Source organism: Hyunsoonleella sp. J2K-J805 (genome assembly GCF_057167125.1).
The window spans coordinates 2,017,884-2,479,256 of the sequence record NZ_CM169901.1 but is presented as its reverse complement, the minus strand read 5'-3'; the positions used below and the strand labels follow the sequence as shown (position 1 = coordinate 2,479,256).

Annotated in this window: 400 protein-coding genes, 3 tRNA genes and 3 pseudogenes (2 of these 406 running past the window's edge); 258 read left to right on the top strand and 148 right to left on the bottom strand. The window is 35.0% G+C overall.

Translation table 11 applies throughout. The features are described from left to right. A protein-coding gene (locus AC1B0Z_RS11005) for a TonB-dependent receptor (RefSeq protein ID WP_483792036.1) crosses the window boundary here: on the top strand, positions 1-2,144 show its 3' portion. It extends 268 nt beyond the left edge of the window; 2,144 of the gene's 2,412 nt are visible here — the last part of the coding sequence; its start codon lies beyond the left edge, outside the window; the stop codon is at positions 2,142-2,144. A gap of 55 nt (positions 2,145-2,199) precedes the next feature. Here the strand turns inward: AC1B0Z_RS11005 and AC1B0Z_RS11000 are convergent, their stop codons facing one another. Beyond that, on the bottom strand, positions 2,200-4,683 hold the full coding sequence (locus tag AC1B0Z_RS11000) for a T9SS type A sorting domain-containing protein (RefSeq protein WP_483792035.1): 2,484 nt from the start codon (positions 4,681-4,683) through the stop codon (positions 2,200-2,202). 106 nt (positions 4,684-4,789) lie between these two features. Here AC1B0Z_RS11000 and AC1B0Z_RS10995 point away from each other — a divergent pair, with 106 nt between their 5' ends. Further along, complete coding sequence (locus AC1B0Z_RS10995) at positions 4,790-5,263, top strand: regulatory protein RecX (RefSeq protein WP_483792034.1); 474 nt, start codon at positions 4,790-4,792, stop codon at positions 5,261-5,263. A 65-nt stretch (positions 5,264-5,328) separates the two neighbouring features. Here the strand turns inward: AC1B0Z_RS10995 and AC1B0Z_RS10990 are convergent, their stop codons facing one another. Both AC1B0Z_RS10990 and AC1B0Z_RS10985 read right to left on the bottom strand, forming a co-directional pair. Continuing rightward, positions 5,329-5,820 carry a DUF6646 family protein gene (locus tag AC1B0Z_RS10990; RefSeq protein WP_483792033.1) on the bottom strand — a complete coding sequence of 164 codons (492 nt, stop codon included), beginning with the start codon at positions 5,818-5,820 and terminating at the stop codon, positions 5,329-5,331. 77 nt (positions 5,821-5,897) lie between these two features. Next, entirely contained in the window at positions 5,898-6,758 is an 861-nt protein-coding gene (locus AC1B0Z_RS10985; RefSeq protein WP_483792032.1) for a cupin-like domain-containing protein, read from the bottom strand. A 463-nt stretch (positions 6,759-7,221) separates the two neighbouring features. Here AC1B0Z_RS10985 and AC1B0Z_RS10980 point away from each other — a divergent pair, with 463 nt between their 5' ends. From AC1B0Z_RS10980 to AC1B0Z_RS10970, 3 genes are all read left to right on the top strand, one after another. Next, positions 7,222-8,409: a phosphoglycerate kinase gene (locus AC1B0Z_RS10980; protein WP_483792031.1), complete on the top strand. Its 1,188-nt coding sequence runs from the start codon at positions 7,222-7,224 to the stop codon at positions 8,407-8,409. 288 nt (positions 8,410-8,697) lie between these two features. After that, positions 8,698-10,257: a LysM peptidoglycan-binding domain-containing protein gene (locus AC1B0Z_RS10975; RefSeq protein WP_483792030.1), complete on the top strand. Its 1,560-nt coding sequence runs from the start codon at positions 8,698-8,700 to the stop codon at positions 10,255-10,257. A 19-nt stretch (positions 10,258-10,276) separates the two neighbouring features. After that, positions 10,277-11,254: a DUF4837 family protein gene (locus tag AC1B0Z_RS10970; RefSeq protein WP_483792029.1), complete on the top strand. Its 978-nt coding sequence runs from the start codon at positions 10,277-10,279 to the stop codon at positions 11,252-11,254. A 76-nt stretch (positions 11,255-11,330) separates the two neighbouring features. Here the strand turns inward: AC1B0Z_RS10970 and tatA are convergent, their stop codons facing one another. Further along, entirely contained in the window at positions 11,331-11,513 is a 183-nt protein-coding gene (gene tatA, locus AC1B0Z_RS10965; RefSeq protein WP_483792028.1) for a twin-arginine translocase TatA/TatE family subunit, read from the bottom strand. A 127-nt stretch (positions 11,514-11,640) separates the two neighbouring features. On the opposite strand from tatA, the gene AC1B0Z_RS10960 reads away from it, so the two are divergent. The 14 genes from AC1B0Z_RS10960 (at position 11,641) to AC1B0Z_RS10895 (ending at position 26,678) form a co-directional block, all read left to right on the top strand. Beyond that, the gene (locus tag AC1B0Z_RS10960) at positions 11,641-12,504 is read left to right on the top strand and encodes a M23 family metallopeptidase (RefSeq protein WP_483792027.1); all 864 of its coding nucleotides are present in this window, start codon (positions 11,641-11,643) and stop codon (positions 12,502-12,504) included. Then, positions 12,505-14,004 carry a GH3 auxin-responsive promoter family protein gene (locus AC1B0Z_RS10955; protein ID WP_483792026.1) on the top strand — a complete coding sequence of 500 codons (1,500 nt, stop codon included), beginning with the start codon at positions 12,505-12,507 and terminating at the stop codon, positions 14,002-14,004. It begins immediately after the preceding gene. Positions 14,005-14,033: 29 nt separating this feature from the next. Continuing rightward, positions 14,034-15,722, top strand: coding sequence for a DUF6909 family protein (locus AC1B0Z_RS10950; RefSeq protein ID WP_483792025.1), 1,689 nt, complete (start codon positions 14,034-14,036; stop codon positions 15,720-15,722). A gap of 12 nt (positions 15,723-15,734) precedes the next feature. After that, positions 15,735-16,814 carry a hypothetical protein gene (locus AC1B0Z_RS10945; RefSeq protein ID WP_483792024.1) on the top strand — a complete coding sequence of 360 codons (1,080 nt, stop codon included), beginning with the start codon at positions 15,735-15,737 and terminating at the stop codon, positions 16,812-16,814. Continuing rightward, entirely contained in the window at positions 16,811-17,863 is a 1,053-nt protein-coding gene (gene rfbB, locus AC1B0Z_RS10940; RefSeq protein ID WP_483792023.1) for a dTDP-glucose 4,6-dehydratase, read from the top strand. The genes AC1B0Z_RS10945 and rfbB overlap by 4 nt, the downstream gene beginning before the upstream one ends. 2 nt (positions 17,864-17,865) lie before the next feature. Then, a complete protein-coding gene (gene rfbA / locus AC1B0Z_RS10935) occupies positions 17,866-18,720 on the top strand; it encodes a glucose-1-phosphate thymidylyltransferase RfbA (RefSeq protein WP_483792022.1) in 855 nt (284 codons plus the stop codon). A gap of 8 nt (positions 18,721-18,728) precedes the next feature. Next, the gene (gene rfbC / locus AC1B0Z_RS10930; protein WP_483792021.1) at positions 18,729-19,280 is read left to right on the top strand and encodes a dTDP-4-dehydrorhamnose 3,5-epimerase; all 552 of its coding nucleotides are present in this window, start codon (positions 18,729-18,731) and stop codon (positions 19,278-19,280) included. Then, positions 19,270-20,067 carry a dTDP-4-dehydrorhamnose reductase gene (gene rfbD / locus AC1B0Z_RS10925; RefSeq protein WP_483792020.1) on the top strand — a complete coding sequence of 266 codons (798 nt, stop codon included), beginning with the start codon at positions 19,270-19,272 and terminating at the stop codon, positions 20,065-20,067. Before rfbC ends, rfbD begins: the two co-directional genes overlap by 11 nt. Continuing rightward, positions 20,067-21,191 (top strand): non-hydrolyzing UDP-N-acetylglucosamine 2-epimerase, encoded by a 1,125-nt coding sequence (gene wecB / locus AC1B0Z_RS10920; protein WP_483792019.1) that lies wholly within the window; start codon positions 20,067-20,069, stop codon positions 21,189-21,191. Before rfbD ends, wecB begins: the two co-directional genes overlap by 1 nt. 2 nt (positions 21,192-21,193) lie before the next feature. Continuing rightward, on the top strand, positions 21,194-22,408 hold the full coding sequence (wecC, locus tag AC1B0Z_RS10915; RefSeq protein ID WP_483792018.1) for a UDP-N-acetyl-D-mannosamine dehydrogenase: 1,215 nt from the start codon (positions 21,194-21,196) through the stop codon (positions 22,406-22,408). Positions 22,409-22,413: 5 nt separating this feature from the next. Further along, positions 22,414-23,634, top strand: coding sequence for a polysaccharide biosynthesis protein (locus tag AC1B0Z_RS10910; protein ID WP_483792017.1), 1,221 nt, complete (start codon positions 22,414-22,416; stop codon positions 23,632-23,634). Further along, complete coding sequence (locus tag AC1B0Z_RS10905; protein ID WP_483792016.1) at positions 23,618-24,118, top strand: acyltransferase; 501 nt, start codon at positions 23,618-23,620, stop codon at positions 24,116-24,118. The genes AC1B0Z_RS10910 and AC1B0Z_RS10905 overlap by 17 nt, the downstream gene beginning before the upstream one ends. A gap of 598 nt (positions 24,119-24,716) precedes the next feature. Further along, complete coding sequence (locus AC1B0Z_RS10900; RefSeq protein ID WP_483792015.1) at positions 24,717-25,319, top strand: hypothetical protein; 603 nt, start codon at positions 24,717-24,719, stop codon at positions 25,317-25,319. A 63-nt stretch (positions 25,320-25,382) separates the two neighbouring features. Continuing rightward, positions 25,383-26,678, top strand: coding sequence for a DUF6369 family protein (locus tag AC1B0Z_RS10895; RefSeq protein ID WP_483792014.1), 1,296 nt, complete (start codon positions 25,383-25,385; stop codon positions 26,676-26,678). Here the strand turns inward: AC1B0Z_RS10895 and AC1B0Z_RS10890 are convergent. After that, positions 26,611-27,771, bottom strand: coding sequence for an O-antigen ligase family protein (locus AC1B0Z_RS10890; protein WP_483792013.1), 1,161 nt, complete (start codon positions 27,769-27,771; stop codon positions 26,611-26,613). The two genes, AC1B0Z_RS10895 and AC1B0Z_RS10890, sit on opposite strands and share 68 nt — an antisense overlap. A gap of 144 nt (positions 27,772-27,915) precedes the next feature. On the opposite strand from AC1B0Z_RS10890, the gene AC1B0Z_RS10885 reads away from it, so the two are divergent. The 13 genes from AC1B0Z_RS10885 (at position 27,916) to AC1B0Z_RS10825 (ending at position 39,532) form a co-directional block, all read left to right on the top strand. After that, positions 27,916-28,443 carry a hypothetical protein gene (locus AC1B0Z_RS10885; protein ID WP_483792012.1) on the top strand — a complete coding sequence of 176 codons (528 nt, stop codon included), beginning with the start codon at positions 27,916-27,918 and terminating at the stop codon, positions 28,441-28,443. 13 nt (positions 28,444-28,456) lie between these two features. Beyond that, positions 28,457-30,301 carry a heparinase II/III family protein gene (locus AC1B0Z_RS10880; RefSeq protein WP_483792011.1) on the top strand — a complete coding sequence of 615 codons (1,845 nt, stop codon included), beginning with the start codon at positions 28,457-28,459 and terminating at the stop codon, positions 30,299-30,301. A 149-nt stretch (positions 30,302-30,450) separates the two neighbouring features. Then, positions 30,451-31,335, top strand: coding sequence for a hypothetical protein (locus AC1B0Z_RS10875; protein ID WP_483792010.1), 885 nt, complete (start codon positions 30,451-30,453; stop codon positions 31,333-31,335). An 11-nt stretch (positions 31,336-31,346) separates the two neighbouring features. After that, positions 31,347-31,673 (top strand): peptidase associated/transthyretin-like domain-containing protein, encoded by a 327-nt coding sequence (locus AC1B0Z_RS10870; protein WP_483792009.1) that lies wholly within the window; start codon positions 31,347-31,349, stop codon positions 31,671-31,673. Further along, positions 31,636-32,199: a hypothetical protein gene (locus tag AC1B0Z_RS10865; RefSeq protein WP_483792008.1), complete on the top strand. Its 564-nt coding sequence runs from the start codon at positions 31,636-31,638 to the stop codon at positions 32,197-32,199. Before AC1B0Z_RS10870 ends, AC1B0Z_RS10865 begins: the two co-directional genes overlap by 38 nt. Positions 32,200-32,208: 9 nt before the next feature. Then, positions 32,209-32,451: a hypothetical protein gene (locus tag AC1B0Z_RS10860; protein ID WP_483792007.1), complete on the top strand. Its 243-nt coding sequence runs from the start codon at positions 32,209-32,211 to the stop codon at positions 32,449-32,451. A 501-nt stretch (positions 32,452-32,952) separates the two neighbouring features. Next, positions 32,953-33,078: a hypothetical protein gene (locus AC1B0Z_RS10855; RefSeq protein WP_483792006.1), complete on the top strand. Its 126-nt coding sequence runs from the start codon at positions 32,953-32,955 to the stop codon at positions 33,076-33,078. Positions 33,079-33,154: 76 nt separating this feature from the next. Further along, a complete protein-coding gene (locus AC1B0Z_RS10850; protein WP_483792005.1) occupies positions 33,155-34,357 on the top strand; it encodes a glycosyltransferase family 4 protein in 1,203 nt (400 codons plus the stop codon). Beyond that, entirely contained in the window at positions 34,354-35,052 is a 699-nt protein-coding gene (locus tag AC1B0Z_RS10845; protein WP_483792004.1) for a WecB/TagA/CpsF family glycosyltransferase, read from the top strand. The genes AC1B0Z_RS10850 and AC1B0Z_RS10845 overlap by 4 nt, the downstream gene beginning before the upstream one ends. A gap of 131 nt (positions 35,053-35,183) precedes the next feature. Beyond that, entirely contained in the window at positions 35,184-36,338 is a 1,155-nt protein-coding gene (locus AC1B0Z_RS10840; protein WP_483792003.1) for an MraY family glycosyltransferase, read from the top strand. 15 nt (positions 36,339-36,353) lie between these two features. Next, a complete protein-coding gene (locus AC1B0Z_RS10835) occupies positions 36,354-37,340 on the top strand; it encodes a UDP-glucuronic acid decarboxylase family protein (protein WP_483792002.1) in 987 nt (328 codons plus the stop codon). A gap of 3 nt (positions 37,341-37,343) precedes the next feature. Continuing rightward, positions 37,344-38,753 carry an exopolysaccharide biosynthesis polyprenyl glycosylphosphotransferase gene (locus tag AC1B0Z_RS10830; RefSeq protein ID WP_483792001.1) on the top strand — a complete coding sequence of 470 codons (1,410 nt, stop codon included), beginning with the start codon at positions 37,344-37,346 and terminating at the stop codon, positions 38,751-38,753. Next, entirely contained in the window at positions 38,753-39,532 is a 780-nt protein-coding gene (locus AC1B0Z_RS10825; RefSeq protein ID WP_483792000.1) for a glycosyltransferase family 2 protein, read from the top strand. Before AC1B0Z_RS10830 ends, AC1B0Z_RS10825 begins: the two co-directional genes overlap by 1 nt. Here the strand turns inward: AC1B0Z_RS10825 and AC1B0Z_RS10820 are convergent. After that, positions 39,513-40,757, bottom strand: a complete 1,245-nt coding sequence (locus AC1B0Z_RS10820) for a phenylacetate--CoA ligase family protein (RefSeq protein WP_483791999.1) — start codon at positions 40,755-40,757, stop codon at positions 39,513-39,515. The two genes, AC1B0Z_RS10825 and AC1B0Z_RS10820, sit on opposite strands and share 20 nt — an antisense overlap. 148 nt (positions 40,758-40,905) lie before the next feature. Here AC1B0Z_RS10820 and purD point away from each other — a divergent pair, with 148 nt between their 5' ends. Next, positions 40,906-42,177, top strand: a complete 1,272-nt coding sequence (gene purD / locus AC1B0Z_RS10815; RefSeq protein WP_483791998.1) for a phosphoribosylamine--glycine ligase — start codon at positions 40,906-40,908, stop codon at positions 42,175-42,177. Here the strand turns inward: purD and AC1B0Z_RS10810 are convergent. Beyond that, on the bottom strand, positions 42,172-42,399 hold the full coding sequence (locus AC1B0Z_RS10810) for a DUF6341 family protein (RefSeq protein ID WP_483791997.1): 228 nt from the start codon (positions 42,397-42,399) through the stop codon (positions 42,172-42,174). The genes purD and AC1B0Z_RS10810 overlap by 6 nt on opposite strands. Positions 42,400-42,440: 41 nt before the next feature. Between AC1B0Z_RS10810 and AC1B0Z_RS10805 the strand changes: the two genes are divergently transcribed. Beyond that, positions 42,441-43,364, top strand: coding sequence for a DUF6427 family protein (locus AC1B0Z_RS10805; RefSeq protein WP_483791996.1), 924 nt, complete (start codon positions 42,441-42,443; stop codon positions 43,362-43,364). Here AC1B0Z_RS10805 and upp read toward each other — a convergent pair. Then, positions 43,353-44,012 carry a uracil phosphoribosyltransferase gene (gene upp / locus AC1B0Z_RS10800; protein WP_483791995.1) on the bottom strand — a complete coding sequence of 220 codons (660 nt, stop codon included), beginning with the start codon at positions 44,010-44,012 and terminating at the stop codon, positions 43,353-43,355. The genes AC1B0Z_RS10805 and upp overlap by 12 nt on opposite strands. A 68-nt stretch (positions 44,013-44,080) precedes the next feature. Between upp and AC1B0Z_RS10795 the strand changes: the two genes are divergently transcribed. Further along, on the top strand, positions 44,081-44,686 hold the full coding sequence (locus tag AC1B0Z_RS10795; protein WP_483791994.1) for a DUF4254 domain-containing protein: 606 nt from the start codon (positions 44,081-44,083) through the stop codon (positions 44,684-44,686). Positions 44,687-44,808: 122 nt separating this feature from the next. After that, a complete protein-coding gene (locus AC1B0Z_RS10790) occupies positions 44,809-45,846 on the top strand; it encodes a glycosyltransferase family 9 protein (RefSeq protein ID WP_483791993.1) in 1,038 nt (345 codons plus the stop codon). Here AC1B0Z_RS10790 and AC1B0Z_RS10785 read toward each other — a convergent pair. After that, positions 45,843-46,907, bottom strand: a complete 1,065-nt coding sequence (locus tag AC1B0Z_RS10785) for a 2Fe-2S iron-sulfur cluster-binding protein (protein WP_483791992.1) — start codon at positions 46,905-46,907, stop codon at positions 45,843-45,845. The two genes, AC1B0Z_RS10790 and AC1B0Z_RS10785, sit on opposite strands and share 4 nt — an antisense overlap. A gap of 111 nt (positions 46,908-47,018) precedes the next feature. On the opposite strand from AC1B0Z_RS10785, the gene AC1B0Z_RS10780 reads away from it, so the two are divergent. The 5 genes from AC1B0Z_RS10780 to AC1B0Z_RS10760 all read left to right on the top strand — a co-directional run bounded on the left by AC1B0Z_RS10780 (position 47,019) and on the right by AC1B0Z_RS10760 (position 50,878). After that, positions 47,019-47,357 carry a PadR family transcriptional regulator gene (locus tag AC1B0Z_RS10780; RefSeq protein WP_483791991.1) on the top strand — a complete coding sequence of 113 codons (339 nt, stop codon included), beginning with the start codon at positions 47,019-47,021 and terminating at the stop codon, positions 47,355-47,357. After that, positions 47,354-48,016 carry a hypothetical protein gene (locus AC1B0Z_RS10775; protein WP_483791990.1) on the top strand — a complete coding sequence of 221 codons (663 nt, stop codon included), beginning with the start codon at positions 47,354-47,356 and terminating at the stop codon, positions 48,014-48,016. The genes AC1B0Z_RS10780 and AC1B0Z_RS10775 overlap by 4 nt, the downstream gene beginning before the upstream one ends. A 260-nt stretch (positions 48,017-48,276) precedes the next feature. Next, positions 48,277-48,678 carry a DUF2059 domain-containing protein gene (locus AC1B0Z_RS10770; RefSeq protein WP_483791989.1) on the top strand — a complete coding sequence of 134 codons (402 nt, stop codon included), beginning with the start codon at positions 48,277-48,279 and terminating at the stop codon, positions 48,676-48,678. Between the two features lie 13 nt (positions 48,679-48,691). After that, complete coding sequence (locus AC1B0Z_RS10765; protein ID WP_483791988.1) at positions 48,692-50,173, top strand: DUF5687 family protein; 1,482 nt, start codon at positions 48,692-48,694, stop codon at positions 50,171-50,173. Positions 50,174-50,182: 9 nt separating this feature from the next. Continuing rightward, on the top strand, positions 50,183-50,878 hold the full coding sequence (locus AC1B0Z_RS10760) for an ABC transporter ATP-binding protein (protein WP_483791987.1): 696 nt from the start codon (positions 50,183-50,185) through the stop codon (positions 50,876-50,878). Between the two features lie 229 nt (positions 50,879-51,107). On the opposite strand, the gene AC1B0Z_RS10755 is transcribed toward AC1B0Z_RS10760, so the two are convergent. After that, the gene (locus AC1B0Z_RS10755) at positions 51,108-51,461 is read right to left on the bottom strand and encodes a hypothetical protein (RefSeq protein WP_483791986.1); all 354 of its coding nucleotides are present in this window, start codon (positions 51,459-51,461) and stop codon (positions 51,108-51,110) included. Between the two features lie 369 nt (positions 51,462-51,830). Between AC1B0Z_RS10755 and AC1B0Z_RS10750 the strand changes: the two genes are divergently transcribed. Beyond that, positions 51,831-53,780, top strand: coding sequence for a YgiQ family radical SAM protein (locus tag AC1B0Z_RS10750; protein WP_483791985.1), 1,950 nt, complete (start codon positions 51,831-51,833; stop codon positions 53,778-53,780). A 71-nt stretch (positions 53,781-53,851) separates the two neighbouring features. After that, the gene (locus AC1B0Z_RS10745; protein ID WP_483791984.1) at positions 53,852-54,370 is read left to right on the top strand and encodes a hypothetical protein; all 519 of its coding nucleotides are present in this window, start codon (positions 53,852-53,854) and stop codon (positions 54,368-54,370) included. 301 nt (positions 54,371-54,671) lie between these two features. Here the strand turns inward: AC1B0Z_RS10745 and AC1B0Z_RS10740 are convergent, their stop codons facing one another. The 4 genes from AC1B0Z_RS10740 to AC1B0Z_RS10725 form a co-directional block, all read right to left on the bottom strand. Continuing rightward, positions 54,672-55,826 carry an iron-containing alcohol dehydrogenase gene (locus AC1B0Z_RS10740; protein ID WP_483791983.1) on the bottom strand — a complete coding sequence of 385 codons (1,155 nt, stop codon included), beginning with the start codon at positions 55,824-55,826 and terminating at the stop codon, positions 54,672-54,674. Between the two features lie 122 nt (positions 55,827-55,948). After that, positions 55,949-58,738 carry an alpha/beta hydrolase family protein gene (locus AC1B0Z_RS10735; protein WP_483791982.1) on the bottom strand — a complete coding sequence of 930 codons (2,790 nt, stop codon included), beginning with the start codon at positions 58,736-58,738 and terminating at the stop codon, positions 55,949-55,951. A 134-nt stretch (positions 58,739-58,872) separates the two neighbouring features. Further along, complete coding sequence (polA, locus tag AC1B0Z_RS10730) at positions 58,873-61,722, bottom strand: DNA polymerase I (RefSeq protein WP_483791981.1); 2,850 nt, start codon at positions 61,720-61,722, stop codon at positions 58,873-58,875. A 65-nt stretch (positions 61,723-61,787) separates the two neighbouring features. After that, positions 61,788-63,458, bottom strand: a complete 1,671-nt coding sequence (locus AC1B0Z_RS10725; RefSeq protein WP_483791980.1) for an MFS transporter — start codon at positions 63,456-63,458, stop codon at positions 61,788-61,790. Between the two features lie 162 nt (positions 63,459-63,620). On the opposite strand from AC1B0Z_RS10725, the gene AC1B0Z_RS10720 reads away from it, so the two are divergent. Together AC1B0Z_RS10720 and AC1B0Z_RS10715 are read left to right on the top strand one after the other, a co-directional pair. After that, positions 63,621-64,853: a metallophosphoesterase gene (locus tag AC1B0Z_RS10720; RefSeq protein WP_483791979.1), complete on the top strand. Its 1,233-nt coding sequence runs from the start codon at positions 63,621-63,623 to the stop codon at positions 64,851-64,853. A gap of 143 nt (positions 64,854-64,996) precedes the next feature. After that, entirely contained in the window at positions 64,997-65,293 is a 297-nt protein-coding gene (locus AC1B0Z_RS10715; protein ID WP_483791978.1) for a thioredoxin family protein, read from the top strand. Between the two features lie 443 nt (positions 65,294-65,736). Here the strand turns inward: AC1B0Z_RS10715 and AC1B0Z_RS10710 are convergent, their stop codons facing one another. The 3 genes from AC1B0Z_RS10710 to AC1B0Z_RS10700 form a co-directional block, all read right to left on the bottom strand. Next, entirely contained in the window at positions 65,737-67,200 is a 1,464-nt protein-coding gene (locus AC1B0Z_RS10710) for a vanadium-dependent haloperoxidase (RefSeq protein ID WP_483791977.1), read from the bottom strand. A 142-nt stretch (positions 67,201-67,342) separates the two neighbouring features. Then, complete coding sequence (locus AC1B0Z_RS10705; RefSeq protein WP_483791976.1) at positions 67,343-68,020, bottom strand: polysaccharide deacetylase family protein; 678 nt, start codon at positions 68,018-68,020, stop codon at positions 67,343-67,345. 18 nt (positions 68,021-68,038) lie between these two features. Then, positions 68,039-71,446, bottom strand: coding sequence for a glycosyltransferase family 117 protein (locus AC1B0Z_RS10700; protein WP_483791975.1), 3,408 nt, complete (start codon positions 71,444-71,446; stop codon positions 68,039-68,041). A gap of 236 nt (positions 71,447-71,682) precedes the next feature. Between AC1B0Z_RS10700 and AC1B0Z_RS10695 the strand changes: the two genes are divergently transcribed. Next, positions 71,683-71,755: transfer RNA gene (locus tag AC1B0Z_RS10695), tRNA-Gln, on the top strand. 448 nt (positions 71,756-72,203) lie between these two features. Then, complete coding sequence (locus AC1B0Z_RS10690; RefSeq protein ID WP_483791703.1) at positions 72,204-73,211, top strand: IS110 family transposase; 1,008 nt, start codon at positions 72,204-72,206, stop codon at positions 73,209-73,211. A gap of 98 nt (positions 73,212-73,309) precedes the next feature. Here the strand turns inward: AC1B0Z_RS10690 and AC1B0Z_RS10685 are convergent. Both AC1B0Z_RS10685 and AC1B0Z_RS10680 read right to left on the bottom strand, forming a co-directional pair. Further along, positions 73,310-73,470 (bottom strand): annotated as a pseudogene (locus tag AC1B0Z_RS10685) (universal stress protein); the annotation flags it as partial. A gap of 110 nt (positions 73,471-73,580) precedes the next feature. Further along, positions 73,581-73,661: a universal stress protein gene (locus AC1B0Z_RS10680; protein WP_483795291.1), complete on the bottom strand. Its 81-nt coding sequence runs from the start codon at positions 73,659-73,661 to the stop codon at positions 73,581-73,583. Positions 73,662-73,845: 184 nt separating this feature from the next. Here AC1B0Z_RS10680 and rimP point away from each other — a divergent pair, with 184 nt between their 5' ends. The 3 genes from rimP (at position 73,846) to infB (ending at position 78,468) form a co-directional block, all read left to right on the top strand. After that, complete coding sequence (gene rimP, locus AC1B0Z_RS10675) at positions 73,846-74,307, top strand: ribosome assembly cofactor RimP (protein WP_483791974.1); 462 nt, start codon at positions 73,846-73,848, stop codon at positions 74,305-74,307. A gap of 12 nt (positions 74,308-74,319) precedes the next feature. Continuing rightward, a complete protein-coding gene (gene nusA, locus AC1B0Z_RS10670) occupies positions 74,320-75,552 on the top strand; it encodes a transcription termination factor NusA (RefSeq protein ID WP_483791973.1) in 1,233 nt (410 codons plus the stop codon). 237 nt (positions 75,553-75,789) lie between these two features. Next, on the top strand, positions 75,790-78,468 hold the full coding sequence (gene infB / locus AC1B0Z_RS10665; protein WP_483791972.1) for a translation initiation factor IF-2: 2,679 nt from the start codon (positions 75,790-75,792) through the stop codon (positions 78,466-78,468). Positions 78,469-78,536: 68 nt separating this feature from the next. Here infB and AC1B0Z_RS10660 read toward each other — a convergent pair whose 3' ends face one another. Further along, positions 78,537-78,965, bottom strand: a complete 429-nt coding sequence (locus AC1B0Z_RS10660) for an SPOR domain-containing protein (RefSeq protein ID WP_483791971.1) — start codon at positions 78,963-78,965, stop codon at positions 78,537-78,539. A 173-nt stretch (positions 78,966-79,138) separates the two neighbouring features. On the opposite strand from AC1B0Z_RS10660, the gene AC1B0Z_RS10655 reads away from it, so the two are divergent. The 22 genes from AC1B0Z_RS10655 (at position 79,139) to AC1B0Z_RS10550 (ending at position 117,800) form a co-directional block, all read left to right on the top strand. Further along, complete coding sequence (locus tag AC1B0Z_RS10655; protein WP_483795289.1) at positions 79,139-80,437, top strand: c-type cytochrome; 1,299 nt, start codon at positions 79,139-79,141, stop codon at positions 80,435-80,437. A gap of 32 nt (positions 80,438-80,469) precedes the next feature. Beyond that, complete coding sequence (locus AC1B0Z_RS10650) at positions 80,470-83,571, top strand: TAT-variant-translocated molybdopterin oxidoreductase (RefSeq protein WP_483791970.1); 3,102 nt, start codon at positions 80,470-80,472, stop codon at positions 83,569-83,571. 28 nt (positions 83,572-83,599) lie between these two features. After that, entirely contained in the window at positions 83,600-85,339 is a 1,740-nt protein-coding gene (gene nrfD, locus AC1B0Z_RS10645) for an NrfD/PsrC family molybdoenzyme membrane anchor subunit (RefSeq protein ID WP_483791969.1), read from the top strand. A gap of 9 nt (positions 85,340-85,348) precedes the next feature. Continuing rightward, positions 85,349-85,882 (top strand): DUF3341 domain-containing protein, encoded by a 534-nt coding sequence (locus tag AC1B0Z_RS10640; protein ID WP_483791968.1) that lies wholly within the window; start codon positions 85,349-85,351, stop codon positions 85,880-85,882. Between the two features lie 12 nt (positions 85,883-85,894). Next, a complete protein-coding gene (locus AC1B0Z_RS10635; protein WP_483791967.1) occupies positions 85,895-86,449 on the top strand; it encodes a c-type cytochrome in 555 nt (184 codons plus the stop codon). A gap of 20 nt (positions 86,450-86,469) precedes the next feature. Beyond that, a complete protein-coding gene (locus tag AC1B0Z_RS10630) occupies positions 86,470-87,840 on the top strand; it encodes a quinol:cytochrome C oxidoreductase (protein WP_483791966.1) in 1,371 nt (456 codons plus the stop codon). A gap of 30 nt (positions 87,841-87,870) precedes the next feature. After that, complete coding sequence (locus tag AC1B0Z_RS10625; RefSeq protein ID WP_483791965.1) at positions 87,871-88,944, top strand: cytochrome c oxidase subunit II; 1,074 nt, start codon at positions 87,871-87,873, stop codon at positions 88,942-88,944. Between the two features lie 26 nt (positions 88,945-88,970). Next, positions 88,971-90,761, top strand: a complete 1,791-nt coding sequence (locus AC1B0Z_RS10620; protein WP_483791964.1) for a cytochrome c oxidase subunit I — start codon at positions 88,971-88,973, stop codon at positions 90,759-90,761. Between the two features lie 300 nt (positions 90,762-91,061). After that, the gene (locus tag AC1B0Z_RS10615) at positions 91,062-95,666 is read left to right on the top strand and encodes an Ig-like domain-containing protein (protein ID WP_483791963.1); all 4,605 of its coding nucleotides are present in this window, start codon (positions 91,062-91,064) and stop codon (positions 95,664-95,666) included. A gap of 26 nt (positions 95,667-95,692) precedes the next feature. Further along, positions 95,693-96,649 (top strand): PorP/SprF family type IX secretion system membrane protein, encoded by a 957-nt coding sequence (locus AC1B0Z_RS10610; protein ID WP_483791962.1) that lies wholly within the window; start codon positions 95,693-95,695, stop codon positions 96,647-96,649. Positions 96,650-96,667: 18 nt separating this feature from the next. Beyond that, positions 96,668-98,563, top strand: a complete 1,896-nt coding sequence (locus AC1B0Z_RS10605) for an OmpA family protein (protein ID WP_483791961.1) — start codon at positions 96,668-96,670, stop codon at positions 98,561-98,563. 391 nt (positions 98,564-98,954) lie between these two features. Beyond that, on the top strand, positions 98,955-99,977 hold the full coding sequence (gene ruvB / locus AC1B0Z_RS10600) for a Holliday junction branch migration DNA helicase RuvB (protein ID WP_483791960.1): 1,023 nt from the start codon (positions 98,955-98,957) through the stop codon (positions 99,975-99,977). Positions 99,978-100,021: 44 nt separating this feature from the next. Further along, positions 100,022-101,353 carry a cytochrome P450 gene (locus AC1B0Z_RS10595; RefSeq protein WP_483791959.1) on the top strand — a complete coding sequence of 444 codons (1,332 nt, stop codon included), beginning with the start codon at positions 100,022-100,024 and terminating at the stop codon, positions 101,351-101,353. Further along, positions 101,350-102,276 carry a tRNA epoxyqueuosine(34) reductase QueG gene (gene queG, locus AC1B0Z_RS10590; RefSeq protein ID WP_483791958.1) on the top strand — a complete coding sequence of 309 codons (927 nt, stop codon included), beginning with the start codon at positions 101,350-101,352 and terminating at the stop codon, positions 102,274-102,276. Before AC1B0Z_RS10595 ends, queG begins: the two co-directional genes overlap by 4 nt. 54 nt (positions 102,277-102,330) lie before the next feature. Then, entirely contained in the window at positions 102,331-104,625 is a 2,295-nt protein-coding gene (locus AC1B0Z_RS10585; protein ID WP_483791957.1) for an NADP-dependent malic enzyme, read from the top strand. 52 nt (positions 104,626-104,677) lie between these two features. Further along, positions 104,678-105,259, top strand: a complete 582-nt coding sequence (gene ruvA, locus AC1B0Z_RS10580; protein WP_483791956.1) for a Holliday junction branch migration protein RuvA — start codon at positions 104,678-104,680, stop codon at positions 105,257-105,259. 6 nt (positions 105,260-105,265) lie between these two features. Then, positions 105,266-112,492, top strand: a complete 7,227-nt coding sequence (sov, locus tag AC1B0Z_RS10575; RefSeq protein WP_483791955.1) for a T9SS outer membrane translocon Sov/SprA — start codon at positions 105,266-105,268, stop codon at positions 112,490-112,492. 349 nt (positions 112,493-112,841) lie between these two features. Then, positions 112,842-113,222 (top strand): glycine cleavage system protein GcvH, encoded by a 381-nt coding sequence (gene gcvH / locus AC1B0Z_RS10570; RefSeq protein ID WP_130964881.1) that lies wholly within the window; start codon positions 112,842-112,844, stop codon positions 113,220-113,222. Then, positions 113,215-113,592 (top strand): VanZ family protein, encoded by a 378-nt coding sequence (locus AC1B0Z_RS10565; RefSeq protein ID WP_483791954.1) that lies wholly within the window; start codon positions 113,215-113,217, stop codon positions 113,590-113,592. Before gcvH ends, AC1B0Z_RS10565 begins: the two co-directional genes overlap by 8 nt. 63 nt (positions 113,593-113,655) lie before the next feature. Next, complete coding sequence (locus AC1B0Z_RS10560) at positions 113,656-114,375, top strand: energy transducer TonB (RefSeq protein ID WP_483791953.1); 720 nt, start codon at positions 113,656-113,658, stop codon at positions 114,373-114,375. Between the two features lie 317 nt (positions 114,376-114,692). Continuing rightward, positions 114,693-115,487, top strand: coding sequence for an energy transducer TonB (locus tag AC1B0Z_RS10555; protein ID WP_483791952.1), 795 nt, complete (start codon positions 114,693-114,695; stop codon positions 115,485-115,487). A 219-nt stretch (positions 115,488-115,706) separates the two neighbouring features. Further along, positions 115,707-117,800, top strand: a complete 2,094-nt coding sequence (locus tag AC1B0Z_RS10550; protein ID WP_483791951.1) for a gliding motility protein RemB — start codon at positions 115,707-115,709, stop codon at positions 117,798-117,800. Here the strand turns inward: AC1B0Z_RS10550 and AC1B0Z_RS10545 are convergent. After that, entirely contained in the window at positions 117,797-118,666 is an 870-nt protein-coding gene (locus AC1B0Z_RS10545; RefSeq protein WP_483791950.1) for an MBL fold metallo-hydrolase, read from the bottom strand. The genes AC1B0Z_RS10550 and AC1B0Z_RS10545 overlap by 4 nt on opposite strands. A 107-nt stretch (positions 118,667-118,773) precedes the next feature. Between AC1B0Z_RS10545 and cyoE the strand changes: the two genes are divergently transcribed. From cyoE to tsaB, 14 genes are all read left to right on the top strand, one after another. Then, complete coding sequence (gene cyoE / locus AC1B0Z_RS10540) at positions 118,774-119,667, top strand: heme o synthase (RefSeq protein ID WP_483791949.1); 894 nt, start codon at positions 118,774-118,776, stop codon at positions 119,665-119,667. A gap of 1 nt (position 119,668) precedes the next feature. Further along, the gene (locus AC1B0Z_RS10535) at positions 119,669-120,250 is read left to right on the top strand and encodes a cytochrome c oxidase subunit 3 (RefSeq protein WP_483791948.1); all 582 of its coding nucleotides are present in this window, start codon (positions 119,669-119,671) and stop codon (positions 120,248-120,250) included. A gap of 249 nt (positions 120,251-120,499) precedes the next feature. Further along, positions 120,500-121,489 carry a cytochrome c oxidase subunit 3 gene (locus tag AC1B0Z_RS10530; RefSeq protein ID WP_483791947.1) on the top strand — a complete coding sequence of 330 codons (990 nt, stop codon included), beginning with the start codon at positions 120,500-120,502 and terminating at the stop codon, positions 121,487-121,489. 82 nt (positions 121,490-121,571) lie between these two features. Continuing rightward, positions 121,572-121,952: a cytochrome C oxidase subunit IV family protein gene (locus AC1B0Z_RS10525; protein WP_483791946.1), complete on the top strand. Its 381-nt coding sequence runs from the start codon at positions 121,572-121,574 to the stop codon at positions 121,950-121,952. A 174-nt stretch (positions 121,953-122,126) separates the two neighbouring features. Beyond that, positions 122,127-122,849 carry a hypothetical protein gene (locus AC1B0Z_RS10520; protein WP_483791945.1) on the top strand — a complete coding sequence of 241 codons (723 nt, stop codon included), beginning with the start codon at positions 122,127-122,129 and terminating at the stop codon, positions 122,847-122,849. Further along, on the top strand, positions 122,833-123,579 hold the full coding sequence (locus AC1B0Z_RS10515) for an SCO family protein (protein ID WP_483791944.1): 747 nt from the start codon (positions 122,833-122,835) through the stop codon (positions 123,577-123,579). The genes AC1B0Z_RS10520 and AC1B0Z_RS10515 overlap by 17 nt, the downstream gene beginning before the upstream one ends. After that, a complete protein-coding gene (locus AC1B0Z_RS10510; protein WP_483791943.1) occupies positions 123,572-124,102 on the top strand; it encodes a DUF420 domain-containing protein in 531 nt (176 codons plus the stop codon). The genes AC1B0Z_RS10515 and AC1B0Z_RS10510 overlap by 8 nt, the downstream gene beginning before the upstream one ends. 171 nt (positions 124,103-124,273) lie before the next feature. Beyond that, the gene (locus tag AC1B0Z_RS10505) at positions 124,274-124,492 is read left to right on the top strand and encodes a hypothetical protein (protein ID WP_483791942.1); all 219 of its coding nucleotides are present in this window, start codon (positions 124,274-124,276) and stop codon (positions 124,490-124,492) included. Positions 124,493-124,599: 107 nt separating this feature from the next. Next, positions 124,600-125,301 carry an ABC transporter ATP-binding protein gene (locus AC1B0Z_RS10500; protein ID WP_483791941.1) on the top strand — a complete coding sequence of 234 codons (702 nt, stop codon included), beginning with the start codon at positions 124,600-124,602 and terminating at the stop codon, positions 125,299-125,301. Further along, complete coding sequence (locus AC1B0Z_RS10495; RefSeq protein WP_483791940.1) at positions 125,294-126,523, top strand: ABC transporter permease; 1,230 nt, start codon at positions 125,294-125,296, stop codon at positions 126,521-126,523. The genes AC1B0Z_RS10500 and AC1B0Z_RS10495 overlap by 8 nt, the downstream gene beginning before the upstream one ends. Before the next feature lies 1 nt (position 126,524). Continuing rightward, positions 126,525-127,769 (top strand): ABC transporter permease, encoded by a 1,245-nt coding sequence (locus AC1B0Z_RS10490; RefSeq protein WP_483791939.1) that lies wholly within the window; start codon positions 126,525-126,527, stop codon positions 127,767-127,769. A gap of 104 nt (positions 127,770-127,873) precedes the next feature. Beyond that, positions 127,874-128,995, top strand: coding sequence for an efflux RND transporter periplasmic adaptor subunit (locus AC1B0Z_RS10485; RefSeq protein ID WP_483791938.1), 1,122 nt, complete (start codon positions 127,874-127,876; stop codon positions 128,993-128,995). A gap of 2 nt (positions 128,996-128,997) precedes the next feature. Then, the gene (locus AC1B0Z_RS10480) at positions 128,998-130,329 is read left to right on the top strand and encodes a TolC family protein (protein WP_483791937.1); all 1,332 of its coding nucleotides are present in this window, start codon (positions 128,998-129,000) and stop codon (positions 130,327-130,329) included. A gap of 2 nt (positions 130,330-130,331) precedes the next feature. After that, on the top strand, positions 130,332-131,003 hold the full coding sequence (gene tsaB, locus AC1B0Z_RS10475; protein WP_483791936.1) for a tRNA (adenosine(37)-N6)-threonylcarbamoyltransferase complex dimerization subunit type 1 TsaB: 672 nt from the start codon (positions 130,332-130,334) through the stop codon (positions 131,001-131,003). On the opposite strand, the gene AC1B0Z_RS10470 is transcribed toward tsaB, so the two are convergent. From AC1B0Z_RS10470 to AC1B0Z_RS10450, 5 genes are all read right to left on the bottom strand, one after another. After that, positions 131,000-131,815, bottom strand: coding sequence for a mechanosensitive ion channel family protein (locus tag AC1B0Z_RS10470; protein WP_483791935.1), 816 nt, complete (start codon positions 131,813-131,815; stop codon positions 131,000-131,002). The genes tsaB and AC1B0Z_RS10470 overlap by 4 nt on opposite strands. 151 nt (positions 131,816-131,966) lie before the next feature. Beyond that, positions 131,967-132,320: a DUF1304 domain-containing protein gene (locus AC1B0Z_RS10465; RefSeq protein WP_483791934.1), complete on the bottom strand. Its 354-nt coding sequence runs from the start codon at positions 132,318-132,320 to the stop codon at positions 131,967-131,969. Beyond that, positions 132,317-134,422 carry a thioredoxin domain-containing protein gene (locus AC1B0Z_RS10460; RefSeq protein WP_483791933.1) on the bottom strand — a complete coding sequence of 702 codons (2,106 nt, stop codon included), beginning with the start codon at positions 134,420-134,422 and terminating at the stop codon, positions 132,317-132,319. The genes AC1B0Z_RS10465 and AC1B0Z_RS10460 overlap by 4 nt, the downstream gene beginning before the upstream one ends. An 88-nt stretch (positions 134,423-134,510) precedes the next feature. Next, positions 134,511-134,711, bottom strand: a complete 201-nt coding sequence (locus tag AC1B0Z_RS10455) for a dodecin family protein (protein WP_483791932.1) — start codon at positions 134,709-134,711, stop codon at positions 134,511-134,513. Positions 134,712-134,793: 82 nt separating this feature from the next. Further along, positions 134,794-135,699 (bottom strand): NifU family protein, encoded by a 906-nt coding sequence (locus AC1B0Z_RS10450; protein ID WP_483791931.1) that lies wholly within the window; start codon positions 135,697-135,699, stop codon positions 134,794-134,796. A gap of 137 nt (positions 135,700-135,836) precedes the next feature. Here AC1B0Z_RS10450 and AC1B0Z_RS10445 point away from each other — a divergent pair, with 137 nt between their 5' ends. Continuing rightward, the gene (locus tag AC1B0Z_RS10445; protein ID WP_483791930.1) at positions 135,837-136,841 is read left to right on the top strand and encodes a PorP/SprF family type IX secretion system membrane protein; all 1,005 of its coding nucleotides are present in this window, start codon (positions 135,837-135,839) and stop codon (positions 136,839-136,841) included. A 104-nt stretch (positions 136,842-136,945) separates the two neighbouring features. Here AC1B0Z_RS10445 and AC1B0Z_RS10440 read toward each other — a convergent pair whose 3' ends face one another. Together AC1B0Z_RS10440 and AC1B0Z_RS10435 are read right to left on the bottom strand one after the other, a co-directional pair. Further along, positions 136,946-138,100, bottom strand: coding sequence for a vWA domain-containing protein (locus tag AC1B0Z_RS10440; protein ID WP_483791929.1), 1,155 nt, complete (start codon positions 138,098-138,100; stop codon positions 136,946-136,948). 13 nt (positions 138,101-138,113) lie between these two features. Beyond that, positions 138,114-138,827, bottom strand: a complete 714-nt coding sequence (locus AC1B0Z_RS10435) for an SIMPL domain-containing protein (RefSeq protein ID WP_483791928.1) — start codon at positions 138,825-138,827, stop codon at positions 138,114-138,116. A 220-nt stretch (positions 138,828-139,047) separates the two neighbouring features. On the opposite strand from AC1B0Z_RS10435, the gene AC1B0Z_RS10430 reads away from it, so the two are divergent. From AC1B0Z_RS10430 to AC1B0Z_RS10355, 16 genes are all read left to right on the top strand, one after another. Continuing rightward, positions 139,048-141,213, top strand: coding sequence for a histidine kinase (locus tag AC1B0Z_RS10430; RefSeq protein WP_483791927.1), 2,166 nt, complete (start codon positions 139,048-139,050; stop codon positions 141,211-141,213). Between the two features lie 90 nt (positions 141,214-141,303). Then, positions 141,304-142,038, top strand: a complete 735-nt coding sequence (locus AC1B0Z_RS10425) for a LytR/AlgR family response regulator transcription factor (RefSeq protein WP_483791926.1) — start codon at positions 141,304-141,306, stop codon at positions 142,036-142,038. A 31-nt stretch (positions 142,039-142,069) separates the two neighbouring features. Continuing rightward, positions 142,070-142,585, top strand: coding sequence for a gamma carbonic anhydrase family protein (locus AC1B0Z_RS10420; protein ID WP_483791925.1), 516 nt, complete (start codon positions 142,070-142,072; stop codon positions 142,583-142,585). 193 nt (positions 142,586-142,778) lie between these two features. Beyond that, positions 142,779-143,144: a cupin domain-containing protein gene (locus AC1B0Z_RS10415; protein ID WP_130964912.1), complete on the top strand. Its 366-nt coding sequence runs from the start codon at positions 142,779-142,781 to the stop codon at positions 143,142-143,144. A gap of 56 nt (positions 143,145-143,200) precedes the next feature. Next, complete coding sequence (locus AC1B0Z_RS10410; protein WP_483791924.1) at positions 143,201-143,647, top strand: hypothetical protein; 447 nt, start codon at positions 143,201-143,203, stop codon at positions 143,645-143,647. Next, on the top strand, positions 143,647-144,582 hold the full coding sequence (locus tag AC1B0Z_RS10405) for a 2-hydroxyacid dehydrogenase (RefSeq protein ID WP_483791923.1): 936 nt from the start codon (positions 143,647-143,649) through the stop codon (positions 144,580-144,582). Before AC1B0Z_RS10410 ends, AC1B0Z_RS10405 begins: the two co-directional genes overlap by 1 nt. Before the next feature lie 9 nt (positions 144,583-144,591). After that, positions 144,592-145,002, top strand: coding sequence for a response regulator transcription factor (locus AC1B0Z_RS10400; protein WP_483791922.1), 411 nt, complete (start codon positions 144,592-144,594; stop codon positions 145,000-145,002). A gap of 111 nt (positions 145,003-145,113) precedes the next feature. Continuing rightward, positions 145,114-145,485: a VOC family protein gene (locus tag AC1B0Z_RS10395; RefSeq protein ID WP_483791921.1), complete on the top strand. Its 372-nt coding sequence runs from the start codon at positions 145,114-145,116 to the stop codon at positions 145,483-145,485. A gap of 19 nt (positions 145,486-145,504) precedes the next feature. Then, positions 145,505-146,011: a DUF4199 domain-containing protein gene (locus AC1B0Z_RS10390; protein WP_483791920.1), complete on the top strand. Its 507-nt coding sequence runs from the start codon at positions 145,505-145,507 to the stop codon at positions 146,009-146,011. A gap of 7 nt (positions 146,012-146,018) precedes the next feature. Next, the gene (locus AC1B0Z_RS10385; RefSeq protein WP_483791919.1) at positions 146,019-146,477 is read left to right on the top strand and encodes a DUF1801 domain-containing protein; all 459 of its coding nucleotides are present in this window, start codon (positions 146,019-146,021) and stop codon (positions 146,475-146,477) included. Between the two features lie 176 nt (positions 146,478-146,653). Continuing rightward, positions 146,654-147,040 (top strand): VOC family protein, encoded by a 387-nt coding sequence (locus AC1B0Z_RS10380; RefSeq protein ID WP_483791918.1) that lies wholly within the window; start codon positions 146,654-146,656, stop codon positions 147,038-147,040. 24 nt (positions 147,041-147,064) lie between these two features. Further along, a complete protein-coding gene (locus AC1B0Z_RS10375) occupies positions 147,065-147,829 on the top strand; it encodes a sulfite exporter TauE/SafE family protein (protein ID WP_483791917.1) in 765 nt (254 codons plus the stop codon). Between the two features lie 99 nt (positions 147,830-147,928). Beyond that, positions 147,929-148,387 carry an NINE protein gene (locus AC1B0Z_RS10370; protein WP_483791916.1) on the top strand — a complete coding sequence of 153 codons (459 nt, stop codon included), beginning with the start codon at positions 147,929-147,931 and terminating at the stop codon, positions 148,385-148,387. Positions 148,388-148,495: 108 nt separating this feature from the next. Beyond that, positions 148,496-148,819 carry an ArsR/SmtB family transcription factor gene (locus tag AC1B0Z_RS10365; protein ID WP_483791915.1) on the top strand — a complete coding sequence of 108 codons (324 nt, stop codon included), beginning with the start codon at positions 148,496-148,498 and terminating at the stop codon, positions 148,817-148,819. 17 nt (positions 148,820-148,836) lie between these two features. Next, complete coding sequence (locus tag AC1B0Z_RS10360) at positions 148,837-149,346, top strand: DUF6428 family protein (RefSeq protein ID WP_483791914.1); 510 nt, start codon at positions 148,837-148,839, stop codon at positions 149,344-149,346. Positions 149,347-149,526: 180 nt separating this feature from the next. Further along, positions 149,527-150,147: an arsenate-mycothiol transferase ArsC gene (locus tag AC1B0Z_RS10355; protein ID WP_483791913.1), complete on the top strand. Its 621-nt coding sequence runs from the start codon at positions 149,527-149,529 to the stop codon at positions 150,145-150,147. Positions 150,148-150,286: 139 nt separating this feature from the next. Here the strand turns inward: AC1B0Z_RS10355 and AC1B0Z_RS10350 are convergent, their stop codons facing one another. From AC1B0Z_RS10350 to AC1B0Z_RS10305, 10 genes are all read right to left on the bottom strand, one after another. Beyond that, the gene (locus AC1B0Z_RS10350) at positions 150,287-153,007 is read right to left on the bottom strand and encodes a carboxypeptidase-like regulatory domain-containing protein (protein ID WP_483791912.1); all 2,721 of its coding nucleotides are present in this window, start codon (positions 153,005-153,007) and stop codon (positions 150,287-150,289) included. A gap of 63 nt (positions 153,008-153,070) precedes the next feature. After that, on the bottom strand, positions 153,071-153,295 hold the full coding sequence (locus tag AC1B0Z_RS10345; protein ID WP_483791911.1) for a hypothetical protein: 225 nt from the start codon (positions 153,293-153,295) through the stop codon (positions 153,071-153,073). Positions 153,296-153,306: 11 nt separating this feature from the next. After that, positions 153,307-154,038, bottom strand: a complete 732-nt coding sequence (locus AC1B0Z_RS10340; protein ID WP_483791910.1) for a GLPGLI family protein — start codon at positions 154,036-154,038, stop codon at positions 153,307-153,309. Positions 154,039-154,041: 3 nt separating this feature from the next. After that, entirely contained in the window at positions 154,042-154,251 is a 210-nt protein-coding gene (locus tag AC1B0Z_RS10335) for a hypothetical protein (RefSeq protein ID WP_483791909.1), read from the bottom strand. A 747-nt stretch (positions 154,252-154,998) separates the two neighbouring features. Next, positions 154,999-155,730 carry a GLPGLI family protein gene (locus tag AC1B0Z_RS10330; RefSeq protein WP_483791908.1) on the bottom strand — a complete coding sequence of 244 codons (732 nt, stop codon included), beginning with the start codon at positions 155,728-155,730 and terminating at the stop codon, positions 154,999-155,001. 102 nt (positions 155,731-155,832) lie between these two features. Continuing rightward, the gene (locus AC1B0Z_RS10325; protein WP_483791907.1) at positions 155,833-156,063 is read right to left on the bottom strand and encodes a hypothetical protein; all 231 of its coding nucleotides are present in this window, start codon (positions 156,061-156,063) and stop codon (positions 155,833-155,835) included. A 389-nt stretch (positions 156,064-156,452) separates the two neighbouring features. Next, complete coding sequence (locus AC1B0Z_RS10320) at positions 156,453-157,463, bottom strand: carboxypeptidase-like regulatory domain-containing protein (RefSeq protein ID WP_483791906.1); 1,011 nt, start codon at positions 157,461-157,463, stop codon at positions 156,453-156,455. After that, positions 157,453-159,282, bottom strand: coding sequence for a GNAT family N-acyltransferase (locus AC1B0Z_RS10315; RefSeq protein WP_483791905.1), 1,830 nt, complete (start codon positions 159,280-159,282; stop codon positions 157,453-157,455). The genes AC1B0Z_RS10320 and AC1B0Z_RS10315 overlap by 11 nt, the downstream gene beginning before the upstream one ends. 23 nt (positions 159,283-159,305) lie before the next feature. Next, positions 159,306-160,556 (bottom strand): aspartate kinase, encoded by a 1,251-nt coding sequence (locus AC1B0Z_RS10310; RefSeq protein WP_483791904.1) that lies wholly within the window; start codon positions 160,554-160,556, stop codon positions 159,306-159,308. A gap of 1 nt (position 160,557) precedes the next feature. Continuing rightward, the gene (locus AC1B0Z_RS10305; RefSeq protein ID WP_483791903.1) at positions 160,558-161,037 is read right to left on the bottom strand and encodes an N-acetyltransferase family protein; all 480 of its coding nucleotides are present in this window, start codon (positions 161,035-161,037) and stop codon (positions 160,558-160,560) included. A 122-nt stretch (positions 161,038-161,159) separates the two neighbouring features. Here AC1B0Z_RS10305 and fbp point away from each other — a divergent pair, with 122 nt between their 5' ends. Continuing rightward, positions 161,160-162,164: a class 1 fructose-bisphosphatase gene (fbp, locus tag AC1B0Z_RS10300; protein WP_483791902.1), complete on the top strand. Its 1,005-nt coding sequence runs from the start codon at positions 161,160-161,162 to the stop codon at positions 162,162-162,164. Between the two features lie 80 nt (positions 162,165-162,244). On the opposite strand, the gene AC1B0Z_RS10295 is transcribed toward fbp, so the two are convergent. After that, on the bottom strand, positions 162,245-163,711 hold the full coding sequence (locus tag AC1B0Z_RS10295) for a glutamate synthase subunit beta (RefSeq protein WP_483791901.1): 1,467 nt from the start codon (positions 163,709-163,711) through the stop codon (positions 162,245-162,247). Between the two features lie 4 nt (positions 163,712-163,715). After that, a complete protein-coding gene (gene gltB, locus AC1B0Z_RS10290; protein WP_483791900.1) occupies positions 163,716-168,227 on the bottom strand; it encodes a glutamate synthase large subunit in 4,512 nt (1,503 codons plus the stop codon). 461 nt (positions 168,228-168,688) lie between these two features. On the opposite strand from gltB, the gene AC1B0Z_RS10285 reads away from it, so the two are divergent. From AC1B0Z_RS10285 to AC1B0Z_RS10270, 4 genes are all read left to right on the top strand, one after another. Further along, positions 168,689-169,702: an outer membrane beta-barrel protein gene (locus tag AC1B0Z_RS10285; protein ID WP_483791899.1), complete on the top strand. Its 1,014-nt coding sequence runs from the start codon at positions 168,689-168,691 to the stop codon at positions 169,700-169,702. A 103-nt stretch (positions 169,703-169,805) separates the two neighbouring features. Then, positions 169,806-171,089, top strand: coding sequence for an ammonium transporter (locus tag AC1B0Z_RS10280; RefSeq protein ID WP_483791898.1), 1,284 nt, complete (start codon positions 169,806-169,808; stop codon positions 171,087-171,089). 218 nt (positions 171,090-171,307) lie between these two features. Beyond that, the gene (locus AC1B0Z_RS10275) at positions 171,308-171,658 is read left to right on the top strand and encodes a P-II family nitrogen regulator (RefSeq protein ID WP_483791897.1); all 351 of its coding nucleotides are present in this window, start codon (positions 171,308-171,310) and stop codon (positions 171,656-171,658) included. 25 nt (positions 171,659-171,683) lie between these two features. Further along, on the top strand, positions 171,684-172,922 hold the full coding sequence (locus tag AC1B0Z_RS10270; RefSeq protein WP_483791896.1) for an ammonium transporter: 1,239 nt from the start codon (positions 171,684-171,686) through the stop codon (positions 172,920-172,922). 305 nt (positions 172,923-173,227) lie between these two features. Here the strand turns inward: AC1B0Z_RS10270 and AC1B0Z_RS10265 are convergent, their stop codons facing one another. Then, a complete protein-coding gene (locus AC1B0Z_RS10265) occupies positions 173,228-175,819 on the bottom strand; it encodes a phosphoenolpyruvate carboxylase (RefSeq protein ID WP_483791895.1) in 2,592 nt (863 codons plus the stop codon). A gap of 437 nt (positions 175,820-176,256) precedes the next feature. On the opposite strand from AC1B0Z_RS10265, the gene nadA reads away from it, so the two are divergent. Both nadA and nadB read left to right on the top strand, forming a co-directional pair. Beyond that, on the top strand, positions 176,257-177,183 hold the full coding sequence (nadA, locus tag AC1B0Z_RS10260; protein WP_483791894.1) for a quinolinate synthase NadA: 927 nt from the start codon (positions 176,257-176,259) through the stop codon (positions 177,181-177,183). A gap of 3 nt (positions 177,184-177,186) precedes the next feature. Continuing rightward, positions 177,187-178,755: an L-aspartate oxidase gene (gene nadB, locus AC1B0Z_RS10255; protein ID WP_483791893.1), complete on the top strand. Its 1,569-nt coding sequence runs from the start codon at positions 177,187-177,189 to the stop codon at positions 178,753-178,755. Between the two features lie 71 nt (positions 178,756-178,826). Here nadB and AC1B0Z_RS10250 read toward each other — a convergent pair whose 3' ends face one another. Further along, a complete protein-coding gene (locus AC1B0Z_RS10250; protein WP_483791892.1) occupies positions 178,827-179,159 on the bottom strand; it encodes a single-stranded DNA-binding protein in 333 nt (110 codons plus the stop codon). Between the two features lie 201 nt (positions 179,160-179,360). On the opposite strand from AC1B0Z_RS10250, the gene AC1B0Z_RS10245 reads away from it, so the two are divergent. The 4 genes from AC1B0Z_RS10245 to AC1B0Z_RS10230 are packed head-to-tail and all read left to right on the top strand — an operon-like array spanning position 179,361 to position 181,574. Next, entirely contained in the window at positions 179,361-179,891 is a 531-nt protein-coding gene (locus AC1B0Z_RS10245) for a DinB family protein (protein WP_483791891.1), read from the top strand. Between the two features lie 12 nt (positions 179,892-179,903). Beyond that, positions 179,904-180,437, top strand: a complete 534-nt coding sequence (locus AC1B0Z_RS10240) for a GNAT family N-acetyltransferase (RefSeq protein WP_483791890.1) — start codon at positions 179,904-179,906, stop codon at positions 180,435-180,437. Between the two features lie 32 nt (positions 180,438-180,469). After that, on the top strand, positions 180,470-180,820 hold the full coding sequence (locus AC1B0Z_RS10235; protein ID WP_130964940.1) for a hypothetical protein: 351 nt from the start codon (positions 180,470-180,472) through the stop codon (positions 180,818-180,820). Positions 180,821-180,878: 58 nt separating this feature from the next. Continuing rightward, entirely contained in the window at positions 180,879-181,574 is a 696-nt protein-coding gene (locus AC1B0Z_RS10230; protein WP_483791889.1) for a hypothetical protein, read from the top strand. A gap of 2 nt (positions 181,575-181,576) precedes the next feature. Here AC1B0Z_RS10230 and AC1B0Z_RS10225 read toward each other — a convergent pair whose 3' ends face one another. Then, positions 181,577-182,044, bottom strand: coding sequence for a CBS domain-containing protein (locus AC1B0Z_RS10225; RefSeq protein WP_483791888.1), 468 nt, complete (start codon positions 182,042-182,044; stop codon positions 181,577-181,579). A 121-nt stretch (positions 182,045-182,165) separates the two neighbouring features. Here AC1B0Z_RS10225 and AC1B0Z_RS10220 point away from each other — a divergent pair, with 121 nt between their 5' ends. The 3 genes from AC1B0Z_RS10220 (at position 182,166) to AC1B0Z_RS10210 (ending at position 185,814) form a co-directional block, all read left to right on the top strand. Then, on the top strand, positions 182,166-184,454 hold the full coding sequence (locus tag AC1B0Z_RS10220) for a M28 family peptidase (protein ID WP_483791887.1): 2,289 nt from the start codon (positions 182,166-182,168) through the stop codon (positions 184,452-184,454). A gap of 83 nt (positions 184,455-184,537) precedes the next feature. Next, the gene (locus AC1B0Z_RS10215; RefSeq protein ID WP_483791886.1) at positions 184,538-185,014 is read left to right on the top strand and encodes a hypothetical protein; all 477 of its coding nucleotides are present in this window, start codon (positions 184,538-184,540) and stop codon (positions 185,012-185,014) included. 86 nt (positions 185,015-185,100) lie between these two features. Beyond that, entirely contained in the window at positions 185,101-185,814 is a 714-nt protein-coding gene (locus AC1B0Z_RS10210) for a hypothetical protein (protein ID WP_483791885.1), read from the top strand. An 81-nt stretch (positions 185,815-185,895) separates the two neighbouring features. On the opposite strand, the gene AC1B0Z_RS10205 is transcribed toward AC1B0Z_RS10210, so the two are convergent. Beyond that, positions 185,896-186,414 (bottom strand): hypothetical protein, encoded by a 519-nt coding sequence (locus AC1B0Z_RS10205; protein WP_483791884.1) that lies wholly within the window; start codon positions 186,412-186,414, stop codon positions 185,896-185,898. 89 nt (positions 186,415-186,503) lie between these two features. Here AC1B0Z_RS10205 and AC1B0Z_RS10200 point away from each other — a divergent pair, with 89 nt between their 5' ends. The 3 genes from AC1B0Z_RS10200 (at position 186,504) to AC1B0Z_RS10190 (ending at position 189,358) form a co-directional block, all read left to right on the top strand. After that, a complete protein-coding gene (locus AC1B0Z_RS10200) occupies positions 186,504-187,100 on the top strand; it encodes a HupE/UreJ family protein (RefSeq protein WP_483791883.1) in 597 nt (198 codons plus the stop codon). 237 nt (positions 187,101-187,337) lie between these two features. Next, positions 187,338-187,769, top strand: a complete 432-nt coding sequence (locus tag AC1B0Z_RS10195; protein ID WP_483791882.1) for a deoxycytidylate deaminase — start codon at positions 187,338-187,340, stop codon at positions 187,767-187,769. Further along, the gene (locus tag AC1B0Z_RS10190) at positions 187,769-189,358 is read left to right on the top strand and encodes a S41 family peptidase (protein WP_483791881.1); all 1,590 of its coding nucleotides are present in this window, start codon (positions 187,769-187,771) and stop codon (positions 189,356-189,358) included. Before AC1B0Z_RS10195 ends, AC1B0Z_RS10190 begins: the two co-directional genes overlap by 1 nt. Positions 189,359-189,391: 33 nt before the next feature. Here AC1B0Z_RS10190 and AC1B0Z_RS10185 read toward each other — a convergent pair whose 3' ends face one another. The 3 genes from AC1B0Z_RS10185 to AC1B0Z_RS10175 all read right to left on the bottom strand — a co-directional run bounded on the left by AC1B0Z_RS10185 (position 189,392) and on the right by AC1B0Z_RS10175 (position 190,915). Continuing rightward, entirely contained in the window at positions 189,392-190,000 is a 609-nt protein-coding gene (locus AC1B0Z_RS10185) for an NAD(P)-binding domain-containing protein (protein WP_483795288.1), read from the bottom strand. Positions 190,001-190,114: 114 nt separating this feature from the next. Then, positions 190,115-190,318: a hypothetical protein gene (locus AC1B0Z_RS10180; RefSeq protein WP_483791880.1), complete on the bottom strand. Its 204-nt coding sequence runs from the start codon at positions 190,316-190,318 to the stop codon at positions 190,115-190,117. A gap of 15 nt (positions 190,319-190,333) precedes the next feature. Next, positions 190,334-190,915: a MarC family protein gene (locus AC1B0Z_RS10175; protein WP_483791879.1), complete on the bottom strand. Its 582-nt coding sequence runs from the start codon at positions 190,913-190,915 to the stop codon at positions 190,334-190,336. Positions 190,916-191,022: 107 nt separating this feature from the next. Between AC1B0Z_RS10175 and AC1B0Z_RS10170 the strand changes: the two genes are divergently transcribed. From AC1B0Z_RS10170 to AC1B0Z_RS10155, 4 genes are all read left to right on the top strand, one after another. After that, positions 191,023-191,586 (top strand): DUF3109 family protein, encoded by a 564-nt coding sequence (locus AC1B0Z_RS10170; protein ID WP_483791878.1) that lies wholly within the window; start codon positions 191,023-191,025, stop codon positions 191,584-191,586. Between the two features lie 478 nt (positions 191,587-192,064). After that, positions 192,065-193,339 (top strand): ribonucleotide-diphosphate reductase subunit beta, encoded by a 1,275-nt coding sequence (locus AC1B0Z_RS10165; protein ID WP_483791877.1) that lies wholly within the window; start codon positions 192,065-192,067, stop codon positions 193,337-193,339. A gap of 3 nt (positions 193,340-193,342) precedes the next feature. After that, positions 193,343-195,136, top strand: a complete 1,794-nt coding sequence (locus tag AC1B0Z_RS10160; protein ID WP_483791876.1) for a ribonucleoside-diphosphate reductase subunit alpha — start codon at positions 193,343-193,345, stop codon at positions 195,134-195,136. 110 nt (positions 195,137-195,246) lie between these two features. Next, complete coding sequence (locus AC1B0Z_RS10155) at positions 195,247-195,768, top strand: RDD family protein (protein ID WP_483791875.1); 522 nt, start codon at positions 195,247-195,249, stop codon at positions 195,766-195,768. 74 nt (positions 195,769-195,842) lie between these two features. Here the strand turns inward: AC1B0Z_RS10155 and AC1B0Z_RS10150 are convergent, their stop codons facing one another. Beyond that, positions 195,843-196,706 carry an OmpA/MotB family protein gene (locus AC1B0Z_RS10150; RefSeq protein ID WP_483791874.1) on the bottom strand — a complete coding sequence of 288 codons (864 nt, stop codon included), beginning with the start codon at positions 196,704-196,706 and terminating at the stop codon, positions 195,843-195,845. Between the two features lie 205 nt (positions 196,707-196,911). Here AC1B0Z_RS10150 and AC1B0Z_RS10145 point away from each other — a divergent pair, with 205 nt between their 5' ends. Continuing rightward, positions 196,912-199,389, top strand: coding sequence for a TonB-dependent receptor (locus AC1B0Z_RS10145; protein ID WP_483791873.1), 2,478 nt, complete (start codon positions 196,912-196,914; stop codon positions 199,387-199,389). A gap of 18 nt (positions 199,390-199,407) precedes the next feature. Here AC1B0Z_RS10145 and AC1B0Z_RS10140 read toward each other — a convergent pair whose 3' ends face one another. Further along, entirely contained in the window at positions 199,408-201,705 is a 2,298-nt protein-coding gene (locus AC1B0Z_RS10140) for an anion permease (RefSeq protein ID WP_483791872.1), read from the bottom strand. 287 nt (positions 201,706-201,992) lie between these two features. Between AC1B0Z_RS10140 and AC1B0Z_RS10135 the strand changes: the two genes are divergently transcribed. After that, complete coding sequence (locus tag AC1B0Z_RS10135) at positions 201,993-202,310, top strand: toxin-antitoxin system YwqK family antitoxin (RefSeq protein WP_483791871.1); 318 nt, start codon at positions 201,993-201,995, stop codon at positions 202,308-202,310. An 84-nt stretch (positions 202,311-202,394) separates the two neighbouring features. Here AC1B0Z_RS10135 and AC1B0Z_RS10130 read toward each other — a convergent pair whose 3' ends face one another. The 3 genes from AC1B0Z_RS10130 to AC1B0Z_RS10120 all read right to left on the bottom strand — a co-directional run bounded on the left by AC1B0Z_RS10130 (position 202,395) and on the right by AC1B0Z_RS10120 (position 207,072). Continuing rightward, positions 202,395-203,558, bottom strand: a complete 1,164-nt coding sequence (locus AC1B0Z_RS10130) for a multidrug transporter (protein WP_483791870.1) — start codon at positions 203,556-203,558, stop codon at positions 202,395-202,397. Positions 203,559-203,598: 40 nt separating this feature from the next. Next, complete coding sequence (locus AC1B0Z_RS10125) at positions 203,599-206,421, bottom strand: TonB-dependent receptor (RefSeq protein WP_483791869.1); 2,823 nt, start codon at positions 206,419-206,421, stop codon at positions 203,599-203,601. A 264-nt stretch (positions 206,422-206,685) separates the two neighbouring features. Then, complete coding sequence (locus AC1B0Z_RS10120) at positions 206,686-207,072, bottom strand: carboxypeptidase-like regulatory domain-containing protein (protein ID WP_483791868.1); 387 nt, start codon at positions 207,070-207,072, stop codon at positions 206,686-206,688. A gap of 162 nt (positions 207,073-207,234) precedes the next feature. Here AC1B0Z_RS10120 and dgt point away from each other — a divergent pair, with 162 nt between their 5' ends. After that, on the top strand, positions 207,235-208,575 hold the full coding sequence (gene dgt, locus AC1B0Z_RS10115) for a dGTP triphosphohydrolase (protein ID WP_483791867.1): 1,341 nt from the start codon (positions 207,235-207,237) through the stop codon (positions 208,573-208,575). 165 nt (positions 208,576-208,740) lie between these two features. Further along, the gene (gene pheS / locus AC1B0Z_RS10110; protein WP_483791866.1) at positions 208,741-209,760 is read left to right on the top strand and encodes a phenylalanine--tRNA ligase subunit alpha; all 1,020 of its coding nucleotides are present in this window, start codon (positions 208,741-208,743) and stop codon (positions 209,758-209,760) included. Between the two features lie 183 nt (positions 209,761-209,943). Here pheS and AC1B0Z_RS10105 read toward each other — a convergent pair whose 3' ends face one another. The 3 genes from AC1B0Z_RS10105 to AC1B0Z_RS10095 all read right to left on the bottom strand — a co-directional run bounded on the left by AC1B0Z_RS10105 (position 209,944) and on the right by AC1B0Z_RS10095 (position 212,024). Beyond that, complete coding sequence (locus tag AC1B0Z_RS10105) at positions 209,944-210,633, bottom strand: DUF6090 family protein (RefSeq protein WP_483791865.1); 690 nt, start codon at positions 210,631-210,633, stop codon at positions 209,944-209,946. Positions 210,634-210,862: 229 nt separating this feature from the next. After that, positions 210,863-211,309: a pyridoxamine 5'-phosphate oxidase family protein gene (locus AC1B0Z_RS10100; protein ID WP_483791864.1), complete on the bottom strand. Its 447-nt coding sequence runs from the start codon at positions 211,307-211,309 to the stop codon at positions 210,863-210,865. Next, entirely contained in the window at positions 211,302-212,024 is a 723-nt protein-coding gene (locus AC1B0Z_RS10095) for a hypothetical protein (RefSeq protein ID WP_483791863.1), read from the bottom strand. Before AC1B0Z_RS10095 ends, AC1B0Z_RS10100 begins: the two co-directional genes overlap by 8 nt. Positions 212,025-212,100: 76 nt before the next feature. Between AC1B0Z_RS10095 and AC1B0Z_RS10090 the strand changes: the two genes are divergently transcribed. Continuing rightward, entirely contained in the window at positions 212,101-212,496 is a 396-nt protein-coding gene (locus AC1B0Z_RS10090; RefSeq protein ID WP_483791862.1) for a hypothetical protein, read from the top strand. A gap of 224 nt (positions 212,497-212,720) precedes the next feature. Here AC1B0Z_RS10090 and AC1B0Z_RS10085 read toward each other — a convergent pair whose 3' ends face one another. Next, on the bottom strand, positions 212,721-213,722 hold the full coding sequence (locus AC1B0Z_RS10085) for an NAD(P)H-dependent glycerol-3-phosphate dehydrogenase (RefSeq protein WP_483791861.1): 1,002 nt from the start codon (positions 213,720-213,722) through the stop codon (positions 212,721-212,723). A 129-nt stretch (positions 213,723-213,851) separates the two neighbouring features. Here AC1B0Z_RS10085 and AC1B0Z_RS10080 point away from each other — a divergent pair, with 129 nt between their 5' ends. Beyond that, positions 213,852-214,793, top strand: coding sequence for a nicotinic acid mononucleotide adenyltransferase (locus tag AC1B0Z_RS10080; protein WP_483791860.1), 942 nt, complete (start codon positions 213,852-213,854; stop codon positions 214,791-214,793). A gap of 268 nt (positions 214,794-215,061) precedes the next feature. Beyond that, entirely contained in the window at positions 215,062-215,547 is a 486-nt protein-coding gene (lysM, locus tag AC1B0Z_RS10075; RefSeq protein WP_483791859.1) for a peptidoglycan-binding protein LysM, read from the top strand. A 92-nt stretch (positions 215,548-215,639) separates the two neighbouring features. Here the strand turns inward: lysM and AC1B0Z_RS10070 are convergent, their stop codons facing one another. From AC1B0Z_RS10070 to AC1B0Z_RS10045, 6 genes are all read right to left on the bottom strand, one after another. Continuing rightward, positions 215,640-216,722 (bottom strand): ATP-binding response regulator, encoded by a 1,083-nt coding sequence (locus AC1B0Z_RS10070; RefSeq protein ID WP_483791858.1) that lies wholly within the window; start codon positions 216,720-216,722, stop codon positions 215,640-215,642. Between the two features lie 109 nt (positions 216,723-216,831). After that, positions 216,832-220,077 carry a chemotaxis protein CheB gene (locus AC1B0Z_RS10065; protein ID WP_483791857.1) on the bottom strand — a complete coding sequence of 1,082 codons (3,246 nt, stop codon included), beginning with the start codon at positions 220,075-220,077 and terminating at the stop codon, positions 216,832-216,834. 128 nt (positions 220,078-220,205) lie between these two features. After that, positions 220,206-220,784 carry a nicotinate (nicotinamide) nucleotide adenylyltransferase gene (gene nadD / locus AC1B0Z_RS10060; RefSeq protein ID WP_483791856.1) on the bottom strand — a complete coding sequence of 193 codons (579 nt, stop codon included), beginning with the start codon at positions 220,782-220,784 and terminating at the stop codon, positions 220,206-220,208. Between the two features lie 9 nt (positions 220,785-220,793). After that, positions 220,794-221,384 (bottom strand): guanylate kinase, encoded by a 591-nt coding sequence (gene gmk, locus AC1B0Z_RS10055; protein WP_483791855.1) that lies wholly within the window; start codon positions 221,382-221,384, stop codon positions 220,794-220,796. Between the two features lie 61 nt (positions 221,385-221,445). Next, entirely contained in the window at positions 221,446-222,303 is an 858-nt protein-coding gene (locus AC1B0Z_RS10050; RefSeq protein WP_483791854.1) for a YicC/YloC family endoribonuclease, read from the bottom strand. 84 nt (positions 222,304-222,387) lie between these two features. After that, positions 222,388-222,469, bottom strand: a tRNA-Leu gene (locus AC1B0Z_RS10045). Positions 222,470-222,614: 145 nt separating this feature from the next. Between AC1B0Z_RS10045 and AC1B0Z_RS10040 the strand changes: the two genes are divergently transcribed. The 4 genes from AC1B0Z_RS10040 (at position 222,615) to AC1B0Z_RS10025 (ending at position 226,273) form a co-directional block, all read left to right on the top strand. Beyond that, on the top strand, positions 222,615-223,556 hold the full coding sequence (locus AC1B0Z_RS10040; RefSeq protein WP_483791853.1) for a ribose-phosphate pyrophosphokinase: 942 nt from the start codon (positions 222,615-222,617) through the stop codon (positions 223,554-223,556). Positions 223,557-223,583: 27 nt separating this feature from the next. Further along, positions 223,584-224,240, top strand: coding sequence for a 50S ribosomal protein L25/general stress protein Ctc (locus tag AC1B0Z_RS10035; protein ID WP_483791852.1), 657 nt, complete (start codon positions 223,584-223,586; stop codon positions 224,238-224,240). 167 nt (positions 224,241-224,407) lie between these two features. Beyond that, positions 224,408-225,916, top strand: a complete 1,509-nt coding sequence (gene atpD / locus AC1B0Z_RS10030; RefSeq protein ID WP_483791851.1) for a F0F1 ATP synthase subunit beta — start codon at positions 224,408-224,410, stop codon at positions 225,914-225,916. Positions 225,917-225,997: 81 nt separating this feature from the next. Continuing rightward, positions 225,998-226,273: a F0F1 ATP synthase subunit delta/epsilon gene (locus tag AC1B0Z_RS10025; protein ID WP_483791850.1), complete on the top strand. Its 276-nt coding sequence runs from the start codon at positions 225,998-226,000 to the stop codon at positions 226,271-226,273. 502 nt (positions 226,274-226,775) lie between these two features. On the opposite strand, the gene AC1B0Z_RS10020 is transcribed toward AC1B0Z_RS10025, so the two are convergent. Together AC1B0Z_RS10020 and AC1B0Z_RS10015 are read right to left on the bottom strand one after the other, a co-directional pair. Beyond that, positions 226,776-227,405: a response regulator gene (locus tag AC1B0Z_RS10020; RefSeq protein WP_483791849.1), complete on the bottom strand. Its 630-nt coding sequence runs from the start codon at positions 227,403-227,405 to the stop codon at positions 226,776-226,778. A gap of 48 nt (positions 227,406-227,453) precedes the next feature. Further along, on the bottom strand, positions 227,454-227,897 hold the full coding sequence (locus AC1B0Z_RS10015; protein WP_483791848.1) for a retropepsin-like aspartic protease family protein: 444 nt from the start codon (positions 227,895-227,897) through the stop codon (positions 227,454-227,456). Between the two features lie 83 nt (positions 227,898-227,980). Here AC1B0Z_RS10015 and AC1B0Z_RS10010 point away from each other — a divergent pair, with 83 nt between their 5' ends. From AC1B0Z_RS10010 to AC1B0Z_RS09980, 7 genes are all read left to right on the top strand, one after another. Then, on the top strand, positions 227,981-228,748 hold the full coding sequence (locus AC1B0Z_RS10010; protein WP_483791847.1) for a TatD family hydrolase: 768 nt from the start codon (positions 227,981-227,983) through the stop codon (positions 228,746-228,748). Beyond that, positions 228,745-229,776 (top strand): asparaginase, encoded by a 1,032-nt coding sequence (locus AC1B0Z_RS10005; protein ID WP_483791846.1) that lies wholly within the window; start codon positions 228,745-228,747, stop codon positions 229,774-229,776. Before AC1B0Z_RS10010 ends, AC1B0Z_RS10005 begins: the two co-directional genes overlap by 4 nt. A 75-nt stretch (positions 229,777-229,851) precedes the next feature. Beyond that, positions 229,852-229,939, top strand: a tRNA-Ser gene (locus AC1B0Z_RS10000). Between the two features lie 74 nt (positions 229,940-230,013). Next, the gene (locus AC1B0Z_RS09995) at positions 230,014-230,790 is read left to right on the top strand and encodes a MotA/TolQ/ExbB proton channel family protein (protein ID WP_483791845.1); all 777 of its coding nucleotides are present in this window, start codon (positions 230,014-230,016) and stop codon (positions 230,788-230,790) included. 21 nt (positions 230,791-230,811) lie between these two features. Beyond that, positions 230,812-231,246, top strand: a complete 435-nt coding sequence (locus tag AC1B0Z_RS09990) for a hypothetical protein (RefSeq protein ID WP_483791844.1) — start codon at positions 230,812-230,814, stop codon at positions 231,244-231,246. A gap of 6 nt (positions 231,247-231,252) precedes the next feature. Continuing rightward, positions 231,253-231,858, top strand: a complete 606-nt coding sequence (locus tag AC1B0Z_RS09985; RefSeq protein ID WP_483791843.1) for an ExbD/TolR family protein — start codon at positions 231,253-231,255, stop codon at positions 231,856-231,858. Positions 231,859-231,878: 20 nt separating this feature from the next. Further along, entirely contained in the window at positions 231,879-232,358 is a 480-nt protein-coding gene (locus tag AC1B0Z_RS09980; protein WP_483791842.1) for an ExbD/TolR family protein, read from the top strand. Between the two features lie 181 nt (positions 232,359-232,539). Here the strand turns inward: AC1B0Z_RS09980 and odhB are convergent, their stop codons facing one another. The 7 genes from odhB to AC1B0Z_RS09945 form a co-directional block, all read right to left on the bottom strand. After that, on the bottom strand, positions 232,540-233,757 hold the full coding sequence (gene odhB / locus AC1B0Z_RS09975) for a 2-oxoglutarate dehydrogenase complex dihydrolipoyllysine-residue succinyltransferase (RefSeq protein WP_483791840.1): 1,218 nt from the start codon (positions 233,755-233,757) through the stop codon (positions 232,540-232,542). 34 nt (positions 233,758-233,791) lie between these two features. Beyond that, the gene (locus AC1B0Z_RS09970; protein WP_483791839.1) at positions 233,792-236,533 is read right to left on the bottom strand and encodes a 2-oxoglutarate dehydrogenase E1 component; all 2,742 of its coding nucleotides are present in this window, start codon (positions 236,531-236,533) and stop codon (positions 233,792-233,794) included. A gap of 225 nt (positions 236,534-236,758) precedes the next feature. After that, positions 236,759-238,294 carry a G-D-S-L family lipolytic protein gene (locus AC1B0Z_RS09965; protein WP_483791838.1) on the bottom strand — a complete coding sequence of 512 codons (1,536 nt, stop codon included), beginning with the start codon at positions 238,292-238,294 and terminating at the stop codon, positions 236,759-236,761. 10 nt (positions 238,295-238,304) lie between these two features. Then, entirely contained in the window at positions 238,305-241,148 is a 2,844-nt protein-coding gene (locus tag AC1B0Z_RS09960) for a TonB-dependent receptor (protein ID WP_483791836.1), read from the bottom strand. Between the two features lie 206 nt (positions 241,149-241,354). Next, complete coding sequence (gene glmS / locus AC1B0Z_RS09955) at positions 241,355-243,202, bottom strand: glutamine--fructose-6-phosphate transaminase (isomerizing) (RefSeq protein WP_483791834.1); 1,848 nt, start codon at positions 243,200-243,202, stop codon at positions 241,355-241,357. 159 nt (positions 243,203-243,361) lie between these two features. Then, positions 243,362-245,107, bottom strand: coding sequence for a BamH family beta-barrel-assembly machinery protein (bamH, locus tag AC1B0Z_RS09950; protein ID WP_483791833.1), 1,746 nt, complete (start codon positions 245,105-245,107; stop codon positions 243,362-243,364). A gap of 27 nt (positions 245,108-245,134) precedes the next feature. Then, positions 245,135-245,944 (bottom strand): glycogen/starch synthase, encoded by an 810-nt coding sequence (locus AC1B0Z_RS09945; protein WP_130964320.1) that lies wholly within the window; start codon positions 245,942-245,944, stop codon positions 245,135-245,137. A gap of 108 nt (positions 245,945-246,052) precedes the next feature. Here AC1B0Z_RS09945 and panC point away from each other — a divergent pair, with 108 nt between their 5' ends. The 14 genes from panC (at position 246,053) to AC1B0Z_RS09875 (ending at position 278,087) form a co-directional block, all read left to right on the top strand. Then, entirely contained in the window at positions 246,053-246,904 is an 852-nt protein-coding gene (gene panC, locus AC1B0Z_RS09940) for a pantoate--beta-alanine ligase (RefSeq protein ID WP_483791832.1), read from the top strand. Between the two features lie 13 nt (positions 246,905-246,917). Beyond that, positions 246,918-247,268 carry an aspartate 1-decarboxylase gene (gene panD, locus AC1B0Z_RS09935; RefSeq protein WP_483791830.1) on the top strand — a complete coding sequence of 117 codons (351 nt, stop codon included), beginning with the start codon at positions 246,918-246,920 and terminating at the stop codon, positions 247,266-247,268. Positions 247,269-247,272: 4 nt separating this feature from the next. Further along, positions 247,273-248,232: a lysylphosphatidylglycerol synthase transmembrane domain-containing protein gene (locus AC1B0Z_RS09930; RefSeq protein ID WP_483791829.1), complete on the top strand. Its 960-nt coding sequence runs from the start codon at positions 247,273-247,275 to the stop codon at positions 248,230-248,232. A 69-nt stretch (positions 248,233-248,301) separates the two neighbouring features. Next, on the top strand, positions 248,302-249,453 hold the full coding sequence (locus AC1B0Z_RS09925; protein WP_483791827.1) for an alpha/beta hydrolase: 1,152 nt from the start codon (positions 248,302-248,304) through the stop codon (positions 249,451-249,453). Positions 249,454-249,456: 3 nt separating this feature from the next. Further along, positions 249,457-250,815, top strand: a complete 1,359-nt coding sequence (radA, locus tag AC1B0Z_RS09920; RefSeq protein WP_483791825.1) for a DNA repair protein RadA — start codon at positions 249,457-249,459, stop codon at positions 250,813-250,815. 326 nt (positions 250,816-251,141) lie between these two features. Continuing rightward, entirely contained in the window at positions 251,142-256,139 is a 4,998-nt protein-coding gene (locus tag AC1B0Z_RS09915; protein ID WP_483791824.1) for a LamG-like jellyroll fold domain-containing protein, read from the top strand. Between the two features lie 307 nt (positions 256,140-256,446). Continuing rightward, positions 256,447-261,249, top strand: coding sequence for a LamG domain-containing protein (locus AC1B0Z_RS09910; protein ID WP_483791822.1), 4,803 nt, complete (start codon positions 256,447-256,449; stop codon positions 261,247-261,249). Between the two features lie 213 nt (positions 261,250-261,462). Beyond that, on the top strand, positions 261,463-265,188 hold the full coding sequence (locus AC1B0Z_RS09905; protein WP_483791821.1) for a LamG domain-containing protein: 3,726 nt from the start codon (positions 261,463-261,465) through the stop codon (positions 265,186-265,188). Positions 265,189-265,557: 369 nt separating this feature from the next. Then, positions 265,558-265,848 carry a hypothetical protein gene (locus tag AC1B0Z_RS09900; protein ID WP_483791819.1) on the top strand — a complete coding sequence of 97 codons (291 nt, stop codon included), beginning with the start codon at positions 265,558-265,560 and terminating at the stop codon, positions 265,846-265,848. Between the two features lie 3 nt (positions 265,849-265,851). After that, positions 265,852-272,589 carry a DUF6923 family protein gene (locus tag AC1B0Z_RS09895; RefSeq protein WP_483791818.1) on the top strand — a complete coding sequence of 2,246 codons (6,738 nt, stop codon included), beginning with the start codon at positions 265,852-265,854 and terminating at the stop codon, positions 272,587-272,589. A gap of 245 nt (positions 272,590-272,834) precedes the next feature. Beyond that, positions 272,835-276,233 carry an isoleucine--tRNA ligase gene (gene ileS, locus AC1B0Z_RS09890; RefSeq protein WP_483791816.1) on the top strand — a complete coding sequence of 1,133 codons (3,399 nt, stop codon included), beginning with the start codon at positions 272,835-272,837 and terminating at the stop codon, positions 276,231-276,233. Positions 276,234-276,237: 4 nt separating this feature from the next. Then, positions 276,238-276,621 carry a TraR/DksA family transcriptional regulator gene (locus AC1B0Z_RS09885; protein WP_483791814.1) on the top strand — a complete coding sequence of 128 codons (384 nt, stop codon included), beginning with the start codon at positions 276,238-276,240 and terminating at the stop codon, positions 276,619-276,621. Positions 276,622-276,742: 121 nt separating this feature from the next. Then, complete coding sequence (locus AC1B0Z_RS09880; RefSeq protein ID WP_483791812.1) at positions 276,743-277,366, top strand: lipoprotein signal peptidase; 624 nt, start codon at positions 276,743-276,745, stop codon at positions 277,364-277,366. Position 277,367: 1 nt separating this feature from the next. Beyond that, entirely contained in the window at positions 277,368-278,087 is a 720-nt protein-coding gene (locus tag AC1B0Z_RS09875; RefSeq protein ID WP_483791811.1) for a hypothetical protein, read from the top strand. On the opposite strand, the gene AC1B0Z_RS09870 is transcribed toward AC1B0Z_RS09875, so the two are convergent. From AC1B0Z_RS09870 to AC1B0Z_RS09855, 4 genes are read right to left on the bottom strand one after another with little or no spacing between them, the layout of a single operon-like run. After that, on the bottom strand, positions 278,084-278,647 hold the full coding sequence (locus AC1B0Z_RS09870; protein ID WP_483791809.1) for a 5-formyltetrahydrofolate cyclo-ligase: 564 nt from the start codon (positions 278,645-278,647) through the stop codon (positions 278,084-278,086). The two genes, AC1B0Z_RS09875 and AC1B0Z_RS09870, sit on opposite strands and share 4 nt — an antisense overlap. Positions 278,648-278,653: 6 nt before the next feature. Next, entirely contained in the window at positions 278,654-279,625 is a 972-nt protein-coding gene (locus AC1B0Z_RS09865; RefSeq protein WP_483791808.1) for a succinylglutamate desuccinylase/aspartoacylase family protein, read from the bottom strand. 56 nt (positions 279,626-279,681) lie between these two features. Next, positions 279,682-280,554 carry a 30S ribosomal protein S6--L-glutamate ligase gene (gene rimK / locus AC1B0Z_RS09860; RefSeq protein ID WP_483791807.1) on the bottom strand — a complete coding sequence of 291 codons (873 nt, stop codon included), beginning with the start codon at positions 280,552-280,554 and terminating at the stop codon, positions 279,682-279,684. Beyond that, positions 280,532-280,963 carry an ATP-dependent zinc protease family protein gene (locus AC1B0Z_RS09855; RefSeq protein WP_483791805.1) on the bottom strand — a complete coding sequence of 144 codons (432 nt, stop codon included), beginning with the start codon at positions 280,961-280,963 and terminating at the stop codon, positions 280,532-280,534. Before AC1B0Z_RS09855 ends, rimK begins: the two co-directional genes overlap by 23 nt. Positions 280,964-281,093: 130 nt before the next feature. Between AC1B0Z_RS09855 and uvrC the strand changes: the two genes are divergently transcribed. The 5 genes from uvrC (at position 281,094) to hppD (ending at position 288,556) form a co-directional block, all read left to right on the top strand. Beyond that, entirely contained in the window at positions 281,094-282,887 is a 1,794-nt protein-coding gene (gene uvrC / locus AC1B0Z_RS09850; RefSeq protein WP_483791804.1) for an excinuclease ABC subunit UvrC, read from the top strand. Further along, on the top strand, positions 282,877-283,491 hold the full coding sequence (locus AC1B0Z_RS09845) for an immunity protein Imm33 domain-containing protein (RefSeq protein ID WP_483791803.1): 615 nt from the start codon (positions 282,877-282,879) through the stop codon (positions 283,489-283,491). The genes uvrC and AC1B0Z_RS09845 overlap by 11 nt, the downstream gene beginning before the upstream one ends. Further along, positions 283,488-285,728, top strand: a complete 2,241-nt coding sequence (locus tag AC1B0Z_RS09840) for a patatin-like phospholipase family protein (protein WP_483791801.1) — start codon at positions 283,488-283,490, stop codon at positions 285,726-285,728. Before AC1B0Z_RS09845 ends, AC1B0Z_RS09840 begins: the two co-directional genes overlap by 4 nt. Before the next feature lie 362 nt (positions 285,729-286,090). Beyond that, the gene (locus tag AC1B0Z_RS09835) at positions 286,091-287,245 is read left to right on the top strand and encodes a homogentisate 1,2-dioxygenase (protein WP_483791799.1); all 1,155 of its coding nucleotides are present in this window, start codon (positions 286,091-286,093) and stop codon (positions 287,243-287,245) included. A gap of 150 nt (positions 287,246-287,395) precedes the next feature. After that, positions 287,396-288,556, top strand: coding sequence for a 4-hydroxyphenylpyruvate dioxygenase (gene hppD / locus AC1B0Z_RS09830; protein ID WP_483791797.1), 1,161 nt, complete (start codon positions 287,396-287,398; stop codon positions 288,554-288,556). A gap of 70 nt (positions 288,557-288,626) precedes the next feature. On the opposite strand, the gene AC1B0Z_RS09825 is transcribed toward hppD, so the two are convergent. Then, positions 288,627-289,148: a hypothetical protein gene (locus AC1B0Z_RS09825; RefSeq protein ID WP_483791796.1), complete on the bottom strand. Its 522-nt coding sequence runs from the start codon at positions 289,146-289,148 to the stop codon at positions 288,627-288,629. Between the two features lie 336 nt (positions 289,149-289,484). Here AC1B0Z_RS09825 and AC1B0Z_RS09820 point away from each other — a divergent pair, with 336 nt between their 5' ends. The 9 genes from AC1B0Z_RS09820 (at position 289,485) to AC1B0Z_RS09780 (ending at position 301,895) form a co-directional block, all read left to right on the top strand. Next, a complete protein-coding gene (locus tag AC1B0Z_RS09820; protein ID WP_483795287.1) occupies positions 289,485-290,267 on the top strand; it encodes a DUF3108 domain-containing protein in 783 nt (260 codons plus the stop codon). Beyond that, positions 290,267-291,196 (top strand): tryptophan 2,3-dioxygenase family protein, encoded by a 930-nt coding sequence (locus tag AC1B0Z_RS09815; RefSeq protein ID WP_483791795.1) that lies wholly within the window; start codon positions 290,267-290,269, stop codon positions 291,194-291,196. Before AC1B0Z_RS09820 ends, AC1B0Z_RS09815 begins: the two co-directional genes overlap by 1 nt. Next, positions 291,154-292,470 (top strand): peptidoglycan DD-metalloendopeptidase family protein, encoded by a 1,317-nt coding sequence (locus AC1B0Z_RS09810; protein ID WP_483791794.1) that lies wholly within the window; start codon positions 291,154-291,156, stop codon positions 292,468-292,470. The genes AC1B0Z_RS09815 and AC1B0Z_RS09810 overlap by 43 nt, the downstream gene beginning before the upstream one ends. Before the next feature lies 1 nt (position 292,471). Next, positions 292,472-294,091 carry a glucose-6-phosphate isomerase gene (pgi, locus tag AC1B0Z_RS09805; protein ID WP_483791793.1) on the top strand — a complete coding sequence of 540 codons (1,620 nt, stop codon included), beginning with the start codon at positions 292,472-292,474 and terminating at the stop codon, positions 294,089-294,091. Between the two features lie 163 nt (positions 294,092-294,254). Then, complete coding sequence (locus AC1B0Z_RS09800) at positions 294,255-296,861, top strand: TonB-dependent receptor (protein ID WP_483791792.1); 2,607 nt, start codon at positions 294,255-294,257, stop codon at positions 296,859-296,861. A 12-nt stretch (positions 296,862-296,873) separates the two neighbouring features. After that, positions 296,874-298,544, top strand: coding sequence for a hypothetical protein (locus AC1B0Z_RS09795; protein WP_483791791.1), 1,671 nt, complete (start codon positions 296,874-296,876; stop codon positions 298,542-298,544). A gap of 66 nt (positions 298,545-298,610) precedes the next feature. Next, complete coding sequence (locus AC1B0Z_RS09790; RefSeq protein ID WP_483791790.1) at positions 298,611-300,221, top strand: Ig-like domain-containing protein; 1,611 nt, start codon at positions 298,611-298,613, stop codon at positions 300,219-300,221. Positions 300,222-300,317: 96 nt separating this feature from the next. Then, a complete protein-coding gene (locus tag AC1B0Z_RS09785) occupies positions 300,318-300,758 on the top strand; it encodes a hypothetical protein (RefSeq protein ID WP_483791789.1) in 441 nt (146 codons plus the stop codon). Positions 300,759-300,911: 153 nt separating this feature from the next. Beyond that, a complete protein-coding gene (locus AC1B0Z_RS09780; RefSeq protein ID WP_483791788.1) occupies positions 300,912-301,895 on the top strand; it encodes an integrase core domain-containing protein in 984 nt (327 codons plus the stop codon). A 156-nt stretch (positions 301,896-302,051) separates the two neighbouring features. On the opposite strand, the gene AC1B0Z_RS09775 is transcribed toward AC1B0Z_RS09780, so the two are convergent. After that, positions 302,052-303,101 (bottom strand): endonuclease/exonuclease/phosphatase family protein, encoded by a 1,050-nt coding sequence (locus tag AC1B0Z_RS09775; protein ID WP_483791787.1) that lies wholly within the window; start codon positions 303,099-303,101, stop codon positions 302,052-302,054. A gap of 116 nt (positions 303,102-303,217) precedes the next feature. Here AC1B0Z_RS09775 and AC1B0Z_RS09770 point away from each other — a divergent pair, with 116 nt between their 5' ends. From AC1B0Z_RS09770 to AC1B0Z_RS09760, 3 genes are all read left to right on the top strand, one after another. Further along, on the top strand, positions 303,218-306,019 hold the full coding sequence (locus AC1B0Z_RS09770; protein WP_483791786.1) for a carboxypeptidase-like regulatory domain-containing protein: 2,802 nt from the start codon (positions 303,218-303,220) through the stop codon (positions 306,017-306,019). Positions 306,020-306,132: 113 nt separating this feature from the next. Next, complete coding sequence (locus AC1B0Z_RS09765) at positions 306,133-307,560, top strand: DUF5689 domain-containing protein (RefSeq protein ID WP_483791785.1); 1,428 nt, start codon at positions 306,133-306,135, stop codon at positions 307,558-307,560. A 45-nt stretch (positions 307,561-307,605) separates the two neighbouring features. After that, positions 307,606-307,983 (top strand): hypothetical protein, encoded by a 378-nt coding sequence (locus AC1B0Z_RS09760; protein WP_483791784.1) that lies wholly within the window; start codon positions 307,606-307,608, stop codon positions 307,981-307,983. On the opposite strand, the gene AC1B0Z_RS09755 is transcribed toward AC1B0Z_RS09760, so the two are convergent. Then, entirely contained in the window at positions 307,984-308,952 is a 969-nt protein-coding gene (locus AC1B0Z_RS09755; RefSeq protein WP_483791783.1) for an endonuclease/exonuclease/phosphatase family protein, read from the bottom strand. It lies immediately after the preceding gene. A 213-nt stretch (positions 308,953-309,165) separates the two neighbouring features. Between AC1B0Z_RS09755 and hflX the strand changes: the two genes are divergently transcribed. Further along, positions 309,166-310,365, top strand: coding sequence for a GTPase HflX (gene hflX, locus AC1B0Z_RS09750; protein WP_483791782.1), 1,200 nt, complete (start codon positions 309,166-309,168; stop codon positions 310,363-310,365). 302 nt (positions 310,366-310,667) lie between these two features. Here hflX and AC1B0Z_RS09745 read toward each other — a convergent pair whose 3' ends face one another. From AC1B0Z_RS09745 to AC1B0Z_RS09665, 17 genes are all read right to left on the bottom strand, one after another. Then, positions 310,668-311,594: a DUF3078 domain-containing protein gene (locus AC1B0Z_RS09745; protein ID WP_483791781.1), complete on the bottom strand. Its 927-nt coding sequence runs from the start codon at positions 311,592-311,594 to the stop codon at positions 310,668-310,670. Positions 311,595-311,710: 116 nt separating this feature from the next. Beyond that, a complete protein-coding gene (locus tag AC1B0Z_RS09740) occupies positions 311,711-312,220 on the bottom strand; it encodes a DUF2480 family protein (RefSeq protein ID WP_483791780.1) in 510 nt (169 codons plus the stop codon). A gap of 65 nt (positions 312,221-312,285) precedes the next feature. Then, the gene (locus tag AC1B0Z_RS09735; protein ID WP_130964352.1) at positions 312,286-312,612 is read right to left on the bottom strand and encodes an SUF system Fe-S cluster assembly protein; all 327 of its coding nucleotides are present in this window, start codon (positions 312,610-312,612) and stop codon (positions 312,286-312,288) included. A gap of 1 nt (position 312,613) precedes the next feature. Beyond that, on the bottom strand, positions 312,614-313,036 hold the full coding sequence (locus AC1B0Z_RS09730) for a SufE family protein (protein ID WP_130964353.1): 423 nt from the start codon (positions 313,034-313,036) through the stop codon (positions 312,614-312,616). Between the two features lie 38 nt (positions 313,037-313,074). Then, positions 313,075-313,869 carry an META domain-containing protein gene (locus AC1B0Z_RS09725; RefSeq protein ID WP_483791779.1) on the bottom strand — a complete coding sequence of 265 codons (795 nt, stop codon included), beginning with the start codon at positions 313,867-313,869 and terminating at the stop codon, positions 313,075-313,077. Between the two features lie 166 nt (positions 313,870-314,035). Next, positions 314,036-315,250 carry an aminotransferase class V-fold PLP-dependent enzyme gene (locus tag AC1B0Z_RS09720; RefSeq protein WP_483791778.1) on the bottom strand — a complete coding sequence of 405 codons (1,215 nt, stop codon included), beginning with the start codon at positions 315,248-315,250 and terminating at the stop codon, positions 314,036-314,038. After that, positions 315,250-315,846 carry an outer membrane beta-barrel protein gene (locus AC1B0Z_RS09715; RefSeq protein ID WP_483791777.1) on the bottom strand — a complete coding sequence of 199 codons (597 nt, stop codon included), beginning with the start codon at positions 315,844-315,846 and terminating at the stop codon, positions 315,250-315,252. Before AC1B0Z_RS09715 ends, AC1B0Z_RS09720 begins: the two co-directional genes overlap by 1 nt. A gap of 95 nt (positions 315,847-315,941) precedes the next feature. Continuing rightward, a complete protein-coding gene (gene sufD, locus AC1B0Z_RS09710) occupies positions 315,942-317,255 on the bottom strand; it encodes a Fe-S cluster assembly protein SufD (protein ID WP_483791776.1) in 1,314 nt (437 codons plus the stop codon). Between the two features lie 89 nt (positions 317,256-317,344). Next, on the bottom strand, positions 317,345-318,097 hold the full coding sequence (sufC, locus tag AC1B0Z_RS09705) for a Fe-S cluster assembly ATPase SufC (RefSeq protein ID WP_483791775.1): 753 nt from the start codon (positions 318,095-318,097) through the stop codon (positions 317,345-317,347). A 91-nt stretch (positions 318,098-318,188) separates the two neighbouring features. Beyond that, a complete protein-coding gene (locus tag AC1B0Z_RS09700; RefSeq protein WP_483791774.1) occupies positions 318,189-318,611 on the bottom strand; it encodes a hypothetical protein in 423 nt (140 codons plus the stop codon). A gap of 12 nt (positions 318,612-318,623) precedes the next feature. Next, positions 318,624-320,072, bottom strand: coding sequence for a Fe-S cluster assembly protein SufB (gene sufB / locus AC1B0Z_RS09695; protein ID WP_483791773.1), 1,449 nt, complete (start codon positions 320,070-320,072; stop codon positions 318,624-318,626). A gap of 51 nt (positions 320,073-320,123) precedes the next feature. Beyond that, the gene (locus AC1B0Z_RS09690) at positions 320,124-320,453 is read right to left on the bottom strand and encodes a HesB/IscA family protein (RefSeq protein WP_483791772.1); all 330 of its coding nucleotides are present in this window, start codon (positions 320,451-320,453) and stop codon (positions 320,124-320,126) included. A gap of 251 nt (positions 320,454-320,704) precedes the next feature. Further along, positions 320,705-320,947, bottom strand: a complete 243-nt coding sequence (locus AC1B0Z_RS09685; RefSeq protein WP_483791771.1) for a hypothetical protein — start codon at positions 320,945-320,947, stop codon at positions 320,705-320,707. 131 nt (positions 320,948-321,078) lie between these two features. Next, positions 321,079-322,146 (bottom strand): cytochrome-c peroxidase, encoded by a 1,068-nt coding sequence (locus tag AC1B0Z_RS09680; protein ID WP_483791770.1) that lies wholly within the window; start codon positions 322,144-322,146, stop codon positions 321,079-321,081. A gap of 15 nt (positions 322,147-322,161) precedes the next feature. Further along, positions 322,162-322,914, bottom strand: coding sequence for an MbnP family protein (locus AC1B0Z_RS09675; RefSeq protein WP_483791769.1), 753 nt, complete (start codon positions 322,912-322,914; stop codon positions 322,162-322,164). Positions 322,915-322,985: 71 nt separating this feature from the next. Next, entirely contained in the window at positions 322,986-324,329 is a 1,344-nt protein-coding gene (locus tag AC1B0Z_RS09670) for a hypothetical protein (RefSeq protein ID WP_483791768.1), read from the bottom strand. Between the two features lie 19 nt (positions 324,330-324,348). Next, a complete protein-coding gene (locus AC1B0Z_RS09665) occupies positions 324,349-325,707 on the bottom strand; it encodes a choice-of-anchor B family protein (RefSeq protein WP_483791767.1) in 1,359 nt (452 codons plus the stop codon). Between the two features lie 153 nt (positions 325,708-325,860). Between AC1B0Z_RS09665 and thiL the strand changes: the two genes are divergently transcribed. Then, the gene (gene thiL, locus AC1B0Z_RS09660; protein ID WP_483791766.1) at positions 325,861-326,907 is read left to right on the top strand and encodes a thiamine-phosphate kinase; all 1,047 of its coding nucleotides are present in this window, start codon (positions 325,861-325,863) and stop codon (positions 326,905-326,907) included. On the opposite strand, the gene AC1B0Z_RS09655 is transcribed toward thiL, so the two are convergent. The 3 genes from AC1B0Z_RS09655 to AC1B0Z_RS09645 all read right to left on the bottom strand — a co-directional run bounded on the left by AC1B0Z_RS09655 (position 326,904) and on the right by AC1B0Z_RS09645 (position 328,346). Continuing rightward, complete coding sequence (locus AC1B0Z_RS09655; protein WP_483791765.1) at positions 326,904-327,155, bottom strand: hypothetical protein; 252 nt, start codon at positions 327,153-327,155, stop codon at positions 326,904-326,906. The two genes, thiL and AC1B0Z_RS09655, sit on opposite strands and share 4 nt — an antisense overlap. 76 nt (positions 327,156-327,231) lie before the next feature. After that, on the bottom strand, positions 327,232-327,498 hold the full coding sequence (locus AC1B0Z_RS09650; protein WP_483791764.1) for a hypothetical protein: 267 nt from the start codon (positions 327,496-327,498) through the stop codon (positions 327,232-327,234). A gap of 74 nt (positions 327,499-327,572) precedes the next feature. Further along, entirely contained in the window at positions 327,573-328,346 is a 774-nt protein-coding gene (locus AC1B0Z_RS09645; protein ID WP_483791763.1) for an alpha/beta fold hydrolase, read from the bottom strand. 35 nt (positions 328,347-328,381) lie between these two features. On the opposite strand from AC1B0Z_RS09645, the gene brnQ reads away from it, so the two are divergent. Next, positions 328,382-329,647, top strand: coding sequence for a branched-chain amino acid transport system II carrier protein (gene brnQ / locus AC1B0Z_RS09640; RefSeq protein WP_483791762.1), 1,266 nt, complete (start codon positions 328,382-328,384; stop codon positions 329,645-329,647). An 11-nt stretch (positions 329,648-329,658) separates the two neighbouring features. Here the strand turns inward: brnQ and AC1B0Z_RS09635 are convergent, their stop codons facing one another. Then, positions 329,659-330,315 (bottom strand): hypothetical protein, encoded by a 657-nt coding sequence (locus AC1B0Z_RS09635; RefSeq protein WP_483791761.1) that lies wholly within the window; start codon positions 330,313-330,315, stop codon positions 329,659-329,661. A 99-nt stretch (positions 330,316-330,414) separates the two neighbouring features. On the opposite strand from AC1B0Z_RS09635, the gene AC1B0Z_RS09630 reads away from it, so the two are divergent. Further along, positions 330,415-331,737, top strand: coding sequence for an aspartate kinase (locus AC1B0Z_RS09630; RefSeq protein ID WP_483791760.1), 1,323 nt, complete (start codon positions 330,415-330,417; stop codon positions 331,735-331,737). Positions 331,738-331,786: 49 nt separating this feature from the next. Here the strand turns inward: AC1B0Z_RS09630 and AC1B0Z_RS09625 are convergent, their stop codons facing one another. After that, the gene (locus AC1B0Z_RS09625; RefSeq protein ID WP_483791759.1) at positions 331,787-333,079 is read right to left on the bottom strand and encodes an aminopeptidase P family protein; all 1,293 of its coding nucleotides are present in this window, start codon (positions 333,077-333,079) and stop codon (positions 331,787-331,789) included. 115 nt (positions 333,080-333,194) lie between these two features. Between AC1B0Z_RS09625 and AC1B0Z_RS09620 the strand changes: the two genes are divergently transcribed. From AC1B0Z_RS09620 to AC1B0Z_RS09600, 5 genes are all read left to right on the top strand, one after another. Next, on the top strand, positions 333,195-335,087 hold the full coding sequence (locus AC1B0Z_RS09620; protein ID WP_483791758.1) for a T9SS type A sorting domain-containing protein: 1,893 nt from the start codon (positions 333,195-333,197) through the stop codon (positions 335,085-335,087). Between the two features lie 186 nt (positions 335,088-335,273). Further along, complete coding sequence (locus AC1B0Z_RS09615) at positions 335,274-335,951, top strand: succinate dehydrogenase cytochrome b subunit (RefSeq protein ID WP_483791757.1); 678 nt, start codon at positions 335,274-335,276, stop codon at positions 335,949-335,951. Between the two features lie 12 nt (positions 335,952-335,963). Next, a complete protein-coding gene (locus AC1B0Z_RS09610) occupies positions 335,964-337,961 on the top strand; it encodes a fumarate reductase/succinate dehydrogenase flavoprotein subunit (protein WP_483791756.1) in 1,998 nt (665 codons plus the stop codon). A 10-nt stretch (positions 337,962-337,971) separates the two neighbouring features. Then, on the top strand, positions 337,972-338,712 hold the full coding sequence (locus AC1B0Z_RS09605) for a succinate dehydrogenase/fumarate reductase iron-sulfur subunit (protein ID WP_483791755.1): 741 nt from the start codon (positions 337,972-337,974) through the stop codon (positions 338,710-338,712). Between the two features lie 83 nt (positions 338,713-338,795). After that, positions 338,796-339,695: a M28 family peptidase gene (locus tag AC1B0Z_RS09600; RefSeq protein WP_483791754.1), complete on the top strand. Its 900-nt coding sequence runs from the start codon at positions 338,796-338,798 to the stop codon at positions 339,693-339,695. 4 nt (positions 339,696-339,699) lie between these two features. Here AC1B0Z_RS09600 and AC1B0Z_RS09595 read toward each other — a convergent pair whose 3' ends face one another. After that, positions 339,700-343,122, bottom strand: coding sequence for a hypothetical protein (locus tag AC1B0Z_RS09595; RefSeq protein WP_483791753.1), 3,423 nt, complete (start codon positions 343,120-343,122; stop codon positions 339,700-339,702). A gap of 192 nt (positions 343,123-343,314) precedes the next feature. Between AC1B0Z_RS09595 and AC1B0Z_RS09590 the strand changes: the two genes are divergently transcribed. From AC1B0Z_RS09590 to AC1B0Z_RS09575, 4 genes are all read left to right on the top strand, one after another. Next, positions 343,315-344,073, top strand: a complete 759-nt coding sequence (locus AC1B0Z_RS09590; RefSeq protein WP_483791752.1) for an exodeoxyribonuclease III — start codon at positions 343,315-343,317, stop codon at positions 344,071-344,073. 32 nt (positions 344,074-344,105) lie between these two features. Next, entirely contained in the window at positions 344,106-345,068 is a 963-nt protein-coding gene (locus tag AC1B0Z_RS09585) for an OmpA family protein (protein ID WP_483791751.1), read from the top strand. 146 nt (positions 345,069-345,214) lie between these two features. Next, the gene (locus AC1B0Z_RS09580; RefSeq protein ID WP_483791750.1) at positions 345,215-345,691 is read left to right on the top strand and encodes a very short patch repair endonuclease; all 477 of its coding nucleotides are present in this window, start codon (positions 345,215-345,217) and stop codon (positions 345,689-345,691) included. Between the two features lie 103 nt (positions 345,692-345,794). Next, complete coding sequence (locus AC1B0Z_RS09575; RefSeq protein WP_483791749.1) at positions 345,795-347,348, top strand: hypothetical protein; 1,554 nt, start codon at positions 345,795-345,797, stop codon at positions 347,346-347,348. Positions 347,349-347,381: 33 nt separating this feature from the next. On the opposite strand, the gene AC1B0Z_RS09570 is transcribed toward AC1B0Z_RS09575, so the two are convergent. Then, positions 347,382-347,651: a hypothetical protein gene (locus AC1B0Z_RS09570; RefSeq protein WP_483791748.1), complete on the bottom strand. Its 270-nt coding sequence runs from the start codon at positions 347,649-347,651 to the stop codon at positions 347,382-347,384. A gap of 94 nt (positions 347,652-347,745) precedes the next feature. Between AC1B0Z_RS09570 and AC1B0Z_RS09565 the strand changes: the two genes are divergently transcribed. Further along, positions 347,746-348,231, top strand: a complete 486-nt coding sequence (locus AC1B0Z_RS09565; RefSeq protein WP_483791747.1) for a DUF1569 domain-containing protein — start codon at positions 347,746-347,748, stop codon at positions 348,229-348,231. Here the strand turns inward: AC1B0Z_RS09565 and AC1B0Z_RS09560 are convergent. The 5 genes from AC1B0Z_RS09560 to AC1B0Z_RS09540 form a co-directional block, all read right to left on the bottom strand. Continuing rightward, positions 348,226-348,861 (bottom strand): outer membrane beta-barrel protein, encoded by a 636-nt coding sequence (locus tag AC1B0Z_RS09560; protein WP_483791746.1) that lies wholly within the window; start codon positions 348,859-348,861, stop codon positions 348,226-348,228. The two genes, AC1B0Z_RS09565 and AC1B0Z_RS09560, sit on opposite strands and share 6 nt — an antisense overlap. A gap of 98 nt (positions 348,862-348,959) precedes the next feature. Beyond that, complete coding sequence (rpmA, locus tag AC1B0Z_RS09555) at positions 348,960-349,220, bottom strand: 50S ribosomal protein L27 (RefSeq protein ID WP_076698461.1); 261 nt, start codon at positions 349,218-349,220, stop codon at positions 348,960-348,962. A gap of 37 nt (positions 349,221-349,257) precedes the next feature. Next, a complete protein-coding gene (gene rplU / locus AC1B0Z_RS09550; RefSeq protein ID WP_483791745.1) occupies positions 349,258-349,944 on the bottom strand; it encodes a 50S ribosomal protein L21 in 687 nt (228 codons plus the stop codon). A 97-nt stretch (positions 349,945-350,041) separates the two neighbouring features. After that, positions 350,042-350,494, bottom strand: coding sequence for a DUF4199 domain-containing protein (locus AC1B0Z_RS09545; RefSeq protein WP_483791744.1), 453 nt, complete (start codon positions 350,492-350,494; stop codon positions 350,042-350,044). Between the two features lie 161 nt (positions 350,495-350,655). After that, the gene (locus tag AC1B0Z_RS09540; protein WP_483791743.1) at positions 350,656-351,531 is read right to left on the bottom strand and encodes a DMT family transporter; all 876 of its coding nucleotides are present in this window, start codon (positions 351,529-351,531) and stop codon (positions 350,656-350,658) included. 102 nt (positions 351,532-351,633) lie between these two features. Here AC1B0Z_RS09540 and AC1B0Z_RS09535 point away from each other — a divergent pair, with 102 nt between their 5' ends. Continuing rightward, a complete protein-coding gene (locus AC1B0Z_RS09535) occupies positions 351,634-352,143 on the top strand; it encodes a heavy-metal-associated domain-containing protein (protein WP_483791742.1) in 510 nt (169 codons plus the stop codon). Between the two features lie 248 nt (positions 352,144-352,391). On the opposite strand, the gene gldD is transcribed toward AC1B0Z_RS09535, so the two are convergent. The 3 genes from gldD to AC1B0Z_RS09520 are packed head-to-tail and all read right to left on the bottom strand — an operon-like array spanning position 352,392 to position 354,782. Beyond that, a complete protein-coding gene (gene gldD / locus AC1B0Z_RS09530) occupies positions 352,392-352,982 on the bottom strand; it encodes a gliding motility lipoprotein GldD (protein ID WP_483791741.1) in 591 nt (196 codons plus the stop codon). 1 nt (position 352,983) lies between these two features. Continuing rightward, positions 352,984-354,312 carry a gliding motility-associated protein GldE gene (locus AC1B0Z_RS09525; RefSeq protein WP_483791740.1) on the bottom strand — a complete coding sequence of 443 codons (1,329 nt, stop codon included), beginning with the start codon at positions 354,310-354,312 and terminating at the stop codon, positions 352,984-352,986. Positions 354,313-354,338: 26 nt separating this feature from the next. Then, positions 354,339-354,782, bottom strand: a complete 444-nt coding sequence (locus AC1B0Z_RS09520; protein WP_483791739.1) for a single-stranded DNA-binding protein — start codon at positions 354,780-354,782, stop codon at positions 354,339-354,341. Positions 354,783-355,109: 327 nt separating this feature from the next. On the opposite strand from AC1B0Z_RS09520, the gene AC1B0Z_RS09515 reads away from it, so the two are divergent. Continuing rightward, positions 355,110-355,598, top strand: coding sequence for a hypothetical protein (locus AC1B0Z_RS09515; protein WP_483791738.1), 489 nt, complete (start codon positions 355,110-355,112; stop codon positions 355,596-355,598). Between the two features lie 43 nt (positions 355,599-355,641). After that, a complete protein-coding gene (locus AC1B0Z_RS09510; RefSeq protein WP_483791737.1) occupies positions 355,642-356,298 on the top strand; it encodes a hypothetical protein in 657 nt (218 codons plus the stop codon). A gap of 66 nt (positions 356,299-356,364) precedes the next feature. Here the strand turns inward: AC1B0Z_RS09510 and mutY are convergent, their stop codons facing one another. Continuing rightward, on the bottom strand, positions 356,365-357,402 hold the full coding sequence (gene mutY / locus AC1B0Z_RS09505; protein WP_483791736.1) for an A/G-specific adenine glycosylase: 1,038 nt from the start codon (positions 357,400-357,402) through the stop codon (positions 356,365-356,367). Positions 357,403-357,545: 143 nt separating this feature from the next. Here mutY and AC1B0Z_RS09500 point away from each other — a divergent pair, with 143 nt between their 5' ends. Continuing rightward, complete coding sequence (locus AC1B0Z_RS09500; protein ID WP_116039361.1) at positions 357,546-357,836, top strand: HU family DNA-binding protein; 291 nt, start codon at positions 357,546-357,548, stop codon at positions 357,834-357,836. Positions 357,837-358,152: 316 nt separating this feature from the next. Continuing rightward, positions 358,153-359,697: an Rne/Rng family ribonuclease gene (locus AC1B0Z_RS09495; protein WP_483791735.1), complete on the top strand. Its 1,545-nt coding sequence runs from the start codon at positions 358,153-358,155 to the stop codon at positions 359,695-359,697. Positions 359,698-359,845: 148 nt separating this feature from the next. Here the strand turns inward: AC1B0Z_RS09495 and AC1B0Z_RS09490 are convergent, their stop codons facing one another. The 3 genes from AC1B0Z_RS09490 to ahcY all read right to left on the bottom strand — a co-directional run bounded on the left by AC1B0Z_RS09490 (position 359,846) and on the right by ahcY (position 363,307). Next, on the bottom strand, positions 359,846-360,520 hold the full coding sequence (locus AC1B0Z_RS09490) for a hypothetical protein (RefSeq protein WP_483791734.1): 675 nt from the start codon (positions 360,518-360,520) through the stop codon (positions 359,846-359,848). A 104-nt stretch (positions 360,521-360,624) separates the two neighbouring features. Beyond that, on the bottom strand, positions 360,625-361,662 hold the full coding sequence (locus AC1B0Z_RS09485) for an aldo/keto reductase (RefSeq protein WP_483791733.1): 1,038 nt from the start codon (positions 361,660-361,662) through the stop codon (positions 360,625-360,627). 328 nt (positions 361,663-361,990) lie between these two features. Continuing rightward, positions 361,991-363,307, bottom strand: a complete 1,317-nt coding sequence (gene ahcY, locus AC1B0Z_RS09480; protein WP_483791732.1) for an adenosylhomocysteinase — start codon at positions 363,305-363,307, stop codon at positions 361,991-361,993. 132 nt (positions 363,308-363,439) lie between these two features. On the opposite strand from ahcY, the gene AC1B0Z_RS09475 reads away from it, so the two are divergent. From AC1B0Z_RS09475 to AC1B0Z_RS09430, 10 genes are all read left to right on the top strand, one after another. After that, positions 363,440-364,066, top strand: coding sequence for a 4'-phosphopantetheinyl transferase family protein (locus tag AC1B0Z_RS09475; protein WP_483791731.1), 627 nt, complete (start codon positions 363,440-363,442; stop codon positions 364,064-364,066). Beyond that, positions 364,066-364,788, top strand: a complete 723-nt coding sequence (locus tag AC1B0Z_RS09470; RefSeq protein ID WP_483791730.1) for a phosphoglycerol geranylgeranyltransferase — start codon at positions 364,066-364,068, stop codon at positions 364,786-364,788. Before AC1B0Z_RS09475 ends, AC1B0Z_RS09470 begins: the two co-directional genes overlap by 1 nt. Before the next feature lie 76 nt (positions 364,789-364,864). Continuing rightward, positions 364,865-365,125 carry a thiamine-binding protein gene (locus tag AC1B0Z_RS09465; RefSeq protein ID WP_483791729.1) on the top strand — a complete coding sequence of 87 codons (261 nt, stop codon included), beginning with the start codon at positions 364,865-364,867 and terminating at the stop codon, positions 365,123-365,125. Then, complete coding sequence (gene pnuC, locus AC1B0Z_RS09460) at positions 365,109-365,741, top strand: nicotinamide riboside transporter PnuC (RefSeq protein ID WP_483791728.1); 633 nt, start codon at positions 365,109-365,111, stop codon at positions 365,739-365,741. The genes AC1B0Z_RS09465 and pnuC overlap by 17 nt, the downstream gene beginning before the upstream one ends. Continuing rightward, positions 365,702-366,265 carry an AAA family ATPase gene (locus AC1B0Z_RS09455; protein WP_483791727.1) on the top strand — a complete coding sequence of 188 codons (564 nt, stop codon included), beginning with the start codon at positions 365,702-365,704 and terminating at the stop codon, positions 366,263-366,265. Before pnuC ends, AC1B0Z_RS09455 begins: the two co-directional genes overlap by 40 nt. Positions 366,266-366,270: 5 nt before the next feature. Further along, on the top strand, positions 366,271-367,818 hold the full coding sequence (locus AC1B0Z_RS09450; protein ID WP_483791726.1) for a DUF4301 family protein: 1,548 nt from the start codon (positions 366,271-366,273) through the stop codon (positions 367,816-367,818). Further along, the gene (arfB, locus tag AC1B0Z_RS09445; RefSeq protein ID WP_483791725.1) at positions 367,818-368,228 is read left to right on the top strand and encodes an alternative ribosome rescue aminoacyl-tRNA hydrolase ArfB; all 411 of its coding nucleotides are present in this window, start codon (positions 367,818-367,820) and stop codon (positions 368,226-368,228) included. Before AC1B0Z_RS09450 ends, arfB begins: the two co-directional genes overlap by 1 nt. Positions 368,229-368,552: 324 nt before the next feature. Beyond that, complete coding sequence (locus AC1B0Z_RS09440; RefSeq protein ID WP_483791724.1) at positions 368,553-370,853, top strand: TonB-dependent receptor; 2,301 nt, start codon at positions 368,553-368,555, stop codon at positions 370,851-370,853. Between the two features lie 189 nt (positions 370,854-371,042). Next, positions 371,043-371,564 carry a hypothetical protein gene (locus AC1B0Z_RS09435; RefSeq protein ID WP_483791723.1) on the top strand — a complete coding sequence of 174 codons (522 nt, stop codon included), beginning with the start codon at positions 371,043-371,045 and terminating at the stop codon, positions 371,562-371,564. Then, positions 371,564-372,403 (top strand): tetratricopeptide repeat protein, encoded by an 840-nt coding sequence (locus AC1B0Z_RS09430; RefSeq protein WP_483791722.1) that lies wholly within the window; start codon positions 371,564-371,566, stop codon positions 372,401-372,403. The genes AC1B0Z_RS09435 and AC1B0Z_RS09430 overlap by 1 nt, the downstream gene beginning before the upstream one ends. Before the next feature lie 274 nt (positions 372,404-372,677). Here AC1B0Z_RS09430 and AC1B0Z_RS09425 read toward each other — a convergent pair whose 3' ends face one another. Beyond that, entirely contained in the window at positions 372,678-373,106 is a 429-nt protein-coding gene (locus AC1B0Z_RS09425; protein ID WP_483791721.1) for a Rieske (2Fe-2S) protein, read from the bottom strand. Between the two features lie 147 nt (positions 373,107-373,253). Here AC1B0Z_RS09425 and greA point away from each other — a divergent pair, with 147 nt between their 5' ends. Together greA and AC1B0Z_RS09415 are read left to right on the top strand one after the other, a co-directional pair. After that, the gene (gene greA, locus AC1B0Z_RS09420; protein WP_483791720.1) at positions 373,254-373,727 is read left to right on the top strand and encodes a transcription elongation factor GreA; all 474 of its coding nucleotides are present in this window, start codon (positions 373,254-373,256) and stop codon (positions 373,725-373,727) included. A 6-nt stretch (positions 373,728-373,733) separates the two neighbouring features. Continuing rightward, positions 373,734-374,123, top strand: a complete 390-nt coding sequence (locus AC1B0Z_RS09415) for an HIT family protein (RefSeq protein WP_483791719.1) — start codon at positions 373,734-373,736, stop codon at positions 374,121-374,123. 8 nt (positions 374,124-374,131) lie between these two features. Here the strand turns inward: AC1B0Z_RS09415 and AC1B0Z_RS09410 are convergent, their stop codons facing one another. Continuing rightward, positions 374,132-374,485, bottom strand: coding sequence for a hypothetical protein (locus AC1B0Z_RS09410; RefSeq protein ID WP_483791718.1), 354 nt, complete (start codon positions 374,483-374,485; stop codon positions 374,132-374,134). After that, positions 374,482-375,639, bottom strand: a complete 1,158-nt coding sequence (locus tag AC1B0Z_RS09405; protein WP_483791717.1) for a sensor histidine kinase — start codon at positions 375,637-375,639, stop codon at positions 374,482-374,484. Before AC1B0Z_RS09405 ends, AC1B0Z_RS09410 begins: the two co-directional genes overlap by 4 nt. 122 nt (positions 375,640-375,761) lie before the next feature. Between AC1B0Z_RS09405 and AC1B0Z_RS09400 the strand changes: the two genes are divergently transcribed. The 3 genes from AC1B0Z_RS09400 to aat all read left to right on the top strand — a co-directional run bounded on the left by AC1B0Z_RS09400 (position 375,762) and on the right by aat (position 377,821). Beyond that, a complete protein-coding gene (locus tag AC1B0Z_RS09400) occupies positions 375,762-376,631 on the top strand; it encodes a flavin reductase family protein (RefSeq protein ID WP_483791716.1) in 870 nt (289 codons plus the stop codon). A 41-nt stretch (positions 376,632-376,672) separates the two neighbouring features. Then, positions 376,673-377,050 carry a DUF3127 domain-containing protein gene (locus AC1B0Z_RS09395; RefSeq protein WP_483791715.1) on the top strand — a complete coding sequence of 126 codons (378 nt, stop codon included), beginning with the start codon at positions 376,673-376,675 and terminating at the stop codon, positions 377,048-377,050. 141 nt (positions 377,051-377,191) lie between these two features. Continuing rightward, positions 377,192-377,821: a leucyl/phenylalanyl-tRNA--protein transferase gene (gene aat / locus AC1B0Z_RS09390; protein ID WP_483791714.1), complete on the top strand. Its 630-nt coding sequence runs from the start codon at positions 377,192-377,194 to the stop codon at positions 377,819-377,821. Between the two features lie 22 nt (positions 377,822-377,843). On the opposite strand, the gene AC1B0Z_RS09385 is transcribed toward aat, so the two are convergent. Genes AC1B0Z_RS09385 through AC1B0Z_RS09375 form a run of 3 tightly spaced genes read right to left on the bottom strand, consistent with a single transcriptional unit; the run spans position 377,844 to position 379,642 of the window. After that, positions 377,844-378,524 carry a DUF2490 domain-containing protein gene (locus AC1B0Z_RS09385; RefSeq protein ID WP_483791713.1) on the bottom strand — a complete coding sequence of 227 codons (681 nt, stop codon included), beginning with the start codon at positions 378,522-378,524 and terminating at the stop codon, positions 377,844-377,846. Next, the gene (locus AC1B0Z_RS09380) at positions 378,511-379,086 is read right to left on the bottom strand and encodes a hypothetical protein (protein WP_483791712.1); all 576 of its coding nucleotides are present in this window, start codon (positions 379,084-379,086) and stop codon (positions 378,511-378,513) included. The genes AC1B0Z_RS09385 and AC1B0Z_RS09380 overlap by 14 nt, the downstream gene beginning before the upstream one ends. Continuing rightward, positions 379,076-379,642, bottom strand: coding sequence for a DNA-3-methyladenine glycosylase I (locus AC1B0Z_RS09375; RefSeq protein WP_483791711.1), 567 nt, complete (start codon positions 379,640-379,642; stop codon positions 379,076-379,078). The genes AC1B0Z_RS09380 and AC1B0Z_RS09375 overlap by 11 nt, the downstream gene beginning before the upstream one ends. A 201-nt stretch (positions 379,643-379,843) precedes the next feature. Here AC1B0Z_RS09375 and AC1B0Z_RS09370 point away from each other — a divergent pair, with 201 nt between their 5' ends. Further along, on the top strand, positions 379,844-380,464 hold the full coding sequence (locus AC1B0Z_RS09370) for a thioredoxin family protein (RefSeq protein WP_483791710.1): 621 nt from the start codon (positions 379,844-379,846) through the stop codon (positions 380,462-380,464). A gap of 152 nt (positions 380,465-380,616) precedes the next feature. Further along, entirely contained in the window at positions 380,617-381,237 is a 621-nt protein-coding gene (locus AC1B0Z_RS09365) for a thioredoxin family protein (RefSeq protein ID WP_483791709.1), read from the top strand. On the opposite strand, the gene AC1B0Z_RS09360 is transcribed toward AC1B0Z_RS09365, so the two are convergent. The 3 genes from AC1B0Z_RS09360 to AC1B0Z_RS09350 form a co-directional block, all read right to left on the bottom strand. Further along, a complete protein-coding gene (locus tag AC1B0Z_RS09360; RefSeq protein ID WP_483791708.1) occupies positions 381,221-381,838 on the bottom strand; it encodes a hypothetical protein in 618 nt (205 codons plus the stop codon). The two genes, AC1B0Z_RS09365 and AC1B0Z_RS09360, sit on opposite strands and share 17 nt — an antisense overlap. A 157-nt stretch (positions 381,839-381,995) precedes the next feature. Beyond that, positions 381,996-382,685 (bottom strand): tRNA pseudouridine(55) synthase TruB, encoded by a 690-nt coding sequence (truB, locus tag AC1B0Z_RS09355; protein ID WP_483791707.1) that lies wholly within the window; start codon positions 382,683-382,685, stop codon positions 381,996-381,998. Between the two features lie 2 nt (positions 382,686-382,687). Next, positions 382,688-383,482 carry an undecaprenyl-diphosphate phosphatase gene (locus tag AC1B0Z_RS09350; protein ID WP_483791706.1) on the bottom strand — a complete coding sequence of 265 codons (795 nt, stop codon included), beginning with the start codon at positions 383,480-383,482 and terminating at the stop codon, positions 382,688-382,690. 81 nt (positions 383,483-383,563) lie between these two features. On the opposite strand from AC1B0Z_RS09350, the gene AC1B0Z_RS09345 reads away from it, so the two are divergent. After that, positions 383,564-384,688, top strand: coding sequence for a glycerate kinase (locus AC1B0Z_RS09345; protein WP_483791705.1), 1,125 nt, complete (start codon positions 383,564-383,566; stop codon positions 384,686-384,688). 50 nt (positions 384,689-384,738) lie between these two features. Here AC1B0Z_RS09345 and AC1B0Z_RS09340 read toward each other — a convergent pair whose 3' ends face one another. From AC1B0Z_RS09340 to AC1B0Z_RS09330, 3 genes are all read right to left on the bottom strand, one after another. Further along, positions 384,739-384,993 carry a DUF3098 domain-containing protein gene (locus AC1B0Z_RS09340; RefSeq protein ID WP_483791704.1) on the bottom strand — a complete coding sequence of 85 codons (255 nt, stop codon included), beginning with the start codon at positions 384,991-384,993 and terminating at the stop codon, positions 384,739-384,741. A 235-nt stretch (positions 384,994-385,228) separates the two neighbouring features. Then, positions 385,229-386,236 carry an IS110 family transposase gene (locus AC1B0Z_RS09335; RefSeq protein ID WP_483791703.1) on the bottom strand — a complete coding sequence of 336 codons (1,008 nt, stop codon included), beginning with the start codon at positions 386,234-386,236 and terminating at the stop codon, positions 385,229-385,231. 306 nt (positions 386,237-386,542) lie between these two features. Further along, the gene (locus AC1B0Z_RS09330) at positions 386,543-387,421 is read right to left on the bottom strand and encodes a cell division protein FtsX (protein ID WP_483791702.1); all 879 of its coding nucleotides are present in this window, start codon (positions 387,419-387,421) and stop codon (positions 386,543-386,545) included. Between the two features lie 203 nt (positions 387,422-387,624). Between AC1B0Z_RS09330 and AC1B0Z_RS09325 the strand changes: the two genes are divergently transcribed. The 4 genes from AC1B0Z_RS09325 (at position 387,625) to mgtE (ending at position 393,432) form a co-directional block, all read left to right on the top strand. After that, positions 387,625-390,711 (top strand): leucine--tRNA ligase, encoded by a 3,087-nt coding sequence (locus tag AC1B0Z_RS09325; RefSeq protein WP_483791701.1) that lies wholly within the window; start codon positions 387,625-387,627, stop codon positions 390,709-390,711. Beyond that, entirely contained in the window at positions 390,711-391,034 is a 324-nt protein-coding gene (locus tag AC1B0Z_RS09320; protein WP_483791700.1) for a DUF4286 family protein, read from the top strand. Before AC1B0Z_RS09325 ends, AC1B0Z_RS09320 begins: the two co-directional genes overlap by 1 nt. 190 nt (positions 391,035-391,224) lie before the next feature. After that, entirely contained in the window at positions 391,225-392,001 is a 777-nt protein-coding gene (gene rsmA / locus AC1B0Z_RS09315) for a 16S rRNA (adenine(1518)-N(6)/adenine(1519)-N(6))-dimethyltransferase RsmA (RefSeq protein ID WP_483791699.1), read from the top strand. A 54-nt stretch (positions 392,002-392,055) separates the two neighbouring features. Continuing rightward, complete coding sequence (gene mgtE / locus AC1B0Z_RS09310; RefSeq protein WP_483791698.1) at positions 392,056-393,432, top strand: magnesium transporter; 1,377 nt, start codon at positions 392,056-392,058, stop codon at positions 393,430-393,432. A gap of 130 nt (positions 393,433-393,562) precedes the next feature. On the opposite strand, the gene murI is transcribed toward mgtE, so the two are convergent. From murI to AC1B0Z_RS09270, 8 genes are all read right to left on the bottom strand, one after another. Beyond that, positions 393,563-394,342 carry a glutamate racemase gene (gene murI, locus AC1B0Z_RS09305; RefSeq protein ID WP_483791697.1) on the bottom strand — a complete coding sequence of 260 codons (780 nt, stop codon included), beginning with the start codon at positions 394,340-394,342 and terminating at the stop codon, positions 393,563-393,565. Between the two features lie 148 nt (positions 394,343-394,490). Beyond that, positions 394,491-394,997, bottom strand: coding sequence for an OmpH/Skp family outer membrane protein (locus AC1B0Z_RS09300; protein WP_483791696.1), 507 nt, complete (start codon positions 394,995-394,997; stop codon positions 394,491-394,493). Between the two features lie 38 nt (positions 394,998-395,035). Then, entirely contained in the window at positions 395,036-396,052 is a 1,017-nt protein-coding gene (locus tag AC1B0Z_RS09295) for an OmpH/Skp family outer membrane protein (RefSeq protein WP_483791695.1), read from the bottom strand. Between the two features lie 179 nt (positions 396,053-396,231). Continuing rightward, positions 396,232-398,874 (bottom strand): BamA/OMP85 family outer membrane protein, encoded by a 2,643-nt coding sequence (locus AC1B0Z_RS09290; RefSeq protein WP_483791694.1) that lies wholly within the window; start codon positions 398,872-398,874, stop codon positions 396,232-396,234. Continuing rightward, the gene (locus AC1B0Z_RS09285) at positions 398,846-399,586 is read right to left on the bottom strand and encodes an isoprenyl transferase (RefSeq protein ID WP_483791693.1); all 741 of its coding nucleotides are present in this window, start codon (positions 399,584-399,586) and stop codon (positions 398,846-398,848) included. Before AC1B0Z_RS09285 ends, AC1B0Z_RS09290 begins: the two co-directional genes overlap by 29 nt. Then, the gene (gene porG / locus AC1B0Z_RS09280) at positions 399,586-400,272 is read right to left on the bottom strand and encodes a type IX secretion system protein PorG (RefSeq protein WP_483791692.1); all 687 of its coding nucleotides are present in this window, start codon (positions 400,270-400,272) and stop codon (positions 399,586-399,588) included. The genes AC1B0Z_RS09285 and porG overlap by 1 nt, the downstream gene beginning before the upstream one ends. Before the next feature lie 319 nt (positions 400,273-400,591). Continuing rightward, the gene (locus tag AC1B0Z_RS09275) at positions 400,592-401,476 is read right to left on the bottom strand and encodes an NAD kinase (RefSeq protein ID WP_483791691.1); all 885 of its coding nucleotides are present in this window, start codon (positions 401,474-401,476) and stop codon (positions 400,592-400,594) included. A gap of 3 nt (positions 401,477-401,479) precedes the next feature. After that, positions 401,480-402,139 (bottom strand): CBS domain-containing protein, encoded by a 660-nt coding sequence (locus AC1B0Z_RS09270; protein ID WP_483791690.1) that lies wholly within the window; start codon positions 402,137-402,139, stop codon positions 401,480-401,482. 88 nt (positions 402,140-402,227) lie between these two features. On the opposite strand from AC1B0Z_RS09270, the gene AC1B0Z_RS09265 reads away from it, so the two are divergent. The 14 genes and pseudogenes from AC1B0Z_RS09265 to AC1B0Z_RS09200 all read left to right on the top strand — a co-directional run. After that, the gene (locus AC1B0Z_RS09265) at positions 402,228-402,941 is read left to right on the top strand and encodes a pyridoxine 5'-phosphate synthase (protein ID WP_483791689.1); all 714 of its coding nucleotides are present in this window, start codon (positions 402,228-402,230) and stop codon (positions 402,939-402,941) included. 83 nt (positions 402,942-403,024) lie between these two features. Beyond that, on the top strand, positions 403,025-403,792 hold the full coding sequence (locus tag AC1B0Z_RS09260; RefSeq protein ID WP_483791688.1) for an alpha/beta fold hydrolase: 768 nt from the start codon (positions 403,025-403,027) through the stop codon (positions 403,790-403,792). A 15-nt stretch (positions 403,793-403,807) separates the two neighbouring features. Continuing rightward, positions 403,808-404,155, top strand: a complete 348-nt coding sequence (locus tag AC1B0Z_RS09255) for a phage holin family protein (protein ID WP_483791687.1) — start codon at positions 403,808-403,810, stop codon at positions 404,153-404,155. Positions 404,156-404,284: 129 nt separating this feature from the next. Continuing rightward, positions 404,285-405,613, top strand: a complete 1,329-nt coding sequence (gene tig / locus AC1B0Z_RS09250; protein ID WP_483791686.1) for a trigger factor — start codon at positions 404,285-404,287, stop codon at positions 405,611-405,613. Between the two features lie 133 nt (positions 405,614-405,746). Further along, positions 405,747-406,421, top strand: coding sequence for an ATP-dependent Clp endopeptidase proteolytic subunit ClpP (gene clpP / locus AC1B0Z_RS09245; RefSeq protein ID WP_130937273.1), 675 nt, complete (start codon positions 405,747-405,749; stop codon positions 406,419-406,421). Between the two features lie 72 nt (positions 406,422-406,493). Then, positions 406,494-407,726, top strand: coding sequence for an ATP-dependent Clp protease ATP-binding subunit ClpX (clpX, locus tag AC1B0Z_RS09240; protein ID WP_483791685.1), 1,233 nt, complete (start codon positions 406,494-406,496; stop codon positions 407,724-407,726). A gap of 157 nt (positions 407,727-407,883) precedes the next feature. After that, entirely contained in the window at positions 407,884-408,510 is a 627-nt protein-coding gene (gene pth, locus AC1B0Z_RS09235) for an aminoacyl-tRNA hydrolase (protein ID WP_483791684.1), read from the top strand. A gap of 393 nt (positions 408,511-408,903) precedes the next feature. After that, positions 408,904-410,547 carry a hypothetical protein gene (locus AC1B0Z_RS09230; protein WP_483791683.1) on the top strand — a complete coding sequence of 548 codons (1,644 nt, stop codon included), beginning with the start codon at positions 408,904-408,906 and terminating at the stop codon, positions 410,545-410,547. Between the two features lie 12 nt (positions 410,548-410,559). After that, positions 410,560-411,057, top strand: coding sequence for a hypothetical protein (locus tag AC1B0Z_RS09225; protein WP_483791682.1), 498 nt, complete (start codon positions 410,560-410,562; stop codon positions 411,055-411,057). Between the two features lie 288 nt (positions 411,058-411,345). Then, positions 411,346-412,389: a hypothetical protein gene (locus AC1B0Z_RS09220; protein WP_483791681.1), complete on the top strand. Its 1,044-nt coding sequence runs from the start codon at positions 411,346-411,348 to the stop codon at positions 412,387-412,389. A 27-nt stretch (positions 412,390-412,416) separates the two neighbouring features. Further along, positions 412,417-413,546, top strand: a protein-coding gene (locus AC1B0Z_RS09215) for an IS3 family transposase (RefSeq protein ID WP_483791680.1) whose coding sequence is annotated in 2 segments (ribosomal slippage) — positions 412,417-412,678 and positions 412,678-413,546 — 1,131 coding nt in all. Because the reading frame shifts where the segments join, the coding sequence is not laid out codon by codon here. 55 nt (positions 413,547-413,601) lie between these two features. Continuing rightward, complete coding sequence (locus tag AC1B0Z_RS09210) at positions 413,602-413,988, top strand: hypothetical protein (protein ID WP_483791679.1); 387 nt, start codon at positions 413,602-413,604, stop codon at positions 413,986-413,988. Positions 413,989-414,204: 216 nt separating this feature from the next. After that, a complete protein-coding gene (locus AC1B0Z_RS09205) occupies positions 414,205-414,723 on the top strand; it encodes a hypothetical protein (RefSeq protein ID WP_483791678.1) in 519 nt (172 codons plus the stop codon). A gap of 239 nt (positions 414,724-414,962) precedes the next feature. Continuing rightward, a pseudogene (locus AC1B0Z_RS09200) lies at positions 414,963-415,181 on the top strand (aminoacyl-tRNA hydrolase); the annotation flags it as partial. A 10-nt stretch (positions 415,182-415,191) separates the two neighbouring features. Here the strand turns inward: AC1B0Z_RS09200 and AC1B0Z_RS09195 are convergent. Beyond that, complete coding sequence (locus AC1B0Z_RS09195) at positions 415,192-417,837, bottom strand: reprolysin-like metallopeptidase (RefSeq protein WP_483791677.1); 2,646 nt, start codon at positions 417,835-417,837, stop codon at positions 415,192-415,194. A gap of 68 nt (positions 417,838-417,905) precedes the next feature. Between AC1B0Z_RS09195 and AC1B0Z_RS09190 the strand changes: the two genes are divergently transcribed. From AC1B0Z_RS09190 to AC1B0Z_RS09130, 13 genes are all read left to right on the top strand, one after another. Beyond that, positions 417,906-418,835, top strand: coding sequence for a bifunctional riboflavin kinase/FAD synthetase (locus AC1B0Z_RS09190; RefSeq protein ID WP_483791676.1), 930 nt, complete (start codon positions 417,906-417,908; stop codon positions 418,833-418,835). Continuing rightward, positions 418,835-420,151 carry an HTTM domain-containing protein gene (locus AC1B0Z_RS09185; protein ID WP_483791675.1) on the top strand — a complete coding sequence of 439 codons (1,317 nt, stop codon included), beginning with the start codon at positions 418,835-418,837 and terminating at the stop codon, positions 420,149-420,151. Before AC1B0Z_RS09190 ends, AC1B0Z_RS09185 begins: the two co-directional genes overlap by 1 nt. A gap of 175 nt (positions 420,152-420,326) precedes the next feature. Further along, positions 420,327-421,595 (top strand): serine--tRNA ligase, encoded by a 1,269-nt coding sequence (gene serS, locus AC1B0Z_RS09180; RefSeq protein ID WP_483791674.1) that lies wholly within the window; start codon positions 420,327-420,329, stop codon positions 421,593-421,595. Between the two features lie 140 nt (positions 421,596-421,735). Beyond that, complete coding sequence (locus AC1B0Z_RS09175; RefSeq protein ID WP_483791673.1) at positions 421,736-421,858, top strand: hypothetical protein; 123 nt, start codon at positions 421,736-421,738, stop codon at positions 421,856-421,858. Positions 421,859-422,029: 171 nt separating this feature from the next. After that, on the top strand, positions 422,030-423,805 hold the full coding sequence (locus tag AC1B0Z_RS09170) for a tetratricopeptide repeat protein (RefSeq protein ID WP_483791672.1): 1,776 nt from the start codon (positions 422,030-422,032) through the stop codon (positions 423,803-423,805). Between the two features lie 17 nt (positions 423,806-423,822). Beyond that, positions 423,823-424,089: a SemiSWEET family sugar transporter gene (locus AC1B0Z_RS09165; RefSeq protein ID WP_483791671.1), complete on the top strand. Its 267-nt coding sequence runs from the start codon at positions 423,823-423,825 to the stop codon at positions 424,087-424,089. A 211-nt stretch (positions 424,090-424,300) separates the two neighbouring features. Continuing rightward, complete coding sequence (ald, locus tag AC1B0Z_RS09160) at positions 424,301-425,401, top strand: alanine dehydrogenase (RefSeq protein ID WP_483791670.1); 1,101 nt, start codon at positions 424,301-424,303, stop codon at positions 425,399-425,401. An 86-nt stretch (positions 425,402-425,487) separates the two neighbouring features. Next, entirely contained in the window at positions 425,488-426,180 is a 693-nt protein-coding gene (locus tag AC1B0Z_RS09155; protein ID WP_483791669.1) for a zinc metallopeptidase, read from the top strand. A gap of 75 nt (positions 426,181-426,255) precedes the next feature. Then, positions 426,256-428,034 carry a MutS-related protein gene (locus AC1B0Z_RS09150; protein ID WP_483791668.1) on the top strand — a complete coding sequence of 593 codons (1,779 nt, stop codon included), beginning with the start codon at positions 426,256-426,258 and terminating at the stop codon, positions 428,032-428,034. Between the two features lie 66 nt (positions 428,035-428,100). Further along, entirely contained in the window at positions 428,101-428,604 is a 504-nt protein-coding gene (locus tag AC1B0Z_RS09145) for a hypothetical protein (RefSeq protein ID WP_483791667.1), read from the top strand. 83 nt (positions 428,605-428,687) lie between these two features. Continuing rightward, complete coding sequence (gene lhgO / locus AC1B0Z_RS09140; RefSeq protein WP_483791666.1) at positions 428,688-429,914, top strand: L-2-hydroxyglutarate oxidase; 1,227 nt, start codon at positions 428,688-428,690, stop codon at positions 429,912-429,914. Between the two features lie 36 nt (positions 429,915-429,950). Next, positions 429,951-431,096: a methionine aminotransferase gene (locus AC1B0Z_RS09135; RefSeq protein WP_483791665.1), complete on the top strand. Its 1,146-nt coding sequence runs from the start codon at positions 429,951-429,953 to the stop codon at positions 431,094-431,096. A gap of 39 nt (positions 431,097-431,135) precedes the next feature. After that, positions 431,136-431,918: an amidohydrolase gene (locus AC1B0Z_RS09130; RefSeq protein WP_483791664.1), complete on the top strand. Its 783-nt coding sequence runs from the start codon at positions 431,136-431,138 to the stop codon at positions 431,916-431,918. Here the strand turns inward: AC1B0Z_RS09130 and AC1B0Z_RS09125 are convergent. Continuing rightward, on the bottom strand, positions 431,902-433,515 hold the full coding sequence (locus tag AC1B0Z_RS09125; RefSeq protein ID WP_483791663.1) for an Ig-like domain-containing domain: 1,614 nt from the start codon (positions 433,513-433,515) through the stop codon (positions 431,902-431,904). The genes AC1B0Z_RS09130 and AC1B0Z_RS09125 overlap by 17 nt on opposite strands. Positions 433,516-433,578: 63 nt before the next feature. Next, the gene (locus AC1B0Z_RS09120; RefSeq protein ID WP_483791662.1) at positions 433,579-434,037 is read right to left on the bottom strand and encodes a ComF family protein; all 459 of its coding nucleotides are present in this window, start codon (positions 434,035-434,037) and stop codon (positions 433,579-433,581) included. A 356-nt stretch (positions 434,038-434,393) separates the two neighbouring features. Between AC1B0Z_RS09120 and AC1B0Z_RS09115 the strand changes: the two genes are divergently transcribed. The 8 genes and pseudogenes from AC1B0Z_RS09115 (at position 434,394) to AC1B0Z_RS09080 (ending at position 443,942) form a co-directional block, all read left to right on the top strand. Further along, positions 434,394-435,827 carry a hypothetical protein gene (locus AC1B0Z_RS09115; protein WP_483791661.1) on the top strand — a complete coding sequence of 478 codons (1,434 nt, stop codon included), beginning with the start codon at positions 434,394-434,396 and terminating at the stop codon, positions 435,825-435,827. Positions 435,828-435,839: 12 nt separating this feature from the next. Then, positions 435,840-438,764, top strand: coding sequence for a hypothetical protein (locus AC1B0Z_RS09110; protein WP_483791660.1), 2,925 nt, complete (start codon positions 435,840-435,842; stop codon positions 438,762-438,764). A 2-nt stretch (positions 438,765-438,766) separates the two neighbouring features. Then, positions 438,767-439,234 carry a hypothetical protein gene (locus AC1B0Z_RS09105; protein ID WP_483791659.1) on the top strand — a complete coding sequence of 156 codons (468 nt, stop codon included), beginning with the start codon at positions 438,767-438,769 and terminating at the stop codon, positions 439,232-439,234. A gap of 262 nt (positions 439,235-439,496) precedes the next feature. Further along, positions 439,497-440,054 (top strand): annotated as a pseudogene (locus AC1B0Z_RS09100) (REP-associated tyrosine transposase). 86 nt (positions 440,055-440,140) lie between these two features. Continuing rightward, entirely contained in the window at positions 440,141-440,950 is an 810-nt protein-coding gene (locus AC1B0Z_RS09095; protein ID WP_483791658.1) for a PoNe immunity protein domain-containing protein, read from the top strand. A gap of 72 nt (positions 440,951-441,022) precedes the next feature. Continuing rightward, the gene (locus tag AC1B0Z_RS09090; RefSeq protein ID WP_483791657.1) at positions 441,023-441,670 is read left to right on the top strand and encodes an outer membrane beta-barrel protein; all 648 of its coding nucleotides are present in this window, start codon (positions 441,023-441,025) and stop codon (positions 441,668-441,670) included. A gap of 12 nt (positions 441,671-441,682) precedes the next feature. Next, positions 441,683-442,330 (top strand): hypothetical protein, encoded by a 648-nt coding sequence (locus AC1B0Z_RS09085; protein ID WP_483791656.1) that lies wholly within the window; start codon positions 441,683-441,685, stop codon positions 442,328-442,330. A 67-nt stretch (positions 442,331-442,397) separates the two neighbouring features. Further along, positions 442,398-443,942 carry a glycine--tRNA ligase gene (locus AC1B0Z_RS09080; RefSeq protein WP_483791655.1) on the top strand — a complete coding sequence of 515 codons (1,545 nt, stop codon included), beginning with the start codon at positions 442,398-442,400 and terminating at the stop codon, positions 443,940-443,942. A 96-nt stretch (positions 443,943-444,038) separates the two neighbouring features. Here AC1B0Z_RS09080 and AC1B0Z_RS09075 read toward each other — a convergent pair whose 3' ends face one another. The 4 genes from AC1B0Z_RS09075 to AC1B0Z_RS09060 form a co-directional block, all read right to left on the bottom strand. Further along, a complete protein-coding gene (locus AC1B0Z_RS09075) occupies positions 444,039-444,566 on the bottom strand; it encodes a DUF3575 domain-containing protein (protein WP_483791654.1) in 528 nt (175 codons plus the stop codon). A gap of 20 nt (positions 444,567-444,586) precedes the next feature. Further along, positions 444,587-445,138 carry a DUF3575 domain-containing protein gene (locus AC1B0Z_RS09070; protein WP_483791653.1) on the bottom strand — a complete coding sequence of 184 codons (552 nt, stop codon included), beginning with the start codon at positions 445,136-445,138 and terminating at the stop codon, positions 444,587-444,589. Positions 445,139-445,235: 97 nt separating this feature from the next. Beyond that, positions 445,236-445,700, bottom strand: coding sequence for an Lrp/AsnC ligand binding domain-containing protein (locus AC1B0Z_RS09065; RefSeq protein ID WP_483791651.1), 465 nt, complete (start codon positions 445,698-445,700; stop codon positions 445,236-445,238). A gap of 209 nt (positions 445,701-445,909) precedes the next feature. Beyond that, positions 445,910-447,274, bottom strand: a complete 1,365-nt coding sequence (locus AC1B0Z_RS09060) for a saccharopine dehydrogenase family protein (protein ID WP_483791650.1) — start codon at positions 447,272-447,274, stop codon at positions 445,910-445,912. Positions 447,275-447,321: 47 nt separating this feature from the next. On the opposite strand from AC1B0Z_RS09060, the gene AC1B0Z_RS09055 reads away from it, so the two are divergent. Beyond that, a complete protein-coding gene (locus tag AC1B0Z_RS09055; RefSeq protein ID WP_483791648.1) occupies positions 447,322-447,708 on the top strand; it encodes a DUF423 domain-containing protein in 387 nt (128 codons plus the stop codon). A 74-nt stretch (positions 447,709-447,782) separates the two neighbouring features. Beyond that, a complete protein-coding gene (pckA, locus tag AC1B0Z_RS09050; protein ID WP_483791647.1) occupies positions 447,783-449,399 on the top strand; it encodes a phosphoenolpyruvate carboxykinase (ATP) in 1,617 nt (538 codons plus the stop codon). Positions 449,400-449,458: 59 nt separating this feature from the next. Here pckA and AC1B0Z_RS09045 read toward each other — a convergent pair whose 3' ends face one another. Together AC1B0Z_RS09045 and AC1B0Z_RS09040 are read right to left on the bottom strand one after the other, a co-directional pair. Further along, complete coding sequence (locus AC1B0Z_RS09045; protein WP_483791646.1) at positions 449,459-450,208, bottom strand: uroporphyrinogen-III synthase; 750 nt, start codon at positions 450,206-450,208, stop codon at positions 449,459-449,461. Between the two features lie 18 nt (positions 450,209-450,226). Continuing rightward, on the bottom strand, positions 450,227-450,871 hold the full coding sequence (locus tag AC1B0Z_RS09040) for a DUF4271 domain-containing protein (protein WP_483791645.1): 645 nt from the start codon (positions 450,869-450,871) through the stop codon (positions 450,227-450,229). Between the two features lie 103 nt (positions 450,872-450,974). Between AC1B0Z_RS09040 and AC1B0Z_RS09035 the strand changes: the two genes are divergently transcribed. The 3 genes from AC1B0Z_RS09035 to AC1B0Z_RS09025 are packed head-to-tail and all read left to right on the top strand — an operon-like array spanning position 450,975 to position 453,552. Then, the gene (locus AC1B0Z_RS09035) at positions 450,975-451,706 is read left to right on the top strand and encodes a polyprenol monophosphomannose synthase (protein ID WP_483791644.1); all 732 of its coding nucleotides are present in this window, start codon (positions 450,975-450,977) and stop codon (positions 451,704-451,706) included. Continuing rightward, positions 451,706-453,052, top strand: coding sequence for a dihydroorotase (locus AC1B0Z_RS09030; RefSeq protein ID WP_483791643.1), 1,347 nt, complete (start codon positions 451,706-451,708; stop codon positions 453,050-453,052). The genes AC1B0Z_RS09035 and AC1B0Z_RS09030 overlap by 1 nt, the downstream gene beginning before the upstream one ends. Further along, positions 453,052-453,552, top strand: a complete 501-nt coding sequence (locus tag AC1B0Z_RS09025; protein WP_483791642.1) for a DUF4296 domain-containing protein — start codon at positions 453,052-453,054, stop codon at positions 453,550-453,552. Before AC1B0Z_RS09030 ends, AC1B0Z_RS09025 begins: the two co-directional genes overlap by 1 nt. Here AC1B0Z_RS09025 and AC1B0Z_RS09020 read toward each other — a convergent pair. Then, complete coding sequence (locus AC1B0Z_RS09020; RefSeq protein WP_483791641.1) at positions 453,509-454,522, bottom strand: NAD-dependent epimerase/dehydratase family protein; 1,014 nt, start codon at positions 454,520-454,522, stop codon at positions 453,509-453,511. The genes AC1B0Z_RS09025 and AC1B0Z_RS09020 overlap by 44 nt on opposite strands. A gap of 86 nt (positions 454,523-454,608) precedes the next feature. Here AC1B0Z_RS09020 and tyrS point away from each other — a divergent pair, with 86 nt between their 5' ends. After that, positions 454,609-455,904: a tyrosine--tRNA ligase gene (gene tyrS, locus AC1B0Z_RS09015; RefSeq protein ID WP_483791640.1), complete on the top strand. Its 1,296-nt coding sequence runs from the start codon at positions 454,609-454,611 to the stop codon at positions 455,902-455,904. 117 nt (positions 455,905-456,021) lie between these two features. On the opposite strand, the gene AC1B0Z_RS09010 is transcribed toward tyrS, so the two are convergent. From AC1B0Z_RS09010 to AC1B0Z_RS09000, 3 genes are all read right to left on the bottom strand, one after another. Further along, positions 456,022-456,468 (bottom strand): YHS domain-containing (seleno)protein, encoded by a 447-nt coding sequence (locus AC1B0Z_RS09010; RefSeq protein ID WP_483791639.1) that lies wholly within the window; start codon positions 456,466-456,468, stop codon positions 456,022-456,024. Positions 456,469-456,516: 48 nt separating this feature from the next. Then, positions 456,517-457,497 (bottom strand): LuxE/PaaK family acyltransferase, encoded by a 981-nt coding sequence (locus tag AC1B0Z_RS09005; protein ID WP_483791638.1) that lies wholly within the window; start codon positions 457,495-457,497, stop codon positions 456,517-456,519. An 89-nt stretch (positions 457,498-457,586) separates the two neighbouring features. Beyond that, on the bottom strand, positions 457,587-457,931 hold the full coding sequence (locus tag AC1B0Z_RS09000) for a T9SS type A sorting domain-containing protein (protein WP_483791637.1): 345 nt from the start codon (positions 457,929-457,931) through the stop codon (positions 457,587-457,589). Positions 457,932-458,134: 203 nt separating this feature from the next. Here AC1B0Z_RS09000 and AC1B0Z_RS08995 point away from each other — a divergent pair, with 203 nt between their 5' ends. Then, on the top strand, positions 458,135-458,812 hold the full coding sequence (locus AC1B0Z_RS08995; protein ID WP_483791636.1) for a response regulator transcription factor: 678 nt from the start codon (positions 458,135-458,137) through the stop codon (positions 458,810-458,812). 2 nt (positions 458,813-458,814) lie between these two features. After that, complete coding sequence (locus tag AC1B0Z_RS08990; protein WP_483791635.1) at positions 458,815-459,858, top strand: sensor histidine kinase; 1,044 nt, start codon at positions 458,815-458,817, stop codon at positions 459,856-459,858. Here AC1B0Z_RS08990 and AC1B0Z_RS08985 read toward each other — a convergent pair. Continuing rightward, positions 459,841-460,887, bottom strand: a complete 1,047-nt coding sequence (locus tag AC1B0Z_RS08985; protein WP_483791634.1) for a glycosyltransferase — start codon at positions 460,885-460,887, stop codon at positions 459,841-459,843. The genes AC1B0Z_RS08990 and AC1B0Z_RS08985 overlap by 18 nt on opposite strands. Before the next feature lie 268 nt (positions 460,888-461,155). Between AC1B0Z_RS08985 and trmB the strand changes: the two genes are divergently transcribed. Further along, positions 461,156-461,373 carry the 5' end (the start) of a tRNA (guanosine(46)-N7)-methyltransferase TrmB gene (trmB, locus tag AC1B0Z_RS08980; protein WP_483791633.1) on the top strand. 460 nt of this gene lie beyond the right edge of the window, so only the first 218 of its 678 coding nucleotides appear in the window; its start codon is at positions 461,156-461,158; the stop codon falls past the right edge of the window.

Below are 461,373 nucleotides of genomic sequence, written 5' to 3'. Positions count from 1 at the left end.
ATCTGGACGCGAATACTCAGGGATTAAAAGAAATTGTGGTTTCGGCCTCAAAATTTGAGCAGCATAAGAGAGATATTCCACAAAAAATTGTGAATAGTAACGCTGAAATTATAGAATTTTCAAATCCGCAAACCACTGCTGACGCACTCCAAAATACAGGTTCTGTATTTGTACAGAAAAGTCAATTAGGTGGAGGTAGCCCAATGATTAGAGGTTTTTCTACAAACCGCTTATTAATTACAGTAGATGGTGTTAGAATGAATAATGCCATTTTTAGAGGAGGTAATGTACATAACGTTATTGCCGTAGACCCTTTATCTATTCAAAGCACTGAAATTACTCTGGGTTCTGGCTCTGTTATTTATGGGAGCGATGCTATAGGAGGTGTTATGAGCTTTTATACTAAAACACCACAACTGTCTTTCACAGATTCTTTATTGGTAAAAGCTAATACTTTAGTTAGGTACGCCTCTGCTAGTGATGAAAAAACGGGACATTTAAATCTAAATCTGGGATATAAAAAATGGGGTTTTTTAACCAGCGCCACTTTCACGGATTTTAATGACTTAAAAATGGGTTCTCATGGACCGGACGATTATTTAAGGAAAGAGTTTGCGATTTCCGAAAATGGTATTGACGCCATCGTACAAAACCCCGATTCTAGAGTTCAAAAATTTTCTGGTTATAACCAGCTAAATCTCATGCAAAAAGTAAGCTTTAAGCCTTACAAGAATTTGAGTTTTGATTTAGGGTTGCATTTTTCAAATTCATCTGATATTCCAAGATACGACAGATTGCTTCGTTATAGAGGGGAAGATTTACGTTCTGCTGAATGGAATTATGGCCCACAACAATGGTTTATGTCCAATCTGCAAGTAACAAGACTTAGCAGTGGCTCCAATTTATATGATAAGATAAAAGCAACGGTTGCCTACCAAAATTTTAAGGAAAGTAGATTAGATAGAGACTTTCAGGCAGTTGAAAGACGACGACGGGAAGAGGCTGTTGACGCCTATTCCTTTAATGTGGATTTTGAAAAAAGACTGAGTGAAAAAACACGAATGTTCTACGGTATAGAATATGTATTTAACAAAGTGTCTTCTAATGGAACTACTGAAAATATTACTACAGGTAATATATCCAACACCATATCCAGATATCCAAACGGCGCAACATGGGCATCTGCAGCGGCATACACCAGTTTAAAATATAAACCAAATACTAGATTTGTGTTTCAATCCGGATTGCGATTCAACCATGTATCTTCTGAAGCGGATTTTACAGAGAACAATACATTTTTAAACCTTCCCTTCCAGAGTTCAAAAAATACAGCAGGTGCACTTACAGGAACAGCAGGTTTAACATGGTCGCCAAACCAAACCATGCAGTGGAAATTAAACGCAGCATCAGCATTTAGGGCACCAAATATTGATGATATTGGAAAGGTTTTTGATTCTGAACCAGGTTCGGTAGTAGTGCCTAATGAATTATTACGCCCTGAGTACGCTTATGGAGGCGAAGTAGGCCTAAAACTAGATTTCGAAAAAAAATTAGTACTTGATGTAAGTACTTATTATACGTATTTGGACAATGCTTTGGTGAGACGAGATTACACGCTAAATGGCGAACCAGAAATACTATACGATGGTGAATTAAGTAATGTACAGGCCATACAAAATGCATCAAAAGCATGGATTTATGGTTTTGAAGTAGGGTTAAAAATGAAGTTTAACGAAGCCTTGAGCTTAACATCCCAGTACAGTGTGATAGGAGGTACTGAAGAAAACGATAATATTGAAGTGCCTATACGTCATGTGGCACCAAGTTTTGGTAATACGCATTTAGTTTGGAAACATAAAAGTTTAATTATTGATGCTTTCGCTATTTATAACGGAGAATTATCTTTTAATGAATTGGCACCTTCCGAAATTGAAAAGGATTTTATTTATGCAGCGGATGAAAATGGCAATCCATACTCGCCATCATGGTATACACTGAATTTTCGAGGGCAATATAAAGTGAATGCCAATACTACGATTACAGCAGCTTTAGAAAATATTACAGACCAACGCTATAGACCATATTCATCAGGGATAGCAGCACCAGGGCGAAATCTAGTTTTTGCTTTAAAATATAGTCTATAAAAAATACGCCATTCAAATTTGAATGGCGTACACTAATATTGTTTCAGTAAAAACTTTATTTCTTTATAAATTTCTTGCTTATTGCAGTTCCGTTTGCTAACGCAATGTTGGCAATATAAACAGAACCTTTTAAGGTACTTAAATTATAAGATTCGTTATTGCTTACACCTTTTAATTGATATAGTGATCGTCCCAAAAGATCAAATATTTCAATAGACTTAAACGTAGAGGTTTCAGTAGAAAACTTAATGTTACTGTCATCTTGCTGCACAATTTTAATGGTGTTTTCTTGAGATTCAAAATCTTCGCTAGATAAAGCAGCGGCACTAAACGCAATTTCAAAGCGGTCATTAAATTCCCCAACTTCAGATGTAAAGTTGTAATCGCTATCAGATAAATTATGGATGGTACTTGTTAAGTTGTCTTTTAAATACACATTGTTATTTGATAGAAAGTCGCCTTCTAATTGTGCTATAGATAAAGTGTAGTTTGTAGGAACATCAATATAGGTCTTAAAGCCTAATTTAACTATCTCATCCGTATTTAAGCTATTACTTGCTTTACCTTGAATTGCAAATTTCTTATCCGGATTTTCTATTAAAGAATATAATGCTGCACTTGTATTGCTCGATAAATTTTTTAAGGCATCATAATACATACCGTCATAGTTATCGGTAGCATTATCTATGTAACCTATAAGTGTTTGGTTGTAAACACCATTATCTGAGTTAAGATTAATCCACAACTTGTTAAACGTATTTGATGTGTTTTTTGACGCGTCGCTTTTAAAAAATTGACTGTTATCAGTAGCTCCAAAAACTCTCATTGAATTATTAAAAGAAACATCTGCTGTGAAAATATTCCCAGAAACTAATGTTGCTGTAGCAGTATTATCCATTGATACAAAAAAGGCTTGCCCAGAAGGAATAAATCTGTTAGGAATAACACCATCACCACCAGCCGTTTGACCTGTTCCATTTATTATGGCGTAATCAGCATCCGCGAAGTTTAATCCTTCATTTCCGTTTGCTGTCTCCGAAGGCGCAGTATTTTGAGACCACATAAAAATGGCACCATCAATTGTTGAACCAGTTGCAGTTGTAACACTCGCATCAATAGCACTATTAGCCGCCAAAAACAAGTCAGCATCAATAGCTGATGGGTATGGGTTACCGATTAAATTCCAGTTACTATCTAATAGTTCTGAATCATTTCTGTAAACGGGAACATCAATAACACCATTGTTAAAAGGCCCTTCAAAGGAATAAACAAAGGATTTGGGTACTGCACCAGGAGATACATTAAATAAAAATTCCTGGTGTGTAGCAGCATAACCAACACCAGCTTGCATTATTACGCTTCCATCAACCCATTGCCAGTCATCACCATTATCATCTATGTCGTCTTGTCCAGGTAATGTCGCATCATTATTATTTGTTTCTGCAGTTGCATCCAAGTAATTTTGAGCGTTATAAACGAAACGTCTGGATATCTGAGATTCAAATAATCCATTTCCTATCGTTTCTCCAGCTACAGGAGAACTCCAATAGGTATATTCGTACCATGCATTAAGAGGGGAAGTTCTTTTATTAACAGTAATATCACCATTAATGATATTTACTGAGGCATCGTTATTTTGAACAAAAGCGCCGTAAGGTTGAACCGTAATTGATGAACCAGTCGTTACAGTTAATTCATTTTCTACTTCAATAAAATTATTATTATCAATATTTAAGGTTGAGTTGTTATTTATAGTTAAAGTACAAGCACTAAAACTTCCATCTGTAGTTGTGTTATAATCCCCATTTATTATGGCTGATGTACTTAAATCGGGTCCTACACCAGCATTACTCCAAGTTGTTCCGTCCCATGTAACAGCAGGATTACAAGGAGCTAATGTTCCCCAAATTTCAATGTTATCTATGGCTATATCTTCCTCACCTCCATTTAATCTAAACTCAACCTGTATGTCAATCAATGATCCAGTTCCAGATATTATTTGAGTAAATTGAGAAAAAGTGTTAGTAATAGCAGTTCCATCCCCAACACCGTTGAAATCAGTATCCAATAAGGGCTCCGTATTCGGTCCGCCACTTCCTTCAATCCATAACAGTTCTACAAAACTTCCCGAATTATCTATGTCATAATTGAAATGAACATAATCAAGATTGTCCCAATCTTCATTGGTCCCATCGTCATCTTCAGCTAAATGAACCCTAAACTCTAAGTTTGTATATCCACTTATGTTAATATCATCAATATTTAAAAAAACAGGAATGGTCGCACCTTGGCCGTCTGTATCCTGGGTTGTAAAGTAATAACTTCCTTGTATGTTTAAGAAATCTTCGTTAATTATATCAGAGCCATCCGTTCTAATAAAATAATCATTATTATTTACATTAACTATAGTCACAAATTCAGGAATAGAAGTAGTATAACCGCCTGGACTTTCAAAATCAAATTGTGCCAGCATAGTCTGCCCATAACCAAAACTAAAAGCTAAAAGCAATAGTAATATTGAGGTAATTTTTTTCATCATGTTAAGTTTTAAAACCATACTTCGATAAAAAACGCAGTATAGCAGATTTGGATCTATTAATTATACTATTTTAATCATTTTCAATTGTTATTTTTGATGTTGTAAAATGCAAACCAAAAAAACATATACCGTACAAGAGGCTACTAAAAAACTAGAGCACTATTGCGCCTATCAAGAACGTTGTCATCAAGAAGTTAGGCGAAAGCTAAAGTCTATGCACATGATACCCGAGGCTATCGATGTGATTATAGTACATCTTTTGCAGCATAACTATCTTAACGAAACACGGTTCGCCAAAACATATGTTAGTGGTAAGTTTAGAATTAAGGCTTGGGGCCGACGCCGATTAACTGCTGAATTGCAGCAAAAAGACATTAGCAAAGTTAATATAAATCAAGCACTTGCAGAAATAGAAGAATCGGAGTACATCGAGGTTTTCAATAATTTAGCCGAAAAAAAAGCAAATTCCATGACAGAAACCGGCAAGCTTAAAAAAAAGCGAAAATTAATCGATTATCTGCTATATAGAGGCTGGGAAACGCACTTGGTGTACGAAAAGGCTAGAGAACTTTTCGGGTAAATCCATAAAAAAGCGGATAAAGTGTAAAACTAGATCCGCTTTTTTTGATGTTTTGTTTGTTTTACCTATAAGTTAAAACTTGCTCCAAAATTTACCGTAAATTGGTTGTGAAGCATCTCAGCGGGGGTTAAGGCATCTGAATTGTATTTTGCCAAAGGCGTATTCAATTCTGTATAAATACCAAAACCATCCGTAAAGAAATAACGTGCCCCAAGGTGACCACCGAAATTCTTTAAACCTAGACTTAAACCTGGATAAATATCAAAATTGTCCCCAGCGTTAATTACGTTTCCTAAGTTGGCATTAAAACGTGCTCTAACATCAAAACGGTCGCCAAAATCGGCATCAATAGCGTTTTCAACCCCTAAAAGGTACGTTGAGGTAAAACCAAATGAAATGTTATCTCCAACACCGTAATCATAACTGATATTAATACCGGTACCATTATCTTGGGCGTTTAAACCAACCTGAAATTTGTTGTCGTTCTTACCAATATAAGCCTGTGCATCAATAAATGATACACTTAAAATTGCAAGTATTAAAATAAATTTTTTCATAATAAAAAAGTGTTTTTCGATTTGAGATTTAAATATAAGTGTGCAAATATATTACAAGTTTTAAAACAGCAAAGGTTTTATAAATGTTTATGGGTACGTACAATGGCTTGTTCGTTCTTCCAGTCTATCCATTTTTGCCCTTTAATTCTGCGCATTACATTATCAAAACTGCGCATAATAACAACGTTATATATGGCCTTAACAAAGTTTTTTGGGTTTCTGGCAATAGCGCGCAAACTCATGGAAAATCCAGGGGTTACATAACGCATATAGTGCCAATAGCCTTCTGGCATGTACAATACTTCGCCATGGTTAAGCTCGGTTTTGTAACCTCTAGCTTTTTTAAGCATGGGCCATTTTTCAAAATCAGGATTATTAAAATCTATATCCTCTCTTGTTATTAACGAATGCGGAATTTTATAGAGATATTTGTTTTGCTTTTGATCAAATAAAATACACTCTTTTTCCCCCTCAAAGTGAAAATGAAAAATATTGGCCAAATCAATATCATAGTGCATAAAGGTATGCGAATCGCGTCCGCCAAAAAATAGCATGGGGATACCTTTCATGAGGCGCAACCCAAAATCCGGAAATGTAAAATCGTTTTGTAATTGGGGAATTTCCTTAAGTGCATTCCAAAGAAAAATACGGTATTTCGTAGGTTCACGCTTTAGTAAATCTATGTAGTCGCCAAGTTTCATTTTAGCATGCGGCTCGTTAAAACCATCTTTATAGTCCACTGGCCTGTCATCATATAACGGCACTGTTAAATCGCCGCCAATAGTTTTAAAGTAGTCTAAATTCCAAGAATTATAAGCAGGCCAATCGTCAATAAAACGTTCAATAACCACGGGTTTTTGAGGTTTAAAATAATGCTCTAAAAAATCCGCCTTCGAAATTGTTTTTACACGCGGAATATCCTGTAGATTTAACGCCAAAGTTTGTTTAGTTTGATGCCGTAAAGTTAAGAAAACGTTACCAAAAGTAAAATAGTATTTTGGGTGCCTGCCTACCTGCGCTATCGCGTGCAGGTTACCTTTCTAAGGTCGGGTTGGGCTTGCCGGTAGGCTTTACGTTCCAAGTCCTTACTCGCTCCAGCGAGTTTGCTATGGGCTTTAAACTTTGGTTGCTGAGGTTCTCGAAGCACAATCCCTAATGCGGGTCTGTTAGCCAAGGTAGGGTTTTATCGTTTTGGTGATGCTTTTTTGGAGGGGCTCGTTTAACTCTAGCGGATATTTACTATTTTTTTCTAATAAATCAAGATATAAATACTTCAAACAGGCAAAGCAATTCCATTTTTAAAATTCTTTTTTTAATTCAAACGTTTTCGTGAAAAAAGTCATTTTTTTAAGCTATTTAATTGACTACATTTGTGTTCTAATTTGATATAAAACTATAATAATGAAGACTCTAAACGATTTCAATTTTGAAAATAAAAAAGCCCTAATCCGTGTTGATTTTAATGTGCCTCTAAATGAAAATTTTGAGGTAACGGATGCTACACGAATTGTGTCTGCAAAACCAACAATCATTAAAATTTTAGAAGATGGCGGTAGTTGTATCTTAATGTCGCATTTAGGTCGCCCAAAAGGGTTTCAAGACGAGTTTTCTTTAAAGCATATTGTATCTAAGGTTGAGGATGTTTTAGGTGTAGGCGTAAAATTTGTTGCCGATTGTGTAGGTGCTGATGTTGAGGCTGCAGCAGCAAGCTTAGAACCAGGCGAAATTTTATTATTGGAAAATCTTCGTTTTCATGACGAAGAGAAGGCAGGCGATGAAGGATTTGCTGAAAAGCTGTCCAAACTTGGTGATATTTATGTAAATGATGCTTTTGGTACCGCGCATAGAGCACATGCTTCCACCACTATTGTTGCTCAGTTTTTCAAAGGCAAAAAATGCTTTGGAAACTTATTGGCACAAGAAATTGAAAGTATTAAAAAAGTTATGGAAACCGGTGAAAAACCCGTGTTGGCTATTCTTGGTGGAGCAAAAGTATCTTCAAAAATCACCATTATTGAAAATATTCTAGATAAAGTAGATCACCTGATAATAGGTGGTGGTATGGCATTTACGTTTGTAAAAGCACAAGGCGGAAAGATTGGGAATTCCATTTGCGAAGATGATAAAATGGGGCTTGCTTTAGAAATTTTGGAACAAGCCAAAGCCAAAAATGTACAGATACATATTCCTGTTGATACTGTTGCGGCAGATGCCTTTAGTAACGATGCCAATACACAAATTTGTGATATTAATGCCATTCCTGATGGTTGGGAAGGTGTGGATGCTGGACCAAAATCTCGTGAGCAATTCCACAAGGTGGTTATGGAAAGTAAAACCATTTTATGGAACGGGCCACTAGGTGTTTTTGAAATGGAAAGTTTTGCTGCTGGCACCATAGCTTTAGGAGACTCAATTGCAGAAGCTACTAAAGAAGGAGCCTTTTCACTTGTTGGTGGTGGCGATTCTGTAGCGGCTGTTAAACAATTTGGTTTTCAAGATAAAGTAAGCTATGTAAGTACTGGTGGTGGGGCTATGTTGGAAAGTTTGGAGGGTAAAACACTTCCCGGTATTGCAGCTATTTTAGCATAAAGTAATTTGGGCGCCTGCCTACCGGCAGGCAGGTTACCCCACCCTTCGACAAGCTCAGGGCTAGAGGGGTCCGGGCTTTCCGCTAATAGTTTTGGCTATATACGCTCCTCACCAAAAGCTACCCTTTGGTTGTTGAGGTACTCGAAGCACAATCCTTAACGCAGTTTACGTTGTATAAAGCTCAAAACAACAAAGCACTTAATGCTACTGTGTTTTTAAGAAATTTTTTATTTCAACCAAAAAACACGATTTTAGCCATATTGTAGTTCCTAAAAGAACAAATATAATATGGCTTTTCGTTTTTTATTCATATTCCTATTTACGTTTTGTGCCCTTTCTTTTGGGCAGGTGCAAGATTCTGTGTCTGTCACACAAGAACCAATTAAAGATACATTAATAGATGCAAAACAAAGCATAGTAAAACCTATTAAGCCTATTGCTGAAGAAGATACGCTTTCATCAAAATTTTTTAAGGATGAAACAAAATGGGCTGAGCTAGATGAAAAATGGAGAAAAGAATTCTATAACAACAATTTATTTGATACAATTTATAAATCGGTAACCGAAATGAGCTTCGAGGAAATAGATTTTCCCGAATTGCCTACCGATACTTTAAAGAAACGCTTGAAGGAGCTTGATGCCAGAACGCCTTTTAACGTATCGTACAATCCATCGTTAGAGAGTGTCATAAAATCATATTTAAAGCATCGCAGTAAACATTTGCAAAAGCTAATGGCAATGAGCGCTTACTATTTTCCATTATTTGAGCAAGAATTAGACAATCAAAACATTCCATTAGAAATAAAATATTTGGCCATTGTAGAATCTGCGCTAAAACCAAATGCAAAATCAAGAGTTGGCGCAACAGGGTTATGGCAATTTATGTTTGGTACAGGAAAAGAATACGGTTTAGATGTAAGCAGTTATGTTGATGAACGCAGCGACCCGATAAAGTCAACTAAGGCCGCAGCAAAATATTTAGCCAGATTATACAAAATTTTTGGCGATTGGGATTTAGCGCTAGCAGCTTATAATTCAGGCCCTGGCAATGTAACAAAAGCCATTCGTCGCTCTGGAGGTTACCAAAACTATTGGAACATTCGTCATAATTTACCTAGGGAAACTGCAGGATATTTACCAGCATTTTTGGCCAATATGTATATTTTTGAATATGCTGAGGAACATGGTTTCAAAAGATATAAATCTGAGACTGCTTATTTTGAAACCGATACCGTTGTGGTGAAGCAAATGATAACTTTAGATCAGGTTTCGGAAGTTACAGGAACGCCTGTTGAGCAACTTCAGTTTTTAAACCCTTCGTATAAGCTGGATATTATTCCAGTAGTTAAAGGAGAAAACTACACTTTACGATTGCCTACTGATGTTATCGGCGCCTTTGTAAATAATGAAGAAGAAATCTATGCTTTTGCTAAAGAAGAAACAGAAAAACGAGAAAAACCGTTGCCTCAATTTTTTAATGCAAATGACAAAATTAGATATCGTGTAAAATCAGGTGATTATTTAGGCAAAATAGCCAGAATTTATGGTGTTCGTGTTAGCGATATAAAACGTTGGAATGGTTTGCGGAATAACGATTTGAAAATTGGACAACGGCTTTCAATTTACCCTAGAAAACCAGTGGTTTCTGCGCCAAAAATTGCTACAAAAAAGCCAAAACCAAAGCCTATTTCTGGTGATGTTATTATATACACAGTGCAAAGCGGAGATTCACTTTGGAGCATATCTCAAAAGTTTTCTGGAGTTTCCATTCAAAATATTAAAGATTGGAACGGTATTAGTGGTAGTAAATTAAAGCCAGGAATGAAGTTGAAAATTTCAAAAGGATAACTTCGAAAAAATCAAAACCATGAGAAAAATAGTAAGTGTTTTAATAATTGCTGTACTACTTATGTCGTGTAAAGACGACAAATCAAAAAACAAAAGAATACTTTTTGATTCAGAGGGAAGAATTAATGATGTCTCTGTTGTGATTGACAATGAAAACTGGAAAGGACGTTTGGGAGAAGCGATAAGAGAGCTACTTACGGTCCCAGTTTATGGTTTGCCACAAGATGAGCCTACCTTCGACCTTAATCAAATACCACCGCAAGTTTTTACGGATTTTATAACGAGAAGGCGAACGGTTTTAAAAGTTGAAATGGGAAAACCTGCGGGTATTACAATTAGGGACAATGTATATGCAAAGCCCCAAAAAGTGATTTTAATTACTGGGAAAACCAAACAAGAGATTGAGGATGTTTTAAAAGAAAACGCTTCTAAAATAATTGAAACCTTCAGAAATATTGAGTTGAAAGAGCGACAACGTATCATAAGGAAATCACTTTTTAACTCTAAAGAGGTTAGTGATAAATTAGGTTTAAAAATTGAATTTCCCAGCGCATATAGAATTGCGAGAGAGGATGACAACTTCTTTTGGATAAGAAGGGATATTAATACAGGCACACTTAATTTACTGCTTTTTGAACTGCCAGAAGACGCCATAAGGAAGGATAGCGTTGTAAATCAAATTGTTACGATAAGAGATTCTATCGGAAGGCAATACATTGAGGGGCCAGTTGAAGGCTCATTTATGACTACCGAAATGGCATACACACCTTTTCATGGAGAAACCATTTTAGATAATAAGCCCACTTTGGAAACCAAAGGAATGTGGGATGTAAAAAATGCGTTTATGGCAGGACCTTATATCAATTATGCCATTGAAGATAAAATAAACAAACGCTGGTTAATTGCCGAGGGGTTTGCTTTTGCCCCATCTGTTGAGAAACGTGATTACATGTTTGAACTAGAGGCAATAATTAAGAGCATTAAGATAGATAAGTAGAGGTAAAGAAAAATGCTAAAAACAAAAAACCAACACATATAGTGTTGGTTTATTAATTTTTATAAAGATATAAAGCTTATTCAGCTTTATCCTTTTTTGGCTCGTCTTCTTTACTTGCGTCTTTAAATTCTTTAATACCACTTCCTAAACCTCGCATTAATTCAGGAATTTTTCGTCCACCAAACAAAAGTAATATCACAACTACAATTAAAATAATTTGTGGGGCTCCTATAGCCAATGGTAATGTGAATAAACTCATAACAAACATATTTAGGATACAAAGTTAATAATTAAAGTTTAATAAAACCGTTTTTAACACCATTACTAAGTGTTTCCTTAAGAGAAAACCAAAACCTTGAAATTATTTAACTAATTTTGCGTGCAAGATGGCGGACAAGAAACCCAAAAAGATAAAAAAAAGACTGCTGGACAAATACCGTTTGGTAATACTCAATGAAAATACTTTTGAGGAAAGGTTATCGTTAAAACTTACTAGATTAAACGTATTTGTTGTAGTTACCCTTTCCGGTATTTTATTGGTTGGATTTACTATCTTACTAATCGCCTATTCGCCTTTAAAGGAATATATTCCGGGGTATTCGTCAACCGCACTAAAGAAAAAAGCGACGAATTTGAGCTTTAAAACAGACTCTCTGCAGCAAGTCTTGATAGCAAATGAGCGCTACTTTGCCTCGATAAAAAAAGTATTAAAGGGAGATGTAAGTTCAGAGGAGTTAAATAGGGATTCAATAGTTGAAGCAACGAAGCTAGAAATTAGTGAAGTAGATTTAAACCCCACAAGAGAAGATTCTTTACTACGCGCCAAAGTGGAAAAAGAGGATAAATACAATTTGTTTGAATCTGCCACATCTGTTACTAATTTCGTGCTTTTCCCTCCAGCAACGGGAACTATTAGTGAACCCTACAACGTCAAAGAAAAGCACTACGCGGTAGACATTGTAGTGCCAAAAGACACACCTATTAAAGCTACGGCTGATGGTATTGTGATTTTTGCAGAATGGACCGCAGGCACAGGACACGTCATTATTTTAGAACACAGTTACGGGCTAATTTCAGTATATAAGCATAACGCAACATTAACTAAAAGCCAGGGTGATTTGGTAAAAGCAGGAGAGGTTATTGCCACTTCAGGAAATACAGGCGAATTATCTACCGGTCCGCATTTGCATTTTGAACTTTGGAGTGATGGCTATCCCATCAACCCTACTAATTTTATAGATTTCGAATAAATGATTTCATTAAAATCAGCATTGGCAATTCCGTTTGCTAAACGAGTTTATAAAAAAACACAGAAATGGGCAAATAACCCTATTCAAACTCAGGAAAAAGTTTTTCAAAACCTTATTAAAAAAGCAAGTAAAACGGCGTTTGGGAAAGACCATCATTTTGATGAAATTTCTTCACATAAAGATTTTATAAAGCATGTGCCGATAAGAGATTATGAAGACTTAAAATCTTATGTTGAACGAGTGGTTTCCGGAGAAGAGAATGTACTTTGGAAAGGGAAACCCATTTATTTCGCTAAAACTTCTGGAACCACTTCGGGTTCAAAATATATTCCAATAACCAAGGACAGCATGCCAACACATGTTGAGGCTGCAAGAAACGCTATTTTACTCTACATTAATGAAACTGGGAATTCTAAATTTGTTAATGGTAAGATGATTTTCCTTCAGGGCAGCCCTATTTTGAATGAACAAAATGGCATTCAGTTAGGTAGGCTTTCTGGGATTGTAGCGCACTACGTACCAAAATATCTTCAGAAAAATAGGTTGCCGTCTTGGGAAACGAATTGTATTGAAGATTGGGAAACTAAAGTAGATGCCATTGTTGAGGAAACTCTCAAGGAGGATATGACGGTTATTTCCGGAATACCATCTTGGGTGCAAATGTATTTTGAAAGGCTTCAGCAAAAAACAGGAAAAAAGGTTGGAGATATTTTTAAGAATTTCAACTTGTTTATTTTTGGCGGTGTTAATTATGAACCCTACAGAGCAAAATTTGAAAATTTAATAGGTCGCAAGGTAGATAGCATAGAGCTTTACCCAGCGAGTGAAGGGTTTTTTGCATTTCAGGATAAGCAGGATGATAAAGGAATGCTACTGCAATTAAATTCAGGTATTTTTTATGAGTTTGTAAAAGCAGAAGAGTTTTTTGATGAGAGCCCTAAGCGTATCACTATAAAGGATGTTGCCATTGGTGTTAACTACGTAATGATAATTTCAACAAACGCCGGTTTGTGGGCTTACAATATTGGAGATACCGTTCAATTTACCTCAACAAAACCTTACCGTGTTATAGTTTCAGGCAGAATCAAACATTTTATTTCAGCATTTGGCGAGCATGTTATTGGTAAAGAAGTAGAACAAGCTATGCAGGAAGCTACAAAAGGGACCGATATTCAAATTTCAGAATTTACCGTGGCGCCACAAATTAATCCAGAGAAAGGACTACCCTATCATGAATGGTTTATTGAATTTGAAAATGAACCTAAAAATATAGGAGCACTAGCCTCTAAAATAGACCAATCTTTACAAAATCAAAACTCATACTATTTCGATTTGATAGAAGGCAAGGTATTACAACCTTTAAAAATTACCCGAGTAACCAAAAATGGGTTCCAAGAGCACATGAAATCATTGGGGAAATTAGGCGGTCAAAATAAAATACCTCGGCTTTCAAACGATAGGAAGATTGCTGATTCACTTTTTAGTTTCATTGAAAAATAATAGTACATTTGTAGCGTTTTTTAAACAATATGCAGCAAACCAAACGCTACAAACGAACACGAGCACAGGAAAGCTCTAACGCCATAGAGCGCATGTACATTACCATGCGTCACTTGTTTAATCGTGGGTTTTACAAGCCTATGGGGGTTTCGGGTGAAACTTTAAGGCAGTCTTTACTTTTATTGCGTCCTGAAATTTATGGCTCTGTAGCGGAAGAAAAGGCCGAATTAAGCGGTTTGCTATACGTTATTGATAGACTTCCAAGAGGCATCGAAGAGTGTTCTGTTATTAATCTTACTAGTGATGAAGGATATTCCAATTCTCATTTTAAACCTATAATTCCCGAAAAACGCCGCCGTAACTGCTACAGGATTGATGACGAGCAAATGAATATTGAAATCACTAGAGGCCGTTCTGAGATTTACGATATTTTAACCCACCTCACATTTTTATTTATAGAGTCTCATAAAATAAGCAACAAGGCACTTATTGATGAAACAGGTAAAACCACAAGAGATTGGGTTAAGTTGGAAAATGTGGTAAAGGCCGCTAAAAAACTATCCCAAAAAGAGAGAGAAGTTGCCATTACACATGCTGCCAATATTTTAGGCAGAACCTTTAGCGAAATAAGTAAAATCTATAATGATTTTTCCATTCCATCGCAACCAGAACGCTTATTACATATAGTCTATTGGTTAGGAAAGTTGGCAATTAAGGAGCAAATAACCAATGATAAACGTGAGGTGAAATTCAGTCCCATTCTCAGAGAAGAAATTGGGCATCATATTCATGGTGAGGTTTGGGCAAACAAGGTGAAAAGTGTGTTACATAAAAACCAACTTCTTAGCAGGCCAATACACGTTATCAGTGCCAATATGCATAGTGTAATGAACACGCTTTTTGCGCCTAGTGCATTAAAATCTCTTACATTAAAACAAGATATTTTTGATGTTTACAAAACACTTAGCAATAATAACAATACCAACCTAAGAAAAAAAGTTGAAGGTGCAGCATTAAAGGAAGGAATGCTTTATATTGATGATGTGTCAGGTGCCAATATTGACGTTCAGATATTTGACACAGAAAAAATAGATGTTTCCAAACTTGATATTAAAGTGGATGACATCGCACTTAAATCGAAAAAACCTGTTATATTAGTCATGGATTATGCTTTTGGAGAGCAAGCCTATGAAACTATAGACGAATTGCTTAAGCCATACAGTCATAAAAGTGAAAAAATTCATTTAAATGTAGAATCTATATCCATTATGGGTAAAGCTGGCATTTTGGAAGGGGAAAAGGGAGATATTATGATTCCTTCAGCGCATATTTTTGAAGGAACGGCCGACAATTATCCATTTAAAAATGAGTTAAAAAAACAGGATATAGAATGTAACGGTGTAGATGTTTATGAAGGAGCTATGATAACAGTTTTGGGAACCTCACTTCAAAACAAAGATATACTGAAGTTTTTTTTCAAATCAACCTGGAGTGTTATAGGATTAGAGATGGAAGGGGCGCATTATCAAAAGGCTATTCAAGCCGCATCAAGAGTAAGAGGTAATATTAGAGAGGATGTGAAAGTTAGGTATGCCTATTATGCCAGTGATAACCCCTTAAAAACGGGTAGTACACTGGCGTCAGGAGGTTTAGGAACCTCAGGCGTACGTCCCACATACTTAATAACAAGAACTATTTTAGAACAAATTTTAAACTAACGAATTTTAATTATGAGTAAGGATTTGCCACAACCCCCACAACAATCTGAAGAAGTAGATTTAGGGCAATTATTTAAGATGATTGGGAATGCATTTGATAGACTATTTAAATTTATTAGCAGTATTTTTAAAGGAATTTATGAGGTTGTTTTACTTTTTTTGATTAATGTTTACAAGAGAAAACTCTGGTATGCTGGAGCGGTAATTATTGGTTTGGTTACTGGTTATATAGTTGATTCAAGATCAAATCAGTTATATGGAGCTAATATATTTATCGAAACAAATTTTAAATCTGCTAGACAGGTTTATGAAAACATAAAAGAGTTTCACCAATTGGCTAAAGTTGATAAAGACACCATTGAGTTGGCTAAAAGGTTTAATATAACTCCTAGCGAAGCCTCTGAACTCAAAGGCTTCTATATTGAACCTGATATAGCTGATAATTATATCTCTGAAGCATATTCAAGATTTTATAGAAGGCTTGATTCTATCTCTAGATCGGAGATGACTTATGATAGGTTCAAAGAATCATTAACACCCTATGATTACAACGTTCATAAAATTGGAGTTGCTTCAACCGATAAAACTTTATATGAAAAAATTGAAGACTTATTTGTTAAAGAAATTTCTTCAAATAATTACTTAGAGGATTTATTAAATGTAAATCAAGAGAATTTAGAGACAGAAAATGAAGTTCTTGAAACTCAAATTGAGAAAATAGACTCTTTAACCAAAGAGTATTTAAGAATTAGAATTAAAGAATCTGAAAAAGAAGCTTTTAACCCTGGGGCTGGAACCAATCTTTTTTTGGGGTTTTCTGAAAAAAGCGGATTATTGATTGATGAATCTAACTTGATAGAAAGAAGATTAAAGCTAGAAGCACAAAGAAGAAGCATAAACCAAAGCAAAGTGGAAAAGCAGAATGTTGTAAATGTTTTGGCTGGGTTTCCAAAAACAGGATATGATATTGAGGAGTGGACAGATAGAATGGTTATCATTTATCCCATTATATTATTTGTGTTAACATTTTTAGCCTTTTTATTAGTTGGTTTGGGTAAATTTTTAGAAAAGCAATCTAAAGTAATCCTATGAAAATCGTAATAACTGGAGGAGCAGGTTTTATTGGTTCTCATGTTGTTAGGCTGTTTGTTTTAAAGTATCCTAAGTATAAAATATATAATTTAGATACACTTACTTACGCCGGTAATTTGGAAAATTTAAAGGATATTGAATCCTGTAAAAATTATACTTTTATAAAGGGAGATATAACAGATGAAAGGTTCTTATCGAATATTTTTAGAGATTACAATTTTGATATTGTTATACATTTAGCCGCCGAATCACATGTTGATAGATCTATAGATAGTCCATTAACTTTTGCGAGAACAAATATTCTAGGAACAATAAACTTACTTAATGTATTCAAGTCTAATATTAGTGATAAGCATAATCTACAAAACAAACTGTTTTACCATATTAGTACCGATGAAGTTTACGGTACATTAGGCAATGAGGGGTATTTTACTGAAAGTTCACCATATAAGCCAAACTCCCCTTATGCTGCATCTAAAGCCAGCTCCGATCATTTTGTAAGAGCATATGGGGAAACTTATGATTTGCCATACATTATAACGAATTGTTCCAATAACTACGGCCCAAATCAATTCCCAGAAAAACTAATCCCTTTGTTCATAAATAATATAATCAACGATAAACCCCTTCCGGTTTATGGTGATGGAAATAATACTAGAGATTGGCTATTCGTTAAAGATCATGCTAAAGCAATAGATGCAATACTACATAATGGAAAAGTAGGCGAAACATACAACATCGGAGGATGGAACGAATGGAAAAATATAGATTTAGTCGAATTATTATGTGCTAAAATGGACAAGAGACTGGGCAGAGAAAAAGGGACTTCCGAGAAATTAATTACCTACATTAAAGACCGTCCAGGTCATGATTTAAGATATGCCATTGATGCCTCCAAAATTAAAGATGATTTAAGATGGGCACCTTCAGTTACTTTTGAAGAAGGGCTAGATATAACAATTGATTGGTATTTAAATAATCAAACATGGCTAGAACATGTTATTAGTAAAGAATACTTATCTTACTACAAAAAACAGTATAATATTTGAAAATGAAAGGGATTGTTTTAGCTGGAGGTTCAGGCTCACGTTTACACCCACTTACAAAAGTTGTAAGTAAGCAACTTATGCCTGTATACGATAAGCCAATGATATATTATCCTTTATCCACTCTGTTGTCAGCTGGATTAAGAGAGATATTAATTATTTCTACTCCAAAGGATTTACCGCTCTTTAAAGAGTTGCTAGGTAACGGCAAACAGTATGGATGTGACTTTAGCTATGCTATTCAGGAAAAACCTAATGGTTTAGCGGAAGCATTCATTATTGGAGAGGAATTTATTGGAAAAGATAAGGTGGCATTAATTTTAGGTGATAATATATTTTATGGTTCTGGTCTATCTAAAATATTATACTCTTGCAATAACCCAGTTGGAGGTACTATTTTTGCTTATCATGTGCACGATCCAAAGCGTTATGGTGTAGTGCAATTTGATGAATCACACAAGGTAACTTCAATTGAGGAAAAGCCCCAAGTTCCTAAATCTAACTATGTTGTTCCAGGAATTTATTTTTATGATAACAATGTTATTGAAATTGCTAAGAATTTAAAACCTAGTCCTAGAGGAGAGTTGGAAATTACAGATATAAACAAAACTTATTTAGACCAAGGCTTGTTAAATGTTGAAGTTTTGGACAAAGGTATTGCATGGTTGGATACAGGAACATTCAATTCTTTGATGCAGGCATCGCAGTTTGTTCAAGTTATAGAAGAGCGGCAAGGATTGAAAATTGGCTGTATTGAAGAAACAGCATATAATATGGGATATATTGATAAGCATCAACTCATAGAATTAGCAAGACCGTTATTAAAAAGTGGATACGGGCAATATTTAGAACAATTGTAATAGGGTCTATGAAGATTGAAAAAACGAATTTAAATGGTTGTTTTGTGATTTCTCCACAGATATTCACTGACAAAAGGGGAAGTTTCTTTGAAAGTTTTAACTACAACGAATTCACTAATTCAATTGGAAAGGAGGTTGATTTTCTTCAAGATAACCAATCAATATCCTCAAAAGGAGTTATTAGAGGACTCCATTTTCAAAAAGGCCAATATGCTCAAGCTAAATTGATAAGAGCAATTAAAGGAAAAGTGCTTGACGTATGTGTAGATATAAGACCTGACTCAACTACTTTTGGTAAGCATTTCAAGATTGTATTGGATGATAAATTATGTAAACAATTATTTATTCCAAGAGGATTTGCACATGGATTTTTAGCGCTAGAGGATGATACTATACTAGCTTACAAATGTGACAATTATTACAACAAAGGATCTGAAAGTGGTATTATTTTTAATGATAAATATTTAAATATAAATTGGGAATGGCCACTAGAAAACGTTGTTCTTTCAGAAAAAGATAAAGTTTTACCAACATTTCAATCGTTATTTCATGAAAACTAAAGTGTTGGTGACAGGAGCAAATGGTCAGTTAGCAAAAACCATTGAAGAATTATTCACAAATAACGACGACAACATTGTATTTACCTTTGTGCCTAAATCGGAACTAGATATTATAAATAAAGGAGAGATAGTAAAAGTATTTAAAACATCAAAGTACAATTATTGTATTAACTGTGCTGCATATACTAACGTAGAGCAAGCTGAGAAAACACCTGAAATGGCCTATCAAGTAAATGCTGAAGGCGTAAAAAATTTGGCTGAAACATGTAAATTTCACGACACTATATTAATACACATCTCGACTGATTATGTATTTGATGGCAAAAAAAATGAGCCTTACACTATTATTGACAAACCAAATCCAATAAATGAGTATGGCAAATCAAAATTAAAGGGTGAGGAGTATATTCAAGGTGTTTTGAGCAAGTATTTCATAGTAAGAACGTCTTGGTTATACAGCAAGAAATATGGCAAAAATTTCTACAGGACAATTTTGGAAAAAGCTAAATCCTTGGAAAAAAACTTATCAATTACAGGAGAGCAAATAGGATGCCCTACAGATGCGGTTAATATTTCGCATTTTATTTATGAACTAATTAAAACCAAAAGCACCAACTTTGGTATATTTCATTTTTCGGACAATCTGAAAATGACATGGTACGATTTTGCTAAACTTATTTTGGTTGAAAATGGGCTGTTTGATAAAATAAATCTTGTAAAGGCAGACAATTATATTACTTTTGCTGAACGTCCAAAATATAGCGTTTTAGCTAAAAAAAAACATTGATGAAAAAAAACTTAATTATTTTTGGGACAAGACCTGAAGCTATTAAAATGGCACCTTTGGTTAAAGAGTTTCTAAAGCATGAAGATAAGTTCAAAACAAAGGTTTGTATTACAGCCCAACATAGAGAGATGTTAGACCAAGTTCTTGAATTTTTTGAGATAGAACCTAGTTACGATCTTGACTTAATGAAACCTAACCAAAACTTATATTCACTTACTTCAGATATTATTACAAGTTTAAAGTCTATTTTAGAAGATTTTCAACCAGATTATGTTTACGTTCATGGCGACACAACAACAACGATGGCGGCAAGTATTGCGGCATTCTATTCTGGAGCAAAAGTGTGCCACGTAGAAGCTGGTTTGAGGACATTTAATAAACTATCTCCATTTCCTGAAGAAATTAACAGAAGTGTAACAGGGCGAATTGCAGATTTTCATTTTTCTCCAACCATAACGTCCAAGGAAAACTTAATAAGGGAAAATATCAATGAAAGAGACATTTTGGTTACGGGAAACACGGTTATAGACGCTTTACAATTCAGTACAAACAAGGTTAATTCAAGTTCTTTTGTAGATAATGAAATCGAGCATTTAAAAACAACTTTAGATTCATCAAAAAAGATAATTTTAGTCACAGGGCATAGAAGGGAAAATCATGGGCAAGGCTTCATTAATATTTGCAAAGCACTAAGGCAAATAGCGAAAGATCACGAAGATTGCCAAATTATTTATCCTGTTCATTTAAATCCAAATGTGCAAAAGCCAGTCTACGAACTTTTGGATGATATAGACAATATAAAGCTAATATCGCCATTATCTTACCCTGCTTTTGTATGGCTGATGAACAAGTCTTATATCATAATTACCGATAGTGGAGGTGTACAAGAAGAGGCGCCTAGTCTTGGTAAACCAGTTTTGGTAATGCGGGATACTACCGAGCGACCTGAGGCAGTTGATGCCGGAACTGTTTTACTGGTTGGTACCGATACTAATAAGATTGTTGACGAAACAAATAAACTTATAGAAAATAAAGAATTTTATAACTCGATGAGCATGCTTCACAATCCTTATGGAGATGGCACATCATGTGAGAAAATAGTTGAATTTATAATAAACCTTTAGAAATGGATAACAAACCGGAAGTGGTAATGGTTGGCTTAGGATATATTGGTTTGCCTACCGCAGCCTTAATAGCTAAGAGCAAAGTAAATGTGCATGGTGTTGATATTAATCCAACAGTTGTTGACACAATTAACCAAGGTAAGATACATATTGTTGAACCTGAATTGGATACTACCGTTGCAAATGCAGTTAAAGAAGGCTATCTAAAAGCCTCAACCACACCTGTAGAGTCTAATAACTATCTTATTGTTGTTCCCACACCTTTTAAGGGTAAGAATGAACCCGATATTTCTTTCGTGGAATCTGCAACAAGAGCAGTGCTTCCATTACTCAAAGAAGGAGATTTGTATATCATAGAATCTACTTCCCCAATTGGGACTACGGAAAAAATGATGGACTTAATTTATTCTGAAAGACCAGAGTTAAAAGATAAGCTTTATATAGCATATTGTCCTGAACGCGTTCTACCAGGAAATGTAATGTATGAATTAGTGCATAACGATAGGGTAATTGGTGGTGTAAACAGTGTGTCTACAGATAAAGCAGTTGCGTTTTATCGACAATTTATAAAAGGGGATTTGCATAAAACTAATGCAAGAACTGCAGAAATGTGTAAACTCGTCGAGAATTCCTCACGAGATGTTCAAATAGCTTTTGCAAATGAACTTTCACTTATATGTGATAAAGCAGGTATTAACGTTTGGGAGTTGATTCAGCTTGCTAATAAGCATCCAAGGGTTAATATTTTACAGCCAGGTTGTGGTGTTGGCGGTCATTGTATTGCCGTAGACCCTTATTTTATAGTTTCAGATTATCCTATGGAGTCACAAATTATTGGTAAGGCAAGGGAAATCAACAATTATAAATCGTTTTGGTGTGCCGAAAAAGTACAAAGTGCGAAGTTGGAATTTGAATTAAAGCATGGTAGAAAACCTAAAATTGCTTTGATGGGTCTTGCTTTTAAGCCAGATATTGATGATTTAAGAGAGTCTCCAGCTAAGTATATTGTTCAAAAAGTACTACAAAATGCTAATAACGAAGAATATTTTGTTGTTGAACCTAACATCGATTCTCATACTGTATTTAAGCTCACGGATTATAAGGACGCTGCGAATAAGGCGGATATAGTGGTTTTCTTAGTTTCACATAAAGAGTTTAAGTCATTAAACTTATCTGAAGATAAGATTGTTATTGATTTTTGCGGAGTTATACGATAGACTCGATGATAACAACAAAAAAGCTTTTCTATAATCATAGTTCATTTATTTTAATGGCTGTAGGAGCTTTTTCAATCTTTATTTCTAATATTTTATTAAAAGACATTTTAACACCAAGATCATACGGGATTTACTCAATATTTGTTACTTATATTTCAATTATAAGCTCTTTCGGTTTATTAGGTTTTGAGCAAGTTTTTTTAAGAACTAGCGATAATAGTTTAAAAAACCGTATTGGCGTAGAAAAATCTTTATTTGTAATAACCGTAATCGTATGGATTTTATTCGGTTCGCTATGCGCCTTTTTATTTAGTCAGAATTACTTACAGAATAGTGTTAACTTTTTCGTTGTATATCTTTTTACTTTGGGTATTAGTTCATCTATGTTTTTGTTTAATGTTTTTAGAATTAACTCTAATTTTTTTTTAGCTCAAATATTTGTAAACCATTGGAAGATATTCCTACTGGTTATTTCTCTTTTATTTCTCTTTTTTAAGCTGAGTAGTATAGAACTTATAATTAAAATTGTAACGCTAATTTTTTTAGTTTTCTTTGTGACTGGATTAATTTTTTTGATTAGAAAGATTAAACTCAGATTAACTAGAAAAGAAAAAATAAACAGACTAATTTTATATGCACTCCAGTTTTTTATATCACTTTTTACTTTGTCATTAATTGGGCAAGGAGATAAACTATTTATTGAAAAAATATTTGGCTTAGAGCAATTGGGGGAGTATTTTTTCTTGTCAAACATTTTTATTTTTCCCTTTTCAATTCTTCAAAGTTATGTTGGTTTTAAAGAGTTAGTAAGTTTCAAAAAAAGTTTTTCAAAATCAACTTTAATAAGAAAAATAAAAGAAGCTATATATTTTGGCATATTTTTAGGTGTTGGACTCCTCGTATTCACATTTTTATTATCAATGTTGAACGTTTTGGAAATTGACATTGGTGAAAACCGAGTCCTTATTTTATTATTTTTATTTACTGGAGTAAGTAAGTTAATTTATTCGTTATTGTCCTCTGTATTTGGTGCAATAGGAGAGATTAAATCAATTACAAGAGCTAATTTTCAGTTTTTAGGAGTAGTGATTTCGATCGTTCTAATATTTACCAAAGAAATTAGTACTTTACAAGATATTGCCTTGATTGTATTGACTTTTTGGGTTTTAAGAGTAATCATTTGGTGGTATAATATTTTTTTGCAGATAAATGAGAATAAAGTATGAGATTATTTTATGGATTAATGACTTTTTAAAAGTCATACCTGGTCAAATAGGATGTATAATTAGAAACAAATTATTACCATATAAAAATGGTAATAATGTAAAGGTATGGAACTATTGTCACATTGACTCACCGAGTAAATTGGAAATCGGCTCTAATGTTTCCATTAATCGCTATTGTATCATTAATGCTGCAGGAGAAATAAGTATAGGCAATGATGTGTTAATAGGTCCTAATGTTGTTATTTACAGCCAGAATCATAAATTTAACAGCAATAATATTTTAATTCGAAAGCAGGGATATTCTCTTAAAAAAGTAATAATTGGAAATAATGTGTGGATAGCTTCAGGGGTAACTGTTTTACCAGGTGTGAGTATCGGTGATAATAGTGTAATTGGTGCCAATAGCCTTGTTTCGAAATGTGTACCGCCTAATTCTTTAGTAGTTGGCAATCCAGGAAAAATAATCAGAAAACTTAATGAATGATATTGATTTCAGTATTTGTAGAAAGGAATCCCAAGATGTCTTTTTAGTAAAATATCTTCTTGTTATTTTTTTCATGTCAGAAGCGACTACGAAGGTTTTATATTATTGCGGATCAGAGTTTCACAATGTTAGTGCACTAGTAAAAGGGTTGTTTATAATATTGTCATTTGCCTTTTTCTATAAGAAACATACTCCCAAACAATTAAAACTATTCTATTTCTTGATAATTCTTTTTGTTATTTTTTTAATTGGTCAGTTTTTTTTTAAAGGGGACAAAGGTTTTATAGAGACATTGAAGCTCAACGTGGTATTTTTTTTTAGATATATTTTTGTTTTCATTATCTATACGTTTGTTGGTGGAATTTACAACAAAAAATTTCATTGGAGTACTTTCAACACTTACGAATATATAGTTATTTTAAATACCATATTTTTAGTAATAGGCTTTTTGTGGGGGCTAGATTTATTTAGCACATATAAAGGTTATAGGTTTGGGTATAATGGACTCTTTTTGGCCCCAAGCATTTCAACATATTTTTTCGCACTTGCCCTAACATATTATAGTCATAAAATCATTAAGTTAAACAAAGGCTATTTAATGTTCTTTGTTTTAACATTGACGTCATTTTTGTTAGGAACAAAGGCCTCATTTTTATTTCTGGCACTTACATTATTTAATTTATTTCTTTATTTCAAACTCTATAAGTTTTTGTGGACCTATTTAATTGCTTTTCTTGGTGGCATTTGTATTTTGATTTTTAGAAAGCCTATTTTGAACAATATTGTTTCGACATATGATATTCTTTATAGAGTATATAAAGAAGATGGAGTCTTTACCATGTTAACCTCATATAGAGAAATTAATTTAACCGAAGAACTTCCTCTAATAGTGTTAGAGAAAATGCAATGGCTCAACTATCTTGTTGGAGGAACAGATTTTTCTATTTACAGAATAGAATTCGAAATAATAGATGTATTTTTATTTTTTGGGTTGATAGGAGGAAGTATGTATTTATACTTTTATTTTAAAAATATTATTAGATTTAAGCGTTTCGATTTATTTTCAAGATGGCAAATAATATTTCTAATGATAACAGCGCTATTATCTGGTACTTTTTTTAATAATGGGGCAGTGGGAATTTATCTTATTTTGGTGCTTAATGCAATTTCCAACGGAATTGAATGTTCAAAATCAAATTAGATTCAAAGAAAAATTTTGTTTACATAAATAAAGGTAAAAAGTTAATTAAATCTTCATAAGATAATGCTTCAGGTTTATATAGCACTGAGTGCTGTTTATTTTTTATTAGGGATAATTTCAGTGAGTACATTAGGTTTAAAGAATAGTGCCTTAAGAGGGTTTTTTTTTCTAACGATACTGCTGCCAATAACTAATTTTACATTAGAAGCCCACATGCTAAATCAAGTATCCGTTTTATATTTCTTTTTTTTTGGAATCTTTTTTTCTTATTTCTTAAAATTGATAAAAAAGTTTTTTTTGAATAAAAAGTTACTTTTAATATTGATTTTGGTTAGTCTAGCCATATTTTTTTATACAATCCATTTTTTATTTATTGTAACAGAGGCAAGAGATTTGATTAATATCTTAAAAGACATAAAACCGTTTATAATTATAATAATGGCGTCCTTTTTTATAGACTACTATAAGAACCGTTTGAAAGAATTTGTTTTTACCGATAGATTTATTAAAAGATTAGTTTTTTATAATTTTTTAATTAGCTCTATAGCATATATACTTCTAAGTAAATTTGGATTATATAATATTATTGCTTCTAATGATGCATTTTATGAAATTAATGAAATAAGATATTTAACTTTAGGTACTTATTTTTCAATTTTCTATGTTATAAATAGAATCTTTTTTAAATTAAAAATGAGTGCCAAGGAATTGGTCTTTGTGATTATGCCCATAGTTTATGCTGGGAGCAGAACATTAATTATAAGCCTATTAGTACTAATTGTTATTTTCTTTATTGTTAACTCATCTGTAAAAAGGATTTTATATTTAGCCACTGGAATACCCATTAGCGGAATTATTTTTTTTAAAATAGTCAATAACGTAAGCGAAAAATCTTCTTTGTACAGATTTAGAGAAATATTGAAGTTTGATTACATCGTTGAAACCCTATCCACAAGATATTCTCCCTTCATATCGTCGCTTGAATCATTTACATTTTTAGAATTCATTCTCGGGAAGGGTTATGGCTATACATTTTTTATTCCATGGTTTACCTATAGAGATCATTTAGATAATTATAATATATATTTAGATAATCTATATCTTACATTGTATGCAAAATATGGAGTCTTCATGATTTTCATATTTTTTATTTTGTTTATCTATATAAAAATGTTTTCCAACAAAAAAACTATTCCATATTATTTCAGTTTCCTACTTATATTGTCTTTTACAAATGCCTTAGTTTATCAATATTATTTCCTTTGGTTTTTAATGCTATTAACTTTTCCCTTTATGCCTCAGCCTCGAAATTATAATTCTTTAAGTGATAAGAGTGATTTAATAAAACCCCGATTATAAAATAAAAAAACACTGAGCCATTATGCCTTTCAAGGTAAGACTCTGAAATAAAAAGAACTAAAGAGATCAAAAGGAACGAACAGCCTATAAAGAGGGCTCTCTTTTCTAAAATAATAAAAGTATGGTAAAACAGTAAAAATAGCAATAATAGCCCTAATAATCCAAGACCTACATAAGTTTGAATATATTGATTGTGGGCATTGTACTTTTTATTATAAAATTGTTGAAGATCAAAGTTAAGATATGAATTGTAAATTGAATTATTGGCGTCTCCAATACCATTGCCAAATAATGTATTTTCATTAGCAAAAAATGCGCTTTCCCAATGTTTTATTTTATCAGCCCCATCACTGTATTTTACACCTGTGCTGTAGGTGTATCCAAAAATATGCTTGAACCTGAGTTTTGAAGTGAGTGTGTTTTTAAGCGCAAAGAATAAAAGTATTGACGCTATTATAGCTAGTAGCACCCCTCTTAGTAATTGTTTTTTTAAATAGAAAAAATATAAGAAAGCGCCCACAAGTAATCCAATTAAGGCTATAATTGGAACACGAGAAGATAAATGAAACACAAATAGCGTAAAGTAAATGAGCACAGCATACAACGCAATATTATAATATTTCCATTTTGTTGTATTTAAATAATCTAAAATAAATATAATGGATGTTATTATATAATAGCTAAAATATGCGCTATGTAGATCAATTATATTGGACAAATTAGAGTATGAATATTTTTTATCAAAGAAGCTTAACAGCGTGTCTCCATTATGAATGATTTTTATTGTTAAACAAACATGAGAATATAAACAAAGTATTAATATGTTAAGCACAAATATCTTCTCAATATTTTTAAATGTTTTCGTTGTTATGGATTGAGTTGATAGAATAAAAGGGAATAAAAATAAAATAACATATTTTTGTATGTATTTTAGGCCAACGGTTTCATTGTCGGTGTAAATAAACGAGAGCAAAACCATAAAGAAAAACAAAAAAAAGGGATAGTACATTGTCCATATTTTCTTCCATCGGTGTTTTATTCCATTTTTTGCGTAAAAAGCAATAGTGTATGTCGTTAAAAGTATAATGCTCATACTGTTAAAATTGTTTTTAAGCGGAAGGGTGATTATGAATATGCAAATCAAGAAAAAGAAGCCATTTTTTATTGGATATGATGATAATCCCATTTTTTAATTTTTATTTTTGCGATAAAGATACTTTTTTTAAATAAAGACAATATGAAAAACTCCTTTACCTATTTATTTCTTCTTACAGCGTTAATTTTAAGCTCTTGTAAAAGCAACAACAAGAAGTTACCTCAAAAACAGTTGCAAGTTAAAGAACAGAACCAATTGGATATTTCAAATTACAAACTTTTTACAAAGAACAAACAAGTGCATGAGTATTTTTTAATAGATTGGATAGGTTATAAAAAAGAAGAAAATGCCATAAGCTTTTTGGTGGAGTTGAATGAAATTGTGGACTTGTATGAATTTTTAGGACATAACTTGGTTATTATGCTGACTCCTGAAAGCTCTGAAATCAAAAAGATAAATGAAATTTCCAAATCAGAAGGGCTCTCAGGAGAATATCACTTATTTCCAATAAATGGTGAAGATAAAATGGTTACTATTGGAGATAAACGATATATTGAGGTTAATTGTAATACTCAATTGAGTAACTTAAAACGCATTAGTTTTTATCTGTCGGACTCTAATGGAAAACCATTAGAAAAAGGTTTTAAACTTTATAACAAACAATTGTAAACCATTACTTGAGATGAGTAATAAAAAAAAGTTAAATACTATTTTTTTCTTTATTATTATAACCAGCTGTATTAATGATACCGACAAGCAAAATGCAGCTTTAAATAGAACAATAGATATTAACAAAATTTTTAGGCGAGTAGAGCTTAATAAGACCCAAACTCTTAAGGCTGCCGAAATTATTGTAGATAATAATATTTATGTATGGAATCTCTGGGAGCCCTTTCATTATGAAAATAGTATTGATTGGACTATAAATCCATATGACAATAAATCTTGGGTTTTATATTTCCATAGTCTGAGGATGGTTGGGTTTTTGGCAAGGGCTTATGAGTTTGACCCAGATATGAAATATATAGACAAAGGCAAAGAGCTTATCATGTCTTGGAAAGAGCAACACTCCTTAAAGAGTGAGAAAAATCAAAAATACGCATGGACCGATCATGCCGTTTCCAATAGAGTACTAAATTTAATGCATTTTTATGCCGTTTCTCAGAAATTTTTAAATGTTGAAACAAAAAATATTATAAGAGAGATAGTTGGTGAGCAAGGAGAATGGTTATTTGATGACAAAAACTATAGAGATGGTAACCATGCTATTATGCATGATGGAGCACTGATACAGTTATCGCATTTGTTTGAGTTTTCTTCATCAGAAAAATGGAAGATTAAGGCAATAGGTAGAATGGAGGAGATATTCCGTAGAGAGATTTCTAATGAAGGCGTATGTGTAGAAAACTCACCAGCGTATCATCCTTATGTTATGGATTTGTTAGAAGATGTAATAGCAATGTATAAGTTGTACGGTATTTCAACACCAGAATTTTTCAAGTCTTCGTATGATAAAATGAAGGATTACCTAGTTTACATCACAAAGCCAAATAATACGTTTCCTTGTCTTGGAGATACTCAATATTCCACATCAAGAATAAATCATCACAAAAAATATAATACAGAAGAGCTATTATTTATTGATTCCCAATCAAAGAAAGGGAAACGTCCAAAACATACTGATAAAGTATATCAAGAATCTGGATATGCTATCTTTAGGGAGGCTTGGGGCGATAGCACTACCTTTAGTAAAATGACACATCTGGTAAAAATAGTATCGAATTTATCAAAAGTACATAAACATTCCGATTATTTATCATTTGAGTTATTTTCAAATCAAGAGGATTTAATTGTAGACCCTGGACACTGGGGATATGAAAAGAACGACACTTTAGTGTTTTTAAAGTCCACATTAGCTCATAATACTTTAAGTGTAGACAATACAAACTATGATTTTAGAAAAGTAAACGCAGACGACGCAAAAATTTATGATTATAAGATCACAAAGGAATATGCATATGCAAAAAGTTACTTTAAGCCCAATCAAGAACTTTTTGACGGAAATATTGAATACCGGAGGTCGATTTATTATATAAAACCTAATATTGTAGTACTTCATGACCAAGGGATTAACATATCTGGGAAGAATGATTTTCAACAGTTTTTTAATTTTGGAAAAAACCTAACCGATATTAAAAAAGTAAATAGCAATGAGCACAAAATTAGTTTTAAGAATACTGACCTTCTGATAAAACAATTTAGAGATGTTGATAAGATAAAATTTCATAAAGACGATAGTAATTCTCTTAGAGGATACGTAGCAGACGGACCGCTCAAGACTAGAAAGGGAATACAAATAGAGTTTTTAAAGACAATAAAAGCTAATAAGGAAGAATTTATTACGTTGTTCTGTATTCAACGCAAAAATAAATCAAATTTCGATAAAGACCTTGAAATAAAAGATGTTGATATTAAAAAAAGTAATAACAAATTGAGTATAATAGTAAAGGGAGAGAATATTCTCTAAAGGTAGGTAAGCACAATAAAAAAGAATGTGTTAGTGCATTCTATAAGGCTCAAAAATCTGCAATATATGGTAATTCTTTTAAGAAATATAGAGTCTAGTAAGTACTTGAAACAAAACATAAAACCTAAAGATTTTAATTAAAATGAATTATGAAAGGTCAAAATTTAATTCTCATATTTTTTGTGATAATAAATTTAGGCCGTGATAAAGATGATGTGGCTTCTATAACAGCAGATAATTTTTCTATTACAATAGATGAGAACCCACAACAGGGCGAATTGTTAGGTAAAATAGAAGCTTCAATAAACAACGGAGATATTACCTTTGAGATCGTGGATCAAAATCCGGATGGAGCATTGCTCATTGATAAGAACACGGGGAGTTTGTATATCAATAATAGTGATTTATTTGACTATGAGTTTAATAAACAAATAAACGCTTCTGTAGAGGTAAAAATTGCTAATATATCTGAAACCGTATCTGTTTTAATTAATTTAAAAAACGTATTAGAAATTGGAGATCATTATGGAGGCGGAGAAATAATAAAAATCTATAAAGAAGGTGAGCAAGGTTATGTTTTTGGTGAAATACATGGAAAAATTGCATCAACAGAGGACCTTTCTGATAGTAATGGTGAATTATATATTCCTTGGGGATGTATGGGTATTGTAACTGGTGCTTTTAGTAAATTAGACGGAAAAGCAAATACTGAATTAATCATAGAAAGATGCACGGAAAATAATATTCCTGCAAGAATTTGTGATAACTATAGTGTAATATGGGAAGGAACTATCTACGATGATTGGTATTTACCTGCAATTGATGAATTAGGTTATATCACAGTTGAATTTACCAATACGTCATTTCCTTATTGGTCCTCAACAGAATATGATAGTATTGGTGGAAATGACGTTGAGTATCGATGGTGGCTTTTTGATTGCTGCACTCCCGAAGGCAACACCTATAATGTCTTTATGAGCGATATTACATCAAAAGATGCAAAACACAGAGTAAGAGCGTTTAGAGAATTTTAAATGATTATTATATGAAAAAGATAATATTACTGCTATGCATAGTTTTATGTGTAACTTCTTGTGATGAAAAGGATAATGTGAATACAAATACTTACACCTTGACGGGTAAAATTATTCTGAATAATATGCCAGAAAAAGAGGTTGAGGTTAGTGTCGATGGAAAATTGAACTGGAAAACCTTAACGGATAGCAACGGAAACTTTGAGATTAATAATGTTTCAGAAGGCGAACACAGATTAGATATTTATAAATCATTTGACAAAGACGTTTATTCTCAAAAAAGTGAAGAGATTGCTGTATATGAGGATACAAATTTTGCAAGCGTACTACTTTCCTAGTCCATTAACATTATCTCCAGCATTTAATATTACAAGTAATGAAATAGGATTGAAATGGTCTAAGGCAAACCCTGAGGATTTTTATGAGTACAAGTTATATAGAAAAGAAGATCCTGGTATAGATGAAACAACAGCAGATTTGATTTATGTTGGAACATCTATACAAGATACTACCTTTAGGGATACTGAACTTTTTCCTGAGAAAGAATATTATTACAGAGTCTTTTTAAGAAACCAATTCGGAAATCTAGGAGGAAGTAATATAGTAAGTGATACCACTCTGCAAGAAGAATTAATACCTGACGGGAGTTTTGAATTGATTGATAGTAATACAAATTATTGGAATATTGAAAGAAATTCAATTATAAATAAGGTAACCGATTCTATAGCTAAAATAGGAAACAGTTGCTTGTATAACAAAAACCCTTTGTCGTATGTAGATGGACAAATTAATACTATGACCGTTATGGAACTAAAAACACCCATAGGTATAGAAACCAACAGAAATTATGAGATATCTGGATAGATGAGAGCTATGGGAGAACAAGGAGATGTGCTACAAAGCGTATGGATTATGGTGTTTCAGGGAAATAGTACTGTGAGTATTGTGGATATGGGAATTAATTCTAACGTTTCTCAGAACTCTATAATTGAAGATACTGGCTGGATATATGAATCTAAAATATTTAGTGTAACAAATAATGCTCCAATACGAATAGAAATTCTTATGCCTTTCCAACATGTTTGGATTGACGGATTAAAATTAACACCTTTATAACTTCGGAATCAAAAGACTACATGAAGGTTACCTTCTAACTTATCACTTTTTTGACGAGATCACTTTGTTTTCAACTTATGTATTCAACCTATATTCCTGATATCAAAAAATGGTAATGAGTCGACAGAGATTCCTTATCAACTTGTTTATTCATTCAGTACCTTGGCATAAACAATTCTACAAACAACTTAATCGAATCGAATATATTCTATGCCAACGAGAATGATAAACCAAATGAAAAAGGTTATAGAACTATAGGGCTAATACATTCAGTGTACATTGCACATTACATCATAAATAATTATATATATAACAATTAATAACCCTATGCTCCGGAGACGCTATTAGAGTAAGAAATGCTTCTCATAATAATAATTTTGATGCTAATTATATACAATTATCTGGAAACCATGGCTTTATTAAAGAATGGTATCGTACTCCTGAAAAGTATAGTTCCTCTCCAGAGGAACGAAGTAACGGGAGTATTATTAAAAACAATATATGCACATTTTGGTACCCCAAAGTGATAGAGTAGAGATAAAATTATTCCGTAGAAATGTAGATAATATTGATTTTGACAATAATTATGTTGATATTAATAACTTTGTAAGAGGTAAAAAAATATAATTCAGTAAATCGTGGCTTAGTTTTAAGTTAGAATAGCTAATTAGAAAAGGTTATTTTTGCCTAAAATTACAGATAGGTGAAAGTTTTACACGTACTTTATCAATCATTGCCGCAAATTTCTGGATCTAGCATAAGATCTAGAGATATTTTAATGTCGCAACAAGAATTTGGAATTGAGGTGGTAGCTATAACGTCACCATTTCAAAGTGGTTCATCTCAGGAAGAGCATTTAGATAACATACGCTACGTAAGAACCTCTATTCGAGAAGAAAGTGACATATCAGATAAGCAAAGACCCCTACTAAAAAGGTTGGTTCGTCTTTTTAAGATTTTCTCGTTCCGGAACAAGATAAAAGAACTCATTATCGACGAAAAGCCAGATATTATACATGCGCATGCGATGTTTTTTTGTGGTCTACCTGCACTATTTTTAGGAAAGAAGTACAGCATCCCTGTTGTTTACGAGGTTCGGTCTCTTTGGATGTTAAATAAAGAGAAAAGTAATAAAAACTATATTAAAAAATTAATAGAAAAAACGATTTATAAGGTGGAGCTATTTGTTATGAAAAGAGTTTCTAAAGTCGTTGTAATAAATGAAAACTTAAAAAAAGAATTGGTTCAGAGTGGCATTCCAAATAGAAAAATAGAGATCATAAAAAATGCAGTTAATGTTACGTTAATCAATCATTTAAAGACCCAAGAAGTAAGCAAAAACAGTCCTGCTGCTGAATGTGTTTTTGGATACATCGGAACTCTTACACCACATGAAGGTATAGATTTTTTAATTAATTCTTTTAACGATTTTAATATAAAGTACCCACAAACCAAATTATTTATTTATGGGTCTGGTATTCAAGCTGCCTTAATAGAAAAAATGAGTGATAAAACCACCAACGTTCATTTTATGGGCTCAATAAAGCCTAATGAAGTTTTTAAAGCGTTCGCTGATATTGATGTTATAGTCAACCCGAGATATAGAAATAAGCTCACTGAATCTGTAACACCTCTTAAACCATTAGAAGCCATGGCCTACGGAAAGATTTTTATTGGAAGTGATGTTGGGGGTATCAAAGAACTTGTAGATGAAAATAAAAACGGTTTTTTATTCAAGGCAGGAAAAAAGCAAGCTCTAATTGATAAAATGAGTTTTGTTCTAGGATTAAGTAAAAAAGAAAAAGAAAGCGTGACAGCTTCAGCTTACAACTATGTAATTGAGAAGAAAAGTTGGTTAAAAAACGCAAGTAGATATAATCAAATATATGAGACATTGAAAAGATGAGTGGCGATAGAAGTAATATATGCGGTAAAAGGGTTTATGCTTTCCAGTCAAAGCATGAACTACTTCAGCTAATCAATAAAAGACATCAAATTTTAGTTGCAATAAATGCTGAAAAACTAAACAGTAATAATAGTTCGCTTACTCAAATAATTAATCAAAACATAGGTTATCCTGATGGAATAGGCGCTGTTTGGGCTTTAAAGCGCAAAGGCTTAAATAGTATTAAAATAGCGGGTGCAGAGTTTTGGTTAGATATTATTGGAGAGTTCCTAGAAACAAAAACATTCTATTTTATAGGTTCTACCCAGGAAGTTATCGAAAAGACAATAATAAAATTAAAGCAAGAATTTCCAGGCATAAAAATACAAGGTTATAGGAATGGTTTCTTGAAAGAGGGAGATAAAGAAATTTTGATCTCAGAATTTAAGAGGTTAAAACCAGATGTGGTTTTTGTCGCCCAAGGCTCTCCTAGACAAGAGTTATTAATGGATTATTTTTCGAAACAATATCCGTCATTATATATGGGGCTAGGGGGAAGTTTTGATGTTTATTGTGGGTATAAAAAGCGTGCTCCAAAAATATTTATTGATTCGGGGTTAGAATGGCTTTATAGATTAATAAAAGAACCAACAAGAATTAAAAGGCAACTAAATCTTTTAAAATTCGGAATTAAGGTACTTAGAAATGAAATTTAACCTAGCGTAGTTACAAATGAAAGTTATGTCTAAAAGCTTGCTTCGATATTTTGATAAGATTATTGATCATTAGCAATTTAGGTGTAATGGATTAGATTTAATACTTTTGAATAATTTATAAAGTAAGCTGGATGCCTTTGCATTACTCATTTCTTTTCTTTTTAGGTGCTTACATAGTTACCTACTATACAATACCAAAAATAATTGGTCTTGTAGAGTATAAAAATCTTATGGACAGTCCTAATAGTAGGAGCTCTCATCTTAGAAAGACTCCAACCTTAGGAGGGGTGTCTTTTTTTTACACATTGATTTTTGCTTTATTCTTTTTAAGAAATTGGACAGTCAATAGTGAAGCCATGTTTCTTATTCCTGGTTTAACAATACTTTTCATTATTGGGTTAAAGGATGATTTAGTAGTGCTATCTCCTTACACCAAACTCGTTGCTCAATTAATATCCGTTGCTTTTGTTCTAAGCAATGAAGCATTTATGGTACACTCACTTCATGGTTTTTTTGGAATTCATGACATACCTGTGTTTGTATCATACATCATAGGAGGGTTTATAATGGTTACAATAATTAATGCCTATAACTTAATTGACGGCATAGACGGTTTAGCAGCCATTGTTGGTATTGTAATTTTAATTATATACGCAACAATTTTTTACATGACTCAAGAATATTTCTATCTACTTCTTAGTTTAACTTTAAACGGGTGCCTAATTGCTTTTTTGAAATATAACTTATCCTCCAAGTCTGAGGATAAGATTTTTATGGGAGATACAGGATCGCTTATAGTCGGTTTCGTTATTAGTGTATTAACAATGAAGTTTTTGGCCCTTCCATCAAACAAACTTGAGGAACTTCCATTTTTGGTAGAGAACATCCCTTTAATAGCCATAGGTATTTTAATAGTACCATTATTTGATACGGCGCGAGTTTTCACAATAAGACTAGCAAACCGAAGAAGTCCATTCTCAGCAGATAGGAATCATACGCATCACATTTTGATAGATTATTTTAATATTTCACATAAAAAAGCTAGCCTAATAATAGGGGCATTCAATTTAGTTTTTGTGTATTTAGTTATCATTTTAGGTAGTACATCATATAACTTTTGGCTCGTTGCGGTCATTGTTTTTACGGTTATAATATTAGGATATTTCTTTTACAGATATAACTACAGTTTTTCTAATTTGAAACGTAAAATAAAGATTAGGCGTAAGATAGACGATGTAAAAAAGAAAGGAAAAGATATCATTAAAAATAACAAACAAAGGGAATAAAAGAAATATTATATTTTGAAAAAAGTTTTAATTACTGGAGCAGCAGGTTTTTTAGGATCACATTTATGTGATCGTTTTGTTAAGGAAGGGTATTATGTTGTTGGTATGGACAACTTCATTACTGGCGAGAAGAAAAACATTCAGCACCTTATTGGTCTCGAAAACTTTGAGTTTGTTGCCCATGATGTTACGAACTTTATTGAACTGAGAGGTAAATTAGATTATATTTTACATTTTGCTTCTGCTGCAAGTCCCATAGACTACTTGAAAATCCCAATCCAAACTCTTAAGGTGGGTTCCCTTGGGACACACAATTTACTTGGTTTGGCTAGAGCTAAAAAAGCAAGAATATTAATTGCTTCTACATCAGAGGTCTACGGAGACCCATTGGTGCATCCACAAACAGAGGATTATTACGGGAATGTGAATACAATTGGCCCCAGAGGTGTTTACGATGAAGCTAAACGTTTTCAGGAGTCCCTTACCATGGCTTATCATAGATTTCATGGAATAGAAACCAGAATCGTACGGATATTTAACACCTATGGTCCTAGAATGAGGCTAAACGACGGAAGAGTAATTCCTGCTTTTATGGGTCAGGCATTACGTGGTGAGGATTTAACAATTTTTGGAGATGGTATGCAAACACGTTCTTTTTGTTATGTTGACGACCAAATAGAGGGTATATATAGGCTTTTGTTAAGCGATTACGTATATCCTGTTAATATAGGTAACCCAAACGAGATTACTATCAGAGATTTTGCGGAAGAAATTATAAAGCTAACAGGAACAAAAAACAAAGTAATCTACAAAGACCTACCAGTTAATGATCCACTTCAGAGAAAGCCAGATATATCACTAGCTAAAAAAATACTTGGATGGGAGCCAAAAGTGGACAGAAAAGAGGGTATGTCCATAACGTATAACTATTTTAAGGGTTTTACAAAGGAAGAGCTTTACAAAAGCGAACATAAAGACTTTTCTCATTTCATCAAGAAATAATGTATGGAGTTTATTCGAGGAAGATATTCTTGGGTAATAAGACCCATAATGTTCATATATGATTTAGTAATCATAAACTTCTTTGCTTATTATTTTCTCAGTTTCAATGCTGATGAACTGCACTTTTTTTCATATGATCCCCTTAATAATAAGTATATTCTTTATGCTTTATATTCAGTAATATTTTGGTCATTATCTGCATACTTTACAAAGTTCTATAGAGTATATCGCTATTCCTCTTCCATTACAATTGTGTTATTATTAATTAAGCAGTTTTTTGTTTATGCAATATTGACTTTTGCATTTATAGGTGCATTTAGGAGTATAGATTTACAGGCCTCAGTAACTCTTAGTTATTTAGTCTACTCTTTTTTAGCAATTGCTTTTGTGAAGTTTTTGAGCTACTATAGCCTAAAGGCCTTTAGAACATTTTTAAAAGGTAACCTACGAAATGTTATAATTGTAGGTACTGGAGATGGTGCGAAAGAACTTAAAGCCATGTTTAATGAAAAGACAGAACTAGGGTATAACTTGAAAGGTGTATTTAGTACCGCTAGTAATAAATATAATTCCGGAAGTGTTCAGGATTGCTATCAGTATTTAAATGATAATTCAGACATTGATGAAATATACTGTGCTATAGATGAATTAAGTGAAGCAGAAACTACTAAATTCATTCAGTATGCAGAGCGGAATAAATGCAACATTAAGTTTATACCAAATACTGACAAAATATTAACTAAGCGACTAAAAACTGATTATTACAGTTATTTACCAGTCCTTTCACTTCAAGAAGTATCACTGAATAATGAACTTAATAAATCTATAAAACGAAGTTTTGATGTAGTGTTTTCAATATTTGTGGTCGTGTTTATAATGTCATGGGTCTCGATAATTTTGTTTATCTTAATTAAAATAGAATCTAAGGGGCCTTTATTCTATAAACACAAACGGCACGGTATCAACTACAAGGAGTTTTATTGTTATAAATACAGGTCTCTTAAAACCACGAAAGAGGAGAAGGGTACTTATGTAAAAGAAGGCGACCTTCGCGTTACAAAAATTGGTGAATTCTTAAGAAGAACTAGTTTAGACGAACTGCCACAATTTATTAATGTACTTAAGGGGGAGATGAGTGTTGTTGGCCCTAGACCACATATGTTATCTTATACTGAAGCCTACTCAAAGATTGTTGATAAATATAACTTTATGTTTAGGCATAACGTTAAGCCAGGAATTACTGGGTTAGCACAAGTAAGTGGATTTAGGGGCGAGGTAGAATCTGATGCAGATATAATTAACAGAATAAAATATGATATTTTTTATATAGAAAATTGGTCGTTACTATTGGATATTAAAATCATCGCACAAACGTTAATAAACATCGTAAAAGGAGAAAAGAAAGCATATTAATGAACCCAAAGGTTTCCATAATAACTCCAACGTACAACTCCGAACGTTTTATAAAGGCAACCATAAATAGTGTTTTAAGTCAAACATATACCGATTGGGAACTCTTAATAATTGACGACGCTTCTTCCGATGGCACCTTGGAAATTATAAATATATTTAGCTCAAAACACGATAACATAAATGTGCTACAAAATAAAGTTAATCAAGGAGCCGCAGTATCTAGAAATATTGGTATCAAAAAGGCTTCGGGAGACTTCATAGCTTTTTTAGATGCAGACGATCTTTGGAAACCATCTAAGCTTGAAAAGCAGGTAGAATTTATGATAAAGCACAATATTGACGTTTGCTTCTCCAGCTATGATTTAATGGATGAAAATAGCAAATTATTGTATAAAACTGTAAAAGCATTGCCCAAACTAACCTATAAAAAGTTTTTGAAATGTAATTACATTGGAAACCTAACGGGGATGTATAATGCAAATACTTTGGGTAAAATATACTCGCCTAATCTTCTGAAGCGCCAAGATTGGCTCATATGGTTAAAAGCAGTAGAGGTAAGTAAAAAACCAGCAATGGGGATTGAAGAATCCCTGGCTATTTATAGAGTTAGAAAAAAATCAATTTCCTCTAATAAAATCAGTATGTTAAAATATAATTACTTGGTATACCGCAAAGGTTTGGGGTTTTCAGTTCCAAAATCGATTTACAGTTTATTGTTTTTTTTATACGAATACTTTTTTGTGAAGTCGAAACAAACCGTTAATTCACAAATGAAGTAAATTGCTTTAGTTTTCCACCCTTGGTTCGTTTTAACTCTTTTTTTCTTTCAAAATCTACAATCAATCCAGGTTCCAAATAGGTTTCAATAGTCTTTTCTATGGCTTTAATTTTTGATTCTGATAGTGGAACTGTGCTGGTATAAATTATTTTGAATACATCCAAAGTGTGCTGTTCAATGATAAACTCTTTAACATTAGCATCATCTTCAATAATAGTTTTTGTTACGTAGTAAAAAGTTAATCCAGCAGCTTTCTTCCCACTAGGAAGTGTAGCCATATCATTTGTTCTTCCTAAAACTTTTTTTAAAATAGGTTTTTTAGGAGTACTAGCTTCGTGAAGTGCACCAATATCACCCAAATCATATCTAATAAATGGATGTGCCAAATTATAAAGCGAGGTTACTACAATACGCCCTTCCTTTCCGTTTGGAAGTGGTTGGTCATTTTTATCTAATATCTCAATAAATAAATCTTCAGTATTTATAAGCCATTCATTATCAATATTATTAAAAGCAATTAAACTCAACTCCGCAGAACCATATTCATTGGCAATGGGAACTCCAAGTTGTTTTTCTAATAAAACTTTATCGTCTTCAAAAAGCATTTCAGCAGTTACTATGCATAATTTCAAAGTGGGACAAATGTCTTTTAAGACGATATCTTTTTCTTTTAAAAATTTAGCTAATTGTACGATGCTGCTTGTGTATCCATTTATATATTCAAATGCAGTTGATTTGAATTTTTTTATATTCCATTCCAGTTGTTTGTCACTCAAATCGAATACTGAAAAGCGAAATCTATTCCCTAAAATATCTTTAAAACGTTCTTTGTAATATCCCATACCATTAAGAGGGATGCCATAAAAACGAGCTTGTTTTGATGTTGCTGCATTAATGCCATACCAGCTATATCTGTCCATAAAATTTGCCCAAGACATGGCATGGGCATACTTATCTTTTGCAAAAATTAAAGGCGTACCTGAAGAACCAGAAGTTTTATGAATATGGCAGTTTTTTGTGGTAAAACCATCCGACAACCTATCTTTTAAAGGAATTTGTAAATCACTTTTTTTAATTACGGGAAGTGCGTTCCAATCGGCTGTATCAATGCCTTCGAGCCCTTTGTAAAAGTTATTATGCATCAAGTGATGTTCAACAATTGCTTTTTTTCTTGAACTTAAGTAAGCATCATACTCAGCATCAGTTTTGGATTGAATTTTTGCCAAGTCGCGTTTAGCTCTCTCAATCGGAAAGCCCTTTAATTTCAATGTTAGATTAAATAGGTTCACAAAAACAAGATATCGTTGTAAAGTAAATAAAAAATATTCGTGTAATACGACCATTAATTTTATTTTTGCGGAAACAATACAAACTATGAATATACTAATACTTGGTTCTGGTGGGAGAGAGCACACTTTTGCGTGGAAAATTGCAAAAAGCGATAAATGTGAAAACCTATATGTAGCACCTGGAAATTCTGGAACAGCAGAGGTGGCAATCAACGTGAATATTGGAGTGAATGACTTTGAAGCCATAAAAAACCTAGTATTAGATAAGAACATAGACATGGTTGTTGTCGGGCCAGAAGACCCATTGGTGAATGGTATTCATGATTATTTTTTGAATGACGATACTATTAAACATGTTTCAGTTATTGGACCACAAAAAGTTGCAGCCGAACTTGAAGGAAGTAAAGAGTTTGCTAAAGAGTTTTTGTATCGCCACAATATCCCCACTGCTGCTTACGAAAGTTTTACAAAAGACACCGTTAAAAAAGGATATGCATTTTTAGAAACCTTAAAACCTCCTTATGTTTTAAAAGCAGACGGACTCGCCGCAGGTAAGGGCGTTGTAATTTTGAATAATTTAAATGAAGCCAAAGCAGAACTAAAAAGTATGCTGGTTGACGCCAAATTTGGCGATGCAAGTACAAAAGTGGTTATCGAAGAGTTTTTAGATGGAATTGAGTTAAGCTGTTTTGTGCTAACTGATGGGACAAACTATAAAATTTTACCTACTGCAAAAGACTATAAACGTATTGGAGAAGGCGATACAGGTTTAAATACTGGCGGTATGGGAGCAGTTTCCCCAGTGCCGTTTGCAACGGAAGCGTTTTTAAACAAAATTGAAAACCGCATTGTAAAACCTACGGTTGAAGGCTTAAAGAAAGATAATTTGCCCTATGTGGGCTTCATCTTTATCGGATTAATAAAGGTAGGAGACGACCCAAAGGTAATTGAATACAATGTGCGTATGGGCGATCCTGAAACTGAGGTAGTTTTCCCTAGATTGAAAAATGATTTAGTCGAGATTCTGCAAGCCATGGCCAATGGCACACTGGATACTATTAATATAGAAATTGATGAGCGGGCCGCCACAACTATTATGTTAGTTTCCGGTGGTTACCCAGAAGCCTATGAAAAAGGAAAGGAAATTACAGGAATAGACACTATTACAAACTCTATTCCGTTTCATGCAGGAGCACAACTAAAGGATAATAAAATAGTAACGTCTGGAGGCAGAGTAATGGCCATTACGTCATACGGAGAAACCTATCAAGAAGCCATAAAAAAATCCTACCAAAGCATAGAACAACTACATTTTGATAAGATGAATTATCGTAAGGATATTGGATTTGACCTATAAAAAAGAGTGAGAAGAAATACTCTTATCCTCTTCATTATTATTGTCAAATATGTTTAGTTGCTTCATCCAATAAATTATTGCAACAAAACAAATAATTGTGAAAATCCACGATACAATATTGGCCAACCACCAATTATCCAGTTCCAATGCTCTTAACGCATCATAAGGTGCAAAAAGCACGTCAACAAATAAATCTTGTATTGCGTAAAAGAAGTCTTTCATATGATTAGTATATTTACGAAGCAAAAATACAAAAACAGTTAATGATTACAAGCATTTTTAGTAAATCTAAGCCAATTAATTTTGTCATTGTATTTTTTATTATAAGTCTGGCTTGCCTTATTTCATTTTTTGAAGGTGACGGGAACACTTTAAATCTTAATACTTTTTTAATTGTAACCGTTTTGTTTCTGGGAAGCTATTTCTCAATGCTGGTTTTAAATTTTGTGTCAACCAAAAACCATCTAACGCAAACCAACAATTTTGAAATCATCCTGTATGCATCGTTTTTACTAATGTTGCCCCAAACGACCGAAAGTTTAAAATTAATTTTGGCAAACATCTTTTTGCTATTCAGTTTAAGACGACTCATCAGTTTAGGTTCTAAAAAAAACGTGAAAAAGAAACTTTTTGATGCTGCTTTTTGGATTGCTATTGCCACACTGTGTTATTCTTGGGCCGCGTTATTTCTGGTTTTAATACCCAGCGCTATTTTTTTATATACTGATAATAAGCTCAGGAATTGGCTTATTCCCATCACAGCGCTTATCGCTGTTATGCTTATTACATTTAGTATTTGCTTTTTTTTGGGATATGATTTAATAGCTCATATTTTGAACGGTTTTCAAATGAGTTTTGATTTTAGTGCTTATAACACTGTTCAATTTTTGGTGGTTTTAACGGTACTACTATCCTTCGGTTTCTGGTCCTTACTGTTTTATATCAAAAACATTAATTTTCAGAAAAAAGCAGTGCGGCCAGCTTTCTACATCATCATCTGGACGACAGTTTTGTCTTTTTGTTTATTAATAATAGCGCCGAAAAAAACTGGCGGAGAATTTCTATTTATGTTTGCACCTTTGGCTATTATTATTTCAACTTACATTGAAATTATTAAGGAAAAATGGTTTAAGGAAGTCTTCTTTACCATACTCTTACTCGTACCGATTGTTCTATTATTTTTGTAGCTTTTCTCCAAAAGATAAATCACCTGCGTCACCCAAACCAGGAACAATATATCCCTTTTCATTCAGCGTTGTGTCAATAGCGCCAATCCAAAGATGTGTGCTTTCAGGAAATTTAGAAGCTACAAAGTCAACACCCTCTTGAGAACCTATTATACTTACTAAATGTAATGATTCTGGAGTGCCAAAGGACTGTAAAGCTTCAAAAGTAGCAATTATAGATTGTCCAGTGGCCAACATTGGGTCTGCCAAGATCAAAGTTTTATTATTTAAATCGGGGCATGCTAAATATTCAACAATAATTTCGAAACTTTCAGGGTTTTCCTTGTGATGCCTGTAGGCAGAAATAAAAGCATTTTCAGCAGTATCAAAATAGTTTAACAGCCCGTTGTGCAATGGTATACCTGCCCTTAAGATAGAGCAAAGCACAATATCATTATCATAAATATTCATATTACATTGTCCTAAAGGCGTGGTAATGGTTTTAGTTTGAAAATTAAGAGTCTTACTCAGCTCGTAACCTAGCACTTCCCCAATACGCTCTATATTACGTCTAAAACGCATACTATCCTTTTGTTTAGTTACATCGCGTATTTCAGAAATGAAACTATTTAGTATTGAACTATCTTTTGAAAGGTTATGAATATGCATGTTTTAAGAGTGGGTTTAGAATGCTAAAGTTAACTAATATAAGTATATTTGTGCTTTAAATTATACCTATGTTTACCGATAAAGCTAATAAGATATTTCAAGACGTTATTGAAAAATACCATGTGATTAATACCGTTGATCAACCCTTTGAAAACCCTTACGCTAAGGACAATTTAATAGAACATTTATTATACAGAAAGTGTTGGATTGATACTGTGCAATGGCATTATGAAGATATTATTCGTGACCCTAATATTAACCCAGTTGCTGCTTTAAAATTAAAGCGTCAGATCGATGCATCCAATCAAGATAGAACGGATATGGTAGAATATATTGATAGTTATTTTCTTGAAAAGTATAAGGACGTTACCCCAAAACAAGACGCCACAATTAATACAGAGAGTCCGGCTTGGGGTATTGATAGACTTTCAATTTTGGCCCTTAAAATTTACCACATGAATGAGGAGGCGACACGCACAGACGCTTCAGATGCTCATAGAGCCGCATGCCAAAAAAAATTAGATGTTTTACTTGAGCAACGTGTAGATTTATCCACCGCAATTGATACGCTTTTAAGTGATATTGAGAAAGGCGATAAATACATGAAGGTTTACAAGCAAATGAAGATGTACAATGATGATGAACTAAACCCTGTATTGCGCTCTCAAAAATAATGCTGTCATCCTGAGCATTGCATGAATGAAAGCATACTTTCATGAAGGCATTCTGCGAAGCAGTGAATAACTCTGTTTTCACTACGTTTCGACTAGGCTCAAAGTGACATAAGGTTTTAGTTATGTCAACATCAAAAAAACATATTTTGGTCATACGTCTTTCAGCTATGGGAGATGTCGCGATGACCGTTCCAGTTTTAAGAGCACTTACCAAACAACATGATGAATTAAGAATAAAGGTTTTAACTAAAACATTATATAAACCTTTTTATAGAGATATTCAAAACGTTAAGGTAATTACGGCTGATGTTAAAGGAGAGCATAAAGGTGCTTTCGGGTTATATAAATTAGCGCGAACCATTAATAAATCGCATAGTTTTTATGCCATAGCCGATTTGCATAGCGTTTTAAGGAGCAAAATTTTAAAAAAATTTATTAGGTGTAGAAGATTTGTTTCCATTGATAAAGGGCGCACAGAAAAAAAGGCATTAACATCAGGTAAAATATTTAAGCCTTTAAAAACTACACATCAAAGATATGCTGATGTATTTAGCACATTAGGCTATAAGATAAACTTGTCTGATCCAGTATTTCCTGAACCTATTATACTTAATAATAGATTGAAGGATATTGTGGGTGATACACTTTCGGCATTAATAGGTATTGCTCCCTTTGCCGCACATGATGGTAAAATGTACCCATTAAACCTAATGGAAGAAGTATTAGCCGCTTTATCTTCAAAATATAAAATTGTGCTATTTGGTGGGGGCAAAAATGAAATTGCTATCCTAAATCGATGGGCAAAGTTTCATAAAAACACTGTTTCGGTTGCTGGGAAACTGTCGTTGGACGAAGAACTAGATATTATTTCCAACCTTGATGTGATGTTATCTATGGATTCAGGAAATGCACACCTAGCCGCCATGTTAGGCGTTAATACAGTTACTATTTGGGGCGTCACCCACCCTTATGCTGGTTTTGCACCCTTTAATCAACCAAACGATTACACGCTACTTTCAAATAGAGAAAAATTCCCTTTAATTCCGACTTCAGTTTATGGCAATAAGGTGCCAAAAGGGTATGAGAAAGTAAGTGGTTCAATCCTACCGGAAACAATTATTAATAAAATTGAGTCTGTTGTTTCGCAAAAGAACGATTAAACATCATCATAATCGATAACAATAGATGGCGTTGTTGGATGTGCTTGACAAGTAAGCACCAAACCATCTTCCACCTCACTTTCAGTTAATATATTATTTTGGACCATAGTAGCTGCGCCTTCTTTAATTTTTGCTAAGCAGCTACTGCAAATACCACCTTGACAAGAATATGGCGCATCTAGGTCTTCATCAAGGGCAGCCTCAAGAATGGTTTGTTTAGCAGACATTTCAAAAGTAGTTTCTTCATCATCTACTATTACCGTTATTTTAGTTTTACCTGATCCTGTGGTCGACTGTGTTGTATCTTCAGATTCTTCCGACTTGGCTGCTTTAAATAGTTCAAAATGCACACGCTCATCGTCGATATCGTGTTCCGCCAATACATTTTTAACGGTGTGGATCATACCTTCTGGACCGCAAATATAAAAGGCATCAACATCAATATGTTTGTATTTGTTTTTCATCACATAGTTCACGGTACTTTTTTCAATACGTCCGAAAATGGCATCGTCTTCATCAGCTTGACTAAATACAAATTCGATGGAAAAACGCTCGCTGTACTCATGTTGAAGATCCAAAAGCTCATTTAAGAACATCGTATCTTTTGTGGACTTGTTACCATACACCAAAATCACTTTACTGTTCACTTCTTCTTCCAGAGCACATTTTACAATGCTCATAATTGGCGTGATACCGCTTCCAGCTGCAAACAATGCAATATTTTTTGTTTTATTATCATTAGGCTCAAAAACAAAACGCCCTTTTGGTGCTGCAACCTCTAGGGTATCACCAACTTTTAATTTGGTATTGGCGTAAGCAGAAAATGTACCTCCTTCAACTTCCTTTACGGCCACTTTTAAATCGCCACGTTTTGGGGAAACACATAAAGAGTAGTCACGCCTTACCTCATTACCATCAATCTTCGTTTTCAGTGTAATGTATTGGCCAGCTTTAAATTGAAACTCTTCTTTAAGGTTTTCAGGGATATTAAAGCTAATACTTACCGATTTTTCAGTAACTCTTGTTATGTTTTTAATTGAAAGTTTGTGAAATCCAGACATGAGAAATTTTTTAGCAAAAATAATGAAGCACTGACGTTTTATCGATGTTTTTAGTTGAAAATTTAATGCATAAATTTTATATGCATAAAAAACTTATGTATATTTGAAATAATGAAAAGCACCAATTTATATAAGGGAAGTTTAACAACTATCATTTTGAAGCTCTTAAATGAGCACGACAAAATGTACGGTTATGAAATTACACAAAAAGTTAAAGAAATTACCAACGGTGAGCTTAAAATTACCGAAGGTGCTTTATATCCCTCGTTGCATAAATTAGAAGCTGAGGGGTTAGTTGATGTTGAGTTTAGAAAAGTAAACAACAGAATGCGCAAATACTATATGCTTACAGAATTAGGTACGCAAGAAACAGTTAATAAATTGGCAGAACTTGAAGAGTATATTCGCAATATGCGTGCATTGGTAAATCCTAAATTTAGATTGCAATGATATTAGATAAGACACACATCGAAATTGTAGAATCTTACGTTGTAAAAAGCGGTATAGATTTCGTTGATATTAAAATTGAGTTAGTTGACCATATGGTTTGCGATATTGAAGCCCTTATGGAGGAACAATCTCTAACTTTTGAAAAGGCTTTTTATTTTACTAAAGATAAATGGCGACCATTAATTACAGAAACTACCAATATTTGGATGGGCTTGTTATATGTAAAACCTAAAATCGTGATTGATAAATGCGGAGGTTTAATGAAAAAAACAATGTTGTATTCAGTAAGTATTGGCTTAATTTTATCTTTGCTATTTTATTTTTTATCAAAAACAGTAAGTTTTGATATCAGCTTAATTTCACAAAACGTTTACAAACTTCGTTGGGTGTTTTTTGCCACATCATTCTCGATACTAGTTTACCAGTCCTTGGCAATTCTAAGAAGTAAGATAAAAACAGTCTTTAGTTATTGTTATTTTAGACAATTTTCATTTTTACCTTTGGTTTTCTTAATGATTAATGAATCTAGCTCAAATACTGTTTTAAGTCAAATTATGACCCTATTTTTCTTAGCTCTTATTTTTTCTTACTCTTATTTTGGTTATACAATATATACTAATCATATGAAAGTGAAGAAACATTATTTTACTTTAAATTGAGATTCTATTTTATAAATGCTAAAACCGAAATCAAAGCCATTGATAACTATCTTATCAAGGTTTTTGTAAAATAAATAGATGCCTGATTGGATTTACAGATTTTTAGTAAGTAGGATTAAAGAAGCAAGCATCAGCTAATACCCCTTAAAACACCAATACAACAATAACTTTTACTTATACATTAATCAAAAAAACTGTAACATTTCTGCTTATTTTTATACTAACATCAAAAATTCATATTAACCAAAAAACATTCACAAATGAAAAGAGTTCTACTAGTATTCTCTCTGTTAGCGATGGTAACAATTCAGGCTCAAGAAGATGACACTTTTAAAGCTGAAACCATTGAGTTTATTGAACTAACTGGCGCAACAAAGGCCTTTGATGATGTTATTGACCAAATTGGGAATATGGTGTCCCAAGAAAATAAAGAAGCCTATAAAAAAGAAGCCTACGGCACTCTAGACGGCCTGTATGATGAGATGGCAGACTTGTACATGACTGAGTTTACAAGGTATGAAATACAAGAACTTGTAAAATTTTATAAATCAGAAATAGGAAAAAAACTAGCAACAAAGCAAGTGTCATTAGCTCAAAAAGGCATGATGATGGGGCAAAGTTGGGGCATGAAAGTGCAAGAGATAGCCCAAAAGTATAACTAAAACGTCTTTAGCTATGATTAAGCATTTTTTAAATTTAGAATGGAAGGGGTTTTTTAGGTCGGCTAGTTTTGGAAAAAGTCTTGGTATCAAGATTTTTATGGGTTTTATGGCATTATACTTTATGGTCTGCTTTCTAGTTGTTGGATTGGTAATGGATAAAATTTTAGAAAAGATTTATCCCGACACAGATGTGTTGTTTGCCTTTAACTCACTTTTGTTCTATTGGATTTTAGGAGATTTAGTATTTCGGTTTTTCTTTCAGAAATTACCTGTAATGAGTGTAAAACCATTGTTAACACTGCCTATCAGTAGGAGTAAGGTTGTCAATTTTGTTTTAGGTAAATCAGCGTTATCTTTTTTTAATTTCTTACCCTTATTTGCAATTGTTCCTTTTGCTTTTAAATTAATCTTTTTTAAAGATTACCCTTCAGGTTCAATTTTAATCTGGGTACTGGCAATAATTATCACCACTTTAATAATTAATTTTATGAATTTTATTATTGAAAGCTTTTCGGCGGAAACAGAATTGTCATTTCTTCCCGTTATCTTAATTACAGGAGGACTATTCGCGCTAGATTATTTCAATATTGTATCTCTTAAGGGTTTAGTGGGCGGCGCGTATAATGCTATTTATGAATCGCCTTTTCTGGTTTTAGCCTTGGTTTTAATTTTAGGCATAGCGTATTTTTTAAATTTCAAATTGCTGCATAAAAAACTCTTTCTAGATAGTGGCTTAAAAACCGAAGTAAAAGAGGTTAACGCATCTAATTTAGAATGGACCAAAAATTTTGGAGATATCGCGCCCTTTATGCAATTAGATTTAAAATTGATTTGGCGTAACAAACGCACGAAATCTTCAGTGTGGATGCTAGTTCTAGGCTTACTGTATGGATTATTTTTCTATCCACAGCCCATGTATCAGGATAAAACCTTCTTTTTCATATTTATAGGCATTTTTTCAACGGGTATTTTTTTAATAAACTTTGGGCAATTTGTACCAGCATGGGATAGTGGCTATTACAAACTGCTAATGAGTCAAAATATCAAATACGAGCAGTATTTAAAGTCTAAGTTTACTTTAATGGCATTAAGTGTTTTAGTGTTGTTTGTGTTGGGCATCCCTTATGTGTATTTCGGTTGGAAAATTCTATTCGCCCACTTTGCAGCAGCAATTTATAATATAGGTGTTAATACGCATGTGATACTTTGGGGAGGATCCTACAATAGGAAAAAGATAGATTTAAGCCAAAAAGCAGCCTTTAATTATCAAGGGACAGGAGCAGTACAATGGCTTATTGGTATTCCACTGTTACTATTCCCAATGATAATTTTTGCATTGCTCAATTGGTTGTTAAGTTTTGAAATTGCATGTATCACGCTTATTGCCATGGGTGTGTTAGGCATTGTATTTCATCAAAAGTTAATGCGATTTATAACAGGAAAGTATTTAGAGTCAAAATATAAAATGATTGATGCATTCGATCAAGAAAATTAAAATAAAGTCATGATAGCAACATCAAATTTATCAAAGAAATATAGCGGAAATCAGGTGTTACACATTGAAAATCTTGATATCCCAAAAGGACAGAGTTTTGGTTTAGTTGGAAACAACGGAGCTGGAAAAACTACGTATTTTAGTTTATTACTGGATTTAATTCAACCAACAACAGGGCATATCATATCACATGATATACAAGTGAATAAAAGTGAGTCGTGGAAACCTTTTACTTCGGCTTTTATAGATGAAAGTTTTTTAATAGGGTATTTAACGCCTGAAGAGTATTTCTACTTTGTAGGGGAGCTTCGCGGACAAAATAAAGCCACGGTAGATGCTTTTGTAAGTCAGTTTGAAGATTTTTTCCACGGAGAGATTTTAGGAAAAAAGAAATACTTACGCGATTTAAGTAAAGGAAACCAGAAAAAAGCTGGTATTGTAGCTGCACTTATTGGAAATCCTGAAGTGGTTATTTTAGACGAGCCCTTTGCAAACCTTGATCCTACCACACAAATTAGATTAAAAGGTATTGTAAAGGATTTGGCTGAAACAAAGGGTGTTACAGTTCTTATTTCAAGTCATGATTTACTACACGTGACAGATGTTTGTGAACGCATTGTAGTACTTGAAAAAGGTGAAGTTGTAAAGGATTTGGTAACCAATGAAGCAACATTAAAGGAGTTGGAGGCGCATTTTGCAAACTAGTATAGAGGGTTGAAAATATCGTAATTTAATTGGAATTATTTCATAGTTTCTATCATTTTTTGTGATTGTTATCATTTCGAACTTAGAGAGAAATCCAATTTTGTAAATTCAAATTATGTGATTTCTCTTAGTTCTTCATTAGGAATTCTATCGTAATGAATTATAGACACAGTTGTAAGCAGTTTTTTGCTTGGAACACTAATTCCGCTCAAAAATCATTATTGTATCCTCAAGGGTCATCTCTATTTAAATTTCCAATTTCAAAGCTATTATTATCAAGTATTAAATAGTGAAGTATTCTTGGTGCTATTTCGTCAGCTTCATTTCTGCTTAATTGAATCATATTATCATCTAATATGCGAATTGAAAAAGTTCTACTAACAGAGTTTTCTCCATCAGAAATCCTTTTCTCTTGAAGTTGATTACTATTTGAGCTGAAAACTAATGTTGTTCTACTATTTTTAGGTATAGCTTCAATAAAATTTCCAGTTAAAATTCCGTTTAAGATTGGTGGTTCTGAATCAGAATCAGAACAAGATAATATTCCAATAGTTAAGAATATTAATAAAAGTGTTTTTTTCATGATTGCTTTATCTTTAAGATACAATTGTAGCGATTTGGTTGCGTGTAAATTGCTTACAACTCTAAAATCAATTAAATTCTTTTAGAACTAGAAAGCTGAAAAACAATTTACTTCATTAACGTTACAGATACTGAAAATTGAAAACGCTATGATATCAAAAACTCTTCAAAAAAACGAAGACCTTAGTAAGGCTATACCTTTAGCAAACTAGCCCGCGTTAAGGATAGTAGTGGAAAGCCCACAGTATCGCCCTAAGGCGAGACGAGGACTTGCAACGGATAGAGCCTGACCCCGCCCAAAGCGGGGTAACGCCCAAACAAAAAATCACATTACATTCAAGCGTTAAATTTTGTGTACTTTTGCAACGCTATGCAGGAGTTAAAACTTTCAAGTTGGTTGCCTACTACAAATAAAGAGGTAAAAATTCGCGGATGGGATGCACTTGATGTTATTCTTTTCAGCGGGGATGCCTATGTGGACCACCCAACGTTTGGGCCTGCGGTGATTGGCCGTTTGTTGGAAAGTTTTGGTTTGCGTGTGGCTATCGTGCCACAACCTAACGTAAATGATAATCTTCAGGATTTTATAAAACTTGGTGCTCCAAAATTATTTTTTGGAGTAACGGGTGGTTGCATGGACCCAATGATTAGCAACTACAATGCGAATAAAAAACGCCGAAAAAAGGATGCGTATACGCCCAATGGCGATATTGGATTTCGTCCTGATTATGCCACAACCGTTTATACTAATATTTTAAAAGAAAAATGGCCCGATGTACCAGTTTTAATTGGTGGTATTGAGGCATCTTTGCGTCGTGTAACGCATTACGATTATTGGAGTGATAGGTTGATGCCTACGATTTTAGAGAGCTCTAAAGCAGATATGCTGGTGTATGGTATGGGCGAGCAGCCGTTAAGAGAGGTGGTGCGTTTGGTGCAAAAAGGGGTGCCGTTTAGCAGTATAACGACTGTTAAGCAAACAGCAGTATTGTTGGATGAAAGCGCAAAAATACCTAAAAACAGTAATTGGGAAGATGTTGAGATTGAATCGCACGAGGTATGCTTAAAGAATAAAAAAGCTTATGCTTCTAATTTTAAAATAATAGAGCAGGAGAGCAATAAGCTAGCGGCTCGAAGAATTTTTCAGAAGGTTGGAGATAAAACGTTGATGATAAATCCGCCTTATCCAACAATGACAGAGGCGGAAATTGATGCGTCTTTTGAGTTGCCTTACACAAGATTACCGCATCCAAAATACAATAAACGCGGACCGATACCTGCGTATGAGATGATTAAGTTTTCCATCAACATTCATCGTGGGTGTTTTGGGGGCTGTAGTTTTTGTACCATTTCTGCGCACCAAGGGAAATTTATTGCGTCTCGAAGTCAGGAATCTGTACTGCGAGAGGTTGATACGGTAGCAAATATGCCGGATTTTAAGGGGTATTTGTCTGATATTGGCGGTCCTAGTGCTAATATGTACAAGATGAAAGGGAAAGTACAGGAGATTTGTGATAAGTGTGTGGCACCATCATGTATTTCGCCTGTAATTTGCAGTAATTTGGATACGTCTCATAAGCCTTTAACCGATTTGTATCAAGCTGTGGACAGCCATCCAAAAGTAAAGAAATCGTTTATTGGTAGTGGCATTCGCCATGATATGTTGGTTCCGGAGTTTAATAAAAATGCCGATCCGAAAGAGTTGGATGATTACACCGAAGAGGTGATGACCAAGCATGTTTCTGGACGATTGAAAGTAGCGCCAGAGCATACTAGTGATCCTGTTTTAAAATTGATGCGAAAACCATCTTTTAGTTATTTTCATAAATTTAAGGAGCGTTTTGATAAAATCAATATGAAGAAAGGATTGAAGTTACAGTTGATTCCGTATTTCATTTCAAACCACCCTGCTTGTGAAGCCGAAGACATGGCAAATTTAGCTGCCGAAACCAAAGATATGGGCTTTCAGTTAGAGCAAGTACAAGGATTTACGCCAACACCAATGACGGTAGCCACGGTTATCTACTATAGCGGTTACCACCCTTATACCCTTAAAAAAGTAAAAACACCTAAGACCCAAAAAGAGAAAGATGAGCAACATCGCTTTTTCTTCTGGTATAAGGACGAAAACAAGGCTTGGATAAAAAATACGCTTAACAAACTAGGGCGTAAAGATTTACTAGATGTGTTGCTTCCTAAAAAGGAAGAAAAATGGCGTAAAAATAAACCTGGTAAACCTAAACATACCTTTGACGATGCTGTACCTTTTAATCAGAGGAAAAACAAAGCGAAATTTAGGAGCAAAAAGAAGCGGAGGTAAGTTTTTTAATTTTTTATTAATGACATTCTTTTCATATGTCGATGTGTTATAAATCACATTAATTAATACATATGAAAACTACCAGAATTTTTTCGGCATTATTAGCATTACTATTTATAGTATCATGTTCTACATCTTCAGATGAGGAAGAAATACAAGACAAACAAGTATCTTTTGAAGGTGTTTGGCAATTAAGAGATATTGATTTTAAAGATGCATCTATTCTTGCGGAAGTTTCTGGAGATATCGTTGATTTTGTTCAATTAATATTGAATGAGGGTTGTGAATTTATGGTTTTCGAGTTTAGACCTGATCAAACATTAAAATTGGAGCAATATGAAGTTAATGATTATAATCCCACTCAAGATGAAGTGGAGTATGTTGTAAAATGTGAAAACATAGATACATTTATTGGTACATGGGATTTACAGGATGGTCGGCTTATTATTTCGGGAGAAGACGGTGAATTCAGCTCTTTTTCCATTAAACTAGAATCTAGCACAATGGTTTTAGAAGATGTTCCGCTAGGAGCAATTTTACTTGTAGATGGAGAAGGCGATTTTGTTTTTGAAAAGCTGGGTAATGGGTAAATAAATTTGTTATTAAAGAATCTCCTTTTTTAATGTTTAGTTAAAATGGAGATTCTATAGAATTTAATGCGCCTCCAATCAGTTATCACCTATATCCAGATCTTACACCTTTAGGGACTTATAATTTATAAGTGTTATAGCTCCGAAATTACCTTTTGAAAGGTTTTTGATGTATATTGATGATTGTACTTTTAATGATACAGCACCGTTTGACCAGCGAAAAAAAGGGAAGTTTATATCAAAAAAAAAATAGCCTTCAGAATATAAAACTCCGGAGGCTAAATAAAATCTGTTTTTATTGTTACATAGCGGCTTCGTAAATACCTATGGTATCTTCTAAGGTTACTTCTCTTGGGTTTCCTCCAGTACAAACGTCATCTAACGCGTTTTTAGACATAAGTTCGAAATCCTTTTCAGCAACACCTAATTCTTTTAATCCAGAAGGAATGCCAACAGCTTTGGATAGGTTTTTTATAGCTTCTATAGCAGCATAAGCACCTTCGGTATCACTCATGTTTGAAACATCAACACCCATAACTTCAGCTACTTTTTTTAATTTTGGCGCACATTCTGGAATATTAAACTGCTCTACGTGTGGTAATAAAACGGCATTTGCCACGCCATGAGGCATATCATAAACACCGCCTAACTGGTGTGCCATAGAGTGTACATAGCCTAAACCTGCATTTGAAAATGCTTGTCCTGCAATAAATTGACCCCAGGCCATTTGATTTCTAGCCTCTAAGTCCTGCCCGTTTTTCACGGCTTTTTCTAAACTACCAGAAATAAGTTTTATAGCCTCCAGCGCTAAGGTATCAGACCACTCAAAAGCGCCTTTGGTTACATAAGTTTCTATGGCATGGGTCAATGCATCCATTCCAGTTGCGGCAGTTAAATCAGCAGGTTTTCCCAACATTAATTCAGGGTCATTTACTGCTATTGCTACCAAACAATTTTTGTCTACCATCACCATTTTTTTATGAAGCTTTTCATCGGTAATTACATAGTTTATGGTAACTTCACTAGCAGTACCAGCAGTTGTATTTATTGCTATGATAGGAAGAGATACATGTTTTGACATATGTATGCCTTCATAATCTTCTATATCACCGCCATTAGTTGCTAAAATACCAATGGCTTTACCGCAATCTTGTGGCGATCCGCCCCCTAAGGTTATTATAAAATCACAATTGTTTTCTTTTAAAACCTTAAGCCCGTCGTTTACATTTTTAACTGTTGGGTTTGGTTTTACATCATTAAAAACAACTGTTTTAATATTTGAAGATTCCAGCATATTTAGTACCGTTTCGGCAACGCCAATGTCCATCAGTACTTTATCGGTTACAAAAAGTGCTTTTTTGTAAGGTAACTCTTTTAATTCTTCTGCAAGATCATTTAAGGCACCTGGACCTATCATACTTAAAGGCGGCAGGTATATTTTTCTACTCTGTAACATATTGTAACATTTAGATATTAAACTAATTTGCTACAAAATTCTTGAATAGTTAGCTGTTATTTAATGACTTTTGTCACATTAGTAAAATGATTGTGTTTTTTGACTAAAAGTAAATTACATTGCTATTCTTTAGTTTCCTTTAGAAGCTCATAGCCTTGATTAATACCTTTTTCAACAGCGGGAACACCTCTTTCCATCCAAACAGGTTTTGGAGCACTTTTCAAATAATAATCGAAAAATTGTGACATCCTGATATTAAAATCTTTTCTATTTTGATATTGTAAAGGCCAGTGCGGTTCGCCATTATAGTTTAAAAACCAGGAGGGTTTACCCAAACGCCGTAAGCTTACAAAAAATTCTATACCTTGATACCATGGTACATGGCCATCAGCATCGTTATGCATAATGAGAAGTGGTGTATTGATTTTGTCAATATTAAAAATTGGAGAGTTTTCAATGTATCGCATTGGATATTCCCAAGGCGTACCTCCAATTCTGCTCTGGGTGTGTTCGTATTGAAACTGTCTGCTTAATCCCGTCCACCATCTAATACCACCATAGGCGCTAATCATGTTTGGGACAGGAGCGCCACTTTCAGCAGCTTTAAAGATATCTGTTTTAGTTACCAAATACGCTATTTGATAACCACCCCAACTATGGCCTTGAACCCCAATATTATCCTTATCAATAAACCCTTGGTTTATTAAATGTGTAACCCCAGGAATCACACAGTTATAGGCGCTTTCTCCAGGGTAACCTACGCGGTACTCTACATCTGGATTAAAAATCACATAACCACGGCTTGTGTAAAAACTATAATTTATGGTAGATCGTCCAAAGGAAGGTGCACGATGATTGTGCAATCTATCAGCGTTACGTTCGTAGAAATTAACAATCATGGGGTATTTTTTATTAGGGTCGAAATTTTCTGGTTTTGCCAATAATCCTGTTAGGTTTTTTCCATCTAAAGATGTCCATTCCACAAGTTCAATGGTGCCCCAATTAAAGTTTTTTTGCTGTGGATTAGCATCACTTAAAACGGTTTGCTTCTTAAAATCTAAATTGGTTAATCTTAAATTAGGGAATTCTCCAAAAGATTCTCTAGTAAATACAATTGAATTTGCTAATTCTGCCTTTTCAGAAACACGATATTTGTAAGATCCTTTTTCTAACTGTTTTAGCTTGTTGTTTTTTGGATTAAAAGATGCAAAACCAGCTTCTTTTGTGTTTTCATTGAATGTGGATAGTAGCCAATTAGAGTCGGTGCTAATAAAATCAACATCCTTATCTAATTTTATATAACGATAAACCGTTTTTGAGTTACGTCCATTAGTTAAATTAACAGACTCACCAGTATCTGGATGGTACTTCCAAATATCATAACGATCGTATAATAAGATGTATTTATCGGACTCTGTCCAACCTGCTAACCCGTAAGAACCTGGATGCTTGGGAGAATCATTTAGTTCATCATAAAATGGCTTACTCTTTGTAATTGCATTGTATTTATTAGTAGCGATGTTATAGGTAAACCATGTGCTATCAATCATCTTGTAGCCATAAGCATACTTTCCTTTCGGACTCAAATTAGCATTTCTAACTTGTTTAAACGCTAATTGTCGCTCAGCTGTTTTAAGATCCACCATTGCATAATCCCTAATGCCCATACCGGTCCATTGGCTTTCTAATTCATATGGAGTTTTAGTGCTTACCAAGGCTATGTTGGCATTTCCTTTATCGGTTAATTTAGCATCTGGAAATTCGGTAGTTTCAATTTGAATTGTCTTTTTTGAATTAAAATCATAAACCGTTTCGTAAGATTTTATAGTATCGTTTTTCACTTGCAATTCCTGAACGGTGTAAAGTGTTGGTTCGTGATAGGTCCAAACTTCAACATTTACAATGTCGTCTTTAAGCAAGGTTGTATCCTTAACAATGGGAGGTGTCCTTAAGCCAAAATACAGTTTGGATTCATCCTTTGAAAAATCCAATGCTCCGTGAGGCGACACAAGATAACCATCGGGAGTAGAAGTACTGCTATGAAGTTTACTAGCCAAATTTTCGCCTTCCTCCCAAGTGTATAATGCGTTGGGACGTATTTGTATTTTAGTGGTATCCGTATCTACAATAAATGCGAAGCGGTTACCTGATTCACTTAATTTGAGTTGCGAATATTTCGCATTAGCAGATGAAAAGGTTCGTGTTAGTTTGTTTTTATCGAAGTCATAAATGTGGACACCTTCGTTTTTGTAGTCGTGTTCACCTGTACTTGAAAATGCTAGTTTTTGTCCTTTTTTCGCAAAAGTATATTTGGTTACAAATTTAAAAGTATCTTGGGCTTTAGTAGTTAAATTATGTACAATTAAATGATATCCGTTTTTCTTACTAACCTTTTTCGCTTTCTTGTCTTTTTTTGTTTTAGAACTGTCGGTTTCTTTTTGTTTCCCCTCTTTTTTCATATCCTCTAAATAGTAGGCCAAATAACCAGACCATTTTTCTGGAAGGCTGTATGATTTTACATTTGGAATTTTTGATAATGCTTTGGTGTTGAGGTTATAAATAGCCAAGGTGTCTTTAGGAAGCTTGTCTTTTTTTACTTTTTTACGCTTCAAATTATCGACAGCTTCTTTTAAAGGTTTTATGGTAAAGGTTAGGAATTTAGAATCATATGAAAATTTACCATTAGCGGCACAATGGTATTCCAAGAGGGTTTCCCCTTTTTTTGATTTTAAAATCAGACGACTATCGGAGTTGTCAACTTCCAAATCGTAAACTATGAAGTTTCCATCAGGAGAAATTTGTTCATTATCTATAGATTTCCATTGTGCGACATCTTCATGGGTTAAAACCTTTTTCTGCGCAGTAGAAATTAGTGAGACAAACAGGAATAGGTATGCTAGCGTAATTCGCATAAATAAGTATTTTTAAGATGATATAAATATAACTAAACTGTTTGATTCTAGTAACTTGAAGCGCATGTAGTTTTATGGGTTTGAGTAATGTCCCCTTGAGGGGACTTTAGGGTTGTTTTTCAATAGATTAAACCCTAATGCGCCTCCAACCAGTTATCACCTATATCCAAGTCCACATCCAAAGGCACTTCCAATGTATAAGCATTTTCCATTTCGGTTTTTACTAAAGATTTGATAGCGTCCAATTCTGGTTTGTAGACATCAAAAACCAATTCATCATGTACTTGTAAAAGCATTTTAGTTTTAAAATTACCTTCTGAAAGCTTTTGATGTATATTAATCATAGCAATTTTAATGATATCGGCAGCACTACCTTGTATTGGCGCATTCACAGCGTTACGCTCTGCGGCACCGCGCACTACGGCATTTCTGGAATTAATATCCTTTAAATAACGACGGCGCCCTAAAACTGTTTGTACATAGCCATTATCACGTGCAAAATCTACTTGTTCGCTGATGTAGTTTCTAAGTTTAGGATAGGTTGCATAATAGGTGTCAATCAATTCTTTAGATTCAGCTCTCGATAGATTTGTTTGATTGCTTAACCCAAAAGCTGAAACGCCATAAATTATTCCGAAGTTCACTGTTTTAGCATTGCTACGTTGTTCGCGCGTGACGCTGTCCATGGGAACATTAAATACTTTTGAAGCTGTAGAGGCATGAATGTCTTCCCCGTTTTTAAACGCGGTAATCATGGTTTCTTCTTTGCTTAAGGCCGCAATAATGCGCAGTTCTATTTGAGAATAGTCTGCAGCTAACAGTGTGTAATCTTCGCTTCGCGGAATAAATGCTTTACGCACTTGACGCCCACGTTCGGTCCTAATAGGGATATTTTGAAGGTTTGGATTATTACTACTTAATCGCCCAGTAGCAGCCACGGTTTGCATATAATCGGTGTGCACATGTCCGGTACTTTCATCAACCTGGGTTGGTAAAGCATCTACATAAGTGCTTTTTAGTTTTGAAAGCCCTCTAAAGTCCAATATATTTTGAATGATATCATGGTCTTTAGCCAAATAACTAAGCACATCTTCGGCGGTAGAATATTGCCCTGATTTTGTTTTTTTAGGCTTATCAACCAATTTCATTTTTTCAAAAAGAATAATACCCAACTGTTTTGGTGATGCGATATTGAATTCCTCACCCGCTTTTTCATATATCTTTTGCTCTAGAGATTTGATGTCATTCTCCAAAACTTCAGACAATGAATTTAAAAATGCTATATCCAAGTTAATACCCTCCAACTCCATATCTGCCAAAACTCGCAACAAGGGAATTTCAATCTCATCAAACAGTTTTTGGGTATTGGCTTCGCCTAATTCATTTTGAAAATGTTCTTTAAGTTGCAACGTGATATCCGCATCTTCAACCGCATATTCAGTTTGTTTTTCCAAGGGCACGTTTCGCATTGATAGTTGGTTCTTTCCTTTTTTGCCGATTAAGGTTTCAATGGAAATAGGTGTATAGTTCAAATACGTCTCAGCCAGTACATCCATATTATGGCGCATGTCTGGATTGATGAGATAGTGTGCCAACATGGTATCAAACAGTTTCCCTTTTACATCAACATTATATTTTGCTAAAACTTTGATATCGTATTTTAAGTTCTGACCAATTTTTTCAATGGTTTCACTTTCAAAAAACGGACGCAATTGTTCAATCAATTCTTGAGCTTCATCTTTTCTTTCGGGAAACGGCAAGTAAAATCCTTTACCCGCTTCCCAAGAAAATGCAATACCCACCAATTCTGCTTTAAGCGGATTCAATCCAGTAGTTTCTGTATCAAAACATACCGAAGTTTGGCTCATCAAGTTTTTAATAAACAATTTTGTTGCCATACCTGAAGCCACACTTTGATAGAAATGCGAAGTGTTTTCGGCTGTTTTACGTTGCAATGTGTTTTCTGTTTGCGCTTCCGCGGAAGATGGATCTGATCCGAATAAAGAAAATTGACCTGCACCAGCAGATTTCATTTCAGTTGGAGTTGCTTTGGTTTCAGTTGTTTTTGAAGTTTTGGTAGATTGATTTGTTATAGGTGTTTCAGTTGAAAACGTTTTAACAAAATTGTCCGTTAAGCGCCTAAACTCCAATTCTTGAAATATGCCTTTTACTTTTTCAACATCAGGATGATCCAATTCAAAATCTTTGGCATTAAATTTAACAGGTACATCTAGCATAATCGTCGCCAATTTTTTAGAAAGTAAGCCCAATTCACCATTAGCTTCTACCTTCTCTTTCATTTTACCTTTTAGCTGATCGGTATTCGCCAAAAGCCCTTCCATACTGCCGAATTGTGCAATAAATTTTTTAGCGGTTTTTTCACCAACTCCTGGTAAACCAGGGATATTATCACTAGAATCCCCCATCATCCCTAAAAAGTCAATCACTTGCATTGGGTCGTCCACTTCGAACTTTTTCTGGACTTCAGGAATTCCCCAAGTTTCATAACCACCTCCAAACACGGGACGGTACATAAAGATATTTTCAGTAACCAATTGCGCAAAATCCTTATCAGGGGTCACCATATAGGTTTTGTAGCCTTCTTTTTCTGCCTGTCTCGAAAGTGTTCCTATAACATCATCTGCTTCATATCCCTCTTTTACCATAATTGGAATATGCATCGCTTCCAAAATATTGCAGATATGTGGAATTGCAGTGCGAATCCCTTCAGGAGTCTCATCGCGGTTGGCTTTATATTCTTCGTACATTTCAACCCTGTCTACACTGCCACCCTTATCAAAACAAACGGCTAAATGATCAGGACGTTCGCGTTTAATCACATCCAAAAGAGAATTCATAAACCCCATAATGGCCGAGGTGTTTTCCCCTTTTGAATTAATTCTAGGGTTTTTTATAAAAGCATAATACCCACGAAAAATTAAAGCATAAGCATCAACTAAAAAAAGGCGTTTTTGGTCTGACATTTTGAATGTTTTGATAGAAAACCAAAGCTACGAAAAGTTGACTTTAATTCTATTGAAACAAAAATTTAATACGTTACTTTTTGTTTGTCCAGTACTGTTTTAGTTCTGTAAGCATAAAACAATAAGTAAACAAAACATGCGACAGCAATCCAGTAAGAAGATTGAATGTCAAAAACATCAGCTAGTTTTCCCTGTACGGGTGGTATGATGGCGCCACCAAGAATCATCATAATTAAAAAAGCAGACCCTTGTGATGTGTATTTTCCCAGTCCGGCAATACTTAAAGTGAAAATACATGGCCACATGATAGAGCAGAACAATCCTCCTGATAAAAATGCAAACAAAGCAATATTTCCAGATGAAAACAATCCGATAAGCATACCGATAACGCCTAATAAACTGAAGATTTTTAAGGTAGCCACAGGGTTATCTTTAGCTAGGAAAAAGCCTAAAATCTGTACGGCAATACAAATGGCAAAAAATAAAATTTCGTTTGTGGTGAAGCTATATTTTATGGAGTTTACTAAAATAATCACGCCAAAAGCAACGTAAGGTACAATGATGAGCAATGCTTTTTTTAACCCTTTACTCGGATTAAATACCGTTATGGAACCAACCCATCTCCCAATCATCAAACCGCCCCAATACAGGGATATGTAGGACCCCAACTCAGAATCATTAAGCACTGGCAACCCAATAGCGTTGAGTCCAGAATTGGCAACCCCTTTTTTAAGTAGTTCGCCTAAATTACTTCCAATGGTTACTTCAACACCGACGTAAGTAAAAATGGCCAGCATTCCCAAAACAAGTTGTGGATACTTCATGGCACCCCAACCTTCGCCTTTTTTTGAAGCACTAGAATATGCAAAAAACACCGCAGCAATTACAGCTATTAAAGCTACAAAAAGAATTATCAAACGCGTTTGTTCTAAATCTTCTGAAGCCGTTGTGTTTCCAGAATAAGTACTAAATATGTAACCAAAGCAGCCTATGATTACAAGGGTTAAAACAATTAATAAATTTCGAGCTTTATTGGCGGGTTCAAAAGCGGTTTCAGACTTTAGGGCGGGCAATTTTTTTGAAAAATGAAATAAAGCAGCGGCCGCTAAAAATAAAATACCAACGCCTACATAAAGCCACTGTACGGTTATTAATGTGATTTCGTTATTAGCAATCATATTTGCCAATTCGCTAGTAGACCAAGAGGCAGAACCGAAAATAACCAAACTCACTACCACAGGGCCAATTGTAGTCCCAAAAGAATTAATACCACCAGCTAAATTTAAGCGATGCGATCCCGTTTTAGGGTCGCCTAAAGCAATGGCAAAAGGGTTCGCAGCAGTTTGTTGTAACGAAAAACCCAAACCAACAATAAATAGTACAATAAGCACAAAATAGAACACAGCGGTTTGTCCCTGTTCTGCACCAGAAGTAGCAGGAAACATTACAAACGCACCAATTGCAGAAAGCAGTAAACCATAAACAATACCATTTTTATAGCCCCAATTATTTAGAATATCCCTTTTTATGGCACTGGAAAGAATAAATAGCAATAATGCCCCTATGTAATATGCCCCATAAAAAGCAAAATCCACTAATTGTGATTGAAATTGATCAATATTAAAATAAGTTTTGCAAAAAGGGATGAACACACCATTTGAGGCTGCAATAAACCCCCAAAAAAAGAAAACCGTCACCAACGTGGCTAAAGCAGATTTGTTGTTTTTATGTTCCATAAGTTAGTTAAGTTGTTACAGGTTGCCTAATATACTAAATTGTATAGTAACTCTTTTTCTGCTCTTCAGTATTTTTTAATAATAGTGCGTAACTAAAATCATTAACAATATTATAAGATTAGCTACGTGCTTTAATCATTATATTTACAAAAAAAGAAAACTATGTTACGGTGGGTTATTTTCTTGCTCATATTTATAATAATTGATGTTTATGCTTTTCAAGCGTTTCGTACAGTGTCAAAAAATATTTGGCTAAATGTAGTGTACTGGATTATTACCTTATTGGTTGTTGGTAATCTGATATTTCAATTTTATGGTTTAACCCGCAAGGATTTTGGTAATCCCCAAGCCTTTGCTTTTGGATTTTTCTTGGCTATTTTAATACCTAAAGTGATCATTCTGGGAATCATGTTTGCCGAGGATGTTTTTAGGGTACCTCAAGCCGCATTTCGTTATTTTACTGAGGGTTCAAATGCTGATGTAAAATATTTGCCCTCCCGTAGAGCCTTTATTTCTAAAATAGCTTTAGGTATTGCTGCCATTCCTTTTGGAGCTGTATTGTATGGGATGTATAGGGGGAAATATAACTTTAAAGTACTAAATTATACATTGACTTTTGAAGATCTACCCAAGGCTTTTGATGGTTATAAATTAACACAAATTAGTGATGTGCACTCTGGTAGTTTTGACAATATCGAGAAGGTAGAATATGCCATTAATTTAATAAATGAGCAAAAAAGCGATGTTATTTTATTTACTGGAGATATGGTGAATAATGAAACAAAGGAAATGCTGCCGTACGTTGATATTTTCAAAAAGCTTAAGGCTAAAGATGGCATGTATTCAGTTTTAGGAAACCATGATTATGGTGATTATTTAAGATGGGAATCCGCGGAGGCTAAAGCCCAAAATTTAGAAGATTTAAAGGATTTACAAAAGCAAATCGGTTTTGATTTGCTATTGAATGAAAGCAGGTACGTGGAAAAAAATGGAGAGAAGATAGCCTTAATTGGTGTAGAAAACTGGGGGGCTGGAGGCTTTAAAAAAGCGGGAGACTTAAAAAAAGCATCTCAAAACATCGACGCCAAAGATTTTAAGATACTGCTAAGTCATGACCCTTCACATTGGGAAAAACAAGTGATCCATGATGATTATCATTATCACTTAACGCTTAGTGGGCATACGCACGGTATGCAGTTTGGTGTCGAAATACCAGGTTGGTTTAAATGGAGCCCTGTAAAATGGCGCTACAAGTATTGGGCAGGTATCTATAAAGAATTGGGACAGTATATAAATGTAAACCGAGGTTTTGGATATTTAGGATTTCCAGGTCGCGTTGGTATTTGGCCAGAAATAACCGTGATAGAGCTTAAAAAAGGCTCGCAAAGTGCGTAATTGCATGTAAATGTTATATTTACTCTAAAAATTTACTTATTTTTATAAATAAGTCAGAGTAAACCCGCAAAAAAAAGAATTTTAGGTATCGTCAAAAAAATATGTGGGTTTGTGTAAGATGTTTTAACTAAAACATTAAAAATATGTCAAAATTTGGGGAATTAATTGATGTTGAAGTTCCGGTTCTGTTTGATTTTTATGCAGAATGGAACGAACAATCTACAGCAATGCATCCTGTGCTTCGTGATGTTGCCGCTGCCCTTGGCGATAAAGCTAAAGTCATTAAAATTGATATTGAAAAAAATCAAGAACTTGCTGATGCACTTCGCGTTAAAGGCTTGCCAACATTAATTATTTACAAAGATGGCGAAATGAAATGGCGTCAAAGTGGGGAGCAAGATGCCGATACCCTTATTGAAATCATTCAAGAGTATATTTAAGCCATATTGTTTTGGGTGTTTGCCAGCCTCTTTTAAAAAAGGTTTTGTTTTTGAGAAATCTGTTTATTAGTATCTAATATAACGTGAGTTCGATATAAGGTTTCCTTATTAATATACTGAAAAAGAACAAGTTCTCATTTCGACAGAGCGAGGAACGAGCGACGAGAAATCTCAAAAGCGATGAGATTCCTCCTCGATTGCTACACAATATACTTTCAATCAAAATATATTTTGATTTCAGTAGCGTTCGGAATGACAGAATAAATCTTATTTTACAGATATTTAGCTGTTTAAATTGCAGTTTACGTCGAACTCACGTTAATATAGGCAGTTAATCTCGGTGAAAGGCTAAGGTAACTAGTAAACACCAATTTGAAAACCTATCATTATTAGGTTTTTAGAATTAGGTGAGAAAAAGCCTTTACTAAATAGGAATTGTTTTGTTATTCTTCTCCAACGTGTTTTTTATAAAATTTCCATACTTCTTTTGCCACATCTCTTCCCAATTTAAGTCCGGCCACATTATCAGCCTGTATGTGGTATCCACCGAAGACTCTAGAGATACCAGCCATTTCTGCTGTTTCCGTAAATGTGGGAAATTCCAATGTTATTGTATCTCCCAAGTTATTTGGTTCTGTCATAGCTCCAGCCACTAATTGAGCCTTAGAACCAAATTCGTCACTCCCTGTCCATATTTTTAAGGCTTCTCCACACCCCCCGCTAATAGTACTATGTCCCGAGACATAACTTGGAAAAGGTGGACATAAAAATGTTTCGGGTGAATAAGGCCTCCATTGTTTTCCATCCATTTCAATAATGCCTTTGCCTTCACCGCCCCAAGCCTTTATTTTTTGGTTCTCATAATATTCATGAACCAATGCATATGGTCTAGCATAATCATAATACATTTTGGAATCCCAAGAAGCAATAAAAGCATCCATTGCAACTACTTGGTTGTAGAAGTACATTTTTACGTCATGGTCTAACGTATGGTTATCTCTTCTTGAAACGTCTTGTGCAAATTTTAACCAATGTCCTGCCTGCTGGACAGATTGTGGACCGTCTCGCATAAATTCTACTAAAGCCTTTTGATAGTCTGTTAAATTAGCTTGCATTTCAATTACCTCTTGAACTTCTTTTTCCAATTGCGGGGAGCCTATCATTGGTGGTGGGCCAGGTCTAAATTGGTGTCCTGATTTTAAGGCAATTGGTTTGACTTTATCCCAAAAAGGTGTCAAACAACCTGGGGCAAATTTTCCTCCTTTTCCATCCGAAAAGTATTTTGGTTGCCAACGATTTGCATCAACACTTTTATCTGCTGAATTGATAGGTTCATAACCTACATAATTGAAATAAGGTTTACCATTTGATCCTTCTTCCTCTCCATATTGATTTGCTCCGTCTGCTTTGCGTGCTTCAATTACAGCTTTTGCGGCTAAATTTCCAATTCCCTCTGGAGTGTTTGGGTCAAGACTCTCATTATTTGGGTTTAACCCCAGTTCTCTCATAAAATTTTCAAATAGTTTTTTGTCCGAATAGTAATATTCGTTCATTGCTCTGAATGCGGCATAACTGATAGCTACTTCTTTGTTTTTTAATGTTTGCTCTTTGGCAGGTTGCCGTTCAACTTTACTCAAATAAACAGGAACAGCTTTTTCATCGTACCTTGACCAAGCATCAAAAACTGCAACAAAGATTAATCCCAAATAGCGAGAGGTTATTGTTGGTCTTGGTTGAAAGCGTTCTGTGTCATTCGCTGTTGCAGTTAAAGCCATTTCACCCCATTTGTAGGCAATATTATTGACTCCTACAGGTTCTGATACATTTCTGGTTTCGCTTTGGTTATTATTTTGTTTACATCCGAAAGCAAGAAATAACATGAGTATGATTAAGTAGATTTTATTCATATTTTATAGGGTTAATTATGTTTTTTCTAACGAGAAATAAAATTGCAGATATATGTCACTTTAATTAGTTATATCCACGTTTTACGAAGTTATAATTTATTTCTATCAAAGTCAACCTTAGAATAATTGGTAAATGGTATGGTCAAAACGAATTTAAACTCTTAAACCGATATCCTGCTTCAGTATAATGTTTTAAAACTTTAGGAAGCGCATATTGCATATTTTTTGAGGCCTTAATACTATCATGAAACACAATGATACTTCCGTTTTTTACTTTTGAAATCACGTTATTAAGGCATGCTTTTTTTGAAACCGTGTTATTCCAATCAAAAGACAACACGTCCCACATAACAATATTATAACCTTTTTCTATGAGCGATTTACCTTGTTTGGGCGTGATTTTTCCGTAAGGCGGACGAAATAGATTTGTGATTAATGATTTACGATTTACAATTTCGGATTTGGGACTTGGCATTTGTGATTTAAAAACGGTTTCGCAGGCCTCAACATCTTTCAGGTAAGCTTTTTTCTTAGATTTCCAACCTTTTATATGATGTTGTGTATGGTTACCAATACGGTGTCCGCCATTCAAAATCTCTTTAAAAATACCAGGGTACTTTTCCACGTTCGCACCAATGCAAAAAAAAGTAGCTTTTGCATTGTATTGGGCCAGCGTATTTAAAGTCCAATTTGTAATTTCGGGTGTTGGGCCGTCATCAAACGTTAAATAAATCTCCTTTTCTGAAGTGTCAATATTCCAGATGTAATTCGGGAATAGCGACTTCACAACTTTAGGCGTTTTTACAGGTGTAAACGGCATAATTTTCTGCCAATATATTTAATCTACGGCTTCAATAGGCGCAGTGCTATCTGCAGGGATATCCACATCGGTGTTTTCTACATCATCTACATCTTCTTCCCCATAGAAATACTTAAACAATTTTAGATAATTATTAAAAGTAGTACTTTCTTTCTCTGCAAGTTCTATATCGTAATTGGCAAGCACGTCAATTAAACCCTTGTAACGCTGGATATCAACATAAATATCCTCAAACAAACGTTCTTGGTTCTGTTCTGATAAACCGCTGTAATAGGTTAGGTTTTCTTGGTACTTTTTGCTCACTTTAAAATATAGGTCTCTCGCTTTTTCCTTAGAGCCTACTTCATAATAGGCACCAATGTATGGTTCTAGTAATGTATAATATCCAAAATATTCAACAGGCATATTTTCCATTGCTATATCTGCAATTTCCTCGGCTTTTTCAAGTTTCTCTTCATTAATTAATTCTTCAACCAAACGTGCTAAGTTGCCTCTGTAGGTTATAGAGTTTTTGCGTGTTTCTGGGTCGTGATATATATCTGGACTTCCACTATTGCCCCAATCCCATGTTTTTACTTTTTCATACATTAAATCCGTATCAATACGGCCCATATCAAAAGGATTTGCCCTGTCAACTTCAGTTTTAATCGGTACAAGTTTATAGCACATTCCGTCCAATTGAAGGTAATCTTTCATCCAGATATAGTCGTCATCGCCAAAGCTTCCTCCAGTGAAATAAATAGGACGTTTCCAGTCATTGTTGGCAACCACATCTAGCATTAGCAAACGGTTTTTGTAAATAGCGCCCCCTTTGATGGTGATATCAATATGTGGCACAATTTTATCGGCATCTTCAGGTTTTACAATACCGCTTTTTAGGGCGTTTTCTTTGTTAACATCAATGCGAATGTTGCGGGTGTATAAATAATTGGCATTTAAATCTTGGTTTCTAATACTGCTAATATCATACCCCTGTTTCTGCATGAAATACCTGTATTTTGTTTTTGGATCATCACTTTGAATAAAGTTTAAAGCCTTTTTTAAACTTATGGTGTCTTTAGTAAGTGGCTCAATCCTAACATAATCGTTTGTGCCATATAGATAGTCTTTATGGTCTAATTGCGATGGAATAGGGTCACTCTCATAAGCTTTCCGCTTCATTTGGTCTATATACCAATCTGTTTGGAACAAGCTGGTGTTTACTACTCTAACATCTGTACGATAGCCTTCAATTTCTTGAGCATACCAAAGGGCAAAAGTATCATTATCACCAATGGTAAATAGTATGGCATTTTCGGCACAGGAGTCCAAATATTTTCTCGCCATAGCTTGTGCGGTGTATTTATTAGAACGGTCATGGTCGTCCCAATTATTGGCTACCATGATACCAGGTACCAACATTAAGCAAGCTACCGTAATTACGGGTACGGCTAGGTATTTGGGCAATTTATCTTTTAAAGTGTGGTAAATAGCATAAACTCCAAAACCAATCCATAATGCAAACACATAAAACGAACCAACTACAGAATAATCACGTTCACGAGGTTCAAACGGACGCACATTGGTATATACTTGAATGGCAAGTCCCGTAAAAAGGAAAAACACCAACATTACCCAAAAGCGTTTTCTATCAATATTTAACACAAAAAACATTCCTATAAGCCCTAATATTAGAGGCAGGAAGTAATAAGTATTTCTTGCTTTATTGTTTTTTACATCACTTGGTAAATTATCTTGGGAATAACCCAAATGCCACTCGTCAATTGGTTTGATGCCACTTATCCAATTGCCATTATTATCCAATTTACCCTGTATGTCGTTTTGTCTTCCTGTAAAATTCCACATGAAATAACGCCAGTACATATAACCTAATTGATATTCAAACAAGTACCTGATATTACTTGCTAAACTGGGTTTTTCAATATTTAAACTACCTTGTTCCTTTTTTAGGAAGTTATTGTAATCTTCATAATCCACATTGCCCTGAGCAACTTGGTTTCTAAAGTCATTTATTTGTCTTTTGTATTGGGTTACTTCATTAAGCGCATAAGTATTGGCCTGTTCTTCACTAGCACCTGCATTAATGGCGGCCCTATAGTATGATTTGTAAAGGTCTTTACTTACTGTAAAGTTTAAAAAGCCAGTATACATCATATAGTTTTCGGCATGTTCACCACTCCACATTCTTGGTAAAATAGAAGCATGCTCTGAGTTATAATTCTGTTTAGCATCTTTATAATCATTTACTATAACGTATTCTCCTTTTTCCTCATCCTTCTCGTATTTTGGTTTATCATCTATATACGGATTGTTTTTATCCAAATAGGCATACATATCGGTAAACTGCGGGCCAAAAAACAAGTGTGTTTCAGGATATTGCTCTAAATTATAATAGGCTAACAGCTCCCGTGCACTTGATGGATTATTTTCATTAATTACTACATTCGCATTGGCACGAATAGGTAGCATTAACCAGGTTGAAAACCCAATAATGATAAAAGTTAAACAAAGAATACCTGTGTTTAAATGCACATAATTTTTTTGCCTTGTATACCTCAAAGCATACAAAATAACACCAACTAAAAATAAACCTGCAATGATGGAACCAGAGTTAAAAGGTAAACCAATGCTGTTCACAAAGAAAATCTCGAAAACACTAAAAATCTTAAGAATATTTGGTGCCAATAATTTGAACACAAACAACAGAATTGCCACCGACACCACATTTGCAATAATAAAGTTTTGTACGGTAACCGTTTTGTAGTTTTTAAAGTAGTAAATAAGCCCAATTACGGGAATGGTTAATAAACCCATAAAGTGTACCCCAAAGGACAGTCCAATTACAAAAGCAATTAAAATCAACCAGCGATTACCGCGGGGTTTGTCCATATCCTGCTCCCATCGTAATGCCAACCAAAATAGCGCCGACATAATTAAGGTAGCCATCGCATAAACCTCAGTTTCTACGGCGTTAAACCAAAACGAATCACTAAAGGTAAAAGCTAAACTACCTACTAAGCCACTTCCTAAAATGGCCTGTAATTGTGGTTTGGTTAAATCTACGTTCCCTTTGTTTTCTGCGTTTTCAGAATTTAGATGCCTTACAAGTTTGGTAAGTAGCAATGTAATGGTCCAAAACATGAATAAAATAGTAAAAGCGCTAGCTACGGCGCTCATCATGTTCATCATCCATCCAATAAGCTCATTATTGCCAAAAGTAAACGTTGAGAAAAAAGCCCCAAGCATTTGGAACAAAGGTGCTCCTGGAGGATGCCCTACTTGTAGTTTTGATGCTGTTAAAATATACTCTCCTGCATCCCAAAAGCTTACCGTGGGTTCAACCGTTAAACTGTAGGTAATTAAAGCAATTAAAAAAGAGAACCAGCCCAAAATGGTGTTCCATTTTTTAAAATTAAAATCCATCATCTAGAATCTGTGTTTGTTAGCTGTGGCGAATTTAACAATAAATATCAAACGAGAATAAATATTATATTCCCGTTAACATTAACGTTTTCACATCGTGCAGATTATGTCTCACGAACTCTTTTTTTAACACAAACGGTTTCATAGCGCGTATTTTTCTAAAAAAAATCTTGTGCAAATAAAACTTTGTGCTAAATTTGCACCTGCCTTTGCCGACAGGCAGGCACGCATTAGTTTATTGGCCTATGGTGTAACTGGCAACACGTCTGGTTTTGGTCCAGAAGAGTCTAGGTTCGAGCCCTAGTAGGCCAACGTTTATTAAAAAGTCCTCAATGTATTTTGGGGGCTTTTCTTTTTTAATATCACGGTGTTGCGAGAAGTTTATCCTGAGCACAGTCGAAGGGAGCCCTAGTAGGCCAACTGTAATAAATCCTCATTAATTTTTTAAATGGGGATTTTTTGTTTTTTTGGGCGTTACCCACAAGGGGTCGGGCTTTCCGCTATATCTTTTTTGAGAAAAACAAAAAAGGATGCCGCTGCAATCCCTAACCTTTAGTTTGTATTCAGAGTAAAAGTTACCTTTATTCAAAAGAAAACAGAGGTGAACTATATCCCTAACTAAGATAGACTTAGCGCGCGTATCAGTCCTCTGTTTTCGGTTTGAATATCCGTTGAATTGCTTCAAATAGAATAGTAGATAAAAGCTCTAATAAAGGTTCTAAAGAAGTTCAACATTTTTAATTTACTTAAGGTTAAAATTATGAAAAATTATTTGTTTCACGTAGGTATTGACATTTCAAAATTAAAACTAGATATTGTTATGGTTAACAAGAATGACATCAGCCAAAAAGATCATTTTGTTGTTGCTAATAATGCCAAAGGTTTAAAGGGTATGCGCCTTAGGTTAAAACAGGGCGGTGTTGATTTTGAGAACACCTTATTCTGTTTTGAAAATACAGGGGTTTATACCTTTCCATTAAGCTGCTTTTGTTTTGATAACAATTTTGATTATTGGATTGTTCCAGCAGTAGAGATTAAGCGATCCAAGGGTATATCGCGAGGTAAGAGTGATAAGTCTGACGCAGGTGATATTGCATTTTATAGTATTAGGAATATAGACAAGCTTAAACTTTCAAGTATTCCAGAGAAAGAAATACAGCAGTTAAAATTGCTTTTTACAGAACGCGAGAAACTCAAAAAATCACTTTTACTATTTGGAATGACTAAAGAAAATAAAGATTTTATCTCGCCCGATGTCTACAACACCATAGCATCCCAAAATAAGAAAACCGTAAAATTCCTCCAAATGAGTTTAAAGTCTATTGAAGCCAAAATGCGAGATATTATAAAACAAACCCCTAAATTAAACCGGCAATTCGAACTCATAAAAAGTGTTAAGGGCGTTGGGGAGAAAACAGCCATTTATTTTATAATAGCAACAAAAGGCTTTGAGGTATTTGCTTCGGCGAGGAAACTAGCTTGTTATGCAGGTGTTGCCCCTTTTGGGTACAGTTCGGGCTCAAGTATAAGAGGCAAGACAAAGGTGCATCACATGGCGGATAAAACAATGAAATCGCTGCTTCAAATGTGCGCGCTCTCTGCGGTTAAACATGATGCACAGCTACGGGCATATTATCTAAGAAAACAAGAGGAGGGTAAAAATAAAATGTTGATTTTAAATAATGTAAGATGTAAAATTATTAGTCGAATTTTTGCAGTGATAAATAGAGATTCGCCCTTCGTGGATACCTATAAATTTGCAACATAAATTATCTAGATTTTATTTGGTTTTTATCATAGAATACGCACTTATCAGCTGGCTTCATTTTTGTGACATAGCTTGTTACTTCCTGTAAAATAATGTAATTAAATCCTAAAAGTAATCACGGGCCGTTTTGCATGATTCACTAAATCCTCACTAATATTCCTGTTAAAGAAATGCGATAATCCTTGGCGCCCATGGGTGCTGATGTCTATTAAATCGCCCCGATGGATTCCGAAAAGTTCATAATACCATTTTCAAAGGTGTCTCGTTCATAGAGACAATGGCCTTGGGCAAATCGTTGTAGCCTTTTATAGGGTCTACTTCATGCAGTAGCAAGTCTAAAATACTCACAAGATGAGTGTCACTGTTGTGCTATTTGGCTAGTTGTGCTGCTTTTTCAAGAGCCTTTTCTGCCTGTTCAGAAAAATCGGTAGGAACTAATATTTTTTTCATGGTGGGGAGGTATCAGTTGTTAGCCTATTCTATCATTTTTCAAAAGAGGGAAGAAAGTCAGGTCAACTCTTATAAAAATAGGCATAAATTATTTAAAAATCAATTTAATGTGTTATATTTGCGCCGTTGAAAGGCGAAAATTTAATTATGAGGGGACGGAAAGTCCCCTCTTTTTATACTTAAAATGTTTAAGGAAAGCGTACAGGAGTTGTTGAACAATGCGTTAGAAGAACGCCAAGATTTATTCTTAGTTGATTTTGAAGTGAATACCGCCAACCATATCAAAGTAATTTTGGATGGTGATAACGGTGTTTTGGTTGAGGATTGTATGTTTGTGAGTCGTGCCATTGAGCACAATCTGGACAGAGAAGAGCAGGATTTTTCGTTGGAAGTGATGTCGGCCGGTGCTACATCGCCTTTAGTGAACAAACGCCAATATAAAAGACATATAAACAGAACCCTTAAGGTTAAAACGGCCAATGAAAAATTGGAAGGCGTTTTAGCCGAGGCCACGGAAGACACCATTCTTTTAGAGTGGAAAGCCAGGGAGCCAAAACCCGTTGGAAAGGGCAAGGTTACTGTAAAAAAGCAAGCCAATGTGGCTTACGAGGATATTGTAGAAGCAAAAGTTATGATTAAATTTTAATTAATTAGAGTTATGGAGAATGTTGCGTTAATTGAATCTTTTTCAGAATTCAAAGACGATAAGTTAATTGATCGTGTTACGCTAATGGCGATTTTAGAAGATGTTTTTAGAAGCGCCCTTAAAAAGAAATATGGAGATGACGATAATTTTGATATTATTGTAAATCCTGATAAAGGCGATTTAGAAATTTGGAGAAACCGTATTGTGGTTGCAGATGGCGAGGTTGAAGATGAAAACCAAGAGATTTCCTTAACCGAGGCCAGAAAGATTGAGCCAGATTTTGAAGTAGGCGAAGATGTATCTGAAGAGGTGAAATTAATAGATTTAGGTAGACGAGCTATTTTAGCATTGCGCCAAAACCTAATCTCTAAAATACATGAGCACGACAACGCCATAATCTATAAGCAATTTAAAGATTTAGTAGGCGAAATTTATACTGCAGAAGTACATCATATACGCCACAGAGCAGTTATTTTGTTGGATGACGAGGGGAACGAGATTGTGCTACCAAAGGACAGACAAATACCCTCGGATTTCTTTAGAAAAGGTGATAACGTACGCGGAGTAATTGATACTGTAGAGCTTAAAGGAGCAAAGCCTACTATAATTATGTCAAGAAGCTCTCCAGTTTTCCTTGAGAAGTTGTTTGAGCAGGAAATACCTGAAGTGTTTGATGGTTTAATCACGATTAAAAAAGTAGTAAGAATCCCGGGAGAGAAGGCGAAAGTAGCGGTGGATTCTTATGATGATAGAATTGATCCCGTGGGCGCATGTGTAGGTATGAAAGGCTCAAGAATTCATGGTATTGTACGTGAGTTAGGTAACGAAAATATTGATGTTATCAATTACACTAATAACTTACAACTTTTTATAACAAGAGCATTAAGTCCGGCACGAGTAACTTCTATTAAAATTGATGAAGAAACAAAGCGTGCCGAGGTTATCTTAAAACCTGAAGAAGTGAGTAAGGCAATAGGTAGAGGCGGTCACAATATCCGTTTGGCAGGTCAATTAACGGGTTACGAAATTGATGTATTTAGAGAAGGTGCTGAGGAAGATGTTGAGTTAAGCGAATTCTCAGACGAAATAGAACAGTGGATTATAGCAGAATTCAGTAAAGCTGGATTAGATACTGCTAAAAGTGTGCTAGAACAGGACGTTGATGATTTGGTAAAAAGAACAGATTTAGAAGAAGAAACAATAAATGATGTTATCAGAATTCTTAAGGAAGAATTCGAAGACTAGTACCTGGTTAATTTTACAAGAAGTTTTAACAGTATCGGTATGAAGTGCTTTTTTACTCTTGGTTTTAAGCTGAAAATGAATGAAAATTTACTCAATTGAGGTGCTTTTCAAAAAGCATAGTTTAATCTACGGTTGAGGAAAGGAACAAAGAGTGAGTTAATTTGCTACATTTTTTAAGCAAAGAAAAGAGTGAAAAAACACTTCAATATAATATATTTGAGATTTTAAAGGCAATTTATGGCTGAAACAATTAGATTAAATAAAGTTTTACGCGAACTGAATATTTCTTTAGATCGTGCTGTGGAGTTTTTGGATTCCAAAGGCATTGATATAGAGAAACGTCCGACTACGAAAATATCTGAGGAAACGTACAACGTCCTAGCAGATGAATTCGAAACGGATGCGAATAAGAAAATGAGGTCGCAAAAAGTGAGTGAAGCTAAGCTTAAGGAGAAGGAAGATTTGCGTATTAAGCGTGAAAAGGAGCTTGAAGAAAAGCAAAAAGCTCAAGAAGCCATTGAAAAAGCACAGCAGGAAGAAGTTGTAAAAGCTTCAAAAGCACTTTCAGGCCCTAAAACTGTTGGAAAAATAGATTTAGACGTAAAGAAGCCTGCAGAAAAACCAGTGGCAAAAGAGGAAAAGAGTGCACCTGTAAAAAAGGAAGCACCAAAAGTTGAGGAAGCTCCTGTAGCCAAGAAAGAAGTGCCTAAAAAGGTTGAGGTTGATGGTGAATTGGTAACGCCAGATGAAAAGGTAAAAACCCAATATCAAAAGCTTTCAGGTCCTAAAATTGCTGGCGATAAAATTGATTTAACAAAATTCAACAAGCCTAAAAAGAAGAAAGAAGAAAAGAAAACCGATGCCAAGGCGGGAGATGCTAAGAAAAAGCGTCGTCGTATAAGTAAAGCTGGCCCTGGCGGACAAGGTAGTAATAATGGACAAAGAGGCGGTGGTAACCGTAATGATAGATTTAAAGGAAAAGGGCGCCGTAATGTTGTTAAGGAAGAGCCAAGTGAAGAAGATGTAAAAAAACAAGTGCGCGAAACACTTGAAAAATTACAAGGAAAATCGTCCAAGGGTAAAGGGGCTAAATACCGTAGAGAGAAAAGAGATCAACACAGAGATCAAACTGAAAAGGAATTACAGGCAGAAGCAGCAGAAAGTAAAGTTCTTAAAGTAACCGAGTTTGTTACTGCAAGTGAGGTTGCTACAATGATGGATGTTGGAGTAACCGAGATTATTTCAGCTTGTATGTCCTTGGGAATGATGGTTACAATGAATCAGCGTTTGGATGCTGAGACACTGTCTATCGTTGCTGAGGAATTTGGTTATGAAGTAGAGTTTGTTACTGCTGATATAGAGGAATCTATTGAAGAAGCTGAAGATAAACCAGAGGATTTAAAACCTCGTGCACCGATTGTAACGGTAATGGGTCACGTAGATCATGGTAAAACATCGCTTCTAGATTATATCCGAGAGGAAAATGTAATTGCGGGAGAATCAGGTGGTATCACGCAGCATATCGGTGCTTATGGTGTAACACTAGATAGTGGACAAAAAATAGCATTCTTAGATACACCGGGTCACGAAGCTTTTACCGCGATGCGTGCACGTGGTGCGCAAGTTACCGATATTGCTATTATTGTTGCTGCCGCTGATGATGACATTATGCCGCAAACTAAAGAGGCTATTTCGCATGCACAAGCTGCAGGTGTGCCAATTGTCTTTGCAATCAATAAAATTGATTTACCAGCCGCTAATCCTGACAAGATAAAAGAAGGTCTTGCTAATATGAATTTATTAGTTGAAGATTGGGGTGGTAAAATTCAATCACATGATATATCGGCCAAGGTAGGTACTGGCGTAAAAGAATTACTGGAAAAAGTACTGCTTGAAGCTGAGCTATTAGAATTAAAAGCTAATCCTGAAAAACCTGCAGTAGGAACTGTTGTGGAAGCATTCCTAGATAAAGGCCGTGGCTACGTCTCCACTATTTTGGTTCAGGCTGGTACACTTCGTGTTGGCGATTATGTATTGGCAGGTCAGCATAGTGGTAAAGTAAAAGCGATGCATGATGAGCGTGGAAACGATATTGAGGAAGCTGGTCCATCAACACCGGTTTCTATTTTAGGATTGGACGGTGCGCCACAAGCGGGAGACAAGTTTAATGTATTTGAAGATGAACGTGAAGCAAAACAAATTGCAGCAAAACGTTCTCAGCTACAACGTGAACAATCCGTTAGAACGCAACGCCATATTACCCTTGATGAAATTGGTAGACGTATTGCGCTAGGAGATTTCCAAGAGTTGAATATTATCCTTAAAGGTGATGTGGATGGTTCTGTGGAGGCCTTAACAGATTCATTCCAAAAATTATCCACTGAAGAAATTCAAGTTAATATACTTCACAAAGGTGTTGGAGCCATCACAGAGAGTGATGTATTATTGGCTTCGGCTTCAGATGCGATTATTGTCGGGTTTAATGTGCGCCCTGTTGGAAACGCAAGAGATATAGCTGATAAGGAAGAAATCGATATCAGAACATACTCAATTATATATGATGCGATTAACGATCTTAAAGATGCTATGGAAGGGATGTTATCTCCAGAGCTGAAAGAAGAAGTTACAGGTACTGCAGAAATAAGACAAGTATTTAAGGTGTCTAAAATCGGAAGTATTGCTGGTTGTATGGTCACCAATGGTAAAATATTTAGAAATTCAGGAGTGCGTCTCATACGTGATGGTGTTGTGGTACATACTGGAGAGTTGACTTCGTTAAAACGCTTTAAAGACGATGTTAAGGAAGTTTCAAAAGGATACGATTGTGGTATGCAAGTGAAAAATTATAACGACATTAAAGAGGGCGATATAATTGAAGCCTTCCACGAAGTTGAGGTAAAAAAGAAATTGAAATAAATAGACTGATTTCAATAAAAAAAGCGAACCATTTCTGGTTCGCTTTTTTGCTTTATAAACTTTAGGTTTTACTTCTTCGGCTTAAAAATAATTGCATCAGGAAACTTTCGTTTAATACGTTTATATGCTCTATCAGCTTCTATACGTGTGCTAAAATTACCAGCCCAAACTTTAAAATTTGGAGTCTCAAAATGCATTACGGGGCGCCATTCTCCAAATGCCTCGGCAAAATCCTTTTGGGCATTTTGTGCACCACTTCTATTTCCAGAATACACTTGAATTTTATAGCGTCTAGAATCTGTTTCATCTTTATTCATTTGCTTTTTAAGCTCTAAAAGCTCTGTGATTCTATCGTCTTGATTGATAGTTACTTTACCTTCTTGCGCTTGTCCGAATAAAGCTAAAAAGACCACAAATAGGATTATGAAAAAAGTGTTTTTTAAACGCATAATATTTTCTTTAATTATCTCTATGCAAATATATACGAGATAAATCATAACATAGGTCATTTTGTTATTTAGAATTTCTCTAAATTAGCAATTAACACTTCACTAACATTTTGCGAATCGACTTTAAGTATTACTTTTGCGAGAGATTTTTACAACTGTGTTTTTTCAGTATATTTATGAAAAAATCATACCAAAGTTTAGAAGTTAATATAACTAACAATATGAAACAGGTGATTCACCGTAAATTAAGCAATTCTATTCTTCAGTTAAGTTTAATTGTATTATTAGCGTTTACTACATCGATTTCGGCTCAGGAAGGAGATCCTTCAAAAGGAAAAGCTTTATTTAATGCCAATTGTGCTGCTTGTCATCAATTGGATAAAAAAATGACTGGACCTGCACTACGTAACGTAGAAGCACGCTTGTCTGAAGAAGAAGGTTTAGATAGGGAATGGTTATATGCTTGGATAAGAAATAGCTCCGGAATGATTAAGTCTGGTGATGCTTATGCCAATAAAATATACAATGAGTACGGCGGTGCTGCAATGACTGCCTTTCCGCAATTGAGCGATGACGATTTAAATAATATTTTAGCCTACACGGCAGAAGAAAAGAAAGCACCTGCGGCGGCGGCGGCGGCGACACCTGCAGGTGGGAACTCTAGTAACTCTGGAGGTATTTCAAATGAGCTTATTCTTGGTGCTTTAGCCATTTTATTTATTTTACTTGCCTCAGGCTTATACTTGGTGAATAAAACATTGCGTCGTTTTGCGCAAGCACAAGATGTTGAATTGCCAGAATCTACTGGAACACCGCTTTGGAAAGCTTTTGTTCAAAATCAGTTCTTAATGATTGTGGTGGCTATATTCTTTTTATTGTCAAGTGCATATTTCGTTTATGGTTACCTGTCTCAAGTAGGGGTTGATCAAGGTTACGAGCCTGTACAGCCAATACATTACTCTCATAGAATACATGCTGGAGACAACGGTATCGATTGTAAATATTGTCACTCATCAGCAAGAGTAAGTAAGCATTCAGGTATTCCATCGCTTAATGTTTGTATGAATTGTCATAAGTCAATTTATCAAGTAGCGGAAGAAACCCAGCAAGAAGGTCTGCGTGAATATGGTGTAGATTACAATGCCGAGATTAAAAAGCTTTATGATGCTGTAGGATGGGATGATGAAAACCAGAAATACACTGGAGAAACTAAGCCTGTAAAATGGATTAGAATTCACAATTTACCAGATTTCGCATATTTTAATCACTCGCAACACGTTACTGTGGCTGGGGTTGAATGTCAAACATGTCATGGTCCCGTTGAGGAAATGGAGGTAATGTACCAGCATTCACCATTAACTATGGGATGGTGTATCAACTGTCATAGAGAAACCAACGTGGCTGTTAAGGATAATGCATACTACGAGAAAATTCATGAAGAATTGTCCAAAAAGTATGGTGTAGAGAATTTAACTGCTGCTCAAATGGGTGGTTTAGAATGTGGTAAGTGCCACTATTAATCAATTTTAATAAGAAGTAATTCATATATAATATGTCATCAAACAAGAAATACTGGAAAAGTGTTGAAGAGCTAAACGAAAACAGCTCTATTGTTGAGACGCTAAAACAAAACGAGTTTGTAGAAGAAATTCCTACCGATGAATTTTTGGGAGATAAGGAAACTCTAGAGTCTACTTCTACTTCACGTCGTGATTTCTTAAAATATGTAGGTTTTACAACTGCTGCTGCATCATTGGCGGCTTGTGAAGGACCAGTGAAAAAATCAATCCCATATGTGGTACAACCAACGGAAATTATCCCTGGAGTTGCTAATTATTACGCTACTACAATTGCTGATGGTTTTGATTTTGCTAGTGTTTTAGTAAAAACTCGAGAAGGTCGTCCTATTAAAATAGAAAATAACACCATGGCTGCTACTAATGGTAGTGCAAATGCTAGGGTGCATGCCTCTGTTTTGGGCTTATACGACAGTTTGCGCGTTCAAGGGCCTAAGAAAGATGGGGAAGATATTTCTTGGGATGATTTTGATGCTGAAACTACAAAAGCTTTAACTGAAATTGCGGCCGCAAATAAACCAATTGTGTTATTGACACAAACTTTTGCTAGCCCATCTACAAATAAACTAGTAGCTGAGTTTGCTGAAAAGTATGGCAATGTAAGCCATGTGCAGTATGATGCCGTTTCAGAATCTGCAGCTTTAGATGCGTTTCAAGCAAAATATGGTGAAAGAGGATTGGCAAATTACGATTTCTCAAAAGCAATGACTATTGTTTCTGTTGGAGCAGATTTCCTAAGTGATTGGCAAGGTGGAGGATTTGATTCTGGATATTCAAAAAATAGAATTCCAGATCATGGTAAAATGTCGCGTCATATCCAATTTGAATCTAATATGAGTTTATCTGGTGCAAATGCCGATAAGCGTGTGCCACTAACTCCGAGTCAACAAAAACAAGTTTTAGCTAAATTATATAGCTTAATTGTAGGTGGTTCTGTGTCTACAGATTTACCAGAAAATATTAATGAAGCAGTTGCAAAGGCAGCTTCACAATTAAAGAAAGCAGGAAGTAAAGGGGTTATAGTTACCGGAATTCAAGATGTGAATGCACAGACTGTAGCTTTAGATATAAATGAGACTTTAGGAAGTAAGGCTTTTGATCCGAACACTCCAATTAAAACTAGGCAGGGTAACGATAAAGCAGTAATGCAATTAGTTGCCGATATGAAAGCTGGTAAAGTAGGCGCTATCATCATGAGTGGTGTTAATCCTGTTTATACACTGGCAAATTCGGCGGACTTTTTAGAAGGATTAAAGAAAACAGATTTATCAATCGCATTTTCTTTAAAAGAAGACGAGACTGCTTCAGAATGTAATTACGTTGCAGCTGCACCGCATTATTTGGAATCTTGGGGTGATGTAGAATTGAAAAAGGGACATTATGGTTTAACGCAACCTACCATTCGTCCGTTGTTTAATACAAGACAATTCCAAGAAGGGTTATTGAAGTGGACAGAAAACGAAAGTTCTTACCACGATTATATAAAAGAAACTTGGGGTACTGATATTTTAGGTGGAAGTTCTTTTAACAAAGCATTACATGATGGCGTTTATCTGGGTGCTTTAGCTGAAGAAGTTGAAGTCGAAGAGATTGACGAAGAAAACGTTGAAGCGCCTTCAGGAAATGCAGCAAGAGCATTGGTAGCCTCTGCTAAATCTAATGGATTAGAGCTTACATTATATACAAAAGTAGGTATGGGTGATGGTCAACAAGCCAACAACCCTTGGCTGCAAGAGTTTCCAGACCCTATTACAAGAGTATCTTGGGATAATTATTTAACTGTTTCTAAAGCTGATGCGGAGGAAATAGGATTGATTAATGAAAATGATGCGACTGGAGCTTTAAACGGGAGTTATGCGAAAGTAACGGTGAATGGTACTTCTGTAACTGCGCCTGTGGTGATTCAACCAGGACAGGCTAAAGGCACAGTTGGTTTAGCACTAGGTTTTGGTAAGCAATTAGGATTGAAATCCGAAATGCAAACTGGAGTTAACGCATATCCATTATATCAAAATTTTAATACAGTACAAAATGTAACCGTAGAGCCTGTTGGTGGAATGCACGAATTTGCTTGTGTACAATTGCATAATACCCTAATGGGACGCGGAGATATTGTTAAAGAAACTACCTTAGAGATATTTAATACTAAGGATAAGGAGCATTGGAATCCTATACCTGTGGTATCGTTAAACCACGAAGAGACTTCTGTAAGATCTCCTGAGGTGGATTTATGGGATGAATTTGATCGCTCAATAGGACATCACTTTAATTTATCAATAGACTTGAACGCATGTACCGGTTGTGGTGCTTGTGTTATTGCTTGTCACTCAGAAAATAACGTGCCAGTTGTTGGTAAAGAGGAGATGCGTCGAAGTCGTGACATGCATTGGTTGCGTATTGATAGATATTATTCGTCTGATGAGACATTCGAAGGAGATAACCAAAAGAAAGATGATATGTCTGGTCTTTGGGGTGAAAATGGTTCTCTTGGAGGTTTCGGAGAAATGGAAGATCCATCTGCTAATCCGCAAGTAGCTTTTCAACCTGTAATGTGTCAACATTGTAACCATGCACCATGTGAAACAGTTTGTCCAGTTGCGGCAACAGCTCATGGCCGTCAAGGACAGAACCATATGGCATACAACCGTTGTGTAGGTACAAGATATTGTGCGAACAACTGTCCATATAAGGTGAGACGTTTCAATTGGTTCCTGTATAACGGTAATGATGAGTTTGATTACTATATGAATGACGATTTAGGACGAATGGTGTTAAATCCAGATGTTGTAGTGCGTTCAAGAGGTGTGATGGAGAAATGTTCTATGTGTATTCAAAAAACACAGAAAACGATTCTTGACGCTAAACGGGACGGACGCGTTATTAAGGATGGAGAATTCCAAACGGCATGTTCCGCGGCGTGTAGCTCTGGAGCCATGGTGTTTGGAGATATCAACGATAAAGAAAGTAAAGTTGCAAAACTTAAAGAAGATAACCGTATGTATCACCTATTGGAGCATGTTGGCACAAAACCAAATGTAATGTACCATACCAAAGTGAGAAATACGACCGAAGCATAAATCAAATTAAAGAATCAATTATATAATTATGGCGTCTCATTACGAAGCACCTATTAGAAGACCTTTAGTTACAGGCGAAAAGTCATACCACGATGTTACTGTAGACGTGGCAAAACCTGTAGAAGGAAAAGCCAATAAACACTGGTGGATAGTTTTTGGTATTGCACTCGCGGCTTTCCTTTGGGGGATTGGATGTATAATCTATACAATTTCAACAGGTATTGGAACATGGGGTCTTAACCGAACAGTGAACTGGGCTTGGGATATTACAAACTTCGTTTGGTGGGTAGGAATTGGTCACGCAGGAACATTAATTTCTGCGGTACTATTGTTATTCCGTCAAAAATGGAGAATGGCAATTAACCGTTCTGCTGAGGCAATGACTATTTTCTCTGTAGTTCAAGCAGGTTTGTTTCCAATTATTCACATGGGTCGTCCTTGGTTGGCATATTGGGTATTGCCAATACCTAATCAATTTGGTTCTCTATGGGTAAACTTTAATTCTCCTTTACTTTGGGATGTATTTGCTATTTCAACATATCTATCAGTATCCCTAGTATTCTGGTGGACCGGTTTATTGCCAGATTTCGCAATGATTCGTGATCGCGCAGTAAAACCATTTCAAAAGAAAATATATACTTTATTGAGTTTTGGATGGTCTGGACGCGCTAAAGATTGGCAACGTTTTGAAGAAGTATCACTAGTGCTGGCTGGTTTAGCAACGCCTTTAGTACTTTCTGTACATACTATTGTATCCTTTGACTTTGCCACTTCGGTTATTCCTGGTTGGCATACTACAATATTCCCACCATATTTCGTTGCAGGTGCTGTTTTCTCTGGATTTGCTATGGTAAACACATTGCTTATCATTATGAGAAAAGTGTGTAATCTTGAAGACTATATTACAGTGCAACATATCGAATTGATGAACATTGTAATTATGATTACAGGGTCTATTGTTGGTGTGGCTTATATTACAGAGCTATTTATTGCTTGGTACTCTGGTGTTGAGTATGAGCAGTATGCTTTCTTGAACAGAGCAACTGGTCCTTATTGGTGGGCATACTGGTCAATGATGACTTGTAATGTGTTCTCTCCACAGTTCATGTGGTTTAAGAAGTTAAGAACAAGTATCATGTTTTCATTCGTTATTTCAATTGTTGTAAATATTGGGATGTGGTTTGAGCGTTTTGTAATTATCGTAACCTCATTGCACAGAGATTACCTACCATCTTCATGGACGATGTTCTCTCCCACATTTGTTGATATTGGAATATTCATCGGAACCATTGGTTTTTTCTTTGTACTATTCCTGCTATACTCTAGAACATTTCCTGTAATTGCACAGGCAGAGGTAAAGACAATTTTAAAGTCTTCTGGAGAGCGTTATAAAAATATAAGAGAACGTGGCGATAGCTTGGTAGGAACAGGTGCTGATGAAAGAACCTCAGGTAACGTGTCCCATGCCATAGCTTCAGAGCCAGAGCCGACTGAAATAAAAGGTGATAAGTCAGAAATGACGAGTACACTATTAGAAAGCATTGGTACTTTTGATCCTTCTACCCAAACGGCAGACGACTTAAAGAAAATAAGTGGCGTTGGCCCTAAGATGGAAGAAGTTTTAAATAGTATTGGTATTTATACTTTCCTTCAGGTAAGCAAAATGACCAAGAAAGAATATGATTTGTTAGATAGTATTACGGGCTCATTCCCAGGAAGGGCAGAACGTGATGATTGGTCCGGACAAGCTAAAAAATTAATAAACTAAACATAGTCAATGGAAGCTTCAAAAGTTATTCACGCTATTTATACCGATGATGATGTATTAATGTCAGCCGTTAAAAAAGTTAAGGCAGCAAAGCACCATATCGAAGAAATATATACGCCATTTCCAGTTCATGGTTTAGATAAGGCTATGGGGTTGGCACCTACAAGAATTGCAATAACTGCGTTTTTGTATGGTTTGGTAGGTTTAACCGTTGCAATTGTAATGATGAATTTCATTATGATTAAAGATTGGCCGCAAGATATTGGCGGTAAGCCAAGTTTTAGTTATATAGAAAATATGCCGGCATTTGTACCAATTATGTTTGAGCTTACAGTGTTTTTTGCTGCACATTTAATGGTAATTACATTTTACTTAAGAAGTAGAATGTGGCCTTTTAAAAAAGGAGAAAACCCAGACCCTAGAACCACGGACGATCATTTTTTAATGGAAATTGCGGTTCATGGCAATGAAAGCGAATTAGAAAGTTTGCTTTCTCAAACAGGAGCTGTTGAAATCAATATAGTAGATAAAGAAGCGCATTAATAAGTTTTATAAATGAAAAGCGTAATTAAATTTTTAGCAATTGCATTTGTATTAGTGGCAATGTCCTGTAAAAAAGATACTGCTCCTAATTATCAATATATGCCCAACATGTATGAATCTGTAGGTTTTGAAACTTATGGAGAAAACGAACTCTACGAAAACGGTATGGCGGCCAGAACACCAGTTCAAGGTAGTATACCTAGAGGCTTTGTACCTTTTGATATAGAAAACTCTACGGAGGGCTATGGATTCGCAAAAGCTACTCTAAAAAGTCCTTTGGATTCTACTGCTGTAGATTTAGAGAGAGGTAAAGAGTTATATGACATTTACTGTGGTATATGTCATGGGAATAAAGGTAAAGGACAAGGTAAGTTGGTAAAACGTGAAAAAATATTAGGAATTCCTAGTTATGATGATGCTGGTAGAGCCATAAATGAAGGGAGTATTTATCACACTATTTATTATGGTAAAAACTCTATGGGAAGTTACGCAAACCAATTAAACGAAGAAGAGCGTTGGCAAGTAGTGTCCTACGTTTTAAAGTTAAAGGCAGATTTAGAAAAGTAAGAAGATAAGATTATATAGATATGTACACATTTTCAAATAAATTAAAGACATTTTCTATTATCCTAGTTATACTTGGAATATTAGGAGTAGGATATGGTTTTATGACATCTCATAAATCTTTTGAAGAAGTTGAAACCTTACTTGAACATGAAGAATCACATCATGGAGGCGGACATGGAGAAGAGGTGGCACATGCAACTGCTGGTCACGACACACACGCCGCTTCAGGTGCTCATAGCGATTCTCATGCTAAAGACGCTCATGGAGGAGAAGATACTCATAAAAAGCATGTGGAACATGTAATGCATCAAATCCATAATAGGCCATGGGCTGCATTATACGTTGCTGCATTTTTCTTTATGATGATTGCATTGGGTTGTTTAGCATTTTATGCTATCCAAATAGCATCACAGGCGGGATGGTCTCCTGTATTGTTTAGGGTTATGGAAGGGATTACTGCTTATCTTTTACCTGGAGCTGTAATTGTCCTTTTAATTGCCATAGCTTCTGGCACCCTTGGGCACTATAATATATTTATTTGGATGGATCCCGATGTTGTGGCTCACGACAAATTAATACAAGGAAAATCTGGGTGGTTAAATCTTCCTGGTTTTGCAATTCGTGGTGCTATATTTATTGCAGGATGGAGTTTTTATAGATACATCTCCAGAAAGTATACTCGCAAGCTAGAAGATGGAGAAGATAAAGGTACTTTTAAAAAGTTGTTTAAATGGTCTGCAGGATTCTTAGTGTTCTTTATCTATACAGAATCTATAATGTCTTGGGATTGGATAATGAGTGTTGATCCCCACTGGTTTTCAACATTGTTTGGTTGGTATGTATTCGCAAGTATGTTTGTAAGTGGCATCACAGTTATTGCTTTGATTTCAATCTATCTTAAATCTAGAGGTTATTTGGAGTTTGTAAATGAAAACCACTTGCATGATGTGGCTAAATTTATGTTCGCTATGAGTATTTTCTGGACGTACCTTTGGTTCTCACAATTTATGTTGATTTGGTATTCAAATATTCCTGAAGAGGTAACATATTTCATTTCTCGTTTCAATGACTATAAATTACCGTTCTTAGGTATGGTTGTTCTAAACTTTGTATTTCCAATTTTAATGTTGATGAATGCCGATTATAAACGTATACCATGGTTTGTTGTAATGACTGGTTTAGTTATTCTATTCGGGCACTACATTGACGTGTTCAATATGATTATGCCTGCTACGGTTGGTGATAGATGGTTTATTGGAATTCCAGAAATTGGTTCAATATTGTTATTTGCTGGTTTATTCATTTTTATAGTATTTACAGCCTTAGCAAAAGCACCGCTATTGGTGAAAGGCTATCCTTTTAGAAAGGAAAGCGAAGAATTTCATTATTAATTAAGATATAAATAAAGACGACTGATAACAATGACTGCTTTATTAACAATTATAGTTTTAGTATTTATTCTGATAGCCATTTGGCAGATGGTTAAGATTTTTGATTTGGCTCAGGCTAAAAACGAAAACTCTACTGCAGGAGTAGCCACCGATAAAGATAACACGATTAACGGTTATTTAATGATGGGCTTTTTGGTTTTCATTTATGTTATAACCATCATCTCATGTGTAAAGTGGGGCGATTTACCATTAATGTCAAACTCTGCCTCTGAACATGGACCTACCATTGATAATTTGATGGTGATATCTATGGTTATCATCTTTTTTGTGCAAACCGTAACGCAGTTTTTGTTACACTATTTTGCATTCAAATATAAAGGCGAGAAAGGAAAGAAGGCCTTATTCTTTGCGGATAACAATAAGTTAGAATTTATCTGGACGATCATTCCAGTAATTGTTTTAGCGGGGTTAATCATATACGGGTTAAACACTTGGATCAATATAATGGGTGTTGATGAAAGTGATGATCCTTTAATAGTTGAATTATATGCACAGCAGTTTAACTGGAAAGCTAGATATGGTGGGGCAGATAATACTTTAGGTAAAGCTAATGTGCGTTTAATTGATATAGATCGTGCAAATATTTTAGGTTTAGATGAAGCTGATCCTAATGCACAGGATGATATCATCACTACTGAATTACATTTACCTGTTGGAAGACCTGTACTGTTTAAAATGCGTTCGCAAGACGTATTACATTCAGCATATATGCCACACTTTAGAGCACAAATGAATTGTGTTCCTGGTATGATTACACAATTTGGTTTCACGCCAACAGTCACTACTGCAGAAATGAGACAAACACCTCAAATGCAGGAAAAAGTAAAGCACATAAACGAAATTAGAGTAGAAAAAAGTAAAAAATTAATAGAAGAAGGAGGAGACCCTTTAGATCCTTATGAGTTTGATTACCTTTTGCTTTGTAATAAAATTTGTGGTAAATCACATTACAATATGCAAATGAAAATTGTAGTTGAAACTGAAGAAGAATACAATGCTTGGATAAAGGAACAAAAGGAATTCAAGAACGCTCTTATTAACTAATTCAAAAAGAAAAACGATAATAGATTATGTCAGCACACGCAGATACTCACGCTCACGACGACCACGGACATCATCATAAAGAAACGTTTGTAACTAAATATATATTTAGTCAGGATCACAAGATGATTGCTAAACAGTACTTAATTACAGGTACTATTATGGGAGTTATTGGTGTTTTAATGTCCTTAATGTTTCGTATGCAAATCGCATGGCCAGAAGAGCCAAATGTGATTTTCGAAGCATTATTAGGAAAGTGGGCTCCAGATGGTGTTATGGATGCAGATATTTATTTAGCATTAGTAACTATACATGGTACTATTATGGTATTTTTTGTATTGACGGCTGGTCTAAGTGGTACATTTAGTAACTTATTAATCCCATTACAGATTGGAGCACGAGATATGGCATCAGGCTTTTTAAATATGGTATCCTATTGGTTGTTCTTTTTATCTAGTGTTATTATGGTAATCTCGCTATTTGTAGAAGCAGGACCTGCTGCTGCTGGTTGGACCATTTATCCACCACTTTCGGCTTTACCTATGGCACAAGGCGGTTCTGGTATGGGTATGACACTTTGGTTAGTATCTATGGCAATCTTTATTGCATCTTCATTATTAGGATCATTAAATTATATTGTTACTGTAATCAACCTTAGAACTAAAGGTATGTCTATGACAAGATTGCCACTAACTATTTGGGCATTCTTTATTACAGCAGTTATCGGTGTTATTTCATTCCCAGTATTATTATCTGCTGCACTGCTATTGATTATGGATAGAAGTTTTGGAACATCCTTCTTCTTATCAGATATATTTATCCAAGGTGAAGTGTTACACTACCAAGGAGGCTCACCTGTTTTATTTGAACACTTGTTTTGGTTCTTAGGACATCCAGAGGTATACATTGTAATTTTACCCGCTATGGGGCTTGTATCCGAGATTATGGCCTCCAATTCACGTAAACCAATTTTTGGTTATCGTGCGATGATCGCTTCAATATTGGCCATTGCTTTCTTGTCTACTATTGTATGGGGTCACCACATGTTTATTTCAGGGATGAATCCGTTCTTAGGTTCAGTATTTACATTCACAACATTATTGATTGCGATACCATCGGCTGTAAAGGCATTTAACTGGATAACAACATTATGGAAAGGTAATCTCCAGATGAACCCTGCAATGTTATTTTCCATTGGTTTTGTATCAACATTTATCACTGGTGGTTTAACAGGTATTATTCTTGGAGATAGTGCGTTAGATATTAATGTACACGATACTTACTTTGTTGTAGCACACTTTCACTTAGTAATGGGGATATCTGCACTTTACGGTATGTTTGCAGGGATTTACCACTGGTTTCCAAGAATGTTTGGTAGAATGCTGAATAAAAATTTAGGATACATTCACTTCTGGGTTACTGCAGTTTGTGCATATGGGGTATTCTTCCCAATGCACTTTATAGGAATGGCAGGTTTACCGAGACGTTATTATACGAATAGTAATTTTCCATTATTTGATGATGTAGCAAATGTAAATGTTATTATCACCATATTTGCTCTAGTTGGTGGTGTAGTGCAGATTGCGTATTTATACAATTTCTTTGCTAGCATTTTCTTTGGAAAGAAAGCTGTACAAAACCCTTGGAGGTCTACTACTTTAGAGTGGACGGCACCTGTTGAACATATACATGGTAATTGGCCGGGAGAAATTCCACATGTACACCGTTGGGCTTACGATTACAGTAAACCTGGTCATGATGTTGATTTTGTACCTCAAAATATTCCCTTAAAAGAAGGAGAAGAAGAACTTCAGCATTAGACTTTAATATTATATATCTTACACTCAAAACCCGTCTAATTGGACGGGTTTTTCAGTTTAAATGGATGTTTTTTTCGGTGAAAAGTAAAATTTTTTAAAATTTTTCGATGAAATACAAAAAAATCAGTTAAATTGCGGTCAGAAAAATAGTAAGATGATTCTTGAAGAGAAGCATCGATACATTTTCCATTTGCTATTAAATATGATTTTTAACCATTCAAAATGAAAACTAAACCTACCCCGATGAATATATGTGCTCATATATTTTATTGTTTATTGTTTTTGTTAATGTCATTTTCCATGACTGCACAATGTCCAACAATAACAGACCCAAATCCTCCACCTATTTGTAATGCCTCTGGCTATTCGTTCAACGACTTAAATACACTTGCCATTGATAATGGCAATGGTATTGTCTGGTATGATGTGGCTTCCGGTGGTACCCCATTTAATATTAATCAACTGGTTTCTGAAGGAACGTACTACGCTGATGACAACTCTGGTACCTGTGGTGTTAGAGCATCAATTACAATCGATTTTCAAGTAGATGCGTCAGGTGAAAACCTTGATCGCATTTATTGTAGTAATGAAAATGCAACCATTCAAACCTATATTGATGATGTGCTTTCTGGAAGTATTCCTTCTGGGGGTTCAGTGGAGATATATAACGATTTTGATTTAACAAATCAAGCAAATGCAACAGACACTATTCCTATTGGAGCTTCAAATTACTACATTGTTTTTATGGATAATGGCGGTTGTAGAAGTCAAATTGAAATTGGTCAGGTGGGTGTTTTCACGGCCCCTACTGATCCTACTCCACCTGCACCACAAGAGTTTTGTGCAGATACTAACCCACAAGTTGGTAATTTAGACCCAGGAACGACATCTACAAATTTTCTTTGGTATGACAATTTAGATGGTTCAGGAGATCCAATTCCTCCTGCTTTATCCTTAACGGAACCTTTAGTAGATGGAAACACCTACTATGTTCAAGTTGACGATATTTTTTGTGTTAGTAATGCAGTTGCTATTACCGTAAATATTGACGCGCCTACTGAAGCGGGAAATTCGGCAAATTTAGAGTATTGTAATGATAACTTACCTAGCGATTTCGATTTATTCGATGAATTAGGGGGTACTCCTGATAATACAGGTAGTTGGACAGGGCCTTTGGTAACCTCAAATGGTTTTAGAGGTACTGTAAATATTTCTGCATTAACAACAGCAGGAGTCTACACATTTACTTATACAGTGGCTAGTACAGGCGCTTGTCCTGATGCTGTTGCAACTGTAACTATAGAGGTATACGAAACACTTAGTTCTGGCACACCATCAGTAGCTAATCCAGCTTCATACTGTGAATCAGGTTTACCAACAGATCTAGATTTATTTTCACTATTAGATAATGAAGATACAGGAGGGCAGTGGACACAAGGTACGTTGAGTACAGACCCAGTGGTAACTTCCCCATTTGATTTAACAGGATTTACTCCAGGGACTTATAATTTCACCTACACTCAAAATGTATTACCAAATCCATGTCCAGAAGAGTCAACAACAGTTCAAGTAATCGTTTTGGCGGATCCAAATGCTGGAAGTGCAGTAAATCAAACATTCTGTGAAAATGATTTAGCAACAAATTCACCATTTAATTTGTTTGATGCTTTAGACGGTTCTCAAGATAATAACGCAGGTACTTGGATGGATGCAAGTAACGCTGCTATTTCAAACCCAATAGATATTACAGGGTTCACCGTTGCTGGAAGTCCTTACTTATTTACATATACTATAGATAATGGAACATGTTCAGATTCGGAACAAATATCAATTACAGTCGAGGACGCACCAGAATCAGGAACTCCTGTAGCTACCTTCCCAGAATTTTGTGAAGGGATAGCACCAGCGAGTTTTGATTTATTCGATTTATTACAAAATGAAGACCAAACAGGAACCTGGTACATTGGAACCGACAATACGGGAACTTCAACAGCTAACCCTATTGATTTATCAGGACTGACACCTGGCACTTATAATTATACTTATGATGTAGACGCCATTGGAAGTTGTGATGATCCTTTAGTAACAGTTCAGGTAACAATTAACCCGTTACCAAACACAGGAACACCATCTCCAGCCACATTTTGTGAAAACGATTTGGCAGCAAATTCACCACTGGATTTATTCGGTCAATTAGCAGGAGAAGATACAGGAGGCACATGGTCAGATGACGATGCTTCAGGAGCTTTATCTGGAAATAATGTAGATTTAACATCACTAACTATTGGTTCATTTAATTTTACCTATTCTATCACAGATTCAAATAGTTGTACCAATAGTTCTACAGTAACTGTAACTGTGGAAGATGCACCAGAATCAGGAACAGTAAATTCACCAGTAGAATATTGTGAAGGTTCGGCACCAGCAAGTTATAATTTATTTGATTTGCTAGAAGGAGAAGACCAAACAGGAACATGGTTTGTTGGAACAGACAATCTAGGAGCAACAGCAACAAATCCAATCGATTTATCAGGATTCACCGCAGGAACATATGATTTCACTTTTGATGTAGATGCAATAGGAAGTTGTGATGATCCCTTAGTAACAGTACAGGTAACAATTAACCCGTTACCAAATACAGGAACACCATCTCCAGCCACATTTTGTGAAAATGACTTGACAGCAAATTCACCACTAGACTTATTCGGTCAATTAGCAGGAGAAGATACAGGAGGCACATGGTCAGATGACGATGCCTCAGGAGCTTTATCTGGAAGTAATGTAGATTTAACATCACTAACTATTGGTTCATTTAATTTTACCTATTCTATCACAGATTCAAATAGTTGTACCAATAGTTCTACAGTAACTGTAACTGTGGAAGATGCACCAGAATCGGGAACTGCAAATACACCAGTAGAATTTTGTATTTCTGAAATTACAACTGCACAAACCTATGATTTATTTGACTTATTAGCGGATGAAGATCAAACAGGAACTTGGAGTGATGACGATGCAACTGGAGCCTTATCAGGAAACTTAGTTACCATTGACGGGCTTATAGCAGGAGCTTACGATTTTACTTATGATGTTGATGCCATTGGAAGTTGTGACGATGTTAACGTTACCGTAAGTATTATTATAAATGATACACCTGCACCAACCGCATCCGCAATACTAGAGTTTTGTGATAGTGCCACAGTAGCTGATTTAGTAGCAACAGGAAATAGTATTCAATGGTACGATGATGCTTCTGGTGGTACGCCTTTAGATGCAACAACAGCTTTAGTTGATGGCGAAGATTATTTTGCAACACAAACCGATGCTACAACAAATTGTGAGTCTTCTGTAAGAACTCAAGTAGATGTAACCATTTACCTGTCACCAGATGCTGGAAGTCCAAATGCAACTGCTATTATTGCATGTAACGATAATAATAATATTGATTTATTTGACGGATTAGATGGTACTGAAGATGCTGGTGGTACATGGCAAGATGATGATGCTACAGGAGCTTTAACAGGAAACATTTTTGATGCTACAGGATTAGCGGCGGGCACATACAATTTCACCTATGTTGTAACAGCAAATGCGCCTTGTGTTGACGATAGTGCATCAATTACGGTTACTATTGAAGAACCGCAGAGTGCGGGTGCTGATGCAACTTTAGATATCTGTAGTACAGATGCAATTACGGATTTATTTGGTTTATTAGGAAGCGCAGATACGGGAGGCTCTTGGTCGCCAGCGTTGGCTAGTGGAACAGGAGATTTTGATCCTGCGACTGACACATCTGGAACTTACACTTATACCATTACAAATGCTTGTGGTACCGTAAGTAGTGATGTTGTAGTAACGGTAGTTGAAGCACCAAATGCCGGTACAAATGCATCATTGGCTGCTTGTGCGGGAGATGGTACCACCGATTTATTTACACTGTTAGGTGCCGATGCACAAACAGGAGGAACATGGTCGCCAGCACTAACAAGCGGTACAGGTGTTTTCGACCCTTCGGTGGATACTGCTGGTACTTACACTTATACAGTAACTGCTGTAGCGCCTTGTTCGCCAGATGTATCGGCTGATGTAACAATTACTATTGATGATAGTTTACCAGTGCTTGTTTTAGATCCAAATCCTTCTTTTTGTTTAGCCGACAATCCTACGGTTGCAGATTTAAGTGATAGTATACGGGCAACGGGAACTGTAAATTGGTATGAAGACGCAGCATTAACAGCACCTTTAATTGATACAGATGCATTGGAAGATGGTGAAGATTATTACGCTACTCAAACCAATGGTACAGGTTGTGAATCTTCAGTAGCAGAACAGGTTAACGTTACAGTAAATGATGCGGCAACACCTACACTTGATGATCCAAGTTTAGACTATTGCATTAATGACGGACCAACATTAAATACGCTATCTCAAAACATTATAGAGTATGATTCTTCATTAAATAATATTGTTTGGTATGATGTTGCCACAGGAGGAACCCCTATTTCAGATGCAGCAGCACTAGGGCCTAATACATATTATGCAGCTTTAATTGACCAAACTACGGGATGTGAAAGTTCAGTAAGACTAGAAATAACACCTGATATTACCGCTTGTGGTAAAATAAGTTTGCCAGATGGTTTTTCACCAAATGGAGACGGTGTTAACGATACTTATGATATTGATAATCTGGACGTGCTTTATCCAAATTTCGAACTAGAGATTTTCAATAGAAATGGAAATGTCGTCTACAGGGGTAATGCAAGTACACCACGTTTTGATGGCACATCAAACCAAGGAAGAGTTGTTGTAAAAGGCGATTTACCTGTAGGTGTGTACTTCTACATATTCAGATTTAATAACGGAGTTGATGCTCCAGAACAAGGACGCTTATACTTAAGCAGATAATTTATAGATACAAAAGATTTAAAACGATGAAACATTTAAATACATATCATAAAATAGCTGCTTTGTTAAGTTTGATGTTAGTATCATTACAAAGCTTCGCGCAACAAGACCCACAATTCACTCAATATATGTATAATATGAGTGTGATTAATCCAGCCTACGCTACTGCGGAAGAAGGTATTTTAAACCTGGGCGGATTGTATAGAACACAATGGGTAGGACTAGAAGGTGCACCTTCAACAGGTACCTTTTTTGCCCACACACCTATTAACGATAAAATAGAAATGGGAATTTCATTCACCAATGATAATATTGGTGATATCATCAACGAGAACAACATTTTTGCAGATTTTGCTTATGTGTTACCCGTTGGTATTGAAACCAAGATTTCCTTCGGATTAAAAGCAGGTGTTCGCATGTTTGATACTAATTTTAATGGACTACAATTACAAAATGGTCCTGCAAGTGGAGATAATGCGTTCGATGAAAATATAAACAGAGCATTTCCTAATTTAGGTATTGGTGCCTTCTTTTTCGGAGAAAACTATTATTTAGGGCTATCGGCACCTAATATGCTTTCAACCAAACACCTAGAAAATCAAAATGGTATTAAGGCTACGGGTATTGAGAATGTACATTATTTCTTTACAGGAGGTTATGTTTTCGATATCAATTCAAACCTTAAATTCAAACCTGCATTTATGGCAAGAGGTGTTAAAGGAGCGCCTTTAGCTCTAGATATTACTGCTAATGTTTTAATCAATGAAAAACTAGAAGCTGGTTTAGGATACCGTTTAGATGATGCCATTAGTGCACTTGTAAACTTTAGAATTACCGAAGAATTAAGAATAGGTTATGCCTATGATTATACAACCACAAACTTGGGAGATTTCAATTCTGGCTCTCACGAAATATTCATTTTGTTTGATGTGGATTTATTCGGATTTAAAAACGGATACGATCGCTCACCAAGATTCTTCTAACATTTAATACAAGGAACCATGAAAAATTTTAGATACATAATTGCAAGCCTTTTATTAGTTAGTGGAATAGGGTTTGCCCAAAAGAAAAATACAAAACGTGTAGATAAGCTTTTTGAAATTAGAGCTTATAAAGACGCTGCCGAAATTTATGAAACCAAAGAGCGTACCCAAAGTGTGCTTCAAAATTTGGCGGATAGTTACTATTACAATTCTAGTCTTCAAAAAGCGATTAAAACCTACAGAGAATTGTTTGTAGCGTATGGAGATTCCATTGATATTGAATATCACTTTAGATTTGCACAGGCTTTAAAAGGCGTGAAGGAATACAAGGAAGCAGATAAACATTTAAGGCGTTACTATAATAAGCCAATTAACACCTTAGCTTTAATTGAAGAAACGGATAAAACTACGCCACATAACTTCAAATTGAAACAGATTGAAAACAGAAATTCAAGCAGTGATTTTGGTTTGACATTTTATGGTGAAGACAAGGTAGCTTTCGCTTCGGCAAGAAATTCAGAGAATCCAACATATTCATGGAATAACTCCCCGTATTTAGATTTGTATAGCGGTACGTTAAATAGTCAAAATGCATTGGAAAATGTAGAGCCATTTTCAGAAGCTATCAATACAAGTTCACATGAAAGTAATGCGGTGTTTACAAGTGATGGAAAAACCATGTATTTTAATCGAACAAATACTACGCGTAAAAAAACGGATGAACAGCGTATTGCGCACATCAAAATTTATAAAGCCGAATTGGTTGATGGACAGTGGACTAATGTTACCGCATTGCCATTTACATCAAATGATTACAGTACAGAGCATCCAGCGTTAAGTTATGATGAAAAAACCTTGTATTTCGCAAGCGATATGCCTGGGACATTAGGAAGTTTTGATATTTTTAAAGTAGCCATAAATGAAGATGGCACCTATGGCGAACCTGAAAATTTAGGTGAAACCATTAATACAAAACACAGAGAACAATTCCCATTTATCAGTAAATATAATGTCTTGTATTTTTCATCTATTGGTCATTTAGGATACGGTGGATTAGATGTGTTTAGAAGTAATTTGGTAAATGACACATTTGACAAGCCCGTTAATTTAGGAAGCACTATAAATAGTCCTTTAGATGATTTTGCCTATGTGATAAGAGAGAAGGATAACAAAGGTTTTGTGTCTTCAAATAGAACAGGATATGATAGATTGTTTGGTTTTAAAAGAGAAGTAAACCCATTAACTATTTATCAAGTAGAAGGTGTGGTACAAGACTTAAATAGTAAGGAGTTACTGGCAGGTTCCTTGGTTACTTTATTTGACGAATCAGATACAGTAATCCAAGATACTATTGTTGGTGATGATGCGTATTACATTTTCAAAATTGAACCCAATAAAAGATATAAAGTGCGAGGAACACGAAAAGCCTACATTCCTCAAGATGTGGAATTTTCAACCGACAGTAAGGGTAAAGTACAGCATGATATTTACTTGAATTTAGAATCTTTTGCTGATGCCGAAGAACGCGTAAAAGAAAAACAGAAAGGTATTGAACAAGTCGTTCAGGTTGAGTTAGATAAAATTTTCTTTGATTTTGATGAAGCTATTATTCGTGAAGATGCAGCAAATACTTTAAATGTTTTGGTAGATTTAATGAAGAAATACCCATCTATGGAAGTTGAAGTGTCAGCACATACTGATGCCCGTGGTCCAGATCAATATAATTTAGAGTTATCAAAACGTCGCGCAGCATCAACTCTAGAGTATTTAGTGAGCCAAGGTATTGAGCGTAACCGATTAAAAAGTATTGGTTATGGCGAAATGCAACCACTTAACAAATGTGTAAAAGAAGGTATCTGTGATGATAGAGAATACGATATTAACAGACGTTGTGAGTTTACAATTCTAAAATAACCATCCATAAACCAACCAAAAGCCGGAAAGCCTTTCTACTGACTATGGTCAGATTTGAAAGGCTTTCGTTATTTCTAATTAAGTCATTTGTTTTATGTATTTTTATCATATCAAATTCCAAAAGGTATGGTGTATTATATAACTGCAATAGTACTGTTTGTGATAGTAGGTTATTTTGTCCATAGATTAGTCTATAACAGGTTTAAGAAATTAAATGGTAGAAAACCAACGAGAAGAGAACTGTTTAGTATTTACCACTGGGAAACTGTTCTTGGAATAAGTGCAGCAATTGTTCTAATTCTTGTATATGTTTTAAAAACCTCTAACGTTTTACCTCTTTAAATATTTTTAAAATCCGAACGGTCAATCGGGTTAACCTACCCTAAAAAAAATGAACGAAAACTTAGACCCAACCAACGAGAATTTTTCCCCAGAGGAAATAGATGTTGAAAAAAAACTGAGACCTTTAGCGTTTGATGATTTTACTGGGCAAGATCAAGTATTGGAAAACCTTCAAGTTTTTGTAAAAGCTGCAAATTTAAGAGGTGAGGCTTTAGATCATACTTTATTTCACGGCCCTCCAGGATTAGGTAAAACAACACTGGCACATATTTTAGCTAATGAGCTAGATGTTGGTATAAAAGTAACATCAGGCCCTGTTTTAGATAAACCGGGAGACTTAGCAGGCTTGTTGACTAATCTTGATGAACGTGATGTTTTATTTATTGATGAAATACATCGCTTAAGTCCTATTGTTGAGGAATATTTATACTCAGCAATGGAAGATTACAAGATTGATATTATGATTGAAACGGGTCCGAATGCCCGTACTGTTCAAATCAATTTAAGTCCGTTTACGCTTGTTGGCGCTACTACCCGTTCAGGATTATTAACCTCTCCTATGCGTGCCCGTTTTGGTATTCAAAGCAGACTACAATATTATAAAACCGATTTATTAACCACTATTGTACAACGCAGTGCCATGATTTTAGATGTGCCAATTTCTATGGAAGCAGCGGTTGAAATCGCAGGACGAAGTCGCGGTACACCAAGAATTGCAAATGCACTTTTAAGGCGCGTTAGAGATTTTGCGCAAATAAAAGGTAATGGTAGTATCGATATAAAAATCGCAAAATTTGCCTTAGAAGCTTTAAATGTTGATGCTCATGGATTGGATGAAATGGACAATAAAATTCTATCGACTATCATCGATAAATTTAAAGGTGGTCCTGTTGGTATTACAACTATTGCTACAGCGGTAAGTGAAAGTCCCGAAACCATAGAAGAGGTTTATGAACCCTTTTTAATTCAACAGGGCTTTATCATGAGGACTCCTCGTGGTAGAGAAGTTACAGAGCAAGCGTATAAGCATTTAGGAAAAATAAAAGGTAACATTCAAGGAGGTTTATTTTAAGAAATTAATTTTGAGTTTAGTCATAAATTCAATTTAAATTATGTATGCCAAAACATAAAGAAATACCTGTTGTCCCGCTAAAAGCATTTTTAAAACATTCTTTAGAAATTCTTCAAAACCCGTTACCTTTTCATCTTCAAAATTTTGAAAAACTTGGGGACACCTTTCGGTTAAAAATAGGAATCAATAATAGTGTACTTTTTTCTAGAGATGCAATTTTGGCAGAACATGTCTTACAGAAAAACCAAAAGAACTACAGGAAATCTAAGATTCAAACTAAAGATTTAGCAAAATATGTCGGTAAAGGACTGTTAACCGCTGAAGGGGAACATTGGCGTACCCAAAGACGCCTTATTCAACCTGCGTTTCACAAAAAACAGTTACAAAATCTACTAATGTCAATAAAAGAAGCAATACAGTTAGAGTATGGTAAGATAATACCCGGTGAAGTTGCAGATGTAATTCCTTTGTTTAACGATTTAGCGTTTCAAACTGTAGTAAAATCATTGTTTAGTACTGCTGTAAATAAAGAAGATATCAATCGTTTGCAATATATTACAGAAGCAGCACAACGTATGATGGTAAGAGAGTTGCGACAACCTTATCTTGGTTGGTGGTTTGTAGCCAGTGGGAAAATAAAAAAACATGTAGATTTAACTGTAGAAGCTAGAACGATTTTAAAAAGTATTGTAAATGAAAGACGAATTTCTGGTAAACGTGCCAATGATTTATTAGATATGTTATTAGAGGCTAAATACGATGATGGAAGTGCGATGAAAGAAGCACAGCTTCTCGATGAAATTCTAATTTTATTTACAGCAGGCCACGAAACTACAGCAAATGCCTTAACATTTACGTGCCAACTGCTAGCGAAGTATCCAGAATGGCAGGATAAGATTTTTGAAGAGATTAAAACGATTCAAAATAAAACTGACGACATGATGACGATACTTGCAAGCTCAAAAGTATGTCAATCTGTAATTGAGGAATCCATGCGTCTCTATCCGCCAGCCTATTTTATAGACCGCGAAAGTATAAATAAAGATGCCTGCAATGGCATGTATTTTAAACCAGATGAAAATATTTTATTTTCTGTATTCGAAATGCACAGGCATCCAAAATTATGGGAGGCACCGGAGTCATTTCTACCTGAGCGTTTTATAGATGGCAGCAGAAAATTTTCATCACAATATTTTCCGTTTGGTGCAGGCCCTAGAAAGTGTATAGGGAATAACTTTGCTATGTTTGAAATGATTATTGCGCTTCAAGAATTAATAACACATTATAAAATTCATCCACATTTTGATACTATAGGCATTACACCTTTAATAACGCTAAGACCAAAAAATGCTATTTTACGATTTGAAAAGCGGTGATAAACAACAAAGCGACATATACACAACAGATAAAAGAAGAAGCAAAACGCCTCGGTTTTTTGTCTTGTGGGATAAGTAAAGCTGAATTTTTAGAAGAAGAGGCGCCACGTTTAGAAAAATGGCTCAACCAAAATATGCATGGAGAAATGCGTTATATGGAAAACCATTTTGATAAGCGTTTAGATCCTACAAAATTAGTGGAAGGTTCAAAAAGTGTGGTTTCTTTGTTATTGAATTATTTTCCAAGCCAAGAGCAAATAGCAGATAGCTATAAGCTTTCTAAATATGCTTACGGAACAGATTATCATTTCTTAATTAAAGACAAACTAAAATCATTATTATATTTTATTCAAGACGAAATAGGCGAAGTCCATGGTCGTGCTTTTGTGGATTCCGCACCAGTTTTAGATAAAGCTTGGGCAGCAAAATCTGGATTGGGGTGGATAGGAAAGCACAGTAATTTATTAACACAACAAGTAGGGTCGTTCTATTTTATTGCCGAATTAATTATTGATTTAGAATTAGAATATGATACGCCAGTAACTGATCATTGTGGCACATGTACAGCATGTATCGATGCTTGCCCAACACAAGCTATTGTTGAGCCTTATGTTGTAGATGGTAGTAAATGTATTTCATACTTCACTATAGAACTAAAAGAAAATATCCCTTCGGAATTCAAAGGAAAAATTGACGATTGGATGTTTGGTTGTGATGTATGTCAAGATGTATGTCCTTGGAACCGTTTTTCAAAAGCACACTCAGAACCATTGTTTAACCCGCACCCTGAATTACTTTCTATGAGTAAAAAAGATTGGGAGGAAATAACTAAAGAGACATTTCAAAAAGTTTTCAAGAAATCTGCCGTAAAGCGTACCAAGTTTTCAGGTTTAAAAAGAAACATCAATTTCCTAAAAGATTAGGTGTTTACTTCTTAGGATTGTTATATTTGTTCGTTTAGTCGACAATCCATTATTATGAGCGAAGAAAGCAAGCGAATAGAGGCACTGATATATCATGCAAAACCTACTCCAGGCAAAATAAAAGTAGTTCCAACAAAAAAATATGCAAGCCAAAGGGATTTATCCTTGGCCTATTCTCCAGGGGTTGCGGAACCTTGTCTGGAAATAGAAAAAGATAAAAATCAAGTTTACAGATATACTGCTAAAGGCAACTTGGTAGCTGTAATTTCCAACGGAACAGCGGTTTTAGGGCTTGGTGATATTGGTCCAGAGGCTTCTAAACCAGTAATGGAAGGAAAAGGTTTGCTCTTTAAAATCTTCGCTGATATTGACGTGTTTGATATTGAAGTGGATACAAAAAATGTTGATGTATTTATTGAAACCGTTAAAAATATAGCACCAACTTTTGGAGGTATAAATCTTGAAGATATCAAAGCTCCTGAAGCGTTTGAAATTGAGCGTCGACTGAAAGAAGAGCTGGATATTCCAGTAATGCATGATGACCAACATGGTACTGCAATAATATCTGCGGCAGCACTAATAAATGCCTTGGAACTGGCTAATAAAAACATTGAGGATGTAAAAATTGTGATAAGTGGTGCGGGTGCGGCAGCCATTTCCTGTTCACGTTTATACCAATCTTGTGGCGCGAAAAGAGAAAATATGGTGATGCTGGATAGCAAAGGTGTGATTAGGCAAGACCGTGATAATCTTACATCCCAAAAGGCTGAATTCGCCACTCATAGAAAAATAGATACACTTGATGAAGCTATGGTTGATGCTGATGTGTTTATCGGACTTTCAATGGCAGATATTGTTACGCCTGAGATGCTTAAAACCATGGCGAAAGACCCTATTGTGTTTGCTATGGCAAATCCGGATCCTGAGATTAAATATCAATTAGCTGTAGATACAAGAGATGATATCATTATGGCAACAGGCCGTAGTGACCATCCTAATCAGGTAAATAATGTACTTGGATTCCCATTTATATTTAGAGGTGCTTTAGATGTTAGGGCTACTTGTATAAACGAGGAAATGAAAATGGCAGCCGTTAAAGCTCTAGCAGCACTTGCAAAAGAGCCCGTGCCAGAGCAAGTAAATGTAGCTTACGAACAAACACGTTTGGCCTTTGGCAGAAAATACATCATTCCAAAACCCTTCGATCCTCGACTCATTGCTGAGATTCCACCTGCCGTTGCAAAAGCCGCGATGGAAAGCGGTGTGGCCCAAACAAAAATCACCGACTGGGATAAGTACAAAGACTCCTTAAGGGAGCGCCTTGGTTCGGATAATAAGTTGGTGCGTTTACTTTTAAGTCGTGCAAAATTAAACCCAAAACGCGTGGTATATGCTGAAGCAGACCAACTTGCAGTTTTAAAAGCTGCACAGATAGTACATGAGGAAGGCATAGCTATCCCTATTCTATTGGGTAGAAAAGAAACGATTGAAGATTTAATGAAGGAGATTGATTTTGAAGCAGATGTAACGATAATAGACCCAAAAACTGAAGAAGAAAACGAGCGCAAAAACCGTTACGCCAAAGTATATTGGGAACAGCGTAAACGTCGTGGAGTTACATATTACGCAGCACAACGATTGATGCGAGAGCGTAATTATTTTGCAGCCATGATGGTGAATGAAGCCGATGCAGACGCTTTAATCTCTGGGTACTCTAGAAACTATCCTTCAGTAGTAAAGCCTATGTTGGAGCTTATTGGTATGGCTAAGGGAGCTACAAGAATTGCAACCACTAACGTTATGATGACCAAAAGAGGGCCAATGTTTGTGAGTGATACATCAATCAACATAGATCCAACGGCGAAGGATTTAGCTAAAATTGCTGTAATGACTTCAAAAGTAATAAAGACTTTTGGTTTTGAGCCAGTAATAGCCATGACATCATATTCAAACTTCGGTTCCTCAGGAAACCCTAGGGCTTCAAAAGTAAGAGAAGCTGTAGCGTTACTGCATCGTAATTATCCAGATTTGGTTGTGGATGGCGAATTGCAAACAGACTTTGCTCTAAATGATGAAATGTTGCGTGATCAATTTCCGTTTTCAAAACTGGTAGGTAGAAAAGTAAATGGTTTGATTTTTCCAAACTTAGATGCCGCAAATATTACTTATAAGCTTTTAAAGGAACTCAATGAAGCAGATTCTATTGGGCCAATTATGATGGGCATGAAAAAGCCGGTACACATTTTACAATTGGATGCCAGCGTTGATGAAATTGTAAATATGACGGCAGTTGCTGTTGTTGATGCACAGAATAAGGAAATGTGGGAGCTAGAAAAAGATATTTCCTAATGTTTGAAACGCAAATAATTTCATTACATTTGGCAGGTCAAGAGGGAAATTAATGATTACACATATTCAAGGAAAACTTGTTGAAAAGAACCCAACAGACGTTGTGATAGATTGCAATGGCGTAGGATATTTGCTAAATATTTCTTTGCATACATTTTCTCAAATTCCTGATAAAGAATCCTTAAAGTTATACACGCATTTACAAGTAAAGGAAGACTCGCATACACTTTTTGGTTTTTCGTCTATTGCAGAGCGCGAAATTTTTAGATTGCTGATTTCTGTTAGCGGTATTGGCGCAAGTACAGCTAGAACTATGTTGTCTTCACTTTCTCCTAAACAAGTTAGAGAAGGTATAGCTTCAGGTGATGTAGCTCTAATTCAATCCATAAAAGGTATTGGGGCCAAAACGGCGCAACGTGTCATTATAGATTTAAAGGATAAAATTTTAAAGATTTACGATATAGACGAAGTTTTGGTTTCTCAAGACAATACCAATAAGAATGAAGCGTTATCTGCTTTAGAAGTTCTTGGTTTTGCAAAAAAGCAAGCAGAACGTGTTGTGGATAAAATTATGGGATCACAACCTGATGCAACTGTTGAAACCATTATAAAACAAGCCTTAAAAAATTTATAAGAGATTTTGAACATAACTAACCATAGCTGTCATAAATCGATTAAAACCTACGTTGCCCTTATTGCCCTCCTACTTTTATCAGTATCGGTTTGGTCGCAGCAACCCGCTCAAGATTCTACAAAAACAGGCTTTAGTTTAGGAAACATTAAATTTCCGAAACTTAACGGTATTGAGTCGAAATATACCTACGATCCAGTAACGGATAGGTACATATACACCGAAAAAATAGGAGAGTTCAATATCAATTATCCTATCATTTTAACGCCAAAGGAATTTAAGGATTTGGTGGCGAAAGAAAATTTAAGAAATTACTACAAAGAAAAAATAGACGCTTTTGATGGTAAAAAAGCTGGTGCTGAGGATGAGCAGAAAAATTTACTTCCAGAGTTTTATGTAAACTCAGGGTTTTTTGAAACTATTTTTGGCGGCAGCACGATAGAAGTGGTACCACAGGGGTCTGTAGAAATGGATTTGGGGGTTTTATTTTCAAGACAAGACAATCCATCATTTTCGCCCAGAAACCGAAGTAATTTTACATTTGATTTTGACCAACGCATCAGTCTAAGTCTTTTGGGTAAAGTGGGTACGCGACTTCAAGTAAATGCAAATTACGATACACAGTCCACCTTCGATTTTCAAAATATTATAAAACTTGATTACACACCAACCGAAGATGATATCATTCAAAAAATAGAGGTTGGTAACGTAAACATGCCTTTAAACAGTTCTTTAATTACAGGAGCACAGAGTTTATTTGGGGTAAAAACACAGTTACAATTCGGCAGAACAACAGTAACAGGTGTTTTTTCTGAGCAGCAATCACAAGGTAATACGGTTGTGGCACAAGGTGGAGGAACACTAGAAGAATTTGATTTTTTCATAAGGGACTATGATGAAAACCGACATTTTTTCTTAGCTCAATATTTTAGGGATACCTATGATGAATCTCTTAGAAATTACCCTATTATCAATAACAGAGGCTTACAAATTACACGTTTAGAGGTGTACATCACCAACCGAAGTAACAGGACCGATAATGTAAGAAATGTGGTGGCTTTGCAGGATTTAGGGGAAACAGATAAATTGTTTTCTCCATTTGTAAATATTACTGCTGGCCCTGGTGCATTTCCAGATAATGGTAATAACAATTTAGACCCAACTGCAATTGGTAATGGTTCTGTTTTAACAGAGGGTATACGAGATATTGCAACCGCGCAACAGGGTTTTGGAGCCATACAGAATAATGTTAATGAAGGTTCTGACTTTGGGAAAATTGAAAATGCGAGAAAATTACAAAACGGACAAGAATACACCTTTAATGCAGACTTAGGGTACATTTCATTGAATCAACGTTTAACGGCAGATGAGGTTTTAGCGGTAGCCTATCAATTTACAGTTGGCGGACAGGTATACCAAGTAGGTGAATTTGCAAATGATGGTGTTAATCCAAATGAAGTTGAAACAAATAATCAAGGGCAAGTTACGCAGGTTACCAACAAAGCGCTGGTTCTAAAAATGCTAAAAAGCAGTGTAACAAACGTGCAACAACCTATTTGGGATTTAATGATGAAAAACATCTATGATACAGGTGCTTTTAATTTGAGTCAGGATGATTTCACACTAAATATTTTTTATAACGAAGCATCACCTTTAAATTTTATTACACCTGTAGAAGGCACAACGTTTCCGCTATTTGATAATCATACACCAATTACACCTGGGGATGATAGGGAAATAGAAGAAACCACTTTGATTAGACTATTTAATTGGGATAAATTAAATTTCAACAACGACCCACAAGGTAATGGAGATGGGTTTTTTGATTTCGTTCCTGGTATCACGGTTCAACCACAAAATGGGAAAATCATATTCACAAAAGTAGAGCCTTTTGGGCGTTACCTTTTTGATATTTTAGATGATGATGGCAACCCAAATAACAATGATGTAGATTATGAGGCAGATGTTTATACCAACCCCAACCATGAAAAGTACGTTTATGATATCCTTTATAAAAGTACAAAAATTGCGGCGTTAGAGGAGGCAGATAAAAATAAGTTTAAGCTAAAAGGACGTTATAGTTCTAGTGGTGGCGGTGATGGTATTCCAATTGGCGCATTTAATGTGCCTCGTGGATCAGTTAGGGTTACTGCCGGTGGCCGTGTGTTGATTGAGGGTGTAGATTACACTGTGAATTATCAACTGGGGCGTGTTCAAATTTTAGATGAAGCCCTTAAGGCCTCAAACACACCAATACAAGTTTCTACAGAAAATAATGCCGTATTTGGCCAACAGACAAGGCGTTTTACAGGGATAAATATAGAACATAAATTCAACGACAATTTTGTGTTAGCGGGTACACTTTTAAACTTGAACGAACGTCCTATAACTCAAAAGGCAAATTTTGGTTCAGAGCCTATAAACAATACCATTTTCGGATTTAATAGTAACTTTTCTTCTGAAGTGCCTTTCCTTACCAGAATGGTAAATAAATTACCCAATATTGATACAGATGTGCCATCCAATATTTCCGTAAGGGGAGAATTTGCATATTTAGCACCAGGTGCGCCTAATGGTACAGATTTAAATGGTGAAGCTACCTCATATATAGATGATTTTGAAGGCACGCAAAACGCTATTGATTTAAAAGCACAACAGTCTTGGTTTTTATCAAGTAGGCCTTTAGATTTGAATAATTCTCCAGGGGATGACAATGCGGGTATTCAAAATGGCTATGGCAGAGGCATGCTAAACTGGTATACTATTGACCCCATTTTCTATAGTGTGAGACGACCTGATGGAGTGTCTGATGAAGACTTATCAAGTTTATTTACCAGTCGTGTGTTTATAAACGAATTATTTCCTGAGCAAGATTTGGTGCAGGGGCAAAATTCAATATTATTCACTTTAGACTTAGCCTACTACCCAGAAGAGCGTGGCCCTTATAATTTTAATCCAACAGCTAATAGTACCCCAGCAAGTAATCGTTGGGCAGGAATTACGCGTCAATTAACTTCAACGGACTTAGAACAGGCCAATGTGGAATACATAGAGTTTTGGCTGCAGGATCCATTTCAAGAAAACCCTTCTAACCCTGGTGGAAAGTTGGTGTTTAACCTAGGAAATATTTCAGAAGATGTCGTAAAGGATGGTAGAAAACTTTATGAAAATGGGTTGCCAGAAGATGGTGATATTAGCCTATTACCTCAAACAGATTGGGGAACTGTAGTACCGTTAAATCAGTCTTTAGTCTATGCATTTGATACTACAGGACAAGAGCGTGCCAACCAAGATGTAGGTTATGACGGTTATAGTGATGCTGATGAAATCCAGGAATTTGGAACAGCATTTGGAGACGACCCCTCAAACGATAACTACACCTTCTTTCTAGATGCCGAAGGTGGTATTTTTGAGCGTTACAAACAATTCAACGGTGTAGAAGGCAACACGCCGGATGTGTTTACAGACACGCAGAGAGCAAATAATCCACAACCTGACGTGGAGGACATCAATAGAGATAATACCATGAATACTATTGATAGTTATTACGAATACGAACTAGATATTACACCTGCCACCTTAAATATCAACAATGAGTTTATTGTTGACACAAAAAATGTTGAAGCGCAAAGTGAAGATAATAGAAGAGTTTTAGAAAATGGAGAAGTGGTGTACCCCAAATGGTATTTGTTTAGAATTCCTGTAACACAAAGTACAAGAGCCGTTGGGGGTATTACAGATTTTAGATCGGTGCGTTTTGTAAGAACCTATTTAAAAGAGTTCAATGAAAATACGGTATTCCGTTTTGGAACCTTAGATTTGGTAAGAAGCGATTGGCGACGTTATAACCAAACATTACAAGCCAACAATGACGACCCCTCAGACGATGATACCGATTTTTCCGTAGGTATCGTTGGAACCATTGATAACGAAGGGTCTTATGTACGCCCTCCTGGGATTGAACCAGAGCAGCTGTTTAATAATAATACCGTAGTACGCCAAAATGAGCAAGCATTAGTAGTAAATGTTTGTGATTTAGAGTCTGAAGATTCTCGGGCTGTATTTAAAAACATTAGTATTGATATGCGTCAGTATAAACGTTTAAGAATGTTTTTACATGCGCAAGATGACGATTATGGGTTTTTAGATACAGAAGCTGAACGTCTAGTTGGATTCATGAGAATTGGTAATGATTTAAATGACAACTACTATCAAATTGAAATTCCATTAGTAAAATCTCCAAATGGTTCTTTAAGACGTGAAGATGTATGGCCATTTGAAAACGAAATTAATTTACCACTTGATATTTTAGGTAAAATTAAAGCTGAAGGAATAGCCAGCGGTACGCTGCTTGATGGCGAACCTACATATTACGATGTTGTTGGCGATGAGGTAGTGGAGGTTATAAACCCGCTTACGGGGTATGTAACTGGTCAACACCGTGTGGCCATAAAAGGAAACCCAAACTTTGGAGACGTAAGAACATTAATGGTAGGTGTTAAAAATGCTACAAATAGCGATGTTTGTGCTAATGTGTGGTTTAACGAATTAAGATTATCAGATTTAGATAACGAAGGTGGATGGGCTGCGGTTTTGGCTTTGGATAGTAATGTGGCCGATTTTGCAAATGTAAGTGCTACAGGTAGAATGAGTACTTCTGGTTTTGGTGGACTTGAACAAGGCCCAAGCGAGCGAGCTCTTGAGGATGTGCAGCAATATGACGTTGTAACGAATATAAATGCGGGACAATTGCTACCAAAGAAATGGGGCATACAAATTCCGTTTAACTATGCTCAAAGTGAAGAATTGGTCACACCAAAATTTGATCAGTTTTATAAAGATTTAAAATTACAAGACCGCATTGATGCGGAAGATACGCAGGAAGGTAAAGACCGTGTAAAAGAACAATCAGAAGACTATACAAGGCGCCAGAGTATCAATTTAATCGGTGTTAGAAAAAACAGAACTACAGATAAAACACCAAGATTTTACGATGTTGAAAATTTTACTTTTAACTATTCATACAATAAGGTTGAACATCGCGATTTTGAAATTGAGAATTCAGTAAATAAAACGTTGAGAGCTGGTGCAAACTACGCCTTCAATTTTAATCCGGTTACCATAGAGCCTTTTAAGAAAAACGATTCGCTCTTCACAGGAAAATATTGGAAGTTCTTAAAAGAATTTAATTTGAATCTATTGCCCACAAGTTTTGCGTTGAATACTGATATTAACAGGCAGTTCAACCGTCAAAAATTTAGAGAAATAGACTTAACTGGAGCCAATATTGGTGTTGAAGAATTATTCCGTAGAAATTATACTTTTGATTTTCAATACACTATAAACTACAACCTAACTAAAGCCTTACAGCTTAACTTTACCGCAGCAAATAATAACATCGTAAGAAATTACTTTTTAGGCGATGATTTAATTGCTGGAGAGCAAGACCCAAGGCTAGATGTATGGGACGGACTTTTAGATATTGGAGACCCCAACAGACAAACACAAAGTTTAGGTATCAACTACCAATTACCAATAAACAAAATACCAACATTTAGCTTTATTGATGCCACGTATCAATACAACGGGGATTTTCAATGGCAAAAAGGGTCAGATTTCTTTGAGAGATCAATTGCGGATGGTGGATTTGGCGGACCGATACATACAGTTCAAAATTCAAACACCCATAACTTAAATACAAGTTTAGATATGAGGCGTTTGTATAAATATTTAGGTTTAGAAAGAAAACCAACACGAACCGTTAGAACGCGTTCAAGAAGTACTGGTGGTCCTCCTGGAACCAAGGAAGGTGATGCAAAAAAACCAAGAAGTAAAAATAAAAATAAGCCTGGTACAAAATTGTTAAATGCAGGGATAGATATTTTAACTAGTATTAAGCGCGTACAGATAAACTATTCTGAAAATAATGGAACATTTATACCCGGATATACTAGAACTCCTGGGTTTGTTGGAACGCTAAAACCATCATTCGGTTTTACCTTCGGTTCGCAAAGTGATATTAGGCAAGAGATTGCCAGACGCGGGTGGTTAACGTCGTTTCAAGAGTTTAATCAACAATTTACACAAACCCATAGCGAGCAGTTGGATATTTCAGCGAGCTTAGAACCTGTAAGAGATTTAAAAATTGATATCTCAGGAAACAAAACCTATTTTGAAAATTTTGCCGAAAATTTTAGAGTTGACCCAGTAACAAGGGATTATATTGCCCTAACACCCAATACTTTTGGAAACTTCAATATTTCAACGGTTTTAATAAAAACAGCTTTTGGTAAAAGTGATGAAAATGGCTCCGATCCGTTTAACGATTTTAGGGCGAACAGACTTACTATTGCACGACGTTTGGCAGCAGCAAGAGGTGCAGATGTAAATGATGTGGATGCTGAAGGCTTTCCAAGAGGTTTTGGTAAAAATAGTCAAGCAGTATTATTACCTGCGTTTGTAGCTGCATATAGCGGTCAGGATGCAAATAGTGTGAAATTAGGTGCTTTTAGAAATGTACCTATTCCTAACTGGGATATAAAATATACTGGTTTTATGAAATTTGCTTGGTTTAAAAAAATGTTTAGGCGCTTTTCAATTACCCATGGTTACCGTTCTAGCTATAACATTAACCAATTTCAAACAAACCTAGATTACCAACAGCCATTTTACAATTTGCCTGCTGATAGCCCATTTAACGAAGGTGCTCTAGATCAATCAGAAAATTTTAAAAACGAGCAGCTATTTAGTAATATTAACTTAACCGAAATGTTTAGTCCACTAGTTAGAATTGATATGGAAATGAAAAACTCTATGAAGATTTTGGCTGAAGTAAGGAAAGACAGGTTACTTTCTTTAAGTTTTGACAATAATTTGTTAACCGAAGTTATAGGAAACGAATTTGCTTTAGGTTTGGGGTATCGCATAAAAGACGTGCGTATCAAATCAAAACTGGCAGGCGCTAAAAAGCGTATTGTTAGTGATTTAAATATGAAGGCCGATATTTCGGTAAGAGATAATAAAACCATAGTACGTTATTTGGATTTAGATAATAATCAAGTAACCTCAGGACAAACCATTTGGGGCCTTAAATATTCGGCAGATTATGCATTTAGTAGAAATTTAACCGCTATTTTTTACTTTGATTATGCCTTTGCAGATTATGCCATTTCAACAGCGTTTCCGCAAACCACCATTCGTTCAGGCTTTACTTTGAGGTATAACTTTGGGAATTAGATGGTAGCTCACTGACTTTGTCATCCTGAACTTGTTTCAGGATCTCTGAATGAAGATTGTTTGACAGGAATTCAACTAAATTGCAGTGTTTAAGGATTGAGTAAATACTACAGCAGACTTGCCCCGCGTTAGGGATTGCAGAGGAAATCCCACAGCGAGTCCCGCTAGGGCAAAGCGAGGAATTGGAACGTAAAGCCCGACCTGAAGCGATCCTGCAAGGTTTCTAAAACCTTGTAGGTATGAGCGTAAGGGAACGCCCAAAATATTCCTTTATAGATTGCTGTAATTACTGTTTGAAATCTAGTTGTGAATAGATACATTTGTAAATGTCAATTTTTAAATTTTTATAATGAATATACCATCAGAATTAAAATACACCAAAGACCACGAGTGGGTAAGAATTGAAGGTGACTTAGCCATTGTTGGCATTACTGATTTCGCACAAAGCGAATTAGGAGACATCGTTTATGTTGAAGTAGAAACATTAGACGAGACTTTAGATGCCGATGAAATTTTCGGAACCGTAGAAGCAGTTAAAACCGTTTCAGATTTGTTTTTACCGCTATCTGGAGAAATAGTGGAGTTCAATGAAGCTTTAGAAGATGAACCAGAAAGTGTCAACTCTGATCCTTACGGCGATGGATGGATGATAAAAGTAAAATATTCTGATGCTTCTCAAATTGAAGGCTTGTTATCTGATGAGGCATACAAAGAATTGATTGGTGCTTAAAAAGGTTGCTTTATTGCTTGCAATTCCATACACCATTGCACTGGCAACGGTAAGTTTAATCAATTTAAGCGGGAAATTACCCGATTTAAAATTTGATTACGGCGATAAAATATTTCATTTTTTAGCATACGCTATACTTTGTTGGTTGTGGTATGTGGTATTTCGCTTTAAGAAAAATCAACCGAAAAAAAGAGCAGTTTTAAAGGCAGTACTTTTTGCTGTAATATTTGGTATAATTCTTGAAGTATTTCAAGGAACGTTGACCACTCATAGATCGCTTGATGTTTATGATGCCGTTGCCAACAGTTTAGGGGCATTGCTAACAGCAGCGCTTTTATTGATCAAAAGGGGAATACAAGTTAAAAATTGACAAAGGCTTGTTTTTTTCCTAAATAAGTAGTTATTTTAGCAATCTGGAAAAACAATAAAAATTATGGAACCTAAAAAAAATCCAAAAGCTAACGTAGGCAGAAACAGTGGTTTGTTTTTTGCAATAGGTTTAGCATTGATGCTATTTTTAGCATATTCCGCAATCAATTATAAGACTTACGATAAGTCTGATATTGATATAGGGCAATTGAACTTAGAAGAAGAGTTAGAAGAGGAAATTCCATTAACGCAACAAATCGTAACACCTCCACCTCCACCTCCACCTCCAGCAGCTCCTGAAGTTATTGAAGTTGTTGAGGATGAAGAAGAAGTTGAGGAAACTGTAATTGAGTCAACTGAAGTTGATCAAGAAACTGAAATTGTTGAGGTAGAAGAGATTGAAGTTGAAGAAGTTGAAGAGGACATCGAAGTGCCATTTGCAGTTATTGAAAACGTACCAGTTTTTCCAGGATGCGAAAAAGGTAATAATGCAGCGAAGAAGAAATGCATGTCTGATAAAATTGCGAAATTTGTAAATAGAAAATTTAATACAGAATTAGCCTCAGACTTAGGATTATCAGGAAGACAGCGTATCAATGTAATATTTAAGATTGACAAATCAGGTAACATTACAGGGGTAAGAGCAAGAGCACCACATCCAGGTTTAGAGAAAGAGGCAAAACGTGTAATTAGTTTACTACCTAAAATGAAACCAGGAAAACAACGTGGAAAAGCAGTAACAGTGCCATATTCCTTACCAATCATTTTTCAAGTACAAGATTAAATATTTCTGCTTAGGCAGCCTTTAGATAAAATGAAATCCCGTTACAATATTTGTAACGGGATTTCTTTTTTGGTATGCTTCTTGTGATTTTATCATAATATTAACATTATAACTATGATAATGAAACGAGTAAGAACCATTTACTGTTTTTCGCATGCTAACAGTTCTTAATCTTATGAATTTTATTAGTGAAACTCTATTTTGGAAAATTGCGTAGCAATAGATTCAAAATAGTTAGTTGAACTAATCCCGCTTTTTCAGCGGGATCTTAGATTCAGTAGTTTCTCTTCATTGTAGTTTTAGAAAAATCACAACAAATGAAAAATTCAAAACAGTCTCACGACGGCGTTCGGCAAAACGATGATAGCGTGAAACAATCACATCGGCATGATGCAAATTTACAAAAAAACTCCACCCTCTATTTTCAGGTAGGCCTTATTGTTTGTCTTTTGGCAGCAATAGGACTTTTGGAAATGCGATTTGAAACAAAAACAATAGACATTGCCTTGGAGCACAAAAAACCAACAGATGTTTTTGATATGGAGCCAATTACCTATAAACCTTATGAGGAGCCTAAAGTGGAGGCAAAGTCCAAACCAAAGTTAAAGAAGACAACTCTTGCTTTACCTCCTGAAATAATTGATAATGATGACATAACCACCAAAGTAGTAGACGTTACGTCGCCAGATGATCTGACTTCAGATGTTCCGATGGATCCATCAGCACTTAATGAAATTGAAAAACCAGTAGAAGTTGTAGACATAGCTTTTGTACAAAACGTACCAGTGTATCCTGGCTGTGAAGATGAAAAAGGTAATGAAGCAAGGAAAAAATGTATGTCTTATAAAATTTCAAGATTAGTCCAAAGGCGATTTAATGGTGGCGATATCGCATCACGAGAAGGACTGTCTGGTACACAAAGGATTTTTGTGCAGTTTCAAATTGATAAATCAGGCTATATTACTGATATTAAAACGAGTGCCAAAAATATAAAGTTAGGTAATGAAGCCGAAAGAGTCGTAAACAAAATACCTAAAATGATACCCGGAAAGCAAAATAATGAACCAGTAGGTGTTAGGTACACGCTACCGATTACATTTATTGCACAGTAACAGTATAATTTAGCATGCATAAAGCCGTTATCTAAAAAGATAACGGCTTTTTTATTAAAATATATTGATTTATCTATCTTAAGAAAATACACTATCTTTCAATCCAAAATGTAAGTATATCCATTATATGAAATGAGCTATTGTAATAATGTTGATTTTTTATCAAAATATCCAATAGCGAATTACATCTGACCTTTTAAAAACAATAAAATTTATCAGATGAAACAATTTGTTGCCCTTCTACTTTTTATTTGCCATTACACTGCATTTTCCCAAAATGACGCTGCTTATGAGAAGCCTCCTGTTTTCCCAGATTGTTCTAAAGCAACTATTGATAGTTTGCAACATTGTTTTGATAAACACGTATTTCAGCACATAAAGGATAATTTTAAGATACCTAAAAAAGTATCCAAGGAAAATTACAAGGGCAAAGTGGTTGTGCTTTTTGAAGTTGATACCACGGGTGCCTTTAGGGTGATGTTTGTCGATGCGATGTATGATGAATTGAAACAGGAAACCCAGAGAGTTTTCGGGTTATTGCCTAAAATAAAACCGGCAAGATATAGCGGCCGAAAAACGTTTAAGCAATACTCAATACCAATTCAAATTCCTATTGAAGATTTCAAATTCCAAAACTCAAAAAAAGTAAACGAAGTTAATACCATAGAACAACGAGTACTTGCTACAAAACAAGAATTTGATAGTATAAACAATACACTTATACCTTATACAAACAAAGCATTAACCAGTCAGTTAAACATTCAGTTTACCCATAGCGACTATGCACGTTTTGATCGCGCAATGAATCTTATTGGTACAAACAGCCATACTGCTCAAAAACCGTTTTTGTATGCCGATGTGTCTAAATATCATGATTTTGAGGCCGAACGAGAACGCTTAAAAAGAGATGCAAATACTTGGGCAGGTAAAAAGTTGTGGAACGAACATTTGGTGCAATTGCAGGGTAAGGATTACTGGTTCACGATTGACCCTATTTTTGATTTGCAATTAGGTTCCGATTCTGAAATTGGTAGTACTTACAATAATACCAGGGGATTTATGGTTCAAGGTGGTTTGGGTAAAAAACTAAATTTCTATTCCACCGTTTTTGAAAGTCAGGGACGTTTTGCAGGTTATGTAAACCGTTACATTGAGAGTATTCGAGCATCAGGATCTGAGCCTATAGTTCCTGGTAGAGGTGTTTCAAAACGTTTTAAATCTGATAGTTATGATTACCCCGTGGCAGAAGCGTATTTATCCTATTCACCGGCCAAATTTCTAAATGTACAGTTTGGCCATGGCAAAAATTTCATAGGTGATGGCTATCGTTCCCTATTGTTGAGTGATGTTACAAGTCCGCACCCATTTTTAAAACTCAACACAAGTTTTTGGAAAATAAAGTATACCAACACCTTTATGTGGATGCGCGATGTGCGTCCAGAAGTTCTTGAAGACGGTGCATTTTTAACTAAATATGTTGCTAACCATTACTTAAGTTGGAATGTGTCCAAGCGCCTTAATCTAGGATTGTTTGAGTCCGTTGTATGGAGAAATAGTAACAACCGAGGTTTTGATGTCAATTACCTTAATCCCATTATTTTCTATCGCGCTATTGAGTTTGAAACAGGTCAGGATGCAGGAAATGCGTTATTAGGGGCGTCTCTAAAATATAAGTTTACAGATAACATAAACGCTTACGGACAATTTATTCTAGATGAATTTTCTTTAGGTGATATAAAAGCTGGAGAAAAGAGTTGGAAAAACAAATATGGATATCAATTAGGTGTTAAATATTTTAATGCATTTAAGGTTGATAATTTGTTGTTGCAATTGGAGTATAACCGTATTCGTCCTTACACCTATTCCCATAATAGCATTGTGTTAAACTATGCACATAATAATCAACCGTTGGCGCATTTATGGGGAGCCAATTTTAGCGAATTGATTGTAATTGGGCGGTACCGCTATAACCGTTGGTATGGCGATGCCCGATTTATTTTTGGCACCAGAGGTTTTGACTTTAATGATGGTACTGACAATTTTAGTTATGGAGGCGATATTTATAGAAATGAACAGGACAGACCTTTTGAAACTGGGGTGGAAGTAGGGCAAGGTATAAATACGAAAACGTTTTTTGCTAATTTACAGGCAGGCTATGTTGTAAATCCAACATCAAATCTTAAGGTTTTTACCGATATAACCGTTAGAAATTTTAATCCAGAAGCTATAACAACCAGTACATTTAAAAACAACACCTTTTGGTTAAACTTTGGTGTACGTACTGATTTGTTTAATTGGTATTTTGATAATTAATTATTCAAACTCCTATAAAACGTCCTCTTAATTTTCTCAGAATTAATAAAACAACAGCCGTAATCTAAATCATCATAGGTTTTGGTGATCGTGTTTTTAGCGGCAACTTCATCCTCAGTTTTACCTTTTTTAATTTCCGCTAGAACATTTGTCTTCAGAGTTTCCAACATCTTTAAAAAAGTTTCATACTCTGTTTTGTTGGATAAATCACCATGCCCTGGAATAATCTTAGTATTCTCATCAATAAGCATCAACCCTGTTTTTACAGCGTTTATATAACCGTCAACGCTTCCACCAGATTTTAAATCCATGTAGGGGTAGCGTCCATTAAAATACGTATCGCCTGTATGTAGCACATTGCTTTCTGTAAAATATAAAAGTGCATCACCATCGGTATGTGCATTGTCTACATGAATAACCATTACCGCTTCACCATTCATCTGCACGGTAAGTTTATCGTTAAAGGTGATAACCGGCAATGCTATTTCAGGACTTTTTTCTTTTAATCGCTTTTTTACATTATCGTGCGCCATTATTGTGGCACCTAAGTTCCCAAAGTTTTCGTTACCTCCAGTATGATCGCCGTGGTGGTGGGTATTCATAACGTATTTTATGGGTTTATCGCTCAGTTGTTTTATAGCTGCAACAATCTTATCAGTTAAAGGAGCGAATTGGTCATCAATAATTAAAATGCCGTCCTCCCCAACTGAAACACCAATATTGCCACCAGCACCAACAAGCATATACGTGTTATCGGTAAGTTTTGTAGTTGTAATGGTTACTTTGTCCCATCGTGATTGTGCCGAAATATTGAAGAGGCTAAAAATGATAAAAGTAACTGCAGAAACTGATTTTAAAATGCTCATATAATTTGAATTAAGTCACTAAAAGTTAAAGATATTAAAAATGAATCTAACATTGTGGAAATAGGTTTTATGGAGTATCTTTGCACTCGCATTTAAGTATCATGGCTTTGAGCAACACAAAAACTTCGGTAGCAACCCCTTCTGTGATTTCAGATTTTAAGGAAATTACCAAAATGCGTTTGTCTGTTAGCGTTGTGTTTTCATCGCTTGTTGGCTATCTATTGGGCGTAGATGTAGTCGATTTTAAAGTGTTAACCTTACTAGCGTTAGGAGGCTATTTTATGGTAGGGGCATCTAACGGATTTAATCAAATTATTGAAAAAGATTTGGATGCTCTGATGAATCGTACTAAAAATAGGCCTATACCCGCTGGCCGTATGTCGGTTACTACAGCATTTATAATATCATCTATTTTTACCCTTTTTGGCATAATTATTTTGTACAGCATCAATAAGCAAACGGCTATGTTTGGTGCCATCTCAATTTTTTTATACACCTGTGCCTATACACCTTTAAAAACAAAAACACCATTAGCAGTTTTTGTTGGAGCCATTCCTGGAGCTATTCCTTTTATGCTGGGGTGGGTTGCGGCGACCGATGATTTTGGCATTGAACCGGGCACCTTGTTTGCGCTACAGTTTTTTTGGCAATTCCCTCATTTTTGGGCTATTGGCTGGTTTTTGTATGATGATTATAAAAAAGGGGGATTTTTTATGCTGCCTACAGGGAAACAGGATAAAGGCACAGCAGTACAAACCATAATGTATTGTATTTGGACGGTTATTATTTCTATACTACCAGTATTTGGTTTTACGGGAAGGTTACAACTTTCAATAGTAGCAGCCATACTTGTGTTTGGATTAGGGCTTTGGATGATATATTATGCGGTACGCTTGTTTAGATTGATGACCGAAAAGGCTGCAAAACAGTTAATGTTGGTGAGTGTATCGTACATTACGTTGGTACAGATTGTTTATGTGATTGATAAATTTATAGCTTAAGATGGATTTAACCCAAGGAACACCACAAGAAAAGAATAGTAGAGCAAAAAAGATGATGCTGTGGTTTGGTATAGTATCATTAATTATGAGTTTTGGCGGTTGGACGAGTGCTTTTTTAGTAAGTAGATCTAGACCAGATTGGGTAAAAGATTTTGAATTACCAAATGCCTTTATCATAAGCACGGTAGTAATTATATTAAGCAGTATTACTTTTATACTTGCAAAACGCGCATTGAAAAGTGGTAATAGAAATGGTACAACCATTTGGTTGTTAACGACGTTAACTCTTGGTGTTGTATTTATTTTTAATCAGTTTTCTGGATTTCAGCAGATTATAGATTTGGGCTATAATTTTACGGGACCAACAAGTAATGTTACCATGAGCTACATCTATCTTATTGCTTTTGTGCATATTTTGCATGTTGTGGCAGGGTTGATTTGTTTATTGGTTGTAATTTATAATCATTTTAAACAAAAGTATAATTCTGAAAATATGCTTGGGTTTGAATTGGCTGCCACCTTCTGGCATTTTATTGATATCCTTTGGGTGTACTTATTTTTATTCTTGTATTTTGTGAGCTAATAATATGCTGATAACCTTGGTTTTACTTGAAACACAAGGCTTTGGCAAATATGCCTGCATTAGGGATTGCAGCGATAGCTTTTGGCGAGGCGTGCATCGAGCCAAAACTACAAGTGGAAAGCCCGACCCGACCCTAGGAGGGGAATGCCCAAATGGAAATTAACGAGTTTTTAATTTTTAGAGAGTGATATTTCGTTAGATGAATAAAATGATTATTTTTGTGCAACTTTTAAATAATAACCATTATATATGAGTACAGTAGCAGTAGAAGGCAAAACTTGGGGCGGAGGTAACCAACCGTTAAAGGCAAGTTATGGAAAAATGATGATGTGGTTTTTCATTGTTTCCGATGCATTAACGTTCTCTGGATTTTTAGCGGCCTACGGATTTTCTAGATTTAAGTTTATCGATTCTTGGCCAATTGCCGATGAAGTGTTTACCCACTTTCCGTTTTTACATGGTGTAGATGCACCGATGTATTATGTGGCGTTTATGACGTTTGTACTTATTATGTCGTCTGTAACCATGGTATTGGCGGTGGATGCGGGTCATCATTTAAACAAAGCTAAAGTGACGTTTTACATGTTTTTGACCATTATTGGTGGTATTATATTTGTTGGCTCGCAGGCTTGGGAGTGGAATACATTTATTAATGGTGATTATGGCGCTGTACAAACTAAAGGTGGTAATATTTTGCAGTTTGGGCATTATGTAGATAAAGATGGAGAACAAGTTTTTAAGCGTGTTGCGGTAAGAGATTTTGCGGTAAATGCTCATGGAGAGCGCGTAAGACATGAACGCAAAAACGGATTATGGTTTGTAAGCGAAGGTACTTTGCCTACTTACACCATGGATGAGGTGATACATGGATTACAAGCTAATAAAGATATACAGGTTAGAACTCAAATTATAAACGAAGAAGGTGAGAAAACTGTGTTATCTAGAGAGGAATCCATAAATCAAATCATGACAAATGGGAAGGTTTATGTTGAAGGTGCAAATCTTAAAGTAAATGAATATGGGTCTCCATTGTTTGCCGATTTCTTTTTCTTTATAACTGGCTTCCATGGATTTCACGTATTTTCTGGAATTGTTATTAATATCATCATTTTCTTTAATGTAGTTTTAGGTACATACGAAAAGCGTAAGAGCTACGAAATGGTTGAAAAGGTTGGTTTATATTGGCACTTTGTAGATTTAGTTTGGGTATTTGTATTTACATTCTTTTATCTTGTATAGTCATTTCCGCGAAGGCGGAAATCTAAACCAATTAAAAATTGTCTCTCGAAGGCAGGATTAAATAAAATTATATTTATATAAAATGGCACACGAGCATAAATTAGAAATATTTAGAGGCTTATTGAAGTTTAAAAGTAATACTCAAAAAATTTGGGGTGTTTTAATTTTACTATCCATAGTTACTGTAGTTGAAGTTGTATTGGGTATTTTAAAACCAGAATGGTCAATGATGCAAGTTTTAGGAATGAAACTACTAAACTGGATATTTATAATACTAACCATTGTAAAAGCATATTACATTACTTGGGATTTTATGCATATGAGAGATGAAACAAAAGGTTTAAGACGTATGGTGGTATGGACAACTATTTTCTTAATCTTATACCTTATGTTTATATTACTACAAGAAGGTGGTTATGTATTTGATGTATACGATGACGGATTTATAAAAAGAGACTTTTAAGAAAACTCTGTTTCGTGAAGCTTTTTAAATAGAACACGAAATGGTAAGTTGAATTAATCTGGCGCTTGCTGGATAGAAGCACAAATTAGTGTTAAAATATATTTTGAAGGTGGTTTTTGATAACCACCTTTTTTATTTTTGCAAAAGCAATAAACTAGGTAATAAAACGTGCAAATGAATCATAAAAAGTTAGGTATGTATGCTATTTTAGGAATTCTTTTTTTTCTTCCAGTTACCTTTCTATTGTTTCTGTATCCAGCTACGCATAATTATACACCGCTTGACATTGTAAGTGAGAATGTAAAGGACTTAAATGAGTTTTCTTCCGATTCTGAGGAGGGTATTGTTTTAAAAGAACATATTACTGTTTTAAGCTTTTTGGGAACGAAACCTATGGAACGATTGACTGCTATGTCCAATTTGAAAGAGTTGGTTTATGATAAGTTTAAGGGTTTCAAAAAATTTCAAATAGTATTGGTTGCACCAAAGGAAAGTATGGCAGATGCTAAAAAGCTGCGAAAAGAAATCAGTCTTTATGAGGATTTGCGCTTTTTGCATCTTGTATATGGCACGCCAGAGCAAATAACAGGGGTTTTTAATAGCTTGAAGTATAGCACGCCTTTAAATGCTAATTATGCTACAGACGATGTGTTTGTTATTGATAAAGATTTAAACCAGCGCGGTCGTATTGATGATCGGGAAGACAATGAAATAGAAAAAAACGAACCTGTTTACGGGCTTGATTCGTACAATTGTATAGAGGTGGCTACAATTAAAAATAAAATGAGCGAAGACCTCCGTATTTTATTTACCGAATACAGACAAAAACGTAAGGGAGAATTTAACTCAGATACGCGAAGAACAGAAGACATAAAAGGAGATGAAGAAAAAAGCTAATTATTCATACATAGGTATTGCATTTATTATTTTGGTATTCGGGATTCTTTTTGTTCCTAAAATCGTGGATAGAATAAGTAATAACGACATCACAAGGCAAGAGAGCAGGAGTGATTTTGCTGAAGAAAAAAACGCTGTTGCCTCAGATTTGGTATTTATTGAAAACAACGGTACAAAACGAAAAGTGCCAGCCTTTAGTTTTACCAATCAAAATGGGCAAATTATTACCAATAACAGTTACGAAGGGAAGGTGTATGTTATAGAGTTCTTTTTCACTACTTGCCCAACAATCTGTCCAAGGATGAATAACAATCTTATTAAAATTCAAAATGAATTTAAGGATTTTGAGAATTTTGGGGTGGCCTCCTTCACCATAAATCCAGAACATGATACTGCAGAGGTTTTAAACGCATACGCAGATACTTATGGTATAACAAACCCTAATTGGCATTTGTTAACGGGAAATAAGGATGACATCTACAAACTAGCCAATGAAGGCTTTTATATTTATGCTGCGGAAAATAAAGATGTAGAAGGTGGTTTTGAGCATTCTGGTAATTTTGCCTTAATTGATAAAAATGGATTTATCCGATCTAGAAAAGATGCATTTGGAAACCCAATAATTTACTATCGCGGTGTAGCTTCTGAAGAAGAAGGGGCTGATGATAATGGTGAACAAGAACAAATAAGTATATTAAAAGAAGATATTAAAAAGTTGCTAAATGAGTAATTCTAAAGCCCTACTTAATGAAAAAAAATACAACAAATTAATAGTTGTGTTATCCATAGCCATTCCTGTAGTTGTTGCGGTTCTGTTTGGTATTAAGATTGATGTAGAACTACCTGTGTTTTTACCACCGATTTATGCAGCCATTAATGCTATAACCGCCCTTGTGCTAGTGCTAGCTTTTATTGCTATTAAAGATAAAAAAATAAAACTACATGAACGTTTAATGAAATTTGCCATTATTTTGTCTGTTTTGTTTTTGGTGATGTATGTAGCATATCATATGACGAGCGATTCTACAAAATTTGGAGGTGAAGGTGTTATAGCGTACGTGTACTATTTTATTTTAATTACACATATTTTACTGTCAATAGCAGTGATTCCATTTGTACTTATTACTTATGTTAGGGCTATTACCAATAATATTGAAAAGCATAAAAAAATAGCCAAAATCACGTTTCCACTATGGCTTTATGTAGCTATAACGGGTGTGGTGGTTTATATTATGATTTCTCCTTATTATTAATGAAACCCCACTTTATTAAGTTCGCAGAACGTACATAATGTGGATGGTTGAATTAATCCCGCCAAAGGCGGGATCTAGATAAGAACTAATTGTATTTTGAAGTTCACAGAACGCGCAAAACATAGTAAATCGAATTAATCCTGATTTTTATTGGGATCATCAAAACAAAAAATGAAAAACAAAATAGTTTTTATTCTTTTTTCTTTTTTCTGCTTCTTAAATACCAGTGCCCAATGTGCAATGTGCAGAGCTGTTTTAGAAAGTGAGGAAGGGCAAACTGCGGCCCAGGGTATCAATAATGGTATAATGTATCTCATGGCAATTCCATATGTCCTTGTTGCAGGTATGGGATACCTGATTTACAGGAAGTTCTATAAGTTAAAAAAGTAATAAAAGTTTTTTTTTAACTTTATATGTAACATTTCTTTGTAATTGTAGTCTTATTGCAAAGTACTATCGTTAAGAGTGACTAGTTTAACGCATCAATCAATCAAAAAATGCTAAAAATAAGTGCATTACACAAATCCTATTCCATAGGAGACTCCAGTTTACATGTTTTAAAAGGTATAGATTTATCTGTTGAAGAAGGCGAAATGGTTGCCATTATGGGGTCTTCTGGTTCTGGAAAATCTACATTATTGAATATTATAGGAATGCTTGATGTTGCTGATTCTGGCGAATATATACTGGATGGACTACCCATTGATAACCTTACCGAAAAAAAAGCAGCAGTTTATAGAAATAAATTTTTAGGTTTTATATTTCAATCCTTCAACCTTATCAATTATAAAAATGCCCTTGAAAATGTGGCATTGCCTCTTTACTACCAAGGTTTAAAACGCAAAAAACGTCAAGAATTGGGGATGTTTCACTTAGAAAAAGTGGGGCTTGCCAATTGGGCAGATCATTTACCTAAGGAATTATCTGGTGGTCAAAAACAACGTGTTGCCATTGCTAGGGCGCTCGCTGCGAATCCCAAATTGTTGTTGGCAGATGAGCCTACAGGAGCCTTGGACACCACTACTTCGTATGAAATCATGGAGTTTATCCAACAACTAAATGACGAAGGTAAAACCATTTTAATGGTAACACACGAAGAAGATATTGCCAACATGTGTAAGCGCATTGTAAGGCTTCGTGACGGCGTTATTATGGAAGATAAAAAAGTAACACAGGTAAGAGCAAGTCAGTATGTTTGATTTAGACCTTTGGCGGGAAATATTTCAAAGTATAAACAAAAACAGAACACGTAGTTTACTGTCAGGGTTTACTATAGCCTTTGCTATTTTGTTGTTTACCATACTTTTTGGTATTGCCAATGGGCTTGAAAATACATTTATCGAGTTGTTTGGAACAGACGCTCAAAACTCAATAGTTATTTTCCCCGGAAGAACAACCAAGGCGCATAAAGGAATGCAGTCTGGTAGACGTATTAGATTCAAGAATGAAGATTATGACTATATATTGGATGAATTTGGAAATAACGTAGAGTATATTACCTCTAAAGTAAATAGGAATGTTGAAGCATCTTTCAAAGGAGCAAAAGATTCTTATCAGGTGAGAGCTGTTCATCCAGAACACATGTACATAGAAAATAATATAGTTGAAAAGGGCAGATATATTAACAATTCAGATTTGGAGAATAGAACAAAGGTTGCCGTTATTGGAGAGGTTATTGATGAAGATTTGTTTGCTAATGAAGAATCTATCGGAAAATATATCAATCTTAATGGTATACCCTATAAGGTAGTTGGTGTTTTTTCAGATGACGAGGGAGATAATGAGGAGAAAGTCATATATACTCCGATTACCACAGCCCAAAGGGTTTATGGAAATAATGACTACATAGATTTCATTCATTTGACTTACAACCCAAAATTAAGTTACGATCAAGCTATTGCCTTTGGAAACTCTTTAACAAGAAAACTAAAAGATAAGTTTGATGTTGCCAGAGATGATCAGAGGGCTATACGTGTAAGAAACTTTGCTGAAGGCACTAAGGGTGTTAGCCAAATGATGTTTGTGCTAAATATTATTGTACTCTTTATTGGGTCAGGTACACTCATAGCAGGTATTATGGGTATCAGTAATATTATGGTATTTATAGTAAAAGAGCGTACCAAAGAAATTGGTGTAAGAAAGGCCTTAGGAGCTTCTCCCCGATCTATTGTATCTATAATTTTGTTAGAATCTATATTAATTACATCTATTGCAGGGTATATGGGCTTATTAATCGGAGCAGCAGTATTAAAGTTAGTAGGGCCAGGACTGAAAGATTATTTTATTACCAATCCTGGGGTTGACACAGGTGTGGTTATTGGAGCAACTATCATATTAATAATATCAGGTGCTTTAGCTGGTTATTTACCAGCAAATAAAGCTTCTAAAATAAAGCCAATTGTAGCATTAAGAAACGAATAAAATGATAAAGTTTTTGTTTGATGGCGATACATGGCAAGAGTTGTACGATAGTATTCGTAAGAATAAATTACGTACGCTTGTTACTATTTTTGGTGTTGGTTTTGGAATATTTCTTTTGATAGTTTTATTAGGTTCGGCTAGAGGCATGGAAAATTCTTTTAACAGACTTTTTGGTGATTTTGCTACCAATACCGTTTTTATTTGGGGCCAAAGAACAGCTAAGCCCTTTAAGGGTTTTCAGGAAGGCAGAAGAGTTAGATTAATGTTGTCTGATGCAAAAAGGATAGAAGAAAATATTCCTGGAGTAGAATTTGTGGTTCCAAGAAACCAAAGAGGTTCTCAGGTTAATAGGGGATTTTTATCTGGTACTTTTCAAATAGCGGGCGATTATCCTCTGTTGGATAAAGTTGAAAAGAAGAAACTTATTCATGGACGTTTTATAAATGAAAACGACATGATAAACAAAAGAAAAGTAGCTGTTATTTCTGAAGATGTATATAAGCAGTTATTCGAAAAAGATGAAAATGCAATTGGAGAATATATTGAGATTAATGGCATTAACTTTAAAGTAGTAGGTGTCTTTAAAGTTTCTAATATCAATATGGGACCGCCGATAAACATGCATATCCCCTTCACCACATTTCAGCAAATTTTTAATCAGGCAGGTAGAATAGGTTGGATGGTTATTACCGCTAAACCTGAATTTAATATAGTTCAAGTAGAGAAGGATAGTAAATTATTGCTGAAAAACACACATAAAATACATCCTGATGATAGAAGGGCATTTGGAAGTGCAAATGCTGGACAGCAATTTGCAAAAGTTACAGGTTTTTTAAAAGGCATGCAGTTTTTAACATGGTTTGTGGGCATTGCTACTTTAATAGCAGGTGTTTTCGCTATTGGTAATATACTACTTATCACAGTTAAAGAACGCACAAAAGAAATAGGTTTAAGACGCGCAATTGGAGCAACGCCGCTAGAAATAAAAAGTCAAGTTATACTTGAGGCTATCGTACTTTGCTTAATTGCAAGCTTTATAGGAATCATATTTGGAGGTTTTACATTAATGATAATAAATGCTACTGCAGGTCAAGGACCAGATGCTACTCTAGTTAATCCTTCGGTATCTATTGCTGTAGTGCTAGCAGCTTTACTAATCTTAATAATATTAGGGGTTTTAATAGGCTTAATTCCAGCCTTTAAAGCCACAAGTGTTAAGCCTATTGAAGCATTAAGAGAAGAATAAACAATCAAAAAAATGAACCTTCTACAAATAAATAATTGTTTTCAACTATGCAATGTCATTGTAGAAGCACCATTTGACAAACTATTAATAATAAGAATAATCAAATGAATAAAACAGTAAAAATTATTTTAGTTCTATTAGCGGTAATCGCTTTAGTTTTTGTGTTAAAATATTTTATGGATGCCAATTCGAAAGACATCGAAGAATTTGATGTGGCTGAACCTTTTTACACGACTATAAGCTCTCAAGCTGTAGCCACAGGTAAATTAAATCCGGAGGAGGAAATTGAATTGAAACCTCAAATTACTGGTATCGTAGATAAAATTGTTGTAGAAGAAGGTGATAAAGTTAAAAAGGGCGATTTAATTGCTAAAATTAGAGTTGTGCCAAACGAACAAAGTTTGGCTAATGCTAAAAGTAGAATTGCTAGTGCTAAATTATCGTCAGATAATGCTGGCGTGCAATTTGCCAGAGATAAAAAATTGTTTGAAAAAGGAGTGATTTCCATTCAAACTTTTGAAAACAGCGAGTTGAATTTTAATCAAGCCAAAGAAACGCTTCGACAGGCACAAAACGATTACCAAATTATAAAGCGTGGCTCTATATCAGGAGGCAGTGCGGCAAATACAAATATTATTGCGCAAATATCGGGTACTATACTTGAGATACCGGTGAGAGAGGGAGATCAGGTAATACAAAGTAATAATTTCAATGCAGGTACTACCATTGCTACCATTGCTGATATGAGCAATATGATATTTGAAGGAAAAGTTGATGAAGCAGAAGTTGGAAAACTTGAAGAAGGAAAGGATATTAAAGTTATTCTTGGAGCCATAAATGATAAGGAATTTCCGGCAAAATTAACCTTTGTGGCACCAAAAGGTATAGAAGAAAATGGCGCAGTTCAGTTCACAATTAAAGCTAATGTAAAGCTAGATAGCATTGCAAATATTAGAGCAGGTTATAGTGCAAATGCCGAAATAGATTTGGAAGGAAAAGACAGTGTTTTGGCTATTAAAGAAGCTTTACTGCAATACAAGAGATCAAGTGATAAACCTTTTGTAGAGATTCAAAATGAAGATGGAAGATTCAAAAAGAAAGATGTAAAAATTGGAATTTCGGATGGGATTAATGTTGAAATTTTAGATGGTGTGGAAGAAGGCGATAAAATTAAAGTTTGGAACAAAGCTTCTGATGATAAGGAAGATGAAGAAAACGATGATTAAGTATGAGTAAGTTTATTAAAAATACAATTGTTTTAGGCACATTGTTGGTTGGACTATCCGTGTTTTCCCAACAAAAAAAGTGGACGCTGCAAGAATGTGTAAATTATGCTTTGGAGAATAATATCACAGTATCTCAAAATGAGAATAATATTCTCTTAAATGAACAAGATGTTATTGAGGCTAAAGGACAGTTTCTACCATCAGTAAATGGAAATATTAGACATAACCTATCCATAGGTAACAGAGAGCTTTTTCCTGGACAATTCGTTGATAGAACTGATAACAGTACTAGTATAGGTATAAGTGCAAACCAAACTATTTTTAATGGCTTTCGGTTAACTAATTTGTACAAACAATCGCAGTTAAACCTTGAAACCAGTAAGTTGGAATTAAGCAGAATAAAAGATGATATTTCTTTGAATGTGGTGAATTCCTATCTTAATGTTTTATTCAATAAAGAACGCCTAGAGACCGCAAAAGCCCAATATGACTTTTCAAAAAAACAGGTAGAGCAGGTAAAAGAGTTGGTTGATGCTGGCACACAGCCAAAAGTGAATATTTATGATGCAGAGGCAACGTTTAGTGCTGATGAACAAAGCCTAACCATTGCTGAGAATAATTATAATCTATCATTGCTCACATTATCACAATTGTTACAATTGCCTTTTGAAGGTTTTGACGTTGAGATTATTGAGGTAAGCAGCCCATCAAAAGCGCTATTGTACGATAACGTAAATCCTATTATAGATTATGCTTTTGAAAACAGGGTAGAGATAAAAGTTGCAGAAAAACGTATTGAAAATGCAGAGTTAGGTACAGAAATTTCAAAATCAGGCTATTACCCATCTTTAACTTTTAACTATGGCTTTGGTTCCAACGCCTTCTTTACCAACGTATTGGATAATGAACAAGATTTGTTATCACAGTTAGATAATCAAAAGGCACATGCCTTTACTGTAAATTTGGGAATACCTATATTTTCCAGATACCAAAATAAAACGGCGGTTGCAAGATCACTTATTCAAGAAGAAAATTCTAAGTTAGGATTAGAACAGGCAAAGTTAGATTTAGAATCTAATATTCAGCGTGCTTATACTGATGCGCAAGCGGCATTTAAAGCGTTTGTTGCAGCAGAAAAATCTATGAAATCTCAGGAATTAGCATTTCAAAATGCACAAGACCGTTACAATATTGGTGTGATGAACGTTTTCGAATTGGAGCAATCTCGAGTAAGATTTATAAATGCCGAGTCCGCTTTAATCAATGCAAAGTACGATTTTGTTTTTAAGACAAAAGTTTTAGACTTTTACATGGGTAAATCTTTAACTAACTAATTTTGTCTTACATATTAAATCTTGAAACCGCTACTACAAACTGTTCTGTTTCTCTTTCAAAGGAAGGAAAAACAATAGCATTAAAGGAAGATGCTAGAAATGGTTTTTCACATGCCGAAAAACTACATGTTTTTATTGACGAAGTTTTAAATAAAGCTGGAGTTTCTCGTTCGCAGATTGATGCTATTGCAATTAGCAAAGGGCCAGGGTCATATACTGGATTACGAATTGGGGTTTCTACGGCAAAGGGGCTATGTTTCGCCTTAGATAGGCCGTTAATCGCTTTACCAACTTTAGAGGTTTTGGCACATCAGGTTTCAGTTAATGATGGTGTTGTTATACCAATGTTGGATGCAAGGCGTATGGAGGTGTACTCCGCTATTTTTGATAAAGACTATCGTCAAATAAGGGAAACGCAAGCGCAAATTTTAGATAATTCTTCTTTTTCAAAATATTTAGAAAAAGGTAAAGTATATTTTATTGGAAATGGTGTTGAAAAAACTAAATCTTTAATACAGCATCCCAATGCAGTTTTTGTTCAAGATAAATTACCCTCAGCGAGTGAAATGGGTATGTTGGCTTATGGTAAATACAAAATAAGCGACACCGAAGATGTCGCTTATTTTGAGCCTTATTATTTAAAAGATTTTATTGCAATTAAGCCAAAATCTTAAGCATCTTTATGTATCTCCACACTGTGCGGGTAAGGAATTTCAATACCAGCAGCGTCAAGAGCTAATTTACATTTTTCGATAGTACTAAAATACACATCCCAATAATCAGCAACTGTTGCGTAAGGTCTTACAGCAAAATTTACTGAGCTATCAGCAAGTTCTGATACGTTTACAGATGGAGCAGGGTCTTTTAAAACCTTCGGATTATCTGTTAATACTTTCATCAAAACATTCTTTGTTTCCTTTATATCTGCATCATAGCTCACACCAATTGTTAAATCTACTCTTAATTTGCCTTCGGTAGAATAATTGGTAATATTTCCGTTAGAAAGTGCACCATTAGGAATAATGATTTCTTTATTCGTTGGAGAAACTATTTTGGTTGTAAAAATTTCAATTTCCTTTACCACACCAAGTTCACCTTGCGCTTCAATTAAATCACCAATTTTTATTGGTTTAAAAATCATCAATAGTACACCGCCAGCAAAATTCCCTAGAGATCCTTGTAAGGCCATACCGATAGCTAAACCAGCAGCAGCTAAAATTGCTGCAAACGAAGTAGTTTCAACCCCTAATTGCGATAAGATTGCAAGGAATAAAAGGATTTTCAATATCCATCCTATTAGATTAAGTAAGAACTTCTGTAAGCTCTCGTCATAATCTTTTTTAGACATTACTTTTCTAGCACCATTAGTGATTTTTTTGATAATCCACGAACCTATAATCCATATTACAATGGCTCCAATAATTTTTAGGCCATATTCAACAATAAAGCCTTGCGCCATGTCTAGATATTTGTCTACGTTTTCCATAAATTTTAGTTTTTTAAGTAAGTACGAAATTAAAAACTATTAGTTAGTTTTTAAGTGATTAAATGATAAAAAATGATTAATTAATTAGAGAATCCTTAATGCATAGCGTTAAGTTTTCCTTTGAACTTGTCATTCCCATGAAAACGGGAATCTAAATAAAGCAAAAAAATAGTGCTAAAATTGCGGGTACCGCTTGTATTAAAAACAATTTTATTTGCTTTGTAGAATAAGACCCATAAATGCCTGCTATGGTCACACAGATCAAGAAAAATATTGCAACTTTTTTATCATTGATCAAAATTGAAAATAGTAACCCCGCTGCTAAAAAACCATTATATAGTCCTTGATTAGCAGCTAATACCTTTGTGTCTTCAGCAAATGCTTTAGATTTTAAACCAAAAGTCTTAATACCCTTTGGTTTGGTCCATAAAAACATTTCCAGCACTAAAAAGTAAAGGTGCTCTAGGGCGACAATGGTAATAAAAACAATAGCTAAAGCACTCATTTGTTCAACAGTTTAATAGCTTTATTCACTTCAGAAACGGGCAGTTTACACGCTTTATTTACGCAAACATAAATTAAGGTTTCTTCTGGATTAAATCTGTTTTTAAGTAAAGGCATTTCATTTTCAGAAGTACTGCCAGCAATTAGTTTGTTAGGGATAAAGGTTTGGTTTAATTCTGACATTTTTTCTTTGGCATCTTTTCCAGAAATGGCAACTTCGTAAAACGGATTGGTATAATTCATCATTAAATCAAACCAATTAGAATAGGCCGTAGGGTATTCTAGCATCTCTGGTTTTACATTGTTTAACATCGTAATAGCAGCATTTTCGTATGAAGTATTGTCAAAATAATGCGAGAGTTTAAAAAGGGTTTTAGCCAAAATGGAATTACTGCCCGGAATCACATTGTCATAATACACAATGTTTTTGGCCACTAAAGCGGCATCTTCATCCGAAGTGTAGAAGAACATTTTACTGGTTTCATCATAAAAATGTTTAAAGACGTAATCTCCCAACTCATTTGCTATATTTAGCCATGTTTCATCTAGAGTTACCTCATATAATGCGATAAAGGCATCCATTACGATTGCGTAGTCCTCCAGATAACCGTTTATTTTACTTTTCCCTTCTTTGTATGTATGATTTAAACCACCATCTTTTCTCAATACTTTAGATTTGATAAACTCAGCATTTTTTACTGCAGCCTGCAGATAGTTTTCTTCATCAAAAACACGATAGGCATCAACGTAGCCTTTGAGCATCAAACCATTCCAAGACGTTAAGGCTTTATCATCCATTCTTGGTTTAGGTCTTTTGTTTCTTATGTCTTTAAGTGTAGATTTCCAATTTGTCTTTTTTTCATCCAATTCAGTTTGAGAAATACTATGCTTTTTCAAAATCTCTGTGTCATCATCTTTTCTAATAAGCACATAATTGTCTTTTTCCCAAAGCCCATAATTGTTTATGTTGTAATAGTTCGAAAACAAGTCAAAATCTTCTTTTAAAATCGATTTTAGTTCTTCCTTTTGCCATACATAAAAAACTCCTTCCTCAAGTTCACCTTCAGAATTCGTACTATCTGCATCAAAAGAAGAATAAAAGGCTCCTTCAGGTGTTGTCATTTCCTTGGTAATAAATTCTAGCGTCTCTTGAACAATTTCTTTATACAATTTATCTTTAGTCAATAAATACGCGTCTGAATACAGGCTTACCAATTGCGCATTGTCGTACAGCATTTTTTCAAAATGAGGTACGTGCCATTTCCTATCTGTTGAATATCTGGAAAATCCCCCAGCAACATGATCATAAACACCACCATAAGCGATTTTTTTAAGCGTTAGATTCACAAAATCTAAAAGCCCTTCATCATTAGTTTGATGCGCATATCGCAATAAAAAATGATAGTTACTAGGCATCATAAATTTAGGTTCGCGGTTGGTGCCACCAAATGTATTATCAAACTGTTTGGACCAGTTGGTGACAGCTTCAGCGACAAAATCTTTTTCAAAAACAGGAGCGTTACTATTCACCTTAACAACTGAAATAGAATTGATGCCATTTTGAATGTTCTCTGCTTGTTGTGCAAGCTTATCAGGTGCTTCCAAATAGAGTTTTGATATTTGTTCTAAATAACTAATCCATTGGGTTTTTGGTAAATAAGTTTCTGCCCAAATTGGTCTTCCATCAGGTAATGCAATGGCATTAAGGGGCCAACCTCCGCTGCCTTTCATTAATTGCAGAGCATTCATGTATACTTGATCTACATCGGGACGCTCTTCTCTATCCACTTTAATGTTTATAAAATTGTCATTCATGACTTGAGCGACCAAACTATCTTCAAAGCTTTCGTGTTCCATTACATGACACCAATGACAAGACGAGTATCCTACGCTAATTAATATTAATTTGTTTTCGTCTTTTGCTTTTTGAAGTGTTTCATCATTCCAAGCATTCCAATCTACAGGGTTGTGCGCATGCTGCAATAAATACGGACTGGTTTCATGAATAAGCGCATTAGTGTATTTGTGCTTATTCGTGGTTTCTATATTCTGATTTTTGCAACTTATGAAAAGAATCAGAACTAATAATAGGAAGTACTTCATATTTTCAAAAATACTTAAAAGAAAATCATAAAAAAAGCGTTCAACCCCGAAGCTTCGGGAGAACGCTATCTTTTAAAAAAGTTTTAACTTATTTTACTTCAAAAGTAATTTTTACGTTTACTCTAAAGTCTGAAATCTCACCGTCTTTTACGCTTGCACTTTGGTCTTGAACGTAAACAGAACGGATGTTTTTTACACTTTTTGATGCCTGTGCTACTGCTTTTTTAGTTGCATCTTCCCAACTTTTTTCTGAGTTTGCTAAAACTTCGATTACCTTTAATACTGCCATAATATTGGATTTTTGGTTAATAAAAATTTGCGAGAGTATAATTCTCTAAGATACAAAGTTAGACACGATATTTTACTTTGGGTCACCCATTAACAGCCTCAACTGTCTCTACTTTTCCAGGTAACATTTGTTTTAGCATATTTTCAATACCATTTTTTAAAGTGAAGGTAGAAGATGGACATCCACTACAAGCGCCTTGAAGTAACACACTTACATTTTTAACATCGGCATCATAACCTATGAACTGAATATTGCCACCATCGCTGGCTACAGCTGGTTTTACATATTCCTCTAAAATATTTACAATTTCTTTAGAGGTATCGTCCAATCCTTCAAACTTTCTGTCTAGTTGAGGTGCCGATTTTTCCATTTGTTCAACAGCTTCAGGCAATACAATTTCTTTTCCATCAGCTATAAAATTTCTAATGAATTCTCTTAATTCAACCGTGATATCCTGCCATTCAGCTCTGTCATATTTAGTAACCGAAACATAATTCTCTTCAATAAATACACTTTTTACAAACGGAAGATGAAACAATTCAGTTGCAAGTGGAGATAATTTGGCATCATCAATGGAAGTAAATTCAAACATTGCGGTTGCAATCTTTTTATTGGCAACAAATTTCATCACTGCTGGGTTTGGTGTAGCTTCAGCATAAACAGTTACTGGTGTTTGTTTTTTTGGTGTAGCTTCTTCTGTTATTACAACGCCACCATCATTCAGATAAGCTTCAATTTGCTGTGCAACTTCATCTTGCACGTCATTCCATTCCACAATATCGTAGCGTTCTACCGCGACAAAATTTCCTGAGATATATACCTTTTTTACAAAAGGAAGGTAAAATAATTGTTGCGCCAAGGGTGAAGTTTTTGCCTCGTCTATATTGCTGAACTCAAAGCTTTGATGCTTTGTTATAAACTGGTTAACTTCAAATTTAACTATGGTATTATTAGATGTTTCTTGCACAGAAACCTTGAAATTGCTCATTTTAGCTATTTTTTTACAAAAATACTAAAAGAAAACCTAGTTATCCATATATTTGAGTTTAGTTATTATGTTTTCTGGATGTAATTTTTTGAAAAAGAGAACGTTTACTAAACACCAGTTTACCTAGATTGCAACCTATGAGATTGAAATATACTTTTTTATTACTGGTTGGAATGTTGTGCATTCCGAATACCAATGCCCAAGAGGGACTTCCAATATATACAGATTATTTAACGGATAATTATTATTTAATACACCCGTCCATGGCAGGTGCCGCTAATTGTGCAAAAGTGCGTTTAACAGGCAGACAACAATGGTTTGGACATGAAGATGCTCCGAGATTGATGACATTGAGCGTTAATGGTAGAATTGGAGATTCTCCATCAGGTATTGGAGGCATATTGTATGCTGATAAAAACGGATTTCACTCGCAGACAGGGGCGTATTTAACCTATGCTCACCATTTGATGTTTTCTAGAAGTGAGGTGGATTTAAATATGTTGTCGTTTGGTTTAAGTGCTGGTTTTATTCAATATCAATTGGACGAAACTACCTTTCCATTTGATGGGCAAGATCCAATTGTACAAGGCGTAGTACAAAGCGCGACTAATTTTAATATTGATTTTGGTTTTTCTTATCATTACCTAGACTTTTATGCTCATGGTACTATAAAAAATGTGCTTAAAAACGAAGGTATTAATAATGACGTATTAATCACTAGCAATTTAAGACGTTACTTATTGTCTGTTGGAGGCGTTTTTGGTAAACTAGGTAGTGAATGGAGTTTTGAACCGTCTGTGATGTTTCAATATAGAGAAGGTACACAGGAATCTATGGTAGATTTTAATGCCAAGGCTTATAAGCAAATGGAATTTGGAACACTTTGGGGTGGATTGTCATATAGACAGAGTTTAGACGGTGCCGAGTTTTTAAATAATTCTGGGGGTGTAAGTAGCCAAAAGTTGCAGCAAATAACACCTTTAATTGGTGTAAACTACAATCAGTTTATGTTTGCGTATACGTATACGTATCAAACAAATTCTGTGGTTTTTACTAACGGCGGATTTCATCAACTTACTTTAGGTTACAACTTTAGCTGTAGAAGAGAACGTTACGAGTGTAATTGTCCAGCGGTTAATTAAAATATGGATTTTGTCATTACGAGGAGGTACGACGTGGCAATCTCATAAATTTTAAGAAGAAGATTACTTCAGTCATACTTCCCTCGTAATGACGAGTTATGTTTTTACCAAGTGTACTTTTTCTTTTTAGCTTGGGTTTTGATGGCTTTTGTCATTGCATTTTCTAAACCATTCTCTGTATTATTCTCTTTTTCAGAAATGTAAGCTTTACGTTTTTTGTTTAATTCTTGAATTTGTTTTTGAATAGATTCACGCTCTTCTTTCATTTTTGAAACGTAAACTTTTATTTCTTCAGAAGATTTGTTTTTTAACCCCTCTGGCAAAGCTTCTTTATCAATATCTTCAACGCTTACTTTTTCTTCTTCAACAGCGTCTACTAAATCCCATCGAGAGTTTTTATACAAGTGCGAGCTTTTGCTAACTGTTCTGCTCACAGCATTAGCCTTACTGTAACCACTGGCATTCATATCCTGTTCTGCCTGCATTCTCATTTTACTTTTACCATGTGTTCCGTAAGCCACATATGTTTTATTTAATTTAATATTTAATTGAAGGATTTCATCATCATATGGCGAAGCAATATGTACTGTAGCTTTGTTATGGTTAATCGCCATATAGTCGCCTTTTGTCAAATCTGCACCTGCTTTCCAATATGTAGAAATACCTTGATTATAATCCCCACAGAAAATGGTATTTACCGTAACGTCTTTTTCTTTGGCATTTGTTGATGCGTCTTTGTAGTTCACCCTGCCTTGAGTAAACGGTTCATTACCCGCAATAAATATCAGTTTTAAATCATCTGGGTTTTTACCCCAGTTTAGTTGATTTAAGGATGTTTGAATTACTTGTCCGCAATATTCATTTCCGCCATTTGTGGTTAAGGAAAATAGTTCTTTAGAAATTTCATCCAAGTCGCCACTAAAGGCCAATACCTGTCTGATGTATCCTTCCTCTCCTGGTAATCGGTCGTTGCCATATTCATACAAAGCAATTTGCAAATTAGGCTTACCATTGCCACATTTGGCGTAAGAGAGTTCGTTTACAATTTCCCAGAGTTGTGCTTTAGCTTGGTCTATCAAACCATCCATACTGTTGCTTGTGTCTAGTAATAGCGCCACTTTTATAAATTGTTTGTTGGGTTCTGGGTGCTCGGTTTCAACTACGTTTATTGCATAGCTTTGTTTTTTGTTGTTTGCGTTGCATGCCGTGAGGCTTAAAACAGCTATTACCAGCATAAAGTTTTTAAATAATGTTTTCATGATTTTACGTTTTTTAATTTAAGATGAATTTTGCCATAACCGTTTCTTTAAGTATTATGGGCTTCAGATTTAAGTTCTCTATGTTTCTTGCAAATGACTGGTATTCTTGGGTATAATTTGAATTAATACCATTAAGTTGATTAGCTAAAACGTTAAAATTATTGGAGCTTATTTCTTGGATGAATATGGCTTTCCCAATAGTTTGCCCAATGGCTGTTGTATACGCATTGGCTTTTTCTTTAGCAGTTTTCAGAGCCTTTAATTTTGTTTCTCTTCTAAAAGTCTCAAGTTCAGTATGACTTGTTTTTGTAATTGAAATATTGGAAATATCGCAAGCATCTAGGGCTTCATAAACTTCCCCAAGCGTTTTTCCATCGTTTACTATTAACTGGTAGTGTTTGTTTTTAACAACCTCGTTATCACCTAAAAATTTCCTATGGTAACTTCCATTAAAATCTAAAACAGAAAGATTTTTATCAATATTAATATTTAAAGTCTTTAAAGTTAAAATCATTTGATTTTCCTGTTTTTCAATGCTTAACTTCCCTCTTTTGTCATTTTCATTTAAAACAATTTTCAGGAAAATTTCATTTGGAATTATTTCAGTTTCAACGGTACCTGTCACTTCAATAAAAGGTTGGTCGATAAAATTCTTTTGTCCGCTTTGTGAAAAACTAAATGCATAACATAGAAAAAGTAATGCGAAGAGCTTAAATGTGTGTTTCATTTTGATTTATGTTTTTTGATTGAATATGATTTTGCAGTAAAACTATTACCAAAGTATTTCTAAAAAAAAGACGAATGAGTGAACAGGACGTTTCAATGAGTTTGGCAATAATACAAATGGGTAAACCGCGCTATTTTGAAGTTAAAACGAGCGTTTTTCAAGAACGCCTATTTTAATATGCCAATGAAAGTGCGTAAGTTTAGCTATTCTAAATAGAGATATGCAATATCATCTTAAATATATATGGTGCCTGATATTAATTTTCGGAGGCTTTAACATACAAGCGCAGGATAATCTTTTGGGTAACACTCAAAGGTTTACTGTCAGGGGTTCTGTGATAGAACAAGATACGCGCAATCCTATTCCCAATGTAAATATTCAGGTAAATGGTGGTTCTTATACTACTACTGATATTTTTGGCGAATTTAGAATTGAAGCCCGTAAAGGAGATCAACTTATTATAAGGCATAAGGATTTTGAAACTATACATTATATTATTGAGAGCAACGAGCGCATTACAGTTGAAGTTGAACCTAGTGAGGAAGAGAAATCGGTAAGTAAAAAATTTAGAAGAATAAGAGGTTCAGAATTCAATACATTGATAGACTCCGCAGAAACCTACCTTAAAAAAGATGCCCAAAAAAGTATTCAGTTTGTTGCTGATGCTTTAGAATATAGTAATTCAAAAAAGGAAAATGGCGATGCTTACGAAGTACTTGGAGATATCTATATGTTCTGGAAACAATACGATTTGGCAGTTTCAAACTACCGGATTAGCCTCCAAAGTAAAGATACCAATGAAACCCGACTAAAATTGGCAAATGCTTATAGGCTAAACAAAAATTTTCAGGAAAGTATACAAGAGTACAGTGGTATAGATAAAACCTCACTTTCTAATTATCAGATGGTTTCGCTTTATGAAGGCTTGGGTGATGTTTACAAAGGCACAGGCGAATTTAACAAGTCTATTAGTACCTATAACGCGGGACTAGAAGTTGCACAAAAACACTTAATTACACCAAAGGTCACAGATTTAAATTCCAAAATTGCCGAGGTTTTAAGTGAAAAGGGAGAAGTAGCGGAAGCCGAGGTGTATTTTGATAAGTCGCTTAAATTAGCAAATACACAACCCAAAAAACGAGCTATTGAGGAAAAGGTAAAAGTGGCCGATTTTCAAAATACCGTATCAAATTTTGCAGATGAGATTGTGCTACGGAAACAGGCCTTAGAAGATATAAAGGACATTGAAACGGATTCTATATTAGATAACGAAAGTCCGCTTACGCCTCAAAAGCAAAAATATAAAATAGGACGAGCCTACGCAGAACAAAATGATTTTGGCAATGCTATAGAGTATTTGGAAGAAAGTATTGCAGAGGCTGAAACCAAAGAAGATTTGGTGGTACAAAAAGATGCCACCAGAAGACTTTCAGAAGTGTTTAAAACTACTGGAGATTTCTCAAAAGCTTTAGAAGCTTACCAAGAATATGTGGATGTAGTGGACAAACTTTACCGAAAAAAAGAGCAAGAGATCTCTCAAGCATCACTTTTTAGAAAAGACTTGTCTACAAAGCAGAATAGAATTAACAGTTTGGAGAGCGATCGGGAGTTATCTGAGAGTCAGTATCAATTAACTGTTGAGCAGTCCAAGCGTCAAAAAATAATAATCTATTCCTTGATTGGAGGTTTGTTTCTATTGCTACTTGTGGCGTTTTTAATGTATAAATATATCCGTCAACAAAAGTTGGCCAATAATTTACTGGCTTTAAAATCATTGCGCAGTCAGATGAATCCGCACTTCATTTTTAATGCATTAAATTCCGTTAATAGTTTTATCGCATCAAATGATGAACGGACGGCCAACAAGTATTTAACCGATTTTTCAAAATTAATGCGAGCTGTTTTAGAAAACAGTGAGGAAGATTTTATTCCACTGGAAAAAGAAATTGAATTGCTAGGACTGTATACGCAATTAGAGCATTTTAGATTTCAAGATAAATTTGATTACAGCATTCATGTAGACGAAAAAATAAAGGTGGAAAACTTCGTAATACCGCCAATGCTCTTACAACCTTATATTGAAAATGCGGTATGGCACGGGCTACGTTACAAAAAATCAAAAGGGCATCTAAATATTGCAATTACCCAAGAAAAAGAAGATGAGATAAAAATCACGATTACAGATGATGGTATTGGGCGTGAAAAATCGAAAGCACTAAAAACTAAAAATCAAAAGAAACAAAACTCCAAAGGCATGGGCAATATCAAAAAGCGTGTGGCCATTTTAAATGATATGTATAAGGATAAGGTGGATGTATTTGTGGATGATTTTCAAGATGAAGAGGATACAGGAACTAGAGTTGTGGTAACGCTAAAGAAGGATTAGGGGCTTTCCTAATCTTACAAAAAAGTGTGCTCTTGCTCAAACATATTGAGTAAGAACAAAATTTAAAAACAATGAATAATCAATAGTTGTATGAAACTAACATCAATAATAGTAGAAGACGAAGAAACCAGTAGGCAAATACTAAAAAACTATCTGCAAAAGTATTGTCCGAATGTTATGATATTAGGTGAGGCTGCCAATATTGAAGATGCCTTGGTTTTGATTAGAAATAACAACTTAGACTTAGTGTTTTTAGATGTAGAAATGCCCTATGGTAACGCTTTCGATCTATTGGAAAAGGTAGGCGATGTGAATTTTGAAACCATTTTTGTCACCGCATACGACCATTACGCCATTGATGCCCTAAATGCCCATGCATCTTACTACCTAATGAAGCCTATTTCTATTGATGAACTGATAAAAGCAGTGGATTATGTTACGGATATAAAAACAAAAGAAAATGCTTTACAGGATGAGGTTTTGGTACCAAAAACACAAAGTATCAATGGTAAAATAACCATCCCTCAACAATCAGGTTTTGAAGTGTTAAATACCGCTGATATTTTGTATTGTAAAGCCGATGATAATTACACCGAAATATACCTCAATACTAACAAGCGAAAAATAGTAAGTAAAACACTAAAATATTTTGAAGAAGCCTTAAACGATTCTAGTTTTGCCCGTATACATAAGTCCTATTTGGTAAACGTTAACGAAGTTGTTAAATACCAAAAAGGAAAAGGCGGTAGCGTGGTATTGAGTAACGGAAAGGAAATTATGGTATCAGCGTCTCGAAAATCAGAGTTGTTGTCGTATTTTAAATGATAAATAGTTAATAAAAAATAATAAATTATAAATGCCAGTAATTCAAGAAGTAAGAGGGAAATCGCCTATAATACCCGCAGATTGTTTTATAGCCGAAAACGCTACTATAGTAGGTGATGTTACTATGGGAAACCAATGCAGTATTTGGTTTAGCGCTGTAGTTCGCGGTGATGTTAACTTTATAAAAATGGGCAATAAGGTAAACATTCAAGATGGCGCAGTAATTCACGGCACCTACAAAACAGCTCCAACCACCATTGGCAATAATGTGTCCATCGGCCATAATGCATTGGTGCACGGGTGTACCATTCACGATAATGTTTTGGTGGGCATGGGCAGCATTATTATGGATGGTTGCGTGGTAGAGTCTAATTGTATTATTGCTGCGGGAGCCGTAGTTCCCAAAAATACCATCGTAACATCAGGTTCAATATATGCAGGTATTCCCGCCAAAAAAATAAAGGATGCTAGTGAAGAATTAATATCAGGCGAAATCAATCGTATTGCAGATGCTTATATAAAATATTCTAGCTGGTTTAAAGAGTAATTTGGGCGCCTGCCTGCCGGCAGGCAGGCTTTCCGCTATATCTTTTTGCTATTACAGCTTCGAGAATCTCAGCCTCCATATCAAAAAGAATGCCGCTACAATCCCTAATGCAGATCCATATATTCAAGAAAAAACGGGAATACTTGATGCCAAAACATCTAAATAAAGTCATAAAACTTTGTAATTTTACCCTATGAAAGCAATAAATATCAAAGAAAAGTTATCTAAGTTCAGCAAGAATTGGCATCCGCATCAAATTGCAACTGTAGATAATATGCAGGTAATTTTAGCAAAACTAAAAGGCGAATTTGTGTGGCATAGTCATGATGATGAAGACGAACTTTTTCAAGTTATAAAAGGCACATTACACATGCAATTTAGAGACCGAACCGAAGTGGTCAACGAAGGCGAATTTATTGTCGTACCAAAAGGTGTGGAGCATAATCCTTGTACAAAAAATGATGAAGAAGTACATGTGCTTTTGTTCGAGAAACAAAACACTGCGCATACAGGAAATGTAGCCCATGAAAAAACACAAACACATTATCCTAAAATTTGACTAAAGCAATAGTTTACAGAGTGCTAGTTTAGGGTGTGGTTTCAATTTAATTAGTTATGAATAAAAGAGTATTTTGGTTTTATGGAGCTTTACTCGTATCCATTATTGTCTTGGTTTTATTGTTTACAGGGTCTTCTGTATTAACGATAGCACTGGATAAAAATAGTACTATTCCACTTGGAACATTTATCACTTGGGCAGGAATAATAAGTTTGCCACTTGCCCTATATTGGGGGATTTATAACTTACGAAAACCCTCTCTACGCTTTCATAAGTTTTTAGCTTTACTACTAAAAGTTGTTTTAGTGATAAGTTTACTATGGGTACCTATTTCATATGGTCTTGCTGGTAATCTATCATTTACATTTAGCGAAACAACGACATTTCAAGGCGGACAATTAGCAATGCGGATATTCTGGATTTTAAGTTATGGCATTGCCATTGGTACAATTTCAATAGTGTTATTGTATTGGATATCTCTTGTATTTAAAAAAAATCAATAATGACAGTCCTACATTTAGATACTAACCACGATTTATTAATTAATCAACTTAAGGGTTTAGGTTTCATAAATCATGAAGATTACACCTCTTCAAAAGGTGAGATTGAAGCAAAAATTGGTAACTATGATGGTATTGTTATCCGAAGCAGATTCACAATAGATCAGCAATTTTTGGATGCCGCAAAAAACCTAAAATTTATTGGTAGGGTAGGTGCAGGATTGGAAAATATAGATTGCGATTACGCCGAAAGTAAAGGGGTGTATTTAGTATCGGCACCCGAAGGTAATCGAAACGCTGTGGGTGAGCATACTTTGGGCATGCTCCTGTCTTTATTTAATAAACTAAACAAAGCCGATAGAGAGGTACGCAACGGTAAATGGTTAAGAGAAGACAATCGTGGGATAGAGCTGGATGGTTTAACGGTGGGTTTAATTGGCTACGGTAACATGGGAAAGGCTTTTGCGAAAAAACTAAGAGGGTTTGACGTTACGGTTCTATGCTATGATATTAAAGCTAATGTTGGAGATGAGAATGCTACTCAAGTATCGCTAAAAGAGTTTCAAGAAAGGGTAGACGTGGTAAGCTTACACACGCCGCAGACGGCACTAACATTGAATATGGTAAATTCAGAATTTATCAATCAATTTAAAAAGCCGTTTTGGCTGGTAAATACAGCTAGAGGTAAAAGTGTGGTAACCGCAGACTTAGTTTCCGCCTTAAAATCTGGAAAAATTTCAGGTGCTGGTTTGGACGTTTTAGAATATGAAAAAAAGTCTTTCGAAAGTCTGTTTGCCAATAAAATGCCAGAACCTTTCCAATATTTAATACAGGCAGAAAATGTATTGCTGTCACCTCATGTTGCAGGGTGGACGATAGAGAGTAAAGAAAAATTAGCCCAAACTATCGTAGATAAGATTAAAGCGAAATTTTGTTAAATTTAATCCGTGAAGAAAACCATTCTTGTTTTTTCAGGGTTGATTTTGGCCTTAGTACTTTTATTTCAAATTAGTACGTACTCTATACATTCAGGCAATCTTAAAATTGAATTTGCTCTTGCAGTGATTGCGGTGGTATTTTTAATAGTGGGTATTTACATCAACAAAAAAAGTTTGCATAAAAATCAATCCGACTCAAAAGACATCAATCATCAAAAAATAAAGGAACTAGAAATTACTGAACGTGAATATGAAGTCCTTCAGGGTATATTAGATGGGCTATCAAATAAAGAAATCGCAGATAAATTATTTCTTTCAGAAAGTACTATCAAAACTCATGTATCTAATCTTCTAGTAAAGCTTAATGCCAAAAGAAGGACACAAGCACTTCAAAAGGCAAAAGCGCACCAAATTATTTAAAAATTCATACATTTAGACTAAAGTGCTAGTCATTTGGTACTTTAGTATGACCCTTATTTCTGCCTGCATTCCTAGTTTTGTTACAAAATATTAATCAAAAAACTAGACAGTATGAAATTAGGTGCCTTTTCCATTAGTTTATCCGTAAAAGACATTCACAAATCTAAAGCATTCTATGAGAATTTAGGTTTCAACGTTTTCGCTGGAGACGTAGAACGCAATTATCTCATCATGAAAAATGGTAATGCTTTGGTGGGGTTGTTCCAAGGTATGTTTGAAAACAATATTTTAACCTTTAATCCAGGTTGGGATGAGAGTGCCAATACATTGGATGACTTTGATGATGTAAGAGACATTCAAAAGCACTTAAAAAGCAAAAATATTGCTTTAGAACGTGAAACTGATAATACTACCTCCGGACCTGCAAGTATCGTGTTTTACGATCCAGACGGCAACACAATTTTAATAGACCAACATGTGTAATGTATAACAATAAAATATTATGAAAAATACAGTCATAAAATATGGTTTATATGGTGTCCTAGCTGGCATAGTTTGTTTTCTGTTGGCACTTATCTTGGGAGATGGTTTAAGCTATTCAACCCAAGAAATTATTGGATACGCTACAATGGTGATATCTTTATCAGTCATCTTTTTTGGGATAAAGCATTATCGAGATAATGTAAACAGTGGCAAAGTATCATTAGGGAAAGCTATAATAATTGGACTATTAATATCGGTATTGGTAGGTATAGGTGTTGGAATTGCAGATTATATTTATACTACTATGATAAATCCTGATTTTGCCGATGAGTATTTAGAAACCACATTAAAAACTATGGAAGCTTCCATGAGTCTGGAAGAATTTAAAACAAAAAAGGCGGAACTTACACAGCAAATGAAAGACTACGGTGGTTCTGGATTTATGGCATTTATAATGTTCTTTACCGTAGTGCTTATAGGGTTTGTTATAGCTGTAATTTCAGGTTTAATTCTTCAACGTAAATAAAAAAAACATGCAATACGACGCTACATCGCCAGAGGATTATATCAGTCAGGTTCCTGAGGAACGACAGGCTACTTTAGAAAAACTAAGAAACATTATTAATACTAATTTGCCTAAAGGTTTTGAGGAAGGTATCATTTATAAAATGATTGGATATTATGTGCCACATTCGGTGTATCCTGATGGATACCATTGTGATCCTAAAACACCTTTACCTTTTATGAGTTTTGCCTCTCAAAAAAACTCTGTAAATCTTTATCACAGCGGGATTTACGCAAAAAAAGAACTGCACGATTGGTTTGTTAATGAATACTCTAAACATAGCAAACGTAAGCTGGATATGGGCAAAAGTTGTATTCGTTTTAAAAAACTGGACGACATCCCTTTTGAGCTGATTGGGGAATTGACCAGAAAAATGACTTGCGAGGAATGGATTGAAATTTATGAAAGTGCCATAAAGAAGAACTAAGGTTTTTTTGACTACGAGAACTGTGTTAGGGATTGTAGTGATAGCTTTTGGTGAGGCGCGCATCGAGCCAAAACTACAAACGCAAAGCCCGACCCGACGACGTTGGTGTCATTAACTTTTGGGACAATCATAGAGGGTAACACCCAAATAGAAATTAACAATAATATCATTTTAAAATGAAAAATAGAGTAACAGGAATAGGTGGATTGTTTTTTAAAACGAAAGACCCTAAAGCCAGTAAGGCTTGGTATAAAAAGCACCTAGGCTTTAACACGGATGATTACGGTTGCACGTTTTGGTGGAAGGATAAGGACGGTAACGATTGCTCTACGCAATGGAGTCCTTTCCCAGTGAGCACCAAGTATTATGAGCCCTCTAAAAAGGATTTTATGTTTAATTATCGGGTTGAAAATTTAGTAGAATTACTAAAAGTCTTAAAGTCTGAAGGTGTTACTGTTATAGGTGAGATAGAAGAATATGAGTACGGGAAATTTGGATGGATTTTGGATAATGATGGTAATAAAATAGAACTTTGGGAGCCTGTAGATAGTGCTTTTTTGTAATTTCGCAGGTATAAGCCATAACACTTGTCGTATTTAGAAATTCTTCAATCCTATAGTTTATCAACCTTACAATGGGCTGCGATACTTTTTGCGGTGTTTATTTTAGGGTTTTCAAAATCCGGCATAAAGGGTATAGGTATTATTATTGTGATAATACTAGCCTTTGTATTTGGAGAAAAGGCTTCCACAGGAATATTGCTCCCTATGCTTATATCCGCTGATATTATTGCAGTTAGTTATTATAACAGGCACACGCAATGGAAGTTTATTAAGAAACTCCTGCCTTCCATGATCGTTGGTGTATTGGTTGGTGTTTGGGTAGGTGATACTATTTCGGAGGTTGTATTTAAGCGCGTTATGGCACTTATTATTATCGGGTCCATTGGCATAATGTTATTTTTTGAAAAAAGAAAAACTGATACTGTCCCACATAATAAGTTGTTTTCAAACTCGGTAGGCTTTTTGGCGGGTTTCACTACTATGATAGGAAATTTAGCGGGCCCCATTTCTAACATCTATTTCTTGGCCATGCGCTTACCAAAAAATGAGTTTATTGGTACCGCAGCGTGGTTATTTTTCATCATCAACGTCTTTAAGTTGCCATTTCATTTTTTTGTTTGGAACACTGTTACTAAAGAAAGCTTGTTGCTAAATTTGGTACTAGTGCCAGCGGTAGTAATTGGTTTCTTTTTTGGTGCGGCTTTGGTAAAAAAAATATCTAATGTAAATTACCGAAAATTTATAATTGTAGTCACTGCCATTGGTGGGTTGCTCATGTTAATCCGTTAGGTTAAATAATTGTAACGTTTTTAAATATTGAAATACATATAGTTAGTAATGAATATGTTTTTTTATTACTTTTAGATTCTAATCAAAAAAACTATTATCATGTCAGACGAAAAAAATTTAGGAGACGATTTAAACGATATGTTAGGAGACGCAAAAGAAGGCGCTAAAAAGGCAGCAGATAAAGCAAGTGAAATGGCTGATGAGGCCAAGGAAAAAGCAAAAGAATTTGCTGATGAAGCTAAAGAAACAGCTTCTGAGTTTGCCGAAAGTGCCAAGGAGACATTCGCATCTAAGGATAACAAAAAAATTCTAGCAGGTATATTAGGTATTTTATTTGGTGCCTTTGGTATTCACAAGTTTGTACTTGGTTATCAAAAAGAAGGAATTATTTTATTGGTAGTTTCAATAATAGGTATCGTATTATCTTGTGTAGGCATTGGTGTCTTAGTGGTATGGGTAACAGGGCTAATAGGTCTTATAGAAGGTATTATATACTTAACAAAATCTGATGAAGATTTTTATAATACGTATCAAGCAGGGAAAAAGCCATGGTTTTAAAATAAAGTTGAAGTCTGAGGTTGTATCTTCAGACTTTTTTTGATAAAATTATATCGTAATATTGCAATATTACGATTAAAATGTATATTTGTATTAGAAAATAAAATTATGGGTGCATCGAAACTTGATATTTATCCAGAAAGTATTAATCAAATGGCAGCTATTGCCAAGGTATTTGCGCATCCTGCACGTATTGCAATTTTACAATATATAAGTAATCAAGAGTCTTGTATTTGCAATGATATTGTAGATGAAATAGGTTTATCTCAACCTACAATTTCCCAACATTTAAAAGTAATTAATGATGCAGGATTACTGAAGGGTAATTTTAAGGGAAAAAGTATATGTTATTGCTTAAAAGTGGAACGCTTTAAAGAGTTTCAAATAGCATTAAATAACTTTTTTAACGGTACAACATCAAACTGTTGTTAACTAACAAAGATATCATTATGAAAACACAAGAATTACTGTCGCTACTAGAACAGCACAAACATAAAAGCTTATTATTTGAATATAGCCCAGAAGCATTTGTAGGGGCAAATTATCATATTACAGAAGTAAAGCACATCACCGTAGATGCTGTAGATTGTGGAGCTCAAACGGACTCATGGAAAGAAACTATTATTCAATTATGGGAAAGTCCATTAGAAAAAGGTAAAGCACAATATATGTCTGTTTTAAAGGCTTTGGGTATTTTAAATAAAGTTGGAAAAATGAAACCTTATACAATGGATGCTGAGGTTAAGTTTGAATATAGCAATGCAACATTTCATACCGCACAACTATTTGTTAACGATTTTGAAATAAAAGGCAATAATTTAATATTTAAATTGGCAGTTGAAAAAACAGACTGTAAAGCGAAAGCGCTTTGTGGTGTACCAGAAAAGGTTGTTAAAATTGCTGAAAAATTAGTTGGTAAAGTTGAGGAATGCTGTAGTACGAATAGCGGATGTTGTTAGTGAAACCCAGTTTATAGCTTTTCCATAGTAAAGTTTTAAATTGATAATTGAACTAATCCCGCTGAATAGCAGAATCTTTTGATAGACCCATAAAAATTAGTTTTAGTTGTCATTCCTGCGAAGGCAGGAATCCAAAAGAGTTAAAAAATAGATTCCTGCCTTCGCAGGAATGACAGAATTATGAAAAAAAGATTATTCTCCCATATTGCTAATGTTGTAGAAACATTAGATACTGATACAATTTCTGAAGAAAGAAAAACAACCCTAAAACAATTAATAGATTACATAAAAGATAAAATTGAATCGAACTCCCCAATTCGCTTAAACTTTATCTGTACGCACAATTCTAGGCGCAGTCATTTATCTCAAATATGGGCTCAGACCATGGCGGCTTATTTTGATATTAAAAATGTATCCTGTTATTCAGGAGGAACTGAGGCTACAGCTATGTTTCCTAAGGTTGGGGAGACCTTAATGAATCAGGGTTTTAAAGTTGTGAAATTATCTGAAGGCGATAACCCTGTGTATAGCATTAAGTTTTCAAAAAATGAACCTTCTGTAATCGCTTTTTCTAAAGAATTTAACAATGAATTTAATCCAGCTTCTGAATTTGCAGCGATTATGACCTGTTCTTCTGCCGATAAAGGTTGCCCAATGGTATTTGGTTGTGATAAACGTATAGCCATAACTTATGAGGATCCTAAAAAATCAGATGGTACACCACAGCAAACGGAAACCTATTTAGAACGTAGTTTACAGATTGCTAAAGAGATGAAGTTTGTGTTTGAAACATTGAAATAAAAAATATCTTATGCATTTAAGATTTATCATTCAGAGCGTAACGTAATGTAGCGAAGCATCTCTAATGATTTTATGTTTACGAGATAGATTCTTCAATCGCTTCGTGCCTCGCTCTTTCTGAATGACAACTGTTTTAAGGTTAAAGTTTGTAGCTCAACTTAAACATCACAATTCTAGGTAAAACAAAAGTTCTCGTATCACTGATTATAAAACTATTCAATGAGTTTTGTTGCTTAAATTTCACATCAAAAATATTTGTGGCACTAACCTCAAAACCCCATGGGCTGTCTTCTTTCTGATAGAATAAGGAGGCATTGGCAACATCAAATGTGTTTTTAATGTTTAGGCTTTTGTTTTGGTAATTATCAAATTGGTAATCGGCCTTAAAGATAAAGTCCCTTAAAAAATCGTATTCTAAAGTGGCTTCTATCCTATCATTTTCAAAATTGTTGATGATGTTGTTAGCGTCGTAACGATTAACGTTTTTGGTATAGTTCACCTCCAAATTTGGATAATTTTTAAAGTGTGTCTCCATACCCAAAGTTCCCGAGACGGATTTTGAAATATTAAACTGGGTTTGGTCATTAAGTAATTGGTAAAAATCGTTATAGGAAAAATCACTGCTCAATCGGTATCGTATTTTATTGATTTTTTTGGAAATCGTACCGCTAACATTCCAGGTGTGTTCTGGCTGGTCGAACATTACCGTTGTATTAAACGATTCTATACCGTTAAGCTCTGTTGTGGTTTTAATAGTTTCTACCCGTTTGTTAAAATTAGTATTTAAGTTAAGGTTGAATTGCCTAAACAGGCTAAACTTGTAATAACTCAGGCTTGCCGTATGGTACAATTGGTTTTCCAATTGGGCATTCCCTCTAAATACACTATTAAAATTTGAAAGAATAAAATTATTGGCCAATTGGTTAATGGCGGGAAAACGTGCGTTTAGGTTGTACCTGAAGTTAAGTTTTTCACTGTTATTAAATTCTACCTTGGCGGTAAACTTTGGCAATAATAATCCTTTATCATTTGAGTTTTGTTCATCGAACTGTTTAGTGTGCCAATTGTAAAACTGATAGTACAGCATGGGCTTAAAGGTAGCAATGCCTATCTGGAACTTGTACTCCAGCCCAAAAAAAGTATTAAAAAACCGATAGCGAAAATCGTTGCCAAAACCTGCCGTATTGAAGTTAATGAAATTGCCGTTTGATAACTCTTGCCCATCAAGACTATAAAAATTGTTGAAAGAGGCATTGATTCCAAAACTGGTATACAAATGGTTAAAGTTGTTAAGCACCCAATAATCTTTAACTACCGCTGTAACATCGTGCGATTTAGAGCGTTTGGTCTGTAGAATGTTGAAGACAGTATCATCCTGCAATGGAATTAAGCCCTGAAGTATCTGCCTGTTGGTGAGCCACTCCGTAATAGGTTTATCATTTTGAAAATTGTAGGAAGCCTCTAAAGTTGCCGTATGGTCTTTTGATAGTTTACGGCTGTAGCTTACATTTTGTTTTAGGTTGAAGGATGTAACATCTGCCAAGGTTTGAATAGTATTGTCCTGATTGGGGTTTACAGTATTTATCAAGCCATTATTGGCACTATTGGTAGTTTTTAAAAAGGTGTTGTAGGTTAGGTCTTCTTCGTAACTTGGGCTGTATTCCAAGGTAATTTTACCAATGGTGAAAAAATTATCGAGACTATTGGTCACTGTGCGCTCCTCAACAAAGGGGTCTGCAATATTTTGGTAACTGTTAAGCGTATTGGTCTCCGTTTCGGTTTTTGAGTTTGATGCGATGATATAGCCACTAACATCCGTACTGTTGGAAATGGACTGCCTAATGTTCAACGCCCCAAACTGGTTGGTATTTTCCCTAAAATCCTGATTGTTCAGGTACTGCGCAAAATCACCCTTCATTAGGCTAAAGTAGCCAGAGGCATCCCGCAGCAGTTTGCTAAAACCTCCCTCGAACTCCAGATAGTCTCGAAACGTAAAGCTCTTGATGCCTATGTTGTTAAGGTCGCCAATAAAGTTTACATTGGTCTTGGGGCTGTAATAAAATAGGTTGGGGTGTACAAGGTACCGTTCTTTGATACCGCCACCAGCCTCTACATCGCCAAACACAAACTTTTTTTTATCTGCTTTTAGTTTAATGTTCATGGCCATATCGTCGCTATCCTCCAAACCTTTTAACATGGCCACTTCGCTGTAATTGTCCAGTACTTCTACCTTATCTACGGCATCGGCAGGAATATTATTTACTGCCAGTTTGCTATTGCCCGTAAAAAAGGTTTTGTCTTCCACCAGCACTTTTGTTACTTTTTTGCCCTGTACCTTTACGTTGCCCTCTCTGTCCACCTCCACACCGGGGAGTTTTTTAAGTACTTCGCGTAGTTTGCGTTCCTCTCCCGTGGTAAAGGCATCTACTTTATAGGTAATGGTATCTTTTTTTATGGAAACTGGGGGTGTATAATTAAGAGTTACTTCATCTAATTGATCGGGGTTTTCAACCAAGATAAAATCTTTTGTTAGGTTTTGGTCAGTTGTGGTAAGGGTTATGGTTTGTGGTTTGTAGCCTAAATAGCTAACGGTAATCTCGTAGGTTTGGTGTTTGGCTAAACCTAATTCGTACAGACCGTTTTTGTTTGTTATGGCGAATTTTACCTCTGCATTATCATTTTCAGGTATTGCTAGAATGTTAGTGTATTCTAAAGTATTTTTAAGAGAATCTGTGACTGTACCGGAAACGATTATTTGCTGGCTGTATGAAGAAAATCCTACTAATAAAAGCAGGATTTTTGTTTTTGAAATAAGTATGGTGCTTAAATTGTAATATTTCAATACAAATTTGTCATTCACTAAGTTTTTAATTTAAAATAGTAAAATTTATACTAATTGTTAGATTGATATATATATTAGACCTTATTGATTTTCACAATATACGAGAAATTCATAGGCTACTTCAAAACAGGTATCTATATCACACCCATCACCACCTTCATGAATTAATTGGTCGTAATATCTTAGGGCTTGTTCTCCACAAGTCATATAATCATAGATATCGATTGATTTACTTGAATAAGCATTTGAAGAAGTGCTTAAAAAAGCAAAAATGAAACATGTTATTAAAATGGTTAATTTTTTCATAATGTTTTAATTTAAAATTTAGTATTAAATCCAGATTCTTCTATTTTTGTAATTACATAATTCTCGTATTCATCTTGCGACATATTTATTCCTTTAGATGGTTTTTTAATTACATTCTGCTCTAAAATAAAGCTTATTTTACTTGCACGATAAACAATATTTCCTTCTTGCAGATATAAAATCAAACCTGGTAAGCCTCCATATCCTTTCGGACCATGATTTATGGGTATTTCAGGACAAAACCATGCGATAACCTTTTTATCCTTCGTAATTGTTTTACTTTTTTTTATTATTGCAGTAGCTTTATAGCAATTAAACCCCTCGATAATTTTGCTTTCCTTAGTTATAACCCAGTCAGTTGAATTAAATGTTGAGCTGATTAAAAATGTGTCTCCTAAAAAAGATTTGTTTCGTATTTTTAAATTTAAATTTTTATTCAAATAAAATTTTTCATTTCCTCCAGAGATCAGCTTAGCTGATCTGAAGGACAATGTCTCTTCTCCATCCAACATCAGGTTTTCTTTTATTTTGAATAAAGATTCGAACTTGTTGAAGCTCAATTCAAATTTAAGTTTTTCGAAATGTTCAGCAGATTTATTAAACAACAGACCTACTTTGGTAGAATCATTATTTTTAAGAAAAGATGAATTTGCATAAATATTATATTCTACTAATCCAGAGTTTTTCTGGGCATATATGTTTAAAAATAAAAAAAGAGAAAGAATAAGAAAATTACGTTGCATAATTTATAAATCCCATGTTAAACAATCATTATATGCCCATGTAGATAACTCAATCGCGTATTCTCTCTCATTTGTCCTTTCTAAGGTACCGTGATAAACGAGACGAGCAAAATCAAAACACTCTCTACTTTCAAATTCACTTTCGATAGCGGTAATATCTGTTGAGCTTAAAATAATTCCTAGGATAAAAAAAGATTTTAATAATTTCTTCATAATTTCTAAAATTTTAAACCAGCTAATACAAATTTTACAACTGGTTAATTAAACAATAAACCTGTCTATTTTTAGTCTATAATGTGTCGTCTATTTTTAGTCTTGATAGTCTATTTTTAGGTTTAAGTAGTCTAAGCTTAAACCGTTTTGCTGTTATTTAGTTTAAGGGAGAAAAAATAATCAGCGCTGATTTTTGTTATAACAGTTGCCCAACATACGCAAACTTGAATAGACTTAAAACAAGATTTTGTACGCTGAACACTACAAACATAAAAAAAAACGACAGTAAATAAAATTTTTTCTAACAAAATTATTAAGAAATTTAGTACACGGTTTTGCCACAGCAACTTTGTTGTAGAATCAGATGCTTTAAAAAAGTTTAAAAATAGGAGCAAAGCTTTTCTTTGTCATTCAGAGTCGAACATTATGTAGCGAAGTATCCCTAGCGATTTTCATATTCAACTAATAGAATTTTCAACTGCTGCATACCTTGCGTATCTGATTGACAAAAGACTATTTTTATTGGTGATGATGAATTTTATTGCTACGTCTTCTTTTTTTGGAATAACTAAGATGTGGCTATACTCTAAGTAATTTTTAAGAAAATCGGTTAATCTTCCAGAAACAACAATTTGTTGGCAGTATGAAGAAAAACTAACAAGGAACAACAAGATTTTGACTATTAATAATTCATATAAACTATTAGATTTAAAAGGACGTATCAATACAACTAATTGAAATATTAAGCTAATTACTCATAAAATCTATAGAAGCTTTTTCTACATAGCTTTGATATTCTTTTTTTCCCATTAAGGTGCCTTTCCCTTTTGAAAGTTTATTAATCTTTAAGGGCTTTTTCTTGAAGTTGATATTTTTTACATAAATAATAAAATCATTTCCTTCTTGGACTTCTAAAATTAAACCAGGTAAACCGCAATACCCTAATGGGCCAAAGTTATTAGGTATTTCAGGAGCAAACCATGCTAGAATATGGATTACTTTGCCATTACTTAACGCTCTCTTTTTCATAGCTTTTATAGTTTTATACTTACCTATTATTTTTGTCTCTTTAGTTATTAACCAGTCTTTTGGATTGATAGTGTCAGCTAGTATTATTCTCTTTCCAAATACATCATGATTCCATAGAGAGACATTAGTTTTAGGAGAAAAGTAATATTCACCGTCTCCATCAACATGTAATAAAGCGTCTTCAAGATCATTTTCTTTACCATCAATTCCTAGGAATCTTTCGGCACTGAACGTTGACTCATCTAAGTTATATCGAAGTTTGTAAGTAATTTTTTTTGAAACTTTACTCGTATTGATCCTATCTTCATGATACATCTTAGAGAAACTACTTTTATTTGAAGGGTTATCAGTTGAGATAATAATTTTTTGACCGTAGGTAATGACACCACTAGATTGCGAGTTAAGAAGAAAGGAAAAAAAAGTAAACGCTAAAAATATTAATTTATGCATAGTTAATAGTATTTCTAAAAATGAACTGCCCCCGACACGGAGTGTCGAGGAGTTCTTGAAAATGTATGTGTACTAAATTAAGTAATACTAAAGGTAATACAATTATCCATTTACTTCTTCACAAGCTCTTTGGAAATCTTTAGCTCTTCTGGAGGCCTTTTTAGGTCTTACTACTTCTTCTACCATAAATTTACGATACCCTTCAGCAGGCGAAGCAAAATCTGTTGTCTGCTTTTGTTCTTTTGTAGATTTTATCTCTTTACTTATTTCTTTTGCATGAGTAGTTAAACTGAACGCTAATAGAACTGCGGCAAGCGTTAAAATTTTCTTCATAATTTCTAAAATTTTAAGCCAGTCAATAAATTTAAAACTGGTTAATTAAACAATAAACTTGTCTATTTTTAGTCTATAATGTGTAGTCTGTTTTTAGTCTTGGCAGTCTATTTTTGTCGTGTTTAAGTAGTCTAAGCTTAAACCGTTTTGCTGTTATATTAGTTTAAGGGAGAAAAAATAATCAGCGCTGATTTTGTTGCAACAGTTGCTCAAAATATTTGGGCTTGAATAGACTAGAAACAAACTTTTGTATTTTGAACATTTCAAACAAAACAACAAAAATAGGAAAAAGTAAAATATTTTGTAAAAATTTACACATTTTATCGAAAAGCCAGAAATGTGTTACGGGAAAATCGTAGTTGCCAATTTTTAGTTTGAATACTAGCTTATTACAAGCCATAATCAAAAGGTAATAACTCCCCGGCGCGCTGCTCTCCCATCACACCAGTGAAGCGCACTTTGTCTACATTGGTATAGTTTCCAAAGAAATCTATAAAAATTGAGGGGGTTAAAAATTCAATGCTTGATTTTTCCCAATTATTGAATAGTATATTTAATGGTTGATGTAAAGACACCCGTTTTATCTCAGTATCATTTTTAGTTTCTATATAAATATACTCCCAAGGGTCTTCAATCCTTGTGCTTTTAAAGAATAATTGAAATTTATTTTCTGCAAATTTCTGCGCGTAAAGGGCACGCATAAATTGTAACCTAGAGCCAGCATAAGCCTTGTTTCTGTTTTTAATGGCTTTTTCCTTATTAGAAATCTCAAAATCCTTGTAATAAGTACTGCCAAAAAAGCCAACTGATCTTACATCAAAGGTGTTATTACCAGAACCTCGAGGCATAAATCTTAATATAAAGGAAGTAAGATCATAAGTTATGTAATATTGTAGTGCTTTGTTTTCAATGTGTAAGGGTGATTTAGAATACCCTCTTAAAACTCTTTGTTTTCTGTCATAACGCAGAATAATATCTTCTTCGTTTAAAATTGTACAAGATTTTCCAAATCTAGAAGTTCCAAGAAATTCTTTTCTAAAAAACCGTAATTTCTGTTTTCGGGTTAGCCCGTCATTAGCATTTACAATAACTTCATTTAAAGATTCATGGTTCTTTTCTAGAAAAACTGTAATAGTATTTTTCTCCCTGTAATCGGTTATCACTTGTTTTTTATAGCCCAAAAATGATATGATTAGGGGAGATTGTATGGCATCTGAATATTTAACAATAAATTTTCCTTTGCTATTTGTAATAACGCCAATGGTGGTGTTGTCAAAATAAACGGTAGCGGTTTCAATTGGAGCTTTAGTTTTTGCATCTAAAACAGTGCCTTTTATAATTTGGGAATAGCTTATAAATCCATGCAATAAAAATAATAGAGAAAATAATTTACCCCTCATTGTTTTCCATAAACTTTTGCTCTAATTCCGCCTGAAACTCCTCCATTACAGGGCGCACGGTACTTTCGGGTAAATCTGCAATTTTAATGTACATTAACCCATCTACCGAGTTATTAAAAAGTGGGTCTACATTAAAAGCTACCAGTTTTGCATTCTGCTTAATGTATTTTTTAAGAAGAACGGGCAAGCGTAAAGCTCCTGGTTCTATTTCATCAATAAACTTGTCGAATTTATTTAAATCGGCTTCGGCCTCATCGAAGACAAAATCCTTATCGGCATCTTTTAGTTTTACTTTGAATTCTTTTTTCGGACGAACATATTGCGCTATGTAGGGATCGTAGTAATGCGATTTCATAAACTCTACCATCAAGGATTTTGAGAAGTTTGAAAATTGATTGCTAATACTAACACCTCCAATTAAGTAGTTATGTTCTGGATGGCGCAATGTAGTATGTACAATGCCTTTCCACAATAAAAATAGAGGCATTGGTTTTTGTTGGTACTCCTTGATGATAAAAGCGCGACCCATTTCAATAGATTCGCTCATCATTTTGTAGAGTTCTGGTTCAAACCGAAATAAATCCTGTAAATAAAACCCGTTAATGCCGTAAAGCTTAAAGATTTTAGAGCCTAAACCCATTCTGTAAGCACCTGCAATTAATTGTCTTTCATTGTCCCATAAAAACATATGGTGGTAATAATCGTCAAAGGCATCCAAGTCTATAGCTTCATTTGTGCCTTCCCCTACTTCTCTAAATGTAATTTCACGTAACCTGCCTATTTCCCTAAGAATATTCGGGATTTTTTTAGCATCAGCAAGATAAACCTCATAGTTTTTACTTACTAATAATCTGGAGTTGTCTTTTTTAAGGGCTTCAACCTCTTTTACCATGAGACTGCTATCTACAGGTGTTACGATATTTTTAGGTGATTTAGGTACTTTTAAAGACGACGAAATATTATCAAGTATTTTGGGTTTAGCCTCAAAAGCATTGGAGAGCATATATGTTTTTTTTCTTATGAATTCTGAAAATTCATCCAAGGATTCATGCTCTTTTTGATCCTTAATCGAAATAGGTTTACCTATTCGAACTTTAATCGTACGTCGTTTTTGGGTAAGAAGTTCTGAGGGTAATTTTGCGGTTCTAAATGTGTCACTAATTTTAGATAACTTATAAAATAGCTTGCTGTTTTTTGCATGAAAATATATGGGAACAATAGGTACTTCCGCCTTTTTAATCAATTTCATTGCCGCTTCTTCCCATGGCTTGTCTACAACCAATTTGCCATCACGATAGGTGGATACTTCTCCAGCTGGAAAAATTCCCAGAGGGTGTCCTTCGCGCAAATGTAAAATGGCATTTTTAAACCCTGCGATGCTTGATTTTACGTCCTTTCGGTCTTCAAAAGGATTTACAGGCATAATGTAAGGTTTCAAAGGTTCAATTCTGTGAAGTAAAAAATTAGCAATAATCTTAAAGTCATGGCGTTGCTCCAGCATCAATTTTAAAAGTAGAATTCCATCTATCCCGCCTAAAGGATGATTCGAAACTGTAATGTATGCACCATCTTTAGGTAAACGATTTAAATCTTCATCAGGGATTTCAAATTTAATTTGGAAATCGCCCAAAATGGCGTTTAAAAAACTAACCTCTTCGAGATGTTTATTTCGCTTATAAATTTTGTTGAGGGTAGATATTTTAAGCACCTTCATGAGCAACCATCCTATAAAAGTGCCCAAAAAACCATACTTGTCTAATTGTATGGCTTTTGCTACCTCCTTTGCGGTTACCAAACCTGTATCTTGCTGTTTCCCCATTAGCGTAAAAGTAATAAATAAAACTATTTAGTAACTATTTGCACGGTTTCTTGAGTTAACTGTTTTAATAACACTGTTTTATCTTCTTCTAACTTTTCTAAAACGTCATTATTATAATGCCTAATGGTATATAGTGAAACGTTTTCATAGCAAGTTACCCTAAATTTTGCTTTAAGATGTTGAAGCAACGGTTTTAGGTTATCAAAAACATTGTCAATGCAAACTGAAAAGCTGATGGCTGAATTTTGAATAACATCTACTTTCATTTTATACGTATGTAATAACTGAAAAATTCCGCTAATGTTATCTTCAACGATATATGAAAAGTCCAGAGATGACAAGGAAATCAAAACCTGATTCTTTTTTACTATGAAACAAGGAACGTTAGGTTGTAGCGTAATGCCTTTGCCAACGCGAGTACCTTCGCTTTTTGGATTTACAAACGACTTTACGAATAGTGGGATTTCCTTTCTTTGTAGAGGTTGTAAGGTTTTAGGATGAATTACGGAAGCACCATAAAAAGCTAGTTCTATAGCTTCTTCATAGGATATTTGGTTCAACAATTGGGCATTGTCAAAATATCTAGGATCTGCATTTAAAACCCCAGGAACATCTTTCCAAATGGTTACGCTTTTGGCATTAAGACAATACGCATATATGGCCGCCGTATAATCACTACCTTCTCTTCCCAATGTAGTTGTAAAATTATTAGGATCACTACCTAGAAAGCCTTGTGTAATATTTAAAGTATGCTTCTTAAAGTTTGACGAAATGTTTTGTTGTGTTTGCTCCCAATTTACATTGGAACGTCTATAATAATTATCGGTTTTAATATGTTCTCTGGCATCCAGCCAGTGATTTTTTATATTGATGCTATCCAAGTAAGCACTGATAATGCTCGTGGCTACTAATTCTCCAAAACATATAGTTTGGTCGTAAACAAAATTGTAATCTGGAGATTTATTGGTTCTTAAAATGTCGTTAAGCTCTCTAAAAAGGCCATTCACTTTTTTAAAAATAGGGTGGGATTCATTTTCAAATAGGTCTAACAAAATACTGTTGTGGTATTTGATAACATCTTGTAAAGCGCTTTTAAGTAGGGTTTTCTCATTGAAATAATTATTTAACACAATTTCTAGCGCATTGGTAGTTTTACCCATTGCTGAAACTACCACTAGTGTGTCTTTATATCCAACGGTTTTTAAAACCTTAGCCAGATTTTTTGCACCTTCGGCATCTTTTACTGAAGCACCACCAAATTTAAATACTTGCATGCTATATGTTAGAAATATAATTTTTTATACCAGTTTCATTTAATTGCACAACATCCCAATCACGCATAACATTTGCGCCATTTTTTTCATAAAATTTAATTGCAGGCTCGTTCCAATCTAGCACCTCCCAGTTTATGCGTTTAACACCTAGTTTATGGCTGTATTTCACCACTTCGTCCAATAATTTAGAACCAATACCATGCCCGCGCATTTTTTCACTTACAATTAAATCTTCTAAATGAATAGCCCTTCCCTTCCAGGTGGAATAGCGATTATACACCAAAGCAATTCCCTCAATTTGAGAATTGATTTCGGCAACAAAACAATGAAATTGCGGGTGTGCTCCAAAACCGTCATTTTGTAGGTCTTCTGCGGTTACTTCAACTGCATCTGGCTCTTTTTCATAAACAGCTAATTCTTTTATAAGTTTTAGCACTTGTGGCATATCCTCTCTTTTTGAATCTCTGATTATCATTTCCATAATTTAAGTATAAAGTATTCAAATATAGCTTAAAGTTCATCATTTTAAAGCATTTATATAGAGCCAAAACCATCATTTTTGCTTAAATTTATAGATATTTGCAGCACTAAACTTAAACATTCATGTCAAACAAAAAACAAACTTTAGGAGAATTTATTATTGAAAACCAAGCATCGTTTAAATATTCATCTGGTGAGTTATCTAGCCTTTTAAACTCTATTCGTTTAGCGGCAAAAGTGGTAAACCATGAGGTGAACAAAGCTGGTTTAGTCGATATAATTGGAGCCGTAGGCGATACAAATATTCAAGGGGAAGATCAGCAAAAACTTGATGTTTATGCTAATGACAAGTTCATTCAAACCCTAACAAAACGAAATATTGTTTGTGGGATAGCAAGTGAGGAAGAAGATGATTTTATTACAATAAATAGTCAAGATGAAAACCATCAAAATAAATATGTTGTATTGATTGATCCTTTAGATGGGTCTTCAAATATCGATGTAAATGTTTCTGTCGGTACTATATTTTCAATATACAGAAGGGTTACTCCTGTTGGTACACCTGTTGATCTTAAAGATTTTTTACAAAAAGGGAGCGAACAGGTAGCTGCAGGTTATGTGGTGTACGGTACATCTACTATGCTGGTATATACCACTGGTGATGGTGTTAATGGGTTTACTTTAAACCCTGCAATAGGTTCATTTTATTTGTCACATCCTGATATGCAATTTCCTGAGGATGGGACTATTTATTCGGTAAACGAAGGGAATTACCTCGATTTCCCTAAAGGAATTAAAAACTACATAAAATATTGTCAAGCTGAGGAAGGCGAAAGACCTTATACTTCAAGATATATTGGGTCTTTAGTTTCTGATTTTCATAGAAATATGATTAAAGGTGGTGTGTATTTATACCCTCAAGGTTCTAGAAACCCGAATGGAAAACTACGTCTGCTTTACGAATGCAACCCTATGGCTTTTTTAGCTGAACAGGCCAATGGAAAAGCGAGTGATGGCTTTACCCGAATTATGGATATTGAGCCTACAGAATTACACCAACGTGTTCCTTTTATTTGCGGAAGTAAAAATATGGTAGATAAAGTTGAGGAATTTATGCGAGATGCTTAAAAAAGTAGTGGTAATTATAAAATAATAAAAAAATGCGAACTGAAAAGTTCGCATTTTTTTATTCAAGTAAGTTTTATTTATTAGTGTAACCCAACCAAATCTCCACTTGCATCCTTTGTTGGTAAATCTGATTTGCCCATCAGATAAATGTCTACTTGTCTAGCTGCCTCTCTACCTTCTGATATTGCCCATACAATTAAGGATTGTCCACGGCGCATATCACCAGCTGTAAAAATATTAGGAACATTGGTCTGGTATTTGCCATACTCAGCTTTATAGTTGGAACGTGCGTCAGTTTTAATGCCCAATTTGTCGGCTAAGGTGCTTTCAGGTCCGGTAAAACCTAGTGCCAAAAGCGCTAAATCACAAGGCCATGTTTTTTCTGTACCTTCAATTTCAACTAATTGAGGACGTTGCCCTGGTATCATTTTCCACTCTACATTAACAGTTTTTAAACCAGTAAGTTTATTGTTTTTATCAGTAATAAACTCTTTAGTGTTAATGAGCCAGTTACGCTCAACACCTTCTTCATGAGATGAAGATGTTTTTAACTGTAATGGCCAAAAAGGCCATGGCGTAGTTGGTGAACGGTGTCCTGGTGGTTTTGGCATAATTTCAAAATTTACTACCGATTTTGCACCATGACGGTTTGATGTTCCGATACAATCAGAACCTGTATCTCCGCCTCCAATAACAATTACATTTTTATCGGTAGCCATAACTTGATTCTCTACCTTTTTGCCAAATAACACTTTGGTTTGCTGCGTTAAGAAATCCATAGCTTGCACCACACCATCGGCATCAATACCTGGTGTTGGTAAACTGCGTCTTTCAGTTGCACCACCGCATAAAACTACCGCATCAAAGCTTTTTAGTGCTTCAACATCATAATTAACACCAACATTTACGTTGGTTTTAAACGTTATACCTTCTTCTTCCAAAATTGCTAAACGACGGTCGATAATTTCCTTCTCCATTTTGAAATTAGGAATCCCATAACGTAGTAATCCTCCAATTTCATCATCACGTTCAAAAACAGTAATGGTATGCCCAGCTCTATTTAACTGCTGTGCAGCAGCTAAACCAGCAGGACCAGAGCCTACAACAGCAATGGTTTTACCTGTTCTTGTTTTTGGTGGTTGGGGCTTTATCCATCCTTCCTGAAAAGCACGTTCCACAATTTGTTTCTCAATATTTTCAATTGAAACAGGGTCTTCAATAATCCCCAATACACATGATTTTTCACATGGCGCAGGACATAATCTTCCCGTAAATTCAGGAAAATTATTTGTTGAATGCAATATCCACGAGGCTTTTTGCCATTCGCCTTGGTGCACCATGTGGTTGAAATCTGGAATAAGATTTCCTAAAGGGCAACCACTATGACAAAACGGAATACCACAATCCATGCAGCGTGATCCCTGTTTTGTGATTTCCTCTTCAGAAAGAGGTACTGTAAATTCTTTATAATGTTTTACACGGTCTTTTACAGGCGTGTACTTTTCATCTTGTCTTTCAAATTCTTTAAAACCTGTTACTTTCCCCATGATTCTAAGCTGTTAATTCTTCTACCATTTGTTCTTCAGTCTCTAAACGCTTTAGTGCACGTTTGTATTCAATTGGCATTACTTTTACAAAATTGCCTAAGGCAGTGTCCCAATCGGATAATAATGTTTTAGCAATGTCACTATTTGTATAAAGTTGATGTTTCTCGATAGACGATTTTAATTCGTTAGCGTCTTCGCTTGTAATATCCTCAAATTCTATAGTTTCAGTGTTGCACAAACCATTTACAAACTTGTTTTCTGGATCGTAAACATAGGCAATGCCTCCACTCATACCAGCTGCAAAGTTTCGCCCGGTTTTGCCAAGAACGATAACGCGACCGCCGGTCATATATTCACAACAATGATCTCCTACACCCTCAACTACTGCCGTTGCTCCCGAGTTACGCACAGCAAAACGTTCACCGGCTATACCATTTATATAGGCTTGACCGTTTACTGCACCGAATAAACACACATTTCCAACAATGATATTTTCATTAGCTTTAAAATCAGCGTTTTCAGGTTTTTTCACAATCAATTTAGCGCCTGATAAACCTTTGCCTAAATAGTCATTGGTGTTCCCTTCTAAAGTAAAGGTTAAACCAAAAGCTCCAAAAGCACCAAAGCTTTGTCCTGCAGAACCTGTAAAGTTGATATTCAATGTGTCTTCAGGTAAACCTAAATGGCCATAGATTTTGGAAATTTCGTTGCTTACGATAGCGCCAACAGTTCTATTTATATTGCCAATAGGGTATTGCAGCGTCATTTTCTCTTTGCGATACAACGCGCGATGAGAATCTTTAAGAATAGTAAAATCTAATACGTGATCAAGATTGTGATCTTGTTCTTCAGTATTTCTAACGATTAATTTATTGTACGCCGCTGGTCTGTGCAATATACTTGATAGATCCAGACCTTTGGCTTTATAGTGACTAATAGCTTTATTAGCATTTATTTTATGGGTTTGCCCCACCATTTCTGCCATGGTTCTAAAGCCTAATTGCGCCATGATGCCTCTCAATTCTTCCGCTACATAGTAGAAGAAATTAATCACATGCTCTGGTGTGCCTTTAAAGTTTTTACGAAGTTCTTTGTCCTGCGTTGCGATACCTACTGGACAAGTATTTAGATGACATTTACGCATCATAATACATCCTGAGGCCACTAGCGGTGCAGTTGCAAAACCGAATTCCTCTGCGCCAAGAAGTGCTGCTACGGCTACATCACGTCCTGTTTTTAATTGGCCGTCGCATTCAACTACAATTCTACTTCTTAGGTTATTAAGGACTAAAGTTTGTTGCGCTTCAGATAAACCAAGTTCCCATGGTAAACCAGCATGCTTCAGCGAGGTTAAAGGGGATGCCCCCGTACCACCATCATATCCTGAAATCAATACTACATCGGCTTTTGCTTTTGCAACACCGGCAGCAATAGTACCAACACCAACTTCAGATACTAATTTAACATTGATTCTCGCATCGCGATTAGCATTTTTTAAATCAAAAATTAGTTGTGCTAAATCTTCAATAGAATAAATATCGTGATGAGGTGGTGGTGAAATCAATCCAACAAAAGGGGTTGAATTTCTTGCATTAGCAATCCAAGGTAGTACTTTTTCTCCTGGTAACTGTCCACCTTCACCTGGTTTCGCACCCTGTGCCATTTTTATTTGAATCTCTCTGGCGTTTGTTAAGTAGTGCGATGTTACGCCAAAACGACCTGAAGCAACTTGCTTGATAGCTGAGTTTCTGCTATCTCCATTTACATCGGGATGGAAACGATTTCTATCTTCTCCACCTTCACCAGAATTGGATTTTCCACCTATTCTGTTCATGGCAATAGCTAAATTTTCATGAGCCTCACGGGAAATAGACCCGTAAGACATCGCGCCTGTTTTAAAACGCTTTACAATCTCTGTCCATGGTTCTACTTCATCCAGTGGAATAGGATCTAAATTATCAAACTCAAATAATCCACGAATGGTCATCAAGTTTTCAGATTGTTCGTTAATGGCTTTTGAGTAAACGTCATAACTAGCTTGATCGCTCAACCTAACCGCTTGTTGCAATTTAGAAACAGTAGTTGGGTTAAACATATGGCGCTCGCCATTACGTCTCCAACGGTAATCGCCGCCAATGTTTAAGCCTAATTTTTTGTCGATAGGCTTTTTTGGATAGGCTTGCAAATAACGCTGATTAATTTCTTTTTCAATTTCGTATAAACCGATACCTTCAATTCTTGAAGCGGTGTAAGGGAAATATTTTTCAACAAATTCTGAATTGAAACCTACAATTTCAAAAATTTGGGAACCTCTGTAAGAATGCAAAGTAGAAATACCAATCTTATTCATGATTTTAAGAAGTCCTTTGCCAATGGCTTTATTGAAATTTTCTACTGCTTCATCTTCGTCCATATTCTCGATGAATCCTTCTTTTACCTGCATTCTGATAATTTCATTCACCATATAAGGGTTGATGGCACTTGCGCCATAGCCAAATAAAGTGGCAAAATGATGCGGCTCACGAGGTTCGGCAGATTCAATGATGATATCAAAATAAGAACGCTTACGTAAGCGATTCATTTGATGATTTACATACGAACATGCCAACAAAGCTGGTATTGGCGCAAATTCTTCATTAACACCTCTATCTGATAATATGATAATGTTGGTTTTGCGCTCTAAGGCTTTTACGATTTGAATGATAATATCATCCAGAGCATCTTCTAAACCATTCATTCCCTTTGCTTTTGGGTAAAGTATTTGGATAGTTTCAGCTTTGAAACTTTCAATTTGAATGGTTCGTATTTTTTCTAAATCGGCATTCGATATAACCGGATTTTGAATTCTTAGTTTTCTGCACTGTCTTTCAGTAATACTAAAAATGTTTCGGTCTTTACCAAGATTTAAACTAATATCTGTAACAATTTCCTCGCGAATACCATCCAATGGTGGATTAGTTACTTGGGCGAATAACTGCTTAAAGTAGTTTGAAATTAATTGCGGTCTGTCTGATAAAACGGCTAAAGGCGTATCAATACCCATCGAGCCAAGTGCCTCTTTGCCCTTTTGAGCCATTGGTGTGATAACCTCTTGGATATCTTCAAACGTATAATTAAATAAACGTTGTCTTGTTTTTATGTCTATCGTTTCTATAGGGCACGTTTCGCTGGTGTAAGGCACGTCTCTTAAATGCAAACGCGTTTTATTCAGCCATTCTCCGTACGGACGCTCAGACACAATTTTTGATTTAATTTCCTCATCATCAATTATGCGTCCTTTGTTCATATCCACCAAGAACATTTTTCCTGGCTCTAATCTACCGTGGGATTCAATGTCTTCAGGCTCAATATCAACAACGCCAACTTCAGAAGCCATAATTAGTTTACCGCTTTTGGTAACGGTATATCTTGATGGTCTCAATCCGTTTCTATCTAATAGAGCACCTATATAATCACCATCAGTAAATGGTACCGATGCAGGACCGTCCCAAGGTTCCATGATACAACCATTATATTCATAGAATGCTTTTTTATCCTCGCTCATAGTGGCGTGCTTTTCCCAAGCTTCAGGGATCATCATCATCATAATTTCAGGAAGCGAACGATCTGTATGGGTCAATAATTCAACCACCATGTCCATGGAAGCAGAATCTGATTTACCAGGAAGAATAATAGGGAATAATTTATCAATTTGAGGTCCGAAAACGTCACTTCTCATAATCTCCTCGCGTACACGCATTCTACTTACGTTTCCACGAAGCGTGTTAATCTCTCCATTCTGACACATAAAACGGAATGGTTGTGCTAATTCCCAAGTAGGCATTGTGTTGGTAGAAAAACGCTGATGTACCAACGCTAATCTGGTTACAAGATCTTCTTGCTGTAAATCTGTATAATAAGGCCCAATATCTTCGGGCATGATAATACCTTTGTATATTAAAGTAGTTGTAGATAAACTAGGTACATAAAAATAGGTGCTTTCAGAAATTTTGGATCTTCTAATTTCATGCTCTGTAATTTTACGCGCAGCGTATAACTTCGCTTTAAAGGTGGTTTCATCAATGTTGTTAGATTTTCCTATAAACAGTTGCTCTATTTTAGGTTCTGAAGCCAGGGCGATTTGTCCTAATTGGGTAGAATCTACAGGAACTTTTCTCCATCCTAAAACTACAAGTCCTTGTGCTTTTATTTCTTGTTCAAAAATACTTTTACAGTAATTGTATTGGTTTTCAACTTTTGGTAAAAAAACCATCCCTACAGCATACTCTCTTTGATTTGGGATTTCAAAATCGCAAACACGTTTAAAATAGTCATGAGGGATATCTATCAATAAACCAGCACCATCGCCTGTTCTTCCATCAGCACTTACACCACCACGGTGCTCTAACTTTACAAGAATTTCTAGGGCATCATGTATAATTTGATTTGTTCGCTCTCCTTTAAGATTACAAATAAAACCCGCACCACAATTTTCATGTTCAAATTCTGGGGAATAAAGACCTTGTTTCTTCAGCATAATCAACGAAATATTTAATTAAAAAAGCGTCGAACTACAAAGGTAGGCATAGAATTTATATTTCTATTAAGGCCTATTTCATTATTTCGATTTTTTAATCGAACCCAACTTTAAAATAAGTTTCTATCAATAATAATGAGATATTTTAATAAATATTCAATACATAAAATTTAATGATATATGAGAATATGTGAATTATAGTGATAAATCCTTGGTTTTGTTAAAAAAAAGCGCATTAAAATGAAACAAAACTTAATGATTTTTCAAAGAATATGGTTGTTGATATTTCATAAAATTAAGTTAAAATAGTAATACCCCTAAAAAAAAGGGGGTAAAATTTTAAAAATGACAAAAATAAGCTAATTACCCCCTTTTTTTTATGGGCGTAAATCTTTTTTAGATAGTTTAGCCCCGTCTTAAGGAAATAAATTTTAAAAATTAATAACCAAAATTTAAACATTATGAAAAGATTATTTACCCTTACAATGCTTCTTTTTGCAACTGTAGTATTTGCACAGGAAGATGAAAAGCCAACACTTTCTATATCAGGTAGTGTCGATGCTTATTACCAAACTTACTTAACAGCTTCAGATAACGATGCTCCAACTTTTGGTACTGCCTTTGCAGGACAATCTGGTTTTGCTCTTGGTATGGCTAACGTTATACTTAGTTATGAAGGAGAAAAAGCAGGTGTGGTAGTAGATTTAGTTACTGGGCCAAGAGGTGCTGGTGCTACTTTTGCAACTGACATTGTTGATGGTATTGTTAACCAAGCTTATGTATATTGGAATGTTTCTGAAGGTACTACACTTACATTTGGTAGATGGAATACATTTTTAGGATATGAAGTAATTGCTCCAGCAGCGAACTTTAATTATAGCTGTTCTTATTTATTCTCTAGTGGACCTTTCTCGCATATGGGTTTAAAAGCTGATTTTGCTCTTGGAGATGATGTGAGCTTAATGTTAGCTGTTACTAATCCATGGGATACAAACGATATTTCAATGACTGGAGAATATGGTTTAGGTGCCCAATTAGGGGTTTCTGGACAGTATTTAAACTTATACTATGACAGTGGCAATAACGGAGGATTAGGATTCGAAATCGACTATACAGGTGGTTTTGACTTGTCTGATTCTTTCTATTTAGGAATAAACGCCGCCTATAATGACAATGATGGTTCAGGTTTTTACGGAGCTGCTCTGTATCCTCAAGTTGCTACCTCTGAAGATTTTTCTATAGGATTAAGAGGTGAGTATTTTGCATTACACGGGGATGCAAATAACGATGAAAGTGCTTTAGGGCTTACTTTAACAGGAAGTTATACTGTTGACAACTTAATTATCAAACCAGAACTTAGATTGGATTCATTATCTAATGCTGACGGAGGTCTTTATGGGAATTTTGTTGATAGTGACGGTTTAGCAACTGATAGTTTAGCAGCATTTACTTTAGCCGCAATCTACACATTCTAAATATATAAATGAGAAAAACTCATAAATAAAGAATAGAGCGAGTTCTTTATGAAAAAGAACTCGCTTTGTTCAGTTTAATTACTAACCATTAAAAATAAATATTATGTCATTATTAAACATGCCCCTTATAATGCAAGACACCGCCGCTATTGAAGGCGACATGGGAATGTTATGGATGCTTATTTCTGGTATTCTGGTATTCTTAATGCAAGCAGGATTCACATTGGTGGAGTCTGGTATGACGCGTTCTAAAAACGTAGTTAATATTGCGATGAAAAACGTATTGGATATCGCAGTAGGTTCATTAGTATTCTGGTTCATTGGTTATTCTTTAATGTACGGTGAGTCTGCAAGTGGATGGATAGGTTGGAGTGGTTTCATGTTTAATCAAGGTCCTGCCGATTTATTCTTTCAAACAGTTTTCTGTGCTACTACCGCAACTATCGTGTCAGGAGCTATTGCTGGTAGAACAAAATATACAACATACATTATTTTCTCATTAATTATGACTGCTTTTATCTATCCAGTTGCTGGTGGATGGGAATGGAATGGTGGATGGTTGAATAATACAGATGGTATTATGCCAGCTGAATTTATCGATTTCGCAGGTTCTTCAATAGTACATGCTGTTGGTGGATGGGCTGCATTAATTGCTGCTGCATTAGTAGGGCCTCGTTTAGGTAAGTATATTGATGGTAAAGCGGTTTCTATACCAGGTCATAACAAATTATTAGCAACCTTAGGTGTATTTATCCTTTGGTTTGGATGGTTTGGTTTCAACGGTGGATCTCAATTAGCTTGGGGTGGTGATGATGCTACTGGAGCTTCAATGGTAGTGCTTGTAACAAACTTAGCGGCTTCTGCAGGTGCTCTAGGTGCCCTTTTCTTATCATGGGTTAAATATAAAAAACCAAATTTAGATATGACTTTAAACGGCGCACTAGCTGGTTTAGTAAGTATTACTGCTGGTTGTGGTAATATGGGTGAATTTGGAGCTATAGCTGCTGGTTTCATCGGAGGTATCATTGTTGTGTTTGCTATGGAATTTGTTGAGCAAAAACTTAAAATTGATGATGCTGTTGGTGCATTTTCAGTACACGGTGTTGCAGGATTCTGGGGGACTATTGTAATAGGTCTTTGGGGTATTGACGGAGATACGGGCATTGGTTTATTCAATGGCGGTGGTGCTGATCAATTTCTTGCACAGTTAATAGGTGCATTGTCTTACGCAATATGGGCTGTAGTAATGTCTTGGATATTCTTAACAATATTAAAGAAAACTTTAGGTCTAAGAGTTACTGAAAAAGAAGAAATTGAAGGTCTTGATTTGTCTGAACATGGTGCATTAGCATATCCAGGTAAAAGACAAAGAGAAATAGAAGACTAATATTTCAATTAATATAGACAAAGTCTAAAATGATTTTATTCTAAAGAATTTTAGTTTAGTTAGTTTGATAAAAAAGGGTGCTTTTTATAAAAAAAAAGCACCCTTTTTATATGTTTTTTATTAAAGTAATAATAGTTTTTTATTAGTGGAGCAATATTCTTGGTCACTTAAATAATTTTCTATTTTTGGAATCTTACTAATCAAAATCAAGACACATTATGAAAAAAATTGAAGCAATAATAAGAAAGTCAAAATTTAGAGAGGTAAAAGAAGCGTTGCATCAAGTTGATGTTAACTTCTTTTCTTATTGGGATGTAACAGGCTTAGGAAACGAAAAAGCTGCACATGTATATAGAGGTGTAAGTTACAGTACAAGTGATATTCAAAGACGTTATTTATCGATAGTAGTTAATGATGATTTTGAACAGATCACTGTCGATGCATTACTAAAGTCTGCTGCGACAGGAGAAGTGGGTGACGGTAAAATTTTCGTTTCAGACATCACTGAAACTTACAGAATAAGAACTGGTGAAAAAGGTGGAGATACCTTAAAAAAAGTATCTAAATAAATAATTTAAAAAAAAATAATTAATTATGGACGCAGTATTTACAGCTAATAATGTATGGATGATGATCTGTACAGCACTTGTTTTCTTTATGCACACAGGTTTTGCCTTCTTAGAAATAGGGTTAACAAGACAAAAAAATACAATTAATATTCTATTTAAAAATATTTTCATCATCACCATAGGTTTGTTATTGTATTATCTGGTAGGTTTTAATTTGATGTATCCCGGGTTTGAAGATGGTTCTGCTGGATTTTTTGATTTCGCAGGATTCGGGATAGCTCCTCCAGAAAATGGAATGACACCTGAATATGCCGATGGAGGTTATACATGGTGGACAGACTTTCTATTCCAAGGTATGTTTGCTGCTACAGCGGCTACAATTGTATCTGGAGCCGTTGCCGAACGTATGAAAATAGGGCCTTTTATGATGTTTACAGTATTGTACGTAGGTATTGTATATCCACTTGCGGGCTCATGGAAATGGGGTGGTGGATTTTTACAAATGAGAGAAACACCATTTTACGATTTTGCAGGTTCTACTTTGGTACACTCCGTAGGTGGTTGGGCTGCTTTAGTAGCAGTTTGGTTATTAGGTTCTCGTATTGGCAAATTTAAAAATGGAAAACCTCAAGCAATACCTGGGCATAGTATCCCATTAGCTACTGCTGGTGTGTTAATACTTTGGTTAGGCTGGTTTGGTTTTAATGGTGGTTCGGTACTGTCTGCAGATCCAGAATTAACGTCTTTAACTTTAGTTACTACATGTTTAGCTGCCGCTGCTGGTGGTGTGGTTTCGGCTTTTGTATCATTTTTAAAGTATAAGAATTTAGATTTAACGATGTTCTTAAATGGTATATTAGGAGGTTTAGTTGGTATTACAGCTGGAGCAGACCAGATGAGTCCAGAAAATGCAATAGCTATTGGAGCAATTGCAGGAGCGCTTATAGTATTTGCGGTTGCATTTATTGATGCTATTAAGTTAGATGACCCTGTTGGAGCTATCGCAGTGCATTTAATCTGTGGAATTTGGGGAACTTTGGCAGTTGGTGTCTTTGGAGCATTAGCAGGTGTAGATCAATTTATTAGCCAATTAGTTGGAATTTTATCTTATGCTGCAATATGTGTGCCTTCTGCATTTATTATATTCTTTATAATGAAGAAAACAGTAGGAATAAGAGTTTCTGAAAGAGAAGAATTGGAAGGGCTTGATGCTCATGAGCACGGTATGGATGCTTATCCAGATTTTAGATTGAATGAGCATTAATATTTATTAGTTTAATTGGTGTAAAAATGCCTTGCGAATAGCGAGGCATTTTTATTTTATGAGTTTTAGAATGTGTTTTGGATTTGAAAAGTCTTTAATTGTCCTTTTGCCCCCTGCTTTCTTAAGCTTGTAATTATTTTTAAAATTAACTCCTAGTTGGCAGTTGCTTTATAATACTGTAAATTATCCTTTAGGCATCTTACCTTATCAATAACCATAGGACTAATTTTACTTTTAGTTCCAAAAGAAAACCCTAATTTACCAAATAGTATACTAGGGTTTTTAAATTGGTATGTTATTTGGTTTTACGCCGAATTTCTACTTGCATTAATATTACCAAATAAAGAGCGTGTTACAATTTTCTCATAAATAATCTTATCTGGGTCATCAGCTGGAACACCTGCTTTTTCAAGTTCTTGAATTTTCTTTAGTGCATATTGCTGTATGGTCAGTAGTGGTAAAACTATAGACTCCCTTACTTCAATAGACGCTTTTCCAGAAGGTTCATTTTCCATTAATTCGTTATAGCCCGTAAGTTTTAAAAGTAGCTTTTTAGTAGATTGGTATTCTTCAAAAATTATATTCCAAAACTCACCAAATTCCTCGTCTTTAGACATATATTTTGTCAAATCGAAAAATGATTTAGTCAAGGACATCATACTGTTTTCCAATAGGGTTTTGAAGAATTTAGAATTGCTGTAGAGTTGTACAACTTTATCCCATTCACCCGCATCTTCATATTTTTTCAATGCAGTACCTACTCCATAAAACCCAGGAACATTTTGTTTTAACTGGCTCCAAGATCCAACAAAAGGGATAGCTCGTAAATCAGAAAAAACTAACTTATCTGATGTACCTCGTTTAGATGGTCTACTTCCAATATTGGTTTTCGCGTAATATTTTAAAGTACTCATGCGTTCCAAATATGGAATAAACATAGCATGACTTTTGAAATCTTTATAGGTTTGATAACTCGTCTTTGCAAGATCGTCCATTACATCTCTATCGTCATCCGATAACATGTTTTTTTCGCCATCAATTCTATTTTTGATACCAGAACTTATTAATTGTTCTAAATTATATTGTGAAGAATCTGGTGTTCCAAAATTAGAACTTACAGTTTGTCCTTGTATAGTAACCTGCACTTCTTTATCTTCAATAGTGGGTCCTAAAGAAGAGTAGAAGTTGTGTGTTTTTCCGCCACCTCTTGCTGGTGGGCCACCTCTACCATCAAAGAATATAGCTGTGATGTCATATTTTCTAGACATTGCCGTTAATAACTCTTTAGCCTTATAAATACCCCAGTTTGCCATTAAATATCCACCATCTTTAGTCCCGTCAGAGAAACCGAGCATAATATGCTGTTTGCTACCTCTTGCTCTTAGATGCTTCATATATTCTGGATTCTGATATAATTGCTCCATAACACCTGGTGCATTTTCTAAATCCGGAATGGTTTCAAACAGGGGTGCAACATCTACAGTAAGTGCATCTTTAAAACCAACTATTTTAAGCATTGCGAAAAGTTGCATTACATTAAGAGCAGTTTGGTTGTTACTAATGATGTATCGGTTTGCGCCACGTTCACCATTACTTTCTTGTATGCCCTTTATTATGGCAATGGTTTTAAGCGTATTTCTTACCATCTCATCTTCAAAAACATCTAAATCTTCAATGTCATCATTGGCTTTTGATAAAATTTCAATTTGTTCAGCTTCAGATAATTCATGATAATTTTTAGGGAAAGATTTACTGCCTTTTTCAATTAAATGATCAATTACGGTAGTGAATACCGAATGATGAATTCTACTGTCTTGTCTTATATCTAGTGTAGCAAACCTATAGCCAAATAAATGTACTCTATTTATTAAACTATTGATTTCATTGACATAAAGCGATTGATGTTGCTCTACCACAAGGTTTCTAATAACAAACAATTCTTTGATAAACTCTTCTAATGTTATTGCCTTTTTTGTTTTTAAATCTATGCTGTACTCGTACATTATAGTTTCTAGACGTATTACTTTATCCTCTACGCCCCTAAAGGTTAATTTTTTCCTTAAGGCCCTTAAATCTTCGTAATACTTTTTAAGAATGGAGCGTTTTAACTTGTTTGCAACTTTTAGAGTTGTTTTTGGTTTAACAAATGGGTTCCCATCTCTATCACCACCAGGCCAAAACCCAATATTTATAATATCGTTATGCTTTTTACCATCTGCATATATATTAGTTTGGATGTAGTTATATATATCGCCAAATGTTTTGTAAAATACATTTTCTAAGTACCACATAAGACTTTTTGCTTCAGCGTATGGTGTGGGTTTTTTATGTTTAAAAAACGGTGTTTTTCCAAGTTGGCCAAAAAGATTGTTTATACCGGACAAATCATTTTCTTTGATAGCTTTAGTAAGTGATGTAATAATTCCAAGAACTGAGCCAGGATAAAACTGAGTAGGGTGTGCTGTTAAAACAATACGCACCTTAAATTCTTCTAAAAAGGCTTTAAGCTCGTCTATTTTTCCTTCAGACATAGCAGACCCTTTCAGGTTTCTTAGTGTACCAACACCATCCATATTGTTTACAACAGGGAAAGCGGCATCCTCTATGGCATCGAATAAAACCACCTGTCTTTCAATGTATTGAATAAACCTAAACAATAAGTTTATTTGGCTTTGCTTGTTGCGTCTTGCTTGATATTTAGTGAAAAAAGTTTCTACAATGGTAGTAGGGTCATCCCCTTTTTCAAAACCTTTCTTGCAGGTTTCATGAAATAACGGCAATAAAACACCAGTTTTTGTAACTGCATCAAAAGGCAATGTCATAAATATACTGTTGTATATATTATACTTGGACAATACGGTTTGATTAAATCGAATTAACTTTGGTTCTACAGACATATATTCAGCTTTAGTAAAATGAATCGTAAAAATACTAAAGGATTGCGTAACCTACCAGTTCATTAAAAGTTTTGTCAATATTTGTGATTTAAGGAATTATGGTTGTGAATAATTAAATAAAAAACGTACAAACTAGATATCTTTTTAATTAACATCATTAGAAAACTGGTTTTTCATACTATTTTAAGATTGCTCCAATTTTTGAAGCAAGAATAAGGTGTCTTAATTGTGGGTTTTTCGTTTTGGGTTTTGTTAAATATTGCTGCCTTTGATTAACAATAACTTAATGATTTAACCAAAAGATTAAGGGTCTTTTATTCGGTTTTATTTTTATTCAAAATAGAACATTATCAATCTTTTTTATTAGGATATTTGTACTTTAAAGCTTAAGTAGTGCCAACCAACCATGTTTTTGTAATTAAACATTTGAGAACTAAATGGACTTAGTAAAGGAAATAAACCGACTTAAAAAAGAAAAAAATGCGGTGATTTTAGCCCATTATTACCAAGTAGGCGAAATTCAGGATATTGCGGACTATGTAGGTGATAGTTTAGGTTTGTCGCAAAAAGCTGCTGAAACGGATGCAGATATGATTGTGTTTGCAGGTGTGCATTTTATGGCCGAAACCGCTAAAATTTTAAGTCCGTCAAAAACCGTAGTGTTGCCAGATTTAAACGCAGGGTGTTCATTGGCAGATTCTTGCCCACCAGAAGCTTTTGAGAAATTTACCAAAGCCCATCCAGATCACGTAGTGATTACCTACGTAAACTGTTCTGCAGAAATTAAAGCATTAAGTGATATTGTTTGCACCTCGTCAAACGCACTTAAAATTGTAAACTCTATACCAAAGGAAACACCAATCATTTTTGCTCCAGATAAGAATTTGGGGCGATACATCATTAATGAAACAGGAAGAGATATGTTACTATGGGACGGCAGTTGCATTGTGCATGAAGCGTTTTCTATGGAAAAATTAATTCAGTTGCACAAAAAATATCCTGATTATAAAATTATAGCACATCCAGAATCTGAAACCCATATTTTAGATACAGCCACCTATATAGGTTCTACTTCTGGAATGATTAACTATGTGAAGGAGCATCAAGATCAAAAATTTATCGTGGCTACCGAAGCTGGAATACTTCATAAAATGCAACAGGAAATGCCCAATACTGAATTAGTTCCTGCACCTGCAGAAGAGGATAATACCTGTGCATGTAGCGAGTGTCACTTCATGAAAATGAATACAATGCAAAAACTTTATGATTGTATGCTTAATGAATCACCTCAAATCGAAGTAGATCCAGCAATCATTGAACGCGCACTGTTACCTATTGAACGTATGCTTGAGCTTTCAAAATAAATTATGATAATTACTAATTATTTGGTTATTGGTTCTGGAATAGCTGGCTTAACGTTTGCCGTTAAAATTGCTGAAGAATTTCCAGATAGAAAAGTAGTAATTGTTACCAAGGATAGCGAAGACGAATCTAATACCAAATATGCCCAAGGAGGCGTGGCTATTGTTTTAGATAAAGACCAAGATTCTTTTAAAAAACATATTAAAGATACCCTAATCGCCGGAGATGGATTATGCAATGAAGCTGTAGTAAAAATGGTAGTGGAAGAAGGGCCAAAACGACTGGAAGAGCTATTATTATGGGGTACAAATTTTGATACTGACCCCGATGGGGCTTTTAGTTTAGGGAAGGAAGGCGGACATTCAGAATACAGGATTATTCACCATAAGGACATCACAGGTTACGAAATTGAACGTGCCTTGTTAACACGTGTGCGCCAATTGCCAAACATAGAATTATTACCTTATCACTTCGCTATTGATTTAATTACAGATCATCATATAAAAGACTCTGGAGTAAAACCGAAAACGTGTTATGGAGCTTATGTGCTCAACCAAAAAACAGGATATATCTTCACGGTAAAGGCAAATAGTACCCTGCTGGCTACAGGTGGTATAGGTAAAGTTTACGGGCACACAACCAACCCAATAATTGCTACTGGAGACGGTATTGCAATGACGTATCGTGCAAAAGCGAGGATTAAGGACATGGAATTTGTACAGTTTCATCCTACCGCTTTATATGATGTAGAAGGTGGCTCTTCTTTCTTAATTTCGGAAGCCGTTAGGGGGTTTGGTGCCTATTTAAGAAATAAAAAAGGCTACAGGTTTATGCCTGATTATGATGATAGGGCGGAATTGGCTTCAAGAGATATTGTGTCTCAAAGTATTGATAATGAACTTAAGAAGTCTGGAGACGCTCATGTATTTTTAGATTGTACACATTTAGATATAAATAAGTTTAAAGCGCATTTCCCAAATATTTATGAAAAATGTTTAGAAAACCATATTAATATTGAAACGGATTGGATTCCTGTTGTACCTGCGGCTCATTATTTGTGTGGCGGGATACAGGTGAATAAAAAAGGAAAAACAACACTAGAAAACTTATTTGCCTGTGGTGAATGTACTCGTACTGGACTTCATGGTGCCAACAGGCTAGCATCAAACTCCCTATTAGAAGCTTTGGTATATGCGCATAATATTTATAAGCACCATTCAAAACATAAAATGGAAGCTGTAAATGTAGATATTCCACTATGGAATGAAGAAGGGACGGTAATCACAAAAGAGCATGTCTTAATTCAGCATAACTTAAAGGAACTGCAAGCATTAATGCGGGACTATGTAGGTATTGTTCGAAATAATACACGTTTAAAACGAGCAGTAAAACGTTTGGATGTAATTTATACAGAAGTTGAGGATTTATATCGCCAATCTAAAGTAACCACTTCGCTATGCGAATTGAGAAACATGATAAATGTCGCCCACTTAATTATTAATCAATCTTTAGAACGAAAAGAAAATAAGGGTGGTTATTTTAATAGCGATAATATAAAAGTGATTGTAGGTTAGTTATTTGATATAAAAAAGAAAAGGCGCTTCCCTCAAAGCGCCTTCTTTCCTTTTCGGAACAAAAAAAGGGTCTATTTACTAAGCATCAACAATTCATTACAAATTATCTCAGTAATATAACGTTGGTTACCATTTTTATCTTCATAACTTCTGTTGGTCAATTTGCCCTCTACGGCAATTTCCTTTCCTTTAGAAATATAGTTCTCAACTACATTTACTAATCCGCCTTTTACAACTACATTGTGCCAATAAGCACGTTCTACTTTGTTGCCACTTTTGTCTTTGTAGCTGTCGTCTGTGGCAATCGAAAATTTTGCAATTTTATTGCCATTGCTGAAGTTAATAATTTCAGGATCTTGTCCTAATCTACCAATCAACTGTACTTTGTTTCTAAGTGCGTTCATAATTTTAAATTTTAATGTCTGCCTTTGTCGGCAGACGGGTTTAACAGTTAATACTATCGAGCCTGCCTGTCGGTAGGCAGGTTCTTATGTTTCGACACTGCAAATATGTAACAGCATTGAAAAGTTATTCGGTGATTACGCATTTAAATTCGTTTGTAAATATTTGTAGTCGTTTGTAAACGGATAATATTTGTTGTATATTTGGCAAGAATTTTAGTAAATATGGGGTTTCAGGACATCATTAATCAATTAGAAAGCAATCAAGAGGTTTTTGACAATCTTTTAAAAAATAAAACCGATTACCAGTATAATTGGCGTCCAAAACCTGAAAAGTGGAATCTTTTAGAGATAGTTTGCCATCTTTTAGACGAAGAAATTTTGGATTTTAGGGCACGTGTAAAACATGCTTTGGAATATCCTGAAAAGAATTTGGTGGCGATTGACCCCGAAGGTTGGGTAAAAACCCATAATTATCAAAGTAAGGATTACCACCAAACACTTAAATTGTTTTTAAAAGAACGTACAAACTCCGTTGCATGGTTAAACCAACTTAAGGATGTTGATTGGGATAGTTCATTGAGTCATCCGCACCTTGGGAATTTATCAGCAGAACTGTTTTTAAGAAACTGGTTGGCTCATGATTATTTGCATATCAGACAAATACTAAGATACAACCATAGCCTTTTAAAGTTGTCTTCAAAAATTGAATTAAATTATGCTGGTGATTGGTAAAATAAGTAAAAAATGAAATTTCATATTGAGACAGAACGTTTAATTTTAAGAGAACTCCGATTGACAGATTTAGAAGGTATGTTTGAATTAGACTCCAATCCAGAAGTTCACAAATATTTGGGTAACAAACCCGTTAAAACTAGAGCTGAATCCCAGAAAATTATAGAAAGTGTTTTAAATCAGTATAAAGATCGTGGCATTGGGCGTTGGGCGGCTATTGAAAAATCGTCTGGAGCTTTTATTGGCTGGTCTGGAATTAGACTTAACCAAGAATATAATATGAATGGTTTTACTAAATATTACGATGTAGGGTATAGACTAATTCCAAAGTATTGGGGAAAAGGCTATGCTACCGAATCTGGAAAAGCAGCAGTTGATTATGCATTTGATGAAATGGGGCTTTCTAGAATTTATGCCACCACGGAAATAGGAAATCAAGTGTCGCATAATGCACTTTTAAAAATTGGGTTGACGTATTTGAATGACTTCTATTTTGAACCTGAGCAACTACAATTGCGCTGGTATAAAATGGAAAAACCTGAATAAGGTAGTTTTAAATTAAAAAAGAATTGACAGAAATGGAAAAGCAATGTTTGGAATGTGGCGATAAAATTGTTGGTAGAATCGATAAGAAATTCTGTAGCGACGGTTGCAGAAATGCCTATAACAATCGTATAAACAAAGACAGCAAAAACCTTATTAGAAATACTAATAATCGTTTACGAAAAAACCACAGGATTTTAGAAAGACTCAATCCTGATGGTAAAGTTACGCGCTCTAAAGCAACACTTGTTGAAATGGGATTTGATTTTAACTATTTCACGAGTATTTATACAACAAAAGCGGGTAAAGTATACTATTTTGTTTACGATCAAGGCTACTTGCCCATTGAAGGCGATTATTATGCGCTGGTGAAACGAAAAAAGTAATACGTGTAACGGATTCAAAAATTAAGATACTTATATAACAAACAGCTTACCCATTTATATGTCTGAACAAATTATAGCACTCATAGTTATAGTAGTTATAATCATCGCGATTGGAATTCTCGTATATTACTTTAATAAAAAACAAAAAATACTCAGAACCCTTTCAAAATTAAAGCGCAAGGATATCCTTCAATTTAGAACAAACGAACCTAGTAAAGTTGCAGGTAAAGTGTTGCATGTACATGAGCCATTTGTTGCGCCATTTAGTAAACGAAAATGTGTGGCTTACGAGTTTAAGATTCAGCAGCGAAAAAAGCGAGGAAAAAACTCCTATTGGAAAACACTAGTAGATGACAAAAACATACAAGACTTTTTTATTGAGCAAAAAGGAGAAGTAGCCATGATAAAACCGCAAACAAATCCATTAAATTTTGAAATGTATTTAGTGGAGGATGAACATGTGTCCTCAGGTTTTTTTAATGCACCAACAGCAGAATTTCAAAATTTATTACAAGTCTATAATATTAATAGTAGAAATATTTTAGGATTTAATAAACGACTACGTTACACAGAGCGCATACTGGAAGTTGGCGAAACGGCAACCGTGGGGGGTATAGCGAAATGGAAGGCAGTAGACATGACTATTGATGGCTACAGCTATTCAAAAATTGCAACTTTAGAGAGTTCAAAAGAACAAAAGTTAATAATTACCGATTTGCCCGAAGCAAGACTTCAAAAAAGAGAACGTTTATAAACCTACTTCCAAGTTTGTCCCTTTAGTTTCATAGCAGCTTTTAGAACATCTTTTTGACTTATTTGCCCTACCAACTTGCCGTTTTCAACTATTGGGAAACGACGACGCTTTGCTTCTAAAAATTTCTTTGCGGCGTCAAATATATTCATATTACCGTCTATAGTTTCAACATTGCCCACCATGTGTTTTTCTATGGTTTGGTCTTGCATTGGCATATTGTAGTAACGACTCTCGCTTATTTGCTTGATGCAGTCTCCTTCTGAAATAATACCGATTAACTCCTGTTTCTCGTTAACCACGGGGCCTCCGGAAATTCTATTTTTAATTAAAGCTTGCATTACGCTTTCAATAGACTGATCTGGAGTAAAGGTTATCAAATTTCTCGTCATATAGTCACTCACTTTTAGTGGTGTGTTGTCCGCTGCTGCTGATTGTTGTCTTCTCGACCCTTGAAAACTTTTAATGCCCATAATATTCAAATTTTGTTAAACTTAAATATAGATAAAAAAAATTAGTTTTCCTAGAAACTATAATTCTCTCTTTATCTAGAAATAATAATTGTGTATTTTTAAAACTACTTAAACCAAGGTTATGATAAGAAAAGCGATTGCAATTATTTTGATATTGCTTGCTGTTTACTGGAGTTTTTCGGCCATTATCCCAAGTGAAATTTCTAGTATGGATGCGCCAAATGCTCAGTTTTCAACCCAACGTGCGCTTGTGCATCTTAAAGAAATTTCAGAAAAACCACATTTCCTAGGTAGCGAAGCACATCAAGAGGTGCAAAATTATATTGTTCAGGCTCTGCAGGATTTAGATGTTGAAACCCAATTACAAACGGGTTACGCCATTGGGAAATGGGGAAATTTTTCAAAACCAACAAATATTTTAGGTCGGATTAAAGGTAATGGTGAGGGCAAGGCTTTGTTGCTTTTGACGCATTATGATAGTCATCCACATTCTTCCTATGGCGCTAGTGATGCGGGTTCTGGAGTAGTGACTATTCTAGAAGGGTTGCGTGCTTTTTTAAGCACAAATAAAACACCAAAAAATGACATTATTGTTTTAATTACAGATGGTGAAGAGCTGGGGCTTAATGGCGCAGATATTTTTGTGAATAAACATCCATGGGCTAAAGATGTAGGGCTAGCGGTAAATTTTGAAGCAAGAGGAAGCGGCGGACCAAGCGTTATGCTAGTTGAAACCAATAAAGGAAATGCTAATTTAATTAATGGCTTTGTAAATGCAAATCCCGAATTTCCTCTAGGAAACTCGTTGTTTTACAGTATTTATAAACTACTACCCAATGATACCGATTTAACTAGATTTAGGGAAGATGCTGATATAGATGGTTTCAACTTTGCATTTATAGACGATCATTTTGATTACCATACAGCATTGGATACGTATGATAGGTTGGATAGAAACACGTTAGAACATCAAGGTACTTATCTTATGGCTATGCTAAATTATTTTAGCGGGGTAAATTTAGATGAACTAAAAAGCATTGATGATCTTGTATATTTTAATGTGCCGTTTTTAAAAATGATAACTTATCCATTCTCATGGATTTTACCACTTTTTATTTTAGCCGTTTTAGTTTTTGCACTATTGGTCTTTTACGGGCTTAATAAACGTAAAATTGAGTTGAAACCTATTGGTAAAGGGTTTGCTGCATTTTTTAGTGCATTAATAGCTTGTGTGGTTTTAGGTATTTTTGGATGGAAACTATTGCTGCTGCTTTATCCGGAATACGGTGAGATGTTACATGGGTTTACCTATAATGGTCATGGCTATATTGCTGCTTTTGTTTGCATAACCTTAGCCTTATGCTTATTATTTTACAGCAAAGTGTATAAGCCGGAAAATGCTACAAGTTTAATGGTGGCACCTTTGTTTTTTTGGCTTATAATTTCAGGTATTATTGCTTTTGAATTAAAGGGCGCTAGTTTTTTTATTATTCCAGTATATTTTGGATTGTTAAGTTTCTTCATGCTGTTAAGAAGAAAAAAACCAAACATGGTGATGCTTACTTTGCTAGGTTTTCCTGCGTTGTTTATATTTTCGCCAATGGTACAAATGTTTCCCGTAGGCTTAGGACTAAAAATGATGGTGGCGTCAACAGTATTGACGGTTTTGATGTTTGGGCTCTTAGTTTCTGTTTTCGCGTTTTTCAGACATAAAAAACGTTGGGGTTATCTCTTTTTATTGTTTGGCTTGTATTATTTGGTAAGTGCACATTTTAAATCTGATTTTAATAGAGAAAGACCAAAACCCAATAGTTTAATGTATGTTTTGGATGCTGACAACAATTCCGCAAAATGGATGACTTACGATAAGATATTGGACGATTGGACGGCTCATTTTTTCAGCAAAACCTCTAAGGACACCTCTGGTATTGTGTTTAGCAGTAAGTATAATACCAAAATACAGTTTGCTAAGACCACCGAAGTTAAACCCATTCCACAACCAATTATTGAAATTGCTAATGATACTGTGGTTGGTGCGTTTAAAACTGTAGATATTTGTGTTACACCCCTGCGTGAATTACAACGCATGGAGTTTTTTGCAGATACTAGCTATGTGTTTTACAAAGTAAAAATAAATGGAATGGATGTAAAAGTAGATGAAGATGGTACTGTTTTTAACAAACGCAAAAGTAACAGACTCTTCAGGTACTATATTTCTAAAAATGAACCTTTAGAACTTCAAATTACAGTTCCTAAGGAGCAAAGCACGGAGTTTTTGCTTTACGAAGCCTCCTATGATTTAATGGAGCATGAAATGTTTGATATTCCAGACCGCTATCCAAGAATGATACCCAAACCTTTTGTGCTAAATGATGCGGTGGTGGTTAAGAAGAAGATTGTTGTGCCTTAGTAGTGCATAAGTTTAAAAGATGAAAAACCCCATTACTAATAATAAAAATCATTTAATATTCTGAATAAAAACAAACCTAGAAAATGAAAAAATCAATTCTAACGTTCACTTTCATTTTATCACTGGTAACATTTGGCAACGCTCAAAAAATTGAAACAGAAAAAGTCTTTGGAGGTTATAAATACACTCAAGATGGAAATCTTTTGTCGATGAGGGATTTGGTAAAAACCATGGCCTCCAATCAAGAGGCATTTGAGCTTATTAAAAAAGCACAGTCTAACAATACACTGGCTTCAATTATTGGTTTTGCAGGCGGGGGACTCATCGGCTGGCCTATTGGAACTGCCATGGGCGGGGGTGATGCAAATTGGGCTTTGGCAGGTATTGGCGCAGGACTTGTAGCTATTGCTATTCCCATTTCTTCCAGAGTGAATAAAAATACAAAATCAGCTGTTGAATTATATAACGCATCTTTAAACCCCAGAGCTTATAGCCAATTTAAACCTAGGTTTAAAATTGTTGGGAACAGAAGTGGAATTGGGCTGTGTATGAACTTTTAAAAACATACTTGCAACAATTAATAAACTTTTAAGAGATTAAGTCCCAATTTTTTATAGTTTTGGGCATCAAATTAAATTAAATGATAATGAAACGAATTATGTTGGTAGCGTTGTTTGCGATGACACTTCAAATGGGTGCGCAAAGTAACGCTGAATTGATTAAGCATTTTGAGGCTTACGGAAAGCAAATGCGTGCGCAAGGTGATGTGCAGGGGATAATAAATGCAATGACCCATTTAAATATTTTAGCGCCTTCTGAAGCTAGAAAAGACACACTGGCGTACATTTACATGAGTGAAGGGCAATACATGCAAGCTTTAAACACTATTGGAATTGACCCTAAAGTTGATGATTCTAATATTGCAGTTGAGGTAAAAGCTATGTCATTAAAGGCTATAAAGCAGCCAGAGCGTGCTTTGGTGCATTTTGATGAAATGTTTAAGAGGAACCCAAGTCCTGCCTTAGCTTATGAATTAGCAGAGCTTAATTTACAGGTTCAAAAATTGGATGAAGCATTGAAGCATATTAACTATGGTTTGGCTAATGCAAAACCAGATATGAAGCATGCATATTATGAAAAGCAAACGCCATATCAAGTAGAGCTTAAAAGTGCATTTATGTATCTAAAAGCCTTACAGTTATTTCAGCAAGACAGAGAAAACAACATTGATGCAGCGGTTGATATTTTAGACGATACTTTAAAGGCATCGCCTAATTTTAATTTGATAAACCTTACCAAGAACGAAATGTTGAGGCAAAAGCAAATGATGCAAGCGCAAGCGGCTCAACCAAAACAGTAAGCCATTTTAAAAAAATACAATTAATTAAAGGATATCGAAAGATATCCTTTTTTTGTTTTTATGAATGAAATTGCATGAGCTTTAGTTAGGACGCACGATGCGCTGTCCGTCTTTCTCAATTTTTTTATTCAGTTGAAAATTTAAGTTGGAGTAGGATACCAATAAACTCTTGATGGCCTCTGCTAGCTCAGGTTTTGTTGTGGTGTGCATCGCTTGGGTGTCGTCCAGTTTGTACAGCATGTTTTCCACAATGGTTATTCTCGATAACACAGATTGTGTTTTAAGTGTATCTGGAATCGTTTCGCGAAGTTCTTTTACCAATTCAAAAACAGCCTTTTCATTGTCTTTGAAAAAAGAGAAGTTGGCTTTTTTAATATTTTGAATTGCGGTTTGAAGTTGCTCATAAGGCTGCCAAGGTTCAATTAAACTTTCAACTTTCGGATCTGGGCTAAACTCTATGTATTTTAATTTTGCAATATCGGCTTCTGTAATTACACTGCTGCTGTTGTCAGTTGCAATTTCTGCGTTTTGTTGAGGCTCATTGTTGCAAGCCGTTACAACAAAACAAAAACTCAAAATGGTTAATACCCTTAACGTCATATGCTGTTTAAAAAATTATGCTACCGTTGCAAAGATAGATTTATGTTTTGATTAATCGTATATTTGACGAACCCTAAAATCTAGTTAAAATGTTCGATAATTTTCTTTTCAATGTAAATTACGGTATCAAGCATGTACTTGATATTAACGGTTACGATCATGTTTTATTTTTGATGATACTTGCTATTCCTTATCTTTTTAAAGATTGGAAGCGTGTGCTATTATTGGTCTCTATGTTTACTTTAGGCCATACACTCTCTTTAGTATTGGCAGCCTACAATGTGGTAACTGTGGACGGTGCACTGGTGGAGTTTTTAATTCCTGTTACTATACTTATTGCTGCGCTTTATAATGTGTTTACGGCTGGAAAAGGCGCTCAAAAGGAACGGGTGGGTTTGCTCTTTATTACCACTCTATTTTTTGGATTGATACATGGTTTGGGATTTGCAAGAGAGTTCCAAATGCTTTTGGGAGAATCAGACAGTAAGTTGGCATTACTTTTAGAGTTTGCTTTGGGCATTGAGATAGCCCAGGTAATCATTGTATTTGTAGTATTGTTTGTTGGGTATTTGGTGCAGACCATTTTTAGATTTTCAAAACGTGATTGGATTATGGTTATTTCATCTATTGTCATTGGTTTGGTGATTCCGATGTTGATGGACAGTGATTTTTTGAGTAAGGCCTGAGCAAAATAACCAGTTTTGTAAAAACTTTAACGCCCGTAGATTAGTAATTAAAATATGAACATGCTATTTTCGTTATAGACCTTTGTTTTAGGGATTGTGCTTCGAGAACCTCAGCAACCAAATAGTAAAAAGATATAACGGAAAGCCCGACCTGAGAACGAAATTAGTTTTAATCATTCATAGGTTTCATCGAGGGGAACCTGCCTGCCGGCAGGCAGGCGCCTAAAATAAAAATTAATGCAGGAGGAAAAACAACTAAAATACGATAAGGCTTATTTGCGGATTGCGCAGGAATGGGGAAAGTTATCGTATTGTAAACGCAAACAAGTTGGTGCGATTATTGTGAAGGATAGAATGATAATTTCTGATGGTTACAACGGTACGCCAACGGGTTTTGAGAATTTTTGTGAAGATGATGAGGGCTACACCAAATGGTATGTGTTGCACGCCGAGGCAAACGCTATTTTAAAAGTGGCGGCCTCTACCCAATCGTGCAAAGGAGCTACTTTATATATCACACTTTCGCCATGTAAAGAGTGTAGTAAGCTGATTCATCAAGCAGGAATTGTTAGGGTGGTGTATAACAAGGCCTATAAAGATGATTCTGGGTTGAGTTTTTTAAAACGCGCTGGTATAGATTTACAGTTAATAGAAGATTTAGAAGTATAATGCATTTTCATAAAAAATATTTGCCTTTGATACTGGGAGTTGCCATAGCTATTGGCATTTTTGTTGGAGGAAAGCTAAACTTTAGTGATGCGCCAGACCGTTTGTTTACGGCTAATAGCAAAAAAGACAAACTGAATAGGCTTATAGATTATATAGAATATGATTATGTGGATGATATTAATACCGATAGCATTGTAGATGTAACGGTAAACGGTATTTTGGAAAACCTAGATCCGCATTCGGTTTATATTCCTAGGGATGATATGGAGCGCGTTGCTGAAGAAATGCGCGGTAATTTTGTGGGTATAGGCGTTAGTTTCTACACCTATAAGGATACAATAGCAGTGATACGTCCTATTGAAAACGGGCCAAGTGCAAAAGCCGGTATAAAAAGCGGTGACCGCATTGTGATGGCTGATGCTGATACCTTAATAGGCGATGCTTTAAAGGATGGAGAATTGGTAAAAAAATTGAAAGGCCCTCTGAATTCTAAAGTAGAGTTGAAAGTGTATAGAAGAGGTGAGCCAGAACTATTGACGTTTAAAGTAAAACGTAGCAAAATACCAATTAAAAGCGTAGATGCGTCTTATATGCTAACCGATAGTTTGGGATACATCAAGATAAACAAATTTGCAGAATCTACGTATAAGGAGTTTAAAGACGGATTGGATAAACTGATAGCACAAGGAGCCAACAAAGTAGCATTAGACTTAAGAGACAATCCTGGAGGACGATTGGATATTACCGAACTGATTTTGGATGAATTTTTAGAGGATGATAAACTCATTTTATTTACCAAAAACAAGCGTGGTGATATTGAAAAAAGCTACGCTACCAGCAAGGGAGAATTTGAAACAGGCCAAGTGTTTGTTTTGATAGACGAAAACTCTGCTTCGGCAAGCGAAATTGTTGCAGGTGCTTTGCAGGACAATGATAAAGGTACTATTGTGGGGCGTCGCTCCTATGGAAAAGGTTTGGTACAGCGTGAAATGGATTTAGGTGATGGCAGTGCGGTACGTTTAACGGTGTCGAGGTATTATACACCTACGGGTCGCTCTATTCAACGTCCGTATGATAAAGGCAACCGTGAATACTATGAGGATTACTACAAGCGTATTGAAAACGGAGAGCTCTCTGATGACACTAAGATTGAAGTTGCCGATTCTTTAAAATTCACTACTCCAAAAGGCAAAGTGGTTTATGGTGGTGGCGGTATTATTCCTGATGTGTTTGTGCCTGTAGATAAATCTATGAACAACGAAACATTAACCTATCTAAAACGTAGAGGCGTCTTTGGATATTACACTTTTGAAACTTTAGAAAAAGACCGAAAAGCCTTTGATGGTTATACGCGTGAAGATTTTATAAACAATTTTAAGGTTACCGATGATATGCTTGTTGAGTTTCAGGATTATCTTAATGTAAGAACGGGTTCTAATATTACATTTGTGGCGTATCATGAAGAGGTAAAGCTATACCTAAAGGCCACCATTGCCGACCAACTTTTTGGTGATGGTGCTTTTGAGGAAGTTATCAATCAACGCGATATTATGATTGAAGAGGTGATACGGTTGAGTAAGGGGGAATAATTTTTAGTTTACAGTCTCAGTCTCAATAAAACATCATTCTGAAATCTTATCATGTACCTTAGTGTGCTTTCCGTCATTCCAAAGTGTTAAAATATCAGTAGCCACATGTGCTCCGCTTCCAGATGCTATAGAAAACTGACTGCGCCATCCTGCTAAAGTGCCAGCGACATAAAGATTTTCTTCAATTAAATGATCTATATTTTTTAGCCAAATTCGGTCTTTTTCAATTTGAGCCCTTGGGTGTGGTTCAATATATTTTTCTAAACCTTTAATGCGCATCAAGTTTGTATAGCCTACAGCGATGACCACAATTTTAGATTCATAAGTGTTTTTGTTGGTGCGTACTTCAAAAGTATTATCTACTTTAGAAACTTCAAGAACCTTTTCTTTTTCAATCTGATTAACATGCGGGTATAATTCAGCAAGTTGTTGCTTGCCACTTTCTAAAATGGATGCACCAGTAGTTCCGGGTACTAATCCCAATACATTATTAAACAACGCGGTTTGCAAATGTGAAGATTTTTGGTGTGTGATGATGCCAACGGTTTTATCTTTCGCAAACGCTTTGTTTTTTGCAGAACCCAGTACCAAAGTACAAGACATACCTGCTGCACCACCGCCTATGATTAAAACATCATACATATTAAAAAAATTATTCATTGAGTCAAAGCCTCGGTATGTTCATTAAGGTTGTCATTCCCGCGAAGACGAGAATCTAAAATAAAGAATTTAACTTTTAAATAAAATAGAAATTCTTTATTTACGGTGTTTTACTTTTTCTTCAATACGTTTCGATGTTAATAAAATCAACATCAAAACAATGGCACACAATGATGCCAAAATCGTAATCAACCCGACGATACTTTCGCCTTCAAAAAGTGCATCAAAGTTTAGTTTTGTAGAATTATAAACACCTAACGCAACGGCTAAAACTATAATGGTGTATGCAAAATATTTCACTAGTAACGGTTTTAATTACACAAATAATGCTTTTATGTTTTGGGCAAATAGTTTCACAGCAATGGCAAGTAATATAACGCCAAACACCTTTCTAACGATATTAATGCCATTTGCGCCTAAAAAGCGTTCAATTTTAGATGATGTTTTTAGCACGATAAAGATAAAAATGACATTTAGAATTATAGCAATGATAATATTCTTTACTTCAAATTCAGCACGCAACGATAACAAGGTGGTTAAACTTCCAGGTCCAGCCATTAATGGGAACGCTAACGGGAAAATAGACGCTGTCATAGGGTTGGTCTCTTCTTGTTTATATAGTGTAATGCCCAAAATCATTTCTAAGGCAATAAAAAACAAAATAAAGGCACCTGCCACGGCAAATGAATTCACATCAATGCCAATTAAATTCAAAATACTTTTTCCAAGAAACAAGAAAAGTATCATGATGCAACCCGCAATTAAAGATGCTTTTCCACTTTGGATATGGCCTACTTTTTTACGCAAATCAATTACTATCGGTATGTTGCCAATAATATCAATTACAGCAAATAGCACCATAAAGGCTGTAAAAATTTCTTTAAAATTAAGTTGCATTACTTCAAATAGTTATATTTTTTGCAAAGGTCTGTATTTATTATCAAATCGCAATGTTTATTACATTGTAAAGTTTAGTTATTTTTGCATTTCAATTTTAGAGCCGCATGTTCCAGCTTGGTAAAACTATCGTTTCAGAAGACATTATCACGAAAGACTTTTTGTGCAACTTAAATGCATGTAAGGGTGCTTGCTGTGTTGATGGGGATGCTGGTGCGCCTTTAGAAGAAGATGAGGTGGCGATTCTGGATGATATCTATCCTAAAGTAAAGCCTTTTTTAAGGCCAGAAGGAATAAAGGCTATTGAACAGCAAGGTACATCTATAACTACCGACGATGGTGAACTGGAAACCCCATTGATAAATAGCGCTGATTGTGCCTATGTAATTTTTGATGAAAATAAGGTAGCACTCTGCGGGATAGAAGAAGCATACAATCAAGGTGAGATTTCGTGGAAGAAACCAATTTCTTGTCATTTATACCCTATTCGTGTTAGAGATTACACGGAATTTTCGGGAGTGAACTATCACAAATGGCAAATTTGTGATGATGCCTGTGCGCTTGGAAAAGAACTTCAGGTACCTATTTATAAGTTCGTAAAAGAGGCACTCATAAGAAAATTTGGTGAGGATTGGTACGCCGAATTGGAAAAAGTTGCTGAGACTTTTTAACACCCCAAAATTCACTTGTTAAAACACCTTAAAAAGCCTTAAAAACAGGGCGTTCATCTGTTTTAAACTTTTATTTTTTTTGTAAACTTTTTGATTTTATAAAATTTATAAAATATTGATTTTCAATTAATTAATTAATTTTTTTTGTAAACTTCTTGATTCTTAGGTAGTTGTTTGTTTGTTAAAAACTTGTTGAAAAGGTTTTTTAATCGGTGTAAAAACATATGAATCATTTTGCAATCTTTGTTGCACTCAATTCTGAGCAAAAACACAACTTTAGCTTGTTAATAAACTTGTTAAAAATGTATTTAGAGGTTCTCAAAAGTGCATTTAACAATTTATAATCTTTGTTGAAGCCATTTTTACCAAAAAGTGTTTTTCAATAAAGTTTTAGAAAAATAAGTCTGGTTTTCAGGTCTATTTTTACGGGAATATCCTGCAGGATTTTGTATGTCAATATTTAACCTATTACCAAAGTATGGAAATAACACATATCATTAAACGCGATTACGAAACAACGCCTTTCGAATTAGAAAAAATTACAAGTGCAATAGAGAAAGCAATGCTTTCTGTAAATCATGGTACAAGACAAGATGCCAAGGACATTTCCGATAGGGTTTTTGAAGCACTACTGGCCAGAAAAGCTGTCGATTCAAGATACGTGCCTAATGTTGAACAGGTACAGGATATTGTAGAGGACAAATTAATGGATAGTGCGTTTCACGATGCTGCTAAAGCTTACATTCTGTATAGAGATGAACAAGCCAGAAAAAGGCAAACTAACATTTTTGAAAAACGTATTAACCTTAAACCTTATGAGTATCCAGATTTATACGAATATGTAAATGCGATTAGACATTCGTATTGGATACACACAGAGTTTAATTTCACTAGTGATATTCAGGATTTTAAGGCGCAACTTAGTCCGGTAGAAAAATCAGCTATTAAAAATACCATGCTAGCTATTTCTCAGATTGAAGTAGCGGTTAAATCGTTCTGGGGTGATATTTATCAAAAAATGCCAAAACCAGAAATAGGTTCTGTAGGTTCAACATTTGCAGAAAGTGAAGTGCGCCATCACGATGCGTACTCGCACCTATTAGAGATTTTAGGTTTAAATGCAGAGTTTAAGGCTCTTAAGAAAAAGCCTGTGATTATGAGACGTGTGCATTACCTAGAAACAGCCCTCAAGAATTCTAAGAGTGATAATATTCAAGAATATGCAGAGTCTATATTATTATTTTCACTTTTCATAGAACATGTTTCGTTATTTTCTCAGTTCTTAATCATTATGGCCTTCAACAAGCATAAAAATATGCTCAAAGGAATCTCTAATGTTGTAGAGGCAACTTCTAAGGAAGAACAAATACATGGAGACTTTGGTATAGATGTGATTAAAATCATTAAGAAAGAAAACCCAGAGTGGTTTGGAGGTGATTACAATGCGAAAATTCAAACAATATGCAAAGAGGCTTATAAGGCTGAAAGTGATATCATAGATTGGATTTTTGAAGCAGGGGAATTAGATTTCTTATCAAAAGATGTTGTAAACGAGTTTATTAAAAAGCGCTTCAATGACTCATTAGAAAGCATCGGCATAGATAAAGTATTTGAAGTAAAAGACGAACTAATAGCGCAAACCGAGTGGTTTGACGATGAGATAATAGGAACCAAACACGGGGACTTCTTTGTAAAACGATCCATTAACTACAGTAAAAGAACAAAAAGTATAACTAGTGACGACCTTTTTTAAACTATGAAAATTAAAGACCACCTACAAGACACCAAAACAGAGCAACATTCAAAGTACGATGAACTTCTTAATGCTAGAAAAGAGCAAATTAAGAATGCAAATCAAAGTCAAACCGAACCAAAGTTTGAATGGTTAACTGAAAATAGCCGAAAGTTTTTAGCATCGGGATATTTAACGGATGATGCTACGCCAGAAGAAAGAATACGTGAAATAGCCGAAAGAGCGGAGCAAATCCTTAAAATTGACGGTTACGCTGATAAGTTTTACAACTACATGTCTGAAGGCTTTTTCTCTTTGGCATCACCAGTGTGGTCTAACTTCGGGAAAAAGAGAGGTTTACCAATTAGCTGTTTTGGGTCTAATATTGCAGATGATATGGGTAATATATTATATACCCAATCTGAAGTAGGGATGATGTCTAAATTAGGTGGTGGAACTTCTGGATATTTTGGAAACTTAAGACATAGAGGTGCACCAGTAAAAAATAACGGTTCATCTTCTGGAGCGGTACACATCATGCAATTATTTGAAAAAATGGTGGATGTGGTAAGCCAGGGTTCTGTAAGAAGAGGTCGTTTTTCTCCATATTTACCAGTAGAGCATCCAGATATCAATGAGTTTTTAGAAATTGGTACAGAAGGAAATTCAATCCAAGAATTGACACACGGTGTATCAGTTACTGATAAATGGATGGAAGAAATGATTAATGGTGATGTTGAAAAGCGTTCTATTTGGGCAAAGGTCATTCAACGTCGTGGCGAAATAGGCTATCCATATATTTTCTTTAAGGATCATGCCAACAATCAAGCGGCAGATGTATATAAAGAAAACAATCACAAAATTGTGGCTAGTAATTTATGTACTGAAATTATGTTGCCTTCAAATGAAAATTGGTCATTTGTATGTGTATTGTCTTCCGTAAATTTATTGCACTATGACAAATGGAAAGATACCGATGCGGTAGAAACCATGGTATATTTCTTAGATGCTGTAATTACTGAGTTTACCGAAAAACTTGAAGAGTATCGTGACTCTGATGACTTAGATGACAGACAGACATTTATGTTTATGGAGCGTGCTTATAATTTCGCAAAGTCTAACAGAGCATTAGGTTTAGGGGCATTAGGATGGCATTCGTTATTACAGTCTAAAATGTTACCGTTTGATAGTCAAGAGGCCTTCAATTTAAATAGTGAAATATTTAAAACTATTGAAGAGAAATCTTATAAGGCATCAAAAGAATTGGCTGTTTTATTTGGCGAACCTGAAGTGTTGAAAGGTTATGGTAGACGTAATGCAACACTAAATGCTATTGCACCCACAACATCTTCAGCATTTATTTTAGGGCAAGTATCTCAAGGTATAGAGCCTATTTGGTCTAATATTTATGTAAAGGATATCGCTAAAATAAAAACGACTATAAAGAATCCTTATTTATTAAATCTTTTGGAAGAAAAAGGGTTAAACACACCTGAAATATGGCGCAGTATCCGAGATCATGATGGGTCTGTACAACACTTGGAAGAGGAATTAACAGAGCACGAACGCGATGTGTTTAAGACTTATTCTGAAATAGATCAGTTAACCATTGTATATCAGGCGGCTAACAGACAAAACCATATAGATCAAGGGCAATCTGTTAACATTATTGTGCATCCAGATATGCCTGTAAAAGACATCAACAAGATTTATGTTACAGCATGGAAACTAGGGTTAAAGTCGCTATACTATCAACATAGTATGAACGCTGCCCAAAAGTTCAAACAGAAAAAAGAATGTGCGAGCTGTGAAGGGTAAATAAATTTTATCTAAAGTTTTTTTATAAAAAGAACTCGAAATTTTATAAAAAGCATCCGAACTAGGATGCTTTTTATTTATACCTTTGTAAGATAAATTATATATTCATTATGTCTAATGGTTTTAAGATAACACCAGATTTATACACTTCAAAAGGAAACCGTTTTGCTCATTATATCGTCGATTTAATTATAGTCTTATTAATATTCTATGCGATTATTTTGGGTCCTATTTTTGTCTACTATATATTTGCAGAAGATACAACAGCGATGGATTCTTTTCTTTATGATTTAGAGAATACCAATCCGTTGCTAGATAGATTAATTACAGCGGTTGTTTTAGCCTTAATATATTTTGCAATCGAATTTTGGACTAAAGGAAAGAGTGTAGGAAAGTTTATTACAAAAACGAAAGTTGTTTTGGAAAACGGTTCAAGACCTTCATCTTCAGATTTTTTAAAAAGAAGTTTTTCTAGAATGATCCCTTTTGAACCATTCTCCTTTCTTGGAAGCGAAGGAAGAGGTTGGCATGATACTATTTCAAAAACCTACGTTGTAGATATTGATAAATTTGAAGCAAAAAAGAAATCTTATAACGAATTAGACGAAATAGGAGCCCACCTTAGGGAATAATTAAAACTAACAAAATAGAAAAAGCATCACGTAAGGGCGTGATGCTTTTTAATTTTTGATTAAAAAAGGATTAATTAATCTAATATGTTGTTTTCAGCAACAGTATTATCGTTTTCAGACATTAAAGCAAAGAATTTATCTATATTTGGAAGAATGATAATTCTTGTACGTCTGTTTTTTGCTCTGTTTTCTCGAGAATCATTAGCCGCAACAGGTTGGTAACTACTTCTACCGGCTGCAATTAATTTTTCAGGAGCAACGCTATATTTTTCTTGAAGTTTTCTTACTACAGAAGTGGCTCTCATCACACTTAAATCCCAATTATCAGCTAGAAACTCTGTGTTGATGGTTCTGGCATCGGTATGCCCTTCAACCATAACGTCTAAGCTAGGTTCAGAATTGATCACGTCAGCTAATTTCCTCAATACATTATCAGCTTTAGAACTCAATCTATAGCTTCCAGTATTAAATAGCATATTGTCGGCTATAGAAATCATCACAACAGTTTCATTGATATTTACAGCAAAATCGTCATCTTCATCCATGTTGCTTTCACTAATCGTTTTTTCAAGATTATAGGCAACTGCTAAATTCATAGAATCCTTAAGTGTTTTCGCATTAGCTAGCTTTTCCGCATCTACATTTTTAAGTGTTTCACGCATTTTTGCTTTAGTGTCATTAGAAATTATAGCAACATTTCCAACAGCATCAAGTTTTACATCGTTTTCTTGTTTTAGTGTTGCTATTTTAGAGTTGTACGCATCAACTCTAGTTTGAATTTTGTCAAACTTAGCTTCTAAATCTTCTTTGGCTACTCTCGTTTTTTGTAGTTCACTTTTAATTTCACCGTTTTCATGTTGTAGTGCTACATACTTCTTTTTAGACACACATGAGAGTGTAACGATTGCTATTAAAAGCGTGATTGAAATTTTTTTCATAATAATAACTTTAGGTTTGTTCTAATTACGATGAAAGTGTGAATTTGGACGTTGAAATACTTTTTTTTGTTAAAAAAAACCTGTAAGCTCAACTGCTCAAGATTTTAAGGAGTAATAAACTAAATGATAAAGTAATTTTAAACATATTGTGATGTGCAACACCTTAGTTTGTTTAGATTTGTACTTAAACAATATAACTTAATTCATGTCTTCGAAATTCAACTATATATTGTTGTTTATATGTTGTTTGAGCTTGCCGTATTGGGGGTTATCTCAAATAAAAGGCGTTATAGTTGATGAACAAAATGTACCTCTAGAATATGCAACTGCTGCTTTGTACGATGTAAACAATGGAAGCTTAGTTGCCGGTGTTATTTCTAATGAAAAAGGAGTCTTTAAAATTGAGACGATTAAAAAAGGAATTTACTATTTAGAGGCCTCTTTCTTAGGCTATGAAATACAACAAATAGGCAATATAAAGGTCTTGAAGAAAGGGCAAAGCATTAATTTGGGAACTCTTCAATTGGTTCTAGGTACGCAGTTAAACGAAATTGTGGTGCAAGCGGAACGAAATACCGTAGTAAATAAAATTGACCGACAAGTATTTGAAGCTTCAAAATTTAAAAACGCACAGGGCGGTTCTGGTATTGATGTGATAAGGAATTTGCCATCGGTGAGTATGGACAGCCAAGGTGAAATTAGTGTTCGTGGAAGTACTGGTTTTACGGTGTTACTAAATGGTACCCCTATTCAAGGAAATGTGAGTAACTTAATGGCGCAATTACCTGCAAATGCCATCCAAAAAGTTGAGGTAATTACAGCGCCATCCGCTAAATACGACCCCGAAGGAAAAGCAGGAATCATAAATATTTTAACTAATAAAAGTGCTGCAAATGGTGCTTTTGGTCAGATAAACATCAAAGCAGGCCTGCCTTCTATTGAAACTTATGGTAATGATGTATCCCATAAGCGTCATGGTGTTGATGCCACATACAATGTTAGAACAGATATGTGGAACATTTCGTTAGGAGGAAATTATCAAAGGAATGACATAGGCGGAAGAAGGGAGGGCGATGTGTTTACCATTATTAACGATACTAAAACACAATTTCCATCAACTGGAGAGCGCAGTTTTGACGAAACTAATTATAGCGGACGTTTTACTGTAGATTTTACACCAAGTGAATCCAATACGTATTCCTTTGGGTTTTTCGCAGGAAAACGCAGTAAAGCACGTTTGGCGGATATTGTATATTTTGACAATCATGCAGTAACACCTGCAAATAGTAATAACAGAGATTATACCTTTCAATATTTCAATCATAATTTAAGAGAAAGGAGGGGGGATTTTGTTCTGGGAAGCTTGGATTGGATACACAGTTTTGAAAATAGTTCGGAAGTATCAGCATCTTTTTTATATGAATATACGCTTCTAGGAGGGCCAACAGTTAATCAGAATTTAGGAGAACCCGATCGTTCTATTTTATTTCAAGATGAATTTAATACGAATGATAACCCATTGAATGGTATGCGTTTTCAATTGGATTATAAATTCAAACCTTTTGATTTTGGTGTACTGGAAACTGGTTATCAATACAGAGACTTAACCCATACGGGAGATTTTATTTATGAAAGACGAACCGATTTTAATGATGATTTTGAATTGGTACCAGAGTTTTCTAGTGAAGTAGATTTAGAGCGAACCATTCATTCAGGATATGTACAACTATCCGGTAAAAAAGGTAAGTGGCAATATGCAGCAGGTTCGCGACTGGAGGTAATGGATAGAAAATTTAGATTAAAAGATAAAACCAACACAATTGACGAAACATTGCTGTATGATTTTGTAAGGTTGTATCCTTCGGCATCCCTTCAATATGAATTTAATAAAAAAACCAATATTAAAGCAGCATATAGTAAACGTGTAGAACGCAATTCAACTTTTAAAATGAATCCATTTGCTGAACGTGAGCACTCTGAAACTTTAGAGCAAGGAGACAAAAACTTAAGACCAGAGTTTATCGATTTGGTGGAGTTGGGCGTTACAAAGCAACTTAAAGGTGGTAACTCTATTTTTGCAACAGGATATTTCAGAAATGTAAAAAATGTGGTAAACCGTGTGAATACCGTTTTTAACGATACTATTTTAAATAGAATATATTCTAATGTAGGGAATGCAAAGGCTATAGGTATTGAGGTTGGAGCAGAATTTAAGCCCACTAAAAACTGGAATAATTTTATTGGTGCTAATATTTATAATTACAGCATTGAAGGAAGTTTTGATGATAGACCAATAGAAACCGATGCAACTATTTATTCTATTAATTTAAATTCTACGTGGCGTTTTTGGGATAACGCTTCATTGCAATTCACGTTTAATTATTTATCTGATAGAAATACTGCGCAAGGGGAAGATTCCCGTTTCTACTCACCAAATCTAACCTTTCAAAAATCCTTTATGAAGGATAGACTTACCGCGACCCTGCAATGGCAGAATATTGATATGGGGTTATTGGATACTAATGAACAACGTATTACAACTGAAAGAATCAATGAGTTTTTTACTACTACCAATTATATTTACGAAGTGGATATGATTGTTTTAAATCTCTCCTATACCTTTAAACAAGGAAAAAATAAATCTAAATTTATTGATAGTGAATTTGGGAAGAAAGAGTTTTAGAATTTGCTAGAGTCAATTTTATTCCTCTTCATTACCAGTTATTGTTGCTGGTTTAACGGATGCGTCATGTGCGTTATGATATTCTTCAAGCAAACTCATGGTTGCTGTTAGCAAATCCTTAGTTTCCAATAAAAAGGAAAAATAAAGCGTTGTGTTTTTAGGGCTAGATTCTTCACTTCTTGTGCGTTCAACTTGTTTTTGAATTTTATCCGTAACAATATCGAAAATCTTATTTTTTTCAGCCAGAATAATGCCAATATGCTCAAACGAACTGGAGTCGAAAGCTACCTTTGTATTATTGAATAATCGTTCTAAATGAGCATCTAAATCCTTTAATTCCTTAATTTGAGTAAACTTTAGTTTTTTGTGGTTGTTGTTTACATGTTTAAAGCTTGCATTTGAAATGTAAGTTAAAGACTGTGCCATATCCTGTAAATAACTTAAAATACTGATGTAGAAGTTACTGGCATTTACACTTGGATCTTCTAAATTTTTAACGAAATAATAAATATTATCTCTTAGGTCTTCAATCTCGTTCGAGAGCTTATCTATTTGATTTTTATTCTTTTTTAATAGCTTTAAATTATGGGTGGCTAAACCGTTAACAGCTCCAGTGTAAATTCTATTTCCTCTTTTAATAACATTTGCAATATTTTTTGCACTTTCAATAATTACACCTTGGGTAGAACTGCTCTCAGCCTTTTGTAATTTATCTTCTTCTTTTTGTTCTATAGATTGTTTGCGGTGTGTAAGGTAATTTTTAATCAATACAATAACCGTGAAAATTAAAAGCGCAACAAGCGCATATACGCCACCATAATATAAAATTAAAGCCATAACAGCGGCAGCTACAAAAGCACTTAGAGCAGTAAAAAACCAACCGCCAATAACATTTAGTACACCAGCAACTCTATAAACTGCACTTTCGCTGCCCCAAGCCCTGTCGGCCAACGAAGTACCCATTGCTACCATAAATGTAACATAAGTCGTGGATAGCGGGAGTTTCATTGAAGTAGCAATTGAAATTAAGACACTGGCTACCATTAAGTTAACCGATGCTCTAATCAAATCAAATGCAGGTAAATCTTTTGTTTTAACCGACGCTGGGATTCTAGTATGCCTAAATTGTTTATCGATATAGCGTTTTGCGGCATCAGGAAGCACATTGTTAAAATTTTCAGAGGCAGCAATACTTAATCTTACAATATTTCTAGAAAGGAAGTTGGGTTCAAAACGTTCGTCAACATCATCTTGTCTAGATAAATCTACAGAGGTTTTTACAACAGCCTTTGCCTTACTGGAAAACCATAGAGTTAGTACCATAATGAGTCCAGCGGCCAATAATATATATGTGGGCGTATAAATTTTGCTCCCTAAACTTTCCATAGTAAATTCAGATGCAGAAAGTCCTAAAGTATTCACTTCAGGATTAGAAAAATCTAGAAAGGCTTGATAGGCACCCGTTGTTGGCCCAATAAAATTAACTAAATCGTTTCCTGCAAAGGCCACAGCAAGTGCAAAAGTCCCTATAACAATGATAATTTTATAAATATTTGTTTTGAACAAAGAGATTATAGCAAATGATACAAGTGTGAACAGCACAAAGCTAATGGACAAAAGTGCGGTGTTATTATTGAAGATTAACGTTTTAAAATCTCCGCTCATAAACGCAGCATTTTTGATTCCCTTGATAAGAATAAAATATAAAATTGATGTTATAGCAAAACCACTAAAAATAGCGCCGTAAAACTTAGGCTTATTTATAAAATCGAATGATAAAAGCAGTCTTGATATAAATTGAATTATGGCGCCTATGGAGAACGCCACAACCACCGATAACAATATGCCTAGAATAATTTCTATGGCTTTTTCATTGTTAATATAATTACCAAGATCCAGTAAGGTTTGCCCGCTATTATCTGCTGTAATCTTTAAAATTGCAATACATACAGATGCACCTAGGAGCTCAAAAACAATAGAAACCGTAGTAGATGTCGGCAACCCAAGAGTATTAAAAAAATCAAGGAGTAGAATATCCGTTATCATAACCGCCATGAAAATGATCATGATTTCGTCAAACATAAACTCTCCTGGTACAAATATGCCTTTTCGGGCAATCTCCATCATTCCACTGGACGACATTGCCCCAAAAGCGACACCAATACTGGCAACAATCATTAAAGTTTTAAATGAGACCGCTTTAGAACCAATAGCGGAATTAAGAAAGTTTACGGCATCGTTACTAACGCCCACAACTAAATCTGCAATTGCCAGAACTGCTAAGGCAATTAGCATGTAAGAATAAATATTCTCCATTAATTTGGTACAAATAATTTACAAAACAAATGTCTTATTTTAAAATGAACTCTATGTTAACGGAATGTTATGTTCTAATAATAACTGAATTGCGCTAGACTTATATAGCTTATGCTCTTATTATAATTTTTGACTCCAATGTTAAGAATTAAAAATTTAGCATTGATTAAAATATTGATAATCAAGTTTTTATGAGTTCAATGTTAAGTTAATGTTATGTAAGTGTTGTCTAAAAGTAAATTTTACGCTAAATTTGTAAAGTAATTATTAATTAATACCCCACAGACATGAAACGATATATAGTAATTTTAGCGGCTTTATTTATAAGCGCATCGGTTTTCGCCCAAAAAGAAAGAACATTAACACTCAATAAGGAAACCAATTTAATTGATGTGGTGTATTACCACGATAATGGTGAAATTAGTCAAACAGGATCCTATACTGCTGATGGTAAATTACAAGGACAATGGTTGAGCTTTAATGAAGAAGGTGAAAAAATAGTAACTGCCTATTACAAAGAAGGTAAGAAAGTTGGCAAATGGATTTACGTAATTGATGGTAAACTTAAAGAAGTAGATTATTCAAAAAGCATAGCGTCAAGCTAAACAAATACCACTAAACCAATTAAGACAAAAAGCATCACGCCATGGCGTGATGCTTTTTTTTAATTATTAACTCTAAATTAATTTCTAATTTCTCGTCCAACCAGAGTTCCAAGAGTCGTAGTCGGCTCCAATACCATTACCTACACCTGTAAAGAATGAATCTGCATCAAAAGCACCATTTGTGTCATTTTTTAGTGTAAGTGTTATATCATCAAAAGTGATGTTGGTTACACCAGTTTCTTCAGCAAGAACGCCAGTTCCTGTTTCTTCATCGTCTAAGTCATAACCTTCTTCAAAACCTTCAAGTAATACATTGTTAAACATGGCGCGGGTACCTGCTCTTAAACGGATGGCCTCATTGCCATTGCTTGAGCCTAATCCATTAATCGTTAAATTATTTACAGTAGGGGCGCTCCAAAAAACAGGATTAGAGTTATTTCCTATGTCGGTATTGAAACCATCACCTTCAATACCTTTATCATGGGATTGTCTGTGTTCGATATATACATCTGTAAGTGTACCTGTATAACCTTCTGTCCAATCTACTGAGTCATCTTGTGCTCCAACAACAGAGATATGAGAGGCATTAACCGTTCCTCCGAAGAACTCAACACCATCGTCGGCACCTTCAAAGGCTTGGATGTAGTCAATAGTTGTTCCGTTACCTACGGCATAAAATGAAAATCCGTTATTTTCAGATGCAGCATCCGCAGCACCACCAGAGTACTCAATACGTACATATCTTATAATTCCAGAATTATCATTTGTAATACTACCCCCATAAGGTAATCCTCCAATTTCAGAAGTGGAAGTAGCATCTCCACCTACTACAGAATTTATTGGTGCACGCCCTAATATAATAAGACCTCCCCAATCTCCAGGGTTAGGTGTAGCGGAATTAGAAGTAAATACGATAGGATTTGAAGATGTACCCTCTGCCATAATAGTGCCGCCTTGTTGTATTGCAACATAAACGTCTGATCCAGTAGTAGCTTTAACAACCACGCCAGGTTCAATAGTTAAAGTTACATTTTCAGGAACTATTAAAGCACTTGATAAACTGTATTCTGTTCCTGTGGTAAGGGTAAGGTCTGTTGTTAGCGTTCCTCCTATTTCTGTACCAGATGGATTTTGGCCACCAGCACCACCTTGATTAATAATTACATCGGCGGTATCATCTGCTGCACAACCAACTATAGTAAGTGCTGCAAGTGTTAATAGTCCTAAAAGAAATTTGTTTGTTTTCATTTTTATAACTTGAATTTAATATTTGGTTTTATAATTTTATTTAAAATTTATACTTGATTTGAATACTAGCGTTTAAACCTCTTTTGTAGCTTGATAGTGCGAATTCAGAAAGATCTGCGTTTACACCTAAGTCGTTTGCTAATGTCGGGTCAAAAGATACATTCTCTCTAACACGCTCTATTGTGGGGTTCAGTAAGTTTTTTATACTTGCATTAACTTCAAAGTTCTTAGTGATTGTGTTTTTCCATACAAAGTCTAATGTTGGTACACCTTTTTCAATAATATTTCCTAACTGACCAGAACCTAATGCGTCTATACGATCTGAGAAATAAGAAAATACTAGGTTCGCAACAGGCTTATATTCTCCAAAAGTTGGGCTGTAACTTACATCTGCATTGATAAGCACAGGTGAAGCACCTTGAAGCTCATCTGAATCTCTGTTAAAGTTTGTGTTAAATGTTCCTGAAACAGTCTTTAAGTCCTGTGTTGTTGAGGTGTAGGTAATATTCATCCCAGCAGATAAAATATTTTCTTCATCTTCATTTTTAATAAGTCCTTTTCTGGCCTCAAACTCAATTCCAAAAACATCTGCACGGTCTCCTGTTCTAAAGAAACGCTGTGTACCTGTAGCATCGTTAGCCGAAACAAGGTTTACGGGGTCATTAATGGTTTTATTGAAAACGCCGATGGATAATATTTCGCCTTTATTAATAAACCACTCATATTTTAGGTCTAGGTTTATTATGGTAGAAAATGCTGGATCATTTAAAAGATCGGGGTTACCACCAATACGATCCGTTACGTTTTCATAAACAAACGGTGCAACTTCTTTAAACTCTGGGTTAGATACCGTTCTACTAGCTGAAAAACGTAGGTTTTGATCTTCGTTTAATACATATTTTATATTTAAACTAGGCAAGAAAAACGTTTCGTTAGCTTCGTTACTACCAGGATTATTAAACGAAAGGTTAATTACATCATAACTAATTTCTTGGTTAAATCGCTCAACTCGTAATCCAGGAACAAAGGTCCATTTTTCACCCGCTTTATATACAGCATCGGCATATAATGCATGTACGTTTAAATTACCGGCATAAGCATTTTCTAATCTACCAGGTAAATTTTCTTTGCCTAAACCATTTGCAGGATCTAAAGGGCGGAATACACTAGTGTTGTATAAAACACCTTGATTTTCTAAAGTAAAGAACGCGTCAAAATTATTAACGTCTTCAATTTCAGTAAATGGATTAATGATATCATATCCGTATCTCTGGTTATCGAAAGTACGTTCTTTAATACGCCCGTTATAACCAAAGTTAAGCTTTAAGTTTTCAGCCTTCTCGTAGCTTAAATTAACACGAGCATTGAATTCACTATCTTCAATATTCTGAAAGTAACGTTGGTTATCAAACTCAACATTTCTAAAGAAAATAGCATTGGTATTTGGGTCATTATCAAGTGCGTTTTCAAAACGCTCAAGTGCAATACGCTTACGATCTGGTTGGCGCGCTAACACATTGTTGTAACCTACACCATAATCTAATTTTAGTTTTTCGGTTAAAGTGCTATTTCCTAAGATTTGATTCACAAAAATCATATCCTGTTCAAATTGAACATTCTGAGTAAAGAACCCAAAATCATCATTATCGGCAATAGTGTTACGGTTATAACCGCGTCCATCAATACCAAAACGTCCAACTTCATCCGTTGCGTCATTAATAAATAAAGAGTTGAACTTTATTTTATGATCGCTATTAATACGATAAACAATATTTGCCATTGCAGTTGTATTACGCGAAAATTCGTATTCCTCTGAATCTTGAAAAATTTGGTTTGCAGCGGCAGTAACGTTAGCAAATTGTCCTCTTCTATATTCAAAATTACTGCCAAAAGAAGCGGTTGCAAAAACGCTTAGTCGAGATTCTTCTCCAATTTCCCATGAATTTCCTCCTGAAATACTTCCTTCAATACCTACTGGACTATCAATTCCTTGAGGATCCACACCGTGAGATAAAATAACAGCATAAGGGTTGTTACGGTATCTGTTGTAAAAGCCAAAATATCCCGTACCTTCACTCTTTATAAAACTCTTACCTAATGCATTGGAGTTAAAGTTTGATCCCAAACTTGCGTCTATAAAGAAATTACCAGTATGTTCTTTGGAAACGATATCTACATTTCCAGCAGCAAAATCGCCATAAAAATTGGCAGCATAAGTTTTACTTACCCCCACGTTCTGGATAACATCTGAAGAAAATAGATTAAGATCCATATTCTTCTTTTCGATGTCATTAGCAGGAAGCGTAAGCCCGTTGTAAGTCGTATTTAAGTATCGGTCTCCTAGACCACGAACGTAAACGTTACCACCGCCTTCTTGTTTTGAGATACCAGATATTTTAGTTACTGCCCCAGCAGCATCACTAACCCCTTTACGAGAAAGCTCCTGCGCACCAATGCTTTGTTTCTGAACAACTGCATTTTTTTGTTCGAGTAGTAAGGCAGTTTCGCTTTCACGTTTAGTTTCTGCTTGGATAATAACTTCGTCTAAAGAAGCGGCACTAGCTGCCATATCCACATTAAGTATAATTGTTTCTCCAGCAGTAATAGTTACTGCAATTTCCTGAGTTTCATAACCCACAAAACTAAAAACTAGTTTATAAGTACCAGCATCCAAATCGGCAATTTCGTATAAACCATCAAAGTCAGAAGTAGTACCTTTAGTAGTGCCTTTTATTAAAACGTTTGCAAACGCTAAAGGCTCATTATTATATTCTTTATCTGTTAATTTTCCTTTAACAGAACCAGTTTGCGCATTAAAAGCAACCGATGTAAAGAGTAGTAATAATAGTAAAAAATGTCTCATTATTTCATTTAAATTTCTTGGCGCAAAGAAACCACCGTTTTGTAAATATTGTGTTACCTGACGATTAAAGAACTGTAATAAAAGCGTTAGGTTAATGTTACCTAAAACAGGCTTTTTTGTATAAAAGTTTACGGTTAGTTAACATTGGAACAAGAACAAGTTGTTCTCAAGTAAAATAGCGGTTATTGGTAATAGATAGCCTAAAAAAGAAAAACCCTTTTTGCATTTGAAAAAAGGGCTTTTAAATATCTTAACTAAAAAGTTCTAGTTGTTTTTTACCGTATTATCTTTTTGATTTGTAGAGGCATATACCAAAGTCAAGTCGTCCAGTGATAAGCTGCTTGCGCCTAATGCTAATGTAATAGCGTCTATGTTTTTTGAGTTGTCTACTTCAGCTTTAATTTCTTTCGTTTCATATCCAGTAAAACTGCAAACCAAAGTATAAGTACCATCTTTTACGTTTTCAAATTTAAAAGCACCAGTTTCATCGGTCATCACTTTATCGCCAGTTTCTTTAATAGTTACTTTTGCAAAAAGTAAAGGATTGTTACCTTCTTCAGCATCGGTAATTTTTCCATTAATCATTCCGTCTTGCGCACTAACAGATAATGCGGAAAATAAAAACATGAAACTTAAAACGTATTTAATCATTCTGTCTAGAATTTTATTTGGTACAAATAAAAGACGCTTATGTAATTAAGATGTTACCAAAGTATTAATCTTAAATGACCAAAATGTTACCCTAATGTTAAGAGATTTTCATGAGATTTTTTGAATGAAAACATTTATCTTGCCTCATTATATGTTTTAATTATGAACTGGGAACAACTCCTCTCCTTAAAACGCTTTGGCGACACCAATAAAAGACTTAGAAAAGAACAGGACGAAACCCGTTTGGGCTTCGAGGTAGATTACGACCGTATCATCTTTTCGCAAGAATTTAGGAGCCTGCAAGATAAAACACAGGTAATTCCATTGTCGCAAACCGATTTTGTACATACCCGACTAACACATAGTTTAGAGGTTAGTGTCGTTGGGCGTTCTTTAGGTCGTAAAGTAGGACAGAAAATACTGGAAAAACACCCGCATTTGCAAAATGTTCATGGGTATCAAGCTAACGATTTTGGAGCGATAGTAGCCGCTGCGGCGTTGGCACATGATATTGGGAATCCACCTTTTGGGCATTCAGGTGAAAAATCAATAGGCGAGTTTTTTAAAACAGGTGTGGGCAAACAATATAAAGACCAATTGCCTGACAAAGAATATCAGGACCTTTGTGATTTTGAAGGTAACGCCAATGGATTTAAAATACTTACTCAAAGCAGAGCAGGGCGTAATGGCGGATTACGTTTAAGCTATGCAACACTTGGGGCTTTCACAAAATATCCGAAGGAATCGTTGCCAAAAAGACCAACGAAGCACATAGTCGACAAAAAATATGGTTTTTTCCAAGCTGAAAAAGAGGCATTTCAAGATGTTGCAGAGGAATTAGGACTTGCCAAACGAAGTAAAGATCATCTAAGTTACACACGCCACCCATTGGCATATTTAGTGGAAGCAGCGGATGATATTTGTTACACCATCATCGATTTTGAAGATGGGATTAATCTTGGGCTTATTCCAGAAGAGTATGCTCTAGAATACCTCTCAAAAGTAATAAGAGACAATATTAAACCAGAGAATTATTATGCTTTGGCTACAAGAGAAGACCGTATAGGGTATCTCCGTGCCTTAGCCATTGGTGCACTTATCAATGATGCTGTAGATATTTTTATGAAACATGAAGATGCCATTTTAAGTGGCACTTTTGATGTTGCCCTTTTAGATAAAAGCAAATTTGAAGCTCAAATAAAAGATATCATCAAAATAAGTATTGAAAATATTTATCATTCTGAAGAGGTGGTAGATAAAGAAATTGCTGGTTATCAAATTATCAATAAACTACTAACGGTTTATACCAGTGCGGTAAACAACAGTTTTAAAGGTAATGCGTCAAACTACGACAAGCTTATTTTACAGCGCCTTCCAGATACAATTAATTTCGATGCTCCAAGTTTGTACGAAAGATTGTTAGCAGTATGTCATTATGTGTCTTTACTCTCCGATAGCAAAGCTATAAAGAATTTTAAAAAGATTGAAGGTGTTACATTTTAGGTAATAATTATTTGGACGTTACCCCACCCTTCGACAAGCTCAGGGCAAGAGGGGTCGGGCTATCGGCAGTCGCTCTCTCCTGCGTCGAGGAGCTTCAACAAATGCCTCAATCCCTAACGCGAATCCCGATAAATTGATTAAATTTGCCATCATTTTAAGGCTATTATGATAGATAAAATACAAGAGCTTATAGCGGAAGCCGAGGCTTTTAAAGCACAAACAAAAGAAGAGGTTGAAGCATTTCGTATAAAATATTTAGGCAAAAAAGGCTTATTAAACCAATACTTTGCCGAGTTTAAAAATGTAGCGAACGACCAGAAAAAAGAATTTGGTCAAACTATCAACAAGCTCAAAAAAACAGCTGAGGACAAAGTAAATACATTAAAGGCCGAACTTGAAGATAAAGAAGAGGTAAAAGGTGTTTACGGTGATTTATCTCGCCCAGGGCAACCTATTGAAATAGGTGCGCGTCATCCAATTTCTATCGTTAAGAATCAAATTATCGATATTTTTTCGCGTATAGGTTTTAATGTGAGCGAAGGGCCTGAAATTGAGGACGACTGGCACAACTTTACAGCCTTAAACTTACCTGAACATCATCCAGCACGCGATATGCAGGATACATTTTTTATTCAAACCAATCCTGATGTGTTATTACGTACACACACCAGTTCGGTACAGGTGCGATATATGGAAAACAATACACCACCTATCAGGACCATTTCTCCCGGTCGTGTGTATAGAAATGAAGCTATTTCGGCACGTTCGCACTGTTTTTTCCATCAGGTGGAAGGTTTGTACATTGATAAGGATGTGAGTTTTGCCGATTTAAAGCAAACCTTGCAACACTTCACTACTGAAATGTTTGGTAAAAGTAAAATACGCTTACGTCCAAGTTACTTTCCCTTTACTGAGCCTAGTGCCGAGGTAGATGTATATTGGGGCTTAGAAACCGAAACCGACTATAAAATGACCAAAGGTACAGGTTGGCTGGAAATTATGGGTTGCGGTATGGTAGACCCGAATGTATTGGAAAACTGTGGTATCGATTCAAAAGAATACTCTGGTTTTGCCTTCGGAATGGGTATTGACCGTATTGCTTTATTACTTCATCAAATCAGTGATATTCGTTTGTTGAGTGAAAATGATGTCAGGTTCTTGGAGCAGTTTAAGAGTGCTTTGTAAAGGATGTTTTTGAAGTTTCGTTAACGTGTTTGTGTATGATTTCGTTGCGTGTTTAAGCACTAAAGTAAGCAAATAAATCACAGATAGAAAGTCCGCAAGGACTTTCGTAAGTAGGCTATAACTAGCAATGAATTATACACGGTGTTGTGCTTTCGTTATTTTTATTTAATAATTCAAAATTTGTCATTCTTTTAGAATAGCAATAGTTTTTTTAGCTTTTTCAATAAGCATTGGATACAAAACTTTAAACACGTAAATAATTTCGTAGTTCATTTCTATAGCATTGTGCCTATGCTTCAGACCTTGGGCAATATATGCATCGCTTGGAACATGATTAATAGATTTATAAAAACTAGTCTGAATAACAGTTTGGGCGTCTAAATATTTTTTTGCAGTAGTATCTTCTTTAACAATAAGGTGTTTTTTGTCGTTAATCATGTTTTTAAATGATTCTGATAAATCATAATATTCTATTAGAGCAATTCTTTTCTTTTCATTAATAACATCAAAATTCCCCGATGAAATTAATTCATTATATGTCGTTTGGGTAAAATCTAACATCTCCCAATTCTGTGGAAATACATCGATGCTATCCTTTAAATGTTTTGGTTTAATATTTCCTTGTTTTAAAAACTCAAAATAACCTTTATAGATCTTTTCATATTTAACACCCAGTTTTATTTGTGTATTTATTGTAGTTGTGTCTTTCGATATATCTGCAATTAATCTATTAATATAATTTACAGATTTCGCATTATTTTTGGTTTCATCATTCCAGTTATTAATACTTAAAGCAATTAAAATTCCAATAACAACGAGGATAATTTCGCCAATCGCATATTTTAGGTATTTGCCTGTTTTGTTTTTCTCCATAAGGTCATAGCGAATTTTTCTAAAGAATTTTATCATTGGTTAATAGTTTCTAGAAAGGTAGGATAATTAATTAACACGATTTCTGGATAATGAAGCACAACGAAATCACGGATATGCGCCGTTTTAATACTTCGACAAGCTCAGCACAAGGGACTTATATCTGCCGTTAACGAAGTTAGTTGAATTTTTTCGCGAAGTCAAGTTTCTAATTTCTCACTAGAAGGCCTTTTTATAATCCATAAACCTTTTTAGCAATCGCAATCTGTTCTTCCTCTGTAGTTTCAGGATACAAAATATACCGTGGTGCAATAATGGGTTTAGCACTTTTTACATCAATTTTAAAAATACCAGAAATAGGGAATTTACCTTCGGTAATAACGTTCAGAATACGTTCCATGTCGCCGAAAAGCGGATCACGCTTTGCAATAATTGAGGCCTCACCAACCAGCTGGTAGCCTTTTTGTACTAAAACATCTATAAAGCTCACACAAACATTAGGGTTTTGCTTTACATTGTTTATGGATTGTGGCGATGAAATATTACCTATAATTATGGAGTTGTCTTTATAGTATGCAAATACTTCTTTTGGAGAAACATTGGGAATGTTGTCTTTTGAAACCGTGGCTAACCAGCACAACACACTTTGATGGATGTATTTTTTAATATCATCATTCATGCGCTAAATCTGTGAAAAGCCTTTCATCAAACTCTTGTTTTACAACTACATTTTTTGGTCCAAAATCACTTCTATTAAAGGATAATAAAATATTTCCTGCTTTTTGATAATTATCCCATGGCATTGTAAATCTTGGGGTTTCATCGTTAAAATTTGGAAAAAACGCCCATTGTTTTATCAGATGATCCGTCTGGTCTACATAAACGTAATATTTGTTATCGGGTGTTACACCGACTTCGTTAAAGGTAAGCTGCAATACATCTGCCGTATTTCCGTTTTCTAGTTGTTCTGATTTTACGTGTTTTAGGGTAACGCCAGGGTCTTGTAATTTCCATGGCATAACTAACCAGTAAGAATCGTTAATCCACCAGTTTTTGCCTTTAGTAAGCCATTTTTTAGCGGCGTTGTTATCAAGTAATTTATCATTTTTAAAAACTTTGCCTTGAAGTGTATTGATGTTTACCAAAACAACTAAGGAATCTTTAGGGCTTTCAACCCTTACGTCACCCGTCCATTTATTCCAATACAATTTACGTTTGGCAAAATCCCATTGTATAAATTTGGTATTGTTGTAATTTTCTTGTCCGCCCATAGCTTCAACTACTTTGTTAGCAATATTTATTGCTTTTTCATTAGAATTTTGAGCAAATACTACGATATTAAAACTTAAAAAAAGAATAAGTAATGCAGGTTTAAAAAACGAAGATTGTACCATGAATAAAGATTGAATTTTTTTAAAATTACATAAACTTTGCGAATTAAATTATTTTTGCGCTTTAAATTATTCAAGATTGAAAAAAGATATAGAAATCCCTAAAGTTGAAGATGTTTATATAGCTGTTGTAAATGAATATAATGCTGCTTATAAATCACAGGATTGGAACGCTTACATTATAAACGATAAGAACGTTGATTTAGAGATGGTTATTATTGTATCTGAGGGGTATTCTGAAACTAAGAAAACAGCTGTTTTTAGAAAGCGTATTGATACACTTCCTGCGAAAAGCTATGCCAAAATAGAGCTATTACAAGAAGATTTATTTGTGCTTAATAATAGTTTTAAGGTATCCTTTTTTGAAGGCAAGCAAATGTTGGACAAGACTTATGTTTTTAGAAAAAATACAATTAACCAAATAGCGTTACAAACCATACCGTTAATGAAGGTAAAAGGTGTTTTGGTAAAGTAAAAATGTTAGCAAACAGGTGCGCGTTAGAGATTTAAGCGGCATCCTTGTTGATATGGGGGCTGAGGTTCTCGAAGCCATAATAGCAAAATGATATAGCCCTTCGACTCTGCTCAGGATAAACTCAAATCCCGACCCGACCTTAGGAGGGTAACGCCCCAATAAAAGTATTAAAGATTAATTTACAGTGAGTGTTCTTCTTTTTTGGAGGAGTAATAGGAGGCTTTTTAATCTAACTTCTCGGTTAATTTTTTAAATACTTTTTTCGGATTTTTATTTTGGTAAAGTATGTCGTAAACGGCATCAATTATTGGTGTATCAGCCTTTTTTTCATTCTGCTCATTCATTTCATAGGCGCTTTTTGTGGCATAAAACCCTTCAGCCACCATGCTCATTTCCATTTGCGCAGATTTTACAGTGTAGCCCTTGCCTATCATATTTCCAAACATGCGGTTTCTAGAAAATGTTGAGTACCCCGTAACCAATAAATCGCCCAAGTAAGCCGAGTTATTGATGTTACGTTTCATTTTATGAACTTTTTTAATGTAGCGTTTCATTTCCCTTATGGCATTGCTCATTAAAATACTCTGAAAATTATCGCCATAACCTAATCCATGTGCAATTCCAGCGGCAATCGCGTAAATATTTTTGAGCATTACGCCATACTCCACACCAATTACATCGTCGCTTATTTTGGTGTTTATATAGTCGCTAGTTAAACTATCGGCAATCTGCTGTGCTTTTTTGGCGTCCCAACAAGAAATAGTGAGATAAGATAGACGTTCCAATGCTACTTCCTCGGCATGGCATGGGCCAGCGATAACCGCAATACTTTCAAATGGTACGTTATAATGTTCGTTAAAGTGTTCTCCAACTAATAAACCTGTTTCGGGAACAATGCCTTTAACTGCTGAAACAACAGTTTTACCAGAGATATCGACGGTTAATTTTTCTAGTTCGGTATGGATAAATGCAGATGGGATAACGAAAATAAGAACATCAGCCCAATCTGCCATTTCGTTAATATCATTACTTAATTTTAGCTGTTCTAAATGAAACTCTACCGAACTTAAATAATTAGGGTTATGTTGTTCTCTTAGCAGATGCTCTTTAGTATACACGCTGCGCATATACCAACCAATTTCATCTAAGTTTTCGCTAAGCATTTTAACGATTGCAGTAGCCCAACTTCCTGCTCCAAAAACGGCATACTTTAAAGGTTTATTCATAAAAACTAAAAAATTATTTGTCTTTCAAAAGTACGTAAAATAAAGAAAAACTAAGCATCTCATTATGTAGCCATATTTTTTGGCATGCTGTTTGAAACCGCATATGTAATAACCCTTAAATGAAAGATTATGAAGACTGCAAAATTACTTTTTAGCGTTGTGTTGATGTCAACACTTTTTACATCTTGTTATACAGAGGTTATCGTTGATGACTTTGTAGACGAGCCGATAATAACAGCAAATCAAGTGCTTACTTCACACGAACTTTGGTACGTGGATATTAATCAAACTGTTGGATTTGGCGAGGTGCCTTTTTTACAAAAAGCTTTTACTGTGTCTTTTATTAATGGTGTAGTTTATGCTAACAATAATTTGGTAGGTATTGGGAGCAGTGGTGATGGGTTTGGTATAGATGTAGCATCGTATGATGCTTATAATATGATTTTGGATGTAAACCACGATATTGACGGGTTTGTAACGTTTGATGTGTTTGTTGTTGATGGCAATACAATAGAACTATACAATCCAAATACTGATACGTCTTATTTTCTGGAAGGTTATCAGCGTAGAAATTTTGATTATGATTTTTTGTTCTACGATAATATCCATTACTTCTTGCAGGAGTATGAAGCGTGGGAGAAAACATATACCAGTGAAATGGGTGCAATAAACGAGTTTGACAATGAGAATTACTTGCAGTTTTTAGCTGGAGGAAACGACTCTGAGTTCAGAAGCTCTCAAGATAATTTAGGTTTCAACCCTAATAATTTAATTTGGGACTATACAGGAGTTTATGGTGTTTCAGATGTTGTTAATAATGATTTCTTGAAAATTTTAACATTAGATTATGATTTCTTTGACAATGAATTTTTCGAATTGAGCGTTATAGATGACGGAACCATAGCATTGTTTCATCCTTCATCTGAAACTGTATACGAATTTCAAGGAAGAGGATACATACAATATTTAAAGTCTGATAACACAAAAGATAAGTCTTCAGGCAAAAAAGAGAAAAAGCGTAAGTTCAAAAGCGAACGTAAAGAGAACCCTAGAGAAAGTTCAAGGATATAATTTAAAAATATATGAAGTGAGATCCCGCCTTGGGGCGGGATTAGTTCAACTAAACAAATTTGCAATTGGTTTTTCAAACCATGCAAATTTGAGTTTCACTAAAAATTTTGGTTGGTTATTTAGTTTAGAAACCGTTTAAAGCATGTAGCTTTAGGCGGTTTCTGTTTTTATGCTTAATTATGTGACATCAAAGTTATTATTGTGTCTAAAAAATGTGTAGCTTTAAAAGCGACATAAAATAAATCATTAACCCTTAAAATAAATTAAAATGGGATTATTTTCATTCATTAAAAATGCAGGAGCAAAAGTTTTTGGTATCGGGAAGACAGATGCCGAGGAAGCTGCAGAGGCAGCGGCAAAAGAGCTTAAATTAGAACAATTAGCTGCTCAAAAATTAGAAGAAACAATTAACGATTTACAATTACAGGTTGAAGGGCTAAATGTGTATATAGATGATGAAACAGCAACTATAAGTGGTGTGGCTTACGATCAAGCTACAAAAGAAAAAGTAATATTAGTAGTTGGAAACTCTAACGGTATTGCTTTTGTAGATGACCAAATGACTGTTGAAAATGTTGAGCCAGAAGCCCAATTCCACACCGTTGTTAGTGGAGACACATTAGGAAAGATTGCAAAAACCTATTATGGCAATGCTATGAAATATCCTGTTATATTTGAAGCGAACAAGCCAATGCTTACTGACCCTGATAAAATTTATCCTGGGCAAGTATTGCGCATTCCTGCCTTAGACTAAAAACATCCTACATATTTTATGTTATGAAAACCAACTTGAAAGAGTTGGTTTTTTTATTTATTTACACTGAAACCGTTTGCAGTACATTAAAACTAATTAATCCATTTATTCAGTGTTTCAAAAAGTTCTTCTTTAACAAGTGGTTTAGATAAAAAGTCAACCGCACCTTTGTTGAAGCATTTTACTTTTTCATCAGGCATTACATAAGCTGTTTGCATTATTATTTTAGCCTCAGGATTGATTTCTAAAATTTTTTCTAACGCATCAATCCCATTCATTTCAGGCATTCTAATATCCAGTAAAACAATATCAATATGAGGTGTCTGTTTATAAGTATTTACTGCGATTTTACCAGTTTCAGCAAAGAGTAAGTTGGCTCCAGTATTTTTTAAAACTATTTGAAATAATAGTTTAATTAATGCATCATCCTCTGCGATTAAAATTGTTTTATTCTTTAGAAAGAGATTATCGTTTTTAGACTTAACTACAATTTGCTTTTTTTTCTTTAATTTTTGTTTTAATGGTAATGTAAACTCAAATAGAGTGCCTTTATTTAACTTAGATTTTAATGAGATATCTCCTCCAAGTAATTCTATTATACCTTTACATATAGCTAAACCTAAACCTGTACCGCCATATTTGGCATTATTGTCATAATTTATTTGTTTAAAGCGTTCAAATATTTCGATCTGTTTGTTTTTTTGAATACCGATGCCTTCATCTTTTACAAAAAACTTTATATTTCCACCTTCAACTTCATAACCGAACGAGATCTCACCTTTTTCAGAAAATTTTAATGAATTATTCAAAAGGTTAGATATCACTTGTTGTAACCTATGGGGGTCTGTAACAATCGTTAAATCACCATACTCTTCTGGGATATGAGTAGAAAATGTAATGTGCTTTTTTAATTTAGCAAGCTTGAGCTGATTATAAGTTATTTCTAAATTTTTTATGAGATTAGGGACATGACATTCTTTAAAAGCAATCTTGATTTCATTGGATTCTATTTTCGCTATGTCAATAATATCATCTATGAGATTTAAAAGTTGTTTTGAATTACTATCTATTATTTCTAGATATTTTAAACGCTCTTTTTGAGTTAATTTGTCATTTTTAAGAAGTTCAGAAAACCCAAGAACACCATTCATTGGCGTCCTTATTTCATGGCTCATATTTGCTAAGAAATAGTTTTTATGGTTATTGGCATCCTCAGCAACTTTCTTCGCTTTTATAAGTTCTTCTTGATTTAGTTTTTGTTGCGTTACATCTTGGGCAGCACCTCTAAGGCCAATAATTTGCCCCCCCATCATCCTTTACAGCCTCACCTTGTGCCCATAACCATCCATTTTCTCCATTTTCTCGAATCATGTTAAGTTCTAATTCGTATGGAATTCCTGTTGTTCTTGTTGTTTCAACAGCTTCAGAAAGGGTTTTCCAGCTTTCCTTAGTAAAAAGTTTCGCATGTTTTGTATAATCTGGCGGAGGTAATGACGGATCAAATCCGTACATTTTGTATAATTCGAGTGTCCAGAACACTTCATTTGTGGCTAAATCTAAATACCAACTACCTACATGAGTAATTTCTTGTATACGCATTAATTCAGCTTCACTTTTAGATAGTGCCGCGGTTTTGTTCATCAACTCCGTGATATCTGCAAAGGTTGCCGCAAATTCTCCTTTTGCTGGTGAAAAAAGTTGAACGTGGTAGTGTTTTCCGTTTTGTGCGGTATAATCAGCAATGTGTTGCTCTTTTCCAGAAATTGCAGTTTCACCAAACGTAGTAATCCAATCTGATGGGTCGTCTTTTATGTATGGTAAAATATCTAATAATCGATTGCCAACTAACTCTTCCGTCTTTAATCCAATGAGTTTTTCATAAGCTGGATTTACACTTATATATCTCCAATCTATTGGGTCGTTTTTCTTATTTGTAATAATTTCGGCATGTAAGAACCCTTCATTTAAATGTTCAAAGAGATTTTTAAATCGTTGTTCAGTAATCCTAAGTTCATTCTCAATTTCTTTCAATTTATTGATGTTGTTAAGTGTAACAACAACGCCATTAATAGTTTTGTTTGAAGTAATAAAAGGGCTTGCCCTAAACAAATAGTAATTTTTGTCTTTATCTCTCAGTTGTTTTTCAATTGTTGTTAGCTTTTCTAGGACAATTTTGGCATCATCAATTATCATGGCTCTAATGTCTTCTTCAAAATTAGAAGTAAAACTAGATAATGGTCTACCCAAATCTTCCTCACGTAAATTAAAAACCTCTTTAAGAGCTGGTGTAAACTTTCTAATGCGTAAATCTGTATCAAGAAAAAGTGTGGCTATTTCAGTATTGTCCAAAAGGTTTGTGACATCGTTGCTAAGATTGGTTAATTCTTTGTTTTTTTCCTGCATTTCAGAGTTAACCGTATAAAGTTCCTCGTTTACAGATTGCAACTCCTCATTGGTACTTTGAAGCTCTTCGTTAGACGCCATAAGCTCTTCATTGGAAGACTGTAGCTCCTCGTTACTGGTCTCAAGTTCTTCAATGGCATTTTGTAATTCTGTTTTAACAACCTTTAGTTCATTTTCTAAATCTCCCAAACGCTGATTGGATATTTCATCAACATCAATATTTTTAATTAATACGGGGCTACTTTTTGTAATTGCTTTGTCATCACTAAACTCAATTAGATAACAGTTTTCAAGATCGTTAGATGAAATAGGCTTGTGAAACGTGAGATCGAAACTAAAGTTTTGGTTTTCACTTTTGTTAATTATATCTTTTATAATTACATCTTTATCTTCGGTTTTTAATCTTCTTATACCGTTTCTTATTATAGCCGCTATGTCTGGGTTTACGATTTTAAGTAAGTTTTTTTCGAAAACACCTTCGTTGTGGGATAATCGTTTCCCAGCATTTCCTTTAATAAAAAGAATGTTGTAATCTTTGTCAATAAATATTGAAGCAGGACTGTACTTCTTGCTCAAATATCTATGATAAATTGTTTCAGGGTTCTCTTTTACCCTATATTGTTTTACGGTTTTTGGTAGTACAGGGCTTTTATAATTTAAAGTGGCTACCCTTTCCGAAGGATTAGCTTGGGAAGGAATATGTTTTGTAGCCGATACATTTTGATAAATTTTCCATTTTACGTCCAAAACCTTAAAGTAAGAAGCAGCGGCACCAAGAGATTCACTGTTTCCTAAAAACAAATAAGAATATTGATTTAGTGCAAATTGAAAATTGAGCAGTACTTTTTTCTGAATTTTACTATCTAAATAAATAAGTAAGTTTCTACAAGAAATAAGATCCATTCGTATAAATGGCGGATCTTTGATTAGGTTATGACTAGAGAATACAATTTTTTCCCGTATACGTTTTATTATTTGAATTTTATCGCCAGTTTTTACAAAATAGTGATCTAGATACTGCTTGTCTATTTCGTTTACAATGTTGATGTGATAACTTCCTATACCTGCAATTGCTAATCCTCTAGGGTCAATATCGGTTGCAAAAATTTTAAAATCAAGGTTTAGCTTGTGTGTGCTGATGTAATCATCAATTAAAATGGCAATCGAATAAACCTCTTCACCAGTAGAACATCCAGGAATCCAAACTCTAATAGTTTCATTAACTGTTTTAGATTTACAAATGCTAGGTATTACGATTTTCTTTAATTCTTCAAAAGCTTCGGTATCTCTAAAAAAACGGGTAACACCAATTAAAAAATCTTCCTTTAATGCTTGTTTTTCATTTTTATTACTTGCTAAAAATGTGGCATAATCAAATAAGTATTCAATATTATTGATATGCATGCGCTTTTCTAACCTTCGTAGTAATGTATTCTTTTTATATTCTCTAAAATCAATACCAGAGAATCTGTATATAATGGTTAAAATATCATTAATAAGAGATTCATTAGTTGATTTGTTTTCTAAAGAATTATCGGCGGTAAGTAATGGTCTGTTTATTGGTTTTTTATAGAATACCTCTGCAATGCCTTCTGGATTTAAAATATAATCTACAGTGTTTGTAAGTATTGCCGAATTTGGCATACCATCAAACTGAGCAGAAATAGGGTCTTGCACTAATATAGTACCACCTCCTTCCTTGATTGTTCGAATACCCCTAGAGCCATCAGACCCTGTTCCAGATAAGATAACACCAAACGCTTTTTCCTTATATTCTTCTCCCAGAGTATGAAAAAAGATATCTATAGGTAGATTTAAGTTATGTTTAGGACCTTTATCTAACAGATAAAGTTTCCTGCCCTTTATGTGTAAGTTTTTATTGCGCTGATTTAGATAAATGCAGTTAGGTTTGATGGTCTGCTTGTCTTTTGCGGTGTAAATGGGCATGCTAGTATGCTTACTAAGCAGCTCGGGCATTAAGCTTTTAAAATCAGGTGAGAGATGTTGAATGATTATAAATGCCATACCAGTGTTGTCGGGAACGTGATCAAAAAGGGTTTGTATAGCATCCAAACCACCAGCTGAAGCACCAATACCCACAACATACAAGTTGGGATCTTTCTTCATCGTGAAAATATGTAATCAAAAACCGAAGTTAGTGAATTTTCATACATAAAGACTGATTTTTGAAAGAAAAAAATTAAAAGCTAGAAAATATCGATAAAAGTACTTTTAGGAGGATAGGGTACTCATATTTATTTATAAAAATTCATTTCATCCAAATATTCCCAAGCAAAATGTGGTAACATAGGTTGCACATTTTTACCTTCTTTAATAGATTTTCTTATGAATGTAGAAGATATTTGCATAATGGGTGCGTTGACAAAATGTACTTTTTCATGATTATGGAATTGAGTTTCTATGGTGCTTTCAGAAATTCTTGGGTACACATATATGTGATGATTTTCTAAAATAACCTCATAGTTTTTCCACTTATGAAAGCTTTTTAAGTTGTCCTCACCCATAATTAAAGCAAACTTGTTATCAAGATACTTCTCCTGTAAGTAAGCCAGTGTGTTTATTGTATAGTTGGGTTGAGGCAAGTTAAATTCAATATCACTAGGTTTTAATTTGGGGTAATCTTTTGTGGCCTGATACACCATTTCTAGTCGTTGATAGTTATCTAAAAGCGAACTCTTTTTTTTGAAAGGATTATGTGGTGTTACTACAAACCAAACCTGGTCTAAATCGCTAAATTCAGCTATGTGGTTTCCTATAACCAAATGGCCAACATGAATGGGGTTGAAAGAACCAAAATATAAACCAATTTTCATCCGTTAAGCTTAGGAATTAATGAATTTGCTTACTTTTTCTTCTGCTTCTTTTAGGGCACTTTCTAAATTATCATTAACAATAATAGTATCAAATAATGGGGCTGTGGCTAATTCAGCAGAAGCTTTTGCTACGCGCATATTTATTTTGTCCTCGTTCTCGGTTTTGCGTTTTTTCAATCTGATTTTTAATTCATCTATGCTCGGTGGCTTCACAAAAACGGCTAAAGTTTCCTTAGGAAATTTCCTTTTAATTCTTAGGCCACCAGAAACATCAATATCGAAAATCACATTTTTCCCTTCCGCCCAAATGCGCTCCACCTCAGTTTTCAGAGTACCATAAAAATTATCACGATACACCTCTTCCCATTCTAAAAACTCATTGTTTTTAATTTTGGTTTTAAATTCTTTAGCCGAGAGAAAATAGTAGTCTTTTCCATTTATTTCACTACCGCGCTTATCCCTTGAGGTTGCAGATATTGAAAACTCTAGGTTTAAGTCCTCAATATCTAATAGGTGCCGAACAATGGTGGTTTTTCCAGAACCTGAGGGTGCTGAAAACACAATGAGTTTGCCTTGTTTTTTTTCTTGTTTTTTTACCACAAATACACTTATATTAACATGTCTACTTAACCGTCAACTGCGACTGAATACTGCTGATTTTTTATAATACATTCAATAGCTGTTCCTTAATTTTTTCTAGCTCGTCTTTCATTTGTACTACCAATTGCTGCATGGGTGCATAGTTACTTTTTGAACCAATGGTATTAATTTCCCGACCCATTTCCTGACTGATAAACCCAAGTTTTTTTCCGTTGGAATCTTTGGAGTTAATGGATTCAGTAAAATAGTTAAGGTGGTTTTTTAAGCGCACTTTTTCCTCGGTAATGTCAAACTTTTCAATATAATACACCAATTCCTGTTCAAAACGATTTTCATCGTATTTTTCCCTAAGCTCTTCTACACCTTTTTTAAGGCGCTCCCTAACGCCATCAACACGCTCAGGATCCATTTCAATTACGTTTTCAAGAATAGTACCAATGCTGTCAACACGCTTGTTAAAATCAGTTTCAAGCACTTTTCCCTCATTCAATCTATGGCTGGTCAATGCATCAATGGCGTCATTTATACCGCCTTCAATGGCTTCCCATTCCGTCTGGTCTATTTCCTCTCTTACCGTATTTAGCGCATCAGGGAAACGTACTGCCATTTCCAAAAGTTGTACATCATCTGCATCAGCAATACTTTTCAGCTGAGACATATACTGCTTTACAACTGGAGCATTTAATTGAGTAGAAGTGTCTTCAGCAGTAGCTTCAACATAGATGGAAAAATCTATTTTACCACGTACCAATTTATTGGCCAACAGTTTTCTAATAGACAGTTCTTTTTCTCTATAGATGGAAGGCATTCTAGCATTTAAGTCTAGATTTTTACTATTCAGGGATTTTAGTTCAATCGTAATTTTTTTGGTCGGCAATTGCAAAACAGATTTCCCATAACCTGTCATTGAATAAATCATAAAGGTGCGTTTTTTGGTAATGCAAAGGTAATTAAACTAGGTAATGAAATAAAAAAGGCCTCAACATTCGTGTTAAGGCCCTTGTACTCAAGGTGGGAATCGAACCCACACTCCCGAAGGAACTGGATTTTGAATCCAGCGCGTCTACCAATTCCGCCACTTGAGCAATTTAGGACTGCAAAAATAATTTTTTTTATTGAATTACAACTAAAATTAAACAGATTATACTTTTTAGGTTGAAATAAATGTATAAATTTGCACCTCGTTTTAAAAACCTATCTTTTTAAATCCTAAATAACAACTAGTTAACCATGGGTGTTGTAAAAACTGAAGCTAAAATTTTTGCCTGTACACAAAGTACAGAGCTAGGTGAGAAAATCGCCAAGGCTTTTGGTGAGGAACTGGGCAATGTTATAACTTCCACATATAGTGATGGGGAATTTCAGCCATCTTATGAGGAGTCCATTAGAGGTGCTAGGATTTTTATTATTGGATCAACACATCCAAGTCCAAGAAATTTAATGGAAATGCTGTTAATGATTGATGCCGCTAAACGAGCATCTGCAAGACATATCACCGCAGTTATGCCGTATTTTGGCTGGGCAAGACAGGATAGAAAAGATAAACCAAGAGTGCCAATTGCAGCAAAGTTAGTCGCAAAAATGTTGGAAGCTGCTGGTGCAACTCGAATTATTACCATGGATTTGCATGCGGACCAAATTCAAGGGTTCTTTGAAAAACCAGTAGATCACTTATTCGCATCTACCATCTTTTTACCTTATTTAAGGGGTTTAAATTTGCCAAATTTAACTATTGCTTCGCCAGATATGGGAGGTTCAAAAAGAGCTTATGCGTATTCTAAGGCATTGGAAAGCGATGTGGTAATATGTTATAAGCAACGCGCAAAGGCCAATGTAATTTCCCATATGGAATTGATTGGAGATGTTACTGGTAAAAATGTTGTGCTTGTTGACGACATGGTTGACACAGCAGGAACTTTAACTAAAGCTGCAGATTTGATGATAGAAAGAGGGGCACTTAGTGTAAGGGCTATTTGTACTCATCCAATATTGTCGGGTAGCGCCTATGAAAGGATGTCTGATTCTAAACTAGAGGAGTTAATCACAACAGATTCCATTCCTTTAAAAGAAGAAAACGATAAAATTAGAGTATTGAGTTGTGCAGATTTATTTGCAGAGGTTATGGAAAAGGTACATCATAACCGTTCTATCAGCTCAAAATTTGTAATGTAAATTAATAAACAATTATATAAATCAATTATGAAATCAATTACAATCAACGGATCTCAAAGAGAAAGCGTGGGCAAAAAAGCAACAAAGGCCTTACGTAATGCTGGACAGGTTCCTTGCGTATTATACGGAGGGGATAAGCCATTGCATTTCTCTGCACCAGAATTGGCTTTCTCAAAACTAGTATACACGCCTAATGCGCATACAGTTGTGATTGAGCTTGACAATGGAGAAACTTTAAATGCAGTACTTCAAGACATTCAATTTCACCCAGTAACGGACAGAATTTTACATGTAGACTTCTATCAGTTATTTGAGGATAAGGAAATTGCATTAAATATTCCTATTCAACTTGTTGGTAATTCAAGAGGTGTTAAAAACGGTGGTGTTTTAAGAAGAAACAACAGAAAATTGCGTATTAAAGCACTTCCAGCAAACTTGCCAGATTTTATCGAAATAGACATTACACCTCTTAAGATAGGTGATAAAGTTGCGGTAGGCGATTTACCAAGCGAAGGATATACTTTCCTACATTCAGATAACACTGTAGTTTGCCAGATTAAAACGGCTAGAACTGCAATTGTTGATGATGAAGACGAAGAAGAACTTGAAGGAGAAGAAGGAGCAGAAGCACCAGCTGAAGGAGCTGGAGCAGAAGCACCAGCAGCAGAGGCTTCTCAGGAATAATTATTCCATAAATAAAACCATAAAAGCACCTCTGGACAGGGGGTGCTTTTTTATTGTAAAAAACCTTTAAAATCGACTTCAGTTTTAAATTAAAAAATATATCTTTGCACGCGAAAACTAAAAGAGGCTTTTATCAATTAAGTCGCATAATATTAAACACATAAGTAATGTCTAAAGTTACAGGTAAAGTTGCCCAAATTGTAGGACCAGTTATTGACGTTGAGTTTGCAGCAGGTTCAGAACTTCCAAAAATTTATGATTCATTAGAAATTAATAGACCAGATGGTTCTACTTTAGTGCTAGAGGTACAGTCTCATATCGGTGAGGATACAGTGCGTACTATTGCGATGGATTCTTCTGACGGTTTAAGCAGAGGTACTGAAGTTAATGCAACTGGCGCTCCAATACAAATGCCGATTGGTGAAGATGTTTACGGACGATTATTTAATGTAATTGGTGATGCAATTGATGGTTTAGGAGATTTGCCTAAAGCTGGTAAAGAAGGTTTACCTATCCATAGGCAAGCACCAAAGTTTGAAGATTTATCAACGTCTACAGAAGTTTTATTTACTGGGATTAAAGTAATCGATTTGATTGAGCCTTACGCTAAAGGTGGTAAAATTGGTTTATTTGGTGGTGCTGGTGTAGGTAAAACGGTATTAATTCAGGAGTTGATTAACAATATTGCAAAAGGTCATGGTGGTTTATCAGTATTTGCTGGTGTAGGAGAAAGAACTCGTGAAGGAAATGACCTTTTAAGAGAGATGCTAGAATCTGGTATTATTAAATATGGCGATGACTTCTTACATTCTATGGAAGAAGGTGGATGGGATCTTTCTAAAGTTGATAAAGGAGCTATGAAAGATTCTAAAGCAACTTTCGTATTCGGACAAATGAATGAGCCTCCTGGAGCTCGTGCTCGTGTAGCGCTTTCAGGATTAACTATTGCAGAATATTTCCGTGATGGTGCTGGAGATGGACAGGGGAAAGATGTACTTTTCTTCGTAGACAACATCTTCCGTTTTACACAAGCTGGTTCTGAGGTATCTGCATTATTAGGACGTATGCCATCTGCGGTAGGTTATCAACCAACATTGGCAACAGAGATGGGTGCTATGCAAGAACGTATTACTTCAACTAAAAAAGGCTCGATTACATCTGTACAAGCTGTATATGTACCTGCGGATGATTTAACAGATCCTGCACCAGCAACAACTTTTGCTCACTTAGATGCAACAACAGTACTATCTCGTAAAATTGCTGAGCTTGGTATTTACCCTGCGGTAGATCCATTAGATTCTACGTCAAGAATTTTAACAGCGGACATTTTAGGAGATGACCATTATGATTGTGCGCAACGCGTAAAAGAGTTGTTACAACGTTATAAAGAATTACAAGATATTATTGCAATCCTTGGTATGGAAGAACTATCTGAAGAAGATAAATTAGCTGTATCTAGAGCGCGTCGAGTACAACGTTTCTTATCTCAGCCCTTCCACGTAGCTGAGCAGTTTACTGGTATCCCTGGGGTATTAGTAGATATCAAAGAAACGATTAAAGGATTTAACATGATTATGGACGGCGAGTTAGACCACCTTCCTGAAGCAGCTTTTAACCTTAAGGGTACTATCGAGGATGCGATTGAAGCTGGTGAGAAAATGTTAGCTGAAGCTTAAAATTAGTAAGCAGTTTACAGTCGCAGTTGGCAGTAAGCCGGCATTGCGTACTGAATACTGAATACTGAATACTAAAAAATTATGTATTTAGAAATTGTATCGCCTGAAGCGACGTTATTTAGTGGAGAAGTAGATTCTGTGGCTGTTCCAGGAGTAAACGGTGAATTTGAAATGCTGAAAGATCATGCACCGATAGTGTCGTTACTTAAAGAAGGGAACGTTAAAATATCTGGAAACATAGCTTTAGACGAAGAAGTGGAATCAAAATTCACAAAGACGAATAAAGGATTTTGGCTACCAATTAGTTCTGGTACTATTGAAATGAAGGACAATAAAATTATTGTGCTGGCAGATTAAGAAGCTTTTAGAACTCGAATATTTAAAAAACCCCGAAACGCAATGTTTCGGGGTTTTTCATTTCAACTAACTAAAATAAAAATAAAGTTTATAAAATAATAACCAGTAGGTTAATTGTAATTGTGGCTACCACTAGTATTGCCAGCCCAATTGCAAATGAAGTGTCCAGGATAGTTTCTGTAGTTTTCATAATGGATTAATAATTTTAAGTTAGGGTTTCTTTTGAGGTCGGTAAAAGAAACCCTGTATCACTACAATACAGAGTTTCAGGTAATTCTCTCTCAAAAGAATTGATTAATAGCTTTCGTAAAGGTATGTGTAAGACTTCAAAAAAAAAATACGCAGTTGTACGTATTTTTATTTACAGTTTGAATATGCCGTAAAGACGAAAGCCCTAGATTTTACAATCTAGGACTTTCAATAATTCTCCCTAAGAACTAATTAATAGCAGTGTAAAAGTAAATCATATCAAAGACTTATAAAATACGTACTTGTACGTATTTTATAAAAAAGGCTTATTTAAATTGGCCCAAATGGATAATGAAGTAGGTTTATAATCTAATTCAAGCTTTGACACAATATTGCTTCGGTGCTTATCAACCGTTCTTGGCGAAATGGATAGTTCCTGGGCTATTTCTTGAGATGTTTTGTTTTCTGATATCAGCTTTACAATTTTTAACTCAGATTTTGTAAGAAGCCCTAACTTTTCAGGTATGTTGTTTTGGTTGTGATTAAGATATTCTGCTATTTCCTCGCTAAAATAGGCCTGGTTATTTTCTACATGGGCAATACAGGTTTCTATTTCTTCAATAGCAAATTCCTTTAAAATATAGCCGTAAACGCCGTACTCTAGAGCTTGGTCGTACAGTTGCTCTTCCTTATCAAACGTAATTAGGATAACTTTGGTAGGTAAATCGTTTTTTTGCACTAATTCTGCAATATCCAAACCAGTTTTAAAAGGCATTCTAATGTCCAGAATGGCAATTTTTGGTTTAAGTTTTACTATAAGGTTATACGCAGTTTTACCATCTTCAGCACTGCCCAAGATATTATAGCCTTTGGAAGTAAGGAAATCTGTTAAACCTCTGAGCATTAGCGGATGGTCATCTGCTATTACTATAGATGTGTGCATTTAAGTCTAGGGATATTATTGCTATTAATTGAGCAAATCCTTTAAGATTTACAATTTTAAATATAGATATTTTTTCTCATAATCAATTACGGCTTTCCCTTTTTTTAAGATATCTGCACCAATAATGCCATCAACTGGTTTTGAGTTATGATTTACCAAAGCTGTGTTTACATGAACTAAATTAAATAACACTAGAACTACTTTATCATGGTTCCATTTACCAATTTTAACTTTATTTTTCTTGGACATTTTGGTTTCCATATTCGTAGCACCCGCTCCTGCCGCTAAAATATTGGAGTCTTTTACTTTTAAATTAAAAAGATTAATGCCTTCAAAACCTACGCAGGAACTGGAGGCCCCGGTGTCCAAAATAAATCTGCCCTTAACATTGTTTATTGAAGCCTTTATTTCAAAATGATTGGTCCTGGTAAGTCTTAGTTTGATTTTAGTGTAGCCTTTTTCAAGAAGAAAATTTTGAAGCGAGACATCCATAAGTTCAGTTTTAAACAAATATAATCTATAAAATCAATTACTTTTACAAATAAAACGGTTAAACATAATTAAGTATTTTATAATTGATTATTACTGATACCCATACCCATTTATACAGTGAAGCCTTTGATGAAGATAGACATGATATGATTTATCGTGCTTTAGAACTTGGAGTTTCTAGATTTTTTATTCCTGCAATCGATTCAACGTATACGCTATCCATGCTTCAATTAGAAAAAGATTTCCCAGAAAACATTTTTTTAATGATGGGTTTGCATCCTACACATGTAAAAGACGATTATTTGGAAGAATTGCGGCATGTGGAGGACATGCTGGAAAAACGAAAGTTTTATGCTGTTGGTGAAATTGGGATTGATTTATACTGGGATAAAACCACATTGGATATTCAAATAAAGGCATTTAAATATCAAATTCAGTTGGCAAAAAAATATAAATTGCCCATAGTGATTCATTCCAGGGAGTCTTTTGATGAAGTCTTTGAGGTGTTGGAAGCTGAAAAAGATGATAGCCTTTTCGGTGTATTTCATTGTTTTACAGGGACTTTAGAGCAAGCACATCGAGCTATATCCTACAATATGAAATTGGGCATTGGAGGTGTCTCAACGTTTAAAAATGGAAAAATAGATCAGTTTTTAAATCAAATAGATTTGAAGCATATTGTGCTGGAAACCGATGCGCCTTATTTATCACCAGTACCTTATAGGGGAAAACGTAATGAAAGTGCCTACATTATAAATGTGTTGGAAAAAATATCTGAAATTTATAAGGTTTCAAAAGAAGAGGTTGCAAAAATTACAACCCAAAATTCAAAAGACGTTTTTAGAATATGAGTCTTGTTAAACCAAACATACTATTAGTTTACACTGGTGGCACAATAGGAATGGTGAAAGATGCTGAAACTGGGACGCTACATGCATTCAATTTCAATAATTTATTAAAGCAAATACCAGAATTGAAACTGCTGGATTGCAAAATTGAGACCATATCCTTTAAGTACCCTATTGATTCTAGTAATATGAATCCTGAATATTGGACGCAAATAGCAGACATTATTGAGTCTCATTACAATAAATTTGACGGCTTTGTAATACTTCATGGTAGTGACACAATGAGTTATACAGCGTCGGCTTTGAGTTTTATGTTGGAAAATTTAGCAAAACCGATAGTTTTTACAGGTGCACAATTGCCAATTGGAGATTTAAGAACGGATGCCAAAGAGAATTTAATTACCTCTATTCAAATTGCTTCTCTACGAGAGAACAATCAGCCAGTTATTAAGGAAGTCTGCTTATATTTTGAATATAAATTGTACCGTGGTAATCGCACCACTAAAATTAACGCGGAACATTTTCAAGCATTTAAGTCTTTAAACTATCCATGTTTGGTAGAATCAGGCGTTCATTTAAAAATTAACCGTCAATATCTGTTTCAAACTGATAATAGTAAACCTTTAAAGATTCATAAAAGGTTGGAGAATAATATTGCCGTAATTAAACTTTTTCCTGGGATTACCGAATCCTTTGTAAAAAGTGTTGTTGCTAATCCAAATATAAAAGGTGTTATTTTGGAGACTTATGGGTCTGGTAATTGCACTACCGACCAATGGTTTCTTGATGTTTTAAAGGAGTCTATTTCAAAAGGCATACCCATTATAAACGTAACCCAATGTGTTGGCGGAGGTGTAAATATGGGGCAATATGAAACGAGTAGCCATTTAAAACGTATAGGTGTCATATCTGGAAAGGATATGACCACGGAATCAGCGATAACAAAACTTATGTATCTAATGGGTAAGGATGAATCGGTTAAAGAGCTAAAAACCAAGTTTGAAACCCCGCTTAGAGGAGAAATGGCCTAAAATTAACTGCAAAGGTTTTACCGTTTGATTTTTTTTTTGTTATTTGGTCTCCCTTAAAAATTACGATTAAGCCACAGAGAGGTGGCCGAGTGGTCGAAGGCGCACGCCTGGAAAGTGTGTATACCTCAAAAGGGTATCGAGGGTTCGAATCCCTTCCTCTCTGCACAATTATATTTAGTTTTTAATTGTATTTTTTATATCTTTAACACTTTAACTAATAAAATTAAGATTTAGAACATGAAAAGATTATTTTCTATCCTTGCCATTGCAGGAATGATGGCATTCGGAACAGCAAATGCAACTACCAATGCAACAGTAAATACTGCTGCCACAACTGTTGTAACTACTCAAGAGAGCGAAGAGGCAGCAACAGCTGACGAAGAGCTAAGTTTTCATCAAGGATTAAAAAAGCGTTTTATTGAAGGAGGCCCTGGATTTATGGGTATCGTATTGTTGTGTTTAATTCTAGGTTTAGCTATTGCTATTGAGAGAATTATCTTTTTAAATCTATCTACAACAAATACAAAGAAATTAACTCAAAACGTTGAAGATGCTTTAGCTTCTGGTGGTGTAGAAGCTGCTAAGGAAGTATGTAGAAATACAAAAGGACCAATTGCTTCTATTTTTTATCAAGGTTTAGATAGAACAGATGAAGGTATTGAAGCGGCTGAAAAAGCGGTTGTGGCTTACGGAGGTGTTCAAATGGGACAACTTGAGAAAAATGTATCTTGGATTTCTTTATTTATCGCACTAGCACCAATGCTTGGTTTCATGGGTACGGTAATAGGTATGATTCAAGCATTTGATAAAATCGAAGCTGCAGGGGATATGAATCCTACCTTAGTTGCAGGTGGTATTAAAGTAGCACTTTTAACAACTGTATTTGGTCTTATAGTAGCCATAATTCTTCAAATATTTTACAATTATATTATTGCTAAAATAGATAGCATCGTTAATGATATGGAAGACTCTTCTATCTCCTTAATGGATATGCTTATCAAATACAAAAAGTAATAATTTAATATTGTAACTATTATGAAAAAAATATTAACCATAGTATTAGCCATAGTTGGAGTACTCTCCATATTATTTTTGGCTATGATAATTTCGGCAGGTGATGACGCTGTAAAGGCTGGAGACGCAAGTGGCTCTGTTGATTCGATTATGTTTATTGCATATATCATTTTAGGCTTAGTTGTACTTTTTGTAGTACTGTTTAGTTTGAAGAATATAATTACTAATCCAGATACGCTTAAACGTACACTTAGAAGTTTAGGGCTATTTGCTTTATTAGCACTTATTTGCTATTTCGGTCTTGCACAAGGCGTAGAAACACCTTTAAAAGATGGTGGAACACTTTCTGCTGGAGGCTCTAAGTTATTAGGGGCAGGATTGTGGTTGTTTTACTTCCTTATCTTTATAGCTGGAGCATCAATGTTGTTTTACGGAGTTAAAAAAATGATTAAATAATTAATTATGGCAAAAAGATCAGCACCGGAAGTTAATGCAGGCTCTATGGCCGACATTGCCTTCTTATTATTGATATTTTTCTTGGTTACTACAACCATTGAGAAAGACTCGGGAATTAACCGAAAGCTTCCTCCTATTGAGGAAACAGATCCGCCAATAATTAAGCAAAAAAATATTTTCACAGTTCTGATTAATAAGAATGATCAATTGCTTGTCGAAGATGAACCTATGGAAATTAAGGATTTGAGAAAAGCCGCAGTAGAGTTTTTAGATAATAATGGTGATGGTTCTTGTGATTTCTGTAAAGGTCCTAAAGATCCTAGTTCTTCCGATAATCCGGATAAGGCTATTATATCTTTAAAGAATGACCGTCAGACGTCATATGGCGCTTATATATCTGTTCAGAACGAGTTGGTAGCGGCATATAATGAATTGAGAAACAGGCGTGCTTTAGAAGTTGGCTCTTCAAAAGGTTTTCCTAATATGAATTATCAAGAAATGAATCAACTTCATGATGATGTAAGGTGGAATGGAGATAAAAAGAAGTTAGGAGATTTGATAGATCAGATCAAACTGGAGATTCCACAAAAACTTTCTGAAGTAGTTGAATAAATAATTTAAAACTTAAAAACATGTCTAAGTTTAAAAAGAAAAAAGATGGAGGGTTAGCACCGATTAATACGGCATCCCTACCTGATATCGTTTTCATGTTATTATTCTTTTTTATGGTGGCTACTGTAATGAGAGAAAATGAACTTAAAATAAAAAATTCACTACCTGTTGCAAATCAAGTTGAGAAACTTGACAAAAAAAACCCTGTGAGCTACATTTACATGGGAAAGCCAAGCGCTAATTACAAGCAATACGGTACAGAAGCTAGAATTCAATTAAATGATGATTTTGCTTCTGTTGGTGATGTTATTTCATTTATTGGAGCCGAACGTGCTGCCCTTAGGGAAGAGCTTATTCCATTTTTGACAGTTTCGCTTAAAGTAGACAAAGAAGCCAATATGGGAATTGTAGGAGATGTGAAGCAGGAGTTGAGAAAAACAAACGCTTTAAAAATAAATTATACCACTGGTGTTGGTGATGCTTTAAACAATATGAGGTAAGAGAAAATAATCTTAATATTATAAAAAAGTCAAGATAACAATCTTGACTTTTTTTATGTGATATATTTATGGTTTGAGGTATAGTATTTAGAGAGCACTTATAAGTTAACAGCGATAAATAATAAAAAGGCGAAACATTTATTTGTTTCGCCTTTATAATATTAAAAACTATATAAGCTTTTTAGAGTTCTAGAGCTTTTTTAACATCGTTATCCATCAATAACTCTACAGGATTTTCTAAGGCTTCTTTAACAGCTACTAAGAAACCAACACTTTCTTTGCCATCGATAATTCTGTGGTCGTAAGATAGTGCAACATACATAATTGGTCTTATTTCAACCTTACCATCAACAGCAACAGGACGCTCCACAATGTTGTGCATGCCCAAAATCCCACTTTGGGGAGGGTTGATAATTGGTGTAGATAGCATACTTCCAAAAACACCTCCATTTGAAATGGTAAATGTTCCCCCCGTCATTTCATCAACGGTGATTTGCCCATCTCTTGCTCTTATAGCCAAACGCTTCACTTCAGATTCTACACCTCTAAAACTTAAATTTTCTGCATTACGCATTACAGGTACCATTAGTCCTTTGGGTCCGGAAACAGCAATACTAATATCGCAGAAATCAAAAGAAATCATCTCCTTACCATCAATCATTGAGTTAACAGCAGGATACATTTTAAGAGCTCTAACTACAGCTAATGTAAAGAAACTCATAAACCCTAAGCTTACGCCATGTTTTGTCTTAAAAGTCTCTTTATATTCTTTCCTTAATGCGAAAATAGGCGACATATCAACTTCATTAAACGTAGTTAACATTGCCGTTGTGTTTTTAGCCTCTACTAAGCGTTCTGCTACTTTACGACGAAGCATGGACATTTTACTTCTGGAAGAACTTCTGTTCCCTCCAGAAGGTGTTCCCATAGAAGGTACGGCCTTAATAGCGTCATCTTTTGTTATTCTCCCGTCTTTCCCAGTGCCTTTAATGGTATTTGCATCAATATCTTTTTCTGCTAAAACCTTTTTTGCAGCAGGACTTGCTGTTCCCGTAGCATATGTTTTTGTCTCAGATTCTTGCGGTGTTGGGGAAGCAGTTTCTTTTTTAGGTGCTTCGTCCTTAGCTTCTGGTTTTGGTGCTTCACCACCGGCAGGTTTTTCAGCACTTGTATCTATAAGACACACAACTGCTCCAACTGCAACAGCGTCTCCTTCTTCGGCTTTTAATGTAATAGTACCACTGGCTTCTGCTGGTAGTTCTAAGGTAGCTTTATCACTATCTACTTCAGCAATAGCTTGATCTTTTTCAACATAATCACCATCTTCTACAAGCCATTCAGCAATCTCTACTTCCGTAATAGATTCTCCTGGTGATGGTACTTTCATTTCTAAAATCATATGTAAATAATTTTAATTGTATTTTGGTTTATTCTTATTCTATATCGAACACTTTATTAATAACACGTTGTTGCCTTCTTTTATCACGTGTACTAGAACCTGGAGCAGGAACCGAAGCAAATGGTCGTGAATTTACTTCAAGTTTTACTAAGTTCATACGTTGCAGCATATAACTCCAAGCTCCCATATTTTCTGGTTCTTCTTGAGCCCAAATATATTTTTTAACATTAGGGTACTTTTCTATTACTTGCTGAATTTTATCTAAGTGTAATGGGAAAAGCTGCTCTATTCTTACTAAAGCAACGGTTTTCTTGTCAATTTCTTCGCGTTTAGCTAACAAGTCGTAATAAAATTTTCCTGTACAGAATACCAGTTTTTCAACTGCTTTTGTGTCAATTGTATCATCAATTACTTCTTTAAACTGGCCATCGGCAAGTTCACTTATTGATGATACCGCTTTAGGGTGACGCAATAAACTTTTTGGGGTAAAAACAATGAGAGGTTTCCTGAAATCACGTTTCATCTGTCGTCTTAACAAGTGAAACATATTGGCTGGCGTAGTACAATCGGCAACAATCATATTGTCAGTTCCACACAACTGTAAATAACGTTCCATTCTTGCTGATGAGTGCTCAGAACCTTGTCCTTCATATCCATGAGGTAGCAACACTACAATGCCATTTTGCGCCTTCCATTTGTCCTCTGCAGCAGATAAATACTGGTCGAATATAATTTGAGCGCCATTACTAAAATCACCAAATTGTGCTTCCCAAATAGTTAATGTATTTGGGTTTGCCATGGCGTATCCATAATCAAACCCAAGTACGCCATATTCAGATAAAAAGGAATTAAAGATATCCATCCTACCCTTATTTTTTGGGTTGGTGTTTAATAGGTTTACACGTTCTTCAGAAATAATATCTCTTAAAATAGCATGACGATGGCTGAATGTTCCGCGCTCTACATCTTGACCCGAGATACGCACATTATAGCCTTCTTCCATCAAACTTCCATAGGCTAATGTTTCTGCCATTCCCCAATCTAGGGTATCAGTTTCAAAAACCATTTTTGCACGCCCTTGTAAAATTCGCTCCGCTTTCCGTAAAAACTTTTGCCCTTTAGGTACAGTGGAAACAACTTTTGAAATATGCTTTAAGCTTTCTTCAGAATAGGCGGTGTTGTTAGTTTCTAGCATAGCGTCAACACCTTGGCGTTCAAACCCACCCCAACGTTCTTGCATAAATTCACGCACTTTTGATGAATCTGCTTCCTTAGCTTTTTCATATTCGCTTTCTAAGGTGTCTTTGAACTCTGAAACGATACCTTCGGAGTAAGATTTATCTATAGTGTTTTCTGCAATTAGCTTATCAGAATATATTTTGAAAGGATTAGGGTGTTTTGAGATGTTTTTATACAAATTTGGTTGGGTAAACCTAGGTTCATCTCCTTCGTTATGACCATACTTTCTGTAACCTAACAAATCAATATATACATCTTTTTTATATCTCATTCTGTAATCCAATGCCATTTCTACAGCATGCACAACAGCTTCAGCATCATCGGCATTTACATGCATAACTGGGGAGAGGGTTACTTTGGCAACATCAGTACAGTATGTGCTTGATCGTCCGTCAAGATAATTTGTGGTAAATCCTATTTGATTATTTACTACAATATGAATAGTCCCTCCAGTTTTGTATCCATTTAACTGGCTCATTTGCCCTACTTCATAAACAATACCCTGTCCTGCAATGGCAGCATCACCATGCACGAGTATTGGTATAATCTTAGAATCATCCCCATCATAATCATCATCAATTTTAGCTCTGGTGATACCTTCAGCTACTGGCCCAACAGTTTCTAAGTGTGATGGGTTTGGAACTAAGTTCATTTTTATTGACTTCCCGTTTTGATAGGTTTTATCAAGCGTAAGACCCAAATGGTACTTTACATCGCCATCAATATTTTCATCTTCAAAATCTTTTCCATCAAATTCGCTAAATAACTCGTGCAATGGTTTTCTGAAAATATTGACAAGAGTGGAAAGTCTGCCCCTATGTGCCATTCCTAAAACACATTCTTTTACACCATATTTTTCCACCGCCATATATAGCGTGTTACTTATGGCAGGAATTAAGGATTCTCCTCCTTCTAGGGAGAAACGTTTTTGACCTACATATTTTGTTTGCAAAAAGTTTTCAAAAGTTACGGCTTGGTTTAATTTAGAAAGGATGTATTTTTTTGTTTCTGGAGAATAATTTGGATGATTATTATTTGTATTTAGCTTGTCCTGCCACCATTTAATAACATCCGGATTTCTAAGATACATGTATTCTACCCCGATAGAATCACAATACATTAGTTCAAGATGCTCTAATATTTTTCTTAACGTTTGAGCACCAATGCCTAAAACTTCTCCAGCATTGAAAACAGTATCCAAATCACTTTCTGATAATCCAAAGTTTTCAATTTCGAGAGTTGGTGTATATGTCCTTCTGTCTCTAACAGGGTTGGTTTTGGTAAATAAGTGACCACGACCTCTATAACCATCAATTAATCTGGCAACCTGAAACTCCTTTTGTATATGCTCAGGTATCTGGGTGGTAACACCTTCAACTATTTCACCATCAAGTCCGTAATTTTCTGTACCAAAATCGTAACCTTGAAAAAATGCTCTCCAACTAGGTTCTACACTGTCTGGATTTTGCAGATACTGATCATACAAATCTGCAAAATATGCTGTGTGAGCAGCGTTTAAAAAGGAAAATTTATCCATTGTATTTTTGTGCTTTCACATTAAATGAAAAAGATTTTTCAAAAATACAACCTTTTAATAAAATTAGATAGTTGTTTGAACATATTTGTAGATTGAATTATAAGTTTTAACAATACCTTTTAAATAGCGTTAATTTTTTATTACAATAGTTTTGAAATGAAGAATTAAAAATAAAAAAACACCTTCGGGATATGAAGGTGTTTTTATGAATGTAAATTTTTATTCTTATTGAAGCATTGGCGAATAGTTTGTTTGATAATCAACCGCCTTTGCCACATTTCCTGATATCACGAAGTTAGAACCAAAAGCGGCATCAATCGCTTCTAAAAATTTATTAGCCATAAAAGCGTATCCTCTTGCATTAAGGTGTATACCGTCTAAACTCACTGCTCCTCCAGTAACTAAATCTGCGGTAAGATTAAAACCATCAAAATTGATTCCCGTACTTGCTACTTCACTAAGTATTGTATTCAAGTTTACTAACGCAACGTTTTCGTTGGAATTTGCGGCGCTTTCTATAGTAGCATTAAAGGCATCAGTTGCCGTTCTAATTTCTGCTAGCTCATCAGCATCAAGTGCATCACCGTCGTCAATTCCATTTACAGCAGCTAGAACTAAGCCCGCCTGTTGAGGTGTAGGAGTGCCCCCTTGTTGTAATAAGCCTAAAACCTGAAGCACCTCGGGAGTTAGTGCAACGGTGCCATAACCTTGAGTTCTTAATGCAACTTGATCTATGGTTAATAATAGTAACTCATCTTCTGTCATTTGTCTAAACCCTAAAGGATTGGTTTGTGAAACAGGTACATCAATAATCCATCTGTTTGGACCTTCATTAAAGGTAATGGCATATTGAGCGGCTAAGGCTTGTGCTTGTTCAAGTGGTACACTTTGTAATAATAAACCTTGTAAAAATATCCCGCTAACAGCTTGAAAAACAGATGTTAACTGTCCTGCGGTTGCAGCATCTAGTACAAGTGCATTATTTGGTACTGTTGTGAAAAATGGTAAATCTGTAACATAAGGCACATTGGTAACTACTCCTTTTGCTCCATTAGATGTTAAAGTGCTAACTAGAGCATTAAACGAGGCGTCAAAAGTTGGAGTATCAGTAATAGGGTTGCTTCCGTCCCCTCCACTAGTGGCAAAACCTAGTACATCGTTTCCACCAATTTCAGAAAGTGTAAAAAATGTTGGGTTTTGAGCCATTGCATCGCCTAAAACAGTTGCAGAAGGGCTGGATGCCATTCGCACGTAATAAGGGTTAGCTAATCCTAAAGAGAGATTTCCAGGGTTACCATAGCCATCGAATAATAAATGAAAGCTTTTTGCACCAGGAACGCCCATGTTATTAAAAGTGCCACCCAAACTTGCTGTTCCCTCTGTTGACGGGGTAGCAGGCAACCTTTGAGGGCCAGAGCCATTAAAAAATAGTCTTGGCCCAAATTGTGGATTTGCCATGCCAGCAATAAGTAGCCCTCCGATGTTATCGTTCATTAGAGGTTGAGTGAATGCTCCACCGCCAGCTTTTGCAAATTGTTCAGACAGAATATTCGGAAATGAATTTTCTTGACTAGCTTTAAATAGAGCACCGTCGGTAAAACCTGCCGTAAAAGATGCGCCCACTGCAACGTAATTAGAAAAATCGGCAGAACCAGACGTCAATTCTGGTAATACAACTTCTTCCGGTATTGGGCTTTCTACGTCTTCACAGGATAAAAAACCAATTAAGAGTGCGAAAAGGGATATATATTTAAATTTCATAGTTTCTTTTTTATAGGTTATTAATTGTCCAAGATACATAGTATTGAGACCCGATAAATCCAGTTCCAGCAGCTGTGAAGTATTCATCTCCTAAAAGATTAGTAGCTCCAGCCTTAAAGGATGATTTTAAGCTTGGTACTCTAAAGTTTATTTGTGCGTCTAAAACATGATATGCTGGTACATCTGCAGTTAAAAAGGAAGCTTCCCAAACATAATTGTCGCTCCATCTCCAAGCTACATTAAAGCCAAAATTTTTAAATAAGTCGGTATTACCAAAAGTAGCTTTAAACTTATGTTCAGGCGTATTAAAGTTAGTCTGGAAGTCTGAATTTGCTTGTCTATCAAAGTCTAGTTTAGCATACGTATAATTAGCTCCCAAGTCAAAATCACCAAAAACTTTAGTTGATACGCCTAAGGATGCACCATATGAATTAACCTCTTCTGTCGTATTGGTGTAAGCTCTATAGGCTTGAAAATCATTATTGGCTAAGGCAATTACAGCTAATGGCGTAGGATTCCCACCAACAGGGAATGTTTGAGACAATTCTACATCTCCATAAAAAGGGTTCACTACATCCACTGTTGTAATAAAATCTTGATATTGATTGTAGTATGCACTAAAATCAACAATAATTTTTTCTATTTTTCCACGATACCCTACTTCGAATGAGCTTACTTGTTCTGGACTAACTAACTCTGGATTAGCGATTTGTAAGTCTGCTGGATTTTGTGACGCTGCAAATGCAGTTACGGAGCTTCTTGTAAAGGAGTTATTGTAAGCACCTGTACCGTTGTATGTAAATGTGTCTGTACCTAGAATTGCCTGACCAGTAGGGGATATTTGCGTTCCGCTTACTGTTCTAGTAAAACGCTCTGGGTTATCAAATGCACTACCAATTAAAGTTATTGGACCCACATTGAAACCTATATACAATGCTTGTGTATCAGGGTTTCTAAAGCCGGTTTGGAAAGAAGCTCTTACATTATGATTGTTATCTTCTCCAATGTTATAGCCTAATGAAATCCTAGGTGATAAAAATGCATCAAATAATTCTGACTTGTCATATCGCATTGAAGCTGTTACTTTTAAGCGATCATCTTCCAAAAATTTCTTTTGAATCTGAGTATAAAGACCAACTTCAGAATAAGGGATTTCACTCTCTGCATCTGTATAGATTGATCCAAATGAATTAAGTACATATTTTCTGTAAGATCCACCAACTTGAATTTCGGCAAAGTCAGTTAAATGACTAAAATTATAATTCGCATCCGAATGATAGATTTTAGATTCATCTTTAAGCTGACTACCAGTTAATATATCTGGATCGTTAGTTACTGTTTGGAAAGCACGTTGAAATTCTGGCGTCCCCGGTTCAAATCTTCCTGTATCCGCCGCTTGTCTTGCCGCAGCATGGGCTTGGTCTGCAGTTAAACCAGCTAAAGTACCTTGTATAAAAGCTCCAGCATATTCCCCAAACCACTGATCATCAGATTTCCATTGCCTATTGATATTTACACCTGTAAATACCATATCATAAGAATCCCCAGCATTATCTGCAGTAACATAACCTCTAACGAAGAAATTATCATTTTTTATTTCTAACTTATGTTGTTGTAAGAAGAAATTTTTGATAGAATATCTATTGGAACCTTGATAAATAGTAGAACCAGAACCTATTTTTCCAACATATTGAATTTCAAAATCATTTTCCCAAGGTCGATAGAATAATCCCCAATCTGCTTTAATACTTTTGGCATCATAGTTTGTAAGATCCGCTTCATCATATCCTGTTCTACTTACGCTGACATCAGGAATTAAATTTGCCAATGCAGGGTTTGGTAATTGGCTAAGAAACGTAGGGCTTTCTTTTACGTTTCTAAGATTGGTTGATACTAAATCCCCATACACATTAACACCATCATAATCAATATCATTCTCACGTGTGCTATTAGACTTAATAAACGTAGTATTTCTATCCTTACCTCTAGTATCATTAGCAACCCAATCTGTACCTTGTAAGTAGCTAAAGTTTACTTTTGCAGCAAATTTCTCGTTGAACTTGTGAGCAGCTCTAATACCGTAATCTTTATATTGATTATTACCAGCGGCTTCTTGAGATGTAACACCACCTTTTACATAGCCACTTATCCCAGAATGATCAAAAGGGCTTTTACTTGTCATGAATAAAATACCATTAAAGGCATTTGCACCATATAATGCAGATGCGGCTCCAGGAAGCAATTCTACACTCTGCACATCAGTTTCCACCATACCCAATAAATTTCCTAAAGGGAAGTTTAGTGCTGGTGCTGCATTGTCCATACCGTCAACACGTTGCATAAATCGCGTATTTGCAAAAGTGGCAAAACCTCTAGTATTGATAGATTTAAATGTTAAACTATTGGTGTTTATATCTACACCTTTAAGGTTTTCAAGTCCGTCGTAGAATTCTGCCGAGGCAGTATTTTTAATTGATTTGAGACCATATCTTTCAATGGTGACTGGAGATTCAAAAATACGCTCTGGAGTTCTTGAGGCTGAAATAACAACTTCGTCAAGAGCTGTTCCTTCATTAAGAATAACATCAATATTTTGACTACTAGACGTTATTTCTTGCGTAAATGATTCAAAACCAACACTGCTAACCTGAATGGTGAAGGGCGGATTTTGATTTGTTGTTAAGGTAAAACCACCATCAAAATCTGTTACTGTTCCGGTAGTGGTGCCAACTATTATAACGTTAGCGCCTGGAATGGGTTGACCGCTATCATCTTTGACGGTTCCCGAGATTGTTGTTTGTGCGTAGGATACAGCACAAAACAAAAACAAAGTAAGTTTTAGAATTGTTTTCATCTATTAAAATTAGTTTTTTTAGGAGTTAGCCTACTACTATAAATAAGCAAGTTCGCGCTAAAAATATGAAAAAATTATGCACGCATAGTACATTTTAATAAAAAAATGCGTTAAAATTTACACTTTTAATAAAAAAGTAGCACAAAAAATAAGGATAAATAAAATAGGATGAAGGTCCTTAGTTTATAACTCCATTTAGAAAAATATTACTCTACGGTAACAGATTTTGCAAGATTACGGGGCTGATCTACATTTTTATCTAGCATTACTGCAATGTGGTATGATAACAATTGCAATGGAATAGTTGTTAATAATGGAGATAACGCTTCGATAGTATCAGGCACCTCAATTACATGGTCTGCTAGATCTCGAACTATGGTGTCTCCTTCGGTTATTACTCCAATAATTTTACCTTTTCTAGATTTAATTTCTTGAATATTACTAATTACTTTGTCATAGTGTTCTGCCTTAGTGGCAATAACTACTATTGGCATATTTTCGTCAATTAGAGCAATTGGACCGTGTTTCATTTCAGCTGCTGGATAGCCCTCAGCATGAATATATGATATTTCCTTTAACTTTAATGCGCCTTCAAGTGCAACAGGGAAGTTGTAACCTCTGCCCAAATACAAAAAGTTAGCAGCGTCTTTATATATTTCAGAAACTTCTTTAATGTGTGAGTCAGATCTTAAGGCCTTTTCTACTTTTCCAGGAATCATTTCCATTTCCAGTAAATAACGGCGAAAATCAGAACTCGAAATAGTGCCTTTAGCTCTAGCAAGACGCAAAGCAATTAATGATAAAACAGTAATTTGGGTTGTAAACGCCTTTGTGGAAGCAACCCCGATTTCAGGACCAGCATGTGTGTAAGCTCCGGCATCACTTTCCCGAGCAATTGAAGATCCCACTACATTACATACACCAAATACAAATGCACCTTTCGATTTTGCCATTTTTATTGCGGCTAAAGTGTCTGCAGTTTCTCCCGATTGTGATATTGCAATAAGTACATCGTTTTCTGTAATAACTGGGTTTCTATACCTGAATTCTGATGCGTATTCCACTTCAACAGGAATTCGTGCTAAATCTTCAAAAATATACTCAGCAACTAATCCAGCATGCCACGATGTTCCACACGCCACAATTATAATACGGTTTGCGTTGAGGAACTTTTTCATGTTGTCTTCAATACCGCCCATTTTTATGATGGCTTCATCTCTTAACAAACGCCCTCTAAATGTATCAGTTATGGCTTTTGGTTGCTCATGGATTTCTTTGAGCATGAAATGTTCATAGCCTCCTTTTTCAATTTGCTCTAAGTTTAATTGAAGTTCTTGGATGTATGGATCAACTAATGAATCGTCCTTTATTTTTCTAACTTTAATACCTTTATGGAATCTAATAATGGCCATTTCTTCATCTTCTAGGTAAATGGCATTTTTGGTATATTCTATAAACGGAGAGGCATCACTTGCAATAAAGAACTCATCCTCGCCTATACCAACCGCGAGTGGGCTTCCTAAGCGCGCCACTACAACTTCCTCGGGTTTATTTTTATCAAATACAGCAATAGCATATGCACCTACTACTTGATTCAACGCAATTTGTACGGCCTTGCCCAATTTAACCCCTTCATTAGTCTTAACTTCTTCTATAAGATTGATGAGTACTTCGGTATCTGTATCTGATTTAAAAGTGTATCCTCTTTTTATGAGTTCTTTTTTCAGGGACTCATAATTTTCAATGATTCCGTTGTGGATAATAACAAGATCACCTGAATTAGAAACATGTGGGTGCGAGTTCACATCATTTGGCACACCATGGGTAGCCCATCGTGTATGACCAATACCTAGGTTTCCTGATTTGGAAATTTGAGAGTCAGCACGTTCCTCTAGGTCAGAAACTTTTCCTTTGGTTTTAGATACTTTTAAATCCGTACCATCGAATAGGGCAATGCCTGCACTGTCATAACCACGATATTCTAAACGTTTAAGTCCTTCTATAACAATTGGGTAAGCATCCCTATGTCCTATATATCCAACAATTCCGCACATAGTTTCTTGTTTGATTTTGGGGTTATTTAATTAATCGCAAATATGAAAAATTAATATTGATAACCTATTAATATTTATATAAACGTGCTATTTTACACGATAAAAACCAATTCAATTTACAATTTGATGCCATAATTAGTCTTTTTAGGACTTATTATTTTACTGAGATTCTGTGTAAAATACTTCTAAACGTAATTTTTTACTGGTGCCGTCACCTGCGGTGGCGGTGGAATTACTGCCATGGAGCACGCTTCCTCTGGGTGTAATAACAGCTGTAGAAGGAATACCCGTAACATCGTCAGTACTGTTTAATAGACTAGTATTTAAATTAATATTAACGTTATTTGTAAGTACTAGCCCCAGTTTAGCAACATCAATATCTCTTATTAAGATAGTATTTAATAAATCAGTAACTTTCAACTTATAGCTAGATTCACCATTCTCATCGGTAATTCTGCGACCTAAGCTAAATACCCTAGATCCCAAAGGATTATTGGCATCTACAGTAAAATCTGCATTGTAATCTAAAATTGGGGCATTGTTTTCTATATTATAAAGGTATAGCCTATCGTATTCGTGATAATCATCACCGTTAGGGTCTTTTGGGTCATCTGGTTTAATAAATGACTCATCTTCGTAAATAATTAAATGAGCTTCGTTGATAAGACGTTTTAACTCGTATTGTTCATTATCTATTATAAAATCGTTGTTTTCATCTGTTTTTCTAAAAAACTCTTTGAAACAATCAAGAGCACTATCACCACAATCACCCATACCACTGAATAATTCAATAACAGCCATAGAGCCTTCGGTACCTTTTAAATATAACTTTTCGTCGCCTTCCGTAGTATTTGGTGTGGTTGGTAATAAAGAGTTATAATTATTTATAAATGTATTCAATCTATTGCCATTAAAATTTAAGACATAACTTCCTGTATCACGTTCGTTATCGGCATCATCTCCATCTTCACTAGAATAATTTATTGTTATAGCGGCTCCGCTATTTAAAAAATTCAACAATACCATGCTCCCATCAGCATTTAAGCTTTGGGCTTTTATGTACAAACCTCTAAAATGGTTTAGAAAATTATTTGCATTGCTTAGTGTAGCCGAACCTGCTTGAGCCAATATCAAAGACTTCCACCGTGCTTTACTTTCTGGAGTGGTAGCTAAATTAAGCTCTATGGCAGGAGGAAAAAATGCAGTTGCAGCATCTGTACTGGTGCCATTGTCTATTTCTCTAGCCTCTGCTGATATTTCAAAAATATCATCATAAAACAGTTCGCCAACGTGTTCATCAAAATTAATTGTTGAACTTTCAATTTCGGCAAAATTATCAATGTTATTTATGGATGCATCAGCTTTAGAAAAATAGCTTTGAGAACTGCTTTCAGAGTCGCTTGGATTAAAGTTTCGTAAGAAATACCTATTCTCGTAAATCTTTATGCTTATTGGCTTAATATTGGCTGGGTTATTGTTCTCGACAAAAAGAGAGTCTATACGGTATTCAGGTTTGCCATCTGCATCTACGCTTATTTGTGTACTGAAGTAAGGCAAGGTGAGAGTTACGGATTCAACAACTGGGTTAATACCAAACATTGTTGCAGTGTTTGTTTGAAAACTTGATGGTAGTACCTGCGTAACGATACTGGCCGTGGTTTCGCCATAAATAGGGTCGTTAAAAAAACCCAATAAGTTGCCTGTAAGTGCATTTATTTGTTGCCCTGACAAATTTCTATTATAGGATTTAATAGGGATTTCAAGCTGTTTTGCATCAAAATTAAAATTATCTTCTCCTAAAACGTCACTTTCAATGGAGCTATATTCTTTATCGCAACTTACTGCAGCTAGCATAAAAACAAACAGGGCAATAATGCAGTTTGGGGCTTTCAATATCTTCTTCATAAATCTCTACAGAGGTAATTTGGTATATTAACCTAATACTTCAGTGTTAAAAAACTGCGTGTAGGCTTCACCAAATTCATCTTTACTTTTGTATTCTAATACAGGCTTATTAGAATCTTTAATATACTTTTCTAAATTTTCTGGTAAAACTTCAGAACCCATAATTAAAGCATCAGAGTAATCAACAGCAACTTGCATTAAGTTATTATATGTAGGCTCTTCTAACGGCTTTATAGCTTCTTCGTTTATGTTGTCAAATTTAATCTTATTGACCATATCTTTGTTTAACGTATTGTTAAAACTTTGATTATATACTGAAGTAACTATTTTGCTCTCGTTAAAAAGAGGCTCATCTTTGTAATATTCTCTTAAGTATAGCGGTAATAATGATGCTAACCATCCATGAATGTGTATTATATCTGGAGACCAATTAAGTTTTTTTACTGTTTCAATTACTCCTTTGGCAAAGAAAATGGCACGTTCGTCGTTATCTGAAAATAACTCTCCGTTTTCGTCGGTCAAGGTTGCTTTTCTCTTAAAATATTCATCATTATCAATAAAGTAAACTTGAATACGCTCTTTTGGTATTGAAGCAACTTTGATAATCAAAGGCATATCCAAATCATTAATTATAAGATTAATTCCCGATAATCTAATCACTTCGTGCAGTTGGTGTCTTCTTTCATTAATATTACCATATCTTGGCATAAAAATTCTAATTTGACCACCTTGTTGATTAACCATTCTAGGAGCCTCGAACGACATTGAAGAAATTTCAGTTTCAGGTAAATAAGGTACTACTTCAGATGATACATACAATATCCTCTTATCTTTCATATATGGTTTGCTTTTGAAGATTCAAAAATAAAAACACGCAAAAGTACAAAATTTTATGCAAAGTCCCCGTAAAATCTTAAGTTTGCACGCATTAATTTTTGTGAAAAGGTGAAGATTTACACTGAAAAAAATAAAATTAGTAGTGCTGTTGAAGCATTAAAATCCAAAGGATTATCTGTTGGGATGGTGCCAACTATGGGAGCACTTCACAAAGGGCATTTACAGCTTGTAATTAGGGCGTTAAAGGAAAACGATCTAGTGGTGGTAAGTGTTTTTGTAAACCCTACACAGTTTGACAATAAAACCGATTTAGAGAAGTACCCAAGAACTTTAGAAAAAGACGTAGAATTATTGAAAACCGTAAGTGAGGATGCTATAATTGTTTATGCGCCAACAGTTGAGGATATTTATCAAGGCAATACGGTATCAGAAGCATTTGATTTTGACGGATTGGAATTTGAAATGGAGGGTAAATTTCGCCATGGCCATTTTGACGGAGTGGGTACCATCGTGAAACGTTTTTTCGAAATTGTAAAACCAAACAAAGCCTACTTTGGGGAAAAAGATTTTCAACAACTTCAAATTATTAGAAAACTTGTAGAAAAAACCCAATTACCTGTAGAAATTGTTGGTTGTAAAATTCACCGTGAATCGAATGGTTTAGCTATGAGCTCGCGAAATACAAGACTAAAACCTGAATATTTGGCTGCGGCACCTTTTATCTACAAAACGTTAAAAACTGCCAAAACAAAATTTGGCACAAAAAGTGCTAATAAAGTAACGGAATGGGTTGAGAATCAGTTTGAAAAGCACGATTTGTTGGAATTGGAATATTTTATCATAGCCAACACATCAACCCTAAAACCAGTGAAACGAAAATCAAACAATAAAAAGTATAGAGCATTTATAGCTGCATATGCTGGCGAGATCAGGCTTATTGATAATATCGCATTAAATTAATTACCTTTACCACATGCAAATTCAAGTAGTAAAATCTAAAATTCATAGAGTTAAATGCACGGGTGCAGAGCTCAACTATATAGGTAGTATCACTATTGATGAAGATTTAATGGATGCTGCTAATATTATACAAGGTGAAAAAGTTCAAATTGTCAATAACGATAACGGAGAACGCTTAGAAACTTACTGTATTCCAGGGCCACGAAAAAGTGGAGAGATTACCCTAAATGGTGCGGCCGCTAGGAAAGTTTCAGTTGGAGACACTCTAATATTGATAACCTATGCGTTCATGGATATTGAAGATGCCAAATTGTTTAAGCCATCGCTGGTATTTCCTGATGAAACCACAAACTTGTTAAAATAAAAGGTTGAAGCCTAAAATAAAGAGAATACTAACTATTGCACTCCCGCTATTATTGGGAGTGTTTTTGGTTTGGTATTCATTGTCGCAGATTTCAATTGAAAAACTTATTGAGTATTTTGAAGAAGCCGACTATACTTATATCTTCTTAGGTGTTATCTTTGGTTTACTAAGTCATTTATCGAGAGCTTATCGTTGGCGGTTTCAGTTAGAGCCGATGGGATATCATATCAAATTAGGCAATAGTATCATGGCTGTCTTTGCAACCTATTTAATTAACTATACAATTCCCAGAGCTGGAGAAGTGGCACGCGCATCAATTTTAACAAATTATGAAGGTGTGCCGTTTGAAAAGGGTTTTGGAACCATAGTGGCAGAACGCATTGCGGATATGATTGTAATGTTGGGGATTATTGCTGTAACACTATTTCTGCAATTCGATTTTATATATGATTTTTTGGTTGATAAATTTGACCCTTCAAAAATTGTAATAGCTGTGGTAGGCCTAATAGTACTAGTCGTTCTTTTTTTTAGATACGTTAAAAAAAGCACATCAAAAATTGCTTTAAAAATTAAAGGTTTTGTGAATGGTTTAGTTGAAGGTGCTCTAAGTATTTTTAAAATGAAGAAGAAATGGGCATTTATTTTTCATACACTTTTTATTTGGGGTATGTATATACTTATGTTCTATGTGACATCTTTTGCTTTAGATGAAACAAGCAACGTGCCTTTTCCAGCCAATTTAATAGGTTTTATAGCAGCAAGTTTCAGCATTGCGGCAACCAATGGTGGTATAGGTTCTTATCCTGAAGCGATTGTATTGGCGTTTTCACTATTTAATCTTCCAGATGACCCAAGTCGGGCATTTGGTTGGATTATGTGGGGTTCTCAAACCTTGTTGATTATTATTTTTGGGGGACTGTCGTTAATTTATCTTCCCATTTTCAATAGAAAAAAGACAGCATAGGTATTTTATATTTGCTTTTAATCTCTATCTTAATTTATTACCTTGCCCTTGTAAATCTCAAATGCTATCATGATGAAAAACACTCTTGCTCTTATAGTTTTATTGTTGTTCTGTTTCACAATAAATGCACAGGTAAAATATGAAACCATTCAATCTTCAAAATTAGGAGAAGAAAGACAAATTAAAATTCAATTACCTAGAGGATATAATTCAAATGAAGAAAAGAGCTATCCTGTTTTCTTTGTGCTGGACGGTGATTATTTATTCGAAGCGGTAGCTGGAAATGTGGATTATTACTCCTATTGGGAAGATATACCTGAAGCTATAGTTGTTGGTATTAATCAGGTTGATACGCGTTACGATGACTGCTTGTATTCAGAGCAAAATTCGCTTCCAGTAGAAACTGGAGCTGCTTTTTTTGAATTTTTTGGGATGGAGCTTGTGCCTTATATTGAATCTAATTATAGAACTGTAAATTTTAGAGTAGCAGTAGGACATGGTAATACAGCAAATTTTATCAATTACTACCTTTTAAAATCTAAGCCATTGTTTCAAGGTTATATCGTGGTAAGTCCAGAGTTAGCTCCTAATATGCTTGAATATATTCCTGAAAACTTATCTAAATTAGAGTCTAAGTTATTTTATTATTTGGCCAATGCTGAAGGCGACAGCAAATCATTGAAACAAATGTCTGAAGCGTTACATACAGATTTATCCGCATTAGAAAATGAAAATATATCATACAGTTTCAATAGCTTCGAAAATGCTACACACTATTCTGCCCCTGCACATGCTATTCCAAATGCACTTCAAAATATATTTAAGGTATTTCAACCCATAAGTAAAAAGGAGTATAAGGATGAAATTTTAGAATTGGAGATATCGCCTGTGGTATATTTAGAAGAAAAATATCAAGCAATAAATGAGTTGTTTGGTATAGAAAAGCCAATTCTTATAAACGATTTTAGAGCTATTGCAGCTGCAATTGAAAAGAACGAATTATTTGAATATTACGAGGCTCTTGGTAAATTAGCCAGAAAGCAATACCCTAAAACACTACTGGGAAATTACTATATAGGAAGGTTCTACGAAGAAAATGGAGAGCCAAAAAAAGCAATGAAAACCTACCAATCTGCCTACACTCTAGATGAAATAGCAGGAATAACGAAAGACAAAGTTTTAGAATTAGCCGATGCTATAAAAGAAGATTTTGGATACTAAACTATGGCGAAAGTAAAAACAACGTTTTTTTGTCAAAACTGTGGTGCACAATATGCCAAATGGCAAGGGCAGTGTAATGCTTGTAAGGAGTGGAATACTATAGCGGAGGAAATCATTCAAAAACCAGAGAAGAGTGATTGGAAAACACCTTCAAAAGCCACAAAACGAGTTTCAAAACCACTCAAAATAAAAGATATTGATCTTTCTGAAGAAGCAAGACTCAATAGTTTAGATAATGAATTTAACCGTGTTTTAGGAGGTGGTGTTGTTCCAGGATCTTTAACCCTTTTAGGTGGTGAGCCAGGAATTGGAAAAAGCACACTATTACTTCAAATTTCATTAAAATTACCATATAAAGTGCTATATGTTTCAGGCGAAGAAAGTCAGAAACAAATAAAAATGCGTGCAGAACGTATAAATCCCGAAAATAATAACTGCTACATTCTCACCGAAACAAAAACTCAGAATATTTTTAAACAGATTGAAGAATTAGAACCAGAAATTGTAATTATTGATTCTATTCAAACATTGCATACCGACTATATAGAATCGTCTTCTGGAAGCATTTCTCAAATAAAAGAATGTACTACTGAGCTTATAAAATTTGCTAAAGAAACTGCAACACCTGTAGTTTTAATAGGGCATATCACCAAAGATGGTAATATAGCTGGACCAAAAATACTAGAGCACATGGTAGATACCGTTTTGCAGTTTGAGGGCGATCGTAACCATGTTTTTAGAATTTTAAGGGCACAAAAAAACCGTTTTGGTTCTACTAACGAATTAGGCATTTACGAGATGCAAGGTTCTGGTTTAAGGGAAGTATCCAATCCATCTGAGATTTTAATTTCAAAAAAAGATGAGGAACTCTCAGGTAACGCTATAGCTGCAACTTTGGAAGGTATGCGCCCTTTAATGATTGAAGTGCAAGCCTTAGTGAGTACCGCGGTTTACGGTACACCACAGCGAAGCGCCACAGGATTTAATGCAAAACGATTAAATATGCTTTTAGCTGTTTTAGAAAAGCGCGCTGGTTTTCGTTTAGGTGCTAAAGATGTATTTTTAAATATCACAGGAGGTATCACAGTTGACGACCCTGCTATAGATTTGGCGGTAGTAGCAGCTATTTTATCTTCAAATGAAGACGAAGCGTTACAAAATGATTTTTGTTTTGCTGCGGAGGTCGGTTTGTCTGGAGAAATACGTCCAGTACAACGGGTAGAGCAACGTATTTTAGAGGCTGAAAAATTAGGTTTCTCAACCATTTTTGTATCTAAATACAATAAAATAGCATTAAAGAATACTTCAATTAAAATTCAATTAATTTCAAAGATTGAAGATTTGGTGGATTTTATAGTTTAATATGCTTTTTCAAAAATGAAATTTTTTAAATCGTGTTTAACGAACTAACACATCATTAAAAAACCGTTTTGTCGATAAAATATACATTTTATCGTATTTTTTGTTGCTTTTGTCGATTATTTAATCTAGATTTGTCACTAATATGGGTATTGTTGTATCCATATTTGAAATAATGTACACTCTTCCCTCAAAGTATTATTTCACGCAATAATCCATTTTACAGAAAATTGTGTTAAAGGTAAGGGCCTTAAATAGTTACTGTTTTTAGCTATTTGGGCGATAAATACAATTGTAAATTAATATGATTTACTCTAAAATTTATGATGATGAAATCAAAACTATTATTAGTAGCTGTATTCTTAATAGCATTTTTTTTCAATAATGTTTCATACGCTCAAGATACAGACGGCGATGGTATACCAAATTCTACAGACTTAGATGATGATAACGATGGAATTTTAGACGATGATGAGTGTCCGGCAATTATGTATACCGAAGTGATTGGTGGAGATATTTCTAGCCCTGTTTTTATTGATGGCATGTCATGCTTCCAATCTATTAATGAAGAAGAAATTGTAGTAGGAAATTTTTCGGTACCAGCAGGATATGTAGTCACCGATATTTCGATAAGAATTAAATTTGAAATGTTCGATGGAGAATATGTAAATACACCCGGAGACCGCTGTACTGGTTCTCCTGGTTTTATTTTTGCAGATGAAAAATATTTTGGATTAAAATCACCGAGCGGTACAGTTATTAACTTTGTTGATTATGGAGATTATGGCTCTGGAGCCGGATCTGGAGTAACTTATCTCGATGTAGATCAGGTGTTCGATACTACAGGAACGCTAATTGCCAGTGATGCAGATCCAACATATAACTTACCGCAATCTGGTACTTTTTTATCTAAAAATAGTTTAACATCTATATATGGAGAAAATCCTAATGCAGGAACATGGAGTATAGTTATTGGAGATGATTATGCAGATGATTATACAATGCTATATTTTGCTGAAATTACCATAACAGCCGTCTACCAATTTTGCGATTCTGATTTAGACGGGATGTCCGATCATTTAGATATAGATTCTGATGATGACGGGATTCCAGATAATGTCGAAGCGCAACCAACAGTAGGCTATATAGCGCCAAGTGGAAACGGTTCAGCAATTACAGATACTAATAATGATGGTGTAGATGATAATTATGGTGCTGGTTTATTAAGTTTAGAGGATACTGATGGCGATGGAACACCAGATTATTTAGATTTAGATAGTGACAATGATGGACTCCCAGATATTCAAGAAAATGGGATGGCAAATGCAATAATTAATAATGATGCTGATACTGACGGATTAGACGATATATTTGAGACTACCAATACAAACGATCCAGTTTTAGATGTAAATGAAGATATAGAAGATCCTACAGATTTATCCATTTTACCAGATGCAGATGCAGATGTACTAACGGGTGGTGATGTGGATTATAGAGATGTTATAGATCCTTGTACTGATTCCTCAGGTATAGATACGGATAGTGATGGTGTTAATGATTCGTGCGATCTTGATGATGATAACGATGGTATTTTAGATACCGATGAATGTTTTGATACAGCAAGTTTAGTGTTAAATGGCACGCTAGTCCCAGATCCAGGAAATACAGGAGATGCAGAGCTTGGTAATAATGGAACTGCAACAGCACAAGTAGGTGATATTTATACATATAAAAACGCTTTAACGCTTCATGGAGAGGTATACGATGTTCAAGTTGAATTTATTGCTATAAATACAGTTAACCCTAATGCTAGGATTTCATTTCTAAATAGTGGAAATATAAATGTTCAAGAATTTCAAACAACAGATGACGATTATTTTATTGCCGAATATAAAATATTGAATCAAGCATCAGGTTTAGAGGCTGATTTTGATCAAATTACTGTTAGTTTCCGAGATATTGATGGGGTTGCTGGAAGAACTGAAATAGCAGGGTTTTTAAATTCTGAGGCAAACTCTTATTCTATAACTGGTTTAGGATCAGATCCTTTACAAGTATTAGGATTTGCAAACGGTACGTCTGTGCCTGGTTTCACCACCATAAGGCAGGCCTCTGGTACAGAGGTAGATAATAATTTATCAACTCATGATATTACTGTAGATTATAGTGTAGCAAGTTTTCAATATCTATTTGGTTATTCTAGTGCAACTACTACCCCAGTTGGTGCTGGAGGTAGAAATTCGCTTATTGAAATTTACGTAGCAGATGGGTGTGATACTGATAATGATGGTACACCAAACTATTTAGATATAGATAGTGATAATGATGGTATACCAGATAATGTTGAGGCACAACCAACCGTTGGGTATGTAGCGCCAAGTGGTAATGGTACAGCAATGACAGACCTTAATAATGATGGTGTAGATGATAATTATGGAGCAGGTTTATTAAGTTTAGAGGACACTGATAATGATGATACACCAGATTATATTGATTTGGATAGTGATAATGATGGACAGCCAGATATTGAGGAAAACGGTATGGCAAATGCCGTAATTAATATTGATACAGATAGTGATGGATTAGATAATATATTTGAGACAACTAATACTAACGATTCAGAATTAGATGTAAATGAAGATATAGAAGACCCAACGGATTTATCAATTTTACCAGATATTGATGGCGATTTACTTTCAGGGGGGGATTTAGATTATAGAGATATATTTGCAGTTAATCCTCCAGCATTAGCAACTGTAGATTTTGATGGTATAGACGATTTTATTGATAGTGATTTAAACTTATCAGGTTATAATCAGTCTACTATAATGGCTTGGGTTAAATTAGATAATACTTTTACCAATTCTGCCATGGTTATAAATTTTGGTAATTTACATATTCAATTAAATAGCTCAAGACAATTATTAATGAAAGTTAATGATGCAGAAGTTAGTTCATCATTTCAAATAAATAGAGATGTATGGGTGCATTTAGCTTTAATTTTTGATAATACCTCTCCAACAACAAAACTCAAAGCATATTGCAATGGAGAGTTATTTAACTCAAGTAGTGATCCTTCTTTGTTTTCTTCAATTTATAACTCAACTGATAAGTTTACTATTGGTGCCAGAGCCTCAGATCATTTAATGTTATTTGAGGGTAGTATTGACGAAGTACGAGTTTTTAGTACCGCTCTTACTGAAGATCAATTACAAAAGATAGTCTACCAAGAAATAGAGAACAATTCTGGAAGTGTTCAAGGATCAATAATCCCTAAAAATATAGTAGATAATTCAACCAATACTGCTATTCCATGGTCAAATCTTTCTGCTTATTACCCAATGACAGATATAGTTAATTTAACAACATCTGATTATTCTTCAAATAATTATACAGCATATCTTAATAACATAACAACAGTTCAGCCACAAACAGCTCCCATGCCATATAAAACTACAAGTGATGGTGCTTGGGCAAACGAAAATACTTGGCTACACGGCGATGTTTGGGATATCGGAGAGGCGGCTACCAATAAAGATTGGAGTATAGTGTATGTTAAAAATGATCTATCTGCAAATCATGAAATAAAAAATTTGGGGCTACTTATAGATATTGGAGCTGCCTTAACAATTCAAAGTGATCATTCTATTGAAAACACATGGTATTTTTATTTAGGAGGCACCTTAGATTTATTGGGAGACAGTCAGTTAGTTCAGACTGGAACAAGCGATTTGGTAACCTCTTCCCAGGGCAAGATACTGCGCAGGCAGGAAGGTACTTCAAGCGCCTATTGGTACAACTATTGGGCATCTCCGGTAAGTATTTTGCGTGCCACCAGTTACAGGGACGAAAACACTTCGGCCAATAACCCAAATAATTCGCCATTCAATATCCGGATGCTAAAAGATGAGTCAGGGTTTAACATGAACTTCACATCGTCTTACGGTGCTTCTAATGCCATAAGCACCTATTGGTTGTACACGTTTATCAACGGTATTAGCTACTATGATTGGGCGCAGGTTTCGCAAAGTGCCAATATCGCCCCTGGAGTTGGCTATACCCAAAAGGGAACTGACGTCTCGGCTCCAGAGCAACAATATATTTTTGAGGGCAAGCCCAACAACGGTACCATTTTAGTTGCGGTTGAAGATAGAGGGGGTGCTGGTTCGGTACCCGGCACGAGCAAGACAGAATTTTTATTGGGTAACCCGTATCCATCAGCACTGGATGTACATCAATTTATAGATGATAATGCAGGTGTTATAGACGGTACGTTACAGCTGTGGCAGCAATGGAGCGGTAATTCACATAATTTAGATGCCTACAACGGCGGTTATGCTCAGATAAATAAAACAGGAGCTGTAAGGGCATCACAGTTTATAGGATTGGATGGCGCCCATACCGGTGGTCTTGAAGGCACCAAGGTACCAACGCGATATTTGCCAGTAGGCCAAGGTTTCATTACCGAGATTGTAGCTGATGGCGATGTAGAGTTCAATAACGGACAACGAATCTTCATCAAGGAATCAGATGTAATAGGAGATGGTAGCGGTAGCTATAACAGTGGTTCCGTATTTATGAAGGGCGGTAACAAGAAAGGAAAATCAGATCAATCCAAATCGGAAACATCAATAGACAGCATGCAGAAGATACGTTTGGAGTTCAAGTCTGTAACTGGCCCAGAGACTAAACGTGAATTACTCTTAGGTTTTAGTAAAGAGACCACAGATCAATTTGATTATGGTTATGATGCAGAAACGCACGACGCTAGTAATAATGACCTTAACCTTTCGATGGAAGGTAAGAACATGAACATCCAGGCCTATGGTGAGATAACCGAAGATAAGTTGGTGCCATTGAATTTCAGGTCATCTGGGGATCATGGTTTTGAGATAAGGATATCAGATTTAGAGAACATGCCAGATGATCAAGAGATTTACTTAAAAGATAACCTAACGGGCGATTACTTCGACCTAAGGAATGGCCAGCCCTACAGCTTTACCTCTGCACAGGGTGTGTTCAACGATAGGTTCGAGATAGTGTTCCAAGACCAGGCATCAACGCTAAGTTCAGAAGAGATAGCCACTAAGGAGAATTACATCTATTATGATAGGGGCGGTAATATACTATACGCAAGAAGGCTGAACGGAGATGTAGATCGATTTGCGCTCTATAACATAAATGGGCAAAGCATCATGGAGCTAACCGATGTAGATCGTACTACTTTGGAAACGGGATTAGAACTACCGAGAACGTCCAGCGGTACATACATAGCCGTATTTAGAACGGATACCAATCAGGTGATTACAAAAAAATTGATAAAATAATCAAAATAAACTCGTTTAAAATAGTTTTTTTCAGAATTAATACATTTCATCGATAAAACTATATCTACTAGATTTTTTTTAAAAGTTTAACGAAAAAAGTATAGATTTTTAAAATAAAAAAATAATTTTGCAATACCTTAAAAGGTCATAGAACACGTTATGTTTTTGGATTCTCTCCCTCAAAGTATTTCTTTCCTTCAAGAAATTTTTCCAAGCAACTTTTAATCGGGTATTGTTATATATAATACGAGTTTAAAGGTTTTATAATTGACTCTTAAGGCTTTTAAATAATATAGCCCCACTTGAAATGAACTTAAGAAATAAGAACCTTAAGTCTGCAATAATGCAGATTTCTTATGTAATTACACTTTTTGCCTCATTAACAATATTTGCAAATACAAAACATTTTGGAGATCACAATTTTGATGTAAATGTAGACCTATCGCAAACAGCGGCAACATGCTCAAATAACGGAGCCATTACAGCCGTTGCCAGTGGAGCTACGAATACATCAAGTCTATATTCGTTTACTATTACAAATGGACCTACGGCTAATGGGCAAACGTACCCCTTTTCCACTCGGTTCGACGCCTCAAGCATAACGTTTGAAGATTTATACCCAGGCACTTATCAAGTAACGGTAGAGGATACAGGAGATGCAAGTAATCCCATTTTTATCGGAAATATTACTATAACCGACGAAACTTCAACGGTTAATTTTACAACAACATCTACAACACCAAATTGTCCTAACGAAAATACAGCAGAACTTACTATAAATACATCTTCAGGAGCAGGACCTTATCAATATCAAATTGTTAGTGGGCCTTCCGGAACTGCAACCGCTCCTATAGATAGTGCCGATAACACGTTTGTTTTTAATAATTTACCTTCAGGTAATTATAGTATAAGGGTTTATGATGCTTGTGGTGATTTTCAAACCAGAAACCACAGTATTAATACAGCATCCATATCCAGCGTGTTTATGAGAGGCGATGGTATAGACCGTATTTCATGTACCGAGGCTATTTATCGGGTAATAGCATTTGGCGGAAGCAATTTAAGCTATGAAGTTGTTGGTGGTGCACCTGCGGGCTATAGTTCTTCAAATACAACAGGAGAATTTACTTTACCTATTAATCAGGCACCATATACATTCTTGGTTAGAGGTAGCTGTGAAAGTACAGATACATTTACGCATAATAATCCAACACCAGGAGGATCATTTAGTGCATTGAATAGAACGTGTACAGATTTTCAAATGCAAATAAATCCAAATAATTGGATGGTAGGTCCTTTTGCCTATACGTTAACTAGTACACCTTCAGGATATACAGGCTCGCTAACCAGTGCATCGGGTACATTTAATAATATGCCTTATGGCGCCTATAGTTACACAATAACAGACAGTTGTGGTACAGTAGTTTCTGAATCTCAAGCACAGGACTTAGAACCAGTAGAAATAACTGGAGACCGTATTACTTCAACCGATTGTAATCAAGGTTTAGGGCGGCTTACAATATCTTACAATAATAATGTAGCTGTTGATCCTATAGCGTTTGAATTAACCACGGTGCCGTCGGGCTTTACAGGCAATAGAGGGCCAGTAAATAGTAACGTTTTTGATGATATTATTTTTGGCGATTATGTAGTAACAGCAACCGATGCTTGTGGCAATGTGGATACTTATCCTTTTGAGTACGTAGATGAACAAGCCATAGATTTTCAGTTTGATATTGAGGTGATACCTGGTTGTATAGGAGAGCATGATATTGCATTTACTGCAGATGAAAGTGGTTTGTCTGGTTTTTGGTTTTACAGATTATTTAATGCTGATACGGGACAGAATGTGGGTGCTACAGGACAGAATAATGGTAGCCAAAGTACTTTTTTTAATTTTCCCGCTGGTAACTATTACATTCAATACGATAATAACCGAGGATGTAATGTAAATTCTGAAACTTTTACTGTGGCACAATACCAGCAGCCTAGTCTGTCTCCATTAAGTAGTTTTACTTGTGATAATAGCGGTCTTTTTACCATAACAGGCGTAACCGAAGGCGGAGCAGGACCATATACCTATAGCTTAATTAATAATGCAACTAACGATGTAATAACAACTAATAACGAATGTTATTTTCCCAATCAAGATGCATCGTTAAGCTACAGAGTGCGTATTGCAGATAATTGCGGTAATTCAAGTTCTGCACAAGTAACACCTATAGAGGTTGGTTTAGGTTTAGAGTTTCAAGGTACCACTTGTGGCACCATTGGAGAGTCTTTTTCATTTTTTTTATTGGAGTTTGGAGGCGTGGAATACGATTGGATATTCCCAGACGGATCAACATTCAATGGTAGTGACCCTAGGGCAGTAATAGGTGATATAACCGCAAGTGATTACGGTGTTTATACCGTAGTGGCTTCAACAATAGACGGGTGTAGGTCTCAAACACTTAGTTTAGATTTTAACCAATGTCCTCCACCATCTATAGACTTTGATGGCATAGACGATTATATTTCGGCACCAGAATCTTTCAGTTTAGGCGAAATGCAAGCCTTTACCGTGCAGTTCTGGACAAAAGCAGGTAGTGCTTCTCAAACTTCGGCTGGTATTGTTGGGCAGAGAGGTGTTTTTGAGATCACTAAAGATGTCAATTTGGGCTTTAATTTTGTGGCGCAAGGCGATTCTGGAGTTTTTTCAAAACCAGAATGGCTAGATGATGCTGACACATGGCAGCATGTTACTGTTGTGTACAATCAAGGAGAAATACAATTATATTATAATGGTCAGTTAGATTTTACACAAGCTAGCACAGGTGTTACAACTACGGCACTTGGCGAAGGCCTATTTAATATTGGAGGTAGAACCGGAGTAGTTTCAAGCAGCAGCTACTATCATGGATGGATAGATGAAGTACGAGTATTTGATGTTGCCTTAACCCAAACACAGATTCAACAAATTGTACATCAGGAAATTGAGAATAATAATGGTAATGTAAGGGGAGTTATAATACCTAAGGATATCAAAGATTTCAATACTCAAGAACCATTATTATGGAGCAATTTAAAATTGTACTATAAAATGGGTACTACTTTTACAGAAGATGGTAGGGTAATAGATTATTCGGGTAATAATAATCATGGTACCATTCATAATATTAGAACTTGGCAAGAAGAAACCGCACCTATGCCCTATACAACAAGACAACAAGGCGACTGGAATGATACAACTACTTGGCTGCATGGAAGTGTATGGGATATCCCAGCGGACGAGTTGTTTCCTAATTCCGAAACCTCACAACAAACGGTAAGTTCTATAGTAAAAATAAGTCACAATATAGAACTAAACCATAACACAAGAGGCATAACACAAATGGGGCTTATTATAGACGATGGTATAACACTTTCTATAGATAACGACAAGATTGTTGAAAACCTGTCTTACCTTGAATTAAACGGTACTTTAGATTTATTAGGCGATTCACAATTAATTCAAACCGAGACGAGTGACTTGGTAACCTCAGCAACTGGTAAGATTTTAAGAAGGCAGGAAGGTACTTCCAATGCTTATTGGTATAACTATTGGGCATCTCCAGTAGGTAGTTTAGGTGCTACTAGTTTTAGTAACAATAATGCATCAACACATAATACAAATAATACGACATTTAGTCTTGATATGTTAAAAGACGATTCTGGTTTTAATTGTAATTTTACATCAAATTATACTGCCAATGGAGATATTAGCACTTATTGGTTATACACATATATTAACGGATTAACCTATTACGATTGGGCAAAAATAACACCAACTTCTATTATAGCACCTGGTATTGGTTATACACAAAAAGGAACAGGTGTGCCATCGCCAGAACAACAATATATTTTTGAAGGCAAGCCAAATAACGGTACTATTTTGGTTGCTGTAGAAGATAGAGGTGGTGCTGGATCTGTAGCAGGTACAAGCAAAACAGAGTTTTTGTTTGGTAACCCTTACCCATCAGCCATAGATGTGCATCAATTTATAGACGATAATGCTGGTGTTATAAATGGTACCTTACAATTGTGGCAACAGTGGAGCGGCACCTCGCATAATTTAGACGCTTACAATGGCGGTTATGCGCAAATTAATAAAACAGGAGCAGTAAGAGCCTCACAATTTATAGGGTTATTAGGTAAAACCACACGCGGCTTAGAAGGTACTAAGGTGCCTACTCGATACTTGCCTGTAGGCCAGGGTTTCATTACAGAAATTATTGCAGATGGTAACGTAGAGTTTAATAACGGGCAGCGTATATTTATAAAGGAGTCCGATGTTTTAGGCGATGGCAGTAATAGTTATAATAACGGTTCTGTATTTATGAAACGGGGTAATAAAAAAGAAAAATCAGAACAGTATAAATCAGATGATTCTAGAGACGTGATGAAAAAAATACGCTTGGAGTTTAAATCTGTAACAGGCCCAGAAACAAAAAGAGAATTACTTTTGGGTTTTAGTAAATATACAACAGATCAATATGATTATGGTTATGATGCAGAGACGCATGATGCAAGCAATAACGACTTAAGCCTTTCTATGGAAGGTAAGAACATGAATATTCAGGCCTACGGTGAGATAACTCAGGATAAGGTTATTCCTCTTAATTTTAGATCGTCTGGAGACAATAGTTTTGAGATAAGGATATCAGCCATAAGGAACGTTACAGGAGATCAAGAAATATATTTAAGAGATAACCTAACTGGCGATTACTTCGATTTAAGGAATGGCCAGCCCTACAGCTTTACCTCTGCACAGGGAGTGTTCAACGATAGGTTCGAGATCGTGTTCCGGTCGGAATCTGCGACACTGGGTACCGACGATGCAACAATAAAGGCGAACTATGTTTACTATAACAGGGATGAGAACAGGCTATACGCAAAACAGCTCAACGGCACTGTCACGAGGTTGGCGCTATACAACATCAGGGGGCAGTCTATTATGGAGCTGCGTGACGTGGACGGTATGGCCCTTTACAACGGACTGGAACTGCCCAACACCGCAAGCGGTACATATATCGCCGTGTTGAGGATGGACACTAATGAGGTGATCACTAAAAAATTAGTGAAACGATAAAGATGAAAAATAATGCTAACTATTATGCATTTCAACGATTAAAACATCTTTTTATCCTAAAAAATATACCATATATCTAGGTTTTGTAAATAAATTGTATTATTTTAGCCACACATAAGAACGTTATTGTTAAGCATTCTCTCAGTTTTTCGATTTCTTAGGGTAAGTATTTACTGCCTGCAAAAATTTAATTGACCCCCAAACAATTAGACTATGAAAAGAAATTATACGAAACTTTTATTTAGGTTTTTAGTCCTACTCAATTTCCATTTCATTTTCACAAGCGCGGTTAACGCACAGTACTGCCAGCCAAAAAACATTGGTAAATTTAATGTTAATTATATCTCTAATGTTTCAATAGGCACTCTAAATAATAGTAGTAATGAGCAAACTGGAAGCTACACATTTTTTTCAGATGTACCAGCAACTGAAGTTGTGGCTGGGGAATTGCTCAAAGGAGAAATTACGGTTACAATTAATGGATGGAATAAAAAGAAGAATACAGTAATAATTTGGATAAACCTTAACGAAGGTAATGATGATGATTTTGATGATGCTGGAGAACGTTTTTTGTTTACATTTCAGGATAACCAGAGTGTTAGGGGTAACAAAACAGTGAAAGTGCCCTTCATTATTGAAATTCCAGAAAACGTTGTTTCTGGAAAGTCGAGACTTCGCGTAGGTTACAGAACGGGTAATCAAAATAGCTTTGAATCCTGCGATTATAAATATCAGGCAGGTGAAGTTGAGGATTATAATATCACTTTTATCTCTGATTATGAGGGTGGAGATGAAGATGCACCAAACCATTGTGAGCCTAAAAATATAGGAAGTTTTAATAAGAATTTCATATCAAAAGTTTCGTTTGCAAATATTGAGAATAGCAGTTCAGGCGAAACAGGCGGATATAGTAGTTATATTGATTTACCAGCAGCTGATATTGCTGTAGATTCTGAATTTAAAGCAGAGGTGACAGCAACAATTAATGGATGGAATACCAATACAAATATGTTAGCGGTTTGGTTAAATTTTAATGAAGCTGATGACGACGATTTCGATGACGTAGGAGAGCGTTTTCTATTTCCGTTTCAGGACAGCAAAAATACAGGAGGAGTCAAAACAGTCAAAATACCTATAGAAATACCAATTCCAAGTACAGTAAAATCTGGAAAATCTACGATAAGATTTGGTTTAAGAACAGGTGAAAAAGAAAATTTTAGTGCTTGTGATTTCAATTACCAATCAGGAGAAATTGAAGACTACAGCATCAATTTTATAAATGAAGACGACGATAAAGATACTGATGGGGACGGTATTCCAGATTCCCAGGATATGTTTACCCCTAACCCACCAGCATCTGCTACTATAGATTTAGATGGTGTAGATGATTATTTAGATAGTAAATTAAATCTTAGCGGTTATAAACAACTAACTTTAATGGCTTGGGTAAAATTAGATGAGGGTTTTTTTGAAACAGGAACACTTTTTAGCCAGGGTAAATTAAAGTTAAAAGTCAATAAGAACAAGAATGTAATAGCCAGAATTAATGGTAAATCCATTGTTGTTAGTGATAATGACCTCTTGGAAGGTTTAAGAAATAATCAGTGGACTCATGTAGCCATAGTATTTAATAATTCATTAGAAAGGAATAAGTTAAAGGTCTTTATAAACGGACATTTAGCAAAAAAAGGGAATAATGACTTATTTTCGAAGCCTTTAGAATCCTCTCAACACCTTTTCACTATTGGAAGAAATATGCCGGGTAATAAGGAGTACTTTAATGGAGACATAGACGAAATACGGTTATTTAATAAGTCGCTTTCCGATAATCAACTTCAGAAGATTATATATCAAGAAATTACGGAAAATAGTGGAAGCGTTGCAGGAGTAGTTATCCCAAAAGTTATAATTGATAATGCTAGCGGCGAAAAACTACCTTGGTCTAGTTTGGTGGCGTATTATAAAATGGACGATATTATTAGTGCTACCACTAAAGATTTTTCGTCCTTTGAAAATACTGCTACAATATACAATGCCAAAACCGTAAAGGCGCAAACAGCCCCCATGCCATTTAAAACAAAAGGTAATGGTAGTTGGGAAAGTAAAGATGTATGGGAGTTGCCTGATGTAAGGGATACAAAAGAAGTACAGGACTCTGATTTTACTATCGTAAGGGTAAGCCATGACCTAGAGGTTAATAGCTCAATTAAAACATCAGGGTTAATTCTAGATTCTGAAAAAACTATTACTGTTAAGGGGGATCATGAATTAAGAAATAGTTATTATTTAGAACTTAATGGTACTATTGATTTTAAGAATGATTCCCAATTAGTTCAAACCGAGAACAGTGATTTAGTAACCTCTAAAGAAGGTAAAATTTTAAGACGACAAGAAGGGGCCTCAAGTCCGTTTTGGTATAACTATTGGGCATCTCCAATAGGGGTAAAAAGCGTATCCCCTTTAGTTGATAATAATACATCAACCAATAACCCCAATAATTCTGATTTTAGGTTGGATATGCTAAAGGACGATGCTGGTTTCAATACACAATTCACCAATAACTACACTGCAAGCGGAAACATAAGCACATTTTGGCTATATACATTTATTAATGGCCTCACATATTGGGATTGGGCTCAAATAACGCCTTCAACACAACTTGCTCCTGGTATAGGTTATACGCAAAAGGGAACAGGAATACCAGCTGACCAGCAGCAATACATTTTTGAAGGTAAACCAAATAATGGTACTATATTGATTCCCGTAGAGGATAAAGGAGGTGCTGGTTCAATTTCTGGAGAATCAAAAACAGAGTTTCTTCTAGGAAACCCTTATGCTAGTGCAATTGATATAGTAAAGTTTATTGACGACAATGCAGGGGTTATTGATGGCACTATCCAGTTGTGGCAACAATGGAGCGGAGCATCTCATAATATGGCTGATTACAATGGAGGTTACGCACAAGTAAACAAATTAGGAGCCGTTAGGGCACGGCAATTTTCAGGGCTTAACGGAGGAACAACAGGTGAAGCCGTAGGAACATCGCTGCCTACAAGGTACTTACCAGTGGGGCAAGGTTTTATGACTGAAATAGTAGCAGATGGTAATGTAGAATTTAATAACAGTCAGCGCGTATTTATAAAAGAATCCGAAGCTGATGGGAAATACGATAATGGTTCGGTATTTTTAAAGCAAGCATCATCTAAATCCACTGGCAATACTACAAACGGTGAAAATGATGAAGAGCTCGTTAAAAAAATACGCTTAGAATTTAATACTATAGTTGGATCAAAATCAAAAAGAGAACTATTGTTAGGGTTTAGCAACATAACTTCAGATGGTTATGATTACGGATATGAAGCCGAAACGGATGACATAAGTAACAACGATTTGAATTTGGTACTTGATGGAAAAAATATGAATATGCAGGCATATAGTCCAATAACGCTCGATAAGGTCGTGCCTTTAAATTTCAGGTCATCTGGCGATAACACGTTTGAGATCAAGATTTCAGAACTAGAAAATATACCAGAAGATCAAGATATTTATTTAAGGGATAATTTAACAGGGGAGTATTTCAATCTGAGAAACGATCAGCCCTATAGTTTTACCTCAGCACAAGGCATATTTAATGATAGATTGGAGATTGTGTTCCAAAGCGAGCAACAAAGTTTAAGTATTGAAGAATCTTTAGCAAATGAAAACTATATCTATTATCAAACTAGTACTAGTACACTATATATTAAAAAATTAAATAGCGATGTTGGCAAGTTATCCTTAATAAACATGCGAGGGCAAGCTGTAATAGAAATGGCAAATGTTTCAAGAGAACGATTAGAAAATGGTATGCAATTCAATAATATAGCAACAGGCACTTATGTAGTTTTTATCAGAACAGATATAAATGAGGTGCTTACTAAGAAGATTATGGTGAATTAACACATCGTTTAAATAGAAAAAAATTAAAAAGGCTACTATTTTGAGTAGTCTTTTTTGTTTAGTCGCTAAGGTTGGTCCATCTAATTAATTAAGATCAGCATAGCGGATAGTATAAACTATTTTAGAGGCGAAAAACTCGATTTTCCATCTTATTTAGTACCTAAATTATGATGATATTGCATTAAATAAAATGGATTTAATCGAATTTTTATAGCACTTTATCGATAATAAGTAGTGGTTTTAATTGGATAATCTCTTGTGAATCATTAGTTTTGTCTTTTATAGTATGACTTTCCCTCAAAATACACTCCATTGAATTAAATATTTTATTGTAGTAAATAAATAATAGTTTTTAAACTAATACTACTTATGAATATAAAGCTACCTTATACTTATGGTACTTCTATTATAAAAAATGAGCAATTTTTTAAAATTGTATGTTTTGTATTTTTTTTGTTTAGCTTAAGCAATCTTTATGCACAAAATGCTACAGATAATTTTTCTTCTAATAATTTTTCTGGAGGTTCAGGTTGGGCAATTGCATCATGGACAACCGTTGGGTCTCCAACAGTAGTTGGTCAAGAAGCTTTTTCAGATGGAGGAACCAATAGGTCTTTTACAAGAACAGTAGATTTAAGTTCCGTTCCCGCTGCAACGTGAACCATGGATTGGAGATGTGTAGACAGTAGTTCTGGTTTTGAAGCTGATGATCAAACGTTTTTTCAAGTTTCGTATGGAGGTGGCGCATTTTCAACGCTTCAAACACTTACAGAACCTTGCCCTAGTAGTGGTGATACAGTTAGTGGTTCAATATCTCTACCTTTAGAAGGTGGAGATGCAAATACTCAAATTAGAATTCTTACTTCTAATAATTCCAGTTCAGAAGATATGTACTTTGATAATGTATTAGTAACACTGCTTACCGTAAGCGATCTTGTAGCTAGTTTGCCACCTTTTACTTGCGACGGAAAACTTTATCAAGTTTATGCAAATCCAGCTCAAATAGGTCTTATAGATATCCGTAATAATACTTTCAACGATTTACCAAACAGTCCAGCTCCTTCACAACTTAATGCTTCAGGCTATAGACTTTCAAATAATATTGCCTATGCCATTAATAACGGTACAGTTAATTTATGGGCTATCGGATCTGACGGTTCAGTTGTTAAATTAGGTGCCATTTCTGGCTTACCTACAGGAACAAATTACACTTCTGGAGATTTTGGTCCAGATGGTTATTTATATGTTAAAAGCTCAGATCCAACATATCGTCGAAATATTTATCGGGTAGATGTAGATGCAGTTGCAGTTGTGAGTACTTTAGCTATTGGAACAGAGGCAGATTTTGTAGCAGATTTTGCTTATAATCCAGTTACTGGATTGTTTTATGGTGTTCAAAATAGCAATGGGAATTTTGTTTCAATAAATCCTTCCACAGGAGCTACTATTGTTGTTGGAAACGCAGGTACTATTAGCGAAAGTTGGGGGGCTATGTTTGCTGATGTTTCTGGGCGTATTGCAGGAATAAGAAATAGTGATGGCGGATTATACGAGTTTGATATTACAACAGGAACCCCAACACTACTAGGGTCTGCAGCAATCACATCTAGTAACGACGGTTTTTCATGTTCAAATAGTATTTTTAATTTTGATACTGATTTTTCAGATGCACCAATGTCTTATGGTTCAACTTCACATACAATTAGAAACTCATATTATATAGGTGCTGCTGTACCAGATGACGATGCTTCAGCACAATCAACTGCAACCGCAGACGGAGATGATACAGATACAGGTGGAGCTAATTTTGATGATGATGATACTGTATTAACGACACTTTCAACTGGGCAACCCGCAATATGGGACGTCTCAGTTACTGGTGCAAACGGATTTTTACAAGTATGGATAGATTTTAATACAGATGGTGATTTTGGAGATGCAGGAGAACAAGTAGCTATAAATTTACAAGATGATGGTACTTCAGGAGATACTACGGCTAGTGATGGTGTGATAAATGTAACGTTTATGGTCCCTCCATCAGCAAATACAACCAATCCAAGTTTTGCTAGATTACGATGGAGTTCTTTAACAAGTCTAAATGCAACAGAAATTGCCCCAGATGGTGAAGTTGAAGATTATCAAGTAAGTATTCAATATGTAGATCCATGTGATGCATTAGCATCAGGAAATCCTGATAATGATGGAGATAATATAAGTGATGATTGTGATTTAGATGATGATAATGATGGTGTTTTAGATACTGATGAGCTTAATTGCTCTGGTTTTATAGATTTAAATCAGACCTTTTCAGATAATAGTTCAAATCCAGGAACTATAAATAATGTTTACCCTTTTGGAGGTGTAACAATTGATTTTACATACGAATTATTAGGTTCAGCAAATTGGTCTGGAGGAGTTAGTTCACAAACAGCTGCTGGTGTAACAGGAAGTTATATTAATATGCAACCTATAACAACAGATTTCCCTAATGGCGATGTTGCAGTTTATACGTTTAGCTTTTCTGAACCTGTTTATAATTTATCATTTAAACTTGGTGGTTTTGATAATCAAGATAGAGCAGACTTAATAGCTACAAATAGTGGCGCAAATGTTCCTATTACCATAACAGATATTAATTTGAATGATGGTGCTATATCAGGGCAAAGTGCCTACGATATAAATGGTGGTGGCGCAAATGCCCCATCAAATAGTGTGCAGGTTTCAATTAATGGACCTACAGATGAGTTAGTAATTACAGTTGGAAAGACAGATGGTGAAAACAATCATGCTACCATTCAGTTTTATGAGCTATCATATTGTGCTGAGGTAGATACAGATAACGATGGTACTCCAAACCATTTAGACAATGATTCAGATAATGATGGTTGTCCAGATGCCTTGGAAGGAGATGCACCTAACAGTCAGATAGGATATTCAGACTTAAATGGCAGTACCCAAATAATAGGAGGTATTGATGGTAATGGTGTTCCAAATACAGCTAGTGGCGGCCAAGGTATTGGAACAAGTATAGATAATACCTTACAGGCAAACGAGTGTAGTACTTGTGATACAAACAACCCTCGTTATATAGATACTGATGGGGATTTAATAGGTAATGATTGTGATCTAGATGATGATAATGATGGTATTCTAGATACTGATGAGCACCCAAAAACGCTACTATGGGTTTTAAGAGGCGCTATTACGCAAGATCAACAAAATACAATAGATAAATTAATAGGCTTAGGTTTTACGGTTACAATAGCAAATGATACAGATTCTCAAGATGTCAATAACTATTCTGTAACCTATGTACATCCTACAGTAAACAGTGGGACAACATTTGCAAATATTGCCAATTTAGCAACCACTACAAAAGGTATAGTTACTAGTGAAAATGCTTTGTTTGATGAAATTATGGGAACAACAGGTGCAGCAGCAAACCCTGCTACTCCTTTTATTAATATTATAGATAACACTCATCCAATAACTCTGGGTTTACCTTTAGGTAATCTAGATATTGGTGATGGAAGTTACATTGTAGCTAATATTCTAACTGGAACACAATTAGGTGAGCATCCTAATGGTATGGTAAGTATGGTAGCATGGGAAATTGGTGAAACCATGGATGCAGGAATTGCTCCAGGTAGAAGAGTAGCGGTACCTCATACAAGTTATAATGGCGGATTAAACGCAGCTGGTGAAGATTTATTGATAAATGCCATTTTGTGGGCTTGGGCTTTAGATACCGATAATGATGGTTTTTATGATCATTTAGATATTGATAGTGATAACGATGGTATTCCAGATAATATAGAAGCGCAACCAACCATAGGATATATTGCACCTAGCGGAATTGGTTCAGGAATAACAGATACCAACAATGATGGTGTGGATGATAATTATGGTACTGGTTTTACCTCATTAGAAGACACAGATAGTGATGGTATTTTTGATTATCTCGATACTGATAGTGATAATGATGGAATTCCAGATATTGAGGAAAACGGAATGGTTAATTTAATATCAGCAACATATACTGATTCAGATGGTCTAGATGATGTGTTTGAAGGTGGTAATGTAAATGATCCGTATGATGTAAATGATGAAATTAATGACCCTACTGATCTTTCCGTTTTACCAGATTCTGATGGAGATTTAGGTATTTCAGGAGGAGATCTTGATTACAGAGACGGATTTAATTCTACATGTTTAGCAAATCAAAATACTTTAGATTGGTCTGTAGTGGATTGGACTGGTGGTGATTTAAATAACACTTATGATATCAATGGTCATTCAATAAGCGTTTCAGTATCTGATCCTTCGGGGTCTTTAGCAACGACACCTCCACAACCAGATAATTTAACATTCTACAGAGGTGATCAAGCGTCACCACAAGAAACCTTAATAACTTCAGTAGATTTAGCTTCTTTTGGAGATACAAATACTTTGTCAATTCAATTAGATTTAGGTGTTTCAGGTGAGGGTCTGCAAGGAGTTAATTTTAAATTATTTGATGTAGATGGTAATGTAGGAGCATATTTAAGACAGGAAAAATTTGTAATTACAGGCTCACTAGGTGGAACATCTGTATCCCCAATTTTACAAGGAACAAGTAACCATTCAATAACTGGTAACGAAGTTATTGGTAATGAAGCAGTAAATTCCAATAATTCTAGTTCTGGAGATGGTGTTGTTTTTGTAGCTTTTAATAGTCCTGTAGATACTGTAACTATAGAGTTTTCAATAAACCCAGGCTCAAATTTAACAGATGGCGGTAACCCAGGCTTCGGATTATATGATATTAACTTTTGTAGTCCGCCTCCAGAAGGCGCAACAATAGACTTTGATGGGGTAGACGACTACTTATCTGGTAACAGCATACTTAATGGTTTAGATGAGCTTACTATAATGGCTTGGGTAAAAATAGACCCAACAAATGCAGGTGTTTCTAATATAACTATTGCTGGTGAAGATATTTCTTGTAGGTTATATGTTCAAAATGGTAATAGGTTAGTGTTTGGCACCAGAACTACCGCAGGATTTACAAGTGCTACTAACGGTACAGTTGTAAACTACAACGAGTGGCATCATGTAACAGGTGTGTTTAATGGTAGTACAGGAAATCAAACCATATACATAGATGGACAGCAATCAACATCTTTTACAAATACAAACCAAATAGGGCAAACTATATTATGTACAAGTAGTTGGAATGGTAATTTTGAAATAGGGCGTTTATCAAGAAACACATCTAATCAGCAATATTTTAATGGAGAAATAGATGAGGTTCGCGTGTTTGATAGAGCTTTAACAACTGATCAAATTCAACAGATGGTGTACCAAGAAATTCAGAATAATTTAGATAATGTACAAGGCACAATTATTCCTAAAGATATTGTAGATATTTCAACAGGGCATAATATATCATGGAATAATGTATTAGCCTACTATCCATTGAATGACATAATTAATAGTACCACAGCTGATTATTCAGCAAACGGAAACCATTTAACATTACATAATATTACAACTTTACAAGAACAAACAGCGCCAATGCCTTATGAAACAATAAGTGATGGTGGTTGGACTGAGGAGAGTACATGGTTACATGGTAATGTTTGGGATATTGAAGATGTTGCAAATAATAAAGATTGGAGTATAGTTCATATAAAGAATGCTATTTCCACATCAAATTCTCATAACAGTTTAGGGTTACTTATTAATTCAGGAAATACCTTTACCATTTCTGGAGATAACGCCATAGATAATTCATGGTATTTAGAGTTAAACGGCACAATAGATTTATTGGAAGACTCTCAATTAATACAAGGTTTACATAGTGATTTAGTAACTTCTAATGATGGTAAAATATTAAGACGTCAAGAAGGTCAAAGTAATGTTTACAGATATAATTATTGGAGTTCTCCAGTTGGAGCACCAACAGGAACAGGTTTAATTAACGAAAACACTAGTAGTAATAATCCAAATAATACTGCATTTACACTAAATACTTTAAAAGATGCCTCAGGAAATCTTGTACAATTCACAGATGCATATCATCAAGATGGGCTTATTAGTACGTATTGGTTATATACCTACATAAATGGTATTACTTACTTTGAGTGGGCAGGACTAAACGAAAGTTCACCAATAGCCCCAGGGTTGGGTTATACGCAAAAAGGAGGTGGTTCGTTATCTCAATATATATTTGAGGGAAAGCCAAATAACGGTACAATTTTATTAAGTGCTAGTGATGTTGGTGGATCAGGATCAGTTGGAGGTGTGAGTAAAACAGAGTATTTAGTAGGCAATCCTTATCCTTCAGCTATAGATGCTCATCAATTTATTGCCGATAATTCGTCGGTAATATCGGGCACTATTTATCTTTGGGAGCAATGGGGAGGCAATTCGCATGTTTTAAATAATTATCAAGGAGGTTATGCCACTTTAAATTTAATGGCTAAAGTAAGAGCCTACCAATTTATAGGTTTAGATGGGGCATCAACAGGTTTTCAAGGAGGTATAAAAACTCCAACTCAATTTATTCCTGTTGCACAAAGTTTTATGGTAGAAGTTGTAAGCCCTTCTGGAGATATTCAGTTTAACAATGGGCAACGTATTTTTAGAAGAGAAGCGGTAGGAGAATCGGTATTCTTTAAAACTAATAGTAACGCTAAGACAAAAAAAGGAAACGATACAGAAATATCAACCGAAGATATTATTCAAAAAATAAAACTAGAATTTACAACAAATAATGGTTTGGGACGAGAAATGGTTTTAGGCTTTAGTAACCTTACTACAGATGGTTATGATTATGGTTATGATGCCATAGCTACAGAAACCTTTGTAAACGATTTAACAATGCCATTAAATAATTTATCAACAGTAATTCAAGGGTTTTCTAATATAACGCCAGATAAAGTAATAGATCTTAATTTTCAATCAGATGGTAAGTTAACATATAGTATTAAAGCAACAGAGTTTGTAGATTTTCCAGAAGATCAAGAGGTGTATTTACTAGATAAGTATACAGGAACGTATCATGACTTAAAATCAGGTTTAGCATATAACTTCACATCAGATAAAGGATTATTTAATGATAGATTTGATGTCGTGTTTCAAACAGAACAAGCGTTAAACAATGATGAGTTTTCAAAAAATAACAGTTTAATTTATTTTAATAATAACGCAAATTTATTATTTGTTAAAGGATTAAACGCATCTGTAGATAAGCTTAAATTAATAAATATGCTAGGGCAAACCATAGTTGAGTTTAATGGTGTTTCTAATAAAGCTTTAGAAAATGGATTAGAAATATCAGATTTAAGTTCAGGAGCATATATCGTGTATTTAGAAACTGAAAATAATACAAAGACTGAGAAAATTATAATTAATTAGTGCACTAATTAATTATAAACTATGTATTAAAATCTGTAATTTTTACTTTATAAAATAACTTATAAATGAAGCCCCCTTTTTCCTTAAAACATAATCTACATTTTAATAGAATTCCTTAATTTCGCAATCTTTAAAGTAAGATAATAAAATGAGCGCGAAAACTTTGGTAACTAGATGATTATAATTTATAATTATAAAAATCAAAGTTTACATCTGTCCATTGAAAAATAAATAAATAGTATCAGATGAAATTTGCTGAATATAAAGGACTTGACTTACCAAAAGTGGCAGCCGACATTCTAAGCTATTGGAAAGAAAATAATGTTTTTGAAAAGAGTGTGTCTACTCGAGAAGGTAATGAACCTTATGTGTTTTATGAAGGCCCACCATCTGCAAATGGACTTCCGGGAGTTCATCATGTTTTAGCGCGTGCTATAAAAGATATTTTCCCACGTTATAAAACCATGAAAGGTTATCAAGTAAAGCGTAAAGCTGGTTGGGATACTCATGGTTTGCCTATTGAATTGGGCGTTGAAAAAGAACTTGGTATTACAAAGGAAGATATTGGTAAAACTATTTCGGTTGAAGATTATAACGCTGCATGCAGAAAAGCGGTGATGAAATACACCGATGTATGGAACGACCTTACTGAAAAGATGGGTTATTGGGTAGATATGGAAGATCCGTATATTACGTATGAGCCTAAATACATGGAGTCGGTTTGGTGGTTGTTAAAACAGATTTACAATAAAAATTTATTGTACAAAGGGTACACGATTCAACCCTATTCGCCAAAGGCTGGAACAGGTTTAAGTTCGCATGAGTTGAATCAACCAGGAACGTATCAGGATGTAACTGATACAACCATAGTAGCACAATTCAAAGCTAATTCAGAATCATTACCAGACTTTTTACAGAATGAAGGCGATATTTACTTCTTAGCTTGGACTACCACACCTTGGACGTTGCCAAGTAACACCGCTTTAACTGTTGGTCCAAAAATCGATTATGTTTTAGTTGAAACCTATAATCAATATACGTTTGAACCAATAAATGTTGTTTTAGCTAAGAAATTAGTGAACTACCAGTTTTCAGGAAAGTTCAATAGAGTTGAAGAGAAGTCAGAATTATTAAATTACAAATCTGGTGATAAAAAAATTCCATTTTATGTAGTTAAGGAATTTGTTGGTAAAGATTTAGTGGGTATCACCTACGAGCAACTCTTACCTTACACCCTTCCAAATGATAATCCTGAAAATGCATTTAGAGTAATTTCTGGTGATTTTGTTACTACGGAAGATGGTACAGGAATTGTTCATACTGCGCCTACATTTGGTGCTGATGATGCTTTAGTTGCAAAACAAGCAACACCTGAAGTGCCACCAATGTTGGTAAAGGATGAAAATGGCAATTTAGTGCCACTTGTAGATTTACAGGGGCGTTTCCGTCCAGAATTGCAGGAGTTGGCAGGTAAATATGTTAAGAACGAATATTACAGTGAAGGTGAAGCTCCAGAACGTTCTGTAGATGTTGAAATCGCCATCAAACTCAAAGAAGAAAATAAGGCCTTTAAGGTTGAAAAATATAAGCACAGTTACCCAAATTGTTGGCGTACCGATAAACCTATTTTATATTATCCGTTAGATTCTTGGTTTATCAAGGTTACTGATGTTAAAGAGCGCATGCACGAACTTAACAATACCATCAACTGGAAGCCAAAGAGTACAGGTGAAGGGCGTTTTGGTAATTGGTTGGCAAACGCGAACGACTGGAATTTATCACGCTCGCGTTATTGGGGCATTCCATTACCAATTTGGAGAACCGAAGATGGTAAAGAAGAATTGTGTATCGGTTCTGTCGAGGAATTAAAAACCGAAATGAAAAAATCCGTAGAGACGGGATTCATCCCGTCTGACATCTTCGAGGATTTCGAAATAGGCAACAATTCCGAAGAAAATTACGCCAAAATAGATTTACATAAAAATATTGTAGACGAAATCGTGCTGGTATCACCATCAGGTCAACCTATGAAACGCGAAAGCGATTTGATAGATGTTTGGTTCGATTCTGGTTCTATGCCGTATGCGCAATGGCATTATCCTTTTGAGAATGCTGATTTTATTGATAAGGGGACAACATTCCCAGCAAACTTTATTGCAGAAGGCGTAGACCAAACCCGTGGATGGTTCTACACATTACATGCTATTGGGACCATGGTTTTTGATTCTATCGCTTACAAAAATGTAGTGTCTAACGGATTAGTGTTGGACAAGAACGGACAAAAAATGTCTAAACGTTTGGGGAATGCCGTGGACCCTTTTGAAACGTTAAGTACTTATGGTGCAGATGCCACACGTTGGTACATGATTTCAAACGCAAACCCTTGGGATAATTTAAAGTTTGATTTAGATGGTGTTGCCGAAGTAAAACGTAAATTCTTCGGAACACTTTACAATACGTATTCTTTCTTTAGTTTATATACAAATTTAGATAGTTTCAGTTATGCTGAAGCCGATATTCCTTTAGAAGAACGTCCAGAATTAGACCGTTGGATTCTATCTGAATTACATACTTTAATTCAGAAAGTAGATGATTATTATGCAGACTATGAGCCAACAAAGGCAGCAAGAGCAATTTCAGACTTTACGCAGGATTATGTGAGTAACTGGTACGTACGTTTAAGCAGAAGACGCTTCTGGAAAGGCGATTACCAAACTGATAAAATTTCGGCGTATCAAACATTGTATACCTGTATGGTAACTATCGCAAAATTGGGAGCACCTATTGCGCCGTTTTTTATGGACAGGTTGTATTTAGATTTGAATGCAGTTACCCAGAAGGAAGCTTTTGATAGTGTACATTTAGCACATTTTCCAAAGTATGATGTATCTTTTGTAGATAAAAGTTTGGAACGTAAAATGGAAGCAGCACAAACAATATCATCACTGGTGTTGTCGTTAAGAGCTAAGGAGAAGATAAAAGTGCGCCAACCACTTCAAAAAATTATGATTCCTATTAGCAGTGCACAGCAAAAAGAAGAGATTTTAGCGGTTTCAAATTTGATTAAGCACGAAGTAAATGTAAAGGAAATTGAATTGCTTGAAGACGCGTCTGATATTTTGGTGAAGCAAATAAAACCAAACTTTAAAGTTCTTGGGCCTCGTTTTGGAAAGGACATGAAAGCTATTGCTGGTAAAGTAATGAACTTTACTTCTGAAGATATTAACAAAATCGAGCAAAATGGAAGTTTTGACGTTGAAATAAACGGAAAAAACATTACTTTAGAACGCGATGATGTTGAAATTACCTCGCAAGACATCGAAGGCTGGTTGGTGACAAACGAAGGTTCGTTAACAGTAGCCTTAGACGTTACTATTTCTGATGAACTAAGAAAAGAAGGAATTGCGAGAGAACTAGTAAATCGTATCCAGAATTTGAGAAAAGATTCTGGGTTTGAGGTAACCGATAGAATAGATGTAAAATTGCAAAGAGACGAGCAGGTTAAACAAGCTGTAGACTCTAATATAGAATATATAAAAACCGAAACATTAACCGAAGAATTAGAAATTATTGATCAGATAAATAATGGTATTGAGATTGCGTTTGATGATGTAAATACCAAATTATCTATCACAAAACATTAAAATTATGGCTTCAAATGCAAACGTAAGATACTCCGATAGTGAATTGGCAGAATTCAAAACGCTAATACAAGAAAAAATTGATAAAGCGCAACATGATTTAGAATTGATTAAAAGTGCGTATATGAACGATCACAACAACGGTACAGATGATACATCGCCTACATTCAAGGCATTTGATGAAGGTAGTGCTGTAATGAGTAAAGAATCTAATTCGCAATTAGCAATTCGTCAAGAAAAGTTTATTCGCGATTTAAAGAATGCTTTAATCAGAATTGAAAATAAAACCTATGGTGTATGTCGTGTAACGGGTAAGCTTATCAATAAAAAACGTTTAGAGTTAGTACCGCATGCAACTTTAAGTATTGAAGCTAAAAACATGCAGAAATAATATATTCCTTTGAAAAAAGGAATCTCATAATTTAAAAACGCCTATCTTTAATATACTAGAGAAGGGCGTTTCTAATTTTATCAAGGCTGTCACTCCTGCGAAGGCAGGAATCAAAAAATAAATGTCTCTAAAAAAATCCATAGTCTTAATCATCATTGTTTTACTTATCGATCAGATAAGTAAGGTGTATATTAAAACGAATTTTATGCTCCATGAGAGTGTTGAAGTATTCAGTTGGTTTAAAATATACTTTATTGAGAATGAAGGGATGGCTTGGGGCACCCGCATAAGTGATTTTGTGTCGTTTATTTCGGATAGGTCGGCTAAAACATTTTTAACCTTATTTAGGGTAGTCGCCATTTTTGGTATAGGCTATTGGTTATGGACTGCCACAAAGAAGAAAAGTTCTAGAATTCTAATAGTAGCCATTGCCTTAATCTTTGCTGGAGCTTTGGGGAACATTGTCGACTCTGTGTTTTATGGCGTCTTTTTTAATGATAGTATTAACCAAGTAGCTACATTTTTGCCAGAAAAAGGCGGTTATGATACATTATTACATGGTAAAGTGGTAGATATGCTCTATTTTCCTCTGTACAAAGGTTATCTCCCCGAATGGATCCCGAAATATGGCGGGCAGTACTTTACGTTTTTTGAACCCGTTTTTAATATTGCTGATATGGCTATAAGTACAGGATTTTTGATGCTGATTGTTTTTAATAAGAGGGCGTTTGCTAAAAATGACTAATATGTATTTTAAAAAAAAATACTTTTTATTGCTAGCGCTACTATTAGTAGGAATAGAGAGTTTTTCTCAGAAAAAATATCATTTTGATTATTGTTTGGAGTATGAATTAATCTGGCCTAAATCTTCGATCCACTGGACAGGGAAAAATATTAAGAAATATTATTTGTCAAATTCAAAAAAGAATAATTTTCATGCGGTTCTTATTGAAAAGGATAGTTTAAATTATGAAATGCACTTTCAGGACAATGATGGAATTATATTCGAAGTATATCTTCCCAAATCCGAATTGAATATAGCTGAAACTGTTGAAGTAGATTGTAAATATGCGCGGAAATATAGTACCTTCCCTCATCAAATAAATAACTACGATTTTATTAATTTGAATGATACTGTACAAAATGGGATGTCATATTCCAGATATAAACTATCTTCAATTAAACCAAGACGAGCAAAAAGAAAAAAGTTGGCTACAACTTACTATTTAATTGACAAGAAAACCAAGTTTCACTTACCTCTTCTGCCTTTTTCCACTGCTTATGAGGAATGGAAAAGCAAAAAGAACATACCTAAAGGGATTTATGCCGAACGCTGCATATTAAAATATGATGGCAGTATGTTTCTGAAAGAAAAGCTTCTCGATTACTGGAAAATTGATAAAACCATAGTGATTGATGAAGCGTGCGACTATACTAAGGAGGATCTTTTTTTTAAGATAAATTAAAAAGGAGTTATCCCGTATTGCGTTACACAATAATCCAACCCAATATCACCCTCAAAAACATCACTAATCTCGTCTTCGGCTTCAAAAAAGGATAAACCAATTTTGATTGTTTCAGGTTTACATTGACTTAAGAATTTGTCATAAAACCCTTTACCATAACCTACACGATTACCTTGTTTGTCAAAAGCTAAAAGCGGAATAAATACCACCTCAATTTTATCATTTGAGATTTCGATACCATCAATAGGTTCGGGGATGTTGTAACTATTTCTTTTGATAACTGTGTTATCGGTTAACAAATAATTCGTCAACTCTCCCGTTTCAAAATCACTTTTTGAAACGAGGATGTTTTTGTCCTTTCCTGATAGAATATTCAAAATATAGTCGGTGTTAACCTCCTTTTGCTCTTCTATGGATAAAAAAATATGATAGTATGAGTAATCCCAGATTGGAAGTTTTAATAATTGGTTAGCAATATCAATACTAAAGTCATCTATTTGTTCTTCTGATAATGCTTTGCGTAGTGCTTTATATTTCTTTCTTAAATCTTGTTTTAGCATTTCAAACTAAGATTTAATTTTAGTAGAAATATGAAATAACGCATCACCTTGATAAACAATGGGCAATTCATTCACATTAATAACATACCCTGAATATTGGGCTCTTACGAAGTAATTAAATTTTCCGTAAGGATCGGTAATATTGCCAATAATATCTTCTTTTTCAACTTGTGAGCCAACAGGAATAGCGGCCTTAAACATCCCTGAATATTTAGCCCTTTGCCATTTGCTGTCTTCAATAAATACGCATTTCTTTTTAGGTTTCGAGGATTTAAAAACCGTCTTTAACATGCCCAAATGTTTTAGGACACGTTTTGAGCCATTAACGCCAGAGTTGGTTACTACATCATCGATATGAAAAGACTTTCCGCCTTCAAAAAGAAGCATATCTTTGCCCAATTTAGTACAAGTTGTCCTAAAGGATTTTGTTAGGTTCTTGGAGTATAAAACAAATGGTGCGCCAAAAACTTCAGCAAATTCGTTCAGGTTTTTTTGGGATTTGGTATAGCGCAGTTGTGGCGCATTAAATCGTCCCGAACCTCCTGTATGAAAATCTATTATCAAATCAGCGTGAGGCACTATTTCTTTTATTAATTTGTTGGCAACACGACTGGCTAATGACCCGCTTGTGCTTCCAGGAAATACACGGTTTAAATCCCTGCCATCAGGAAATTCACGTTTCATATTGATAAAACCAAAAATGTTAATTACAGGCATGCAAATAATAGTGCCAATTTTAGGTTGGTTAATGCCTTTTGCAATGAGTTGCCGTATAATTTCAACACCATTAACCTCATCGCCATGTATACCGGCAGTAAATAATACTGTTGGTCCTTTTTTCTTAGAGCGACTTATTATTACCGGGACATCAATAGGTGATGCCGTATGCAAGTTGGCAACATCAAAATTTACTTCTTTGGTTTCTCCAGGTAGTACTTCAGTTCCAAGAATAATTAGAGATGTTTTTTCTGTTGTCATGAGTTTTTACCTCGTTTTGGAGTTTAAATTTTTTGCTTTTCGGAATTTGAATCTAATTATCTATTCCGTTCAATATAGGTGATGATACTTCTTGCTATATTTTTTCCCGTGGCGCCTTCAATCCCTTCTAAACCGGGTGTGGAATTAACTTCTAAAAGTAACGGTCCTCGATTAGATTGTAACATATCCACACCGCAAACAGGTAGTTTTAATGCGCGTGAAGCTTTCATTGCTACTTTTATTTCAGCTTCGGTTAATCGCACGATTTCTGCTGAACCTCCGCGGTGCAAATTAGAGCGAAACTCGCCTTCTTTTCCTTGACGTTTCATCGCACCAACAACGTGTCCATCAACAACTAAAGCTCTTAAATCTGCGCCTTTGGCTTCTCCAATATATTCTTGAACCAAAGCTCGTGCTTGCAAACCATTAAAAGCTTCCAGAACCGATTCCGCAGCGTTTCTTGTTTCTGCCAAAACTACGCCTAAACCTTGAGTACCTTCCAACAGTTTAATAATTACGGGTGCGCCACCAACATGAGACAACACCTTTTCAACATCACGGGAATAGTTGGTAAACACGGTTTTTGGCATACCGATACCTGCTTTAGACAAACGTTGGAAACTTCTTAGTTTATCACGAGATCGAATAATGGCATCAGATGTTACTGAAGTAAACACATTCATCATTTCAAACTGTCGAACTACCGCGCATCCAAAAAACGTAACCGATGCCCCAATCCTAGGAATAATGGCATCAACATAATCCAGATAACGGTCTTTATAATAAATGGTAGGCTTTTCTTTTTCTATAATAATATCGCACTTCAAAGGGTCAATAATTTCCATTTGATGTCCACGCTGTTCCCCTTCTTCCACAAGTCTATTTGTAGAATACAAGTTGGCATTTCTAGAGAGAATTACAATATTCATGAGCTTTTTTAATTGAAGAAACGTTTTCTAAATCTACATCAACAATAAATTTCTTGCTTAAAAATTGTCTACCAATTAAAACAGGAAATTTCATATCGTCTCTCGTGCTTAAAGTTAAGTTAATTTTATAGCACTTACCAAACACAATAACTTCAGATTTAATTTTATACCTGTTTTCTTTAAAGCCGTTACTACTTTTTACATCGGTTAGTGAAAATTTATTAAAAATAACAGGGTTTTCAATAGTGTGCCCATTAAAATAGCAGTGTAGCAAACCATCCACTATTTCCACTTTAGAACAATGTATGGCTGAAGTATACGCGCCGGTATCTATTTTCGATGGTACATTATATAGATTCAATTCTGGAAAGTCAACCTTGTCAATTCTTCCAATAGTTTTTTTCGTCATGTTTAATTATCAAAAAAAGAATGCGAATGTAGAAAAATTATCGATTCAAAATTCAAAAAATAAGAAATTTTAGGATGTTAAAAACAATGAAATCTAAGCTGTAACTTTTAAAATTTTTACCTTTACATCAATGGATACCCCAAACTTAGAGATACAACTAAAAACCCTACCAAATCAACCAGGAGTTTATCAGTATTATGATAAAGATGATACCCTCATTTACGTAGGTAAAGCCAAAAATTTAAAAAAACGGGTGAGTTCTTATTTTACCAAGAATCATGAATATGGCAAAACAAGGGTTCTGGTTAAAAAGATTGTTAGAATTAAGCATATAGTTGTAGAAACTGAAACAGATGCATTGCTTCTTGAAAATAACCTGATAAAAAAATACCAACCGCGTTACAACGTGATGTTGAAGGACGACAAATCCTACCCATGGATTTGCATTAAAAATGAACGTTTCCCAAGAGTATTTTCCACGCGACGCGTTTTTAAAGATGGTAGCGAATATTTTGGGCCCTACACTAGTATGAAAACGGTTAGAACCCTGCTAGATTTGATAAAGGGCTTGTATTCATTACGAACTTGCAATTACAATTTAAGCAAGGAAAAAGTAGAGGCAGGGAAATACAAAGTGTGTTTAGAATATCATTTGGGAAATTGCAAGGGACCCTGTGAAGGCTTGGAAACCGAGGAAGAATATCATAACAATATCAAGACCATAAAGGAAATTATTAAAGGAAACTTTAAGGATTCTTTATCGCAGTTTCGGGCTCAGATGAAAGCACTTGCTGAAAGTATGCATTTTGAGGAAGCACAAAAAATAAAGGAGAAAATTGAGGTTTTGGAGAATTATCAAGCCAAATCCACCATTGTAAATCCAAAAATCAGCAATGTGGATGTGTTCTCAATAATGAGTGATGAAAGTTATGGTTATGTTAACTTTTTACAACTGTCCTATGGTTCTATCATTCGTTCGCATACCTTAGAAGTGAAGAAGAAACTGGATGAAACGGACAAGACGCTTTTGGAATTGGCAATAACAGAGATTCGACAACGATTTAATTCCAATTCAAAAGAAATTTACGTGCCTTTTAAAGTGGATTTGGGTGAAGATGTGAAGGTAGCCGTACCTAAATTGGGTGATAAAAAGCATATCGTGGATTTATCCTTAAGAAACGCTAAGTATTACAGGATGGAGCGTTTTAAACAGATGAAAATTGTTGACCCTGATAGACATGCCAACCGTATTATGGCTCAGATGAAAGCAGATTTAAGGTTAAGCGAAGAACCACGACATATAGAGTGTTTTGATAACTCCAATATTCAAGGTACAAATCCCGTTGCCGCTTGTGTGGTGTTTAAAAACGGAAAACCGAGTAAAAAAGATTACCGCCATTTTAACATAAAAACAGTGGAAGGTCCAGACGATTTTGCCTCTATGGAAGAAGTAGTGCATAGACGTTACAAACGTTTGTTAGAAGAAGACCAACCGTTACCTCAGTTGATAATAATTGATGGTGGAAAAGGACAATTATCATCAGCATTAAAGAGTTTAGATATTTTAGGGTTGAGAGGTAAAATTGCCATCATCGGAATTGCAAAACGTTTGGAAGAATTATTTTACCCAAACGACCCAATTCCACTATATTTAGATAAGAAAAGTGAAACACTAAAAATTATTCAGCAATTACGAAACGAAGCGCACCGTTTTGGTATAGAACACCACCGAAATAAGCGTAGCAAAAGTGCTTTGAATACCGAATTAGAGACCATTCCAGGCGTTGGAGAAAAAACGGTTGTAGAACTATTAAAGCATTTTAAATCGGCAAAACGTGTGGCGCATGCAAAGTTAGATGAATTGGAAGCTGTGGTTGGGATATCTCGCGCAGAAAAGGTTTATAATTATTATCATGGGAAGTAATTCAGAAATAGAGATAACCAGAGTAAATTTAATTACAAAGTGTGATGAATTTTTGTCTGGTGAAATCGATGCAAATGAATTAGAAGATTATGCATGGAAACTGATTACTAATGATTTTTTTGTTTGGGATGATGATACCCTTGCGGAAGTGATTTACCAGTTAGATAATCCTTCAATCAATTTCCCTATTACCAGAAAAAACGTAGAGCTATGGAAACATAGGCTAAAAACAAATGAAGATCTACTTTTGGAATATAATTCATGGAACACACATATTGGAAAACAGAAAGATTTATGTAAGACTTATGATTCTAAGTGGAGCCCAATAAACAAAGAGTTGAAGATAGGTGTTTCAAATGATTTATCCTCTGATCCAATTAATGGATTAAGACACCCAAAGGAAGGCGCATCAAGTGGATGGTGTATTTGGAGTGGAGAATGGTCTAAAAACGAAGATTTTTTTAAGCCTATTTGTGCTAAACATTTACTTCAAGAAAAACCAGAACTAATAAAGTACCTAGGGCTTGATGTTGGGTTTAGATTTTTAATTGGAGAGAATAATTTTGAGAATGTATGGTATGATCCTAAATTGAAAGATATTTGAGAATAAAATTATTCATATCAACCATTTTCCTGCTAGCATTCGTTTCCACGAGAGCGCAAAATCAAGTAGAAGACAACTCCAGACCCAAAGTAGGATTAGTATTAAGCGGTGGTGGTGCAAAAGGGTTGGCACATATTGGGGCTTTAAAAGTGCTGGATACTTTAGGTATACATGTAGATTACGTAGCAGGAACTAGCATGGGCGCTATTATAGGATCACTTTATGCTTCAGGCTATTCGGGTAAGGAGCTGGATTCCATTTTTAATAGTATCGATTTTGATAAGATTATAAACGACGATTTACCGAGAGCCTCCAAAGCATTTTATGAACGTAATAATTCTGAGCGGTATGCCATTACGCTGCCGTTTGAAAACTTCAATTTAAAATTACCATCGGCATTATCCAGAGGCCAAAACACTTATAATCTCTTATCAAAATTAATGCTGCATGTAAGTAATATTAATGATTTTGAAGACTTACCAATTCCGTTTTTCTGTATTGCAACTAATTTGGAAACAGGAAAGCAAGTGATGCTTAAAAAGGGGAACTTAACACATGCGGTTATGGCAAGTGGTGCATTACCCTCGCTCTTTCAGCCTGTAAAAATTGATAATCAAATACTAATTGATGGTGGCGTAGTAAATAATTATCCCATTGATGAATTGCGAGCAAAAGGAATGGATATCATTATAGGCGTGGATGTTCAGGATGGGTTGTTAAATATTGAGGAATTAACGTCTGCTCCTGATGTGCTTATTCAAATCAATAACTTCAGAACGATAAATGATATGAAGTTAAAGGCACCAAAAACAGATATTTACATCAAGCCCGATATTAAGGATTTTAATGTGGTATCTTTTAATGAAGGGAATAACATTATTGCGAATGGAGCCAAGGCGGCAATTGAAAATATAGAAGCTTTAAAACAACTACCTAAAACTAAAAACTTAAATATTAACAAACTTGTCACAAAAGTAGATAGAGATAGTATAGTGATAAGAGATATTAAAGTAAAGGGAAATAGTAAATATACGCGTTCCTACATTTTGGGAAAATTAAAGCTTAAAGGCGATGAAAAAGTGTCGTATAAAAACTTTACAAAAGGATTAAACAGTTTAATAGCAACTAATAATTTTGATTCATTTTATTATGATTTAGAGCCAACAGATGAAAAAAATACTTATGATTTATCTGCCAAGGCTAATGAAAATAAAACAACTACCTTTTTAAAGTTGGGCGTTCATTATGACGATTTGTACAAAAGTGGTGCTTTGGTAAATCTTACAAAGAAAAGCCTATTCTTTGGTAATGATATTATGTCTTTAGATATGGTTTTTGGAGATAACGTGCGCTACGAATTCAATTATTTTATTGATAAAGGATTTTATTGGAGTATTGGCTTGCGTTCAAGATATAATGCATTTAAAAAAGATGTGAATGCGGAGTTATTGTTGGATGATACTCAAATTGCAAGCACGGGATTAAATAAGGTTAATGCATCGCTTCATGATCAAACCAATCAGTTTTATCTTAATACATTGTTCAGAAAAGATTTTGCATTAAGCCTAGGAGCAGAACACAAACGCTTGCAAGTAACTTCTGAAACTATTGCCAACACAAATCAGGACGAATTCATTTTCGAAAGTACCGATTATTTTAGTGTATTTGGAAACTTGAAATTAGACACTTACGATAACAAATATTTTCCAAAAAGAGGCGTGTTTTTCAATGGAGATTTCCATACCTATTTGTTTGCATCGCATTTTAATGAAGATTTCGAAAGTTTTTCTATTGCCAGAGCCACAATGGGATATGCATTTAGCGTATCTCCAAAAGTGTCTTTCAATTTACAAACAGGAGGCGGGTTCAAATTGGGCGATAAGTCTACCACAACCTTAGATTTTGCATTGGGCGGCTATGGAAATAATCTTATCAATAACTTCATTCCTTTTTATGGATACGATTTTTTTTCACTTACAGGGAACAGCTATGTAAAAGCTTATTTTAGTATGGATTACGAAGTGTTTCATAAACATCATATTACACTAGAAGGCAACTGGGCCAATATTGATGATGATATTTTTGAAACAGGCGAGTGGTTTACCTTGCCAGATTATAGGGGCTACGCTTTGGGCTATGCCTTAGAAAGCTTTATTGGGCCTATTCAAATAAAATATAGCTATTCGCCAGAGCAAAAGGATAGTGTATGGTATTTTAATGTAGGTTTTTGGTTTTAACGTTATTTGGGCGCCTGCCTGCCGGTAGGCAGGTTACCTGCAAGGGGTCGGGCTTTCGGGAGTCGCTCCCTCCTGCGTCGGGGAGCTTCAACAAATGCCTCAATCCCTAACGCGTCCCATCTGCCAACAGCATTAAAGCTCTTTGCGCCTTAGCGATTTTGCGAGAGTTTTTAACTATTCTTTTTTTTCACGATATTTGTGTAGTTATGAAGTTTTTTTTCGAAGACTTACTACAATTTCTACACTATCTTATCAAGAGAAATCCTGAATAAGCAGGCATTTTAGTATCTTTATAGACTACTGATTTTTAAAATTTTGTCCCGTAAGTACAATCGAAGGGTTAACGTATAAATTAAAAAAAAATGCCATTTTATCATAAATTAGGGAAGATTCCCCCAAAACGACATACCCAGTTTAGAAAACCAGACGGTAGTTTGTATTACGAACAACTGTTTGGCACCATAGGTTTTGATGGTATGTCCACCAATAGCTATCACGAACAGCGACCAACACAGGTAAAAGAAATAAAAAACCAATACAATGTTGCGCCTAAAATTGCCAAAGCAAATAATATAAAATCATATCGCTTAAAAGGATTTCAAATAAAACCAGAGAATGATTTTCTGGAAAGTAGAAAGACAGTACTAATCAATAGCGATTGCGCGATTATTTTAGCGGCTCCAAAACAGTCTACTTCAGATTATTTCTATAAAAACACAGATGCTGATGAATTAATTTTTGTGCACAAAGGCGCAGGAAAATTGAGGACCATGTTAGGGAATCTCGATTTTAAATACGGCGATTATCTTTTGATTCCCCGTGGGATTATCTATAAAATCGATTTCGATACAGAAGATAATCGGTTATTCATTGTAGAATCTAGACGACCTATTTATACGCCAAAACGCTACCGAAACTGGTTTGGGCAGCTTTTGGAGCATTCCCCATTTTGCGAACGCGATATCAGAAGGCCAGAAGAACTAGAAACCAACAATGAAAGTGGCGACTTTTTAATAAAAGTAAAAAAGCAAGATGATATTATAGAGATGGTATACGCTTCCCATCCCTTCGATGTGATTGGGTATGATGGGTATAACTATCCGTATGCGTTTTCAATCCATGATTTTGAACCCATTACCGGCCGTATCCATCAACCACCGCCAGTACATCAAACATTTGAAACGGATGCTTTTGTGGTATGTAGCTTTGTGCCTAGGTTATATGATTATCACCCACAATCTATTCCAGCGCCTTACAATCATAGTAATATTGATAGTGATGAGGTATTGTATTATGTAGATGGCGATTTTATGAGCAGAAATGATATAGAAGCGGGTCATATTTCATTGCATCCGGCTGGTATTCCACATGGCCCGCACCCTGGAGCTACAGAACGTAGTATCGGTAAAACTGAAACAGAAGAGCTAGCGGTTATGGTAGATACATTTAAGCCATTAATGGTAACAGAAGATGCAATGAAAATTGCGGATGGTAGTTATCATACGTCGTGGTTATAAGCCTCCTCTAGCCCCTCCGAAGTAGGGGAAATATAGTGGAGATTTTTGGCAACTTAGGGGAAACGCGGTTAAAAAAATAAATTAACAAACTCCGTTAAGTCCGTTTTGGAGTTCCCTCCCTTTGGGAGGGCTAGGGTGGGCTTCGTTATTATGAGCAAAGACATAAAATCAGTAAACTACGGTTTAGAAAAAATATTTGAAGGGGCGCAGGATTTCTTGCCACTTCTTGGAACAGACTACGTGGAATTCTACGTGGGCAACGCAAAACAAGCAGCACATTTTTATAAAACTGCCTTTGGATTTCAATCCTATGCGTATAAAGGTTTGGAAACAGGGTCAAGAGACCAAGTGAGTTATGTGTTAAAGCAAGATAAAATTAGATTGGTGCTCACCACACCATTAAATAGTAAATCACCAATTAACGAACACATCGTAAAACATGGCGATGGTGTAAAAGTTATAGCGCTTTGGGTAGAAGATGCTAGAAAAGCCTACGAAGAAACCACTAGTAGAGGTGCAAAATCTTACATGCAACCTACAGTGGAAACAGATGAAGAAGGTGAAGTGGTCCGTGCTGGAATTTACACATACGGCGAAACGGTGCATATGTTTGTGGAACGTAAAAACTATAATGGAGCCTTTATGCCTGGGTTTGTAAAATGGGAGTCAGATTATAACCCAGAACCCGTTGGGTTAAAATACATAGATCACATGGTAGGTAATGTAGGTTGGGGGCAAATGAATACGTGGGTAAAATGGTACGAAGATGTGATGGGGTTTGAAAACTTCTTATCGTTTGATGATAAGCAAATACATACCGAATATTCAGCACTAATGAGTAAAGTGATGAGCAACGGTAACGGGCGTATAAAATTCCCGATAAACGAACCTGCTGAGGGTAAAAAGAAATCTCAAATTGAGGAATATTTAGATTTTTATGAAGGTGCAGGCGTGCAGCACATCGCAGTAGCTACAGACGATATCATAACCACAGTTTCTAAATTAAGAAGTAGAGGTGTGGAGTTTTTATCCATTCCGCCAGATGAGTATTATAGAGCAGTACCTGGACGTTTGGAAGAATTTAGCCATGAATTACGAGAATACATCGAAACTTTAAAAAGTTTAGGTATCATGATAGATGCTGATGAGGAAGGCTACTTACTGCAAATTTTCACCAAACCGGTTGAAGACAGGCCAACCTTGTTTTTTGAAATTATTCAGCGTATGGGGGCAAGGGGTTTTGGTGCGGGTAACTTTAAGGCACTTTTTGAATCTATTGAAAGAGAGCAGGCTAAAAGAGGTACTTTGTAAAATAAACAAAACGGCACGATATTATGACTAATTTCCATCGTGCCGTTTTCAACAAACTAACTCAAACTAATTATAAAAATCTATACCCAATGCCTATCATAAGAAAATTTACTTTAGAGCTTACATCGGCACTTCCATTGTAATAATCATTAAGTTGCACATTGTATTTGGCTTGTGCGTAAATTTTTTCAGTAATATCATAGCTACCTCCAAAACCAAGGAAAATCCCCAAGGTTTGGTAGCCATTGGCCACATCTTCTAAAATTACGTTTAATGTTGGGCCAAATAGTACACTAAATTCTTCAGTAGCTTGGTAGTTGCCTAATGCGCCTATGTATATGGCATCTCCTTCAGCATTTAGCGCCAAAGCTATTTCGGGTTGTAAATTAATTTTATCTGCTAGGTTTATTTCACTTTGAGCGCCAAAATAAAAACCGTTACTCTTAAAGTCTAAATCGCGTTTTTCCTCGTCTACCTTAAAAATGGAGTTTATGTTGAGGTATCCAGCGGTAGCTGATAAATTAAAGTCTTGCGCGAAGGTTGTAATGGATACAAATAGTAGTAGACAAATTGTTAATGTGTGTCGTCTCATAAGTTTTGGTTTTAATTAATTACACTAGTACATCGAACCAAAGCAAAAATGTGAGCATGTTGGTGTAAAAAGAGACGTTTGCGGATATGTGCGTTAGGGATTGCAGAGGAAAGCCCACAGCCCGACGCAGGAGGTGCGAGGACTTGAAACGGAAAGCCCGACCCGCAGGGGAACGCCCTAGAAAATAATAGACAAGTGGTATTCTAACATAACTATAACACTTGTGAACCGCGGGTTTTGGATAAAATTTCTATTTTTGGAATAGTAATTGTAATTTCTTACGTAAAAACAATAAAATGTGCTTGAAGAAGTTACATTATAATTACCCAAATAATGATGAAAAAGGTACTACTTATAATAATTGCTTTTGGAGCTATGCAAGTATTAGTTGCACAGCAGGAATCCGCTTTTGGAGATGGCGAATGGTTTAAGTTTAAAATGAGCTATAGCGGTTTTTTAAAGGCAGGAAATGCTACACTTACGGTTAAGGATTCTAAAATTGGAGAGAAAGACGTGTACCATGTTGTTGGTAAAGGCTGGACAACAGGTATGATAAAATGGTTTTTTAAGGTGAAGGATAGATATGAAAGCTATTTTGACAAAGAAACCATTATGCCATATAAATTTGTGCGCAACATTGATGAGGGTGGGCATACAAAAGATATTGAGATAGATTTTGATCACGAGAACCAAAAGGCCCATGTAAACAACAAGAAGCATAAAACAAAAAAGGTAATTGATACCAAACCGAATATCCAGGATATGGTATCGACGTATTATTATCTAAGAAACAGCATTGATATTAGCACACTGAAAATTGGCGATGAGTTTAAGGTAGACATGTTTTTTGATGAGGAAAATTATGGTTTTAAGTTGCAGTATTTAGGAGAAGAAGTTATTGATACAGATTTTGGCGATGTACGGTGTTTAAAATTTAGACCTTATGTAATGGCGGGCCGCGTTTTTAAGGAGGAAGAAAGTTTAACGCTGTGGGTTTCAAAAGACAAAAATAAATTACCTTTGCGTATTAAGGCAGATTTGGCTGTGGGATCGCTAAGAGCAGACCTGGAAGCCTTTAAGGGGCTTAAACATCCTTTTCAAATAGTTGTTAATAATTGATGAATCCAGACTCTTACATAACCAACCAGCTTAAAAAAAAATACGAGTCTATAGACCAAGATTTAGATGTTCATTTAGAAGGCTTACTACATAGTAAGCCCATAAGTTATTGGGACTACATACAAACAGATGTATTATTAAATCTTCAAAAACCTAGAACTGATTTTCCGGACGAAATGGTGTTTATCATGTATCATCAAATTAGCGAATTGCTATTTAAGATGATACTTTCTGAGATTAGACAGGTTGCCGAAAATGATATTGATGATTTGGACACTAAAATCTTTACGGAGAAAATAATGCGAATTAGTCGGTACTTTGATGTGTTAACCTCATCTTTTAGTATTATGAAAGATGGGATGGATGTGGATCAATACAACCAATTTAGAACTACGCTTACGCCTGCAAGTGGTTTTCAAAGTGCGCAATATAGAAAGGTGGAGTTTGCCTCAACCGAGTTGATCAATTTGATAGATAAACGATTTAGAGCTACTATTGATAGAAATTCGTCTTATGAAAATGCTTTTGAGTATTTGTATTGGCAAGCTGCAGGTAAGGATTTTGGAACTGGTAAAAAAACATATACTTTGACTGCTTTTGAGGAGCGCTACAAAGTCGAATTTATTACCTTCACAAAGTTTTATCACAAGAATAATTTGTGGAGTAAGTTTAAGGAGTTGCCAAAGGCATCACAAGAAGATAAAAGTTTAATAGAAGCCATGAGACATTACGATTACACAGTGAATGTAAAATGGGTAATGGCGCATTATAATACAGCAAATCATTATTTAAATATTGGGGGCAAAACAGTTGAAGCTACCGGCGGTAGTGAATGGGTAAAGTATATGCACCCAAAATATCAAAAACGAATATTTTTTCCAGATTTATGGACTGCAAAAGAAATAGAAGATTGGGGAACAAATATTTAATACTTTTTTTATTAGCAATCCTGATTTTTGGATGCAAAGACGATCCCGATCCTAAAATTACGGAAGAAGAGGTGGCTATTGTAGAGGAACCCGAACCTGTTATGGAATTTGGGTTTAATATGGACGATTATATCGTGAAGCGAGATACTATTAAAAATGGTGATACCTTCGGAATTATACTTGAGCGCCATAATGTAGGTTATCCAAAAATTTTCAATATTGCTAAAAAAGCAAAGGATACTTTTGATATTAGAAGAAGTTTGCAAGTAGGTAAGCCTTACACACTGCTATGTGCCAAGGATTCTTTGGAAACGGCGACTTGTTTTATTTATCAGCCGAATTTGGAAGATTATGTGGTTATAAATTTTAAAGATTCTATTCAAGCTTACAGAAGTAGAAAACCTATTAAATATGTTGAAAGGGTGGCTACAGGGGTTATTGAGGACAATATATCGTTAACTTTGGAAGAACAAGGATTAAGTCCGCGGTTAGCCTATAAAATGGCTGATGAGATTTATGCATGGACTATTGATTTTAGAAGATTACAAAAAGGTGATAGGTTTAAAGTAATTTACACCGACAAATATATTGACGATACGATTTATACAGGTGTTGATCGAGTAAAAGCTGCATATTTTGAGCATAACCATGAACCGTTTTATGCCTTTGAATTTATGACGGATACTACAAAGGGTATCGTAGATTACTTTAATGAAGAAGCCAAAAACTTGAGAAGAGCCTTTTTAAAGGCTCCCGTGAAGTTTAGTAGAATTTCATCACGATATAATTTGAGACGGCGCATAGCAGTTTACGGATACCGTGTTAGAGCACATAAAGGCACCGATTTTGCAGCACCAATTGGCACACCAATTATGGCAACGGCTAATGGAACAGTTACAAAATCCGAACGCAGAGGCGGCAATGGCAATTATGTGAAGATTAGACACAATGCTACTTACGAAACGCAATATTTGCATATGAGCAAGCGTCTTGTAAAAGTAGGACAGTTTGTGAAACAAGGAGATGTCATCGGAAAAGTTGGAATGACGGGAAATACTGGTGGCCCACATGTTTGTTATCGCTTTTGGAAAAATGGCAAACAGGTAGATCCGTTTAAACAGAAACTACCAGAAGCTAAACCTATTTCAGATTCTTTAAAAATAAAGTATTTAGAGTTTATTCAACCGATAAAATACAAGCTAGACAATATAATTTTTAAACCGCAAATTACAGAAGAGCAACCTCAAACTGTAATTTACCAATCAAATTCATAACATGGCACTACCAACTGTAAACCCAACTAAGACCCCTTCGTGGAAGAAATTAGAACATCATTTTGCTGAGACTCAATATATAAAAATGAAAGATTTGTTTGCTAAGGATGGTGACAGGGCAAATAAATTTACTATAAAATGGGACGATTTTTATGTTGACGTTTCAAAAAACAGAATTACCGAAGAAACGTTTAAATATCTATTGGAATTGGCCGATGATGTGAAGCTTAAGGAAGCGATTGAAAGTCAATTTTCAGGGGAAATTATAAACCAAACTGAAGGGAGAGCTGTATTACACACGGCCTTAAGAGCTCGAGAATCTGCAGTTGTAAAAGTTGATGGTAAAAATGTAATACCTGAAGTTTATAAGGTGAAGCAAAAAATAGAAGCTTTTACTGATGAAGTTGTAAATGGAAAAAGAAAAGGCTATACAGGTAAACCATTTACCCATGTAGTGAATATAGGTATTGGCGGTTCAGATTTAGGGCCTGCGATGGTAGTAGATGCATTACAGTTTTACAAAAACCATTTAACAACCTATTTTGTAAGTAATGTGGATGGGGATCATGTAAATGAAGTGATCAAGAAGCTAAACCCTGAAACGACACTTTTTGTTATAGTTTCAAAAACGTTTACAACACAGGAAACAATTTCAAATGCTAATACTATAAAATCGTGGTTTTTAGAATCTGCCAGTGAAGCAGATATAGCAAAACACTTTGTAGCGGTGTCAACAAATTTAGATGCGGTATCTAGTTTTGGAATAGATAGCAACAATATTTTCCCAATGTGGGACTGGGTTGGTGGACGTTTCTCATTGTGGAGTGCCGTTGGGTTGTCCATAAGTCTAGCTGTTGGTTACGATAATTATGCAAACCTTTTAAAAGGCGCTAACAAAATGGATGAGCATTTTAAAAGTGAAGATTTCGATAAGAATATCCCAGTTGTTTTGGGGTTAATAAGTATCTGGTACAATAACTTTTTTGAGGCTGAAAGTGAGGCAGTTATTCCTTATTCTCAGTATTTGAATCAGTTTGCCACCTATCTACAGCAAGGTATTATGGAAAGTAATGGGAAAAGCGTTGATAGAAATGGCAACCCAATTGATTATCAAACAGGGACATTGATATGGGGAGAGCCAGGAACAAACTCCCAACATGCCTTTTTTCAATTGATACATCAAGGCACCAAATTGATTCCCGCAGATTTTATTGGGTTTGTAAAATCGCTTCATGGAAATCAGGATCATCATGATAAACTCACATCAAATTTTTTAGCGCAGACAGAAGCACTTCTAAATGGGAAGACAGACGCAGAAGTTATTGCGGAAGGTACAAAGGAACCCATTAAACCTTTTAAAATTTTTGAAGGCAATAAACCTACAAATACCATATTCATTAATAAGTTAACACCTGAAAGTTTGGGTAAACTTATTGCCATGTACGAGCATAAAATATTTGTACAAGGTGTAATCTGGAATATTTTTAGCTATGACCAATTTGGTGTAGAACTTGGAAAGCAACTGGCAAGCAAAATATTAAAAGAATTTAGTGGAGAAGCACAAAATAAACATGATAGCTCAACTTTAAATCTTTTAAACTATTATCGGCAAAACTCTTAAATCATTGTAAAATTGTTAATAAAACCACTGATATTGTGAATATCGGTGGTTTTTTGTTAATAACAACTGTTAAATTTCTTAACATTTGATTAATGTTTATCTTCTAATTATCAGTATTTTTGCCTCGACTAATTTCAAATTATTAAATAATTTTTCAAAAATTATGAAAAAAACGACTAATTTACTGATTATGGTAATAGTTTCGTTATTTACGACTGTTGCTATAGCTCAAAGTACTATAACGGGTACTGTTGTGGAAGCTGGAACCAATTTGCCGCTTCCTGGTGCTAATGTTATTGAAAAAGGTACTTCAAACGGAGTTACTACAGATTTTGATGGTAATTTTTCAATTACCACACAATCAAACTCTGGTGAAATTGTAATATCATACATTGGTTACAATTCTAAAACAATTTCTTTTTCTGGTAATGCTGCCTTAGGGAAAGTTGAAATGGCATCTAGCCAAGTAGGTCTTGAAGAAATTCAAATTATCGCATCGGTTGCGGTAGACAGAAAGACACCGGTTGCGGTATCTACAGTAAAAGCTGCGGATATTGAATTAAAGTTGGGAACGCAAGAATTTCCAGAAGTTTTAAAGTCCACACCTGGGGTTTATGTTACAAAAGCGGGTGGTGGATTTGGTGACGGACAAATTAGATTAAGAGGTTTTGGTTCTGTCAATGTTGCGGTAATGATTAACGGTATTCCAATAAACGATATGGAGAACGGTCGGGTTTTTTGGTCTAACTGGGCTGGACTTGGCGATGTAACCAGTCAAATGCAAGTACAAAGAGGTTTGGGTGCTGCAAAAATAGCAGTGCCATCAATTGGGGGTACCATTAATATTGTTACCAAAACTACTGATGTTGAGGAAGGCGGAAACGTAATTACATCAGTTGGTAATGATGGCTACAGTAAATATGGTTTAACATATTCTACAGGATTAATGGATAATGGTTTTGCTGCTACAGTTTCTGCAGCTGCTACACAAGGAGAAGGGTTTGCCGATGGTTTGCAGTTCTCAGGAGTGTCTTACTTTGTTAATGTTTCAAAAGAGTTTAATGACCAGCATAAATTGTCGTTTTCAGCATTTGGAGCTAAGCAGCAACACGGACAAAGACAAAACAGACATTTAATAGAAACTTATAGAAACAGCGAAAGAGGTAGAAAGTTCAATTCAGATTGGGGTTATAGAAATGGTCAGCTAACGTTTCAAGAGGATAACTTCTACCACAAACCGCAAATATCTTTAAACCATTACTGGAATTTAAACGACAGCAAAAACACATCCATAAACACATCAGCATATGTATCCTTTGGAACTGGAGGAGGTGGAGGCTTTAGGGGCGTTAATAAATTTAATTTTGACGAAACTGGAAGTAGCCCGTATAGAGATGGACTTTATGGTCCTATAAATTTTGATAGAATTGCAGACGAAAACGAAGCATTAGGAGCGTTAGGTTCTGAAACTATTTTAAGGGCTTCTAGAAATGATCATAATTGGTACGGTTTATTATCTAACCTAAAAACGAATTTGAATGACCAAATGGTATTGCAAGCTGGTTTAGATTTTAGATCTTATAAAGGAATTCACTTTCAAGAAGTTACAGATTTGTTGGGCGGGCAATTTTATTTAGATGACTCTGACGAAAATAGCCCTAATGCTATAAGAAGAGTGGGTGATAAGGTAAATTATGATAACGATGGTCATGTAGGATGGATTGGAGCATTTGGTCAGCTAGAATATGATGTAAATGAGCAGTTTAACACGTTTGTGGCTGCTGCAGTTTCAAATACATCTTACAGAAGGGTAGATAGATTTAATTACCTTAATTCAGATCCTTTGCAGGAAACAGATACATTCAATTTCTTAGGAGGAAGTATCAAAGGTGGTGCAAATTATAGAATTGATGGCAACCACAATGTATTTGCTAACTTAGGTTATTTTGAAAGAGCTGCAGATTTTGATGCTGTTTTTCTTAACTTTAGTAACGATAATATTAACGCCGACGCACCAAACCAAAAAATCACAAGTTATGAGTTAGGGTATGGGTATAGAAGCGAAAAATTAGCAGGAAATGTAAACCTATACAGAACATTGTGGCAAGATAGAACTGAGTTTGCAACCTTTCAACAGCCAGATGGAACATTAGCTACCGCCAATATTTTAGGAGTTAATGCCCTTCACCAAGGTATAGAGCTAGATTTTATGTATAAAGCAACAGAAAAGCTTACCGTTACAGGTATGGCATCTTTCGGTGATTGGACCTGGCGTGATAATGTAAGAGATGTAAGGATCTTTAACGAAGATCAGGAAGAAATAGACGACTCCCCTGTTAATCTTCATATAGCAGGCTTGAAAGTAGCAGATGCAGCACAAACAACGATGGCACTTGGTTTAGACTATAAATTTGGTTTAGATACCAGATTAGTTATAGATTATGTGTATAACGCAGATATTTGGGCAGATTTCGATCCTAGTGATAGAAGTTTATCGCCCGAATTAACAGAAGAAGAGATTAACGCGGTTTTTGCAACAGAAGCAGCACAACCTTGGAAGTTACCAAGTTTTGGTTTGTTTGATGTAGCAATGACACACGGATTTGATTTTGGTCCTTTTAATGCATCTATAACTGCAAGAGTAAATAATGTTTTTGATACACAATTTATTGCAGATGCTCAGGATGGAACAGGTTCTACAGCACAAGACGCTTTGGTTTGGATAGGCTTTGGTAGAACCTTTAGTTTTGGAGCAAAACTTAATTTTTAAAAAACTTTGAAAATGAAAAAAATAATTTATTTAATTACGTCAATCTTAGCTGTTACATTTGTTGGATGTAACCCTTTAGATGACATTAACGACGAAATTGATGCAAAGGCAACGCCTGGAGTTGATTTTATTTTGGCTGTAGAAGATTATACCTTAACCTCTGAGGACTATGAAGCGTACGAAGACGAGTTAAACGGCGAAGAGTTCTTTGGGTCTCAAGATCAAGCAGATTTGTTAATTCCAGATTTCCTAGCTCAGACATATCCTGTTTGGGGTGAAGGCTCTTTGGTAAATGTTACATATAATTTATTTGATGAAACTGTTACTGAGCCATTTACTACTTCTGAAACATTATCTAATATAGATGATATTGAAGATTATTTATCTGAGAATTATGAAACTGCAACTAATGGAACATTCGTAGAATTAACCTATAATGCTAGTGTATTATCTTACACATTTAATGATGACGATTTCGAAGCTCTAGAAAGGTTATTAGGTTCTAAATATCCTGATCAGACCTCGAGCGCAAGTAGATTTGGAAATTTTGACAGAAGATCTGATAGAGACGGATATTGGTCTGATGATATGATTCTTGAAGCTATTACTGCACTTTTGGCTTCAGAATACAATACCGGTCAAGTTGTGATCGTGTCTTTCGCTGTTTTTACGGGTAGTGGTGGAACTGAATCTTTTGTTGTACAACACAACGGTTATAATTTTTTAAAGTTAGATGTTAATGCAAGTGGTTCCAACGCCATTGAATATACATTGTCTAGAGACGATTATAATACTATATCTGCGGATCTTGCAGCTACTTACCCTAATCCAGCCGAAAATGTTGGACGCTTTGGAAGTTTTGATGTAAGGGTAGGTTCTAGTGATAATGCGTGGACAGATGCCATGATTTTGGAAGCACTAAATATAGTTTTACCAACTGCAATGGAAGGCGATGTTTATGCTGTGACTTATGCTGTTTTTAATGGGTCGGTGTCCACACAAACCATTACTTTATTATATACAGGAGGAGCATATGTGGAAAATGAAACTACTGTTGAAGTTTCTGCTGTTGTTGCTAAAAATGATGGCGATTGGGAATTTCCATATACATTTACAAGAGCAAATTTCGATTCTTTCGGATTTCGATTTCCAAACTTTAGTTCCAGTAATGTTTATATTCTGGATATATTTTTAGAAGATTTATTTCCTTTTGCACAGGCTGGGGATATAGCCATGGTTCAATATGATTTCTTTGCAGGAGGAGTTTCTACTAAATACGGCTCTAGTGTTTTTGATGGGGATAAATGGACATTAACCCCAGATGTTATAGAGACTTCTTTTCAGTATGGTTTTGAAGATGGCGCATGGGTGCCAGATAATACCATTGTTTATTCGCTACTAGGAGGCGATTATGATGCCATTGCTGCACAATTTGCCGATGTATATCCAGATCAGTCTTCTAGTATGGGGAACTTTGGAAACTACGATAGAAGGGAAGGAACTTCTGCTTATTGGTCGGATGCTATGGTCGTTGAATCTCTAGCTTTCTTATTGAATAGTATAGATCCATCTGCGCAAGATGGCCAGAAATACTCTGTTAGCTTCAACGTATGGATAGGTGCTCCAAGTACGGAAACCTTCAACCTTATTAAAGAAAATGGAGAGTGGGTTCAAAATAATTAATTTTGTACAAAAAATAAATATGACCCCTTGCAAAAGCAAGGGGTTTTTTGACTAAAGACTATTGCTATGAAAAATATTTATTTACTTCTATTGCTGATGTTGATTTCATGTGGAGGTGGTGATGATACCAATCCGCCCATAGAACCACCTTTAGCAGTTGATGATACAATTAGTACATCTGAAAACGTTCAAATAAGTATTGACGTTTTGGATAATGATACGCTTCGCAATAATGCTACTATAGATAACTTTGATGCTAGTACGTCTAATGGAGGTTCAGTTATTAAGGCCTCAAATAGACTAGTGTATACTCCAGCAGTTGATTTTAATGGGACAGATACTTTTACCTATACCATTTGTGATGGCCTAAGTACGCCAAATTGCTCTACCGCTACCGTTACGGTAACCGTAAACGATACTGGTGACCCTTTAGCTGTGGACGACTCATTTGAAGTAACAGAAAACACTGCCACAATTTTTGATTTAATTTTAGACAACGATACTGTAGTAGATGGTGCTAGAATTACTTCCATTGATGCTTCTTCAAGTTCTGGATCTGTAGCGTTAAATAATGATCAAACAATTGCTTATATGGCTATGAATGGTTTTTCTGGACAAGACACTTTCACCTATACATTGTGTGATAATGATCCGACATCAACATGTTCCACAGCAATAGTAACAGTTACTGTTTTGGATGAAGGTAATCCCGTAGCAGTAGACGATAATGTTACAGTTTTGAGAAACCAAATGATTACGATTTCAACACTTTTGGATAATGATACGATTATTGACGATGCTATTTTAACTTCAATTGATGATAGCATTTCACAAGGTTCTGTTGTCTTAAATTCCGATGGAACAATAACTTATAGTCCACCAACAGATTTTACAGGAGAAGATACATTTGTTTATGCTATTTGTGATGATGATACACCAAATACATGTACCTCTGCTACGGTTACTTTAGATATTCTCACTGCAATAAGCTTTAATATACCCACTGCATTACAAGATTATTATGAGGATGTTCTTTTCGTAGAAGATATGAATACAATGTTTGATGAAATAGAAGATGTTACGAAAACTAAACATACTACTATTTTGTCTTATGGACAACGCCATAACTACTTATATGATGCCGACGAGGATTTAAATAATTTTGATAATGTTATTTTGATGTATTCTGGAGAAAGTAGATATTGGGAAGAGTATAATTCAAATTCAAATTCATATTCACCTCAAACCTTTAATACGGAGCATATTTATCCAAGATCATTGTTGGTTGGGGGAGATATGAGTGAGGCCTTTTCAGATTTACATCATTTGAGAGCTTGTGACGCAACAATAAATAGTGATAGACTAAATTACCCTTTTGTTGATGGAAGTGGAACATATCAACTCATTGGTGAAACGTGGTTCCCTGGTGATCAATGGAAAGGAGATGTAGCTAGAATGATATTATACTTGAATGTGAGGTATGGCGAAACATTTGAGAAAGTTGGTTCTCTTGAACTGTTTTTAAAATGGAATAGGGAAGATCCAGTTTCTGATTTTGAGATACAACGAAACAACGTCATTTTTTCGGCACAAGGTAACCGGAATGCATTTATTGATAACCCTTATTTGGCAACACTTATTTGGGGTGGAGTAGCCGCAGAAAACAAATGGCAATAAGTAATATGCCATAGAAATAATTGGGCCGCTTCCTGAAAGGAAGCGGTTTTTTATGGATTAAAATCATTATTTTTGAACTTCTAAAAGTTAAGAACCATGTACGAAACTATACAAATATTACATTCCTATTGGGCATATTTAGTGCTTTTAATTTTAATTCTTGCAACAGGCAACGCGTTGTTTAAATCAATTACAGCCAAAGAGTACAGTGCCAAAGATTTCAGGATTTCGTTGTTTACTCTAATTGTTTCGCACATTCAACTACTCATAGGTTTAGTTTTATATTTTGTATCCCCGCGATTACAATTGTTTAGTGAATTAGGAATGGGAGGTGTTATGAAAGATGCTGTAAACAGATTGTACTTAGTAGAGCATCCAACAATTAATATCATTGCTGTAGCTTTGATAACTATAGGCTATTCTAAACATAAAAAGAAGTTAACATCTGCGCCTAAATTAAAGACCATTGCGATTTTCTATACCATAGCTTTAGTGTTATTCTTATCAAGAATTCCTTGGAGTACTTGGTTGGGGTAAGATTTTAATCTAATTTAATAGCTACGTAAATACGCATTTAAATTATTAATTGATTTTAATATTATTAAGTATCTTGAAATAGATAATGGTAGTCATTCCTGTAGAAGTCAACTAATTCGATGACAGAATTAACCAAGAGATTAATTTTGTTCCATGAGAAATAACAACGACGACCTAACCTTAAAACGCAATTACCTCCAGAAATACCAGTTTTTGATTAGTGAGTATGAACTGGTGAAGAACAAGTGCCATCCCAGGTATCGATATGTCAAGGATTTTCATGAGGCCAATGGCACTGATCGACGAAGCTTTTTAAAATATTACAATAGGTTCAAGCAAAGCGGAAAAGCAGAAGACCTGTTGCCCCAGAAGCGTGGGCCAAAGTGGAAGAGCAGAAGGCCTCTGCCCTTTATTGAGCAAAAAGTCATAGCGTTAAGAAAGCAGGGGAACAACAAATACGAGATTAGTTGTATTTTAAAGCCCCAATTAAGACAGTTTACCCCATCGCCATCTGGAGTATATAACATCACCAAGCGCTATGGGCTAAACAAGCTAACACCAAAGATGCAATCCAACAAACGACGTATCATAAAAGAAAAGGCTGGGGAACTGGCACACATAGACACACATTATCTCCCAAAAGGTATCGTAGCCAAAGAACCTAAAAAACGGTATTATCTGTACGGTATCATAGACTCGTGCACCCGTGTGGCATGGGTAGAACTTACAGAAGACCTAACCGCGTTAACAACCATGTTTGCGGGACTTAGAAGCTTCAATATCCTTTCTGAACATTACAATATAAAGTTCAGGGAGGCTCTTACGGACAATGGACCCGAATTCGGGCAGAAACAAAGTAAATCAAAGCATAACCACGCCTTTGAGCGGATGCTGTCCGAACTTGGGGTCAAACATAGATATATAAGACCCTATAGGCCACAGACCAACGGAAAAATTGAACGCTTTTGGAGAACCATTGAGGACGACCTAATAAGAGAGACATATTTCGAATCCAAAGAACATCTAAAAGAGGAAATATTACAATACCTTTACTATTATAACGAGGAAAGGCCTCACCAAAGTTTAAATGGTAAAGCTCCTAACAAGTTTAACAAAAATTGTCCTCGAATTAGTTAACCTTTACAATTCCGAACGAAGTATGAGGAGGAATCTCATTATTATGTGATTTCTCATTGCGTTCCCGTAGATGTCGCAACTGCTCTCTTGAAATGTCTATTAATTAAGAATTAGTATTTTAAACTTATTATTAATTAGTATTTATATAGATTCACGTTAATCCACTTCTTTAATCACATACATATAAACAGGAAAGTGATCGCTGTAGCCATTGCTAAAACCACTATTATTCCAACTTCTAAAAGGATAGCCTTTATATTTCCCATTAGCTTTAATTAAATAGTTTTTGTTAAAGATACCCGCTTTATAGTACCTGAAAGACGAATAATCGGTTTCAAGTAAAGGTTTTGATATGATAATTTGATCAAATAAGCTCCAATTATCGCGATATGCAGTTGTACCCAAACCATCACGAAAAAAGTTCTCATAAGGATTATACAACCCTTTAAAACCAACTTTTTTACGTTTTCTTTGTGTTTTCAAAGCTTCTTTTAAACTTGAGTTATTTGGATTATCATTCATGTCTCCCATGATAAATATTTTTGCGTAGGGATCTTGAGTTTGAAGCGAATCTAGAATACGCCTGTTCAGCTTTGCCGCAGCTACACGTTTAGGCCTACTTCTTGCTTCACCTCCGCGTCGTGAAGGCCAATGATTCACAATGATATGTACAACGTCATCTTCCAACTGACCACTTACTACCAGTTGATCTCTTGTCGTGATGCGTTTTCCATCTTGGTCATCATAAATTTTCAATTCATAAGTAGAGGTGTTAATTGGAGTAAACAGGCTTTTTTGATATAATAGCGCTACATCAATTCCTCTAGCATCAGGAGAATCATGATGTATAATACCATAGTCTTTTTCAACTAAAAGCGAGTCATTCACAATGTCTTCCAAAACACCTTTGTTTTCAACCTCACACACACCAAGAATTACAGGGGGATTTCTCGTAACATCTGTTCCGATATCTGAAATTACGCGAGCCATATTTCTTGTTTTTCGAAAATAGGCTTCCTCACGTTTCGTTTTTAATCCCATTATTGGACTGTACTCGTCAAACTTTAGGGGGTCATTTATAGTGTCGAATAAGTTTTCTAAATTGTAAAAGGCAATCGTATGTATTTTGAATTTTTTATCTTGAGCATTCAAGTTAATAATGACACTCATAAAAATAACAGATAAGGTAAGCTTAAAAAAATTCATTTTTAAAAAATTGTAATTTGGATAGTGCAAAACTCAAGCCAAAGTTAGTCTAATGATTTAAGTTTTTTAGAATCAATCTGTTACTTTTTGTTGTTATTGGTGTCTTAAAGGTAATTATGAATAAAATAACCCTCATTTTTTTATTCGGATGTTTTTCAATTTCCCTTTTTTCACAACAAACCGTTGTTAAAGGTAGTGTAAAGGATGCAGTATCATTTCAACCCATTTTGAATGTTACAGTTGAGTTGGAAGGTACGGAATTAGTGTTGCTTACCGATGTTAAAGGAGAATTTTATTTCAGTACGAATGTACCTTTAGGTGAACAGATTCTTAAAATTTCTAAGACAGGATATACTACCAAACGTTTTCCGATTATTATAAATGAAGGACAAACAGTTGATATTAGTGATATGTCTTTAGAGCGTGACTTATCGCAAAGTCAAGATTTATTTACCATAACACTTTCTGATGATGAGTTGGATAATGATGCTGTTGGAGCAGATAATATTACGGGATTATTATCATCCTCTCTCGATGTGTTTCAAAGGACAGCAGCATTTGAATTTAGTCAGTCGTTCTTCAGATTAAGAGGGTTAGATTCTGAAAATGGAAGTGTGCTTATAAACGGTATTCCAATGAACAAGTTATTCAATGGGCGCCCACAATGGAGCAATTGGGGCGGATTGAATGATGTGATGCGAAATCAAGAACTAACCACTGGTTTAGCACCATCTGATTATAATTTTGGCGGTATCTTAGGTACTACAAATATCAACGTAAGAGCATCTCGAGCAAGACAAGGTGGCCGCTTAACCTATTCGTCTTCAAATAGAAGTTATACTAATCGCTTAATGGCAACGTATGCTTCTGGATTACTAAAAAACAATTGGGCATATACCATTTCTCTTGGAAGACGCTGGGGAAATGAAGGCTATCAGGATGCCACAATATATGATGCAAATTCCTTTTTCTTATCTGTTGAAAAGAAATTGAATGATAAACATAGCTTAAGTTTTACGGGGATATATGCACCTAATCGTAGAGGGAAATCGTCACCAAATACACAGGAAGTTTTCGATTTAAAAGGTATAAGGTATAATGAATATTGGGGCTGGCAAGATGGGAAAAAACGAAATTCGCGGATTAAAGAAGTTGAGGAACCCGTTTTTATGCTAAATCATTATTGGGATTTGTTTTCAAAAACTAAACTAAACACTAACGTTGCATACCAATTTGGAAAACTAGGAAATAGCCGTTTAGATAATAATGGAACCGACTTGGTAAATGGTGTTCCGGAAGGTGGTGGTGCAAATCCCAGTCCAACATACTACCAAAAACTTCCAAGCTATTTTGAACGTAATTTTCCTGACGATTTACAGTTTGCGTATTTGGCGTTGCAAGAATTTCAGGATAATGGTCAAATAGACTGGAATACTTTATACGAAGCTAATATTTCGAATGCGCAAACAGGAGGAAATGCTAGATATGCGCTATACGAAGATCGCGTTGATGATACCCAGTTTACATTCAATTCTATTTTAAATTCTGAATTGAATGATAATGTAATTTTAAATGCAGGTTTGAGTGTGCAGACCTTAAAATCAGAGAATTTTGCTGAAGTTTTAGATTTGCTGGGTGCAGACACCTATTTGGATATCGATCAATTTGCTGAGGATGTCAATGAAGCGCAAAACGATTTACAAAACCCCAACCGACTGGTGGGCGAAGGCGACAGGTTCAAATACAATTACAATTTATTCGCAAATGTGATTAACGGGTTCGCACAGGCCCAATTTCGATATAATAAATTGGATTTTTACGCATCAGGAAGTGTTACAAGTACGCAATATCAAAGAGAAGGATTGTATCAAAACGGAGCATTTCCCGATAATTCTTTGGGTAAAGGTGAGAAATTGAATTTTATGGGTTTCGGAGCTAAAGGCGGAGTAACCTATAAAATTTCTGGTAAGCATTTATTGAATGTTAATGGAGGCTATATTACAAGAGCACCATCATTAAGAAACACCTTTTCCAATTCCAGAGAAAACCACAATGTGGTGCCGAATATCATCGAAGAAAAAATATTGACTACCGATGCAAGTTATGTGTTTCGTTCGCCAATTGTAAAGGCGAAACTAACAGGCTATTACACCAAAATTCAAGATGCGAATGAAATCTCCTTTTTCTTTGCAGATGGTATCGGCGGAGATAATGTGGCTTTTATTCAGGAGATTTTACAGGGGATTGATAAGCAACATATTGGAGGAGAGTTAGGTGTTGAGGCGCAAGTGACACCTACTATCAAGTTGAAAGGTGTAGCCTCTGTAGGACAGTTTACTTATGCAAACAACCCCAATTTGTTTTTAACCACCGAAGCCGATGACGAATCTGTTGCCGCTGGTTTTGTAGATGGGTTTAAAGATTTTGGAACGTCAAACTTAAAAGATTATAAAATTGCTGCGGGACCGCACCGAGCCTATTCTGTTGGATTTGAATATCGTGATCCTGATTTTTGGTGGTTTGGGGCAACAGCAAACTTTTTTACCAATACGTATATTGATATAAGCCCGTTAACGCGCTCATTGAATTTCACAACAGACTTTGATGGGAATGTATTTAGCGATTACGACGAAGCACTAGCCAGAGAATTATTGAGACAAGAACGTTTTGATGATTATATGGTGATAAATCTCGTGGGAGGAAAATCTTGGAAAATTGGGAGCAAGTATATTAGTGTTTTTGCCAGTGTGAATAACCTATTGGATGAGGTGTTTAAAACAGGTGGTTTTGAGCAAGGGCGAAATGCCAATTATAGAGAATTAAGAGACGATAAAGCCTTGGATAATCCCGTATTTGGTCCTAAATATTGGTATGGACGTGGCGCAACGTATTTTTTGAATGTGAATTATAGATTCTAAAAACAGCCCCACCTAACCTCCCCAAAGGGGAGGGATTTTTACTCTGGCGTAAATGTTCGTTTGAGTAAGTGTTCCCCTCCTTGGAGGGGTTAGGGGAGGCTAATTATAATGTTATGAAAAAAACGAATAACTTTTGGATTGTATTAGTGATACTAGTTGCTTCATCTTGTGTTCAAGACGACGATTTTGGAGTCCCAAATATTTCGAGTGAAGACCCTATTGTTCCTGCGGAAAAAATAACCACATTTAAGGCCATAAAATCACTTTACGAGCAAGCGGTGAATGGCGGAAATACCACAGTGATAATTGAAGATGATATTTACATTGAAGGTTATGTGGTATCCTCTGACAAGGGTGGTAACTTTTTTGAGGAGCTGATTATTCAGAACAAAACCGACGAAAGCAATCCGGATAGCGACCCACGGCTTGGGTTTAAAATAGATATCAACCAAAGTAGTTTGTCGGACACCTATCAGTTTGGGCAAAAAGTGTTTGTGAAAATGCAAGGATTAGCGGTTGGTGAAAGCAGTGGTGTGGTGACTATTGGTAAAGGCAGCGGTGTTGACGTACAGCAAATTCAACCTTCGGAATATCGAGATATTGTGTTACGAACCAATACGATTGCTGAAATTCAACCAAAAGTTGCTGAACCTCAAGAGTTGACTGCAGCCGATGAAAATACACTCATTCAATTAAACAATATGCAGTTAAACCGATTTGAATTAGGGGCAACCTTTGCGAGTGAATCATTTGATGAATTTGATGGGTTGCGGTTGCTAGAAAGTTGTGATTCTGGAGTGCAAATTATGATGCAAACCAGTACGTTTTCAGATTTTAAGTCTTTAATTGTACCGCAAGGTAATGGAAGTTTGGTTGGGATTTACAGTCGCGATTTTAGGGATGATTTTAATGTGATGTTGCTCAACAGTTCTTCAGATTTAACGTTTGAAAGTACCAATCGCTGTGATCCATTGGAGTTTTCTTGTGGGATAGCTTCAACTTTTGGAACCGAAAACCTATTTTTTGAAGATTTTGAGTCGCAACGCAATAACCGCCCCATCGAAGGTAATGGTTGGACCAATTACATTGAGGCTGGCTCTGAAGCTTGGGAAGCATGGTCCTCTACTTCTACAAATGCTTCTTTGGGACGTTCCTGTAGGTTTCAATCGGCAAGCTCTGGCGATATTAGCAATATTGGTTGGCTCATTACACCAGCAATAGATTTGGATGCCCAAGATGGCGAAACATTGCGTTTTAAAACTTCTAGTAGTCGCGCGGATAGTAGTTATATGGAAGTGTTTTTTGCCGATGATTGGGATGGCACCGAGGAAGGGGTTACAACAGCTACATGGCAAATCTTAACAGGTGCTTATGTAGTAAAGGATAGCGATTCCTTTGTGGAATGGTTGCCTTCAGGAAATGTAGATTTATCCTGCCTTTCGGGAACCATTCACATCGCTTTTAAATACACCGGTGGAGGTCAGGATAGTTTTGATGGTATTTATGAATTAGATGACGTTAGTGTAGATTTTGTGGAATAAGGCAGTCCAACTTTAGTTTTACCTTTGAGATCGTAAAAAATAGATATGACCATATTCGATATCCTCTTTATAAACATATTCCAACATTACAAGGCTAAAAAGAATAGAAAAGCCATTAAAGTTGCTACGTTTTATGTGTCATTCTTACAATGTAGTTTGCTATTGCTTTTAGGCGTTTTTTTTGCTGGGTTTTTTAGGCAGATGCATGTGAATACTATGTCATCATCTAAAGCATGGACTCTATTTGTTTTGCTAGTTGTAGCTGTTTTTTTTAAAAATTGGATGCAATACAGCGGAAAGAAAAGAAATCTACTTAATGCCAAAATGCTAAAAAAAAGAAAACAGACTTATAATATTGGAATACTGTGGTTGCTTCCTATTGTTATTTTATGTTTAACCTATATTCTGTTTCAAGCAATCTAATTATTTTTTCAAAATAGCATAAACCGGAAAATGATCGCTATACCCGCCTTTATATTTCTTGCCAACATAAGTTCTAAATGGCGCACCTTTAAATGGGCCTCTAAACTGTTTTAAAAAATCGGCATCAAAAATATTCGCTTTAAAAAATTCAAATTGGTCTTTTGAGCTTTTAAAGAAGTTGGTAGAAATCAAAATTTGGTCGAACATAAACCATTGGCGTTTGTGCTTTACGGTACCGCGGGTAAAGGAGCGCAAAGTTTCAAAAGGATTGAATAAACTGTGGTCTTCCACTAATCGTTTTAAACTTTCATTCTGCGGATTATCATTAAAGTCGCCCAACACCATAATTTTAGCATTTTCATCATTTTGTGTAATTGATGAGATGATTTCGCTCACTTTTTCAGAGGCGGCTAAACGTTTAAATTCTGTTTCTTTTTGTCCTTCACGTCTGGACGACCAGTGGTTTACGATGATATGAACGGGCTCACCATCTAAATTTCCACCAACAAGAAGAATTTCTCTTGTATAATCTGGCGAACCATCGTCATCCGTCAAAGGGATTGAAAACGTTTCGGTATGCATAGGTTTAAAAACATTGGTGTCATAAATCATCGCTACATCAATACCGCGTTCGTCCAAAGAATCAAAATGCACATAGTCATAATCTAAATCATCCAAATGTTTAGAATGCAAAAGATCTTCGAGCACTTTTGCGTTTTCAACTTCCGCTAACCCAACAATAGCTGGATGTTTTCCCGTTTCAAGCCGCCCAATATTGGAAATAGCGAAACCTATTTTCCGCAATTTATTTTTGTACCGCTTAGGTGTCCATCGTTTAACCGATTCTGGTAAAAAATCATTATCGTTGGTAAACCTACTATCTCGTAAATCAAATAAGTTTTCAATATTGTAAAATGCCACCGTTTGCATATCGTGGCGCACGGGAATGTCTTCGAAGTATTCTGTCATGGCTCAAAAGTACATGAATTTTTTCATTTGGAAATTAAGGAAAACCAAATGAAAAAATTATATGGACTAGCGAAGCGTTTCCTGAAGTGAAACTAAATTTTGTTCTTTTTATTTAGGACGAAATTTAGTTTTTACAGAAGAAAAATATAAAAATTAAAATGACTTCAATTATGTAACTTTGCGTCATAATATTTATAATAGTTGAAAGGATATATGGGACTAGAAAAGGCGGTTTTAATTGGGGTTATAACGAAAGAGCAAGATGAGATAAAGTCTAAAGAGTATTTGGATGAGCTGGAATTTTTGACTTTTACTGCGGGAGGATATGCCGTAAAACGGTTTACGCAAAAAATGGATATGCCTAATCCTAAAACGTTTATTGGGACGGGTAAGATGGAAGAGGTTAACCAATTTATTAAAGAAAACGATATTGATACTGCCATTTTTGACGATGAATTATCAGCAGCCCAAGAGCGAAATATTAGTAAAATTCTAAACGTAAAAGTATTAGATAGAACTAATTTGATACTAGATATTTTTGCGCAACGCGCCCAAACCAGTTATGCACGAACGCAAGTAGAATTAGCGCAGTGTGAATATCTGTTACCTCGATTAAAAGGAATGTGGACACACCTTGAGCGCCAAAAAGGTGGTATTGGAATGCGCGGTCCAGGTGAAACCGAAATTGAAACAGATAGACGTATTGTACGTGATAAAATAGCACTTCTAAAAGCCAAAATAAAAACAATTGACAAACAAATGGCTGTGCAACGCGGTAACCGCGGAAAAATGGTGCGCGTAGCACTTGTGGGCTACACCAATGTTGGAAAGTCTACCTTGATGAACGTTATTAGCAAAAGTGAAGTTTTTGCTGAAAATAAGCTATTTGCCACCTTAGATACCACCGTTAGAAAGGTCGTAATTCAAAACCTACCATTTTTATTGAGCGATACCGTTGGGTTTATACGTAAACTGCCTACACAATTGGTAGATAGTTTTAAAAGCACATTAGATGAGGTTCGTGAAGCCGATTTACTATTGCACGTCGTAGATATTTCTCATCCTAATTTTGAAGAGCATATAGCGTCTGTAAATAAAATTTTAGGTGAAATTAAAAGTAGCCATAAACCAACAATCATGGTGTTTAATAAGATTGATGCATACGAAGCAGAACCTTTAGACGAAGATGAGTTGGAAACCGAAAAAACGAAAAAGCACTATACACTTGAAGAGTGGAAAAGCACTTGGATGAGTAAGATTGGTAATAACGCACTTTTCATTTCTGCAATCAATAAAAGTAATTTAGAAGATTTTAAAAAACGTGTTTACGATGAGGTTCGCGAAATCCATATCACGCGTTTTCCATACAATCATTTCTTGTATCCCGATTACAATTACGAGGATATGAAATAGAATAATTTGGGCGCCTGCCTACCCGCGGTGTTGCAGGCAGGTTACCCGAATGCTCAAATCGTTAGTCGATTGATATAAACGTCCTCGGGTCGGGCTTTACTCATTGGTTAACATTTAAAATTAAAGTATTCGTGAATGTAAACATTTCGGCGGTCGTTCTCTACGAGGAGCTTCAACAAATGCATTGGTTGTTGAGGTACTCGAAGCACAATCCCTAGCGCAAAAAAAGTGCGTCCTTTTTTTAGGACGCACTCTTTTTAACATTAAATTTTGGAGAGCTAAAAAAGCCCTTTATAATATCATTAAAAATTATAGCTTAAACCAATAGTCCAATATGTTTGTAAATCGTTATCAACGCTCTCAAAGGTCTCACTTGCGTTACCTAAAATATTTCTAGAATAGTTTAAAGCCTCCTGTTTGTTGCTTCTTAAACCAAAATCAAAACCAACACCAATCATTTTCCAAAGGGTGTAGGCGAAAGAGTTTGTCCAAGTCCAGTTAGATAAGTCTCCAGACTTATAACTTTGGAAAGCAGAAAGGTTAGTTTTAAAAGCAACAGCACCAATTTGGCGTGTATAGTCTGCAACTATTTTAGCACCAAGTGATGATTCAAAAATGGTATCATCTTCAGCAAAAACAAAGTTGTAGTTTAATGGGTGTACTACTACTACCAAGTTTTCAACTGGTGTCCATGTAGCACCAATACCAAGGTCTAGATATCCCGGATCATTAAAGTTGTTTAAAATTGTTGTTCTGTATTCTAGTAAAGCCGAAGCTGCTATATTTTTAGCAATATTTCTACCATATAGAGATGACAGATTAAAAACATCAGTTGTAGGTTCAAAGCTGTCACTATCCGTATTAATATCTTTGTTATCTAACTTTACCCAGTTTAAGTTGGCGGTTAAAGCATTTCTCCAAAAGAAATCTTCTTGAATTAAGTTGGCGAAACCATTTAAAGTAAAGCCGATATTTCCAGAAGAGTTGTTAGGCGCTCCCTGAGCATACCAATTATTGAAATTAGATAAGCTACCGCCAATTACACCAAAAGCACCTTTTCTCCATCCCGGTAAGGCATCAAGTTTAGCTTGAATTGCTGCCACCTCTGCTGTAGCCTCATCAGCTTCAGCTTGCTTTTCAGCTTTTTGTTTTTCTAATTCTTCTTTTGTTTGTGCTTGAAAAGCAGAAACACTAATTAATAAAATTGCGAAAAATAATAGTTTTTTCATCGTCGTTAGTTTTAAAAATGTTGGCAAATATAAGTTAATTTTTAACAAATGTTAATTTAAATTAAGGTCTTTAATCTATTAACTACCTTTATGACACTTGCTAAGTGAAGAAGTCACTACTTTTTCTTTTTATAAAGAGGAACAGACGAGCATGCCTCACCATACATAATAGATCTAGCCACTGGTTTTAACTTGTTGCTCAGCATTATATAAGCATTTTGTGGCACGGGTTTATTGGAGCAGCCTTTGACAATAATAGGTTTGCCTTCATATTCAGAAACATCTAAATCTTTAAGGACTTCTTGATAAATAGAGGTTTCTAATTGTTCTAAATCTCCTACGAGTATCTTTTTAGCATAAGGCTCTAAATAGATGCTTAATAGCATGTAAGCCCAACCTGGGACAATAGCATCTGTACTGCAAGTAAGTGCTATATATTGATCCTTAAATTGTGCCCAGTTATACTCAGAGGCCTGTTGTCTAAAGTCTTTTTCGCGCAATACAAAACCTTCAAATAACCAATCTTTAATATCGAATAATACACGCTTGCCATCAGGATAAAAATCCTCAAGGTCAATAGTAACTAATTTGCTGTTCGCTACGCGATTTATGATGTCGTCTGCCATGGTGAAAGTTTAAAGTTTCAAGTAGAAAGTTACTGAAATACTGTTACTGTTTACTGCCAACTGAATTAAAGCATTCCTAATTCCAACTTCGCCTCTTCACTCATCAAATCTTGTGTCCAAGGCGGATCAAAAGTGATTTCAACTTCAGCATCATTTACGTCGTTTAAGGACTTTACTTTTTCCTCAACTTCTAATGGTAACGTTTCTGCTACAGGGCAATTAGGCGTTGTCAAGGTCATTAAGATTTTTACATCATAATCTTCGTTAACAAATACGTCATAAATTAATCCTAATTCATAAATGTCTACTGGAATTTCGGGGTCGTAAATTGTTTTTAAAACATTTACTATTTTTTCGCCTAATTCGGCTGTATCTATTGTTGTTTCGCTCATTTTAATTCAATTGTGTTTGGTATGCTATGGCATACATTTTTAATTGCTTCACCATACTTACTAATCCATTAGCCCGTGTTGGTGATAAATGTTCTTTCAATCCGATTTTATCAATAAAACTAGTATCTGCATCAATGATATCTTTTGGATGCTGATTGGAAAACACTCTGATTAAAATGGCAATAATACCTTTAGTGATTATAGCATCACTATCGGCTGTAAACGCTACTTTATCGTCATTCATTTCGGCGTGTACCCAAACCTTACTTTGGCACCCTTTTATGATGTTGTTATCGGTTTTGTATTGGTCGTCAATTAAGGGTAAATCTTTCCCCAAATCAATCATATATTGGTAACGCTCTTCCCAATCTTCAAACATTGAGAATTCGTCTATAATTTCGTTTTGAATGTCTTCAATACTCATACGTTCAATTTTATACAAAAATACAACAAGAAATGTTGCTATTCAATGTTTTTGGTTGATGATAAGATTTCTTTAACTATGGCTGCTATTTCCTTGGGTGGATTACCATGATCAAAAGGTACAGATTCATAGGTGTTTCCGTTTGAATTTATCTTAAGATGAGCTAATAGAGCACCATCAAACTGAAACTTTTTACTAGGAGCTTCTAGATTTGGAATGTTTTCGATATCTAAATCATCACAGAGCTTTGTCAAGTTGTTCCAATAATTTGCATCACAAGCAATCTTTAAAGATTTTGATTTTCTTTTTTTAGAAAAACTAATAGTGTCTTTATCTATTTTGATATGCTTGTAAGAACCTCGCGAAACGGCAGTATACTCGAAGCTTAGTGTGCTTTTCTCAGGAATTTTTATTGCTGAAAGCAATGGTTTCTTTTTGTTAAAAAGTGAAAATCCATTTTCCGAAAAAAACACATTATCTGCTTTCGCAAAAACCTTTAAAAGTTTGTTTTCAATATTATTTTTATCTTCAGAGCATAAGATTCTAGTAGTTCCTAATGGACTAAACTTTAGTGAATTTTCATTTAAGGTATATGAGCCAAAAAAGCGATTGCAGCCTGAAAACCCAGAGACTTTTTTAGTGCTACCGTCAAATGATATGCTAAGTTTAAAAGAAGATACGTCTTCTTGGTTTAAGTTGGTAATGTTATATATGCCGTTAAGTTGTTTCAAAATTGTATCACTGTTTTGTAAATCTTGCATTAACTGATATTCTGTTGGTCCCCAACAGCAGCGCAATACAACCATGCTAATAAAAAGTAGCATTGTTTTCATGGTATTTTAATTTAAGGTTGAATCTACAAAAAAGACGCCAAAGTATAAACGAATTTTGATTTTCTTCCTTGGATAGTCACACCTCCCTTAATCCCTCCTTACTAGAAGGGAAACTGTTGCATTTTAGTTTCCCCTCTATGAAGAGGGGAGTAAGGGATGTGTTATTTTAAGACAGCATCATTTTGGCTTTTTTTACACCTTCAACCAAGGCATCAATCTCAGCTTTGGTATTGTAGAACGCAAATGAAGCACGAATAGTTCCTGGGATTTTGTAGAAGTCCATTATGGGTTGCGCACAATGGTGACCTGTTCTAACGGCAATTCCTAATTTGTCTAAAATGGTGCCAACATCGTATGGGTGAATACCTTCCAAATTAAAGGAAATAACTGAGGTTTTATGTTTTGAAGTACCATAGATTTTTAAGCCATCAATTGCAAGAAGTTTTTCTGTGGCGTATTCTAGTAACTCATTTTCGTAGTTGGCAATCTTATCAAAACCAATGCTATTCATATAATCTATAGCGGCGCCAAAAGCGATACCTCCACAGATATTTGGTGTTCCTGCTTCAAATTTATGTGGTAAATCTGCGTAGGTTGTTTTTTCAAAAGTAACCTCTGAAATCATTTCACCACCACCTTGGTATGGTGGTAATTTTTTTAGCCATTCTTCTTTACCATACAACATACCAACGCCTGTTGGTCCACATATTTTATGTGCAGAAGTCACATAAAAATCAGCATCTAAAGCCTGAACATCAGGTATTAAGTGTGGTGCAGATTGCGCACCATCAATTAAAACGGCTGCTCCTAAATCATGCGCTTTTTCAATAATGTACTTAATAGGATTGATGGTGCCTAATGCGTTTGAAATATGGTTTACAAAAACGAGTTTTGTGTTTTTTGATAGCAGTTTATCAAATTCTGACATCACAAGTTCTCCATCTTCATTCATTGGGATTACTTTTAAAGTGGCGCCAGTACGTTCACAAAGCATTTGCCATGGGACAATGTTACTGTGGTGTTCTAATGCTGAAACGATAATATTATCTCCTTTTTTTAAGAATGATGAAAAACCGTTTGCTACTAAATTAATACCATGTGTAGTTCCTGATGTAAAAATGATTTCATGCGAATGTTTTGCATTGAAATGGGTTTGTATTTTTTGCCTTGAAGCTTCATATAAATCTGTGGCTTCTTGACTTAGTGTGTGTACACCACGATGTATGTTAGCATTATAGTTCGAGTAATAATCTACAATAATATCAATAACCTGTTGCGGTGTTTGCGATGTTGCTGCATTATCAAAATACACTAAAGGTTTACCGTTTACTTGTCGAGAAAGTATCGGGAAGTCTTTTCGTATGTTTTCTACGTTTAACATTATTTATTAAAAAAGGAATCAATATTTATAGTTAAGTTACCTAAAATCCCCGCAGTTTTCACTTGGTTTTCGTCTTTTAAAATATCCATCAATCCATAATCTCCTATTAATTCAAACCCCATAATTTTTAAGAACCTGAAACCAAAACCAAATTGCGCCCCAAGCTGAAAAGTATTATAGAAGTTGTCTAACACAATACCATCATTAGTTTCTGCGCTTAGAATAAATGACATTCTTGCGCCAGATGTAATATAAAATCCACGATTATAGTCATTGCTTACATCAAATTTTAAACGTGGGCTTACAGTTAATGATTTTTGATTAACATCAAAATCAGAATTAAAGTTGAAGTAATATCCTTCTGTAGCAGAAACAAATAGAACATCGGTTTTTACACCAAAATTATCCTTAAAATTATAATCGAAAAACCCTCCTATTCCAAAAGGCACTTTTGTTACTTCACCTCCAATTTGATTTCCGTTTTTTACAGCAACATCATAAGCAAAAGAATTTAAAACTATACCAAAAGAAGTGTTTTGTGAAAATGAAAATAATGGAATTATTACAAAGACAAATAATAGTTTTTTAATTTTCATATTGTTTTCTTTTTAGCCCCGATAGTAGCGACATCCTTTTTGCTTTTTTGCAAAAAGATATAGCGGATAGCGGGAAATAGCTTCAAATAAAAATTCTAAAGATCGAACCCGATATTTACACCTAATTTATTTGCGATAATCTTGGTGATGCGCTGTTTTAATTCAGGAATTTTAACAGATTCTAATACATTGTTGCTAAATGCAAACATTAATAATGCTTTAGCTTCCTTTTCTGGAATACCGCGAGAACGCATATAAAACATGGCACTTTCATCTAACTGACCAATGGTACAACCGTGTGAACATTTTACATCGTCTGCAAAAATTTCTAGTTGTGGTTTGGTGTTTATAGATGCTTTATCGCTTAACAAAATATTGTTATTGGCTTGAAATGCATTGGTTTTTTGGGCTTCTTTATTTACGTATACTTTACCGTTGAATACACCTGTGGCTCTGTCTGAAAAAATGCCTTTATAATCTTGATGACTTTCGCAATTTGGCTCTATATGGTGCACTAAGGTGTTGTGGTCTACATGTTGCTTATCTCCAATAATGGTGATGCCTTTTAGAGTAGAATCCATACGTTCTCCTTCTTGGTAGAAGTTGAGATTATTACGTATTAATTTACCACCAAACGAAAATGTGTGTACAGAAGCAAAACTTTCTTTTTTTTGTTTTACAAAAGTGCTGTCTATTAAAGAGGCATTTTCGTTATCGTTTTGAATCTTGTAATAATCTACAATGGCACGTTTATTTGCGAAAATTTCTGTTACGCAATTGGTTAATACGGGATTGTCTGTTAAACTTTGGTGACGCTCTATAATTTGTACATGCGAATTCTCTCCTACAACAATTAAGTTGCGAGGTTGTAGCATTGTAGCAGATTCATTTCCAGTAGAGAAATGTATGATTTGAATTGGCTTTTCTACTATCTTATTCTTTGGAATATGAATGTATGCTCCTTCGCTAGAAAATGCTGTGTTTAATGAGGTTAAACTGTCTTTTTCTGCTGCTTTATTAAAATAGTTTTCAATAATGAGTTGATACTTTGGTTTACTTAACGCAGCCGACATTAAACATACATCTAAACCATCATGAGTAGTTTGCGATAGGTGTGATGAATATTTTCCATCAATGAAAATGATTTTATAAGTATCAATATCATGAATAAAATATTTCTTCACTTGAGGATACTCTAAAGCGTTTTCTTGTTTAGGAAAAACGCTGTAGTCTTCTTTTAAAATACTGTTTAAAGATGTGTATTTCCAAGCCTCTTCCTTTTTTGTAGGAAACCCTTTTTCTTCAAATATTTTGATAGCATCAGATCTTACATCGTGGGCGTAGGCATCAATGTCTACTTTATTCTCAAATGCTAAAAATGACGATACTAATTTTTCTTTTAAACTCATATCTCTGTCATTCCTGCTAAGGCAGGAATCTCTTAAATTTAATTTGTTAATGCTAGTGGATCCCTGCCTTCGCAGGAATGACAACCAGCTTAAGCTCCAACTTCTTCCTTAATCCAGTCGTAACCCTTCTCTTCAAGTTCATGCGCTAATTCCTTTGGTCCAGATTTTACAATTTTACCATTGTGTAATACGTGAACAAAATCTGGAACAATATGGTCTAACAACCGTTGGTAGTGCGTAATCACAACCACGGCATTGTCCTTGCTTTTTAATTTATTTACACCGTTGGCAACGATACGTAGAGCGTCAATATCTAAACCTGAATCAGTTTCATCAAGAATAGCTAATTTTGGCTCAAGCATTGCCATTTGAAAAATTTCGTTACGCTTCTTTTCTCCACCTGAAAAACCTTCGTTTAATGAACGTGATAAAAACTTTCTGTCTATTTCTAGCATTTCAGATTTTTCACGAATTAACTTCAACATATCTTTAGCTGGCATTTCTTCTAGACCTCTTGCTTTTCGAGATTCGTTAATTGCGGTTTTCATGAAGTTGGTAACTGAAACACCAGGGATTTCTACTGGGTACTGGAATGATAAAAACACCCCTTTGTGAGCACGTTCTTCTGCAGCCAATTCCTCTATATCCTCACCTTCAAAAACGATATTACCCTCAGTTACTTCGTAATCTTCTCTACCAGCAATAACTGATGCCAATGTACTTTTACCAGAGCCGTTAGGTCCCATAATAGCGTGCACTTCACCTGGTTTTACTTCAAGGTTAATACCTCTTAAGATACTTTTATCCTCAATACTTGCGTGTAAATTATTTATTTTTAACATAGTTTTTTAAATTCCAAAACTCAAAATCTAAATTCCAAAACTCAATCGTGATACATTTTGTGATTTGGAATTTGTTATTTGAATATTGTTGTTATTGGCTTCCTAATTTTATAATATTATTTTTTTCTTCAGTGTTCGGTTTTACGCTTAAAATTTCAACTACTTCAACCTTGTTTTCCCAAAGAATCGTTTCGTGTTTTTCGTTTGTGATTTTTCCTCTAATTTCTACTTGAACCATATCTGTTGGCTCTGTTTTCAATTTCTCAGCTTTCTTGTTAAGTTGGTCAAAGTTGTGCGTGGGTAGTACGCCATAAATTTCAGCATGCGTTTGTAAAACTGCGGCACCACCATGATATACATAATCTCCTTTTAAAAGTGTTAACCCATCACTTTGTTTGGCCGTTCTTTCTTCGCTTTCAATAGAAATTGTATCGTCTGCTTTCTCAGATTTCACATCCTTTTTACAGCTTAAAAATGCAGAGAAACAAATCAATAAAATGAATGTCTTTTTCATAATTGATGATTTTTAACCTACGCTTCCTTCTAAACTTATTTCTAATAATTTTTGGGCTTCAACAGCAAATTCCATTGGTAGCTTATTCAATACATCTTTACTGAAACCATTCACTATTAATGCAATCGCCTTTTCTGTATCTATTCCACGTTGGTTGCAATAGAAAATTTGATCCTCACCAATTTTACTGGTCGTAGCTTCATGTTCTATTTTTGCTGATTTATTTTTTGCTTCTATGTATGGAAATGTATGTGCGCCACATTCATTACCCATCAATAAACTATCACATTGTGAAAAGTTACGAGCGTTTTCGGCTCTAGAATTTACTTGAACTAATCCGCGGTAACTATTTTGTGATTTCCCAGCTGAAATCCCTTTTGAAATAATAGTTGATTTGGTATTGTTACCTAAGTGAATCATTTTGGTTCCTGTATCTGCTTGCTGGTAATTATTGGTAACGGCAATAGAATAAAACTCGCCGACCGAATTATCACCTTTTAAAACACAAGAGGGGTATTTCCACGTTACGGCAGAACCTGTCTCTACCTGAGTCCATGAAATTTTAGCGTTGTCTTCGCATAACCCTCGTTTGGTCACAAAATTGTAAACACCACCTTTTCCCTCTGCATTTCCTGGGAACCAGTTTTGTACGGTTGAGTATTTTATTTCGGCATCATCTAAAGCAATTAATTCAACAACCGCAGCATGTAGTTGGTTTTCATCACGACTTGGAGCCGTACAACCTTCCAAGTAACTTACATAACTACCTTCATCTGCAATTACAAGTGTTCTTTCAAACTGCCCTGTACCTGCTTGGTTAATTCTAAAATACGTTGATAATTCCATTGGGCAACGCACACCTTTTGGAATATAACAAAATGAACCATCACTAAATACTGCCGAGTTTAAAGCTGCATAGAAATTATCTTTCTGTGGAACAACAGTTCCTATATATTTTTTTACGAGCTCCGGATGCTCTTTGATAGCTTCTGAAATACTCATAAAGATGATGCCTTGTTCTGCCAGTGTCTTTTTAAATGTAGTAGCTACAGAAACTGAGTCTACAACCACATCCATCGCAACGCCCGCCAACTTTTTCTGTTCATCTAACGAAATGCCCAGTTTGTCAAATGTGGCCAATAATTCTGGGTCAACTTCATCAATACTATCGTATTTTGGCTTGCTATTTGGTGCCGAGTAGTAAGAAATTCCCTGAAAATCTGGCTTTTCATAATTAACATTTGCCCATTCTGGTTCTTCCATGGCTTGCCAAACACGAAACGCTTCCAAGCGCCACTCGGTCATCCATTCTGGCTCTTCCTTTTTTTGTGAAATGGCACGAACAATGTCTTCATTCAATCCATTGGGAAAGGTATCCGATTCAATATCCGTATAAAAACCATACTCGTATTCCTTGGTTTTTAATTCTTCTCTTAAGTCGTCTTCTGTGTATTTTGACATATTTTTCTATTTCTTTTAAAGCCTTCCCTTTGGGAAGGTTTGGATGGGTGTTTATAGCGAAAACGATTCACCACAACCACAGGTTCTGTTAGCATTTGGATTATTGAAAACAAACCCAGTGCCATTTAAACCTCCCGAATATTCTAGGGTTGTACCAATTAGGTATAAAAAACTTTTTTTATCAACAATTATTTTAACGCCATTATCTTCAAAAACCTTATCGCCTTCTTGTTGCTCCTTATCAAATTTTAAATCATAAGATAAACCAGAACAACCACCACTTTTCACACCCACACGTACGTAGTCAGTAGTTGCGTTGTAGCCATCATCGGCCATAAGTTCAACCACCTTTTTTTTAGCTGTATCTGAGACTTTTATCATTTTGTTTTACTGTTAAGCTTAGTACTGATTTAATAATTTTATTAAGACAGTTTCTAAATAGGGGACAAATATACGATATAAGTCTATGAAAACAGTATAACCTAACATTATATTAGCATATAGTTTTATAAGTTTTTGTTATGAGATGTAAAGGAAATTTTTTTATTACTTGTGCTTTTGAAATCAATGTAATAACAAGGAATGTATTCTTTTCGGCGTAAATTTCAATAGCCAAAATTTAGAAATGAAGCTTATTTTAATTTGAAACCTAAAAACTGATGTAATCGAGATGTTTTTCTGGTTTTGAAGTAATTAGCAAAAGATTGTGTGTCGCTAGCTATCGAAAGATTCATGATGTTGCCACCATCAGTAGAAATAAAGTGATTATTGCAACATTTACAGACTAATTCTGTTGTCTCATCATCAATATTTGATACATGCTTGAAATTATGCCCAAACATGGCACAAAACTTATTTATAGGTTCATCAAACATTTTTAAACTAAATAGATTTGGGGACTTGCAATATCGTAAAACGAATGTGTAAAACCGATAAAATGTATATGTTTTCGACGAAATACATTATAATTTAAGATAACCTGTCAAGGTAAGACTTTGTTTCGATTTTAATTGTGATTGAAATCTGGGTTGTTGATGAAGTCGTAATCAGTAAGGGTAAGCAAAAATGCTTTTAAATCTGCTTTGTCCCTTTCGGTTAAACCCACACCACCTTGAGCTACTTTTTTCATCAAAGGATCAATCGTTGGGGAGTTTTTTAAGCCTTCGCTGTAATGATTGATAACTTCTTCTATGGTTGAAAAACGACCATCATGCATATAGGGGGCGGTAAATATTAGATTTCTAATTGACGGTGTGCGGAATTTACCATTGTCTGCTGGATCTCCAGTAACAGCTCCTAAACCCAAATCGGTAAAGGATTCGTCTAATCCATTATTGTGAAAGGCATTGTCTGTCCATAGTGGGTTTTTATCGCTGCCATGGCAATGAAAACAGTCGCCCTTAGCTTCATCCATAAATACATTAAATCCGTTAGTCTCTTCAGAAGTTAATTGGGTTTTACCTAAAAGAAATCTATCAAATTTTGAATTAGCTGAAATCAATGTCCGTTCAAATTGGGCAATCGCTTTGGTAACTATAGTAGAATCAATTTTTAAAGTGCCAAAAGCTTGTTCAAAAAGTGATGGATATTCTTGATGGCTTTGTAGTTTTTTGGTAACCTCGTTCCAGGAACTTTTCATTTCAAGCGGATCGGTTACCGGCACAAAGGCTTGATGCTCCAGACTAAAGGTATTGCCATCCCAAAAGAATTTTTCATCATAGTTCCAGGCAAGATTAAATAACGGCATAGAATTTCTTTTCCCCAAACTACCGTCAATACCGTCACTAAACCTTGCTGCATCGCTGAATGCATTTTGTGGTGCATGACAATCTGCACAAGCCTGTACATTATTTCCTGATAAAATAGGATCGAAGAATAGCTTTTTACCTAGTGCTATGCCTTCAAGGGTTTGTGGGTTGTTATTTGGAATTATAGGTGCAATAATATTGTCCTCGAATAGCTTAGGAATTTCTAGTGCAATTGGTGTAGGTGCATAGTTGTCTGCACTGTCATCGTCACACGAGCTAAACATTAGAACGTTGAAAAAAAGCACATATTTAAACCAATTATTCAAAAATTTATTGTTTATTTATTTTAGACTGAATACACTCTGTCCATTTTCAAACATGTCTATTTGGGCTTCAAAATTTGGCATCAGCATAGTGTTTAAAACGTTTAAATCCCAAGTGTTTGGGTTTTTAAACCATTCTGAGACATCCATTTCAATGTTAATTATGGAGTTATTAGTTATCTCAACCTCGCCTAAACTCACCTTAAAAAAAGTGTCTTGAAAAACAGGTGCGCTTCCCGAATTATCAACGGCTCTAATTGCATGATAAGCATATCCAGTTTCAGTCATCGAATCATCAATAAATTTACCTTCTAATTGCATATAGTGATAGCCCCCACCTAATTGGGGAGGAACATTCCACGAGGCAGAGTTTAAATCAGGATAATTATTATAATTGTCATCATTATTAAAACCGAAAGTAAAGGAAATATTCTTATATCTTCCTGATGGGATGGTACCAGAGGGTATAAAAATTAGGTTTTCACTGTTACCAAAATCTACTAAGTTATAACCACGCAATACCAGTATTTCATTGTTCTCTGTTGTAAATGTTATATTGGAAATGAGATAGCGTAAGCGTTCAATACTCAGTTGTTCTCCATTTTCATTTATGAATTTTATGATGTTTAAATCACTCTTTGCAATCGCTTCTCCATTCCACGAATGTGAAAAGCTAAAGGTGATTTTTGCTTGAGAGGTATTTGTTGTAGAATCACTTTCACAACTAAAAAAAAGAGTTGTTACTAATGTTATAAATAATATCTTTTTCATATGATGATTTTCTTTTTTTTAATTTGTTATATCTGGCCTTTATTAATTAAGACGCGTAGGTTCTATCACTTTTATTTTAGTTTGAAAATTAAGAGATCTGAAAATCCTTTATTTTCTAGTATATCTTGATCTGAACTGCTGGATTCTCCAACTACAATAACAGTACCATCGCTTAGTTCTGTAACGTCAAAGGCTAAATCGATATTTGAGCCACCGATACTTTTTTGCCATTTCAGATTGCCGTTACTGTCCAGTTTTAAGACTAGGGCATCATTTTGACCATTGTTATTGGAGATGTCTCCATCTGAACTGCGCGAACTTCCGGAAATAAGATAGCCTCCGTCTAAAGTTTTTGAAATGGCTCTTGCTGCGTCAAAACTTGTGCCGCCAAAGGACTTTTCCCATACTAAATCTCCATTAGCGGTTATTTTAGTAACAAAAATATCGGCTGCACCGTTGTTGTTGGATACATCTTTATCGTTACTTCTAGTGTCACCAGCAACAATGAAATTCCCATCATTAGAAGCAACAATGCCCCATGCTTCGTCAATTTCGGAACCACCAAATGATTTTTCCCAAAGCAAATCTCCAGTCTCGGAAATACTTACCACCCAAAAGTCATACGTACCGTTATTGTTTTTTATGTCTACATCATTGCTATCAGAAGAACCAACGATAAGATAGTTATTATTTGTCGTCTGTACTACACCATAAGCGGTATCCGTAAAAGTGCCTCCAAAAAATTTGCTCCATTGCTTATTGCCATTTGCATCAAGTTTTATGGCCCAATAATCACCTCCGGCATGCAAGATTCCTGAGGTTTTGCTATTGCCCTGACCGTCCGATGCAGATACATCCAAAACACCGGTTATTAAATAACCATTATCGTTGGTTTCGGTTAAGGCATATCCGATGTCTGCACCTAAAAAGCCAAATGATTTTTGCCAAGATATATTGCCAGAGGCATCTAGCTTGCATAACCAAAAATCATTAGTGCCAGCATTTTCAGAAAGATTTCCATCTATACTTTTGCTATAACCTAAAATGGCATATCCACCATCTTTTGTTTGAATAATATCATGGCCCCTGTCGTCATCTGTTCCTCCATAGGTTTTTTGCCATTGCAAAGTATCATTGGGGCCAAATTTCAAAACCCAAAAATCAAACGATGAATTTGTTTTATTTACAACATCGCCGTCCGTACTTTGTACATAACCTAAAATGACATATCCGCCATCTGAAGTTTTAACGACAGATTGCGCACTTTCATTTAAACTTCCACCAAATGTTTTGACAAATTCCGTGGTTTTTAAAACAGAAAATTTAGACCCGCTATCGTCATTATTTGAACAGTTTAAGAGCATAGCAAAAACCGCTAGAACTGAATAAAATTGATATAGATTGTTGATTTTCATTTGAAGTTGAATCAAGTGGTTATTCACTTTTTCTAACTACAAAAAGCCCTCGATTGATATCGCTAATTACAATATTTCCGCTTTCAAAAAAAGGGTATACATTCCAAGCGCCATCAAAGGCAGTAGCATCATCTTCGGGGTAAGTGTCAAAGTAACCGGTCTCAACGTAGGTTTTATTGTCTATATTGCTAATATCCAGTACGCGCAAACCAGCTCTGTAACTTGCTTGAAAATAAGTGTTGCCTTTAATGTAGCCATTATGGTCTATTGAGGGGTTAGATGCCAGATAATCAAAATGGTATAATGGGTTATCTAAATCGGTAAAATCAAAAGTGATGATTCTGGTGTTGTTTCCAACTCTAATTTCATCTAGCTCATCACCCAAAATAAAATATCTCATATCTTCGGTAAACCACCCTTGGTGCGCGTACCTTACATTTGCATACGAAATAGTTGAAATTTTTACTGGATTATTTTTGTCGGTAACATCGGCTATAACTACTTCGTTTTCATTGCTTCCAATCAATATCTCTCTTCCGGTGTAGTCGGTGTCCGGTCCATTATAAGTGACAACTTGGGCGTCGTGAGAATAACCACCTTCAGCAAACCCACCTTCAATAACAGGAGATTTAGGGTTTTGAATATTGATAAAAATAGGCCCGCCAGCATAAGTAGAGTTTCTATTTCCGCCAACGGTATAAGCATAACCGCTTTCTTCGTTAATAACAACGTTGTGTGCTCGTCCTATTTCTTCAAGGCGTGCATCTGCAGTAAAAGTTTCGGGAGGATTACTTACATTTCTCAATCGCCTTAAATCAAATACTTGCAAACCATGGTTGTCTTCTCCTAGATTGTTATCGGCAACAATAAATGCGTGATTATTATAGACCTTTACATCACGCCACGGACTAGCCGTAGTAGCTGTCGGAACATTACCTAAATAGACGGGATTTTCAATATCTGAAATATCTACAAAAGCTGTGTTTCGGTCTGTGGCAATAAGTGCATATTCTTTACCGGTATCAGGGTCAGTCCAACCCCAAGAATCGTTGGCCGCAGCGGCACCAAATGTTTCAAGGGGGATGTTAAGCACTAAATCATATCCATTACAGGGGTAAATGCCAGCGAAACCTCCTTCGCATTTTATGATAGTGCTAGTTTCTGAAGTGTCACAAACGTCTCCAACACCATTGTTGTTAACGTCTTCTTGATTTGGATTAGGTGTGTTAACACAATTGTCAACATTATCGGCTATTCCGTCGTTGTCTGTGTCAATGATAATCACACGTTCTACAGTTTCAGTGTTACAAGAATAAAGTATTAAAGAGACAACAAAGGCTAAGGCATAAAATTTTTTTATCTTTTTTAAAATAGGCATAAGGAGCAATTTTTTCTTTTTCAAAGCCTAAATAAAACGTTGAATACACATTTAATATTGCAATGTTCAATTTCGATCTAAACAAATTTAACGTATTAAAATTAAATGGTTTAAATCTGAAGTAAAATTAAAAAGCCTTCTTATTTTTGCAACATGATAGAAGATAAAAATCAGCAACGAACGGAATTAAGTAATCTTGGGGAGTTCGGACTTATAGAGCACCTCACTAAAAACTTCAAAATAAACCAAAAGTCAACTGTTAAAGGTATAGGGGATGATGCGGCAGTATTGAATTTTGAAAATAAACGGGTAATAGTTACGACTGATCTGCTGGTGGAAGGTGTGCATTTTGATTTAAGTTACATGCCTTTAAAACACCTTGGTTACAAGGCAGTAATGGTAAACTTATCTGATGTTTATGCCATGAATGGGCGAGCAACACAAATTACCGTATCAATTGCCGTATCCAATCGGTTTCCTTTAGAGGCTTTAGAAGAGTTATATGCTGGTATAGAAACAGCAGCTAAGATTTATGATATTGATGTAGTTGGCGGAGATACAACTTCCTCAACAACTGGATTACTAATTTCTGTTACAGCATTGGGCACGGTATCCGAAAATGATGTGGTTTACCGAAAAGGAGCAAAACCCAATGATTTATTAGTGGTTTCCGGAGATTTGGGTGGTGCCTATATGGGGCTTCAAGTTTTAGAAAGAGAAAAAGAAGTGTATAAAGTAAACCCCAAAAATCAGCCTGATTTAAGCATGTATACTTATATCATAGAGCGCCAATTAAAGCCAGAAGCACGAAAGGATATTGTGAAGTTGCTCCGAGATTTAGATGTTAAGCCAACGTCCATGATTGATATAAGCGATGGGTTGTCTTCTGAGATATTGCATCTCTGTAAGCATAGTGAGGTAGGATGTGATTTATATGAAAACAAAATTCCACTAGATCCTCAAGTGATTTCTACTTGTGAGGAGTTTAATATTGATAGTACTACAGTAGCACTGAATGGGGGAGAGGATTATGAGTTATTGATGACCATAAGTCAAGAGGATTACCCCAAGATTAAAGGCAATCCAAATTTATCTGTTGTAGGTTATATTACTGAGAAATCGGCGGGAAGGCATTTGGTAACAAGGGCCGATACCAAGATTGAATTAAAAGCTCAGGGCTGGAAAAATTTTGAGGACTAAGCCGTAGCCAGAAGGTTTTTACTTTGTTTATTATTAAAGTTTTTCAGGCGCATTCTTCTTTTCGCATGGATGCGTTCTAATACATCGTTAATCTCTTTAAATTTTGGGGTGAGTTCTATTAAATTTCCCTTGCTGTTTGTAGTGAGCTGCTTTTCGCAATTGCAACAAGTGTACTCCTTTACGTGATACGTTACATGTCGAGACACCTTATAATCGTGCCCAAAGACTTTGCATTGAATGTTTTTCATTTTGTTCGCATATTAATAATTTTAGTGAGAGAGTGGTGAAAGTATTAAAAACGAAGCATAAAATGTTAATAAGTAGTTAATAAATCGATGAAGCGAATGGTTTTTTCTTTAAACGATTCATTCTTGACTGATGAATACGTTCTAGTATGGCATTTATTTCTTTAAACTTAGGAGTGAGTTCAACCAAATTACCATTACTACTTGTGGTTAATTGTTTCTTGCAATGTGAGCAAGTATACTCTTTAACATGTTGGGTTACCTTTTTAGAAACTTGATAATCATGACCGAAAAGACTGCAATACATCTTGGGGATGAAAGCACGGTTAGTACTTTTATTTTGCATAGGTTAAGTTTTAATGTTGATTATGAGGATCTAAAACTATGAAAAATCTATATAATATTCGATATAAAGCTAAATTATTCGATGAAATACATAATTTTTTGTAGTAATTCTTCTTTATTTTCAATAAGGCTCATGTGTCCATCTGGGAATTCTACAATTTCAACATTTGTGTTTTTAGTTTGATCAATAATTACTTTATAATTTAAAACGGGGTCTTGTTTACCTACAACTAAAAGCTTTTTATAAGTTTTAGTTTTCAATAATTCTGTTCTGTCTTTTCGGATTTTCATGCCTTCTAAAGCTGCTACAATGCCCTGCAATGGCGTTTTTAGAGCCTCCTCTTTCAACTGCTTAATTTCATCTGAAAAAATTAACTTGTTCTTAGCAGTAAATAAATTTGGAATGGCAATTTGTACAAATATCTTATGATTTTCTTTTACAGCAAGAATCGCCCTGTCTCTATTTCGCCTTTTTTCAATAGTATCAGCTTGAGCAGTAGAATTTATTAAGGCTATAGCAGTGATGTAATCTGGATTTTTTTCGGCGAAGGCTAGAGCAACATAGCCTCCCATGGAATGCCCGAAAATTGAACACTGGGTTACTTTTAAATACTTTAGAACTGCCCCAACAGCTTCTGCCATAAGCTCCATAGAATGTACGTATCCCAGACAACCCGTTTTACCATGCCCCAATAAATCAATACAAATAATGCGTTTGTTTTTTGAAAGTTCAGGGATAAAAGATTCCCAAATGGATGCGTTTTCTAGAAAGCCATGTAGTAAAACGATAGCATCTCCACAGCCTTCATCGGTATAAAAAATAGTGATGTGTTTATGTTCTAAAATCATTTTTAATTTATCTTAGGCAAAGTTAAAATCATACTATGAATAAAACTAAAGAAACTTTTGTATTTGGTTTTGCTTTATTTGCGGGCTTTTTTGGAGCTGGAAATTTAATATTGCCACCATTACTTGGTTTTAAATCGGGTTCAGACTGGTGGTTGGTAACTCTAGGGTTTATTATATCAACAACAATAATTCCTTTACTAGCAATTTTTGCGCATGCCAGATTACAAGGTACTTTGTTTGATTTTGGAAAAAAAGTATCACCAATTTTTAGTCTTATTTTTAGTTTTAGCCTTTTTGTTATTACTGTAACTTTACCTTGTCCTCGTACTGCCGCAGTTACTCACGAAATGGCAATTGCTCCTTTTTTTGGAACAAGCGCTTTACTTACCAGTGTTGTGTATTTTGTGTTAGTTTTTGTTTTCGTGATGAACAGAAATAAAGTGTTAAATGTCATTGGTAAATATCTAACCCCAATAATTGTTTTCATCATATTGACTATAATCGTTATTGGTGTTTTTTCTCCTATAGGCGAAATGAAGCCATCAGGTTTTGAGTTACCAGTTATAGGTGGTTTGCTAGAAGGCTATCAGACTTATGATGCAATGGCGGGCATTATTATGGGTGGTGTAGTTTTGGTATCCATAAATAGATCTAAAAACAAAATGTCCTTTGCTGATAAAAAGGTAATGATTGCGAAATCTGGTTTAATAGCTATGATAGGTTTATTTATAATTTATACCGGTTTAATTGCTATTGGGGCTTTTTACAACTCTCAATTTGATGAAAATATAACTAGAACAGATTTACTTTCTGGACTAGCAACAAAAACTTTAGGAAATATGGGTTCAGCTTTTTTAAGTGTCCTAATTGCTCTAGCATGTTTTACAACAGCAGTTGCCATAGTTGTTAGTTTTGCGGATTTTTTTAAAACTTATTTTAAAACTTTTAAGCACACCTATTTATTTACTACCATTTTTTGCTGTGTTGTAGGTATTGTGGTAGGGCAAATGGACGTAAAGTATATAATTGATGTTGCCTTACCAGCCCTAATGTTTATTTATCCGCTTTGTATAGTGCTAATAATTTTAAATGTTCTTTCTGAAAAATTTGCTTCAAAACTTGTGTTCAGATGGGTGGTTTTAGTAACGCTTATTTTTAGTATTCCAGATTTTTTAGGGTTTCTAATACCTCCTGAAAATCTTGAAGGAATAAAAACATCTATTCCTCTTGCGCATCAAAATTTAGGATGGGTTTTACCAGCTATTGCTACTTTTGTACTAGTCCACTTATTTGAAAAGTAGAAAGTGCCTCATTAAGACTTTACTTTTTTAATGGCTGAAAACGCCTTGTCCACAAACTCGTCTTCAACTAAAATGGTGAATTCGTTGGTGGTTGAAAGTACTTCATATAATACAACTCCTTCCCAAGCCAATCGTTTAAAAAAATGGTAGTACAATCCGGCAATTTTAGAATTGTCCTGAGGCAAATTAATACTAATGGCCGATAGGTTTTCTTGAATAGCAATAAAGTACTCGTTTTGCAAGTGCTTTTTAATAAAATCGTTTAAGCTACTGGAAACTATAAGGTTACTTTCATGGATGCCTCTTGTAAAGGTGTAAAACAATTTATCTTCCTGATTGATGCGCTCCAATATTTTCGCATGATTATCAATAAGTGTAGACGAATTTTTTACTGTAAAATCAGTAAGATTGGAACGTACCGTAATATCTCCAAGATTCTGGATAACGCGTTTCATTTTGATGGTATTCCCCAAAGTAGGTGGGGGATTGTAACGCCGAAGTGCCATCATAATAGCTCCTGGCTTCACGTCTTTTTTTAACATTTCACTTATGGGTTCGGTAAGTTCTACAGCCAGAGCGCTAAAATTAATGATGTTTCTGGCCAACGCTTCTTCTAAATAAGGTTGAGTAATTAAAATATCCTCAACACAGTTTGAAACAGTCTTCATGTTAAATACTTAACAATTTGTGCAAAAATAAACGTTTTTTTGCAAAAACACGTCAAGTTTACATTTGAGTTCTACATTTGCACCTCAAATTATGTGATAATGAAAGTTTTAAAGTTTGGAGGCACATCAGTAGGTTCGGTAAAGAACATGACTAATGTGAAAAACATTATTAATGACGGAGAGCGCAAAATAGTTGTACTTTCTGCAATGTCAGGCACTACAAATAGTTTAGTTGATGTTGCAAGGAATATAGAGCGCAAAAATGTTGATGAGGCTCTTTCAAGTGTTAACGCCTTGCATGGTAAGTACATCAAAGTCATTGATGAACTTTTATCAGATGCTTCATTAAATAATGATACAAAAAGGTACGTTTCAGAATGCTTTAATTTTTTAATAGAGTCTACATATAAATCATACACTCAAGTTTTAGATAATGAAATTTTGGCTCAGGGCGAATTGATGTCAACATATATGTTTAACAATTATCTAAAGCAAGAAGGGATGAGCTCGACATTACTTCCTGCTCTAGATTTTATGAGAATTGATGCAAATAAAGAACCTGCCTTTACCAGTATCGAAAGCAAGTTGGCTGAGGTTCTGGATAGTGCCGAAACTGCTGAAACTTATATCACGCAAGGTTTTATTTGCTTGGATGAAACCAATGCAGTTTCGAACTTACAACGTGGCGGGAGCGATTATACGGCAACCATTATTGGGGCAGCCATAAAAGCCGAAGAAGTACAGATATGGACAGATATTGATGGGATGCACAATAACGACCCACGATTTGTTGAAGGTACAAAACCAATTTCAGATTTATCATTTGATGAGGCAGCGGAGTTGGCGTATTTTGGAGCTAAAATTTTGCATCCACAAACCGTATTGCCAGTTAGGGAAGACGGTATTCCTGTACGCTTAAAAAACACAATGGATCCTGCTGCAAAAGGGACGTCAATTACGAGTAGTCACTTTGAAACTGGTATAAAAGCTATCGCAGCAAAGGATAATATTACGGCGATAAAGATTAAGTCGGGTAGAATGCTGCAGGCGCATGGTTTCTTAAAAAAAGTATTTGAAATTTTTGAAACCTATGAGACCTCTATTGATATGATTACCACTTCAGAAGTAGCGGTATCATTAACTATTGATGATGATAAAAATTTACAGCAGATTGTTTCAGAATTAGAAACCTTCGCAACCATAGAAATAGACAAAAATCAAAGTATTATCTGTTTAGTAGGACATGCTATTGTAGATCATGAGGGTACATACAAACTCTTTAAAATTCTAAAAGATGTAAACATCAGAATGATTTCTTACGGAGGAAGTCGCAACAACATTTCTTTACTTGTAGATACTAAAAACAAGGTAAAAACACTTCAAAAGCTAAATAGTTATTTATTTGAATTAGTCACTCTATAATAAAATTCAGTGTTTTTGATTGTAAGGGAGGTTGCGTAGCCTCCCTTTTTTATACGTTCATGAGTTCTTCAATCTCTTCAATTTCAATAGGGATATTTTTCATAAGATTGAATGGCGCACCTTTTTCTTGGATTACAACATCATCTTCAAGCCTTACGCCAAAACGTTCATCAGGGATATAGATACCAGGTTCTACAGTAAATACCATGTTGGCTTGCATGGGCTTGGTTAAGATGCCGTAATCATGTGTGTCTAATCCCATGTGGTGGCTCGTACCGTGCATAAAGTATTGTTTATAAGCTGGCCAGTCAGGATCTTCATTTTTAACATCCGCTTTGTCCAGTAAACCTAGGCCTAATAATTCCGAAGTCATCAGTTTACCAACTTCAACGTGATATTCAGCCCAATCCGTTCCCGGTACAAGCATTTTTGTTGCTTCATTTTTCACCCTTAAAACAGCGTTATAAACTTCTTTTTGTCTTTCAGAAAAACGACCTGAAACAGGGATGGTTCTGGTCATATCACTAGCGTAATTTGAATATTCAGCACCTACATCCATCAAAATTAATTCGCCCGCCTTACATTCCTGATTGTTCTCAATATAATGAAGTACGTTAGCGTTGTTTCCCGACGCGATAATGGGCGTATAAGCAAATCCCTTGGAGCGATTTTTAATAAATTCATGAATGTATTCTGCTTCAATTTCATATTCCTTTACGCCAGGTTTTACGAAATTCAAAATACGTTTGAATCCTTTTTCTGTAATGTTACACGCTTTCTGAATTAAATCGATTTCAATTTCTTCTTTTACAGATCGTAGTTGTTGCAAAATAGGATTGCTTTTGGCTACAGAATGAGCGGGATATTTATCCTTTAGCCATTTGGTAAAGCGGTCTTCGCGTGTTTGTACTTCAACGGTAGCGCGGTAATGTTCGTTGGTATTTATGTAAACCGTATCGCACTGCGTCATTATTTCAAATAGTACTTTTTCCAAATCCTGTAGCCAGTACACTGTTTTAATACCACTGGTTTTAAAAGCTCTTTCTTTGGTTAGTTTTTCGCCTTCCCAAATAGCAATATGTTCGTTGGTTTCCCTTAAAAAAAGAATTTCTCGATGCTTCTCTTTGGGGCAATCAGGGAATATCACCAAAACACTCTCTTCTTGATCTACTCCGCTCAAATAAAAAATATCTCTATGTTGTTGAAAGGGCATGGTGCTGTCTGCACTAATAGGATATATATCGTTGGAATTAAAAACAGCTAAACTATTTGGCTTCATTTTAGAAGCAAATTTTTTTCGATTTTTTATAAAGAGTTGGTTGTTTATAGGTAGATATTTCATGTTGTAAATACATTAATTTTCCGACTGATGTAAATGTATAAATAAAAAAGTAGACTATTATTTGTTATATTTGATTCTTCCCTCAAACATTTTTATCAACCTAAACATAACCCTTATGGCACCAAATCGGCTATTTAAAACAATTTTTTGGACATTAGTATGGCTAATGAGTATTCCAGCAATCTTTGCTCAAGTTTCCTTAAGAGAAATATCGTTAAAAGAACAAATTGCCAATTCTAGCTTGGTAGTTGAGGGTAGGGTTACCAAACAAAGATCATTTTGGGATGCTAAAGATGGGTTGATATATACTGCAAGTACTCTTGAAGTATACAAAGTTTTTAAAGGAGAATATGTTGAAACCGTTGAAGTGTTAACACAAGGAGGAGTAGTTGGTTTAAGGGCTTTAGTGGTATCCCATTCTCTAAAGCTTAGAACAGGAAGTTTGGGTGTATTTACTCTATATGATAGTAATGTAGAAGTGTCTTCAAAACATAAAACAAATAAGGGGCAATATAAAGCATATAGTGCTTCTCAGGGATTTTATAAATACGATTTATATGAAAATACGATAACAAATGTTTTTGGTAAAAGAAAAGGGATAAAATCCTCATTTTATGATGAGATATTGAGAATCACAAAAAGGAATTACAAGAAGGTTTCTGAGTTTGATACTGAAACGTATTCTAAAAGGAATTCTCGAAAAAGTGCTTTTTTACCGCCAGCGGATATAACATTCACCCCTACTACAATTACGGCTGGCACAAAATCGGTTTTAACAATTAACGGAATAGGTTTTGGAACAGTAAAAGGAAAAGTTGGTTTTAGTGATGCGGACGATGGTGGATCAAGTCTTCGTGATGCATTGGATAATGAGGTATTAACCTGGACTGATACACAAATAACCGTTGAGGTTCCTGATTTTGCTGGGACTGGCGTTATTCGTGTCACTGATGCGGCCACACCCGTCCCCGGCGTTGCTAGTTCATCCACATCACTCACGGTTAGTTATGCTCAGATAAATGCAAATTTTGATGTAGGATCTGGATTAGAAAGTTTCCAGGTACAACATTATGGAGATAATAACAATTTGTCCGATGGTTTTTCTGGTGGCTATACTTGGGAGATGGAAACAGGGTTCTTCAATGATACGGATCATCCAGGTGCTAAAGCGGCATTCATGAGAGCTTTCGAGTCTTGGAGGTGTGAGACCAAAGTGAACTGGGAAGTAAGCGGTACTGCAACAACTACAAATGTTATTGGTGTTGATACAGATATGCCGCCAGATGGTGAATTGGAAGCTGATGGAAAAAATATAATAATGTTTGATCATGATGAATTTCAATTAGAAGCAGGAGTGTTGGGTACTTGTTACAATTGGTATGCTGGACGTTTCTGTCCAGATGTAATTTCATGGGTAGCTGATATGGATATTGTTTTTGATAGAGAAAGAAATTGGTATTTTGGAGCGCCTGGAGAAACATTTGATTTTGGAGAGTTTGACTTTGAGACAGTAGCGCTCCATGAATTAGGACATGGGCATCAACTTGGACATGTGATTGATCCAAGTAATGTAATGCATTTTACCCAAACTAATAACAGTTCAAATACTATCTTGGACTCAAATAGTATCGCTGGTGCAAATGATGTGCATTCAAGAAGCACAGGCAATCAGATTTGTGATGTTTTTCCAAGTAACCCTAAACCATTAATGACTAACTATGCTGGTAGCTGCAGTTTAAGTGTGGACGATACCTTGTTGGAAAATGAGATTAGTATTTACCCTAACCCAGCTAAAACACAATTGTTTATAAAAAACGTATCATATTTGACGCTAAAGAGCGCATCTTTATACGATTTAAGTGGACGTCATATTGTAGATTATGATATCTCTGAAGGTTCTAAGGTTAAAAACATAAACCTTTCTAGCGTTTCTCCTGGAGTGTATTTTATCAAAATTACTTCTGATGAGGATGAGGCTTCAGTAACTAAAAAATTAGTGATAGAGTAAGGAAATACATATTGCCATCTCAAAAAGGCATCCTAAAACTAGGGTGCCTTTTGTTTTTAATCTTTCTATTATAATTATTGCAGTATTCTAATTAAAATCATTCTAAATAATAAAAACATGACATCTGTTATTTGTCTAAGAAAGCTTCCATGGCTACCTTTGTATATCTTATAAACAAACATAATAATGGCTGGATTTTTTAAATCTTCAATTGGAAGAAAGGTAGCGATGGCACTATCTGCTTTTTTCTTAATGTTTTTCTTGCTTCAGCATTTAGCAATAAACATAACATCTGTTTTTAGTGCCGATTTATTTAATGAAATATCGCACTTTATGGGAACCAATCCTTTGGTTCAGTTTGCATTACAGCCTGTTTTGATATTTGCGGTTGTTTTTCATTTTGTTATGGGATTTATTCTGGAAATTAAAAACAAAAAGGCAAACGGGGTGTCTTATGCCAAAAATAATGGTGGAGCAAATTCTTCTTGGGTGAGTAGGAATATGATTTATAGTGGATTGGTTGTTTTAGCTTTTCTATTGCTTCATTTTATTGATTTTTGGATCCCGGAAATTAATACCAAGTACGTGGTTGGAGATATGTCTGGAATGCATAATGGAGAGTATCGTTATTTTCATGAATTAGTTGAAAAGTTTCATAGTCCTCTTCGGGTAGGTGCATATGTTATTTCTTTTGTGCTTTTAGGGTTACACTTAGCACACGGTTTTACATCAGCATTCCAATCTATGGGGTCAACAGTAGGGCGTCAAAAAACAATGCAGCAAATTGGTAAGGCATATTCAATTTTAATTCCTTTAGGGTTTATTGTTGTTGCAGTTTATCATCACTTAAATCCACACCATTAATCTTAAATAATTATGGCTTTAGATTCAAAAGTACCAGAAGGTCCAATTCAAGATAAGTGGACAGATTATAAAAATAAAATAAACCTTGTAAATCCAGCAAATAAGCGACATATCGACGTAATTGTAGTTGGTACCGGTTTAGCAGGAGGTTCTGCGGCGGCTACCTTGGCGGAATTAGGTTACAACGTAAAAGCTTTTGCATATCAAGATTCCCCACGTCGTGCACATTCCATTGCAGCACAAGGTGGAATTAATGCTGCAAAGAATTATCAAGGAGATGGAGATTCTACATATAGATTGTTTTATGATACTGTAAAAGGAGGCGATTACCGCTCAAGAGAAGCAAACGTGTATCGTTTAGCCGAAGTTTCTGCAAATATTATAGACCAATGCGTTGCGCAAGGCGTACCTTTTGCACGTGATTATGGTGGATTACTTGATAATCGCTCCTTTGGAGGTGTACTTGTTTCAAGAACTTTCTATGCTAAAGGACAAACAGGGCAACAGTTATTGCTCGGAGCTTATTCTGCAATGAATCGTCAAATCGCTCGTGGTAAAATTGAAATGTTCAATCGCCATGAAATGTTAGACGTTGTAATCGTTGACGGTAAGGCAAGAGGAATTATTGCAAGAAATCTAATAACTGGTGAAATTGAACGTCATTCGGCGCATGCTGTAGTTGTAGGTTCTGGCGGTTATGGTAATGTATATTTCTTATCCACAAATGCTATGGGTAGTAATGTTACAGCTGCATGGAAAATTCATAAAAAAGGAGCGTACTTCGCTAATCCTTGTTACACCCAAATACACCCAACATGTATCCCTCGTTCAGGAGATTATCAATCGAAATTAACTTTGATGTCTGAATCATTACGTAACGATGGACGTATATGGGTGCCAGCAAAATTAGAAGATGCTCAGGCAATTAGAGAAGGTAAAAAGAAACCTACTGATTTATCTGAGGAAGAAAGAGATTATTACTTAGAACGTCGTTATCCAGCTTTTGGAAACCTAGTGCCTCGTGATGTAGCATCTAGAGCAGCTAAAGAGAGATGCGATGCTGGATTTGGAGTTAATGCTACCGGTGAAGCAGTGTATTTAGATTTTGCAGATGCCATTATCCGATATGGAAATGAACAGGCTAAAATCCAAAACATCTCAAATCCTTCAAATGAAAAAATATACGAATTAGGTAAAGCCATAGTTGAGGCTAAATATGGAAACTTATTCCAGATGTATGAGAAAATCGTAGATCAAAATCCATATGAAACGCCAATGATGATTTATCCAGCGGTTCACTATACAATGGGCGGTGTTTGGGTGGATTATAACTTGATGACTACCGTTCCTGGACTGTATTGTATTGGAGAAGCAAATTTCTCAGACCACGGTGCTAATAGACTTGGTGCTTCGGCTTTAATGCAAGGTTTAGCTGACGGGTATTTTGTGTTACCTTACACTATCGGAGATTATTTAGCTGATGATATCCGTACTGGTAAAATTCCAACAGATACCAAAGAATTCGATGAGGCTGAAAAATCAGTACAAGAGCGCATAGATTTCTTTGTGAATAATAAAGGTTCTAAATCTGTAGATTACTTCCATAAGAAATTAGGTAAGATCATGTGGGATAAGTGTGGAATGTCTAGAAATGAAACCGGATTGAAAGAGGCTATTAAAGAGATTTCTGAACTTAGGGCAGAGTTTTGGAAAGAGGTTTCAGTTCCAGGTGGTGCTAATGAATACAATGAAGAGCTTGCTAAAGCAGGAAGGGTTGCAGATTTCTTAGAGTTAGGAGAATTATTTGCTAAAGACGCACTGGTGAGAGAAGAATCAGCAGGTGGACACTTTAGAGAAGAGTATCAAACACCTGAAGGTGAAGCAAAACGCCGAAAAGAATTCCAATTTGTTTCTGCATGGGAATATAAGGGTGAACCTAAAGATGCAATTTTGCATAAGGAAGCTTTGGAGTATGAAAATATTGAAGTAAAAGAAAGAAGTTATAAATAAAAAAGACGCTATGAATTTAACACTTAAAATTTGGAGACAGAAAGACTCAAGTTCAAAGGGTCAAATGGTAGATTATAAAGTTACTGAGATTTCGGAGCATATGTCTTTTTTGGAGATGATGGATGTTTTGAATGAACAATTGGTAGCTAAAGGTGAAGAACCAGTAGCTTTCGACCATGATTGTCGAGAAGGTATCTGTGGGATGTGTTCCATGTATATTAACGGTGAAGCACACGGACCAGACAGAGGCATCACAACATGTCAATTACACATGCGTACGTTCAACGATGGTGATACAATTACCATTGAACCGTTTAGAGCAGCTGCATTCCCAGTGATAAAAGATTTAGTGGTAGACAGAAGTGCTTTTGATCGAATTCAACATGCAGGAGGTTATATTTCTGTAAACACTTCTGGTAATACGCAGGACGCCAATGCAATTCCTATTTCAAAACACGCTGCAGATGAGGCTATGGATGCTGCAACATGTATTGGTTGTGGCGCTTGTGTGGCTACTTGTAAAAATAGTTCTGCAATGTTATTTGTTGGGGCAAAAGTTTCTCAGTATGCGTTGTTGCCACAAGGACAAGTTGAAGCTGCAGATCGTGTGAAGAACATGGTTGCCCAAATGGATTTGGAAGGCTTTGGAAACTGCACAAACACAGGAGCTTGCGAGGTGGAATGTCCTAAGGGAATTTCTCTTGATAATATTGCAAGAATGAATAGAGAGCTTCTAAAAGCCTCTATTTAATAATCAAAACATATAGTTTAAAAGGCTCATATATTGAATATGGGCCTTTTTTCTTTATCGTTTATATCATTTAATGTCTAATTATGTTGAAAATCAAAAGTCTCCTATTAATTATTTGTATAAGTTTTGGTCAGTTTAGCTGTAGCCAGAACAAGTCTTTGTTTAGTGAAGATATGTTGCTGGAACATCTCAAAGTTTTATCATCTGATGCGTATGAAGGCAGAAAGGCTGGCACTAATGGTTCAAAGAAAGCCAGAACTTATATTATTGAACAATTTCAAAACTTCGATGTTAAGCCACTAGATACTTTATTTGAGCAAAACTTCAATTTTTCTTATTCCAATGAAGATTATCAAGGCACCAATATTTTAGGAACTATAAAAGGCTCTTCAAATCCAGATAAATATATTGTTATAAGCGCACATTATGACCATTTAGGTATTCAAGAAGGTGTAGTTCACAACGGTGCAGATGATAATGCTTCAGGGGTATGTGCCCTTATCGCTTTCGCGGAATATTTTAAAAAGTTTCCACCTAAGCATTCTGTTATTTTAGCTGCTTTTGATGGAGAGGAATTGGGGCTGGAGGGTTCTAAATATTATGTAAATAATCCGATAGTTGCAACGGAGAAACTGGTGTTCAACATTAATATGGATATGATAAGCAGAAGCAATGAAAGAGAACTATTTATGGTGAAACCAAAAGACAACGAAACTCTAATTAATGCATTACGAGAAGTGAAACAATCGTCAAAAAATATAAAATTAACCTTTGGTCATGATGGAACGGATGGTTTAGAAGATTGGACTTATGCCTCAGACCATGCATCATTTTACCAGAAACAAATTCCCTTTTTGTATTTAGGCGTAGCCGATCATAAGGATTATCATAAGCATACTGATGACTTCGAGAATATTCATCCAGATTTTTATAAAGAAGCAGTGCATCAAATCATTTTGATGTTTAAAGCAGTAGACAAATAGCTTTCTAAAAATAAGCCTTCAACTGAATGTTCCCTGTATGAATAGTTCTGCTAGTTTCTGTTTTTCTTCCGAAATAACTCAAGTTTAAATCTAAGAATTTAGTTAGTTTCTTTTGCGCTAATAGCGTCCATGTAAAGTTATTTCCGGGTTGCAGACCTTCAAGCATTTGAAACGCTACAGGTGTATTTGGGCTTCCAGTAAAATCATTCGAAAAGTAGTTCACTTCGCCATTAACAGCCCCTTTTTCATTCTTAGAAAAATTAAAACCTAATCCAAACCTCTGTTGCTGTAATGACTCTAAACTACTGATAGTATTATTTTTTACGGTATACTGGTAAAAAATGTCAAAACGACTATTTTCATTGAATAGGTAAGATAGTTTTGGATTAAGTAAGGCTTCATCAAACTTAAAATTTTTACTAGTGAAATTCTCACTAGAACTTTCATTGGAACCAATAGCAGATTGAAACGTTATCAACCAACTTTCTTGTATTTTATGATTGAAGTTTAGTTGATGGCTTTTTAAATTATTTTCTAAGAGCCCGACCGAAAGTGTGTTACTAGATTTGTTGGAGAGGTAAGTATATGAAGTAGTATACTTCTGTTTGCCACGATTAAAGAAAAGTACATTTCTAAAATTGAGTTGTAATCCTAGCTGGTTTTCAGCATCACTTTCAAAAGGGTTTAAGTTGAAGTTACTACCATTTCTTTGAATTTTTCTGTCGATTAAATAACTGGTTTGGTTATAAAAGTGCGACCAGAATTTTTGAGACTTTTTTTCTGAAACACGCCATTGCGCTGGATTGATCGTTAGTGTTTGACTGAAACGATTTTGATGTGTTTTTATAAAAACCCTATTAGGGAGCAGCACACGAATATAGGTGCCTTGATCTGTAAATTGCGCAATTTCAAACTCTTCCAATTCTTGAATGCCGTTTTCATTATAATCAATCCAAGTGTAGGTGCCTTGTCCAGGTTCTACTTCTACATAAGTAAAATCCTGTTGTGGTAAAGTACCCGAATTGGTTTCAAAAACCGTGTTAGATTGCACAATATTTTTGAATAGTTTCTGATTATACTGCAACCTTGAGTTTAATGAATTTTCGTCCTCAATGCTCTCATCTTCTTGATTTAAGATTCTGTAATTAGCATAAAGTGATAAGTTTGTGTTTTTATTTTGAACAAGTCGAGAATCTATATAAAACGTGTTAGATGTATTTACTTTTTGCAACTGATTGTTTCTAATACTGTCGTTTACCCGATGCTTGTAGCCTAATTGAGTAAAAACCTTTGTGCTATCTCCAATACCAAAAAAGCCCTCGTATGATGTGAATTTCTGACTTAAAGGTGTTAAAGTTTCGGTGGCAATTTCAGTTTGTACATTGTCTTCAATAGAAAATTTTGCACCTACCCAACTTTTTTTCATGGTATAAGCAACAACATTGTGAGACCGTAAAAACGAAGATCTGTTTATACTAGATTCGGCATCTAAAACACTGGTTCGTGAACTAATTCTAAGGTTTTTCAAAAGTAAATCTGCATTTAAAATATGCCGGTTTCCATTAAATCCTTTGGCAAAATCCAGATATTCAAATTCATAATTAATGCGTCCCTTTCTGTAGTGGAATAGATTTATGCCCGTGTTAATTAATGTTTGGCTTCCAAGTTCACCAACACGTTGATTACCTCTGGGTTGCTCCAAATTCCAATCACGATTAAATTCAGCATTATATAAAATTTCAATACTTCTAAAGTTATCTTGAATATAATCTGCATTTACGTAAGCATCCATATTCCAAAGACTATCTTTTTTGATGAGGTGTTGTGCTACATTGATTTTTCCTGCAACTCCATCGTTGTTATCATCATCTAAATTTGAAAATAAATTCAAATCGTTTTTACTGCCTGCAATTTCAAAAGCAATTGAGGTTTTCTCGGAAGGCGTATAATTTCCATTTACAACAGCCATTTGTAATTTTACCGGTGCAACCAGCTGGACTATTGGTGCGTAATTACCTTGTAGCTCTCCGGCATACTCATAAATATTGTTAATAGCGCTGGTGTTGGATAGTACATAATCACCTTGATTTGGCCCTACAAGTGTAAATGATACCCGAAATAGTTCATCATTTGGATCATTAGAGAATACAAAAATTTCATTATCGCCAACACTATCTTTTCTATATAGAATTCGATTTTCGCTGAAAGATTCCTCAACTGCAGAAGGAGCAATCATCTGCGTTCTGTCGTCACCAGCATTTGATAAAATCTGTACTTGTTCCTCAGATAAATTTTGTTGTAACGGTTGGTTTTTAGCATCATTTTCAGAGTAGACTGAAACGCCAATTTTTAATTTGTCACTGCTGTAATTTCCACCGCCATAAGCCACTAAACGCGAATAGTTTCTGTCACTAAATTGATAGTCTACAGTAATTCGCATTTCAGAAGTTATGGGAAATGTGGTGTTGAAAATAATTTCACCGGCGTTATAATCTATAATATAATCTTTATCCTCACCACGCTCAGCAACAATGCCATTCACATAAACTGTTTCACTGCCCGAAACGATCAGCACAAATAATTCACCATTTTGTCCCTGCAGTTTATAAGGCCCTTGGTTACCTTCCTGAGCAATAAACTGGCTGGTTGTAAATTGCCCACGTACCAAAGCACCAGCAGCAAATACGTTTGTTTGAGAATCATTACCCCCTAAGTTAGCATTGATGGATAGCCCCTGCACACGTTTGGAAAAAGCACCAAAAAATGAATTATTGTTTTGTAAATCAATATCGCCTGCACGAATGTTCCAATTGTCGCTAAACAGTTCAATAAATACTTGATCAAATTCATCCAAACGTTGACTATAACCACTTTCTTGTAAAGGAATATTGGCATCTTGTATGGATGCCCTTAACGATACTTTATCATTGAGTTTTCCAGTAATTTGAAGATCTAACTCACTATTTAAAACCGAATTTTGATTATTTCCAACGGTCACACCACGCGAAATACTTCCCGAAGTAGTTAAACCATCGAAAGGGACAAAATTTCTAGAAGTATTGGATTGCGATAGTTGATATAATTTATCGGCACCATCGTTATTTTTCACAATGATACTTTCATCTAATTGCTTGTACGTTTTAGTTAAAAATTCTGGAAACTTCAAATAGTTTATAATAATAGTGTCTGTTGCAACAAGCTTTTTAAACACCAATTTGGCTTTAGAGAAATCAATATCGTAATATGAAGAATCTAGAATTATATTGTTCTTGGTCTTTACAGAAAACCAGCTGGAATTGATACTTACGCTGTCCACTAAAATAGTATCCCTAACCGCAACTTTTTTAGTCTTGTATTTGCTGTTTTGGTCTTGGGCAAAACCGCCAAAACTTCCTAAAGCAAACAAAAATAGCAGGACATACTTCATCAGGTATTTAAACTACAATAAGCTTAAAATATTTTTAGTGAAACCCAATTTAAATATATTGAAATTTGAATTGATGTTTCAACTAATTCCGTAATTAGCGGAATGTTAATAGAATTCGTTAAAACTCCTTTGTTTAATTATGGTGTAAAAGTAACGTATTATTTATTTTAGCTGAAATACTTATTATAGCAGATGAAGATTATATCATACAACGTAAACGGCATTCGTGCAGCGATAAATAAAGGCTTTATTGATTGGTTAAAAAACGCAAACCCAGATGTAATTTGTTTGCAGGAAATTAAGGCGATGAAAGAGCAGTTGGATTTAAGTTTGTTTGAAGAAGCAGGCTATAATTATAATTATTGGTTTAGCGCCCAAAAAAAAGGCTATAGCGGTGTCGCGATTTTGAGTAAAATTGAACCTAATCACATAGAGTACGGTACAGGTATAGCCTCTATGGATTTTGAAGGGCGAAATTTAAGATTAGATTTTGATGGTGTTTCTGTAATGAGTTTGTATTTACCTTCAGGAACTAACGATGCCCGCTTGCAACATAAGTTGGATTATATGGATATGTTCCTAGAGTATATAAACGGTTTGAAGAAAGATATTCCGAATTTGGTGATTTGCGGCGATTATAACATTTGTCATGAAGAAATAGATATCCATAATCCAAAAATGAAAGGCGTATCGGGGTTTTTACCGGTAGAACGCGAGTGGATTGGGCAATTTATAGATAGTGGATTTATCGATTCATTTCGATATATGAACCCTGAAAGACAAGAGTATAGCTGGTGGAGTTATCGTGCAAATGCTAGAGCCAATAACAAGGGTTGGCGATTGGATTATGCTATGGTTTCAAAACCATTACAAGAAAATATAAAAAGAGCCGTTATACTAACCGAAGCAGTGCATAGTGATCACTGCCCGATTTTGTTAGAAATAGAATAGTAAACCAATAAATTAGTTAAAAAACAACCCAAATGAAAATTAAACAAAGTGCATTACTCATAGTTGGTTTGGTGCTAGTCACCTCATGTGTGTCGCCAAAAGTATACAAAGATTTGGAAAGCAAATATGCCACCTTAAAGCAAGAAAATAGAAAATTATCTAAGGATAATGAATCGCTTTTAGCTGGAAAAACGGCTGCTGAAAATGAACTGAAGCAGCTGCAAGCAGCTTATGATGAAGCTGTTGCAGAGCGTGACCAATTGCGAAGTGATTATGCTGCCTCAAAATCAAACTTAGATAATCTAAAAGCTTCTTATGCCGCATTGGAAAAGAATAGTTCTGCCGCTATTGCTAAAAATTCTCAAAAGAACAGAGAGCTTTTAGCCCAGTTAGAAGCCAAAGAGCAAGCCTTAGCGGCCGAAAACGAGCGTTTAGAAAAATTAAAAAAGGCTTTAGAAGAACGTTCTAATCGTATTGCTGAACTGGAAAATGTAATTGCCACTAAGGATGCGGCGATGACCCAATTGAAAAATGCTATTTCGCGTGCCTTAACCGATTTTGAAGGCAAAGGATTAACTGTTGAGCAACGAGGAGGGAAGGTGTATGTGTCTATGGAAAATAAGCTATTGTTCCAGTCTGGAAGTTGGGCAGTAAACGCCGATGGAAAAACGGCGGTAAGAAGCCTAGGTAACGTATTGGCTGAAAATCCAGATATTGCGGTGTTAATTGAAGGTCATACAGATAATGTACCGTATTCTGGTAACGGTGCTTTAACAAGCAACTGGGATTTATCCACTAAGAGAGCTACGGCAATCGTTAATATTTTAAGAGAGAATACGGCCATAAACCCTGAAAATTTGACTGCTGCCGGTCGTGGGGAATTTGCGCCAATAGCCAGCAATGATACGGAGGAAGGCAAAGCTAAAAACAGGCGTATAGAAGTGATTTTAACGCCTAAATTGGATGAGCTGTCTCGTTTGTTGAACGAGCAATAAAATTTTCAAGATAATAGATGAACAAATAAAGGCTTAATTAAATCCCAAGTTTCGAGAATATCGAGATTTGGGATTTTGTTGTTTAGGAACTATTCAATCTTGGAACTACGGTATTTTAATTCCTAATTCGTATTTTTAATAGTGCTATGAGTTATGAATACTCCAAAATAAAAGTCCCAAGATTTAACGAGGCATCTGGTTTTTACACCACAAAAAAACGCTCAAAAATAATGAGCAAGATTAGGGGTAAGAACACAAAGCCAGAAATGCGTTTTCGTAGGGCTTTATGGAAGTCGGGAGTGCGTTATCGGGTAGATTGCAAATCACTTCCTGGGAAACCTGATGTAGCTATTAAAAAATATAAACTAGCTGTTTTTATTGATGGCGAATTTTGGCACGGATACAATTGGGACGAGCGTAAACCCAAACTTAAAAGTAATCGCGCGTTTTGGATTCCAAAAATTGAACGAAATATACAGCGCGATAGAGAAGTCAATCAACAATTAAACGATATGGGTTTTACTGTATTTCGATTTTGGACGAATGAAATTAAAGGTAACTTAAAAACCTGTATAAATGATGTGCTGATATATTTGGATACTGGCGGTATTATGGTTCAGTAAAATATTTTATAAAACGATGATTTAAAAAAGTAAATGAATTAGGATTTATCGATTTAGGAATATTTGTTAAATTTACAGTGCTATTAACTTAAATTTCACCATAATGTTTACACCCTTAAAAAACGGTGCCTTTAACGTATTGCTGTTTTTCTTAATCCAAATGAATATTAGTTTTGTGTTCTCTCAATCCAAAGATTGTTCAGATTATATTGAATGGTTTAAAAAAGTTGAAACGGGTTTTGACAATCAAATTCCAAAAAATTTCCGTTACAATGATAGATTAAAACGAAGAATAATATCAAATATGTTCTCTGATAGGTTTTTTATGGAAGTTTCTGAAAAACCATTTGATGAACTAACTCCAAAAAAACGTCTCTCATTTAATAAAAGGCTCAATAAGTGTATTGCCAAAGACCCTAATAATGAAAGTTTTAACAATCTTGGGAAACTCGCTCTAGGAGCATTTATGAATAAATATTATAGTCTAGGAAGAGGTGGTGCTCGCGATTTAAGAAGTATCAGAATTCAATATTTGAAAGACTTAAATGAGTATAAAAATAATCAAGAGCTTTCACTTCAAGAAGTTTACAATATCAATGGACGCAAGCAAAAGGATTATATAAAGTTAACTACAAGTGAATATTCGGAAATCGAAAAACAGTTTAAAGGTGCTGAAAAAAGGGCGGCTAGACTGGAATTGACACGAAAACTAGATAAGTTATTATTAATGGATAATTCATTTAATACCTTAACCCAAACGGACTATTTTATAAATTCTAACTACAAATTTGTTTCTAAAGTAGATTATCAGGTGAAAGCTGAAATTGAAAGAAAATTAAATTCTAAAAAAGAGTCTATTCTTGAAAACCTAATGAATAATGAGTTGCAAAATTTTAAAAATAAGGCGAATTTAAAATCTGATCCTATCGCTTTTAAAAGATATATTCAATCTATTGAAAACAAATACAGCAAGTATTCTAACTTTCAAAATGTTAAATCCTTTGAAAGTAACTTAAGTAAATTTAGAATTGAATATCTCAATAACCATAAAGAAACATTCATTAGTGAAGTTGAGTCTTCAAATAATAATGATGATTTGGTATCGGTTGAACAAAAGTATTTATATGGCACAAATAGAAATGACGTCAAGTTATATAAAGATTACATAGAAAGCCATAAAAAAAAGCTTGCTCTTTTAAAAATAAAAGCTAAAGAAATAGAAGAGCAAAAAAGGCTGGATAAACTAAGATCTATGATGACAGAAACGACAGAGAGCGGAGAGCCAACAGCAAAGCAAATGCTTTTCGCTCTTCAATATGTAATCAATTTAAAGAATAGAAAATTTGAAAAAAATGATAAAAACACTGAGTATAATGAGACAGATAACATTTTTACAGCAATAAAAAAACTACAAAATAACGTTAACAAAGGAACAAGAATAAAAATCAGCTATTTTAAGAAATACTCATGTTCTAAATCGAACAAACCTGGATTTATATGTGATTATGCTATTGATAGAGAAGTTTCTGGAGGTATTTTGGAAAACGATTTTTATAAATCTTTACTCGAAAACAGTGAAGACAATGAGTATGCAGATATTGAGACTGGAAGATTTTCAAAAGTTGATGGAATATGGAAATTAGTCGAAAAACTATAAATCTCCAATAGAATATTTATTCTTGTAAAATAATTAATCCACCAAATCCTCCTCAAAATACCACCATAAACTAGAATCGATAGATTTTTTCATTTTATTGATATCTACATCATTTTTTAAAAATACGGTTATACTTTCGCAAGCTCTATTTTGCGCAATACTATCGCAAATCTCAATTTCCTCAATTTCCTTAAAATGCTCCAAATGCTTTTTAATACGAACATCTAAGGATTCATCACTTAAGAAAATCTTAATAGTAGGCTGTGTTGGGGAGTTTCTAATTTCAGATCTAAACGGTAGCATAAGCATAAAATTTTAAGTGAAACATATTCTAAATTGCAAATGCAATACTTTAAAGTTAATAAATTTATTTGAAATTATATCCCTAAATTTAGGCATGTCTGACTCAAGAATTGAAAAAGTACAACAACAATTATCGCAAATTGAAGAGAACATACCTCACTTTGAAGCTATAAATGCGTCTGTTTCTAAAGCTTCAATAGGTTGGCAATTAGACCATAGTCTAAAAGTTATTAATGGTGTTCTAAAAACTATGGCTAACTCAAACCCAAAAGAATACAAGAAAAATTTCAACCTTAGTAGAATGGTACTTTTTGGTTTAAATTATATTCCGAGGGGTAGGGCTAGGGCGCCAAAAATAGTGTTACCGCCTAGAACAATTCTAAAAGAGAATTTACTGAAACAACTGAATATAGCAAAAGAACTGACGAAGAGCAGTGCGAAACTACATGAAGATAGCCATTTTAAGCATTTTATTTTTGGAACGTTGTCGAAAAAACAAACCCTTCGTTTTTTAGAGTTGCATACCCATCATCATTTGAAGATTGTACGTGAAATTTTGAAAAACAATCAAGTTTTATAGTTGATAACTAACGGTTGCAAGTAATCTAATGGTGTTTGTCATTACTTCTCCTATTATTCTCCATTCATATTTATTAACATCGGAAAAGCCCAATTCATTTCTTAGTTGCAAAGCAATATCTATCCTATTTGTTAAATGGAAAACTTTCCCTGCTCCAAATGCTGCTCCAAAGTTATAATCTTCAAATTGCATTAGTAATGATCCTAATCGGCTATTGGGTCTTCCTTTGTTAAAATAATTTACAAATGCTCCAGCATCAATAAAGAAATCTTTCTTATCACCAAATTTATATCGAATAAGGAATGGTATATTAAAAAAATCATAGCCTTCAGAGAAACTTCTGGAATCAATTGGAAATGCAAATTCATTGAAAAGCTGAACTTCTCGTTTTAGTTTCCATCTTTCAAAATTAATTCCTGAAACAATAGAAAGTCTGGAACTAACTGAAAGCTCTAAATTTACACCAAACATTGGTACTAAACTAAAACCAGTTTCAATTTGATTCTCAGATCCCCTTAAGCTAGAGATTTGTCCACCAAAGTTAGCTCCTACATTAAATTTAACCTGAGAAAAAAGACCCGAAAATGTGAATAAAAATAGTAAAAGATAGAGGGTATCTTTCCTTTTCATTTTGAATAATTTGATTGGATGTTAAAGGTAATTAATTCTAAAATAAAAATCCCTTTCTAATATAGAAAGGGATTTTATGCTTTAAAGAAAAGGATTTCTTAAGCCTCAAAAGGCTCTATAGAAACATAAGACTTGTTGTCTTTTTTCTTTGTGAATTTTACAATACCATCAACTTTGGCATGTAGTGTATGGTCTTTAGAAGAATACACATTTTCACCTGGGTGGTGCGTATTTCCTCTTTGTCTTACGATAATGTTTCCAGCAATTGCCGCTTGACCACCAAAAATCTTAACACCTAAGCGTTTCGATTCTGATTCTCTACCGTTTTTCGAACTTCCGACTCCTTTTTTATGTGCCATTTTATTTCGATTTTATATTTTAAACTTGATGAAAGGCTTATGCCTTACCACCGTCTAATTCGTCTTGCCATTTTTTAAGCTCGTCCCATTTACCTTCGGAAGCTAATTTAGCTTGCGCTGGCCAAGTATCGGTAACATGATTACCACGAACGTTTGCAATGATTTCAGAAATTGCTTCTGGCTTAGCTTTTGCTAAATCAGCGAAAGTTGCGATACCTGCCTCAGCTAATGTTGAAGCGATTTTTGGCCCAATACCTTCAATTTTCTTTAAATCATCTGCTTTCGCCTTTTTAGGAGCTGCTTTTGGTTTAGCTTCTGCCTTTGGTGCAGCAGCCTTTGCTTCTACTTTTGGCTCAGCTTTAGTTGAGCTTGCCGAAACTTTAGCTTCTTTCTTTGGTGCTGGTTTAGCTCCTGAAGCTACGATGTTTTCAATTATGATCTCAGTTAGAGACTGACGGTGTCCATTTTTCACACGGTAACCTTTACGTCTTTTCTTCTTGAAAACTATCACCTTGTCTCCTTTAAGGTGCTTAACGACTTTTGCTCCTACTTGAGCGCCGTTTATAGCTGGGGCGCCTACAGTTACCTTGTCACCATCTCCAATTAAAAGAACGTTATCGAAAGATACTTTCTTACCTTCTTCTGTTTGTAAACGATTAACAAAAACTTTTTGGTCTTTTTCAACTTTAAATTGATGCCCTGCTATCTCTACAATTGCGTACATAGCGTAACGTTTTTATTAATTAATTTATATTCTAAAACACCTTAAAATTGCTAAGGCGGGTGCAAATATACTTCTAATTAATTAATCTACAAACGTTTTACTTATTTTCAACGTAATTATTGCTCTTTTTAAAAAGTTGCATTACTGTGAGTGAAGATACAAGTGTAGTTGACAAGCCCATAATGGCCACAATGAATGCGATAAGGCCAATATGCGATTTGAATCCCCAATTCATTTTGTCCAAAAGAACAGAGAGAAAGTCAGCATTTATCTCTGTTGCATACAGCAGAAAAAACACTGTAAAAACTATGGTAGCAACGACGCCGGTTATTAATCCTGTTTTAAAGCCTTCGCCATATGAAAATTCAGCAGGAAACTGCAGTTTGCTCACTTTTACTGCTTCGTAAATACCAAAAAGCGTAATAGCGGCATTTACTAAGCTAAATTCGGGGTTTGTGTGTTTATCAAATAATGCGAGTACCAAGAAATATGCTATTAACACTGCGCTTGTGACTAAGCCAAACCTAATGGGAAGTATCAAATTTTTCATAAAAAGTTAAATGTTTTAGTGGTTTCTAAAATTAAGTTATACAATAACATCAATTGTTATTGTTCAAATAGATTGGTCTGTTTAACTTTTTCAAATCACTTAAAGTTCGCAAAAAAAAATGACTTCCAATAATTTAACTGGAGATAAATTGGAATCTTGAGCTATTTGCGTTTATGTGCTAAATACACTCCAACTAAGATAATCAAGGTTGCGAGGGCTTGTAAAAACCCGAAGCGCTCACCATCTAAAACACCCCAAAACACAGCAACTACAGGCATTAAATATGTTACGGAAGACGCAAATACCGGTGTGGCGATATGTACCAGTTTATTAAACATTACTTTGGCTATTGCAGTACCAAACAAAGATAAAATTACCATATACAATAATGCGGGTTTTAAGGTAGGTGCAGATAATACTTTATATGTAAAGAAATCAGAAAACCCTAATATGATAATGGCAGGTATAAAAATTGCGACAAAATTGCCTACAGCAATGGTAAGTGCGTTTACATGTTGTAAATAGCGTTTTAAAATATTGACACTAGCAGCGTACATCAGTGTAGCGATTATAACGAATGCGGCATATAAATAGTTTTGATTTGGATTTAGTGATGCGCCATTTAATATGAGTAGCAAGGTTCCAATCAAACCAATAAAAACTCCTAAAACCTGACCTTTGGTAGATTTTATATTGAATATAAAAAAACCTAAAATAATAGTGTTTAAGGGTACCAAAGAATTTAAAATTGAAGCAACCGAACTGTCTATCTCGGTTTCTGCAAAGGCAAACAAGAAAGATGGAAAAAAAGTACCCAAAAGCCCTGTAAGCACCACCCATTTCCAATCTTTTAATCTGATGGATTTCACACGTTTAAAACCAACTATAAACAAGAAAATAGCCGTAAAAATAATGCGAATAGCGCCAAGTTGCACAGGCGTTAGACCTACTAAGCCTTTTTTAATAAGGATGAAGGAGCTTCCCCAAATAAGAGAAAGTATAATAAGATATACCCATTTAAGGGAATTTACGGCCATAGCAAGCACCTTTTATTTTAAAGACACAAAAGTCTAGTTTTTAACGCAATAATTTACATTATTTAGTAATTTTGTAACATAATTTTTAAAACCCAATTTTAGATGAAAACTATAAAATACATACTTGCCAGTGCGTTTTGTCTACTTTTAGTAATGAGTTGTAAAAACAACAAGGAAGCTGAAGTAAAAACTGTAGAAGTTAAAACTACTGTAGCACAAAAAGAATTAGATCCAAACGCTACCTATGCAAAGGCAGAATTCACCGTAAAAGGGATGACATGTGCTGTTGGTTGCGCTGCTACCATTGAAAAGAAAATTGCTAAAATGGACGGTGTGAAGTTTGCCAAAGTAGATTTTGAAAATGAATTGGCAATGGTTGAATATGATGAAGCCAAAGTAAACCCTAATAGCTTAGAAGAGACAGTAACTGGTGTGGCAGACATTTACAAAGTAAGCGATATGAGAACTGTAGATGCTTTTTCAAGCGAAGCAAAAGCAAAAGTATGCAAACCAGGATGTGAGAAAGATTGTTGTAAAAATGGTGTGAAAGAGGGTAAGAAGATGGCGTGTAAATCTGATTGCGATAAAGCATGTTGCGCCCAAAAAGCTTAAATTAGTTCCAAATCAGATTCCCGCATTTGCGAGAATGACAGTTTAATAGGTGTCAACGCTTATGCGTTGAGACTTGTTTGAAATTAAGTGTTGATAATGTTAAAGCTTCCTTGAAAAGGGAAGCTTTTTTAGTGAAACCCTATTTTGAAAAGTTGCGATGCAATGTATTCAAAATAGCTAGTTGAACTAATCCCGCCTTTTAGCGGGATAAAGAGTTTAATAGCCAGCATAATTGATTACTATACAAACTATTGCCATTCTATAGTCTCCATAATACGCTGAATATCTTTTTGGAGATAGTTTGCAGCTGGTAAGATAGAATCGTAGTTTGGTTTTACATGAAAATATAACGACCCGGTTAAAAAGTGATTCACGCTATCAGTAACATAAAACTGTGCTGGAGAAGCTGCATCTCCTTTCACTTCTGATAACATACCATATACTCTACGTGCTTTGTTTTCGTAGGGATACACAGGAATTTCATCTGCTTTTTTTGTATGTTCCAAAGTAAGTTTTTGAGCGTCTTTTAAAAAGTCATTTAGATTTTTTTCGCTCCCATCAATAGCCTTATAGGTTAAAAAAAGTGTTGCCTTTAAGGGCTTATATTCCAAGTTGGCCCCATAACTCTCAGTGGTACTTTGCAAGGGTTTTACTTTAAGGTCATTTACCAAGCTACTTACTTCAAAAGCTACAGGCATTTTTGATAACCTTTGCATTTTATAAGATGCTTTTGGGTAATCCAATCTTAAAAAGGCTTTGGGTTTAGGTACGTAATCTTCATTTCGACAAGACACCATCATCAAAAGTAAAATCACTAAAACCCCAAATTTAACTTTCATATTAATTGATTGTAACTTTTACGCGCTTTATGCGCTTTTTATCCATTGCCTCTATTGTAAAAACGTAATCTCTAAAAAATATTTTAGATTGCAATTTCGGGAAGCTTCCTGAAATTTCTAAAACAAAGCCCGCGATGGTTTCTGCTTCGCCCTTTTCATCTTCAAAAATCGCGTCATCTTCGAGCTTAATCACTTTGTAAAAATCCTTTAACGCTGTTTTACCTTCAAACACATAGTTTTTGTCATCAAGTTTAGAGTAGTTTAAATCTTCATCATCAAATTCATCGCTAATGTCTCCTACTATTTCTTCAATAATATCTTCCAATGAAATCAATCCTGAAGTACCGCCATATTCATCAACCACAACAGCTAAATGCACTTTCTTTTCTTGAAATTCAGCCATTAAATCATCCAACTTTTTATTCTCCGGGACGAAAAACGGTTCTCTTAATAAACTTGTCCAATCAAATTGTTTTCTGTCAATGTATGGCAATAAATCTTTTACATAAAGAATACCTTTTATTTGATCGACATTTTCTTCATACACCGGAATTCGTGAATACCCATTCTCGATGATTTCAGGGATGATTTCAGCATATTTTTGCTCAATATTTAAAGCAAAAATGTCAATCCTAGGGCGCATAACTTGCTTCGTATCGGTGTTTCCGAAAGATACAATGCCTTGTAAAATTTTCTTTTCCTCTTTTGAAGTGTCTTCATGACTTGTTAATTCCAAAGCTTGAGACAATTGGTCAACACTTAAATTCGATTTTTGTCTCCCCAATTTTTTATGAATACCCAAGGTTGTACTCCGCATGGGTAAACTTATTGGAGATAGCAATACATCCAAAACTTTTAAAGGGTAAGCCATAATACTGGCAAACTTTAAGTTGTTTCTACTAGCATAAATCTTTGGCAAAATTTCACCAAATAGTAAAATTAAGAAGGTAACTACGATGACTTTTATAAAGAAGACTAATTCAAGGCTAAAGAAATATAAGTTTATTTCAGCTGTAATGTTATGAAATAAAAAATCACTTAAATAATCAAAAAGTAATACTACCGCAATATTTATAAAATTGTTTGCTACCAGTATGGTTGCCAATAATTTTTTAGGACGTTCTAAAAGCTGAAGAATAATTTTAAAAGGCCTGCTTTCTGCCTCTGGGTGCGTGTCAATATCAGTTTTGGTAAGCGAAAACATAGCAACTTCGGCGCCAGAAATTAATGCAGAACAGCACAGGAGTACAAACAGTAATACAAACCCAGATACAACTGAAATGTCAATTGCTAAAAGTAAAATTTGTAAACTCGGGGGTTCAGAATCCAATTACTTTGGTTTTAGTTATACTTGAATTAAAATGGTAAGTCATCATCATCGGGAGTGGATTGACTTGGAGAAGGTTCGCTTACGGCAGGGTTATTTGGCGCAGATGCACTTGCAGCATTAGATTCATTGTCCTTCTTTGTAGTTAAAAAGGTAAAATCGGTACATTGTATTTCTGTAGAATACCTGTCATTGCCTTTATCATCCGTCCATTTTCTTGTTTTTATTCGTCCTTCAATATATACTTTGTCGCCTTTGCTTAAGTACTTTTCACAAATTTCTGCACCTTTATTTCTCACCACAATATTGTGCCACTCCGTATTTGTAATACGCTCATTGGTTTGTTTGCTCATGTAGGTTTCGCTAGTAGCCAAAGGAAAACGCCCCACACAGCCGCCACCTTCAAAATAATGCATTTTCACATCATCCCCTAAGTTACCAATCAACATTACTTTATTTAAAGACCCAGCCATAATTTTTGTTTTTAAGAGCGCAAAAATACGCATTCATATTGCATTGTTCTAAAATTAATAAAAAAATGCGACTATTTTAAGATATGTTTACTTTTTGGGCGTTCCCACGCTTTAGGGCGTGGTCGGGCTTTCACTACTCAATCCCTCCTGCGTCGGGGATTTTAAACATGCCGTTCAATCCCTAACGCGGGCCTATTTGCCAGCTATTTGGCAAAAGATAAGTATTTTTTACTTTCTGCATAAGCCTAAAATTAAAACCAATTCTGAAGTGAAGATTTGGTTATATTTGATGGTAACCATATTATGTAAGTTTTTTAACTACTTGAAATGCTAATAAGAACATCAATAATTCAAGAAATAGTTGACCAAGGTCTAAACCGCAATCATTTTTCGATTCTAGATTCAATTATACCTGAAAAATATCATTTGTATAAAGAATTTTATACTGAATATTCCGTTTTTTATTTGAATGAAAGAGGAGGGAAAGATTATAAAGCTAATTTTAATCAGATAGAAGATGCAAAGGAATACCTTATTGATTTGTATAGAATTAATAAAGGTCTTGATCCATTTTACAGCTCAGCACAAAACTCAAACACATTTCAATTAGAAAAACTAAAATTAATTCAATTAGTAACAGAGGATACAAAATCAAGTAGTAATGAAAAAAAGAAATTAATCTCTTTGTTGCAAGAGTTAAATTTTAACGACAAAAATAAAATTCAAGAATTAGAGGAAGAGTTAATGTCTTATGCCTTCTTAGTAGAAGGAGCTACTTTTATTAAAGCTGAAATATTTCTCAAAAGTATTAGTTAATTATATTGTACTAACTCAGTGCAAAAAAATTACCTTGCAAATTATGTCAATGACTTTAATAAATTTTATACAAAAGAATAAACTTCCGACAAAAACTGAACTTGAAAATAAGATTAAAGAGTTAGGTTACAATTTTAAATTCTTGACCGATTTTGAAACATTAGGTAATTTTAATCAAATTAACTCAATTGATTGTGAAATTAACGGAAATAAAACTTTTTTCGAAATCTCCTTATATCCCATAAAAGACATTGTTGTTGATTTTCCAGACCTTCAAAATCAGCTATCTGATAAGGATTTTGGGATATCATGTGCTTTCGGTTCAAACAAATTAGTAAGTGCTTGTGTAAACATTGTTTCAGTCGGACTCATCGATCTATGCCAATCTATAGTGTTCTATGCTGATAATCAAATAATTTACTCACGTGAAATGCTAATTCAAGATACTTCAAAATCTTTGGACTATATTGAAAATGGGATATACAGTATTCCAGAAGAAGCAATAGTTGAAAATTTAAGATTTGATCAAAAAAAGAAAAAAGAGAAAAGAAATAATAGAATAAGGGAAATTGCTATTTGGGGTTTGCTAATTACAGCAGTGACTTTAATGAATAGAAAAATCATTTCTTGGTATATTCCTGCAATTATTTTAGCCTTCGTACTGATTAAAAACATGATTAACAAAAAAAAAAAGAAGTAGGTTTAGGCGAAAATAAAAAATCTACTACTAATGTCTCATAAAAACAATTACTTTCATTTGCCTCTCCTAAAACCCAAACCCCTCAATAAACTTCCCAATCAAAATGGGTACAGGATAATCTGTAATGTTTTCAAAAGGAATCCCGTTTTCAACAGACTTTGTGGTAACCGTCCAAAACCTAGTATTCAAATGTTGATGAGACAGTTTATGTACTTTGGGCTCATTATTATATTGCCGTAATTCAAACATTTTGTTTTTTAAATAAGGATGTGTTTTTACCAATTTCAAAAACGCGTCGTAATCGAGCGTTTTTTCGGTTTCAATTAAAGGAAACTGATATAAATTCTGCCAAATGCCTTTGCCTTCGCGCTTTTCCAAAACCGTTTGTTTGTCTTCTGACAGGAACACTAAAAAATTAAAATACCGCTGCTTTACTTTTAGCTTTTTTAGCTTTACTGGTAGTGTATCAACTTTCCCTTCATTATAGGCGATACACTTTTCCTGAAACGGACAAAACATACAATCGGGGTTTTTGGGTCTGCATTGGGTAGCACCAAACTCCATTATAGCTTGATTAAACGTGGCAGGATCTTTTGTGTCAATCAATTCTTGAGCTAACGCCTTGAATTCTTTTATACCGCTAGAGGAATTAATAGGGGTATCTATCCCAAAACAACGCGATAGTACGCGATACACATTACCATCCACCACAGCGGTTGGCGCATCATAACAAATAGATGCAATGGCACTGGCGGTGTAATCGCCAACACCTTTCAATTTTAAAAGTTCTTTATAAGAATTCGGAAACGCACCATTCAATTCATCAACTACATATTTCGCGGTAAAATGCAGGTTTCTCGCTCGGGAATAATAACCTAGTCCCTGCCACAGTTTTAATACCTCGCTTTCATCAGCTTTTGCAAGATCAAAAACCGTAGGAAACTTGGTAATAAATGCTTCATAATATGGCAGGCCTTGTTTTACCTGGGTTTGCTGCAAAATAATTTCCGAGAGCCAAATAAAATACGGATTTTTTGTTTCGCGCCACGGTAAATTTCTCTTATTAACTGAATACCAGCGTATTAAAATTTTTGAAAACGACATGCATTTATTTTCTACCAAGTGCTAAAATAAACGTTTATAATCTTAAATTTTAGTGAATTAGGTTTGAAATATTGAATATTAAATGCATATATTTGCATCCCTTTATAAAATTTATATAACCCGAATATTAAAAAGAAATAAAAATGACAAAGGCTGATTTAGTAGCAAAAATTTCTGAAAAATTAGGAATTGAAAAAGGAGATGTTCAAGCAACTGTTGAATCTTTTATGGAAGAAGTAAAAACATCTTTAGAAAGTGGAGATAATGTATATTTAAGAGGTTTTGGAAGCTTCATCATTAAAACAAGAGCAGAAAAAACAGGAAGAAATATTTCTAAAAATACTACTATAAAAATCCCAGCTCATAACATACCAGCATTTAAACCTGCAAAAGTTTTTGTTGAGGGTGTTAAAACTAACGTTGAGGTTAAGTAAAAAGCATTTAAAATAAATTATTAATTTAAAAAGACACTATTTATGCCAAGTGGTAAAAAACGCAAAAGACATAAGGTAGCGACGCATAAGCGTAAAAAACGTAGACGCGCTAACCGTCACAAAAAGAAAAAATAGGCAGAAAAAGTAGTTAGTATAGCTACTTTTTTTGTTTGAAAACACAACAAAGTTCTTTGAAATGAGTTCATAAATTTTTAGCACTGTAATAGGTGTGTTTTGAACTCCACGGATTAAAATCCTGTGAAAAAATAATGTTTAATCCATTCCGATAATTATTATTGGGATAAAAATTAACACAATGGATAAAGAATTGATTATTCGATCTAATTCAGAAGCTGTTGATTTTGCCTTATTAAAAGATGGAAAACTTATTGAATTACAAAAGGATGAAGATGATAACAATTTTTCGGTTGGCGACGTGTTTATCGCCAAAATACGGAAAACTGTTCCAGGACTAAACGCTGCATTTGTAAATGTAGGGTATGATAAAGATGCATTTTTGCACTATCATGATTTAGGGCCTAAATTACCTTCTCTTTTAAAATTCACCAAACGTGTAAGCACAGGTAAACTAAAAGATTTTTCTTTAAAAAACTTCCCATTTGAAAAGGATATTGAGAAAGACGGTAAAATTACCGACGCCTTAAAATCCAATCAATCGCTACTCGTACAAGTAGTAAAAGAACCAATATCTACAAAAGGCCCACGTATAACTTCAGAGTTGTCCATAGCCGGTAGGTATATCGTTTTAATGCCATTTTCAAACCGCATTTCTATTTCTCAAAAAATAGAATCGCGCGAAGAGAAAGACCGCTTAAAGCGATTGGTAAAAAGTATCACGCCGCAAGGTTTTGGTATTATTGTTCGTACGGTAGCACAAGGCAAAAAAGTAGCCGAATTAGATAAAGATTTACAAAATTTGCTCCAGCGATGGAATGCAATGTGTAAAAAATTGTACAGAGCGCATCACCCCAGTAAAGTATTAGGAGAAATGAATAAAGCCTCGTCTATCTTACGAGACATATTTAACGACACCTTTACAGGGATAACAGTTGATGATGAAACACTGTACTACCAAATTAAAGATTACTTGCAAGAAATTGCACCTAAAAAAGAATCAATAGTTAAATTGTATCAATCTAAAGTTCCGATTTTTGAAAAATTCGGAATCGAGAGACAGATTAAAACCTCTTTTGGAAAAACCGTATCCATGACAAAAGGTGCGTATTTGGTAATTGAACATACCGAAGCACTTCATGTTATAGATGTAAATAGCGGTAACCGATCTAACAAATCCAATAACCAAGAGGAAACAGCCTTAGAAGTTAATTTAATTTCAGCTACAGAAATTGCACGCCAACTGCGTTTACGCGATATGGGTGGCATCATAGTAATTGATTTTATTGACATGACAAGGTCTGAAAACAGGCAGAAGCTCTTTAATCACCTTCGTGAAGAAATGAAGGACGATAGGGCAAAACACAAAATACTGCCACCAAGTAAATTTGGTTTGATACAAATAACAAGACAACGTACACGCCCAGAAATGAATATTAAAACCCGAGAGGAAAACCCCAACGGTTTAAACGGCGCAGAGGTTGAAGCACCAATAAGTATAGTGCAAAAAATCAACCAAGATCTTGAAAGACTATTTAAAAAAGACTATAAAAAGTTGACTTTAAACACACATCCTTTTATAGCAGCCTTTTTAACCAAAGGCTTTCCATCAATACGTTCTAAATGGTTTTTAGAACACAAAAAATGGGTTAAAGTTTTACCCCGCGATGCTTACACATATTTAGAGTACCACTTTTTTGATAAAGATGGTAATCGAATTAAATAATTAAAAAAACCCGCTACTTTTTAAAGTTGCGGGTTTTTTGTTTTTTGGGTGTTACCTCGAAAAGGGGTCGGGCTTTCACTAGTCGCTCCTCCGTTGTCGGGAGCTCCAACATGCCGTTCAATCCTTAACGCAATAATTCCTTTAATATTCATGTCTTTCTTGAATAACGTATAACACCTTTGATTACAATATCTAAATGTTGGATTACATGATAAGCGTTCCCTTCAAGCACCAATGGTCTTCCCTTTTTATCTCTTTCAACTACAGTCAAGGCATCTCGTCCACTAAAACTACCTCCACTAGGTGTAGCTTCGAATACAACATTTATTTTCGCTGGTAAGTTTACACATATTATTTCTCCTGTCCATGTGGAAATGTCAGCGTCAGGTTTTATTTGAGAAAAACCAGATGCTTCCTGCACCCAAATTCTAAAGGGAGTCTGTCTTATCAGGGCTTGTCCACTGTTTTCTGACAACATATCTTGAAATTTTTTTACTGCATTAACACCCTCAGCCTTTATATGTTTAGAGTTAAGAGGCCAAAGCTTGTATAGTTCAACATCCCATGTTCCTGCGATATTATACTCTGGATTTAAAACTTTCCAAAAATACTTGTCATATAACAATAGTGGAAAAATTACAATAGATGAATATAAAGCGCCTCCCGTTAAAACAAACTTTATTGATTGAATCCAATAATCTGGATTTTGAATTGGATTTATAAGATGATCTAAAACAAAATCATAGACGAATCCGTGAAGAAAAATTGCAGCACCAACTAAAACGCCTAGTAGCCATTTTCTTTGGCTCTGGATCCTTTTCATTATTTTGAGTAATTATAATTATTGTATAATTTATATATTTTTCTGACAAAAACAACTTTACATGTTTTTTTAGACAATAAATTAAACCTTAAATTTTATTTTATTTAAGGCGCAGGATTAGGAATAGCACCCTGCACTTCATTAATTTGCTGTAATATCTTATCGCTTAAATCCACATCCACACTTTCAATATTCTCTTTAAGCTGCTCTAAATTGGTAGCGCCAATAATATTACTGGTAACAAAAGGACGCTGATTTACAAATGCTAAAGCCATTTGGGCTAGAGTTAAACCATTATCCTCAGCTATTTTTAAATACTGTTTAGCAGCTTCTGTTGCTTGTTCGCTGCTGTAACGTGCAAACCTTGGAAATAACTTTAATCGTGCATTATCAGCAGCATTACCTTTTATATACTTTCCTGAAAGCACGCCAAATGCCATTGGCGAGTAAGCTAATAAACCGATGTTTTCTCTTAAAGACACCTCGGCTAAATCTCCCTCAAAAGTTCTGCACAATAAAGAATAGGCGTTTTGTATGGTAATGGGTCGCGGTAAATTATTCGCTTTACTTTCTTCTAAATAGCGCATTGTACCCCAAGCTTTTTCATTAGACAGCCCAATGTGCCTGATTTTTCCAGCCTCAATTTGAGTTTGCAACGTACTTAAAACTTCGTTAAAGTTATCTTCCCATGTATCGTTTGGGTTGTGCTTATAATCTCTAGTGCCAAAGGTGTTGGTTTCACGTTCTGGCCAATGTAATTGATATAAATCTATATAATCGGTTTGCAGTCGTTTTAATTCTAAGTCTATAGCTTCATTTATTGATGTAGGACTAAACCCAGTAGTTCGAATATGCGCTGTATAATCACCTATTCCTGCTATTTTAGACGCGATAACGACTTTATCTCTATTTCCTGTTTTTTTTAACCATGTACCAATAATTTCACTTGTTTTACCTTGAGTTTCTGGGCTTGCTGGTACAGGATATAATTCTGCGGTATCTATAAAATTTATACCATTATTAAAGGCATAATCTAATTGTTCATGCCCTTCGGCCTCTGTATTTTGATTGCCCCAGGTCATGGAGCCCAAACAAATTTTGCTAACTTTTATATCGGTATTTGGCAGTGTTGTGTATTTCATGGTTATTCTGTCATTCCTGCGAAGGCAGGAATCTTGTTCTTTAATAATATGTATTTTATGTAGATTCCTGCCTTCGCAGGAATAATAATTCTTTAAGTAAACAAAGATAAAAAACAGCTCCTTCTATTTTTTAGATTTTAACGGCTTTTTATGTATTAAGGAATGAATACTTCATTTACCGCTTAATAGGCATCATGTTTGAAATCCCGATTTTGATAGCTATAGGGAGTGGTAACCTGGTTGCAGGCTGGCAGGCGTGCAAATAGAAAAATCCCAAACAGCAATGTTTGGGATTTTATCTAATATTCTAAATATCTAGTAATCTATACTAGTATCTGTAGTATTCTGGCTTAAATGGGCCTTCAACTTTTACACCAATATATTTGGCTTGGTCTTTACGAAGTTCAGTAAGCTCAACACCAATTTTAGCAAGGTGTAATTTTGCTACTTTTTCATCTAAGTGCTTTGGTAGCATATATACATCGTTTTCATATTGATCAGCATTGTTCCAAAGCTCAATTTGCGCAAGAGTTTGGTTGGTAAAAGAGTTACTCATTACAAAACTTGGGTGGCCAGTAGCACAACCAAGATTTACCAAACGACCTTCAGCAAGAATGATAATGTCCTTTCCGTTTAAGGTGTATTTATCAACCTGTGGTTTTATGGTGTTTTTGGTATGACCATGATTTTCATTCAACCAAGCCATATCAATTTCATTATCAAAATGCCCAATATTACACACAATGGCTTTGTCCTTTAAAGCTTCAAAATGTTGCGCTTGCACAATGTCTTTATTTCCAGTAGTTGTAATGACGATATCCGCAACTGGAGCAACAGTTTCTAGTTTTTTAACTTCAAAACCATCCATTGCAGCTTGTAATGCACAAATAGGATCTATTTCAGTAACGGTTACAATGCTTCCTGCACCTCTAAAGGATGCCGCAGTACCCTTACCAACATCGCCATAACCACAAACTACAACACGCTTTCCAGCTAGCATGATATCGGTTGCACGACGGATAGCATCCACCGCACTTTCCTTACAGCCATATTTGTTATCGAATTTAGATTTTGTAACAGAATCGTTCACGTTAATGGCTGGCAATGGCAGCGTTCCATTTTTAACACGCTCGTACAACCTGTGCACACCAGTAGTGGTCTCCTCACTCAATCCTTTGATGCCTGAAACTAGTTCTGGGTATTTGTCTAAAACCATGTTGGTTAAATCACCACCATCATCCAAAATCATGTTTAAAGGCTGTCTGTCTTCTCCAAAGAAAAGTGTTTGCTCAATACACCAGTCAAACTCTTCTTCAGTCATATCTTTCCAAGCATATACTGCAGTTCCAGCAGCAGCAATTGCAGCAGCTGCCTGATCTTGTGTTGAGAATATGTTACAAGAACTCCAAGTAACTTCTGCACCTAAAGCCTGTAAAGTCTCAATCAATACTGCTGTTTGAATGGTCATGTGTAAACATCCAGCAATACGCGCCCCTTTTAATGGTTGCTCGTTTTTGTATTCTTCACGTAAACTCATTAGCCCAGGCATTTCAGCTTCGGCTAACTCTATTTCTTTTCGCCCCCAATCGGCAAGTGTAATATCTTTTACTTTGTGTGAAACGTAAGGAATTGTTTTTGTACTCATAGTAACTTTTTTTCTTTATTTAAAAACCTAAAGTTGATTGGGATTAGTGGGTATTTTGGTTAAATTCGCTTACCAAAATATGTAATCCTCCTTAGGCGGTGCAAAGATAACCATTAAGTTTTAGAATATTAAATGCCATTGTACAAAACCATTCATCCAAATTCACAAACTACTGTTAAAATCTGGAAGATTACGGAGTCTTATGATGAATTATTTGCCAAAGTAGATTTAAAGCCCAATGCGTTGGAACGTGTTTTAGGTATGAAAAGCGAACTGCACCAACGTGGTTTTTTAAGCGTAAGATGGTTGCTACAAGAGTTTGGATATACCGATAAAGATTTGTTTTATGATGAATTTGGTAAACCCCATTTAAAAGACGGAAAGCAAATTTCAATATCGCATTCGTTTAACTTTTCTGCGGTAATTATTAGTGATAATATTATTGGAATTGATTTAGAGAAACAGCGTAAAAAAATAGCGGTTATAGCGCATAAGTTCGTGGACTACGAGTTTGATTATTTAGATAACAACGCCGATGACTACATTAAAAAATTAACAGTGATTTGGTGTGTAAAGGAGTCCTTGTATAAATTGTATTGTACGCCTGGACTGAGTTTTAAGGATCATTGTTTGGTGATTCCTTTTAATATGGATGATGCTGAAACTATGGCTTGGATTGATTATAAAGAAGCGAAAAAGCGATATAACATTGAATTTTTTGAGTTTGAAGGTTTCACTTGTGCCTATGCCATTGCGTAATGAGTGTTTATAAAAACATATTAAAAGCTATCGGTAAAGGTGAACGCTTGTTTGCAGTATTGATTGATCCTGATAAGTTTGCCTTCGGAAATGCCGAAAGTTTTATTAAAAAGGTAAATGTTTCGATAGCTACTCACATTTTTGTAGGTGGAAGTATTGTAGATGAATATACTACCGAGGCTTTAGTGGGCGAAATAAAAAGGTATACGGACTTACCGATTCTGCTATTTCCAGGAGATGTTTCTCAAATTACAGAAAAGGCAGATGCGCTGTTGTTCTTGTCGTTATTATCAGGAAGAAATCCGGAGTATTTAATTGGGAAACACGTTGAGGCAGTTTCTACATTAAGACAGATAAATCTAGAAGTTATACCTACAGGATATATTTTGATTGAAAGTGGCGTAAAAACAGCGGTTTCTGAAGTAACAAATACTGAAGGCATTTCAAGAAGCAACATACAGACTATAATTGATACTGCAAAAGCAGGAGAATTATTAGGGATGAAATTGATGTACTTGGAGGCTGGAAGCGGTGCTAAACAGCCACTAACAAAGGAGATTGTTAAAACGGTAAAAAATGAATTGAGCATTCCTTTAATTGTTGGTGGTGGGGTTAAAACCAAGGCTCAAGTAGAAAACGCATATGGGGCTGGAGCAAATATAGTGGTGGTTGGTACAGCGTTTGAAGAAGATGAATCGTTTTTTGAAGAATTAAAAAGATAATATACGGTCGCTGAGGTTCTCTAAGCGACAAAATAAAAATTGTAGTGACGTCGAGAGCCTCAGTCACCAAGAAATTATGAAAATATCAGTTGAATTAACATTAACACCATTGCACGACGATTATGAGCCTGCAATCATTCATTTTATAAAAAAATTAAGAGCTTCAAATTTAAAAGTACTTGAAAACCCTTTGAGCACCCAAGTGTATGGCGATTATGATGAAGTAATGCAATTATTAACTTCAGAAATAAAAGAAGCTTTCGAACTTGTTGAACGCGGCTTACTTTACATGAAAATCGTTAAATCTGACAGACGCGATTATGAACCCCATTTTTGATTTCTTTCTAGAGCCATATCGAAATAGGGAAACAACATTAATTGTTCTTGAAGCCATTGCATTTGTTTTTGGAATTGCTAGTGTGGTGTGTGCTAAAAGAGAGAATATTTTGGTGTATCCAACAGGATTGGTGGCAACTATCATTACGGTTTATATCTTTTTACAAGATGAATTGATGGGAGACATGATGATGAATTTTTACTATTCGGTAATGAGTATCTATGGCTGGTGGAACTGGTCTAGAAAGAAAGAGAATGAATATGTGGTACCTATTTCCAGAACAAATATTAAAGAGAAACTTATTGGGTTTGGGATGTTTTTGTTAACCATGGCAGTTACTTATCTGGTTTACAAAGGGTATGGGACGGAAATCACCTCTTCAAATTATATCGATATTTTCACCTCAGGGGTATTTTTTACGGCTATGTGGTTTATGGCAAACAAAAAATTGGAAAACTGGACACTGTGGATTTTTGCTGATATTATTACAGTGCCCTTGTATGCATATAGGGGTTGGGGTATGCTATCACTTCAATATTTAATCTTTACTATATTAGCCATCCAAGGATACATGGCATGGAAGAAAAGTATAAACAAAAATTTAGCACCTGCGTAAAAGTAGTGTTGTTTGGCCCTGAATCTACTGGCAAAACAACTTTGTCAAGGCAACTTGCAAGATATTATAACTCGGTTTGGGTGCCAGAGTATGCCCGCGAATATCTTCAAAACAAATGGAATAACGAACGTAAGACTTGTGAGCCTAAAGATTTATTGCCGATTGCAGAAGGGCAGATGAAACTTGAAAATGAGCTTACTAAAAAGACCGAAACCGTTTTAATATGCGATACGGACTTGCTAGAAACCAAGGTGTATTCCGAAGCTTATTATCTTGGAACTTGCGACCCTATTCTTGAAAAATACGCATTGGAAAATACTTACGATTTGTATTTTTTAACCTATATTGACATCCCATGGGAAGCAGACGATTTACGAGATAAACCTAATGAAAGGGAGATGATGTTCAAAGCGTTTGAAGATGAATTAATAAAGCATAAAAGACCTTATGTTTTATTGAAAGGTAATAAAAAAGAACGTCTTGAAACAGCCGTAGCCCATATTGATGAATTGCTTAAAAAATAAAATATATGTTTTCAGAAAAGGACATTGAACAAATACATAACAAAGGCATTACTTTAGACCAAGTTAATGCCCAAATTGACCGTTTAAAAAATGGAATGACACATTCTCAACTGCTTGCTGCAGCAACAGTTGGCAGGGGAATACACGCTTACAAAGGTGACGAAATCGATAACCTTGTGCAGTTATATGAAGCCCAAAAAGAGCAAAATGATATTTTAAAATTTGTACCAGCTTCTGGAGCGGCTACAAGAATGTTCAAGTTTTTGTTTCAGTTTTTAAATCGATTTAACACCTCAAAAGACGACATAAAAAAGTATGTTGAAAAGTACGGTGATGATTTAATAGAAACCTTTGTCACAAATCTCCAAGAGTTTCCGTTTTACGAAGAAGTTCGTAGCAAAATAAATGAACACATTCCAAATTTTGAAAGTTTAAGTCTTGAAGAGCAATACTATCAATTTGTGAAAACAATGCTAGATGAAAATGGTCTAAATTATAGTTTCTTTCCCAAAGGGTTGTTACCATTTCATAAGTATGACAACCAATATATAACTGCCTTTGAAGAGCATCTGTTTGAGTCTACGTTGTACGCTTCTTCAAAAGGGAACGCCAATTTACATTTTACGGTTTCTGAAAAACACCACAATTATTTTTTGAAAGAACTTGAGAAGGTAAGGGCGGATTTAGAAAAAGAAGGGGGCGTTAATTTCAACGTTTCTTTTTCATACCAAAAGGAAGCTACTGAAACATTGGCCTTAACAAAAGATGATGAGGTATTTAGAAACGATGACGGATCTATTTTATTTAGACCTGGCGGACATGGGGCACTTTTAGAGAATTTAAATGATTTGGATAGCGATATTATTTTTATAAAAAACATTGATAATATTGTTGTGAAAGCAAAGAATGAAGAAGATTCAAGGTACAAGAAATTACTAGCTGGGGTTTTATTGAAAATGCAAAACCAAGTATTTGAATATTTGAATCAGCTGGATGATGGAGATGTAGACGAGGCAGACATAACCGCTATGGCCTATTTTTTAAGAAAACAACTAAGTGTTTATATTGATCCCGATTTTGGAAGTTTTAGTTTTGAAGAAAAAGTAAATTATCTACGAAGTAAATTCGATCGCCCTATTCGCGTATGTGGTATGGTTAAGAATGAAGGAGAGCCAGGAGGCGGTCCGTTTTGGGTTAAAGATGAAAATGGAGAAATATCACTTCAAATAGTAGAATTTGCTCAGATAGATTTTAGCAAAAAACAACAGCAATCCATTGTTTACAAAGCGTCACACTTCAACCCGACGGATTTAGTTTGTGGTGTGAAAAACTATAAAGGTGAAAAGTTTAATTTGATGAACTATGTTGATCCTGAAGCGGCGTTTATCACCAAGAAAACCCAAAACGGAGTAGATATACAAGCTTTAGAACTTCCTGGGCTATGGAACGGAAGTATGGCGCATTGGAACTCCATTTTTGTTGAGGTGCCTGTGGAAACTTTTAACCCCGTAAAAACTGTAAATGACTTATTAAAACCTGCCCACCAAGGTTAATGATGTTTGATGAAGAAGCCTTAATTAAAGAGTTAAACTTTAAAGCTATCAGGAGTTCTGGTAGTGGAGGTCAGCATGTTAATAAAGTAGCTTCAAAAGTTGAACTTTTATTCGATGTAAAGGCATCTTTGGTGCTGGATGCAGCTCAAAAATTATTGCTTGAGGAAAACCTGCAATCACGATTGACGAAGGAGAAGCTATTAATAATGCAATGTGGCGAATCTCGAAGTCAGCATAAAAATAAAGCAATTGTAATTCAACGTTTTTTAGAGCTCATTAAAACTTCTTTGGTTGAAGAAAAAGAGCGTATCCCAACAAAAATCCCAAAAGCAGTAATAAGAAAGCGATTAAAGAACAAGCGTTATCAATCTGAAAAAAAGGCAAATAGAAAGAAGCCTGATATGGATTAAAAAATCACGATTTAACATTTATAATTAAGAATTCGTTCTTACATTTGCACCGTTCTCAAAAAGGGGTGCTAACGAATTGACGATTGATGATGTTCGATTAACGATTAACGAACTCAAAGTTCAAAAATCTAACATCGTAATTCTAAAATCTAAAATTTCTACGGCTGAGATCATACCCATTGAACCTAGAACAGGTAATGCTGTTTAGGAAATTAAGATGCTGTGATGCTGAACTTGTTTCAGTATCTCATCTTTAAAAAACAATTTTTATTAACGTAAAGAATAATTACCTCTTTTTATTCGATTATAAAACTCATAATCGATATGAAAAATTTATTCAAAAATCTGTCATTCCTGCGAAGGCAGGAATCTTATCAAAAAGTCATCCTGTTTTTATTTGTTTGTACTGCGTTTTTAAGTTTTAACGCTAATGCACAAAATAACAACAAACAACAAGATTCAACCAAAACCGAGAAACTAGACGAAGTTTTGGTAAAAGCCGTTAGGGTAGATGCAGATTCGCCTATTACACACACTAACGTATCAAAAAAAGAACTGGCGAAACGTAACTTAGGTCAGGATATTCCTGTATTACTTAACTATTTACCCTCTGTTGTTACCACTAGTGATGCTGGTGCAGGTATTGGTTACACCGGTATTCGTGTAAGAGGTGTAAGTGGCGCTTCAACCAATGTTACTATTAATGGAATACCATATAATGATGCCGAAAGTTTAGGTACGTTTTGGGTAAATCTACAAGATTTTTCATCCTCGGTTGAGAATTTACAGGTGCAACGTGGTGTTGGTAGTTCAACAAATGGTGCAGGTGCATTTGGTGCGAGCATCAATATTCTAACAGATGCGGTAAAAAGTGAAAGTTCAGGTGAGACCTCACATAGTTTTGGTAGTTTTAATACCAGACGCCATAATGTAAAATTTAGTACGGGGTTATTAAATGACCATTTTGAACTAGCAGGACGTTTGTCTCAAATAAAGTCTGATGGTTATATCGATAGGGCAACGTCAGATTTAAAGAGTTATTTTGTACAAGGAAGCTATATAAATAATGGTACTTTAATAAAGGCTATTGTATTTGGTGGGCATGAAATTACATACCAATCTTGGTACGGATTTAATCCCGTTGATGTTGCTGCAGTTGGTGCAAATCCGAATATTGACGAAAATAGAAGGTACAATATTAGTGGTATTCAGCTTGATGACGATGGTAATTTTGAAGGTTTTTATGATAACCAAGTAGATAACTACAAACAAGACCATTACCAACTACATTGGAATCAAAGATGGAATAATAATTGGTCTACCAACCTTGGTTTAAACTACACTTATGGGCGTGGTTTTTTTGAGGAATACGTAGATAACTATTATTATACTAATGTGTTTTTTGCAGATGATGCTTCTTTTGATTTTATAGGTAAAGATCCTATTACGGTAAACGGTGAAACTATCGATTCTCAAGACTATATAAGGCGCCGATGGTTGGATAACGACTTTTATGTAATTAACGCAAACCTTAACTATAAAGACGAGAGAGTAAACTTTATAACAGGGTTATCGTATAGCGATTATAAAGGCGATCATTTTGGAGAATTAATTTGGGAGCAGTATGCTGTTGATAATAATTTTGGAGACCGCTATTACGATGGTGATGGTGAGAAGAAAGATTTTAGTGCGTTTGCAAAACTCACCTATCGTTTAAACGATAATTTCAGTTTGTATGGGGATTTACAATACCGTGGTATTAATTACCAAACTAGTGGTATTAACTCTGACTTAGACCTTTTTGAAATTGATAAGACTTTTAATTTTTTCAATCCTAAACTGGGGTTAACTTATAATGTAGATGATAAGAGTAATGTGTATTTTTCTTATGCTAGAGCTAATAGAGAACCAAGTAGGGGAGATTTTGAAAATAATCCAGACATTAAACCCGAAGAGCTTAACGATTTTGAGTTAGGATGGCGTTACCAAAATAATAATATTGGTTTTAATGCCAATGCATATTACATGGCCTATAATGAGCAGCTAGTTGCTACAGGAGCTTTGGATAATTCTGGAGCACAAATAAGAGATAATACAGGTAAAAGTTATCGCTTAGGTTTAGAATTGGAAGCCAATTTAACCTTTGGGGATTTTATGTTTCAGCCTAATGCAACATTAAGTTCTAATAAAAATAGAGAGACATTTTTTAAGAGAGATGGTGTACTACAAAATTTAGGTGAAACCAATATAGCGTTTTCTCCAGATGTGGTTATTGGTAATACCATAACCTACAACGCTGCACCTAATTTCGCCATAGCTTTTTTAAGTAAATATGTTGGTGAGCAGTATATGGGAAATATCGATGCAGAAGGCTCTAAACTAGATAGCTATTTTGTAAACGATTTAAATATAGTGTATGAAATTAAACCAAACACTGTTTTTAAGTCTATTGTTTTAACTGGTTTAGTAAACAATATTTTTAGTGAAAAATACATCTCAAATGGATTCTTTTTTACGTTTGATGATGATTTTTCAAACCCTGGTACCGTAACCACAATTGAAGGTGCTGGGTTTTATCCACAGGCTACAACAAACTTTTTAGTAGGCGCAACTTTTAAGTTTTAAGAACTTACACTAGGAATTATAAAGCGTAGTTAGTTATTAAATTGGCTGCGCTTTTTTTGTTTTTTCAAATGTAAATTCTTGACTTTGTCAGAAAAATTGGTGAAATTCGTTTACCAGTGGATATAAGCTATTATCAATGGCGTCTTATTCGAATACTCGGTTGTAAGCCATTTGAACAAAACGAACTGAATGAAAAAACCATTTTTAGCAATAATTTTACTTTTCTCAATTCTCTACAGTTGTCAAAACGAGAAAAAAATTAGTGAAAAACAAGAATATTTACGTTGGGTCGGAGACATTGAACAAAATGACCAAATTGACAAATCGGATTTTAAAGTTTGTAATGGAGACGACAAAATTCTTCAATATTTTAATTTGGGAAAAGGACCTGTTTATAGCGGAGAAAAATCTAAAATTTTAAATACATTCAAATCAAAATATAAACCAATAACGGACAAAAAAGAAAATGGACTGATTAGAATACGATTTATTATAAACTGCGAAGGAAAAGCAGGAAGATTTAGAGTTTTACAATCTGGTTATGATTACCAAGAAAAGGATTTTAATAAAGATATAGTTTCTCAACTTCTAAACATAACCAAAGAAATTGAGAACTGGGAAGTTTTTATAAGAAATGAAGTGCCTGTTGATTATTATATGTACTTAATATTCAAAATTAAAGACGGACAATTAATAGAAATTTTGCCTTAATGAAAAATTTTAGCCTTTTAATATTGCTACTTCTCTCTTTAAGTGCGTTTGCGCAACCGAATTGCGAAGCCTATAAATACTATGGAGATACCTTAAAATATCAAGCCTGTAAAAAGGCAATGGAAATTAAAGGTCATTACCAATTCAGTAAAGAATATCAAACGGTTTTAGACGAATCAATTGAGATTGACCCTACATTCGATTACGCTTATTGGGCAAAATCCATTGCCTATCTGAAAAGTGGAGACTTTGTTACTTGGAAAAAGTTAATTGATAAAGCAGTTGAGTTAAAGCCAAAAGAACATTTAGGATATAGAGGTTGGTGTCGTTACCAATTCTTTAGAGACTACAAAGGAGCAATCGAGGATATCGAAAAATTGGATAGTTTGGTAGATTATGATATTGGACAATCTCAAAATGGAACATACCATTTGAACATTGCCAAAGGTCTGTGCTATAAAGCAATTGGAGAAAAAAAAAAGGCAATGGCAATTTTAAAAAAACAAATTAAATTAAACGAGGAAGAAAACTTTGTTGGTGCTTATGATTATCTGCATCTTGGAGTTCTTTATTTAGAAACAGAAAAACTTGAAAAGGCAGTTGAGACATTCAAGAAACAATCCGAAAACAATCAATTGGCGGAAAATCAATATTATCTGGCTATGACTTATCTAAAATTAGATAAACCTACCGAATATAAATCTTGTTTGGATAAAGCAAAAGAACTTTACATTGGAGAAAGAAGAATAACCGACCCATATTCAAACCCAATGGACAAAATATATCTGAAAAACATTGAAAACGAAATAAAAACGGCTTATGACAATGACTATAAGTAATTGCTTGTTCTCGCCTACTTCTGAAAATCCTCGCGGATTTTCAGTTTGGTGTCTACTTGCAAAGTTAAGTGCTAACCCAGACAACTCTCATAGACCGTTAAACGAACCTCCACAAAATAGCATATCGCTTCCACATTTAGGGCTTTAGCCAGCAGGCAGTTGCGTTAAGGATTGAACGGCATGTTGAAGCTCCCGACGTAGGAGGAGCGACTAGTGAAAGCCCGACCCACTTGCCCTGAGGAACTCGAAGGGTGCGGGTAACGCCCAAATACCTTTAATTAAAAATTACTAAAATATTGCCGTTTAACTGTGTACGGTAGCGTCTTAGGGAGCATCTAAGATCACCATTGTTTACGGGTTGGCCGGTAAATAGATTGTATTCGTTTTTGTCGTCGCAACTGGATACACCGTTAAGCCCTTGGATAGTTAAAATAGAACAGGCTTCGAGCATACGGTTAGGGTCTGCAGCGTCAAAAGCAGCAAAACCGCTACCTGTATTGGTTACTATAACGCCGCCATTTCCAATATCTGGAACATAGGTAGGATTGCTTGGAAATTGCAACTGACTGTATTGCGGGAAATTTAAATTAATGGACTCATTTACAGTAATATCTAACAGGAACTGGCAGTTTTCATCATTTATATTATTGCTGCTACAGGCGGTAAACATGAGCAAACAGATAAGGGCAATAGGTATTCTCATAAAATCTTGAAAATTAGACCGCAATTTACGATAAAATTCAACCGCACTTAAATATTTTGTATATTTGGCGTACAATCTCGTGTAAGCGGGATTTTTTTATTAGAATCCCGTTTAGCTCGGGATTTTGTTAATTAAAACGATGAAGTTATGAGTAAAGTATCTTACTATACACCTGAGGGGCTAAAAAAATTACGAGACGAGTTGAAACAACTTAAAGATGTGGAACGTGTAAAGGCATCTAAGGCTATTGCAGAGGCACGAGATAAAGGCGATTTAAGTGAGAATGCTGAATATGATGCGGCTAAAGAGGCGCAAGGTATGCTTGAAATGCGTATTGCAAAATTGGAAGAAGCCCTGGCTGGAGCGCGTGTTATTGACGAATCTCAATTGGACACTTCTAAAGCATTGGTGCTTTCTAAAGTGAAGATAAAAAACCAAACCAATGGTATGGAGATGACTTATACTTTGGTTGCGGATGGAGAAGCAGATTTAGCTTCGGGTAAAATTTCTGTAAATTCTCCTATAGGAAAGGGACTTTTAGGAAAATCTGTTGGCGAGGTTGCTGAAATTCAAGTGCCAAATGGTGTGATGAAGTTTGATGTTGTTGAAATTTCTAGGTAAATACATATGGCCTCAATTTTCACTAAAATTATAAACGGCGAAATTCCTTGCTATAAGATAGCAGAAACAGATGACTATTTGGCGTTTTTGGATGTGAATCCTAATGCTGAAGGACATACGCTGTGTATACCGAAAAAAGAAGTGGATAAGCTGTTTGATTTAGATGAAGACACGTATAATGGTTTGATGCGTTTTTCCCGAAACGTAGCTCTGGCTATCGAAAAAGCGATACCTTGTAATCGTGTTGGGCTCACTGTAATAGGTTTGGAAGTACCGCATGCCCATGTGCACTTAATTCCCTTACACTCTATGGACGATGCTCGCTTTATTAAAAAAGTAAAAATGACACCTGAAGTTTTTCAAAAAACCGCCGCAGCTATTGCCGCAAACCTATAGCATAGCTATTACTCCAAATTAAATATGGCAAGAAATGCCAATGCAAAAGCGATTACCAATCCTACAATAAGTAATATCCAGAATATTTTTTTGAAGCTTTTTGATGCCGGTTTTGGTGTAAACGACTTTTGGTGATATGCGAAAACGCGCTCTATATCATCTGTCCAACGTTCTGGGTAAATGATGCTATTGCAGGTGTTGCAAAATATCTCCTGACTTACTTGATTTGTTATAGATTTATAGAACGACGTTTCAACAAATTTTTGTTTAAAGGTGAGTTGTAAACCGTCTTTACTAAAACACTCAGGGCAGTGGTTTTTTAAACCTACTTTTTTCACGGGGATTAGCTCTTCGGTTGTCATTGGTTTTCACGTTTTAAACTAATTTGAATAGTAGAGCCTTTGCCAAGGGTAGATTCCAGCACTTTTATCTTACCATTATGAAAATCTTCAACTATACGTCTAGTAAGCGATAATCCTAACCCCCAACCACGCTTTTTAGTGGTGTAACCCGGTTCAAAAATAGTATTGAAATTCTTTTTGGGGATGCCCTTGCCAGTATCGGATACGTTTATTTTTACATTGTTTTCTAATTGTAGAATCTCAACAGTAATTTTTCCTCTACCTTTCATGGCGTCAATACCGTTTTTTACGAGATTTTCAATTGTCCAACTAAAAAGTTGTTTGTTTATTTTTACTGGAATATTCTCATTTGGCGCTATAATTTCAAAAGCTACCAAATCTGAGGAACGTCGTTTTAAATACTCATAGGCTTGTTTGGTTTCTTCTACAATGTCAGTGGTTTCTAGAATTGGAAGAGAACCAATTTTACTAAACCGTTCTGTAATAGTTTGCAGTCTGTCAATATCTTTTTCAATTTCCGTTATATACTCGGGATTTACATTTTCTGTTTTCAATAACTCGGTCCATCCAATTAAAGAAGAAAGCGGTGTGCCAATTTGATGGGCAGTTTCCTTTGCCATACCAGACCATAATTTGTTCTGGCTAGCATTTTTGTTGCTCTTGTAAAAAAAGTAGATAACACCAGTAAAGAGGAAAATAATCAGTAAAAGAGCTAAAGGATAGTATTTTAATTTGTTTAGTAATGGCGAGTTGCCGTAATAGATAGTCTGCAATATGTTACCATCATATTTTACGTTAATAGGTTTGTATTCGGTTTTAAACTTTTTAATAAGTTTTTGTATTTTCAAAGAGTCTTTTACTGTTTTTTCATCAATATTCCTTGTGTCATAGCTGCCATCTTTGTCAACAATAATCATTGGTGTTGTTTTGTTGCTCTGGAGTATTTCTATCGGAAGATTTCCAATATTTTCCTCCAGATTAGTGGTAGTAGTTAGCTCTTGAGAAGCAAAAGACCAATTCTGCATCTTTACACGTTCTTCCTCTTTAAAATTTTGAAAGAATACGTAGGTGTTCCACAAAATCAATGATACAATAATGAAAGAAAGTACTATCATTATCCACCGAAATGTGTTGGAATATTTGGTAAAAATCATTCAAAAATTATTTAACCAGTAATATAATGCAAATCTGTTAATATTATTGTCCAAGTTGTTAGTAAATCGGTTTTTAGATGAGTGCGAGAATAGTTACATTTGTTCAAATTGAAAAAAACTAAATGGCATCATACGCTCCAAACGATTTATCAACCAGCAAATTACATGGATTTTTACTAAGTGCAGTCGCCCCAAGGCCAATTGCATTTGCAAGTACAATTGATGCTAATGGAAATCCTAACCTATCGCCTTTTAGCTTCTTTAATGTATTTAGTGCAAATCCACCAATTTTGATTTTTTCGCCAGCACGTCGCGTAAGGGATAATACAACAAAGCATACGTTACAAAATGTTGAGGAGACAAAAGAAGTGGTGATTAACGTGGTGAATTACGATTTGGTATATCAAATGTCTTTGGCAAGCACAGAGTATCCAGAAGATGTTAACGAGTTTGAAAAGGCGGGTTTAACCATGTTGGATTCAGATGAGGTTAAGCCTTTTCGTGTTGCAGAATCTCCCGTTCAATTTGAATGTAAAGTAAATGATGTTATGAAATTAGGAACCGAAGGTGGAGCGGGTAACCTTGTGATATGCGAAGTGGTTAAATTTCATATAGATGATGAATTTTTAAACGAAGATGGAACTATAAATCAACAGAAATTAGATTTGGTAGCCCGAGCGGGAGGTAGTTTTTACAGTAGAGCAAACAAAGGCTTTTTTGAGATACCTAAACCAATTTCGACAAAAGGTATAGGTGTTGATAATTTCCCAGACCATGTAAAAAATAGCATGATTTTAACAGGAAATGATTTAGGAATGTTAGGTAATGTACAAGCCTTACCGAGTGAGGAAGAAGTAGGTAGTTTTATAAACGATATAGGGGAGCGTTATCCTCAAATAAAAGAAGCTAGCCACCGAGAAAAGCACAAATTGGCACGAAAGTATTTGAGCTACGGAGATGTACAAAGCGCGTGGAAAATACTTTTGTCATAATATTAATAATTAATAAGAATAGATAATAAATAATAGTTTAAATGGAAGTTCAAGGAAGAATTAAAATGATTGGAGACACCCAGACTTTTGGGAGTAACGGATTTAGAAAAAGAGAAGTAGTGGTAACTACAGAGGAGCAATACCCACAGCATATCTTAGTGGAGTTTGTACAAGATAAAACCGATTTGCTAAACAATTACCAAGTTGGGCAGCAAGTAAAGGTTAACATTAATCTTCGCGGGAGAGAATGGGTAAATCCTCAAGGTGAAACCAAATACTTTAACTCTGTACAGGGTTGGAGAATTGAAGCATTACAACCTTCAGCTGCTGGAGATAACGTACCTCCTGTACCGCCAGCTGATGCCTTTGAGCCTGCCGGAGATTTAAATGAAGACGATCATGATGATTTACCGTTTTAAGTAGGTGAAATTATTTTGCTGAACTTGTTTCAGCTATACCATAAAAGAAACCTCATTGTTTTTTAAAAACATTGAGGTTTCTTATTTTTATAAAAAAAATGCAATTATCTTCAATCTGGAAGAGAAAAATTAAATGTAGGAGTGAAATTTTTAACTGAAGAACTTTGGTTTCCAGACGTAACCGAAGCTACTGAAGACGGCATATTGGCCATAGGTGGAGATTTATCGGTTGCCAGACTATTATTGGCATATCGTTCTGGTATCTTTCCTTGGTTTGAAAGCGACGAGCCTATTTTTTGGTGGAGTCCAGATCCGCGATTTGTATTGTTTCCTGAAAAGCTTAAGATTTCTAAAAGTATGCGACAAGTGTTGCGTAATAAAGATTATAAAGTAACTACGGATAAGGCTTTTAAGGATGTGATTACAGCATGCGCAGAGGCAAAACGTAGTGGTCAAGAAGGCACTTGGATTACCCAAAATATGATTACGGCATACACAGAGTTGCACAGCCTAGGTTATGCCAAATCTATAGAGGTTTGGAATGGCGACGATTTAGTTGGCGGACTTTATGGGATCGATTTGGGCAATGGTATTTTTACAGGAGAAAGTATGTTTGCCAAGGAAAGTAATGCGAGTAAAATTGGGTTTATCACGTTTATTCAAAATTCTAATTATAAGATGATTGATTGTCAAGTTTATACCAACCATTTGGCAAGTTTAGGTGCTGAGGATATGCTGCGAAGTGAGTTTTTGAAAATCCTAAAAGGATAACCACTTTAAATAAAGACGTTCCTTAAATTTTTAAAATCCCAGTTGTTAATACAAAAAGCTGGTGACTGGCCATCAAATTAAAAGCTCCTAGGCGATATTCTAAGCCCGTTTGTAGCTTTAATTGCTCAGTAACCTGCAAACCTATTTGTGAAGTTAGTCTTACATCTGTTTCTGGTTTTTCAAACTCTGATAAGGTTAACAATCCTTCAACAGCACTCACCAAATAAGCTTCACCAATATCTAGTTTTTCTCCATTTAGTGGAAAATCTACAGCAAATCGGTACCGTTGCCTAAAGATTGTTTTATTATTAAAAAAGCGCTGTTCTGCTCTAAAACGATGTCCGTAGCGCACTCCCAACGTTTGCTTCTTATAATTAAACTGTTCTGTAATTCGAAATTCATTACCACCTTCATCAAAAACCTCTCTATTTCTATACTCCAAGCCTAAACTTAAAGCATGACTGTAGTTTAAATTAAAAGTTGAAAAATGGGCAAAATCTACCTGCTGTTGCACGATGTCTAGGGTTTCATTTCTATACAAAAAGTACCGCCCTTCTAGAGCGAAATTAATGCTGTACACTGAAGAAAACCGATGGTTTATGGCGAAAGCAGATTCGTTAAAAGCACTAAAATTAGCTTGCGCCTTTGAATTTGCAGCACAAAAAAAACCAATGATGAGAATAAAGATTTTAATATAGTGCATGTTCGTAAGACGATGAGGTTACTTTTCTGTAAGCTTCAAATTTGCCATTTTTGTCAAAAGTAAATTCTCTCAGCTCATGAATGTTATTTGTTTTTATTTCTGCAATAATTTCAAAGTGCGTGTGTTTATCGTTAGGGTGTTCAACAATATGCTGGATAAAGCTTTTATCTGAAGAATTGGTGTAATTTACATATTGCCTCTGCATTTTTATGAACCTTGTTTTTTTAAAATTATCATCAAAATATTTAGAGATTTTAGTCAGCGTTTGTTTAGGAATATGCCGTTGTTTAATTACTATTTCAATATCCTCTAATTTTCCAAGTGTATCAAACTCTACACTGTAAAACAATCTGTTTATTTTAAACTTCGCTTCAAAGCTTTGTTTTTCGCCATCAGTCTCTCGATAAAACTTTAGATATTTTACCTTATGTGAAAAGCTATTAAAATAGTTTTGCGTGATTTTAGGAAATTCAGAAAGAGGAATACGTTCTTCCTTCTCATTCTTAGCTTGAGCAAAAGAGAGTGAAATCCAAAAAAAGAAAATAAAAATACTATACTTCATGGTATCTAAAACAATTCATCTCATGGTCATTTACCACACCGGTTGCCTGCATATGGGCATAAATAACTGTGGTGCCAACAAACTTAAAACCTCGTTCTTTTAAATCCTTGCTAATGGTATCACTCAATGGTGTATTGGCTGGAGCTTTTTTATAGTCTTCAAAAGCATTTTTTATGGGTTTACCATCCACAAACCCCCAAATATAGTTACTAAAACTGCCAAATTCTTCTTGAGTTTTCATAAAAGCTTGTGCATTAGTCACTGTTGCATTTATTTTTAATTTATTTCTGATGATACCGGCATCTTGTAACAAATCATCAATCTTATTTTGATTATACTTTGCTATTTTCTTATAGTTAAAATTATCAAAAGCGGTTCTAAAATTTTCGCGTTTGCGCAATATGGTTATCCAACTTAAACCTGCTTGAAAGGTCTCTAAGATTAAAAACTCAAATAAGGTATCATCATCATAAACTGGTACACCCCATTCTTCATCATGATAGGCCTCGTAAAGAGGATCGCCAATACACCAACCGCATCTGTGTTTTTGAGTCATAAACAATGAATTTAAGGATTAAAGTTACTCTTTTTTTAATAAATATTTGGAGTTATAAGTTGTAGTGAAATATTAAAAAAAAGTAACCTCATAGTGCAACTTTTGTTACGCTTGGTTTATGATAAAAACTATTACTTTGTATTGTATTCCGTAAGGATGCAATATTAAACCAGACAAAGAACACAATAAATAAAATAAAAAATGATACACCCTACAATTAAAGAGAGTTTAGATAGAAGTATGTCTTATGAGGATTACAATAATTTGGTTAATACTCTAGCTGAAACTAACGGCACTACAGGGAAAGAACAAACAGAAGCTTTAATCAATTACACAAAGCTCAATGCGCGACGAATGAAACGTTGGGATAAAACTTTGAAAGTTAATGAAGAAGCTAAAAATAAAATTTCAGACTTTAAAAACTCTGTGACTTGGTTGGTGATTACCGAAAGTTGGTGTGGTGATGCGGCACATGTTATTCCGGTTTTAAATAAATTGGCGCAGCTAAACGCTAATATTGATTTAAAGCTGGTGCTCCGGGATGAAAACTTAGAACTAATGGATATGTTTTTAACCAATGGCGGTAGGGCAATTGCTAAGTTAATTATGATTGATAATGAAACGGGTGAGGTTTTGGATACCTTCGGCCCAAGACCAAGTGAAGCGACGGCTTTGGTAAATAATTATAAAGCCGAACATGGTAAATTGACTCCTGAGTTTAAAGAGGATTTACAAGTATGGTATAATAAAAATAAAGGGCAAAATATTATTGAGGACATTGTAAAAATGCTTTGTAAGTTTGAGCCTACAGTTTGTATATAAGGCATAAAAGCTTTTCTATTACCATAAAAGTAGCTCGGTTTTGGGCTACTTTTTTTGTTAAAGTGCCCTTGTTTTTCTCAAACATGATAAAAGTCAGCAGATTACGATAGCATACAACTTAAATTTGTCATCTGAGTTTAAAAGCATTTATCATGAAACGTATTATTGAATCTGGTATTAAGCGCAGTATGTCCTATGAGGCCTACCGCGATTTAGTGAAAGAACTAGCGCAAAAAAGCGCAACCACTGGCCATAGTCAGTCACAGGCACTAATAAACTACACAAAGTTGAATGATAGGCGAATGAAGCGTTGGGATAAGACTTTAAAAGTTTCAGCAGAAGCCAGAAAAAAACTTGAAAAATTCAATAGTAAAGTAACTTGGTTAGTAATTGCAGAAAGTTGGTGTGGGGATGCTGCTCATATTTTACCTGTATTGAATAAAATTGCTGAGATTAACCCCAACATTAATTATCGGGTGGTACTTCGCGATGAAAACCCACAGCTGATGGATGCTTTTTTAACCTTTGGAAAAAAAGCAATTCCGAAAGTAATTATTATTGATACTGCTACTGGTGAAGTATTAGATACCTATGGCCCAAGACCCAGCGAAGCTGCTGGCTATGTAAATAGATTTGTGGCCATGAACGGCGGACTCACAGAAAGCTTTAAGGAAGATTTGCAACATTGGTACAACGATAATAAGGGACAAAATGTGATTGATGATATTACCGAATTATTAAATCATTTAGAGTCTTCTATCGTTTACCTATAAAATTAAAAGTGATTGAGCCTATTTGAGATGGCTTCGAAACATCTTTACTAAATCTAGCATCCTTGGCGTATTGAAGTGCGTGTTCAATTAAGCATTCATTTGATGAGGTAGAGGAGGTGTTAGTGTAGGCGTCAACAACATCTCCTTCTGAATTTACAGTAATATTAACTACAATTTTACCGCTTGTTTCACACAGATATACAGGTATTGGAATGTAAATATCATCACGGTTTTTTAACGAATAACTCACCGTACTCTTAGTATTGGCTCCTTCTCCTTTTTGTTTTTCAAGTAGGTCATTAACTTTACTAAAGGATGATAAGTCTTTGCTTTTTAATTTTCCAGGGTTAGAATCTTTGTATTTAGATTTGAAGCTTTCTATAACCTCAGAATTATCCAAGTTACTCGAACGAGGCTCATAGTCTTCTGGGGGCGCAATAGTTTTGTAAGCCTGTGCAAAGTGTTTATTGTCTTTGGTTTCGTTAAAGGCCTTGTTGGTTTCCGCTTTTGCGTTATTCTTATTTTCTAGTGCTTCAAGAAGCTTTAGGTCTTCCTCGGTAAGTTCTTGCTCTGGCTCTATTTCGTAGTAACTTTCAGCCATTCTTTCATTTTGTTTTTTCAAACTTAAGTTAAAAACAGATAGTACCACCGTGCCTGTAATAAGCAAGGTTAATAATAGGGCTTTATGTTGATTTGTTAGGTGCAAATCGATGTTTTAGCAATGTTTTTACAATTGAATATACGTAAAAATTTAGATTTTAGTCTTTTATACTATCAATGAAGGTATCAATAGATATGCCATTGTCAATGGAAAAATCACCTATCTTAGTGCGTCTTAAAGCCGAAAGGTGTGCCCCAGAGTTTAGTGCCTTTCCAAAGTCGTTTGCTAAGGAACGAATGTAGGTGCCTTTACTGCAAACTACCCTAAAATCAACATTCAAGTCTGAAATTTTAGTGATTTCAAACTCTGAAATAGATACTTTTCGCAATTTAATATCTACGTTTTCACCAGCTCTAGCAAATTCGTACAAACGCTTGCCGTCCTTCTTTATAGCTGAAAATATAGGTGGGAATTGTTCAATTTCACCAATGAATTGTTTGGTTGTTTCGTGAATTAACGCTTCCGAGATATGATCTGTGATATAGGATTGGTCAATTTCGGTTTCTAGATCAAAAGAAGGCGTCGTGCTACCCAAAACAATAGTTCCTGTGTATTCTTTAATCTGACTTTGGTATGTATTGATTTCCTTAGTTTTTTTACCAGTACAAATCACTAACAATCCAGTTGCCAGAGGATCTAAAGTACCTGCATGCCCCACCTTTATTTTTTTAATATTGAAAGCTTGCCGGATTTGCCAACGCAATTTATTCACCACTTGAAAGGAAGTCCAATGTAAAGGTTTATCGATCAATAAAACTTGTCCAGAAAGAAAATTTTCAGCAGTCATTATTAGTTTAATAAAGCAAAGGCAATAGCGATTATGCCAACAATAGCGCAATAAATAGCAAAGTAGGATAATTTACTTTTTTTAACTAGAGCAATCATCCAAGTACAAGCAAAAAGACCAGCCACAAATGCCGCTACAAAACCAATGGATAACGCCGTAAAGTTTTGACTTTCGATTGAAATGTCACCGCTTAAAATATCCTTAGCTATTTTCCCGAAAATTAATGGCACCACCATTAAAAACGAAAATCGAGCTGCTTTAGTCTTATCGTTTCCTAATAATACGGATGTAGAAATGGTTGCGCCTGAACGTGAAATTCCTGGAAGCATGGCAATGGCTTGCGAAATACCGATGACAAAGGCATTGCTAAAACTCACTTTTTTATTGGTGTCTTTAGCTTTGTCTGCTAAGAATAAAAGTAGAGCCGTAACAATCAACATGCAACCAACTAACAAAATATTTCCACCAAATAAGGCTTCCAATTGCTCTTCAAAAAACAGTCCTACAACCACTGCAGGCATCATAGACACTACAATTTTCGCTAAAAACTGCATGTCTTCATTCCACTGAAATTTTAAAATACCTTTAACGATTTCTAGAATATCTTTTCTGAAAACAACTATGGTACTTAAAGCAGTTGCAAAGTGAAGTACAACTGTAAACAATAAACTTTCTTCAGGAACAGAATTGTCGCCTAAAATAGCTTTTCCTAATTCTAAATGCCCACTTGAAGACACTGGTAAAAACTCTGTTAAACCTTGAATAATTCCTAATATAATAGCATCGATAACGTCCATGGGGGCAAAAATATTAAAATAGTAATACAAAAGTCTTTTTAGGCCTTAAACTTTCGATGAAGTAATTGTATTTTTATAGGAATGAAAATTGTAATTGCACCAGATAAGTTTAAAAATTCCCTAACAGGACTTGAGTTTTGCGATGCTGTTCAAAATGGTATTCGAGATTTAATACCAGATGCAGAAATTGTAAAATCACCTTTGGCCGATGGTGGCGATGGCACTATTGAAATTATCAATTATTATTTGAAGGGTGATGTTATTGATGTAATTGTAAGAGATCCCTTTTTCAGACCAATTAAAGCATCTTATTTATATGCTGTAACATCAAAAACTGCGTTTATTGAAATGGCTGAAGCATCTGGGGTAAAACTTTTGAAACCTAAAGAATTTGATTGTAAAAATGCAACAACTTTAGGAACGGGTGAAATGATTGTTGATGCTATGGAAAAAGGCGCAACAAACATTATTTTAGGGATTGGTGGGAGTGCTACAAACGATTGTGGTATTGGTATGGCAACCGCTTTGGGCTATCGGTTTTTAGATGAAAAGGATAATGAAGTAAAACCTATTGGCGCTAATTTATCAAACATAGATAGTATTGATGTTTCGGGAGTACATCCAAAATTAAAAGAAGTGACATTTAAAATTGCTTGTGATGTTACCAATCCGCTTTACGGTAAAAACGGAGCAGCTCATGTGTATGCTAAACAAAAGGGCGCTACTACAGATGATATTGTGTTATTAGAAAAAGGACTTCAAGATATCTCAAAAGTAATTGATTCGGTATTTGGGATTAATCCACAATTGATTGAAGGCGCTGGAGCTGCTGGCGGTATGGGCATTGCTTCAAAAGTGTTTTTAAATGGCACTTTGGAACGAGGGGTACAGTTATTAAAAGATTTAGCTCAATTTGATGAAAATATTAAAAATGCTGATTGGATTATTACAGGTGAAGGCAATTTAGATGCACAAACGTTTTCTGGAAAAACCATTCAAGGCGTGTTGAGTTCTGCAAAGGCGCAAAAGATTAAAGTAGCTGCGTTTTGTGGTGGTATAGATTTGAATACTGCTGAAATTAATACATTAGGATTGAATTATGCTGATGCTGTCATGAATTATGCAGATGATTTGGATGATGCTATGAACAATAGCCACAATTACTTAACAGAAATGGGTAAAACATTTGTGGGCGAATTACTGTAAAATAGACCCAGACCTCACAGGTTTCAAAAACCTGTGAGGTCTAATAAGAATTAGTCCTTATCCGGATTCAACAAAATAGCATAAATCTGAATGCCAAACCCAATCAGTACTAAAGTAGGTGCTAACCTGATACGTCTCCAACAAAAGATTTCAGGGTTGAATACATTTGGGTCATCGCTTCCGCCACCAGCCATTAAAATAAAACCAAGTGCAATACAAGCTAAACCAATAAACATAAATTTATAGTTTTTCTTACCAAATACAAATGTTGGTTTTGCTGCGTCTTTACGTTTTTTTTCTCCCATGGTTTAATAGAATTGATGCAAATTAAGTGATTTATTTAAGACGAAGTGTTAATATGAGTTTAAAATTTCTTTTGCATTTCAGGTTCTACTTTGAAACCTAGGAAATTCTAATTATGGTTATTTCATAGTATTTTTAGGAAAGCACGGTGTTCCCCTCTTTGGAGGGGTTAGGGGTGGGTTTTAGAGCAAGAGTGGCGCGTATTCTATGATAAAAACCAAATAAAATCTAGATAATTTATGTTGCAAATTTATAGGTATCCACGAAGGGCGAATCTCTATTTATCACTGCAAAAATTCGACTAATAATTTTACATCTTACATTATTTAAAATCAACATTTTATTTTTACCCTCCTCTTGTTTTCTTAGATAATATGCCCGTAGCTGTGCATCATGTTTAACCGCAGAGAGCGCGCACATTTGAAGCAGCGATTTCATTGTTTTATCCGCCATGTGATGCACCTTTGTCTTGCCTCTTATACTTGAGCCCGAACTGTACCCAAAAGGGGCAACACCTGCATAACAAGCTAGTTTCCTCGCCGAAGCAAATACCTCAAAGCCTTTTGTTGCTATTATAAAATAAATCGCTGTTTTCTCCCCAACGCCCTTAACACTTTTTATGAGTTCGAATTGCCGGTTTAATTTAGGGGTTTGTTTTATAATATCTCGCATTTTGGCTTCAATAGACTTTAAACTCATTTGGAGGAATTTTACGGTTTTCTTATTTTGGGATGCTATGGTGTTGTAGACATCGGGCGAGATAAAATCTTTATTTTCTTTAGTCATTCCAAATAGTAAAAGTGATTTTTTGAGTTTCTCGCGTTCTGTAAAAAGCAATTTTAACTGCTGTATTTCTTTCTCTGGAATACTTGAAAGTTTAAGCTTGTCTATATTCCTAATACTATAAAATGCAATATCACCTGCGTCAGACTTATCACTCTTACCTCGCGATATACCCTTGGATCGCTTAATCTCTACTGCTGGAACAATCCAATAATCAAAATTGTTATCAAAACAAAAGCAGCTTAATGGAAAGGTATAAACCCCTGTATTTTCAAAACAGAATAAGGTGTTCTCAAAATCAACACCGCCCTGTTTTAACCTAAGGCGCATACCCTTTAAACCTTTGGCATTATTAGCAACAACAAAATGATCTTTTTGGCTGATGTCATTCTTGTTAACCATAACAATATCTAGTTTTAATTTTGAAATGTCAATACCTACGTGAAACAAATAATTTTTCATAATTTTAACCTTAAGTAAATTAAAAATGTTGAACTTCTTTAGAACCTTTATTAGAGCTTTTATCTACTATTCTATTTGAAGCAATTCAACGGATATTCAAACCGAAAACAGAGGACTGATACGCGCGCTAAGTCTATCTTAGTTAGGGATATAGTTCACCTCTGTTTTCTTTTGAATAAAGGTAACTTTTACTCTGAATACAAACTAAAGGTTAGGGATTGAGGGATTTGTTGAAGCTCCCGACGCAGGAGGTGCGAGTACTTGCAACGGAAAGCCCGACCCCTTGTGGGTAACGCCCAAATTATACTAATAATACAACTCATCTGTTTTTAAATTCAAGAAGCGTTGTGTGGCGAAGTGTGTGCTAATCCAAGTAATAACGATGCCTAAAGCAAAAATCACTATAAATAATAGAACCATTAAAATAGGGTTTGCTAACAATTCTAATTCCGGGAAGGTTTTGTTGATGTAATACAGCACAATTGCCATTCCTATCAAAGCTAAAATAGCACCAACAATACCCAATCTGATACTTTTCCAAACAAAAGGGCGACGAATAAAACGCTTAGTGGCCCCAACCATTTGCATTGTTTTTATGGTAAAACGCTTTGAGTAAACGGCGAGCCTTAAGGAGCTATTAATAAGCAAAACGGCGATAAGTGTAAATAAACCACTAATGACTAACACCCAAAAACTGATTTTTTTTACATTGTCGTTCATTAGGTTTACCAAGTCGTTATCATAGGTAACTTCATCAACAAACTTCTTGTTCAGGGCTTCTGCGGAAATTTTCTCCAAATGCTCTGAGGTTACATAATCTGCCTTTAAATGTACATCAATGGAGTTTTGTAATGGGTTGTAGCCTACAAAATCCATAAAATCCTCACCTGTTTCAGCTTTCATAAATTCAGCAGCCTGTTCTTTAGAAACATATTCGGTGGATTTTACATAATCTGCCATGGCCAAACTCTTTTCAAGCTGTTTGCGTTCTACGTCCTTGGCGTTATCTTTTAAGTAAATAGTTACGACGACTTGCTCCTTAAAATGATCGGAAACTTTTTTAGCATTCAGGACCAACATCCCCAGTAAACCTAGCAAAAACAATACAAGCGCAATACTTATTACTACTGAAATGTATGAAGAAACCAATCGGCGTTTTTGGTGGTTTTCAAAAGATGAACTCATATAGGAAACTGGATTAATGTTGTAAAAATAGTAAACTAATATAAATCGGTTAGGAATAGAACGTGCAAACTTTCAATACTGGTATAATAAGTTTAAATTTGCGCTTTTAATTGCTCTCGCAAAGTCGCAGAGGCGAAAAGAATAGTTGGACATTAAGAGGCATTTCTTTGCGGCTTCGCGACTTTGCGAGAAAAAAAAACTTTATGAAATACGATTTCAACGCGATAGAAGCCAAATGGCAAAAATATTGGGCAGACAACCAAACATTTAAAGCTGAGAACAATAGCGACAAACCAAAATATTACGTTTTGGATATGTTTCCTTATCCAAGTGGTGCGGGTTTACATGTTGGGCATCCTTTAGGGTATATTGCTTCAGATATTTATGCACGATACAAGCGCCATCAAGGATTTAATGTGTTGCATCCACAAGGCTATGATAGCTTTGGGTTGCCTGCGGAGCAATACGCTATTCAAACGGGGCAACACCCAGCAATAACTACTGCGGAAAATATTAAAACCTATCGTCGTCAGTTAGATCAAATTGGATTTTCCTTCGATTGGTCTCGTGAAGTAAGAACGTCTGACCCAAGTTATTATAAATGGACGCAGTGGATTTTTATTCAGCTGTTCAATTCGTGGTATAATAAGGATAGTGATAAAGCTGAGGATATTTCAGAATTAGTTAAAATTTTTGAAGCTGAAGGAAATGCGACTGCAAATGCGGTTTGTGATGATGATATAAATGCATTTTCTGCTAAAGAGTGGACTAGTTTTTCTTCGGAAGAACAGCAACGTATTTTATTACAGTATAGACTAACGTATTTAGCCGAAACTGAAGTAAACTGGTGTCCAGCATTGGGGACTGTTTTGGCAAATGATGAAATTATAAATGGCGTTTCAGAACGTGGTGGTCACCCTGTTGTGCGTAAAAAAATGACCCAATGGAGCATGCGCATTTCTGCTTATGCTGAACGTTTGCTTCAAGGTTTAGATAAAATAGATTGGACAGATTCTCTAAAAGAAAGTCAACGTAACTGGATTGGAAAATCGGTTGGGGCAACGGTTAAGTTTCGTGTATTTTTGGTGGCAGAGGCTCTCGAAGCCACTACTACTGAGGACACTTCGAGTACCTCAGTGCCCAACCACACTATAGACGTCTTTACTACTCGTCCCGATACCATTTTCGGTGTAAGTTTTATGACATTAGCTCCAGAACACGAACTAGTGTCGCAAATAACAACACCAGAACAAAAGGAAGAAGTTGAAGCCTACATCGAAGCCACGGCTAAACGCAGTGAACGCGATAGAATGGCAGATGTAAAAACAATTTCAGGGGTGTTTACAGGTGCCTACGCAGAACATCCATTCACAAAGGAACCCATTCCTATTTGGATTGGTGATTATGTTTTGGCAGGCTACGGAACAGGTGCGGTAATGTCTGTGCCATGTGGCGATGAGCGTGATTATGCCTTTGCTAAACACTTCAATATTCCAATTCCAAATATTTTTGAAGGTGTTGATATTTCAGAAGAAGCGTTTTCAGATAAAGAAAAAACCGTTATTGGAAATAGTGATTTCCTAAACGGACTCAACTATAAAAAAGCCACCAAGCGTGCTATTTACGAATTAGAGAAAATTGGTCAAGGTGAAGGGAAAACCAATTACCGTTTGCGTGATGCGGTGTTTAGCCGTCAGCGTTATTGGGGCGAGCCATTTCCAGTGTATTATGATGAAACTGGTATGCCTCAAATGATAGAAGAGCAATTTTTACCATTAGAGTTACCCGAAGTAGATAAATATTTACCAACAGATACAGGTGAACCGCCTCTAGGTAATGCCAAAAAATGGCATTGGTTGCAGTACGGCGATACAGCAGAAATCGTATCTAAAGAGGAGTTTGAGAATTCCTCCCCTTCGGGGAGGTTAGGTGGGGCTCTTGAGTTGAACACCATGCCTGGGTGGGCAGGAAGTTCATGGTATTTTAACCGCTATATGGATGCGAATAATCCTAACGAATTTGCAAGTAAAGAAGCGTTGGACTATTGGCAAGATGTGGATTTATACATTGGCGGCAGCGAACATGCTACAGGACACTTGTTATACTCTCGTTTTTGGCAAAAATTCTTGTTTGATAAAGGTGTTGTACCTGTTGATGAGTATGCTAAAAAGTTGATTAACCAAGGGATGATTTTGGGGACTAGTGCTTTTGTTTATAGAATTGTACCATTTAGAAAATCAAATCAAGATATCTTAGATTTCCCATTCAATTTATTTGTCACTTCAGAAACCAAAGATTCAATTGAATCACACTTCGTTGAGGTCGGTACAATGGGAAGAAAGTGGAATGATCATTATAGTGTTCAATTTGTACTTTCAGAAATAATGAAATTGACCCATATTGATTTTGATGAAACAGATTTATCTTTCGGTATGTCTCCGATACATGTGGATGTTTCTTTTGTAAATGCTTCTAATGAGTTAGATATCGAAGCATTTAGAAACTGGCGTCCAGAATATAAAGATGCTATTTTTATAGGAGAGAGTGGTGAAGTCCTCCCTAATGGGGAGGATTTAGGAGGGGCTTTTAAGGTTGGTCGAGACGTCGAAAAAATGTCAAAATCTAAATACAACGTCGTTAATCCAGACGATATTGTTGCAGATTATGGTGCGGACAGTCTTCGTTTATACGAAATGTTTTTAGGGCCATTAGAGCAATATAAACCTTGGAATACTGCTGGTATTACAGGTGTACATTCGTTCTTAAAAAAGCTTTGGAAATTGTATGCAGATGATAACGGATTGAAAGTTTCAGACGCTACACCAACAAAAGATAATTTAAAAACACTTCACAAAACCATTAAAAAGGTTCAGGAAGATATCGAGAATTTCTCGTTTAATACATCAGTGTCCACCTTTATGATTGCTACTAATGAGTTAACCGCTCAAAAATGTACGTCAAAAGCCATTTTAGAACCTTTATTGGTATTGATTTCACCTTATGCGCCGCATATTGCAGAAGAATTGTGGAGTCAGTTAGGAAATAGCGGTTCAATTGCAACAGCGCCATTTCCAGAATTCGATGAAAGTCATTTGGTAGAAAGCAGTAAAAATTACCCGATTTCGTTTAATGGTAAAATGCGTTTTACTATGGAATTGCCTTTAGATTTAAGCAAAGACGCCATTGAAAAAGCAGTTCTAGAAAACGAAAAAACCCAAGACCAATTACAAGGAAGAACACCCAAAAAAGTAATTGTCGTACCCGGGAAAATTGTAAATATTGTAGGCTAATGTACATTTATAACGTTACAGTAAATATAGACGAGTCCATACACGACGAGTGGTTAACATGGATTAAGGAACATATTCCACAAGTTTTAGGTACTGGCAAATTTGAAAAAGCTACCTTAACCAGAGTTTTGGTGGAAGAAGATATGGGAGGCGTAACGTATTCCATCCAATACCGTTGCTATTCTAGAGAAGCTTTGGATGCCTATTATAAAGAAGATGCCGAAAAATTGAGAAGCGACGGTATGAAAAAGTTTGCCGACAAAATGTTAGCCTTTAGAACTGAACTTCAAATTATTGATGAGTATAATGTGAATTTTACATAGAGCCCCCTAACCCCCAAAGGGGGAATTTGAATACGGGAAGTGAATGAAAAATTTAAAGTATAAATACATTGTCATTCCTGCGAAGGCAGGAATCCACTAAAAAACAAAATAAGACCTGTTAGGTTTTTGAAACCTAACAGGTCTAAAATAAACAGAGCTTTGCGCCTTGGCGACTTTGCGAGAGAAAAACATGTCAGTTAAAGCAAAAAAACATTTAGGTCAGCATTTTTTAAGAGATGAAAGCATCGCTGAAAAAATAGCCGATACCCTTACGCTAAATGGCTATAATAATGTGTTAGAGATTGGTCCTGGTATGGGAGTGCTCACCAAATATTTGCTTAAAAAAGATAGCACCACTTATGTTATAGAAATCGATTCAGAGTCTGTAGAATATCTACAAGCCAATTACCTCAATTTAGCGCCAAGAATTATAGAAAAAGACTTCTTAAAGTATGATTTAAACGAAGTATTCAAAGGCGAGCCTTTAGCAATTATTGGCAACTTTCCGTATAATATTTCAACCCAAATCGTATTTAAAACTTTAGAAATGCGGGACCAAATCCCTGAGTTTTCAGGCATGTTTCAAAAGGAAGTGGCGCAACGTATATGCTCCAAGGAGGGTAGTAAAGTGTATGGGATTTTGTCGGTGTTAACCCAAGCGTTTTATGAAGCAGAATATTTGTTTACGGTAGCACCTTCAGTATTCAACCCACCACCAAAAGTAGATTCGGGAGTTTTAAGACTTACCAGAAAAGAAAACTACACATTGCCTTGTGATGAAAAATTATTCTTCAAAGTAGTAAAAGCAGGATTTCAACAACGCCGAAAAACATTGCGTAACAGTTTAAAAACATTTGATTTGTCTGATAATTTAAAAGCAAATGTTATATTTGGCAAGCGTCCGGAACAATTGCAAGTTCAACAGTTTATAGAACTTACGCAGTTGATAGAAGCGGATCGCAAATAAGCATCAAATTTTATAAGTCAAACACTCCTAATAGGTGTTTTAGAAGTCAAATTGATGGAAGAAGAAAAAGAAAACATACAATTTGAGCTAACCGATGAGCTACTGGCGGAGGTTGAAGTTCTTGTTCAAGAACAAGATGATAAAGCACTTCAAAAACTGCTAAATGAGTTTCATTATGCCGACATAGCTGAAATTCTAGATGAACTCAATTTAGAACAGGCCGTTTATGTCATCAAATTACTGGATTCTAAAACGACTTCTGATATCCTAATGGAACTCGATGAAGACAATCGAGAAAAAGTTCTAAAAAACCTTACCGCCCGAGAAATTGCTGAAGAAGTTGAAGAATTGGATACCGATGATGCGGCGGACATTATCGCAGAGTTGCCAGAAGAACGCCAAAGTGCGGTAATTGCAAAAATTGAGGACGAAGAGCACAAGGAAGAGATTAAGGAGCTACTTGCCTATGACAAAAACACTGCAGGTGGTTTGATGGCTAAAGAGTTGGTGAAAGTTTACGAAACATGGACGGTTGCAGGATGCATGCGTCGTATTCGTGGTCAAGCAAAAGAAGTTACACGTGTACACTCCATTTACGTTGTAAATAAAGAAGAAAAGCTTATTGGGAGGCTCTCCTTAAAAGATTTAATTGTGGCAAAGAGTGAACAAAAAATCTCGGAATTAGTTAAGGTTAACGTAGATTATGTAAACGTAAACGAAGGCGTTGAGGAGGTGGCAAGATTAATGGCAAAGTATGATTTGGAAGCGATTCCCGTTGTTGAAAGTGATGATAACAAAGTGCTTTTGGGGCGTATTACCATTGATGATATTGTGGACGTTATGAGGGAAGAAGCCGAAAGAGATTACCAAATGGCCGCTGGTATCACGGGTGACGTAGATTCAGATGATAGCATTCTACAATTAACTCGAGCCAGATTGCCTTGGTTGTTTCTTGGTTTAATTGGTGGTATTGGTGCGTTTGTTATTATGGAAGGCTTTCAAGAATCCTTCAATAAGTATGCAGTATTGTTCTTTTTTACACCACTAATTGCTGCTATGGCAGGCAATGTTGGGGTACAATCTAGCGCTATTATCGTCCAGGGTCTCGCGAACGACGATGTAAAAGGTAGTATCAACGATAGATTGATTAAGGAAATGCTACTCGCGGCACTCAACGGTATCATACTCGCTATTGTTCTGTTTTTATTTGTTTGGGCAACAAAGGGAGAGGTCAATACAGCACTTGCAGTTTCTGTCTCATTGGTGGCAGTTATTATAGTTGCTGGCCTTATCGGTACATTTGTGCCACTGTTTTTGGATAAACGCGGTATCGATCCCGCCATTGCCACGGGACCATTTATTACCACGAGCAACGATATTTTTGGTATTCTAATTTATTTCTGGATTGCTAAAATGATTTTAGGGATTTAGTATTTGGTCGTTACCCGCAAGGGGTCGGGCTTTCACTACTCAATCCCTCCTACGTTGGGGATTTCAAACACCTGTGCTGAGCGCAGTCGAAGCATACCGTTCAATCCCTAACGCATAAATTCGGAAAAAATTAAAACTTTAGGTACTCGACATAAAAATCTTCACCTAAAAGAGAACGCATGATATCCACACTACCATTGGTGTAAAACTTAAGTTTTGGCGGTGTAATTTCGGTATTTAACAAATGGTATTTGGTTAAAACAGCTTTTGTTTGTCGTGCTACTGCTTCACCAGAATCTATAATCTTTACATAGGTTGGCAATAATTCTAAAAGGATCGGGATAAGATAAGCATAATGTGTGCATCCTAAAACTAAATAATCAATATTAGCTTTAAGCATAGGTTCTAAATATTGCGAAAGTAAGAACCTCATGTCATCAGAATATAATTTTCCGCTTTCAATAAGTTCTACAATGCCTTTACCTTCGCGTTCAATAACCTTAACGTTGCTCGTAAACCGCTCAGAGGTTTCAGAAAACAATGCGCTAGATAAGGTGCCCTTTGTTGCCAAAATACCAACAGCATTGCTTTTTGTATGAAGTGCAGCTGGTTTAATTGCGGGCTCAATACCAATAAACGGTACATTATAAGTTTGGCGCAAGTAGGCAATGGCGTTTGTTGTAGCGGTATTACAAGCTACAACTATAAGTTTACATCCTTTTTCTAATAAAAGCTCGGTATTTTTTATGCTTAGTTGGGTGATCTTTTCTGTGCCTTTTGGTCCGTAAGGGGCATTAATGCTATCAGCAAGATAGATACTATGTTCATGAGGTAAAAGCTGGTGAATCTCCTTCCAAATGGAGGTGCCACCAACACCAGAATCAAAAATACCAATAGGTTTACTGTTCATAATATAAAACCAATACTGCTAAGATATGTAAAGAGATCCTGATATACATCAGGATAAGTACAACTAATTTTATTAAAAATTAGTTGTACCAAATAAAAAAGCTGCTTCAAAACGAAGCAGCTTAAAGTAAGTTATTTGTGCGGGTAGATTAAATTCCTAATGACGCTTTTACGTCGACAAGTAAATCTTTACCATCTGCCATAATCATTACACTTTGGGAAGAGTCCAATACATATTCAAAACCTTGGGCTCTAGCTACTTTTAAAATAGCTTCTCTAGCTTTTTCGGTAATAGGCTTAAGTAAATCAAACTCTTTTTTTTGTAGGTCCTGTGAAGCTTTTTGCTGATACTCACGGATACTTTGTTCCATTGTTTGTACTTCCTTTGCACGATTTGTATTTTCTTCCTTTGTTTTTGTAGCCGCTTCTTTATCATAAAGCTCTACTTTCTTTTGGAATTCTGCTCCTAAACTTTGCAGTTCAGTTTGGTATGTTTTAGAAAGTGTTTCTAATTGCGCTTTGGCTTCTGCCATTTCTGGCATAGCTTGAATTAATTCTTGGGTGTTTATATGTGCAATTTTGCTTTGTGCCCCAACAAAACTTATCATACCTATACATAAAGCAGTTGCGAATAAAATTGATTTAAAATGTTTCATTTTCAAAATAGTATTAATGTGTTATAATTTTAAGTTTATTAATTGTTGTTTATGCTATCTCTAGCTTTTTTCTTTTCTTCTAGGACCTTTTTACGGTCTTCTAATATTTTCTTTTTCTTTGCTTCAAGTGCTTTTTTACGGGCTTCCCTATCTGCTAATTTCTTTTTTCTGTTTTCTTCAATAAGTTGCTGTCTGGTTTTTGTTTCAGTTTCCTCACTTTTTGAAGTTTCATCTTGTTTAGTAGCTTCGTTTTCTGTTTTAGCTGCCGTTTTGTTTCTGGCTTCTAACTTAGCTTGTTTTGCTTTTTCACGTTCTTCAAGTATTTTTTGACGTTTCGCTTCAGCTTCTTTTTTCTTTGCTTCGCGTGATGCTAATATTTCCTGTCTACGCTTTTCAACTGCACTTTCCCTAGCAGCTTTTTTCTCTTCTAGAGCTGCCTCTCTAGCTTCTTGTTCCTCATTAATTTCTGGAACGGTTTCCTCTTCCTCAGCTGCTTTACGTTGCGCTTTGTTTTGAGCTTGTCTTCGTTTTGAAGACCTGGTAATAGCTCTTAAAACTTGATCGCTAATATCAAATCGCTCAGCGGAATACAGCATCACTACATCGGCCGATTTATCAAAAATAAAATCGTACTTTCTACTAGCTGCCATATCTTGCACTGCTGCAAATATCTGATCCTGAATGGGCTGCATCAACTGTTTTTGTTGAATTACTAAATCTCCATTTGGTCCAAATCGTTTTTGCTGGTAGTCTAGAATTTCTTTTTCTTCAAAAGTTATATCTTCCTCACGCTCTTCAATAAGCTCGTTGGTCAATAATACTTTTTCGTTGCTTAAGTCTTTTCGTTTCTGTGCAATTTCAGAAAGCTTAGCCTGAATTTCGTTTTTCCATTTCTGCGCTTTATCGTCCAATTGAGACATCGCTTCTTGGTATTCTGGCACATTTTCTAAAATATATTCTGTGTCAATATATGCAATTCTCACACCACGTTGCGCATGTACCGAAACACTTAGCATAACTACTAATGTCAATAAAAAAAGAACGTTTTTTTGCATCTGTGTTATAGTTTAGTTTATAATTTATAAATTCTAAAAACGACAGATGATTTCATTTTTTCCTGCCACTCCTTTGAATTGTATCTTCAAAACTAACGAAATTTAATCTTAAAAATTTTAATTCTCATTCAAATCATCAAACTGTTATTAGAAAATATCGTGCCAAAGTATTTTTTCAACTAAAATTGCTGTCCAATTATAAAGTGAGTTTCCCATGCGCCGCTAGACCCAGGTTGTCCAGGAATATCGTCGAAACGACGTCCAAAATCGATTCCCAATAAACCAAACGCAGGCATAAAAATTCTCACCCCTAAACCAGCTGAGCGTTTTATGTTGAAAGGATTAAAATCGCGAAAGCTATTATAAGAGTTTCCTCCTTCTAAGAAGCCTAAGGCGTAAATTTTTGCAGATGCTTTTAGTGTAACGGGGTAGCGCAGCTCTAAAGAGAACTTGTTATAAATGCTTCCGCCATCTTGCGGGGAAAGCGATTGGTTAGGGTAACCTCTTAATTGCACTATTTGCCTGCCATCTAGCGCAAAGTTGCCTAAACCATCACCACCAACAAAGAAACGCTCAAAAGGTATCACGCCTCTATCGTTATTATAAGCTCCCAAAAAACCAAATTCTATACTTGGTCTTAGTACTAAATCATTTTTTCCTGCTTTAAGAACAGATGTATACCAATCTGCCGTAAAGTTTACTTTGTAAAATTCTAACCAGTTGAAACGTTCTTGATCAATTTGACTTAATCGAGCATCTGCATCTGCGCGTTGTGTTTCAGTACTTGAGGCATCTCTTAAAATGGCATTTTGATCGTTTCGCTCGTTAATTAGTGCTTCGTAATCTACACCGTCAAATAAAGACCATGGGGGCGAAAATTTTGCGGTGAGGGCGAAATTAGATCCCCCTGTTGGGAATATAGGGTCTATCCGTGTATTGTTTCTAGTTAAACCAAAAGTGTAAGAAAGGTTTTTTGAACTACCATCGCCAAAGCTAAATAATGGTGTGTTAAAGTTATTTAAGTCATATACTTGATAACCTAAAGCTTGTGATAAGGTGAAAAAATTATCAGGTACTGTTAAACGTTTAGCTAATCCTAAAGTAATACCTGTAATGTTAAAACTTCTGCTCCTGTCTGGTCTTCTGTTTCTAGCTCTTGGGTCAAAAGCATTAAACTGAAATTGTTTAGTATGTGACAGAGAAACTGAGAACTGTACGGGGCGTTTACCACCCAACCAAGGCTCAGAAAAAGAAAAACTATAGGTTTGGAAAAACTGGCTTGCTTGTAAACGAAGCGATAAGCGTTGGCCGTCTCCCATAGGTACAGGTTGATAAGCCTCTTTATCAAAAAGACCTTTCATAGAGAAGTTGTTGAAGGATAGCCCTAAAGTACCTATAAAACCACCGCCGCCATAACCACCTTGCAATTCAATTTGGCTGGAGCCTGTTTCCTTAACAGAGAATTCCATGTCAATGGTACCTTCATTAGGGTTGGGGTTTTGAAAGTCCGGTGATATTTCTTGTGCATCGAAAAAACCTAATTGCCCTAATTCCCTTACTGTGCGTACCACATCTGCCTTACTGTATAACTGTCCAGGACGTGTGCGCAATTCTCTATAAATTACGTGATCGTTTGTTTTGTCGTTCCCAACCACTGAAACATTATTAAAATATGCAGGTTTCCCTTCTGAAATTCTAATTTCTAAATCAATAACATTCTCATCAGCGCTAACTTCAACAGGGTTTATGGATGAGAATAAATATCCATTATTTTGATATAGGTTGGCAATATCATCACCATCGGGTTTGGTGTTATCCTGTATGCGTTTTTGGAGCATTACCCCGTTATAAGTGTCTCCTTTTTTTATACGAATATACCTATCTAGTTGTGCATCGGTGTAAACGGTATTACCTATAAAGCTGATATTTCCAAACTTATAAAGATCGCCTTCTTCAAGTTTTATGTGAATAGAGATGGTTTTGTCATCATTCACAATGATGCTATCTGAAATTATTCTAGCATCTCTATATCCGTTTTCAGCATATTTATCTACCAAGCTAGAAAGATCTGCCTGATATGCGGAGTCTATAAATTTTGATCGTTTTAGAAAGCGTAAACGGTTGATTTTCTTGGTGCTTTTCATAGCCTTTCTAAGCACTTTTTCTTTCAATGCGGAATCGCCTTCAAAAATAATGTCCTTTATTTTTACCTTCTCACCTTTATCAATGGCTACTACCATATTTACTCTGGCTTTATCCAGAGTATCCTTAACCTCTATAGTATTGATGTTTACCTTGGTATTATAAAACCCCTTTTTCTTATACTTTTTCTTTAGGAAGTTTTTTGTCGTTGTGATAAGGTTTTCAGTTACCTTTGCACCTTTTTTAAGCTTGTTGTCGGTAATTATGCCTTCAACTTTACTCTTTTTAACCCCAGTAACTTTTACATCAATTAATTGAGGTAAGTCGGATAAACGAATTTCAAGGAAAGCTTCATTACCTTCAATATTTTTAAGGTAAACCTCAATATCACTAAATAGTTTCGAGCCCCAAAGCTTTTTGATGGCATTAGCGATGTCCTCACCAGGAATTTTAATTTCAGTATCTTTTCTTAAGCCTGAATATGCTATAACCGTTTGTTCGTTAAAGCTTGTATTACCAGATACAGATACACCTCCTATAGTGTAGGTTTTACCATTTTCAAATTCAATATCCTGTGCTTGAAGTGTAAAGCTAAGTGCAATAAATAATATTGCAATACATTGTTTTAGGTGAGTTTTCAATAGAAATGTATTAGCTAAGTTGTTCACTTGTTTTCCCAAATCGTCTTTCTCTTTTTTGATATTCTATAATAGCTTTATACAAGTCTTCTTTTGTAAAATCTGGCCAAAGTACTTCTGTGAAATACAGTTCGGCATAAGCTATTTGCCAAAGCAAAAAATTACTAATACGTTTTTCGCCACTAGTTCTGATAAGCAAGTCTACGTCTGGTAAATTTTGCGTGTAAAGATGCTTATTTATAATTGATTCGTCAATAGCCTCGGGCGAAATTATGTTATTTTTAACTTTATTGCTAATTTCTTTAACAGTGTTTAGCAATTCTTCCCTAGAGCCGTAGCTTAATGCTAAAGTCAAGGTCATTCTTGAATTATTCTTAGTGGCTGCCATCACTTCTGAAAGTTCTTTATGAACCTTTGATGGGAGCAGATTTAAGTTGCCAATAGCCGATAGCTTTATATTGTTATCTTGAAGTGTTTTTATTTCCTTTTTTAAGGATGATATTAACAACTTCATTAAGGTTTTAACCTCCAGCTTCGGACGATTCCAATTCTCTGTAGAAAAAGCATAAAGTGTTAAATTTGGTACACCTATTTCTGCTGAAGCTTCTACAACTTGCCTCACCGATTTTGTGCCATTTTCATGTCCAAAAGCACGTATCATACCCTTTTGTTTTGCCCAACGCCCGTTACCATCCATAATAATAGCAATGTGCTGTGGTAAAGCTTTAAGTAGTATGTTGTCTTTTAAATCCATTATTCAATACAATAACACGGGTTTTGCCCAAATGTGTAAGTTAAGGTTATCCCTGTAAATGTATACCAATCATTGTTGTTTATATTGCCAAAACGGAATTGTTGCCTAAAATTAGCATCAGGTTCGCTTCCATCAATTTCATCAGAAAACGTGTAACGCACTCCAACTTCCATGCCTAATATAAAATTATCAATCAAGCGCATTTTAAACCCTAATACCATTGGTATACCATATGCCCAACTTTCACTATTTTCTGAGGTTTGTACATCATTAAAAAAGAAATAGTTGTCATGTCTTGCAATGCTTAAACCTGTGTACAAATATGGTGTTGCAACAGGTTTGCCATTATGTAGGTTGAAATCCATAAAGGTAAACTCCATTCCGGCGGAAACTTCAAACATGCTGTTATTAAAGCTATAACCGCGCTGTTGGCGTCTTGGGTCGTCAGAGTTTAAATCTATACCTTCCAATTCGGTAAACATTATTGAAACCCTGTAGGAATGTCTCGCACTTCTGTTCCATTTGTAGATAGCTCCAAATGCAGCTTGATTTGGAGAAATATAATCTGTTGCACCAACATCACCAATAAAATTACTACCCCCCGCAAATATACCAATTTCATTGATTTGAGAGAAGCTAAGTTGAAATGTTAACAAGCTAATTATTAATAGGTTTACGTGCCGCATAGCTATTTAAAGTTTGCAAATATAATAAATAAGATGAGCCTATTGCAATTTGAATTGAATAGTATCAACGTAAAACAGATTTTATACCGAATTATTGTTTATGAATAGAGAATAGATTTTTGGCGTTGCCCCGCTCGGTCGCTAAGGTGGTTACTGAGTTTATCGAAGTATCCCTCAATCCCTAACGGGTTGCTATCTGCTAGCTTTAGTATCTTATCCTAAATTTAGTTTTATCTACACATTAATTACTACTAAAATCACATTTACTATCTTTCAATCGGTTTAGGAGTTCCTCACTTTCGGGGGTTAGTAGGGGCAGTTAATTTCGGTTATCCTCTCCCCACAACATTTTTTTACGAAGTGTTTTTAAAAAGCTCTCGTCAAGTAAATCAATCATTTTAATTTTAAAGTCGGCTTTTTTAATTTTTATAATCGTACCATTATCTAAAGTTGCAATTCTGGAGTCTAACGAAACCAAATGTTGCTCTTCACGACCGTCAACTTTTAATTGAATTTCGGTAGAATCGGGAATTACCAATGGTCTTGCGCTTAAATTATGTGGAGCAATAGGCGTAAGCACAAAGCTGTTGGCGCCAGGTGTTATTACGGGGCCACCACAGCTTAGGGAATAGCCAGTGGAGCCTGTTGGTGTTGATACAATTAAGCCATCACTCCAATATGAGGTAAGATATTGCCCGTCAAGAAGTGTTTCAACAGTAATCATGGAAGTAGTATTTTTACGGCTAACGGCTATCTCGTTTAAGGCAAAGTTTAAGTCCAAAATATCATCATTTTCAGGTGACGTTTCTACAGTGAGTAAGCTGCGTTCTGAAATTCTATATTTACCGTCAATTATATTTTGTACTGCTTTTTCAATATCCTCAACCTGAATTGTTGCCAGAAATCCTAATCTTCCGGTATTAATGCCAACAATAGGGATGTCTAAGTTCATCACAAAGGTTATAGCTCTTAAAATAGTGCCATCACCACCAATACTTACCAATAAATCGAATGATTCGTCCAGGGATTTAAACGTTTCAAACGTACCATAAAAATCTCTTTTTGTTGAAACAGATTTTATGAGTTCCGAAAATTCAGATTCTATATAGACTTCCACATCTTTTTTTGCAACGTAGTTAAGTAGTGTGTCTACAGATGTAAGTGTGTACTTATTATTAAAGCGTCCAAAAACGGCTAACTTCATACATTAAATGTTTAAATACTTTTTTAAATAGTCCGACCGTTCTTTTAAATTCTGTGTAAAACTATCTTCCTCATGTCCTGATGCAATATTGTAGCTGTAACGCCTAAACGTTTGAATAATATTATTAAGACTGGTGTTTCCAATTTTTAAGGTAACTTGAACAATATCATTTTTCATTTTCGAAACAAACGCTCCGAGCAATTTTCCGTTGTTAGACTCTACAATTTGGCTTATCTCGCTAAAAGAATAATCATTAATGCCTTTTTCAACCACTAAAACACCTCCAGCTTCATTAAAAAATGGGGATTCGTTAAAAAGTCCTATCACATCATTAAGCTCATAATACCCCAGATAATCACCTTTTTCATTCAAAACAGGCATAATATTAGCCGAGTTTTGGGCAAAAGCTTCCAAAACGTCTAGCCACATGGTGCTTTCTCTCACATAAAAATCCTCTAAACTATACAGGTAGTCGCTTACCAATTTGTTGCCATCAAAACAATGCACATCAGTCTCAAAAAACGTACCTGCAAAAACACCGTTTTCATCCTGAATAGGGATATGCGAATAGGTTAGCTGGTTAAAAAACTCTTGCAACTCACTTATTTTACTGTTAGTTTTTACTGGTTTTATGTCGTTTATAATAAATTCTGAAAGTCTCATGTGCACTATTAATTACATTGCAAATTAATCAAAAAAAACCTACCTAAGCCTGTTCTAGTTTGTATTTTTGTACTTTAAAATTGATTAAATGACAAAGTTAAGTGTAAATATTAACAAGATAGCTACATTAAGAAACTCTAGAGGTGGTGATGTGCCAAATGTGGTACAATTTGCAAAAGATGTACAGCGTTTTGGTGCAGAGGGTGTTACTATACACCCAAGACCAGACGAACGCCACATACGTTACCAAGATGCAAGAGATTTAAAACCTGAGGTGTATACGGAGTACAATATTGAAGGTAATCCCATAAAATCATTTATGGATTTGGTATTGAGTGTAAAACCTACGCAAGTTACATTGGTGCCTGACGCCGAAGATGCCATAACAAGCAATGCAGGTTGGGATACTATAAAACACAAGGATTTTCTAATTGATGTAATTGCAGAGTTCCAAAAGCATGGGATTAGAACATCTATTTTTGTCGACCCGATTTTAAAACAAATTGAAGGAGCTAAAGCAACAGGAACTGATAGAATTGAACTGTATACTGAAAGTTTTGCACATCAATATAATTTGGGAAATAAAGATGGTATTTTACATTATACCGAAAGTGCTATTTTGGCAAACGACTTAGGTTTAGGGATTAATGCGGGGCATGATTTATCATTAGATAATATTCAATTTTTCAAAGAAAATATTCCAAATCTGTTGGAAGTTTCTATCGGGCATGCTTTAGTTGCAGAGAGTTTGTACTTAGGCATTGAGAATGTAATTCAAATGTATTTAAACAAATTAAAGTAGAACTATTGGTGACTGAGGCTCTCGAAGTCACCTCATGATTAATAATTTATGGTTTCGAGAGCCTCAGCCAGAAAAAAAGCTTTATGATTTTACATTCAAATATATTAGGGGAAGGACAACCGTTTGTGATTCTACATGGGTTTTTAGGCATGGGCGACAATTGGAAAACTCATGGTAAAAATCTTGCTGAGTTAGGATACGAAGTGCATTTGGTAGATCAGCGCAATCATGGGCATAGTTTTCATGACGATGCTTTTAGTTATGAAGTGTTAGCAGAAGATTTAAAACACTATTGCGAAGTAAAACGCTTAGATAAAATTATTTTACTGGGGCATTCCATGGGTGGGAAAACAGCAATGTTGTTTGCAACCGAGTACCCAGAACTGGTGTCAAAATTAATAGTTGCTGATATTTCTCCAAGATTTTATCCTGTGCACCATGATGCAATTTTAAATGGACTAGGCGCACTGGATTTTGATAGCATTAAAAGTAGAGGAGAAGCCGATAAAGCTCTAAGCGACTATGTTTCAGATGTTGGCACACGTCAGTTTTTATTAAAAAATTTGTATTGGGTAGAGAAAGGACAATTGGGGCTTCGCATAAATTTAGAAGTATTACAAAATGAAGTTGCCGAGGTTGGAGAAGCACTACCAAGTTATGCAAGATTTGAAAAAGACACCCTGTTTTTGCGTGGCGATCGGTCAGAATATATTGGAGCAGATGATGAAAGGATTATAAAAAATCATTTTTCAAATGTTGAAATAGTAACTATTTTAAATGCAGGACATTGGTTGCATGCAGAGAATCCTAAGGCGTTTTTTGAAGCTGTAATAAATTTTGTAAATTCATAGTCAAAACTAAAAATCATGAACTTAATTTTAAAATTATTACTAAATGCTGTTGCAGTTCTTGTATTAGCAAATATATTAACAGGCGTAAGTGTAGATGGTTATGTGTCTGCAATTATTGTAGCATTGGTATTATCAATTCTAAATCTTTTAGTAAAACCATTATTGGTTATTTTAACTTTACCAGTAACCATTATAACGCTTGGGTTATTTTTATTAGTAATTAATGGGATAATTATACTTTTAGCCGATAAATTTATAGATGGTTTCTCAGTAGCAAATATTTGGTGGGCAATATTATTCAGCGTTTTATTATCTATACTACAATCTCTTTTGCAGTCTTTCTTAAAAAAAGATAAAAAATAGGCTCAAAATCAAGCAATTAAAAACTTTGTTGGGATGTAAAAATATACTAATTTTGCATCCCAATTTTAGTTAAAAAAAATTTGGTGTAAAACCCATTTATAAAATGCCTTTTAGGCTAATAGCATTACAATGAATATTACAAGAGAAAACTTAGATGCATTAAACGCGGTAGTAAAAGTAGATATCGCTAAAGAAGATTATAGCGAAAAAGTAGAGAAAATCTTAACAGATTATCGTAAAACTGCCAACATTCCAGGGTTTAGAAAAGGGCATGTGCCAATGGGAATGGTAAAAAAACAATACGGTAAAGCAGTATTGGTTGATGAGGTAAATAAGCTTTTGCAAGATGCATTAAACAAATACCTTACCGAAGAAAAATTGGATGTTTTAGGGCAACCATTACCAAAACCACAAGATGATATAAACTGGGATGAAGATGGTTTTTCTTTTGAATTTGAATTAGGATTAGCTCCTGAGTTTGATGTAAAGCTAAAAGGTAAAAAAGCAATTACACATTACAATATTGTTGCTGATGATAAGATGATCGATGAGCAGATTGAGCGTATTCAAAAACAATATGGAAAATTAGTGTCTCAAGACACCGTTGAAAAGGATAGTGAAATAACAGGTGCTTACAAAAACGAAGAGCGCGACATTGACAATACAGTAACGCTTACTTTAGATAAATTTAAAGGAAAAGCAACTCCAAAGAAATTTATTGGTGCCAAAGCAGGAGATGTTATTACGTTAAAAACAAAAGGATTGTTTGAAGATGATCACGATTTAATGCATGCTTTAAAAGTAGAGCATGACGATGCGCATGGTTTAGATATTGAGGTAACATTTACCATTTCTGAAATCAACAAAAGAGAATTGGCAGATTTAGATCAAGAGTTGTTTGATAAATTGTTCCAAAATAAAGAAGTGACTTCGGTTTCAGAACTTAAAGCTAAAATAAAAGACGATGCTGAAAAGCAATTCAAACAGCAATCTGACCAAAAGTTGTTGAATGATGTTACTGAATATTTAGTAGACAGTACAAAATTTGATTTACCAGCAGAGTTTTTAACAAAATGGATGCAAACAGCAGGTGAAACTGAAATGGATGCTGAACAAGCTAAGGAAGAATACGAGAAATCCGAAAAAAGTTTACGCTACCAGTTAATTGAAGGTAAATTAATTCAGGAGAATGATATCCAAGTTACTATCGAAGATATCAAAGGGCATGCCAAAGAAATGATCAAAGCTCAAATGGCACAGTTTGGACAAATGAATCCATCAGATGAAGAGCTCGAAGGTATTGCAGCAAGAGTATTAGGAAATCAAGAAGAAGCACGTAGAATTTCAGAGCAATTAATAAGTCAAAAATTAATTGAATTGTATAAAGAAAAAGCAAACTTAAAGGTAAAGGAATTGAGTTACGAAAAGTTTGTTAAAGAAGTATACGGCGACAAATAAATCAAATAATAATTCATTATATTTATGCGCTTGAACCCCTCGGGTTCAAGCGCATTTTATTTTCATTAAACCATTAAAATTATTTCATACTGATGTAAGTCAGGATATTAAAAATAAAAAGATATAGCTTATTATGGATTACGCTAAAGAGTTCGAAAAATTTGCAACCAAAGATCAAGGTATTAGTAGTACATATTACAACAAAATTATAAGTAGTATGTATCCTACTAACCTAACTCCGAATATTATTGAAGAGCGCCAAATGAATATTGCCATCTTTGATGTGTTCTCACGATTGATGATGGATAGAATCATATTTTTAGGAACGGGTATAAACGATCAAGTTGCAAATATTATTCAAGCCCAGTTATTGTTTTTAGAAAGTGTTGATGCTTCTAAAGACATACAAATTTACATCAACTCTCCAGGAGGAAGTGTGTATGCAGGTTTAGGTATTTATGATACCATGCAATTTATTAAGCCAGATGTTGCTACAATTTGTACAGGAATGGCAGCCTCAATGGGTGCGGTATTGTTGTGCGCTGGAGAAAAAGGAAAGCGCAGTGGTTTAACCCACTCTAGAGTAATGATTCATCAGCCAATGGGCGGTGCGCAAGGTCAAGCAAGTGATATTGAGATTACGGCTAAGGAAATCCTAACACTAAAAGAAGAGCTTTATAAAATCATTAGTAAGCATTCAGGTCAAGATTACGACAAAGTATATGAAGATAGTGATAGAGACTATTGGATGAAAGCCGATAAGGCGAAAGAATACGGCATGATAGACGAGATATTAGCTAGAAACTAAAAAAAATCGTACTTTTACAAGTCATAAATATAAAAAGTGAAGTAATTTGCTTCTCTCAAATTTAACTGATTAATGGCAAAAGAAGAATTAGAATGTTCGTTTTGTGGCCGGAAAAAGCCAGAAACAAATTTATTAATCGCTGGCTTAGATGCGCATATTTGTGATAGGTGTATTGAGCAGGCACATGGAATTGTTGTTGAAGAATCCAAACAAAACGACACTAATGATTTATCTGCAGAATTAAAGCTAAGAAAACCACAGCAAATCAAAGCGTTCCTTGATGAATATATTATTGGTCAGGAAATGACAAAAAAGGTCATGTCTGTCGCTGTTTATAATCACTACAAGCGTTTATTGCAACCACCAACAAACGATGATATTGAAATCCAAAAGAGTAATATCATAATGGTTGGGCAAACTGGTACAGGTAAAACATTGATGGCAAAAACAGTAGCCAGAATGTTAAACGTACCCTTGGCAATTGTTGATGCCACTGTGTTGACAGAGGCAGGTTATGTTGGAGAAGATGTAGAAAGTATTCTAACACGTTTGCTTCAAGCTGCGGATTATAATTTAGAAAAAGCTGAAAAGGGTATTGTATTTATTGACGAGATAGATAAAATTGCACGTAAGAGTGACAACCCATCTATTACACGAGATGTTTCTGGTGAAGGTGTGCAACAAGCATTATTAAAGTTGCTTGAAGGAACTATAGTGAATGTTCCACCCAAAGGCGGAAGGAAGCATCCAGACCAAAAGTTTATCGAGGTGAATACCGAAAATATTTTATTTATTGCTGGTGGTGCTTTTGATGGTATAGAACGTGTTATTTCTAAACGCTTAAATATGAAAGCGGTTGGTTATGCTGCTTCAATGTCTGATGAAATTATCGATCAGAATAATTTGTTGCAGTACATTATTCCTAAGGATTTAAAAGATTTTGGCTTAATCCCCGAAATCATCGGAAGACTCCCAGTATTAACGTACATGGATCCTTTAGATGCGAAAACTTTGAGGGCGATATTAACTGAGCCAAAGAATGCCATAATTAAGCAATATAAGAAGTTGTTTGCAATGGACGATATTGAATTCACCATTACAGATGGTGCGCTTGGTTTTATTGTAGACAAAGCTATTGAATATAAACTAGGAGCTAGAGGACTACGTTCGTTATGTGAAGAAATTTTAACCGATGCTATGTTTGAATTGCCCAGTAGTAATGACAAAAAACTGAATGTTACCAAAGTTTATGCAGAAGACAAGTTAACAAAAACTACACTTAAAAAACTCAAAGCCGTTTCTTAATAAACAGATTTATAAATTAATATAAGCATTCTAAATTTTATTTAGGATGCTTTTTAATTAAACTATGTTTAGAATAGTTAAAACGCATTCAAAATATTAAGTTGAATTAATCCCGCTTTTTTGCGGGATTTATTGTTTTATATTTGTGCTAAAAATTATGTGCAGGTTTTTGTTAAAGTTATTTAAATCTAAAAAACCAAAAGAAGATCAAGACCCTATGAAGAAATATTTAATTGTTGGTTTAGGAAATATTGGTGAAAAATATGCTGAGACACGACATAATATTGGGTTTAAGATTTTGGATTTTTTTGCTAAAAAAGTAGATTTTTCTTTTGAAACACAAAAACTTGGGGATGTGGCTACTTATAAATTGAAAGGACGCACTTTTATTTTTCTAAAACCTAGCACGTTTATGAACCTAAGCGGTAAAGCCGTTATCTATTGGTTAACAAAAGAAAAAGTACCTTTAGAAAACCTGTTAATAATTACTGATGACTTAAACTTACCTTTTGGAAGCATTCGGTTAAAAACCAAAGGAAGTGATGGAGGTCATAATGGATTAAAAGATATTCAGGAAAAACTGAATACGACCAAATACAACCGTTTTCGGTTTGGTATAAGTGATGCGTTTAGTAAAGGCAGACAAGTAGATTATGTTTTAGGAGAATGGAATGATGATGAAATAGAAAAACTTCCTGAGCGTTTAGAAACATCGGTAGAATTGATAAAATCTTTTGCTCTAGCTGGAGTAAATACTACTATGAACAGCTTTAACGGGAAGTAACTGTTGCCCCTATGAAACTTGAACACTTGTCATTCCGCACTGTTCCACTGAGCGCCGTCGAAGTGTGATGCGGAATCTACTTCATGGCAAGCCTAACTATTTTAAAAAACACGTTTTATACGGTTTTCCCGTAATACCAAAACCGTTTTTCGCCAAAAAAGTAGCTTTTTTACGATTTCACCTTAGGAAATTAATCTTGTTATTTGTAGGTTTATGACATCATTCTCTCTTAGACTTCTAATAGCATAGCTAAACACAATAATCCATTCTATAATTTAATTTTATGACTTTTAACTTCTCAAACCTCAAACCTCAAACCTCAAACCACAAACCACAAACCACAAACCACAAACCACTGCCCTTTATCGTTTATTAACTGCACTTACAATACTATTGCTAGTTAATAGTTGTAACAACCAAATCCACGAAACAGATGATGATGCGCTGCATATAGAGGAGCGTATGTTCTCTAAGATAGATTTTAGCACCTTTAAAACTAAAGTAGCAGGCAAGGACTTGGATGGTATGGACATTAAGAGTTACGTCACCAAACGCACTGTGCCATTGGGGCAGTACCGTCTTACCTCACAATCACAAGATTTTGTGTTAGGTATAGACTCAACAGAGGTGCTCATGGCACAAAAAGGAAGTACGACTGCATTTACGTTCAAGGCGCAAACCGAGAACATGTCTAAAACCACAAACTACATTTTGGCCTATAATAATGAGGCGGTAGATGAGTTTTATATTACTTACGATGATAATGGAAAAGGAGAGTTAATAGATCCTAAAACAGGCGGTGAGGTTTCTAGAAATAGTTATTTCTGCCCAATAGCTAAAACAGTGGTTTTATGCAATTGTAAAGATCATACATTAGATAGGTGTGGGGGTTGCTCTCAAGGCTATCGAGCTGGTACAATAATTGGTTATGAACCCTGTGGTAGTGCCGGTGAGGCAACAGGGGGAGGTGCGCCTCCAACAGATGGAGGAGGCGGGGAATCTTCTGGTGGAAATACTGGAGGAGGCTCAACAGGAGATGGGAATAATTTACCAATAGACAGTGAAATCTTTACCCAACAGCTAAAGGAAAGCGATATTACCAGAAAGATATTTGAGTGCATAGGGTATAAGGCTTCAGGTACACCTTATGTAAACAGTCTGTCTGAAGGTGATAGGAATAAGGTGGCTGCTTATATCTTTGATAAGGGTTGTGAGGGCAATACAGATTTTATAAATGCTGCTGTGGAAGCTTTTGTTGAAGATGGTGAGGTGTATTTTGAGGATAATGTGATTTTAGAGAGTACGTTTGTAAAAAACCAAAAAGCAAATTGTATTTATGATAAACTTAAACAATCGGTTAAATTTAAAACACTCTTTTTAGATACTTTTGGGGATAATGAAAAGTTAAATGTGACCTTTAAGGTGGTAGATAATATTGATCCAATTCCACCGTCAACGGTTTCACCTAGTGGAACATGTCAAGTTTCTCGTAAAACAAATTCAGCTACAGGTGAGACAACAAGTTTTAATGCAACAATTAAAATTAACGAAAGTAAAATGGGTGTTAGTGCAATTTCTTTAGCTAAAACGATTTTGCATGAGTCGCTACATGCTTATCTTTCAGTAAAACAGTACAAGTGTGGTGGCACAACTTTTGATGAAATTAATGATAAAGATTTGAGTGAGTTATTGAATTTATATTTTTCAACAGCCTGCCCTCTTCAATCTGACCATGACTTTATGTTTGATTATATGTTACCAACTATGGCAGGAATTTTATCGGAAATAAAAGATGATTTAATTCCTCAAAGACATCAAGAAAGTTTGAAAGATTATAGATTTATAGATGAAAACAACCCAAGTGGATTAGAACTCTCTTGGAACTGGAATCAATTTTTTGAATATTTAAGTATGGAAGGTTTACAAAATTCGGATGCGTTTCAATTTGAGATGTTACCAAATACATCTCCAAGATATAAGAATTTTCAAAGCTATAACAACATAGGCAAAATGTTTAGCAAAACCTGTACAGATTAAGTTAATGTCAAAATGAAAATATCTTTAATATTAAGTTTTTTTTTAATTGTTGTAATAAACTTTATTGGTTATTCGCAGAACTTGGAAAAAATAAAGAAAAACAAAGTTTTATTTGTAGTTCATAATGGAATAAACGGAAACTATCAGTCTAAAAGAGTTAATAAAGCTAAGAATCCTATTAGTGATTTAGTTTTTTACACCTTTTATGATGCGGGGAATGACTCAAATAATTTACAGCCTACACAAATAAGTCTTGTTTTTTCATATTACGAAAACTTTGATGAGAAAATAAATGACAAACCTGTACCTCGATTTTTTATTCATAAAAGCTTTTTAAAAAAGAATAAAGATATTCTGGTGACGGGGAAATTATTGAATAAGATTGGGTTTGTGTCTGCTTTAGAATTGTTTGAAGAAGCAAAAACTATTTTCTTAATTGATAAGAGTGAAATTCAAGATTCTGAGGTTCTAATAAAGGAAGTTAGATACTCTCCTCCTATTACAGAATGAAATACTGTAATTAATTATAAACGCATATCAAAATGAGAGCTACGAATGTAATAATTAAATCAATTTAATTATTATGATATTTATTCTCTAGAAAATATTGAATTATTAGAAAGGAATTGGCGAGAAAAAAACAAACCTAAATTGATTAAAAAATACGGATTTCCTTATCCCCCTGCTAGCGCTCGACTGTGTCGAGCGCCTGTAAATAGGCATAAAGCACTCGTTTCAAACGAGCGCTAGCGAGGGGAGGTTTCTAGAAATAGTTATTTCTGCCCAATAGCTGAGACAGTGATTTTATGTAATTGTTACGACCATACATTAGATAGGTGCGGGGGCTGCCCCCAAGGGTACCGTGCTGGGACAAGAATTGGTTATGAGCCCTGTGGTAGTGGTGGCGAGGCTACTGGAGGAGGTGCGCCTCCAACAGATGGAGGAGGCGGGGAATCTTCTGGTGGAAATACTGGAGGAGGCTCAACAGGAGGTGGGAATAATTTACCGATAGAGAGTGAAATCTTTACCCAACAGCTAAAGGAAAGCGATATTACCAGAAAGATATTTGAGTGCATAGGGTATAAGGCCTCAGGTACTCCTTATGTAAATAGTTTGTCTGAAGGTGATAGGAATAAGGTGGCTGCTTATATCTTTGATAAGGGTTGTGAGGATACGGATTTTATAAACGCTGCAATAGAAGCCCTGGCAGATGATGCCGAGGTGGATTTTGGCAATAAAATAATTTTAGATTCAACTTTTGTAAATGATCCAAAATTAAAATGTGTATACGAAAAGTTAGTAAAGGATAATAATCCTCTTTTCAAGAATACAGTTGGTTCTTTTGTTGATAATCCTAAGTTCAATTTAACTTTTAAAAAAGGAAATTGTGCAGGTACAAACGATCAGTGTACTGATACCAGTGATCCAAATAATATAACAATCATATTTGAAAGTGTTGAATCCCCAATTGAAATAGCACAAGCAATTCTTCACGAAGCAATACATGCTGAATTGGCTAGGTATGTTGCTCTACATCAAGATGGAGTTGATACTAATGAATATCCCAGACTATTTGAACTTTACAAATTTTATGGAGAATCTAATGTTCCCGAAGAACACTTAGATCATCCCTATATGACGATTTATTTTATTAATCCAATAACAGCAGCTTTAAGGCAGTTTGACAATAATAGTTATCCTTTGGATTATTATAAATCAATAACATGGGATGGTTTAAGAAAGTGGGATGTTAATAATGTACTTACTGAAGACTTGGACGATGAATATCAACAGTATAGACCCTGTAAGCTTCCCATAAAACCGAACTGTTTAAAAGTATAAAAATAGTTTTAACTTTAAACAGTAATTATGAGAAGAAGTAAATTTTCACCGCAACAGATTGCAAAGATTTTAAAGGAGTTCGACAATGGTAAAAGTGTCGATGAAATTAGCCGTGAACACGGTGTGAGTTCTGCGGCTTTTTACAAGTGGCGTTCCAAATATGCAGGAATGAATTCTAAGGAACTCAAAAGGCTCAAGGAGCTTGAAGAAGAAAACCGCAAGCTCAAGCAGATGTATGCTACTCTGGCACTTGATCATCAAATGGCTAAGGAGATTATCGAAAAAAAGCTATAAAGCCCTGTCGTAAAAGAGCAATTACCAAAGAACTTATTCATTACGGCATTAGCAGGGCGTGCCGTGTTTTAGGGATGAGTAAGAGTGTCTATTACTACAAGCCATTGCCCAAGGACGATACGGCTATAGAACAGGCTTTGCAACAAAAAGCAAAAGATCACTCAGAAGAGGGGTTTTGGAAGGCCTATGATCGCCTAAGAGAGGAAGGTAAACCTTGGAATCACAAAAGAGTGCATCGTGTTTATGTAGCATTGGGGCTTCCATTGCGAAGAAAGGTTAAGAAACGTCTGCCTACTAGGGTTAAAGAGCCTTTAGAGGTTCCAAATGAACTGAACCATACTTGGAGTATGGATTTTATAACAGATGTCTTAGAGAACAAGAGACGCTTCAGGGCATTCAATATCATTGATGATTTTAATAGAGAGGCACTTCACATAGAAGTTGATTATTCATTGACGAGTAATCGTATTGTCTGGGTACTGAATCATTTAATTAACAAAAAAGGGAAGCCTCAACGCATACGGATGGACAATGGCCCAGAGTTTATAGCACATATCACAAATGATTGGAGCCAAATGCACGAAATAGAGTTTACGTATATTCAACCAGGTAAACCCACACAAAATGCATTTATAGAACGCTTTAATGGTTCTTACAGGCGAGGGGTTTTAAACAAATATATTTTTGAAGACCTACATCAAGTACGTGAGCAAACCCAAATCTGGATGGATGATTATAACCATAACAGACCACATGATAGCTTGGGGAAAATATCACCAGTGAAATATGCAAAGCTTAATTCCTCTGGGGCTAGCCCCAGAGGAATTAAAAACAAATTAAATAATGTAATTTTGGAAAAATAAGCAGTTCTAATGAAGGGAAGCTTACATTTCTGCACAACAAAGAATTCATTATGAAATGGACTCTATCTATTTAAGATTAGAAGAGGATAATTTTAAAATTCTCAACAAAAAAAACCATATTGAGTTTAATATCGATGGAAAAGCTATTGTCATATTTAATAAAGATAAAAAACCAGATACTTTAGAGACTATCCATTTAAAACACCTCTCAATTATTAATATAGATAGTGTTGAAGCTAAAGTTGAAAATTTTAGAGTCAAAATGGAAGGAAAGCTACCAATAAATCAAGATGATAAATTATTTCAATTTTATAACAAAAACGACATTTTTCAGACTTTTGTAATTAAAAAATTTAAAGGAATTTATATTGTCTATCCAGTATTTTGGAAAAACGAAAGAGAAATGGAAATTAACACTAGGTTTAGGGTCAATAAGAATTAGGTAGATATTTTTCTCTCCCCCGCTAGCGCTCGACTGTGTCGAGTTCTGCTTTAAAAATAAAAGAATCTTATTTTTGCTTGTAGTGCCAAAACATAAAAGATCATGGGTTTGGTTCTTTCTTTTTTTTATTGTATTGAGGCACTCGTTACAAACGAGCGCTAGCGTGGGAAGACCAAACTGTGAAATATAGAAATTTTGAAAGCTATGCTAGTACATATGGTAAAAACAGATTTGAGAAAAATTGTAAAGAATAGTCTGAAAATGAAAAAATATTTTTTTTGTATTATTTTGATCTTATTACTTTGTTCTTGTAAATCAAATATTGTTTTCGATATCAAAAAACATAGTGAAGTTATTATTGTATTACATGAGGCTTCTAACGTAAAGACAAAAGACTGTGATTATACTAATAGCAAAAACTTGACAAGACCTTATTGTAAATATTATTTCTACTTTAACCCCATTACTTCCATAGTTTTAAGTTATAGTGAATACGAAGATTTTGATAAAGAGTATTATGAACAACCAATGCTTTATTTTAAAGTAAACAAGAGTTTTTTAAGAAAAAACAGAGATATTATACTGACAAAAGAGAAAATGTTAAAGCTTGGTCACGAAAAAACTTTAAAACTTATAGATAATGCTAAACACATATTGTTGATTGATGAATCTGAAATAAAACATAGAAAAGCTGTTATAAAAGAAGTTAAACACCTTTATATAGCAGAAGAATAAATGATGTTATTACTTTAATAATAGTAATAACAAGTAAAATAATTTAGTGTTAAAATGAATTGTGAAATAGAAAACTAAAATATAACCAAGTGTTATAAACCTTATATAACGGCACTTGACTCTGTTGAGTGCTTCATTTTATAGAAATAGCCTCCGCTAGCGCTCGACTGTGTCGAGTGCTGACTATAAAACTAAAAAGTGTGCATTAAGTACTCGTTACAAACGAGCGCTAGCGAGGGGATATTCAGGAAAAACTGAATACGACCAAATGCAACCGTTTTCGGTTTGGTATAAATGATGCGTTTAGTAAAGGCAGACAAGTAGATTATGTGTTAGGAGAATGGAATGCTGATGAAATTGAAAAGCTTCCTGAGCGTTTAGAAACATCGGTAGAATTGATAAAATCTTTTGCCTTGGCGGGCGTAAATAATACGATGAATAGCTTCAACGGGAAATAAGGAAAATTGCTTATTTCACTACAATTCTTCTTATATCTGTACTGGTCTCATCTTGCAGACGCAAAACATACATTCCTAATTGAATACCATCGAGTGTTACAGTCTCATCAAGTCTAGACGTTTGTTCGAATTGTTCCTCATAGACTAATCTACCCCTCACATCAAATAGTTCCATTTTAATGTTTTTGTTAGCATGGGGGGTATCTATTTTTATCATAAACTCACCAGTATTCGGATTAGGAAATATTTTAACATTTTTAAAGGAAAATTCGGTGATTTCCAACGCTGTATGAGTGGTTTGGCAAACCTCAATAAACCAAGAATTTAAGATGCCAGTATCTCCTGGTTGAAAATCTCCTAGTCTAATCGTCCAATCTCCGGCAGTACCTTCGCCATTAAAAATTTCTAGTAAGTCATTTAAAGATTTTTGGTATGAGTTATTGTCAGAATTAAAACAATTAAAAGCCACAGCGTCATCATCAAAAACAGCAATAATATCTTCTTCAGAATCACAATCACTCGAAGTTTTTAGTATTACTGTTGTATTGTTTGGGCTTACAACTTCAATCCCTAAATCACCAATATAACTGTGGGTAATATTCATGCCAATGTTAATATCTGTTATAATTGCATCATCTGGTATATTTATCACATGACTTTGTGTAAAAGCTCCAGTATTATCATCAATATTAATAGCTAAATTGTTTGAAGAATTATACTGCGTACATGTGGAGTTAACTTCAAAGTCAATAGCAAAATCTTCAGAATTAATGGCAAAGAAATTGTTATTGGTAGCTTCAATCATTAATCTGCATTCTGGCGAAGGTGAGTTTGGTACAGTAAGCTCATAGTTACCATTGTTAGGGATATTGCTCACTATTTCAATATAAGTTTCGCCGCCATCAGTAGATAATAAAATATTTACGTTTGATGCTCCTGGTAAAGTATTGGTATTGTTTACATCCCAAGTAATGGTTTCGGTACTTCCGCTTGACCATGAAATACCAGTGGTATTTTGGGAAGTAATTTGGAAGGGACCAAAGTTTGGGTCAAAAGTAACACGTACATCATCGTGAATATTATTCGCACCATTAGGTTTATTGTCTCTAACGGTTAACCTAAAATCTACAGTCCTACCCACATTAGGAACTTTTTCCCATTGGTTTGCATTTACTCCAAATGTTAAATCGGACAAGTTTGGAAAGTATCTCGTAGGACTTGTCGTGGGAGGAAAAGATCGTACCAAAACAGCATCATCACTTCCCAAATTTGGATTAGGGTAGGCGGTAGCCGCATTATTCTCGTCAATTTGCTCCCAGCAATATGTGATGTTGTCTCCATCAGTATCTCCACCTGTGCCCGTTAGCTTAAATGCAGTGCTGATAGGAAGCGTTAAATCACTTCCTGCATCGGCAGTTGGTGTCGTGTTTCCTGTGTTGGTTTCAATTGCGCACGACGTAGTTTTTATAAAATTTGTGACTTGCTCTATGGAAATTCCGTGAAAGTAAGGATCGCTGTTTAATTGTATGTTTGCCGAAGCCGCAATACCGGCATAACCCATTACTGTAGTGCCACTACCCGGTTCCATTTGCACATTTGTGCCCTCGTTACCGTCATGTGTCCATGTATGATTTGCTCCAAATTGATGTCCAATTTCGTGTGCTACTAAATCGATATCAAAATTAAACCCGTCAGGTATATCATCGGAAGCATATGCGCTGCCTTTAAGTCCAGTTGTGCAAACACAGCCGATACATCCGGCATTGCCATCAAAACCTATTGCTGAGATTAAGTGCCCAACATCATAATTGGCATCACCTATTTCAGTGTCTAGGGTTCCTTGAACTTCAGAACCGTAATTGTTAAATCCAGAATAAGGATCGGTAGCGGCATCAAGATATATTACATTGTCATTGTTAGCAGCAAGCTGTAGAGAGACATTAAAATCGTTTTCAAAAACGGCGTTTACATTGGTTAGTGTTGCTGCAAGTGCCGCATTTACTAAAGGCAGTGTGCCTCCATGAAAATCAGAATATTCTCCAGTAACTGAAATGGCTATCGTATACAACCTGTTGATGCTATCGTCTGCATCTTTCAAACTACTACTCTTGTTTGATGCTTCAAAAAAGCTATCTATAGTTCTGCAGTTAAACCCTTCTTTTTTGTCTAAACTAGATTTGCTCAGAACTGTAAATTGTGATGTATTTTTAGCATCGGGCTGAAAAACCTCCGCTTTCTCCTTGCCTAAGATAATGCCAGTTAACCCTTTGTATGGAGAGAGGCTAAACCTTAAATACCCTGTTGGGGAATCAATACCATACCCAATATATGATCTGATTTCGGGATATTTAGCTTGCAACTCTGGATGCATCACTGATGCTTCAACTATTCGATACCTTTCTAAAATGCCTTTTAAATTTGGGAAACCAATTATAACATCTGATGCCTTAGTTTTATTTTTATTAGAGGCTTTCTCTAACGCGGCACTCAATGTGTTATAATCAAACTGATATGTTGAATGCGATTCTGAAGTAGTTTTTAATGAGCTTGATTTTTGCTGATATTTTCTTTTCACAAAGAAGTTATCTTGCGCAAAAGCTGAAAAACTAATTAAAAATATGGTTGTTGCAAAAACATAATGTAGTTTTGTTTTCATAACTAAAAAGGGGTCTTTTAAACGCAAATCTAGCTTATTTTAGCGACATTAACAATTCCAAAACACCTATGGGTAAGGTATTGAAAATTGAAAAATATAAATCTTCAGCATCCACAATAGTAACGATTGGAACATTTGATGGTGTGCACGTGGGACATCAAAAAATCATTAATCGTCTTATTGCTTTAGGTGAAAAGAAAGGTTTAAAATCTGCAATTCTTACATTTTTTCCTCACCCAAGAATGGTTTTACAAAAGGATTCCAACATCAAACTCATTAATACAATTGATGAACGTAGCGAGATATTGGACTCATTAGGGCTAGACTATCTATTGATAAAAAAATTCACAAAGGACTTTTCGCGATTATCGGCAGAAGAATTTGTAAAACAGGTTTTGGTAGAAAGACTAAATGCTAAAAAAGTAATTATCGGTTACGATCATAGATTTGGTAGAAACAGGAATGCGGATATCAATGATTTGATAAAATACGGAGAGGCATTTGGGTTTGAAGTAGAAGAAATTTCAGCTGAAGATATTAATGACGTTGCAGTAAGTTCCACAAAAATTAGAAAAGCGCTTTTCGAAGGCAATATTCAAAAAGCGAATAGATATTTGGGCTATCCATTTATGCTGACAGGAACCGTTATAAAAGGAAAAGGTATTGGAAAGCAGCTTGATTATCCTACTGCCAATATAGGCATAGATGAAGCCTATAAACTCATACCAAAACAAGGTTCTTATGTAGTAAAAACGACTATTGGTAAAGATACTGTTTTTGGTATGATGAATATAGGTATGAATCCTACGGTTAGTGGCGAAACAGAATCTATAGAAGTACATTTTTTTAATTTTGATAGCACCATTTATGGCGAAAAAATTCAAATTGATGTGTTAGAGCGCATTCGGGATGAACAGAAATTTGAATCAGTTCAAGCACTTAAAGATCAGCTTCAAAAGGATAAACTTTTTTCATTGAATTTTATCAATAACTTATAATGTTGAATAGTTGGTTGTTTAAACATATAGACAATTCACAATTAGTAGTTTTTAGAGTTTTTTTTGGTCTACTTTGTTTCTTGGAATCTTTTGGGGCGATACTTACTGGTTGGGTAAAACGTGTTTTGGTTGAACCAAAATTCACATTTACATTCATAGGTTTTGAGTGGTTGCAGGTATTTCAAGGTGAAGGGATGTACGCGTATTACGCTGTAATGGGCATTTTTGGTTTGTTCATTATGGTTGGCTACAAATACAGACTAAGTATGATAAGTTTCACCTTGCTTTGGTCGGGAAGCTACCTAATGCAAAAGTCCTCATACAACAATCATTATTATTTGTTGGTGTTAATTAGTGCTATAATGGTATTTATGCCAGCGCATCGTGATGTGTCTTTTGATGCTAAATTAAATCCATCGTTAAAAACCAACGCAATGCCCAATTGGTGTCGTTTGGTGTTTATCCTGCAACTTTTTATTGTTTACACCTACGCTTCTGTCGCAAAACTCTACCCAGATTGGTTGAATGGAACCGTTATGGAAGTATTAATGAAAGGAAAACAAGGTTACTTTCTTATTGGAGATATGTTACAGGAAAAATGGTTACAGAACATTTTAACTTGGGGTGGCATTTTATTTGACGGTTTAATAGTGCCTTTGTTGTTGTACAAACCAACAAGAAAATGGGCATTCATTATTTCAATAGGGTTTCATTTATTTAATTCGGTAGTGTTTCAAATAGGTATTTTCCCTTATTTGGCATTGGCTTTTTATCTGTTTTTCTTTCCGCCAAAAACCATTCGAAACATCTTCTTAAAAAAGAGAGGGTTTTATGATGAAAGTGAAATAAAATATCCAAATTTTAAGAATGCTTACATTATTTTATTTGCTATCTATTTTGTTTTTCAAATAGTATTACCACTGCGCCATCATGGGTTTAAAGATGATGTGTTATGGACAGAAGAAGGGCATCGTTTGTCATGGCGCATGATGCTAAGAGCTAAATATGGGAGAACGGTATATATAATAAAAGATAAAGCTACTGGTGAGCGTATAAGCATAAATATGAACCATTACCTAACCAAAAAGCAGCAGAAAAGCGCTAGTACAAAACCAGACGTAATTTGGCAGTTTTCAAAATACTTAAAAGACCATTTCAAATCTAAAGGAAAAGATGTAGAAGTTTATGTGGATTGTAGGGTAAGCGTAAATGGAAAGCCTTTGAAGCGCTTTATTAATCGCGACGTGGATGTTGCAGCCCAACAATGGAAACCTCTAAAACATAGCGATTGGATTTTACCTTCAAAAACGGAATAAATACTACCTAAATCATTAAATTTTTTCTGTGAAACACTAAATTTTGTGTTCAAAAAATTATAAAATTTAGCGTTACTTCAGTAACCACTGCGTTAATTCACGTATTTTTTTCATTTGTTCTAGCGAATATTCAAATGAAAAAATTCATGTATTTTTGTCGCTTAAATTTAAAACCATGCTACAAGTTCCATTTATTCGAGATAATAAAGCAGCGGTTATACAACGTTTGGCAAAACGAGGTATAGATGCCAGTAAAATGATTGATGAAGTTATTGCTTTGGATGAAAAACGCAGAAGTATTCAAACCGAATTGGATAATACTTTAGCAGAGTCTAACACCATTTCTAAACAAATAGGTGGCTTATTCAAGTCCGGTAAGGTTGAAGAAGCAAATGTCTTAAAGGCGAAAACAGGAGAACTAAAAGAAGCTTCAAAAACCCTTACGGAAGACCTGAATGAGACCACAGATAACTTACAGGAACTGTTGTTTCAAATCCCAAATGTGCCTCACGAATCTGTGCCTGCTGGCAATTCTGAAGAAGATAACGAAGAGGTTTTTCATTGGGGCGATATCCCAACACTTCACGAAGGTGCATTGCCGCATTGGGAGCTTGCAAAAAAATATGATATCATAGATTTTGAGCTTGGTAATAAAATTACAGGAGCGGGTTTTCCTGTCTATAAAGGAAAAGGTGCAAAGCTACAACGTGCGTTAATCACTTATTTTTTAGATAAGAATGCAGAGGCTGGATATACGGAATACCAATTGCCATTATTAGTGAATGAAGCCTCTGGTATTGGCACGGGACAATTGCCTGACAAAGAGGGGCAGATGTATCACGTTACTGAAGATAACCTGTACTTAATTCCAACGGCTGAAGTCCCAGGAACTAATATTTTTAGGGATACAGTGTTGAATGAGAGTGATTTACCAATAGGGATTACTGGATATACCCCTTGTTTTCGAAGAGAAGCTGGAAGTTATGGTGCCCACGTTAGAGGTTTAAACAGGTTACATCAATTTGATAAGGTAGAAATCATAAGAGTAGAGCATCCATCAAAATCCTATGATGCTTTGGATGGAATGGTAAACCACGTAAAAACTATTTTAGAAGAATTAAAGTTGCCCTACAGGATTTTAAAACTGTGCGGAGGCGATACATCTTTCGCATCTGCTTTGACATATGATTTTGAAGTGTTTTCAACTGCACAAAATAGATGGTTGGAAGTGTCTTCTGTTTCAAATTTTGAAACCTTTCAGGCAAATCGATTAAAACTACGATTCAAGAATGCTAATGGGAAGAACGAGTTGGCGCACACGTTAAATGGTAGTGCTTTGGCATTACCAAGAATTCTAGCGGGGATTTTAGAGAATTATCAAACCGAGGATGGTATAGATATTCCTGAAGTGCTCCAAGCCTATGCAGGATTTACTAAAATATGATCTTTTTCTTTCAAAAAAACATGTAAAAATCGATTAAGTGCGTTTTAAACATGCTGATTAACGAATTTTTGCAAGTTTGCTTGGTGATTTCCAGTATATTTTAGAATATAGCTAGACCAAATCTATCAACCTACTTAACCATGAAGAATGTACTACGTATTATTCTGCTTTTAGCACTCATATTTATCGGGAGTAAAGTTTTGTTTTCAGATTTTAGTTTAGAAAAATCTGAAGATAAAACCTTGGCAGTTGCGAAAAAATAATTTGTTTTAAACAAACAAAGACTGTCCCCAATCGAGTGATACTATCGTTTTTAATATCGGTAGTTTAGTTAATAGAACTTTATTTTGGTTGGTAATGCCCGAATGCAATATTCGGGCATTTTTGGTGTTTTGAGCATATAAGTTTCAATTTAACTTCATTATATTTACTCAATGAGATTGCTGTTGTTTTTATTCCTGTTTATTCCTGCACTTCTATTGGCACAAGATGATTTGTTTGCTCAGGAATACTACAAAAATGGTGATTTTGAGAAGGCATTGATAGAATACAAGAAGCTGTATTCAAAATCTAAATCAAACATAAGTTATATTAAACAGATTATTGATATCCATCAACAATTGGAACAATATCAAGAGGCTGAAGATTTTTTGACAGCAATAATAGGGAGAACCAAATATCCCGCATTTTATGTAACGCTTGGGTATAACTATCAATTACAAAATAAACCAGAAAAGGCTAATGAAAATTACACGATAGCCATAAATAGTTTGCTGGTAAACCCCAATAATGCCTATTCTGTTGCCAGAACATTTCAAGATTATGCATTGCTAGATCGGGCGGCAGCCACTTATGAAAAGGCTATGGAGCTTAATCCAAAATTGAATTTAAAATTACCTTTGGCTCAAATTTATGGTGAAAAGGGAGATATTGAAAAAATGATGTTGAATTATATAGATTTTGCAGAGAAGAATCCCATTTCAGTGAGCAACGTAAAGCGAGCGCTTAATAGTTTTATTAGTGATGATGGCAGCAATGAGAGCAACATCATTTTAAGAAAATTGCTTATCAAGAAAATCCAGCAAGAACCCAATGTGCTTTGGAATGAACTCTTGAGCTGGTTGTTTATTCAGCAGAAGGACTTCAGTAAAGCATTTGCCCAAGAAAGGGCCATAAATGCAAGAGTTCAGGAAGGACTAGAACGCATCATGAGTTTAGGCAAAACTGCCGAAAGAGATAAAGCCTATGAAACTGCAAAAACCATATTTAACTATGTAATTGATAATGCTCAGGATAATGATACAAAATTAGTGGCGTTTTATGATTTACTTCAAATCGAAACAAAAGAAGCCGATAAAGATTCACTTAAAGAACTTGAAAATAAATACATAGAACTTTTTGATACCTATGGTACTTTCGCACAAACATTAGATTTACAAATATCTTACGCTCATTTTTTAGCCTTTTATATGAATAAAACAAAAGAGGCAACTGTGTTTTTGGAAAATGCATTAAAGTTACCGTTGAATGAAATTGAAAAGGCCCAAATTAAATTAGAACTGGGTGATATTTTGGTGTTAAAAGAAGAGTTCAATAAAGCTTTGATCTACTATACACAGATTCAAAGAAATTTAAAAAATAGCGAAGTATCACAAATGGCAAGATTTAAAGTAGCTAAAGCGAGTTACTACAAAGGCGATTTTAAATGGGCAGAATCTCAACTAAAGATTTTAAAATCTTCAACATCACAATTAATTGCTAATGATGCTTTAGATTTAAAATTATTGATAACCGACAATAAATACGAAGACTCTCTTCAAACAGCCTTAAAGCGTTATGCGAAGGCAGATTTGTTGGCTTTTCAAAACAGAAATGATGAAGCTATTATGGTACTGAATACAGTACTTGAGGAACATAAAACTGAACCCATAATACCCCAAGCACTATATAAGCAAGGTCAACTTTTTGAAATAAAAAAGGAATACGAAAAGGCTGCAAATAATTATCAACAAATAATTGATAATTACAGAGATGGTATTTTAATTGATAACGCTATTTATAGTTTGGCAGAGTTATATTTGTACCGTTTGAATGCATCAGAAAAGGCCAAGGAATTATACAAAGAATTAATTTTTAATCATGCTGATAGCATTTATTTTATTGAGGCGCGCAAGCAATTTAGAAAGCTTCGTGGGGATGCTATTAACTAACTTTTAAAGCTTTACTAATGGGTTTTGATGCATATGAAGCAATAGGTTTTGCCGCAGCATTACTTACAACAATTGCATTTTTACCTCAAGTATACAAAACATGGAAAACTAAAGATGTTTCGAGTTTGTCATTGCCCATGCTTATTTTATTCTTTATCGGTATTGTGCTCTGGCTTATTTACGGGTTTATAAAACACAGTCCTTCCATGATTTTTGCAAATTCTATCACCGTAGTATCTTCAATTATGTTGCTTTATTTCAAAATAAAGTATCAAAAGAAATAAAATATATTTATATACTTTCTTCAATAGAAATAGTGCAGTCTAAACTCAATAATATGAATATGTTTTATGTGATTCCTAGCGTATTGTTAAAATCGATATTGAAAATTCAAAAAAAATAAAGATTCTCTGTTTATTTTCAATTCAATATCTTAATATTGTACTCGCATTTCGTTTATTAACCATAATTGTAATTTAACTTAAAAATTGAAAGATGAAAATTGGTGTTCCTATTGAAATTAAAAACAACGAAAACCGTGTAGGAATGACGCCTTCTGGTGTTTTCGAATTAACAAAAAGAAATCACAATGTATACATTCAAAAAGATGCTGGTTTTAACAGTGGTTTTTTGGATGAAGACTACATTAAAGCAGGTGCAACTATTCTAGACACTATCGAGGAAATTTATGATATGGCGGATATGATAGTGAAGGTAAAAGAGCCTATTGAGCAAGAATATAATTTGATTAAGGAAGACCAAGTAGTGTTTACCTATTTCCATTTTGCATCTAGCGAGGTACTAACCAAGGCTATGATAGAGAGTAAGGCGGTGTGTATAGCTTATGAAACGGTAGAGGATAAAGATGGATCTTTACCATTGTTAATCCCCATGTCTGAAGTTGCCGGTCGTATGTCAATCCAACAGGGGGCTAAATACTTAGAAAAACCAATTCAAGGGAGAGGTATTTTACTAGGAGGTATTCCTGGTGTGCCACCTGCGAAGGTATTGATTTTGGGAGCGGGTATTGTGGGTGTTCAAGCAGCACGTATGGCTTCGGGATTGGGGGCAAATGTTTTCATTTTAGATATCAATATGAAAGCTTTGCGCCATGTGAGTGAAACTATGCCAAATAATGTGATTAGCGAGTTTTCAAGTGAATATAACATCAGAAAACATATAAAGGATTCAGATTTAATTATTGGTGGCGTATTAATAAAAGGAGCAAAAGCGCCCAAATTGATTACAAAAGATATGCTAAAAGATATGCGTCATGGTGCGGTAATGGTGGACGTAGCGGTAGATCAAGGTGGTTGTTTTGAAACCACTAAACCTACAACACATCAAGACCCTACCTATATTATTGACGAGGTGGTGCATTATTGTGTGGCCAATATGCCAGGAGCTGTACCCTATACTTCAACAATGGGCCTTACTAATGTTACGCTACCTTATGTTATTAAACTGGCAGATATGGGATGGAAAAAGGCATGCAAAAAAAATAAATCTTTGGCTAAGGGACTTAATATCGTTAACGGTAAAATAGTATATAAGGAAATTGCCGAGGCTTTTGATTTAGAATTTGAAACTGTATAAGCCAGTCAGTGAATCTGACAAAATTTCATAGGTTAGAATTGGCGTGATTATTGTTATCTTTATAGTAATTTAAAAAAAATGAAATTATGTTTGGATATTATATATTAATTGGTGCAGTAATGCTCGCTAGTTGGGCGGTAAGTAATACTTTAAAACGAAAGTTCGCAAAGTACTCAAAAGTGCACTTGAGAAATGGAATGAGTGGTGCTGAGGTAGCTCAAAAAATGTTGTCGGACCATGGTATTTATGATGTTGAAGTTATTTCTACACCTGGAAAGTTAACCGACCATTACAACCCAAAAAATAAAACAGTTAATTTAAGTGAAGCCGTTTATAACGAACGTAACGCAGCAGCAGCAGCGGTTGCGGCTCATGAAGTTGGTCATGCTGTACAACATGCAAAAGCTTACAGTTGGTTACAAATGCGCTCTACTTTAGTGCCAGTGGTTAGTGTAACTTCTGGTATGTCGCAATGGTTAATAATAGGAGGACTGGTTTTAGGTGGTGCCGCTGGATTAGGTTTAGGATGGTGGGTTGCTATAGCTGGTTTAGTAATGATGGGAGCTGCAACACTGTTTAGTTTCATTACCTTACCGGTAGAGTATGATGCTAGTAATAGGGCATTAGCTTGGTTGAAGAATAAAAATGTAGTTACACCAGATGAATACAAAGGGTCTGAAGACGCTTTAAAGTGGGCTGCCAGAACGTATCTAGTAGCAGCTATCGGTGCTTTGGCAAATCTATTATATTGGGCATTTCAAGTGTTTGGAAGAGATTAACACAATACATTATAAAAACAAAAGCTCTGAATTTATTTCAGGGCTTTTTTGTTTATTTACATTTTTAATTACGTAATGATAAATTTAAACCCTAAAGTATATTACGAAGAACATTTAGAACGCTACAAGCTAAAATCGAAAGCGCTTTATAAGCGGTTGACCATATTAAGTATTTTGCGTGTATCGGTATTTCTGATTGTAGCTATCGGAATTTATTTTTGTTTCAATTTTTGGCAAGTATCAGTATTACTTACCGTTATTGGGACAGGTCTTTTTGTGTATTTACTTTCAAAACACAGCGATGTAAAGCATCAAAAAGCTTTTTATGATGCTTTAATTAAAATAAATCAGGATGAGCTCACCATAGCTTCAGGAGATTTTCACAATAGAGATCAAGGATTAGAATTTCAAGACCCCAAACATTTTTACAGTCTGGATATTGATTTATTTGGTCGTGGTTCCTTCTTTCAATTTATTAATAGAACGCATATTAAAGAAGGGGAAAAGCAATTGGCTGACGCTTTAAAAGCAAATGAAATTATCGATGTAAAACTTCGACAGGAAGCTATTAAAGAATTGGCTTCTAAACCAAAATGGCGACAGTTTTATGGTGCAAATGCAAGATTGGTCACCGCAGAAACTCCTGCAACAACTATTATTGATTGGTTAGGGCATTATAAATCATTCTTACCAAGACTAATGCGATGGTTGCCAATAGTATTTAGTTTATGTTCCATAGCTATTTTTTTAGGCATTATTTCAGACGTTATTGCCAACCAAAGTGTTTTAGGGTATTGGTTGTTTTTAGGTTTAGGACTTACGGGAATATACGTCAAGAAAACCAACCAGCTTTCTTCCAATGCTGATAAAGTAAAGGATACATTCCGTCAGTATGCCGTATTATTGGATATGATTGAAAACGAAACGTTTCAGTCGGAATTGTTGAAACAAAAGCAACATCAAATTCAAACGGAACAAGACAAGGCCTCATTAATTTTTAAAAAGCTATCAAGATCCTTAGATGCATTAGATAATAGGAATAATATTATAGGTGCCATTTTTGGAAACGGTTTCTTTTTAACCGATATAAAAAATAGTTACAGAATTGAGCAATGGATTGAACAATACAATACCAAGGTTTCTGATTGGTTCGAGGTTGTATCTTTCTTTGATGCCTACAACAGTTTAGGCAATTTCTCATTCAATCATCCTGAATATGTATTTCCAGTAATTAGTGAAGATGAACATATTATTAAAGCAGAAAGTCTTGGGCATCCACTTTTAAATAAAGATAAAAGAATAGATAGCAACGTTGTTATCAAGAATGAGCAATTTTTTATTGTTACGGGAGCAAACATGGCTGGGAAAAGTACATTTTTAAGAACTATTTCACTACATATAGTCATGGCTAATGTTGGTTTGCCTGTGTGTGCTAAGTCAAGTGTTTACAGTCCAATAAAACTAATTACCAGTATGCGTACATCAGATTCCTTGACTGACGATAGTTCGTATTTCTTTTCAGAGTTAACACGATTAAAATTTATAGTTGATACAATAAAAGAAACACCGTATTTTATTGTGTTGGATGAAATCCTGAAAGGTACAAACAGTACTGATAAAGCTATTGGTTCTAAAAAGTTTGTTGAAAAACTTGTGGCATCCAATGCTACAGGGATTATAGCAACCCACGATTTGAGTTTATGTGACATTGAAAAAGAACTAGAGGATGTTAAAAACTACTATTTTGATGCAGAAATCGTCAATGATGAACTGTTTTTTGATTATATATTGAAAGAAGGTGTTTGCAAGAACATGAATGCAAGTTTCCTTTTGAAGAAAATGGAAATAGTATAGTTTTTTATTGGAAACTAAAAGTGACTTTTTAGTGAAAATAGCGTCTAAATGATAAACATTTAAACCATGAAAAATATAGTTAGATTCTTATTATTGATAGTATTTATAATGATTGGAATGTCACTAACTGCACAAGAAGTAAAAGTTAATGACAAGGTATATGAAGTTAAAAAGGGACTTATTTTCCAAGAAGGTGTGGATGTTACCAATACTTTGAGCGTGGAAGAAAAAGCAAAAATTTTAGCTGAATTTGAAAAGAAACAACAAAAAACAGCGGAAGCTGAAGCAACACAAAAGCGAATAGAAAAGGCAGAGAAAGAGCAGAAAAAAGCTGAAAAGGAACAAAGAAGAGCTGAAAAAAAGCGAAAAAAGGCCGAAAAAGCATTAAAACAAAAAGAGAAGGCTCAGTCTAATTATGACAAGGCTACCAAGAAATTCACAGACGCCCAAAAGAAGTATGAGAAGCTAAAAGGCAAAGGCAAATTATCACCGCAGGATGAAAAAAAGTGGTTGGAGAAAATAGATAAATTAAATGCCAACGTTGCTAAGACAAAACAGAAGCTAAAGTAAATACAGAAACTAGATTTATCTGTAAATCTGGTTTGATTACTTCAAATTATATAATATCTTAAGAGCTCAACAAGAATAAGTGTTTGAACTCTTTTTTTTATGATATAACAATTGTTGGCGGTGGTATTGTTGGTGCTGCTACGGCCTATAAAATTCAACAGAAATACCCTAGCTTAAAACTGCTTCTTATCGAGAAAGAGGAGAGTTTAGCTGCACACCAAACAGGGAATAACTCAGGGGTGATACATTCAGGGTTATACTCCAAACCAGGATCGCTTAAAGCTAAATTATGCTCAGATGGAAGAAAGCAATTGGTGTCTTTCGCTAAACAGTATAATGTGGCTCATGAGGTATGTGGAAAAGTTGTGGCTGCAACCGATAAGAGTGAGCTACCTTATTTGGATAAGATTTTCAATAACGGAATTCAAAATAAAATAGAGGATATTGAGAAAATTAATTCAGATCAGGTTAAAGAAATAGAACCTTATGTGAAAAGTATTGGAGGTATTTGGGTACCTTGTACAGGTATTATTGACTTTAAGTTCGCTACGGAGACCATGGCAAATTTGGCTTTAGGGGTACAGCCTAAAAGCAAAATCGTACTGGGAGAAGAAGCTATGAATTGGAACCATTCGTCTGAGACTTCAGTTTTAGTAACTTCAAAGCAAAAGTATAATACTAAATATGTTATTTTCTGTGGTGGTTTACAAGCGGACAGGTTAGCAAAAAAAGATAATATAAGTCTCAAACAACGCGTATTAGGTTTTAGAGGAGATTATTACAATCTTACTGAAGGCGCAAAAGAAAAAGTAAAAAATCTTATATATCCAGTACCAAACCCAGCGTTTCCATTTCTTGGGGTTCATTTTACAAGGATGGTAAATGGCGATGTGGAGTGCGGGCCAAATGCAGTATTAACCTTTAAACGAGAGGGCTACGGTAAAACCGATTTCAATTTGAAAGATACCGTTGATGCTTTGACTTACTCAGGAACATGGAATTTACTTAAAAACAACACCAGGTTTGCGTTGAATGAATATCGGCGTGCATTTTCAAAAACTTTGTTTTTAAAGACATTACAGCGTTTAATACCATCATTGAGTAGAGAAGATATAGTGCCTGGGAGATCTGGAGTAAGAGCAATGTTGCTTAAAGAGAATGGAGAGATGCAAGAAGATTTTGAGATCGCCTACCAGAACAAAAGTATTCATGTATTAAATGCGCCTTCACCAGCAGCTACGGCGTGTTTAGCCATTGGAGATAAGATTTGCGATATGGCCACTACACATTTTAATTTAGGAAGCGTTTGAATGTGATGATTGTTTATAAGTTCTTATCTTTAAAGGATGCAATATGCTTCAAAAATTCCCAACGTAGGTACTACCATTTTTACCATTATGAGTGCTTTGGCAACAAAGCATAATGCCATAAATTTATCTCAAGGTTTCCCAGATTTTGATAGCGATAAGGAACTTATCGATTTGGTTAGTAAAGCCATGAATTCTGGATATAACCATTACGCACCAATGCAAGGGAATTTAGATTTAAGAGAAGCTATTGCTGAAAAAATAGCTACACTTTATAACGCAAGTTATCATCCAGAATCAGAAATTACAGTAACGGCTGGAGCTACTCAGGCTATTGCCACCATTATAACAACTTTTATAGGTAAGGAGGACGAAGTTATAGTATTTCAACCAGCTTATGATAGCTATCAACCGATGGTGGAGCTTAACGGAGGTAAAGTGGTTCCCATTCAAATGAAGGCATCCAAGGGTTTTAAAGTTGATTGGCAAGAGGTGAAAGAGAGCGTTAATCATAAAACTAAGATGATTATTATTAATTCACCTCACAATCCAACAGGTTCGGTTTTTTCTGGTGAAGATTTAGTAAGGCTACAGGAAATTACTAGAAACACCAATATTATTGTTTTAAGCGATGAGGTATATGAGCATATGGTTTTTGATAGTGAGAAGCATCAAAGTGTTTGCATGTATCCAGATTTAAAAACAAGAAGTTTTGTGGTGGCATCATTTTGTAAAACCTTTCATAATACTGGTTGGCGAATAGGGTATTGTTGCGCTCCAAATGAACTCATGAAGGTGTTTTTAAAAGTACATCAGTTTAGTGTGTTTTGTGTACATCATCCAACACAAAAAGGAATTGCAGACTATATGCAAAACCCAGAACCTTATCTTAGTCTACCTAAGTTTTATCAGAGGAAAAGAGATCTGTTTTTAGATTTAATAAAAGATTCAAGATTCAAATTCACACCTGCTAAAGGCACTTATTTTCAATTGCTGGATTATTCAGAAATTAGTGATGCATATGATGTTGATTTAGCAAAACGATGGACTATTGAGCAAAAAATAGCCTCTATTCCATTATCTGTTTTTAATTCTAATGGTTTAGATGAAAAGCTATTGCGATTTTGTTTTGCTAAAAAAGACGATACTCTAAAACGAGCTGCGGATATTTTAAACTCTATTTAATATAATATCTGACAGATAAAAAACGATACAATTAAGCATATGAAAGATGACTTAAAAATAGCTTCAATACAAGCCGATTTAGTATGGGAAAACCCAGAACAAAATCGGTTAAATTTTGGTGAGAAAATTAAAAATATTAGAGAGGAAGTAGATATTATTATTCTGCCAGAAATGTTTACATCTGGGTTTACCATGAATGCAAAAAGTGTCGCTGAAACAATGGATGGAGCTACTGTATCTTGGTTAAAAGATATGGCAAAAACAGCGCAATCTGCTGTTGCAGGAAGTGTAGTGATCTCTGAAAATGGCAGTTATTTTAATAGATTCTTGTTTGTAGAACCGTCTGGGAAATTATCATATTACGATAAGCGGCATACATTTACATTAGCAGGCGAGCACAAAGTTTATACCGCAGGAACAACTAAGTTAATTTTAGACTATGAAGGATGGAGGATTTGCCCATTAATTTGCTATGATTTACGTTTTCCCGTATGGGCAAGAAATACTGAAGATTATGACATTTTGTTGTACGTTGCAAATTGGCCTGTGCCAAGAATTGATGCTTGGGATGCGTTATTGAAAGCAAGAGCCATTGAAAATATGAGTTACTGTATTGGTGTGAACCGAATTGGTGTTGATGGCAACAATACATTATATTGCGGAAGTTCAGCTTGTTATGATGCTTTGGGAAAAAAAATATCTGCTTTACCTTTGAATCAACAAGACATCGACATAGTAAAGCTGTCTAAAAACCACATAAGGAAATATAGAAATGCACTTAAATTTTTAGAAGATAGAGATGAGTTTAATCTTTTAACGTGAATGTAGCCTCAACGTCCCAACCTGCGCGTACTTCGTCTAATTGAGTTTCAGAATGTTTTACAATTTCAGGTTGAATCTTTTTAAGATAATTTCCTGTGTCGTAAACCTTATTTCCGTTTGAATCAAAAATCACTTTTACAAAATAATTACCAGGATTAATGTTTAAAAAATCAAACGGTCTTTGCTCGGTGGCATATTGTTCGTATTTAACGTCTCCACTTTTATCTGTAAGTTGAACGATAATAGGGTATGTTGCATTATTCACTCTTAAGCGTAAATTGCCATAACTATCCTGTTTTTTCGTTCTTAACGAATATTGAAGCGTATCATTAGTGTTTTCAAAAAAATCAGTAAAAGCTTCAGGAAAAATAGTCATTTTATACTCATTATTTTCGGTTTTTTTAAAATCTAATGCATAAGTGTTGGATAGAGAATCAAATTGTTTTACGGTAAACGCAACGGGCAATGAATCTTTGTCTATCAGCTCAATTTTAGTTTTATCAAATTTAGTGAAGGGGATATTCCCCGAAATCCTAAAATCTTCATCGTATGCAATGGAACCGTTCGGTTCAGCCTCAAATATTAAAGAATCACGTTCCTTATCGCGAATTCTTACGGTATATTCCTTTGTAACTTGTGGGTGCTCAATATTTAAAACCAAAGAATCAATTTCTAGCTTTGGTTTATACCAAAAATAAAGCGTGTCGGTGTCTTTGTTTTTTGTAAGACGATACTCAAATCCTTCTGGTACTTGAGTGCTCCAAGAAAATTTTAAGTTTTCAGGAATCCCTTCATACCCAATCATGATTTTTTCACCATTTAAAATCTGAGGTCTTGAAGGGTTAAAATCTGCAACCTCCTCAAATAGCCTTAAGCTATAAACGCTGTCAGTTGGTAGTGTAATAAACTCTTTTTTAAATGCAATTTGATCTGATTTTTGCTGATAAATATTATCACCATTTTTATCCTTTAATGCAACCAATAAATACTTGCCCGCCTTTGCATTTTCTATAGTGTAAGTAGTAAGGCTATCCAGTGTATTGGTAATATATTTTGGAGTTTCTTTATAAATAATAGAATCTGTAAACGTAGAGTCTACTTCATACAGCATTACAGAAACGAAGGTTTCAGGTTCACGTTTAAAGGCATCTGTAATATTTCCCGAAACGGTTAAAGAGTCAATAAAATCTCCAGTGGTAAAAACGTAACGATAATAAGTGTAAGGGTTGCCTTCGTTATTGTCCTCGATACTATTTCCAAAGTTAAATGCATAAGTTGTATTGGGCGGTAGTGTGTCGAATATTTTTATTTTGATTGTTTTGCTTGCAGCTCCCAAAGGCGTAATTTCGGGTTGGGTTTTCATCGGGGGCGAAATAATTAATTGCTTTTGAAGGTTTTTAATTTTGATGTATTCGTTAAACTCAATCCTTATTTCCTTAACATCAAAATTGGTAGAATAGTTTTCTGGCGAAGTGCTAGTGATTTCGGGAGGCGTGATATCCTCTTCACCACCTTGGGGTGTGCCTCTGTTGGCGCAATTAATAAAAATACAGCCAACGGTTAGTGCCAAAATAAAATTTAAAAACGTTTTGCGCATTGCCTTAATTAAATTTTAAGCAAACCTACATAAAATTTGCCTTAAAAATAAACGATAAAATTTTTAGGCTATTGCCATAGTGGCAATACTTATTTTTATCACTTTTGCCTGACTTAATGCTGAGGAACATGCTTCTAAAGTGGCACCAGTTGTAATAATGTCATCAACTAAAAGTATATGCTTATCTTCAATCTTCGTGATGTTTTTTACAGCGAAAATTTCATTGCTATTATTCCATCGCGCTAAACGGCCTTTTGTGGTTTGAGATTTGGTGTTCGAGATTTTTACTAAAACATCATCTACATATTCTGCATGTAATGCTTTGGCTATTTGTTGCCCAAATTTTGTTACCTGATTATAGCCTCTTTTTTTTAGTTTCTTTGGATGTATTGGCACTGGTATTACCATGTCTATGGTTTGGTAAGCTTCAACTTCACTTAGTTCGCCACCCAACCAATTTCCCAAAAGTTCCCCAATATGTTCATAACCTCTGTATTTCAGTCCGTGGATGAGTTGTTGCACGAGCTTGTTTTTCAAAACGAAATAATGCCGTGGCGTACTCAATTTTTGCTCTACCCCTCAATACTTTTTTTACGGTGTCATCATCATTAAAGTGAAATTCGGTAACGGGTAAATCATGCCTACAGTTGATGCAAATAGTGTCTTCATTATCCGACAGGTAATTAGAGCATGCGTAGCATACTTTTGGGAAGAATAGGTTTATGACGGATTTCAAAAGTTAAGATAACGTTAAGGCTGTAAAATTACGGTTTTTCCGCAATAACATAATACAAATTATTAGCATTTTCGCTGATCAAAAATAAGTAAAAACGTATATATATATACGATAAATCTTTCATTTAATTTTAAGCAAACCTATGAAACAAAAACTACTACAATTATGTTTTGTTCTTTCCATGAGTTGTGTAATACCAACTCATGCGCAAACAAGCAACTTTAAGCAAAATACCGACAAAGCTATTGCCTATTTACAAAAAGAAAATTATTCTCAACAAGACTCAATTACAGCCATTGAGTTGTTAAAACCATGCATTGATGGTGAGTACGCCCATGCACAATTTATAATGGGAAGATTATACCTCAATAATCATTTACAAAACGATGATGAAAAAGGTTTTAAGCTTATTAAAAAATCTGCAAAACAGCACTTTCCCAGAGCATGTACAGATTTAGGTAATTTGTTTAAGTACGGTATTGGTTGTGAGATTGATTATAAAAAAGCTAAAAAATGGTATAAAAAAGCACATAAGTTAGGAGATGCGCGTGGCACTTACAGCGTTGGGTATTTGCATTATAAAGGGCTAGGTGTTAAGCAAAATTACAAGAAGGCCATAAAATGGTTTAGGCAAAGTAATAATTATCCCATGGCTAAACATTGGCTTGGGGTGGCGCATTATTTTGGATATGGTGTACCTATAAACAAGCAAAAGGCAATGCAGTTGCTAAAGGAAAATTATATTGAAAATAGCGATGTAATGTTACACTGTATGGAGTTTCATTTGAATAATGATAAAGAAAATAAAACTGATGTTGCATTTATGGAAATTTTGAATGCTGACTTAAAAAATGATGAACTTTCTTTTGACTATTTGAAAGGTAATTGGAGCGGAAGTTTGGTGCAATTAGATTGGTCCGAAAAAAATATAGAACAGGAGTTTCCAGTATCTGTAGAGTTTAATAAAAATTCCGATGGATATATAAGTTACAAACTTAATTCGTTAGAGCAAACACGTGAGGGAGTTGTTGAAAGTTTTGACAATAAATTACTTTTTGAAGACTTCAGCTATAATTTTAAACGCCCATATTTTAATAGCAATGATGAGCAAAATATATCATACACTATAAATTCAGCTAGTTTTGATATTTCAACTTTTGAGGATCAAGAGTATTTAACAGCGGTTTTAGATACTTACGTTGCAACTATGCAAGAGCCAGGAAATACTTTGGCACTTATACTTACCAAAGATGAAACCGTAACGGAAAATGGAAAAACTATTTCTAGCGAAGTAGTAGACGCATTAAGTGAGCAAACAGATGATTTTATAAAGCTCTATCCAAACCCTTTTGAAAGAGATCTATTCATTTCTTATAACCTAGAAGAAGGTGGTTTGGTACATATTACAGTATCAGATTTAAACGGCAACCAAAGTTATGTTTTGGAAGAAGGTAGAATGCAAAGTTCAGGCAGTTACACGTATTATTTTGATGGGTCAACATTGCCCCAAGGTATCAGTGTTATTACTGTTTTTGTTAATGGAGAAAAACATACAAAGTTAATTGCTAAAAAATAATCTGAAAACATTATGAAACATAAAATACAATACATATTAGCCCTAATTTTTTGCTTAAATATAGTTTACAAGGCCACAGGACAAAGAGACGAAAGAATGCTTAGTCCCGTCGGGGATCCTATATTACAGGAAAGACATACCTCTGAGTTTACTGTTGTTAGTGGTGATTGCTGCTCTGATGGGGAAGTGTCTAACTTTACTTTCGGAGATCCAATTCTAGACGCTTTACGAAATCATGAAGTAGCTCAAATTGCTGCTGAGAGACGTTTTCGCGAATGGGTAGGTAGGCAATACAATATAATGGAAGAGGAAATAGAAAAACAATTAAGAACTAGTTTCTCTAATTTTAATGAAGCACAAAGAACTTTTTTTAAAGATTTTGAGATGCCTTATGTTAAGATTGCCTCCAGAGTCTTAAAACCCAAATATGATAAAAAAGTAAATGAGAAAAGAGCGCTAAGAGATGAATGTTTAACAAATATTAAGTTTTTAGATTTAAGAGCTAACCAAATAAACTTAGGACTTGTAGCTAATGCTCCCTATGGAGGAGTAAAAATAGGAAGTACATCATTAAGTGAGATTACTTCGATTGAGCAAATCAACAGACTTCGACATACGGAAGTTAAGATGTTCTCAGAAAATCAATGGAAATTAGAGCAAGAACAGCGAATTCAAAATCAGTTAAACAATGAATTAACAAATCTCAATAATTTAAACCACGGAATTTTACAAGAATTAGCTAGAATACAGGTTAATTATTTTGGAGGAGCAGGAAATGATTTTCAAAAATTAGATCACATGCAGCAATATTTGCTGTCGAGCGATTATTGGAATAATACTACTAATTTTGTTACAGTACCACCGTATAACTGGTTTAGGGTACACAGTTTTGGTAATCAGGATTTTGTGGAGCCTTATGTGTGGAGAAATAATCCTCCAGAATTGTCAATATTTCATGATGATTTTTGGAATTTAAGAATTCAAAGTCAACCTTGGAATACAAATTTTTGGTTACAAGAAAAAGAGCGTTCTAGAAGAGAAGCTCTAAACAACGCACTTAACGAGTTTGATTTAGCTAGGGCTCTTGCCGAAGCAGCCATCTCAGGTCTGGGAGTAAGAAATGAAGACTATATAAATGATAGACCAACATTAAAAGCAGAAATAGAAAACTATTTTAAACTTAACCAATATTCCAAACTATCTCACGATTGTGCAAATTATCTGTTGAACCAGTATTTAGATGGTAATCATTTTACATTGGGCGAAAACTATTACGCCTCTGCCGGAACACCAGAATTTAATAGTTCGTTCAATCCCAATATCGCCATTGGCACAAATTTAAGTGCCATAGCAAAACGCGATGAGTTTACATACTTAAACAACGTATTGGCAGCACTATTAAACGATAGTGTGCACAGGCCAGAATATAAAGGGCAAATTATAAGGGAAGTGTTTGAGGCTAACGGTATAAATATACCAGCTGGTTTAGATAACGCAACGCTAGCCAACTATTTTAATTTTGCCCCAACTGCAGCAGATAGTATGCGTATAGACCATGCGAGGGGGCATGGGGTAAAAAGTAACTTAGACCAGTATCTAAGGGATTTAAAAGACTTTCATAATACCGTACAAGATATGCTACAAAATGCCCCAACGGGCATGAACCAAGTGGCGTATGTAGATTATGAAAACAGGATAGTTGAGGTTTTAAACTTTACCAACGACGCCGATGCTTTGGCCATAGCCGAAATGTTTAAAAACGAGATAGCTAGAAACAGGTATTTACAATTACACCATCATCAGGCCATAACCGATAGCGCCCAGAATATGCTGCAAGCAGGATTTAATGAAGGTTTGGAGTTTTCAAAAATGGCAAACCGAGACCCCGAAGGCCTGCGGATAGTTGCCTTCGAAGCAGCAGAAATATCGGCCATAGATGATATAGCCGAAGATGTGGGGCAAAATGGGGGTAGTTTTTGGCCTCGCAATGCTGAGGAGTGGCAAGCTTTTGGTGAAATGATGATACCTCTTATTGGTGAAATTATAATAGGCTTTACACCAGCAGGAGATTATTACGATCTTATTAGGTCTATAAACTCAGGTGATGTACTGGGTGCTTCTTTGGCTATTGGTGGTATTATGATTAGTTCTACAGCCTTAGGCCCTATAAAAGGTGCTATAAAAGGAGCTAGGGCTTTTAGGAAGGCTTTGAAGATTTATCGTAAAGTACGAGGTGTACTAGGTGCAGTAGGTATTGCAATAAAGAAAGGTTTTAAGATTACAATTGATAGTTTAGGAGAATTAGTACTTAAAAGAGGGGAACAGATTCTAGCAAAAGGAGACGCAGTTAAAGACTATTTAATAGATATAGCTAGAAAGGTCTCAAATACTGTAAGCAGCAAATTAGCATCGGTGCTTTCCTCTGGTGTTAAAAGAAATTTAGACGATGCAATTGCAAGAGGTGATTTTTTAGCAGAAACGGTTGAAGACGCAGTTGAGGAAATTGCGGAAGCCACTTCTAGAAAGGGAAGTCCTCTTACTTGGGATGAAGTTAAGGCTCTGTTTAAGCGTGGAAATGATTTTAATAGGAAAGCTAGAAATGGTGCATGGTATGATTATCATGAAATACATTTAGGTAATGGTAAAAGGCTAGATAGTTATGACCCCGATTTAGGAGAAATAATTTCTCGTAAAGCGACTGATTTAGGCAGTATTAATTTCTCTACCTTTGAAAATTACTTAAAGGAAATGGGACAAAAATATTCACCGGGCACAACGATCAGGTCAAATAAATATTCGGATATTAATGGACAGACACTAAGAGGGCAACAGATATTAGAAATTCCTGCTAGTAATCAAAATTTATCCAATATTCAAGATTATATTAATTTTGCTTGGAGTAGATACAGAATTAGAATAAGATTTAGACCTGAATAGATATGATTTTAGATGTTAAAATTTTAGAACTATATGAAAATATAAGGTTCTATGATAGATATAAGTCTATTTGTGAGGACAATAGGTTTGAAGGCGATTTATTAGAGAAACCAGATATGAACAGGGTTTTAAAATTATTTCGAGATTTGGGATATGAGCCGAATTATATAGCTAAAGAGAGTTTTTATAAGGTTTCAAGTGAATCAAATGATTATGAATTTTATTATCATATAGGCTTAAAATATGGAATAGCGGAAATTATCTTTGGTTCTTTAAACAAGAATAACGGTTCAAGATTTGGAGGAGTTTGTAGTAGGGTTTGTAAGTTACTCAAAATGTCAAAAGGTGAAGATCCCAATCCAATTAAGCCTGCAAACTTTACTAATTATGAACAGTTATACTTAATTATAAAAGAGAGTTTATCATTATACGAAGATTTTAAGGATGAAGTATTAAAGTTAAGTCCTTAATTGGGCTTAACTTCAAAATTTGGATAAAATGAAATATGGATAAAGAACTGTTTCAATTATATGAAAATATTGATTTTTGTCTTAAGTATAAAAACATAGTAGAAAGTCATAGGATAGAAAATAGAAACCATCGATTAAAAAAAAAGTGATAAAGTAAGGGTAATACAAATCCACCGCTAGCGCTTGTTTGTAACGAGTGCCGTTAACGAAAATAAAAACAAGAGCAATGGTGAAAATCATTGCTTTTTGTATTTTGGTATTCATGAGCAGAAAATATAAGTTTCATAATAAAAGCGGTTTATATTTTGTAAGTTTCGCAACAGTGTATTGGCTTGATATCTTTACAAGACAAGTTTATTTCGATATTTTGACAGAAAGTGTAGATTATTGTAGAGCAGAAAAGGGTATGGAATTATATGCGTATTGTTTTATGCCTAGTCATGTGCATCTTGTGTTTAGGTCTAGTAATGAACAGCCTATGGAGCTATTGCGAGATTTTAAAAAATATACCGCGAAAAAAGTGATTTTAGAAATTAAAAACAACCCAAAAGAAAGTAGAAAGGAATGGTTACTTTGGATATTAGAACGAGCAGGTAAAAAACAAGGAAACATTTCTAAGTATCAATTTTGGCAACATCATAATAAACCAGTAGAATTATGAAGTGAAAAAGTGATTAAGCAAAAGATAGATTATATTCATAACAACCCTGTTGAGAGTGGTTTTGTAACGAACTCTGTAGATTGGAAATACAGTAGTGCCAGAAATTTTCAAGATGACCATACTATATTGGAGATAGATGATATTGGTTTTTTGGGTTGATTTAGTTATGTCAAAAGCACTCGTTGCAAACGAGCGCTAGCGGGGGGAATATAGGAGGTGTATGGACTCCTTAAAAATTTCAAAATATGATTAGAGACAAAATAAAAAACAAACAATATTTTGAAGAGTTTTTAAAGACAAAAACTCAATTAATTAAGTTTAACAATGATAGCTTATCTGAGGGCAAAGTACATGAAAGTAAGATTAATTCTGCTAAATTTAGAAACCTTGGTTTCTTGATAGAATCGTTAATTGCCCAATACTCTTTGGGGGATAATATAGATAACTTGACTAAATCAATTGACTCTGTCATTGATGCAGTAACCAAAGTCTGGTATCAAAGTGAAACGAAAATAAGAAACGATAAAGGAGAACTATTTGACCAATATATGGTTAGTCCTTATGAGCGATTTTTACATGTATTATCTGCTGCCTATCTTTTAGAAATACCTGATAATGAGTTCCAGATTTTGGTAGATATTCTTGATAGGGATAATATTAGCGACAATCTTTATGAGTTTATCATTAAGGCTCGTTTTCCTTATAGAGAGCAAAAACGTCTAGAGGAGTATGATACAAGCCAATCAGTAATTGTTAAGGTGTATGATAAGCTACGTAAAGCAACCGAAACACAAGACAAAGCAGAAGCTTCAAAATTGGTAAAACAATTTTTAGAAAAGGACTTTTATCATAAGCACATGAACTTGTACAATAGCCATAAAAGTAAAGCAAATATTTATTGTGGATACTGGAGTTTTGAAGCCGCAGCTATTGTTAAAATTATGGAGTTAGACGATAGTAGTTTTATTGATAACCAATATTATCCTAAAGATTTCGTGCACCAAGTAGAGGAAAAATCTAAAAAGAAAGGTTTTTTAGGTAAGCTTAGATTTTAAGATGGCATCACTTCATTACCTAAAACACCGGAGTTTAAGTACTTCGGTGTTTTTCATAAACAAAAACAAAAAATGAAAAAACAAATACTATTGATTGTATTATGCCTTACAGGTATATGCAACAGTCAAGAAACAGATAAAAAATTTACTATTTCCAAAAGTACATGGGTTTTGGGAGGGGAAATAAGTTATAACTCACAAAAGGATGATGGTATAAATAACGGAGCAGATGTTACAAACACAAGGTTTGTAATATCACCACGTATAGGCTATGCTATTACCAATAACCTGGTTGTGGGCACAAGTATAGATTATTTGTATAGTAAAAGCGATGGTAACACAACATCGCAATTTTCAACCCAAAATACTAAAGGCAACTTTTTTGGTGTTACCCCCTATATCGCTAAATACTTTACTGTTACTGATAAGCTGCTTTTTAGTTTAGAGGGTATCATTAGTTATTCTAAGGGAAACTTAGAAGGAACTGATTCCAGTTTCGAGTCAGAGAGTACATTATTTTCAATTTCGGTACTACCAAATGTAGCTTACAGCATAAATAAAAAGCTTGCATTTACATTGAATTTAGGAGGTTTAGGGTACTCAAAATTTCAAAATGATATTCAATTTAATGGCTCTAATTTAAAACAAGAACAAGATAACTTTGATTGGACTTTTAGTACATCTAATTTAAGCCTTGGTGTTTTGTATCTATTCAATTAATAAAAATAATCTATGAAACCTACAATATATATTTTCGTCCTATTGATTAACTCAATACTATACGGACAAGAAGAGAGCGCTTTTACAATACCTAAAGGCACAAAAGAAATAGGGTTAGCACTTACCTACAACTATCAAAAAAATAAAAATGAAGGGGCGATTGTAAACCCTGTTGAACACACATTTGCACTTAGGCCATCTGTAGGGGTTGCTATAAAAGATAATCTTATTCTAGGAGCTCAAGTAAATTTTTCAGCGATTAGGCAGACTATTGATGGCGATAGGTCTGATAGAGTATTTGCTCCAGACATTCAAACCTATGGTATTGGTTTTTTCCCTTATGTAAAAAAGTATATCCCTATAGGGAGAGAGTTAATGCTTAATATTCAAGGAAATATTGGTTATGAACATTTTACACAAGAGGAATACAATCAAGATTTCACTATAAAGCAAAATCAATATAGTATTGGTATTATACCAGGGATAACCTTTAGCTTAAGTAATAGATTTGCACTAAAAGCCGATGTTGGAGTTTTAGGATATACAAGTACTAAAAGTGAAGATTCAAGAATAGGTTCAAGTACCATTAAACAACAAAATTTTAACTTTAATTTAAGTGATTCTAATGTTTTGGTTGGATTGGTGTATTTTATTAAATAACGTTATTAAGCCTTAATTTTCGTTAAACTACGTATGCAGTTTACGGTGGTTTTATATTTTTGCACCTATGGCAAATCAAGACGATACATTTAAGAAGGTTATTTCGCATGCAAAGGAGTACGGTTACGTGTTTCAAAGCAGTGAAATTTATGATGGCTTAAGCGCAGTTTACGACTACGCGCAAAACGGAGCAGAATTAAAAAAGAACATTCGCGACTACTGGTGGCGCGCTATGGTACAGATGAATGAAAACATTGTTGGTATAGACGCAGCAATTTTTATGCATCCTACCACTTGGAAAGCCTCTGGGCATGTTGATGCGTTTAATGATCCTTTAATTGATAATAAAGATTCTAAAAAACGTTATCGTGCAGATGTTTTGATTGAAGATTACTGTGCTAAGATTGAAACCAAAATTGAAAAAGAGGTAAAGAAAGCTGCAAAGCGTTTTGGAGAAGCCTTTAATAAAGAAGAATTCATCACAACTAATGGGCGCGTTTTAGGCTATCAAAAAAAGATTGATGAGACGCTGTCTCGTATGGCAAAATCTCTAGAAAATGAAGATTTAGCCGATGTAAAAGCTTTAATTGAAGAGTTAGAAATAGCAGATCCATTAACAGGAAGTAAAAATTGGACTGATGTTAAGCAGTTCAATTTAATGTTTGGAACCAAATTAGGAGCATCTGCAGAAACTGCAATGGATTTATATTTACGTCCTGAAACGGCACAGGGTATTTTTGTGAACTTTTTGAATGTTCAGAAAACAAGTCGTTTAAAGATTCCTTTTGGTATTGCACAAACAGGTAAAGCCTTTAGAAATGAGATTGTGGCACGACAATTCATTTTTAGAATGCGTGAGTTTGAGCAGATGGAAATGCAATTTTTTATAAAACCAGGAACGCAAGGTGAATGGTATGAGCATTGGAAAGCGCATAGAATGAAGTGGCATTTATCATTAGGCATGGGTGAAGAGAATTATCGTTTCCATGACCATGAAAAATTAGCACATTATGCTGATGCCGCAGCAGATATTGAATTTAAATTCCCATTTGGGTTCAAAGAATTAGAGGGTATCCATTCTAGGACCGATTTTGATTTAAAGGCACACGAAGAGTATTCAGGGAAAAAATTACAATATTTTGATCATGAAGATAATGCCAGCTACACGCCTTATGTTTTAGAAACCTCAATAGGTTTAGATAGGATGTTCTTAGCTGTATTTTCAAATGCTTTACAAGAGGAAGAATTGGATAACGGCACTACAAGAACGGTTTTAAAGTTGCCAAGTGTATTGGCCCCAGTAAAAGCGGCGGTTTTGCCATTGGTTAAAAAAGATGGTTTACCTGAGGTTGCTAGAAAAATAGTTGAGGAATTAAAATGGGATTTCAATATTATTTATGATGAAAAAGATGCAGTTGGTAGACGTTATAGACGACAAGATGCCAACGGAACACCATTTTGTATCACTGTAGATCATGATACTTTAGAGGATGATACAGTAACCATTCGCCATAGAGATACTATGGAACAAGAGCGTGTAAAGATTGGTGATTTAAGAGACATTATTAAAAAAGAGGTTGATGTACGTCATTGGTTAATGAAGATGAAGTAGAGTACGTTTTGACATGCTGAATTCTCTTTTGCATCTCATTAAAATATAAAACCCTAACTGAAAAGTTAGGGTTTATTTTTATAAACACATAAGTTTTTAGAAACGGTAACCTAGATTAATCCCTCCTTTTAAAACAATATTATAGTCGGTATTATTATTAAAAAGATTGCGGCCAATACCGTTAAACCATTCTACACTAAAACCCCTTTTAGTAATCCACTTACCGCCAAAGGCAAATCCAAGAGCAAAATCAGTTACAAAATCGTCTCCAGAGCTACTTACGAGAGAGATGCTCCTGTCTAGGGAGTTAAGCATTCCAAAGCCTTCAATAAAAAAACCAGCTGCATACTTTTTTCCGAAATAAAAACGATAATAAGGTGATATATAATATTTAACATCGTCCCTAAGCTGGCTATCAAATGCAAACAAAGTAGATATGCCAAATGCCGATTCTTCATTTACAGTACGCTCATATGTTGCTTCAAAAGCACCAAGAATTAGCATAATGCCGTTTATCTTAAACTCATTAAAGTTTTTTGGCAAATTACGATTAAGGTCTTCTTGGGAATTTAAAATGGATGATGATAAGAAAACGACAGTAAGAAGACATAAGATGTTCTTCATAATTTAATATTTATACCTTGCTAAAATCTATAGCCAAGGGTAATGCCACCTTTGCCAATTATCTCAAAATCAAGATCATTATTATTAAATAGATTTCTACCAACTCCAAATCCTATTTCGCCTACAAAACCACTTTTGGTCACCCATTTACCGCCAATACCAATACCAAGAGCAAAGTCTGTACGAGTTTCCATCATATCCCGAAAAGAGGAGCCATTGTTATTCCAAATATAATTTTCTGTAGAATTTAACATGCCAAAACCCTCTACATAAAAACCAGCTGCATATTTCTTTCCAAAATAAAAGCGATAATAAGGCGATATGTAATAGTTTACATCACTAATGTCATCATCAAATGGTATAAAAAGATTTGCTCCAAAGGCAGACTCTTCGTTTATGGAGCGTTCATAAGTCACTTCAAAAGCCCCCAGAACCAAAAAAAGCCCATTTAGTTTTATTTCGTTGAAATTTGTTTGTGAATCGCTAACAGCGGTTTTATCGTTGACGTCTTGAGAAAATGAAGCGTTAAAGGCGAAGAACATTGATAACGTTAAAATGCTAAGTTTTTTCATAAGAGTTTAGTTTGAAAGTTTAGTGCAAATATTTACACTTTAGATGTAATTTTATGACAAAGGTTGCGCAATTATTGTGCCTATTTCATGATTTTTATTAGATTTTAACTTGACGCTGTATTAATTGGGATAAGGAAATAAAAGTCTCCGTTCGGGATACGCCATTTATTTCTTGAATGGTGTTTAACACCTGCATTAAGTGATCATTACTTTTACAGATAACTTTAAGGAAAACATTCCAATTCCCGGTAGTATAGTGACATTCTAGTACTTCAGGTACTCGTTTTAGGAGTTTTATAATTAGTGGCGCGTCCGCAGCTTTGTCAAAATATACACCTACAAATGCCATAGTATCAAAACCTAAAACTTCAGGATTTACCACAAATTTTGATCCTGCTAGCAGCCCAGACTTTTCAAGTTTACGAAGACGTTGATGAATCGCTGCCCCAGAAATACCAACATTTCTTGCGATTTCAAGGATTGGTGTTCGGGCATCTTCCATCAAGGTGCGGAGAATTTTTTTGTCTATGCCATCAATTTCGGTTTGTTTATTCTTTGCCATTTGAGTTATAGTTTAGAAGGTAAAAGTAATAATTTGATTGCAATTAGAAACATTTTTTCGACATGTTTGCTGTTTAAAATTTAACAAATATAAAAGGGTGTGTTTAACCAGGGTTGGTGGTTGTTTTGGGCAGATTAGTGCGATAAGGATTGATCAATTCGACTGCGCTCGGTGAAAGCCTGACCCCTTTCGGGTAACACCCAATTATTCTAATTATTTAACGGGTTATACCCCAAATACGGTACTTCTTTTTCCTTAAACGAAATGCCAAACTGCTGCAATTCTTGGAGTATAGGTTCATAAATCTCTTTAGTAATTGGTATTTGTACTCCAGGGCTTGTGATTTTGCCATTTAAAATAGCTAAGGTTGCAATAGCTACTGGTAGTCCTACCGTTTTGGCCATGGCGGTGTACCTTTGGTCTTCGCCAATTACTACCATATTTGCGTCTAGTTGATGTTTTTCACCGTATAGTTCGTAGCCAAATTTATGGTACATTACAATCATGTCTTTGTCGTCCTTACTCAAAGTCCAACTGTCCATAAGTATTTTTTGTAGTATTTGAGCCGGTGTGGCGTTTTTAAGTGCCACCTTTTTATCTGGATTGAAAATATCAAGCTCTACAAGTTTATCCCAAACAACATCGTCCTGATCTATTTTTAACTCATGCCTTAATTTTAACTCAACCGAATCTTTATGGCTGTATGGCAGAAAGGCGTTTGTGAGATCACGATAGCTCATGTTTTCACTGTCCTCAATGGTGAAGCTATCATCCGTCATTCCTAAAGTAACAAAAATATTCCAAGCACGACTGAAACCCACACGGCGCATTGTGCCGCGATACAAGGTCTTAACATTGCTTAACCCATATGCATTCTGATATTTTAACGAATCACGATTTGCATATGCCTCAAACCTGCCAAAACCTTCAATATCTAAAAATTCGGTACGTCTAAACAAACGATGGTAAGGGATGTATTTATAGCCGTTTTCTTGAATAAACTTTGCGGTGCCTCCTTGTCCTGCGGTAACGACGTTTCTCGGGTTCCATGTAAATTTGTAATTCCATAGGTTGTTGTCACTTTCAGGGGCAATCAATCCCCCGGTAAAAGACTCAAACAAAATAATGTTCCCGCCTTTATCCCTAATCTTGTCTAAAACTTGCATAGCGCTCATGTGATCAATACCAGGGTCTACACCAATTTCGTTCATTAGAATAATGCCTTTAGATTTAGCTTTGCTGTCTAGGGCTTTCATTTCTGGGCTAACGTAAGATGCGGTAACCATATGTTTATTGTGGAGAATGCAGTCGTTGGCTACCGTGCTGTGAAAACGGGCTGGCAGCATCGAAATTACAATATCGGCATTCTTGATGGCGTTTGAGCGTTCTTTATCATTAAAGACATCGAGTCGTATAACATTTGAATTTGTGTTCTTTTTAAGAATGCTTCGTGCGCTACTTGTATCGAGATCTCCAACTGTTATAAATAGATTTTCTGAAGTAGATTTATCCAATAAATACTTTAATAGATAAGATGTGGACTTACCAGAACCTATAACTAAAATCTTTCGCATATTTGTGATTTGTTGCCTAAATTTGTTGAACAATTAATTTAAAAAAGATGCATAAAATTATATTGATTACTGGAGCTATATTAGGTGTTTTGGCTATTGTACTAGGGGCTTTCGGTGCGCATGGTTTAAAAGCCCATTTATCTCCAGAACAGTTACAAACTTTTGAGACGGGTGTACGTTATCAAATGTATCATGCTCTTTTTTTATTATTTCTAGGAAGCACTACTATGGTGTCTTCTGGATACAAAACTATTATATTTTACTTAGTTCTTGTTGGTGTTATTTTGTTTTCTGGTTCTATTTATGGCTTAGCTACTGATGCCATAACAAACTTCAATTTTAAATCTATTGGTTTTGTTACTCCCATTGGTGGATTGTTTTTAATTGCGGCTTGGGTGGTTTTAATTGTTAATTTCGTAAAATTAAAGTATTAAAAATACGAATTTTATATTTTTAGTTAAAAATAATATCATAGTTTTGCATAATAATTATTTGATCAGATAAAAAAATGATGAACCATAATTCGTCCGGACAGCAGATTTCATTAGAAGATTACGGTATTAAAAATGCGAAAACGCATTACCAACTATCCCCTGAAGATTTACATCGCATTACTATCGAGAAGGGGCAAGGTGTTGAGGCGTCCTCTGGGGCTTTGGCAGTAAATACTGGAGAATTTACTGGGCGTTCTCCAAAAGATAGATTCATTGTAAAAGATATCATTACTGAAGACAAAATTTGGTGGGGTGACATAAATATCCCTTTTGCTCCCGAAGATTTTGATAAACTTTATAACAAAGTAGTGGCATATTTATCTGAAAAAGAGGTTTTTGTTAGGGATTGCTATGCCTGTGCCGATAAAAACTACAAAACAAATATTCGTGTAATTAACGAGTATCCGTGGAGTAATATGTTTGCTTACAACATGTTTTTAAGACCAACATTAGAGGAGCTGGAAGGTTTTGAGGCAGAATGGACTGTTATTAACGCTCCTGGGTTTATGGCGAATGCTAAAATAGACAAGACAAGACAACACAACTTTGCAATTTTAAATTTTACGAAAAAAATAGCCCTAGTTGGTGGTACGGGTTATACTGGTGAAATTAAAAAAGGTATTTTTTCTGCCTTGAATTTTATATTACCTGTTGAAAAAAATACTCTGCCTATGCATTGTAGTGCCAATGTAGGGAAAGAAGGTGATACTGCAATTTTCTTCGGGTTATCAGGTACTGGTAAAACAACACTTTCTACAGATCCTAATAGAAGTTTAATTGGTGATGATGAACACGGATGGACAAACGAGAATGCTGTTTTTAATTTTGAGGGTGGCTGTTATGCAAAAGTGATAAACCTATCCAAAGAAAAAGAACCTGAAATTTATGATGCTATAAAAAGAGGAGCTATTCTTGAAAATGTAATTTTGGACGACAATGGTATTGTTGACTTTGAGAACACTTCCATCACTCAAAACACTAGAGTGAGCTACCCAATTCATCATATTGAAAATATTAAGGTGCCCTCGGTGGGTGAGAATCCAAAAAATATATTCTTTTTAACGGCAGATGCTTTTGGGGTTATTCCGCCAATTTCTAAGTTAACACCAAGTCAGGCTGCGTATCATTTTATATCGGGTTACACTGCAAAGGTAGCTGGCACTGAGGCTGGTGTTAAAGAACCACAACCTTCATTTTCTGCATGCTTTGGTGCACCTTTTATGCCATTACATCCGGCTAAATACGCTGAAATGCTAAGCAAAAAAATGATTGAAGCTGGCGTAAATGTCTGGTTAATAAACACAGGTTGGACTGGAGGCCCATATGGTATTGGCAAGCGAATGGAATTAAAATATACACGGGCCATGATTAATGCTGTATTGAATGGGGATTTAGGATTATATAATTATGATGATTATCACATCCATTCTGTTTTCGGTGTGGCGCAACCAAGAACTTGTCCAGGTGTGCCAACAAGTGTATTAAGTCCCCGACAAACATGGAATGATGACGAAGCTTATTACACGATGGCATTTAAGTTAACCAATGCATTTAGGGAGAACTTTAAAAAGTTTGAGGCACACTGTACTGAAGAAATAAGACGTGGCGGTCCACAACGGTACGCCTTTTAAAAACGAAAAAAGCGTTTTCAATTTTTTGAAAACGCTTTTTTTATAATCTCTTTTAAATATTATTTTCCTTTATTAACTTGGTCAATATATTTTTCTAAAGCCATAGTCATTGAAGGTGTTTCAGGAGTTGGTGCTGCAATATCCACACGTAATCCTTTCTCTTTAACTGCTTTTATGGTGGTATTCCCAAATACGGCTATTCGCGTATTATTTTGTTGGAAATCTGGGAAGTTTTGAAATAAAGATTCAATTCCAGATGGACTAAAAAATACCAAAACATCATAATATACATTAGCCAAATCTGATAAATCACTTACAACAGTTTTATAGAACGTAGCCTGTTTCCAATCTACGCCTAGGGCATCCAATGTTTCAGGTACTGCTGGTTTTACCTTGTCTGTATTTGGTAACAAAAATTTCTCATCCTTATATTTTTTAATAAGGGGCGATAATTCAGCAAATGTTCGTTTTCCAACGTAAATTTTACGTTTTCTGTACACAACATATTTTTGAAGATAATAGGCTACTGCTTCTGACTGACAGAAATATTTCATAGAGTCAGGCACCTTAAAACGCATTTCTTCTGCCACTCTAAAAAAATGATCTACCGCATTTCTACTGGTAAGAATTATAGCAGTGTAATTGTTCAAATCAATTTTTTGGTGTCTTATTTCCTTCGCCGGAACACCCTCCACGTGGATAAAAGGTCTAAAATCTATTTTAACTTTCTTTTTCTCCTGAAGGTCAAAGTAAGGAGAGTTTTCAATTTTAGGTTCTGGCTGAGATACTAAAATGGTCTTCACTTTCATAGGCGCAAAATAGTTTAATTAGGCACTAAAAATCGCGTAAATAACCACATAGGGTGCAATTTCGAGAGCGCAAAGATACAAAATAAAATAGAAAAAGTTATTTTTAATTTCATTTTGATACATTTTAAACGAGGTAAATAAACCGCTGATATTCACTATAAAAAGTAATCCAAGAATACTATAAAGTAATGTTTTTGTCGGAGCTATGCTAAATATTAAAATTGCATTAATTGGAAGAAGTAAAATGCCTAAATAATTTTTATAACTAATCTTTTGAAAAAGATAATTGTCTATAATCTCATCAATTTCAAATAGGCTAGCAATTAAACGCTCTAGCAGTACTTTTGCAAGCATAAAAACACCCATGCCCACAACTAGTTTAACTAGTAGTATAATGTTGGATTCTATTGAATTTGTTAAGTTTTCAATACATATTACACAAAATATTGCGCCAGATATAATAAGGTTTAAAAATAGTAAACCATCGTAGTAATCTAAAAACTTTTGATCCTTACCATAAATCTTAAGATATCTTGAATTAGAAATTACCATAATAAACTCATTAAAGCGCCTTGGGGCTATACTTTTAGCGATGGCAATTGTTGCCAAACAACTCAGTAACAATAGTGTGTAGAGTGTATGCGAAGGTATTTCTCGAAGCATGGGTTAAAATTATCATAAATTTTAAAGAAGTAAGGAATAATTACGAAGTTTTTGAAAAAAATAATAGCTTAAAAATGTACATTTGTCTTTGATATTTTTTTAGATGAAGGACGCTGTTGTAATCATTCCAACGTATAACGAGATTGAAAATATAGAACTTATTATTAGAGCTGTATTTTCAGAATCTAAAGATATACACATTCTTGTTGTAGATGATAATTCTCCAGATGGTACTTCCGATAAGGTAAAAGAACTTCAAGGTGTATTTCCAGGTAGATTGCATTTAAAACAGCGTGAAGAAAAAGCAGGTTTGGGTACGGCTTATATTTTAGGTTTTAAATGGAGTTTGGTTCGAAAATACGAGTATATTTTTGAAATGGATGCTGATTTTTCTCATGATCCAAAGGATTTGAAAAAGCTTTATAAGGCTTGTGCCGAAGATGGTGCAGATATGTCTATCGGTTCACGTTACATTACGGGTGTTAACGTTGTTAACTGGCCAATGAGTAGAGTATTAATGTCGTATTTGGCATCAAAATATGTGCGTTTTATCACTGGAATGAATATTAATGACACTACCGCAGGTTTTGTTTGCTATAAGCGTAAAGTATTGGAAGCGCTAGATTTACGCAAAATTAAATTTATAGGATATGCATTTCAAATCGAAATGAAGTTTAAAGCATATCTTAAAAAATTTGAAATCGCAGAAGTTCCTGTTATTTTTACTGATAGAACCAGAGGAGAGTCTAAACTTAGTTCAGGGATTATTTCTGAAGCTGTTTTTGGAGTCATCTCAATGAAATTTAAAAGTTTGTTTAAACGAAAAGATTTATAATGAAATTAAAAAGAACACTTATAAAAAATGCCAATATTGTTAATGAAGGCAAAGTTTTTAGTGGAGACATATTAATTGAAGGCGAATTTATAAAGCAGATTGATACATCCATTAGTGCAAAATCGGCAGATGTTACCATTATTGATGCTGAAGGGAAATATGTTCTGCCAGGAGCCATTGATGACCAAGTGCATTTTAGAGAACCTGGTTTAACACACAAAGCTAATATAGAAACAGAATCTAGGGCGGCTTTGGCTGGGGGTGTTACCTCTTTTATAGAAATGCCAAATACAAATCCGCAAACCACAACAGTTGAAAAGCTTGAGGAAAAATTTGAAATAGCAGCAAAAACATCTTCAGCCAATTATTCTTTTATGTTTGGCGGTACAAATAACAACTTGGATGAAATTCTTAAAGTAGACGAAACGTCTGTTGCAGGGTTAAAGTTGTTTTTAGGTTCTTCGACAGGAAATATGCTAGTTGACGACCCCAAAGTTTTAGAGAAAATATTCCAAAGCACAAACATGGTAATTTCAGTACATTGTGAAGATGAAGCCACTGTAAGAAAGAACCTTGAGGCGCACCTTGAAGAGTTTGGAGATGATATTCCTATTGAAAAACACCCCATAATTAGAAGTGAAGAAGCATGTTATTTATCATCGTCAACTGCCATTGAATTAGCCAAAAAAACAGGGGCGAGGCTACATGTGTTTCATCTTTCCACTGGGAAGGAAACCAAGTTGTTCACTAACAAAATTCCTTTAAAAGATAAAAAAATAACAGCTGAAGTATGTATCCATCATTTATGGTTTTCAGATGAAGATTATAAGACAAAAGGAACGCATATAAAATGGAATCCTGCCGTAAAAACGAAAACCGATAGAGAACAGCTCTGGGAAGCGCTTTTGGATGATAGGATTGATGTAATTGCCACAGACCACGCACCGCATACTATTGAAGAGAAGAAAAACGTTTATACTAAAGCGCCATCAGGCGGACCACTAGTGCAACATGCCTTACCCGCAATGTTGGAAAAACATCATGAGGGTAAAATTTCAATTGAGAAAATAGTTGAAAAAATGTGCCATAATCCAGCTATTTTGTTTCAAGTTGATCGCAGAGGATATATTAAGGAAGGCTATTATGCAGATTTGGTGTTGGTAGACTTAAACAATCCATGGACGGTTAAAAAGGACAATATTTTGTATAAATGTGGATGGTCGCCTTTTGAAGGTGCTACGTTCAAATCAAGAATTACGCATACCATTTTAAATGGTAGCTTGGTGTATCATAATTTTAAGTTTTCAGAAGTTAAAGCTGCAAAACGTTTAACATTTAATAGGTAATGAATAAAAAAGCAATAGTGCTATTGTTATTGTGTTTGATGTTAGGGCTCTCTTCCTGCTACAAATACAATAAACCAGATAAACCTAAAAACCTTATCTCGAAGGAAGAAATGGTTCATATTTTATTGGACTTGAAGTTTATTGGCGCTGTTACAGGAAGGGACAAAAAAATTTTGGATAGTGCCAAAGTTGATCCAGAAGGCTATATCTATAAAAAGTATAATATTGATAGTGCGCAGTTCGCTGAAAGCAATGCATATTATGCCTATTATATGGATGATTATGCGGAGATCTATCAAAAGGTGAAAGACAGTTTTTCAAAACTAAAAACACATTACACTGAAATTCTTGATAAAGAACGAGAAGAAAAAAAGAAGGCAGATTCCTTAAAGGCTATTAAAGGTGAACTGGAAGCAATAGAACTAGAAGATGAAGTAGATTTGGAGGAACTTGAACTTATTGAACCTGTTTCAGATACTGATCTGCAATCTCCGAAATAACAAACTCCACAGGTTCAAACTTATAGTTTAAATCTTTTGTTATTTTCTTGCTACTGTAATTTGTTTTGGTAGTTAAGGATTTGGCAAGTTGTTTAGTTAATATTCTTCGTTTTCCAGTAATCTTTCGTTTTAACCAATCCAATCGCCAGCCAATTTTCAATAACCATGGTTTTGCTATTTTTTTTGGAGGTTTAACATCTAGAGCCTTTGCCATAGTTTGTAAAAATGATTTGTAAGACCAATTTTCAGCAACTAAAATATAGCGTTGATTTTTTATATCACTTTTCAATAGTTGAATCATTATATTAACAACATCAGTAATAGATACTAAACCAATGTTACCAGAAGTGTAATATGTAGTGCCGTTATGTATTTTTTTAAATAGGTTGCCGCTGCCATAGCGCCAAATGCCTGCGCCAAGAATAACGCCAGGATTTACAATTACAGCATCCAATCCTTCTTGGGTGCCCCGCCATACTTCCATTTCGGCACCATATTTTGTTATGGCATAAACGCTATTATCGTCTTCCGGATTCCAATGGGTTTCTTCAGTAATAACTTCATCTTCTTTTACAGGATTCCCAACAGTTGCTATGGAACTTACGTAACACATTTTTTTTACACCTTTGGCAATACAAAGGTTTACAACGTTAGCCGTACCTTCAATATTTGCTTGTCGTAATAATTGGTATTTATCAGGTTCAAAAGAAACAAAAGCAGCGCAATGATAAACATAGTCAACTTCCTTTAGTGCTTCATATAGCGATGGAATATCTAGAATATCAGCCTTAACCCATTCAATTTTATCAAATAAAGCAGAATGGGTCTCACCATAACAGGAAAATACATTTTTAACGTTTTGCAGCTTACGTTCTGTACGGTAAATTGCTCTAACAGCTTCGTTGTCCGAAACTATTTTATGCAATAAGTGAGCGCCTACTAAACCTGTTCCCCCTGTTACTAAAATCATAGAACGAAATTAAAGAATTATTCAGAATCACTACCTATGTCTGCATGTATTTTTATATTTGCGCTAGTTTTCTAAAATTGAATAAAATGGCTAAGAATTTTGTTGAAGAATTAACATGGAGAGGTATGATACATACCGTAATGCCCGGGGCAGAAGAACATTTGATGGAGGGCATGAGAAGTGCGTATGTAGGTTTTGATCCTACAGCAGATTCTTTGCATATAGGAAACTTGGTGCCTATTATGCTTTTAGCACATTATCAACGCTGCGGACACAAACCAGTTGCTTTAGTTGGCGGTGCCACGGGTATGATTGGTGATCCGTCTGGAAAATCAACCGAGCGTAATTTGTTGGATGAAAAAACGCTACGTCATAACCAAGAGGCTATAAAAACACAACTAGCTCATTTTTTAGATTTTGAAAGTGACGCGGAGAATGCAGCAGTTTTGGTGAATAACTACGACTGGATGAAGACGTTTTCATTTTTGGAATTTATTCGAGATGTAGGTAAGCATATTACTGTAAATTATATGATGGCAAAGGATTCTGTGAAAAACAGAATATCTTCAGACGAATCTGAAGGTATGAGTTTTACAGAGTTTACATACCAATTGGTGCAAGGTTATGACTTTTTGCACTTGTACAAAGAAAACGACTGTACCATTCAAATGGGTGGAAGCGACCAATGGGGAAACATCACCACTGGAACAGAATTGATCCGACGAATTGGCGGTGGCAAAGGCTTTGCTGTTACATGTCCGTTAATTACGAAGTCTGATGGTTCAAAATTTGGAAAATCTGAAGGTGGAAATGTATGGCTGGATGCCAACCGAACCTCGCCGTATAAATTCTATCAATATTGGTTAAACTCTACTGATGAAGATGCCGAAAAATATATCAAAATATTTACGTTTTTAGGTGAAGGGGAAATTAATAGCCTTATAGAAGATCATACCAAAGCACCTCACTTAAGAATATTGCAAAAACGTTTAGCAGAGGAGATTACCACTATGGTGCATTCAAAAGAAGATTTAGATAACGCGATTAAGGCTAGTAATATTCTATTTGGAAAATCTACAAGTGAGGATTTAAAGCAATTGAATGAAAAAACGTTTTTGGATGTTTTTGAAGGTGTGCCGCAAGCGGTAGTTGATAGGTCTGAGGTTACATCAGGGCTAGATATGATTGGTGCATTGGCAGTAAAAACCGGTTTTTTAAAGTCAAACGGAGAGGCGCGTCGTGCCTTGAAAGAAAATGCTATTTCGGTAAACAAAGAAAAGGTGAAAGAAGATTATAAAATTACCGATGCAGATTTAATAAACAATAAGTTTGTATTGCTGCAACGCGGCAAAAAAAACTACTTTGTGTTAACCGTAAAATAAACAAAAGCCCAATCTTTTGATTGGGCTTTCTTAACTAACCAACTTACTAAAATAATTTTTCTTTATTCTTAGCTTTTATTTTGTCGATATTTGTTTCAACTACTTACAAAAACTAAGTTATTTTTTAAATTTAATAGTTTTCCAGTTTTCATCGGCCATTTCAATTAACTCATTTTGGTTTTCTCTAAGCCACAACTCTAATGTATTCGTGCCCCAAGCGTTGTAAAATAAATAAAGTTTTCCGTCATTAATTAAAAACGACTTCGGGTTTATGGAAACTTTGGTGTTTTTTAGCGCAACTGCATAAGCGCAATAACCACCGTACTGCGGCACATATGTTTTCGGATTTTTTAAAAAGGTATTTAGGTTTTCTTCTGAAGAAAATTTGTAACTAACTCCTTCAAAAGTGGTTTTAAATTTCTTGTTACCTTCCTCAGCTTTATTATCAAAATAAGCTACAACATCATAACCATTTGCAGCAAACCTTTTTTGTGTGTTGATATCAACTGTTTGAGAAAATATGGTGCTACTAAATGTTATAAAAAATACAACTACTAGTTTCATATGTGAAAGTTTATAATTAAGTCGAAAGCAAAACAAAAACTTAACCAACTAAAGCACCATTAAATTACAACCTCTTACATCAGAGTGGTCAAAACGTCCGATAACTTCAAATGAGTCATCATCATACACGCGTCCCAAATCTTGAGTAGCAATAAACGAACACGAGTATACATTCGCCAAATCTATGATGTTAATACCTCCAGCTTTTCCAGAATCAAGAAGTGTTAAAGGATCCTCTGTGTCGCGGGTTAATACTTTCATCCATGGCGGACAATTAAAAATACCATCGCCTTTTGAATATGCTTGACTTAATAATTCCGTCATTCCGTATTCACTATGAATGGTATTAACGCCGAAACCTTTTTTTAGTATACTATGTAATTCGCTACGAATAAGTTCCTTACGTCGTCCTTTCATGCCGCCAGTTTCCATCACTATAGTGTTTTTCAGATGAAACGTATGTTGTTCGATTAAGTCTAATAAAGCAAAAGAAACGCCAATCAGCAGTACTTTTGCACCAGATTTATCCAGTTGAATAAGTTTATTTTTTAAATCTGAAATATTATCCAAGTAAAACCCGCTATCAGTAGATTTTGATTGAGCAACTAGATTATTCACCATATAGATTAATGACGATCCTTCACGCTCCAAATAAGACGGGAGCAACGCTAAAATAGTATAGTATTCAATGCTGCCATAAAATCGAGTAAAACCTTTAGTGAAACTATCTTCATAAACTTTTAGGTTAGAAACATAATGTTTGCTTGTGACGGAGCCAGTAGTGCCAGAACTGGTAAACACGGTCTCAGCTTGGGAGTTTTTATTAATTACTTTACGGGATTTAAAAAACTCAATAGGTAAAAAAGGTATATTGCTAATAGTTTTTACATCGCTTGGATGCTTATATAGTAAGTCGCAAAATGAGCGATAAACGCTGTTGTTTTCAAACTGAAAATTAAATATTTTAAGAGCGGTATCTTCAAATTCAATTGGTGTGTCTATACTAAATATGGAAGTAGTATCTATCATAAAGCAATAACGGCAAAATTATATAAAAAAAGAGCATTGCTTCATGCAACGCTCCTAAATATTTTATGTGCTATTATAAGTATCTTAAATTACCGTATGACTAACTTCCGTGTTTCGCTAATTGAGCCTTGTGTTATTTTAAGAATATAAACACCAGAATTTAAAGATGAGATATCCAATTCTTTTCTTGTAGACACCGTTGCCTTTATTTGCTTACCTAGAACATTGTATATTGTTACTTTTTTAAGAGCAAATTTATCATTGCTAACAATATATATAGTAGAGGCATTACCATCTACAGGGTTGGGATAAACCGAGAGCCCTTCAATATTTAGTTGAGTAGGCTCAGGCGGAGGGTTTCCTTGTGAAAATCCATTTTGGATTGGCAAACAAAGAAAACCGATAAAAACTAATAAAAAGTAGATGTTCTTCATAAAACGCTTTTTATAAGATGTAAAATTACTACAAAGTGTGCAAAATCCGTACCAAAATAGTGTTAAATATTTATGTTTTACGTCGAAAAATTAAATATACATATGGCTATGTTACCTTATTGTTATTTGTGTTTTAAATGGTATAAACTAATATTATTTAATTTTATCTTTACTTTTAGAAAATTAAATAGTACTGTTCTATAATGAATAAAAAAGATATTAAAATCCTTCTTGTCGATGACGAGCCAGATATTTTAGAAATAGTAGGGTACAATCTGTCAAATGAAGGTTATCAGGTAATTACTGCTGAAAACGGAGTTGAAGCCGTAAAAAAAGCAAAAAAAGAGTTACCACAATTGATAATTTTGGATGTAATGATGCCAGAAATGGACGGTATTGAAGCTTGCGAAAACATAAGAAAGCAACCAGAATTAGAAGATGTAGTTATCACATTTTTAACGGCTAGAGGTGAAGATTACTCACAAGTAGCCGGCTTTGATGCTGGTGCTGATGATTACATTACAAAACCAATAAAGCCAAAGGTGTTGGTAAGTAAAGTGAAGGCGCTTTTAAGACGTTTTAAGGAAGATGTCAAAAACACCGTTAAGGTTGGTAACCTTGTCATCAATAGAGATGAATACAAAATTGTGCTAAAAGGAAACGAAATAATTTTACCCAGAAAAGAGTTTGAATTACTATCTTTATTGGCGTCGAAGCCTGGGAAAGTTTTTAAACGCGATGAAATCCTAGATAAAGTTTGGGGGAATGAGGTTGTAGTAGGTGGAAGAACTATTGATGTTCATATCCGTAAACTACGCGAAAAAATCGGAGATAAAAGCTTTAAAACTGTCAAAGGTGTCGGCTACAAGTTTGTAGACTAATAATGCAGGTAAAATTTAAGAAATCTTATAAGTTTGCGATAAGTACATCGCTATACATTACTATATTCTTTACGCTCTTAATGAGTGTTTTTTTGTATTATTATTTTACGTTAAAATGGTTGCCCATTCTACTATTTGCCATTTGTTTTTATGTGGTCTCTTTTATTATAATTCAATATAGGGTAGAACGCTATATATACAGGCGCGTAAAAAGTATTTATGATGATTTAACGCTGTTGGAATCTACAAGTTTAACAAGGGGTGCAATTACCACCGATATGACTACCTTAACACAGGAAATTGACAAATTTGCCAGAGATAAAAAGTTAGAGATAGAAACCCTAAAAGTTAGAGAGCAGTACCGAAAAGAGTTTTTGGGAAATGTATCGCACGAATTAAAAACACCATTATTTACTATTCAAGGCTATATTTTAACCCTACTAGATGGCGCCATGGATAATAAAAAACTTCGCAGCAAATACTTAGAACGTGCCAATAGTGCTGTAGAACGTTTGGCATATATAGTTAGCGATTTAGATTTAATAACAAAACTAGAAGCTGGGGATTTACGCCTGCAACCAGAGGTTTTTGATATTGTAGAACTTATCAAAGACGTATTTGGTATGGTGGAGATGCGTGCAAGCGAAAAGAAAATTACCCTAACTTTTGATAGAGATTACGATAAACCGGTAAAGGTACGTGCGGATAAAGAGCGTATTCAGCAAGTTTTGGTAAACCTTATTATCAATTCTTTAAAATATGGGCGTTTAAAGGGTACTACAGAAGTAAGTATTGAAAATCTGATTAAAAACAAAGCCATTATAAGGGTAACAGATAACGGGGAGGGTATTGAAAGAAATCATTTGGAACGGTTGTTTGAGCGTTTTTATAGAGTTGATAAAAGTGGCTCAAGGCATCAAGGCGGTTCAGGTCTTGGATTGTCCATTGTAAAGCATATTATTGAGGCGCACGACGAACGTATCTATGTAGAGAGTGAATATGGTGTGGGTAGTGAGTTCTCTTTTACTTTAGAAAAGGCGGAATAAAGCTTTGTAATTAACTCGGGTATTAAAACTTTTCAGGCCTTTATATTCTGAAATTTTGTCTAGTAAAAAAATGCTAAAATCGTTTTGTTTACAGCTAGGAACAAACCCTTGTTGAGTCAAACGATGTGCCAGATACTCCTGCTCAGTTTGCCCAGGTGTAGGAATAAAAAATGCTTTTTTTTCCAATTTGGCAAAATCCATTATACTGGTGTACCCAGATCTTGATAGCACTAATTTACTTTTATTAATCGTGCTTTCCAGACGACTAGAAGTCATAAAATTATAAATCGTAACATCCTTTTTTTGCTCAATCTTTTGTTCTTTCTCAGGAATACCTCTAACAAAAACCACATGTCCTCCATAGTTTTTCACTTCTTTAAGTAATTTATCTTCAAGTAAGGAGCGTTGTGGTTCAGGGCCAGATAATAATACCAGTAAATCTATAGTTTCCTCAACGTCCATTTTAGTAAACCTGCTTATTGGCCCAATATATTTTGTTTTAATATTCAACTGCCTTTTATGCCCTAATTTCCCAGATAAATTTAAGTCGCCCTCGGCATCAGGAACCCAGCATTCATCAAAGTTGGCCATATAGGTTTCGTGCAGTTTTGTGCTCAACCAAGTGGTACTCCCACTTAAAACATTAAGTTGATGTGTAATAAAGGCACAAGGGATATTCTCATGGTATACACCAAGCCTATTGTCTGAAATAATCCCAGAAATATTAAGACTCTCAACAATGTTGCTGGTAGCTTTTTTTTCCGCTTTTACGGCCTTCAGCATTTTTGGGGAGTTCTTTATGAGTTTCAATTTAAAATGACTTCCTTTTTTAGGGTAAGTAACATTATAAGAAGGTAATTCTATCGAAGAAAACCTTGGGAACTCCTTACGCAACAGGTCTAATGCTATGCCATCGCTAGCAATAATTGGCTGAAAACCATGCGCATGCAATGCTTCAATAATTGGGATACATCGGGTGGCATGTCCTAAACCCCAGTTTAGTGGTGCAACTAGTATTCGTTTTTTCATTAAAATAATTTAGGCGTGCCCCATAAAGGGTCGGGTCTGCCATCAGGCTTTCAGCAGTCTTTTTTTTGTATTGCATACCTGCCTGTCGCCGGACAGGGATGCAACAACGTAAAAAAGCACTTCAACAAACCTGTACTGAGTTTGTCGAAGTGTACCTCTATTCCTCACGCGAGTTTCAGCTAAATTCAAAAGTAAAGATATAAACCCTGTTGTATATTTCCTTAATTTTACCAATTCAAAAAAAATAATAAGAAATAGTTAATACACTTTGGGCAGTAAAAATAAACTGAAACGATTTAAGGAAAACGAAACCTTTACCAATGTATTTCAGCCAACTAGAGAAGAACTGGTTGAAGGGAATTACAGGCTAAAGGGTACGTGGAATTCTAAGTACTTTAAAAATAACAACCCGATTGTCTTGGAATTAGGTTGCGGTAAAGGTGAATACGCTGTTGCACTGGCCCAAAAATATCCCAACAAAAATTT

What these genes read in the sequence shown, in the direction of transcription:
- AC1B0Z_RS11000 (WP_483792035.1), bottom strand. Translation starts at nt 4,683, where the DNA reads ATGATGAAAAAAATTACCTCAATATTACTATTGCTTTTAGCTTTTAGT.
- AC1B0Z_RS10995 (WP_483792034.1), top strand. Translation starts at nt 4,790, where the DNA reads ATGCAAACCAAAAAAACATATACCGTACAAGAGGCTACTAAAAAACTA.
- AC1B0Z_RS10990 (WP_483792033.1), bottom strand. Translation starts at nt 5,820, where the DNA reads ATGAAAAAATTTATTTTAATACTTGCAATTTTAAGTGTATCATTTATT.
- AC1B0Z_RS10980 (WP_483792031.1), top strand. Translation starts at nt 7,222, where the DNA reads ATGAAGACTCTAAACGATTTCAATTTTGAAAATAAAAAAGCCCTAATC.
- AC1B0Z_RS10975 (WP_483792030.1), top strand. Translation starts at nt 8,698, where the DNA reads ATGGCTTTTCGTTTTTTATTCATATTCCTATTTACGTTTTGTGCCCTT.
- AC1B0Z_RS10970 (WP_483792029.1), top strand. Translation starts at nt 10,277, where the DNA reads ATGAGAAAAATAGTAAGTGTTTTAATAATTGCTGTACTACTTATGTCG.
- tatA (WP_483792028.1), bottom strand. Translation starts at nt 11,513, where the DNA reads ATGAGTTTATTCACATTACCATTGGCTATAGGAGCCCCACAAATTATT.
- AC1B0Z_RS10960 (WP_483792027.1), top strand. Translation starts at nt 11,641, where the DNA reads ATGGCGGACAAGAAACCCAAAAAGATAAAAAAAAGACTGCTGGACAAA.
- AC1B0Z_RS10955 (WP_483792026.1), top strand. Translation starts at nt 12,505, where the DNA reads ATGATTTCATTAAAATCAGCATTGGCAATTCCGTTTGCTAAACGAGTT.
- AC1B0Z_RS10950 (WP_483792025.1), top strand. Translation starts at nt 14,034, where the DNA reads ATGCAGCAAACCAAACGCTACAAACGAACACGAGCACAGGAAAGCTCT.
- AC1B0Z_RS10945 (WP_483792024.1), top strand. Translation starts at nt 15,735, where the DNA reads ATGAGTAAGGATTTGCCACAACCCCCACAACAATCTGAAGAAGTAGAT.
- rfbB (WP_483792023.1), top strand. Translation starts at nt 16,811, where the DNA reads ATGAAAATCGTAATAACTGGAGGAGCAGGTTTTATTGGTTCTCATGTT.
- rfbA (WP_483792022.1), top strand. Translation starts at nt 17,866, where the DNA reads ATGAAAGGGATTGTTTTAGCTGGAGGTTCAGGCTCACGTTTACACCCA.
- rfbC (WP_483792021.1), top strand. Translation starts at nt 18,729, where the DNA reads ATGAAGATTGAAAAAACGAATTTAAATGGTTGTTTTGTGATTTCTCCA.
- rfbD (WP_483792020.1), top strand. Translation starts at nt 19,270, where the DNA reads ATGAAAACTAAAGTGTTGGTGACAGGAGCAAATGGTCAGTTAGCAAAA.
- wecB (WP_483792019.1), top strand. Translation starts at nt 20,067, where the DNA reads ATGAAAAAAAACTTAATTATTTTTGGGACAAGACCTGAAGCTATTAAA.
- wecC (WP_483792018.1), top strand. Translation starts at nt 21,194, where the DNA reads ATGGATAACAAACCGGAAGTGGTAATGGTTGGCTTAGGATATATTGGT.
- AC1B0Z_RS10910 (WP_483792017.1), top strand. Translation starts at nt 22,414, where the DNA reads ATGATAACAACAAAAAAGCTTTTCTATAATCATAGTTCATTTATTTTA.
- AC1B0Z_RS10905 (WP_483792016.1), top strand. Translation starts at nt 23,618, where the DNA reads ATGAGAATAAAGTATGAGATTATTTTATGGATTAATGACTTTTTAAAA.
- AC1B0Z_RS10900 (WP_483792015.1), top strand. Translation starts at nt 24,717, where the DNA reads ATGTTCTTTGTTTTAACATTGACGTCATTTTTGTTAGGAACAAAGGCC.
- AC1B0Z_RS10895 (WP_483792014.1), top strand. Translation starts at nt 25,383, where the DNA reads ATGCTTCAGGTTTATATAGCACTGAGTGCTGTTTATTTTTTATTAGGG.
- AC1B0Z_RS10890 (WP_483792013.1), bottom strand. Translation starts at nt 27,771, where the DNA reads ATGAGCATTATACTTTTAACGACATACACTATTGCTTTTTACGCAAAA.
- AC1B0Z_RS10885 (WP_483792012.1), top strand. Translation starts at nt 27,916, where the DNA reads ATGAAAAACTCCTTTACCTATTTATTTCTTCTTACAGCGTTAATTTTA.
- AC1B0Z_RS10880 (WP_483792011.1), top strand. Translation starts at nt 28,457, where the DNA reads ATGAGTAATAAAAAAAAGTTAAATACTATTTTTTTCTTTATTATTATA.
- AC1B0Z_RS10875 (WP_483792010.1), top strand. Translation starts at nt 30,451, where the DNA reads ATGAAAGGTCAAAATTTAATTCTCATATTTTTTGTGATAATAAATTTA.
- AC1B0Z_RS10870 (WP_483792009.1), top strand. Translation starts at nt 31,347, where the DNA reads ATGAAAAAGATAATATTACTGCTATGCATAGTTTTATGTGTAACTTCT.
- AC1B0Z_RS10865 (WP_483792008.1), top strand. Translation starts at nt 31,636, where the DNA reads ATGAGGATACAAATTTTGCAAGCGTACTACTTTCCTAGTCCATTAACA.
- AC1B0Z_RS10860 (WP_483792007.1), top strand. Translation starts at nt 32,209, where the DNA reads ATGGGAGAACAAGGAGATGTGCTACAAAGCGTATGGATTATGGTGTTT.
- AC1B0Z_RS10855 (WP_483792006.1), top strand. Translation starts at nt 32,953, where the DNA reads ATGCACATTTTGGTACCCCAAAGTGATAGAGTAGAGATAAAATTATTC.
- AC1B0Z_RS10845 (WP_483792004.1), top strand. Translation starts at nt 34,354, where the DNA reads ATGAGTGGCGATAGAAGTAATATATGCGGTAAAAGGGTTTATGCTTTC.
- AC1B0Z_RS10840 (WP_483792003.1), top strand. Translation starts at nt 35,184, where the DNA reads ATGCCTTTGCATTACTCATTTCTTTTCTTTTTAGGTGCTTACATAGTT.
- AC1B0Z_RS10830 (WP_483792001.1), top strand. Translation starts at nt 37,344, where the DNA reads ATGGAGTTTATTCGAGGAAGATATTCTTGGGTAATAAGACCCATAATG.
- AC1B0Z_RS10825 (WP_483792000.1), top strand. Translation starts at nt 38,753, where the DNA reads ATGAACCCAAAGGTTTCCATAATAACTCCAACGTACAACTCCGAACGT.
- purD (WP_483791998.1), top strand. Translation starts at nt 40,906, where the DNA reads ATGAATATACTAATACTTGGTTCTGGTGGGAGAGAGCACACTTTTGCG.
- AC1B0Z_RS10810 (WP_483791997.1), bottom strand. Translation starts at nt 42,399, where the DNA reads ATGAAAGACTTCTTTTACGCAATACAAGATTTATTTGTTGACGTGCTT.
- AC1B0Z_RS10805 (WP_483791996.1), top strand. Translation starts at nt 42,441, where the DNA reads ATGATTACAAGCATTTTTAGTAAATCTAAGCCAATTAATTTTGTCATT.
- upp (WP_483791995.1), bottom strand. Translation starts at nt 44,012, where the DNA reads ATGCATATTCATAACCTTTCAAAAGATAGTTCAATACTAAATAGTTTC.
- AC1B0Z_RS10795 (WP_483791994.1), top strand. Translation starts at nt 44,081, where the DNA reads ATGTTTACCGATAAAGCTAATAAGATATTTCAAGACGTTATTGAAAAA.
- AC1B0Z_RS10790 (WP_483791993.1), top strand. Translation starts at nt 44,809, where the DNA reads ATGTCAACATCAAAAAAACATATTTTGGTCATACGTCTTTCAGCTATG.
- AC1B0Z_RS10785 (WP_483791992.1), bottom strand. Translation starts at nt 46,907, where the DNA reads ATGTCTGGATTTCACAAACTTTCAATTAAAAACATAACAAGAGTTACT.
- AC1B0Z_RS10780 (WP_483791991.1), top strand. Translation starts at nt 47,019, where the DNA reads ATGAAAAGCACCAATTTATATAAGGGAAGTTTAACAACTATCATTTTG.
- AC1B0Z_RS10775 (WP_483791990.1), top strand. Translation starts at nt 47,354, where the DNA reads ATGATATTAGATAAGACACACATCGAAATTGTAGAATCTTACGTTGTA.
- AC1B0Z_RS10770 (WP_483791989.1), top strand. Translation starts at nt 48,277, where the DNA reads ATGAAAAGAGTTCTACTAGTATTCTCTCTGTTAGCGATGGTAACAATT.
- AC1B0Z_RS10765 (WP_483791988.1), top strand. Translation starts at nt 48,692, where the DNA reads ATGATTAAGCATTTTTTAAATTTAGAATGGAAGGGGTTTTTTAGGTCG.
- AC1B0Z_RS10760 (WP_483791987.1), top strand. Translation starts at nt 50,183, where the DNA reads ATGATAGCAACATCAAATTTATCAAAGAAATATAGCGGAAATCAGGTG.
- AC1B0Z_RS10755 (WP_483791986.1), bottom strand. Translation starts at nt 51,461, where the DNA reads ATGAAAAAAACACTTTTATTAATATTCTTAACTATTGGAATATTATCT.
- AC1B0Z_RS10750 (WP_483791985.1), top strand. Translation starts at nt 51,831, where the DNA reads ATGCAGGAGTTAAAACTTTCAAGTTGGTTGCCTACTACAAATAAAGAG.
- AC1B0Z_RS10745 (WP_483791984.1), top strand. Translation starts at nt 53,852, where the DNA reads ATGAAAACTACCAGAATTTTTTCGGCATTATTAGCATTACTATTTATA.
- AC1B0Z_RS10740 (WP_483791983.1), bottom strand. Translation starts at nt 55,826, where the DNA reads ATGTTACAGAGTAGAAAAATATACCTGCCGCCTTTAAGTATGATAGGT.
- AC1B0Z_RS10735 (WP_483791982.1), bottom strand. Translation starts at nt 58,738, where the DNA reads ATGCGAATTACGCTAGCATACCTATTCCTGTTTGTCTCACTAATTTCT.
- polA (WP_483791981.1), bottom strand. Translation starts at nt 61,722, where the DNA reads ATGTCAGACCAAAAACGCCTTTTTTTAGTTGATGCTTATGCTTTAATT.
- AC1B0Z_RS10725 (WP_483791980.1), bottom strand. Translation starts at nt 63,458, where the DNA reads ATGGAACATAAAAACAACAAATCTGCTTTAGCCACGTTGGTGACGGTT.
- AC1B0Z_RS10720 (WP_483791979.1), top strand. Translation starts at nt 63,621, where the DNA reads ATGTTACGGTGGGTTATTTTCTTGCTCATATTTATAATAATTGATGTT.
- AC1B0Z_RS10715 (WP_483791978.1), top strand. Translation starts at nt 64,997, where the DNA reads ATGTCAAAATTTGGGGAATTAATTGATGTTGAAGTTCCGGTTCTGTTT.
- AC1B0Z_RS10710 (WP_483791977.1), bottom strand. Translation starts at nt 67,200, where the DNA reads ATGAATAAAATCTACTTAATCATACTCATGTTATTTCTTGCTTTCGGA.
- AC1B0Z_RS10705 (WP_483791976.1), bottom strand. Translation starts at nt 68,020, where the DNA reads ATGCCGTTTACACCTGTAAAAACGCCTAAAGTTGTGAAGTCGCTATTC.
- AC1B0Z_RS10700 (WP_483791975.1), bottom strand. Translation starts at nt 71,446, where the DNA reads ATGATGGATTTTAATTTTAAAAAATGGAACACCATTTTGGGCTGGTTC.
- AC1B0Z_RS10690 (WP_483791703.1), top strand. Translation starts at nt 72,204, where the DNA reads ATGAAAAATTATTTGTTTCACGTAGGTATTGACATTTCAAAATTAAAA.
- AC1B0Z_RS10680 (WP_483795291.1), bottom strand. Translation starts at nt 73,661, where the DNA reads ATGAAAAAAATATTAGTTCCTACCGATTTTTCTGAACAGGCAGAAAAG.
- rimP (WP_483791974.1), top strand. Translation starts at nt 73,846, where the DNA reads ATGTTTAAGGAAAGCGTACAGGAGTTGTTGAACAATGCGTTAGAAGAA.
- nusA (WP_483791973.1), top strand. Translation starts at nt 74,320, where the DNA reads ATGGAGAATGTTGCGTTAATTGAATCTTTTTCAGAATTCAAAGACGAT.
- infB (WP_483791972.1), top strand. Translation starts at nt 75,790, where the DNA reads ATGGCTGAAACAATTAGATTAAATAAAGTTTTACGCGAACTGAATATT.
- AC1B0Z_RS10660 (WP_483791971.1), bottom strand. Translation starts at nt 78,965, where the DNA reads ATGATTTATCTCGTATATATTTGCATAGAGATAATTAAAGAAAATATT.
- AC1B0Z_RS10655 (WP_483795289.1), top strand. Translation starts at nt 79,139, where the DNA reads ATGAAACAGGTGATTCACCGTAAATTAAGCAATTCTATTCTTCAGTTA.
- AC1B0Z_RS10650 (WP_483791970.1), top strand. Translation starts at nt 80,470, where the DNA reads ATGTCATCAAACAAGAAATACTGGAAAAGTGTTGAAGAGCTAAACGAA.
- nrfD (WP_483791969.1), top strand. Translation starts at nt 83,600, where the DNA reads ATGGCGTCTCATTACGAAGCACCTATTAGAAGACCTTTAGTTACAGGC.
- AC1B0Z_RS10640 (WP_483791968.1), top strand. Translation starts at nt 85,349, where the DNA reads ATGGAAGCTTCAAAAGTTATTCACGCTATTTATACCGATGATGATGTA.
- AC1B0Z_RS10635 (WP_483791967.1), top strand. Translation starts at nt 85,895, where the DNA reads ATGAAAAGCGTAATTAAATTTTTAGCAATTGCATTTGTATTAGTGGCA.
- AC1B0Z_RS10630 (WP_483791966.1), top strand. Translation starts at nt 86,470, where the DNA reads ATGTACACATTTTCAAATAAATTAAAGACATTTTCTATTATCCTAGTT.
- AC1B0Z_RS10625 (WP_483791965.1), top strand. Translation starts at nt 87,871, where the DNA reads ATGACTGCTTTATTAACAATTATAGTTTTAGTATTTATTCTGATAGCC.
- AC1B0Z_RS10620 (WP_483791964.1), top strand. Translation starts at nt 88,971, where the DNA reads ATGTCAGCACACGCAGATACTCACGCTCACGACGACCACGGACATCAT.
- AC1B0Z_RS10615 (WP_483791963.1), top strand. Translation starts at nt 91,062, where the DNA reads ATGACTGCACAATGTCCAACAATAACAGACCCAAATCCTCCACCTATT.
- AC1B0Z_RS10610 (WP_483791962.1), top strand. Translation starts at nt 95,693, where the DNA reads ATGAAACATTTAAATACATATCATAAAATAGCTGCTTTGTTAAGTTTG.
- AC1B0Z_RS10605 (WP_483791961.1), top strand. Translation starts at nt 96,668, where the DNA reads ATGAAAAATTTTAGATACATAATTGCAAGCCTTTTATTAGTTAGTGGA.
- ruvB (WP_483791960.1), top strand. Translation starts at nt 98,955, where the DNA reads ATGAACGAAAACTTAGACCCAACCAACGAGAATTTTTCCCCAGAGGAA.
- AC1B0Z_RS10595 (WP_483791959.1), top strand. Translation starts at nt 100,022, where the DNA reads ATGCCAAAACATAAAGAAATACCTGTTGTCCCGCTAAAAGCATTTTTA.
- AC1B0Z_RS10585 (WP_483791957.1), top strand. Translation starts at nt 102,331, where the DNA reads ATGAGCGAAGAAAGCAAGCGAATAGAGGCACTGATATATCATGCAAAA.
- ruvA (WP_483791956.1), top strand. Translation starts at nt 104,678, where the DNA reads ATGATTACACATATTCAAGGAAAACTTGTTGAAAAGAACCCAACAGAC.
- gcvH (WP_130964881.1), top strand. Translation starts at nt 112,842, where the DNA reads ATGAATATACCATCAGAATTAAAATACACCAAAGACCACGAGTGGGTA.
- AC1B0Z_RS10560 (WP_483791953.1), top strand. Translation starts at nt 113,656, where the DNA reads ATGGAACCTAAAAAAAATCCAAAAGCTAACGTAGGCAGAAACAGTGGT.
- AC1B0Z_RS10555 (WP_483791952.1), top strand. Translation starts at nt 114,693, where the DNA reads ATGAAAAATTCAAAACAGTCTCACGACGGCGTTCGGCAAAACGATGAT.
- AC1B0Z_RS10550 (WP_483791951.1), top strand. Translation starts at nt 115,707, where the DNA reads ATGAAACAATTTGTTGCCCTTCTACTTTTTATTTGCCATTACACTGCA.
- AC1B0Z_RS10545 (WP_483791950.1), bottom strand. Translation starts at nt 118,666, where the DNA reads ATGAGCATTTTAAAATCAGTTTCTGCAGTTACTTTTATCATTTTTAGC.
- AC1B0Z_RS10535 (WP_483791948.1), top strand. Translation starts at nt 119,669, where the DNA reads ATGGATTTAACCCAAGGAACACCACAAGAAAAGAATAGTAGAGCAAAA.
- AC1B0Z_RS10530 (WP_483791947.1), top strand. Translation starts at nt 120,500, where the DNA reads ATGAGTACAGTAGCAGTAGAAGGCAAAACTTGGGGCGGAGGTAACCAA.
- AC1B0Z_RS10525 (WP_483791946.1), top strand. Translation starts at nt 121,572, where the DNA reads ATGGCACACGAGCATAAATTAGAAATATTTAGAGGCTTATTGAAGTTT.
- AC1B0Z_RS10520 (WP_483791945.1), top strand. Translation starts at nt 122,127, where the DNA reads ATGAATCATAAAAAGTTAGGTATGTATGCTATTTTAGGAATTCTTTTT.
- AC1B0Z_RS10515 (WP_483791944.1), top strand. Translation starts at nt 122,833, where the DNA reads ATGAAGAAAAAAGCTAATTATTCATACATAGGTATTGCATTTATTATT.
- AC1B0Z_RS10510 (WP_483791943.1), top strand. Translation starts at nt 123,572, where the DNA reads ATGAGTAATTCTAAAGCCCTACTTAATGAAAAAAAATACAACAAATTA.
- AC1B0Z_RS10505 (WP_483791942.1), top strand. Translation starts at nt 124,274, where the DNA reads ATGAAAAACAAAATAGTTTTTATTCTTTTTTCTTTTTTCTGCTTCTTA.
- AC1B0Z_RS10500 (WP_483791941.1), top strand. Translation starts at nt 124,600, where the DNA reads ATGCTAAAAATAAGTGCATTACACAAATCCTATTCCATAGGAGACTCC.
- AC1B0Z_RS10495 (WP_483791940.1), top strand. Translation starts at nt 125,294, where the DNA reads ATGTTTGATTTAGACCTTTGGCGGGAAATATTTCAAAGTATAAACAAA.
- AC1B0Z_RS10490 (WP_483791939.1), top strand. Translation starts at nt 126,525, where the DNA reads ATGATAAAGTTTTTGTTTGATGGCGATACATGGCAAGAGTTGTACGAT.
- AC1B0Z_RS10485 (WP_483791938.1), top strand. Translation starts at nt 127,874, where the DNA reads ATGAATAAAACAGTAAAAATTATTTTAGTTCTATTAGCGGTAATCGCT.
- AC1B0Z_RS10480 (WP_483791937.1), top strand. Translation starts at nt 128,998, where the DNA reads ATGAGTAAGTTTATTAAAAATACAATTGTTTTAGGCACATTGTTGGTT.
- AC1B0Z_RS10470 (WP_483791935.1), bottom strand. Translation starts at nt 131,815, where the DNA reads ATGGAAAACGTAGACAAATATCTAGACATGGCGCAAGGCTTTATTGTT.
- AC1B0Z_RS10465 (WP_483791934.1), bottom strand. Translation starts at nt 132,320, where the DNA reads ATGAGTGCTTTAGCTATTGTTTTTATTACCATTGTCGCCCTAGAGCAC.
- AC1B0Z_RS10460 (WP_483791933.1), bottom strand. Translation starts at nt 134,422, where the DNA reads ATGAAGTACTTCCTATTATTAGTTCTGATTCTTTTCATAAGTTGCAAA.
- AC1B0Z_RS10455 (WP_483791932.1), bottom strand. Translation starts at nt 134,711, where the DNA reads ATGGCAGTATTAAAGGTAATCGAAGTTTTAGCAAACTCAGAAAAAAGT.
- AC1B0Z_RS10450 (WP_483791931.1), bottom strand. Translation starts at nt 135,699, where the DNA reads ATGAGCAATTTCAAGGTTTCTGTGCAAGAAACATCTAATAATACCATA.
- AC1B0Z_RS10445 (WP_483791930.1), top strand. Translation starts at nt 135,837, where the DNA reads ATGAGATTGAAATATACTTTTTTATTACTGGTTGGAATGTTGTGCATT.
- AC1B0Z_RS10440 (WP_483791929.1), bottom strand. Translation starts at nt 138,100, where the DNA reads ATGAAAACATTATTTAAAAACTTTATGCTGGTAATAGCTGTTTTAAGC.
- AC1B0Z_RS10435 (WP_483791928.1), bottom strand. Translation starts at nt 138,827, where the DNA reads ATGAAACACACATTTAAGCTCTTCGCATTACTTTTTCTATGTTATGCA.
- AC1B0Z_RS10430 (WP_483791927.1), top strand. Translation starts at nt 139,048, where the DNA reads ATGCAATATCATCTTAAATATATATGGTGCCTGATATTAATTTTCGGA.
- AC1B0Z_RS10425 (WP_483791926.1), top strand. Translation starts at nt 141,304, where the DNA reads ATGAAACTAACATCAATAATAGTAGAAGACGAAGAAACCAGTAGGCAA.
- AC1B0Z_RS10420 (WP_483791925.1), top strand. Translation starts at nt 142,070, where the DNA reads ATGCCAGTAATTCAAGAAGTAAGAGGGAAATCGCCTATAATACCCGCA.
- AC1B0Z_RS10415 (WP_130964912.1), top strand. Translation starts at nt 142,779, where the DNA reads ATGAAAGCAATAAATATCAAAGAAAAGTTATCTAAGTTCAGCAAGAAT.
- AC1B0Z_RS10410 (WP_483791924.1), top strand. Translation starts at nt 143,201, where the DNA reads ATGAATAAAAGAGTATTTTGGTTTTATGGAGCTTTACTCGTATCCATT.
- AC1B0Z_RS10405 (WP_483791923.1), top strand. Translation starts at nt 143,647, where the DNA reads ATGACAGTCCTACATTTAGATACTAACCACGATTTATTAATTAATCAA.
- AC1B0Z_RS10395 (WP_483791921.1), top strand. Translation starts at nt 145,114, where the DNA reads ATGAAATTAGGTGCCTTTTCCATTAGTTTATCCGTAAAAGACATTCAC.
- AC1B0Z_RS10390 (WP_483791920.1), top strand. Translation starts at nt 145,505, where the DNA reads ATGAAAAATACAGTCATAAAATATGGTTTATATGGTGTCCTAGCTGGC.
- AC1B0Z_RS10385 (WP_483791919.1), top strand. Translation starts at nt 146,019, where the DNA reads ATGCAATACGACGCTACATCGCCAGAGGATTATATCAGTCAGGTTCCT.
- AC1B0Z_RS10380 (WP_483791918.1), top strand. Translation starts at nt 146,654, where the DNA reads ATGAAAAATAGAGTAACAGGAATAGGTGGATTGTTTTTTAAAACGAAA.
- AC1B0Z_RS10370 (WP_483791916.1), top strand. Translation starts at nt 147,929, where the DNA reads ATGTCAGACGAAAAAAATTTAGGAGACGATTTAAACGATATGTTAGGA.
- AC1B0Z_RS10365 (WP_483791915.1), top strand. Translation starts at nt 148,496, where the DNA reads ATGGGTGCATCGAAACTTGATATTTATCCAGAAAGTATTAATCAAATG.
- AC1B0Z_RS10360 (WP_483791914.1), top strand. Translation starts at nt 148,837, where the DNA reads ATGAAAACACAAGAATTACTGTCGCTACTAGAACAGCACAAACATAAA.
- AC1B0Z_RS10355 (WP_483791913.1), top strand. Translation starts at nt 149,527, where the DNA reads ATGAAAAAAAGATTATTCTCCCATATTGCTAATGTTGTAGAAACATTA.
- AC1B0Z_RS10345 (WP_483791911.1), bottom strand. Translation starts at nt 153,295, where the DNA reads ATGAAAAAATTAACCATTTTAATAACATGTTTCATTTTTGCTTTTTTA.
- AC1B0Z_RS10340 (WP_483791910.1), bottom strand. Translation starts at nt 154,038, where the DNA reads ATGCAACGTAATTTTCTTATTCTTTCTCTTTTTTTATTTTTAAACATA.
- AC1B0Z_RS10335 (WP_483791909.1), bottom strand. Translation starts at nt 154,251, where the DNA reads ATGAAGAAATTATTAAAATCTTTTTTTATCCTAGGAATTATTTTAAGC.
- AC1B0Z_RS10330 (WP_483791908.1), bottom strand. Translation starts at nt 155,730, where the DNA reads ATGCATAAATTAATATTTTTAGCGTTTACTTTTTTTTCCTTTCTTCTT.
- AC1B0Z_RS10325 (WP_483791907.1), bottom strand. Translation starts at nt 156,063, where the DNA reads ATGAAGAAAATTTTAACGCTTGCCGCAGTTCTATTAGCGTTCAGTTTA.
- AC1B0Z_RS10320 (WP_483791906.1), bottom strand. Translation starts at nt 157,463, where the DNA reads ATGAGGGGTAAATTATTTTCTCTATTATTTTTATTGCATGGATTTATA.
- AC1B0Z_RS10315 (WP_483791905.1), bottom strand. Translation starts at nt 159,282, where the DNA reads ATGGGGAAACAGCAAGATACAGGTTTGGTAACCGCAAAGGAGGTAGCA.
- AC1B0Z_RS10310 (WP_483791904.1), bottom strand. Translation starts at nt 160,556, where the DNA reads ATGCAAGTATTTAAATTTGGTGGTGCTTCAGTAAAAGATGCCGAAGGT.
- AC1B0Z_RS10305 (WP_483791903.1), bottom strand. Translation starts at nt 161,037, where the DNA reads ATGGAAATGATAATCAGAGATTCAAAAAGAGAGGATATGCCACAAGTG.
- fbp (WP_483791902.1), top strand. Translation starts at nt 161,160, where the DNA reads ATGTCAAACAAAAAACAAACTTTAGGAGAATTTATTATTGAAAACCAA.
- AC1B0Z_RS10295 (WP_483791901.1), bottom strand. Translation starts at nt 163,711, where the DNA reads ATGGGGAAAGTAACAGGTTTTAAAGAATTTGAAAGACAAGATGAAAAG.
- gltB (WP_483791900.1), bottom strand. Translation starts at nt 168,227, where the DNA reads ATGCTGAAGAAACAAGGTCTTTATTCCCCAGAATTTGAACATGAAAAT.
- AC1B0Z_RS10285 (WP_483791899.1), top strand. Translation starts at nt 168,689, where the DNA reads ATGAAAAGATTATTTACCCTTACAATGCTTCTTTTTGCAACTGTAGTA.
- AC1B0Z_RS10280 (WP_483791898.1), top strand. Translation starts at nt 169,806, where the DNA reads ATGTCATTATTAAACATGCCCCTTATAATGCAAGACACCGCCGCTATT.
- AC1B0Z_RS10275 (WP_483791897.1), top strand. Translation starts at nt 171,308, where the DNA reads ATGAAAAAAATTGAAGCAATAATAAGAAAGTCAAAATTTAGAGAGGTA.
- AC1B0Z_RS10270 (WP_483791896.1), top strand. Translation starts at nt 171,684, where the DNA reads ATGGACGCAGTATTTACAGCTAATAATGTATGGATGATGATCTGTACA.
- AC1B0Z_RS10265 (WP_483791895.1), bottom strand. Translation starts at nt 175,819, where the DNA reads ATGTCTGTAGAACCAAAGTTAATTCGATTTAATCAAACCGTATTGTCC.
- nadA (WP_483791894.1), top strand. Translation starts at nt 176,257, where the DNA reads ATGGACTTAGTAAAGGAAATAAACCGACTTAAAAAAGAAAAAAATGCG.
- nadB (WP_483791893.1), top strand. Translation starts at nt 177,187, where the DNA reads ATGATAATTACTAATTATTTGGTTATTGGTTCTGGAATAGCTGGCTTA.
- AC1B0Z_RS10250 (WP_483791892.1), bottom strand. Translation starts at nt 179,159, where the DNA reads ATGAACGCACTTAGAAACAAAGTACAGTTGATTGGTAGATTAGGACAA.
- AC1B0Z_RS10240 (WP_483791890.1), top strand. Translation starts at nt 179,904, where the DNA reads ATGAAATTTCATATTGAGACAGAACGTTTAATTTTAAGAGAACTCCGA.
- AC1B0Z_RS10235 (WP_130964940.1), top strand. Translation starts at nt 180,470, where the DNA reads ATGGAAAAGCAATGTTTGGAATGTGGCGATAAAATTGTTGGTAGAATC.
- AC1B0Z_RS10230 (WP_483791889.1), top strand. Translation starts at nt 180,879, where the DNA reads ATGTCTGAACAAATTATAGCACTCATAGTTATAGTAGTTATAATCATC.
- AC1B0Z_RS10225 (WP_483791888.1), bottom strand. Translation starts at nt 182,044, where the DNA reads ATGGGCATTAAAAGTTTTCAAGGGTCGAGAAGACAACAATCAGCAGCA.
- AC1B0Z_RS10220 (WP_483791887.1), top strand. Translation starts at nt 182,166, where the DNA reads ATGATAAGAAAAGCGATTGCAATTATTTTGATATTGCTTGCTGTTTAC.
- AC1B0Z_RS10215 (WP_483791886.1), top strand. Translation starts at nt 184,538, where the DNA reads ATGAAAAAATCAATTCTAACGTTCACTTTCATTTTATCACTGGTAACA.
- AC1B0Z_RS10210 (WP_483791885.1), top strand. Translation starts at nt 185,101, where the DNA reads ATGAAACGAATTATGTTGGTAGCGTTGTTTGCGATGACACTTCAAATG.
- AC1B0Z_RS10205 (WP_483791884.1), bottom strand. Translation starts at nt 186,414, where the DNA reads ATGACGTTAAGGGTATTAACCATTTTGAGTTTTTGTTTTGTTGTAACG.
- AC1B0Z_RS10200 (WP_483791883.1), top strand. Translation starts at nt 186,504, where the DNA reads ATGTTCGATAATTTTCTTTTCAATGTAAATTACGGTATCAAGCATGTA.
- AC1B0Z_RS10195 (WP_483791882.1), top strand. Translation starts at nt 187,338, where the DNA reads ATGCAGGAGGAAAAACAACTAAAATACGATAAGGCTTATTTGCGGATT.
- AC1B0Z_RS10190 (WP_483791881.1), top strand. Translation starts at nt 187,769, where the DNA reads ATGCATTTTCATAAAAAATATTTGCCTTTGATACTGGGAGTTGCCATA.
- AC1B0Z_RS10185 (WP_483795288.1), bottom strand. Translation starts at nt 190,000, where the DNA reads ATGTATGATGTTTTAATCATAGGCGGTGGTGCAGCAGGTATGTCTTGT.
- AC1B0Z_RS10175 (WP_483791879.1), bottom strand. Translation starts at nt 190,915, where the DNA reads ATGCAACTTAATTTTAAAGAAATTTTTACAGCCTTTATGGTGCTATTT.
- AC1B0Z_RS10170 (WP_483791878.1), top strand. Translation starts at nt 191,023, where the DNA reads ATGTTCCAGCTTGGTAAAACTATCGTTTCAGAAGACATTATCACGAAA.
- AC1B0Z_RS10165 (WP_483791877.1), top strand. Translation starts at nt 192,065, where the DNA reads ATGGAAATAACACATATCATTAAACGCGATTACGAAACAACGCCTTTC.
- AC1B0Z_RS10160 (WP_483791876.1), top strand. Translation starts at nt 193,343, where the DNA reads ATGAAAATTAAAGACCACCTACAAGACACCAAAACAGAGCAACATTCA.
- AC1B0Z_RS10155 (WP_483791875.1), top strand. Translation starts at nt 195,247, where the DNA reads ATGTCTAATGGTTTTAAGATAACACCAGATTTATACACTTCAAAAGGA.
- AC1B0Z_RS10150 (WP_483791874.1), bottom strand. Translation starts at nt 196,706, where the DNA reads ATGAAAAAAATTTCAATCACGCTTTTAATAGCAATCGTTACACTCTCA.
- AC1B0Z_RS10145 (WP_483791873.1), top strand. Translation starts at nt 196,912, where the DNA reads ATGTCTTCGAAATTCAACTATATATTGTTGTTTATATGTTGTTTGAGC.
- AC1B0Z_RS10140 (WP_483791872.1), bottom strand. Translation starts at nt 201,705, where the DNA reads ATGGAGAATATTTATTCTTACATGCTAATTGCCTTAGCAGTTCTGGCA.
- AC1B0Z_RS10135 (WP_483791871.1), top strand. Translation starts at nt 201,993, where the DNA reads ATGAAACGATATATAGTAATTTTAGCGGCTTTATTTATAAGCGCATCG.
- AC1B0Z_RS10130 (WP_483791870.1), bottom strand. Translation starts at nt 203,558, where the DNA reads ATGAAAACAAACAAATTTCTTTTAGGACTATTAACACTTGCAGCACTT.
- AC1B0Z_RS10125 (WP_483791869.1), bottom strand. Translation starts at nt 206,421, where the DNA reads ATGAGACATTTTTTACTATTATTACTACTCTTTACATCGGTTGCTTTT.
- AC1B0Z_RS10120 (WP_483791868.1), bottom strand. Translation starts at nt 207,072, where the DNA reads ATGATTAAATACGTTTTAAGTTTCATGTTTTTATTTTCCGCATTATCT.
- dgt (WP_483791867.1), top strand. Translation starts at nt 207,235, where the DNA reads ATGAACTGGGAACAACTCCTCTCCTTAAAACGCTTTGGCGACACCAAT.
- pheS (WP_483791866.1), top strand. Translation starts at nt 208,741, where the DNA reads ATGATAGATAAAATACAAGAGCTTATAGCGGAAGCCGAGGCTTTTAAA.
- AC1B0Z_RS10105 (WP_483791865.1), bottom strand. Translation starts at nt 210,633, where the DNA reads ATGGAGAAAAACAAAACAGGCAAATACCTAAAATATGCGATTGGCGAA.
- AC1B0Z_RS10100 (WP_483791864.1), bottom strand. Translation starts at nt 211,309, where the DNA reads ATGAATGATGATATTAAAAAATACATCCATCAAAGTGTGTTGTGCTGG.
- AC1B0Z_RS10095 (WP_483791863.1), bottom strand. Translation starts at nt 212,024, where the DNA reads ATGGTACAATCTTCGTTTTTTAAACCTGCATTACTTATTCTTTTTTTA.
- AC1B0Z_RS10085 (WP_483791861.1), bottom strand. Translation starts at nt 213,722, where the DNA reads ATGAATAAACCTTTAAAGTATGCCGTTTTTGGAGCAGGAAGTTGGGCT.
- AC1B0Z_RS10080 (WP_483791860.1), top strand. Translation starts at nt 213,852, where the DNA reads ATGAAGACTGCAAAATTACTTTTTAGCGTTGTGTTGATGTCAACACTT.
- lysM (WP_483791859.1), top strand. Translation starts at nt 215,062, where the DNA reads ATGGGATTATTTTCATTCATTAAAAATGCAGGAGCAAAAGTTTTTGGT.
- AC1B0Z_RS10070 (WP_483791858.1), bottom strand. Translation starts at nt 216,722, where the DNA reads ATGAGCCATGAAATAAGGACGCCAATGAATGGTGTTCTTGGGTTTTCT.
- AC1B0Z_RS10065 (WP_483791857.1), bottom strand. Translation starts at nt 220,077, where the DNA reads ATGAAGAAAGATCCCAACTTGTATGTTGTGGGTATTGGTGCTTCAGCT.
- nadD (WP_483791856.1), bottom strand. Translation starts at nt 220,784, where the DNA reads ATGAAAATTGGTTTATATTTTGGTTCTTTCAACCCCATTCATGTTGGC.
- AC1B0Z_RS10050 (WP_483791854.1), bottom strand. Translation starts at nt 222,303, where the DNA reads ATGATTTATTCAATGACAGGTTATGGGAAATCTGTTTTGCAATTGCCG.
- AC1B0Z_RS10040 (WP_483791853.1), top strand. Translation starts at nt 222,615, where the DNA reads ATGGGTGTTGTAAAAACTGAAGCTAAAATTTTTGCCTGTACACAAAGT.
- AC1B0Z_RS10035 (WP_483791852.1), top strand. Translation starts at nt 223,584, where the DNA reads ATGAAATCAATTACAATCAACGGATCTCAAAGAGAAAGCGTGGGCAAA.
- atpD (WP_483791851.1), top strand. Translation starts at nt 224,408, where the DNA reads ATGTCTAAAGTTACAGGTAAAGTTGCCCAAATTGTAGGACCAGTTATT.
- AC1B0Z_RS10025 (WP_483791850.1), top strand. Translation starts at nt 225,998, where the DNA reads ATGTATTTAGAAATTGTATCGCCTGAAGCGACGTTATTTAGTGGAGAA.
- AC1B0Z_RS10020 (WP_483791849.1), bottom strand. Translation starts at nt 227,405, where the DNA reads ATGCACACATCTATAGTAATAGCAGATGACCATCCGCTAATGCTCAGA.
- AC1B0Z_RS10015 (WP_483791848.1), bottom strand. Translation starts at nt 227,897, where the DNA reads ATGGATGTCTCGCTTCAAAATTTTCTTCTTGAAAAAGGCTACACTAAA.
- AC1B0Z_RS10005 (WP_483791846.1), top strand. Translation starts at nt 228,745, where the DNA reads ATGAGTCTTGTTAAACCAAACATACTATTAGTTTACACTGGTGGCACA.
- AC1B0Z_RS09995 (WP_483791845.1), top strand. Translation starts at nt 230,014, where the DNA reads ATGAAAAGATTATTTTCTATCCTTGCCATTGCAGGAATGATGGCATTC.
- AC1B0Z_RS09990 (WP_483791844.1), top strand. Translation starts at nt 230,812, where the DNA reads ATGAAAAAAATATTAACCATAGTATTAGCCATAGTTGGAGTACTCTCC.
- AC1B0Z_RS09985 (WP_483791843.1), top strand. Translation starts at nt 231,253, where the DNA reads ATGGCAAAAAGATCAGCACCGGAAGTTAATGCAGGCTCTATGGCCGAC.
- AC1B0Z_RS09980 (WP_483791842.1), top strand. Translation starts at nt 231,879, where the DNA reads ATGTCTAAGTTTAAAAAGAAAAAAGATGGAGGGTTAGCACCGATTAAT.
- odhB (WP_483791840.1), bottom strand. Translation starts at nt 233,757, where the DNA reads ATGATTTTAGAAATGAAAGTACCATCACCAGGAGAATCTATTACGGAA.
- AC1B0Z_RS09970 (WP_483791839.1), bottom strand. Translation starts at nt 236,533, where the DNA reads ATGGATAAATTTTCCTTTTTAAACGCTGCTCACACAGCATATTTTGCA.
- AC1B0Z_RS09965 (WP_483791838.1), bottom strand. Translation starts at nt 238,294, where the DNA reads ATGAAATTTAAATATATATCCCTTTTCGCACTCTTAATTGGTTTTTTA.
- AC1B0Z_RS09960 (WP_483791836.1), bottom strand. Translation starts at nt 241,148, where the DNA reads ATGAAAACAATTCTAAAACTTACTTTGTTTTTGTTTTGTGCTGTATCC.
- glmS (WP_483791834.1), bottom strand. Translation starts at nt 243,202, where the DNA reads ATGTGCGGAATTGTTGGATATATAGGACATAGGGATGCTTACCCAATT.
- bamH (WP_483791833.1), bottom strand. Translation starts at nt 245,107, where the DNA reads ATGAAGAAGATATTGAAAGCCCCAAACTGCATTATTGCCCTGTTTGTT.
- AC1B0Z_RS09945 (WP_130964320.1), bottom strand. Translation starts at nt 245,944, where the DNA reads ATGAAAGATAAGAGGATATTGTATGTATCATCTGAAGTAGTACCTTAT.
- panD (WP_483791830.1), top strand. Translation starts at nt 246,918, where the DNA reads ATGCAAATTCAAGTAGTAAAATCTAAAATTCATAGAGTTAAATGCACG.
- AC1B0Z_RS09925 (WP_483791827.1), top strand. Translation starts at nt 248,302, where the DNA reads ATGATGAAAAACACTCTTGCTCTTATAGTTTTATTGTTGTTCTGTTTC.
- radA (WP_483791825.1), top strand. Translation starts at nt 249,457, where the DNA reads ATGGCGAAAGTAAAAACAACGTTTTTTTGTCAAAACTGTGGTGCACAA.
- AC1B0Z_RS09915 (WP_483791824.1), top strand. Translation starts at nt 251,142, where the DNA reads ATGAAATCAAAACTATTATTAGTAGCTGTATTCTTAATAGCATTTTTT.
- AC1B0Z_RS09910 (WP_483791822.1), top strand. Translation starts at nt 256,447, where the DNA reads ATGAACTTAAGAAATAAGAACCTTAAGTCTGCAATAATGCAGATTTCT.
- AC1B0Z_RS09905 (WP_483791821.1), top strand. Translation starts at nt 261,463, where the DNA reads ATGAAAAGAAATTATACGAAACTTTTATTTAGGTTTTTAGTCCTACTC.
- AC1B0Z_RS09900 (WP_483791819.1), top strand. Translation starts at nt 265,558, where the DNA reads ATGAATATAAAGCTACCTTATACTTATGGTACTTCTATTATAAAAAAT.
- AC1B0Z_RS09895 (WP_483791818.1), top strand. Translation starts at nt 265,852, where the DNA reads ATGGATTGGAGATGTGTAGACAGTAGTTCTGGTTTTGAAGCTGATGAT.
- ileS (WP_483791816.1), top strand. Translation starts at nt 272,835, where the DNA reads ATGAAATTTGCTGAATATAAAGGACTTGACTTACCAAAAGTGGCAGCC.
- AC1B0Z_RS09885 (WP_483791814.1), top strand. Translation starts at nt 276,238, where the DNA reads ATGGCTTCAAATGCAAACGTAAGATACTCCGATAGTGAATTGGCAGAA.
- AC1B0Z_RS09880 (WP_483791812.1), top strand. Translation starts at nt 276,743, where the DNA reads ATGTCTCTAAAAAAATCCATAGTCTTAATCATCATTGTTTTACTTATC.
- AC1B0Z_RS09875 (WP_483791811.1), top strand. Translation starts at nt 277,368, where the DNA reads ATGTATTTTAAAAAAAAATACTTTTTATTGCTAGCGCTACTATTAGTA.
- AC1B0Z_RS09870 (WP_483791809.1), bottom strand. Translation starts at nt 278,647, where the DNA reads ATGCTAAAACAAGATTTAAGAAAGAAATATAAAGCACTACGCAAAGCA.
- AC1B0Z_RS09865 (WP_483791808.1), bottom strand. Translation starts at nt 279,625, where the DNA reads ATGACAACAGAAAAAACATCTCTAATTATTCTTGGAACTGAAGTACTA.
- rimK (WP_483791807.1), bottom strand. Translation starts at nt 280,554, where the DNA reads ATGAATATTGTAATTCTCTCTAGAAATGCCAACTTGTATTCTACAAAT.
- AC1B0Z_RS09855 (WP_483791805.1), bottom strand. Translation starts at nt 280,963, where the DNA reads ATGACGAAAAAAACTATTGGAAGAATTGACAAGGTTGACTTTCCAGAA.
- uvrC (WP_483791804.1), top strand. Translation starts at nt 281,094, where the DNA reads ATGGATACCCCAAACTTAGAGATACAACTAAAAACCCTACCAAATCAA.
- AC1B0Z_RS09845 (WP_483791803.1), top strand. Translation starts at nt 282,877, where the DNA reads ATGGGAAGTAATTCAGAAATAGAGATAACCAGAGTAAATTTAATTACA.
- AC1B0Z_RS09835 (WP_483791799.1), top strand. Translation starts at nt 286,091, where the DNA reads ATGCCATTTTATCATAAATTAGGGAAGATTCCCCCAAAACGACATACC.
- hppD (WP_483791797.1), top strand. Translation starts at nt 287,396, where the DNA reads ATGAGCAAAGACATAAAATCAGTAAACTACGGTTTAGAAAAAATATTT.
- AC1B0Z_RS09825 (WP_483791796.1), bottom strand. Translation starts at nt 289,148, where the DNA reads ATGAGACGACACACATTAACAATTTGTCTACTACTATTTGTATCCATT.
- AC1B0Z_RS09820 (WP_483795287.1), top strand. Translation starts at nt 289,485, where the DNA reads ATGAAAAAGGTACTACTTATAATAATTGCTTTTGGAGCTATGCAAGTA.
- AC1B0Z_RS09815 (WP_483791795.1), top strand. Translation starts at nt 290,267, where the DNA reads ATGAATCCAGACTCTTACATAACCAACCAGCTTAAAAAAAAATACGAG.
- AC1B0Z_RS09810 (WP_483791794.1), top strand. Translation starts at nt 291,154, where the DNA reads ATGGACTGCAAAAGAAATAGAAGATTGGGGAACAAATATTTAATACTT.
- pgi (WP_483791793.1), top strand. Translation starts at nt 292,472, where the DNA reads ATGGCACTACCAACTGTAAACCCAACTAAGACCCCTTCGTGGAAGAAA.
- AC1B0Z_RS09800 (WP_483791792.1), top strand. Translation starts at nt 294,255, where the DNA reads ATGAAAAAAACGACTAATTTACTGATTATGGTAATAGTTTCGTTATTT.
- AC1B0Z_RS09795 (WP_483791791.1), top strand. Translation starts at nt 296,874, where the DNA reads ATGAAAAAAATAATTTATTTAATTACGTCAATCTTAGCTGTTACATTT.
- AC1B0Z_RS09790 (WP_483791790.1), top strand. Translation starts at nt 298,611, where the DNA reads ATGAAAAATATTTATTTACTTCTATTGCTGATGTTGATTTCATGTGGA.
- AC1B0Z_RS09785 (WP_483791789.1), top strand. Translation starts at nt 300,318, where the DNA reads ATGTACGAAACTATACAAATATTACATTCCTATTGGGCATATTTAGTG.
- AC1B0Z_RS09780 (WP_483791788.1), top strand. Translation starts at nt 300,912, where the DNA reads ATGAGAAATAACAACGACGACCTAACCTTAAAACGCAATTACCTCCAG.
- AC1B0Z_RS09775 (WP_483791787.1), bottom strand. Translation starts at nt 303,101, where the DNA reads ATGAATTTTTTTAAGCTTACCTTATCTGTTATTTTTATGAGTGTCATT.
- AC1B0Z_RS09770 (WP_483791786.1), top strand. Translation starts at nt 303,218, where the DNA reads ATGAATAAAATAACCCTCATTTTTTTATTCGGATGTTTTTCAATTTCC.
- AC1B0Z_RS09765 (WP_483791785.1), top strand. Translation starts at nt 306,133, where the DNA reads ATGAAAAAAACGAATAACTTTTGGATTGTATTAGTGATACTAGTTGCT.
- AC1B0Z_RS09760 (WP_483791784.1), top strand. Translation starts at nt 307,606, where the DNA reads ATGACCATATTCGATATCCTCTTTATAAACATATTCCAACATTACAAG.
- AC1B0Z_RS09755 (WP_483791783.1), bottom strand. Translation starts at nt 308,952, where the DNA reads ATGACAGAATACTTCGAAGACATTCCCGTGCGCCACGATATGCAAACG.
- hflX (WP_483791782.1), top strand. Translation starts at nt 309,166, where the DNA reads ATGGGACTAGAAAAGGCGGTTTTAATTGGGGTTATAACGAAAGAGCAA.
- AC1B0Z_RS09745 (WP_483791781.1), bottom strand. Translation starts at nt 311,594, where the DNA reads ATGAAAAAACTATTATTTTTCGCAATTTTATTAATTAGTGTTTCTGCT.
- AC1B0Z_RS09740 (WP_483791780.1), bottom strand. Translation starts at nt 312,220, where the DNA reads ATGGCAGACGACATCATAAATCGCGTAGCGAACAGCAAATTAGTTACT.
- AC1B0Z_RS09735 (WP_130964352.1), bottom strand. Translation starts at nt 312,612, where the DNA reads ATGAGCGAAACAACAATAGATACAGCCGAATTAGGCGAAAAAATAGTA.
- AC1B0Z_RS09730 (WP_130964353.1), bottom strand. Translation starts at nt 313,036, where the DNA reads ATGAGTATTGAAGACATTCAAAACGAAATTATAGACGAATTCTCAATG.
- AC1B0Z_RS09725 (WP_483791779.1), bottom strand. Translation starts at nt 313,869, where the DNA reads ATGAAAACAATGCTACTTTTTATTAGCATGGTTGTATTGCGCTGCTGT.
- AC1B0Z_RS09720 (WP_483791778.1), bottom strand. Translation starts at nt 315,250, where the DNA reads ATGTTAAACGTAGAAAACATACGAAAAGACTTCCCGATACTTTCTCGA.
- AC1B0Z_RS09715 (WP_483791777.1), bottom strand. Translation starts at nt 315,846, where the DNA reads ATGAAAATTAAAAAACTATTATTTGTCTTTGTAATAATTCCATTATTT.
- sufD (WP_483791776.1), bottom strand. Translation starts at nt 317,255, where the DNA reads ATGAGTTTAAAAGAAAAATTAGTATCGTCATTTTTAGCATTTGAGAAT.
- sufC (WP_483791775.1), bottom strand. Translation starts at nt 318,097, where the DNA reads ATGTTAAAAATAAATAATTTACACGCAAGTATTGAGGATAAAAGTATC.
- AC1B0Z_RS09700 (WP_483791774.1), bottom strand. Translation starts at nt 318,611, where the DNA reads ATGAAAAAGACATTCATTTTATTGATTTGTTTCTCTGCATTTTTAAGC.
- sufB (WP_483791773.1), bottom strand. Translation starts at nt 320,072, where the DNA reads ATGTCAAAATACACAGAAGACGACTTAAGAGAAGAATTAAAAACCAAG.
- AC1B0Z_RS09690 (WP_483791772.1), bottom strand. Translation starts at nt 320,453, where the DNA reads ATGATAAAAGTCTCAGATACAGCTAAAAAAAAGGTGGTTGAACTTATG.
- AC1B0Z_RS09685 (WP_483791771.1), bottom strand. Translation starts at nt 320,947, where the DNA reads ATGTTTGATGAACCTATAAATAAGTTTTGTGCCATGTTTGGGCATAAT.
- AC1B0Z_RS09675 (WP_483791769.1), bottom strand. Translation starts at nt 322,914, where the DNA reads ATGAAAAAGATATTATTTATAACATTAGTAACAACTCTTTTTTTTAGT.
- AC1B0Z_RS09670 (WP_483791768.1), bottom strand. Translation starts at nt 324,329, where the DNA reads ATGAAAATCAACAATCTATATCAATTTTATTCAGTTCTAGCGGTTTTT.
- AC1B0Z_RS09665 (WP_483791767.1), bottom strand. Translation starts at nt 325,707, where the DNA reads ATGCCTATTTTAAAAAAGATAAAAAAATTTTATGCCTTAGCCTTTGTT.
- thiL (WP_483791766.1), top strand. Translation starts at nt 325,861, where the DNA reads ATGATAGAAGATAAAAATCAGCAACGAACGGAATTAAGTAATCTTGGG.
- AC1B0Z_RS09655 (WP_483791765.1), bottom strand. Translation starts at nt 327,155, where the DNA reads ATGAAAAACATTCAATGCAAAGTCTTTGGGCACGATTATAAGGTGTCT.
- AC1B0Z_RS09650 (WP_483791764.1), bottom strand. Translation starts at nt 327,498, where the DNA reads ATGCAAAATAAAAGTACTAACCGTGCTTTCATCCCCAAGATGTATTGC.
- AC1B0Z_RS09645 (WP_483791763.1), bottom strand. Translation starts at nt 328,346, where the DNA reads ATGATTTTAGAACATAAACACATCACTATTTTTTATACCGATGAAGGC.
- brnQ (WP_483791762.1), top strand. Translation starts at nt 328,382, where the DNA reads ATGAATAAAACTAAAGAAACTTTTGTATTTGGTTTTGCTTTATTTGCG.
- AC1B0Z_RS09635 (WP_483791761.1), bottom strand. Translation starts at nt 330,315, where the DNA reads ATGAAGACTGTTTCAAACTGTGTTGAGGATATTTTAATTACTCAACCT.
- AC1B0Z_RS09630 (WP_483791760.1), top strand. Translation starts at nt 330,415, where the DNA reads ATGAAAGTTTTAAAGTTTGGAGGCACATCAGTAGGTTCGGTAAAGAAC.
- AC1B0Z_RS09625 (WP_483791759.1), bottom strand. Translation starts at nt 333,079, where the DNA reads ATGAAATATCTACCTATAAACAACCAACTCTTTATAAAAAATCGAAAA.
- AC1B0Z_RS09620 (WP_483791758.1), top strand. Translation starts at nt 333,195, where the DNA reads ATGGCACCAAATCGGCTATTTAAAACAATTTTTTGGACATTAGTATGG.
- AC1B0Z_RS09615 (WP_483791757.1), top strand. Translation starts at nt 335,274, where the DNA reads ATGGCTGGATTTTTTAAATCTTCAATTGGAAGAAAGGTAGCGATGGCA.
- AC1B0Z_RS09610 (WP_483791756.1), top strand. Translation starts at nt 335,964, where the DNA reads ATGGCTTTAGATTCAAAAGTACCAGAAGGTCCAATTCAAGATAAGTGG.
- AC1B0Z_RS09605 (WP_483791755.1), top strand. Translation starts at nt 337,972, where the DNA reads ATGAATTTAACACTTAAAATTTGGAGACAGAAAGACTCAAGTTCAAAG.
- AC1B0Z_RS09600 (WP_483791754.1), top strand. Translation starts at nt 338,796, where the DNA reads ATGTTGAAAATCAAAAGTCTCCTATTAATTATTTGTATAAGTTTTGGT.
- AC1B0Z_RS09595 (WP_483791753.1), bottom strand. Translation starts at nt 343,122, where the DNA reads ATGAAGTATGTCCTGCTATTTTTGTTTGCTTTAGGAAGTTTTGGCGGT.
- AC1B0Z_RS09590 (WP_483791752.1), top strand. Translation starts at nt 343,315, where the DNA reads ATGAAGATTATATCATACAACGTAAACGGCATTCGTGCAGCGATAAAT.
- AC1B0Z_RS09585 (WP_483791751.1), top strand. Translation starts at nt 344,106, where the DNA reads ATGAAAATTAAACAAAGTGCATTACTCATAGTTGGTTTGGTGCTAGTC.
- AC1B0Z_RS09580 (WP_483791750.1), top strand. Translation starts at nt 345,215, where the DNA reads ATGAGTTATGAATACTCCAAAATAAAAGTCCCAAGATTTAACGAGGCA.
- AC1B0Z_RS09575 (WP_483791749.1), top strand. Translation starts at nt 345,795, where the DNA reads ATGTTTACACCCTTAAAAAACGGTGCCTTTAACGTATTGCTGTTTTTC.
- AC1B0Z_RS09570 (WP_483791748.1), bottom strand. Translation starts at nt 347,651, where the DNA reads ATGCTACCGTTTAGATCTGAAATTAGAAACTCCCCAACACAGCCTACT.
- AC1B0Z_RS09565 (WP_483791747.1), top strand. Translation starts at nt 347,746, where the DNA reads ATGTCTGACTCAAGAATTGAAAAAGTACAACAACAATTATCGCAAATT.
- AC1B0Z_RS09560 (WP_483791746.1), bottom strand. Translation starts at nt 348,861, where the DNA reads ATGAAAAGGAAAGATACCCTCTATCTTTTACTATTTTTATTCACATTT.
- rpmA (WP_076698461.1), bottom strand. Translation starts at nt 349,220, where the DNA reads ATGGCACATAAAAAAGGAGTCGGAAGTTCGAAAAACGGTAGAGAATCA.
- rplU (WP_483791745.1), bottom strand. Translation starts at nt 349,944, where the DNA reads ATGTACGCAATTGTAGAGATAGCAGGGCATCAATTTAAAGTTGAAAAA.
- AC1B0Z_RS09545 (WP_483791744.1), bottom strand. Translation starts at nt 350,494, where the DNA reads ATGAAAAATTTGATACTTCCCATTAGGTTTGGCTTAGTCACAAGCGCA.
- AC1B0Z_RS09540 (WP_483791743.1), bottom strand. Translation starts at nt 351,531, where the DNA reads ATGGCCGTAAATTCCCTTAAATGGGTATATCTTATTATACTTTCTCTT.
- AC1B0Z_RS09535 (WP_483791742.1), top strand. Translation starts at nt 351,634, where the DNA reads ATGAAAACTATAAAATACATACTTGCCAGTGCGTTTTGTCTACTTTTA.
- gldD (WP_483791741.1), bottom strand. Translation starts at nt 352,982, where the DNA reads ATGAAAGTTAAATTTGGGGTTTTAGTGATTTTACTTTTGATGATGGTG.
- AC1B0Z_RS09520 (WP_483791739.1), bottom strand. Translation starts at nt 354,782, where the DNA reads ATGGCTGGGTCTTTAAATAAAGTAATGTTGATTGGTAACTTAGGGGAT.
- AC1B0Z_RS09515 (WP_483791738.1), top strand. Translation starts at nt 355,110, where the DNA reads ATGCTAATAAGAACATCAATAATTCAAGAAATAGTTGACCAAGGTCTA.
- AC1B0Z_RS09510 (WP_483791737.1), top strand. Translation starts at nt 355,642, where the DNA reads ATGTCAATGACTTTAATAAATTTTATACAAAAGAATAAACTTCCGACA.
- mutY (WP_483791736.1), bottom strand. Translation starts at nt 357,402, where the DNA reads ATGTCGTTTTCAAAAATTTTAATACGCTGGTATTCAGTTAATAAGAGA.
- AC1B0Z_RS09500 (WP_116039361.1), top strand. Translation starts at nt 357,546, where the DNA reads ATGACAAAGGCTGATTTAGTAGCAAAAATTTCTGAAAAATTAGGAATT.
- AC1B0Z_RS09495 (WP_483791735.1), top strand. Translation starts at nt 358,153, where the DNA reads ATGGATAAAGAATTGATTATTCGATCTAATTCAGAAGCTGTTGATTTT.
- AC1B0Z_RS09490 (WP_483791734.1), bottom strand. Translation starts at nt 360,520, where the DNA reads ATGAAAAGGATCCAGAGCCAAAGAAAATGGCTACTAGGCGTTTTAGTT.
- AC1B0Z_RS09485 (WP_483791733.1), bottom strand. Translation starts at nt 361,662, where the DNA reads ATGAAATACACAACACTGCCAAATACCGATATAAAAGTTAGCAAAATT.
- ahcY (WP_483791732.1), bottom strand. Translation starts at nt 363,307, where the DNA reads ATGAGTACAAAAACAATTCCTTACGTTTCACACAAAGTAAAAGATATT.
- AC1B0Z_RS09475 (WP_483791731.1), top strand. Translation starts at nt 363,440, where the DNA reads ATGCCATTGTACAAAACCATTCATCCAAATTCACAAACTACTGTTAAA.
- AC1B0Z_RS09470 (WP_483791730.1), top strand. Translation starts at nt 364,066, where the DNA reads ATGAGTGTTTATAAAAACATATTAAAAGCTATCGGTAAAGGTGAACGC.
- AC1B0Z_RS09465 (WP_483791729.1), top strand. Translation starts at nt 364,865, where the DNA reads ATGAAAATATCAGTTGAATTAACATTAACACCATTGCACGACGATTAT.
- pnuC (WP_483791728.1), top strand. Translation starts at nt 365,109, where the DNA reads ATGAACCCCATTTTTGATTTCTTTCTAGAGCCATATCGAAATAGGGAA.
- AC1B0Z_RS09455 (WP_483791727.1), top strand. Translation starts at nt 365,702, where the DNA reads ATGGAAGAAAAGTATAAACAAAAATTTAGCACCTGCGTAAAAGTAGTG.
- AC1B0Z_RS09450 (WP_483791726.1), top strand. Translation starts at nt 366,271, where the DNA reads ATGTTTTCAGAAAAGGACATTGAACAAATACATAACAAAGGCATTACT.
- arfB (WP_483791725.1), top strand. Translation starts at nt 367,818, where the DNA reads ATGATGTTTGATGAAGAAGCCTTAATTAAAGAGTTAAACTTTAAAGCT.
- AC1B0Z_RS09440 (WP_483791724.1), top strand. Translation starts at nt 368,553, where the DNA reads ATGAAAAATTTATTCAAAAATCTGTCATTCCTGCGAAGGCAGGAATCT.
- AC1B0Z_RS09435 (WP_483791723.1), top strand. Translation starts at nt 371,043, where the DNA reads ATGAAAAAACCATTTTTAGCAATAATTTTACTTTTCTCAATTCTCTAC.
- AC1B0Z_RS09430 (WP_483791722.1), top strand. Translation starts at nt 371,564, where the DNA reads ATGAAAAATTTTAGCCTTTTAATATTGCTACTTCTCTCTTTAAGTGCG.
- AC1B0Z_RS09425 (WP_483791721.1), bottom strand. Translation starts at nt 373,106, where the DNA reads ATGAGAATACCTATTGCCCTTATCTGTTTGCTCATGTTTACCGCCTGT.
- greA (WP_483791720.1), top strand. Translation starts at nt 373,254, where the DNA reads ATGAGTAAAGTATCTTACTATACACCTGAGGGGCTAAAAAAATTACGA.
- AC1B0Z_RS09415 (WP_483791719.1), top strand. Translation starts at nt 373,734, where the DNA reads ATGGCCTCAATTTTCACTAAAATTATAAACGGCGAAATTCCTTGCTAT.
- AC1B0Z_RS09410 (WP_483791718.1), bottom strand. Translation starts at nt 374,485, where the DNA reads ATGACAACCGAAGAGCTAATCCCCGTGAAAAAAGTAGGTTTAAAAAAC.
- AC1B0Z_RS09405 (WP_483791717.1), bottom strand. Translation starts at nt 375,639, where the DNA reads ATGATTTTTACCAAATATTCCAACACATTTCGGTGGATAATGATAGTA.
- AC1B0Z_RS09400 (WP_483791716.1), top strand. Translation starts at nt 375,762, where the DNA reads ATGGCATCATACGCTCCAAACGATTTATCAACCAGCAAATTACATGGA.
- AC1B0Z_RS09395 (WP_483791715.1), top strand. Translation starts at nt 376,673, where the DNA reads ATGGAAGTTCAAGGAAGAATTAAAATGATTGGAGACACCCAGACTTTT.
- AC1B0Z_RS09385 (WP_483791713.1), bottom strand. Translation starts at nt 378,524, where the DNA reads ATGCACTATATTAAAATCTTTATTCTCATCATTGGTTTTTTTTGTGCT.
- AC1B0Z_RS09380 (WP_483791712.1), bottom strand. Translation starts at nt 379,086, where the DNA reads ATGAAGTATAGTATTTTTATTTTCTTTTTTTGGATTTCACTCTCTTTT.
- AC1B0Z_RS09375 (WP_483791711.1), bottom strand. Translation starts at nt 379,642, where the DNA reads ATGACTCAAAAACACAGATGCGGTTGGTGTATTGGCGATCCTCTTTAC.
- AC1B0Z_RS09370 (WP_483791710.1), top strand. Translation starts at nt 379,844, where the DNA reads ATGATACACCCTACAATTAAAGAGAGTTTAGATAGAAGTATGTCTTAT.
- AC1B0Z_RS09365 (WP_483791709.1), top strand. Translation starts at nt 380,617, where the DNA reads ATGAAACGTATTATTGAATCTGGTATTAAGCGCAGTATGTCCTATGAG.
- AC1B0Z_RS09360 (WP_483791708.1), bottom strand. Translation starts at nt 381,838, where the DNA reads ATGGCTGAAAGTTACTACGAAATAGAGCCAGAGCAAGAACTTACCGAG.
- truB (WP_483791707.1), bottom strand. Translation starts at nt 382,685, where the DNA reads ATGACTGCTGAAAATTTTCTTTCTGGACAAGTTTTATTGATCGATAAA.
- AC1B0Z_RS09350 (WP_483791706.1), bottom strand. Translation starts at nt 383,482, where the DNA reads ATGGACGTTATCGATGCTATTATATTAGGAATTATTCAAGGTTTAACA.
- AC1B0Z_RS09345 (WP_483791705.1), top strand. Translation starts at nt 383,564, where the DNA reads ATGAAAATTGTAATTGCACCAGATAAGTTTAAAAATTCCCTAACAGGA.
- AC1B0Z_RS09340 (WP_483791704.1), bottom strand. Translation starts at nt 384,993, where the DNA reads ATGGGAGAAAAAAAACGTAAAGACGCAGCAAAACCAACATTTGTATTT.
- AC1B0Z_RS09335 (WP_483791703.1), bottom strand. Translation starts at nt 386,236, where the DNA reads ATGAAAAATTATTTGTTTCACGTAGGTATTGACATTTCAAAATTAAAA.
- AC1B0Z_RS09330 (WP_483791702.1), bottom strand. Translation starts at nt 387,421, where the DNA reads ATGAGTTCATCTTTTGAAAACCACCAAAAACGCCGATTGGTTTCTTCA.
- AC1B0Z_RS09325 (WP_483791701.1), top strand. Translation starts at nt 387,625, where the DNA reads ATGAAATACGATTTCAACGCGATAGAAGCCAAATGGCAAAAATATTGG.
- AC1B0Z_RS09320 (WP_483791700.1), top strand. Translation starts at nt 390,711, where the DNA reads ATGTACATTTATAACGTTACAGTAAATATAGACGAGTCCATACACGAC.
- rsmA (WP_483791699.1), top strand. Translation starts at nt 391,225, where the DNA reads ATGTCAGTTAAAGCAAAAAAACATTTAGGTCAGCATTTTTTAAGAGAT.
- mgtE (WP_483791698.1), top strand. Translation starts at nt 392,056, where the DNA reads ATGGAAGAAGAAAAAGAAAACATACAATTTGAGCTAACCGATGAGCTA.
- murI (WP_483791697.1), bottom strand. Translation starts at nt 394,342, where the DNA reads ATGAACAGTAAACCTATTGGTATTTTTGATTCTGGTGTTGGTGGCACC.
- AC1B0Z_RS09300 (WP_483791696.1), bottom strand. Translation starts at nt 394,997, where the DNA reads ATGAAACATTTTAAATCAATTTTATTCGCAACTGCTTTATGTATAGGT.
- AC1B0Z_RS09295 (WP_483791695.1), bottom strand. Translation starts at nt 396,052, where the DNA reads ATGCAAAAAAACGTTCTTTTTTTATTGACATTAGTAGTTATGCTAAGT.
- AC1B0Z_RS09285 (WP_483791693.1), bottom strand. Translation starts at nt 399,586, where the DNA reads ATGGATTTAAAAGACAACATACTACTTAAAGCTTTACCACAGCACATT.
- porG (WP_483791692.1), bottom strand. Translation starts at nt 400,272, where the DNA reads ATGCGGCACGTAAACCTATTAATAATTAGCTTGTTAACATTTCAACTT.
- AC1B0Z_RS09275 (WP_483791691.1), bottom strand. Translation starts at nt 401,476, where the DNA reads ATGAAGTTAGCCGTTTTTGGACGCTTTAATAATAAGTACACACTTACA.
- AC1B0Z_RS09270 (WP_483791690.1), bottom strand. Translation starts at nt 402,139, where the DNA reads ATGAGACTTTCAGAATTTATTATAAACGACATAAAACCAGTAAAAACT.
- AC1B0Z_RS09265 (WP_483791689.1), top strand. Translation starts at nt 402,228, where the DNA reads ATGACAAAGTTAAGTGTAAATATTAACAAGATAGCTACATTAAGAAAC.
- AC1B0Z_RS09260 (WP_483791688.1), top strand. Translation starts at nt 403,025, where the DNA reads ATGATTTTACATTCAAATATATTAGGGGAAGGACAACCGTTTGTGATT.
- AC1B0Z_RS09255 (WP_483791687.1), top strand. Translation starts at nt 403,808, where the DNA reads ATGAACTTAATTTTAAAATTATTACTAAATGCTGTTGCAGTTCTTGTA.
- tig (WP_483791686.1), top strand. Translation starts at nt 404,285, where the DNA reads ATGAATATTACAAGAGAAAACTTAGATGCATTAAACGCGGTAGTAAAA.
- clpP (WP_130937273.1), top strand. Translation starts at nt 405,747, where the DNA reads ATGGATTACGCTAAAGAGTTCGAAAAATTTGCAACCAAAGATCAAGGT.
- clpX (WP_483791685.1), top strand. Translation starts at nt 406,494, where the DNA reads ATGGCAAAAGAAGAATTAGAATGTTCGTTTTGTGGCCGGAAAAAGCCA.
- pth (WP_483791684.1), top strand. Translation starts at nt 407,884, where the DNA reads ATGTGCAGGTTTTTGTTAAAGTTATTTAAATCTAAAAAACCAAAAGAA.
- AC1B0Z_RS09225 (WP_483791682.1), top strand. Translation starts at nt 410,560, where the DNA reads ATGAAAATATCTTTAATATTAAGTTTTTTTTTAATTGTTGTAATAAAC.
- AC1B0Z_RS09210 (WP_483791679.1), top strand. Translation starts at nt 413,602, where the DNA reads ATGGACTCTATCTATTTAAGATTAGAAGAGGATAATTTTAAAATTCTC.
- AC1B0Z_RS09205 (WP_483791678.1), top strand. Translation starts at nt 414,205, where the DNA reads ATGGTAAAAACAGATTTGAGAAAAATTGTAAAGAATAGTCTGAAAATG.
- AC1B0Z_RS09195 (WP_483791677.1), bottom strand. Translation starts at nt 417,837, where the DNA reads ATGAAAACAAAACTACATTATGTTTTTGCAACAACCATATTTTTAATT.
- AC1B0Z_RS09190 (WP_483791676.1), top strand. Translation starts at nt 417,906, where the DNA reads ATGGGTAAGGTATTGAAAATTGAAAAATATAAATCTTCAGCATCCACA.
- AC1B0Z_RS09185 (WP_483791675.1), top strand. Translation starts at nt 418,835, where the DNA reads ATGTTGAATAGTTGGTTGTTTAAACATATAGACAATTCACAATTAGTA.
- serS (WP_483791674.1), top strand. Translation starts at nt 420,327, where the DNA reads ATGCTACAAGTTCCATTTATTCGAGATAATAAAGCAGCGGTTATACAA.
- AC1B0Z_RS09175 (WP_483791673.1), top strand. Translation starts at nt 421,736, where the DNA reads ATGAAGAATGTACTACGTATTATTCTGCTTTTAGCACTCATATTTATC.
- AC1B0Z_RS09170 (WP_483791672.1), top strand. Translation starts at nt 422,030, where the DNA reads ATGAGATTGCTGTTGTTTTTATTCCTGTTTATTCCTGCACTTCTATTG.
- AC1B0Z_RS09165 (WP_483791671.1), top strand. Translation starts at nt 423,823, where the DNA reads ATGGGTTTTGATGCATATGAAGCAATAGGTTTTGCCGCAGCATTACTT.
- ald (WP_483791670.1), top strand. Translation starts at nt 424,301, where the DNA reads ATGAAAATTGGTGTTCCTATTGAAATTAAAAACAACGAAAACCGTGTA.
- AC1B0Z_RS09155 (WP_483791669.1), top strand. Translation starts at nt 425,488, where the DNA reads ATGTTTGGATATTATATATTAATTGGTGCAGTAATGCTCGCTAGTTGG.
- AC1B0Z_RS09150 (WP_483791668.1), top strand. Translation starts at nt 426,256, where the DNA reads ATGATAAATTTAAACCCTAAAGTATATTACGAAGAACATTTAGAACGC.
- AC1B0Z_RS09145 (WP_483791667.1), top strand. Translation starts at nt 428,101, where the DNA reads ATGAAAAATATAGTTAGATTCTTATTATTGATAGTATTTATAATGATT.
- AC1B0Z_RS09135 (WP_483791665.1), top strand. Translation starts at nt 429,951, where the DNA reads ATGCAATATGCTTCAAAAATTCCCAACGTAGGTACTACCATTTTTACC.
- AC1B0Z_RS09130 (WP_483791664.1), top strand. Translation starts at nt 431,136, where the DNA reads ATGAAAGATGACTTAAAAATAGCTTCAATACAAGCCGATTTAGTATGG.
- AC1B0Z_RS09125 (WP_483791663.1), bottom strand. Translation starts at nt 433,515, where the DNA reads ATGCGCAAAACGTTTTTAAATTTTATTTTGGCACTAACCGTTGGCTGT.
- AC1B0Z_RS09115 (WP_483791661.1), top strand. Translation starts at nt 434,394, where the DNA reads ATGAAACAAAAACTACTACAATTATGTTTTGTTCTTTCCATGAGTTGT.
- AC1B0Z_RS09110 (WP_483791660.1), top strand. Translation starts at nt 435,840, where the DNA reads ATGAAACATAAAATACAATACATATTAGCCCTAATTTTTTGCTTAAAT.
- AC1B0Z_RS09105 (WP_483791659.1), top strand. Translation starts at nt 438,767, where the DNA reads ATGATTTTAGATGTTAAAATTTTAGAACTATATGAAAATATAAGGTTC.
- AC1B0Z_RS09095 (WP_483791658.1), top strand. Translation starts at nt 440,141, where the DNA reads ATGATTAGAGACAAAATAAAAAACAAACAATATTTTGAAGAGTTTTTA.
- AC1B0Z_RS09090 (WP_483791657.1), top strand. Translation starts at nt 441,023, where the DNA reads ATGAAAAAACAAATACTATTGATTGTATTATGCCTTACAGGTATATGC.
- AC1B0Z_RS09085 (WP_483791656.1), top strand. Translation starts at nt 441,683, where the DNA reads ATGAAACCTACAATATATATTTTCGTCCTATTGATTAACTCAATACTA.
- AC1B0Z_RS09080 (WP_483791655.1), top strand. Translation starts at nt 442,398, where the DNA reads ATGGCAAATCAAGACGATACATTTAAGAAGGTTATTTCGCATGCAAAG.
- AC1B0Z_RS09075 (WP_483791654.1), bottom strand. Translation starts at nt 444,566, where the DNA reads ATGAAGAACATCTTATGTCTTCTTACTGTCGTTTTCTTATCATCATCC.
- AC1B0Z_RS09070 (WP_483791653.1), bottom strand. Translation starts at nt 445,138, where the DNA reads ATGAAAAAACTTAGCATTTTAACGTTATCAATGTTCTTCGCCTTTAAC.
- AC1B0Z_RS09065 (WP_483791651.1), bottom strand. Translation starts at nt 445,700, where the DNA reads ATGGCAAAGAATAAACAAACCGAAATTGATGGCATAGACAAAAAAATT.
- AC1B0Z_RS09060 (WP_483791650.1), bottom strand. Translation starts at nt 447,274, where the DNA reads ATGCGAAAGATTTTAGTTATAGGTTCTGGTAAGTCCACATCTTATCTA.
- AC1B0Z_RS09055 (WP_483791648.1), top strand. Translation starts at nt 447,322, where the DNA reads ATGCATAAAATTATATTGATTACTGGAGCTATATTAGGTGTTTTGGCT.
- pckA (WP_483791647.1), top strand. Translation starts at nt 447,783, where the DNA reads ATGATGAACCATAATTCGTCCGGACAGCAGATTTCATTAGAAGATTAC.
- AC1B0Z_RS09045 (WP_483791646.1), bottom strand. Translation starts at nt 450,208, where the DNA reads ATGAAAGTGAAGACCATTTTAGTATCTCAGCCAGAACCTAAAATTGAA.
- AC1B0Z_RS09040 (WP_483791645.1), bottom strand. Translation starts at nt 450,871, where the DNA reads ATGCTTCGAGAAATACCTTCGCATACACTCTACACACTATTGTTACTG.
- AC1B0Z_RS09035 (WP_483791644.1), top strand. Translation starts at nt 450,975, where the DNA reads ATGAAGGACGCTGTTGTAATCATTCCAACGTATAACGAGATTGAAAAT.
- AC1B0Z_RS09030 (WP_483791643.1), top strand. Translation starts at nt 451,706, where the DNA reads ATGAAATTAAAAAGAACACTTATAAAAAATGCCAATATTGTTAATGAA.
- AC1B0Z_RS09025 (WP_483791642.1), top strand. Translation starts at nt 453,052, where the DNA reads ATGAATAAAAAAGCAATAGTGCTATTGTTATTGTGTTTGATGTTAGGG.
- AC1B0Z_RS09020 (WP_483791641.1), bottom strand. Translation starts at nt 454,522, where the DNA reads ATGATTTTAGTAACAGGGGGAACAGGTTTAGTAGGCGCTCACTTATTG.
- tyrS (WP_483791640.1), top strand. Translation starts at nt 454,609, where the DNA reads ATGGCTAAGAATTTTGTTGAAGAATTAACATGGAGAGGTATGATACAT.
- AC1B0Z_RS09010 (WP_483791639.1), bottom strand. Translation starts at nt 456,468, where the DNA reads ATGAAACTAGTAGTTGTATTTTTTATAACATTTAGTAGCACCATATTT.
- AC1B0Z_RS09005 (WP_483791638.1), bottom strand. Translation starts at nt 457,497, where the DNA reads ATGATAGATACTACTTCCATATTTAGTATAGACACACCAATTGAATTT.
- AC1B0Z_RS09000 (WP_483791637.1), bottom strand. Translation starts at nt 457,931, where the DNA reads ATGAAGAACATCTACTTTTTATTAGTTTTTATCGGTTTTCTTTGTTTG.
- AC1B0Z_RS08995 (WP_483791636.1), top strand. Translation starts at nt 458,135, where the DNA reads ATGAATAAAAAAGATATTAAAATCCTTCTTGTCGATGACGAGCCAGAT.
- AC1B0Z_RS08990 (WP_483791635.1), top strand. Translation starts at nt 458,815, where the DNA reads ATGCAGGTAAAATTTAAGAAATCTTATAAGTTTGCGATAAGTACATCG.
- AC1B0Z_RS08985 (WP_483791634.1), bottom strand. Translation starts at nt 460,887, where the DNA reads ATGAAAAAACGAATACTAGTTGCACCACTAAACTGGGGTTTAGGACAT.